Genomic DNA, 337627 nt, shown 5'->3' with positions numbered 1-337627 from the left:
CTCCCCCACCCGGCCTCCCATAGAATACCCTGATTGGGAGGYCGGGTGGGGGAGAGGGCCGGCACCGCTACCGTTTCAGCTTTGCTGAAACAAACTCTAGCGCAGTAACAGGAGCTTCTTTTTCCGGGGCTTGCCGCCCGGTGGACCCCGGCACAAGGCCGGGGTGACGATTCAGCTCGGTCGCATTCGATCCCGATTGTACGAGATCGGCAAACAAACGGGGCTAAAGATCAGACGGCGCGGCGGCCGAAGGCGGTGGGGCGGCGCTCGACCAATGGGTTGGCCTCGCGTTCGAGCATCGCCAGCGTCGCTTCGAACGTCGGGCGCAGCTTGACGACATGTTCGAGCGCCTGGTCGGGCGCGTCGCGCGTTTCCACGCACTGGCGCCCGATGACTTCGATCGCTTCGGCAATGGCGGCGAGCTGCTCCGCCCCGAACTGACGCGACTCGCCCTTCAGCGTGTGCGCCGGCAGCACGATCGCGGCGGCATTGCCCGCGCGCATCGCCTCCTCGATCGCGGCGACCGACTTGACGCCGTCCTCCTTGAAATAGCCGAGAATCCGGACGAATCCGGCGCCGAGTTCGCTCCGGGCCGCCTGAAACGCGCTCCAATCCACTATTTGCCCGCTGTCGATCGTCACCACGTCCTCCACCCGTATCGGCACGCCCCCGCTGCCAATCTGTCCGCTGTAGCTGGCGCAGGTAAACGACCGGTTGACAGAGTCGGTAGTAGTCAGGCTCTAAAGCCTTGGAGCCGTGCAGCTTTCACGAAATTAGGTTCATTCCCGATCAAATGGATTCTTCGGCGCGCGCAACGTCAAGCGCACGGGGACTGCGCCGAAGCCAAGATCGCGCCGCATCGAATTGACCAGATAGCGCTCGTAGCTTGCGGGAAGTTGATCGACGCGCGTGCCGAAAATGACGAAGCTGGGGGGCCGCGTCTTGATCTGGGTGACATAGCGCATCTTGATCCGCTTGCCGCCCGGTGCTGGCGGAGGGTTGGCGTCGATCGCCCGTTCGAACCAGCGATTGAGCTCGCCGGTAGAGACGCGCTTCGACCAGGCCTCGCGCGTTTCGAAAGCAGCGCCCAGCAATTGGTCGATGCCCTTGCCGGTCGCGCCTGACACGGTGATGACGATGACGCCCTTCACCTGGCTAAGCCCGTCCTCAAGCGCCTTCTTGACGCCATTGAACAGCGACGAGGCATTTTCGGCGATGTCCCATTTGTTGAGCGCGATGACCAAGGCGCGCCCTTCCTGCAGCACGCGGTCGGCGATCTTGAGGTCCTGAGCCTCCAGGCCGAGGGTCGCGTCGAGCAGCAGCACGACCACTTCGGCGAAATCGACCGCGCGCAACGCGTCGGCGACCGAGAGCTTTTCGAGCTTGTCCTGCACCTTGGCGCGCTTGCGCATGCCGGCGGTGTCGATCAGCCGTACCGCGCGCGGGCCGCTTTTCGGATCATGCCAGGTCCAGTCGATCGCGATCGAATCGCGCGTGATCCCGGCTTCGGGGCCAGTGATCAGGCGATCCTCGCCCAGCATGCGATTGATCAATGTCGATTTGCCGGCATTGGGGCGGCCGACGATCGCGAGCTTGAGCGGCGCGTCGGGGCTTTCGTCTTCCTCTTCCTCGAACTCTTCCGGTTCGGGAACGAACGGGACCAGCGCCTCAAACAGATCAGCCATGCCTTCGCCATGCTCGGCCGACACCTGGACCGGGTCGCCGAAGCCGAGGGCGAGCGATTCGATGATGCCGGCCTCCGCCGCGCGTCCTTCCGCCTTGTTGGCGACCAGGATGACCGGCGTGGTCGAGCCGCGCAGCCAGCGCGCGATTTCCTCGTCGAGCGGCACGATGCCGGCGCGAGCGTCGATCAGGAACAGGGCGACATCGGCCTGTGCCACCGCCGCCTCGGTCTGTTGCCGCATCCGGCCCGGCAAGGTCGCGGCCTCGAGATCCTCATAGCCGGCGGTGTCGATCACGCGGAACTCGAGGCCGAGCAGGTTTCCGTCGCCCTCGCGCCGATCGCGGGTAACGCCGGGCTGGTCATCGACCAGGGCAAGCTTCTTGCCGACGAGCCGGTTGAACAGCGTCGACTTGCCGACATTGGGACGGCCGATAATGGCGACGGTAGGTAAGGACATGCAGGGCGCTGTAGGGCGTGTGCACGCCAGCGGCAACGCCCTGAACGGGGCGACGCTTTACGCCGCCCCGATCCTATCACTCAGCGACTGTTTGAAAACTCGCGGTAGAGCGAGTTTTAGGACGGTGCCGGCCCGCTCCCCCACCCGACCTCCCAATCAGGGTATTCTATGGGAGGTCGGGTGGGGGAGCGGGCTGGTGCCGCGAAACGCGCCCTCAGCGCGTTTTCAAACAGACTCTCAGCGATAGGCGGAAATGCGCCCGCGCCCGTCCAGCACATAGAGCGTATTGTTGGCGACCACCGGCCCCAGGCTGAAGCCGTCCTTGCCCGGAATAGTCTGGCCGATCGCGCCGTCGCTCGGCGAGGCGAACACCATGTCGCCCAGCGAATTGACCAGCACCAGGCGATTGCCGGCAAGGACCGGACCGTACCAGGTCAGCGGGTTCTTCTTCTTTTTCTTCTTTTCGACCTGGAAGGCACGCAACTGGCTGATCCAGCGGATCTTTCCGGTCGAGCGCTGCAGGCAGTAGAGCTTGCTTTCGTCGGTCACCACGAACAGCCACTCGCCCGCCAGCCAGGGCGTCGAGATGCCAGCGAAGTTCTGCTCCCACAAACGCTGGCCGGTGGCGAGATTGGCGGCGATGAGACGACCGCCCTGCCCCAAGGCGTAGACATTGGTGTCGTCGATCACCGGATCGGCGTCGATATCGGCGAGGCTGGACACCGAGGTCGAAATGCTGGTGCGCGACAAGGCGTCGCCCCAGATCGCCCGGCCATTTTCGACGCGATACGCGTTGAGTTCGCCCGACGAGAAGCCGGCGACGACCGTCTGGTGCGCCACTGCCGGCGCCGCGACGCCGAACACGCCTTGCGTCTCGAGGCTGCCCGAGGCCGACCAGACTTGCTGCCCGTTGGCGGTCGACAGCGCATAGAGCTGGTTGTCCTGGCTCAACGTATAGAGCTGGTCACCGACGACGGTCGGCGATCCGCGCAGCGGCGGTCCTGGCTTGGAGCGCCACACTTCGGCGCCGGTCTTGGCATCGAACGCCACGATGTCGCCCAGGCCGGAGGTCGCATAGACGCGGCCATTGTCATAGGTCGCGCCGCCGCCGAACCGCGCCGATTTGCTCTTCTCCGCCTTGGCGATCGGCACGGTCCACAAGGACGCGCCCGAATTGGCATCGAAGGCGTGCAGCGCGCCGTCGACATCGACCGCGTAGAGCTTGCCGTCGCCGATCACCGGGGACGCCGCCAGCCGCTGCCGGTTCGACCCCGCGGGGATCGACACCGTCCAAACGCGGGAGACGGATCCACCCAGCGCCAGATGGCCCATCGATTTTTCGGGGTTGCCGCCGGGCTGGGCCCAATCGGTGTTGGCGACGGGCGCCGGCAACAGGACGTCGAGCCCCGAAATCGCCGGATCGACCTTGGCATCGCTTTCCGACACCAGGATCGGCACGCGGTCGCCGAGTACGGGAGTCTTCTTTCCGCCGCCCTTGAACGCACCGCACGCGCCGAGCGCGGTCAGCGCCACCAGCGCAATCGGCATCCTCCACTTGGTCGTCATGCTATTTACTTGCCCTTCTGAACGTTCGTGCCGGGATCCAGAGCCTGGGTCGCCTGAACCGCGCGTTGACGGATGCTGTCGGGAACCTTGTCGCTCTCCGCGATCATCTTGAACATCGCGCGCGCTTCCGCCAACCGGTTGAGCTTGAGATCGGCCATCGCGATCATCTCGCCGGCGCTGCCGAGCCAGGCCGAGTCCGAGGTCGCGAGCGGCTTCAGCCGGTCGATCACCACCTGCGGCGCGAGCGTGTCGAATTCGGTATGGGTCTGGCGGATCGTGGCGAGGTCGCGGATCGGCTGCCCGACGCTGCTATCGCCCGCGACTTCGCCATATTTCGCCGCGGCTTCCTTGGTCTTGCCGGCGGCGAGCAAGTCGTTGCCCTGCAGCATCTTGGCGAGCGCGCGGTAGCCCGGTGCGCTGTCGCCGGCGAGCTTGTCGATCGGGGCCTTGGCCGCCTGGCTATTGCCGCTGGCGATCGAGTCATAGGCTTGTTGAAGCTCGATCGCCTGCTTTTCGGCAGCGCCATGGCTCCATGCCCGCCAGCCGAGCACGCCGGCGAAAATCGCCAGCGCGGCCACGATCAGGCCAATGATCACGCGGCCATAATTCTTCCACACGCCCACGATCTGATCGCGGCGGAGTTCCTCATCGACCTCGCGCAGGAAAGCTTCATCGGTTTTCGGCGTCACAGCCAAGGGGTAGGCTCCAATTGGGGGCAAAAATAAGTCGGCGGACCTTAGGGACCGCGTTCGGCTCTCGCAATGGCCGTGATCGGCGACTGTTCCTAGGGGGGTCCCTTAGCGGCGCGCCGCCCAAAAGCAACGCGGCTTAGGCGTCCTTAGACCTTAGGCAAATAGGTCTGCTCAACTCCGGGGAAGGTCCGGTTGCGCACCTCTTCGGCATAGCGCGTAGCGGCGTCGGTGATGCGACCGGCCATATCGTCGTACTTCTTGACGAAGCGTGCGGTACGCTCGAACAGGCCGAGCATATCCTCGGCGACCAGCACCTGGCCGTCGCAGGCGGCGGATGCGCCGATGCCGATTACCGGAATGTCGGTGGTTTCGGCAATCGCGCGGCCGATTGGCTCGACGACGCCCTCCAGGACGACCGAGAAAGCGCCGGCCGCAGCGATAGCCTGCGCATCGCCCTTGATCTTGGCCTCTTCCTCCTGGCTTCGCCCGCGCGCGCCATAGCCGCCGAGCGTGTTGATCGCCTGGGGGGTCAGGCCGATATGCGCCATGACCGGTATGCCGCGTTCGGTCAGGAAACGGATGGTCGGCGCCATTACCGCACCGCCCTCCAGCTTGACCGCGGCACAGCCGGTTTCGGCCAATATACGGCTGGCGCTAGCAAAGGCCTGTTCGGGCGAGGCTTCGTAACTGCCGAACGGCATGTCGACGATGACGACGGCATGATAGCTGCCCCGCACCACCGCGGCGCCGTGCGCGCACATCATGTCGAGCGTGACCGGCACCGTCGACGGCAGGCCATAGACCACCTGCCCCAACGAATCGCCGACCAGCAGCATGTCGCAATGCGGATCCAGCAATTGCGCCATGCGGACCGTATAGGCGGTCAGCATCACCAGCGGTTCCTGCGTCTTTCCCTCGAACTTGCGGCGCTGGATCGCCGGGACGGAGAGGCGCTTCATCGGTGCCGGCGTCGGGTTGGCGCGGCTGGTCGATGTGTCGATCGTGAAGGTCGTGGACATGGCGCGCTCCCTAGCGGCTTGCCGCCCGCGCCGCCAGCACCGAACGCCGCGATTGTATCCCATGCTTGACTTCATGTTAGTTTTATATAACACTGAGTTTATAGATTCGAACATGAGGTCAACAATGCCATTCAGGGAAAAGATGGCCTGGCTATCGGTGACCACCACGGTCGTCGTGTGGGGCGCCTATTTCACCTTCCTGCTGACGACCGCGCGGCACTTGCCCGGGCCGGCGCAATTCGGCGGGTTGCTCGCCGCGGTGATCGTGCAGACTGGGCTGGTCACGGTCGGGGCGATCGTCTCCGCGGTGCTGTCACCCAAGGACGCCAGCGCGGCGAGCGACGAACGCGACAAGGCGGTCTCGCGCCGCGCCTATGCGCTCGCCTATCCGGTGCTGCTGAGCCTGATCGTGTGCGTTGCCGCCAGCATGCATTTCGGCGTCGATGCCAAGGGGATGACCTATGGGATCATGGCCGCAATCGTGATCGCCGAGATCGTCCACTACGGCGCGCAGATCGTCGGCTATCGGCGGGGAGCATGATCATGGCCTATCGCGAAAAGACCGCTTGGCTGACGCTCATCTGCATGATCGTCGCCTATGTCATCTACTTCTCGCTGGTGCTGTCGGGGCATGTCGGGCCCAGGTTGCTCGACATCGTCTGGACGTTCGGCATCGTCGCCTCGATCCAGGCGATCGTAGTGATCATCGGCCACATCGTGCTGGCGGTGCGCGACGGCGCCGAAGGACGCGCTAGGCCCGATGAACGCGACCGCGCGATCGCCCGGCGCGGCGGCAGCGCCGGCTATTACGTGCTTTTGGTCGGGACGATCATGGTCGGCGTGGTGATGCCGTTCAGCGATCCGGCGCCCAAGATCGTCAACGCGGCGCTGCTCGCGATCGTGTTGGCGGAAACCGTCCGCCATGTCCTGATCGTGACGAGCTACCGGAGGGGCTGGCATGGTTAGGGCGTGTACTCATGACCGGCAACGCCCTGGATTGCGCTGGGAGGCGTGCTGGCTAGGAGCGCAGCGCAGTCGCGTAGCCTTGAGCTACGCGCAAGCAAGCGACGACGCCGGCGCGCCTCCCAGCGCAACCGCGAAGCGGCGGGCGGATTTTGGCGCCGGGCGGCGTCGCTCGTCGGTCACGATGCAGAAACGCATCGCTCCCTCCTCGCTTCTTGCCCTGCGCCAAAATCCGCTCCGTCCAGGGCACTGCCGGTCATGAGTACACGCCCCAAGCCCCTCCCCGGCCGGGTGGTCAATCAGATCCGCCTGTTGCGCTTCATGGCCAACGAGATGACCCAGGCCGAATTGGGCGAGCGGATCGGCATGACTCGCCAGACCGTGGCGGCGATCGAGGCGGGCAAATATTCGCCCACGCTGGAAGCCGCGTTCCGCATAGCCCAGGTGTTCGGCAAACCGTTAGACGAGGTGTTCCAATGGGAGGGCTGAGCGCCCTCCCCCTGGATCAGCGCCCGATCCAGCCCTTCTTCGCCGCCATCCCGGAAAACCAGATCGCGAACAGGCCGACAAGCGCGATGAATACCGGGAACGGCACCACCTTCGCGGCGCCCTCGTGCGCGATCAGGTCGGTCATCGCGAACGTGTAGCCGAACTGCACGATGACGGCGATTAGCGAGATCCAGAACAGGATGATCGCGCGGCGTTCGCGCAACAGCAAGGCGAGCCCGCCGAGCAATCCGCCGAACGTGGCGACGGCGTAGACATAATTGTACCAACTGGGCAGCGAGCGGTAGAGCGCCTGGTGATAGGGCGTTTGTTCCCACATTGCAGACGCCGCACCCAGGCGGAACTGCTCGACACAGAAATAAACGCCGATCGCGTTCCACAGCACCAACAGGATCGCGACGATCCAGAACCAGACCGGCGGCTTGGCGGTTTGAGCCATGATTCCCCTCCCCATTATGTGTGGCGGAGACTGCGCCCGGATGCGCGCCGTGGCAAGCTCAGCCGATGCCGGCCGTCTGCCAGGCATCGGGCTTGAACCCGGCGACCAGCACGCCGTCGCCTTCGACGATCGGGCGCTTGATCATCGACGGCTGCGCCAGCATCAGCGCGATCGCCTTGTCCTGGTCGAGATCGGCCTTGTCGGCATCCGGGAGCGCGCGAAACGTCGTACCCGCGCGATTGAGCACGGTTTCCCAGCCCAAGGCACTCGTCCAGCGGCGCAGCGATGGCTCATCGGCTCCGGCTTTCTTGTAATCGTGAAAGGCATAGGCGACGCTATGGTCGCCGAGCCAGGTGCGCGCCTTCTTCACCGTGTCGCAATTGGGAATGCCGTATAGGGTAAGCATGGCCGTGTGCTTAGGCCGGGCTCCGCCATCAGGCAATCAAGCAAGCCCGGCCGGCGCGATATCGCCGAAAGCCGGGCTCGCCGATCGGTCGCGGGCCGATACCCGTCAGCGCACGCGCGTGAAGTCGGCGGTCCAGTTGGTTTCCCAGGTAGCGCCGCCGTCGCGCGAAAAGGCCTGTTCCCAGCGTTCGCGATCGGGCGGTTGCTTGGTGCGGATGAAGCGCACCTTGACCGGGATGCCGTCATCGCTGTCATCACCGTAGAACAAGCCATTGTTGCCGCGGAAACCGCCGATCACCGGCGTTCCGAGCACGCCATCGCGACTGTTGATCCAATAGATATACCATTGCCGCCGGGCGCGATTGAACGTGCGGACCGTGAGCCCCGACCAGCCCTTGGTCGGAAAGTTGACCTGGTCGACATTGACGAGGCCATCGAGATATTGGCCGTAAATGTCGTTGCTGGGGAATTCGTCCCATTCCGGATTGGTGGTCCAGCGTTTCTTCAGTCGTCGTTGCACCGCGGTCCAGTGGCCGAGATGATAATCGAAATCGTGGATGTCGCCGGTCGGCGCCTCCGCCGGGGGTAGGACGGCGGCCGCCCGACCCGCCAAGCCTAGCCCACTCGCCAGCAACGCGCCCGCCAGCAGGTCACGCCGAGCCGGTCGTATCGGGTTGGTCATCGCTCTCTCCTTCGGACGGGAAAAGGAGCTTCCCCGCTCCGTACGGCCTGCTAACCTCGCCGCGACAGTGACTTGCCAGCGGATATTCGCGACTGGGCGAACGGGTACGGGAGTGGGCATGGCGGACGGTGCGCGGCGCGGCGTCGAGCTTTGGGAAGCGGGAATCGGCACGCCCGGCGGTTGGCTGCGGTTGCTCGCCTTCGGCGCGGTTGCGGGCGGCGTGGTCGGCTTCCTCGGCTATCTCGGTGGCGACCTGCTGATCTGCCTGTTCAACTGGACCGGTATGATGGTGATCGGCGCGGGCCTTGCCGGGCTGACCGTGCCGCCGGTCGTGAGGATGCTGCGCGCACGCGGCGTGCCGGCATCTGTGGCGCTGGCGATCGCGATCCTGGTGGCGGCCTTGCCCGTCAGCCTGGCGGCTGCGGCGTTCGGCCGCTGGGCATGGCCTGGAGAAGCCGCTCGGATGTCGCTGCTCGATTGGTATGTGAAGACGGCATTGGTCGAGGCGATGGTGGTCGGCTTGTGGTTAGTGGCCGAGGCGCGTCGCAGGTCCGTGCCGGAGCTTGCCATGCCCTCCGCGCCGATGCCGCCCGCTTTCGCCAATGACCACGTCACCTGCCTGCAGATGGAGGATCATTATGTCCGCGTGCACCAGGGCTCGGGCAGCCGGCTCGAACTGATGCCGATGGCCGACGCGATCGCGCGTTATGGTGCGGTGGGGATCCGGACGCATCGAAGCTGGTGGGTGGCAGTGTCGGCGGTGCGCGCGATCGAGCGCGACGGGCGCAATATACGGCTGCGGCTGGACGGCGGCGTGATCGTTCCCGTCGCACGCAATCGCGTCGCGGCGGTCCGCGCCGTGCCGACGCTGGCGCGCCTGTTCCCTGCCCCTAGGTTGGACGCCGCGCGATCCGCCACAGCGTGAAGAGTCCGATCCCGGCCCAGATGACGTTGAGCACTGCCGAGGGGATCGCGCCGTTATAGCCGCTATTGACGACAAAGCAGGCGGCCCCGACCAGGTTCATCCACTGATAGAGCCGCGATTGCCCACCGACCCGACCCGCGGACAGCAGGAGGTAAGCAAGCAGGATCACCACGGCGCCAGTCCAGCCGATCGTTTCGATAAGGATGCGTTCCGCTGTCATGCGATCTGCCGATGACGCGGTTCGCCGCCGCCGTCCAGCCATCACCGTTAAGTCGGCATTCAGCCCCGATTGGCTGATATGCTGTCATAAGACGATATAACGGCTTGGGAGGAAGGGCATGGGGCGGCTGGGCTCGGCGACGCTGACATTGTTGCTGGCGGGGATCGCATTTCCCGCCGTCGCGCAGGATCGCGCCGACGACAATGCGGTGACGCAGGCGGAGGACGGGTTCGGCTTCAGCGTCGGGCGCGAGACGATCGGCATCTACACGTCGAGCAATGCGCGCGGCTTCTCGCCGACCGCGGCGGGGAACGTGCGGATCGACGGCATGTATTTCGACCCCGCGATCGCGCTGTCGAGCATCATCAACGATTCGACCAGCATCAAGGTCGGCCTGTCGGCGCAGGGCTATCCGTTCGCCGCGCCGAGCGGGATCGTCGACCAATTGCTGCGTCGTCCCGGCGACAAGGCCGCCGCCTCGATCGTGCTCAACGCCGATAGCTACAGTTCCTATGGGCTGGAGGTCGACGGATCGCTGCCGGTCAGCAAGCGGCTGTCGGTCGGCTATGGCGCGATCGTCGGGCGCACCGCATTCCCCGACGGCACCGACAATTTCAATCACAGCCAGGGGCTGATCGTCCGCTGGCGCCCCGCGCCCGGCGTGGAGATCATGCCGTTCTGGACGCTGACCAACGATTATAATGATGAGGCGGGGCCGTTCTACGTGCCGGCGGGCAAGTATCTGCCGCCCAAGCCCCCCGCGCACAGCTTCGATGGGCCGCAATGGGCCGATTTCCGCTATACCGGGACCAATCAGGGACTGCTCGCTTCCTATGCGCCGGGCAAGACCTGGCTGCTTCGCGTCGGCGCGTTCCGGTCGGTGTTCGATCAGAAGAAGAGTTACGCCAACCTGTTGGTCGACTTGCAGCCCGACGGGACGGCGGACCGCCTGCTCATCGCCGATCCGCGCGCGAAGAACGTGTCGCTGAGCGGCGAGGTTCGGCTGACGCACAGCATCGTCGACGGGCCGCGGCTGCACGTGATCCATCTCAGCCTGCGCGAACGCGACGCGCGTCATCAGTTCGGCGGATCGGACGACGTCGATCTGGGGCCGACCCGGATCGGTGTCGAGGAGGATTCGCCCAGGCCGAATTTCGTATTCGGCGCGTCATCGCGCGACCGCATTCGCCAGGCGACCCTGGGCGTGGCCTATGACGGGCGCTGGCGCGACATCGGCGAGATCAGCTTCGGCCTCTCGCGTGCCGATTACCGCAAGACCACCTGGCTTCCCGGCGTCGCGCCGATCGTGTCGCGATCGCGGCCATGGCTCTATAACGGCACGGCGGCGGCCTATCTGTCCAAATCGGTGTCGCTCTATGCCGGTTATGCCCGCGGCCTCGAGGAAAGCGGCGTGGCGCCGCCCAACGCGGCCAACCGCAATCAGCCGCTCAACGCGATCCTGACCGAACAGAAGGACGCCGGCATCCGCTGGACGGTGACGGGGAACGTCAAGCTGATCGCCGGCGTGTTCGACCTGCGGAAGCCCTATTTCGGATTCGATGCGGCCAGTCGCTACACCCAGGTCGGCACCACGCGCAGCCAGGGGGCGGAAGTGTCGGTGTCGGGCAATTTGACGCGGACGCTCAATGTCGTCGCGGGCGGGTATTTCCTGCGCGCCCGGGTCGAGCGCGACCCCAATGCGCTTGGCACGATCGGCGCCCGCCCCGTGGGATTGCCGGGGCGCCTCGTCAATTTGAACCTCAACTGGAAGACGCCGGTGCTCGACGGGCTGTCGCTCGACACCACCCTGCTCCAGCGCGGCAAGGTGCCGTCGACCACCGACAATCTGGTGTCGCTGCCCGCCCGCGCACAGCTCAATCTCGGCGGCCGCTATCGGTTCAAATTGGTCAACCGCGACGCAACCCTGCGCATGCAGGTGACCAATCTATTCGACAATCGCCCCTTCAACGTCGCCGGACCCGGCATCTACGGCGCAGGCGCGGGACGGTACCTCACCGGCTACCTGGCAGTCGACGTCTAGGGTCCATACTCAGCGTCGACGCGCCAGTCTCCGTAGCCAGGCCCCCGAATGAAAGATGCCCATCAGCGCGTACATCGGCACCATTCCGCCCCACAGCGACATCGCGGACGCGGAACAGTTCATGGTGCCGTCCGCGCCGGATGCATAGCTCAACAGCGCCATCCCGATGAAGGTCGGGGTTGCCACGATGCCAAGCCATCCGGCCGCGTCGGGCGCTGCATCGTTGCGGCGCCCATGCTGGACATCGGCGGTGATCATGCCGCGGTCTCCGCGTAACGGTCATGATGGCGCCACCAAATCCCGTGTTCGTCACGTCCCCGGGGCGCGCGGTCGAGCCACTGGAACATGCCCCACAGCCCGTCGAGCCCGCGGGCGTAGGTCGAATAGCTGTGGTAGACTACGCCGTCCTCGATGACGAATGCGCTGAGGCCGGGACGTTGGCGCAGATAGGCGATCGGGTCGGCGCCGGTCCGCGCCGCGCTCTGGTTGACGACCGGCGGTATCGTTGCCTCGGTCATCGCATGGCCGCCCCGACGGTAATTATATTCGGTGCCACCCGCACGCTGCTGCTCTTCGGAGATCGAAACATTGAAGTCGTAATTGAAGTCGCGGCCCTGGGTCGACGCCCAGGGAAAGGACCAGCCCATCCGCTCCCTGAAGGCAAGCAGCTTGTCGAGCGGAGCAAGCGACGCGGCCCACAGCATCACGTCATGGTTGGCGAGGTGCACCGCGATGCCGTTGAAGCCGTCGGCAATCGCCGAGCAGGAGATGCATCCCGCGGGATATTCCGGTCCGAACATGAAATGGTAGACCAGTAATTGCGACCGACCCTGGAAGAGCGCCGCCAGCGCCACCTCGCCTTGCTCGGTATCGAACCGATAGTCCTTGTCGACCCGTACCCAGGGCAGCGCCTGACGCCGTTCGGCAACCGCGTCGCTCTGTCTCGTCAACGCTTTTTCCGCGTCGAGCAGATCAAGCCGCGCCGCGAGCCATTGCTCGCGCGTTCCGATTTGGTGGGACGTCATCGCGGAATCTCCTTCCTATCGTCGCACGTCATACGTCGCCGGCGCCTTCTCGCGGATGCGGATGCCGCGATGGTCGTCGAGAAGGCGCCGGGCGCTACTCAGGCCGCTTCGCGATAATCGCCGAGCTGAGCATTCAGCGCGCGCTGGAAAGCGGGCCGCGCCATGCAGCGATTGATATAGGCAGCCAGCCGGGGATCACGCTGCGCGACCTCGGGGTGGAAGCGGAGCACCGTCGCCATCATCAGATCGCCGACGGTGAAGCGTTCGCCGTCGAGGAACGGCTTGTCGCCCAGCCGTTTGGCCACCGCGTCGAGTTTCTTGTTCATCAACTCGGCGGCGCTCGCCCGGCGCAGCTTTGCCCATTCTTCGTTCGTGAAGATGAAGTCGATCAGGAAGAGGTTGACGATCGACGGCTCGACCGAATTGAGCGCGGCGATCAGCCATTGCACCGCCCGGATGCGCGCCGCCGGCTCCTTGGGCAGCAGCGCCTCCGACCGCTCCGCGACATGAAGAGCGATCGCGCCCGATTCGAACAGGACGAGCCCGTCTTCCTCGAACATCGGGACCTGCCCGAACGGCTGCATCAGGCGATAGTCCGGATGATCCTGGTCACCCTGTTCGAGCAGCCGTGCGGTGTAGGGAAGGCCCGCCTCCTCGAGCACCCAGCGTACGCGCAAGTCGCGCACCAACCCCTTGGCGAAATCCGGAACGTCGCGGAAAGCCGAAATGGTAATCATTGCCAATGCTCCTTTTCATCCGACCAGGCGCAATTATGTCTGTTCTTGCGGGCACCGATCCGTCGGTAGCCATCGGTCACGAACGGCATCTAGGGCGCGTCGCCGGAAGGGTGAGAGTGACAATCGTGGCGGGATTTCGATGGACTCGCTGATCGCCGCCGCGGCGCAAGCGCTGGCGAAAGGCGATCCGCTAGGCGCGCTGAACCGCGTCGCGCTGCGCGACGACGCGCCGGCGCTGGCGCTCCGCGGAATCGCCATGGCGCAGCTCGGCGACTTCGATCGCGCCCGTTCATTGGTGCGTCGCGCGGCGCGCGCCTTTGGCCCGCGGGAGCCCGTGGCGCGTGCACGATGCGTCGTCGCCGAAGCCGAGATCGCGCTCGCGTCGCGCGACCTGACCTGGCCGACCAAGGCATTGGCCGCGGCGGCGGCGGCACTCGAATCCCATGGCGATCGCGCAAACGCGGCCCATGCGCATTATCTCGAGGCGCGGCGACTGCTGTTGCTCGGGCGGCTCGACGATGCCGAAGGCAAGCTGGCCCGACTGGACGTCTCGGCACTTCCCACCCCGCTGCGCGCGATCCACGAGTTGACGATGGCCGGCATCGCCATGCGGCGCGTTCGGGCCGGTGCCGCGCGCGCGGCGCTCGGCCGCGCCGAGGAGGCGGCACGCTGGGCACGCATTCCGGCGCTCGCCGCGGAAGTCGAGCAGGCCTTCGCGGTGCTCGACACGCCAGCAGCGCGGTCAATCGCGCGCGGCGACGAGCGCCCTCTCCGGCTCGAACAGGTCGAAGCTGTGCTGGCGTCGGACGCGATCGTCATCGACGCCTGTCGCAACCTCGTGCGTGCGCGAGACACGATCGTTCCGCTGGCAACGCGTCCGGTGCTCTTCGCGCTGGCCCGCGCGCTCGGCGAAGCCTGGCCCGGCGATGTGCCGCGCGACATGCTGCTCGCGCGGGCATTCGGCGCGCGATTCGTCGACGAATCGCACCGCGCCCGGCTGCGGGTCGAGATTGGGCGCCTCCGCAAGCTGCTGCTGCCGATCGCGCGGGTGAGTGCGACCACGCTGGGCTTCAGGCTCTCGCCGCTCGGCGCGCGCCAGATCGTCGTGCTGGCCCGCCCCGTCGAGGAGGACCATGCCACCGTGCTGGCATTGCTCGCCGACGGTGAATCCTGGTCGAGCTCGGCGCTGGCGCTGGCATTGGGCGCCAGCCAGCGCACGGTGCAACGTGCGCTCGACGCGCTTGCTGCGACTGGCAAGGCGCAAGCCCTGGGTCGCGGTCGGGCGCGGCGCTGGACGACGCCACCATTTCCTGGATTCGCGACGACCTTGTTACTCCCCGCACCGTTCCCGGGCAGCTAGGATACAGGCATGAAGACATCCAAAGCGCAGATCGTCCGCGAATACGGACCCTTCCCTGAGGTCGAGCAGGTCGGCGGGGTCTCCTTCGACGGCACGAACGTCTGGTTCGCATCGGGCGACCGGTTGAATGCTTTCGATCCGGAGAGCGGCGAGCAACGGCGCTCGCTCGACATTGCCGCGCATGCCGGCACGGCGTTCGACGGCGAACATCTGTTCCAGATCGCCGAGAGCAACATCGAGAAGATCGATCCGGCGACCGGACGGATTCTCGCCACCATCCCGGCGCCGGGCGGCGGCAAGGACTCGGGTCTCGCCTGGGCCGAAGGCACGCTCTGGGTTGGCGAGTATCGCGAGCGCAGGATCCACCAGATCGACCCCGAGACCGGCGCGATCCTGCGCACGATCGCTTCCAACCGCTTCGTGACGGGAGTCACCTGGGTCGATGGCGAGCTGTGGCACGGCACCTGGGAAGACGAAGCGAGCGACCTGCGACGCATCGACCCGCGCAGCGGAGAGGTGTTGGAGCAAATCGAGATGCCCGAGGGGGTCGTGGTATCGGGCCTCGAATCCGATGGGTGCGACCGGTTCTTTTGCGGCGGCGGCAACAGCGGCAAGGTGCGGGCCGTCCGCCGACCGACGTAACGGCGCGGCGTGATCGTGCGGCATGCGGCCGGGACTGTGTCCCGCGATCGCCTAACCCACCTCGCGTTGCGGGCGCGCCAAGAAGTAGAACGCGGTGACGTGGGTGATCATCAGCAGCGGCACATAGAGGATCGGGATCGCATAGGCGGCGCCCAGCTCCCCCGCATGCGCCGGGAGGTCGGCCTGGATCGCATGGCTATAGGCAAGCACGAGATCGACCAGGCCGACCAGGTTGAACGCGACCACGAACAGCCAGAAGACGGGGCGGATCCGAGCGGTCGCCAGCGCCAATAGCGCGAGCAGCCCGGTGGCGAGATCGCCATAAGCGGCAGGTATGGCAAAATGCGCCGGGAGGTCGGCGCCGACCACGCCCGGGACGACGAAGGCGAGCCCGAAGAAGCGGAAGCTGTGAAGCGTCGCAATCGCACGATGCGCCGCGGCGCGATCGATCGATTTTAGCCAGGGCAGGATATAGGCGAAAAAGCACAGCAGCCACGCCGCATATCCGAGGAAGAGATGCGTCTGAAAGATATGGGTCGTCGACATGGCGATCTTCGATCCTGAATCGATTGCGGCGGGGTCGGGCACCGCCGGCAGTTGAGGTCGCGATCGCATCTATGGTCGCTTTCCCCGCACGACTATCGGCGATAATCTCGACGATCCATGAAGCAGAACTTCACAGTCCGGCACGGTGCGCTCGACGGGGTCGAGACATTCCTGAGCGTCGCCCGCTATCGCAGTTTTCGCCGGGCCGCCGCGGCTCTGGGCGTCACGCCGTCGGCGGTCAGTCAGTCGGTACGGTCGCTCGAAGCGCGGATCGGCGCCGCGCTGCTGACCCGGACCACGCGCAGCGTCGGCCTGACCGAAGCCGGCCAGCGCTTCCTCGACCGGGCCGGCCCCGCCTTTGACGAACTCGTCGCCGCCAGCGAAGCGGCGCGCGATCTGGGCCAGCGTCCGGCTGGATTGTTGCGCCTTGCCGTACCCCGCTCCGTGGTCCCGCTGATCCTCGAGCCGGTGATCGCCTCATTCTGCGATGCCTATCCCGAGATAGAATTGGAGATCGCCGCGAGCGACGAGATGGTGGATATCGCGGCCGGCGGTTTCGATGCCGGTATCCGCCTCGGCGAACTGATCGCGGCCGACATGATTGTCGTACGACTCACGCCCCCATTCCCGTTCGTCGTCGTCGGCAGCCCGGATTATCTGCGCCGGCGCGAGCCGCCGGCGCGCGTCGAGGATCTCCGCGACCATGCATGTCTGCGCCTGCGCCGTTGGAACGGATCGATCGCGCCTTGGACCTTCGCGGTCGGCAACGATGTGATCGAAGCAGCCGTATCCGGGCCGCTCATCGCGCACGATTACCCGACCCTTCTCGGCGCCGCGATACAGGGCCTGGGGCTCTCGCAAGTCCCTGGCCCGATCGCCCAGGCAGCGATTGCGGATGGCCGGCTGCAAGCGCTGCTGACGCCGCTGGCGATCATGACACCCGGCGTCTTCCTCTATCATTCCGGCAAACGTCAGATGCTGCCTAAGCTCCGCGCCTTCATCGATCACATGAAAGCGCCCCGACATCCAACCGCGACCGCCAGAATCACGAAGGATTAGCCGCGGAAACGCATGGCGGCCGTTCGATCGACCGCCCGAACCTTCAGTTCGCGGCGCCCTGCCGACTGGCGAGATCGAGCGTCGCCTCGAGGCTTCCCACGGTGAACGGCTTCACCAGCACGGGAACCTCATCATCGACCGCCTGGAAGTTTGGTTCGGCATAACCGGTAATGATCACCGCCGGGAGTGTCGGCCGGATTTCGCGCAATTGACGAATCAGGTCGGACCCCGACAGCCGCGGCATCGCATAGTCGCTCAGCACCAGGTCGAAGGCTCCGGGTTGCTTGCGCACCATCTTGAGCGCGGTCTCTCCTTCACCGGCCTCGGAGACGCGATGACCGAGATCGTGCAACATCGCCGCCGTAGCGGCGCGCGCGCCCTCATGGTCATCGACCAGCAGGATGTTGAGTTGCCGTTTGCCGGTCCGCGATTCCGGTGCGGACACCACTTCCGGCGCGACGGGCATAGCCGCGTCGGCCGGCGCCGCGGGCAGCCAGATCTCCACGCGGGTCCCGACGCCGACTTCGCTGGTCAGGCGCAGCGCGCCGCCCGATTGTTTGGCGAAGCCATAGACCATGCTGAGCCCCAGGCCGGTGCCCTTGCCCACCGCCTTGGTCGTGAAAAACGGCTCCATGACCTGCTCGACTTGTTCGGCCGCGATCCCGCAGCCGATATCGGTCACGGCGAAGACGATATAGCGCCCGGGCTCGAGCAGCGTGCCGGCGATATCCTGGCTCGCCTGCGCATCGTGGCCGCTCGCCTCGATCGTCACGGTTCCGCCGTCCGGCATGGCGTCGCGCGCATTGATGACGAGGTTCATGATCGCCAGTTCGAGCTGCGCCGAATCGGCGAATACGGCGTCGAGCCCGTCTTCGCATTTCCAGACGAGCTCGATCCGACCGCCGAGCGTGTGCGCCAACAGCCCGTCGATCGCATCAGCCAGCGTCGCCACGTCCACCGCGGCCGGTTGCAGCATCTGTCGCCGCGAAAATGCCAGCAGGTGCCGCACGAGTTGCGTTCCCTGTTCGGCAGCGTGCCGGGTCATGTCGACGAGCCGTCGTTGCTGGGCGTCGAGCGGTATCTGCCGTTCGATCATGCCGATGCCGCCGAGCACCGCTGCGAGCAGATTGTTGAAGTCGTGCGCGATCCCGCCGGTCAGTTGGCCGATCGCCTCCATCTTGCGGATCTGGTTGAGCTCGCTCTCGAGCTCGCGGCGGTCCGAAATGTCGAGCAGCGTCCCGGCATATTCGACCGGCGATCCACCCGCGTCATGCAACAGCACCGCTTGATCGAGAAAATGGCGATACTCGCCGTCGGCGTGTCGCCAGCGATATTCGACCGAATGCGCCCCGCCCTGGCCGCGGGCCGCCAGCGCGGCGATCGCCCGCTCGCGGTCCTCGGGATGAAGCCGATCGCTCCAGATGCCGGGGGAATGCCGAATATGGTCGAAGCTGAACCCGGTCAGCGTCTCGAAATTGCCGCTGACGAACTTGGGCATGCGCGGCTCGCAGTCGACATCTTCGAGGTAGAGAGTGATCGGCAGCGAGGCGATGATTGCTGCCTGGCGCTGCTCGGCGAGCCGCAATTGCTGCTCGGCATGGAGCCGCTCGGCATTGGCGCGCAGATTGTCGTCGAGCAGCCGCTGCTGCGCTTCCGCGGTGCGCTGCACTTCCTTGCGCATCGCATAGAGGTCGACGAACACCGCGACTTTGGAGCGGAGCACGGTCGGCTCGACCGGCTTGAAGACATAATCGACCGCGCCCGTCGCATAGCCCCGCAGGAGATGCTCCATCTCCTTGTTGACCGCCGAGAGAAACAGGATCGGCACGCGGCGGGTCTGCTGGCGCTCGCGGATCAGCTGCGCGGTTTCGTAACCGTCGAGCCCGGGCATGTAGACGTCGAGCAGGATGGCCGCGAACTCTTCGCGGAGAAGGTGCCGCAAGGCTTCTTCGCCCGAGCGCGCGACGACGATCTCGGCGAGGTCCTCGAGCACATTGCTGATCGCGACGAGATTATGCTCGTCGTCATCGACGACAAGCACACGCGCCCGTTCGGAAGGGAGCACCACCGGCGCCGGTTCGTCGACGATCCCGCGATCGAGGATCACGGTTGGGGCACGGGGCATGGTCCGCCGCGGCATCTCAGGCATGCCCCGCGAGGACCGCACCGGCCGCCTGCTGCGCCTCTCTCGATCGCGAAATCCAGACGCGCAGCAACGCGAGCAGCAGATCGATATCGACCGGCTTGGCGATGTAATCGGACGCGCCGGCGTCGAGGCATTTCTGGCGGTCGCCCTTCATCGCCTTGGCGGTGACCGAGATCAGCGGCAGGTCGGCCAGCGCGGGGCGCCGGCGAATCTGCTTCATCGTCTCATAGCCGTCCATTTCGGGCATCATGATGTCGATCAGGGCGATATCGATGCCGGGCGTCTCCTCCAGGATCACGATCCCGTCGCGGCCGCGCTCGGCGTGCATCACCTCGACGCCATAACTCTCCAGCACGCTGGTCAGCGAGTAGATGTTGCGGATGTCGTCATCGACGATCAGGATCTTGGCGCCCGCCAGTTCGGGCGCCGAGCGCACGGTCGACGGCGGCTCCGTGTCGGGCACCAGTTCGAGCACCGCCCTACCGGAGCCGATCCGTTCCGCGAGATCGCCAAACACCGCGGCGAGCGCATCGCTTTGCGCCGGTTTCTCGGTGACCCCGGCCGCGCCGAGATCGATCGCCCGCGCCAGCTTGTCGGCGCCGGAGATCACATGGATCGGCAGGTGCCGCGTCTGGGGGTCGTGCTTGAGCAAGTCGAGCAGCACGAACCCGTCGATATCCGACAGGCCGAGATCGAGCGTGATCGCATTCGGCTGGAGCTTGCGCGCGAGCGCCACCGTGCCCGCGCCCGCGGTTGAAATGACGCCCTTGAGCCCCGCGCCGCGCGCCACGTCGAGCAGAATCGACGCGAAGGTGGGATCGTCCTCCACGATCAGCACAAACGGCGAACCGTCGAGGCTGTCGCGATCGTCGCTCACGTCGAACGTGTTGGGCAGCGCCGTCGGCACCATCGCGCCGCTATTGTCGTAGCGTGCCTGGCTGGGTTCTACCGGCAACGCCGCCGGCGCGATCGCCTGAAGCGGCACGAACAAGGTGAAGGTCGATCCCTTACCCGGCGTCGAGCGCACCTGGAGCTCGCCGCCGAGCAGCCGAGCGATTTCCCGGCTGATCGAAAGGCCGAGCCCGGTGCCGCCATATTTGCGGCTGGTCGTACCATCGGCCTGTTGGAACGCCTCGAAGATCAGCTTCTGCTTGTCCTTGGGAATGCCGATGCCGGTATCGGTCACCGCAATCTCGATCGCGCGCTCCGCTCCGCGCAGCACCGGGTGATTGGTACTCCAGCCGCTTTCCGCGGTGCGGACGGCCAGGGTGACCGAGCCTTGCGAAGTGAATTTGAAGGCGTTCGACAGCAGGTTGAGGACGATCTGCTGCAACCTCTTTTCGTCGGTGCGGATCGTCGCGGGCAATGCTTCGCCGAACTCGACGATGAAATCGAGATTCTTGTCCGCGGCGAGTTGGCGGAAGGTCCGCTCCATATGCTGTTTGAGGCCCTGCATCGGCATCTCGCCGATCTCGATCGAGACTGTGCCCGATTCGATCTTCGACAGATCGAGGATGTCGTTGATCAGGTTGAGCAGATCCGAGCCGGCCGAGTTGATCGTGCGCGCGAACTCGACCTGCTTCTCGTTCAAATTCCCCTGCGGGTTGTCGGACAGCAGGTTGGACAGGATCAACAGCGAGTTGAGCGGCGTGCGCAATTCGTGGCTCATATTGGCCAGGAATTCGGATTTGTACTTGGAGGTGAGCGCCAGCTGCTCGGCCTTTTCCTCGAGCGCCCGGCGCGCCATCTCGATCTCGAGATTCTTGGCTTCGACCTGGCGCTTCTCATTCTCGAGCAGCTGCGCTTTCTCTTCGAGCTCCTCGTTGGTGTTGTGAAGCTCCTCCTGCTTGGTGGTGAGCTCGGTCTGGCGCGCCTGGAGTTCCTGGGTCAGCAGCTGGGATTGTTTGAGCAGCCCCTCGGTGCGCATCGTTGCGGCGATCGTGTTGAGCACGATGCCGACCGACTCCATCAGCTGGTCTAGGAAGTTCTGGTGAGTCTCGTTGAACTCGCTGAACGAGGCGAGCTCGATCACCGCCTTGACCTCATCCTCGAACAAGGCGGGCAGGATGGTGACATTGGCGGGACGCGCCTCGCCAAGCGCCGAACCGATGCGGATGAAGTCGGGCGGCACGTCCTCGAGCAGGATCGGACGTTTGTCGGCGGCCGCCTGGCCGATCAGCCCCTCGCGTAGCTGAAAAGCGGGTTTCAGGGCTTCGCGGTTTTCCGCGCCATAGCTCGCGGCGAGTTCGAGCACCGTGTCCTCGGCGTCGCGATTGGTCACGTAGAAGACGCCATATTGCGCGCCGACCAGCGGGGCGAGTTCGGACATGATGAGGTTCGATACGGTCGAGAGGTCGCGTTCGCCCTGCAGCATGCGGCTGAACCGTGCGAGGTTGGTCTTGAGCCAGTCCTGTTCGGCGTTCTTGAGCGTCTGATCCTTCAGGTTGCGGATCATCTCGTTGATATTGTCCTTGAGCGCCGCCATCTCGCCCGACGCCTCGACCGCGATCGACCGGGTCAGGTCGCCCTTGGTCACTGCGGTCGCCACGTCGGCGATCGAGCGCACCTGATTGGTCAGATTGGCGGCGAGCTGATTGACGTTGTCGGTCAGATCGCGCCACAGGCCGGCCGCACCCGGAACGCGCGCCTGGCCGCCCAGCTTGCCCTCGATGCCGACCTCGCGCGCCATGTTGGTCACCTGATCTGCGAAGGTCGCCAGCGTCTCGATCATCAGGTTGATCGTCTCGGCGAGCGCGGCGATCTCCCCCTTCGCGTCGAGCGTCAATTTTCGCTTCAGATTGCCCTGCGCCACCGCGGTCACGACGTCGGCGATGCCGCGGACCTGGTTGGTGAGATTGGTCGCCATCAGGTTGACGTTGTCGGTCAGATCCTTCCACGTCCCGCCGACGCCCGGCACCTGCGCCTGGCCGCCGAGCTTGCCCTCGGTGCCGACCTCGCGGGCAACGCGAGTCACTTCCGAGGCGAAGCCGTTGAGCTGATCGACCATCACGTTGATCGTGTTCTTGAGCTCGAGGATCTCGCCCTTCACGTCGACGGTGATCTTCTTCGACAAGTCGCCGCGCGCCACCGCCGTCGTCACCTCGGCGATGTTGCGGACCTGGCCAGTCAGATTGTCGGCCATCAGATTGACGTTGTCGGTCAGATCCTTCCACGTCCCGGCGACGCCGCGCACGTTCGCCTGGCCGCCCAATTTCCCCTCGGTGCCGACCTCGCGCGCCACGCGCGTCACCTCGCTCGCGAACGAGTTGAGCTGGTCGACCATCGTGTTGATCGTGTTCTTGAGTTCGAGAATCTCGCCCTTCACGTCGACGGTGATCTTCTTCGATAGATCGCCCAGCGCCACCGCCGTCGTCACCTCGGCGATGTTGCGGACCTGACCCGTCAGGTTCGCCGCCATCAGATTGACGTTGTCGGTCAGGTCCTTCCACGTGCCGCCGACGCCCGGCACCTGCGCCTGGCCGCCGAGCTTGCCGTCCGACCCGACCTCGCGCGCCACGCGCGTCACTTCCGAGGCGAAGCCGTTGAGCTGCTCGACCATCGTATTGATGGTGTTCTTGAGCTCGAGGATCTCGCCCTTCACGTCGACGGTGATCTTCTTGGACAAATCGCCCGACGCCACCGCGGTAGTGACCTCAGCGATGTTGCGAACCTGGCCGGTCAGGTTGGTCGCCATCGCGTTGACGTTATCGGTCAAATCCTTCCAGGTGCCGGCGACGCCCTCGACCTGCGCCTGGCCACCCAGCTTGCCTTCCGAGCCGACCTCGCGCGCCACGCGAGTCACTTCGCTCGCAAAGCCGTTGAGCTGGTCGACCATGGTGTTGATCGTGTCCTTGAGCTCGAGAATCTCGCCCTTCACGTCGACGGTGATCTTCTTGGACAAGTCGCCCTTGGCGACCGCGGTCGTCACTTCGGCGATATTGCGGACCTGGCCGGTCAGGTTCGCGGCCATCAGGTTCACATTGTCGGTGAGGTCGGCCCAGGTGCCGGCGACTCCCGGCACCTGCGCCTGGCCGCCGAGCTTGCCCTCGGTGCCGACCTCGCGCGCCACGCGAGTCACTTCCGAGGCGAAGCCGTTGAGCTGATCGACCATCACGTTGATGGTGTTTTTCAGCTCGAGGATCTCGCCCTTCACGTCGACGGTGATCTTCTTGGAAAGATCCCCGCGCGCCACCGCCGTCGTCACGTCGGCGATGTTGCGGACCTGACCGGTCAGATTGTCGGCCATCAGATTGACGTTGTCGGTCAGATCCTTCCACGTCCCGGCGACGCCCGGCACCTGCGCCTGCCCGCCGAGCTTGCCCTCGGTGCCGACCTCGCGGGCAACGCGCGTCACTTCCGAGGCGAAGCCGTTGAGTTGGTCGACCATCACGTTGATCGTGTTCTTGAGCTCGAGGATTTCGCCCTTCACGTCGACGGTGATCTTCTTCGACAGATCGCCCTTGGCGACCGCGGTCGTCACTTCGGCGATGTTGCGCACCTGGCCTGTGAGGTTCGCCGCCATCAGATTGACGTTGTCGGTCAGGTCCTTCCACGTCCCGCCGATACCCGGCACCTGCGCCTGGCCACCAAGCTTGCCTTCGGTGCCGACCTCGCGCGCCACGCGCGTCACCTCGCTGGCGAACGAATTGAGCTGGTCGACCATCGTGTTGATCGTGTTCTTGAGCTCGAGGATCTCGCCCTTCACCTCGACGGTGATCTTCTTGGACAGATCGCCCGACGCCACGGCCGTGGTCACCTCGGCGATGTTACGCACCTGGCCGGTCAGGTTGGTCGCCATCGCGTTGACGTTGTCGGTCAGATCCTTCCAGGTGCCGGCGACGCCCTTCACCTTGGCCTGGCCGCCCAGCTTGCCCTCGGTGCCGACCTCGCGCGCCACGCGCGTCACTTCCGACGCGAAGGACGCCAATTGCTCGACCATGGTGTTCACCACCTTGCCGATGCGAAGGAATTCGCCGCGCAACGGGCGGCCGTCGATCTCGACCGTCATCGACTGCGACAGATCGCCCTTGGCGACGGCGCCGATGACGCGCGCGACCTCGGCGGTCGGCTGCACCATGTCCTCGATCAATTCGTTGAGCGCGCGCAGTTGCGCCTCATAGCCGCCAGTGGCGCCGCGGACATGCCCGCGCTGGTTGATCTTGCCTTCCTTGCCGACGACCCGCGACAGCCGTTCGAACTCGTTGGTCATCTGTTCTTCGAGGCCGACGACTTCATTGAACAGGATCGCGATCTCCCCGTCGGTGCCGGACAGATCCTCCGGCAGCCGGACCGAAAAGTCCCCGCGCCTGAGACTACGGAGCGCGGAAACGAGTTGGCGGCGATCCAGCGTTTCGGGGGATTGTTCTGCGTGCACCTAAGGCTCCAGGCATCTCCCACCCCGCTCGTTCACGCGACCCCCCGATCGCTTTCGCTAACATCGGAGAACTATCTCGTTCGGCGTTTAAAAAAGGTCAATATGCCGCGAAAGGTCGGCCCGGAACTGCCGGGCGTCGGTGGAGTAGCGACGCCGGACCTGCTCGCTTGTCGGGCCGCTTTTCGATCATGCCGGCGCCGTCGCGGAGAATGCTTCCTCGACCGGATCGACGTCGTCGGTCAGCTGTCGATCCGGTAATGGATCGGCTTGAACGTGCCCCCATTCGAATCCGGGTGCCGAGCAGGCCGTCAGCCCGATGATCAGGTTGATCTCACGGGATGTCGCTACCAGCCGGCATCGATCGCCGCATCGACCATCCGGGTTACCATTCGCGTAGCTTCGCCGGTGCCGTGCCGGTCGGCCAGCTGAGCGAAGAAACCTTGGCTGGTCAACGCGGTGACGATGTCGGTCAGCGCCGCTGCGTCACCCGGCACATCCAAGCGTGCGATCAGCGTTCCGACGGTGCCACGGCGGCGCTCGCCACGCGCGGCAAGTGCCGCCGCAAATTCTGGATCGGGGGCGATGACTTCGTGCAACCTGCGAACCGCGCCATCACCGCCCCAGAAATCGCAAAATATGGTGACGACGTGGCGCAGCGCCTCGCGCGGGTCTGTCATCGCCATCGCCTGCGGAATCCGGTGCAGCCCGCCCGCCGCCGCACGATCGTCGAACACAGCCTCGAGCAATCCGTGCCGCGAGCCGAACTGGTTGTACACGGTAAGCCGGGTCACGCCGGCCCGAAGCGCAACAGCGTCGAGCGATAACCTACCACCTTCGCGCAAAATATCCCCGGCGGCCGCGATCAGGCGCGCGCGCGTCGCCGCCGCTGCCGCCTCGCGCTGGGAGCCGGCAATTGGGCGATCATTGGTCACTTGGTACGCGCCGCGTAGTTCACTATACAGTATGTATATCGAGTCGCTCCGAGGCCGTCCATGCAGACCACCATCATCATCGCGCTTTCGCTCCACATTCTCGCCGCCACCTTCTGGGCAGGCAGCACTTTCGTGCTGGCGCGCACCGGAGGCAAGGGCGCCGAACAGTTGCTGCGTCCGCAGATCGGTGCAGCGACCGTTGCGATATTGTCGGGTGCTTATCTGGGGCATTTGCTCCACGCCGGCAGTTTCGAGACGCCGGAGAAATTGCTCGCCGCCGGCGCGGGCTGCGCGCTGGTCGCCTATCTGGTGCAGATTTGGCTGGCGATCGGCCTGCGCGGCCGGAGTCTCGATGAGGCCGCGGCCAGCCGAATGGCGGCGGGCGAGCGCCTCGCCGCCATTTTGCTGGCGATCACGACAGTCTGCATGGCGGCGGCGCGATATGCGTGAGGTTGGCTAAAGCGCCGGGCGTCAGGGTTCGATCGCGACGACGTCGCGGAAATAGACGACGCCAATCTTGTTGCGCCCCTCATCCTCCACCTCGATCTTGTGGTGGAGCACCAGGTGACCGTGCGCCTTGACCGATTCCGCGGCGAAATTGCGCGCCTCTTCGGCCGCGCGCCGTAGCGCCGCCGGCGTGTCGGCCAAGTCGGCGCCCTCCTCGTCCAGCGTGATCTCATCGTTATAGACGTTGAAATAATAGCGGGTCATCGCGATGACCAGAAAGCCGCTGCCGCGATTTGGTTTCGTATTTTGCCTAAAATCAATGCGATTCCGCTCCGGACGCGGATCCTGCGGCGATTTCGCGGGGCAGGCGGCCAGCGTTTCGTCCGTTCCGGCCAATTGGTCGCGGCTCATGATCAATGCCCGCTCGGCATCGTCGAGCCCGAGCGTGAGGGAGTGGTAGCAAGCTGAGTCATGCATTTCCGAACGCGGCCGGCTCGGCGAGGTTTCACCGTCGAGCAGGAGTGACGTGCTGGATTTTTTAGGACAAATGCACTAGATGACCATCTACATGGTCAGGAACACGGCAATGGAAGCAATCAATCTGGCAGAGGCGAAAACACATCTGAGCGAGCTGGTCGATCGGGTAGAAGCCGGGGATTCTATCGATATCACCCGCCGTGGAAAGCCGGTTGCGCGGCTCACCGCCGTAGCCGGGGCACGCAAGCCGATCGATGCCGCGCTACTTCAATCGCTAACGGCAGCGATGCCCCCGCAGCCCGAGAGTGCTGCCGACCTCGTGCGGTCGATGCGGGACGGTGATCGCTACTGATGCTCTATCTCGATACGTCGCTGATCGTCGCAGCGCTATCCAATGAAGCAACGACGCCGCGGATTCAGGCGTGGCTGACGGAGCAGGATCCCGCACAACTGCTGATCAGCGACTGGACCGTCACCGAGTTGTCTTCCGCCATGGCGATCAAGCTGCGGACCGGACAGATCAGCCTGGAGCAGCGCGCGGCGGCGCTCGCCATGTTCAACAAGCTGGTCGCGGAGAGCTTCACCGTCCTGGGCGTGACGGGCGGACAATTTCGGGCGGCGGCGAAATTTGCCAATCAGCATGCGCTCGGGCTTCGCGCCGGTGATGCGCTGCATCTTGCTATCGCATCGGAACATGGCGCCGCGGTTCATACGCTTGACCAACGGCTCGCGGAAGCCGGGCCGGCGCTCGGCGTCCCGACGCAATTGCTCGCTTGATCCGACCCTTCTCCGGCTTGGCAGACTTGCTCGGAAATCGTGATGGGAGACTGGATCAGACTTTCATCACCCGCAGGGCGATCCAGGGCTTGCCCGGCAGCGCGACTTTCGGCCGCGCCGGGTCGTGCACGTCATAATCGTTCTTGCGGGCCATCTTGAACACGCCGTCGACCGGCGTGATCGTCATGTTCCAGGTATCGATCACGTCGATCCGGTAGCTCTGTAATGCATCCTCGCCACGGCCAGGCAAGATGACGTCCCATTCGGTCGGGCGATCGGCGCCGAAATAGCGAAGATAATAATGATTGGCCTTGCCGCCGAGGTGATAATTCCACCACGCCTGGATCGGTTCGATGCCGGGGACCGGCCCCTCTTCCATGATCTTGCGCAGGAAGGCGAGCCGCGGCGGGCTGGTGCCGACCAGCTTGCCGCCCTGCCCCAGCCAGGAGAAATCGGCATTGCGGTTAGCGTCGAACGTCTCGCTGTGGCCGACATAGGTGCCGCCGATCAGTCCGTACCAGAAGCGCTCGACCATCTCCTCGCCGGTCAATTGGCCCCAGCGTTTGTCCGAATTCCCTTCATAGACCACTTCGTCGAAGATCACCGGCTTGAGCGCGAAGGCGCGGTGCAGTTCGGCACGGATGTCGTCGAGCACCGCCGCGCCGTTCTGAATGCTGGCATGGGTGATCCACGGCTTGCGCGCGTCGTAATAGGTATTGATCTGATGGATCGAGCGCAGCCGGTCGTGCGGATCGGCGGCGACCAGCACCTGGAATAGATGGTCCCAGTCGTCCATCGTCTTGGTCTTGATGGCATCATATTCGTTGCCCATCGACCACCAGACGTTGCGATAGGCGCCGAACCGCGCGGCGACGTAGCGCAGGTAACGCTCGTCATCGGCGCGCGTCATGTCGGAATAGCCGCGCTTGGCGTCGTACGGGTGGTAGAGGATGACATCGGCCTGGATGCCGAGCGCGCCCAGCCGGACGATCCGGTCCTCGTAGCGGCGGAAATAAGTAGGGTCGAAGCGCGCGGGATCCCAGTCCTTGGGACCGTCGCCGGTCCGCACGAACGGATTGGTCGCAACCGATTCCACATTGGGAAAGACCAGCATGCGCATCTTGTTGAACGGCGCGCCGGCGAGCGTCTTCAGCGTCTCGGCGCATCGGGCGTCGGATTGCAGCGCCCAGGAATAGCTGGTTGTGCCGATCTGGCGGAACGGCGTGCCGTCGGCATATTCGAAATGATAGCCGTCCTTGGTGACGCGGACCGGGCCATGGTTGCCGGGGCTCGGCGCGATCGCCTCGAACGCGCCGGTGCGGCTGTTGAGCGCGGGCGTGTTGCTCTCGCTGGTCCAGCGCCAATTGCCGATTTCGGGCGGGCTGAAGCGGATGCGGTAAACGCCATCGCCATCGTAGAAGCCGGGCACGCGGATCGTCCGCTCGCCGCCGATGAAGGTCGCCGACAGGGTGACGTCGTCGAACGGATTGCCGGCTTGGGGTCCATCGAGCGCGATCTCGTATACGCCCCAGCGTTCGACGCGCTTGTCGGGCGAGCGCTTCGTTGCCGCCGATAGCGGCCCCGAAGCGGCAGCCGCTCCCAGCGCCATGGCATTGGCCAGCACCGCGCGCCGCGAAAGTCCCATCGCTTCATCCTCTCCGTGGCGACCGAATTGCGACGTCGGCCGGGTTTCCGAAGAGGTATCGGGCGCCTCCAGCCGAGTCAATTTGGGATTATAATATGATCAATTGGCACGACGACGCTCTCGACAAACCGGGTGCCGGCGCGCGAAGACTTGCGTCGCACCGCGTCGATGCTACACTCGCTTAATAATATTATCATACGCTTTACGGAGAGCATGCCAATGACCACGGGGGGCTCCGCGACGGGAGGCTGGCGGGACACGATCCTGGCGGGTCTCGCGAATTATATCGACGCTGGATCGATCGTCGCCGGATCAGTGGCGCTGGCATTGTGGCAAGAGGCGTACGGGCTCAGCAACACGACGCTCGGCGTCCTTGGAGCATTCGGGCCCAACGCGATATCGGCGGGGATCGGCGCGCTGATCGGCGGCCGGCTATGCGATCTGCTGGGCCGCAAGAAGATCTACCAATATGATATGCTGTTCTACGCGTTCGGCATGTTGTGGCTGGTGTTCGCGATCAACGCCTGGATGGTCATTCTGGGGTTCTTCCTGGTCGGGCTGGCGGTGGGTGCCGATATCCCGGCGTCCTGGTCGCTGATCGCCGAACAAGCCCCCGACAAATCGCGGGGCAAGCATAGCGGCGTCGCGCAGGTGCTATGGTATCTCGGGCCGACCGTCGTGCTGCTGATGTTCCTCGTGCTCTCACCGCTTGGACTATTGGGCGCACGGATCGTGTTCGCGCATCTCGCGATCCTGGCGATCGCCCTGACCTTCCTGCGCGCGCGGATGCACGAATCGAAGCGGTGGCTCGAGGCGCAAACCCAGCCCGCCAAGGACCAGCGCCGCGCGAAGCTCAGCGATTTGCTGACCTGGCCAAACCTGCGCTCGATGGGGTTCCTGATCGGCATGTACGGCATCTGGAACCTGTGGGCGGGGACCAACGGCTTCTTCTTTCCGTTCATCCTGCGGACGGTCGGCAATCAGAGCCAGTTTACCGCCGTGGCGGTACAGACGCTGAGCTTCTTCATCGGCATGCTGTCGATCTACCTGATCTTCATGCAATTCTCCGACCGGGTGAACCAGCGGATGTTGTTCGGTATATCGGCGGTGATCCAGGTGGTCGGCATGTCGTTGCTTGCGATCTTCCCGCTGACGCTGCCGATCGCGATCATCCACGTTTTCCTGATGGCGTTCGGTCAGGGTTTCGGCGCGCAGAGCTTTTTCCAATTGTGGAGCGCGGAGATGTTCCCGACCCTGCTGCGCTCGACCGCGCAGGGTGTCATGTTCGCGGTGGTGCGCGTGTCGCTCGGCATTTTCAGCTTCTTCGTGCCGGCACTCACCGCGACCGGGTTCACCACGCTCGCCTGGATCCTGGTGAGTTTCCTGGTGGTGAGCGGGCTGATTGGATTCCTGGGCGCGCCGCGCAACGAAGGCAAGTCGCTCGAGGAAATCGAGGCGGGGATGAAGCCCGCACGCTGACATACGCGAAGGAGGGGAAAATGCGCTGGACCAAGGCGGCGATCGCGGCACTGGCACTGGCGATGGCGACCGTTTTTCCGGCAACGGCGCAGGAGCGAACGCCGCTGCTCAAGGTGTCGGGCAACGGCCGCTATCTCGAGGCGGGCGGCAAGCCGTTCTTCTGGCTGGGCGACACCGGCTGGCTCCTCCTCTCCAAGCTCAATCGCGAGCAGGTCGAGCAGTATTTCGCCGCTCGCGAGCGGCAGGGTTTCACCGTCATCCAGATCATGGTGCTCCATCGGCCGGAAATGGCGAACCCGCTGACCGGGCCGGCCCTGGTCGATGGCGACGTCGCTCGGCCGCGCGTGACGCCGGGTAACGATCCGTCAAAGCCCGGCGAGTACGATTATTGGGACCATCTCGACTGGGTGGTCGACCGCGCCGCCGCGCATCACCTGTACGTCGCGTTGGTGCCCGCCTGGGGCACGTTCGCGGAGATGCGCAAGCTGACCATCGACAATGCGCCGATCTATGGCCGCTTCCTCGCCGAGCGCTACAAGGACAAGCCCAATATCGTCTGGATCAATGGTGGCGACACTCATGCCGACATGGCGACGCTGACCTGGCGCGCGCTTGGCGAGACGATCAAGTCGATCGACCACAACCACCTGATGACTTTCCATCCGTTCGGGCGGACCGATTCCTCCTGGGTGTTTCACGACGCGGCCTGGCTCGACTTCGACATGTTCCAGTCGGGGCATCAGGATTACGCGCAGGACACCCAGCGCTGCGCCTATGGCGAGGACAATTGGCGCTATATCGAGGATGACTGGAAGCGCCGCCCGGCCAAGCCGACGATCGACGGCGAACCGAGTTACGAGAATATCCCGCACGGCCTCGATTTCGTGCAGTTTCCAATCTGGCAAGCGGCGGACGCGCGCCGCTACGCCTGGTGGTCGGTCCTCGCCGGCGCCTTCGGGCACACTTATGGCGAGAACAGCGTGATGCAATTCTACACGCCGGCCGAGAAAGCCGCTTACTGGCCCAAAATCTCGTGGCAGGACGGGTTGCAGGCGCCGGGCGGCGGGCAGATGCGGTTCCTCAAGGACCTGATCCTTTCGCGACCCTATTTCGAGCGCGTACCCGACCAGTCGCTGATCGTCGGCAACGGCACGCGCTATGACCGCGTCGCGGCGACGCGCGGCACCAGCTATGCCATCGCCTATAGCTATACGGGCAAGCCGTTCCGCGTGCAGATGGGCAGGATCAGCGGCAAGCGCGTGCGCGCGTCGTGGTACAATCCCCGAACCGGCCAGACACAGGCGATCGGCACTTTTGCCAATCGCGGCAAACGCCTGTTCACTCCGCCCGGCACGCCGGCAGCGGGCAACGACTGGGCATTGCTGCTCGACGATGCGGCGGCGACGAGCGGGAAATAGCGCTGCTATCCCGCGGCCCGTCCGGGCGCTATTGAAGCAGCGCATGGCTCAACAAGATGCATTTTCCGCTGCCGATCCGATCGTCCGGCGCAAATTGTCCGACGAGGTGTTCGACCGGCTAAAGGCGATGATCGTCAGCGGCGAATGCGGTCCGGGAGGATCACTGCCGTCCGAGCGCGAATTGATGGCGCGCTTCGGCGTCGGCCGCCCGGCGATCCGCGAGGCGATGCAGGCGCTCGCCAATCTCGGGCTGGTCACGATCAGCCATGGCGAACGCGCCAAGGTCCGCCAGCTCACCGCGGAATCGGCGATGCGGCAGCTCGATCCGATCGCGCAAATGCTGCTGTCGACGTCGCCAGAATCGCTCGAACATCTCAAGGAAGCGCGCAGCTTTTTCGAGCGCGGGATGGTGCGTCGCGCCGCCGAACAGGCGACGGCCGAGGATGTGGCAGACTTACGCGCGATCCACGCGCGGCAGACGGCAGCCGCCGGCGACGCGGTCGCTTTTATCCACGCCGACATGAACTTCCATACGCGCGTGGCACGGATTACCGGCAACCCGATCTTCGTCGCGGTGAGCGAGATGATGCTCGGCTGGCTGCAGGAATATCATGCGCACATGCTGATCTGGCAGGGTCATGGCGACCAGACTTTGGCCGAGCATGCCGAACTGATCGAGCGCATCGCCGCGCACGATCCGGACGGCGCTGAGCAGGCGCTGACCCGGCACCTCGCGCGGTCGAACCATCTCTATACGCATCGCGAGAGTCCGACGGCGGGCTGATCCGGTCCAATATCCTCTCGGCGCGATTTAACCGCCGCTCGTTTCGGCGATTTCGAACGGCCGCAGCGAGAGTTCGCGCTCGCCGATGCGAGCCACCTGCACATCGGCGGTCAAATTGGCGACCACCACCATTCCACCCGCGGCGATGGCGGCGATCTTGTCGGGTGCCGACGATCGGCACATGCGCCGCTTCAACCCGGCCATCCGCGCGAGCATCGCGACCGCCGCGAACACCGGCCGCGGGCCCTCCTCTCCGACCACCCCCAGCGGGCCGGTCAACGCCCCCAAGGTCAGCGTATCGAGCGCGGTGCCTTCGGTCGCGGCGGCATAGCCGATCGTCCAGGCCGCAGCGAAGTGGCCATCCTGGCGCGGATCGGCCATCGCCATCGCGATCCGCTCGCGCGCCGGATTGGGCATGGTGCGCGAGCCATAGGGATTCTGCCGCATCCCGATCGTCACCGGACCGAGCCGGTAAGGCTTGTCGCCAATAATCGCACGCGCCGAGCGCAGGATGTGGGGAACGGCTTCGAGCGACTGCATCACGCTGAGGTCATCGGCAGCGTGGACGATCGGGCAGGTCGCGTGGCTGACGAAATCGAGCCGGTCGAGCGGCGGGCGCTTGCGGTTGAGTTCGGTGAAATAGCCGTACATCCCGCCGCCCAGCTCCAGGTGAGGAAATGCCCGGCGCGCGGCGGCGTAGACATCGGACAGAGGCGGGCAAGCGGGCCATTCGCTGCCGGGTGGGGTCGATCGCAGATCGGGTGTCGGATAGAGTGCGATCGCGTCGAGCTTCAGTCCCGTTGCCGCGACGTGATCGGCGACCGCCTGCAACTCCATGTCGAGATCGCCGCCCGTCGCGATCACGCATTCGAGTGTCTTGCGATGCGACAACCCATCGACGGCGCGCGCCAGCGCCTGCATCTCGGCAAGCCCCTGCCCGGCCTGCGCCGCGAAGCTCAGCAGCAAGTCCTGGACGCCGCTGTCGAGCAACGCACCGCGCAACGCCAGCACGGCGTCGGCCTGGTCCGGCGTGACGACCAGCCCGATCCGCGGCATCGGCTCGATCGCCTCGCCGATCGCGACGGTGACGCTGTCCTCTTGTGACGTTTGCTCGACGGCGTCGCCCTCGATCTCGATGCGCACCGACTGATGCTCGATCGTACCCCCTGGCATGACGTAGGGCCACGGCTTGGCGAGCGGCCGGACATAGGTCTTGTACGAAGCATCGGACCAGTTGCGCTGGTCCTCCATCTCGAAAATGTCGCCATCCAGGCGGCACGACACGGTCAAGCCGCGCTGACGATGGATCAGCGCGGCGATGTCGGTGAAAGGCTGAAGCGGAGCGATCAGCTCGGGAAAGACGGATTCCTCCATCGACCCGTCGCCATGCTCGACGCGAAGCGGCGCCCCCGCCAGCGCAGCGGGATGAAGCACGCAGAAGCCGAGCCGGTTGAGCGTGACGTCGTCGACCGCTTGCGCCTCGACGCAGAAGATCAGGCGGTCGCCGAACGCGGCGATCGTCGCGCCGTAAACCAGATGCTCGCCATTGGGACCTGTGCAATCGGCGCCATAATAGATTTCGATCCGATCGTCCGACTGCTCGGCATGCAAGGAATGGATCGTCGGGGCCAGCGTACCCCAATCGCGGTCGCGAACCAGGTACTGGATGCCCCGCACCACCTCGACCCCGTCGACGCGGATCGAGCGCAGATTGCCGCCGACCAAGTCGAAGGAAAGGCGTCCGACGGCGAAATGGCGCACCGGCGCGGGCGGCGCGTCGGTGCCGTACAAAGCCAGCGCATCGGCCTCGGTCTTGGCCATTCCTCTCCCCGCGCCCTCTTGGATCCAGCGCTTGCACAACTCATCATACCATCATACCACGAAAGCAAGCAATTTGATCGGAAGGGTTGAAAACATGGTGGCGATTGCGCTGTTCGGTGCGGGCGGGAAGATGGGCGCGCGGCTGTCGCGCAACCTGCAGGGCAGCGACTATGAGGTGCGGCACGTCGAACCCGGCGAGGTCGGCCGCGCGCGGCTGCGCGACGAGCTTAATATTACGTGCGTCGATGTCGCCGCGGCGATCGATGGCGTCGACGTGGTTATCCTCGCGGTGCCCGACACGCATGTCGGCTCAGTCGCGCATGAGATCGCGCCGTCGCTCAGGTCCGGAACAATAGTGATGGCGCTCGATGCCGCCGCGCCGTTCGCCGGGCATTTGCCCGATCGGCCCGACCTCACCTATTTCGTCACCCATCCCTGCCACCCGCCGATCTTCAACGACGAGACCGATCCCGCCGCGCGCGACGACCGGTTCGGGGGGCTCCATGCACGCCAGGCGATCGTCAACGCGATGATGCAGGGACCCGAGGAGCATTATGCCTTGGGAGAGGCGGTCGCACGGACGATCTGGGCACCGATCCTGCGCTCGCACCGCGTCACGGTCGACCAGATGGCGCTGCTCGAACCCGGCCTGTCGGAAACCGTGTGCGCGTCGTTGCTCGATACGATGCGCGAGGCGATGGACGAAGTGGTGGCGCGCGGCGTGCCCGCCGAGGCCGCGCGCGACTTCCTGCTCGGCCATATGAACATCCTGGCAGCGGTGATCTTCAAGCACATTCCCGGGCAATTCTCGGACGCTTGCAACAAGGCGATCATGTTCGGAAAGCCGGCGATCGTGCGCGACGATTGGAAGCGCGTGTTCGACGCCGACGAGCTTGCTGCAAGCATCCAGCGCATCACCTGAAATTTGCGCCCGATTTTCGCCTGCTGACCAACGGTGTGCATTGACTCGCTCAGCAGACTTATGATCTCATCATACCAGTTCAAAACAACAGTTCGAGCGACACCGACCGCGTTGCGGGAAACGGCGCGGACCATTGGAGAGGATGATGGCACAAGCCTGTTCGACGGCGGCGGCGCGCATGGTGCGCCGGCGGCGGCTGTACATGTCCGTCAGGGGTACGATCGCCTTGCTGGCCAGCCTTGGCTGCGGCGCTGGAATGGTTGCACCAATGCTGCACGCGGCCACCGCCAAGCCGCGCGCGGCGTCAACCGTGAGGATCGTTGGCGAACGCAGGCAATGGCATGACGTCCAGCTGACCTTCGCCGGCCCGCAGACCAGCGAAACCGCCAAGCTCAACCCGTTTCTCAACTACCGGCTCAACGTGACTTTCCGTCATGGTGACAAGGTCTATGTCGTGCCCGGTTACTATGCCGCCGACGGCAATGCCGCGGAGACCAGCGCGACCGCAGGCAATCTGTGGCGGGTCGATTTCGTTCCCGACGAGGTCGGCACCTGGACCTACACGGCATCGTTCCGGACCGGCCCCGAGGTCGCAGTCAGTCTCGACCCCAAGGCCGGCACGGCGACCTCGTTCGATGGCGCACGCGGTTCGTTCACGGTCGCGCCAAGCGACAAGACCGGCCGCGATGCCCGCGCCAACGGCATGCTGCGCTATGTCGGCAAGCACTTCCTGCAATATGCCGGCAGCAAGCGATATTTAGTCATGGCGGGCACGCAGAGCCCGGAGAATTTCCTGGCCTATTACCAGTTCGACAACACCAGGGATTTTCGCGGGCAGAAGGGCCTGCCCAACCCCGACCAGCTCCACCATTACGACCCGCACGTCGGGGACTGGAAGCCCGGCGATCCCAGCTGGCAGGGCGGCAAGGGCAAGGGGATTATCGGCGCACTCAACTATCTGGCGTCGAAGGGGATGAACAGTTTCTACACGCTGACGATGAACAATTACGGCGACGCCATGGATATCAATCCGTGGATCTCCTACGACGAGCATACCCGCTACGACGTGTCCAAGCTGGGCCAGTGGGAGATCGTCTTCTCGCACATGGATCGCCTGGGCATGCAGGTGATGATGATCACCCAGGAGGAGGAAGGCGAACAGACGCTCGGCAAGATGAGCGTCGAGCGCAAACTCTATTATCGCGAGTTGATCGCGCGGTTCGCTCACCATTCGGGCATCGTCTGGGACCTGGACGAGGAGATGGACCGGTTCCGCTATTTCAAGACCCAGGACATCGAGGACATCGCCAATTACATCAAGGCGATCGACCCCTATAAGCACCCGATCCAGTACGTGCAGTGGAAGGCCGAGCTGATCGACGATCAGCGTACCTATGGCCGCTTGCTCGGTTTTCCCAATTTCGATTCCACCGCGCTCCAGCACGATGCCGAGAACACGCATGCGGAGACGATCAAGTGGCTCGACAAGTCGGATGCCGCCGGCCACCCATGGCTGGTCCACCTGATCGAGATGAACCCCGGCGTCCGCCCCGATACGGAAGACTATGCCCATGACCGGGTGCGCAAGCTGGCGATCTGGGGGCATTATATGGCGGGCGGCACGGGGACGATGTTCTTCTTCACCGACCCGATCGGCGACCTCAATATGGAGGATTACCGCTCGCGCGATCACCTGTTCGACCTGATCCATTACGCACAGGATTTCGTCGTCCGCTATCTGCCGGTCCAGGACATGCGCCATGCCGACGAGCTCACCCCGGCCAAGGACGATTACGTCCTGGCGAAACCCGGCCAGATCTATGCAGTCTATCTGCCCGAGGGCGGGTCGACGGCGCTGGATCTGTCGCAGACACCGGGCAGGTTCGAGGTCAAATGGTACAACCCGCGCGCCGGCGGCGAACTCCAGGACGGCAGCGTCCGCACCGTCGAGGGCGGCGGTAGCCGATCGCTCGGCAAGGCGCCGTCCGACACTTCGAGCGACTGGGCCGTGCTGGTCCGCAAGGTCAACTGACGCCGCCCATTCGGCGACACGATGAAATTGGATCACGCCATGAACAAGACCATGTTTGTACTCGCCGCGCTATTTTATGCGACGGGCGCTTCGGCCCAGGAAAGCGGGCGGGAGAAAGAGGGAGCGGCAATACTCTCGGACGCGAACAGCTCGATGTTGGTCAAGATGACGAGCTCGATGAGCGCGGCGACCAGCAAAGTCGGCGAGCCGGTCACCGGCGAGCTGATCGATCCGCGCGAGTTGCGCGGCGCCAAAGTCGAAGGGGTGGTTGATCGCGCCGACCACGACATATTGAGCTTCTCGTTCGACGCGATCCGGATCGGCGACAAGAGCTACCCGATCCAGTCGCGGCTGGTCTCCGTCACCAGTTCGCGCGGCAATGAGGGCCAGGACGATCTCGGTCAGCGCATCCGGATCGAGGGCGCCGGCATCATCGCTTATGGCGTCTCGACCGCGCTAGACGAAGGGGCGGAGGTGCGGATCACTGCCTGGAAGAAATAGCGGGCGGATTCCCCAGCCCAGCCGTTCGGTTGCGGCGGGGATTTGGTTTGATAGCCTTCCCCCGCGCCGCTCGATCGCAAGGTACGATGGGTCACGCGGCGGCTAGCATGATAATGCGGGCCGCCTTAGTCTTCCGGGTGACTGGCGACGTAATCCATCACGGTCGAAAACGGCGCCACCCAAATCGTGTCGGCATGGTCCTTGAGATAAGCGAGGAGCTGCGCGTGCGCCTCGGCGGACACCTTTAAATAGTCGCCGCCGACTCCGTGAAAGCCGATAACCAACAGATCGCCGGACCTTTTGGCAGTTTCGACCGCCGCGATCATATCGGCGCCCGTGGCCTTTTCGTCGAACCATCGGCACGGCACGTCCATCGGGTCCAGCACCTTGCCGCCCGGCCAGCCGGCGCTGCGGGTATAGCGCACCAGCCCACTGGTGCGCAGCGCAGGGAGATAGTCCACACCACCAGCCAGATGTTGACCGCACGGCGTGGCAAAGCTGTGCTGCACCTTCCCGTCGATCGCCGTCAGCATGGTGTTCATCGTCCGGATTTCGGCAAGCATCATTGGAGCATCGTAGGCCTCACTGGTGTCGAGCTTCCTCGCCGGCGGATAATTGGCCTGCGGACAGGCGTGGCGAACGGTATGGTTGCCGAGCTCGTGGCCTTCGGCCGCCGCTGCCCGCCAGCGCTCGATCTGCTCCGGCACCAAGGCATTACCGATCAGGAAAAATGTTCCTTTCAGGCCGGCTGCATCGAGCGCGGGAATCGCGATGTCGAGATCCGAGGGTAAGGCATCGTCATAGGTCAGCACCACCGCGGCCCGCCGGCCGCCAGGCCATTCCCTTGCCTGAGCTTGGGACGCCACCAGGGTTAGCCCGATCAGAACCGATCCGACACGCAACAGAGTTGCTACCGTTCGCATCACCACTCCACGATTTTTCCAGTTTTGATAGCGCTACCTAGCGGACGGGTGAGACTTCGACAACGTGCCTTGCACATTGGCCGCGGCCCGAAGGTAAGGCTGCTCCGGGATTTCGGCGTCGCTGGTCGAACCCCTAAATTGAGACGCAAGCCGCCAACGATCCAGGTCAAAGCAACCGCTGGTCTCCGCACACAAAAAAGACGGGAGAGCGGCCGAGGCCACTCTCCCGCCCAGGGGAGGAAACGGGTTGCGAGGTTACATCTTGATACGGAAACCGGCGTAGAAACGGCGGCCGATCGGATCAAACATGGTCGACGGGTTAAAGTTGCCGACACTGCCGTAAAGCGGCGGCATCTTCACATCGAAGGCATTCTTCGCGCCGAGGTAGAACTGCCAGTTCTTCTTGACGTCGAAGCGGACCTGAACATCGGTGTAGACCCTCGCGCCGAGCGTGAACAAGCTCTTGGGCGGCAGCGATCCATCGGCCAGCACATAGGTCGTCTGGAAGTTCTCATAATCCAGCATCTGCTTGCCGATATACTGGTTGGTGACCGTCACCCCGAACGTATCGCTCGACCAGTCGAGGGTCAGCACGGCCTTGTCCCGCGGGTTGCCGAACTCGCCCATCGTGTTGTCGTATTTGTCGCCCTGGAGCGGAACGACACCGTTCTTGAGCAGATGGGTCCAGCTGCCCTCGAACGTGGCGGTCCCGCCAAACACCGCCTGACGATAGTTCAGCGTGAAGTCGAGGCCGCGCGTGAACGCGCCGCCGCTGTTGACCAACGTCGTGAAGATCTGCTGGACCGACCCGATGCTGAACGCGCCCGATGGTTGATCGCGCCGGGTGATGAACTGGCAGAAGTCCGAAATACCCTGCACATAGCATTTGTTGAGGATGGTCGTGGTCGACAGGCGGCTGATCGCGCCCTGCAGCTGGATGTCGAAATAGTCAGCCGTGAAGGTCAGGTTGCGAAGCGCATCGATCGACCGCGGATTGATCACCACGCCCGCGGTGAAGGTCTTGCCGGTTTCCTGCTTGATGTTGGGGTTGGCGCCCGACACGCTGCCGACACCGCTCTGGTCCGACGGCGTCAGCGTGAACTTGCCGTTGGCGTTGATGTTCGCGACGACCGACGGCACGGCGAGGCAGTTGGCCGCCGTAGAACCGGTCGAGGTCAGGGTAATGCCCTGACAGGGATCGGTGATCGAGGTGATGCCCGACGACGCGGCCGAGAACAATTCGCCGATATTCGGCGCGCGGACGGCGTGCGCATAGACCGCGCGGAACCGGATATCCGAGGTCGGCGCCCATTCACCCCCGATGTTCCAGGCCGAGAAGCTGCCGACGGTCGAATAGTCCGACAGGCGATAGGCGCCGCGCAGGGTCAGTGCCTTGAAGAACGGGAGGTCCGCCAGGATCGGCGCGACCACTTCGCCATAGGCTTCCTTGACGTTGAACGAACCCTGCGTGTTCAACAACTGGACGTAACCGTTCTTCGCCTGGTTGCTCAGCGGGTCGAAGATGTCGCGGCTGGACTCGGTGCGATATTCGGCACCGACCGAGATCTGGAGTGGACCATAAGGCAGCTTGAACAGATTGCCGCCTAGGTTGAGCGATGCGACCTGCATTTCCTGCTTGGAGTCGCGGATGAGGTTGGTCTGCAGGTATTTCGCCGCGGCAGCCGAAATCTTCGACGAGCCATCCGGGTTCAGGCCGTAGATATTGACCGGCACGCAACCAGCCGCTCGCGCATTGGCGTCGACGCAGACCGCTTCGGTGAGGTCGCCGTTCTTATTGTAGTCGAAGATGTCCGGCATGACCTGGAGCGCGTTGGCGAGGTTGTAGAGGTTCGCCAGCCCGGTCATTTCCTGGTGCTGCTTGGTATAGCTGTACTGGTAATAGCCATCGAGGCTCCAGCTACCGCCAATGTCCCAGGATCCGCCGGCGGCGATCCGGAAATTGTCGCGCTCGGTCGGCGTCTTGCGTGATCCGAACGCGGTGGTGCGGATCAGCATGCTCAGGTCTTTCGACCCGATCGCATCGTTGGTCGAGCGGTCGGTCGCGGCATTGAAGACGGCGGTCGGCACCAGCGGGTTGTTGACGATCACCGTCGCGCCCGTGGTCGGATTGGTCACCGCATATTGAATCGGATAGAAACCGCCGGTGCCCGTGAACGCACCGAGCGCGCTGTCGGTGCGCATTGGCGACGCTTCGCGCTCGCCATTGGTGCGCACGTTCACATAGGTCGTCTCGAGGAAAACGTTGACCTTGTCGGTCACGTCGAAATTGGTGCGCTGAGCGAAGGTCAGTCGCTTCGACGGTGGCGCGATCTGGCCGTATTGCGCGGCGTTGAAGCCGTCGGTCGCCGGGACATAGGTGTGGAACGAGCCGTCGGGACTGATGATCTGGTTCGACTTACTGCCGATCACGAAGGCGCCGCCCGGGCCGACGCTCGACGGCACATAGGCACGTTTGAAGAGGTCCTGTGCCGCTTTGAGGTTGAGATCCGACTTGCCGGCGACGCGTTCGGTCGTGCCGAGGCTCAATGCCGAGAGGCGGCTGAAATCGCGATCGGCGGCAAAAACCGCGCTCGCCTGGTTCCAGCCGACATAGGCCATCACGTTGCCGCGATCGCCAGCGAAATTGGATCCGAACGTGACGTTGGCGTCGAGCTCGTGATTGTCGCCCTTTTGCGAGATGCCGTCCTGCACGTTGAGCTGGATGCCCTCGAACTTCTTCTTGTAAATGAAGTTCACCACGCCCGCGATCGCGTCCGAACCGTACACCGCCGATGCGCCGCCGGTCAGCACGTCGACGCGATCGACGAAGGACGGCGGGATCATCGACACGTCGACCTGCGCCGTGCCGGGCACGCCCGCGACGGTTCGCCGGCCGTCGATCAGCACCAGGGTGCGATCGGGGCCGAGATTGCGAAGATTGATGGTGGCAAGGCCGGGATCGGTATCGTTGCCGGTCGTATTACGGCTCTTGCCCGGAATGCCGACCGCGGGGTTGATCTGCAGGATATCCTGGACGTTGGTCGTGCCCTGCTTGCGCAGGTCTTCGCTGGTGATCACCTGAAGCGGCGACGGCGAGGTCAGCGTCGGGCTCTTGATGCGGCTGCCGGTGACGACGATCTCGCCCTGCGGCGCCGTACTATCCTGGGGAACGTCCGCGGTCGGCGCGGGTGCCGAAGTGTCCTGGGCGAATGCCGGGACCGCGATCATCGTCATCAGGCTCGCACCGGCAAGCAATGCGGCATGCGCGGCACGCCGTTCGAATCCTGGTTTCTTCAGATATACCTTCATCGTCCCACTCCCTATTTTCGACTTATTCTTCGCAATCACGTCAGCTTCCCGGATCTGCGCCCGGCGTTATGTCTCGCTCGATCCGGCCGCGCGCACCGCGCCGGCCACTGCCGCATGCCAGCGGGCAAGCAGGCTTTCGCGCTGCGCCGCCGGCATCGCCGGATCGAAAAATTCCTTCTGTTCCTCGCCGCTTGCCGGCAGCTTCATGCCGAGCCCGCCCGCCGCCAGCCGCGCCACGCCGAGGGCGCTCGCTTCGGGAATGGTGGATCGGATGATGCGCCGGCCGGTCAGATCGGCGAGCAATTGCATCAGCAGCGCGTTGCGCGCGGCGCCGCCGTCGATCGACAGTTCGGCGATCGCGGTACCGAGATCCGCGTCGAGCGCCGCCATGACGTCGCCGATCTGGAGCGCGATCGCCTCCAGCGTCGCGCGCGCGATATGCGCCGGCTGCGTCGCCAAGGAGAGACCCGAGATCGTACCACGCGCGTCGCTGCACCAATGCGGCGCGCCAAGGCCAGCCAGCGCGGGCACGAAGACCACACCGCCACTGTCCTCGACGCTCTGCGCCAGCGCGGTCAGCGCCGCCTCGTCGGGCAGGCCAAGCATCGTGGTGGCGAAAGCGGCCGCGTGGCCCGAGACCAGGATGTTGCCCTCGAGCGCATATTGGACGCGATCACCCCGGCTCCACGCGATCGTGCTCGACAGGCCATGCGTCGAGCGCACCCGCTCCCCGGTCGCTGCCATCAGCGAGCTGCCGGTGCCGATCGTCACCTTGACCCGCGGCGATCCGTCGGCGCTGTGCTCGAACAGGGCCGCATGGCTGTCGCCCATCACCGCCAGAATCGGCGTACCGTCGCGCAGCGCAGTCAGCCCCGCGGCTACGGTGCCGAACCGGCTGTCGGACGGCATCACCCTGGGCAACAGGCCGAGGGGTACGTCGAACAAACGGGCGAGGTCGGCATCCCAGTCGAGCGTGTCGATGTTGAAGAGTTGGGTGCGCGAGGCGTTGCTATGGTCGGTCGCGTGCACCGCGCCGCCAGTCAGGTTCCACAACAGCCAGCTGTCGACCGTGCCGCAACGCAGGTCGCCGCGCTCGGCCCACACGCGCGCATCGGGGATCGTGTCGAGCAGCCAGGCGATCTTGGCGGCGGGGAACAGGGGATCGATCCCCAGCCCGCTGCGCGCGACGATCTCCGCCTCATGCCCCGCCGCGCGCAACGCAGCGCAGCGATCGGCCGAGCGGCGGCATTGCCAGATCACCGCGGGACCGACGGGACGGCCAGTCTCGGCGTCCCACAGCACGGTCGTTTCGCGCTGGTTGGAGATCGCGACGGCAGCAATCGCGGCCGGATCGACCGCAGCCGCCAGCTCGGCGATCAACGCGGCAACACCTTCCCAGATGTCCGATGCCGATTGCTCGGCCCAGCCTGACTGCGGATAATCGACGCGCATCGCCCGCGACCGCGACAGGCGCACCGAACCGTCGGGCGCGACGAGCAGCGCCTTGGTGTTGGTCGTGCCCTGGTCGATCGCGAGGATGAGCCGATCGTCCATCAGCTTTTCCCGGCGACCAGCTCTTGCGCGGCGGCGACGATACCGGCGGCATTGAGACCGGCATGGTCCATCAGCCAGCTCGCCGATCCGGTCGGCGCGAAGCCCTGAAAGCCGAGCATCCGCATCGGCACCGGCCGATGCTGCGCACAATATTCGGCGACTGCACCGCCCAAACCACCGCGCGCGAGGCCCTCTTCCGCGGTGACGATCGCACCGGTTGCGGCCGCGGCGGCGATCGCGCCGGTGTCGAGCGGCGAGACGGTCGCCATGTTGATCACGCGCGCGGCGATCCCCTGCGCTGCGAGCGCGGTCGCGGCGTCGAGCGCTCGATAGACCAGGGTGCCGTTGACGATGATAGCGACGTCGCTACCCTCGCGCAGCGTCTCGGCCTTGCCGATCGTGAAGCTCGCGCCGGTCGGCCGCTCAATTGCCGGGACCGGCATGCGGCTGATGCGAATGAAGACGGGGCCGTCATGCGCCGCCGCGGCCTTGACCGCTTCCGCCGTTTCCCACGGATCGGACGGCACGATCACGGTCAGTTTGTCGATCGCGCGCAGCCAGGCAATATCCTCGATGCTGTGATGCGTCGCGCCGAGCTCGCCATAAGCGACGCCGCTCGAAATGCCGCAGAGCTTCACGTTCGCCTGGCTATAGGCGCAGTCGACCTTGATCTGCTCCATCGCGCGCGCGGTCAGGAAGCAGGCCGCGCCACTGACGAACGGCACCTTGCCGCCATTCGCCAGGCCGGCGCCGACCCCGACCATATTCTGCTCGGCGATGCCGACATTGACCAGCCGATCGGGGAAGCGGTCGCGGAACTTGCCGAGCTTGGACGAACCGACCGAATCGTTGCAGACCGCGACGATGCGATCGTCCCCGACGGCGAGCTCTTCGAGCGCGCCGGCAAAGGCATCGCGACAGTCAAACATGCCGGGAAGATTGGCCGGGGCGTTCACTCGCTCTTCTCCGCTTCGAGCTCGGCGATCGCCTGGGCAAGCTGGTCCGCATTGGGGACGCCATGGTGCCAGCCGGCCTCGTCGCGCATGTAGCTGACGCCGTTGCCCTTGAACGTGTTGGCGATCAGCACGCGCGGCTTGTCGCGCGGCTGCGCGGCGTCGTCGAACGCCTTGAGCAGGGCGATCACGTCATGCCCATCGACCTCTACCACGTCCCAACCGAACGCGCGCCACTTGTCGGCGAGCGGCTCGAGCGCGTTGGTCTCCTCGGTCCGCGCGCCTTGTTGCAGGCGATTGCGGTCGACGATCACGGTGAGGTTGCCGAGCTTACGATGGCCGGCGAACATCGCCGCTTCCCACATGCTGCCTTCCTGCAACTCGCCGTCGCCGGTCAGCACGAACACGCGATAGCCGGCGCGGTCGATCTGCCCCGCCACGGCAACGCCGACGCCGACCGGAAAACCGTGGCCGAGCGGCCCGGTATTGGTTTCGACGCCCGGCAGATAGACGCGATTGGGATGACCGTTCAGCCGCGATTCGGGCTTGAGATAGGTATCGAGCTCGGCTTCGGGAAAGAACCCTGCCCCCGCCAGCGCGGTATAGAGCGCACCGGTACAATGGCCCTTAGACAGGATGAAGCGGTCGCGGTCGGGCGCATTGGGATTGGCGCTGTCGATGCGCAGAATATCGAAATAGAGGCACGCGACGATATCGCTCGCCGAGAGGTCGCCGCCGGGATGGCCCTGGCCGGCATCGACGATCATCTTGAGCAGCCGCTGACGCATCCAATTGGCGCGCGCACGGACGTGCGCGGCGCGCTCTTCCAGCGTATGAGCGTTCGCATCGGAAGACCGAAGCGCCTGATGGTCCATTGATTACCCTCTCCTGCGAAGGGCTATAAGTGTGATTATATCCGAACACAAGCCATTTGCTTACGTTTTCTTTCGTTTTTACCGCCAGAAAGCGAAGAGATTGACAAAAAGCAAAAACTCAACCTATCGAACTCGAAACTGGAAGCGAGCGGCCAGAGGAATATGGAGAGCTATGCCGATAAGGCAGCGTCGGGTGTCGAGCCCGGCGACAGCAAGGGAGACCGGCCAGTGAACGGGGGCTCGCGGTCGCGGCTGCTCGGCGAGGCACGGCGCGCCCGAATCCTCGACTGGTTGCAGGAAGAAGGCAGCGCGCGCGTGCGCACGCTGGCTGAAGCCTTCGATGTATCCGAGGTGACGATGCGCCAGGATCTCGAAAAGCTCGAGGCCGACGGCCATATCGTGCGCGAACATGGCGGCGCCTTTCTCAAGTCGGTGACGCAGCAGGTGCGCTCGATGGCGCTCCAGCATCTCGAGAACATGGATGCCAAGCGCCGGATCGGCCGCGCAGCAGCCGCTCTCGCGAGCGACGGCGAGACGGTGATCCTCGATTCGGGATCGACCACGACCGAGGTGGCCGCGCAATTGATCGGCAAGCGCGACATGACCGTGATCACCAACGCGCTCAACATCGCGCTGATGCTGGGCGCCGAGCCGGGGTTCGAGGTCCATATGACCGGGGGGCATTTCAAGGCCCCTACCCTGTCGCTGTCGGGCGAACGGTCGGCCGACTATTTCCGCGGGCTGTTCGTCCAGAAGCTTTTCCTGGCCACCGCCGCGATCGATCTCGAGGCGGGGCTGACCTATCCGGCGATGTCCGACATCGCGGTGAAGCGCGCGATGATCGGCGCGGCGCAGACCGTCATCCTGGTCGCCGATTCGAGCAAGATCGGGCAGCGTTCGTTCACGTCTTTGGGTGGGCTGGAGCTGGTCCGCACGCTCGTGACCGACGACGCGATCCGCGACGAGGACCGCGCGGCAATCGAAGGCATTGGCGTAGAGGTGATCGTTGCCTGAACTTTCGGGTGCGCGGTTTTCGTAAGTTTTCGAAACAATTGGGTGAGGATCGAACGTGAGCAAGCAACGGTACGGCGCCGGCATCTGGCATTTCGCGACCTATGTCGACCGCTACGCGACCGACGGCTACGGTCCACCCCGCACGCTGATCGAGATGATCGATCTCGCCGGCCAGGTCGACGACCTGTCGGTGGTCGACATCAACTACCCCTTTCCCGGCGGTGAAACCTCGTTCGACAAGGTCGAGGAAGCGCTCAAGCGCAACAATCTCTCGGTGATCGGCATCACTCCGGAAATCTACACCCGCCAGTTCGCCAAGGGCGCCTTCACCAACCCCGATCCGGGCGTGCGCAAGCTGGCCAATGAGATGGTCAACGATGCCGCCAATGTCGTCCGCCGCTTCGGCGCCGATTACGTCAAGCTCTGGCCCGGCCAGGACGGCTGGGACTATCCGTTCCAGGTCGACCACAAGACGCTGTGGCGGCACAGTATCGACGGCATCGGCGAGCTCGCCGCGCAGAATCCCGACCTCAAGTTCGTAATCGAATACAAGCCGCGCGAGCCGCGCGTGCACATGAGCTATGACAGCGTCGCCCGCACTTTGCTGGGGATCGAGAAGATGGGCGTGCCCAACGTCGGCATCCTGCTCGATTTCGGCCACTCGCTCTATGGCGGGGAAAGCCCGGCCGATGCGGCGCAACTCGCGATCGATCATGGCCGGCTGTTCGGCATGGACGTGAACGACAATTTCCGCAGCTGGGACGACGATTTGATCGCCGGATCGGTCCACCCGATCGAGCTGTTCGAATTCTTCTACACGCTGCGCAAGAACAAGTGGGAAGGTGTGTGGCAGCTCGACCAATTCCCATTCCGCGAGGATTGCGTCGCCGTCGCCAATACCGCGATCGACTTCCTCAAGATCGTCGAGCGCGCGCTCGACAAACTCGATTTCGCGGCGATGCAGAAGGCGCAGGACGAGCATGACGCGGTGACCGCGCTCAAACTTGCGCGCGAGGCGTTGTTCACCTCTTATTGAGGGGTGACGAGGCCGCATATCGCCGTTAGGGAAATAATATGATTATTTCTTCGGCCAGCGATTTCCGGGAGGCGGCGCGGCGACGCTTGCCGCGCTTCCTGTTCGATTATGCCGATGGCGGCGCCTATGCCGAGGTGACGCTGCGCCGCAATGTCGAAGACCTCGCGGGGATCGCGCTGCGCCAGCGCGTGCTCAAGGACGTCGCGACGATCGACCTGAGTACCAGCCTGTTCGGCCGGCAGGTCGGCCTGCCGGTCGCCTTGGGGCCGGTCGGGATCAGTGGGATGTACGCGCGACGCGGCGAAATCCAGGCCGCGCGCGCCGCCCGGGCGGCGGGCATCCCAGCCTGCCTGTCGACCGTATCGATCTGCTCGATCGAGGAAGTCGCGCGGGTCGCCGATCCGTTCTGGTTCCAGCTCTATGTGATCCGCGACCGCGCCTTCATGAAAGACCTGATCGCGCGGGCAAAGGCTGCCGGCGCAAGCGCGATGGTCTTCACCGTCGACATGCCGGTGCCGGGCGCGCGCTATCGCGACGCGCATTCGGGAATGTCGGGACCCAACGCGCCGCTGCGCCGCATGCTGCAGGCGATCGGCAAGCCGGCCTGGTCCTGGGACGTCGGTTTGCGGGGACGGCCGCACACGCTCGGCAATCTCCTGCCCGTGCTCGGCAAGGATAGCGGGCTCAACGATTATATGGGCTGGCTCGGCGCCAATTTCGATCCGTCGATCCAATGGCGCGATCTCGACTGGATCCGCGCCGAATGGGACGGACCGCTGATCATCAAAGGCATCCTCGACCCCGAGGATGCGCGCGAGGCGGCGGCGATCGGCGCCAATGGCATCGTCGTCTCCAATCATGGCGGACGCCAGCTCGACGGAGTGCTGTCGAGCGCGCGCGCTTTGCCCGCGATCGCCGATGCGGTCGGCGACGCGCTGACCGTGCTGGCCGACGGCGGCGTGCGCAACGGGCTCGACGTGGTGCGGATGCTCGCGCTGGGCGCGAAGGGCGTGCTGCTCGGCCGCGCCTGGGTCTATGCGCTAGCGGCGCAAGGCGAGGCCGGCGTCGCCAAATTGCTCGAATTGATCGCCCGGGAAATGACGGTCGCGATGACCTTGACCGGGGTCAACCGGATCGACGCGATCGACCGCTCGGTCCTGGCCGAGCCCATCAAGTAACGAGGAAACAGATGAAGCTTCTCGAGGGAAAGACGGTGCTGGTCACTGGCGGATCGACCGGCATCGGCCGCGCCGCGGCGATCGGTGCTGCGCAGCATGGCGCGAACGTCGCGATCAACTATGTGTCGAGCGACGACAAGGCGCAGTCCTGCATCGCCGAGATCGAAGCGCTCGGGCAGCGCGGCATTGCGATCAAGGGCGACGTCGCGCTGCCCGAGACCGCGACCGATTTCGTCGCCCGCGCGGTCGCCGAGTTCGGCCGGGTCGATGTGATGGTGTCGAACGCCGGCATCTGCCCGTTCCACGCCTTTCTCGACATGCCGGTCGAGACGGTCGAGCGCACGTTCCGCGTCAATCTGCATGGCGCCTATTTCATGGTCCAGGCGGCCGCCAACCAGATGGTCAAGCAAGGTGATGGCGGCGCGATCGTCGCGGTATCGTCGATCTCGGCATTGGTCGGCGGCGAGTTCCAGACGCACTACACCCCGACCAAAGCCGGCGTGCATTCGTTGATGCAATCCGCCGCGATCGCGCTCGGCAAACACGGCATCCGCTGCAATTCGGTGCTGCCGGGCACGATCCTGACCGAGATCAACAAGGACGACCTCGCCGACGCGGAAAAGCGCAAATATATGGAAGCGCGCACCCCGCTCGGCCGGCTCGGCATGCCCGAGGATCTGGCCGGGCCGATCGTGTTCCTGGCGTCCGACATGGCCGCCTATGTTACCGGCGCCGCGCTGCTGGTCGATGGCGGCATGTACGTAAACCTGCAATAACGCTGCCGTGACCATCTGCATGCCCGCCCCCGACGAAGCGGTGCTCGCGCGCCGCGGGGAGATCGTCGCCGCGATGCGCGCGATCGTGGCGGGCGAAGGGGTGATCGACAAAGCTGACGAACTGCGCCCCTACGAATCCGACGCGCTGACGGCCTATCGCCAGCCGCCGATGGTCGTGGTGTTGCCCGAGACGACCGAGCAGGTCGCGGCGATCCTGCGCTGGTGCCACGCCAATCGCGTCAAGGTCGTGCCGCGCGGCGCGGGCACCTCGCTGTCGGGCGGCGCGCTGCCGCTGGCCGACGGCGTGCTGCTCGGCATGGCCCGGTTCAACCGTATCCTGGATGTGGATTATGCCGACCGATTGGTGGTGATACAGCCCGGGGTCACCAACCTGGCGATCACGCGCGCGGTCGAGGACGACGGTTTCTATTACGCGCCCGACCCTTCGAGCCAGATCGCCTGCACGATCGGCGGCAATGTCGCCGAGAATTCGGGCGGGGTACATTGCCTCAAATACGGCCTGACCACCAACAACGTGCTCGGCGTCGAATTCGTCACGATCGAAGGCGAGGTGCTGCGGATCGGCGGACGCGGGCTGGAGCCGGCGGGGCTCGACCTGCTCGGGGTGATCGTCGGGTCGGAGGGGCTGCTCGGCGTGGTGACGGAAGTGACGGTCCGCATCCTGCCCCGGCCCGAAACGGCGCGCGCCTTGCTGATCGGCTTTCCCGAGGTAGAGGGCGCCGGACGCTGCGTCGCCGACGTGATCGCCGCGGGGATCATCCCGGCCGGGATGGAAATGATGGACAAGCCCGCGGTCCATGCCGCCGAGGCGTTCGTCCAGGTCGGCTATCCGCTCGACGTCGAGGCGTTGCTGATCGTCGAGCTCGATGGGCCCGCAGCCGAATGCAGCCATTTGCTCGAGGAAGTCGAGGCGATCGCGCGCGCCAATGGCGCGGTATCAATCCGCATTTCGACCGACGATGACGAGCGCGTCGCCTTCTGGGCGGGACGCAAGGCCGCCTTCCCGGCTGCCGGCCGGTTGGCGCCAGATTATCTCTGCATGGACGGGACGATCCCGCGGCGCCGATTGCCCGATGTGCTGACGCGAATGGGCGTACTGTCGGAGCAATATGGGCTTGGCGTGATCAACGTCTTCCATGCCGGCGACGGCAATCTGCACCCGCTGATCCTCTACGATGCCAACAAGCCCGGCGAGCTCGAGCAAGCCGAGGCGTTCGGTGCCGACATCTTGAGATTGTGTGTCGAGGTCGGCGGCGTGCTGACGGGCGAGCATGGCGTCGGGGTCGAGAAGCGCGACCTGATGCCGGTGATGTTCACAAAAACCGACCTTGCGCATCAACAGCGGGTCAAATGCGCGTTCGACCCCGAATTGCTGCTCAATCCCGGCAAGATGTTCCCCGTGCTGCACCGCTGCGCCGAACTCGGCAGCATGCATGTCCATCGCGGTGCCCTGCCCTTCCCCGATTTGCCGCGCTTCTGACCATGGCCGACGCGATCCGTCCTGATAGCGCCGATGCGCTTGCGGCGATCGTCGCCGAGGCGGCGCGCGACGGGACGCGGCTGCGGCTGCGCGGTGGCGGCAGCAAGGACGCGGTCGGCGCGCCGACACCAGCCGCCCGGATCGTCGACATGCGCGGCTTTTTCGGGGTGGTCGATTATGACCCGCCGGAGCTGGTGTTGACGGTGAAAGCGGGAACGCCGCTTGCCGAGGTTCAAGCCTTGGTCGCCGACAAGGGGCAGATGCTGGCGTTCGATCCATTCGATCACGGCGCGATACTCGGCGGCGCGGTTGGCGAGGCGACGATCGGCGGTATCGTCGCGGCCGGCGTGGCGGGTCCGACCCGCGTCAGCCGCGGCGCGGCGCGCGATCATCTGCTCGGCTTCGTCGGCGTGTCGGGACGCGGCGAGCGCTTCGTGGCAGGCGCGAAGGTCGTCAAGAACGTCACCGGTTACGATCTGCCCAAGCTGATCACCGGAAGCTGGGGAAGGCTTGCCGCGATCACCGAACTGACTCTCAAGGTTCTGCCCGCGCCGCGCGTGCGGCTGACGCTCGGGATCGCCGGGCTGGATCCCGCCGCTGCGATCTCGGCGATGGCGCGGGCAATGGGATCGGCCGCCGAAGTGTCCGCGGCAGCGCATCTGCAGGACTGGGATGGCGCCCCGCTCACCGCGATCCGGCTCGACGGTTTCCCAAGTTCGGTCGAGGCGCGCGCGGCGATCCTCACACGGCTGGTCGACGGCATCGTGCCGCTCGCTGACGAAGAGGCCACACGCCTCTGGCCCGTGATCACCACGGCTGCACCATTGCCGGCGAGCGTGCCGCTGTGGCGGATCATCGCCCCCGCGGCGCAGATGCCGAAGGTGATGGCGGTGGTCCATGGCGCGTGGCTGCTCGACTGGGCCGGCGGCCTGCTCTGGATGGCGAGCGCAGACGATCCGCAGGCGATCCGCGCCGCTGCCATGCAAGCGGGTGGGCACGCGATGCTCGTGCGCGCGGACGCCGAAATGCGGGCTGTCGTGCCGGCGCTCCATCCGCAACCCAAGGCGCTCGCCGCGCTGGAGGAGCGCGTCCGTCGCGCCTTCGATCCGGCCGGCGTGTTCGAGACGGGACGCTTCTAGGTGCAGACGCAATTCTCTCCCGGACAGTTAGCCGATCCGGCAATGGCGTCGTCCGAAGGGGTGATCCGCAAATGCGTGCATTGCGGCTTCTGCACCGCGACTTGCCCGACCTATGTCCTGCTCGGCGACGAGCTCGATAGCCCGCGCGGGCGGATCTATATGATCAAGGACATGCTCGAGAACGAGCGCGCGCCGAGCGCCGAGGTCGTCAAGCATGTCGACCGTTGCCTGTCCTGCCTGTCGTGCATGACGACCTGCCCGTCGGGCGTGAATTATATGCACCTGGTCGACCATGCCCGGGCCTATATCAACGAGAGCTACACGCGCCCGTGGCACGAGCGAATGCTGCGCAGCATTTTAGCCTGGATACTCCCCTATCCTGCCCGATTCCGGACTGCCTTGCGGCTGGCGCAGGTCGGTCGACCACTGGCGCCGCTGTTCGCCAAGATAGGCGCACTCCGCCCCCTCGCGGCAATGCTCGCGCTAGCACCGCGGCGAATTCCGGCCGCGCCGCCGAAACGCGTTCCGGCTGTCACGACGCGCCCGCGCATCGCGCTGCTGCAGGGATGCGCCGAGCCGGTGCTGCGCCCCGAATTCCGCGCCGCGGCGATCCGCCTGCTCGATCGCGCCGGTTACGATGTCGTGCTGGCCCCCGGCGAGCAATGCTGCGGTGCGTTGGTGCACCATATGGGGCGCGAGAAGGCCAGCCTCGAAGCCGCCCGGCGCAATATCGACGCCTGGACGCGCGAGATCGAAACGGGCGGGCTTGCAGCGATCGTGGTCACCGCATCTGGCTGTGGCACGACGATCAAGGATTACGGGTTCATGCTGCGCAACGATCCCAATTACGCCGACAAGGCGGCCCGGGTTTCCGAACTCGCGCGCGACATCAGCGAAGTGCTGATCGACGCCGATTTGCCCCTGGGCGATGGCCGCGGCCTGACGGTCGCCTATCACGCCGCTTGTTCGCTGCAGCATGGGCAGAAAGTCACCGACGCGCCGAAGCGATTGCTGGCCGGCGCGGGCTATGTCGTCCGCACGCCGATCGAGGCGCATCTCTGCTGCGGGTCGGCGGGCACCTACAACATTCTCCAGCCCGAAATCGCCGGCAAGCTCGGCGACCGCAAGGCGGCCAATCTCGCCCGGCTCGACGCCGATGTGATCGCCACCGGTAATATCGGCTGCGCGATGCAGCTCGCCCCGCGCCTCGGCATTCCGGTCGTCCACACGATCGAACTGCTCGACTGGGCCACTGGCGGCCCCGTTCCGCCGCAACTTGCTGCCCGCGAGACCCCTAAGGGCGGTTGACTTTAATAGTCATATTATACAATCCAGACGAGCGATGCCGCCAAGGGCGTTATGGGGGAAGGATTCGGATGGGCCTGCCGAAGATCAAGCATGTTCGCGCGTTCACCGTCCGGGGCGGTGGCGCCGACTATCACGACCAGGGCGACGGTCATTGGATCGACGACCATATTTCGACGCCAATGGCGCGCTATCCCGAATATCGCCAATCGCGGCGGAGCTTCGGGATCAACGTCCTCGGTACGCTTGTCGTCGAACTCGAGGCCGATGACGGCACGATCGGTTTCGCGGTGACCACCGGCGGCGAGCCCGCCGCCTTCATCGTCGAGAAGCATTTGTCGCGCTTCCTGGTCGGCCGCAGCCCGGCCGAATATGAGAAGATCTGGGACCAGATGTACTTCTCGACCCAATATTACGGGCGCAAGGGTCTGGTGGTGAACGCCATTTCGGGCGTCGACCTCGCACTCTGGGATCTGCTTGGGAAGCTGCGCGGCGAGCCGGTCTATCACATGCTGGGCGGCGCGGTGCGCGACGAGCTGCAATTCTACGCTACCGGTTCGCGACCCGATATCGCCAAGGAGCTCGGCTTCATCGGCGGCAAGCTCCCGCTCCATCACGGCCCGGCCGAGGGGCTGGAGGGGATGGAGAAGAACATCGCGTTGCTCGCCGACATGCGCAGCAAGTGCGGCGACGATTTCTGGCTGATGTACGATTGCTGGATGAGCCTCGACATCGATTATGCGACGCGGCTTGCGCAGCGCGCCTGGCACGAATGCGGGCTCAAATGGATCGAGGAGGCGCTGAGCCCCGACGATTATTGGGGTTATGCCCAGCTGAAGAAGAACGCGCCCAAGGGCCTGCTCGTCACCACCGGCGAGCATGAGGCGACACGCTGGGGCTTTCGCATGCTGATGGACATGGAATGCTGCGACATCATCCAACCCGACGTGGGCTGGTGCGGCGGCGTCACCGAATTGATCAAGATCGCCAATTACGCCGACAGCCGCGGCGTGATGATGGTGCCGCACGGATCGTCGGTCTACAGCTATCACTTCGTGATCACGCGGCACAATTCGCCGTTCGCCGAGTTCCTGATGATGCACCCCGGGCCGACTGAAATCGTGCCGATGTTCGCGCCGCAATTGCTCGGCGAGCCCGTCCCGGTAAACGGCAAGATCCGCGCGAGCGAACTCGACAAGCCGGGCTTTGGCGTCGAGCTCAATCGCGATATCGCGCTCCACCGTCCCTATCCAAACTGAGGAATATTCATGAAACTCTGCCGTTATGGTGCCGCGGGCGCCGAGAAGCCCGGCCTGATCGATGCCGATGGCCGCATCCGCGACCTGTCGGGCCATGTCGCCGATATCGGTCCGGCCGAGCTGGGCAAGCAGGGCTTGGCCAAGCTCGCCGCGATCGATCCCGCCTCGCTGCCGCTGGTCGAGGGTGACGTCCGCTACGGCGCCTGCGTGTCGGGCACGCGCCAGTTCATCGCGATCGGCACGAACTTCGCCGATCATGCCGCGGAATCGAACCTGCCGGTGCCCGAGGAACCGGTCGTGTTCCAGAAGTGGGTGAGCTGCATCCAGGGGCCGAACGACCCCGTCACCATTCCCAGGGATTCGAAGAAGACCGACTGGGAAGTCGAGCTGGGCGTCGTGATCGGCACCGCCGCTTCCTATGTCGATGAAGCCAATGCCCTCGACCATGTCGCCGGCTATTGCGTGATCAACGACGTGTCCGAGCGTCACTGGCAGATCGAGCGCGGCCTGACCTGGGACAAGGGCAAGGGCTTCCCGACCTTCGGCCCGATCGGTCCCTGGATGGTCACCGCCGACGAAGTGGGCGATCCGCAGAACCTGGCGATGTGGCTGTCGGTCAATGGCCGGAAGATGCAGAACGGCAGCAGCAAGACGATGATCTTCACCGTTGCGCAGATCGTCGCTTATTGCTCGCAATTCATGACCTTGCTGCCGGGTGATGTGATCACCACCGGCACCCCGCCGGGCGTCGGCCTCGGCCAGAAGCCCGAGCCCTGGTATCTCAAGGCGGGCGACGTGGTCGAACTCGGTATCGAGAAGCTTGGTGAGCAGCGCCAGGAATTCGTCGCCTGGGACGCAGCCAAATGAGCATATATGCCGGCCGCTTCGCCGGGCGCGCGGCGATCGTCACCGGCGGCGCGTCCGGCCTCGGCAAGGCCGTCGCCAAGCGCATCGTCGCCGAGGGCGGCACGGTCGCACTCTGGGACCTCAACCCAGAGGCGCTGGCCGCCGCGAAGGACGAGGTCGGCGCCGCCGACATCCAGGCGCTCGACGTCTCCGATCCCGCCGCGGTCGAGGCCGCGGCCAAGGCCAGCGGCGCCGCGCTCGGCAAGGTCGACGTGCTGGTCTGCTCGGCCGGCATTACCGGCGCGACCGTCCCGGTTCACGAATTCCCGATCGACAGCTGGCAGCGAGTGATCGACATCAACCTGAACGGCCTGTTCTACTGCAACCGAGCGGTCGTGCCGTTGATGCTGGCGAACGGCTATGGCCGCATCGTCAACATCGCGTCGGTTGCCGGCAAGGAAGGCAATCCCAATGCCAGCGCCTATTCGGCGTCCAAGGCGGGCGTGATCGGCTTCACCAAATCGCTCGGCAAGGAACTCGCTGAGAAAGGCGTGATCGCCAATGCGCTGACGCCGGCGACGTTCGAAAGCCCGATCCTGGCGCAATTGCCCCCAAGCCAGGTCGATTACATGCGCTCGAAGATCCCGATGGGTCGGTTGGGCGAGGTCAGCGAGTCCGCCGCGATGGTCTGTTTCATGGCGAGCGAGGAATGCAGCTTCACCACCGCATCCACTTTCGACACGTCCGGCGGCCGCACGACCTTCTAACATGACCGAGCGGCTGCCCTTCGTCGACGCCCATGTCCATCTGTGGGACCTGTCCCACATCCGCTATCCGTGGCTGATGCCGCCATTTGCGGAGGACGGCCCGAACGGCAGCGTCGAGCCGATCGCCAAGGATTATGGCCTCGACGATTATCTCGCTGAAGCCCGCGGCTGGGATGTGCGAGGCCTCGTCCATATCGATGCCGGCGCCGACCCGGCGGATGCGCTGAAGGAGACCGACTGGCTGCAGGCGATGGCCGATGCGCGCGGCATGCCCAGTGCGATCGTCGCCTTCGCCGCGCTTAACGACCCCAAGGTCGAGGCCTTGCTCGCCGCGCATGCCGAGCGCCGCTCGGTGCGCGGCATCCGCCATATCGTCAATTGGCACCCCGATCCGGCGCGCACCTATACGCAGCGCGACGTGACCGGCGACGAAGCCTGGGCAGCGGGTTTCGCGTTGCTCGGCAAGTACGGATTGAGCTTCGACCTCCAGGCCTATCCCGGCCAGTTTGCGGGGCTCGCTCCGCTGCTCGAACGCCACCCCGAGGTGCCGGTCATGATCAACCATGCCGGCATGATGGTCGGCGAGAGCGGTCGCGAGGAATGGCGCGCGGCGATGCGCGCGCTCGCCGCTATCCCGCATGTCGCGGTCAAGATTTCGGGCATCGGCTTCGCCTTCCGCCCGTGGACGATCGAGCAGATGCGCAGCTATGTGCTCGAGACGATCGAGCTGTTCGGCACCGATCGCGCGATGTTTGCCAGCGACTTCCCGACCGACAAATTGTTCGGCGGGTTCGATCAGCATCTCGACGCTTACAATGCCATCGTCGCCGATTTCAGCGACGACGAGCGCCGCGCCTTATTCGCGGGCAACGCCAATCGGCTCTACCGTCTCGGCCTGACACTTTGACCATGCGCATCGCCGATCTGCGCGCCGAATATACTAGCGACCTTCTCGGCACCGATGTCGAGCGCCCGCGCCTGTCCTGGCGGATCGAAGGCGACCGGCCGGGCACCAGGCAGACGAGCTATCGATTGCGCGCCGCGGCCAGCGCCGACGCGCTTACGGACGGCGCATTGCTGTGGGACAGCGGCGAGATCGCGGGCGATGCGACCTTCGATATCGCTTATGGCGGCCCTGCCCTCGTACCCATGCAGCGCGTCTGGTGGTCGATCGAAGCGACGGACGAGGCCGGCACCACCGCACGCTCGACGCCGGCCTGGTTCGAGACCGGGTTGGTCGCCTCGGATTCCTGGCGAGCGGAGTGGATCGAAGCCGAGGACGACGATGCTGCCGCCGATCGCGCAGCCGGGCTCGCCTGGGTGTGGAGCGAGACAGCGCTCGACGACCGGCCCCATGCTTTCCGTCTCGATTTCCACGCTCCCAACGATCTGGTCCGTGCGGAGATATTGCTGGCCGGCAAGGATCATCTGCGCGGCGTCTGGATCAACGGCGCTCCTGCGCCGCTCGATCGGCATTTCGATTGGGACACCTACCTCCCCTTCTGGGGCACGCTCGCGCCTTATGCCGGCGACGTTCGGCCCGGCCGCAACAGCGTCTGCGCGCTGGTCGAGGCTGATACGACCGGCTTCTTTCCCGTCGACGGCGGCGCTTTCGCGGCGCTGATCCGGCTGCATCGCGCCGACGGCAGCGTCGAGCGCCGCGTCAGCGGCCCGGCCTGGAGCGTTCGCCCGAGTCCGCCCGCTGATTGGACTGGCACCGATGCTGACACCTCGGGTTGGGCCAATGCGCAGCCAAGCGGCGCGAATGTTCACAACGATCCGCGACCATCCGAGCCGGCCATGCTGCTGCGCACCGAGTTCGACGCGCACGGGCCAATCGCGGGCGCGCGGCTCTACGCGACGGCGCTCGGTGCCTATGACATGCGGATCAACGGCGAGCCCGTGTCGGACGCACTGCTCGCGCCGGAAATGACCGTCGCGCACGACCATCTTCTCTACCAAAGTTACGACGTGACCGGCTTGGTAACGCCGGGCGCCAACACGCTCGCCGCGATGGTCGGCGACGGCTGGTATGCGAGCCCGTTCGGTTGGCGGATCGAGCGCTATGGCTTCGGCCCCGCACCGCGCCGGCTGCGCGCGCAACTCCGGCTCGATTATTGCGACGGCAGCAGCGAATGGATCGCTACGGGACCCGATTGGCGGATCGCGCCCTCACCGATCCTCAAGTCGGAAATCTATGACGGCGAAACCTATGATGCGCGGCTGGAGCGTGCGGGGTGGGACCGGCCGGGGTTCGACGACAGCGGCTGGCCCCAGGCGAAAGTGGGTGACACGCCCGACGCTCGGCTCGTCGCCCAGACATCGCCTGCGCTGAAAGCCGCCGGCACGCGGCGCGCGGTCGCGATCAGCGAGCCACTCCCCGGGCGTTACGTCTTCGATTTCGGCCAGAACTTCTCGGGCTGGGTGCGCATTCGCGCGACCGGTCCCGCGGGAACGACCATCACCGCCAAGTTCGCCGAACTGCTCAATCCCGACGGCACCGCCGACCTGTCCAACCTCCGCCTCGCCAAGGCGAGCGACAGTTTCACGCTCGCCGGTTCGGGGGAGGAAGTGTTCGAGCCGCATTTCACCTATCACGGCTTTCGCTATGTCGAGGTCGTCGGTTATCCCGGCGTGCCGAACGCGGACGATATCGAGGGCGTCGTCGTCCACAGTGCGTGCCGCGAAACCGGCACGATGACCTTCGCCGACGCGCCACTGCTGCAGACGATCTGGCAGAACGCCTTGTGGAGTCAGCGCTCCAACTTCTTCTCGGTACCGACCGATTGCCCGCAGCGCGACGAGCGGATGGGATGGATGGGCGACATCCAGGTGTTCCTGGATGCCGCCGCGTTCAACATGGAGGTCGACCCCTTCATCCGCCGCTTCCTGCTCGAAGCACGCGCGGCGCAGCGGCCCGACGGTGCCTATCCGATCGTGGTGCCGCAACCTCTGTCCTTCCCCGATGTGGTGACCGCGGGCTGGAGCGAGGCCGGCATCATCCTGCCCTGGCAACTCTGGCAGCGTTATGGCGACACCGCGGTGATCGACGAGAATTGGGCGGCGATGCAAGGCTGGATGGACTTCGTCGCGCGCGGCAATCCCGATCATGTCTGGCGCAACGATCGCGGGCTCGACCTCGGCGATTGGCTGTCGGTCGATGCGATCAAGCCAGACGACGAGACGACACCGCGCGTGGTCTGCGCGACCGCCTATTGGGCATGGTCGGCAGCGCTGATGGCCGAGATGGCCGATGCGACTGGACGCGCCGATGACGCGGAACGCTACCGCGATCTTCGCGCGGCGATCGGCCAGGCATTCGCCGCCGAATTCGTCGCCGCCGACGGCACGGCCGGCAATGGCAGCCAGGCCAGCCAGGTGCTCGCCTTGTTCATGGGTTTAGTGCCTGCCGACCGGCGCGATGCGGCGGCGGGCGTGCTGGCCGCCGACATCCGTCGGCGCGGGATGAGGCTGTCGACTGGCTTCCTCGGCACACCTTACATTCTCGACGTGCTGGCCGATGCGGGCCGCCTCGGGGAAGTCGCCGGGCTGTTGCTCCAGACCGACTATCCAAGCTGGGGCTATATGCCGGAGAAGGGCGCAACCACGATGTGGGAGCGGTGGAACGGCGACACCGGCGACCTGTCGATGAACAGCTACAACCATTATGCTTTCGGGGCGATCGTCGGGTTCTTCTACCGCCGCCTCGCCGGCATCGCACCGGCTGCCCCGGGTTTCCGCCGCATCGCCGCGCGGCCTTTGTGGCTGCCGCAGATCGGCCGCGTGTCGGCGCGCTATGACTCGCTGGTCGGCCCGATCGAGACGAGCACGGATGGCAATGCCGAGCGCCTGACCCGGTTCGCCTTGTCGATTCCCGCCAACACAGTCGCCGAGGTCGAATTGCCGGTCGGCGATTGGCACGCCGGCAGCCAGGTCCTCGACGCGCATCCGGCGATCCGCGCACTCACCAATGACGGCAAGGCGATCCGCTTCGAGGTCGGCGCCGGACGCTACGATTTCACGACATAAGCCCTGAGAGGAACGACCCGTGGCCACGCTTGGACTCATCCACAATTCGCCGATGCTGGCACCCGTGTTCAACGAGATCGCCGCGCGGGTGATGCCCGATGTCCGCCTGCTCCACTTCGTCGATGAGAGCACGATCAAGAACACGATCGCCGCCGGCTATCTGCAGAAGGCGACGATGCGTCAGGTCATCCGCCTCGTCGGCTCCGCGTTCGATGCCGGATGCGATGTGGCCCTGGTGACCTGTTCCTCGATCGGCCGTGCGGTCGAGATGGCGGCCGAGCTTTATGACCAGCCGGTGCTGCGCGTCGATTGCGCTATGGCAGAAAAGGCGGTCGCGACGGGCCAGCGGATCGGTGTGGTCGCGACCCTGTCGACCACGCTCGAACCAACCGCCGAGCTGGTCCGCCGGGTCGCTGCCGAACAGCGCAAGAAGATCGAGATCGTCGAGCATCTCTGCCAGGGCGCGTTCGACGCGGTGATGGCGGGTGACGGCGCGACGCATGATCGCATCGTCAGCGAAGGGCTGACCGAGGGAATGAAGGGCGTCGATGCGATCGTCCTTGCCCAGGCATCGATGGCGCGCGTCGTCGCCGCTTTGCCCGAAGGCGCGGTCTCGGCACCGGTCTATTCGAGCCCGGAGCTCGGCATGGAGCGCGCGCGCGACGTTCTCGCGAGCCTGGGCAAGTGAAGAAGCGGCATGCGGTCGTCAGCTTGCTGGCGGTCCTGTCGATTATCACCTTCCTCGATCGCATGGCGATCTCGGTCACCGGACCCGGCATCCAGAAGGAGCTGGGGATCACGCCCGACCAATGGGGCTGGGTAATGGGCGCCTATGTCTTCGCTTATGCCGTGTTCGAGATCCCGTCGGGCGCGCTGGGCGACCGCCATGGCTATCGCCGTGAGTTGACCCGGATTACGGTCTGGTGGTCCTTCTTCACCGCGATCACGGCCGCATGTCACAACTTTTGGCAGATGGCCGCCTCGCGCTTCCTGTTCGGCCTGGGCGCTGCGGGCGCCTATCCCAACATGACTGGCGTGCTCTACCGCTGGATGCCGGCCCGCGAGCGCGCGCGCGGCCAGGGTGTGATCTGGGCCGCAAGCCGGTTCGGCGGCGGGATGGCACCGCTGCTGTTGGTGCCGCTCGAGGCGTATTTCGGCTGGCGGGCGGTGTTCGTCGCGCTCGGCCTGGTCGGTTTTGTCTGGGCGATCGTCTGGCGCGGCTGGTTCCATGACAAGCCTGCCGACCAGCCCGGCATATCGCGCGAGGAAGTCGTCGTGATCGGCGGCGACGAGAGCAGCGGGCACCTCGGCACGCCGTGGCGCAAGCTGCTCGCGCTGCCGCAATTGTGGCTGATCGCTTTGGCCTATTTCTTCTACGCGTTCGGCAGCTGGTTCTTCTTCAACTGGTTTCCGACCTGGATGGTCAAGGGAGTCGGGTTCAGCGTCGCCGAGATGGGGCTGTACGGTTCGATCCCCTTCTTCCTCGGCGTGGTCGGCAACCTGATCGGCGGCGTGCTGTGCGACCGGCTGGCGCAGCGCATCGGCATCCGCCGCGCTTATAGTCTGATCGCCTGCAGTTGCTTGTGCACTACCGCGGCCCTGCTGGTCGGAATGAGCATCGCGAGCGACCGGCTGGTCATCATCATCCTGTCGGGCCTGGCGTTCGGCGTGATGGATCTGATGCTGCCCGCGGCCTGGGCGATGTGCATGGCGATCGGTGGCCGTTATGGCGGTACCGCGAGCGGCGTGATGAACACGGCGGGCAACCTCGGCGGATTCATTTGCACCGTGGTGATCGGCTATATGATCGCCGGCACCGGCAGTTACGACCTTCCGTTGCGCGGCGTCGCGGCGATGGTGCTGATCGCCGGCCTGCTGTTCGCGGTGATCGATTGCACCAAGGGGTTCGATCACAAAAGGCCGCCCGAAGCGGACCCGGTGCTGGCGTGACCGCGACGATGCGCAAGACTGCCCTCGCCTTCGCCTGCGCGGCGATGCTGTCGTCGAGTCTGACCATGCCGGCGGTCGCCCGACCTCAGGCCGCGAGGACCTCCGCTATTCCGGTGGCGAACGAGCGGCTGTGGCTCGGATCGGCCTGGTATCCCGAGCAATGGCCGGAAAGCGCCTGGCCCGAAGACCTCCGCCTGATGAAGGCAAGCGGCGCCAATGTCGTCCGCATCGGCGAATATGCCTGGAGCCGTATGGAGCCGAGCGAGGGCCAATATGATTTCGGCTGGCTGGTCCGCGCCGTCCGGCTCGCGGCCAAATACGACATCAAGGTCGTGATCGGCACGCCGACCGACACCCCACCCGCCTGGCTGACCGAGACATATCCCAACACGCTTCAGGTCGACGGTAGCGGCAAGAGGCTGGGGCATGGCGGGCGGCGGCAATTCTCGATCTCGTCGCAACGCTATCGCACGCTCGCCCGCGACATCGTCACGCGCATGGCACAGGCGCTGAAGGACGAGCCCAACGTCATCGGCTGGCAGGTCGGCAACGAGCCGACCGACGAAAGCTACGATCCCGAGGCGCGCGCGGCCTGGGTCGCCTGGCTCAAGCAGCGTTATGGCACGCTCGACGCGCTCAACGAGGCATGGACCACCGCTTACTGGTCGCAGACCTATACGGCCTGGGACCAGGTGCCGTTCAACACCGACAAGGGCAATCCCGGCTGGATGCTCGAGCTCAAGCGCTTCATCACCGCGCAATGGGGCGAGTTCCATCGCAACCAGCGCGACGCCATTCGTGCGGTAGTTGGCCCCATGCCGTTCATCACCGTCAATCTGGGCGGGCTCGGCTGGGCCAATCGCTTCGACCGCTACGCGATCAACCGCGACCTCGATCTCGCTTCCTGGGACGATTATGTCGGCACCGGGCATCTCAAGCCCTATCGCAACGGCGCGACGCACGATTTGGTGCGGGGATGGAAGCGGCGGAATTTCTGGGTGATGGAGACGCAGCCGGGCTTCGTGAACTGGGCGCCGGTCAGCAACATCCTTTACCCCGGCGAGACGCGCGCGATGGCGTGGCAGGCAATCGGGCATGGCGCCGACGCGGTGCTCTATTGGCAGTGGCGCAACGCGCTGAACGGCCAGGAAACGATGCACGGATCGGTGGTCGGGCCCGACGGCAAGCCGCTGCCGATCTATCCCGAGCTCCAGGCGCTGGGCCGCGAATTCGCCAAGGCCTCGCCGGTGCTGGCCGGCACCAGCCCGGTGTCGCCGGTCGCCTTGCTGCAGGATTATCCGAGCCGCTGGGCGATCGATTTCCAGCTCCACCATCGCGACTATGACCAGATCGAGGTGCTGCTCGACTATTACCGTCCGCTCAAGGATGCGCTCGGCGCGGTCGACGTGGTCGAAGCTGCCCATGCGCCTCTGGACGGTTACAAATTGGTCGTCGCGCCCAGCCTCAACGTCATCACCGATGCGATGGCGAAACGGCTGGCCGATTACGTCCGGCGCGGCGGGCACCTGATCCTCGGTCCGCGATCGGGAATGAAGGACGAATTCAATCGTCTCGATCCGCAACGCCAGCCCGGCCCGCTCGCCGAGTTGCTGGGCGGGCGGGTCGAGCAATTCTATGCGCTGGATGAGAAGGTCACGGTCGGCGACGGCACCGCCTCGATCTGGGCCGAGCAGCTGACGCCGACTTCGCCCGACACGCGGGTTGTGCTGACCTATGGCAAGGCCAATGGCTGGCTCGACGGCAAGGCCGCGGCGATCACGCGCAAGGTCGGCAAGGGCAGCATCACGTATGTCGGCGCCTTGGTCGACGATCATGTGATGGACGGACTGATCAGTGCCGCCATGCGCGACGCCGGCGTGATGCGCGACTTCGCCGTACCGGCGGATGTCGAGCTGATGACGCGCCAGGGCCAGGGACGGTCGATCGTCATCCTGATCAATCATGGGACCGAGGATCGGACGGTAGAGTTGCCGGAGGCCATGGCCGACGTGCTGGCGGGTGGTCAGGTGAAGTCGGTGACGCTGCCGGCGCAGGGTGTGGCGGTGTTGTTGAAGAGCAAGCCCTGAAAAATCCTCCCCGTTTACGGGGAGGGGGACCAAGGCGCGCAGCGGCTTGGTGGAGGGGGTTTTCCTTTTCGGGATCGTTGAGTGGAGGTCCCCCTCCACCACCGCCTTCGGCGGCGGTCCCCCTCCCCGTAAACGGGGAGGATCTTTAGGAGCTCCTACCCGCCGCGGCGGACAGCTTCGAAGAACTCTTCCCCGCCCATCTGACCGCCCTTCAGCACCAGTTCGAGACCGTCGATCGCTGGATCCTGGGCATGCGCACGCACCAGCGGTGCCCCGCGTTCGATTGGCGCGGCCCAGGTCAAAGCATCGATGCCGAGCTGCGCGACTCCGTGGCTCGACGTGTCCCCGCCGGCGAAGAGCACGCGGCGCAACCCTCCCTGACGGATCGCCGCTCCGGCCACGCGGCCAAGCGCGGAGCCGAGGCGATCGCCTGCCGCTGGGGCGACCGCTCCAAGCGGGCCTTCCGCCGAATGGATCACCGCGCGGCCGCCCTCGCCCAGCGCGCCACCGGCCGCCTGCACCAGCCGCTCTTCTTCCGCGCTTTCGCCGCGCAGCAAGGCGTCGACATCGGCGCGGATCGTGGTGAAGCCGTCGGCCGTGCTGCGCGCGATCTGCGCAGCCGTCACTGGCGAGCAGCTTCCGCTTACCACGAGCAGCCGGTCGACTTCGGGTGCGCGGACATGATCCGGCTCGCCCTTGACGATCCCCGCTGCGCGCCATGCCAGCACCAGCGCGCGCGTGACGCCCGAACTGCCCACCGCGAATTTCACCTTGCGGCCGAGCAGGACCGCGCCGGTCGCGACGAGGTCGTCGACCGACAGTCCGTCGAACAGGACGCCCGCGGCGTCGCCTGCTTCGGCAAAGGCCGCATCGGTTTCGTCGGCGTGGATGCGATCGATCGGCACCAGGGCGATCCGCGCATCGGTCTGGTCGCCGAGATGCCGGATCAGGTCCGCCTCATGCATCGGCGTGACCGGGTGGCGCGACATGGTCGGGTGGCGGTCGATGCGGAATATCTCCGCTCCCGCCGCCGCGAAAAGATTGCCGAACGCGACATAGCGGCGAAGATGTGGTGCGCCGACGACGATCGCCGCCGGACCGCCGAACGCAGCAACACCGAGGTCCAGCGCGCGCCCGATCGAGCCGGTGTGCGGGCTGGAATCGAACGTCGAGCAGGTCTTGTAATGGACGATCGCGGCATCGCTGAGGCTGGCGAAGGCGCGGGGCAGATGGTCGTCCATCCATCCAGGCGAGCGACTGCGGCTGTCGCCGGCGAGGCCGATCGCCCTAGCGTCGGGAAAACGCGCGCGCAACGCGGCATCGGGCTCGCGCAGGAACAGGACCGCCGGCACCCCGCCATCGGCGCATTGCTCGAGAACGTCGGTCGATCCGGTGAAATCGTCGCCATAGAAAGCGTAGAGTGGCGTCACCCCCCGAAAGCCCCCAAAGCCGCGGCCAGTTCGGGTGCATCGCGCGCGGCGTCTTCCACCGGTACGCCGGCAACCGCCGCTTCCCATGCCTGACGCAGCGCGCGCACGCCCGCTGCCGGGCCGCCGGGATGCGCCATGATCCCGCCGCCGGCCGCGAACATGCAGTCGACCGAACCGAGCGCGGCGAAGGTCGGCGCGGCCTGTCTGGCCGACTGGCCCGAGGAGAAGACCGGCATGATCTCGCAACCGGGATGCGGCGGATCGAACATCGGCGTCAGGCATTCGCGCGCCGAGGCGATGACGCTCTCATTGCTCTCGCAGAATTTGTTGTCGATGCCATTGACGTGCGTGTGGTCGATCCCGGCGAGGCGCCACAATTTCTGGAAAGCGATATAGCTCATCCCGATCGCCGGCGAGCGGCCGAGCATGCCCCAGCCGTTGCGATGCCCGTGGATCGGCAGCTGGGAATGCGCTCGCAGCACCTTCATCGCCGGCAGGCCGATCGAATTCATGCTCGCCATCACGCAAGTGCCGCCCTCGGCGACGACATGGTCGTGGCGCGCCAGCATCTCGTCGATCTCGCCGGTCAGATTGGCGGCGTACATGACTTTCTTGCCGGTGCGCTCGGCATGGTCGTTGATCACGCGCATCACCGCCGAGACCCGCGCCTCGAACGGGCAATGCGGCCCGTCGGCCTGGAGCTCGTCATCCTTGATGAAATCGATTCCCGCCTCGACCAGGGTGCGGACCTGCTCGGCGGTCGCCTCTGGCGAGAGGCCGACGCTCGGCTTGATGATCGTGCCGATGATCGGACGGTCGAACACCCCCGCCAGCCTACGCGTGCCGGCGACGCCAAATTGCGGACCCTGATAGCGATCGAGGAATTCGGGCGGCAGCTTCACGTCGATCAGCCGCAGCCCGGAAAACGCCTTGAGCTCACTGAGATTGCCGTTGATCGTCGCCAGCAGATTGGGCAGCGACAGCCCCATGTTCGACACCGGCCAGGACAAGGTCACCCGCGCGGCGCGGCGCGTGGCGTCGCCCGATTTGGGCAGACCCGAGCCCGGTAGCGACGGCGCCGCGACCTCGCCCAGCTCGATCACATCCTCGATCCGCGCAGCGTGCGCCGCGCGCAGCTCGTCGGTCTCGCCGGGTACGCGCACGAAAGTGCCGGTCGATTGCTCGCCGGCCATCGTCTCCGCGGCCTGCTGCAGCGGAAAGGCGGTCTCGATCCAATAGGTCGCGCTGATCCGGGGTTCGGTCATCAGGCGGTCTTGAAATAGGTGTTGTAGCGTTCGGTATCGACGTTGAAATACGGTACGAACACGAGATCGCGACCGTCGACATGCGCGCGATACGACTGGGTCTGGCCCGGCATCGGCTCGAGCGCCGCCGGCAAGGCGATCGTCTGGTCACCGATCCCGGTCCAGGGGTTGAGTCCGACATACATCACCGCGCCGCGCATCACCGCCGCCAGATTCGGGTTCTGGTCATCGATCGGCAGAGTGCGCAGCGGCTGCGGCAGCGTCAGTTCGACCACGTCGCCTGCCTTCCAGGCGCGGCTGACCGTCGCCAGCGTGCCGGGCGCGACCGGTTGCGGCGCGCCGTTGACGCGGAGCGATGCGTTCCTGGTCCAGGCCGGAATGCGCAGCTTCAGCGCGAAACGGCCATTGCCCGGCTTGCGCACGATCAGGCGGATGTGATCGGTCGCGGGATAATCGGTTTCCTGCACGACTTCGACTGCGCCGCCGGGACGGTCCCAGCGGACTTCCGAGCCGGCATACATGTTGACCATCAGCGCATTGTCGTCGTGGAAATAGAGGCCCTGGACGTAATCGGCGACGCCCTGGACGAGCGTGCCCGAGCAGCACGGCCATTTCTTCTGGTAATAGAGCTTCTCGGCGTCGCCGCCGTAATTCGAATAATAAGGATAGTCGCCGTCGCTGTCGGGCAGCCGCGTCGCGAGCATCGTGTTGTAGAGCGTGCGTTCGAGCCCGTCGCCATAGACCGGTGCGCCGGTGAAGCGGGTGAGATAGCGCGCGAGCTTCATGTCGGCGAAACTGCCGCACGGCGTTTCGAAATGCGCCTTGGAGGTTTTGAGGCTGACGGCGAGCTTGCCCTGATGGAGCGGCACGAACTGCTCCTCCGGCCCCCAGCCGCCGCTCGCGAAACGCTGCGGCTCCATGAAGGTCCAGGCATTTTCGAGCGCCTTGCGATATTTGGGATCGCCGAGATGGAGATAGGCCTGGCCGCCCGAGCTCAGCGCGATCGTGTGGCTATAGGCATGTTTGGTCGGCAGCACGTCCTGGCCCGCCGCGAGCGGATCGAACCATTCCTTGTTGAGCAGGTAATGCACCGCCATGGCGCGATATTTGTCGTCGCCGGTGATGTCGGCGACGTGGAACAGATTCTCCGGCAGGACATAGGTCTCGTCATAAGGCGGATCGACCTTGCCGACGCGGTCGCGCGAGACGGGCGAGATATAGGGCATGCATTTGTCGATGATCATCGGCAGCAACGTCTTGGCCTGCTCGACTCCGCTCAAGCGATAGGCATCGACCAGGCCGACGACATATTTGTCCATGACATAGGCCGCCCACTGCTCCTGCGCCTTGGGTCCGGCATAGGGGTTCTTGGCAGCGACCATCGCCTTGCCGAAGCCGTCGACCAGAGTCGCGACCTTGGCGTGAGCCGCCTTGTCGCCGGTGGTGGCGCCGATCCGTGCGAGGCCGGAGACATATTGGCCGAAAGCGAGACCCGGCACGAAGCCGTCGGCGTCATACCAGCCGCCCATGTCGGGGCCGGGCGCCGGCAGACCGGCATTCTGACGGAAGACCTTGAGCAGGCGATCATTGTCGAGCGCGAGGTAATGCGCGGCAATATGGTCGTAATGCTGCTTGATCCGCCCGCCGGTGAGACGGACGGCGCCGTACGGGAATTCGTGCACCGCTTCCTTGCCACGCAATACTGCCTGCTGCGCGGCAAGCGCCATCGGCGACGTGGCCAGCGACCCCGCGGCCGCAGTCGCGCACGCCACGCAATGGACGAAGTCGCGGCGGGACAAGTCGGCCTTTTTCAAGCCTGTCATGGCAATCCTCTCAAAACTCGGCGACCTACGAACAGCGCGGCCAAGCCGATCCTGCTCTTGTGATATAATAGTATCATTTGCGCCGCAAGGCGGCGAAGCCGAGTGAAGGACTATTTCGTTGTCTTGCGTTTGCGCGATGCGCTCGCACGCTCGAGCCGGTCGAGGCCGTGGGTGATGATCGCGCGCATCGCCTGTGCCGCGCCGGGGCCGTCACCCGCTTCGATCAGATCGACGATGCGGGTATGGCCCTGCACGCTCTCTTCGTGCACCTCCGCCTCCCGCACCGGCGAGCTCAGCCGGAACGACGCGAGCAGAGCGGTTTCGATCACCGCCGCGAGCGACCGCATCAGCACATTCCCCGAGGCGTAACCGACCGCTTTGTGGAAATCGAGATCGGCATGGGCGAAATCGCTCGCGCTGCTCGTCGCTTCCGCCATGCGGGCAAGGCAGCCGCGCAGGATCTTTATGTCTTCGGGCCTCGCCTGGTTGGCTGCCGCTTCGGCCGCCGCCGGCTCGATCGCCATGCGGATCGCGGCGATGTCGCGGATGAAGTCCACATCCAGTCCCTGGGCGACTTTCCAGGCCAGGATGTCGGCGTCGAAGAAGTTCCAGTGGACGCTGTCGAGCACGGTAGTGCCGACGCGTGTGCGCGCAACGATCAGGCCTTTCGCGGTCAAGGTCTTGAACGCCTCGCGCAACACGGTGCGCGACACGCCGAACCGCGCCAGCATCTCGGCCTCGGACGGCAATTTCGACCCGGGCGCGAAGACACCCGACAGGATATCGCTGCCGATCGAGCGTGCGACCTGGTCCGCGTTCGACAAGGTCGCGTCGGCGACCCTTCCGAAATCAGGACGGGATTGCATCGTCATTGGTCTCCTCCGATCGCCCGGTGCCGGAAATCCGATCGGGGTCGTAAACCGTATGACAATAAGGGCCGGAACTCGATGCGCGCAAGCGGCAGCCGTACGAGGGTTCGGATGTCGAGGATGCGATGGCGGTCACCTCAGCTCGATCTCGTCGGCGAACACTACGCGGACCGGACCGAGCAGCCCCGAATCCACCAGCGGTTCGTCCCTGGAATAGAAGGTCCAGGGCGAGAAAGTGACGCGGCCGCCGGGTGGCTTCGGCTGCCCGGCTTTGTACCAATCGGGGAAAGCCGTGATCTTTCGCGCCATGATCGGGGTCTTCTTGCCGTCGGCACCGACGCGCTCGCCGATTGCCCAGTCGCCGTCGACGTAGTTGCCCTCCTCGGGCAGCGCGGCGTCGGCGATCATGCGGTTGACCCAGAGGTTGGTGACCGCGACCGACACCGTGTTGGCGCCGGGATGGACGACATTAGTGATGTCGACGCGATACGGCTCCTTCCACACCACGCCGATATCCTTGCCGTTGACCGTGACCCTCGCGAGCACTTCGACGCGGCCGAGGTCGAGAAAGACGCGCCGCCCCTTGCGCAGCGCCGAGGCGGGAATGGTGATCTCGCGTTCATAGGTGGCGGTGCCGGAAAAATGCCGGATGCCGTCATCGGCGTTGCGGCTGAGCGATTCCAGGCGGGGCAACGTGGCGGCGGCCGGCGCCCCCCTGCCCGGTTGGAACCGCACCGTCCACGGACTGTCGACCGTGATCGGGTCCGGCACCGCGGCAGTGAAACTGGCGCCGCTGTCGGTGGTGTACTTGCCGCCGCGCCAGGCGAGCGCATCGAGCTTTCCGCTGTCGCGCCGGGTCAGCGTCACAGGCGAGGCACCGATGGTCGGAAGCGGCGGTCCTTTTGCGGCGTCCGCGACAATCTCGGCCGGGGTCAGCGCGCGCGGCACGGTGGCGAGCGGAGTCGCATTGCCCTCGAAGAAATAGGTCACGCCGGTCGGCGATGGCGCATCGCTGCCTCCCGCGAACACATGGCGCCCGCTCTTCAAGCCGGTGCGCACCAGCTTACCGTTGAGATAGAGGCTCGGCACGCCCTTATCATAGACCAACGCGACGTGCGTCCAGCCGCTGATCGGGGTCCGGCTGACCAGCACGGCGGGCACGACATCGGGCGAGACGCGCTCGATCACCATCGCGCCATTGCGGCCGATCGCAAGGCCGGCCACCGCCGTTCCTTCACCGTGCAGATCGCGGCCCGAGCGGGCGTTGATCAGGTAATTCTTGCCTGTCTCGTTGATCCGTCCCTCGATCTTCTCGTCGGGCATCACGCGGAGATCGATGTCTGGCTTGGCCCAGAGCGAGAGGGTGAAGCTGTCCGAGGGCGCGGGCGCGGCCTTGGCCGGCGCGGCGTCGAGATCGGCGACGCGCCGACCGTCGCGCGCGATCCATTTGATACCGCGCGCTGTGCTATTCCGATCGAGCATGACGAAGGTGGATCCGGCCGGAGACAGGTCGAACGAGACGGTGGTGACCGTTGCACCACTCTCGAACAGAGCCGGTCGGGCGACCTTGCCCGTCTCCGCGTCCCATAACGCCGGCACGGCATTGCCGACGCGGAAGGTGCAGCGCACGGTTTCCGCACGGCGCTGGCGGTTGGCGACGAAATACATGTCGCTCGCGGCCAATCGACGATGCAGCCATACCAATTGGCCGTCCGAACTGTCGGTCCGGCATTGCGCGTCCGGCGCGACCTTCATGCCAGCCAAGGCATCGCCGATGCTGGCGCCCGAAAGCACCCTGCCCTTGCCCACCGAACGTGTCGTCGCCGCTTCGGGGCCGCTGCCCCAGAGCGCCGCCACCGCCGTATCGAAAGCGCGATCGCCCCCCGACTTGCCGACGAGCGTCAGCGAATGCTGCGGCCTGGGGCCCAGGATCGTCGCGCCTTGCTCGACCAGCGCGCGGAGGCGTTCGGCCAGCGCGGGGGTCATGCTCGACAAGGTCGCCGGCAGCACCAGCAAGCGGTAGCGCGCGCCGTTGGGCAGCACGATCGCGCCGTCCTCGATGCGCGCGCGGGTCAGCAGCACCTCGGCATTGACCAGGTCGTAATTGTAACCCGGCGGCATCTGCGGGTCGAAATATTGCCCGATCTTCGGGTTCGTATCGGGCGACACGTCGGGCCGGACATATTCGGCTTGGTTGGGGCTTTCCTCGCCGACGAAATAGAGCACGTCGGCGACATAAATGCCCTGGCGCAGCAGATATTGGCTGCGCTCGAGATACTCCATCCACGGTTTCGACTGCGCAAACCAGGTGTTCGAGCGCTCGAGATTGATCCCCCACGGCCCCATGCTCATCCCCGGAACGGCATTGGGATCGGGCTGGTGCGCGTAGCGATGGAAGAAGACCTGGTTGAACCCTTGCGCGAACATCTGGTCGCCCAGGAGCTTCATCGCATAGGGGTAATCCTGCCAGCGACTGGTCTCCGCCTCGCCGGTAAAGGCCTCGGCGGCGATGACCGGCTTGCCGTAGACGTGCGCCGCCGATGCCACCATCTTGACCGTGCGATTGTCGGTCCACGGCGTGCGCGTCCAGAATTCGGTCATCGGCACTTGCGCGCGGCCCGATACCTGGAGCTCGTCGAACGGCCCTGGCCCATAGCCTTCGACATGGAGCCGCAGGCCCGCCGCGGCTGCCTTGGACTGCATCCGGCCGTAATAATTGTCGGCCATCAAATCAGCGAGCGTGCGGCGGAAATCGAACAGGAAGCGGTTCGAACTGTCGAGATCGCCGACGATCCGCCCGGTCAGCGCCGGCAGATAAGGCAGCATCGAATAACCGTTGCGCTTCTCGAAATCGGCGGGCAGCGCGGCCGTCCAATTCTGCAGCCCGGCCTCGTAGCTGTCGATCTCGAGCATGTCGAAGGTCGAGCCGGCGAGCGGGCCCGACGCCTTAACCAATCGGTCGACGCTGCTCTTGAACTGAAAGTCGGTGGCGGCGGCGTCGAGCTTGTCGACTTCGAGTCCACGCCCCGAATCCGACGCGGACACGTTGAGGTGCGCGGTCGTGGTGTGGCCGAAGCGCAGGATCGTCCAGCGGCCCGGTGGTGGTGTCCAACGCAACGTGCCCGACGCATCGACGCGTGCGGTAACATCGACGATCTTGCTGGGGTCGATCGCGTAGCGCGCCATCAGGTCGGACGGACGGGCCTCGGCCGCGGGCAGCATGTGGAACAGATGCTCGCCCTTGTTGCCCCAATCGTCGATCCGCGGCGTCGCGTAGAACAGGGCCTCGGCGAGCTTGAACGCCCCCTTGGGCGTGACGCGGAAATAGTGCGCGGTGACAGGTGCAAAATTGATGCTGCCCGGCGCTTCGATCCCGCGCTCGTGCTGGACCGGCGCGGAGACCTCGCCGACCTTCTGCCACGTTTGGCCATCGTTCGATGCCTCGATCGTCGCCGAAAAGGCCTTGGCCTCGATATCGCCGTAGAGCGTGACCGCCTGCGCGGTGAACGGCGCCTTCATTTCGATCACCAGCGGCGCATCGGGCGCGATGTCGACCGAGCTGTGCAGGTCGCGGTCGGTCAGTACGCCCGCCGCGACGGGACCGGCGACGCGCATCGAGGCGATCGCGGCGCGATAGACGCTCTCGTCGCCGTCGCTCGCGGGGAAAGCGAGCACTGCCGCGTCCTGGTAGAAATCCTTCTTGGTATACGGTTGCGGCAGCTTGATCGCGACCGGCTTGCCGCCGGCGATCGTCGTCTCGTTCCAGACGATCTGCTGCATCGAGCGGTCGGGCGTAATCCATGGCCCGCCCGATGACGACCAGCCCGGCGCATTGTGCAGCCCGACCTTGAGCCCCAGTGCCTTGGCCCGCTCCATCATATGCGTCATCAGGTCGAGCCATTGCGGGCTGAGATAATCGACCGGGCCCTTGGGGACGTCGCTGCTGCCGTCGAACATCATCGCGCCGCCGAGCCCGGCGTCGCGCATCGCCGTGAGATCGGCATCGATCCCTTCCCTGGAGACGTTGCCGTTCATCCAGAAATAGAGCGTGTTGGGCCGGGCATCCGCCGGCGGATTGCGGAAGGTCGCCGGATCGGGATCGGCCGGTGTGGCTGCAGGTGCCGGCGCGGACACCGGCGCATCTTTTGCCCAGGCCGCGGCTGCCAGCGCCGCCATGGCGCACCCAGCCGCGAATCGCCCGATTCCAGTCATTCCCGGTCCTCTCCCGATGCCGCGATCCCCTGTCGCGGGATCGTTCAAACATCATATAAACATATTATTTGGCGCAAGGCCATGATTTCGCTAGGATGATCTCCGCCGCAACGGCCCGCCGGTGCAGCCGCAAGAATAGCCAGACAAAATCAAAGGGATGGGATGTCGATTCGCGGAATCATCGCCTTGCTGGCTGCGACGTTGGCGACGGGCGCACCGGCCTTGTCGACACCGCCGCAAGCATCGATCCCGTTCCCCCAACGCGCGACCGCCTTCGCGACTCGTCCGGCGATCGCGGTCGGCACCGCCTGGTATCCCGAGCAATGGCCCGAGGCGCGCTGGGACGCCGATCTCGCCATGATGAAGGCGACGGGATTCAACATTGTGCGCATCGGCGAGTTCGCCTGGAGCCGGATGGAGCCCGAGGAAGGCCGCTTCGATTTCGCCTGGCTCGATCGCGCTATCGTGGCGGCCGAACGCCACGGCATGATGGTCGTGCTCGGCACCCCAACCGCGGCGCCGCCCGCCTGGCTCACCCAGAAATATCCTGACGTGTTGCGCGTCGACGAGAACGGTGCGCGCGCCGGCCATGGCGCGCGCCGGCAATTCTCGTTCGCGAGCAAACGCTATCGCGACTTCAGCCGCCGGATCGCGACCGAGATGGCGAAACGTTACGGCCACAATCCCGCATTGGTCGGCTGGCAGATCGACAATGAGGTTGGCCCGCCCTCGTTCGACGACGAGGCGGTCACCGCCTGGCACGCTTTCCTCAAGGCACGCTACGGCTCGATCGAGGTGCTGAACAAGCGCTGGGCGACGCAATATTGGAGCCAATATTACAACGATTTCGAGCAGGTGCCGCTCCACGCCACCGGCCAGCAGAACCCGGCGCTGCTGCTCGATTTCAAGCATTTCACTACCGCGACTTGGATCGATTATGTCCAGAACCAGGTGCAGGCGATCCGCCCGCTGATCGATCCGCGCATGTTCGTCACCACCAACACGATGTTCTGGAATGCGGGCTTCGACCATTTCGCCATGCATCGCGGCCTCGATATCGCGGCGTGGGACAATTACATTCCCGACGGGCGCCCCGATTGGGTGGCGAACGGCGCCAATCACGACCTTGTCCGCGGCTACAAGCAGCGCAATTTCTGGCTGATGGAAACGCAGCCCGGGCGCGTCGATTGGGTCCCGGTCAACCGCGCGCTCGATCCCGGCCAGGTGCGCGAGATGGCGTGGCAAGCGGTCGCGCATGGCGCCGATGCCGTGCTTTACTGGCAATGGCGCCCGGCCGCCAACGGGCAGGAAACCTATCACGGCGCGATCCTGGGCCAGGACGGCGAGCCTAATCCGATCCAGCCGGAAATCGCCAGGACCGCGAGCGAGCTGACCAAGGCCGCTCCATTGCTCGCCGATACCGCGCCGGTCGCGCGCGTGGCGATGATCTTCTCGTACGACAGCCGCTGGGCGATCGACCTGCAGCGCCATCATCGCGACTTCGATCCGGTCAAGGCGTTCACTGATTTCTACCGCCCGTTGCGCGTCCAGGCGCAGGGCGTGGCGATCGTGCCGGCGGACGCTGATCTGTCGCGCTATCCGTTGGTCGTGGCCCCTAATATCAACGTGCTGACCGAAGATCAGGCCAAGGCGCTCGACCGTTATGTCCGCGCCGGTGGGCATCTCGTGCTCGGGCCGCGCTCCGGCATGAAGGACGATGCAAACGCTCTGTGGCCGCAGCGCCAGCCAGGGCCGCTGACCGATCTGCTCGGTGCGCGGGTCGAGCAATTCTATGCGCTCGACCAGGATGTCGGCATTGCCGGCAGCGTGGAAGGCAAAGCGTCAATCTGGGCTGAAGCGCTGACGCCGGTCGCGCGCGACGTCCGCACCCTGGCGACCTATCGCGATGCCGGCGGCTGGCTCGACGGCAAGCCGGCGATCGTCACGCGTGCGGTCGGCCGCGGCAGCATTACCTATGTCGGCGCCTGGCTCGACGCCGCGACGATGGCGAAGCTTGCCGCCAATCTGCTCGACGACGCCAAGATCGCGCCGATCGTCGCGGGCGCCGATCCCGACCTGGAGATCGCCGAGCGCGCTGGCGGCGGCAAGCGCCTGGTCATCGTCATCAATCATGGCAATGTGGCGCATCCGGTCGCGCTGCCCGCCGGCGCCTCCCCTGTCGGAGACGACTGGGCTGGCGGCCGGATCGCCGCGCATGGCGTGGCCTTGTTTGAAATCGCTCGCGGAGGAAAATGATGAAACCTGGCCTCACCCTCGCTCTCCCGCTGATCGGCCTGCTCGCCATCGCCGCTGCCGGAACGCCGGAGCGCTGGGTGCCCGGCTGGGCCGCGCCGCCGATCGGCTATGAGCCCAAGATCAAGGAAGCGCTCGGCCGTCCATTCAAGGACGAGAGCGTCCGCCAGGATCTCCGTGCCGGGATCGCTGGTCGGGCGATCCGCGTACGCTTCTCGAACGAGCTGTCGGACGTCCCGCTGCGCATCGGCGCGGTGTCGGTCGTGCGGCTCGACGCGCAGGACAGACCGGTCGCGGGCAGCCTGCGCTCGCTGACCTTCTCGGGCGCGCCCGACACGATTATCCCGATCCGCGCGCCGATGCTGTCCGACCCGATCGACTATCCGGTCACGGCCGGCGAGCGGCTCGCCATCACGGTCTATTATCCGGAGGAAGCGGCGCCCCCCGCCCATGCGCAGATGGTCGATGTGGCCCCAGGGAACGCAACTGCCGCGCTTACACTAACCAATCCGCAGCACGCGCGAGCCCCGGGCGTGGTCAGCGGATTGGAGGTCTCCAGCCCGGCCGCGACGCGCGTTCTGGTCACCTTCGGCGATTCGATCACCGAGGGCGCGGGCGCATCGAAGGCGATGAGCTGGCCCGACCAGCTCGGTCGCCTGCTCGCCGCCAGTCCGCGCGGGCGGTGCTGGGCGATCGCCAATGAAGGGATTAGCGGCAACCGTCTGCTCAGCATGGGCCGAGGACCCGATGCACTGTCGCGCTTCGACCGCGACGTGCTCGCGGTGCCCAACGCCACCCATGTCGTGATCCTCGAAGGCATCAACGACATCGGCAAGGTGCGCGACCCCAAGGACTGGCAGCCGCCCGCGGCTAATCTGATCGCTGCGTACGAGCAGATGCTGGCGCGCGCAAAGGCCCGTGGGCTCAAGGTGATCGTCGGAACGCTGCTGCCGTATGACGGCGCGGCTTATGCCGACGCCGCGGGTGAGCAAAGGCGCGCGACGGTCAATGCGTGGATCCGGGCCAACGCCAAAAGGTTCGATGGCGTGATCGACTTCGACGCCGCGATGGGCGAGCCGGGTAAACCGACCGTGATGCGGCTGGCGGAGCAGATCGGCGACCATCTGCATCCGAACGACGCCGGCTATGCACGGATGGCGAAGACAGCGCTGCCGGTGATTGTGGGTCAGGGCTGCCGGTAAGCGGTCGGCTACCGACGCCGACTTTCAATTACTTCGTCACCCCGGCCTTGTGCCGTGTTCAAGCTTTGGCCTGCCCCCGGCAGGCCAAAATCGTGTCCGGGGGACACGATTTCGCTTTGAACACCACTCTTCCACAACCGAGTTGAGGCGTTGTTGCACGGTGGATGCCGGGACAAGCCCGGCATGACGATTAGGTAGGGACGCGAATAAGCGAGCTTTTGAGGCCAAAGCGGTCCAGGCATCAGCGTTCAACCCGGATCAAATAGTTGGTCGTCGCCGGACTGCCGATCGGGATTTCCCAGCCCGGTTCGATCATCTTGCCCGATATCTCCTTGCCGATCGGGCGCGCCGAGCCATCGAGCGGCTGCGCGAACACGCCGATTGCGCCTTCGAGATCCTTGAGCGTGACCCAGCCGGTGATCGGTTCGATCAAGGTCGGCGCGGTGCCCCAGACGGTCAGATTCGATCCCCGATCATCCCATTTCTGGCCGCTATTCTCGACACGGCCGGTGGTGGTCAGCAGGATGCGATTGGACAGGTTGAGCGGCTTGCCGTCGAGCGACGACAAGGTGATCACCGCGAACCGGTTGCGGATCTGCGCCGACAGGTTGCGCGTCTCTATGTTGTTGGCGCTGACGAAGCCGACCAATGCCTGGCTGCGCGGGCTGTTGACACTGACCAGGCCGTTCTTGCCACCGTCGGTCAACCAGCTGAGCTCGCCGGTATCCGAGACGATCGGGTTCATCGGTCCGAGCGGCGCTGGCAGGCTGGGCTTGCAGTCGAGACACGACACACGCGAGCCGTGGACCAGCGGAATGCGGACATCGAAACCCGGCGTGTAATAGGGCATCGCCGCGCGCGGCAGCCGCGCCGCCTCGCTGATCTGGTCGGTCGAATAAGAGCGTGTCAGCATCGTCTTCGCCGCCGACACGTCGCCGCGCAGGAAGATCATCGCGCCGACCGGCATTTGCGCCATCGCCACCGGATCGAGCGTCATGTCGAAATGGTCGGTGATCATCGGCGTCCACTCGCCCGCGACCTTGGTCTCGAACGTGTAGAAGAATACCGCGTCCCAATCCTGTAGCGAGGCATAAGAGGCCAGGATCGGAATCATCTCGGCGGCGTAATCGGTCGGGTACGGCTGGTTGACCTCGCTGACCGTGAACGGCTTGCCCGCCACCGCGCTGCGCGCGAGCTTGAGGATGGTGGACAGTTCGGGCGAATTGACCATCGGTTCGTTGCGCTGGCCGTAGATTGCCGGGTGCTGCCAATAGACATGCGCGTCGACGATGTCGGACTTGATGAGCGTCCGCATCAGCGGCTGGTTGGCCATGAAATAGGTGTGGTCGGCCATCGGGATGATCGGCACCTTCACCCCGACCTCATCCTTGAGGAAGCGCTTCATCTCGGCGTGGAAATCGACCTCGACCGAGGTGAGGAAGGCGATCTCGGCATCGAGCCGCAGCCGTGGCGCGTCGGGATGGTCGCCGCGGCGCATGAACGGCACCGGCTGGCCATCGGCGACGCCCGCCATGCGGTGCAGTTCGGCGATCTCGGCGGGCTTGCGGTTCTTCGCCAGCCAGTCGTTGTACATCCTGACCAGCAAAGCCTGGTAGTGCGGCGTCATGTCGAGCTGATAGTTCGGCCCATCCTTGGTCCGTTCGCCGCGCAGCCAGTTGCGCGCCCAGAATTCGAGCAGCGAATTCTCGTTGACGACCTCGACCAACGCCACTGCCGGGTCGTCGGCATAGCGCAGCCCGGTATAGGCGTTGCGATGGCCGAGCAGTTGCTTGGCGTAATCCTTTTGCAGCGCGACGAGCTCGGGTCCGAAATAGGTGAAGGCCTTGGCGTTGTTGATCAGGTCGACGTCTGGGACGTTGTCGCCTGCTTTGAACACGCGGCCGACATTGAGGTTGAAGTCGGCATAAATGCCGTTCTTCTTGAGCTCGGCGATCCAGTAATCGAGCCGGTCGAGCTGGTCAGGATTGAAATGCTGACTGTCGGGCAGGTCGCCACGAATCAGGCCACGCGGCGGATGCGTGAAGGGTCCCGCGGTCGGCGAGATAGCGGCGCCTTCGTTGCGGATCGGCAGCGCGGTGTCGGGCCGGTCGAGAAAATGCAGCCGCACGCAATTGACGCCGATCCGCGCGAGCGCCGCGGCGTAGACCTCGGCCGCCTTGTGATCGGGAAGCTCGGCCGATCCCTTGGCCCAGCCAGTCATGTTGAAGCCCCAGCAGCGGAAACGCTTGCCGTCACCGCGATAGAGATGCCCGTCCTGGACGCGGATGAAACCGTGGCTGCCAGCGGGACCGTCATGGACGAAGCGCGCATCGGCGGAGGAATCGACCCGCACCTCGTGATCGACGGTAAAGGGCTGAAGCGCCGGCGTGTCGGACTGCGCACCGACCGCGCTCGCGCCCAGCAATGCCGCGGCGATCGCCGCCCAGCGGCTCCAACGTGCCAGTCGCGCTCGCTTGTCCATCACAGCCCCCGTTGCTCGTCGATATGGCGTACGGCGGCCGGCCCGGTGCCGGCCGCCGTTCAGTCGGTGATCAATGCGTTCGAATACGCAGCGCGTAGGGGAAGGACCCGTCGACTGCGAGGGGCAGGCTCACCTTCAGCCCCTGCGGCGTCTGCTGCCAGCTGATCTTGCCGCCATCGAGCAGTTCGATGCTCCTGATCGGCGCATCGAGATAAGGGGTTCCGGCATAGAGAGTCTTGATCAGCACCTTCCCGTCCGACGGCCGCGCCAGCCCAAGCGCGTAAACGGCGTTGCCCTTGGTGGTGAAACGGATGTCCTGCGCCGTGAAACCCTTGATCGCCGACTGTTCGACCTGGCCGCCGACCCGGACCTGGCCCGATTTGGTCGGCCCCTCGCCGAAATATTTGAACGGGCGCGTGCCGTAGATCGCCTCGCCATTGACCTTGAGCCAGCCGCCCATTCCCTTGAGCACCGAGACGATCTCGTCGGGAATGGTGCCGTCCGACCTGGGGCCGACATTGAGCAGCAGATTGCCGTTCTTGCTGACGATATCGATCAGGTCGGCGACCAGGGATTGCGGGGTGCGATAGCTGTCGTTCCTGGCATAGCCCCAGCTCTTCAGACTGACCGACGTGTCGGACTGCCACGGCGTCAGCCTGAGCTGGTCGGTCTTGCCGCGTTCCATGTCGAACAGGGCGCTGCCCTCGGCGAATTGACCGCCTTTATAGGCAATGATCCCCGGCGCGCCCCAACTCGCGCTGCGGTTGTAATAATAAGCGGCTGTGTCGCGCATCCGCGATTCGAACATCGGCGCGGCGGTCCACCAATCGAAATAGATCAACTCGGGATGATATTTGTCGATCAGCTCCGACGTGCGCCCCATCCAGTCGTCCATGAACGCCTTGCTCGGCGGCAGCCATTCCTGGAGCTGGTTGCCATCGGGCCAGTTGGTCGGGCCGTCGGCGGGCAGGCCCATCGGCGCGGCGGGGCCGTAAAGGCCGGCATATTTCGGATCGTTCACGTCGGAATCGAACGTGCGCCCCATATAATACCACCACCAATGCTCGGCGCGGTGCGAGGACAGGCCGAAATGCATGCCGCGGGCGCGCGCCGCCTTGGCGATCAGGCCGACCACGTCGCGATGCGGACCCATCTCGGCCGCGTCCCATTCGGTGAGGTCGGACTGGTACATCGCGAAGCCGTCGCAATGTTCGGCGACCGGCACGACGTAGCGCGCGCCGGCGTCGGAAAAGAGCTGGACCCAGGCGGCAGGATCGAACTTCTCCGCCTTGAACTGTGGAATGAAGTCCTTGTAACCGAACTTCGATTGCGGGCCGTAAGTCGCCACCTGGTGCTCGTAGGCGGCGTTGCCCGGCACGTACATGTTGCGCGAATACCATTCGTTGGCGAAGGCCGGGACCGAATAGACTCCCCAATGGATGAAGATGCCGAACTTGGCGTCGCGGAACCAATCCGGGGTGCGATAACCGGCGCGCAGCGAATCCCAGTCGGACTTGAACGGCCCCTTCGCGATTCCCGTTTTGACGTTGGTCAATTTGGTGGCGAGCCTGGCCTGATAGCCCGGGATTTCGGCCGACGCGGAAGAGGCCGCCAGTGCCAGTGCGGCGCACATTGCCGCTCCGCGCGCGATGCTCTTGATCAGCGTGGCCATCGCTCTCTCTCTCCCGGTCAAAGCGCGCGGCTGATGCCCGTCGCCAAGGCTCGTGATCTAAATCACCGCGCCCGGGCCGATCAAGCTTTATTATCGTATCATATTACATTATTCGACGTTCAAGCGCCAACGATGGGCGGGAGAGGATTATGGGACTCGGACGTCGCGAATTCCTGGCGGGCGCCGCCGCGGGCAGCTTCGCGGTCACGCTGAGCTGGCCCGAAATGAGCGAGGCCGCGAGCGACGACGCCTTGCTCGATCAATTCCGATCGCCTGGCCCTGATGCGCGCCCGCACACCTGGTGGCATTGGATGAACGGCAACGTCACCGCCGAGGGGATCACGCTAGATCTCGAGGCGCTGGCGCGGGTGGGAGTCGGCGGCGTCCACATGTTCGATGTCGGCTGCGGTATTCCGCAGGGGCCGGCCAAGACGCTGAGCGCCGAATGGGTGAAGATGATCCGTCACGCCGCCGACGAATGCGGTCGGCTGGGGCTGACACTCGTCCTGCACAATTGCCCCGGCTGGTCGTCGAGCGGCGGCCCGTGGATCACGCCCGAGCGCGGGATGCAGCAACTCGTGTGGAGCGAAATAATGGTTGATGACGGCGCTCCGATCGACCGCGTCCTGCCGCGCCCGTTCACCCGGCTCGATCATTATCGCGACGCGATGGTGATCGCTTATCCGGCGCTCTCGGGCGACCGCGCCGCCGCGCGCGGCCAGATCGTCCGCGCGACGCTCAACGGCACGTCTGCCGACGTCCGGCTGATCACCGATGGCGACGGGTCGACCGCGTTCGACGTCAAACCGGGAGACTCGCCATCACAAATCGTGGTCGAGTTCGCCGCGCCCTACCGCGCTCGCTCGATGCTACTGCAGGCTGCGCCGCCGGAGGACAACGCCAATTTCTCGCCTTCGGCCGCCTTCACGCTCGAGGCGTCGGATGACGGCAGGACTTGGCGTCGGCTCGCCCATGCGCCGGTACCGACATGGCGCGTCCACACCACGCCGCCGATCGTCGCCAATTTCGCGGAGACCGCGGCGCGCTTTTACCGGTTGGGTGTACCGGCCGCCTGCCGCCTCTCGGAACTCCGCCTGTCGACCGATCCGCGCGTCGCGGACATCGGCGCCAAAGGCGGCTGGGGGCGCTATGCCAATATCGGCGAGACGCCCGATGCGTCTGACCAGGGCGCCACGATCGATCCGGCACAGGTGATCGACCTCAGTCGCTTTATGGATGCCGACGGCCGGTTGCGCTGGACGCCACCCAAAGGCGCCTGGACCATCCTCCGCTTCGGCCATACCGCGACGGGAGCGCGCAACGTTTCCGCCGCGACCGCGGGCATCGGCCTGGAATGCGACAAATTCAGTGCCGACGCGCTCGACTTCCATTTCGACGCCTATTTTCGCGAATTGCTCCCCGCGCTCGAGCGGCTCGGCCGACGCCAGCTCGCGGGTGTGCTGATCGACAGTTACGAAGTCGGCATGCAGAATTGGACCGCGGCCATGCCGCGCGAGTTTGAGGCACGGCGCGGCTATGCGCTGACCAGATACATGCCCGCACTGACCGGCCGGCTGGTGGGCGACCCTGAGACGACCGAACGCTTTTTGTGGGACATGCGCCGCCTTCAGGCGATCCTGATGGAAGACCTTTATTACGGCCGCTTCCACGATCTGTGCCGCCAGCACGGATTGCTGTCCTTCACCGAGCCCTATGGCAACGGCCCGTTCGACGACCAGCGTCCCGGCGCCAAGGTCGACAGCCTGATGGGCGAATTCTGGGTGCGCGGCGGCGCCGCCGCTTATTCGGTCAAGGTCGCCGCGACCACCGCGCACGTTCAGGGCAAGACTTTCGTCGGCGCCGAATCCTTCACCGGCCGCCCGGCTCAGTCGCGCTGGCAGGAGCATCCCTATGCGATGAAGGGCCTGGGCGACGAGATGTACGCACTCGGCCTCAACCATTTCGTGTTCCACCGCTATGCCCAGCAGCCGCACCCGACCGCGCGGCCCGGCATGACGATGGGCCCCTGGGGATTCCATTTCGACCGGACCAACACCTGGTTCGACGAGGCCAAACCGTGGCTGAGCTATGCCACGCGCTGTCAGCACATGCTGTCCTCGGGCAATTTCGTCGCCGATATCCTGTTCTTCACGGGCGAGAATTCTCCGGTGCAATGCCCGGTCGATATCGAGGAGCCGATCGCGGCCACCTTGTCGGGCCCGCGGCCCAGGCTGCCGCATTCGGTCCCGGCGGGGCACGATTACGATGTGTGCGGCGCCGATGTGCTGCACGAACGCGCGCGGATCGAGGGCAATCACATCGTGCTGCCCGACGGCATGCGCTACAGGTTGCTGGTGATGCCCGACGACCCGCGCATCACGCGCGAAACATTGGCCAGGATCGACGACCTGGTCCGAGCGGGCATGTGGCTGGTCGGCGCGCGGGTCGAACGCTCGCACGGGCTGCACGACTATCCGAACAGCGATGCCGAGGTGAAACGGCTGGCAAGCGGCTTGTGGGGCGACCTCGACGGCAAGACGCGGACATCGCGCGCCTGCGGCAAGGGACGCGTTTTCTGGGGCGTGTCGCTTGAGCGGGTGTTGGCTGAGGCGGGGTTCGCGGCGGACGTCGCGATCTCGACCCGCGCCAACGACGCCAAGATCCACTGGATCCATCGCCGCACCGCCGATGCGGAAATCTATTTCATGTCCAACGCGCGGCGGCGTCCCGAGGATCTGGTCGCAACTTTCCGCATTGCCGGGCGCCAGCCCGAATGCTGGGACCCGATGACCGGGGAGACCCATTCCCTGCCGGTGTACGAACAGGCTGACGGCCATATCCGCGTTGCCCTTCGGCTCGACGAGGCAGGCTCGTGCTTCGTCGTTTTCCGCAAGCCGGGCGCCGCGTCGGGTGCGCCCACCTTGCGCGGACCGGCGACCGAAGTGCTGCGGACTGCCGCCTATCCCGCTGCCCCGCGCGAGGAGGCCGAGGGACGCTTCACGATTTCGGCCTGGATCAAGCCCGAGGTCGAACTGTGGCCGATCAGTCCCGACATGGCCGTGCCCAACCCCGAACCCAAACTGGCGGCCGGACGCGCCGTCGCGCTCGCCCGCGGTGGGAACGTGGAGACGCTGGGGATCGCCGGCGCCAGCTTCCTGATCGATCCGCCCGCCGGCAAGACGATCTACGGCGCGGGCAACGCCACCGTTGCGCTATCGGCGGGTCGCAACGGCGTCATCGCTTATGCCAATGAAGGCGACAGCTATCGCGCGGTGCTGTCGGCACCGACACCGATCGCGGGATGGACTCATCTCGCGCTGACCGCCGACAATGGCCGCACCGCATTGTTCCTCGACGGGAAGCCGGTCGCCACCGGCCTGCCGATAAAGGCGCGGCTCCACGCCCTGCTCAACGCCACGATCAACCAGCCGCGATTGTTCGAAGGCGACAGCGCCGGGCTGAGGCTGCATCGGGACGTACTCGATCGATCGGCGATCGGCCGCCTCGCCGCCGAACAGCCCCCGGCGCCCACCGCGCCGCCTGCCTGCGAAATCGTCCCGAGCGGGCTGCTCCTCTGGCAGGCGGGACGGTACGCCCTTGGCGACCGGCAAATCGATGCTGCCACGATCCCCTCGCCCGTCGGTCTTGCCGGTCCATGGCAGGTCTCCTTCCCGCCCGACCTCGGCACGCCGGCGGCGATCACCCTCGACCGCCTCGCGTCGCTGCATCGGCATGCCGACTTCGGAGTCCGGCACTTTTCCGGCACGGCGACCTGGCGGACGCGGTTCGCGGTTCCGGCTTCGACCCTGGGGAGCGACCGGCGGCTGTATATCGATCTCGGCCGTGTCGAGGTGATTGCGCGCGTCGTGGTCAACGGCAAACCCTTGGGCGCGCTGTGGAAGCCGCCCTTCCGCATCGATGTAACGGATGCCGTGCGCGCCGGCGACAATCTGCTCGAGGTGCACGTCACCAACCTCTGGCCCAACCGCCTAATCGGAGACGAACATTTTCCGTCCGAGAACGCCTATACGGTCAATGCGTTCGGCTGGGATGGCGGGATCGAGCGGCTACCCGATTGGTATCGCGACGGCCGTCCCAAACCATCCGGCCAACGGGTCGCCTTCACCACCTGGAAACATTATTCGGCGGACTCGCCGCTGCTCGAATCCGGCCTGCTCGGACCCGTCCTGCTACGCAGCGCGCGGTTCATCCGCTTGAGCTGAGCGCGACGTCTACCAGGGTTTGGATCGCGCCACGGCCAGGCCGCGTGTGTCGTTGGGCCATTTGCCGCTGACCGCGCAATAGAAGTGATAGAGAGCGCCGTCGTGATAGATCACGGCGGGTTTGTGGGCGAATTTCTCGTCGATCGAGCCCGGCGCGCCGATGTCGAGCAGCACCTCGTCGACTTTCTCGAACCTTGTCGGCGTGCGCCCGAGCGCAAGCAACTCGCGACACGGGCCGTCATTGGCGCGGCCGAAATAGAACATCCCCCACTCGCCACGATGCTTCACCACTACTGGGTCGCTCGCGAAGCGCGCGTCCGGAGCGCCATTGGGCCCGTTGCGGATCAGCGGATTGCCGGGGTGACGCGTCCAGGTCTTGAGATCCTTCGAGGTGGCGAGCCCGGTCTGCTCGACCCATGGCGTGCCCGTCGTCTTGGCGTTGTAATAGAGGTAGAAGGTGTCCCCCTCCTTGATCAGATACGGCTTGTAGAGCCCGCCGCGTTCCCACTCGGCGCCGTCCTCCGGTCGCAGGATCACCGGCCCGCGTTGCCAGCGGAGAAAATCGTCGCTCCAGGCGAGACCGATTACCGCCGCGCCCTGCTCATATCCCGCGCCGGGATAAGCGTGCCAGGCGGCGAGATACCGTCCGCCGATCTTGACCAGCCGCGCCGGCGACTGGAGCTCGTTTTCGCGCAGGATCGAGGCGGAGGCGATATTGTAGCGGGTGACCGGATCATTGGGATCGCGTGCGAGGATCATGCCCTTGCGCGTCCAAAGGAGCAGGTCGGTCGATTCACAGATGCCGGTCTGATAGCCGTCGCCGTCGAAGCCGACATAGGTCAGATAGAATTTGTCATTGGCCGAGAAGACGAACGGACAATCGACGGATTTGGCGTCGAATTCTCCGGCGACACCTGATCCGCCCAGGATCAGCTTCGGATATTTGTACGGCGTGCGATAATCGGCGGCCGGATCGGTGGCGGCGCGCGCGAAGCCGGGAAGCGCCAGCGCGCCGGCGGCGCCCGCCGCCATGCCGAGGATGCCCCGGCGGTCGAACTCGGCCCTCTCCATTGTCCTGCTCCTGCGTCGCCGGCTTACGCCCGGCCATTGCGAAATCACGCTATCGTCCTGCTCAATTGGGGCCAAGTCATTTGTCATATTAATTGTCGTTTTCTGGCGGCGCGCGCGGTTGCTTTATGCGTGACCGGCGTCATAGTTGGGCGGGGAAAAGAACATGGGGACGAACGCTATCCACTTCCGGACTTTGGCCGATGGCTGACCGCGAAATACGCGAGCCGGGCACCATCCGCTCTACCTCTCGGCGCAGGCCGGCTACCCCGATGGAAGCCGAGATCAGCTTCCACAAATTCAACCGCAAGGCGCGGTCGAACCACGACCAGGTCGCCCGCGCTTTGGGCATCGAGATCATGTCGGGCGTCTATCCGCCGGGCACGCGATTGCCGCACGAGGCCGATGTGCTCGAGCGGTTCGGCATCTCGCGCACCGTATTGCGCGAGGCGCTCAAGACGCTGACCGCCAAGGGCCTGATCGCCTCCAAGTCGCGGGTCGGTACCAAGGTGCTCGACGAGACCCATTGGAACCTGTTCGACGCCGATGTGCTGTCGTGGAAAGTGGCGCAGGGGTTCGATGAGAAATTGAGCAACGACCTCGCCGAGATCCGGCGAGCGATCGAGCCGCGCGCCGCCGCGCTCGCCGCCGGGCATGCCGACCGCGAGGTCATCGCGCAGCTCCGCCGTTGCATCGCCGATATGCGTGCCGCGACTGACAGCCGGCGACATTTCGCCGAGGCCGACCTCGAATTCCACCGCGCGATCGGGGCCGCATCGGGCAACATGCTGATGCGCGCGCTATCCGCGGTGATCGAGACCGCGCTGGTCGAATCCTTCACGCTGAGTTCGCCGGTCCGCGACCTTGCCCAGCACGAAACGGTAGTGCGCAAGCACGAACGCATCGTCGACGCGATCGAAGCGCGCGATCCCCAGGCCGCCGCAGCGGCGATGGACGCAGTGATCGTCCGCGGTGTCAGGGGCGTGGACGGCGCACTGGTGACCTGACCTGGGAGCTCCCCCTCCCTGCAAGGGAGGGGCTGGGGGTGGGTGCGCGCGTCTGCGCGCCCAAAAAAACCAGCTGATCGGCAAAACAGCATCGACGAGGCATCGAGCCTCGTCGATGCTCACCCACCCCTTAATCCCCTCCCTTGCAGGGAGGGGACAAGACTCGCCTCAGATCGTCCACCCACCGTCGATGATCTGCACCTGCCCAGTCGTGTAGGTCGCCCCTGCTAGATAGACGACCAGATCGGCGATTTCTTCGGGCGCGCCGATCCGGCCGATCGGCTGGCGCGCAATGAAGGCGGCGCGCGCGCCGTCATAATCGCCGCCGGCGGACAGACGATCGTGCAATGACGGTGTCTCGACCGTGCCCGGACAGATCGCAGTGACGCGGATGTTATTGCCGACGAAATCGGCCGCGATCGACTTGGTCAGCCCAACCACCGCCGCCTTGGTCACGGTATAGGCGAAGCGGTTGGGCACTCCCTTCACGCTCGACGCCACCGACGACATGTTGATGATCGCGCCGCCGCCGCGCTCGACCATGCCGGGCAGAACCGCCTGGCAGGTCCGCGTCATCGCGATGACGTTGAGCCGCCATGCGAAATCGAGATCGGCATCGCTCGTCTCGAGCACGGTTCCGCCGTGGACGACGCCCGCGCAATTGAACAGGATGTCGATCGTCTCGTCGCCAAGCGCCGCGACCGCTTCGGGGTCGAGCACGTCAAGCCGGCGCGTCTCGATCCGCTCGCCGGCCAAGCCGTCCAGCCCCGCTTCGTTGGCGTCGGTGGCAATGACACGCGCGCCCGCGGCGGCAAGTGCCAGCACCGAGGCGCGGCCAATGCCTTGTGCGGCAGCGGTGACAAGGGCGGTCTTTCCAGTCAGGTCGATCAACGTCTTGGTCCTCAAAGTTGGGGAATTGGAGTGCCGGGCACTTTGCCCGCCCTATAACAGGCTTCGACCAGCGCCATAGTCCGCCAGGCGTCATCGACGCGAGTAGCAAGCACCTCGTCCTCGCCCGCGGCGAAACGCTGGAGATTGGCCATCGGGCCGATGAACGCGTCGGGGAACCAGGCGCCCGCGAGCGCGACCTGCTCCCACGGTCCGCCACGCGGGGCGAGCCAGAGTTCGTCGGGCTCGCCCGCCGGATAATCGAGCAGCACGCCGAGCTTGGCCTGGGTCGCGCCGTCTGTGCCCTCGACCCGGAAGCTCGCGTCCTGGTGACGGCGGCCGAAATCGTGATGATGGTTGATCGACAGCAGCACCCGGAGCGTGTCGCCGTAATCGAGCAGGATCGACGTCCGCGTGTCGGCGAGTTCGCTCGACGGATGGCCGAAACTCCGCGCGAACACGCCTTGCGGGTCGCCGATCAGGGCGCGGATCGTGTCGAGATAATGGATCGAATGGCTGACGATCTCGACCCGTGGATTGGGCTTGAGATGCGGAAACAGATGCCAGGGCGTGACGAGGTTGATACGTATCTCGACCTCGACCAGCTCGCCGAGCCGACCCTGTCGAATCGCATCGGCGATTGCGAGCATCATCGCCGAATATCGTAGCTGGAAATTGACCGACGCGATGAGCCCGCCCGCCCGCGCCGTGTCGCGGATCGCGGTCGCTTCGGCGAGGTCAAGCCCCATCGGTTTCTGCAACAGCACCGCCGCCCCTACGGGCAGCGCCTCGAGGATCGCGCGGTGCGCGACCGGCGGCGCGGCGACGTCGAATACCGCATCGGCCCTCGCCGCTTCCGCGATCGAGGCGAAGACGTGCGGCACGTCCCATTGCGCCGCGAGCGTTCGGGCACGCTCCTGATCGAGATCGAACAGGCCGGCGACGTGGAAGCCGGCCTTGCGATAAGCAGGCAAATGCGCGTCGGCGACGATGCCGCCGGTCCCGATGATGACGATCGGCCGCGGCGCCGACGGCATCGGCCATTGCTGCTGGAGCGCGGTCATGACGCCACCCTTGCCTGTGCCTCGGCAAGCAGCTCGGCGGTCGCGCAATCGGTCGTCACCGCCGCGGTCATCAGATCGTCGACGATATGGCTGATCCGCGCCAGGTCCGCCGTCAGCGGCATCTCGCGGGCATGTTCGTGCAGCCATTCGAGCCGGTGATAATAAGGCATGAGCGCGTTGATCTCGGGATCGGTCCAGGTCGAGCGCCGCACGCCGATCGCGCCTTCTGTCGTGGTCAGCCGGTCCATTGGCGCGGTGGCGCAATGGCGGAGGAAATCCCAGGCGAGTTCTTTGTTCGCCGATCCCGATCCGATCGCGAGCACCCAGAAGACGTTGAGCGACACGCTGCGCCCGCCCGGCCCCGCCGGCAGCGGCGCGACGTCGACCAGTCCGCGCACCCGGCTGTCCGCGGCGGTATCGGCATAGGCAGCGAAGCCGAACCAATTGGCCATCAGCGCGACCTTGCCCTCGGCGAACAGGCTCCCCGATTGGACGCTGTCCAGCGAGCGGCAGTCGGGCGCGATCGCATCTTGGTCGGCCGCCAGCATTCGGAGGAAATCGAGCGCGGCGTGTGCGGCCGGGGAGGTGAAATCCGGCCGGCCGTCGGCGTCGAAAACTTCGCCGCCGCGCGACCAGATTTGGATGCAGAAATCGTAGAAGCTGTTGTGCCCGTCGGGGAACAACGCCAGCACAGTGCCGCAGCGGCCGCCGGCGGGGTCGTGATGCTGGCGCGCGAGGGCGTGGAACTCCTCCCAAGTTGCGGGAGGTTCGGCGATCAAGTCCTTACGATAGATGAGACATTCCGGTCCGTCGTGATAGGGCATGGCCCAAAAGCCACCATCGAACCGCTGCAGCCCGGTCAGCGACTGGCTCCAGGCGTCGGGAAAATCGGCGATCGGTGCGCGCGCCATGTGCGGCGTCAGATCCTCGAGCAGATTGTCGGCAACCGCCTCGGCCAGCCAGTCGGTGTTGAGGAAGGCGATGTCCCATGCGCCGGTCGCAAGGCCGCGCTGTCCGATCACGCTTTCGTGCAACGGGTTGAGGTCCATCGGCACCGTCTCGAGTTCGGCCTCGACGCCATAGCTGCGCGCAAAATCGGCGAATTGCGCGGCAATCGCGCTTTCGAACGGCCCAAAGCGGCGAACCGCGATGCGGAGCTTCGCCATTAGCCGGCCTCCGCCACGGCAGGAGCGGCGGGCGCGGTATCGACCGCGGCGCGGCGCGCGCGCCGGCGATCACCACCGACCGTGTAGATCGCCGCCGCGGCGATCACCACCGCGCCCTCGATCAGTCCCTGATAGCTGGCGCCGAGGTCGAGCACGTTGAATCCATTGGTCAGGGTGAACAGCAATAGCGCGCCGATCACGGTCTTGAGCACGCTGCCCGCGCCGCCCAGCAGCGACGTGCCGCCCAGGATCGCGGCGGCGATCACGGTGAGTTCGGTACCCTGGAGCGCGGTCGGGTTGATCGCGCCCAACCGACAACCGAACAGCACGCCGGCGAACCCGGCTGCCGCGCTCGACAGGACGAAGGCGCCGAGCTTGTAGGCATGGACGTTGATCCCCGACAGCCGCGCCGCCTCGGCATTGCCGCCGACCGCGTAGATGCGCCGCCCGATGACGGTGAAACGCAGCACCGCCCAGACCGCGACGGTGAACAACGCGAGATAGACGACGGGCGCCGCGACGGTGAAATCCCTCCCCGCGAGCAGCGCCAGCACCGCGACGACCACGCCCGCCAGCGCGTCAAGCGGCCGCCTCTTCCACGCCGCGAGCGCCAGCAGCGCTACCGCGAACAGCAAGGCAGCCCAGAAGATCGGCACGCGCGTGCTCTCGAACGCCAGCATCTGCTCGAGCACGTCGGGGCGCTCGACCATCAGCGAGCGTCCATCGGTCAGGACGAGCACCAGCCCCCTGACCGCGGTGAGCGTGCCGAGCGTGACGATGAAGGCATTGATCCCGATGAACTGCACTACTGCGCCGTTGAAGATGCCGACGGCGATCGCGGTGACGATCGCGGCACCAGCGGCCAGCGGGAAGCCGATGCTCGGTGCCAGACCGACCAACACCGCCGCGGCGAGCGCCGCGACCGACGCCACGGACAAGTCGAACGCGCCGGTGATCAGCATCACCGTCATCGCCACGCCCATGATCCCGACCAAAGATGCCTGGTAGACGATGTTGCCGAGATTCTGCGACGACAAATAATTGGGCAAGCCGCGCGATTGCGCGATTGCCGCGAGCAACGCGAGCAGGATCAGCAGCGCGTAATAGACGCCCGCTTCTCGCAGACCGAAGGTCCGGCGCCAGTCGATGGTTCGGGTCATGCGGCGATGTCCGTTCTGGATTGGGTTCCACTGGCGAGCTGGATCAGCCCGGCCTCGTCAGTCGTCGCCGGATCGACCTGGGCAACGATCGCGCCGTCGCGCATCACCAGGACGCGATCGGTGACGGCGAGCAATTCCTCGAATTCCGAGCTGACCAGCAAAACCGCCAATCCCTGATCGGCAAGGCGACGGATCAGCCGCAGGATGTCGGTGCGTGCGCCGATGTCGATCCCGGCGGTCGGCTCGTCGAGCAGCAATAGGCGCGTGCGCGGGGTCAGCCATTTGGCGATCACCACTTTCTGCGCATTGCCGCCCGAAAGTTCGCCCACCAAAGCCTCTGCATCGGGCGCCTTGATCGCGAGATCGTCGATCGCGGCGGTCGCCACAGCGCGCTCGCGACGCGGCGCGATCAGCCAGCCATTATGCGGCAAAGCGATGCTCTCGGCGATCGTCATGCCAGGAATGAATCCCTGCGCAGCGCGATCCTCCGGCACCAAAGCGATGCCCGCAGCGACCGCTTCGGCCGGATCGCGGCCCACTTCCTCCCCGCCGAGCAGGACGGTGCCCCGCGCCGCGGGATCGGCACCGAAGATCGCGTGGAGCAATTCGCTGCGACCCGAGCCGAGCATGCCGGCGATGCCGACGATCTCCCCGGCAGCGATGGAGAAAGTCGTCGGCGCGAGCTTTCCGGGCGAGGCGAGGTCGCGAACATCGAGCAACGCGTCACCTGCCGGAGGGGGCCGCTCGACTCGTTCGAGCGCCGTAACCGAGCGCCCGGCAATCGCCGCCGCGATCGCCGCTTCGTCGAGGTCCGCCGTCCGCGCGTCGAGCACCGCACGGCCATCACGCAGCACGGTGACCTCGTCGGTCAGCGCGACGATCTCATCGAGGAAGTGCGAGACGAACAATATTGCCCGCCCCTCGCCCGCCAGTCGGCGGATAGTGCGATAGACCTGCTCGCGCTCGTCGCCCGCGAGCGACGCGGTCGGCTCGTCCATGATCAGCAAGGCGGGGTCGCTCATCAGCCCCTGCGCGATCGCGACCATCTGGCGCGTGCCGATCGGCAAGTCGCCGATGATCGCATCGAGATCGAACGGGTCGCCCAGCGACTGCGCGACCGCCATCGCCCGGTCGCGCGCGGCACGGTCGATGCGCCATCCGCCGCGCTGCTCGAGCAGCATATTCTCGAGCACCGACAAGGTCGGGACGAGCGGAATATGCTGATAGATGGTGGCGACGCCTCCGGCCCGCGCGGCGCGCGGATTGGTCCAGCGCACCGGCTCGCCGCGCCACTCGATGCTGCCGCCGCTCGCCGGGATCGCGCCCGCCAGCACCTTGATCAGCGTCGACTTGCCGGCGCCATTCGCGCCGAGCAGCCCATGAACCTTGCCTGCGCGCACCGTCAGATCGACCCCGCGCAGCGCGATGGTGCCGTTGGGCCAGACCTTCTCCAGCCCGCGCAATTGGAGGAGCGGCGCGTCTACCATTGCCCGACGCATTCGCCGATCGTGGCGCGCGTGACCGCCGGGATCGGATAGGTGCGGAAGCGCGGCGTATTGCCATTCCTGTCATGGAGCGCCGCGAACGCCAGGGCACCGAGCGCCTCCGGCTTGAAGCAGACCGTACCGTCGACCGCGCCGGCTTTGATCGAGGCGATGCCGAGCTTCGATCCGCCCACCCCGATCAGCCGCGCCCACGAGCCGCCGGCGCGGACCGCGCGCGCGCAACCGATCATCATGTCATCGGCCTCATTGTAGAACAGGTCGATATCGGGGTGCGCGGCGAGGATGTTCTGGCACGCTGCCTCGCCGCCTTCGCTGGTCCAATTGCCGGGCTGCGATGCGACGACGACGTAGCGTGCGCCTGCTGTGTCGAGCGCCGCGCGGAATCCCCGGGCGCGCTGCTCGACCTCGGGGAATCCGGCCGCGCCCTCGATGATCGCGATCCGCGCCAGCCGGTCGCGCGGCAGCCAGCGAAGCGCCAGGCTCCCCGCCGCGCGCCCCGCCGCCACTTCGTCCTGGGAGGCGAGCGCCATGAGGCCGGGATAGACGTCCTCGACCGATCGCGCCTTGGGATCGCCGACCAATGCCGCGACCGCCGCGATCGGCACGTTCTGCGCATTGGCTCGGCGAACCCAGCCCTGCGCAACCACCGAATCGAGCGGCATCACCGCGATTCCGGCGACGCGCTGCGCGATCAGATCGTCGATGTCGTTGGCCTGTTTCTGGACGTCGCCCTTGGCGTCGAGCACCACCGCGCTCGCCCCGGCGCGCGCCGCCGCGTCGCTGAACCCCTTGGCGATCGCCGCGGCGAAGGGATAGCTCAGCCCGACCGTCGACAGGCCATAGCGCGGCCCGCCAGTCCTGCTGCTGCTAACCACGCCCGCCTCCGCCCGCGCCGCCTGTCGTACGCCGACCAACGACGCTGCCGCCACCGCGGCGACCATCACGCATAAGGCTATCGGGATCGGGCGCAGCCGCATCGTTCAGTCGGCCGGACGGCGCGCCACGAGATAGAGATGCTCGCACGCCAGCACGGTCTCGCCGCGCTGGTTGCGAACGTCGACCGCTTCGGTAACGACGCCGTGCAACGCTCTTTTGGGATGGTCGCGCTTGTCGGCGATGCGCGTGATCGTCGTGATCGTATCGCCGATATGCACCGGGCGGATGAAGCGCAGCCGATCATAGCCATAGGACATTGCGTGCGGGTTGATCGTTGTCGCGGTCAGGCCGATGCCGATCGAAAAGACCATCGTGCCGTGAGCGATACGCTGGCCGATGTCCTGGGTCGCGCACCATTCGGCATCCATATGATGCGGGAAGAAGTCGCCGGTATGGCCGGCATGGACGACAAAATCGGTCTCGGTGATGGTGCGGCCGAAGCTCGTGCGCTCCGACCCGATCTCATAGTCCTCGAAATATTGCTCGACGATCATTGGCCAAGTTCCCGGTCGATGGATAAGCGGTCGGCCCCGAGCCGGGGCGCCGCGCGCGGAGAGGTGAGGATCGCGCCGTCGACGCGGATCGGGCAGCGGGTCAGCGTCAGCGCCGCGCCATCGAGCGAGCGCACCTGTTGAGTCGCATGGAGCGCGGCGAAGGCGGGTTCCGCCATCAGCGCCGGCCAGTCGAGCACCGGCGCCGCCCAGATTCCGGCGGGCTCGAGCAACGCCAGCCAATTGGCGGTGGCGCGCGTTCTGAGATGGTCGCGGATCAGCGCCTTGATCGCGTCGCGGTCGGCGAACCAGCGGTCCACCGGAAACCCCGCCAGCACGGGCAGATCGATCACTTCCCCCAGCCGATCGACCGGCGTCATCGCCAGCGCGAGATAGCCGTCGGCGGTGGCATAGATGCCATAGGGCGCGGCGAGATAGACGTTGCCATTGGCCAATTCGCTGCGCGCCGGCATCGCGCCGCCGCGGTTGAGATGCACCGAGAGATGTTCGAACTGGAGATCGATCGCGGTCTCGATCAGGCTGACGTCGACGCGCCCGCCCTTGCCCGTCACCCCGCGCCGCACGAGCAGCGCCAAGATGCCCTGGCAGAGCTGCGCGCCCGCCATCATGTCGGTGATCGACAGCCCCGCCGGCACCGGCGCGCCACCGGCATCGCCCGACAGCCAGGCAATGCCCGACAGCGACTGGACGAGCAGGTCCTGTCCGGGGCGATCGCGCCAGGGCCCGTCCGGACCGTAACCGCTGACGCCGGCATAGATCAGCCGTGGGTTGAGCGCGGACACCTGGTCCCAGCCCAGCCCGAGCCGGTCCATGATCCCGGGCCGGAAATTGTGGATCAGCACGTCGGCGCGCGCGATCAGTGCCTTCACCGCGGCGAGATCGGCCGCCTGCTTGAGGTCCGCGGTGTAGCTCAGCTTGCCGCGGTTTATCGCGTGGAACAGTGCGCTGTCCTGATCGAACGCGGTGTCGGCGAGGAACAGCGACCGGCTGGCATCGCCGCCGTCGGGCCGCTCGACCTTGATCACCCGGGCGCCGAGATCCCCGAGGCGCAGCGCGCAGGATGGGCCGGCGAGGAACTGGCTGAAATCGAGCACGGTTATGCCGTTGAGCGGCAATGCGCCGGGCGATCCATTCCCGCCTCCATCCCGCATCGCCGCTTCCACTCGACCAGCTCCTAAAAAGTATGACTATATTATCTTTGTCGAACTGCTATTGGCGGCCGAATGGCGAGTCAACCGTTTCCCGAACGGGCGACGATCAAATCGATGGAGCAAGGCGCGACTATGCGCGGCATGACCTGGAACCATTCCCGCGGCTACGATCCGCTGGTTGCCGCATCGATCGAATGGAAGGCGCTGACCGGCGAGACGATCGAGTGGGACCAACGCTCGCTCCAGGATTTCGAAAGCTATCCGGTCGAGGAGCTCGCGCGGCGCTATGACCTCATCGTGATCGACCATCCGCATGTCGGACAGGTCGCCACCAGCGGCTGCCTGATGCCCATAGACGAGGCGATCGATCCCCCGACGCTCGAGGCGATCGCGTCCGGCTCGATCGGCGGATCGTATGAGAGTTACACCTGGGCGGGGCATCAATGGGCGCTGCCGATCGATGCCGCAGCGCAGGTCCAGGCCTGGGTGCCATCGCGCATCGCGGCGCCGGTGACCGACTGGCGCGAGCTTGCCGCGCTCGCGGCGGACGGCCGCGCCTCGCTGCCGCTCAAGCCGCCGCACAGCCTGATGAGTCTGTTCACCTTGTGCGGGATCGCCGGCGTGACGCTCGATGGCGCGGGCGACGACCTCTTTCCCGCCGAGGCCGCGCGCGCATATGATCTGCTCGCGACGCTCGCCGGACAGGTCGACGAGCAGGCCTATGCGATGGACCCGATCGACATGCTCGAGGCGATGGCCGATCCTGCCGGCAAGCTTGCGATCGCGCCGTTGATTTACGGTTATGTCAGCTATGCGATCGACGGCTTCCGGGCGGAGACGGTGCGCTTCGCCGACATTCCCGCGCTCGATCACGGCCCCACCGGATCGACGCTCGGCGGCACCGGCATGGCGGTATCGGCCTATGGCCGCAATCCGCCCGCCGCGGCGCGCTTCGCCGCCTGGGTCGCCAACGGCAAAGCGCAACGCGACCTGATCGCGCGGCACGGTGGCCAGCCCGGCCACGCCGATGCGTGGGACGCGGATGGCGTCAACGCCGCGACCAACGATTTCTACCGCGCCACGCGCGCGACGCTCGACCGCGCCTGGGTCCGCCCGCGGCATGACGGTTATATGCCGTTCCAGCACGCCGCCTCCGAACGGATCAACACGGCGCTGCGCGGCGGCGAGCCGGCGGCGGAGGCGATCGCGGCGCTCAACCAGCTCTATCGCGCGAGCCGATGATCGCCCCGCTCGACGGTCTTCTCGTCATCGACATGGCCCAATTCCTGTCGGGCCCGTCGGCGGCGTTGCGCCTCGCCGATCTCGGTGCGCGTGTGATCAAGGTCGAGCGGCCCGATGGCGGGGACATCTGCCGCACGCTCTATCTCAGCGACACCGATCTTGCCGGCGACTCCACGCTCTTTCATGCAATCAACCGCAACAAGCAGAGCCTCRCCGCCGACCTCAAGGACCCGACCGACGCGCGGCGCGTCCACCGCCTGATCGACCGGGCCGATGTCGTCATCCAGAATTTCCGCCCCGGCGTCGCCGACCGACTCGGCTTCGGGCCGGCAGCGCTGAGGGCGCGCAATCCGCGACTGATCGTCGGCAGCATCTCCGGCTATGGCGAGGATGGTCCCTGGGCCGCTTTGCCCGGCCAGGATCTGCTCGCCCAGGCCTTGTCGGGCGCGATGTGGCTAAGCGGCAGCACGTCGGACGGCCCGGTGCCGTTCGGGCTGTCGGTCGCCGACATGCTCGCCGGCCATGTCCTGGTCGAAGGGATATTGGCCGCTTTGGTCCGGCGCGGGATCAGCGGTAATGGCGCGACGGTCGAGACCAGCCTGCTCGAGGCGATGGTCGACCTCCAGTTCGAGGTGCTGACCACCCATCTCAACGATGGCGGCCGGCTCCCACAACGCGCGGCGGTCGACAACGCTCATGCCTATCTCGCGGCGCCATACGGCGTCTATCGCACCAGCGACGGCTGGCTCGCGCTGGCGATGACTCCGCTCGATCTGCTCGGGCGATCGCTCGACCTCCCACTCGCCGGCCGCGACGCCTTTCTCGAGCGGGACGCGATCAAGGCGGACATCGCGGTGCTTCTGGCGGGCTGCACGACCCAGGCATGGATCGAGCGGCTGCGCCCGGACGGCATCTGGTGTGCGCCGGTCAGCGACTGGCCGACTTTGCTGACGGAAGAAGCCTTCACGCGGCTCGACATGCTCCAACGCCTCAAGCGCGGAGCCACGCCGATCACTACTACGCGCGCGCCCATTCGCGTGAATGGCGCGCGTGCCGGCGCCTCGGCGGCAGCGCCGCGCATCGGCGAGCATAGCGAGGCTATCGTCCGCGAATTCTCGCTCGACGACTGAGCCACACGTCCGAAGAAAAAGGGCACGAACCAGAGGTTCGTGCCCAGTCGGAGGTTCAGGGGGAAGTACCGGCCGGATCTTCCGCTCCCCCTTGAGCAGAGCATCCGGCCGGATGGGGTATTCTCGTCGGATCAGTATTTCAGGCGGACGCCGATCATGAACTGTCGATCGTCGATCGTGAACTGCCCGGGCCGGGTCTGGACCTGATAATATTGCTGGATCTGCGTCCGCAGCAGGTTCTGCGCATCGAACGACAGCGTGAAGTGCTTGGTCACGTCGATGTTGAACGACGCGTCGAGCCAACCATAGCCCTTGGTGTAAACCGGCCAGGTGAAGGTGTGAAGCGCGCCGGCCGCGTCCGTATAGGCGCCGCCCAGGATGCTCGACAGGAATTTCGAGCGGTAGTTGTATGCGACGCGCAGCGATACGCCGTTCTTCTCGTAGATGCCGACGATGTTGTAGCTCGTCTTCGACAACTGAGTCAGAGGTGCCGAAAAGCCTACCAGCGACGTCGGCGCCTTGCTGTCGGCATAAGTGAAATTCGCCTGCATCCCCAGGCCCGACAGGAAGCCCGGCAGGAAATCGAAGAACTGCTGATAGCCGACCTCGAAGCCCTTGACCTTGCCGTCGCCGGAATTCTCCGGCGCCGACAGCGTATAGCCCGTCAACCCGCCGATCGTCACACCCGTCGTCTGGCGCGTGAAGATGAAGCCCTGGACGTCCTTGTAGAAGCCGGCGGCGTAGACCGATCCGGTCTTGTTGAAATACCATTCGAGCGAGATGTCGGCGTTGTTCGCCTTGATCGGGCTCAAATTGGGATTGCCCTGGCTGGCGGCGAGCTGGCCCGGCACCACGGTAAGCGCTGGCGAGAGCTGGCTGAAGTCGGGACGGGTGAGCGTTTTCGATGCGGCCAAACGGAGCTGGAGCTTGTCCGTCAGGTGGATGCGGAAGTTCGCGCTGGGCAGCCAATCGTCATAGCTGTTGTGGACCGAGACCGGCTCGACGACATTGGGCACGACCGGGGTCAGTCCGCCACCCGGAAGCGTGGTCGTTTTCAGCTGATTGCCGACGATCGTGTCCTTGGTCCGGACATATCGGACGCCGATATTGCCATCGACCGGACCGAATTTGAGGCTCGCCATCGCATAACCGGCCCAGACGGACTCGTCGGCATTGAACGCGGCAAGTTGCGAATTGACCGATGTGACCGATGGAGCAAGCGCGCCCGTCAGACCGAGCTGGCTCAGGACACCCTGGAAGTTGTTCGCAAGCTGGCCGACCACGGCGTAGGGATAGTTGCGCTGGAAATCGAGGCCGGCAGCGGTCTTGTCGTAGAAGTCGCCATAGCCATTGGCCTGGAACAGCCCCGGATACGCTGCCGGGTTCGTGTTCGGCGTCTTGCCGGTATAACGAAGCGGGTTGTTCTGCGCGATCGTGCGGTCCGAATACCGGACCCCGAACTTGATCGAACTCAGCCAGCTATCGACCTTGTATTCGCCATCCAGTTGCGCGGCCGCCTCATGCCCGGAATAGTGATTCTCGTTCCGCGTCAGGTTGCCGACCTTGTACTTGCTGAGGTCGGAGAGGTCGTACGCTCCCGTCGATGACGACGGTGGATTGGTCCCCAATTGCTGCGTGATGGTGGGCACCGTGGTGATCAAGTCGAGCTCGGTATACCAGAGATCGTTGGTCGACTTGGTATAGGTGCCGTCCGCGGTCAGCGTGAATTGCCCGCTGGTCCATTTGCCATTGAGCGAGATGGACCTGTTCTCGTCCGCGAAGTCGCGCTCGGTGCTGCCGGCAGTCAGCGACTGATTGGCATAGGTGACTTGGGAAATGTCCTGCGTGCCCGGAAAGGTCGTGGCGCTGCCCGGCACGACTGCGGTACCGGCGCTCTGGAATAGCGCGTTATATTGCTGCTGCGTCGCCTTGAAGCGTTGATATTGGCCCTCGATCAGGAATTCGAGATTGGGCGCCGGCCGCCACTGGAAAGCCGCATTGGCGCCGATACGTTCGCGTTCGCCGGTAATCAGCACCTGGTTGTTGCCGTTCGGCGCAAACACCTGCTGCCCGGCAATGACGTTCAGCCGCGATCCCGGTGCGCCGGTCGAATCGAGGTCCTGACGATACGGTCGCAATTGGTACGAGACGCTGATCATCGCCCCCATCTCGCCAATGCCCGTGTGCCAGCGGTCGCTAAGCAGGACCGAAGCGGACGGCTTCGATTTGCCGATCAGGTCGCCATAGAAATTCCGCAGGGTCGCGCTCGCCGAGAAACCGGGGAGGTCCAGCGGTCGCCGCGTCCGGATATCGACCAAGCCGCCCAGGCCGCCTTCGATCAGGTCGGGGCTCGGCGACTTGTAGACGTCGATCCGGCTGATCAGTTCGGCCGGGAGATCTTGCAGGTTGAAGGTGCGGCCGCCGCCGGCGGTGAAGGTCTCACGCCCGTTGAGCGTGGTTTCGACCTGCGGAAGACCGCGAATGGCGATCGAGCTGCCCTCGCCCACGTCACGCGACACCTGGACGCCGGTAATACGCTGCAGCGCCTCGGTGGCGTTGTTGTCGGGAAGCTTGCCGATATCCTCGGCGACAATCGAGTCGACGATCTGCGAGGCAGTGCGCTTGCGATCTGCCGCACTGGCGATCGACGCACGGACGCCGGTGACGACGATCTCCGCCGGGGCCGATCCATCGGCAGTCTGCGGTGCCGGATCGGCCGCTTGGGGCGCAGGCGTGCCCGCGTCCTGCGCATGCGCCGCGCCGGCGGTGAGGCCGATGATCATCGCGCCGAGCGCGACTCCGCAACGAATCTGACCGGAATAGTTCATTCCTCTCCTCCCAAGACGGTTTCGGCTTATCTGCCATGCTTGATTTATAGTACTAATTATCGTGATATTGTATGATTATATGCTTGTCAATCCTGGTCAAAGAGCGGCCATCTCGGGAAGAAATCATGATTTATCATGCTGATAAATTGCGAGATTCGGAGGAACGTCGATGGGGTTGAAGCGACGGACTAAGCGGGCTAATTATGTCTGAGTTATTGGAGACATTCCTTGATAGACGGTTCCATCCTGATCGGCGCAGAGGCGCGCCAGTCCGATACCCGCTTCACTTCGGTCGACCCCGCGACCGGTGAGGCTCTACGGCCCGATTTCTCCTCTGCCGGAGCCGACGCGGTGGACGCTGCCTGCGCGCTGGCCGAGACAGCCTTTCCCGCCTATGCGGCGATCACACCCGAAAGGCGCGGCGCGTTCCTCGATGCCGCGGCGCAGGCGATCCTCGACATCGGCGATGAATTGATCGTTCGCGCGATGCAGGAGAGCGGCCTGCCTCGCGCCCGGCTCGAAGGCGAGCGCGCGCGGACCGTCGGGCAACTTCGCTTGTTCGCGTCCGTCGTCCGCCAAGGCGACTGGCTTGACGCTACGATCGATCCGGCTCTTCCCGACCGTCAGCCGCTGCCGCGCCCCGATCTTCGGCGGATGAACCTGCCGCTGGGTCCGGTTGCCGTATTCGGCGCGTCGAACTTCCCGCTCGCCTTTTCGGTTGCCGGCGGCGACACCGCCTCGGCTTTGGCGGCGGGCTGCCCGGTCGTGGTCAAGGGCCATCCCGCCCATCCCGGCACCGGCGAACTGGTGGCGCGCGCGATCGCCGCGGCGGTGACGTCGAGCGGCCTGCCGGCGGGCGTCTTCTCCTACCTTCCCGGCGAGACCAACGCGCTCGGTGGAGCGCTGGTCGCGGATCCGAGGATCAAGGCGGTCGGCTTCACCGGATCGCGCGGCGGCGGGCTCGCGCTGGTGCGAATCGCGGCGACGCGCGCGGAGCCGATCCCGGTCTATGCGGAAATGTCGAGCATCAATCCCGTCATCCTGTTCCCCGCCGCGCTCGCCGCGCGCGGGCCGGCGCTGGCCGAGTCGTTCGTCGCCTCGCTGACGATGGGTGCTGGGCAGTTCTGCACCAATCCGGGCTTGGTCATCGGGCTCGACAGTCCCGATCTCGACGCATTCGTCGCGACCGCGGGCAAGGTGCTCGAAGGCAGCAAGTCCTCAACTATGCTCACCCCGGGCATCCACGCCGCATTCGAGAAGGGGGTCGGCGCACTCGCCGGACATGACGCCGTCCGCACCGTCGCGCGAGGTTGCGCCGGCGACGGCGCCAACCAGGCAGTGGGCGCGCTGTTCGAGACGAGCGCCGAGCAGTTCCTCGCCGATTCGGCGCTGGGCAACGAGGTGTTCGGCGCGTCCTCGATCGTCGTGCGATGCCGCGACACTGCCGAGCTGGCGAAAGTCGTTACCGGGCTCGAAGGACAATTGACCGCGACGATCCAGATCGATCCGGCCGACGAATCCGCTGCAGCGGAAATCCTGCCGCTGCTGGCCCGCCGGGTCGGCCGCATCCTGGCCAATGGCTGGCCGACCGGAGTCGAGGTCGCGCATGCCATGGTCCATGGCGGGCCCTTCCCCGCAACCAGCGACAGCCGCACCACGTCGGTCGGCAGCAAGGCGATCGAGCGCTTCCTGCGTCCGGTCTGCTTCCAGAATCTGCCGGCCGGCCTGATCCCCGCCGCGATTGGCGACGCGAATGAATGGGGGATCGCCCGCCGCATCGACGGCCAGCGTGAGGAGTCGCCGAAATGATCCGTTCCCTGATCCAATTCGACGATGGTGCGCGCGGCGTCGCGGCTTTGGATGACGACGGGGCGCGCCGCGTGACCGGTGCGACGACGACTCTAGCGCTGGCGAACGAAGCAATGGCGGCCGGCGTGTCGCTCGCCGAACTCGCGGGCGCGCGGCTGGGGGAGGCGGTCGATCTTGCGGGCGTCACCCTGCTCTGTCCGATCGACCATGCCGACCCTGCGCACCTGCTGGTCAGCGGCACTGGCCTCACTCATCTCGGCTCGGCCGAGGGGCGCGACAAGATGCACCGCGCGGCGATCGAGAATCCGGCACCGACCGATTCGATGAAGATGTTCCTGATGGGTGTCGAAGGCGGCAAGCCCGAGACCGGCGCGATCGGCGTTCAGCCCGAATGGTTCTACAAGGGCGACGGCGCGATCCTGGCCGCGCCCGATGCGCCGCTCGCCATGCCCGATTTCGCACTCGATGGCGGCGAGGAACCCGAGATCGCCGGGATCTATCTGATCGCATCGGACGGCGCACCGGTCAGGATCGGCTTCGCGCTGGGCAACGAATTCTCGGACCATGTCACCGAGCGCGGCAATTACCTCTGGCTCGCGCATTCGAAGTTGCGCGCTGCCGCGCTCGGCCCGGAATTGCTGCTCGGCGAACTGCCCCAAGATGTGCGCGGCACCAGCCGCATCCTGCGCGACGGCGCAGTGATCTGGGAGAAGCCGTTCGTCTCAGGCGAGGCGAACATGTCGCACAGCATCGCCAATCTCGAGCACCATCATTTCAAATATGCCGGTTTTCGCCGCCCTGGCGATCTGCACGTCCACTTCTTCGGCACCGCGACGCTGTCGTTCAGCGACGGGGTGAAGACCGAGCCGGGCGACGTGTTCGAGGTCGAAGCACCGCCCTTTACGCTGCCGGCGCGCAACCCGCTCGCGCAGGAGGACCCAATTCCGGTGGCGGTGCGCAGCTTGTGAGCATTGTCACCGGGATCGCGACCGCATAGGCTGGCACGGTCGATGGATGACGACCGCCCCCCTCCCGCGCCACGCATCCATGGTACGATCGCGCGCAAGCTCGGCATCGAAATCGTCGGCGGCATCCGCAAGCCCGGTGACATATTGGACGGCGAGATCGAGGCGAGCGAGGATCTCGGCATCTCGCGGACCGCTTATCGCGAGGCGATCCGTATCCTGGCCGCCAAGGGACTGGTCGAAAGCCGGCCCAAGGCAGGGACGCGAATCACGTCACGCAACCGCTGGAACCTGCTCGATCCGGATATCCTGGCCTGGACGTTCGAGGGCGAGCCCGACCCCCAGTTCATTGTCGACCTGTTCGAGCTGCGCGAGGTAATCGAGCCCGCCGCCGCCGCCTTCGCAGCGCAACGGCGCAGTGACCACGACTTGGCCGAAATGGCGGAAGCGCTCAACGGCATGCAGGCGTTCGGCCTGGCCGACGAACGCGGGCGCGCCGCCGACCAGCGTTTCCACCGCGCCATCCTGGCCGCCGCGCGCAACGAGCCGCTGACCGCGCTGGCCAGCACGGTCGGCGCGGCGGTGAGCTGGACCACCAAGTTCAAGCAACGCCGCCGCAGTCTGCCGCGTGACCCGCTCCCCGATCATCGCCGTGTCCATGCGGCGATCGAAGCGAAGGATAAAGATGGCGCGCGGCGCGCGATGACCGACCTGCTGCGACTAGCGCTGACAGATATGGAATTGCCTGGGGGGGAGTGACAAAGCTCCCCTCCCTGCAAGGGAGGGGTCGGGGGTGGGTGCGCGCGTCTGCGCGCCCAAAAGACTCAATAACCTATCGGCAAAACAGTATCGGACGAGGCATCGAGCCTCGCCCGATACTCACCCACCCCTTAATCCCCTCCCTTAGAGGGAGGGGAAATTGGAGCGTCAGTGATTGTCGCGCGGCAGGCCCTTGGTCTGGGCGATGCGCTGATAGGCCTCCGCCCCTTCGAGGATGGCGCCGCTGCCGAGCTGGCCCACCACCGCGCGCTGGATCTCCTGCCACGGGGTCTGCGACGCGGGATAGCGATAGCCCCCCGCCGCCTCCAATGCGCGCCGCCGCTCGGCGAGCTCGGCGTCGTCGATCAGCACGTCGGCAGTGCCGCGCCTGAGGTCGATGCGCACGCGATCGCCGGTCCGGAGCAGCGCCAGCGCACCGCCCGCCGCGGCCTCGGGCGAGGCATTGAGGATCGAAGGACTGCCGCTCGTGCCGGATTGGCGGCCATCGCCGATGCACGGCAAGGCATGGACTCCGTCGAGGATCAGGTGCGCAGGCGGCCGCATGTTCACCACCTCGGCCGCGCCCGGATAGCCGATCGGCCCGGCGCCACGCATCACCAGCAGGGTTCCGGAGGTGATGTTGGAGGCGGGATCGTCGATCCGCGCATGATAATCCTCCGGCCCGTCGAACACCACGACCGGCCCCTCGAATGCTTCGGGATCGTCGGGGTTCGAGAGATAGCGCTCGCGGAATTCGGGCGAGATCACGCTGGTCTTCATGATCGCGCTGTCGAACAGATTGCCCGACAGGACGACGAAGCCGGCGTCTTGCATCAGCGGATCGTCGAACCGGCGAATGACCTTCTCGTCTTCGATCGCGGCATCGCGGCAATTGTCGCCCATCGTGCGGCCGTTGGCGGTCATCGCCTCCTCCGCGATCAAGCCGTGCTGGATCAATTGCGCGACCACCGCGGGAACGCCGCCCGCACGGTAATAATCCTCGCCCAGATATTCGCCGGCAGGCTGGAGATTAACCAGCAACGGGATGGCGTGGCCATGGTCCTGCCAGGTTTTTAGCGGCACTTCGACGCCGATATGGCGCGCGATCGCGGTCAGGTGAATCGGCGCGTTGGTCGATCCGCCGATCGCCGAATTGACCGCGATGGCGTTGAGGAACGCCTCCTTGGTAAGGATATCCGACGGTTTGAGATCCTCCGCGACCATCTCGACGACGCGCTTGCCGGTGCGATAGGCGACTTCCTGGCGATCGCGATACGGGGCCGGGATCGCCGCCGATCCGGGCAGCGACATGCCGAGCGCCTCGGCCAGCGAGTTCATCGTCGTCGCGGTGCCCATCGTGTTGCAATAACCGGTCGAGGGGGCCGACGAAGCGACGAGGCGGATGAACTCGGCATCGTCGATCTCGCCTGCCGCGAGCAGCTGCCGCGCTTTCCAGACGATCGTGCCCGAGCCGGTCCGCTCGCCCTTGTGCCAGCCGTTGAGCATCGGCCCGACCGACAAGGCGATCGCCGGGATGTTCACCGTCGCCGCCGCCATCAGACAGGCGGGCGTCGTCTTGTCGCAGCCGATCGTCAGTACGACGCCGTCGATCGGATAGCCGTAGAGCGTCTCGACCAGACTGAGATAGGACAGGTTGCGGTCGAGCCCGGCGGTGGGGCGCTTGCCGGTTTCCTGGATCGGGTGGACCGGGAATTCGAGCGCGATGCCGCCCGCCTCGCGTATCCCTTCGCGCACGCGCGCGGCGAGCACGAGATGATGGCGGTTGCAGGGACTGAGGTCGGATCCGGTCTGGGCAATGCCGATGATCGGCTTGCCCGATTGCAACTCCTCGAGACTGAGGCCGAAATTCAGGTACCGCTCGAGATACAGCGCGGTCATGTCGACATTGTCGGGATTGTCGAACCAGGCGCGGCTGCGGAGCTTGGGCTTGTTGTCGGAGGGCATTCAGGGCTCCAGGGGAAATTGGACGAGGCGCGAGGCGGGCGCGAATTTCATGAATATCAATACATTATGCATGCCGCCCCTCCTTTCGATACCGACCGGATTGACCGCGGCACGAGCGATATATAATCAGACAATTAGCCAAGGCACAAGCTTTGCGGTCGTACAAAGGAAGAGGAAGATGGCAGGTCCCGCGGCAACTACCCCGCGTCAGCAGGTCGAAATGCCGAGCGGCGGCAGGTACGGGCCGGCGCTCGCCTTGCTCGCCAGCCTCTTCTTTATGTGGGGGTTCATCACGGTCATCAACAATACGTTGCTGCCGCACCTGAAGAGCGTGTTCGAGCTCAACTACCTGCAGACCACCCTGATCGAATCGACCTGGTTCGTAGGCTATCTCGTCGCTTCGATTCCGGCGGCCAAGCTGATCGAGCGGATCGGCTATCAAAAGGCGCTGACGATCGGGCTCGCGGTGATGACGGTGGGGTCGCTGGGGATGATCCTGGCGGCCAGTCTGCCTTCCTATGGTGTCACGCTCGCCTCCCTATTCATCGTGTCGTGCGGAATCGCATTGCTCCAGGTCGCCGCCAATCCTTATGTCGCGGTGATCGGCTCGCCCCAGACCGCGGAGTCGCGGCTCACCCTGGTCCAGGCGTTCAACACCACCGGCGACGTGCTGGCGATCGTGTTCGGCCGGTATCTGATCCTCGCCCGCACCACTGCCGGGACCTCGGCCGAGGGCGTCCAGCTGAGCCACGCGCAACGCATGGCCGACGCGCAGGCGACCGAATTGCCGTATCTGATCGTCGCGATCGTGCTCGCGGTGCTGACCGTCGTCATCGCCCGCGCCAAGCTGCCCGCGCTGGGCGCGGCGACGCAGCGTGCCAATGCCGAGGAGCGCAAGCATCTGTCGCTGTGGAAGCACCGCAACCTGATTCTCGGCTGCGGCGCGATCTTTCTCTACGTGCTGGCGGAGATCGGCGTCGGCAACCTGTTCATCAACTTCGCGTCGCAGCCCCATATCGCCAACATCACCCATGAGCAGGCCGCCTTCTACCTGACCTTCGTATGGGGCGGGATGATGGTCGGCCGCTTCGCCGGTGCGTGGATCATGCGCTATTTCGCGCCGGAGAAGGTGCTCGCATTGTTCGCCATCGGGGCGCTGGTGTCGGCGCTCATCGCTACCTTCGTGCCTGGCCCGACGGCGATGTATGCGCTGATCGCCGTCGGCCTGTTCCACTCGATCATGTTCCCGACGATCTTCGCGCTTGCGATCCGCGGCCTGGGACCGCTGACCGAGGAAGGATCGGGATTGCTGATCATGTCGATCGCCGGCGGTGCGTTGGTCTTCATCCAGGGCAGCGTCGCCGACAATTTCGGCATCCAGCTCGCCTTCATCGTCACGGCTTTGTGCGAGATGTATGTGCTGTATTACGCGCTGTGGGGCTGCAAGGTGACCAACCCGGCGTGACGGCCGGGCAGAATCAGCAGCCTACCCCTTCCGCGCGCGCGGCCCAGCGGATTGCGCCGCTGATCATCTTCTGGTGGAGCGGTTCCGAATAGGTCTCCGCCTTGTGGCCGAGTGCCGAGAAGAACACCCGCCCGCGACCGACGCAGCGCGTCCAGATCAGCGGATGGAGCTTGCCCATCCGCACGCGCTCGGGAAACGGATCGTAGCTGCTCTCGTCGAGCGTCGCGAGGATGTGGGTATCGTTGCCGGTCGGCACCCGATCGAACGAATACCATTCCTCGGTCCGCACCCATTTCGCCGGCAGGTCGCGCGTCGCCGGGTTGCTGCGGTCGATCACGTCGATCGTCCCCTGCTGGAACTGCTTGGGCCGGCCGGTATGACCGATGAACTGCGCACCGATCAACGTGGTCGGGTACCAGCTCCAGTCATATTGCGGGTCGCCGCCAGCGCCGTGGAGCAGCACCACACCGCCGCCCTTTTCGACCCATGTCTTGAACGCCGCACGCTGATTGTCGTCGAAGATCGTCCCGCTGGTGCTGCTGAGCACGACCACCGCGAAACGCGCGAGGTCGCGCGGGTTCATCACGGCAGCATTCTCGGTCTCGAACACGTCGCGATGCTGTTTGCGGACGAGCCCGACGAGCACCGTCTTCGCGGCGGCGATCTGATCGGGATCGCGGAAGCCGTTGGTCTTCGAAAGCACCAGCACCGCGCCCTTGCGCATTGCCGGGATCGGCGGTGGGACGGTGTCCATAACCGGCGTCGGCCAATTGCGCGGATCGCGCGGTGGCGCGACCGGCGCCGGACTTGTGGCCTGGAGGGCGATCGCGAACACCAGCGCAGCACGCAACATCATGGCCTCACTCCCCCGCTTTTCCCGGTTGTCCGCAGACGATCACCACTCGAACGCATCGCCGGTCGTACGTTCCGCGATCAGGAACGCGTCCGCCACGAGCTGAAGCGGCCGCAAGTCGACATCGCTTTTCCCGGTCGCGACCAGCTCCGCGAAGCGCCGATAGAGACCGGGATATTCGGTGTCCGCAGCTTCGCGCGGCGGCTCTCCGGGAAGGCGCAGGATCGAGCCGCCCATCGACAACACCATCGTGCCGGCATCGGTATCGACTTCGATGTCCCAGGTCTGTGGGCCGGTCTGCAGGAAATCGAATTCGGCCGACACCGGTACGGCGCCGGTCAACATCCCGAGCGTCGCCTTGAGTGGCCCCTGTCGGCCGGCAGGAACGCTGATCGTCGCGGTGTCCACGCGCCAGGGCTCGGGCAGGATCCTGGTCGCGATCGACAGGGCATTGATCCCGGGATCGAACACGCCGAACCCACCCGCCTCCAATATCCAATCCTGCCCCGGATGCCAGCGGCGGATATCCTCGCGCCACGCGATTCGGACCGCATCGATCCGTCGCCCGGCGAGCCAGGCGCGCGCCGGTTCGACCCCCGCCGCTTCACGCGAATGCCATGTGGCGAACAGCACCACGCCTTTTGCCTGCGCCAGTTCGGCCAGCGCGACCGCTTCGGATACCGTCGCCGCCGGCGGCTTCTCCATCATGACATGCAGCCCCGCCTCGATCGCCATGCGCGCCTGATCGAAGCGGCCACGAGGCGGCGTGCAAAGCGATACGGCATCCAGTGCGACATCGCCGCCGAGCATCGCGTCGATCGTCGGGAAGTTGGCAACGCCATCGAGTGTCGCGTTGCGGCTGGCCATCGCGACAAGATCGTAGTCCGCGTTCGCGGCGAGCGCCGGCAGATGCTGATCCCGCGCGATCTTGCCGAGGCCAACCAGTCCGATCCGCAACTTCTTCATGCCCACTCCATGCCCAAATAAATACTCATACATATTCCTATCGGCCGGCCGGCCTGCTAGCAACCACGTATCAGTTGGGCGCCGATCTTGAAGGCCAAGCGGGAGCACACGTGCCGCCGGAATCGATGCATAGCGACGTCCGCAGTCTAGGTAGAACCGCCATGCGCATCCGCACCCTCGCCTCGCTGATCGTCTTGCCTCTCGCGCCAGTCGCGGCTCATTCGCGCGACGAGCCGGATGTTTGCGCCGCGGATCCGGCGATGCCCCCGGAAGTGATGGCCTATCAGGCTGCCGCCGACGCCGCCCGCGCTGCGGGACGCAAACCGACTCCACCCGCTCCCGAGGTGGGTGCCGCTTATGCCGCCTGGCAGCAGAAGCTGTTGGCGGTCGATTTTCCTAATGTCTGCCGATACCGGGCCGCCAACGCCGCCCTGCCGCCCGCGACTAAGCGCCGCATCGTCTTTTTCGGCGATTCGATCACCGAGCGGTGGATTACGCTGCGCCCCGGCTTCTTTGCCGGTGATCGGGTGGACCGTGGCATCGGAGGACAAACCACGCGGCAGATGATCGGCCGGTTTCGCGCCGACGTGATCGAGCTCCATCCCGCCGTCGTGCATATCCTGGCCGGGATCAATGATCTCGCCGGCGCGACCGGTCCGACCAGCCTGTCCGAGATCGAAGGCAATCTCGCTTCGATGGCCGAGCTTGCGCGTGTGCACAAAATCAAGGTTGTGCTGGGCGCAGTCCTTCCCGCACACACGCTCGGCGGCCGGCCGGGGCACGATCCGGCAGCGGACATCGCGTCGCTCAACGCATGGCTTCGGGCCTATGCGGCACGCGAGGGCTTCAGCTTCGTCGATTATAATGCGGCGCTCGACGACGGCACATACGGACTATCGTCGGCCAATTCGGCCGATGGCATCCACCCGACCGCCGCCGGTTATGCGATCATGGAGCCGCTGGCGGAGAAGGCCTTCGCCCGCGCCGTTCGCTGACACAGTGCAAACTTCCCCCTGTAATTAATCATACTATACGATTCGACGAGGCGCTTCTATATCGCCGGCACCCTATCGGAGTCGGACATGCCTCAGCCCTTCATCACCCTGAATGACGGCAGCAAAATTCCCCAGATCGGCCTCGGCACCTATCAAGCAGCGGCCGACCGTACGGCAAAGATGGTCGAAACGGCGCTCGGCATCGGATACCGCCACATCGATACCGCGATGATCTATCGCAACGAGGCTGGCGTTGGCGAGGGCTTGCGGGCTAGCGGCGTGCCGCGCGAGGACGTCTATATCACGACCAAATTGTGGAACACCGACCAGGGCAGGGAATCCGCGCGAGCCGCGTTCAACACCAGCCTCGATCTGCTGAAGCTGGATTATGTCGACCTTTATCTGATCCACTGGCCGGTGCCCGTGCGCGATCGCTACGTCGAATCGTGGGAGACGCTGATTCAGCTTCGCGAGGAAGGCCGCGCGCGCGCCATCGGCGTCTCGAACTTCATGCCTGACCAGATCGATCGGCTGATCGAAACGACCGGCGTCGTGCCCGTCGTCAATCAGATCGAATGCCACCCAGCCTTTCAGCAGGTGTCGGCACGCGCGGAGAATGCGAAACGAAAGGTCGCCGTTCAATCCTGGAGCCCATTGGGACAGGGCGAACTACTCGGCAATGCCGTGCTCGCGGCGCTGGCGGAGAAGCACGACCGTACCGTCGCACAGATTATCCTGCGCTGGCATGTGCAGAACGACCTGATCGTCATACCCAAGACCGTCAACGAGGAGCGCATGCGCGAGAATCACGACATCCTGACCTTCACGCTTGACGCTGATGACATGGCGAAGATCGCGACGCTCGACGACCCTGAAGGACGGATGGGACCCGACCCGCTGACGTTCGAGTGACCCTGCCGGTCGGCTCCGCCGATCGAGAGAAGGCGAAGGCCGCGCTCATCGCCTCGGTCAGCAGATGTCTCTCGCGCCCGGTTATCCGCGTTGTCCGGCGGCTTCCAGGATGAGCCGGGCGATCTCGCCCGGATGAGAAATCAACGAGAGGTGACTTGCTTTCACTTCGATGGTCTTGGCGCCCATGCGCTTGGCCATGAAGCGTTCGAGATCGGGGTTGATCGTCCGGTCTTGCGTCGAAACGGCATAGAAGCTCGGTTTCGACCGCCAGGCCGCGTGCGCGGTCTTTCCCGTCAGCAGGGTCTTTTGGAACGGCTGCTGGACAGCATAGAGCACCCTCGCCTTTTCCTTCGGCAGATCGCCCGCGAAATCGCGCAGGAACGCCGTTTCGCTGAGACGCCCCTCATCGCCGTCATAGACGATCCCCGCGGACGCCGGCGGCGTCGGATAAGTCTTCGCCAACGCGGTATAGTCCTCACCGGCATCCGGCGCCCGCGCCGCCACATAGACAAGCGCCGAGACGTTGGGATGAACGCCGGCTTCCGTGACGATCATTCCGGAGAATGAATGCCCGACGAGCACGGTCGGGCCGTCCTGCCGGTCCAGCACGCGCTGTGCCGATGCGACGGCTTCTGGCAGCGTCGTCAGGGGATTCTGCACGGACGTGGCGTTGAGCCCAGCCGCCTGCAGGCGCGCGATCACCTCGGACCAGCATGAGCCGTCGGCGAACAGCCCATGGACGAGGACGACATTGCGCGCCTTCGTCGGGACCGGAATCGCGGCCATGCCGCGGGCGGCAACCAGCGAGACGGCGGCGCCGGCGGCTAAGCTGGCAGAGAAGGTTCGCCTGTTCATCATGTCGGTTACTCCTTCTCGGCCGGCGTCCGTGGTCCGGCAGGAGAGCGATGCGAGACGATCACCGCCGCCTGAATCGACTATACCTTCTCCGGAACCGCCAGCAAACCGCCGCTTTCGAATTGGCTGGATGAATTTCCACCCCAGGCAAAGGAACTACAGAGACGATCGATAGGGATCTGAGACCATGACGTTTAGCATTCCTAGCCGAAGTGGAGTTCGCTTTCGGGCTGGCGATCCAGCAAGCGCCATCGGCCTTTTGGCGATTGGCGCCGGCCGCGCCTCGGTCACATCGCCCGTTCCTTGTGCATTCGGGCACCGAGCGCGCGCTCGGCGGCGCGGGCATAGGCGCGGCAAGCTCCCGGCGCGGTTTGAAATCTTTCCTTGGCGCCATATTGGTCGGCATGCGCCGTGATCAGAATATCGCAACGCATCGCCGCCATCGCGGCATAACTGCGGTGAAAGCCGGCGACCAGGGGACGGCTGGAAGGCGAGGTGAAGCGGTAGCCGTCGGCCGAAACCGGATTGAGGCTCGAGGCGAAAACGACCGACTTGCACTGCCGCGCCTGGCACGACCGCCAGGTCCAGCTCATGCTGCCCATCGTATGGCCGGGCGTGGCGCGCGCGGTAACGACTGTGTTGCCGAGCCGCAGCGTTTCGCCATCGCGAATGATCCGTACCGAGGGTACCGCCGGAAAGCGGCCGTCATAGCCGCGCTGTGGATCGTCGTCGGCAAGGCGCCCGGATCGCAGACCTTCTGCTCCGCGCGGGCTCGCGACGACCGTTGCGCCGGTATCGCGAGCCAGCGCCGCGATACCGCCGGCGTGATCGAAGTGCGGCTCGGTGCTGAGGATGTATTTGATGTCGCCAGGACGGAAGCCGAGCGTCGCGACATTGGCGAGGATCGTCGGCTCGGCCTGTGGCAACGCGCCATCGATGAGGATCAGGCCATCGCCAGTATCGATCAATGCGACGCTGAGCCCGCCAAAGCCCACAAGATAGCTATTGCCGAACATGCGGATGGGGGGACGCGGAGCCAACCATTCCGCGGCCCGTTCCGGGGCGATCGGTCGAGTCAGCGGATCGTCGCGATCGGCCGCGGCGGCGGATCCCACGAGAGCAAGGGCAACGATGGCGGCGAGTTTGACGAGCATGTCCTGTTCTCCTTCGCCGCCGTGATGCCGCCGGGCGGGACGAACGACAAAGCATCTTCTCTGGACAGAGCCATGAGCTGAATTCATGATCAGGCATGGATCGCGCCCGACTTCCGCTCAATGCCCTGCGCGCGTTCGAGGCGGCAGCGCGCCATCTCAATTTTACGCGCGCCGCGATAGAATTGTGCGTCAGCCAAGGGGCGGTCAGCCATCAGGTCGCGCAGCTCGAACGTCGACTTGGGACGCGCCTGTTCGATCGGCTGCCGCGCGGATTGGCGTTGACCGACGACGGCCACGCTTTGGTGCCGGTGCTGGCAGAGACGTTCGATCGGATCGGAGCGACGCTCGATCGCTATGCCGATGGTGGGTTCCGGGACGCGCTGAGCATCGGCGTCGTCGGCACTTTCGCGACGGGTTGGCTGCTCGAAAGGCTGGACGGCTTTGCGGCGGCGCATCCGCACATCGAACTCCGCGTGTCGATCAACAACAATCGGGTCGATCTTGCCGGCGAAGCGCTCGATTTTGCGATCCGGTTCGGGGACGGCGCCTGGCATGGAACGCATGCCGAGCCGCTGCTGGAGGCGCCGCTGACCCCATTATGCTCGCCTGCCATGGCGCAGCGATTGCAGGTACCCGCCGACCTTACCCGCGAACGACTGTTGCGATCCTATCGCGCCAGCGAATGGACCCGATGGTTCGAGGCTGCAGGCGCGACGCCCCCGACGTTGCGCGGTCCTTTGTTCGATAGTTCCGCGCTCATGGTTGGCGCGGCAATGACCGGTCTGGGCATCGCCCTTGCGCCGAGGACCATGTTCGCCCGAGAGATAGCTGCAGGCCGTCTCGTCCAGCCTTTCGCTGTCGAGGTCGATGCCGGTCGTTATTGGCTCACGCGGTTATTGTCCCGCAAGAGCCGAGCGGCCACGCGGATCTTTCGTGACTGGCTGTTGGACGAAGCCGCGACGTAATCCGCGTAGTTTTGACAAGGCCAGAATGGGCAACTCACTCCCATTCGATCGTCCCAGGTGGCTTTGAGGTATAATCGTAGGTGACGCGGTTGATGCCTCTGACTTCGTTGATGATCCGGGTCGCGACGCGCGACAGGAATTCGCCGGTGAAGTGATAGGCGTCGGCCGTCATGCCGTCGACCGAGGTCACCGCACGCAACGCCAGCACGTTGTCATAGGTGCGGCCGTCGCCCATCACGCCGACCGAGCGCACCGGGAGCAGCACCGCGAACGCCTGCCAGATCGCATCGTAGAGGCCGGCGTTGCGGATTTCCTCGAGGTAGATCGCATCGGCCTTGCGCAGGATGTCGCAGCGTTCCTTGCTTACTTCACCGGGGATGCGGATGGCGAGGCCGGGTCCGGGGAACGGATGGCGGCCGACGAAAATCTCGGGCAAACCGAGTTCGCGGCCGAGCGCGCGCACCTCGTCCTTGAACAATTCGCGTAGCGGCTCGACCAGCTTCATGTTCATGCGCTCGGGCAGACCGCCGACATTGTGATGGCTCTTGATCGTCACCGAGGGGCCGCCGGTGAACGATACGCTTTCGATCACGTCGGGATAGAGCGTGCCTTGCGCGAGGAAATCCGCGCCGCCGACCTTTTTCGCTTCGTCCTCGAACACGTCGATGAACGTCTTGCCGATGAACTTGCGCTTCGCCTCGGGATCGGTGACGCCCGCCAGCCCGCTCAGGAACAACGTCTCGGCGTTCACATGGACGAGCGGGATATTGTAGTGGCCGCGGAACAGGCTGACGACCTGATCGGCCTCGCCCGAGCGCATCAGGCCGTGGTCGACGAACACGCAGGTCAGCTGGTGACCGATCGCTTCATGGATCAGCACCGCGGCGACCGCGCTGTCGACCCCGCCCGACAGGCCACAGATCACCCGCTTGTCGCCGACTTGGGCGCGGATCTCGGCGATCTTGGCGGCGCGGAATTCGGCCATCGTCCAGTCGCCGCTCAGCCCACAGACATGGCGCGCGAAATTGGCGATCAGCTTCGCGCCATCGGGCGTGTGGACGACCTCCGGGTGAAACTGCATCGCGTAATAACGACGTTTGTCGTCGGCGATCACGGCGAACGGCGCGCCGGCGCTGGCCGCAACCGGGCGGAAGCCGGGAGCGAGCGCAGTGACCTTGTCGCCATGGCTCATCCACACCTGGTGCGTCTCGCCTTCGGTCCAAAGGCCGTCGAACAGCTCGCAGCCGTCGTCGATCTCGATAAAGGCGCGGCCGAACTCGCCGCTGTCGCCCAGTTCCACGGTGCCGCCCAGCTGATGCATCATCACCTGCTGGCCGTAACAGATGCCCATGATCGGCAATCCGCTGTCGAGGATCGACTGCGGCACGCGCGGGCTATCGTCGTCCAGCACGCTGGCCGGGCTGCCCGATAGGATGATCCCGCGTGGCTTCATCCGCGTGAAGGCGTCCGCTGCCGACTGGAAGGGTGCGATTTCGGAGTAGACCCCCGCCTCTCGCACGCGGCGCGCGATGAGCTGCGTCACCTGACTGCCGAAATCTACGATGAGGATCGAGTCGCTGTGCTGGTTCATGGCGCCCGATAGCGGCTGATCCCCCGGAATGCCAGTTCACCGGCGCGAATTGGCCGCTTTCGGTCCGATGCGACGAGCCGCGAAATTTTTGTTTCACAAAAGCTACGTAAATGTGTCATGATTCTGTAACATCGCGATCAAGCGGTGGTTTTGGAAGGATGCAGATATGATCAAGACGGTACTCCTCTCGTTGCTTGTCGCGTCGCCGCTGGCGGCAGTTCCGGCAGCGGCGGCCTCGAATGACGGCCAGACCACGGCGCTCGTCACGGCGCGCGACTCCGATGTTCGTTCGGCCGAAGCGCTTACCCGCATCGCGCCCAAGGACGGCGGTGCCTATATCGAGCTCGCCCAGGCCTATTTGCGCGCGGACCGCACTGCGGATGCCGCTGCTGCTTATCGCCGTGCGCTGACGCTCGACAACGAGATGATGGAAACCAAGACCGGCGATTCGATCTGGTCGCGCAATGTCGCGCGCGCCGCGCTGGTACGTTTCCCCCAGATGTCCTCGCGCTGATTTAGAGGGGGCGCACCCGGCCTCCACTGGAGGCCGGGTAGCGACTTTTTTCGCGACATGGCCCGTCGCCGGTTCGACGATGCGGCGGGCCGCCGCTCAGTTGAAAGTCAGGCCCTCAAACTTGCCCGACCGCGTCCAGTCGTCGAGATATCGGAAATAAGCGAAAGCGCCGAGCGGATAACCGACCGCGAGCGCCGCTGCCGGCCCCGGATCCTTGCCTTCGTTATTGTAATAACCGGGCGTGCAGTCGGGCGCGTTGCGCAATGTCTGTCCCGGTCCGGTCAGCAACAGATCGACCCAGGCGTCCTGCGCCTCCTGCGTCACTTCGACCTCTTTGGCGCCGATCTCTTCCGCGTGACGAACGACGGCGGCGATCGCGCGCGCGGACTCGGTCAGATTGTGCGGAACGTTGGAGATCAGGTTCGCGCCCTGGGTCGGCGTCACCACGAACATATTGGGGTAATCATGAACATGGATGCCATGTTTCGAGCGCATGCCCTGCGCCCAGCTGTCGGTCAGTTTCACCCCATCGCGTCCGACCACGTCGAAGCCGAGCAAGCTCTGTAAATTGGTGCCGACGTGGAAGCCGGAGGCATAGATGATGCAATCGACCTCATAATGCTTGCCGGCGACGACGAAGCCGGTCCCATCGATCCGTTCGACTCCCTGCCCGTCCGTATCGATCAGGTGCGTGCCGGGCGTGTTGAACGCCTGAAGATAGGCGTCGTGGAAGCAGGGGCGCTTGCAGAGCTGGCGGTACCAGGCTTTCAGCTTCGCTGAGGTTTCCTTGTCCTCGACAATCGCGTCGACGCGACCGCGGATTTCCTCCATCTTTTCGAAGTCGGAATCCTCCCATACCGACATGATGTCGGCCAGGCTGCGCTTGTCGGGCGGCAGGGTCGCCACGCGCGCCTTGATCCGGCGCGACAAATCGGTCCAGCCGTCCTGGACCCAATCCTCCTCGATCATATTGCCCGGCGTCTGGTTGGCGGTGAAATTCTCCAGCCAGCGGCGTTGCCAGCCTGGCGTGGCGATGCTCGCGAACCAGTCGGGGTCGATCGGCACGTTGTCGCGGACGTCGACCGAGGACGGCGTGCGCTGGATGACGTAGAGCTCCTTGCATGCCCGCGCGAGATGCGGGACCGCCTGGACCGAGGTCGCGCCGGTGCCGATGATCGCGACGCGCTTGTCGGCGAGGCCGGTCATCGGTGCGCCCTTGGCGTCGCCGCCGGTATAGTCATAATCCCACCGGCTGGTGTGGAACGACTTGCCCTTGAAGCTGGTGAGGCTGGGAATGCCGGGCAGCTTGGCGACATGGAGCGGGCCGGTGCCGATGCCGACATATTTGGCGGTGAAGCGATCGTCGCGGTCCGTGGTGATAACCCAAAGCGACCGCTCGGCGTCCCAGGCGACCTCGCGGATCTGGGTGTGGAACAGCGCCTTGTCGTAGAGATGATATTGACGCCCGATCCGCTGGCATTGCTCGAGAATTTCCGGGCCGTGCGCGTATTTCTCGGTCGGCATGTGCCCGGTTTCTTCGAGCAGCGGGATGTAGATCATCGACGCCGTGTCGCATTGCGCACCCGGATAGCGGTTCCAATACCAGGTGCCGCCGAAGTCTCCGCCTTTTTCGATGATACGGAAGTCGCTGGTCCCCGCCTCCGCGAGCCGGGCGCCCGTGACCAGGCCGGCAAACCCGCCGCCGACAAAGGCGAAGGTTACGTGATCGGTGACCGGCTCGCGCTCGATGAACGGCGTGTGCGGATCGGCGGCATAATGCGCCAGATTGCCCTCGAGATTGAGATATTGGGCATTGCCGTCGTCGCGCAGGCGCTTGTCGCGCTCGGCGATATATTTCGCGAGCAGCGCCTTCTTGTCGATCGGCTTCTTGAGCGGGGTCTGGTCGTTCATGACCATAATCTATCTTTGAAAAACGGTCCGGCGCAAGAAGGAAACGCCGGACCGTGCATTCGTTTCAGTTGATCGGCTTCACCTCCAGGCCGGTCCATTTGGCGATGAACGCCCAGTCAATCGCGGCCTCGTCGATGATCTTGTCGGTTGGCTTGCCCGAGCCGTGCCCAGCGCGGGTTTCGATCCTGACCAGACGCGGCTTCGGCCCCAGATCCATCGACTGGAGCATCGCGGTGTATTTGAACGTATGCCCCGGCACGACGCGGTCATCAGTATCTGCCGTCGCTGCCAGGACCGCCGGATAGGGCTTGTCCGCGCGAATGTTGTGATACGGCGAATAGGCGTAGAGCGTTTTGAAATCCGTTTCCTTCGACGGATAGCCGTAATCGTCGACCCAATAGCGGCCGGCGGTGAAGCGGTCGAAGCGCAGCATGTCCATCACCCCGACCTGGGGCAGAGCGGCGGCGAACAGATCGGGCCGCTGGTTGACCACCGCGCCGATCAGCAGGCCGCCATTCGAGCCACCCTGGATCGCGAGCTGGTCCTTGCCGGTATAGCCCTTGGCCTTGAGATATTCGCCTGCGGCGATGAAATCGTCGAACACATTCTGCTTGTTGGCCAGCCGCCCGGCATCGTGCCACGCCTTACCGTATTCGCCGCCGCCGCGGATATTGGCGACCGCGAGCACCCCGCCCTGTTCGAGCCAGGCCACGCGCGCGGCCGAGAAAGCGGGCGTCATCGAGATATTGAACCCGCCATAAGCGTAAAGCAAAGTCGGCGCCGGGCCGGTCACGCCTTTCTTGCGGACGATGAACATCGGCACCGTGGTCTTGTCCTTGGACGGATAGAAGACCTGGCTGACCTCATAGCCAGTGGGATCGAACGCCACCTTCGGCTGCGCCCAGACGCTCGCCTTGCCGGTTGCGACGTCATAGCGGTAGATCGTCGTCGGTGTGGTGTAGCTGGTGAAGGTGAAGAAGGTCTCGGGATTGTCGGCTTCGCCGCCGAAGCCGCCGGCAGCGCCGATGCCGGGCAGCGCGACCTTTCCGTCGGGCTTGCCGTCGAGCGTGAAGCGGCGGACCTCGCTCTTCACGTCGACCATATATTCGCCGATCAGCCTGCCGCCGATCAGGCTGGCCGTGTCGAGCACGGCCTTGTCCTGCGGGATGACCTCGACCTCGGGGGGGGTGGCCGAACGCGCGTAAAGGTTGGTCATCACTACCTTGTTGCGCGGGGCATCCTTGTTGGTCAGCCAGTAGAAATTGCCGCCCTGATTGCCGATCAGGCCCCACATATTGGCCATGCCTGTGAACAATTTGCGCGGCGTCGGATTGGGCGCGGTCAGGTCGATGACCGTGACATCGTTGCGATTGTCAGTACCCTCGGTGGTGTAGATGACCAGCCATTTGCCGTCGTCGGTCACCCCGGCGCCATGGCCCCATTTCGGATGATCGGGAGTCGCATAGACCAGGACGTCCGCCGATTGCGGCGTGCCGAGTTTGTGGAAGTAGACCGCCTGATTCTCATTGGTCGACTGAAACTTCTTGCCCTCGGGCGGCGCCGGGAAACGCGAATAATAAAAGCCCGATCCGTCCTTTGCCCAGGACAGGCCGGAGAATTTGACCCATTCGATATCGTCGTCGAGCACCTTGCCGGTGTCGACGTCGAGCACCTTGACCGTGCGCCAGTCGGTGCCGCCGTCCTGGATCGCATAGACCAGCTTCTTGCCGTCCTCGCTCGGGGCCCATTCGCCGAGCGCGGTGGCGCCGTCCTTCGACCAGCCATTGGGGTCCATCAGCACCCTGCCCTGCCCATCGACGCCATCACGGACGAACAGCACCGCCTGGTTCTGCAGACCGCTATTGTGCAGGTAGAAATAGCGCCCGCCTTTGCGCTCGGGCTGGCCGAACCGCTCATAGTCGATCAGCTTCTTGAGCCGATCCTTGAACACATCGCGGCCGGGAAGCGTCGCCAGATAGGCGTCGGTGATCTTGTTCTCGGCCTCAACCCAGGCCGCGACCTTGGGATCGACGCGGACGTCGTTTTCGAGCCAGCGATAGGGGTCGGCGACCTTCACGCCGAATTGTTCGTCGACGGTGTCGCCGCGCTCGGTGGCGGGATAAGTGATGGCGGTCATATCGGTTTTTGGGGAACTCGTCCGGGCAAGAGCGGGCGCGGCAAGCGCAATCATGGTCAGCGGCAAGATATGGCGCATTCAGGGCTCCGCAAGCTAGCGTGGGGCATCCTGTGTATCAGGCGGCACACCGCGTTCAATGGCTGGAAATGGCGCCGTTTCGGACCCATAACGGCTTGAATGCGTTTTGCCGTCCATAACCAGGAGAAGAAAAAATGATCCGCTCCCTCCCGATCGCCGCGATCATGTTGTCGTCGATCGCGCTCCCCGCAATGGCGCAAAGTGTGCCCGAGCAGCGCCGCTGGGAAGCCGCCCAGCGCCGCTATGACAACGAAACCGCAATCTACGATCGCGCGCGTGCCGATTACGAAGCGGCACAGCGGCGCGACCGCCGCTACGGCTATAATAATGGCGGCTATAACGACCCTCGCTACAATGGTCCCAATGACGGGCAATATTCGACCGATTATGACGCCTCGCGTTATTATCGAGACGATCCGCGTTATCAGGAGCGCACGCTGAGCTCGAACGACCAGGTCTATCGCGGATCCGACGGCCGTTATTATTGCAAGCGCTCCGACGGCACGACCGGCCTGATCATCGGCGGCGCTGCCGGCGGCATCGTCGGCAACGTCATCGATGGTGGCCGCAACCGCGTTGCGGGTACGCTGATCGGCGGCGCGCTGGGCGCGCTTCTAGGCAAGAAAGTCGACCAGTCGAACAGCGAGTATAAGTGCCGCTGAGCCGCACGCGGGTTAGCGCAGGCTAACCTGCGAGACGGCGAAAGCGCGGCCGGCGGGCCGGTTAGCCCGGCCCGACCGATGGCGCGGAATTTACTTCCGCGCCCCGCCGGAATCAGAAAGGCCACGCTCTCCTCGGCGAGCGTGGCCTTTTTTTAATCCGGTAAGAATCCTGATCCCGCCATACCCGGCCTCCAACACTATTGACAAAACAGGTCGACCGGTCTGTTTTGTCGGCGCCAAACGAGGGGAGTCGGAAAATGCCAGACAATGACGATCGGCCCGACGAGCGACGCGACGGAGCCGGCGACTTCGACTTCCTGCACGGCGCCTGGCGTGTACATCACCGCCAGCGTCGCGAACGCCTCGCCGGGTGCGACGAATGGATCGAGTTCGGCGGAACGATGGAAGCCGATCCGATCCTGGGCGGCCTGGGGAATTTCGACCGCAACGTGATCGACTTGCCCGGCGAGCGCTATGAGGCCTCCACTTTACGGCTGTTCCATCCCGACACCGGGCAATGGTCGCTGCACTGGATCGACGGGCGCGATCCCAAGATCGATCCGCCGCTTTACGGCGCGTTCAAGGATGGCGTCGGCACCTTCTTCGGCGACGACAGTTTCCGCGGCCGTCCGGTCCGACTGCGCTTCCTCTGGGAGCGGCCGACGTCGACCACCGCGCACTGGAACCAGGCTTTTTCGGCCGATGACGGCGCGACCTGGGAAACCAATTGGATCATGGAGTTCAGCCGGACATGAAACGCGTTCCTTTTCTGTCGCTCGCCGCTGCCGGCATTGCGGCGCTCGCCTCCCCTGCCCCCGGCATCGCAGCCGACGATGCGGCGCCGCATCCGGTCATCGAACTGCGCCAGTACAAGATCGTGCCGGGCAAGCGCGACGCGATGATCGCACTGTTCGAGCGCGAGTTCGTCGAAAGTCAGGAAAAGCTGGGCATGCGGCTGGTCGGCCAGTTCCGCGACCGCGACGATCCCAGCCGGTTCACCTGGATCCGCGCTTTCCCCTCGATGGAGGCACGCGGCAAGGCACTCAACGATTTCTATTTCGGACCGGTCTGGCAGGCGCATCGCGGCGAGGCCAACCCGTTGCTCAACGACAATGACGACGTCCTGCTGCTACGGCCCGCCTGGCCGGGATCGGGGTTCGGGCCGCCAAATGGACTGCGGCCGCCGCCCGGTGCCAGTGGCAAACCGGCTGGGCTGGTCGTGGCGACGATCGAATATCTGTGGAAGCAGCCCACCGAGGGATACGCGGCCTATTTCCGCGACACGTTGGCGCCCGCCTATCGCGCGGCCGGCCTGCCGGTGCTTGCCGTCTATAGTCCCGAGACCGAGCCCAACAATTTCCCGCGGCTCTATGTGCGGCAAAGCGAGCGGCTGCTGGTGTGGTTCTCGCGGGTCGCCAACCCAGCCGCCTATCAGGCAGCACAGCGCAAGTTGCGCGCGACGGCGGTTTGGCGCGGGTCGCTTCGGCCGACATTGGCTAATTATCGCGAACGCACCCCGCAAGTGCTGATGCTGTCGCCGACGCCGCGCTCGCTGCTGCAATGATCCAATAAAAAAGGCCCCGCTTTCGCAGGGCCTTTTTTCGCAGTCGGCCAATGCCCGATCAGGCGGCGACGTCGAAATCCTCGTCGGTCATCACCGGGCCCGAATCCTGACCCTTGGCCGAGACGTCACGATCGACGAATTCGATGATCGCCATCGGCGAGGCGTCCGACGCGCGGATGCCGGCCTTGATGACGCGGGTATAGCCGCCGGCGCGCGAGGCGTAGCGCGGGCCGATTACGTCGAACAGCTTCACGAGCTGCGCGTCGTCGAGCAGGCGGGCGTGCGCCAGACGACGATTGGACAGGCCGCCCTTCTTCGCCAGCGTCACCAGCTTCTCGACATAGGGACGAAGTTCCTTCGCCTTGGCGACGGTGGTGGTGATCTGCTCGTGCTTGATGAGCGCGGCCGCCATGTTGCGGAACAGGGCGAGACGATGCGCGGAGGTACGCTGAAGCTTACGACCGCCAACCTTATGACGCATTGCTTATATTCCTTGTTCGTCCGGAAGCCGTGTCAGGCACTTCCGGCCAGGCGGTGAAAACGGGCCACCACCCAAAAACCCGATGCTTTCGCGAAGCGTGGGCAAAACCCGATCCGCACGCAAAAGTCAAGCCGCACCCGCATGAGCGCGGCTTGAACTTTTCGGGGATGCGGCGGGATTGGTTCCCGACCGCATCCGATTCCTTACTTCGCCTGCGGAACCGGAACTGCCGCCGCGAGCTGGTCGGGGCGCAGTGCGCCCTCGCCCGGGCCCATGTCGTCCGCATCGACCATCTTGAGCTTCTTGGTTTTCAGGAAGTCGTCGCGGGTCGAGGGACGGATGTCGGGACGGCCAACCATGATGCCCATCTTGATCTTGCAAGAAGCATATTGCGTCTCACCATCCTCGACGTTGAGTGCCAGCGTGTCCTTGGCTTCGCTCTTGACCGTGTACTCGTGACGACCCGGCGTCGCGGTCATGATAAAATAACGTCCAGCGCCCAGCGAACTGATCTTCTGACCGCTCTCATTCACCGAGCAACCGATTGCGAAGCCGGTGCCGCCTGGACGGAAGAATACGATTTGCCCCTTGCCCGACGGCGGGGTCGGAATCACGATCGACTCGGTCGGCACGGCCTCGGCCTTCGCCTTGTCCTTATCCTTCGCGACGGCCGGCGTGGCGAGCATCGCCAGCGCGAGCGCAGTCAGGGTAACGATACGCGACGTCATTGTTATTTCCCCTTCTCTTGTGAAGCTTGTTGCAAAGCGGATGGCGCGCCCGCCGACGCAGGGACAACCGCGGGCGCGGCGGCTGTGGCGGGCGTCGGAACGATCGCAGGGCCCGCCTGCGGCCCGGTCGTCGCTTCCAGAATGCTGACCGATCCCGGCGCGATGCTGAAGGCTTCGGCGGTCTTGGCGTCGGCGATCGTCCCTGCCGGAATCAGCGACTGCTTGCCCTTCATGAACATGGCTGCAATGCCGGATATCGCGATTCCGACCGTGTTCGCGCTGTCGATGCGCGATTTTCCGTTCCCGTTCACCACAAGGCTGCGCAGCCGCAGCCGCTTATCGCCGATATCGAGATAGCGCGCCGCGAGGACGAGCTCGCCGCCCGCGCCGCCACCGCCACTGCCCTTGGCAAAAATAACCTCTCCCATCCCCGTCACGCCCGCGGGCACGATGGTCTTGCCGTCGATCATGATCGGATAGGCGAGCTTGATCGGAAACATCTGGCCGGTCTTGCTCAGCTTGCTTCCCATTTCCGCCAGCAGTTCGATCCGGATGGGCGTGAGCGGGGGGATGGTAACACAATCGGCACAGACTGGCGCGACAGCAACGTTAGCCGGTGCGAGCGGTGCCGCCTCGATCGCGTGCGATTGGACTGGCGGTAACACTGCCGGCGCGGGTGCGGTCTGCGCCACGGCGCACAGCGGAACGAGACTGCACGCGAGCGCAGCGTTACGCACAATTCGCTGATGCACTGAAATAACCCCCCGGATTCCCCGCTCGCAACCTATGATGTTACTTTATGACGAGCAAATGAATTCCGTCGGTTACGGGCAAAACGGGTAAAAAGAGAGGGGCTCCGCGTCGCCGCGAAGCCCCCTCATTTTCGTTCCGAAATCGAAAGGATAGGCCGCTGCTGCGGCTTAGCCCATGATCTCTTGCTCGAGCTTCTTGGCCATCTCTTCGATGTTCTCGGGCGGCCAGCCCGGGATTTCCATCCCGAGGCGGAGACCCATGCTCGACAGCACTTCCTTGATCTCGTTGAGCGACTTGCGGCCGAAATTCGGCGTGCGCAGCATCTCGGCTTCGGTCTTGCCGACCAGATCGCCGATATAGATGATGTTGTCGTTCTTGAGGCAGTTGGCCGACCGCACCGACAGTTCGAGCTCGTCGACCTTCTTGAGGAGGTAACGGTTGATCTGCTGGGTATCGCCCGACACGCCGGTATCCGACGGTGCCGCGGCGACGCCGATCGGCGCCGAGCGGGTGATCGCCGAATCGTCGAAGTGGACGAACAGCGCCAGCTGGTCCTGCAGAATGCGCGCGGCGTAAGCGAGCGCGTCCTCCGGGGTCACCGTGCCGTCGGTTTCGACCGTCAGCGTCAGCTTGTCGTAGTCGAGTTCCTGCCCGACGCGGGTGTTCTCGACCTTGTACGACACCTGGCGAACCGGCGAGTAGAGCGCGTCGACCGGGATCAGACCGATCGGCGCATCGGCCGGACGGTTGGCAACCGCGGCGACATAGCCCTTACCGACATCGGCGGTCAGCTCCATGTTGAGTGTCGCGCCCTCGTCGAGGTGACAGATCACCAGGTCGGGGTTCATCACTTCGATGTCACCCGACACGGCGATGTCGCCGGCCTTGACCTCGGCCGGACCGGTGGCCGCGAGCTGGAGACGACGCGGGCCTTCACCCTGCATCTTCAGCGCGATCTGCTTCACGTTGAGCACGATGTCGGTCACGTCCTCACGGACGCCGGCAAGCGAGCTGAACTCGTGCAGCACATTCTCGATCTTGATCGAAGTGACCGCCGCGCCCTGAAGGCTCGACAGCAACACGCGACGCAGCGCGTTGCCAAGGGTCAGACCAAAACCGCGCTCGAGCGGCTCGGCAACGAAGGTCGCCTTGCTCTTCCCATCGCCGCCCTTCTTTTCGAGCGCGTTGGGCTTCTTCAATTCCTGCCAGTTCTTTGCATTGACAGACACGGGGGCTTCCCTCTGTTGGGCCGGGGGTGGGGGTAACCCCTGCGGCCGTGGGCGAATGCCGGCGCAGCGCGATCAACCGCGCGCCGGCCAGACGAATTCAGACGCGGCGACGCTTGGACGGGCGCACGCCATTGTGCGGGATCGAGGTAACGTCGCGGATCGAGGTGATCTGGAAGCCAACCGCTTGCAGCGCGCGAAGCGCCGATTCACGGCCCGAACCCGGACCCTTGACCTCTACTTCGAGCGTGCGGACGCCGTGTTCGGCGGCCTTGCGGCCGGCGTCCTCGGCGGCAACCTGCGCCGCGTACGGGGTCGACTTGCGCGATCCCTTGAACCCCATCATCCCGGCGGACGACCAGCTGATCGCATTGCCCTGGGCATCGGTGATGGTGATCATGGTATTGTTGAAGCTGGCGTTCACATGGGCGACGCCGGCGGTGATGTTCTTGCGTTCGCGCCGACGAAGGCGCTGCGGTTCACGTGCCATTTTTCTATCCTAACCTTCGAAGCTGGAAGTAGCGGTGCGGATGAGCGCCCCTGCTTACTTCTTCTTGCCGGCGATCGGCTTGGCCTTGCCCTTGCGAGTGCGCGCATTGGTGTGCGTGCGCTGGCCACGGACCGGCAGACCCTTGCGATGGCGCAAGCCGCGATAGCAGGCCAGATCCATCAGGCGCTTGATGTTCATCGCGGTCTCGCGACGAAGATCGCCTTCGACCATATAGCCGGCGTCGATCGCTTCGCGGATCTGCAGCACTTCCTGGTCGGTCAGGTCCTGAACGCGGCGCTCGGGCGCGATGTTCAGCTTCGTGGTGATTTCCTTGGCTTTGGCCGGGCCAATGCCGTGGATATACTGGAGCGCGATCACTACGCGCTTGTTGGTCGGGATGTTGACACCCGCAATACGTGCCATGAAATTTATTCTCCTAGCTCCACGGGATACGGCATGGCTGCCACGTACCCCATCTCATCGCGATCCCCGAAACGCACGACAGCGGCGGACGCAGGCAAGCGCCGCCGGTCAGCCGGTGTATCGGAAGGGCGTTCACTTAGGGTCGAGTCGCTACGCTGTCAAGCGCGGCTGCGGGCGGAATGCGCCAGTCGGCCGCGCTTCAGCGGACGTCGGTGGCGGCATAGCGATCGTCATCGCCTCGTCCCCGTCCATAACTGAGATCGCCGGTGTCGGGAAGTGTATCGGCGGGCTGGACGAAGGACGCGTCGACGATCTCGGCGTTGCGATCCGCCCCGTCCGCCGCCGCGGCAAGATTGGCGTAGAACGGGTTCATCTCGGCCACCGTCTGATTGCCCGCCAGGATGCCGGTCCCGACTGCTGCCAGCACGCCCAAGCCAAGCCCCAGCGCCCAACGATTGCCGCCATCGACACGCACGGCCATCCTCCTTTCCAATGCCCGCAAGCATCGAACGCGAGAAGGAAGATCGGCGTTCCCGGTTATTTCTTGTCGTCTGGGCCGACCGGCGCGGGTGGCGGCGCCTCCGCCGCGGCCTTGAGTCCGTCCAGCTGGGTGCCGAGCACGCCGTCGACGAGCGGCGCGAGCTTCTCGAACCCGGTCGGTGAATAGCCGCCGGCGACATAGGTCATCTTGACCTTGGTTGCCTTGTCGCCCTCCGGCGACAGTTCGAACGTCAGTGTCGCGACGATCGCCTCACCCTGGAGCGGGCCGAACGCGCCTTCCATCCGCAGCATCTTGCCCTTGTCGACGAAGATCAGCCGCGCATGCTGGACACTGCCCCTGCCCGGCAGTTTCTCGCAGAAGCAGCCGGTCGCCTGGCTGTCGATATAGAGATTGGCGGAATCGCCCGACCAGGTGTGCCCCTTCGACCACCAGCGTTGTGGCGCACGCAACGTCTCCCACACCGTGTCGGATGAGGCGTCGATCGTGACGGTCTTTTCGACGACAAACCCCGCAGCTTCGGCTTTGACGACATCGGCGATGGCGGGTGTTGTGACGATCGCAAACAGAATGGTGGCAATTGCGGTGCGGAACATGGCGGATCCCCCTCAGGATGGCGGGAGACTATCGTGCCACAAGCTATCCGTCACTCCGCCGACCCCCCCCCCCGTCACCCCAGCCACTTCCGTCATCCCAGCGCAAGCTGGGATCTCAAGCGACGGCGCGATCGCTTTGTAACCTTGTGACCCCAGCTTTCGCTGGGGTGACGGGAGGGTGTTTCGCTGGGATGACGACTATTTGCCGGGGGGATGAAGGTCGAGCCTCCGGCCCTATCGCCTTACTTCCCGTCGAGCGCCGCCGCTACCGCCCTGCTGACGTGATCGATATCCGCCATGCCGTCGACCCGCGCCAGGATGCCGCGAGCTTCGTAGATCGGGATGATCGGCGCGGTCTTGCCACGATATTCGGCCATCCGGGTGCGGACGGTTTCCTCATTATCGTCGGGGCGGCGCTTGAATTCGGTCGAGCCACAGACGTCGCAGACACCGGCGACCTTGGGCTGCTTGAATGTGTCGTGATAGCCCTCGCCGCACTTGGCGCAGGTGTAGCGGCCGGTGATCCGCTCGACGAGCGCGTCCTCGTCGACGGTCAGCTCGATCACGCGGTCGAGCTTGCGACCGCGATCGGCGAGCAATTGGTCGAGCGCTTCGGCCTGCGCGGCAGTGCGCGGATAGCCGTCGAAGATCGCCCCCTCGCCCGCCGTCATCTGGTCGAGTCGTTCGCCGATGATGCCGGACACGACGTCGTCGGGCACCAACTCGCCGGCATCCATGATCGCCTTGGCCTTGAGGCCGGTCGGCGTCCCCGCCTTCACCGCGGCACGCAACATGTCGCCAGTCGACAACTGGACCATGCCGCGGTCGGCAACGAGCTTCGCCGCCTGGGTGCCCTTGCCGGCGCCCGGTGGGCCGAGGAGGATGATGTTCACGCCGATCTACTCCCTGTTGGCGCCGCCCCTCTTAACGGAGGCGGCCGCCCTTCAACTTCGCCTTCTTGATGAGATCGCCATATTGGTGCGCCAGCAGATGCGACTGGATCTGGGTCACCGTGTCCATCGTCACGTTGACCACGATCAGCAAGCTGGTGCCACCGAGGTAGAAGGGGATCTTGAGCGCGGACACGAGATATTCGGGCACCAGGCAGATTACCGCCAGATAGGCCGCGCCGATCACCGTGATGCGCGTCAGCACATAATCGAAATAGGCTTCGGTGTTCTTGCCTGGGCGGATGCCGGGAATGAACCCGCCATAGCGCTTCAGATTGTCCGCGGTCTCTTCCGGATTGAACACCACGGCGGTGTAGAAGAACGAGAAGAAGATAATGCCCAGTCCGTACAGTGTCATGTACAGCATCGAGCCGTGCTGGAGGTACTGATTGAGGCCGATGACGACATCGCCCCACCAGGTATCGCCCTTGACCTTGTTGCCCGCGAGCTGAGTGATGGTCAGCGGCATCAGCAGCAGCGACGACGCGAAGATCGGCGGGATCACGCCGGCGGTGTTGAGCTTGAGCGGCAAGTGGCTGCGATCGGACTGGACGCCGCGCTGGGTTTGTCGCTTTGGATATTGGATCAGGATGCGCCGCTGCGCGCGCTCCATGAAGCAGATGAACAGAATGATCGCAACGACCGCCACGATGATCCCGATCACCTGGAAACTGTCCATGCTGCCGGTGCGGCTGCCATTGACCAGATTGTAGATGTTGGTCGGCATGTTGGCGACGATGCCGGCCATGATGATCAGCGAAACGCCATTGCCGATGCCGCGGCTGGTGATCTGCTCACCCAGCCACATCAGGAACATCGTGCCGCCGATCAGGCTGATCACCGCGCCGACGCGGAATAGCATGCCGGGTTCGACCACCGCCTGGATGCCCGAATTGGCGCCATAAGCTTCAAGCCCGACGGCGATAAACCAACCTTGCACCGCAGTCAGCGCGACGGTGCCGTAGCGGGTATATTGGTTGAGCCGCTTGCGCCCGCTCTCACCCTCTTTCTTGATCGCGGCGAGCGTCGGCGACAGCGAGGTCGCGAGCTGCACCACGATCGAGGCGGTGATGTAGGGCATCACGCCGAGTGCGGTCAGCGACATGCGCTTGAGCGAGCCGCCCGAGAAATTGTTGAAGAAGTCGAGCACGCCGCCATTCGTCTGGTTCGACAGCACGCCAAGCGCGGTCGGATCGACGCCCGGCAGCGGGACGTAGCTCAGCAGGCGGAAGACGATCAGCGCGCCGATCGTGAACCACAGCCGCTTCTTGAGGTCGGTCGCCTGGGCGAACTTGGAAAGATTGAGCCCTGAGGCCAGACTGTCGGCTGCGGATGCCATTTATTTGATCGTCCCGAAATAAAAACGGCGGAGATGCGTGTCCCGCGCCCCCGCCGCTCATATAGGCGCCCATTCGGCCTTGTCACCTATCGCCCGTCGCACAAGCGACGGACCGGTGTGGATTACTTCTTCGCGGCAGCCTGCTTGGCTTCCTTGTCGGCCTTGCGCTCGCGATACTTGACGCCCTTCTTGGCGGCAGCCTTGTCGGCGGCGGAGACGAGCTCGATGACCTCGACCTTGCCGCCGGCCTTCTCGACCGCCTCGATCGCACCCTTCGACGCGCCGGCGACCAGGAAGCTGAGCTTGGCAGTCACTTCGCCCTTGCCGAGCAAACGGACGCCGTCCTTGCCGCCACGCGCCAAGCCAGCAGCCTTCAGCGCGGCGTGGTCGATCGTGCCCTTGGCGTCGAGCTTGCCAGCATCGACCGCCTTCTGGATCGCGCCGAGATTCACCTCGGCATGGTCCTTGGCGAAGATGTTGTTGAAGCCGCGCTTCGGCAGACGCATGTGGAGCGGCATCTGGCCGCCCTCGAAGCCCGCGATCGAAACGCCTTCACGGCTCTTCTGGCCCTTCTGGCCACGACCGGCGGTCTTGCCCTTGCCCGAGCCGATACCACGGCCGACGCGGATCTTGCGATGGCGCGCGCCCTGGTTGTCGCGCAGTTCGTTCAGTTTCATATCGTGCACTCGCTTTCGCTTTTGTCGCGCAAGCTCCCGCGAGGGAGCTTTATCCCCTCTCCCGCTTGCGGGAGAGGTACGGAGACTTGGCAGCTTGCTACCTAGTCGAGGTGGTGAGGGTCTTCTTTCTTCTTCGTGACCGCAACGCCGCGGAGAAGAAGAAAGAAGACCCTCACCCAACCCTCTCCCGCAAGCGGGAGAGGGCTAGATGGGTTACTCGGCGACACTCACCATGTGAGCGACTTTCTTGATCATGCCGCGAACCTCGGGCGTGTCCTTCAGCTCGACCGTCCGGTGCATCTTGTTGAGGCCCAGACCGATTAGCGTGGAACGCTGGTCCTTGGTGCGGCGGATCGGCGAACCGGTCTGGGTGATTTTCACCGTACCGGTCGCTGCTTCCTTCTTGGCTGCCATGTCGATTACTCCGCGATCGCCAAGGCTTCAGCCTCGGCGACGCCCTTGTCGGCGCCGCTGCGGCCGAGCAAGTCGGCGATCTTCTTGCCGCGCCGCTGCGCAACCGACTTCGGCGAAGTCTGGTCACCCAACGCCTCGAAAGTGGCGCGGATCATGTTGTAGGGGTTCGACGTGCCGACCGACTTGGTCACCACGTCGGCGACGCCGAGCGATTCGAACACGGCGCGCATCGGACCGCCGGCGATGATGCCGGTACCCTGCGGCGCCGAACGCAGCGTGACCTTGCCCGCACCGAAATGGCCATTGCCATCATGGTGCAGCGTACGGCCTTCGCGCAGCGGAACGCGGATCATGTGCTTCTTGGCAGCGGCGGTCGCCTTGGAGATCGCCTCCGGCACTTCGCGCGCCTTGCCATGACCGAAGCCGACCCGACCCTTGCCGTCGCCCACGACGACCAAAGCCGCGAAGCCGAAGCGCTTACCGCCCTTCACCGTCTTCGAGACGCGGTTGATGTGGACGAGCTTTTCGATCAGCTCTTCGCCGCCATCGTCGTTGCCCTGGCCACGACGATCGTCGCGACGTCCGCCACGGCCGCCGTCACGGCCGCCACGATTGCCGCCACCGCCGCCCGGGCCGCCACGGCCACGACCGCCGCGATTGCCACCACCACGGCCACCCTGCGGCGCCTCATGGGTCGTCGCTTCGGCCGCAGGCGCATCGACGGGCGCGTCGACCGTCGGGTTGGTTTCGTCAGCCATTCTCAGAACTCCAGTCCGGCTTCACGAGCCGCATCGGCCAGCGCCTTGACGCGGCCATGAAACAGGAAGCCGCCGCGATCGAACACGACCTGCTTGACCCCGGCCTTCACCGCGGCTTCCGCCACGCRCTTGCCGACCTGGGCCGCGGCGTCGATGTTCGCGCCCGACTTGTCGCGCACGTCCTTTTCCAGGCTCGATGCGGCGGCAACGGTCTTGCCGTTCTCGTCGTCGATCACCTGGGCATAGATGTGCTTGCCCGAACGATGCACCGAGAGGCGCGGACGCCCGCCGCCACGCGAACGAAGCGCGGTGCGATTGCGCCGACGGCGCTTCTCGAAAAGCGAAAGACCCTTGGTCATTACTTCTTCTTCCCTTCCTTACGGAAGATGTACTCGCCGTCGTACTTGATGCCCTTGCCCTTGTACGGCTCGGGCTTACGCCAGCGGCGGATCTCGGCGGCCAGCTGGCCGACCTTCTGCTTGTCGGCGCCCGAAATCTCGACCGTCGTGTTGTCCGGGGTAGCGACCGTCAGGCCCTCCGGCACGTCGATATCGACATCGTGGCTATAGCCGAGCTGCAGCTTCAGCCTTTTGCCCTGGGCATTGGCGCGGTAGCCGACGCCGGTGATCAGCAGCTTCTTGGTGAAGCCGTCGGTCACGCCGGTCACCAGGTTCTGCACCAGGGTGCGCTGCATGCCCCAGAACGCGCGAGCGCGCTTGGTCTCGTTGGCCGGCTTGACGCCGATCGAGTCCGCCTGGACGTCGTAGATGACCTCATCGGCCATCGGCATGCTGAGGGTGCCCTTGGGGCCCTTCATGCTGAGCGTACCGTCGGCGACCGTGGCGGTGACACCGCTCGGAATCGCGACAGCCTTTTTGCCAATGCGGCTCATCAGAATACCTCCGCCAGCACTTCGCCGCCGACATTCTGCTCGCGTGCTTCGGCATCCGAGAGCACGCCGCGCGGCGTCGAGACGATGGTGATGCCCAGGCCGTTCATCACGCGCGGCAGTTCCTGCGAACCGCTATACACGCGACGGCCCGGCTTCGAGACGCGCGCGACATGCTTGATGGCCGGCTGGCCCTCGAAATATTTGAGCTCGATACGGATGCCCTTGGCGGGCCCCATCTCTTCCTCGGAATAACCGCGGATATAGCCCTCGCGCTGGAGAACATCGAGCACGCGGACGCGCAACTTCGACGCCGGCGAAAGGACCGAGTCCTTGCGCGCGCGCTGGCCGTTGCGGATGCGGGTGAGCATGTCACCCAGGGGATCGGTCACTGCCATCTTCGTGTCCTTACCAGCTCGACTTCGTGACGCCGGGGATCAGGCCCTTGTTGGCCAGTTCGCGCAGCTGCACACGGCAGAGTCGGAATTTGCGGTAGTAAGCGCGGGGACGGCCCGTCACTTCGCAACGATTGCGGATGCGGGTCGGATTCCCGTTGCGGGGAATCTCGGCCATCTTCAGCCGCGCGATCAGACGCTCGGTTTCGTCGAGCGACTTGTCGTTCGCCTGCGCCTTCAGCTTCGCATAGCGGTTGGCATATTTCACCACCAGCTTCTTGCGACGCTCATTCTTGTTCACGGAACTCAGTTTCGCCATGACTTAAGTTCTCTTTCCCTTATGCCGCCTGCTTCGCTTCGCCGTCCGCCTCGATGGGGAACGGGAAACCGAAGAGACGGAGGAGCTCGCGAGCCTCATCATCGGACTTCGCGGTGGTGGTTACGATGACGTCCATGCCGCGCACCTTGTCGATGCGGTCATAGTTGATCTCCGGGAACACTAGCTGTTCCCTGAGGCCCATCGCGTAATTGCCGCGACCGTCGAACGACTTCGGGTTGAGGCCGCGAAAGTCGCGAACGCGCGGGAGCGCGATCGTGATGAAGCGATCGAGGAATTCGTACATGCGCTCACGGCGAAGGGTGACCTTCACGCCGATCGGCATGCCTTCACGCAGCTTGAACTGCGCGATCGACTTCTTCGCCTTGGTGATCACCGGCTTCTGGCCCGCGATCAGCTCCATCTCGGAAGCGGCCTGCTCGACCTTCTTCTTGTCCTGGGTCGCCTCACCGACGCCCATGTTCAAGACGATCTTCTCGAGCCGCGGCACTTCGAGCGCATTTTTGTACCCGAACTTCTCGGTCATCGCCTTGACGATCACGTCGTCATAGCGCGCCTGCATGCGAGCCTTGTACTTGTCAGCCATCGATCTTCTTCCCGGTCTTTACCGCGACGCGGACCTTCTTGCCGTCCTTGCCCGTTTCGAAACGGACGCGGGTCGGCTTGCCGTCCACGACATGGGCAACCTTCGACACGTGCATCGGCGCTTCCGAGCGATCGAGACCACCCTGAGGGTTGGTCTGGCTCGGTTTGACGTGACGGACGTGCACATTGACACCCGAAACGACGACCTTGCCGTCCTTCGGCATCGCCTTGACGACCTCACCGGTGCGCCCCTTGTCCTTACCGGACAGGACGATCACCTGGTCGCCCTTCTTGATCTTCGCAGCAGCCATTACAGCACCTCCGGAGCCAGGCTGATCACCTTCATGTGACCACGGGCACGCAGTTCGCGCACGACCGGGCCGAAGATGCGGGTGCCGATCGGCTCCTCGTTCTTGTTGACCAGGACGGCCGCGTTCGAATCGAAGCGGATCACCGAACCGTCAGGACGGCGGATGTCCTTGGCGGTACGCACGATCACCGCGCGGTGAACGTCGCCCTTCTTCACTCGGCCGCGAGGCTGCGCTTCCTTGACGCTGACGACGATGATGTCGCCAACGCCGGCCGTGCGACGCTTCGAGCCGCCCAGCACCTTGATGCACTGCACCCGCTTCGCGCCGCTATTGTCAGCGACGTCGAGATTGGATTGCATCTGGATCATCGATCCGGTTCCTTCTCGTTTGGCCTACCGGGACTGGCCCGGCGGTTCCGTTTTCATCCCGACCGTCATGCCAGCGAAAGCTGGCATCTCAGGCCGTATCTCAACTCGCCAGAGACCCCAGCTTTCGCTGGGGTGACGGGCAATTAAGCGTCGACGTCGACCCGCTCCGGCGTCGCGTGGGTGTCAACCCGCTCGATCACCTTCCAGGTCTTCAGCTTGGAGATCGGCGCGGTCTCTTCGATCCGCACGGTTTCACCCTGCTTGTATTCGTTGCCCTCGTCATGGGCGTGATACTTCTTCGAGCGGCGGATGATCTTGCCGTAGAGCGCATGCTTGACCTTGCGCTCCACGTTCACGACCACCGTCTTGTCGCCCTTGTCCGAGACGATCTGCCCGGTCAGCACGCGCTTCGGCATGTCCGTTTCCTTACTTTGCCGCAGCGCGCGAACGCGCGGTCTGCAGGGTCTTGATGCGAGCGATGTCGCGGCGAACTTCACGCACGCGGCTCGGCTTCTCCAGCTGGCTGGTCGCAGCCTGGAAGCGGAGGTTGAATGCCTCGCGCTTCAGATTGCCCAGTTCCTGGTCGAGCGTCTGCTCGTCCATGCCGCTATAATCGATCTTGTTCGCCATCTTACTCGCCTCCGAGGTGCGAGGTGTCGCCGAGGCGCGCCACGACCTTCGTCTTGATCGGCAGCTTCATCGCCGCGCGCTCGAACGCTTCCGCCGCGAGCGGGCCGGGAACGCCGTCCAGCTCGAACAGAATGCGGCCGGGCTTGACCCGCGCTGCCCAGAATTCCGGCGAACCCTTACCCGAGCCCATGCGGACTTCGGCCGGCTTCGACGAGACGGGAACGTCCGGGAAGATGCGGATCCACAAGCGCCCCTGGCGCTTGATGTGACGCGTGATCGCGCGGCGAGCCGCCTCGATCTGGCGCGCGGTGATCCGCTCCGGCTCCATCGCCTTCAGCCCGTAGGAGCCGAAGTTCAGCGTCGCGCCGCCCTTGGCGTCGCCGTGAATCCGGCCCTTGAACGCCTTGCGGAACTTGGTGCGTTTTGGTTGCAGCATGTCCTGTTGTCCTTAGCGGCGGTCGTCGCGCGCCGGGCGCACGCCGGAGGTCTGAGCCTCCATCATCAACCGCTCTTGCGCCATCGGGTCATGGCCGAGAATCTCGCCCTTGAAGACCCACACCTTGACGCCGCAGACACCGTAAGCGGTGTGCGCCTGCGCTTCGGCATAATCGAGATGCGCGCGCAGCGTGTGCAGCGGCACCCGGCCCTCACGATAGCTTTCGGTCCGCGCGATCTCGGCGCCGCCGAGACGGCCGCCGCACTGCACGCGGATGCCGTCGGCACCCAGGCGCATCGCCGACTGCACCGCACGCTTCATGGCGCGACGGAAGGCGATACGACGCTCGAGCTGGTCGGCAATGCCTTGCGCGACGAGCTTGGCGTCGATCTCTGGCTTGCGGATCTCGACGATGTTCAGCGACACGTCCGAGCCCGTCATCGAGCCGAGCTTGCGCCGCAGCTTTTCGATGTCGGTGCCCTTCTTGCCGATGATCACGCCGGGGCGTGCCGCATAGATCGACACGCGGCACAATTTGGCCGGACGCTCGATCACGACCTTCGAGATCGCCGCCTGGGGCAGCGTGTCGACGATGTACTTGCGGATCTTGAGGTCCTCGAGGAGGAGCTTGCCGTATTCCTGACCTTCCGCGAACCAGCGGCTGTCCCAGGTACGGTTGATCTGCAGGCGCAGGCCGATCGGATTGCTCTTGTGACCCATTATGCTTCTTCCTGCTCGCGGACGACGATGCGAAGGCGCGAAAACGGCTTCAGGATGCGGGTGGACTTGCCACGGCCGCGGGTCGCGAAGCGCTTCATCGTGATCGACTTGCCGACCGACGCCTCGGCGACGACGAGCGCGTCGACATCGAGGTTATGGTTGTTTTCCGCGTTGGCGATCGCCGAGGCGAGCACCTTGCGCGCATCGATCGCCATTCCCTTCTTGGAGAAAGCGAGGATGTTGAGCGCGTCGCCGGCCTTGCGGCCGCGGATCAGACCCGCGACGAGGTTGAGCTTCTGCGCCGACCCACGAATCTGGGTAGCGACGGCCAGCGCTTCCTTGTCGCCGACCTTGCGGGGAGACTTAGGCTTCGACATTTTAACGCTTGCCCTTCTTGTCGGCGGCGTGACCCGGGAAGTACCGGGTCGGCGCGAACTCGCCGAGCTTCATGCCGACCATGTCCTCATTGACCGACACCGGCACGAACTTGCGGCCGTTGTAGACACTGAAGGTCAGGCCGACGAACTGCGGCAGGATGGTCGAGCGACGCGACCAGGTCTTGATCGGGCCACTACGGGCAGTCGATTCCTGAGCGACTTCGGCCTTCTTGAGAAGGCTGAGGTCGACGAACGGACCTTTCCAAACGGAACGAGCCATGAGCGGTTAGCCCTTCTTCTTCGCGTGACGCGACCGGATGATGAACTTGTCGGTCTGCTTGTTGTGACGGGTGCGGGCACCCTTGGTCGGCTTACCCCACGGGGTGACCGGATGACGGCCGCCCGAGGTCCGGCCTTCACCACCGCCATGCGGGTGGTCGACCGGGTTCTTGGCGACGCCGCGCGTCAGCGGGCGGATGCCCTTCCAACGATTGCGGCCGGCCTTGCCGAGGTTGGTGTTCTGGTTGTCCGGGTTGGACACCGCACCGACCGTCGCCATGCAATCCGCCGGAATGTAACGCTGCTCGCCCGAGTTGAGGCGAACGATCACCATCCCGCGGTCGCGACCGACGACCTGGACATACGTTCCTGCCGACCGCGCGATCTGACCACCCTTGCCCGGCTTCATCTCCACATTGTGGACGATGGTGCCGACCGGCATCTGGCCCAGCTCCATGGCGTTGCCCGGCTTCACGTCGGTCTTTTTGCCCGCGACGACCTTGTCGCCGACGGCCAGACGCTGCGGCGCGATGATGTAAGCGACGCGATCCTTGCCGTCCTCACCCGCGCCATAGTTCACCAGGGCGATGAACGCGGTACGGTTGGGATCGTATTCGATCCGCTCGACGGTGCCGTCGACGTCCCACAGGCGGCGCTTGAAATCGATGATACGATAACGCTGCTTGTGACCGCCGGCGATGCCGCGCGAGGTGACATGACCCTTGTTGTTGCGGCCGCCGGTCTTGCGCTTGCCTTCGGTCAACGCCTTGACGGGCTTGCCCTTGTACAGCGCCGAACGGTCGACGAGGATCAAGCCACGGCGGGCCGGGCTCGTCGGGTTGTAATGCTTGAGTGCCATTACGCCTTGACCCCTTCGGTCACGTCGATCGACTGACCTTCCTTGAGGGTGACAATCGCCTTCTTCATGTCAGAGCGCGTATAGGGAGCGCCCTTCCACTTTTTGGTCTTGCCCTTCTGGACGATCGTGTTGACCTTCGATACGCTGACATTGAACAGCGCCTCGACGGCAGCCTTGATCTCCGGCTTGGTCGCGTCACCCGCAACCTTGAACACCACCGCGTTCTGCTCGCTGACGAGCGTCGACTTCTCGGTGATGTGCGGGGCGACGATCACGTCATAGTGACGGATGTCGACCGCGCTTTTGGTTGGCTTCTTAGCCATTGAAACGCGCCTCCAGCTTCTCGACCGCAGCGCGCGTCAGCACCAGCGTGTCATGCTTCAGGATGTCGTAGACGTTGGCGCCGGCGGCCGGGAGAACGTTGATCTCCCGAAGGTTGCCGGCGGCGAGCGCGAAGGTGTTCTCGACGGCGTCGCCATCGATCACCAGAGCGGTCTTGCCGAAGCCGATCTTCTCGAGATTGCCCTTGAGCGCCTTGGTCTTGCCGCCGTCGATGGCGATCGAGTCCATGACAATCAGCGACCCGGCCTTGGCATGGGTCGACAGCGCCATCTTGAGGCCGAGCGCACGGATCTTCTTGTTCAGCGACGGATTGAAGTCGCGAACGCGGGCGCCGTGAGCCTTACCACCACCGATGAAGATCGGCGCGCGGCGATCGCCGTGACGAGCGGTACCGCCGCCCTTCTGGCGACCATACTTCTTGCCGGTGCGGGCGACGTCGGCGCGCTCACGCGTGCCGCGTGCGGTCGCACGGCGCTTTTCGAGCTGCCAGGTGACGACGCGGTGCAGGATGTCGGCGCGCGGATCGAGACCGAAGACCTCGTCGTTGAGCTCGATGTCCGCGGCCTTCGCCTTGGCGTCGAAGGATTGAACCTTGACCTTCACGTTCAGCCCTCCTGGCCTTCGGTCGCCTCAGGGGCGTCCACCGTCTCGGCGGGCGTCTCTGCGGGAGCGTTGTTGCTGTTGGCGGCCTGCTTCAGCCCGGCCGGGAACGGCGCGTCGGCGTGGCGGGCGACCTTGACGGAGTCCTTGACGAACAGCCAGCCGCCCTTCGAGCCGGGCACGGAGCCCTTCACGAAGATCAGGCCGCGCTCGACGTCGGTACCGACGATCTCGAGATTTTGCTGGGTGCGATACTTGTCACCCATGTGGCCGGCCATCTTCTTGTTCTTGAAGACCTTGCCCGGATCCTGGCGCTGACCGGTCGAACCGAGCGAACGGTGCGAGACCGAGACGCCGTGCGTCGCGCGCAGACCACCGAAGCCCCAGCGCTTCATGCCGCCCTGGAAGCCCTTACCCTGGGTCTTGCCCTGGATATCGACGATCTGGCCGGCGACATAATGGTCGGCCGAGATTTCGGCGCCGACATCGAGCAAGCCATCCGCGTCAACGCGGAATTCCGCGACGATCGCCTTGGGCTCGACTTCCGCCTTGCCGAAATGACCGCGCTGCGGCTTGGCGACGTTCTTCGCCTTCGCCGTGCCGGCCCCGAGCTGAACGGCGGTGTAGCCGTCCTTATCAATTTCGCGACGGGAGATAACCTGCAGCCCTTCGAGCGACAGAACAGTGACCGGCACGTGGCGGCCATCGTCCTGGAACAGGCGGGTCATCCCCAACTTCTTCGCGATCACGCCAGTGCGCATGATCTGTTCACTCCATAACAGAGGCACCCAAGGGACCATCCCAAGGGTGCTTGTGACCGGCGACGAGCACCGATCGGTCCAGCCCGGAAATGCGAAGCGAGCCCCCGTCCCGGGCTGGGTGTTCGATGGCCTGAGCCAGGGAACGTGACGGGAGACGCTGTCCTGATCAGAAGATCAGCGGTATCTCTATTTGTCAGCGTCCCGCAGGACCGATTGGTCAACCGCGGGAGCAGCGCCGATAGTCGAAGCAGAGCGCCTCGTCAACCGGCCACCCCCGCTTTCGCGAGGGTTAGGCCAAACTCGCTCAGGCGAGCTTGATTTCGACGTCGACGCCCGCGGCGAGGTCGAGCTTCATCAGCGCGTCGACGGTCTGCGGAGTCGGCTGAACGATGTCCAGCATACGCTTGTAGGTACGCACCTCGAACTGCTCGCGCGACTTCTTGTCGATGTGCGGGCCACGGTTGACCGTGAACTTCTCGATGCGCGTCGGCAACGGGATCGGACCACGGATAAGAGCGCCGGTACGTCGGGCGGTGTCGGCGATGTCGCCGGTCGCCTGATCGAGCACACGATGATCGAACGCCTTCAGGCGAATGCGAATATTGCTGTCCATGGTTCCTACCGATGCCAAAGAGCGGGGCGGCTCCCCAAAACGGGGGCAGCCTCTTGCTGTTCAAACTAAACTGGAGGCGCGCGGATACAGGCGCTTCCTACAAAAAGCAACCGCCCCGGCGCCCTTTTTTTGGGCGCCGGGGCGGTCGTTTGGGGATCAGCTTACTTGCTGATGCCGCTGACGATGCCCGAACCGACGGTACGGCCACCCTCACGGATGGTGAAGCGCTGGCCGACGTCCATGGCGATCGGCGCGATCAGCTTCACGCCCAGCGCGACGTTGTCGCCCGGCATGACCATCTCGGTGCCGGCCGGCAGCTCGACAGTGCCGGTGACGTCCGTGGTGCGGAAGTAGAACTGCGGACGATAGTTCGCGAAGAACGGCGTGTGACGGCCGCCTTCGTCCTTCGACAGGACGTACACTTCCGAGTTGAAGTCGGTGTGCGGCGTGATCGAGCCCGGCTTGGCCAGAACCTGGCCACGCTCGACTTCTTCACGACCCACGCCGCGGATCAGCGCGCCGATGTTGTCGCCGGCCTGGCCCTGATCGAGCAGCTTGCGGAACATTTCAACGCCGGTGACGGTGGTCTTGCGGACGTCCGGGTGGATGCCGACGATCTCGACTTCCTCGCCAACCTTGACGATGCCGGTCTCGACGCGGCCGGTCACGACGGTGCCGCGACCCGAGATCGAGAACACGTCTTCGATCGGCATCATGAACGGCTTGTCGAGCGGACGCTCGGGCTGCGGCAGATATTCGTCGACCGCCTTCATCAGCTCGAGAACGGCTTCCTGGCCGAGCTTGGCGTCCGAACCGCTGAGCGCGGCAGTCGCCGAACCCTTGATGATCGGAATATCGTCACCCGGGAAGTCGTAAGCCGACAGCAGCTCGCGAACCTCGAGCTCGACGAGCTCCAGGATCTCTTCGTCGTCGACCAGGTCGACCTTGTTCATGAACACGACCATCGCCGGCACGCCGACCTGGCGCGCGAGCAGGATGTGCTCGCGGGTCTGCGGCATCGGGCCGTCGGTCGCCGACACGACCAGGATCGCGCCGTCCATCTGCGCGGCGCCGGTGATCATGTTCTTCACATAGTCGGCGTGGCCCGGGCAATCGACGTGCGCATAGTGGCGGTTGGCGGTCTCATACTCGACGTGCGCCGTCGAGATGGTGATGCCGCGCTCACGCTCTTCCGGCGCCTTGTCGATGTTGGCGAAATCGACTGCGGTGCCGCCGGTGGTCTCGGCCAGAACCTTGGTGATCGCCGCGGTCAGCGACGTCTTGCCATGGTCGACGTGACCGATGGTGCCGATGTTCATGTGCGGCTTGTTCCGCTCAAACTTTGCCTTCGCCATTTTTCCCTACCTTCTGGAAAATCGTTTCGTGGGCCCGCTATCGGGACTCGCGCGAAGGCGGCCCAATAGCGGGTGTTTTTCAGTAATGCCAGCCCCGCGCGCTCAAGCGCCTCAGGCCAGCTTCGCCTTCACTTCATCAGCCACGTTCTGCGGCACTTCGTCATAGTGCGAGAACTGCATCGAGTAGCTCGCGCGACCCTGGGTGAACGAGCGGAGCTGGTTCACATAGCCGAACATGTTGGCGAGCGGGACCATCGCCTCGACGGTCTGCGCGTTGCCGCGTGCGTCGGTGCCCTGGATCTGGCCACGGCGGCTGTTCATGTCGCCGATGACGTCGCCCAGATAATCTTCCGGGGTGACGACTTCGACCTTCATGATCGGCTCGAGCAGCTTGATGCCGGCCTTCTGGGCCGCTTCACGCATCGCGCCACGCGCGCAGATTTCGAACGCCAGCGCCGACGAGTCGACGTCGTGATAGGCGCCGTCGGTCAGGTGGACTTCGAAGTCGATGATCGGGAAGCCGATCAGCGATCCGGTTTCCGCCGTCTCGCGCATGCCCTTCTCGACCGAGGGGATATATTCCTTGGGAATATTGCCGCCCTTGATCTCGTCGAAGAACTGGAAGCCCGAACCACGCTCACCAGGGACCACGGTCACCTTGACGCGGCCGAACTGGCCCGAGCCGCCCGACTGCTTCTTGTGCGTGTAGTCGATATCGACCTTCTTCCCCAGATATTCGCGATACGCGACCTGCGGGGCGCCGACATTGGCCTCGACCTTGAACTCGCGCTTCATGCGATCGACCAGGATCTCGAGATGGAGTTCGCCCATCCCCTTGATGATGGTCTGGCCCGATTCGTGATCGGTCGACACGCGGAACGACGGGTCCTCGCGAGCGAGACGATTGAGCGCGACGCCCATCTTCTCCTGGTCGGCCTTGGTCTTGGGCTCCACCGACAGCTCGATGACGGGGTCCGGGAACTCCATCCGCTCGAGAATGATCGGCTTGTCGCCCGCGCACAGGGTGTCGCCCGTCGTAGTGTCCTTGAGACCAGCCAGCGCGACGATGTCACCAGCAAACGCCTCGGTGATGTCCTCACGGCTGTTCGCATGCATCAACAGCATGCGGCCGACCTTTTCCTTCTTGTCCTTGACCGAGTTGACCACCTGCGACGCCGCTTCGAGCTTGCCCGAATAGATGCGTGCGAAGGTCAGCGTGCCGACGAACGGGTCGTTCATGATCTTGAACGCCAGCGCCGAGAACGGCGCCTCGTCCGACGACGGACGCTCGTCCGGGGTCTCGCCGTCGAGCTTGACGCCCTTGATCGCGGGAACGTCGAGCGGGCTCGGCAGATAGTCGACCACGGCGTCGAGCAAGGGCTGGACACCCTTGTTCTTGAACGCCGAGCCGCACAGCACGGGCACGAACGAGAAGTTCAGCGTGCCCTTGCGGATCAGCTTCTTGATCGTCGCGGGATCGGGCTCTTCGCCTTCGAAGAACTTCTCCATGACGGCGTCGTCCTGCTCGACGACAGCCTCGATCAGCTCGGCGCGCGCGGCAGCGGCGGCGTCCTTCAGGTCATCCGGGATGTCCCGATATTCGAACTTCGCGCCCAGCGATTCCTCGAGCCAGATGATCGCGCGGTTCTGGACCAGGTCGACCAGACCCTTGAACCCGCCTTCGATACCGATCGGGAGATAGAGGACAAGCGGACGCGCGCCGAGACGATCCTTGATCATCTCCACGCAGCGCTCGAAATTGGCGCCGGTGCGGTCGAGCTTGTTGACGAAGCACATCCGCGGAACCTTGTACTTCTCCGCCTGACGCCACACCGTCTCAGACTGCGGCTCGACCCCGGCAACGCCGTCGAAGCACGCAACCGCACCGTCGAGCACGCGTAGCGAACGCTCGACTTCGATGGTGAAGTCGACGTGGCCCGGCGTGTCGATGATGTTGATGCGATGCTCTTCGCCGTTACCCTCTTCGGCGCGCCAGAAGCACGTGGTCGCAGCCGACGTGATCGTGATCCCGCGCTCCTGCTCCTGCTCCATCCAGTCCATCGTCGCGGTGCCTTCGTGCACTTCGCCGATCTTGTAGGACTTGCCGGTGTAATAGAGGATGCGCTCGGTCGTCGTCGTCTTGCCGGCGTCGATGTGCGCCATGATGCCGATGTTGCGATAGCGGTCGAGCGGATGGCTGCGGGCCATGGTCGTAGCTTCCTTGGAATGTGGGGAGCCGGCCGATCCGGCTGCCCGCTATGTAGGTAATTAAATTACCAATGCCAGATCACCGGCCCCGCCGCAGCGGAACCGGCCGATCCAGTCTTATTACCAGCGATAATGGCTGAAAGCGCGGTTCGCTTCGGCCATGCGATGGGTGTCTTCGCGCTTCTTGACCGCGTTGCCGCGGTTGTTCGACGCGTCGAGCAGCTCGCCCGACAGGCGAGCCGACATGGTGTTTTCCGAGCGCGAACGCGCGGCCGTGATCAGCCAGCGGATCGCGAGCGCCTGAGCACGCTCCGGACGAACGTCGACCGGAACCTGGTAGGTCGCACCGCCGACGCGGCGGCTGCGGACCTCGATGCCCGGCTTGATGTTGTTGAGCGCTTCGTGGAACACCGCGAGCGGGTCCTTCTTGGCGCGGGCTTCGACGGTGTCGAGCGCGGTATAGACGATGCCTTCGGCGACCGACTTCTTACCGTCCAGCATGACGCTGTTCATGAATTTCGACAGAACCTCATCCCCGAACTTGGGATCAGGCAGGATTTCCCGCTTTTCGGGACGACGACGACGAGCCATCTTGAACTTTCCTTTACAAACTTCAGCCGATCCGGAACCCGTCCGGGGCTTACTCTGGCTGTGTGATTACTTCGGACGCTTCGCGCCGTACTTCGAACGGCTCTGCTTGCGATCCTTCACACCCTGCGTGTCGAGCACGCCGCGGAGCACGTGGTAGCGCACACCGGGAAGGTCGCGCACACGGCCGCCACGGATCAGAACCACCGAATGCTCCTGAAGGTTGTGGCCTTCACCGGGGATGTAGCTGATGACCTCGCGCTGGTTGGTCAGGCGAACCTTGGCCACCTTGCGCAAAGCCGAGTTCGGCTTCTTCGGAGTCGTCGTATAGACGCGGGTGCAGACGCCGCGCTTTTGCGGGTTCTGCTCCATCGCAGGGACCTTCGACTTGGCCTTCTGCGGATCACGGCCCTTGCGGACCAACTGGTTAATCGTCGGCATGAAGCCCTTCACCTTTATGTTACCAGAGACGTCTGGCGGTTACTTTGCCGGGAGCCATTGTTAGCGAATACGAAAAAGGACCGAGGGAGCGCCTTTCGGCTTCCCGGGTCCGTGTCTTCCGGCAACGTTCAGCTCTTACTCGCGCGGCAAAACTGCCGAGTGAGCGGGCGCGCCTATAGACGGGGAGTCGGAAACGGTCAACGGGGGTGACGACGGTCGGTCATCAACGGGGTAACAAAGGCGTACTCAAAACAAAGATACCAAAAGCGAACCAGCCAGCGCCGACGAGGCGCATGCCCAGCACATAGCCCGGCATCTGGAGGTGCCGGGTTATCTGCGGATTCGCATATAGTTTTACCAACCAGTTCCGGATCGCCTGGGCACGGCAGAGCAATCCGAGCCCCAATGCCGCAATCGCGACAACTATCAGTCGGACAGCCCATTCCATATCGAAGCGATAATTCGATTTGGCGAAGGGCACCAGCCGCCTCTTCCGGCCTCGCCTTTACCGAGCGCTAACCGACGCACCGTAAAACGCCCCCATGCAGCGCGACGGCATCCACATTCCCGTTATGGCGGGTGCAGGCAGGCCAGCGCCTTATGCGATGATGCTGGCGCTCGCCGGCCTCGCCATTGCCAGCAGCCCGATCAACGCGACCTTGCTGCCCCTCATAGTCGGTTTCCTTATCACAAGGCGGACGCTTCGGCTCTGGTTGATCGCTCCCCTCACCTTCCTGCTCGCTGTGACCGCGCTTCGATTCGCCGGTCTGCCTTGGACCGATCTGTCGACAGTCTATGTTGGCCTGGCCGGCGCATCGCCGCGGCTGTCGAACGATGCGCCGTCGGTATGGGCGATCCTTCAGGCGCTGCCCTGGATCAATCACCTGCCCTTTGCCGGCCTCGCTTTGGCGTCGGGCATCGGCGCTGCCGCCTGGCTGACCGCGCGTTTCGCGTGGCGCCGCCCAAGCGATCGCGACCTGGTGGCGAACGGAACGGCGACAAGCCTCATCCTGGTCGGGTTGCTGCCCGGCATGCACTGGAACAGCTTCCTCCCGGTTACCGCGCTCGCCGTGATGACCGCGCTTCTGCTCGAGGACCGGAGATCCTGGACGGTCGCTGCCCTGGTCGTCACTGGAACGATGCTCGGGCTGGCCAGCCATCTGACCGGAATGGAAGTGTGGGCGATGGCAGGCGCAGTGCCGATGATCGGTGCCACTATGCTGCTCGGCCGCCAGTTCCTCGTCTCGCCCGCGAATGACAACGGCCTGCCGCTCAACCCGTTTCGCGCCTATCCCGCCTGATGCGGAGTTCGCTAGGCTGGCGCGCGAGACTCGGGATTCGCAAAGGGGGTATGGGATGTTCAACAAGCGGGACAACGCGCCGGCGTCGACCTATCAGCCCGCGGCCGCCACGGCGCGCCGGACCAACGGCAGCTCGGGTGCCGGCTTCTCGGTGATCGGTCCCGATGTCGTCGTGACCGGTAATGTCCGCGCTTCGGCTGATCTGCACATCGAGGGACGGATCGAGGGCGATCTCGATTGTGGCAGCCTGGTCGTCGGAAGCGAGGCGCTGATCCAGGGCCAGGTCCGCGCTGAGAATGCGCGCATCGCCGGTCGGATTGAGGGCGCGGTGTCGATCCGCCAACTGACGGTCGAAGCGGGTGCGCGGATCACCGGCGATGTCGAATATGAGACGATCTCGCTTGAAACCGGCGCCCATGTCGACGGTCGCCTGAAGCATTTCTCCGCGCAGGCCGCTGCGGCGGCTGCTACGGTCACGCCGGTGCTGGGCGCGCCGCGCGAATTCAAGATGATCGACGCGCCGAGCGAAGAGGAAGCAGCCTGACTCCCTGCGATTAGATCGTCATGTTGTCGATCGCCGCGTCATAAGCGGTTTGGGCGCCGGCGATATCGATCGCGAAGCCGATCCACATTGCCATGAGCACGATCACCGACACCCAGAAAGCGGGTGCGCGGACCGATATTTTGCGGAGGACAACGTGGCCGATGCTGTGGATCACGCGGAGCACGACATAGATCCAAGCCAATGCGACCTGCGCATGGCCGGCCTGATGCGTGATCAGCAATAGCGGGATAAGGGCGAAGAACAGCACCGGCGCTTCGAACAAGTTGCGGAGGTTGTTCGCGGGCATCTCGACCGGCTGGAAATAGCGCATCGCCGCTTCGCCCGTGGCGAGATCGTCGGGGCGCGGCGGGTTTCTCTTCATGTGACCAGTGCGCGCGACCGCTACCCACACCATCACCACGAAGCTGAGCGCCGCGAGCGCGATCGCCGGCCACAAGATCGCGAAAGTCTGCATCCTCTTTGCTCCCCTTATTTGTTAGGATCAGGCTGCCCCAAGGCATGGAGGAATGGAATGGCGAAGTGGACATTGCCGATGGAGGGAGGATGCCGCTGCGGCGAGGTTCGCTTCCGGATCAGTGCGCCGCCGATGTTCACCGGAATCTGCCATTGCGCCGGATGCCAGAAAATGACCGGCGGCGCCTATTCGACCAGCGTGGCAGTGCCGCGCGGGGGATTCGCGCTGATCAAGGGCGAGACGGTGATCGGCGGGTTGCATGGCGAACGGCTGCACCATCAGCACTGCGATCGCTGCAAGAGCTGGGTCTATACCGATTTCGAGCCCGACATGGGGTTCGTCAACGTGCGCGCGACGATGCTGGACGATCCGAGCTGGGTTACGCCATTCGTCCAGAGCTACACCAGCGAGGCCTTGCCCTGGGCGCTGGTCGATGCGCCGCATTCGTACGCGCAATTCCCGTCGATGGAAGAGTATCAGCCCTTGCTCGCCGAATTCGCCAGGCTTTAGCTCGCCAACATCTCGGGATAGCCGTTCGGCGCGAGCGGCAGGATAGCTCGCGCGGTTATGCAGCTTGCGATCACCAGCGCCAGTGAAAGCGCGCTCGCGACCAGCATACGCCGCGGCGGCCGCGTTTCGACGAACAGCAGGATGACACCGAGCGCAGCTGCGATCATCGGCCACAAATGGTAACGCAAGTCAGCGGCGATGCTGATCGCGATGAAGCTCGCCTCGAGCGCGAGTGCAGATATCACCAGGGCCAATGCCAGATCGCGCAACGGCGAGGCGGCACGCCGTAGCGCCTCGACCAACGCGGCTACGGCGAGCGCCAGCCAGGCGATCGGCCAGCCGAGTGGCGTATCGGCCAGCGCCTCAGTCGTTTCGATCCACCATGATGCCAGCGGCCCGGGATCACCCAGCCCCTGCGTATTGGGCTGGGATCGCGACGGCGGCCAAGCGTCCATCAGCCCCCGGCCAACCAGCCAACGCTGCGTCATGTTGAAATGCGCCAGTCGATGCTGGGCATAGGCGACCGGATGGCGGATCGCGGCATAAGCAAGTTGCAGATACATCGCGCCGACCGGCTGGGACGCCAGATCCTCGATTGCGTCCGCGCATGGGCCATCGCCCAGCGTATCCCAGAAATAGGTCTTCACGCACCGACCGCGCCGCAGCGCCGCGATTCCCGCCGGATCGATCCCGGTCGCGTCAGTATCCCCGGTACGCACCGCGATGGCCGCGAGATCGAACAGCGGTTCGGTCGCGCGCACGCCACTCGGCGCTGCGCCAAACAGGTCGGCGTCGATCAACGGGGTCAGCGCGACAATCGCGGCTATCCCCGCGAACGCCAGCAACAGCCGCGCTGGCCAGCCTCCACGCGGCAGCAGCATCGCCGCCAGCGGCACGGTCGCGAACAACGCATTGGCACGGACCAATGTCGCATAGCCCAACAGGAGGATCGCGATCGCCACAGCAACCAGCGGCACGCGCCTACCGCGAAGGCGCCACCATCCGACGATGCCGACCGCCGCCAGCATCGCGGCAACCATCTGAACGTCCTTGAGCACGGCCCATTGCCACACCGCAAAGCCGGGGAGCGCACCGACTGCCAATACCAGCACCGCCGCGCGCGGACGGTCGGTTCGCGCCAATCCGCCGGCGATCAAGCCGAGCCCCAGCCAATAAAGCGCAATCTGCAGGGCCATCATCGGGCCGGCGCCACCGCCTAGGACATGGAGCAGCGACCAGAGTCGCGCCATGACCGGCGGATGCCAGTCGTCATACCGGCCGCTCAATACCTGCCGGAATTGCTCGACGCTGTCATATTGGGCGAGCCCCGGCCATCCCGCCGCGATCATCGTCGCGGCGAGTAGCAATGCCGCCCATAAGGGCCAGAATCGACCCAATTTCCCCATCTACACAGATCAGCACATCGCGCGCGGCGACGCGACTCCCAGCGGAGGGTTTGAGCGCGACCTCGCCCCGGTTGATCCGCGACCGGATAGATGCGGCCGGTGGTAAGTTCGTCCGCAGGCCGGATCGCGTCAGATGTGCAGCGCTCGACCGTAAGCGCCGAGCACGCTCTCGTGCATCATCTCGCTCAAGGTCGGGTGCGGGAACACCGTTTCCATGAACTCGGCTTCGGTCAGTTCGCCGGTCTTGCCGATCGTGTAGCCCTGGATCAGCTCGGTCACTTCGGCGCCGATCATGTGCGCGCCCAGCAATTCGCCGGTCTTGGCATCGAACACCGTCTTCACGAAACCCTCGGCCTCGCCCAGCGCGATCGCCTTGCCATTGCCGATGAAGGGGAAGTTGCCGACCTTCACCTCATAGCCGGCTTCCTTGGCCTTGGCTTCGGTCAGGCCGACGCTGGCAATCTGCGGATGGCAGTAGGTACAGCCGGGGATGTTCAGCGGGTCCATCGCGTGCGGATGCTTGCCGGCGATCGCCTCGACCGCGATCACGCCTTCATGGCTCGCCTTGTGCGCCAGCCAGGGCGGCTGCGTGACGTCGCCGATCGCGTAGAGGCCATCGACATTGGTCTTGCACATTCCGTCGGTGACGATGTGGCCGCGGTCAGTCTTCACGCCCAATTCTTCCAGGCCGATATTCTCGGTGTTGGGCAGGATGCCGATCGCGACGATGACGTGGCTGAACTCGGCGGTCGTAACCTTGCCGTCCTTGTCCTTGATCGACGCCTTCACGCCGCTGGCAGTAACGTCGAGCTTGTCGACCCCCGCCTTGGTCATGATCGTCATGCCCTGCTTCTTGAGCGCTTTTTCGAGGAAAGCGGAAACGTCGGCGTCCTCGACCGGGACCACCCGGTCGAGCATCTCGACCACGGTAACGTCCGCACCCATGTCCTTGTAGAAGCTGGCGAACTCGATCCCGATCGCGCCCGAGCCGATGACCAGCAGCTTCGACGGCATTTCGCTCGGCGTCATGGCATGACGATAGGTCCAGATGCGCTTGCCGTCTGCCTTGGCGAACGGCAAGTCGCGGGCACGTGCGCCGGTCGCGACGATGATGTTCTTCGCGGTCAGCTCGGTCGTCTTGCCGTCCGCCGCGGTGACGGTCAGTTTGCCCTTCCCCGTCAGCTTGCCGGTGCCCATGTGGACGGTGATCTTGTTCTTTTTCATCAGGTGCGTGACGCCCTGATTGAGCTGTTTGGCGACACCGCGCGAGCGTTTCACTACCGCGTCGAGATCGGCGCTGATCTTGTCGGCGACCAGCCCGTAATCCTTGGCGTGCTGCATATAATGATAGATTTCGGCCGAGCGCAGCAGCGCCTTGGTCGGAATGCACCCCCAGTTGAGGCAGATGCCGCCGAGCAATTCGCGCTCGACGATAGCGGTCTTGAGCCCGAGCTGTGCCGCACGGATCGCCGCGACATAGCCGCCGGGCCCGGAGCCGAGGACGATGAGGTCATAGGTTTCAGCCACTGGGGAGGTCCTTGCTTAGTATCGAAGATTATATGGGAAGCGCGGAGGCATCAGACCATGTCCTGGCGAACATCACCAACGCCGACAAATACGAACCGCCCTTCCGCGACCTTAGCCATCGCCTCGCCATGACGGTCGCGCTTCCAGGCTTGGGTGGCGATGGTCAGCGAGGTACGCCCCTCGCCCACCACTTCGGCCCAGACAGACAATTCGTCGCCGATATCGGCGGGAGCCAGGAATTTGAAGCCGTCTGCGGCGACGACTGGCGCGCGCTTGCCGGTACGGCGCGAGGCTAGGCTGCCGCCGGCGAGCGACATCTGGCCGAACAGCCAGCCGACAAACGCGGTGCCATAGGGATTGGCGTCGGCGGCCATCACCGTCACGCGGATATCGGGCATGCGTTCGGGCGGAGAGACCGGCGCGCCGTTCATTCGACGATTACCGGCCGCGGTTTGCGATCCTGATCGATCGCGACGAACGTGAAGCGCGCTTCGGTCACCTTGCGGTGATCGTCGCGGTGGCGATCGCGCGCCCAGCATTCGACATCGATCGTCATCGAGGTGCGCCCGACCTTGGCCAGTTGCGCATAGACCGACACTTCGTCGCCGATATGGACCGGAGCGTGGAACTGCATGCCGTCCATCGCGATGGTGACGGCACGGCCGTGCGAGTGGCGCGCGGCGACCAGTCCGGCGGCGGAGTCCATCAGGCTCATCAGCCAGCCGCCGAAAATGTCGCCATAGGCATTGGCGTCGGCGGGCATCGCCGTGACCCGGATCGCGGGGTCACGCGCCGGCGGAGTGAACGAGGCAGAGGCGCTCACGCGTCGCGCCGCCCGGCGCGGTCGGCTCGCCACGAAAGGAGGAACGGCTTGAATCCGAAACCGATCACGAACGCCATCGCGACCAGGCCGATCGGCCAGATCGTCGCCGCACCCTGCGGATAGCCCCACGCCGCCGTCGCGGTGATGAGGTACGTCACGATCGCGCTGGCGACCATGTAACACGCCTCGGCAAGAGTCCGCGCGGACATCGTCCGTGCCTCAGGCAAGCATGCCGAGCGGTGCTTCGATCAGCGCCTTGAACGCCTGCATCAGCTCAGCGCCGTCGGCCCCGTCGATCGCACGATGATCGAAGCTGCCGGTCGCCGACATCACGGTGGCGACGCCCAGCGCATCGTCAACGATGTACGGGCGCTTCTCTCCAGCGCCAATCGCCATGATCATGCCCTGGGGCGGATTGATTACCGCCTCGAACTGCTTGATCCCGAACATGCCCATGTTCGAGATCGACGCGGTGCCGCCCTGATATTCCTCGGGTTTTAGCTTGTTGTCGCGGGCGCGCGTTGCGAGATCCTTCATCTCGGTCGAGATCGTCGCGACGCCCTTGGTATCGGCGTGGGTGATGATCGGCGTGATCAGACCCGAGGGTGTCGAGACCGCTACCGAAATATCCGCCCGCTGGAAGCTGATCAACTGGTCGGGCGTGAACATCACGTTGCACTTGGGCACCTGGATCAACGAGGCGGCGAGCGCCTTGATCAGCAGGTCGTTGACCGAGAGCTTCACGCCGCGCGACTCAAGACTCTTGTTGAGGTCGGCGCGCAGCTTGAGCAGCGCGTCGAGACGGATGTCGACCGTCAAATAGATGTGCGGGACCTGCTGCTTCGATTCGGTCAGGCGGCGCGCGATCGTCTTACGCACGTTCGACAGCTTGGTCGCCTCGTGCGGGATATCGGGGATCGCGGCGGGCTTGGCCGGTGCCGGCGCAGCCGCTGCCTCTGCCGGCGCGGCGGCTGCCGGGGCGGTGCCGGCCTTCGCACCCTCGACATCGGCGCGAACGATGCGGCCGTTGGGACCGGAGCCAGTCACCGATGCGATGTCGACGCCCTTTTCGGCAGCGACGCGGCGCGCGAGCGGGCTCGCCTTGACGCGGTCGCCCGCCGCAGCGGGCGCGGATGCTGGAGCAGGTGTCGCGGCTGGAGCTGCGGATGCAGGCACCGGCGACGGAGCGGGAGCAGCGTCAGCCTTCGGGGCTTCCGCTTTCGGCGCATCGGCCTTGGGGGCAGCCTTAGCGGCGGAGGCATCCTCACCCTCGACCGCAAGGATCGCGATGACCTGACCGACCTTCACATTGTCGGTGCCCTCGGGAACGACGATCTCGGCGATGACGCCTTCGTCGACGGCTTCGAACTCCATTGTCGCCTTGTCGGTTTCGATCTCGGCCATCAGGTCGCCCGACTTGACGGTGTCGCCGGCCTTGACCAGCCATTTCGCCAGCGTGCCCTCCTCCATGGTCGGTGAAAGCGCGGGCATCTTGATCTCGATGGGCATTCTGCGTCCTCTCGGGCGTCCTGGGGAGGCGGACTGTGAAGCGGCTCCTTCGCGCCCGGCACGCTTCGGGTCAAGACCGAGGTGCTTGCGCAGGCGTGCGTTCCGCGTCACCTATCGCACGAACGAGAGGAGCCGGGCGCGCATGCGCATCTATCTGGTGGTGGTCGACGACAGTCCCGAAGCCGAAGTCGCGTTGCGCTTTGCAGCGCGGCGCGCGGTCAAGACCGGCGGCGGCGTCGAGATCCTGTCGATCATGGAGCCACAGGAATTCATCGCCTTTGGCGGCGTCCAGGCGACGATCGAGGCCGAGGCCCGCCAGCACGCCGAAGCGATCATCGCCGGTGCCGCGGGTACGTTGTTCGAGGAATCGGGGCTGAAGCCGGCGATCACGCTCAAGCAAGGCGATGCGCCCAAGGTCATTCGCGAGGCGATCGAAGGCAATCCGGAAATCGCGGCATTGGTGCTGGGCGCAGCGCCGAGCGGATCGCCCGGGCCGTTGGTCAGCCACTTCGCGGGAAGCGAGGCGGGAACGCTGCCGGTCCCGATCATGGTGATTCCGGGCAGCCTGGATCGCGAGGCGATCGACCGCCTGAGCTAGGCGGCGCGACGTTCCTAACGAGCCGGCGGACGGATAATGATACCGTGGTCAAGGCGTTCGATTTCGACGCGATCGAGTTGTTCGATCAGGTCGGCGAACAAATTGTCATTCTCTATTGGGAAGTGGCGACTGAAACCGCTGCCCAGCACTTTAAGGTCGCGATCGGTCAAGAATCCGAACGCAACGACGCGTTCGGTGACCATGACGCGTACCTCCTGTTACAATAGCGAACGTATTAGAATCGCATTGGTGCCATCCGTTACAGAGGCGACGAATATTATTTATGCGCGCCACCTGGTTTCGGTGGTCGCTTGCCTAACCCCTTGGCACGGCGCAGTTACCAACCAACGAAAAGGGAGATAACAATGCGTAAAGCGCTGGTCGCCGTTCCATTTGCGCTGATCGCCGCCGCGCCGGCGGCCGAACAGCCCTCTACCGCCCAGCTCAAGGCAACCGTCACCGCGCTCGTCGCATTCGGCACCCGTCATTCGCTGTCGGATCCCGCCGATCCCAGGCGCGGTATCGGCGCGGCGCGCGCCTGGGCGAAAGCCCGGTTCGACGCGATCGGGGCGGCCTGCGGCGGATGCCTGACGAGCGAGACGATCGCGCGCAATTTCACCGGACCACGCGCGCCCAACGGCGTGAACATCGTCGACGTGCTGGGCATTCAGAAGGGCAGCGATCCAAGTCGTGTGATCATTGTCGGCGGGCATATCGATTCGATCGTCGGCGACGTCATGGATGCCAAGGCGGATGCGCCGGGCGCCAATGACGACGCATCGGGCGTCGCCGTCGTTCTGGAGGCAGCGCGTATCCTGTCGAAGCGGAAATTCCGCGCGACGATCGTCTATGCCGTGTTCTCCGGCGAGGAACAGGGATTGTGGGGCGGCAAGTTGCTCGCCGACACCGCCAAGGAGCGCGGCTGGCAGGTCACCGCAATGCTCAACAACGACATCGTTGGCAATTCGATCGGCAAGGACGGCGTGGTCGCCAACAAGAGCGTGCGCGTGTTCTCCGAAGGCATTCGCGACAGCGAGGATTTGAAAGCCGATCTCGCGCGACGGATGAACGGCGGCGAAGATGACGGCCCCAGCCGCGCACTGGCCAAGACGATCGACCAGGTCGCGGCGAGCATTCCCGGCGGGCTCGACGCGTTCATCGTGCGGCGACCGGACCGGTTCGGGCGCGGCGGTGATCACTTGCCCTTTCTAGAACTCGGCTACCCGGCGGTGCGCTTCACTGTCGCCGCCGAGCGCTGGGACGGACAGCACCAATATGTCCGGACCGAGAACGGCGTCGCTTATGGCGACACGATCGACAAGATGGACTTCGCCTATCTGGCCAAGGTGGCGGCGATCAACATCGCGACGATCCGCCGGCTCGCCGCCGCGCCTGCCGCGCCGGAAGGCGTGACTGTCCAGGGCGCCTTGTCGCGCGACACGACGGTGCGCTGGCAGCCGGTCGACGGTGCGGTGAAATATCGCGTGCACTGGCGCCGCGCCGACACACAGAATTGGACGACGAGCCGGGATGTTGCCGGCGCCACCGAATTGGTGCTGAAGAACGTCCCGATCGACGATAATTTCGTCGGCGTGTCGGCAGTGGCCGCCGACGGGTCGGAAAGTCTGGTGACGTTCGCCGGGCCTGCGCCGCGGCGGTAAGCAGAGCGCGCGGCACCTCTCCCCGCGCCGGACGATTTAAGTCACCGCGACCGCCCTCGCCCCGAAACTGGCCAGATAGCATCGAGCGTCTGGCCACGCACGACATGGTAATTGTCGTACAGGTTGACTGTCGGGTCGCAGTGCGGCGTGCGGAGGGAGACGCGATCACCGAGCGCGAGCGAGCCTGGCAGGGTCAGGACCGCGCCATGTTCGTCGCCCATCAGGAAGAAGCGCGCGCCGTCGGGAGCCCCGGTTTCCACCGAGGGTAGCGGCGCATCGGTCGCCATCGACTTGATCCCGGCGTCGAGCGTGAAGAGACCCGGCGTATTGGCGCTGATCACGCTGGTGTCGATCATCAGCGACGTGTCGAACGGGATCGGCGCGCCCTCTTCCCCGGTCAGATCGCAGGCGAGATATTCGTCGTCCATGAAAATGTACGAACCGACCTGGAGTTCAGTGAAGATGCCGAGGCCGGCATCGATGCGGTGCGTCCCCGTCCCGCCCCCGGTGACGATCTCCGGCGCGCCGCCGGCTTCGGTCAGCGCGGCGATGACGGTGCGGAGATAGTCGGCGCGCTCGCGCATCGCCGTTTCGCGCTCGGCATAGGCATGGATATGCTGGTGCGAGCCGCAATAGAATTGCACGCCGCGATAGACCAGCGCGGGTAGCGCGCGGATCGTCTCGAACAGTTCGACCGCGGTCTCGGGCGAGGCAACGCCGGTGCGGTGGATGCCGGGATCGACGTCGATGATCACCGACAATTTGGCGTCCCCTGCCCGCTCGACCGCCTGCGCGACGGCGCGCGCATTGTCGGGGTTGTCGACCACGGTCATCAGCTCCGCCGACCGCAGGTTGAGCGCTGCGAGCCGATCGACCGCAGGCGCCGGCACGACCGGCGACGTGATATGCAGCCCGGTGATGCCACCATCGGCCAGCGCTTCGGCCTCGCCGATCTTGGCGCAGCACAGCCCGATTGCGCCTGCCGCTATCTGGCGCTTGGCGATGTCGACGCTCTTGTGCGTCTTGGCGTGCGGGCGGAGCTTGAGTCCGTGAGCGGCCGCGAACATCGCCATCCGGGAGATATTGCTGTCCAGCCGGTCAAGATCGAGCACCAGCACCGGTGTGTTGAGATCATGGCGCGAACCCTGGCGGCCGATCAGATGGGCATGCAGTTCCTGGTCGTTCACAGTGGGTCAGCTCCGGACGGGAGGGGTCAGGCCGAACAGGCGCGCAAGGTCGTCATTGACGAACTTCTGGCCCGGATCGACGGTTTCGCGGACGCGCAGGAAATCGCCGGTGCGCGGATAGAGCCGCGCGACATCGTCGGCGGTCATGGTGTGGCGCTTGGCCCAGTGCGGGCGGCCGCCCGAGCTGCGCAGCACGGCCTCCATTTCGGTGAACAGATCGCGCCACGGCATCTTCGCATATTGGTGGAACGAGATGGAAGCGGCCGGGCCGGCGTGGAATGGGCTCATCCAGATGTCGTCGCCCGCGGTCAGGCGGAATTCGAATGGGAAAGCGACCGGCAGCTTGCGGCGGCGGATATAGGCGATCGCTTCCATCAGCGTCGGCAGCCCAGCAGCGCGCGGCACTTCATATTCCATTTCCTCGAACCGGATCGTGCGGTCGGACGGAAAGACGCGCCAGGCGGGCCCGACACGCTGGGTCGGCTTGGCGCTCATCTTCATCATGAAGCGCTGCAGCATGGGGATCAGCCTGGGCACACGCCGCCCGATTTCGCAGATATTGCGAAAGATCGATTCGTCGATGTCGGTGGTATGCTTGAGATCGCCGCTACCCTCGACCGGATGCAGCGTCTTGAAGATCACGTAATCGGCATAAGGGAAGACGAAGAACTCGAAATGGCGCGTGGCGGCGCCGAGTTCCTCCCAGCGCTCGGCCATTTCGGCAAGCGGGCGGCGTTCGATCCGCTCCTCGAGATAATAAGCCGGCAGGACGTTGATGCGGATCCGCGTGGCGACTCCGAACAGGCCGAGCGACAGGCGCTGCGCCTGATAGAGATCGGGATTTTGGTCGGGGCCGCATTCGACCAGGCTGCCATCGGCCAGCATCAGTTCGAAACCGCAGGCCTGAGTTGATAGGCTGCCGAGTTCGGCCCCAGTGCCGTGGGTGCCGGTAGCAGTGGCGCCGGCCAGGGACTGCGGGTTGATGTCGCCCTGATTGATCAGCGAAAGCCCCTCGGCCCATAATGCTTCGGTCAAGCGGTCGAGTCCCCAGCCGGCGGGTACCCAGGCGGTGCGGCGGTCAGACGCGATGTCGATCCCACCTTCGTAATCGCCCATGCTGAGCAAGGTGCCGGACGTCTCGCACAGCGGCATGAACGAATGACCGGCGCCGGTCACACGCACTTTGTCGGCCGCCTGGATCAGGCCCGCCAGTTCGGCACGGGTCTTTGGGCGCTCTATGCGCTGCGGACGAGCGGCGACGCTGCCCGACCAATTGTGCCAATCCATGCCTGCTCTCTCCATGGGCAGCGGTCAGTCGAAATGCTCGAGATAGCGTGCGAACATCAGGCACACTTCGCGGTTGATGATATCGGCGTCGCGGTCAGGTTCCTCGACGACCATCTCGCTTGCCGAGTAACCGAGCTCGACGATCAGGCGGCAGGCGACCTGCACCCGCCGCTCATCGCTATTGGGATATTGTCGGCGCAGCGTTTCGGCGAACGCGCTCGCCACCATGTCGCGCGAGCGGATGCGCAGATCGTTGAGCAAAGGTACCGCGCGCAACGCGCGGCCGATCGCGATGCCGCCGGGGAATTCGCGGTGGACCGCAACCATCCGCTCCTGGATCGCGATGCTCTTGGCCAGCCGTTCCTCGAACGTCGCGCCGGTCAGGCCGCCCTCGGCGACCCAGACGAGCACCTCATCGTCCTGCGCGCGCATCAGGCGGTCGCCAAGCTCCTTCAGCACCGCATATTTGTTGGGGAAATAGCGATAGAGCGCGGGCGGGGTCAGCCCGGCCCGCTGGCAGATCAGATTGGTGGTGAGCTGTTCGAAGCCGATCTCGCGCAGCAATTGCCCGGCGACGTCGAGGATCAGTTCAAACGTGTCCTGGCCACGCGCCTGGATCGGGCGATGCTTGGTCGCGAGTGGGATCGCTCGGCGGCGGCGCTTGCCGCCGGCAGTCTTGGCGGCAGGATCGGAAGGCGAAGATGCTGTGGTCATGCGGCGAGGGAGTGGCTTTTGGCCCGGACAAAGTACAGCAGCATGACAATGACGAGCGATGTCGCGAGGAGGCCGATGCCGAGGATCAGGCTTTGCCGTACATCCGCCTCACCGACGAACAGCGACGCCAGGAACGGGCCGGCGCTGCAGCCGAGCAGCGCCGCACCCGATCCGAACATCGCCGCGCGCCGCGTCGGGTCCGCTTCAATCGCCAGCGGCGTGAAGAAGGGCGAAGCGAACATCCACAGGAAGCCGAACATCGCCGACACGGTCAGGAAAATCGTGACGCCGGGCAGATAGGCGAAGACGACCATCGCCGCGCCCATGCCGAGCAGCGAGACGGCCAAGGTCGGTGCTGTCGGCAGACGTCCGGCCGCGAAGGTGGCGACCAATCCGCCCGCGACCTGCGCGCCGAGCGACAGCGCCATCGCCAGACCCGCAGTACCCGCGGGATGCCCCGACTGCCGCGACAATGGCTCGACATAGATCCACACCGCCAGAATGCCGGCATTGAACGCGAAGGCGGCGGCGAGCGCGACCAGCCCGCGCGTGCTCAGCCGCCCGGTCGGCTCATCAGGATCGACCGGCAGCACCGCCAGGCTGTTGGGCACCACCAGTCCGGCGAGCCCGGTCGCAATCCCGATAGCGGCCAACACCGCGAACCCCACTCCCACGCCCGCAGCTCCTTCGACCAAAGCGCCTAGCACCGCGACGATCACGGCTTGCGCCAGCGTCTGGACGGTCAGGTAGATCGCCGCCCAACGATCGGGTCGCGCCGAGCGCACGATCATCGCGGTCATCAGCCAGATCAGCGCGCCGCTTGGGATGCCGTTGAGGCCGCGGACGAGGACTACGGTCCAGCCATCGACGACGATCGATAATGCGTTGAGCCCGGCCATCGCTAGCCCGCACAGGATCGTCAACAACCGTAGGTTCCTGATGCCGTAGAGCGGTCCGGTCAGTCCTGCCGCCACACCCATCGCCAGCAATTCGGCGGTCCCCGCCTGGCCGAGTTGCGCCGGGCTGATCCGGCCGGATGCTTCGAGCCCACCGAGCAGCAACGGGCCAACCCCGGCAAACAGGATGCCCGCGACGCCCGCGAACAAGATGGCGCCGATCTGTGCCGCGCCAGGGCGCGGGCCGATCCAGCCATAATCGCTCTCGCTGGCGATGACGGTCATCCCGGCACTCCCCTCAGTAATGCGCGCGGAGATAGAGGCCGTAAGTGCGCGGCGGCCCGACGCTGACGACATCGAAGCCCAGGCTCGCGATCGGCGTGATGTCTGAGATGTTGGTCTCCCCGAAGATGTTCTTACCCCACACGCCGATCTCGAGCTTGTCGCGAACGAGCTGCACGCCCAGTCGCCCATCGACATAGACCCTGGCTTGGTCGCTCAATCGCGGCGTGTTGGCGGTATCGAAGAACACCTTGCTGCGATAGCTCGCGCTGACATTCGCGACGATCGCACCGAACGATACCGGCTGGGTATAATCCACCGCAGTCTGGACACTGATCTTGGGTGCCGACGGCAATGTGTTGCCCGAATAATCGGCGCCAGCCGACACGAAGTTTCGGTAGGTCGCGTTGAGATAGGCCGCGTTCATCGAAATGGTCAGGCCACGCGCCGGCGTGGCCTCGAGTTCGAGTTCGCCGCCGTACATGCGCGCGGCGGACGCGTTGGTGAACAGCTGGCGCGTGATGAAGCCATCGATCACCGTCGTGTACACCTGAAGGTTCTGATAATCGTAATAGAAGGCAGCCAGGTTGGCGCGCAAAGTGTGGTGGAGCAATTCGGCCTTCAGGCCGGCTTCATAGGCATTGACGGTCTCGTCCTTATACGGCCCGATATCGGCGATATTGCCGGTCTGACCGCTGAAGAAGCCGCCGCTTTTCGTCCCGCGGCTATAGCTCGCATAGGCGTTCACATCGGGCGTGAAGCGATATTGCAGCCCGAATTTGCCCGACACGGAATCGAAGGTCTTCGAGCCATCGAAGGTGAAGAACGGTGTGCCGGTGTTCGTCTCTCCGCTAAAATAGTGGAAATCCTTGTGATCGGCCGAATAGCGCAGGCCCACGGTTGCGGTCAGCCGGCTGGTCAGATCGTAATCGAGCTGGCCGAACGCGGCATAGCTGTCGGTCTTCTGCGCCAGCGGCCAGACGAAACGCCCAATTCCCGATAGGGGGTCGGCGGGCAGGATCGCCAGCACGTCATAAGCCGAATTGTTGGTCAGGTCGTCATGGGCGTAATAAAGCCCGAACACGTAACGCAGCGCCGGCTTGCCGCTCGATTGCAGGCGCAATTCCTGGCTGAACGTGTTCTGCCGCGCGATATAGCTGGCGGTAATCACCGGCAGCGGGTTGGCGTCGGTCTCTTCCTGGTCGTTACGCTTGGCATGCTGATAGCCGGTCACCGCGACAATGTCGGCCGCGCCGAGATTGATGGTCAGCGTGTTGGCGACGGTGAAGAGGTTGACCCGATCCTTCCCCTCGAAGCTGTAATCGCCCTCATAGAGGTTCTTGCTGGCATTGGCGTAGCCGAGCACGTTGGTGCAGTTCGCAGTGCCATAATAAGCCGGCGCGCAAAGGCCGTCGGGGCCAGCAACGTCCGGGCTGACCGGGAACAGGGTGCGGTTATAGGCCCAGATCGACCCGCCGCGAGACTTGCCGATGGTAACGACCAGATCGTCGGTGATCGAACTCGACGGGGTGAAATGGACGCTGCCACGTACCGCCCAGCGATCGGCGTTGTTGCCGCGATTGCCGGTCAGCCGGTTGACCGAATAGCCATCGTCGCGCTGGTAGATGCCGGCGACGCGCACCGAGAGCAGGTCCTTGGCTAGCGGCAGGCTGACTCCGCCCTGGAGGTTGACCGAGTTGAACCGGCCATATTCGGCCAGGAAATCGGCTTCGACATCGTTGCCCGGCTTGCGGCTGGTGACGTTGACCGCGCCACCCGTGGTGTTGCGGCCGTAGAGCGTACCCTGGGGCCCGCGCAGAACCTCGGCCTGTTGCAGGTCGAAGAACGCGAAGCGCTGCGCCAGCGGCGAGCCGACATAAACGCCATCGGCATAGATGCCGACCGCGCTGGCGGTTGCCGGGTTGAAGTCGTTGACGCCGACGCCGCGGATGAAGATGCGCGGATTGGCGCCGTTATCGTCCGATTTGATCTGAAGACCCGGAGTTGCATTCGACAAATCGACGAGGTCGAGGATGCGCTTGTTCTCGAGCGTCTTGCCGGTCACCGCACTGACCGCGACCGGCACATCCTGGAGATTTTCGGCGCGCTTCTGTGCCGTGACGATGATGTCGTCGACCCGCGGCGCATTATCGTCGGGAGGCGTGGTTGCCGCCGCCGGAGGATTGCCGGGCGGCGTGTCCTGCGCCGATGCCGATCCGACCCATGCAAGGGCCGCAAGCGAAACTCCAACCCCGACTGCTCGACGCATAACCACTCCTTTTCGAGTGAGGATGCCTAACGGTAGCATGAACTATCGTAACTGCAAGACGGATGCCCCAACGGAGGATTTTCTTTGCAATACGTAATGTTACGGATGCTTATTGAGGGCCGGAGGCAGATCTCATGCGAACGAAATTGCCGCCAACGCACCAGAAAAGCTCATGAAATGACGGTTTTGCGACTCGCCTAAGCCGATCTCGCGGGCAAACGCGGTGGCCGGCCTCTGCGCCATGCGGCTGGGGACGTCGGATTGGACGCGGAGATGTTGGAAGCGGAGATGTTGGAAAATAGGCGACGGCAGCCTTCGACTCATCGCAAAACTCGGAAACTTTTGAGCTTTTGCGCGTTTTACGCGCGATCACGCAGGTCGGTTCCTTAGCGGCCGCGTCGACGTCCTGAACAGAATCGAGCCGACACCCCGAGGGGCAGCCGACCGCACCACTGAGCGGATGGCGAGCGACAGCGAACGACCTTCCTGAAGGTCGAGTTCCGCGCGCTCCGGCGGGAGGGACGCCGATCACGGCAGACGGCCCCGCATCACCCCTCCCCTTTTGCGCGCGATGGACGCCGCGCGTGGCGCATCGCGCGCAGGAGGAGGTTAGGTATATGGACCGGCACCGCACACGCGATATCGAGATCGAGCGCGATCCCGTCGATCGGGCATCGAGGAATGGGTTTCCAGCGGACGACGCGCCGACGCGGAAGGGATTGGGACGCCGCGCCTTCGCGCAGTTTTCCACGCTCGCGCCGGACGATTGGTTGCCGCCCGACGGGCAACTCGACGAACAACTGAACGACCGTGCGGCCAATCACTGGCCGATCGTCGCAATCAAGGCGCTGCTCGCGATCGCGATGGGCGCAGCGGGCCTGGCCATCCCCGTCCCTGCTTTGGGTTCGCTGATCGTGGCCTTCGCTCTCTATTGTTTCGCCGATGGCATCGGATCGGCGGTGCTCGCCAGCCATCACGCGGTGAGCGGCACGCGCTGGGCGTGGCAGGCAGTGGCTGCGGTGGTCGGGTTCCTCGCGGGCGCGGCGGCGGTGATCTATCCCGACATGCCGATTGCCACGTTCCTGCGCCTGCTGACCGCCTGGTCATTGCTGATCGGGCTGGCCAGCGTGCTCGCCGCGGCACGGCTGGAGAACGATCACGGACGCGGCTGGCTGATCGGCAGCGGTGTCGTGCTGTTGTTCGTCGGGATCGTCACTGGTGTGGCGCTGCCATTGGCACCCGATATGGCGTTGCGCTCGATCGCCGCGGGTATTCTGGTCGCGGGCGTGCTGATGAGCGCGTTGGCAGTACAACTCCGCGCGCATCGTCCGGAGCGGACGGCCGTCAACGGCTGAAACGGAACTGCCCGTCGTCGCTATAGCGACGACGGGCAGCGCCCCCCCAACGAACTGGTCGATCAGCGGCAGCCGCAACTGCAGGTGCACCGCACCCTGGGCCGCCACTTCTTCACCGGCGCGCGATAGACCTTGCGGGCGACAGGGCGATACGTCTCGGTGATATATTCAGTGGTGGTGGTCGTGGTCGTCGCGCCCGGGATCACGATCGTCGTCGTGGTGCCTGGCGGGGTGTAATAGGTGCCGGCATAGCCGCCGCGATAAGCAATGGTTGGCGCCGGTACGGGCTGCGGCACGACGCGATAATCCGCGCGTTCCTCGTAATAGCTGCTGTTGCCTCCATAGCCCGGCGCGGCATAGTCTGCGCCGAACGCCGGAGCCGGACCGCCAAAATTCGGCCCGGACGCATAACCATTGCTGTCGTCATAGGCATAGCCGTCGTCATAACGGTCCCAATCGATGTCGTAGGCGCCGTCATAGACCACGCCATAACGGTCGACGAGCAACGCGTCGTTGTAATAGCGGGTCCAATAATAGCCGCCGGGCGGCGTCATCAGCCCGTAGAGCTGCCAGTCACCGATCATGAAATTGGAAGACAGCCAGTAGTTCGGGATGCGCTTGCCGCGCTTGATGCGCGAATAGCCATTCCAGCCACCCGGCGCCTGGACGCCGGCCCACCAATAACCGCCGACGCGATTGCCCCAACGGCTGTGATTGCCGTTCCAGCCGCCGCGCCATTGGCCGCCATTGTTCCAATTCCCCGGATTGCCCGGACGCGGGCGATTGCCGTTCCAGCCACCGGGATTACCGGGGCGCGGGCCATTGCCATTCCAGCCGCCCGGATTGCCCGGACGGGGACCCTGCCATTGGCCGGGATTGGGGCGCGGCATCGGCTGGCCCTGCGGTGCCGGTTGGCCGCCCCTCCAGCCGCCGGCGGGCGCGCCGCCATTGCCGAGTCGCTGGGCGTCGGCGGCACCGCCGCCAAAGGCCAAAGTGGCCGCAACCGCAGCAATCACTAGGGTTCGCATGGTTAACACTCCCTGTTACTCGGCGCGGCCATTAACCAAGCCAGCGCGATCGATCTTGGGAATGAGTACCAAAAACCCCTGTTTTCCGCCAGTTTTTCACCAGCCTTATGTTTGTCCCGATCTGGATCAGGATTCAGTTGTTAACCCTGTCCGTTAACAGTCGGGCGATCTGTTCGATTCCGGCCGCATCTTCTTCGTCGAAGCGTGAGGCTTCGGGACTGTCGAGATCGATCACGGCGACGACGCGATCGCCCGACACGATCGGCACGACCAATTCGGCACGGCTGGCGGCGTCGCAGGCGATATGGCCGGGGAAAGCATGGACGTCGGCGACAAGCTGGGTATCTCGCGTCGCCGCCGCCGCGCCGCACACGCCCTTGCCGAACGGAATGCGGATGCACGCCGCTTTGCCCTGGAACGGTCCGAGCACGAGTTCGTCACCGACATTGCGGTAGAAGCCCGCCCAATTGAGGTCAGGTAGATATTGCCACAGCAAAGAGGCGACGTTGGCCATGTTGGCGACCGCATCGGGCTCGCCGGCGGTGACGGCGTCACAGGCGGCAAGCAGGTCGCGGTAGAGGTCGGACTTGGATCCGGCGGCGATGTCGAAGGCGTACATGAAGCACCATGTAGCGATCGTGTGTCGCCAACGGGAGGGGTGGAATGGTCGCCGTCCGCTTAGCCGGACTTCTTCCTGGTTTGCTTGGTCCCGCCAGCATGCCGCGCGGGATATTTCTCCAGCGCCCGCTGCCACGATACGCTATCGGTCAGGCGCGACTGGACGATGCGGAGTTTTTCCCAGCCGGGGAGCTGATGGAGCAGCCGCCGCGTGGTGTCGACCAGCGCCGGCGGGATCGTCGGGCTGAACGTGATGCGGCTGACCGCGGCGCGATCGAGCGGGATGTGGATCACCTCATCCTCGTCGCCGCCGACCGCGATCGCGCGGAATTCGGCTTCGTCGCGGAAACCGGCGCGCTTCATGAACGGCAGGCGGTGAATGTCGCTGGCGTCGATCGTCGCGATGTCGGCGATGCGCACATAGTCGACCGGGCCGATCAGGCAATTGGTGCGGCCGTCGAACATCGCGCAGAACCGCGCCTTGTCGAAATGGACACTCATTCCCGCCGATCCGCCGGCGAATACTTGCCAGTGATGGAAGGTTTCGGGCGCTTCGGTCAGGCAGACCGCGCCGACGAAGCTATGGCCGAGATGTTCCTGATAAACCGCCATCGCCTTGCGGTCATTGGCGTCGACCCAGGCCGAGGGGCTGACGAGCGTGATTCGCTCGTTCATCAGCATGTCGATCACCACCGGCAGGCTGGTGTAACGGCGCAGGCTTGGCGTGGGCTTGGCCACAGCTATCTCCTCAATCGATGCGGACCCTGCCGCGCCCGGCTTTTACTGTGCTGCGACCCTTTTTCTCGTCGACACGCCGCGCCTTGGCAGCGCGGGATGGCTTGGTCTTGACGCGTTTGGCCTGGCGAACGTGCGCGGCGCGGACCAGTTCGGCCAGCCGCTCGCGCGCATCCTGGCGGTTCGCCTCCTGCGTGCGGAAACGGCGTGCGGTGACCAGCAGCTCACCCCCGGCCGTCATTCGGCTGCCGGCCAGTTCCTTGAGCCGCTCATAGGCATAAGGCTGAAGGCCGAGCGCGAAGACATTGACGCGAAGCTGGACCGCGGTCGCCACCTTGTTGACGTTCTGCCCGCCAGGACCGGTCGCGGCGAGGAAACGCTCTTCGACGATGGCTGTATCGATACGGTCGACCCAGCCGTCGCCGTCACTCATGACCGAAGCCCGCCGCGACGAACCGTTCGGGGATCGGCGCGACCGCTTCGATCGCCGGCTTGCCGTCACGCGGGATAATCAGTTCGGCGGCATGGAGCAGCATGCCTAGCGTATCGGCGCGGCCATAGACCGGATCCCCCACCACAGGGAGGCCCACTCCCTCGAGCGCATGGACGCGAATTTGATGGGTCCGCCCGGTCGCCGGACGGAATTCGACCAGCGCCCGTCCGCCTTCGGTTCGCAGCACGCGCCAGGCGGTGCGCGCAGCCTTGCCCTTGGGCGAACCGGTCATCCGCCAGCCCTCTTCGCGCGTCGAGACTTTGATAAGCGGCAGGTCGATCACGCCCTCACTTTCCGCCGGTATGCCCTCAAGCACGGCGAGATAGCGTTTCTCGACGCGGTTCGCCTCGAACGCCTGTTGCAGCCGGGCATGGGCCTTGGGATTGCGCGAGAGCAGGAGGCAGCCCGACGTATCCTGATCGAGCCGGTGGACTGCCATCGGCCAACGCTGGAACCCGAAGGTCAGGCTGTCGAGATGGTTCTCCAAGCTGATCCCGCCGCGGCGCGGCGGATCGACCGGCAAGCCCGCGGGCTTGTCGATTACCATCGCCTCACCGTCGAGGAACAACACCTTATCCGCCAGCATGGCGCACCCCTTGCCACTCAAGCCGCCCGCGTGCCAGTGGTTGCGCGCTTTGTTTCCCCCCACGGAGCATATTGATGCCGTTGCGCTGGTTGCTGGTTGCCCTGTTCCTGTTCGCTCCCGCCGCCGCTCTCGCGCTGACCCCGGTCACCTTGTGCAATGGCCAGACTATCGAACCGCTGCCGGACGGGCGGATGTTGGGGCATATTCCCTATCCGGAAGGCAATCCGGCCGACATGGTGACGATGCCCGGCAATTTCGGGGCCGGACGACCGTGCCAACTCCATCACGACGCCGCATTGGCGATGACCGCGTTGCTCGCCGCTGCTGACCAAGTACCGGAAGTGAAAGGCAAATTGCGCGGCATATCCTGTTTCCGCACGATCGAACGCCAGCGCCAGATCTTCTGCGGACAAATCGGCCCCGGCAAAAGGTGCAGGGATGCCGCGGAGCGCGCCAAAAGCTCAGGCCCTCCGGGCTATAGCGAGCATGCCACCGGCTATGCGCTCGATTTCGCGATCCGCCCGCTGACGCGGGGCTGCGGCGATGTCAGCGACTGCATCGCCAACACGCCGCCGGGCAAATGGCTGTTGCTGCATGCGACCGAGTTCGGGTTCGAATTGTCGTTTCCGCCGGGCAATGCGCAAGGCGTGACGTGGGAGCCGTGGCACTGGCGTTGGGTGGGTATCAACGCGACCGTTCCGGGGGCGGCGACGGCGCGCACCTTGTTCGCAACGGCGCGGACGCGCTTTCCGGCATCGCCGGGCATCGCTGATCTGTCGCCCGAATGGCAGAGAGCGATCCAGCCATCGCCTGCCCCGACCGCCACATCGACACCGACGCCGACCTGGCCAAAATAGACCTGATCGAAGGGAGTTAGTCCCTCGTTCGGGACTGGTGGCATTGATTACGTGATGCTAGGCCGCGCGCCCGCAATCGAAAGGTGAGACGGTGGCAAGTCGCGTTCGCACAGCATTGATCCTGGCCGCTTTCGCCGCAGCAAGCCCTTCGGCCGCGCAGGACGTCAGCAGAGTCATCCCGCCATCGGGCGTGATCGGCGTGCAAGACGCGATGTTGTCGCCCGATTACTGGATCGCGCGGGCCGCTTCTCCTAATGCGCTGTTGATGACGCCTAGCGAGATCGAGGCGCGCAATCGGCAGGGCTTTGCGATCGACTCCAACCTGGTCGACCTTGCGCGGATCGGACCGACGATTTCGCGAGAGCGCGTGCTCGGCTGGCTCAAGTCGATCGCCAGTCCCCTCACCACGCCGCCGGTCGATGCCAATGGCAAGCCGATCGATCGCGAGACGCTGGCAGGCGCTGTCGCCAATGAGGATGCCGACACGATCCCCGCGAGCCAGCCGGCGCGCTACGGCATGGCAGTGCGTCGCGCCCAACTGCGGATCTATCCCACCGAGTTGCATGCTTTCCCCTCGATCGATTCGCTCGATTTCGAGAGCTTCCAGGCCGGCATCCTGTTCCCCGGCGATGCCGTCGTCGTTCTGCACCGCAGCCGCGATCGACGCTGGCTCCTCGTCCAGACCTGGCAGGGTCCGGCCTGGGTGCGCGACGAGGACATCGCCACGGGCCCGGCCGCCGAGGTGCTCGGCTATCGCGGCGCGGGACCGTTCCGCGTCGTCACCGCCAGCAAGGTGCGGACCGTGTTCACGCCCGAGGCGCCGGCAGTATCCGAATTGCAACTCGACATGGGCGCCAACGTGCCGCTCGCGCAGGTCCCACCCGACCAGCCGGTCAATGGCGAGGGACCTTCGCAGTCATGGCCGATCAATCTGCCGACGCGAGCGGAGGACGGGACGCTGCGTTTCGTCCCAGCGCTATTACCGAAGTCCGAAGAAAGCGCGGCCGCCTATCTGCCGCTGACCCGGGCAAACATCATCCGCCAGGCGTTCAAGTTCCTGGGTGAGCGGTACGGCTGGGGTCATATGTACAATGCGCGCGATTGCAGCGGCTTTACCAGCGACGTCTATCGCAGCATGGGTGTGATTCTGCCGCCCAATTCGGGCGCGCAGGGAACGAGCCCGGCCATTCGCCATCACCTCTTCACCGCCGCCGATAGCAAAGCGACGCGGTTGAAAGCGGTGATGGCGGCGGACGTAGGTGACCTGCTGGTGGTGCCGGGGCACGTCATGATGTTCCTGGGGAAGATCGGCGGTCAGCCCTATATGATCCAGGACGTGCCCTATGCGATTTTCCGCGACAACGCCGGGCAACTCCACAAGACGAAGCTCAACCAAGTGTCAGTCACGCCGCTGCTGCCGCTGCTTTACGACGACAACCGCACCTATGTCGACGCGATGACCAGCCTAGTCCATGTCAACGCCCGCTAGACGCCAAAACCGCCCCGAGGATGTCGGCGAGCACCTCCACGCCCTGGTCGATCGCGCTGTCGGTCGCGCGGCCATAGCCCAGAAACAGCCGACGCGGCCCGGCTGCTGTTCGACTGTATCGAGAGAGCCCTTCGGTCGCCACGCCGCGCCGGCCGAGCGCGGCGACAATCGCCATTTCACCGGCTTCGTCGATTGCCGCTGGAAGGCGCAAAGTCACATGCAGCCCCGCCGCCGCGCCTTCGATTTCCAACCCGGGCAAAACGCGGGCCAGGCGATCGATCAGACGGTCGCGGCGATCGCGATAGAGCCGCCGCATCCGTCGCAAGTGCCGATCGTAAAAACCCGACCCGATTAGGTCGGCGAGCGCGTCCTGGTCGATCCGGGGCGGCCCTTCGCTCCAGCGGCGCAGTTCATCGTTCATCGTTCCGACGAGGTCTGGCGGCACGACCAGCCAACCGAGACGGAGCGCGGGCGCGAGCGTCTTGCTGGCTGTACCGGCATAGATGACGCGATCGGGCGCGAGCCCCTGCAGCGCACCGACGGGTGCCTGATCATAGCGAAATTCGGCGTCGTAATCGTCCTCCAACGCAAAGCCGTCACGATCGCGCAACCAGCGGACAAGCCGGTGCCGACGATCCGCGCTGAGCACGCCGCCGATCGGGAATTGGTGCGAAGGTGTCACGAACGCAGCCTGGGCAGAGGACGCGGCCAGCGCATCGACATCCATGCCGCGCTCGTCGACCGGAATGGGGATGCGGGTAAGGCCCGCTTTGTCGACCGCGACCCAATCGCTGTAGCTGGGATTCTCGACTGCGAGGCGTCGTATGCCTTGCGCGTAAAACGCAGCGCTAGTCAGGGCGCGTCCTTCGGCAAAGCCGCTGGTGATAAAGATCCTCGCCGGATCGGCGATTACGCCGCGGACCCGGCCGAGATAGTCGGCGACCACGGTGCGCAACACGATGCTGCCGCGCAAATCGCCATAACCGAGCTCGCCGGCCGGCAATTCGCCCAAGACATTGCGGATCGCACGCAACCATGCCTTGCGAGGAAACTGCCCGACATCGGGCATGGCCGGGCGCAGATCGAACCGAATGTGATCGGCCGATGCTGCGACCGGCGCCTCGGCGGCCATTGTCGCACCGACCGCCGCCACTACGGGTCGGGCGCCGCGGCGCAGGATCAGATATCCTTCCGCCGCGAGCTGGGCGTAGACATCGAGCACGAGCGGGCGCGATATGCCGAATTGGGCCGCCAGGGCGCGCGTCGAGGGCAGCTGGACGCCCGCGCGCAGCGATCCCGAGCGGATTGCATCGAGCAATCGACGGCGAAGTTGCGATGTCAGACTTTCGCCCGCCGTTCGCTCCAGCGCAAAAGGTAGATCCGGCGCCGAACTGGTCAACAATTTCTACCCATAACTGGTCACTACGACGATACCAGTAACGCGTTACTCCTCCGACAGCAAAGCCGGAGGAAATCCCGATGAGCACGTTCGCACTTGAAACGGAGATCGCCGGCCATCGGCGTGACCCTATTCTCACCGCGCCGATGGCGGCGCTATGCGGCACGATCGCGATGGCGATGGGCAGCTTCTATCTGTTGCTGTCGGCCGTGCCGGCGCATGCCGCCGCTTTGGGCGGCGAACTTGCGGCAGGATCGACCACCGCCGCACTGATGGCGACGACGATCGTCGGAGAAGTGATCGCGCCGCGATTGATCGCGCGGCTGGGGCGCCGCTTGGCGACCGCCATCGCATTGCTGGTGCTCGCGCTGCCCGCCCTGGCTACCTTTTCGGGCGATCTGACAATCGTGTTGGCGAGCTGCGCGGCACGGGGATTTGGCCTTGGCGTCCTGCTGGTCGCGGCCTGCGGACTTGCCGCATCGCTGGCGCCGGCGAGCCGCCGCGCCGAGGCGATGGGCATCTATGGACTGGCATCGGCACTGCCTGCCATCCTGGGCGTACCGCTCGGACCCTGGGCATTGGCGTCGTTCGGGCCCATCGCAACGGCGAGCATTGCCGCTACGCTCGGGTTAGGGGCATTGGTCGGCCTCGCGCCGTTTCCCGGCCCAGCGGCGCCTGCGGAAGGACGGCGCCAGCCGCACACCCTCCCCGCGCTCCATGCCTCGGCATGGCCGGCCAGTGCCCTGGCGATCGGCGCAATCGCAGTGGGTGCCACAGTTACCTTCCTGCCGCTGGCGCATCGCGAAGTCGCCGCGACCACGATCATGCTCGCCTTGCTACTGCAAGGCATCGCTTCCGCTGCCGCGCGGTGGGCGATGGGCCGTTCGATCGACCGTCACGGCCCGAAGAATGCGGTGATCGCGGGCGTGGCAGGTACCACAGCGGCGATGCTCTGCCTGACCCTGCCAGGCGACGCGGCGGTGATCGCGGGCATGGTCGGCAGCGGCGCCGCCTTCGGCGTCCTGCAGAGCGCCACGCTGACGCAATTGCTGCAGCGTGCCGCTCCAACCCAGGCCGATGGCGTCAGCGCGGTGTGGAACGCGGCTTATGACGCAGGGCTGGGCCTGGGAGGACTGGGAATCGGCGCCTTGGCCGCCGCCGCCGGATATGCCGCCGCTTTCGCGATTACCGCTATCGGCTTCATGGCGCTGGCCTGTGTCATTTTCCTGCTTTGCGAAGCTCGGAGGGCGCCATGCTGAGGCGCGACCTTTTGCGCGCGGTGGCCGCGTTGACGGTCGCCGCAGCCGCCTCGACCATTTCGCCAGTCCAAGGGAAGAAGATCATGACGAACAAGGGACGATACGCCGCGGTCAACGGGATCGAACTCTATTATGAGAGCCACGGCGCCGGTGCCCCGCTGATCTTGCTCCATGGTGGCCTGGGGACGATCGAAGCCATTTTCGGACACCTGCTTCCGGCCCTCGCTGCCAAACGGCGTGTGATTGCAGTGGAGTTGCAGGGGCACGGCCATACTGCCGACAACGGCCGACCCATGACCTATGAAGCAATGGCTGACGACATTGCGGGGCTGATCGCGGTGCTCGGATTGGGTCAAGTCGACATCGCGGGTTATTCGGTGGGCGGCGGCGTCACCTTACAGCTCGGGCTGCGTCATGCCGACAAGGTGCGGAAGCTGATCGTCATTTCTGCACCGCATGCGACCGACGGTTGGTTTCCCGAGGTGTTGGCGGGCACCCAGGCGATGGATGCCGAGGCGATGAAGGGTTCCAAATGGCACCAGGCCTATGAAAAAGCGGCCCCGCGTCCGCAGGATTGGCCGCTACTCGTGCGCAACGTTTCGCGGTTGATGTCGTCGCGCTACGACTGGAGCGATGCGATCGCCAACAACATGAAGGCACCGATATTGATGATTGGCGGCGACGCAGACAGCGTTCGCCCCACGCATGCCCTGGCGCTGTTTGAATTGCTGGGCGGCGGGAAGGCGGATGGTTTCGCCAAGGGGCGTGGCGCCTCGCGGTTGCTGATCATGCCCAATGCCAATCATCTCGACATTCTCGATCACGACATCCTGCCCCCAGCCATTCTGGCCTATCTGGAGAGCGACACTGCCATGACGCCGCCGTTCAGTGTGGCGCCTGGAGTGGCTCGCGAGAGGCGATCAGATGGCGATTCCTAACCGTTTGCGGACGAGGCTTCCACCGGGCTCAGGACGACGCGTATCGTGGGTAACGCGCGGTGACGCGCGTGGCGATTGATCGAGGTCAAGCAGTCCTCAAGCGTGTCGTAGAGCGCGGCATGGCGGATTGTGCCCGACTGCGCGATCCGCTGCCAAGCCCTGGCTATACGGAAGCGTCCGCCGGCCAAGACCGCCTGGGCAGGGAACACCTCGTAACGGGAGCGGACGCGCTTCATGCACTCGATAACCTCGCGTATGCTGACGTGTTCCGTCGGTAACCGGTCGTTAGGCACGAACTTGGGCGGGATGTTGCCAAGGGAGGCGATACTATCGCCAAACTGGCAATCGCGAGCAGCGCTCGTTGGCGCGAGCAGCGCTCGTTGGCGCGAGCAGCGCTCGTTGGCGGCGATCGATTGCAGGCTCCACGTCGGACCCTTTCATCCATGTGCGGACAATCAGAAGGCGCCGCCGAGCCACGCAATGCTCGTATATTTCGATGAACGCGCGACCCGCTTCGACCAGCGACGCCGCGGCACCTTCTACGGCGATCGACGCGGCGCTATGATCCGCCATGCCCGAGGAATATGCTGCGGACTCGCCCGACGACCCCGCCCTTTCGCCACGCGTTGCCTTATTGTCGATGGTCGGCTTTTGGGCGTTCTATTGCGCCATCGTCACGCTCAGGTCCGCGGTCATCGGACAGGGCGTTCAGCCGGACGTTCTCGTCCGGCGCCTCGCCCTCATGCTGTTCAGCATCGGCCTCACCTATCTTGTCTACCTTGTCTTGCGCAGGATTCCGACGAGCTCGCTCAAGCGCGGCATGATTGCCGCCGGATTGCTCGCGGTGCCTGCGGCGTTGACCTATTCGGCTGCGAGTTGGTTCGTGTTCGATGTCGTGGGACAGACCGAAGCGGCGGCCACCAGCAGCGCCAACGCCCCTACTTCCGCCACACACCAGGCCAAGCCGCCAGGCGGAATGATGGTGCAGGTGGGCGGTACGCACGCTGACGACGCCAATATGGCGATCGTCAAGATGATCGGCGACAGCGCGGTCAACAGTTATTTCTTCTTCGCCGGATGGGCCGCGCTCTATCTGGCGCTTTGCTACGCCGCCGAGGTCGGCGCGCTGGAACGAAAGAACGCCGCGTTTCGCGCCGCCGCGCAGGCGGCCGAGCTTCGGGCGCTGCGCTATCAGGTCAATCCGCATTTTCTGTTCAACACACTCAACTCGCTGTCATCTTTGGTCATGGTCGGCCGGCAAGCCGCCGCCGAACGTATGATCATCAATCTGTCGAGCTTCTTCCGAGCCAGTCTGGTCGGCGATCCGAGCGAGGACGTGCGGCTAGCAGAAGAGATCCGGCTGCAACAACTCTATCTCGATATCGAGCAGATCCGGTTTCCCGATCGCCTGCGACTGGATATCGAATTGCCCGACGATCTGCGCGACGCGCTCGTGCCCGGATTGATCCTGCAACCGCTGATCGAGAATGCCGTGAAATATGGCGTGTCGCGATCGCGGCGCCCCGTCATGATCACTATCCGCGCCGCAAGCGACCGCGATCGCCTCCTGTTGACCGTTGAGGACGATGGCGAGCCTGGATCGACCAGCGCTCCGCCCGACCCGAGCACCGGCCTCGGTCTGCGCAACGTCGCCGATCGCATTGCCGCCCGGTTCGACGGCGACGGTTCTTGCCGCGTCCACCCGCTCGCTCCGGGCGGATTCCGCGTGGAATTGACGATGCCGCTGACCTTCGATGAGGACTGAGCCCGTGTTGCGGACGCTGATCGTCGATGACGAACCGCTCGCGATCGAACGCATGGTCGTGCTCTGCTCGACTATCCCGAGCCTGACGCTGGTCGGCACTGCCTCCGACGGTGAAATAGCATTGCGACTGGCGAAGGCGCTGTCGCCCGACCTCGTGCTCCTCGACATCGCCATGCCGGCAGTGGACGGCATGGACGTGGCCAAAGCCCTGTGCACCGGAGAGCATGTCCCCGCCATCGTCTTTTGCACGGCGTTCGACGGATTTGCCCTGGCGGCGTTTGATGTCGCCGCGGTCGACTATCTGCTCAAGCCGGTGACGCCCGAGGGGCTCGTCCGGGCGGTGGCACGCGCACGTGAGAAGATCGGCGCACCCGAAAACCGCGTTCCGGATCCATCACCGCAGTCGGAATGGATCGAAGAATTCTGGGTGCCGTACCGATCGGAGATGGTGCGCATCGCTGCGATCGATATCGATCGGATCGACGCTATGCGCGACTATATGTCCTTGCAGATCGGGTCGCGCAATTTCCTGCTCCACCAAACGCTCGGCACGCTCGAACGCCGGTTGGACCCGGCCAGGTTCATCCGCGTCCACCGGTCGACGATCGTCAGGCGAGACTTCATCGCCAAGCTTCGCCACGACGGGCTGGGGATTTGGTACGCGATTCTCGTCGATGGAACCGACGTCCGGATAGGCCGCTCCTACCTCACCGCCGTAAAGGCCTTGGCAGGCCGCTGAGCCATGCTTTGCCGGCGACCACAAAGGGCCCGCTGACGGGCGATCGGCAGTGCTGATCCTCGGCGGCCGGACGGCATCATGATTATCTGGCGGCGAGCCTGAACGGAGCAAGTCGGGCGTCGGCCTGGCGAGCCGCGACGGTGCGGCAGCGCTCGACCTCGACGGGTACCAGCGCACCTACCCGTGGATAATCGCCGCAAACCCGTTCCGCCGCCCGGCGAATGCGCGCGCGCGCCGTCCTGATGCCGGCATCGGTCGAGAGATCGAGATCATGGATAGAGACGACGGCCTTGGGCAGCTGATCCATGTCCCGAGCTACCGCGGCCGCATCGGCAGTGCCGAAAAAGACCGCAGCGACGATCGATCCCATTCCCACATATGAAATATGCATCACGCTTTTCCCATCAATTGAAGTCAATCGTCGCTCGCCGAAACAGGGCGACGATTTGGGGATATTTCAGGGGACTGGTCGAGCGGAGCGCTCTTCGATCAACGCGCCGATCGCTTCTATCAACCACCTGAGCAGGCGACGAACGACCGACGGCGTTCGACAAGCGGCGACCTGGCCAAAGCCTCTCCTTTTGCAGCTAAATCGAATTCCGCGCGGCTTGAGCGCGGCGTGACGATCCGACATAGAGCCAGGAAGATCGAGGCGGCACGGAAGGCATGACGGTGCAGGAAATCGGTGTCGGCGTGATCGGTTATGGTCTGGCGGGCCGGGCGTTTCATACACCCTATGTCCGCGCCACGCCCGGCATGGCGTTGCGCGCGATCGTCACGCGCAATCCGGCGAAGGTGCATGCCGACTTGCCCGATATGCGCGTCGTGCCCGATGTCGCGGCGCTGCTGGCCGAGCCGGGCATCGATCTCGTCGTTGTCGCCAGCCCCGACGCGCTTCATGCCGAGCACGCCGTCGCGGCGTTGGAAGCCGGCAAGCATGTGCTGATCGACAAGCCGTTCGCCACTAGCTTGGCCGACGCCCGCCGCGTGGCGGCGGCCGCCGACGCCGCGGACCGGCAAGTGACCGTGTTCCAGAACCGCCGCTGGGATGCGGATTTCCGCACGCTGCAGCGGCTGATCGCGGAAGGCGCGCTGGGTGAGATCGTGCAGTTCGAAAGCCATTTCGATCGCTGGCGCCCAACCCCGACCGGTCTGTGGAAGGAAGCCCGCGAGGGTGGGGCTTGGCTCGACCTTGGGCCGCATCTGGTCGACCAAGCGCTGGTGTTGTTCGGGCGCCCCGAAGGAGTCAGCCTCGACCTCGCGACCTTACGTGAAGGCGCTCCGTCGCCCGATTATTTCCATGCCGTGTTGCGCTACGAACGACACCGCGTGATCTTGCACGCGACCAAACTTGCCGCGCAACACGGCCTGAGGTTCGCCGTGCACGGCACGCGCGCGAGCTGGATCAAGCATGGGAGCGATCCGCAGGAAGCCGCGACGCTCGCTGGGCACGCACCGGAGGGAGAGGATTGGGGCATCGATCCGATCGACGGCACGCTGACGCTCGGCGAAAACGGCACGGTCTCCCCCGTACGCAACGAGCGCGGCGACTATCGGCTGTTTTGGCAGGCGCTGGCAGGCGCCCTTCGAGGCGAGGACGCGAACCCGGTCCCCGCTAGCGAGGCGATCACGGTGATGGAAGTGCTCGACGCCGGGCTGCGCAGCGCCGCCGAACGAGCGGAGGCTCAGCTTTAGCCCATCATCCGTTCGGCACCGCGTGCAGTTGCTGGGCGATCTGCTTGAGCGCGCCCTCGGTTCCTTCGCAAGCGTCATTGGCGAGGAGGACATAGCCTTCCTGCGTCTGCGGATAGAGCACGACCTGGCTCGTCATCCCGAACGTGCCGCCGCCGTGCCATAGCATGCGCTGACCGTTGTCCAGCGCCATGTTCCAGATCAGCCCTTCGCCATCGGCCTGCGTCCCGACCAGCGGTTGATGCGCCAGTTTGATCGCGGGGACGTTCTCGTCGAGTTGCCACCGGACATAGCGGGCCATGTCGGCCGGCGTCGAATAGAGGCCGTAAGCGGCACCGGCATTGCGCAGGTGAAAGGGCGTCGCCCGGCCGAGCCGGTCATACGGCGTGACCAGCCTTTTGCGCTGTGCCGGAGTGAGGACGAAATCGGTATCCTTCATCCCGAGCGGACGCAGGATCGAGGCACGCATCAGACGTTCGAACGGCTGCTTGCGGACGGTCTCAAGCCCGAAACCGATCACTTTCATACCCAGGTTGGAATAGGCTTCGGTCGTTCCCGGCGTGCTCCGCAACGCAATGCCGTGCAACGCGGTGAGGTAGCGTTCGCGGTCATAGCCGCGATCGAGCGCCAGCAGGGCGTCGGGGAGTGTCCGATAATCGCGATGATCATAGAGCGCATCGGTATCGGGGAAATCGCGCGGCAACCCAGATCGATGGGTTGCCAACGAGCGCAACGTGATCGGCTGCCCATCGCGTTCCAGATTCGGATAGGTCTGGGGAAGATAAGAGCGGAAATCGCGATCGACGCCCATCGCACCATCGCTCACGGCCTGCGCCGCCAGCGCCCCGGTGAAGGTCTTGGTGACCGAGGCGATTTCGTAGATGCTGTCCGGCGTCGCCTTCCGTCTGGTTTGTCTGGACGCCGTTCCGTAATCGTAGAACCGGACTTGCCCGTGCACGAAAGCCGCGATCGACAGGCCAACGCGGCAGCGGTTCGCCAGAAAGCCCGCGGCAAGCTTATCTGCAGCGGTGTCGATCGCCACGGTGAGCGGCTGCGACACTGGCTGGACACGCATGACCGGTGATGCCGCGGCCGGACCGAAGGCGGCAGCTGCGGTCAGAGTGATGGCGATATAACCTGCTTTCATTGCTGCAGATTTGCACAAATCGCGCAGGCTTGGCCAGGTATTTAGGCTGCCTTCGCATGCTCTTCGACATAGACCGACTTCGGCCGGATCAGGCGGCCGGTCAGCGCCTGTTCGCGCGCATGCGCGATCCAGCCGACGACGCGACCCATCGCGAAGACGCCAGTGAAACTCTCCTTCGGGAAACCGACCGCCTCGAGCAGCAAGGCGGTGTAGAATTCGACGTTGGTTTCGATGACGCGGCTTTGCTTGCGCTGACGCAAGGCGACGAGCGCGATGCGTTCGACCTGCTCGGCGAATTCCAGTCGACCGCCGACACGGTCGAGCGTGTGGAGGGCCGCCTTCAAGGCATCGGCGCGCGGGTCGCGGACACGGTAGATGCGGTGGCCGAAGCCCATAAGCCGCTCGCCGCGATTGAGCGCGCGGTCGATCCAGGCGTGTGCGTCTCCTTCCGCTGCGATACCGTCGAGCATTTCGATCACCGGGCCGGGCGCGCCACCATGAAGCGGCCCTTTGAGCGCCCCCAGCCCGGCCAGCACTGTCGACGTCAGTCCGGCCTGGGTCGACGCGACGACCCGCGCGGCGAAGGTCGACGCGTTGAGGCCGTGGTCGCTGACCGTCACCAGATAGGCGTCGAGCGCCGCACCGCCAGTATCGCGGCCAAGCATCCGCACGACATCGTCGGCGTGGCCGCGCGAGGGATCAGGTGCGATTGGGTTCTGTTCAGCAGATTGACGGAGCAAGGCGGGAATCAGCACTGCGGGCGCGGCGATCAGGCGCAGCGCGTCGTCGAGGGTCACGCCATCCGGCATCGGCGCGAGCGCGGCGCGCATTGCATCATAGACGGGCAGATCCGCCAGCAGCGGCAGCAACGGACCGGCGCGCTCGAACGCGTCGACACGCGCCTGCCCTAGCATTGCGGCCAAGCGGTCGGGATCGGGCAGGTCATCGAAGAAACCATCGAATAGCAAATGCACGACCTGTGCGAACGTCCAGCGGCCCGCCAGCGCTTCCAGCGGATGGCCGCGGATGATCAGCCGCCCTGCCTCACCATCGACATCGGACAGTACCGTCTCCGCGGCGACGACATCTTCCAAACCGCTGTTCATCAGCCGAACTCCCTTGACGTGACGCAGCGCAAATGGTCGTGTCGCGATCGCCAATCAATCTTGATCAAGTGAATCAATCATGCAGGAATGGCTGTCGCGCGACGAGGCGCTGGTCACGTTGGGAGTCCAGCCGCAGACGCTCTATGCCTATGTCAGTCGCGGGTTGATCGAGCGCCGCGCCGATGCAGCCGATCCCCGGCGAAGCGAATATCGTGGCGACGATATTCTGGCGCTAACCAAGCGGCGCGCGCGCGGACGGCGGACGGCATCGATAGCGGCATCCGCCATGGCTTGGGGCGAACCGGTGATCCCGACGCGGATTTCGACCGTGGCGCATGGGCAGCTGATCTTTCGCGGGCGTCGGGCGGCCGAACTGGCCGATCACGCGACGTTGGAGGAGGTTGCCGCATTATTATGGGAACAACCGGTGGCGGCATTCCCGATCGCGCATGACGGCGGCGATCCTTTCCAAGCCTTGGCGGCGCTGATCGCGGGCGCCAGGTCGATGATCGGACGAGCGCCCGCCAAACTCGCGCAGGAAGCGTCAGTCGCGGTCGCGGCGATCGCCGGTACGTTCGGTGCGGCCGGCGACGGGCCGATACATGAACGTCTGGCGCGTGGTTGGTCGCTCGATGCTGCGGGCACCGACCTCGTTCGACGCGCGCTGGTGTTGCTCGCGGACCATGAACTCAATCCCTCGACCTTTGCGGCGCGGATCGCCGCATCGACCGGTGCACCGATGACAGCGTGCGTAATGGCAGGGCTATCGACACTGTCGGGGCCGAAACATGGCGGTGCAGGTGCCGCACTCGCGGCCCTGGCTGCGGAAGCCAAGGCGAACGGCGTCGATATGGCGGTGGCACGGTGGCTGGCGGCCGGCCATGGTCTGCCGGGGTTTGGCCATCCGCTCTATCCGCATGGGGATCCGCGCGCCGCCGCGTTGCTGCCGCTAGTCACGCTCGATCCGGCGCTCATCGAGCTGCGCGACGCTGTCGTGGATGCAACCGAGGCGCTGCCCAATATCGATTTCGCCTTACTCGCGATATCGGTCGCCGCTGACCTGCCTGCCGACGCACCGTTCCGACTGTTCGCCACCGCGCGCGGGGTCGGATGGGCGGCGCACGCCATCGAGCAGTCGGCCAGCGGCGCGATGATCCGGCCGCGTGCGCGGTATCAGGGACCAGCGACCGGTACCCTGGGAAACGATCGCTAGACGGGTCATGAACAATGGGGCTCGGACGCCGTCGTCCGAGCCCCTGTAGCTTGCTCAATACGTGCCAGAGAAACTGCGATTGAGGATGCGGCCATCGCCGCCTTCCTCCTGATCGCGGCCGGCGCTGTCGCCACCGAAGAACGCGCTCCGCTCTTCATCTCCCCAATGCGCCTTGGCCTCCTCGGCCGTCTTGCGCACGATTACCTTGTCATCGACGCGGTCAATCCAGCGCGACGGAATCGAATGATGGCGGCCGCCGGCATCGGGATCGCTCTTGGTCAGGAGAATGCGATCGCCGCGCACTTTGTCGACGGTGCCGATGTGCTCACCATCGGAACCGACCACGTCCATATGCTCGGTAACACGCTGCAGACTCGATCGCTGAGTCTGCCGTTCGTTGCGCCAGCTGCCGAATTCGTTGGAGAACCGCTGCTGGTTCTCGCGGCGATATTCCTCATAATCGCGGTCGAGTGCGGCGATCTGGCCGGCGCGCCAGCTGTGATAATCGCCATCGCCACGATAGCTATTATCGCCGCCATACCGCTGATCATAGCGCTGGTCCGCATCGCGCCGACGCTCGGCCTCTTCGTCGCCGAACCACGACCGCACCTCGTCGCCCGCACGCGCAAAGAAGTTGCGGTCTTCATAGCTATAGTCGCGTGGATCGCGATCGTATCCGCGACCAAAACTGCGCCGGCCGCGATACATGTCAGGGCGACCGTAATCGCGATCGTCGTCGCGGCGCTCGATATCGGAGAAGCGGTTGCCATCGGACGCGTAGCTGCCGCGATAGCGTGGGCCGGAGCCGTAATCGTATCCGCGATTGGCGAAATTGGGGTTGCGGCCCTGACTGTAATAACCGCGATCGTAATCGTCGCGATCACGATCCGGGCGACGGCTCGGGCCGATCATGCCGGCGGCTTCATATTCGCGCGCGCTGGTATAGGTGCGGTCCTGACCGGAGCCATAATCGCGGCCGTAATTGTCGTCGCCGGGTGCGTAATAATCGCCTTGCAGCGAATTGCCGCGGGGGTAGCGTTCATATGCCATCTGGCGGGTCCTCTCATCGGGTGTCGACGGCGGACGCGGAAAGGGGGGAACCGCGCCCGCCTGCCCGCTTAAACGGAACGCAAAGGCTGCCAGTTCCGCAATTTGACGACTGCTTGACGCAGGTTAACGAAGTTGTCCGGCAGCTGGGCGCGACCTGTTTGGTCAACACGGCAAAGCGCGTGTTGCAAAGCCGGAAAATGGTCGCTAGAGGCTCGCGCTCCCAAGGGCGGAAGCGCCCTTGCGGCGTGGGCGGGGCTGTAGCTCAGATGGGAGAGCGCTGCAATCGCACTGCAGAGGTCAGGGGTTCGATTCCCCTCAGCTCCACCAGCCGCCCACGCCAGATCGGACTCGCCGTGCTAGCGTGGCTCGACGGATCGGCGCCTAACCTTTCGCCGCCGCCACGCGACCTAGGCTATCGCTCCACAGCACCGCCACCCTCGGCGCTTCCTCTTCGAGCGCTTGCAATCGGTCGTACCACGGCCCGATGTCCTGCGCGGCGGGCGAAAACCCTTCAAACTGCAAGCGCGCGGCGATCCAGCGAGCGCGCAAGCTTTCCAGCTCGGTCCAGATCGTACCGACGACTCCGCTGGCCCGCGGTTCTCGCTGACAGACGTTGATCCGTCCCGTTTCGATCGTTTCCCAAACGGGCGCTCCGATTTCGTCGGCGATCAGCCGGTCGATCGAGGGACGCCGGGTACACCAGTCACGCAACCTCTCGCCGATCGGGATCAGGGCGTGCGCGGCATCGATCAACGCGGCAACCGCCGGGTCACGGGTCCAGCAGTCGACCGCGAGCAGACGCGCGCTTTCGGGATGGAGGTCGGGCGAGGACTGAACAGCGGCAGGCGGCAATGATTGCTCCCACGCCAGAAGAGCGGCGAAAAGCAAATATGGGACATATTGTCCAACTATTCAACGTCGCCGATGGCAGCTAGCTCGGCCCGGAATATAGCCTTCAGTGGGACGATCTGGCCAAGTCAGCCGCCTTTTCGCAAGGGCTTGCCGTGATTGGCGAGCTGAGCAGCGCGCCATTTTTCGATCATGTGCGGACCGGGCACGTCAGGATAGGGTCCCTTCCCGGCTACACGTCGTCCGGTGAGAAGAAATTCGACCGACACGCCCGTGATCAAGGCAAATTGCTCCATCATCGCATGCGGCATCGGCGTGCGCGATTCGTATTTGCGATAACGTTCGGCCGGTACGCCGAGCAGGGTCGACATCTGTCCGGCCGTCATCCCCCTGAGCTGGCGAAGTGCCTTCACCCTGGCGATATAAAGAGCGTCGAATTCCTCTGGCGTGATCGGATCGGTCATGGACAAATTGTACCATGACCTCGGCTCATAACAAAGCGCCAACTGACGGTTGATATGTTGGACAATATGTCCAACTTATTGCCAATGACGACCGCCGCTAGCTCCGAACGTGCCAATGGATCGCTAAAGGACGGACCGCAAACGAGGTGCGCAGCATGTGGGCGCTCGGTCTGCGATCATCCCGATCCGATCTACGGCGGCATTGTGCCCGCATCTCTTCGGCCCGCGCCAGCGGCCGAAACGCGAGCCGGATAGGCCGTCGCGCCGGTCAAATCAGACACCGAATTTATCAGGAGAAAAGACGTTGGCGGATAGCAATCCGAAGATCCAGCGAGCGAGCGCACGCGCTGAGAGTGGCGCGGAAGACCGGCTCACGATGATCCGCGCCAGTGCCGCACGACGATTGGCCGCGCTCCCACAACGCGAGCAGCAGCCCGACGCCGTCGATCGTCTGGCCGCCGCGCTGCACCGGCGCGAGGAGTCGGAACGGCGGCACGAGGCAATGATCGCGCGGTGGCAGCACAAGAATGAAGGTACGCCGGAGACGCACGAAAAGGCGAACGCGCTGCCCGAGCGGCGTCGGCAATCGCCGCTCCACCGGATGGAACGCCTGGGCAAGATCAGCGCGGACGAGCGCGCCGCGGCCGAAGAGATTGCCGGCGTGGCGGAGAGAATCCGGCGCGCCGGGTCGATACGGTCGGTGTCACTGGAAACGCGCGTCGATTTCGCCAATTCGGGGCGGGACCAATTGGTCGAGTCACTGAAACGTGTGCGGCTGGAGGTCGCCTATCGCGCATGGTGCGAGGCCATCCCTCGGCCGAGAGCCATGGTGCTCGACATGGTGTTGAGCGACCGATCGTTCGTGCAACTGGCACACGCGCATGGGATGCAATGGCGAACGGCGCGCAAGCGGCTGATTACCGCGTTGCGGATGTGGCCCGAAATGGCGGCGGCAGCGCGACGAGATGTGGATCGCGAGGATGTCGAGGCGGTGTACGCGCGGCTGGGCGCGGGAGAACTGCTGGGATCGCAACCTTAGCCGGCCAACACGGACCGAAGCGACACGACGACCACCGAGATGTTTGGGAGTGCGCGGCGGACATATCTCCCCCGCACTTTCGAGATATAGTTCGCAAGGGTCTTGCTTCAAGACCCGCCCTTTGCCGTAAAGCCCCTGCCCCATCGATTCGCAGGGAGAGGCGATATGCGGGCAGTATCATCTACTTATGACGTGCGCGAAGGCGCCAATACGAAGGCGAGCGACCACGCGATTGTGATTTGCGGCGGCGGGCCGACCGGACTGATGCTGGCCGGCGAGTTGGCGCTGGCGGGGGCCGATGTCGCGATCGTCGAGCGGCGCCCGAACCAGGAACTGGCGGGGTCGCGCGCAGGCGGATTGCATGCTCGATCGATCGAATTGCTCGATCAACGCGGCATTGCCGACCGGTTCCTGGCCGCTGGAGAAGCGATGCAGGTCACGGGCTTCGCGCTCACCAGGCTCGACATCAGCGACTTTCCCACCCGGCACAATTACGGGCTGGCTTTGTGGCAGAACCATATAGAGCGCATCCTGGCCGAATGGGTCGCCGAGCTGGGAGTGCCGACCTATCGCGCGCGCAACGTGATCGGGTTCGTCGAGGATGAAACGGGCGTCGACATCGCACTATCCGACGGGAGTTCGCTGCGGACCGACTATCTGGTCGGATGCGATGGCGGGCGCAGCCCGATCCGCAAGGCGGCGGGGATCGACTTTCCCGGTTGGGATCCTACTATCAGCAATCTGATCGCCGAGGTCGAGCTGGAAGAAGAGCCCGACTGGGGCATCCGTCGCGACGCGATCGGGTTGCATGGGCTGAGCCGGATGGACGACGGCAAGACGGTGCGCGTCATGATCACCGAGCAGCGGGCGGGGCGTGCCGGCGATCCGGGGCTCAGCGACCTGAGCGAAGGGCTGATCGCGGTCTATGGGACCGATTTCGGGGTACATAATCCGAGCTGGATTTCGCGCTTCAGCGACATGACGCGGCAGGCCGCGACGTATCGCAAGGGCCGGATCTTGCTGGCCGGCGATGCCGCGCATGTCCATTCGCCTGATGGGGGCCAAGGCCTCAACATCGGCTTGCACGATGCGGTGAACCTGGGATGGAAATTGGCGCGCGTCGCCGCGGGGACGGCGCCCGACAGCCTGCTCGACAGCTATCATGCCGAGCGTCATCCCGTCACCGCGCGGGTACTGCGCAATACGATGGCGCAAGTCGCCCTGCGGCGCGCGGACGAGCGCTCCGGCGCGCTGCGCGAGATCGTCGCCGAACTGCTGGGCATGGACGAACCGCGCCGACGCATTGCGGGGATGATGTCGGGGCTGGACGTGCAGTACGATCTTGGCGAGGGGCACGCGCTGCTCGGGCGGCGGATGCCCGACCTCGATTTGGTTACCGCCGACGGCCCGGTGAGGGTGTTCGCATTGCTGCACGATGCGCGACCGGTGCTGATCAATCTCGGCGAGCCGGGCACGATAGAAATCTCGCCCTGGGCGGATCGAGTGAAGCTGCTGGATGCCAGTTATGAGGGGATCTGGGCGTTGCCGGTGATCGGCGCGGTTTCCGCCCCGACCGCGGTGCTGGTCCGGCCCGATGGCCATGTCGCCTGGGTAGGAAACGGCGATGATGGCGGGCTGGCCCAAGCGCTGGCGACCTGGTTCGGGCCGGCGGCAATAGCGTGACCCATCGGACGGAGGGGCGGCGTCAACGGCTCCTCCGTCCACCCGAGAAAATGAGAACAAACCGTGAAAACTTCTTGACTGCCACGAAAAAACGTGTATGTAGCAATCATCCAAATTTGCGTTCGACCGAAACGGCGTCGCGCAGTTTTCTCGCAGAAAATCCACCGGTTCCCGGACACCCGTCCGGCAACGTGCGTACGTTGCTGGAGCGGGTTGTTGCGGCGCGTCGGGCGGATGGCGATCGGGTGGAGTTCGGATGGCGGAGCGGAAGCGTGCGGGGTCGGGAACATCCGCCAAGAACGCTATTGTTCCAACTTGGTTAGTCTCCCCTCCGACGCACCTTCCCAACACTGCGCGCAAAAGCGGGCGGGCGACGATCGAAATTACCGACGCGATGCGCGCCGACGTACGGCGCTTCGCCGAGGTCGGGACACCCTATGCGATCATCGCACGGATTATGGGCATCAGCGCGACGACATTGAAACGGCGGTGCCGCGCCGAACTCGACGCGGGCGTCGAAGTGGCCAATGCGCGGATCGCGCTGACCTTGTTCGAGACCGCGATGAACGGGAACACCACGGCGATGCTGTGGTGGGAAAAGACGCGCGCGGGGCGGCGCGAGGGTTCGGCGCCCGATCCGCTTGGGATCGGCACGCGTGCCGTCGAGGCGATCACGCCCGACATGTCGGCGCGCGAGGCGGCGGAACGCTATCGCGAGGAACTTGGGTGACAGTGGGTTCAGCGCCGGCCCTCCCGACCTGGCCGCCGGACTATGTCGCCGAGCTAATGGCACGACAGCATCGATTGCGGCGGTTGAAGGCGGATGCCGGGCTGCGCGCTGGGCTTGCCGAGCGATATCGCGAGGATCCCGCCGGGTGGATCGCGCATTGGGCCGTGACGTACGATCCTAGAAAGGCGGCGAGCGACGCGCCGACGGTGATGCCGTTCGTACCCTTTCCCCGCCAGGTCGAGATGATCGCGTTCCTGCGCGCCAACGTCGATGCGCAGCAGAGCGGGTTGATCGAAAAGGCACGCGACATGGGCGCGACGTGGCTGGCCTGCGCCTTCTCCGTGTGGCTGTGGTTGTACCGGCCGGGCGCCGCGATCGGATGGGGCAGCCGCAAGGAGCAATTGGTCGACAAGATCGGCGATCCCGACAGCATTTTCGAGAAGATACGGATCATCATCCGCCACTTGCCCCGGCTGATGCTGCCCATCGGGTTCGATCCGCGCGACGACATGCCGAGCATGAAGATCGTCAACCGCGCGACCGGTGCGACGATCACCGGAGAGTCGGGCGACAATATCGGGCGCGGCGGGCGTAAGCTGATCTATTTCAAGGACGAGAGCGCACATTACGAGCGGCCCGAGAAGATCGAGGCCGCACTGGCCGACACGACCAATGTCCAGATCGACATGAGCTCGGTCAACGGGCCCGGCAATGTATTCCATCGCCGGCGCGAAAGCGGGATCGAATGGGCGCCGGGCGCGGCGCTCGCCACCGATCGGGTCAACGTGTTCGTGATGGACTGGCGCGACCATCCGGCCAAGGATGCCGCCTGGTATGCCGGGCGGCAGGCCAAGGCGGCGGCGGACGGGCTGCTCCATGTCTTCGCGCAGGAAGTCGACCGCAATTATACCGCCGCGGTCGAGGGGATCATCATCCCCGGCGACTGGGTGGCGAGCGCGATCGACGCGCATCTCGCGCTCGGATTCGACGATGAAGGCGGGTGGCGCGCCGCGCTGGACCCGGCCGACGAGGGTGGCGACCGACATGCGCTGGCCATCGCCAAGGGGTCGGTGGTGCATTCAGTCGACGATTGGGGCGACGGCGATGTCGGCAAGGCGACGCGGCTGGCGGTCGACCGGCTGCGCGGACGGACGGTGGCGTTACAATACGACAGTATCGGCGTCGGCGCGGGGGTGAAGGCGGAAGCCAACCGGTTGCGGGATGAGGTGGACGCCGACGGGCGGGCGCTGCTGCCCGTAGGTATCACATTCCGGCCATGGAATGCCGGGGCATCGCCGGTCCGGCCGCGAGAGCATGTCGTGCCGGGAGATAGTGAGACGCCGGTCAATGGCGATTTCTATGCGAACTTGAAAGCGCAGGCCTGGTGGCAATTGCGGTTGCGCTTCGAGCGCACGCACAAGGCGGTGACGGCGGGCGAGGTTTACGACCCCGCCGACCTAATCAGCTTGCCGCGCGATATGCGGGGGCTAGCATCGCTGCGGAAGGAATTGAGCCAGCCGACGCGCGCGGTGAACGGTGCGCTGAAGCTGGTGGTCGACAAGAAACCCGACGGCACCAGGTCGCCCAACAAGGCCGACGCGCTGGTCATGGCTTTCTGGCCGGCGGAGGATGCGGTGGCGTCGGTTGGGTTCCTGGACCTGGTGCGCGCGGCGAATGCGGTGACGGCTAGCGGAAGCGATCAGGGTTCGGGATAGGGTCCGACATCGGTATTGATCTCAACCGACCGGACACCTTCGATCGTCTCCATCTCGCCGAGTACGATTCGCAGCGCTGCCGTGGCATCGTCACGCGTTTGATAAATCCCGGACGGTGGATAGTCGTTGATCCAGTAAGGCAGGAACTCCTCGGTTGCTTCGGTCAGATATTCGGTGACGAACACCCACAGACCATCGGCGCGGGAGCAAACACGCCCACGACTTTTGCCTGACCGGGCAAGGAATGTTTCGATCGCGGTGACGAACACGGCGGCGGTCAGCGGCGATCGTCGCCGACGACCCGCAGGCAATCGCCGTCGATCTCGATCAAGGCATCGGTCCCCGATTCCCTGATATGGCGAAGGGCCATACGGCGGCACTGATCGTCGGTGTTGATCTGGTATTCGACCCAGCGACGCCATTTGGTGTCGGCCAGCGCGATGCGTTGGGCGTCCGACAGGCCCGTATCGTGTTCGGCTCGAAGGTGCTTGATGTGGTGAATCCAGCGATTGCGATCACTCTCTTTCACTGACCAACGCCGACCGTATCGACCTTGCCCGTAGCACGCTCGACCCAGGCAACACCTCCGCCGCCGAAAGCTTCGGATGCCGGATCCCAGAAATGCACGACCCAATACTTGCCCCGGGCTTCGATCCGATGACGAACGACGTGCCGCGGGTCGGCGAACGCGCTGCCAAAACGGTCGCGGAGAACCGCCTCGGCGCGCCGTGCCGCTTCGGCTTGATCGACCGGACCCGCCGTCGCGCACGCGACTGGTAGAAGCAATAGCCAGATAATGGTGAACTTCATCGCTCCAATGTGCCGCAAAAACAGCGATCCTTCCATTCATAGAACCAATTCGACCACATTTTGCGGTGCCGCCGAGGTGCCCGGCAAAGGAGAACCACATGCCCAAAGGCGGCGTGCAGACCAATGTCACCTATAGCTGGGGCAACAGCAGCAACGAGAATGCGTGGGGGCCGTTTTCGCCAGGCTTTCCGCTCACGCCTGTCGTGCAGCAGCCTGTACGCGGCTACGACTTCAAGCCCAATATCAACGCGACGTTGCAGCCCCGCGCCTACGAGCAGACCGGGTTTCCAGCGCTGCGCGCGTTCGCCAATGTCGAACTGGTGCGGCTGGCGATCGAGACGCGCAAGGACCAGGTCGAGCGGCTCGACTGGCAGATCAAGCCGGTCGATGGCGCCGCCAAGATTGCCGACGATCCGCGCATCGTCGAGCTTACGCGGTTCTGGCGCAAGCCTGATGGGGTCACGCCGTTCGCGACCTTCATGCGATCGAGCCTGGAGGATTTGCTGACGCTCGATGCGCCGGCGTTCGAGAAGCGGCGCAACCGCGGCGGCAAGCTGATCGCGCTAGAGATCGTGCCCGGCGATACGATCCATCCGATGGTCGACGATACCGGACGGCGGCCGCGCGGCCCCGCCGACGTCGCCTATCAGCAGGTGATCAAGGGCGTGGTGTGGGCCAACCTGACCAATGCCGACCTGCTCTATGTGCCGCGGAACGTCCGACCGCATCATCTCTATGGCTTCGGGCCGGTCGAGCAGATCATCGTGACGATCAACACGATCCTGCGGCGCCAGGCGGCGCAATTGAGCTACTTCACCGAAGGCAATGTCCCGGCGGGACTGCTCAACGCGCCCGATGGATGGGATGCGGCGAAGATCCAGGAATTGCAGCAATGGTTCGACGATCGGATCGCGGGCAACGCGGCCGAACAGAACAAGCTGATATGGGGGCCGCATGGATCGCAATTCACCGCGTTCAAGGCGGCGCCGATCAAGGACGAGTTCGACGAATGGCTGGCGCGGATCGTCGCCTTCGCCTTCTCGCTGCCCCCTACCCCGTTCGTGCGCCAGATGAACCGCTCGACCGCGATGGAGGATCAGGAGCGCTCGCTCGAGGAGGGGTTGGAGCCGCTGCAGCTTTGGATGAAGCGCTGGATCGACGATGTGATCCAGATCGAGTTCGGTTACGCCGATCTGGAATTCGCGTTCGTCAAGGCGACCAGCATCGATCCGCAGGTGCAGTCGGAGATTGACGATCGCGATCTGCGCAACGGGTCGAAGACGATCGACGAGGTGCGGCATGCGCGCGGGGACGATCCGTTGCCCGATGGGCTAGGAGCGCGGCCGATATTGTATACCAGCGCAGGGGCGGTGTTGCTGGCGGATGCGATCGCGGGGGTGATGGCCGAACCAACGGAAGGCTGAACGGTGCTCGAACTACCAGTCGTGGTGACGCCGGCTCCGCTAGCCGCGCCTGCCACGGAAGATCGTCCAGCCGGCGAAGACGAACGACGCCAGCGCACCGAGCATCAGGACAAGCGCCGCGATATGATATTTGGCACGTTCGGGTGAGACACCATTCGCCCCGAACGGCGCGGCATCGCCCTCTGCCTCCAGCGAGCGACCGACGAAATAGAGTCCCGTGGCAACCGCCAGGAAGATGAGCGGCTTGAATTTCATGTCTTGCCCCCCGTGCCGACGTTCCGACCGCCCCCGCGATCCGGCCAAAGCGAGACTAACGCGACTGTGCGCGGAAGCCAAACAATAGCCGTAACGAGACCCCCTCACATCCTGAAAGGACAGCCATCGCATGACGCGGTTTCGCCAGTTCGGCGCGATCACCAAGGTCGAGGATCAGGAAGACGGCACGATCAAGGTCTGGGGCATCGCCTCATCCGAGACGCGCGACCAGCAGGGCGAGACGATCACCGCTGCGGCGATGAAGGCGGCCTTGCCCGACTATGGGCGCTTTCCGGCTTTGCGCGAGATGCACGAGCCAAGTGCCGCCGGGCGCGTGGTCGAGGCCGAGGTCGACGATCACGGTATCACCCAGATCTGCGCGCACGTCGTCGATCCGCTGGCGATCACCAAGGTGCGTGCGGGCGTCTATGCCGGCTTCTCGATCGGCGGGAAGGTGCTGAAGCGCGACACCGCAGATCGCAGCGTGATCACCGCGCTGAAGCTGGTCGAGATCAGCCTGGTCGACAGCCCGTGCAACCCCGACGCCGTCATCAACATGTGGAAGGCCGATATGGATTATGTTCCGAGTGGCGACGAGGTGGTCGCTAAGGCCCGCGAGCTGGCCGAGGATGCGGGATCACGGCGGTACAAGGATTTCCTGTTCAAGGCGCGCGAACGGCTGATCGCCGCGGCACTGGCGAGCGACCTGGGCGACGATGATGACGACGACGACCAGGACGAGGATCGTGACCCGGATGCGGGGGCCGACGCCGATGGCGACGACGATGCTCCCGCCGCGGATCCGGACGGCGGCAAGCCGGACGACCAGGACAAGCCACCGGCGGCCAAGCCGCAACTGAAGCCCAAACCGAAGTCAGCCGACCCTCAAGCCGATAGCGATGCCGACACGGATAATTCCGACGCGCCGCGCGAGGGCACTGAACCGCCTGATGCTGACGACGACGCGCCGCCTAAACCCAAGGCCAAGCCGGCGCCGGACAGCAAGGATCGGGTGAAGCGTGTCGCGACCGGCGACAATGCCGGTAACGACACCGAAGACACCGGCAGCGACGATGCCGGGGCTGCCCAACCCGATGCCGATCGCATCCAGGCGGCACACGACCACCTCGTCGCGCTGGGCGCGCAATGCCGCGCGGAAAATTGCGGAGACGCTGACCAGCCACCGGCAGATGCTACCGCACGCCCTCGCCCACAGGTTGCACCGCCCGCTCCCGATCCTGACGAGGACACCGAGAAGTTGCGACGCGGCGACGCGCTGGGCGACGGTATGATGGCCGAGCTCGCCAAACGCTTCGGCGACACGATCACGATGCTGAACGCGACGATCGGCGATCTGACCAAGCGCCTGGAGCAAGTTGAGGCCGAGCCGGCGGCGCCCAGAACCGCCGTCGGCCCGCTGCGCGCGGTGAGCAAGGCCGAGGACGCCTCGCCCAATTCAGCCAATGGCACGTCGGCAATCAGCGCCGACGATCTCAAGAAAGTGATCGACACCCTCCCTGAGCAGGAGCGCGGCCAGTTCCTGCTGCGCATCGCTCTGTCCAACCCGACTCTGGTTCACGCGGCCCGCGCAACCGCCTGACCTGTCGCCCGCGCCGTCGCGCTCGGGCCTCGTTCCTGCGCCTATCCAAAGGACGGATAGCAATGACCAATCTCACTCCCGACGAGATCAAGAAGTCGCTCGTCTCCAGCCTGTCGAACCCCGACGAGAATATTTCGCGCGCCATCATGCTGATGGCGGGCGGACGCCCCGATATGGTCGAAAAGGCCATTTCGACCGGCACCGGCCTGGTCGCCTATGACCTGCAGGCGCCGGCCAAGAACCTGTATCCGGTCAATACGCCGATCATCAAATCGCTGCCGCGCGTCGGCGGCGGGGGCGGCACCGCAACCAACTGGAAGTCGGTCACCGCACTGACCGGCTCGGGCTTCGACAATACGCCCTGGGTGCCCGAGGGGCAGCGCGCCGGTCAGATGGCCTACACCACCGCCGACCGCGCGGCGCCGTACCGGACGCTGGGCGAGGAAGACCAGGCGACGTTCGAAGCGATCTCCGCCGGCCGCACGTTTGAGGACATCAAGGCGTCGATGACGCAGCGCCTGCTGCAGAAAACGATGCTGAAGGAAGAAGCCGGCGTGATCTTCGGCAATGCCTCGCTGGCGCTGGGTACGCCGACCGCGCCGACGCTGAGCGCGGGCGGGACCGGATCGACCTTGCCGGGATCGGTGACCTATTCGGTGATCGTCGTCGCGCTGACGATGGAAGGCATGCGCAACAGCACACTGTCGAACGGTGTCGCGACGTCGAAGTCGGTGACCGGCGCCGACGGCAAGAGCTTCTCGATCAACGGCGGGTCGTCGATGAAATCGTCGGCCGCGAGCCAGGCGACGACCGGCGGCCAGGCGCTGTCGTGCAGCGTGCCGGCGATCCAGGGCGCGGCAGGCTATGCCTGGTTCGTCGGCACCGCGGGAAGCGAGAAGCTCGAGGCGATCAGCTCGACCAACAGCGTCGTGTTTGCCAAACCGCTTGCTGGTACGGGGCAGGCGGCGAGCGCGGTCAGCGCGGATTGCTCGACCAACTCGACCGCGTTCGACGGCTTGCTGACCACCGCGCTGAAGCCGGGGTCGGGCGCATACGTCAATTATCTCGCCACCGGCACGCCGGGCGCGGGCACGACCCTCACCTCTTCGGGCCAAGGGTCGGTGACCGAGATCGACGTGATGATGCAGTCGATGTGGGACAATTATCAATGCTCGGTCGACGTGCTCTACGTGAACAGCCAGGAGCAGCGGAACATCACCAAGAAGGTGCTCGCGTCGGGCACCGCGTCGCTGCTCAATTACTTCCAGGATCCGAAGGCGGGCGAAGTCGCGCTGACCGCCGGCGGCGTGGTCGAATATTATTACAACCCGTACCTCAACAAGAAGATTCCGATCCGCCTGCACCCCAACGTGTCGGCGGGGACGATCCTGGGCTGGGCCGGCGATTTGCCGGTCCAGTATCAGTCGAGCGAAGTGCCCAATGTCGCGGAAATGAAAGTGCGCCGCGATTACTACCAGATCGACTGGCCGATCACGACGCGTGCCGAGATGTCGGGCGTCTATGTCGAGGAGACGCTGGCGGTCTATGCGCCGTTCGCGATGGGCGTGATCGCCAACATCGCCAACGGCTGATCCTTCTCCCTCCCGGGCGCCCACCCCTTTGCCCCGGGCTTTCCTGGCCCCGCCGCGATGACCGGCGGGGCCTTTTCATGTTCGAGAGGAGATGCCGCGTGCCCGATAATCCTTCCCCGCGCCGGGCGCCCAAAGCGGCGCCCGCTGATATGGTCACGATGCATCATGAGGACGGCGCCGGGTGCAGTTGGCGCGGGCAATCCTTCGCGGCCGATGCCAAGGGCGTCGTGACCGTGCCGGTCGCGGCGGCGGCCGAGCTGCTCACGCACGGCTTCAGCTTCGTGAGCCGATGACGTCATGGCGGCGGGCGACCTCACCAATCTGTCGGCGGTCAAACGCTGGCTCAACATTTCGAGCGACAATGACGACGCGCTGCTGACCGATCTGGTCACTCAGGTCTCGTCGTTCGTCGAAAACACCATCCAGCGTAAGGTCCTGACGACGACGCATGTCGAGACTTATCGCGGGACCGGCGGATCGCGGTTCCTGCTGAGAAACTGGCCGGTCCAATCGGTGACGTCGGTCGAATGGGGCGAGACGCGGATCGACACTGTGGTCGATGCGATCGGCAACGCTTCGGGGGTCGCCACCGATGGGCGCAGCGTGATCCTGGTCGGATCGCGAACGCCGTACGATCGGCCGGTGCGAGTGACGTATGTCGCGGGATATGATTCCGTCCCGGCCGATCTAATGCTGGCGGTGACTGAACTGGTCGGCGAAGCCTATTCGGCCCGCACGCATATCGGCGAGACCAGCCATGCGAGTTCGGGCACGACCACCGTCGCGTTCAGCCGCGAGGCGATGCACCAGGCGGTGCTGGCACGGCTCAACAATTACATGTTGGCGGCGCCGCTATGAGCGTGACGCTGGATGCGGAGGCGCTGAGCGCCGGCCTCGATCGCCTGTCGTCGCAAGTGTCGGCGGCGGTCGAGGCCAAGGTGACGGCGGCGACCGCCGAACTGCAACGGCATGTGATCGACGACAAGCTTCACGGCCAGATGCTGAACGCGCGTACCGGTCGGCTGGCGAGCGCGGTCGAGCGCACGGTCGAGGCCAAGGACGACAGTATAGTCGGCCAAGTATTCGTGAATAATAACGTGCCTTATGCTGCGATCCTAGCATACGGTGGCAGTACGTCGCCGCATGACATCGTGCCCGACAAGGCCAAGGCGCTCGCCTTCGCGGCAGGCGGCAAGCACGTATTCGCGCGGGTGATCCACCATCCCGGATCGCGCTTTCCGGCGCGGCCCTATCTGGCAAGCGCACTAAGCGATGAGGCCGACGAGATCGCCGCTGCGCTGAAATTGGCGGCGATCACCGCCGCGCAGGAGGCGATCGGATGACCATTCGCAATCAGGTGTTCGACGCATTGCTGGCGCTGGGCGACGTGCGTTGGGGCAATGACGAAGGTTTTGTCGAGCGGTCGCGCCGGCTCAAGATGTGGGACAAGGCGCCGGTGCCCGGGCTGTATCAGATCGAGGGCACCGAGACGATTGCCTCGCTCGACGGCCAGCTCGACAAGCACAGCCTGCGCGCGAGCTGGATCATCTATCATCGCGGCGGCAAGGACCAGGCGGCGACCCCCGCCGAAACCAGTAACGCAATCCTCGACGCGATCGAGGCGGCGTTTCGCCCCGCGCTTCCCGGCGCGCGGCAGACGCTCGGCGGGCTCGCCTATCGCGCGTTCATCGACGGCACGATCCACAAGGACAATGGCGACCTGGACGGTCAGGCCATGCTGATCGTGCCGATCACCATCATCCTTCCCTGATCACAATGGAGAAACCAATGGCACGATCACAATCCGCCGCGGCCGACACCGATCCCCCGACGCCGACGGCGGACGGCGATACGGCCACCGCCCCTGCCCCAACAACGTCGCCTTTGCCGCCGCGCTTCACTGCGCCCGACCATGTCAGCGCGATTATCCTGTCGACCGGGCGCGAGATCGGCGTGGAAAATGGCGTGCTCACTGCGCCCACCGATCTGAGCGACGACGAACAGCGCCAGATCGCACGCGCGGGCTGCTCTCCCATCTAAGCTGCCAATTACTTTCAACTACGAACGCCAATGCCCGCTTCCTGCGGGCTTTTTTATTGGAGAAATCGCATGGCCATGTACAATTTCGGTGCCGGGGTGCTGTGGGGCACGCCGACTTTCGACGCGACAGGCGCGACGATCGCCAACCCGACCCCGCTGATGTTGGCGGTGACGCAGGAAGTCTCGATCGACATTCAGGGCGACATCAAGGAGCTCTATGGCTCCAACCAGTTCCCGGTCGCGGTCGGCCGCGGCAAGATGAAGATCACCGGCAAGGCCAAATATGGCCAGTTCAACGGCGCGGTGATGAACAGCCTGTTCTTCGGCCAGACGGTGACGTCGAGCCTGTACAGCATCGTCAATGACGTGACGGGCGCGACGATCCCGGCAACGCCGTTCACGATCACCCCGACCGTACCGGCCAGTGGCACCTGGGCGGGCGACCTGGGCGTGCGCGATGCCAGCGGCAACCCGATGACGCGCGTCGCCTCCGCCCCCACCGCCGGGCAGTACAGCGTCACCGCCGGCGCGTATCTGTTCGCAGCCGCCGATACCGGCAAGCTGGTCTTCATTAACTACAGTTACACCGCGACTTCCACGGTCGCGAAGACCTCGGTCGTACAGAACATCCAGATGGGTCAGGCACCCACCTTTCGCGCCGATTTCTTCAACCAGCTTGGCGGCAACGGGCTGGCGTTGACCTTATTCGCCTGCGTCTCGAACAAGCTCGCCCTGCAGACCAAGGTCGATGACTTCATGATCCCGGAACTCGATTTTTCGGCATTCGCCGATCCGTCGGGCAACGTACTGAAATGGGGGTCGGCGCAGTAATATGGCCAAGATCCATATTCTTGGGCGCGATTTCGCGATCGCGCCCTATAAGCTCGGCGAACTGCGCCGGGCCGCGCCGTTCATCGACAACATCCAACGCAAGACCGACGGCAGCGGATCGCTGTCCGATTTGATGGATTCCGCTGTCGACCTGCTCAACGTGCTATCGATCGGGCTGGTCAAGATCGATCCGGTGCTAACCGCCGACTATCTCGAGGCGAACGTGTCGATGGACGAGTTTGTCGGGCTGCAAACCGCTTTCCTGGACCTGAGCGAGGAATCGGGACTCAAGCGCAAGGGGGAAGCGATGGCTCCCACGGAAGCGGCGCCGGCGGGAGCCTCGAGCACGGACTTGCCGAGCTCGTCCACGATCTGATCACCGCTGGAATCGAGGGCGGGTCGAAGGCCGCGATCGAACGCGATTGGGGGCTGGCCGATGTCGATGCCCAATATCAGAGCTGGCGACGTACCGGCCCGCCACTCAACATCGCTGCAGTCGCGATTGCGCGAGCGTTGGGAGTCGATCTGATTCCCAGCAAGGACCGTAGCTCGGCCGAGACGCGGGAACTCTCGCCGACGCGGCCGACGCTCGCACGGCTTTGCGCCGAGGTCGCGATGCCGGTCGCCGGCGGCGACACCGCGGCGGCATCATGCGCGATACTCCAGAGACTGAAGGACATGTCATGAGCGATACCGTCTCCATCCGGATCACGGCCGACACATCCGGGGTGGAGGCGGGCATCCAACGGGTCCGTGGCGATCTGGGCGAGTTGAAGAGCACAGTCCAGGCCGCCGCGGACAGCATGAGCGGAGGCTTTGCCGGGATGCGCGGCGCGGTAGAACGCAGTGCTCAGTCGATGGATGCGCTGACCGCCAGCATGCACGGATTGAGGCCGCAGGAAATCGTCAGCGGCCTGAACGAAGTGACCGCCGCGCTGAGGCATAACAGCGCGGCGCTGCAGGAAATGGCCACCAAGTCCGGCGAGGGCAAAAGCGGTTTCGGCAAGCTGGTCGAAGGGATCAAGGGCGCGGCGGGCGTTGCCGGCGAACTGTACGAAGCGGGCAAGCAAGCCGCCCAGGCCATCGTGGCGATGGGGGAATCGTCCGAGAAGGTCAGCGTGCTGTCGAAGCAACTCGGAATGTCGACGCACCAAGTTCAACAATTGCAGGCAATGGCGCAGGCGACCGGAACCGACTTCACCAAATTGTCGCAGAGCGCGGCCGCGCTGGACAAGAATTTCAGCAAGAGCCCCGACACGTTCAAGAAACTCGGCATCGATATCAAGGCGGGGTCGGATCAGATGACGATCCTGACCACCGTGGCCGACAAGTTCGCCAAGACCACCGATGGTCCGCAAAAAACCGCGATGGCGATCAAGCTGATGGGCCAGGCTGGCGCCGAAGCGATCCCGTTCCTGAACCAGGGCGGCGCGGCGATCAGCGCGCTTGCGCAGAAGACCGATGCCTATGGGGCCGCTAACGACGGCGCGGTCGCCAGCGGTACGAAATTGGGAGAGTCGGTCAACGAGGCGCAGATCGCCTGGACCGGCGTCACCCAAACCTTGACCGCGGCACTCGCGCCGGTGGCGACCGAGATCGTCGACCGCTTCAACGAGCTCGCTAAGGCTTTCACGCAGAGCTATGCCAGCGGCGGCCTGGTCAAAACGATTTTCGACCTGTTGAGCGGTGCGATCGAGGGCGTCGGCGAGATCATCAATACGCTCGGCACGGCCTTTGCGGACCTTTGGCAGATCAGCGGCGCCGGTGGGCTGAACTGGTCTGAAATCCAGCATAATGTGATGAACGTCGTGATCACCGCGATCAAGACAGTGGTCGCCGCGGTCGTCGCGCTCGCGATCGGTTTCAAGATCGAGTTCGACCTGATCGCCGGCTATGCGCTCGACTGGTGGGGCAAGTTGAAGGAGGCGTTCGACTTCGCCGGGTTGGGCATCGAGGCCATCAAGAAGACGTTCCAGCTGTTCGGCCAGGTGGCCTATGATGCGCTGACGCTCCACTGGGGCTCGATCGCCTCCGACTGGGACAAGGGGCTTGCGGACATCGACGCCACCGTCCGCCGCCGCGGCGCCCAGATCGTCGGCGATGCCAAGAAAACGAGCGAACAGGCGCAAGGCTATCTCCGTGCGGCCCATGATCTGCAGAATAACGCGCCCGGAATGCTCGCCGGCGTTCTAAACAAGACACCTCCACCGCCGCCGAGCGGCGTGACCAAGCCGACTCCTTCTCCAACGCCGTCACCGACGCCGGCGCCCAGTCCGGGTCACGGCAATGCCGGCGGCGGCGCAGCGAAGCCGCAAAGCCGGATGAACGAATGGCAAGCGGTGCTCGACGAAAAGAAGCTGGCCATCCAGGCCGAAGCCGATGCCGACCGCAAGTTCCGCCAGATGTCGCTTCAGGACGAGAATGCCTATTGGGTGAACATCCTCGCCACCGTGAAGATGTCGAAAGACGAGGAGGTCGCAGTCAAGCGCAAGGCGACTGAAACCAGCATCGCCATGCATGAGGAGGAATTTCAATCCGAGGTCGATAAGCTTCGAAAGAAGCTCGATCTCGCGCATGGCAACCTTGCCGAAGAGACGAAAATAGGCAAGTCGATCGTCGACGCGACCAAGGAACATTATGGCGAGGAATCGAAGCAGGCTAAGGATACCGAACGACAGATCACCGAATATCTGCGCCGCGAAGCCGATGAACGCCGGCGCATTCAGGATGACTATTTCAAGCACGTTGCCGACATGCGGCATAGCGATATCGACGACGCTCAGGCCCAAGCCGAATATCTCAACCAGATGGGCGCGCTGAGCGACGCTCAGCTCCTCCAGCAACAGAAGAAGTTCGAAAACGATCGGTTCCAGATCGACAGCGACGAACTGATCCGTAAGCTCAACCAGCTCAAAGCCGACCCGACAACGAACCCCGATGTAATCAAGGGCCAGGATGCCAAGATCGAGCAGCTTGCGAAGCAGCATCAATTGCGCCTTAACGACATCAGCCGAAAGGCCAGTCTCCAGCGCAGCCAGATCGAACGCCAAGCTATCAATCAGATCGCGTCCGGCTGGAGCCAGAACATCGCAAAGATGCTCACGCTGCAGCAGGGGTTCGCCGCAACGGTTAAGGGCCTTTGGCAGACAGTGCAGCAGGCGATTGGCGACGCCATCGCAAAGATCATTGAGCAATGGCTTGCCAAGGAGCTGACGGCACTCGCGATCAAGCTCGGGATCCTGAAAACCGACGGCCAAAGCACGATCACTACCGAGGCCGCCAAGGCCGGCGCAGGCGGCACGGCGTCGATGGCCGCCGCACCGTTCCCGATGAACCTCGGTGCGGTAGGGTTCGGTGCAGCTATGTCCGCCGCAGCGGCATCGTACGGGACGATGGCCGGGTTCGATGTTGGCGCCTACGACCTGAGTAGGGACGGCATCGGCATGCTGCACAAGGGGGAAACGATCATCCCCGCCGATCAGGCCGGCGGATGGCGGAATGTCATGGGGCTATTCGCGTCGATGCCGACTTTCGGTGTCCCGCCGGTCGGATTCGCGGCCGGCGCGAACAGCAACGCCCCTTTTGCCGCGAACGACCAAGCCGGTGCGTCAGGTGGCTATCATTACCACGACCACACCGCGAGCGGCCTGTCCGAAGCGCAGATCGTCGCCAACCGAAACGCCTTCGCCAAGGCCATGAAGATGGCTCACCGCGAAGGCAAGCTGGGTTTCTCGCTGCAGCGCTAGCGCGGCTTGTCGGGCATTCGGAACGTGATTGACGAGCCCCCGTACGAACCGATGCCTGCAGCCATGCCGGCGACCGATCCCGCCACCACACTGACGCCGCACATTTCAGTATCGCCGAACATACCGGATGAGATGCTCGGGCCCGAAGGCATTTCCATGTACTGGTCCCGGCTTGCCCATTGTTTCTGCATCGCATCATATCGGCGGTAAAAGGCCAGACGGTCAGTCCCAACGCACTCGGGTCCAAGAACCGCGGTGGCGAGCTCGAAAATGTGCGTGTTATCCCAATCCTCCTGGGTGCGAGCCAGCAACGGGGCATGTTTCAGGAAGAATTTCACGTCGGTGACGTGCTCGCCATCATACAAATCCATCTGCGCGTGCAAGACATTCTGTCCAAAGATGTCCTTGTCGCGCGATCCAAACGTGACCAGGAACTCCACCAATTGCGAGATGGGACGTCCGTCGATGTCGTGCTGGACCGGCTTCGGAAGCTTGTAACCGCCTCCCATCCAGAGCGGCTCGGTCATGAGCGTCACGCCGAAGCTCAAGGTCGCAAGGCAAGTCACGGCGTCCACGCCGAGGCACTTTCTTGCCGCCGGATCTTGGCGGAGTTGCTCGGCCCGAGCCTTGATCGCCGCCACGGCCGCCGCATTTTCTTTTTTGTCCTTGTTGTCGGCGGCAGCTGGCGTCGCGACCATGGCCAACGCGATCGGCCCGATCATCCATCTTAACATTCGGTTCTCCTCCCGTTGATCTGGCTGCGCGCAACGACGGGGCTAGCATCGATCCGAGCTTGAACTGCAGCAATCGCGTCCGCGACCCTGTTGTGAAGGGACGACGCTATCATTGGGCAGGCTCCTCGCAATAGGGACTGCGTGCCGATAGATCGAAAACGGAGCAAAAACCTTCGAGCGTCATGCGACGATTTCGGAGCTGACTCCCTTGCCATGATCGCCCCGCCCGCGATCTGTCCGAAGCGCCGAAATACCGAACCGGAACGGGTTTGCGCACATCGCGTCCGCATCGCAGCGGCGGCAACAGCGCCGTGCCCAAACGCCCTGCGGCGATCCGCGCAGCCCATTCGATTGGAGACGAGATTGCCCACGCTCTATCTGCCGACCCGCTGGCTCGTCACCGCCGATCCGTCGATCGACGATGCCGACGTGTTCCCGACGTTGATCGGGCAATCGTTCCTGATGGTGAAGAAACCTATGTGGGCGACGAAAATCGCAACGGCCTCTTCCGGACGCGAGCGGCGGCGCAAGACCTGGTCGTATCCGCGCTGGCAATTCAAGGTCGCTTATGAGGTGCTGCGCGACCTGCCGTCGGCGCCGGACCTCGATCGGCTGGCGACGTTCTTCCTGCTGCATGGCGGGCAATATCAGGAATTCTTCTTCTTCGACCCGGGCGACAACACCGTGGCCGCACAACGGTTCGGGATCGGTGACGGGGTAACCACCAAGTTCCAGCTTATTCGGAGTATGGCGTTCGGTAACGCGACCTTTTCCGAGCCGGTCGGCGGCGTGCTCGGAACGCCAACCGTGTTTGCCGACACGACGCCGGTCGCGAGCTTCATGATCGGTCCGCGCGGATCGATCACCTTCGCCAGCGCGCCTGCAGCCGGAAAAGTGCTGACCTGGACCGGGCGCTTCATGTTCGTTTGTCGCTTCGACGACGACGCGCTCGAGCTCAACCAGATGATGCAGAGCCTGTGGTCGCAGGACGGACTCTCCTTCACCACGACCAAGGGCTGACCATGAAAGCTGCATCGCCTGCGCTGATCACCTTGCTCAACAGCGGCGCGGACTTTCAGATGGTCGACCTGTGGACGATCACGCTGGTCGGCGGGGCCGTCATCAGATGGTCGGGCGGAGACGTGCCGATCGTGTCGGGCGGCCACCTCTACGCGCTTGGCCCGATGATCGAGCGGCAGGATATCAGCGAGAAGATCGGACTCGACGTTACGACCGTCGACATGGCGATCGCCGCGAACCCAGACGATCTGATCAACGGCGTGCCGATCATCCCGTTCATCCGGGGGCATGGGTTCGATGGCGCGAATGTCCGACTGGACCGTGCGTTCCTGACCGATTGGGGCTTGCCGGTGGTCGGCACGGTGCTGAGGTTTTCGGGGCGCGTCACCGCGATCAGCGCGATTACCGGCGACAGCGCCACGATCACGGTGTCGTCCTGGACCGTGCTGCTCAACGCCAACATGCCGGCCAACCTCTATCAAGCGGCCTGCTTGCACGCGGTCTATGACGCCGGCTGCGCGCTCAATCCGGCGGCCTTCGCGGTGACCGGCATTGTCGGCGCGTCGCCGGCCCCAACACTCACGGTGTTCGACACCAGCCTGACACCACCGGCCAATGATTTCGCGCAGGGGCGCATCGTGTTCACGTCGGGACCGAATACCGGCATCTCGGCGACTATCATGGCGAACGATGCGGCGGGCCTGTTCCAGCTCGTCTCTCCCCTTCCCGCGCTGCCGGTCGCGGGCAACACCTTCACTGCCTATCCGGGGTGCGATCTGACGCAGAGCCGGTGTTCGGTCCGCTTCAACAATCTGGGGCGGTTCAAGGCGACGCCGTACGTCCCGGTGCCGGAGACCGCGTTCGGATGACGCGCGAGGATGTGGTGCGCGAGGCACTGGGCTGGGAAGGAACGCCGTATCATCACCGGGCGCGGTTGCGCGGCGTCGGGGTCGACTGCGCGATGCTGCCGGCGGCGGTGTATGAAGCGGTCGGGCTGATTCCGCGGGTCGAGCCCGATTACTCGCCGCAATGGATGCTGCATCGCGACGAAGAGCAGTTCCTGGGCTGGGTCACGCGGTTCGCGCGCGAGATTCCGCGCGAAGCGGCCGGGCCCGGCGACCTCGCGATCTGGAAATACGGCCGTTGCTATTCGCATGCCGCGATCGTCATCGCTCTGCCCGAAGTGCTGCACGCCGTGATCCGCGGCGGCGGCGTGGTCCGCGGCAATGCCGACCGCGACGAGGAGCTGCGCTCCCGGCCGGTCAAGTTCTTCACCCTGTTCGAGGATCAATGATGGGCGGCAAGTCAACCTCGACCACGTCGCCGAAGCTCAACGGGCTGCAGGTCCAATCGTCTACCCTAGGCCTGCCCATCTCCCTAGGTTGGGGCCGCGGCCGGATGAAGTGCAATCTGATGTGGTACGGCGCCTTCACGGCGATTGCGCACACCACCAAAACCGGCGGCAAGGGTCTAGGCGGCGGGTCGAAGAACACGACCTACACCTATACCGCCTCGATCATGATGGGCATTTGCGAGGGCGGCGCCAGCGGTATTCGGGGCATTCGCACGATCTACAAGGACACCGCCGTGCTGACGTCGCTGTCGGCCGCCGGGTTGAGCCTGGCGACGGGCAGCCCGACGCAACCGGTGTGGAGTTACCTGACTTCCAAAGTGCCGGCGCAGGCGATCCCCTATAGCGGCATCGCTTACGTCTATGCCCAGGATTACGACCTGGCCGACAGTGCGACGCTGTCGAACCACAGTTTCGAAATCGACTTCGGCGTGCAGCTGAGCGGTGTCGCGAACGGCGACGCCGACCCGAAGGATATCATCACCGATTTCCTGACCAATCCCGCTTACGGCGTGCCGATGTGGGGATCGGGGCTGATCGGCGACCTGTCCGATTATTCGCTCTATTGCCGCGCCAACAATTTACTCTTGTCGCCGGTGCTCGAATCGCAGTCGGGCGCGGCGTCGATCCTGGAAGAATGGCTGACCGCGACGAACTCCGCCGCCTTCTGGTCCGAGGGTGTGCTCAAGATCCGGCCCTATGGCGACGCCCCAGCAACCGGCAACGGCGTCACCTGGAATCCGAACCTCACACCCGCTTATGACCTGACCGAGGACGACCTGATCGTCGACGACAGCGGCAATGCCGTGTCGATCGAGATCGTCGACCAGTCCGACGCCTATAACATCGTTCAGTTCGAGTTCCTCGACCGCAGCCAGCAATATAATGTCGGCATCGCGACCGCCCAGGACCTGGACAACATCGTCACGTTCGGGCGGCGCAAGCAGGATCCGACGACGGTCCATTGCATTTGCGACGCCGACATCGCACGCAAGGCGGTGCAGCTCTATGCCCAGCGCGTTCTCTACACGCGCGAGAAATATGCGTTCAAGCTGCCATGGAACTTCGCGCTGCTCGAACCAACCGATCTCGTCACGCTGACGACGGCGACCGATTCACTGCAGCTCGATCGCGTGCTGGTGCGGATCATCGAGATTGGCGAGGACGCCGACGGGTTGCTGGCGATCACGGCGGAAGGCGTCCCCATCGGCATTGCCTCGGCGGCGCTTTATGCCTCCCACTCCGGCTCGGACGGATACAAGGCGAACACCGATATCGCGCCCGGATCGGTATCGGCACCTTGGCTGTTCATTGCGCCGCCGAACCTCGCCGGGCTCGATGCCGAAATGTGGGTGGCCGCCGCGTCGACATCGCCGACCTGGGGCGGCTGTCAGGTCTGGATCAGCACCGACGGCGCCAATTATTCGATGGTCGGGACGATCAATGGGCCGGCGCGCTATGGCACGCTAACCTCTGCGCTGGCGACGGGTGCCGATCCGGATACGACGAACACGCTGGCGGTCGATCTGTCGAACAGCCTGGGACAGCTCGACAGCGTCAGCACGTCGGATCGCGACGCTGGGGTTACGTTGTGCATGGTCGGCGACGAGGTGGTGTCTTATCGGACGGCAACCCTGACGGCAGCCAACCGCTATAACCTGACCCAGCTCCGTCGCGGCCAGCGCGGTACGATTTCTGGCGCGCATGCCGGTGGGACCAACTTCGCGCGGATCGACGATGCGATCTTCAGGTTCGGCTATGACGCCAGCAATGTCGGCGACACGATCTACGTCAAGCTTCCCTCGTTCAACATCTACGGCCGTGGGCTCGAGGATCTTGCCACGGCCACCGCTTATTCCATCGCGATCAGCTCGGCGCCAGCGCGCGCCGGCTATCGCGACATCAAGTTCGTGCGTTCCTATGCGCAACCGCCGACCCCCAGCGGGGATAATCCGTCGGGTTGGTATGACGGCATACCGGCCGGCACGGCGACGATCTGGTCCAGCACGGCGCTCAAGACGGCGAACGGAACTTTGTTGGGCATCTGGACCGCGCCGCAATCGCTGTCCGGCCTGACTCCCCGCGGCGATTATAGCAGCGGAGCGACCTATTTCCTGAATAACAGCGTCGCCTATGGCGGCGGCAGCTACGTCGCGACCCAGGACAATTTCAGCGGCCATGCGCCGACCGGCACCGGCCAGGCCAATGCATATTGGGACGTGCTAGCCGCACCGGGGAGCGCCGGGGCGCCGGCCGTGCCGCCAGGGGCATTCACCGCAACGATCAGCGTGCCGTCGGGATCGGCGGTCAACCTGCGGTCTTTGGCCGACGCCGCCGGCTATACGGGCAATTCGGACGCGACGGTGACCTTCAACGTCCCCAATGGCGTCAACGTCACCGGGCTTGCGAGCGGCGGCATCGGCATCGACACCGGCAGCTGGCCGACCACGTCCCATGCGATCGCGCTGACATTGGTCATCCAGAACGGCGGCTCGATTAGCGGCGGCGGCGGTGACGGCGGGAGCGGCGGCAGTGCCGGCATGGCCGGCGGCGATGCCATCTATGTCCGAGTACCGATGTCGGGCGGGATCACGATCAACGCCGGCGGCGCGGTGCGCGGCGGCGGCGGTGGCGGCGGATCGAACGCGATGGCTTCCCCCTACAAGATCGGCACCGGCGGCGGCGGTGGCGGTGCGCCGAACGGTCAAGGCGGTGCCGGTAGCGAGGGTTACCTGACGATCGGCAATGACGGCCAGGGCTGGTCCGCAGGCGGAGCCGGCGGCTCGCCGGGCGGCGGCGCCGGCGGCAGCTATGCGACCGCAGGCAGCCCGTCGAGCGGAGGTACGCCCGGCGGCGGTGCCGGCTTCGCCGTCCGCAAAAACGGCAACGCCGTCACCGTCACCAACAACGGCACGATGACCGGATCCGCCGCGTAACCACACCACGTCTTCCCAAAGGACTGGCCTCAATATGCAATATTACGAGTTCATCGCCTCCCGTGGCGACACGGGGGCCGTGTTGCCGTTCGCCAAGGTCACCGTGTTTCTGGCGGGTACGACGACGCTGGCAACGATCTTCGACAGTGCCAATGCCGGCCTGGCGAATCCGACGACGGCGGCGACGTCCGGGCTGGTGGGGTTCGCGGCCGCCAACGGTGCCTATGACGTTCAGATCGCGTCGGCGGACGGATCGTATCTCGCGCCGATGGTCCATGACCTTCAGCTGTACGACCTGACGCAGTTGGATGCGCAGGTGGCATCGGTCGCGGCGGCCACGACCGCTCCGGGGTTTCTTGCGGTCGTTGCCGACCTGGCACTCGGCGCGGCGAGCAAGATCGGTACGGTGGCTGCGGACTTGTTGAGCGGGGCCAGCAATATAGCGGTGGTTGCGGCTGATCTGGCTTTGGGCGGTGCTTCGCTGATCAGGCAGGCGATTTCGAGTGCGTCAGCGGCGGCGTCTTCTGCCGCGGCGGCGGCAGCGAGTGCTGCCAGTGTGCCTGCGGGAGCCGCTACGTACATTGAAAGCCACGGACCGCCGGCTAACAACATCGGCATACCTGGCGCGTTCTATTTTGATCTAGACAGCGGTTATCTCTATGGGCCCAGGACCGCGATCGGTTGGCCAGCCGGTGTGTTGGCATCGCGTGGCGCGCTTCCGTCGACCACCCGTGTGCGCACCGATCTGCGCACCGTTGGGGCCACATTGCCGGCCAATCAGGCGACTGTAACCCGCAACAGCGTATCGACCGACATGCTGCCAAGCGACCCCTACACCTATGTTCCGACCAGCTATGCTATCAACACGCCCGTAATCCGGCCGGGCAAGGGCCTGTTCGCTTTCACGCGCGCGCTGCAGTTGCTCGCGACGCCCGGCGCGCCAGCCGGAGAGACGGTCGCGGTTCCCGCGGGCTGGATCGCCGTCACTGCGTGGGGTCCTCCCGGCAGCGCCTATGTGAGCGCAGCAGGAACCGCGACCGGCACCGGTTTCGGGTCGCTCTCTGGCACCGCAGGCGTCCCCCAATTTATCAACATCACGGCAGCCGGCACAATCACCCTGACCCCATCCGGCGGTCTTACGAAGGCGAATGTTGTCTATAACCCGTCTTCGCCTTCCGAGACGGAAGCGGTGCCCTACATCGCTTCGCAGGCGACCCGGGAAGCGGATCAAATCCCCGCGGGCTCCGCCTTCCTTGCAGCGATGCAGTCGCCGCAGGGTTACCTGCTAATGGGTATCTCTGACCAGAACACCCGGAACTATGGCGCGCCGCCGTTCTTCCTCGGGTTCAATAACGCCGGCAAGTGGTTCGTGAACACCAACACGAAGGTCACCATGTCTGACGGCGGCAGCAACACGAGCAGCGACCTGGGCAATGACACCTTCTCGAAGGGCGCGACCGTAGGGCGCACCTGGGATGCGACCGCAACGATGACTTTCGGCGGCGGCAGCAAATTCGAGACATCGCACCCCTTCGCAAAAAACGGCGGCGTCGCGATCACCTCGGCCTCGCTTGGAGGGCCGAAAGGGACTGGCGGTACTACCGGTCAGCAAGTGCTCAACGGCTGCATCGGTTGGTGGGAATACGACACCGTCGCCCGCCTGACCGACGAGCAATTGTGGAATGCCTACACGTCGCAACCCGCCCCGGCGCTAGATTCGCTGCTCAAGAACTATGTCGGCTCGACACAGTTCGCCAAATTCATCGCATCTATGCACCAGCTGAAGGCCGGCATCATAGACCACGTCAAAGTGGGGGTTATCGGCCCGTCACACGAAGGTGGCGTTGGGCTCGCGGGCGATACCGACATTCGGTCCAATAGCTGGATGTCGCAAATGGTAACCGCCCTCGAAGTCGACGGTTTCAGCGTCGCTGAAGCCTTTTGCAGCACCGGCTCGCAGATTTTCTCGGGTGGCACGATCAAGCACGACGCTAGGTTAAGCTACACCGGCACGGCGCCAACAACGACAGGTGTCGATTTCGGACGCTTCGTGATCATCATCCCGGCGGGCACAGTTCTGACGTTCAATTCCGGTCGTGCGAACAGTCGCTTCGTTCTCTATCCCTATACCGACGCCACCGGCCGTGGCGCCGTCGAGGTGTCCACGGACGGCGGGACGACACCGATCGCGGCTAACGAGACGGGTCTTACCAGCAACAGCACTACGTCAGCGACGTTCACCGGGGTGATAACGAATAGTGTCCTAACCACAACGGGCACGACCGGAACGATCCGGGTCGGGGACCGACTGGCGATGACGACCGGCGTCATCGGTGGCTCGGCAATCCTCGCCCAGTTGAGCGGTACGTCGGGCGGCGACGGGACGTACAGCGTGTCTAACACGCTCAACACGACAAGCCGCAGCATGTGGACGAAGGCGCTGCTCGTCCGCACCTATGACGCCGCGCTCGGAAACAACGTCTGGAGCATCAAGGCGGTCGGCAATCCCGTGCGAGTCTGTCTCGGGTACGCTTATAATCCGGCGGCGAAATCGTTCGTGTTCTTCAACGGTGGGGCGGATGGCTTCAACGTTCTCAACCTATCGCGGGATGACGACGTCGAGACAAGCTACTCCTACCCAGTTCGTGTGCTTGGATGCTCGCTCTGGTTCGGCTGCGGCGATGATACCAATGACATGGCCAGCGGCGGCACGGCGTGGTCTTCTTACAATCCACAAGCGAGCACCATCATCGCCAACGCACAGCTCAGCGGCAGCGTCGTTCTGTTCACCGATCCCGAGTCCAGCACGACCAGTTTCAGCCGCGCGCTTTCGGATAAAATCACTGAGCAGGGCCGTGCCGTCGGATCGGCAGCGAATGTCCCGATTTACGACTTCTACGCGTATTACAATTCCGATCCGGTCAGGTGTCAGTGGGATATTTTGAACCCCAACGCTGCCTATAACGACCTGACGCACCTGTCGCGCCGAGCGAACAAGCGATTCAAGTCAAACCAGATGCGGGTGCTGTTCAATCGGCTCATCGGACTCGCGTAAGTCAGCGGGAGGGCACATAGCCGATGCAGGCCGCAAGTGCGTTGACAGTTATAGCCGCTCGCCAATCCTCTTGGCGAGCCGGTGCGACGGCTTCTCGACCACTCGATAGAAGGCGTAAGCGCATAGACCAACAGCAATGGCCTGTACTGGATATAGAGCGCCCGGAAGGTGCGAGTGATAGATGTCACCGAATAGTGTCAGCGGAAATCGGTGGATGAGGTAAACTGAGTAAGCCGCACCGCCGAGCGCTTCCAATCGATCGTTCGTCCGGTGGCTGGTGAGACGCTGGAGTTCCTTCGCCAACCATAAATACCCGACGGGGACGAATGCGGCGACTGCCCAAGTGAGCGGAATCTTTGGTCCGTGATAGAACAGGACGGTCGCGAGAACACCGCAGACCGGCAGCGCCCCACGTAATAGCCATACTGACGGGAGGCGATAATTGAACAGCGCTCCCGATCGATAGCGTTCCGCAAGAATGGCCCCAAGCAGCCACATTGGCGCGCAGAAAACAAATGTTAGGGCGCCGAAATTGAGAGGACGGAGCGCCTCAGGGAAGCTCGCAAGTAATCCGACACTAGCGATGATGCTTATAGCGGTCGCCCGCTCCCAGCGGCCGCGTAGAATGGGGAAAAGTACCGGGTACAGCGCGTAATAGGCTAACTCGCAATAGACGCTCCACAGCACGCTATCGAGCGCGCCGACGTACTGCTCCCCTGCGGCGCGCGCGGCGATAACGATAACGATTAACGGAATGCCGATCCGAAGGCCCCGTTTTACCCAGAACGGCAGGATCGCGACCCGCTCCTTGGCGACGTTCGGGAAATGGATGCAGAAACCCGAGATAAAGAAGAAGACGCACACCGCGAGGGTGCCGTTGGGAAGACTATTCCATAGGCCGGCAATCAGCTTGAACTGCCCGCTGGTTTCACCGGCGAACCGGTCGAACGGGATCCACGCGCCATGGCCAGCCACTACGACTGATGCTGCCAAGAACCGGAAGGTATCGAGCCCGCGCACGAAATGCGGGCTGATCTTTGCGTCTTCGTCGTTTGATGCGAGATCGTGCATTCGAGCGGCGTAGCGGCGTCGGCTTCGAGCGCAAAGTGAATTGACGGCCCCACTCCTGAGTGACTCTGCGTGGCAAAACCCGTCCGCCAGAACAAGCAGTCACCGCCTCTTTGAGAGTACCCCCCAATGACCAGGCCCGCCAAAGCCCCGCCAACCTGGCTGGCGTGGCTTCCCGTCATCACGACGATTTTCCTGATCGCGGGCTTCCTATGGGCAGGCGGCGGCAAGATGAACGAACTGGCTGAGCACGAACGCCGCCTCACCGCGCTGGAAACCCGTCGCGAATTCGACGCCGACAAGCTCGACAAGATCAATGAGCGCACCGCGCGGATCGAGGCAAAGCTCGAGGTGCTCGTCCCCTCATCCGGCCAAACCAGGACAGGACAACCGTGATGTTCGATCCGGGCTCGATGCTCATCCTCTTCGCTCTGGCGCTGATGATGGTGTCGCCGATCCATATGACTATCACGCGGCCACGGATCAGCATCACTCAGGTCGCGCCGATGTTGCGTGAATCATTCCCGCCGCCGGCACTCGAGCCCGACCTCAACGAGCCGGAGCGGCTCGCCGACGAACACTCGCCAACGACCCGCTGATCCGCGCGACCGCCGCGATCGCGGAGACCTACGACCACGCCTGACCCGCGGCGCTGCCGCAAGTGGAGGAAACCATGAACCTGCTACGCAAATGGTGGGCGCTTGTCCGCGCCCGCCTGATCGATGACGCGCGCTTGTGGTGGCGTTTCTGGACTATGCGCCTGGCGGCGTTCGGGGCCATCGTCACCGCGTTGGCACAGTGGTTCCCCGACGCGCTCTCGGCGGCGTGGAACGCCATGCCGTACGACATGCGGGCATATCTTCCCGCACCGTTGCTCCACTCGATCCCCGTAATCCTGTTCGTCGCCATCATGGTGGCGCGGATCGTGGCGCAGAAGAAGGCGGCGCCCAATGGCTGAAGGCGTCGACAGTTTCGTTGAGAGCGACGCGGCGGCGCGTGCCGGCTGGGCCAGCAAGGGCGCCATCGCCGCGGCCGTCGCGGTCATCCTTGCCGGCGTCTATGCCGCCGAGGGCGGCTATGTGAACGACGCCCGCGATCCGGGCGGCGCAACCAGCTACGGCGTCACCGAACAAGTCGCTCGCGACTATGGGTATCGCGGTGACATGCGCCGGTTCCCGCAGCATTGCGATGGCCCCGCAACCATTTGCGCCGATGCCGTCTATGTGCGGAGCTACATCGCCGCGCCTGGCTATATGCCGCTGATCGAGATCGAACCCGCCGTTGCCGGCGAGTTGATCGACACCGCGATCAATATGGGGCCGCGGCGACCCAATCGCTGGTATCGGCTGACGATGAACGCGCTGGGTGACGCGCGCCTGCCGGACAGTGCGGCGTCGTTGGGGCCCGTCGACGTCGCGGCATATCGGATGCTCCAGACAAAGCTCGGCGTCATCCCCGCTTGCGCCGCGACACTCGACGCGCTCGATGCCCGGCAAGCTGCGGAATATCGTCGGCTTGCCGCCGCCAACCCCAAGCTCCGCGCCTTTCTCAAGGGGTGGCTGCGGAACCGGATCGGCAATGTCGATCGCCGATCCTGCGGCAAGGGAGACGGTTGATGGCCTTTCTCATTTCCCTCGCGCTCGGCTGGAAATGGCCTGACTGGGCCGCTCGCCTGTTCGGCTGGGTCGTGCCGGTCCTGGTCGCACTCGCAGCTATCGGCGCCATGATCGCGCTGATCTATCATAAGGGCGAAACCGCCGGCGGGGCCAAAGCTGAGGTGCGGGCCGAGAAGGCACACGCCAAGACCGTCGCCGTCGCGCGCGCCGACGAACGCCAGGCACAGGCGACCGTCGACGCTATCGGCAGGCGTGTCGCGGCCGAAGACGACCAGACCTCCATTCTCGTCCAAACCAAGATCAGGGAGATGCACGATGCGCTGGATGCGACGCCGGGCACGCTTAATGGCGACGCTCGTTCCACTAATGCTGTCGACGCTGACAGCGTGCGGGACCATCTCAACGCTCTCGTCGTCGATGCGAACCGATCGGCCGACGCTGCCGATGCCGAGCGCTGAGACGACCAGGACCGAGCGCCTGCCGACCCTGACCGGCAGGAAATCCGGCGAGCTGATCCTGATCGACAAGGGCGAATTTGGCGAGCAGCTGGACTTGCTGGCCGAAGCGATCGGCGCTGTTGCGCGGCTCAACAACCGGCAAGGCGCGCGCAACGCCTATGACCGGTGCGTAAAGGCCATATTCGAGACTGGAAAGATGCCGGGGAACTGTCCGAAAACCAAGACCGACTAAATCGGTTCTGGGTCGGGCAACGAACGCCTCGTCTTGAGGCCAAATCGGTCCATCATTCGCTTCCGGACGGGCCGATCAAACGAGCGGTCGAGAAACAAGACCCCGCCAACCTGCAGCAGGCAGCAGATGAGGAATAGGAAAGGCCCTAGGGACACACCGGCGCGACCGGCGTGACTGACGATCCAGCTGACGAAGATTAGCGCCGGCATATGCAATACATAGACGCCATAGGATGCGTCGCCCAGCTGCTTGAAAACCCGAGCGGTGAGACCACCCACGTCGACCCGCATGGCCAGCACCCCAGCCGCGGGAAAGATCAGGAGCACGCAGAGCAAATGATAGACCGCCGTCCATGAGCCCGGGCGAGCGGCGAACAGACCAATCAGCAGCGCCGCGCATGCTAGCCCGATCAACTGCGATCGGACCCTTGCACGTGGGACGGTTCGATAGATGAGAACGCCGAGGAAGAAGGAGAACAATACCCGTATTGGCCCCGCCCCGGCAGTCTCCCACAGACTACCCGCAGAAAGCTGGCCGTAGATCAGGGTGATCGCGATCACTCCGATTGCCCCGATGGCAATTATCGCGGCCATGACGCTGACCGACAATCGTCGCCAAAACAGCACGAATATGAAATTGGCCACCAATTCCCAGAGCAGCGACCAGAATGGCGGATTGAGCTCGAACAGCTTCGCTCCCCACCCCTGAGGGATAAACATCAACGTCAGCATGATCGCTGAGAGGAGTTCGCCGTAGGAGTGGTAATAGCCTGCCCGTCCTGTTGCCATTGCCACAAAAACCGCGACGCCACCGAGCAGGGTTCCCAGTGCGTAGAGCGGCCAAAAGCGGATAAGCCGCGTCAGCATGAATCGGGAGGTATTGAGCTCGCCGCTTGCAATTCGATCGTCATATGCGTGCGCGATCACGATGCCGCTCAGCAAGAAAAACAGATCTACGGCAAGGCCACCGCTCGCAGCAAAAAACCAAGGCGCGCTAATGGCTTGCCAATGCAGCGAGGCGACCGCGATCGCGGCTAAACCTCGCATGCCATCGATTAGCGTGAAGGCCTCCGTTCGTCGCGCCATCGGCCTCCATAGCGCTGCTTGATATGCGCGGCAGTCCTGTACCGAATAGGCCTTCACCGCGCAACGCCTGCCACCGCCGCCCGCGCGACGCCATGACCGCTGCGTCAAAGCGATCCTCGAACCGGACTCGTGCCCGGGATTGTCCGCATGACGTGGTGTCGCGACGTTGATCGAGATTGTGGCGGGACGGTCACATCTCGCAACCATTTGCGAGAAGCGGCGCTCCGGGCGCCTAATATGTCCGAATCGCTGTCTAATTCCGATTGACCGGATCACGACCCACGCTAGCGACCCTTTCTTCGCTCTGCGGGAAACAGGGCCAAAAAGAGGGGATAAACATGTCGCATCGTTCCGCGCGCCACAGCGCGCGTCTTCGCTTTGCCTTGAATACATCCGCCGCACTGGGCTCACTTGTCGCTGCCGCGACGGCCCATGCCCAGACCGTCGATGCCGTCGCCAATCCGCGCGCCAATGCGCCGACCGGCAATTACTATTCGCCGCAGGACGCCATTTCGGTCGCGCCGCCCGAAACTTCGATCCACGAGCCGCAGATCGTCATTTCGCAGCCGGGCAATCCGAATTCATCGGCGCCGCCCAACGGCGCACTCGACGCCAATGACGTGACCGGCATCGGCGAAATGATCATCGACCAGCAAAATGGCTTTATCGGCCTGTGCACCGGCACGCTGATCAACCCGCGTACGGTCATCTTCGCCGCGCATTGCGTGAACGAGGATCCCGACGAGACCGGTTTCCAGGACCCATGGGGCTATGGCGCGGACAATGGCGGCCGGCCGATCGCTTTTGGGTTCCGGGCCAACAACAACGCCGCGGGTAATTCGGCGTTCGGCAACTGGTTGTACGGCGGTTATCGGACCGACGTCGCCAACTACCTCTACAACGTCAATCAGGTCACTTATAATCCCGCGTCGACCTCGCTCGGGGTCGGCAACAACTTCCTGCAGGGCGATATCGCCATCGCCACACTCGACACGCCGGCGGCGAATGTCCCCACCTGGGCGATCCTGCTGTCGCAATTGCCGGCGCCGGGATCGATCGATCCCGCCAAGGGCAGCGGCTATCACGTCACGATCACTGGTTACGGCGATAGCGGCACGGGCAATACCGGCGATACTCGCGGGGTCGATTTCCGTCGTCGCGTGGCGGAAAACTATATCGGCCTGCTGGGGTCGCTCGACGACGTCGATGGGTTCCTGTTCGGCGTGAATGACGGCCTGCCACAGAACCTTTATCAGCTCGATTTCGACGACCCGCGCCGCGGCGGGCTCAACGCCAGCATCTACGACTTCAACCTGTTCCGCGACAATGCCTTGCCCAAGGAAGGCATTACCGCACCTGGCGATTCGGGCGGTCCGCTGATCCTCGACAATAGGTTTTCGAAGAAGCTGGTGATCGGCGTGCTGTCGGGTGGCAGCCGGTATTTCAATAACCAGCCATCGGCGAGCTACGGCACATCGTCCTTCTATCAGCCGCTCTATCTCTATTGGGACTGGATCGCCACGAACAATAATTACCATTATGTCGGGTCGAAGGCGGGCGATGCGAACTGGGCTGACCCGACGCATTGGGTCACCAATATCGACCCCAATTACATGACGATCGTCGACGGCAACCTCGTCAACGGAGTTCCCTCGACACTGGGTGACGGCGTCAACGGCACGTCAGGCAAGTTTGGTGAGATCTGCATCGAGCAGGGCAATAACAGCGACTGCTACAACACCACCACCGGCGTCGAGACGTATAACGGAACCCAATATCAGTTCACTCCCGCGGGCGGCCAACCGGGCACCGGCCCGATCCCTGATGCCACGCTGGATAATGGGCTCCCGGGCGCGAGCAACTTCGTGCCGAACGACCGCGACCCAGGCGCCGCTACGCATACCCGCGCGGCCTATTTCGATGTCACCCTGGGTGCGGCGGGCACCACCACGCTCGACACCAAGGTTACGGTCGATCGCCTGACCGTCGCCGGATCGGGCGCGCGGCTGAACATCGCCAATGGCGGGTCGCTGACCAGTCTGATCGACGTCACTCAAACCAATGGCCGGATCACGGTCGACGGAACGATGAATTCGGTCGGTGATTATCTGCTGTTCTCGGGCGCGCTGGACGGCCGTGGTCGGATCAACACGCCGTATCTGACCAGCGTCACCGGCATGATCGCGCCGGGTAGTGTGGGCTCGATCGGCACGTTGACGGTTGGTGGTAATCTGGTGCTGTCGTCGGGCAACGTCTTGCTGATCGACCTCGGCGCCAACGGCGCGGCGGACAAGTTGGCGGTCGTCGCCAATCAGTTCAGCGCGCCGGGTGTGGCGGTCGACGGGCTGGCATCGATCGGCGGCACCGTGCTGTTCGCACCGGTGTCGGGCTATATGATCCGCGATGGTGACATTTATCAGATCCTGACCGCGCAGAACCAATTGGCGGGGACGTTCAACACGACCGCGCTGAGCGCGATCCTGACGCCGAAATTCCTCTATTCGGCGAACGACGTGAAGGTGAAGATCGTCGCCGGCAAATATGCCGATGTGGTGTCAGCCAACTCGCCGGTGCAGGCCGCTTATGCCAGGTTGCTCGATGGCGATCGTGCCGGCAGCTACAACGCCCTGGCCGGGCTTTACGGGCCGCTAGACCTGCAGAATGTGGCAACGACCCGTTCGACGCTCGAGAACTGGGCGCCGCGGACCGAGACGCTGAAGACCGCGCTCGGTACCGTTGCCACCGACAATATGGCGCGTTTCTATCGCGACCGGCTCGGTGCGCTGGGTAGCGGCGATATGGGCGGCACGGTGGCAATCATCGGCCAACCGCTCAGCGTCATGGCAAACCTGAATAATGTCGGCCCGATGGGATCGTACGAGTCCGGTGGCGCCGGCACGCCCCAGGTTACCAACGTGTCCACCGGCAAAGTGCCCGACGACGTCAGCGTGTTCTTCGCGGGCGGCTATTTGAACGGCAACGGCGCGCCGATGGCGACCGCGGTCCCCGCGGGCGGCCGCGACACGTTCGACGGCTGGTATGGTGCCGCAGGTGTCGAAAAGCAGGTGAGTTCGACCTTCACGGTCGGTTTCGCTTTGTCTTACACCAGCACGCAGGGCACCACGACGACGGGCGCGACCGCCAAGGGCGAACTCTATCAGGGTACGCTGTACGGCAAGCTCGGTCTGAAGAATGGCTTCGGGCTGGATGGCGTGTTTTCCGCCGGCTTGTTCGATACGCATATGGTGCGATCGGCCAGCTTGGTCGGAACGCCCTATACGCTACGCTCCAACGATCAGGCGCTGGCCGTCAGCGGCGAGGCCGGCGTGTCGTGGATGGCGAACCTGGGTGGGCTCAAGCTCGGGCCGCGCGCGGCGCTCCGCTATGGCGACATCGGCTTTTCCGATACTGCAGAGGCCGGCGGTCCGATGGCGTTGCGGATCGATCGCGAAGGCGCGCACTCGACCCAAGGCCGCCTCGGTCTGACGCTGGGCGGGGGCAAGAGCAAGGTGGGGCCATATCTGACCGGCTATTACGTCCATGACTTCGACAACCAGCCGGCGTCGTTCGGCGCGAACTTCGTCGGGGGCGTCGGACCTGCCGCGCAGTTTGCGTTGACGGGCCGCGACAAGGATTGGTGGGAAGCCTCTGGCGGCCTTGCTGTCGACATGAAGAACGTCACGCTGTCGGTCGGTGTCGACACGACGATCGACCGCAGCGACGTGAAGAACCAGAGCTATCGCGGAAGCATCACTTTCCGCTTCTGATTTGATACCTGTGAAATGGTCGAGCCGCCTTCCCTTCGGGGAAGGCGGCTTTTTTTGTGTCCGCGGGAGCGGGGCTTAAGCAGCGATCGCGGTCGCCTCGATCTTCGCATCCTCGAGTGCCCTGGCCCGCGCATCAGACCCCATCGCGATCCCCTCCGCGCGAATGAAGGCGATGTCGGTCACGCCCAGGAACTCAAAGAAGCCGCGGAGATAGGCCTCCTGATGGTCGAGCCAGGCCCGTCCGGTGTCGGACCCGTAAAAGCCGCCGCGCGCCGAGGCGATGATCAGCTTGCGTCCACCGGCCAGTCCTTCCGCGCCTTTTTCGGAATAGCGGAATGTCGTGCCGGCGATCGCGAGGCGATCCATCCAGGCTTTCAGGTTGGAGGGAATGCTGAAGTTATACATTGGCGCGCCGATCACGACGATGTCGGCGGCGAGGAACTCCTCGGCAAGCGATGTGTCGCCGAGATCGCCCAAGGTCACATGTCCAAGCGGATCCAAAGCGAGGTCGCGCCGCCGGATTTCGGCTTCGGGATGAAGCGCACTCAACCTGGCGACCGCCGCCTCTCCGATCGAGCGGGTGACGCTGTTTTCCGCGGTGATGCTGCTGTCGACGTGAAGGATGATCATGGTGCCTCGCTGGTATTGATTAGTTACTGAGGCACGCTAGATAACTGCCATCATCCGCGTCGCAAGAAGGCACATTTTTGGCAATGAGGATAACCTATGTGCCCCGGTATCAACGATGTTACCGAAGGAGCCGGCAGTGAATCCTCATGGTCCGCAATGCCGCGGCGTGACCGGCGTGCTCCAGCGCGTCGGCGACAAATGGAGCATGCTGACGATCAACGCGCTGGCCGATGGGCCGAAGCGGTTCAGCGAGTTGCGGCGCTCGATCGAGGGCATCTCGCAACGCATGTTGACGCTCACCTTGCGCGGGCTGGAGCGTGACGGCCTGGTGACGCGAACGGTGACCCCCAGCATTCCGCCCCGGGTGGACTACGAGCTGACCCCACTCGGCCAGTCGCTGCAGCAGCCGGTCGGCGAACTCGCGCGCTGGGCGGTCGATCATCTGACGGTGATCCAGACCGCGCAACAGCGTTTCGATGTGGTGGCGGACGCGCGCGAGGACAGCAAACTCAATCGGGAATGAGGTCGCGCGGCATCACGATCGCCTCGCTCACCTTGCCGTCGCGGCGATAGCTGATTGGCAGGGACCGGTCACGAGCAGGAACACGGACGATCACCTTTCTGTCTGGCGACGGGCTGGTATAGGATCGGCGATCATGGGTCTTGAACCGAATTCGCCTTCCTGTTCGTGTTGCACGCCGCGCGCCGCACCGCCGGGCCGGATGCGCCACGGGGGTGGCGAAACGCTCCACCGCCATCTTCATGAACGGCCCTTTGCCGCGATCGTGCTGGCGGGCGGCTATGTCGAGGCGGGCGATACCGGACGGCATTGCGTCTCTGCCGGCGATGTCCTCATCCATGGCGCCTTCGAACGCCACCTCGACCGGTTCGACCCGCGCGGCGCCGAAGTGCTGGTACTGCCGTTGAAAGGCCGCTGGCGTGGTCCGGTGCGCAGCCGCGTCGCCGACCCTGACGCGATCGCCCGGCTCGCGGAAAGCGATCTATTCGCTGCGCAAGAGTTGCTCGATCGCGATATCATCGTGGGGGCGACCAGCGGCACCGACTGGCCCGATCTTCTCGCCGCGGATTTGCTCGCCGCGCCCGATCTGCCGCTCGCGAAATGGGCGGAGCAGCGCGGACTCCATCCTGCCAGCCTGTCGCGCGGATTCCGCCAGCAATTCGAGGTCACGCCTGCCCAGTTTCGCCTGATCGCGCGCACGCGTCGAGCGGTCGACCGCGTAATCGAGACGGGCACGGCTCTGGCGGCCATCGCAGTAGCGGAGGGGTTCGCTGACCAAGCGCATATGACGCGGTCGATCATGCGCCAGACGGGAAGATCCCCTCGCGCTCTGCGTAGCGAACTGGGGTTCTGCGGCTAAATCGCCAGCCGCATTTCCTCCTGGCGGCCGCTTTATTGCCGGCAGTCTCCCGCTGCCGTTAAAATGGAATCGAACCTCAACCACTTAACGACTCGCGCTGAATCCTTGGCTTTCGAATAGACGGATTCCTGGCAACATGGTAAATATCGCGTTGCGCATGGTGGACGAGCCGAGTGGGGGTGAATGGTCCAGGTCTTGTTCCTGTTGGCATTGGCCGCGAGTTTCGCGGGCTATGCAGCATACCTGACCGGCCTGAAGCGGGATCTGGTTGAGCCCAACCGCGCATCGTGGCTGATCTGGTCGGCGGCGACCGCGGTCGAGGCGTCGACCTATGCCGCGGTGAACCCTGAAGGCCTGCAGCGCTGGGTGTTCCTGTTCGCGACCGTCGCCTGCGTCGCGATCACGGTCGCTTTGTGGCGCAAATCGGCCTGGACTCTGCCGACGCGCACCGAAACATTCTGCATCGCGACCAGCCTTGGCGCTTTGGCAATCTGGGCGATGTTCCGCGACGCTTTCTGGGCGCATATGCTGGTGGTGGTCGCGGTGCCGGTCAGCTTCTGGCCGACCTGGGCAAGCGTGATCGCCGATCGCGGTCGCGAGCGCTCGCCTGCCTGGGGCCTGTGGACGCTGGGAGACCTCGCGACGTTGATGGTCGCCGCTCGTACGCCGGGGAGCCCGGTCGGCGAATATGCCTATATCCTGGTCGAACTGGTCTGCCACGCGAGCATCTGGTTCATGGTCGGGTTGGCGACGATCAATCCCTTGCGGTCGCTGGGCTTCCGCAACGGGCGCTTCTACGTGCTCGATGCCATCCGCACGCCCACCAATCTGTTCGCGGTGAGTGAGAACCATCTGGGCAAGGCGGTGTTCGCGGCCGCGCCGTTCGCCGAGGGTGAGCGGCTGATGTCGTTCACCGGACGCCGCTTCCGCGCCGACCGCATTCCCAGCCTGATGCGCGGACAATCGGACCGATACGTCCAGGTCACGCCCGATCATTATATGGGCCCGTCCGGGCGGATCGACGATCTGGTCAACCATAGCTGTGCGCCCAATGCCGGACTGCGCTTCACCGATCAGGGCGTATTCCTGGTCGCGATCCGGGATATCGCGCCGGGCGAGGAGATCTGCTGGGATTATTCGACCACGCTGGCGGAATCGAACTGGCACATGATCTGCCAATGCAAGACGTCCGACTGTCGTCGCGTGATCGGCAACTTCTCGACACTGAGCCCCGAGCGCCAGGAATGGTTCCGTTCGCGCAATCTGATCGCGCCCTATCTCCGACGGAAGGATGAGGTCGGCCGCGACCGCGCGGCCTGAGACGCCCTCTTGTAGCGCGTCAGCTTCTCCCCACATTCGCCGCCATTGGTCGCGGGCTCGAAGGAGGGCCGCAACGTCCATGAATAGCGTGTCGGTCCGCCCTGCCCTGATCGCCAAAGCACCGATCCGCGCCTGGCGCATCGTCGGCGGCGCTTTCCTGCACTTTGCCGTACCCGTCTATGTCGTGACGGTTGCCGTGGCGACATTGTTCACGGCGCCGGCGGGCGCGCCGCTTAGCGACCTCGCCCATCTGGCGCTCGGGTATAGCGGTTGGTTCCTGGCCGGCTACGCGGCGTTGGCACTGGCAGCGACAGTTGTCACGGCTGCTCTCGAGTCGTTGGTCGGCCTTCGCCGTCACCGCGACGCGATCGACCCCAGCCGCGCGGCAAATGACTCCCGGATGCGCGTCACGCATGCGCTGGCCGAGGCACGATCATTACCCGGTGCCGATCTTCGCCGACTCGTCGATGTGCTAGCCCGACCAAGGTGGGACCATGACGACGAGAGATATCAGGCGCTGTCACGCGACCTCGTACAAGTCGTCCACGCGATGGCGGTGGCGAATGACACCGCTTCGGACGAATCCCGAACTGACATTCTCGCACTCGCGACTCGCTCGCTACAACGGATCGACGATACGCTAAATGATCTGGCTGCCGAGCGAAGCAGGCTTAACCATGGCGACGCACGTGCGGTCGCACGCTACGTCGAAAATCGGTATGGTCCTTCCGATTTCTCTGGAAGCTAGACTTGGGGCACATTAAATAGAGGGAGAGCGCGATCGTGCGCTCTTCTTTAGGTCCCAAGGACACCCACCACAGATGACAAATATGTATGTGCTCGGCGCTTCGGCCGTCGTGGCCCTTGTTGTCGCTTGTCTGTTCATCCTCTCTCGCTGCGTTCGCTACGTGCGCAACAACCGCGTCGCGATCGTCGAGAAATTGTGGAGCCGCAACGGCTCCGTCACCTCCGGCTTGATCGCCCTCAACGGCGAGGCCGGCTACCAGCCGATTGTCCTGCGCGGCGGCTATCACTTCTTCATGCCGTTCCAGTATCGCGTCCATTCGCAGCCTTTGGTCACCATCCCCCAAGGCCAGATCGGCTATGTCTTCGCGCGCGACGGCGCCCCACTGGGCCCGACCCAGACGCTGGCGAGCAATTTGCGCACCGCCGACTTTCTCGACGTGCGCCGCTTTCTGGAGGATGGCGGGCAAAAAGGTCCGCAACGCGCGATCCTGCGCGAAGGCACATACGCCATCAACCTGGCGCAGTTCGTCATCATCACGCGCGAGCATCTCTACGGCCTGATGCTCGAGGCGAACGACTTCGATTTGTTCAGCAACATGCAGCGCGTAATCGAGGAGCGGTCGGGTTTCGAGTCGGTCGTGATCAAGGACGCGTCGGACATGATCGGCATCGTCACGGTGCATGACGGCCCGGCGCTGACCGCCGACCAGATCATCGCGCCCGAAGTCGGCACCGATCAGTCGGACGACGCGACCTTCCACAACAGCTTCCAGGATCCGGAGAAGTTCATCGCGGCGGGCGGTCGTCGCGGCCGCCAGCTCCAGGTGCTGGTCGAGGGCAGCTATTTCATCAACCGCCTGTTCGCGACGGTGGAGATGGTCGCCAAGACGGTGATCGAGGTCGGCCATGTGGGCGTCGTCATCAGTTACACCGGCGACAGCGGTGCCGACACGTCGGGCGACGATTATCGCCATGGCGAGCTGGTCGATCGCGGCACGCGCGGCGTGTGGAGCGATCCGCTGCTGCCGGGCAAATATGCGTTCAACACTTATGCCGGGAAGATCCTGATCGTACCAACGACCAACTTCATCCTCAAATGGGACCAGGAGATGACCGGACAGCACAAGTTCGACGAGAATTTGTCCGAAGTGTCGCTGATCACCAAGGACGCGTTTGAGCCCACGCTGCCGCTGTCGGTCGTCGTGCATATCGATTACCGCAAGGCGCCGTTGGTGGTGCAGCGGTTCGGCGATATCAAGAAACTGGTCGAGCAGACGCTCGATCCGATGGTTTCGGCCTATTTCAAGAACGTCGCGCAGAAGAAAACGCTGATCCAGTTGCTCCAGGAACGCTCCGACATTCAGGAGCAGGCGGGCGATCAGATGCGGGCAAAGTTCACCGCTTATAATCTCGAACTGCAGGAAGTGCTGATCGGCACGCCGCGCGCCGCCGCCGGCAACGACCAGATCGAAAAGGTCCTGCAGCAATTGCGCGAACGACAGGTCGCCGAGGAACAGGTCACGACCTATGCCAAGCAGCGCGTCGCGGCCGAGGGCGAGAAAGATCTGCGCGAGGCGCAGGCGCGCGCTCACCAGCAGACCGCGATCACCGAGTCCGAGCTGTCGATCACGGTGCAGGAGAACCAGGGCAAGGCGGCGGTGAAGCGCGCCGCGCAGGAAGCCGAACAGACCCGCACGCTTGCCAAGGCCGAATCCGACCGCATCCGCATCGTTGGTGAAGGTGAGGCGGCGAAGGTCGTGGCGTTGGCGGGCGCGGAGGCCGATCGCATCACCAAGACCGGTCTCGCCACTGCCGAGACGATCGAGAAGCAGGCGGCTGCCTCGGGCGGCGCGCAATATCAGCTGACGCGTCAGGTGATCGAGCGACTGGCCCAGGCGCTGGAAACGTCTGGCGTCGACGTTGTGCCGAGGGTGCAGATCAGTACCGGCGGCGATGCCGGCGCGGGCGCCGGTGGCGGCGCACTCCAGGCGCTGATCGGAATGCTGTTGTCGGAGAAAGGCATGTCGCTGCTGGCTACGCCCGCGGCCAATGATCGGGGTCCCGTCACGCTCCCCGACGAAGACGCCGAGGTCGCAGCTGAATAGTTATCAAGACAAGGTCGCGGCCGGGTTGCTCCCGGCCGCGACTGTTTGATTATTGCTTGAAATAGACGTGAAGGGCGTTGGATATCGGCACCCGCTGTGCAGCCGTCGCCGGAAAGAAAAGTGGGGTCGATGCCGGTGCGGATGGAACCCCGATCACCTCCCCGATGACCGACAACAGCATGATCCGGGCGGAGCTGAGCGCTATTCGCATCGTGCTCGCGAGGCTGGGGTCGAACCGCTCGATCGCGCTGGCGTCGGCTCCCTCCAGCAGGGCGAGCAAATGACGTTCGTCGCGCGATAATCCGATATCCAGCAGGCTGCCGGCACGGAAACGCCGCCGGAAGCCCGCCTCGAACAGAGTCATTACGCTATCGAAGACCGGCGCGAGCAGGCCAGCGCCGAAGCGTTCGAGCCGTCGGTACAGACTCGGCTGAACGGGATCGCCGGCATCGCGCGCGATCCGCCAATTTCTCGCGCTGTCGATAATGGTCCAGATGGCGGCGGGCGAAAACGCGAAACGCATAAGGGTTCCTTCCAGACACCCCTTCGATCGCGCCGCTTTTTCGGTTCGCTGGCGAAGCGATACGCTCGGCCTGTTGCAGCGGCAAGACGCCGGCACGCGGTTCATCCGATATCGCGACCTAAACGCGACCAGCCGTGAGATCGTCTCCCGCAAGCCCATCTCAGCATCGGTCCCCCGATGCATGGAGTGCAGTAGCCTGTCGGCGTTTTGCAGCTCAAAAGCCCTCGCGCTGCGGGCAAAGTTGCACTATGTATGGATCAATATCCATACAGTGCCGAGACACCCGAAAAATGCCACCCGTACAAAATAGCAACGACAAGTTCCGCTGGATCATCGAAACGGGTTGGAAGGGACTCTGCCCTCGGTGTGGCAAGGGGCATATGTTCAGATCGTGGTTGAAGGTCACCGATACTTGCGAGTGTTGCGGATTGGATTACCGGTTCGCGGCGCCTGACGATGGCCCCGCATTCTTTTCCTTATGCCTGATCGCCTTGCCCCTGATCTTCATTGTTGTATGGATTCAAGTGGCATACAACCCGCCGATATGGGTTCATTTGGTCACGTCGGTGCCGATCATGGTGGCGGGTTGCCTGGTGCCGTTACGGCCGATCAAAGGCTGGCTGGTCGCGTCGCAATATGTCAACCGGTCGCAGGAAGCGGGCACCGAACGCCTGTGGAACCAGCTGCATGGCCGCACCAAAGGCAGCAATTTCGATGACTGACGAGTGGTTGCCCGATTTGACCAAAGCGCGCGCGCCAAAATATCTGGCGATCGCCGATGCGCTCGGATCGGCGATCGAGCGCGGCACTTTGAGCAGCGGCGATCGCTTGCCACCACAGCGCGATCTCGCAGCGCGGCTCGGCGTCGACCTCACCACCGTTACCAGGGCCTATGAGACCGTCCGGCAACGCGGCTTGATCGAGGCGCATGGCCGTGCCGGCAGCTTCGTCCGGGGCGCTTCTCCCGCTCAGATCGAGGATGCCGCGCGGGTCGATACGGGCATGAACATGCCGCCCGAATTACCCGGCGATATGCTTGGCCGCGCGATGCGCGATACCATCGCGACGTTGCTCGCGGATGGATCGGGATTGCGGATGCAATACCAGCCCACCGGTGGAAGTGCGGCGGACCGTGCTGCTGGCGCGCGGCTGATCGCCCGCGCCGGCGTCGATGCATCGGACGATCAAATGATCGTTACCGCCGGCGCGCAAAACGCACTTCATGCGATCGTGAACACGGCGCTCCGCCCTGGCGACGCCGTCGCATGCGGACGGTTCGTCTATTCGGGGTTCAAGGTGCTCGCCGCGCGGCTGGGATTGCGGCTGGTCCCCCTGCCGACGATCGACGGCGACGTCTTGGCGGCGGCCTGTCGCTCGGAACGGATTCGCGCATTGTATGTGGTGCCGACCAACGACAATCCGACCGCGATGACGCTCGATGCAGCAACGCGTCAATCGATCGCCCAAGCCGCGCGGGCGAACGATCTGACGGTGATTGAGGATGATGTTTATGGCGCCCTGTGCGCCCCGTGCGCGGTGCCAATCGCTGCTCTTGCGCCCGAACGAACCTGGTACGTGGCGAGCGTTTCCAAGACCATCTCTCCAGCATTGCGCATCGCTTATGTTCGCGCGCCCGATATCGGCGGCGCGCTCCGTCTTGCTGCCGATGTTCACGAAACCGCGATCATGGCGCCGCCGCTCAACGCCGCCATGGTGCGAACCTGGCTCGATGACGACCGTTACGATCGATTGGTCGAGGCGATGCGGAACGAGGCGATGCGGCGTCAGGCTATCGCTGCCGATATCCTGAAAGGACTGCCCTATCAGGCGCATGCTCAGGGCTATCATCTCTGGCTTCCGCTGCCCGCCGGGCTCGATGGCGCCGAACTCGCCGATGCGATGCGCCCGAGTGGACTGTCGGTCGTGGCCGGTCACCGTTTTCGTGTCACGCCCGGCACGGATCAGGCAGTGCGGATATCGCTCGGTGGCATGATCGAAATGCCTCGGCTGGCCCGGGCTCTTCACCTGATACGCGGCCATTTCGATACGCGCCAGCAACGGCCGCTGATCTGACTCTAAGCGTGCTGCCGGTAGCGAGCGGTCAAGCCCTGTCAGCCGGCAACGGAACCGCCGGTGTTACGATCGCGTTCTATTGCGCAAGTAGGAGGTTCAGATGACAGATATTCGTACCGACGATCGCACAGTGGTCGAACGCAGCAGTTTCAACGTCGCCAATGTGATCGTAGCGATCGCTCTCCTGTTGCTCGTGCTCGGCTTGCTCAAATATTTCGGCGTGTCGCCGCTCTGAGGCCGATCGCCACGGCGAGCCGTCTAGACGGGTAGGCGATGCGGCTCGAGCCGAGACTTCATCTTCGCGACGCCGATTGTCGCACCAGTGCGGACGCCGTCGGCGGGCGTCGTCGATTTCAGTGCCCGCCCGGTTTATTGACCTCCGCTGATCCGCGGCCGGTCTGCGGGTAACCGTCGCCAGCCGCCGGATCGCTGGCGAAATCCTCTCCCGGATTGCCGCCGCCGGCGCCTACGCCGCTTCCGTGCACCTCTCCGGTTCGCTCATCGAACCACGCCCGGCGGCCGTTTTCGGGCGGAAAGCGATCATCGGCGGCTTCGGTGGAACGCTTTGGTCCTTCCGCGCTCTCCTTCAACACGCGATCGGCAGCGAAGTCGTCCGCGTCATATTCCTGACCCGAATAGCCCGGTCCATTCCCGATTGGCCCATGCTGCACGTCGATTGGCGCGCTCTCCATGGCCGTTCTGGCCGGCGGCCGCCGTCCTCGCTTGTAATGGTCCGTCATCACCTGCTCCTCTCCCGCCCCTAAACGCATGAGGACGGCAAGCGAGCCGCGCTTTCTAGATAGAACCCGACAGTAAGCACGCCGTCAGGCGGCGAGATCGGTCTTCGTTGTTTCACGTGCCGGGGCACGCAGCACCAAGCGCGCGGTCGCGCCACGGCCGACACCATCGCTTTCGAGGCTCAACGAGCCTTCCATCGCGGTTACCGAATTGGCGCACCAATGCAGGCCAAATCCGCCCGACTTGTGCTGGCGGGTCGAAAAGCCGCGCTGGAACAATTGTGGCGTCCCGCCCGGATCGAACCCCTCGCCCGTATCGTGGATCGCGATCTCCACACGACCGTCATTCGTGTCGGTTACCGTGACATTGATACTGCCCGACCCGCCCACCGCGGAGATCGCCTCGGCGGCGTTGGAGAACAGATTTCCGACGACCTGACTCAGCAGCACGCGGTTGGCCATCACCTTGTGCTTCTTCGCAGGGAAGTTGAACGCGATTGACGCGCCTTTCCCGGAATGTCGCGCGATCGTGGCATTCTGCGCGATGATCTGCGTCGCATCGCATTCTTCGAGCGGCGGCCGCTCATGCGCGAGCTGTTGTTGCGCGCCAATGATCTCCAACACCTGGCGCATCGCGTCGCGACCGACCTGCAACTGACCGATCCGGTCCTCACGCTGCCTGTCCTCGGCGTCGAAGGCCGTGGCGATAAACGATGCCAGTTTTTCGCGGCGTTCGAGCGCAGTCTCCGCGGAGACCAGTTCGGCCAAGGCACGGTCGATCAGCGCGCGCTCGACCGGCGCGCCTTGGCCAATGCCGGCCGACAAGATTGTCGATACCGGGTTCAACGCGTTCCGCACATTGTGCATCACCGCGACCGCGCTTTCCGATCGGCCGAGCTCGAAGCCCTGTGCCTCGACTTGCTCGCGCAGCTCCTTGAGCTGGACCAGCATCGCGTTGAAGCTGCGGCCGAGCGACGCGATCTCATCGCGGCGCGCGGCGTCCTGGGGCAACACGGTCAGTGAGCCGGAGTTGCGAACGCGCTGCATATGCCCCTCGACCCGGCCGAGCGGTTTGAGCACCAGAAGCGAGAACATCCGACTCAGCACCGCGAGCACGAGCGCGAGCAAAATGGTCGATCCCAGCACCGCGAGCCAGAGCATGTGGCGCCCGAGTTGCGACACGTCGCGCGGCACCACGAAGCTGGCGACCGCGACCGGCCTGCCTTCCGCTCCGGTCACCGGCACCGCGATCTGCATCGTGGTCGGACTGGTGGTGACGAGGTCGCCACGGACGCCATCGAGATCCAGGCGCGCGGGCACCTGGAGCAATTTCGCCAGCTGCGCCGACGTGATCCGGCGCGCCATGACGACATAGCCGCGCGGCGTGCCGGTGCCGTCGCTTTTCCTGACCTTGGCGACGCCGACCGCCGCCACGATCTTGCCGAGGCGAATATAGAAATGGCCCGAATTGCTTCCCTTCATCGCGCCGTCGAGTGGAGCATGGCGGATCGCCGCGACCATCGCGTCGCGTAGGGCGTCATTCTCCCGGCCGGTGCGCGGATCGATCCAGCGCGCGATCACCAGGCTGCGATCGGGACGCAGATAGGCCATGGCATCGACGTCGAGATTGGCCATCGCCAGCGGCGAAAAGCTTTCCTGTTCGAATGCGCGCGTCGGCTTGACGATATAATCGTAGCTGGAATTCCAGTCGCCATAATCGCGCACCGAGCTTTCGACCTTGCTCGCGAAGTCGGTGAGCGCGGCGCGCGTCCGCTGGACGTGTCCGTCGATCGCCTGGCGTTCGAGCGCGTTGAAGCTGGGGGTGATGACCACGGCGAGCAGCACCGTCAGCGCAATCGAGCCAACCAGCCCTACCGATGCGAGGATCAGGAGCAGCTTGCCGCCGAGCGACGCGAACGACAATCGGCGCCCGGTCGCGGCGCGCAGCCGGACCATCAGCCGTTGGTCCCGTCGCCCGCCCGGATCGCGAATTCGTCGCCGTCGAGATCGTCCTCGCCGCCGATATAGCGCTCCAGCGCGATCTCGCGTGCGATATCGGCCGGGACCGGCCGCGAGAAATAATAGCCCTGCAAATGGCTCGCGCCGGCGAGGCGAAGCGCCTGGACCTGCGCATCGGTCTCCACCCCTTCCGCCACCACGCCCAATCCGAGCGCGTGGCCGAGATGGACGATCGACTGGACAATCGCGGCGGACTCGCGCTCGCGACCCATGCCGTCGATGAAGCTCTTGTCGATCTTCAGGCAATCGAGCGCGAACTTGCGGATATTGTAGAGCGACGAATAACCGGTACCGAAATCGTCGAGCGCGATGCGGAAGCCCATCTGGCGCAATTTGTAGAGCGTCTCGGCCGCGCGTTCGGCGTTGTCGAAGATCGCGGTTTCGGTGATCTCGATCTGCACGCGGGCGGGTGCGATCCCCGCGCGCATCACGCGTTCGACGACATGGCCGACGAAGTTCAGACGGCGGAACTGACGCGGGCTGAAATTGACCGAGACATATTGCCCCGGCCATTGGTCGAGCACCTTCAGCGCCTCGTCGAGCACCCAGTCGCCGAGTTCGTGGATCAGGTTCGATTCTTCGGCGATGGGAATGAACAAAGCCGGGCTGATCGGTCCGAATTCGGCGGTGTTCCAGCGCAACAGCGCCTCGAACCCGACCACTTCCATATCGTGTCCCGCGACGATCGGCTGATAAGCGAGGCTCAGTTCGCCGCGCTCGATCGCCTGACCCAGCCCGCCTTCGATGCGGCGGCGGAAACGGACGCTTTCGTCCATGCCCTCATTATAGGCGCGAACGACGCCACGGCCCGATTTCTTGGCATCGTTGAGCGCGAGATCGGCTTTGCGCATCACGTCCGTCGGATCGCGGTTGCCGTCGACTTCGGCGATCGCAAGCCCGATCGACGCCGATGCCTGGACCGAATGGCCGATGATCCGGAAGCTGGACGTGCAGGCGGCGATGAGGTGATCGCACGCCATGACCGCGGCCGGCTCGCCGAGCGTGTCGAACAGGATGCCGAACTCGTCGCCGCCCAGCCGCGCGACGATCGCGCCTGGCGGGGCCGATTGCTGCAGGATGGCGTAAATCGCACGGATCAGTTCGTCGCCCGCGAGATGCCCCAGCGTGTCATTGACGATCTTGAATCGATCGAGATCGATCATTGCCGCCGCGAACATCCCGCCGCTGCGGGCCTTGTCGGTTAGCGCCTTCAGGAAGGCGAGCCGATTGGGCGCCTCGGTCAGCGAATCGTGCGTCGCCATGTGCAGCGCCTTCGATTCGTTGGCGGCGAGTTCGACCGCTTGTTCCTCAAGCTTCGCCATTGCCGCGGCGAGTTCGCGATCGGCCCGCCAACGGTGCGAAAGCGCGGTCGCGGTTTGCACGACCTCGGCGATTTCGAACGGTTTGGCGATATAGAAGATCTTGTCGACTGGCCCCGCTGCCTTTGAGATCTCGATCGGCGAGAAGTCGGAAAAGCCGGTGACGATGACGAGATTGATGTTGGGATCGAGCGCGCGAATGCGCATCGCGGTTTCCTTGCCGTCGATCCCCGGCGGCATGCGGACGTCGATAAAGGCAACCGCAAACGGATTGCCGTCGATGATCGCATCCTCGACCGCTGCAACCGCGTCCAGGCCCTGGTTGCAATGAACGGTGTCGAACGCCGCGCCGGCTGGCTCCGAAACCGGCACGGACGCGTCGCCAAACAGTTCTACGGCCATGTCGCTCAGCGCGTCATGATTGGTCGCCACCGGCTCGAAGCAGTGCCGGTAGGAGTCATGCATTGCCGGTTCGTCGTCGACGATCAGAATTCGCACCGCGCGCTGTCCCTCGCTTGGCGGGACGTACACGACGCCCCAAGGTCATTGCGGAGACGTAAGCGGACGGGGTTAAGGCGCCGTAAACGATCTTTAGCAGGTTGCCGGCGTTCTGGTTCAGACGCGCTGAATCGCCCCTAGCCGAGCGCGTGTTGTCCGAGCAGGATCGCGCCCAGCGGTCCCGCCTCGGCGCCGAGCGCAGCCGGGACGATATAGGCATCGAGATCGCCGAGCAGCGAGCGATCGCCATAACTGCCCAGGCTTTCATCCAGCATCCGACGCACCATCGGCAGCAGCCAGGGCACACCCAGCGCGACACCGCCGCCGAAGACGATCCGGCGCGGAATGCCGGTCAGCACCAGCGTATGGCAGAGTTGCGCGATCGGATGCGCAATCTGGGGCCAGATCGGCGAATGCTCGGCAATCTCATTGGCGGCGACGCCGGCGCGTGCCTTGATCGCGGGCCCCGACGCCAATCCCTCGACGCAATCGCCGTGAAACGAGCAGATGCCGGACCAATCGTCGCCGGCCATCCGCACCGGACGGACATGCCCCAATTCCTGGTGAGTCAGCCCGACCACCGGCTTATCCTGGCTGATCAGCCCGACGCCGACGCCGGTGCCTATGGTGATATAAGCATGGTCGCGCAGCCCCTTGGCCGCACCCCATTGGCCCTCGGCCAGGCCAGCGCCGACGACATCGGTATGGAAGACCGTTGGGACCCCGTAGCGGCGCTGCAATCGCCCCGCGACGTCGGTGTTGGCCCAGCCCGGCTTGGTCGTCGCGGTGATATGGCCATAGCTGGCCGCAGTGGTATCGATTCCGATCGGCCCGAAGCTCGCAATGCCGATCGCGTCGAAACCCCGCCATTGGTCGAGCGCTTGCTCTATCGCCGCCATCGTCGTGTCGGGATCGGTCGTGTCGACCCGCCGCGCCTCGACGATGGTCGCGCCATCCTGCGACAACACGCACACGCACTTGGTTCCGCCGAGCTCGACGCCTGCTATTCTCACGACACCATCCCCAAAATCCGCTCCGCCTGCACGAGGTGCAGCGCTTCCACCATCTTGCCGTCGACCTGGATCACCCCACCATCGCTGCCGGCGAACGCGTCGCGCACGCGGGTCGCCCATGCGATCGCCTCCGCATCGGGGCTAAATGCCGCGTGGCAGATGTCGATCTGACGAGGATGGATCAGCGACTTGCCGTCATATCCCATCGCCGCCGCTGCCGCGCATTCGGCCTCGAGTCGCGCATCATCCGAAAAATCGTTGCAGACCCCATCGAGCGCGACCAGCCCCCGCGACCGCGCCGCCGCCAGCACGCTTGCCTGGACCGGCGCTAGCCAGGCGCGGTCCGATCCCGGCCGCGCGCCGAACTCGAGCGCCAGATCGTTCACGCCGAGCACGAATCCCTGCACATCCGCCTCGGCGATATCCTGCAACCGGCCGAGCGCCTCGCATGTCTCGATCATCACCCAAAGTGGCGTATCGGCGCCGAGAGGGTCGCGGCATGTTTCGACGTCGCCCGCATTGCGTATCTTGGGTACCAACACGGTCGCCGTCGCCCCCCGCACTGCCGCAAGGTCCGCCGCTCCCCATTCGGTGTCGAGGCCGTTCACCCGGATCACCACTTCGCGCGTCCCGAACCCTTGGTCGGCCGCCGTTATCGCCGCCTCGCGCGCCGCGGCTTTCACGTCCGGCGCGACGGCATCCTCCAGGTCGAGGATGACCACATCGGCGGCGAGTCCTCTCGCCTTTTCGATCGCGCGCGGATTGCTCGCGGGCAGGAACAGCGCGCTGCGGCGGGGACGAAAGCTCATGTCACCCCCTTGCCTCAAGCCGCCGGGCGGGACAATGCGGTGGGAGACGAGGAGATTATCATGGCTGGCATGGCGCATTTCGATTGGGCGGATCCGTTCCTGCTCGACGACCAGTTGAGCGAGGACGAGCGGATGATCCGCGATACCGCGCGCGCTTATGCCCAGGACAAGCTCGCGCCGCGCATCATCGACGCCTTTGCCAACGAGACGACCGACCCGGAGATTTTCCGCGAGATGGGCGCGCTCGGCCTGCTCGGGCCGACGATCCCCGAGGAATATGGCGGCGTCGGCGCGAATTACGTGTCCTACGGGCTGGTCGCGCGCGAGGTCGAGCGGATCGATTCCGGCTATCGGTCGATGATGTCGGTCCAGTCGAGCCTCGTCATGTACCCGATCTACGCTTACGGCTCGGAGGAGCAGAAGCATAAGTATCTGCCCAGGCTGGCGAGCGGCGAATGGATCGGCTGTTTCGGCCTGACCGAGCCCGATGCGGGCTCCGACCCGGGTGGCATGACCACGCGCGCGACCAAGACCGCTGACGGTTATTCGTTGTCGGGCGCCAAGACCTGGATTTCCAATTCGCCGATCGCCGACGTGTTCGTGATCTGGGCCAAGTCCGACGCGCATGGCGGCGGCATTCGCGGCTTCGTGCTCGAAAAGGGCATGAAGGGTCTCAGCGCGCCCAAGATCGAAGGCAAATTGAGCCTCCGCGCGTCGATCACCGGCATGGTGATGATGGATGAGGTCGAGGTTGGCGAGGAGGCGCTACTGCCCGAGGTTCAAGGACTGAAAGGACCTTTCGGCTGCCTCAACCGCGCGCGCTACGGGATCAGCTGGGGGTCGCTGGGCGCGGCCGAATTCTGCATGCATGCGGCACGGCAATACGGGCTCGACCGCAAGCAGTTCGACAAGCCGCTCGCCGCCAACCAGCTGTTCCAGAAGAAACTCGCCGACATGGAAACCGAGATCGCGCTCGGCCTGCAGGCGTCGCTGCGCGTCGGGCGGCTGATGGATGAGGGCCGGTTCGCGCCCGAGATGATCTCGATCGTCAAGCGCAACAATGTCGGCAAGGCACTCGATATCGCGCGGATGAGCCGCGACATGCATGGCGGCAACGGCATTTCGGGCGAATATCAGGTGATGCGCCACCTCATGAACCTGGAGACGGTCAACACCTACGAGGGCGCACACGACGTCCATGCGTTGATCCTCGGTAGAGCGATCACCGGGATCGCGGCTTTCTAGGCCTGGTCCGTCCTCACGCCTCGCTTGGCGCCGCGTCGACAGGCAGCTTGCAGACCGTCGGCATCGCGCGCAGTCTCCAAATCCCACTCACGGGCAGGAGAAGTCGTTTATGCTACGGATCGCTTTCGTGCTTGCCGCCGTCGCGATGGTCGCGACGCCATCGATGGCCGCCAACCGTTGCCGTGACGCCAAGGGTCACTTCATCGCCTGTCCGAAGCCCAAGCCCGCGGCCACCGGCAAGTGCCGCAACGCCAAAGGCCATTTCGTGAAATGCGGAACACCGGGCGCCAAGCCGGCCTGAGCATCCACTGACGAGGAATCAGACGATCCGGACGATGTACGTCAGCGTCCGGACCGCCTTGCCTTCCCATGGGCGCATGTACCGGAACACGATCCGGTACATGCCCCGCCGGGTGCCGACGATGCGATAGGCCGCAACCGACGGCGCGCCGACCATTCCACGCCGCGTGGCGACCGTCGCGACCGCCGCCACCAGCGTGACGCTGATCCCGCGATCGGCGTCGACCTTCCACGTATAGCCCGTACTGGCATTGGTTTGCAGCTCGACCCGGGCAGCTTGCCCGCGACGCAGCGTCGTCGCCTTGCCACCGTTCGCACCAGTTAGCGGAATGTCAGCGGGTGCGGCGATGGCTACGGGCGCGACCATCGACATCGCGATCGCCATGAACAATCCTGTTCGCATCACCGGCCCTCTCCTGTTTGCCGTGCCCCGCTTCGGCGAGGCACGGCAAGGGTGATCAAGCGTCGGCATAATCCTGCGCGGGGTTGCGCGCATAGATGCCGAATGCCGTAATGATCGCATAGCAGACGCCCGGCAGGATCAGCGCCAGCGCAAGGCTGCCCGTCGCGTCGGCGAGAAAGCCGGTCGCGACCGGCAATACCGCACCGCCGAAAATCGCTACGTTAATGATTCCCGAGCCATCGGCCGCACGAGCCCCCAGCTTTTCGCAGGCGAGCGTGAAGATCGTCGGAAACATGATCGAGTTCATCAGGCCGATCAGCAACAAGCTGTAGCCGGCCGTCGTGCCAGTCGTGTGGGTAGAAACCAGGATGAGCACGATCGCGCCCACCGCAACGCTCGCCAGGACCTTGCCCGGATTGATGAACCGCAACACCACCGCGCCGATGAAACGCCCAATCATCGCGCACAGCCAATAGACGAAGATCAGCTTGCCTGCCGATTCGGTGGACAGGCCCATGACGCTGGATTGCTTGAGATAATTGACGATCAGCGAACCGATCGACACCTCGGCGCCGACATAGAGAAAGATGCACAACGCGCCGAAGGCGAAACGCGGGCGCCCCAGCAGATCGATCCCGGCAAGGCCGCTGCCCGCCTGATGCGCTTCGCCCTTCAACTTGTTCCGGAACATCCACACGACCGCCGCGACGATCGCCAACGCCACCGCCAGGCCAAGATAGCCATGGACGATCGCCTGGCTTTCGGCGGTACGATACGCATCGAGCGCCGGGCCCGAGAGATCCGCGGCGCTGACTTTGGTGAGGCTTCCGAGAATCAAGATCGCGCCCACGATCGGAAAGATCGTCGTTCCCAGCGAATTGAACGCCTGCGCGAAAGTGAGCCGGCTCGACGCCGTCTCCGGCTTGCCGAGCAACGTGATCAGCGGGTTCGCGACAATCTGGACGAGCACGACGCCCGTCGCGAGCACGAAGAGTGCGAACAGGAAGAGACCATAAGTGGCGGTGTTGGACGCCGGGATGAACAACAGGCAGCCCACCATCATCGTCAGCAACCCGGCTGCCGCACCGCGCATGTAGCCGATCCGTTTGACCAGCATCGCGCCCGGAATGCCGATCAAGGCATAGGCCGTGAAGAAGCAGAACTGCACCAGCATCGCCTGCGTGTAGTTGAGCGTGAACAGCTCTTTCAGCTTCGGAATAATGACATCGTTCAGGCTGGTGATGCCGCCGAAGATGAAGAACAGCGCGAAAACAAACACCTGCAGGCCGGGTGCGTTCACCCCTGTATGCGTATCTCCCGTCGCCGGCGCCGCTGCGCTCGTGTCCATGGCCATGAAAAAGCACTCTCCCTGGGGTCCGGCCCGAGACCGGTTTGGAGCGCCTTGATGGCCTAGCTGGGCGGCGACCGCAATCGCCTAGTGAAGGGAAATTGAGAACGCTCTCAACCGAATCTGTAGCCCGAAACGGCCCAGCCGAGCACGTTACTTTCATGGTCGCGGACCGCTTTCTCGTCGCCGCCCGCTCCCAATGCGACCATCAGCGGCAGCAAATGCTCCTCGCGTGGATGGGCGAACTGCGCATGCGGCAACGCCCGCCAACCGGCGACGCGTTCCGCTCGGCGCACCGGGTCGGGATCTGTCACCGCCGCGGTCAACGCCGCGTCCCATTCCGCCGAAGGCGCGACAACTGCCGAACCGCGCGCGCGCAGATTGTGAAAGCTCATCCCCGATCCGACGATCAGCACGCCTTCGTCGCGCAACGGGGCCAGCGCCCGCCCGATTGCGATATGGTCGGCGGGATCGAGATCGGCGCGCAGCGACATCTGCGCGAGCGGGATGTCGGCACCGGGCACCGCGACCTTCATCGGGATGAACACGCCATGATCCCAGCCGCGCGCATTTTCCTCACGGGTGGTAAAACCTGCCCCACGCAACAGTGCTGCCGCGCGTCGCGCAACGTCGGGCGCGCCCGGCGCGTTCCAGCGCAAATGATACGTATGCTCGGGAAAGCCATAATAGTCGAACAACAGCTCGGGTCGCGCGCCGGTATGGACGGTGATCTCGTCCTCTTCCCAATGCCCCGATACCAATAGGATCGCGCGCGGCCGTTCGGGCAGGCTATCGATCAGTCCGGCGAGATAATGCTCCATCGGCTGCCACATCGGATCCGACGGGCCGCCATCGGGGTCCATGAAGAAGCAGGGGCCGCCGCCATGCGGAATGAACAACGTGGGTAAGGTCATCGAGCGGATATCGCCTCGACCCGGCCGCGCAACAATGCCGCTAGCGGAAACGGCGCGTTTCCGCCTACATTTCGGGCGTGACCAAGTTCACCGTCAACAATCAACCGGTCGAATACCGCATGGACCCGGCGACGCCTCTGCTGTGGGCATTGCGCGACGCGTCCAACCTGACCGGCACCAAATATGGCTGCGGCACCGGGCATTGCGGCTCATGCATCGTCGACGTCGACGGCGCGGCGAAGAAATCGTGCCTGGTGCCGATCGGATCGATCGAAGGCAGTGTTGTCACCACGATCGAAGGCCTGTCGCACGATCGCAGCCATCCGATCCAGGTGGCGTTCCTGGCCGAGAATGTCAGCCAGTGCGGCTTCTGCATCCCCGGAATGATCATGGCCGCGTCGGTGTTGCTCAGGAACAATCCGCGCCCGTCGGAGGAGCAGATCCGCCAGAGCATCGCCAATATCTGCCGCTGCGGCGTCTATCCCCGCTTGGTCGAGGCGATCCAGCGCGCAGGCCGCATCCAGCGCGGCGACGACACCGTCGCGACCGGTCCGCGACCGGGAATCGACCCGAAGGACGCGGCTCGCGTCGTGCCCGCACTCACCCCGACGCCTTAGCCGATTCTTTCAATTGGCTGTCAGACCAATTCAGGAAAGGATCAGTGCGACTCGCCTAGAACCCGACTATCGTTGGGCCGGCATGTGCGCCGGCGAGTGGAGAAATTTAATGCGCAGGACTATTCTTATCGCGCTGATGGCCGCGGCGGCAATGACGCCCGCGATCGCCTCGGCGCAGGATCGCGGCTGGCGCGGTCGCGGCGGTGACGCCGGCGCGAACTCGAATCAATCGCGCGGCGACCATGGCGGCTGGCGGGGCAATCGTGGCGGCGATGGCGGCCGCAACAATGGCGGCAGCGCATCTCCGGCGCCAACGCCCGCCCCTGCCCCCGCTCCCCGCTGGAACGGCGGCGGCAATGGCGGCTGGCGCGGCGGCAATGGCGGGGCGGCTACGCCCGCCGTGCCCAATGCCAATCCGCAGGCACGCGGCGGCCGCTGGGGCGGGGACAATGGCGGTTGGCGTGGCTATCGCGGCAACCGTGCAGGCGACAACGGGGGCAATAACGGGGCCGTGACCCCGGCGCCGGCGCCGCGCCTGGACGGTCAGCGCGATAGCTATCGCGACTGGCGCAACCGCGGCGGCACCGACAGTCGCGATGGCCGCAACTGGAACGGCGGCGACAATCGCCAGGATCGTAACTGGCGGGGTAACCGCGACGACAATCGCGGCTGGAACGGCAATGCACGCGGTGACAATCGCTGGCGCGGCAACGACCGCGATCGTGGCGGCAACTGGAATCGCGGCTGGCGTAACGACAACCGTTACAACTGGCAGAATTATCGCTCGTACAATCGTAACGCCTATCGGCTGCCGCGTTACTATGCGCCTTATGGCTGGAGCTATGGCTATCGCCGTTTCTCGGCCGGCGTGATCCTCAATTCGATCCTGTTCAACCAGAGCTATTGGATCGACGACCCGTACGATTACCGCCTGCCGGATGTATACGGCCCCTATCGTTGGGTGCGCTATTACAATGACGCCCTGTTGGTGGATATCTACACCGGCGAGGTTGTCGACACAGTCTACGACATCTTCTGGTAAGACGGTCGTCACGCTGGGCAAGGGTTCGGAGATTCGTCTCCGGGCCCTTGCCTTTTTTGCGCGAGACGCGAAGAAACCGCGCCATGTTCGGCAGGAAGAAGAACCCCTCAGGCGGCACCTCGAAGGAGCGCGGCCGCGTCGGGAGTGAAGTGGCGGCGCGATTGGACGCCAATCCCAACGTCCAGGCGGCGATGGTCGGCGCGGCCCAAGCCTATTATTACATGAACTTCCTCACCCCCGCGCAGTGCGAGATGCTCATCAAGATCATCGACGGCAACCGCCGTCCGTCGACCTTGCTGGCCGATCGCGAGGATTACGGATTCCGGACCAGCGAAAGCTGCGACATGGATCGCTATTCGCCCGATGTTGCACCGATCGACACCTCGATCGCCAATCTGCTCGGCATTCCGCCGGCGAAAGGCGAGACGATGCAGGGGCAGCGCTATGCACCGGGCCAGCATTTCCGCGCGCACCACGATTTCTTCCACGAAAACCAGAAATATTGGGCCGAGATGAAGCGGACAGGCGGCCAGCGCACCTGGACCGCGATGATCTATCTGAACGATGTCGAGGAAGGCGGCGCAACCTGGTTCCCGCAAGCCGGCCTGCGCGTCGCGCCCCGCCGCGGTCTGCTGCTCGCCTGGAACAACATGAACCCAGACGGCAGCCCCAATACGCTGACGCTGCACGAAGGCATGCCGGTGGTGAAGGGCGTCAAATACATCATCACCAAGTGGTTCCGCGAGAACGATTGGGCGGTCTATTAAGACTACCGCGCGGGACCTCACGCTGGGCGCGACCCCTTATGGGGTACGATGGCGAGCGAAATGCCGCAGCGCCGGAACTCCGCATGCATCGGCTTCGTTTAGCGGAGCGTGCGGGACAAGGTGCATGCGTAATGTCGTGGCAATTACTAGGGTGCGCGGTCGGGATGCACCGCCGCGACCCGGCCAGTTCTCGTCCTGAGGACGGCCGATATATCGGCGAGTGCGCCGGTTGCGGCCGGCCGATGGTTTGGACGCTGTCGGGCTGGAAACTCGACCGCAGTCGGACCGACACGCACATCACTCAAGTTTGACGTCTGGCGACCGCTCGCCGTAAGCCGCCTAGCCTACCGGACCCGGCACGGCTAAGCCGCTGGCGATGGATCATGTCGCCGGCATCTCCCGATCGTTTCTTGGCCAGGCCTGGCGCTGGCGCGCTTTGGCCGCCGACGCGCGCGATCCGGGATTCCAGCCCGACGATCTGGTGACGCAATTGCTGCTCGCGCGCGGCGTGGGGCGAGAGGCGATCGAGGCCAATCGGTCGCCAAGCATTCGCGGGTTCATGCCCGACCCCTCGATCTTCAACGACATGGACAAAGCCGCGCGCCGCCTGGCCGACGCCGTCCAGACGAACGAACAGGTCACGATATTCGGCGATTACGACGTCGATGGCGCAACTTCTGCGGCACTAATGATCCGGTTGCTGCGCGACCTGGGCCTCGCGCCGGCTGCCTATATCCCGGACCGGTTGATGGAGGGGTACGGCCCATCGGGTGAAGCGCTGGTGCGGATCGCCGGCGGCGGCGCCACGCTGATCGTCACGGTCGATTGCGGCGCCCAGGCGTTCGAAGCGCTCGACATGGCGCGCGAGGCCGGGGTCGACGTGATCGTTGTCGATCATCACAAATGCGCAGCCGCTTTGCCCCATGCGCATGCTCTGGTGAATCCCAATCGGCTCGATGAGGGCGATGGCGCCGCGCACGGCCACCTCGCGGCAGTTGGGGTGGCGTTTCTGCTCGGCGCGGCGTTGCTGCGCGAGTTGCGCGGGCGCGGCTTCTTCACCGGCCGGGCCGAACCGAAATTGCTCGACCTGCTCGATCTGGTCGCGCTCGGCACGGTTGCCGACGTCGCGCAGTTGAAGGGCCTCAACCGCGCATTCGTGGCCCAGGGGCTGAAAGTGATGGCACAGCGCGGCAATGTCGGCCTTGCCGCCTTGGTCGAGGCGTCGCGGCTGACCCGCGCGCCGACTTGCAGCGACCTCGGCTTCGCGCTGGGCCCGCGGATCAATGCGGGCGGCCGCGTTGGGCGCGCCGATCTCGGCGTGCGGTTGCTCACCACCGAGGACGTCAACGAAGCGCGCACCATCGCTGCCGAACTCGACCGCCTCAACGAGGAGCGCCGCGCGACCGAGTCGATCGTTCAGGAACAGGCCGAGCTGCTGCCCCATGGCAGCGCCGTCGCCGTGGTCGCCGGCCGAGGCTGGCACCCCGGCGTGATCGGCATCGTGGCGGGACGGCTTAAGGAAAAGCTCGGTATTCCCGCCATCGTCATCGCGGTAGACGACGCCGGCACAGGCAAGGGATCCGGCCGATCGATTACCGGCGTCGACCTCGGCGCCATTGTGCTGGCGGCGAAGGAGATGGGCCTGCTCGTCGCCGGTGGCGGGCACGCAATGGCGGCCGGGCTGACGATCGAGGCCGATCGCATTCCCGAATTTGCCGCGTTCCTCGAAGAACGTCTCGCCGCCGCGGTGGCGCTGGCACGCGAGGACCGCGCCTTGCTGGTCGATGCCCTGCTCGCGCCGGGCGGCGTGACCCCCGGTCTGTGCGAGACGATGGAAGCGGGCGGCCCCTATGGCATGGGATGGCCGGCGCCGCGCGTCGCCGCCGGGCCGTTCCGGATCGTCCGCGTCGACGTGGTCGGCAATGGCCACGTCCGCGCCATCGTCGCCGGCGACGATGGCCGCAGCCTCAAGGCGATGGCGTTCCGCTCGGCCGACACGTTGCTCGGCCAGACACTCTTACAGGCGCCGCGAGACCGCAAATTATGGCTCGCCGGACGACCCAAAGTCGACGACTGGGGATCGCGTCCCGCCGCCGAACTGCATCTCGATGACGCCGCCTGGGCGGATTGAGCGCGACAAACGCGCACAACGCTTGACCGATCGCCTCGCTTTCCCTAACCGCTCCCCCGCGCCGACACGCTCGGCCCCTTCGTCTAGCGGTTAGGACGCGGCCCTTTCACGGCTGAAACACGGGTTCGATTCCCGTAGGGGTCACCAAACTTTCCACGAGAAATAGCGATATCGAGACCCGCATTGAGGCGGCGTACCGGTTATCGGCAGGCGGCGACGGGAAAGGCACAGCCGCCCGCCCGACAGCGCTCAGGTCATAGCGACGTCGTCACCCGCCACAGGATTCGCGCACGATCAGGTCGGTCGGCAGGTGAACTGGCAAATGATCCGGGGAGAAATCGAGTATGCGGGAAACCAGCAAGCGTCCCGCTTCAGCAGTGTCCTGGCGGATGGTGCTCAGCGTTGGCGTGCTCAGCCGGCTGAGCAACATGTCATCATACCCGACCACGGACACGTCGCCTGGCACGTCGCGCCCCGCGCGCTTGATCGCGCGGATCGCGCCCAACGCGATCAAGTCGCTCGTCGCGACGATGCCGTCGAACACCACACCACGATGGAGCAGCCGCGCCACGGCCGCCTCGGCAGCTTCGAGCTCGAATTCGACTGAGACGATTAAATTGGGGTCGGCCTCCAGCCCGCTTTCCTTCACGCCCTCCATATAGCCGCGGCGGCGTTGTAGCGCCTCGGGGTCGCTGCCGCCGAGGAACATGATGTTGCGCCGTCCCATGCGCGCCAAGTGCGACGTCGCGCGCCGGCCGCCGAGCATATTGTCCGACCCAACCGAGCAATATTTCTGCCCCGGCATATGCGCGCCCCACACCACGAAATGCCCATTGGTCGAGGTCGCGAGCTGGTTGAGCTGATCGTGGAGCATCCCTTGGCCCAGGAAGATCACCCCGCTGGCGCGGCTAGTGGTCACGGCATGGACAAGGTCGTCATAATTTTCCGGCGAGGTGTGGCTGACGATGAAGTCGCACGACCGCGCGCGCGCCGCCTCGCCGATCTGCGCGATCAGCTCGAGGAAGAATGGGTGAGTCAGCGGCACGGGCCGGCCGCGCATGTGCGGGGTGACGATCGCGATCGATCCCTCGGCACCGATTGGTGCTGCGGGCATGTAATGGCGGAATGGATAATCGTGCTCGCGCGCCAGCGCCCAGATGCGCTGCTTGGTCTTGGCGCTGATCACCGGCTCGTCGTTGAGCGCGCGCGACACCGTCGACACCGAGACGCCCGCCAGTTTGGCGAGGTCTTGCAGCGTTGTATTGTTGTTGCTGTTGGTGCCCATTACGCTCAAGCTGACCCGCTAACCGGCGCCGACTTAAGGAGCGAAGGGCAGGTTTTGCAAGCGAACGAGGGGGACGCGGGCATTTCACCACCGGCGCCGACGCGGCGGCCGCGGCTGACGATCGGGCAAATCTGGAACATGTGCTGCGGCCTGTTCGGGGTGCAGATCGTCTGGGGATTGCAGAACGGCAGCACCAGCCGGATCTTCCAGACGCTCGGTGCCCAGCTCGACCAATTGCCGATCCTGTGGATCGCGGCGCCGATCACCGGGCTGCTCGTCCAGCCGCTGATCGGGCATTGGAGCGACCGCACCTGGGGGCCGCTCGGGCGGCGGCGGCCGTTCCTGCTGGCGGGATCGATCCTGACCGCGATCGCGCTCGTCGCGATGCCCAATGCCGCCAGCATCTGGACCGCCAGCCTCGCTCTGTGGCTGCTCACCGCCTCGATCAACGTCGCCGCCGAGCCGTTCCGGGCGCTCGTCGCCGACGCCTTGCCGGAAGATCAGCGCACCGAAGGGTTCGCGGTCCAGGTGTTCTTCATCGGCGCGGGCGCGGTGTTCGCCTCGGCGCTGCCCTGGATCCTGACCCATTGGTTCGGCGTCGCCGCGACCGCTCCCCCCGGCGTGCTGCCGCCTTCGGTCCGGCTGACCTTCTATATCGGCGCGGTCGGGCTGCTCACGGCGGTCGCCTGGACGGTCGCCACCACGACCGAACGCCCGCCCGAAAGCCTTGCCGCCGACGCGCCCGATCTGGTCGACCATGCGGTGCCGAGCACGACTGGCGCTGCGACGCTGGCGCGTAGTGGAACATTGTGGATGCTCGGCGGCGGCGCGATCGCCGGCTTCGCGTTCGCAGAGCAGCTCGAGCGCGAAATCTACGTGCTTGCCGCGATCGCCTTCGTGTTCGGCCTTGCGCAACTCGCCGCGGTGGCGATGCGGCGCGGCGGACGGCATTCGCTCGGCGTGTTCGAGATCGTCGAGGACATATTGCACATGCCGCGCGTGCTGCGGCACCTCGCGCTGGTCCAATTCTTCACCTGGACCGCCTTGTTCGCGATGTGGATCTACACCGTCCCGGCGGTCGCAGCACACCATTACCACACTGCCGACGCGAGCTCGGCGGCGTACAATGCTGGTGCCGATTGGGTGGGCATATTGTTCGCCGGCTATAACGGCGTGGCGGCGATCGCGGCGCTGGCTTTGCCCTCGCTCGCCGCGCGGATCGGTCGCCGCAACGTCTATACGCTCAGCCTCGCGCTCGGTGCGCTGGGGCTAGCCGGGTTCGTGCTGGTCGACGATCCCTATTTGCTGTGGCTGCCGACAATCGGCATCGGCTGCGCCTGGGCGGCAATCCTGTCGCTGCCTTATGCGATGCTCGCCAGCGCGGTGCCGCCCCGGAAAATGGGCGTCTATATGGGCATCCACAATATGTTCCTGGTGCTGCCCCAGCTTTTCGCGGCGACCCTGCTCGGCGCGATCGTCCACCATTGGCTCGGCAATCAGGCGATCCTCGCTCTGGGACTGGCGGCGGCGGCGATGGCGGCCGCGGCGCTGGCCGCACTCTTCATCCCCGAATCTTGAAAACGGTTTATGCAAATTTTGCATGGATGAATTTGCGTAACACTCTCCGGAATTTAGCGACTCGCTAGTGACTACGCCGTAAAACAGCGCTTGCGCGTCGTGAAAATCTACGCAACAAAGCGCAAATCGTTGCATTAAATTGCAATCGATGGAGTCGCGCGCGCCGCACAAAGCCGGGCCGCGCAGGAGGGATGAAGGGGCAGATGGCACGCGACGACGCGCCGCAGGAATTCCACAGAAGGTGATTCGCGCCGCGCGCCGGGCATGCAGCTCGGCCGCGCGAGCAACGGGATAAAGCCTCCGCATGAGGGGCGTGCATTAGGGGAGTGATCGATGAAGCAACTGGGTTCGAGCCGTAGCCGCGGCCTTCTGTGGAGCGGCACCTCGCTGATGACGCTGGCGATGTTCGCCGCGACTGGCGCGCAAGCGCAGACTGCGCCGGAAGCCGCCACCAGCCCGACCGCGGCGCCGCAAGCGGATAGTGGCTCTTCGGCCGCGGACGATAACGACATCCTGATCGTCGGTGTGCGCCGCGCGCTCGGCGATGCGGCCGAGACCAAGCGCAATGCGGCGACGATCGTCGATTCGATCAGCGCGACCGATATCGGCGCCTTCCCCGACACGTCGGTGTCGGGCGCGCTCTCGCGCGTTCCCGGCATCACCGTTTCGCGGCTGCAGTCGACCGACGATTCGACCCACCCCTCGGGTGAAGCCGCCGGCGTGCTGGTCCGCGGCCTGACCCAGGTCCGCACCGAGTTCAACGGCCGTGACAGTTTCTCCGCCGACGCCGCGCGCGGGCTCAACTTCAACGACATCTCGCCCGAACTGATGTCGCGCGTCGATGTCTACAAGAATTTGACCGCCGACATGATCGAGGGCGGTATCGCCGGCACCGTCGACCTGCGCACACGTCTGCCGTTCGACCAGAACGGGCTGGTCGTCACCGGCAACGCCAAGGCCGATTATGGCGACCGCTCGAAAAAGTGGACCGGCGAATATTCGGCGCTGATCAGCGACACGTTCGACACCGAGATCGGCAAGTTCGGCTTCCTCGCCGACTTCGCACGCAGCCATGTGATCACGCGGACCGAAAGCGTGATCTTCGACAAGATCGACACCTATTGTTCGGCAGGTGCGTTCAAGCCCGACGGCACCGCCAATGTCGGGTCGGACGGCGCGATCGGCTGTACCGCCAATCCGTTCGGCGGCACCGGCTGGGCATATGCCCCCGACGGCATCCGCTATTCGCAGGTCGATTATGACCGCACGCGGCGCGGCATCGCGCTTGCCGGCCAGTTCCAGGACAAGTCCGAACGTTTCCTGCTGACCGTGCAATATACCGATTCAAAATATCACAACGCCTGGCTCGAACGCGCTTCACACGCGATTTTGGAGGGCAATGCCTACGGCACGCCGGCGTTCAACCCGCGCAGCTCGACGATCCTCGGCGCGGCCGACGGGAGCGGAGCGCTGGTCTTTGGCTCGAACGGCATGCTGCGATCGGGCGTGCTGACCCAGGGTCATGGCAGTTGGAACGGAAGCTGGAGCGGCAACGACCAAGACGCGATCAATACGGGCTCGGCGGTACCCGGCCAGCCGTTCGTCAACAATTGCGGCACGGGTCATTGCACCACGGTCCGCGACGGTCTCTATTTCCAGAACGAGGCGCGCAATTTCGACCATAGCGAAGGCACGCAGGACTTCTCGGCCAATATCGACTGGAAGATCACCGACAACCTCAAGCTGACGCTCGACGGCCAGCGCATCACCGCGTCGACCAACAATAACGACATCCTGGTCGCGGTCGGATCGATGGCCAATTATCAATACAGCCTGACCGACGGCAACGCGCCGGAGATCAAGCTGCTGCCCGGATCGAACGTCAATTACGCCGCCGGCGGCCTGGCCAATCCGCACAATTACTGGATCCCGTTCATCCAGGGGCATGTCGAGGACAATGACGCCGACGAATGGGCGTTCAAGGGCGACCTGCAGTACGATTTCGACAAGGGCGGCTGGCTCGACTCGCTCAAGGTCGGCGTGCGCTACGCCGATCGCAACCAGACGGTCCGCTATTCGACCTTCAATTGGACCCCGATCGCAGCCAGCTGGAATTGCAACGGTGCCGGCTTCAACGCCGACAACACGACTCCCAATCCGGCCGCGGCGTGCAATTCGAACTTCAAGGGTTATGGCGCGGGCATCTGGGAATCGACCAGCCTGGGCAGCAATTTCTACAATGGCAGCGCCTATAACAATGGCCCGCTGGTCTATCTGAACCGCGACACGCTGCAGAACTTCCCCAAGCTGCTCCAGTCATTGAGCGGCGCCACCACCAATTCGCCGATCGCGCCCGGCTATACCGCGATTTGCGACCGGCCCGAGGCGACGGTCGACAATTGCTTCACGCCGTCGGAAGTGACCAGGACGTCCGAACGGACCAAAGCGGCTTATGCCATGCTCAATTTCGGCGGCGACCAGCCGATCTTCGGCGGCGGCGTTCGCATCAAGGGCAATATCGGGGTCCGCGTAATCCGCACCGAAGTGACGAGTAACGGCGCGGTCGCCTATCCGACCAGCACCGCGCTCAACCTGTTGCCGTCCTGCGCGACACCGGTGTCCGGTACCGCGATCGTGCAGCCAAGTTGCTATTTGACGCCGCAAGTCCTGGCCTTCGCAGCTGGCGGCGGATCGGCCAACACGCTCAAGGCGTCCTACACCAACGTGCTGCCGAGCTTTAACGTCCGGTTCGGCCTCGACTCCAAGACCTATATCCGCTTCGGTTATTCGCGCGGCTTGTCACGGCCCGATTTCGGGCTGCTCAGGAACTTCGTGTCGATCAATTCGCCGATCATCAACACCGGGCCGGACTCGCCGTACATCGTTTATAACTCGCCAACGGCGGCACACGTTGCCGCCAACGTCACTGGCTACAATTTCGTGTTCAACGCTGAGTCTGGCTATGCCGGGTTGAAGCCGATGACCGCCGACCAGTTCGACCTCACCTTCGAACGCTATATGGGCAAGTCGTCCTCGTTCACGGTCGATCTGTTCTACAAGAAACTGCACAATGCGATCTCGTACGGCCAGTTCGAGCGCCAGTTCACGAATAACGGATCGACCCAGACGGTGCTGCTGCGCGGCCCTCGCAACGAAAAGAGCGGGGGCGAGCTCAAGGGGTTCGAGGTCGGTTACCAGACGTTCTTCGATTTCCTGCCCGGCCTATTGTCGGGTCTGGGCATCCAGGCCAATTATACTTTCGTCTCGCAATCGGGGATCAACAATTCGAACCTGATCGCGGTGGGTGCGCTCGATGCCGGCGGCACCGGCGGCCAGGGCGCGGGGCTCGACGTCAGCGGCGGGCGCGGCGCGGTGATCGACTCGCACATGCTGGCGGGGATTTCGAAACATTCGTTCAACCTGGTCGGCCTGTACGAAAAGGGCCCGGTCGCGCTCCGCGTCGCGTACAATTGGCGGTCGCGCTTCCTGACCAACAACCTCGACTGCTGCGTCGGCCTGCCGGTGTTCCAGAAAGCCGCCGGGTTCCTCGACGGATCGCTGCGCGTGTCGGTGGTCAAGAATTTCGAGTTCCTGGTCGAAGGCTCGAACCTGCTCAACACCCGGACGGTCTACCAGCAGCAGATCTTCGGCGACTCCAAGGCGACGCCGGGCGCCAAGCCGGTGTTCATGGATGCCAATTGGGGCGTGGTCGACCGCCGCTTCTCGGTTGGCGGCCGGTTCAAGTTCTGATTTCCTCCACTGGGCGCTACCGCCACCCTTCCAATGACGGTGGCGCCCAATTTTTGTGAGGGAAAACCATCATGGCGCCGGCACCAGAACCAGAATCGCTGAAGCCCGATCCATTGAAGGTGGTGATCGTCGGCGGCGGCACCGCCGGCTGGATGGCGGCATCGGCGCTGGTCAAGCTGCTGCCCAGGCAGGACTATGCCATCACGCTGATCGAATCGGATGAGATCGGCACGGTCGGCGTCGGCGAAGCCACGCTGCCGCATATCAAGGTGTTCAACGATACGCTGGGGATCGACGAGGCGCAGTTCATGCGCGAGACCCAGGCCGCGTTCAAAATCGGTATCGAGTTCGTCGGCTGGGACCAGCCCGGCGAGCGCTACGTCCATCCGTTCGGCACATTCGGCGAGCCCTGGGCGGGGGTCGATTTCCAGCACCATTGGGCTCGCGCGCACGCCGCCGGCCGTGCCTCCGAACTGCACGATTATTCGTTCGCGATCGCCGCGTGCCGCAACAACGCGTTCGAATTCCCCAACGAAGACCCGAAGTCGATCCGCGCGACCTACGCTTACGCCTATCATTTCGACGCCGCGCTCTACGCGCAATTCCTGCGCCGCTGGGCCATGCCGCTCGGGGTCACGCGGATCGAGGGCAAAGTAGTCGATGTCGCGCGCGATACTGCCACTGGCCATGTCGCGTCGCTGACGCTCGCCTCAGGCACGGCGATCGCCGGCGACCTGTTCGTCGATTGCTCGGGTTTCCGCTCGCTGCTGGTCGGCGGGACGATGGAGGTCGGCTGGCAGGATTGGAGCCATTGGCTGCCCTGCGACCGCGCGCTGGCCGTGCCCAACATGCGCACCGAGCCGCTGCTCCCCTTCACCCGGCTGACCGCGCAGGAGGCAGGATGGACGTGGCGGATCGGGCTGCAGCACCGCACCGGCAACGGCTATGTCTTTTCGAGCCACTTCACCGATGAGGAGCACGCGCGCGACGTGCTGCTCGGCGCGCTCGACGTGCCGCCGCTCGCCGAGCCGCGGCTGCTGCGCTTCCAGGCCGGGCGCCGCGCCGCCGCCTGGGCGGGCAATTGCGTCGCGGTCGGGCTCGCCAGTGGTTTTCTGGAGCCGCTAGAATCCACCTCGATCTTCCTGATCCAGGCCGCGGTGATGGATCTGATCGGGCTGATGCCGACGCACCGCAGCGGAATCGATCCGCGGCTCGCAGCCGAGTTCAACCGATTGTTCGAGGTGCATTACGACCGCACCCGCGATTTCCTGGTGCTCCATTACACCGCCAACCGCCGGCACGGGCAGCCATTGTGGGATCATGTCCGCAATATGGAGCTGCCCGAGAGCCTGGCACATAAGATCGCCTTGTTCCGCGCCTCGGCCGCCGCGCCCGATTACCGTTACGGCCTGTTCTCGCGCGACAGCTGGCTTGCGGTGCTGGTCGGCCAGGGCGTGCTACCCGCCGCCTGGAATCCGCTGGCCGAGGCAGTCCCGCTCGACGATCTCGCAGCCAAGCTCGCCGACCTCAAATACCGGATCGAGGTCAACGCCGCCGACATGACCGCGCATGGCGACTTCATCCGATCCTATTGCCCCGCCCCCGTGCTGGAGCCGGCAGCATGAGCGCGCGCATCCAGAACCTCGTCCTGCTCGGCCGCGATGCGCCACTATGGCTCGCCGCGAGCGTGCTCCAGGCGGCGCTCAAGCCCGCCGGCGTCGCGGTCACCGCGATCGAGCTGCCGAGTCTGCTCCACGTCAGCGACGTCTATGCGACATTGCCGGGGATCGAGGCGCTCCACACCAGGTTGCGGCTCGACGAAGCCGGGCTGCTCCGCGCGACCGGCGGCGCCTTCTCGCTCGGCCAGAATATCCGCGACATGCTCGGCGGCCACGGACCTTTCCTCAATGCCTATGGTGCCTATGGCATGCCGATCGAGGGCAACGACTTCTTCGCTTACTGGGTGAAGGCGCGCGGGCTCGGGCTCGACGTCCCCCTCGAGCAATTCTCGCTGACCGCCGCCGCCGCGCGCCAGGGCCGGGTGATGATTCCCGACGAAGCGAGCGAGGCCTATGGCCGCGCCGATTACGGCTATCATTTGCCCGCCATTGCTTATGCCGCCGGGTTGAAGAGCGTCGCGGCGCGGATCGGCGTGGCGATGCGGACCGCCAACCATATCGCGATCGAGCGCGGCAACGACGGCGACATCATCGCATTGGTCGCCGATGGCGAGCGCGTCGCGGGCGAGCTGTTCGTCGACGCGACCGGCAGCGACGCGGCATTGATCGGCAAGACGCTCGGGATCGAACAGCAAAGCTGGCGCGCGCACTTCCCGGCCGACCGCGTGTTCGCGGCCCGCGCGCAGCCCTTCGCGCCGATCCCGACCTATGCCGAACTACGCGCCTGGCATCCGGGCTGGGCCGCACTCTACCCGACCCAGGCAGCGACCCATGTCATCCACGCTTTCTCGAGCGCGCTTACCGAGCCCGAGGACGCGCTGGGCCGGCTCGGCGCCGCGGCCGGGCTGTCGCTCGCCGATCCGATCCTGCGCCCCTCCGATCCCGGGCGGCGCGGGCAGGCCTGGGCGCAGAATTGCGTCGCGATCGGCAGCGCGGCCTGCGCGCTCGACCCGATCCACAATCTCGACCTCCACGCGGTCCAGCTCGGGTTGATCACCTTGCTGACCTATTTCCCGGCCGGGCAGGACACCGCGCCGAGCCGTGACGAATACAACCGCCTGATGCGCTCGTCGTTCGAGCGGCTGCGCGACTATCAGGCCGCCTTCTATGCGCTCGCGCCCTATCCCGGGCTGTTCTGGGATACCGGCCGCGCCGCGCCGCCGCCGCCCGAACTCACGCATATCGTCGCGACTTTCCGCGCGCGGGGCGACGTGTCGCCGATGGAGGATGACAGCATCCCGACCGACAATTGGCGGGCGCTGCTGATCGGATTGGGGGTCACGCCCGAAAGCTATCCGCCGCGAATCGACGCGACGGCGCCCGACACGGTCAAGGCGCAGTTCCGGACCATGCTCGGGTTCGTCAAGGACGCGGTGTTGCGCCAGCCTACGCATGCTCAGGCATTGGGCATGGCCAATGGTTGAGCCCATCCGCCTGGCGCGCGATCCGGCCGCGCTCGACAGTCTGCCGCGTGTCGAGAAGCGCAGCGTCACCGGCGCGGAGGACTTCGCCGCGATCGTCGCCGCGGGCGAGCCGGTCATTGTCCAGCGCCTGTTCGACACCTGGCCCGCGCTCGCAGCGGGGATGCAGGGGACGACGACGCTCGACGCCTATTTCCGCCGCCTGGATCGCGGCGCGCCGGTGCCGGTGATGGAAGCGCCCGCGCGGCATAAGGGCCAGTTCGCTTATGGCCCCGATCTGCGCGAATTCACTTTCACCAAGCGCCAGGCATCGCTCGGCGCCACGCTCGACCGAATCGAGAGCCTGATCGGCCAGCCCGACGCGCCGACCCTGGCGATCCAGATGCTGCGGCTCGACCAGGCGATGCCGGATTTCATCGAGCACAATCCGATGCCGCTGCTGCCCGGGATCGGCCCGCGGCTATGGCTGGGCGGCGCGGTGCATACGCGGACGCATAACGACCGCGACCACAACCTCGCCTGCAATATCGCCGGGCGCCGCCGCTTCGTGCTGTTCCCGCCCGAGCAGGTGAGCAACCTCTATATCGGCCCGCCCGACAATCCGCCGCCTTTGTCACTAGTCGACCCCGAGGCGCCCGACCTCGTGCGCTTCCCGCGCTACGCCGACGCCATCGCCGCCGCGCGCGTCGCGTTTCTCGAGCCGGGCGAAGCGCTCTTCATGCCGCGCTATTGGCGGCACCATGTCACCTCGCTCGATCCGTACAATGCGATGGTCAATTACTGGTGGGGCGGTAGCGACGCGCCGAACCATGCCTTCCTGACCGCGCTGCTCGCGTTCCGCGATTTGCCGCCGGGCGAGCGCGATTATTGGCGCGAGATGATCGCGGCCTACGTCTTCGCCGAGCGCGGTGACGTCCTCTCGCATATCCCCGCTCCGTTGCAGGGGCCGCTCGCTCCGATGTCCCCGTCCGCCCGCGCGGCGCTGCGCCAGCAGCTTCGCGCCGCCAGCCTCAAATCTCCTGACTCTCCCCAAGGAAAGACCCGATGATCCTTCGTTCGCTTGCCCTGATCGCCGCGCTCGGCTGGACCGCTTCCGCCGCGGCCGCCACGCGCGAATGCGCGCAATCGCCGGGCAAGGTCATCGAGGTCTGTGTATGGGTCGACAACGGCCAGGCCCTGTACGAGGTCACGCGCAAGGGCGCGGTCGTACTCGCGCCGTCCGAGCTCGGCCTGACGTTCAAGGGCGAGCCCGCCGCGCGCTACACCGCGATCGGCAATCCGCGCCGTGCCGCGTCGGACACGAACTGGGAACAGCCGTGGGGCGAGCAGCGGGTGATCCGCGACAACCACACTCAATTGACCGTGACGCTCAATGGCGACACCGCGCTCAACAAGGCGGTCGACGTCACGTTCCGGTTGTTCGATGACGGTGTCGGCTTCCGCTACGATTATGCCGGCATCCCGGCCGGGCAGAAAGTCGCGGTCACGGCCGAGCGGACGCAATTCCACACGCTCGGCGCCTATCAGGCCTGGTGGTATCAAGGGCTGGGCCAGGAACGCGACGAATATCTCTACACCCAGACCGACGCGCGCCGCATCACTTTGGCCGAAACGCCGCTGACGATGAAGGGCGCCAACGGCCTCTATTTGTCGTTCCACGAAGCGGCGATGATCGATTTCCCGTCGATGCTGCTCCAGGGCAATGGCGAAGGCACGCTGACCGCCTGGCTGATGCCATGGCCCGACGGCACCTTGGCGAAGAAGAACGGCGCTTTCACCACGCCGTGGCGGACGGTGCTGATCGGCGAAACGCCGGGCGCGCTGGCCGATAGCCGGATCGAGCTCAACCTCAACGAGCCGAGCAAGATCCCCGACATCCAGAAGTGGTTCACCCCCGGCAAATATGTCGGCGTGTGGTGGGAAATGCATCTCGACAAGACCACCTGGGGCAGCGGGATGCGTCACGGCGCGACCACCGCGAACGTCGAACGCTATATCGATTTCGCCGCCAAATACGGCTTCAGCGGCGTGCTCGTCGAAGGCTGGAACCTCGGCTGGGACGGCGACTGGATCACCAATGGCGACAAGTTCAGCTTCACCAAACCCTATCCCGATTTCGACATCGCCGCGATCACTGCTTACGCCAAGTCGAAGGGCGTCGAGCTGATCGGGCATAATGAGACCGGCGGCGCGGTGATCAATTACGAGAACCAGCTCGACGACGCGATGAAGTTCTACAACAGCTATGGCGTGCATGCGGTGAAGACCGGCTATGTCCGCCATGCCGGCGACATCCTCGACCGCGACGGCAAGGGCGAGTGGTTCGCCGGCCAATTCATGGTGCGCCACAATCTGCTCGTCGCGCAAACCGCCGCCAAATATCGCATCGCGATCGATGCGCACGAGCCGGTCAAGGACACCGGCCTGCGCCGCACCTGGCCCAATATGGTCGCCCGCGAAGGCGCGCGCGGCCAGGAATACAATGCCTGGGGGGTGCCGACCAATCCGCCCGAGCATCTGACCATCCTTCCGTTTACGCGGATGCTTGGCGGACCGATGGATTTCACCCCCGGCATCTTCGACGTCGCGCACGGCAAGGACGATGTGACGCGGCGGGTACAATCGACCTTGGCGACGCAATTGGCCGAATATGTCGTGCTCTACAGCCCGATCCAGATGGCCGCGGATTTGCCCGAAAATTACGAGAAGAATCTGGGCGCGTTCCAGTTCATCCGCGACGTGCCGACCGATTGGGAGACGTCAAAAACCTTGCAATCAGAGATCGGCGATTACGTCGTCGTCGCGCGCCGGTCGCGCCATGGACAGGATTGGTTCCTGGGCGCGATCACCGACGAGAATGCGCGATCGCTCAAGCAGCCGCTCTCCTTCCTGGCGCCTGGGAGGAAGTACGAGGCCCAGATTTATCGTGACGGGCCAGACGCCGATTACCGCGTCAATCCGCTGCCTATCACGATCGAGAAGAAGATCGTGAGGTGGACGGACGTGCTGCCGCTCGACCTCGCACCCGGCGGTGGTACGGCGATAAGGTTTCGCCTAATCGAATAACGCCCGCGATCGTCGGACGCTGTGTCAGTTTTCACTCCCGGGAATCGGCTTACAGCGCATTGCTGACACCGGCTCGGTTTCTCGCGGGCTCGTGGCAGTCAGCGTTCTGATCGAAGGGCTGCAGACCGACGCACTGGCCGAAAGCTATCACCTGGCCAAAGAGCGTCCCACGATGTTCGGAACCGCCGTGCCAGCCGCTCCATTCTAATGCTTGGTCGGGTAAGCTGGGCATTATTGCCCAACCAAATCAGATTCGCGCCCTTCCCTAGCCGGGAAAATCGAAACGTGCGCCGCGCGCTACAGGAGAATGTTGGGATCGAGCGGCCACAGGTCACAGCGGCGATCAGAACGACGCGACGACCTTGAGAATGCTATCGGCATTGCGGACCAATTCGGGCAGGCGCTGCGGCAATTCGTCGGCCGCGATGCTGTGGGTGTGTAGGACATCGGTCGGAATAGCTCCGGACTTTATCGCCTCGATCACCCGCGAGAAGTCCTCAGCCAGTGCATTTCGGCTCGCGATCAGCGTCGCCTCGCGCTTGTGGAATTCCGGGTCTTCGAAACTGAGCTCGCCCTGCGCGACGCCGACCAGCACCAGTGCACCGCTATGCGCGACGAACGACAAGCTGTGACGCATCGCCGCCAGCGATCCGGTGGCGTCGACCACGACGTCGAACATGTCGCCGTTGGTCCGGTCGGCAAGCGTCTGATCAAGCTCGTCATCCGCGACGACCCCGTCCAGCCCAAGGCGGTCGCGAACGAAGGTGACCCGAGCGGGCAGCCGATCGACGAGTAGCGGTTTTCTTCCATCCAGCTTCGCGAACAGCGCAGTCGCGACACCGATCGGCCCTGCGCCTACGACGAGCATATGGTCGCCGCCTTTTGGCGCGCGGGCGGCTGCATGCGCTCCTACCGCCAGGAACTCGACCATCGCCGCCTGCACCGGCGAGAGGCCTTCCGCATCGATCACCGCTGTTTGCGGCACGGCCAGGAATTCGCACATGCCGCCATCGATATGGACGCCGAGCACGCGAATGTTGACGCAAGCGTTGGGCTTGTCGCGACGGCACGCCACGCAATGGCCGCACGCGAGATAGGGATTGATCGCGACCTGCTGCCCGATGCGCAGAGACGTCCCCTCGCCCAGGGCAACAATTTCGCCGCCTAATTCGTGGCCCATGATCCGCGGGTAATCCAGAAAGGGATGTTTCCCGGCGAAGATATGGAAGTCGGTGCCGCACAGGCCGATATGCCGAATGTGGATCAGCGCCTCGCCAGGTCCCGGCTGCGGTTTATCGCGCGCGATTACGTCGAGGTGAAATGGCTCACGGCAAATAATGGCGCGCATAACGATCGGTCCCTCCAGGACATCGCCCATCGCACGGTTATTTCCGTATATGCAAGTTCGTTATCGCTAGCGCTAACGGCTTTTACTTACGATCTGACGCCAAGTTCGCAAGACAGGAATTCGCATTCCCGAGGCCGAGTGTCTCGGACCGGATGCGCCGACCCGGCGCGATTGCGATCAGGCCATCGTAGATCGCGGAGAAGTCAGCCCGGTTGATAGCCTAGCCGATCCGACACGCGTATCGTGGCCAAGCGGAGGAGATCGCATGCCGCCTCGATATGGACTTTCTGCGAACCGTCGATCAGTTCGAGGAAGGGAATGGTCAACGCCGCAATGACCTCGCGATCAAAGCCGAAGACCGGAAAGCTGATGTCGGTCACGCCATAGGTGATCGGACTCTTGCGCAGATCGAAGCCGGCAGCACGGATCGCTTCCTTTCGCTCCGTCAGCCAGGCGCGGTCCACCTCGACGCCACGCTCGCTTTCCGCGGCGCGCACAATCTGCTCGCGGCGCTGGTCGTTTGAAAATGCCAGGATGACCTGGCCGGAGCAGCTCGCCACGATGTCGATATGAGCGCCTACCTTGAGCGCGAAGCCACGCGTACCTGGCTGTTCTTCGCGCGCTATCACGATGCCGCGACCGCCGTTCGGCACGACCAGATGGCAGGACTGGCCGGCTTCCATTGCCAATACCTGCATTTCCGGCAGCGCCGCCCGGACGAGATCCTGCGACGGTGTCGCCCGGTAGGCGAGGTCGAGGAGCTTATAGGTGACCGTGTAGCGATCGGTCGTCTGCGATTTCTGAAGATATCCCAGCTGCTCCATCACGACCACGATGCGAAACAACTCCCCGACGGTACGCCCTAGATCGGCTGCCATCTCACTGACCAAAGCTCCCTGCGGCCATTTCACCAGCAGTTCGATCACCTCGAAGGCTTTGTGGATCGCCGGCGCGGCGTAGGTCCCTTTCACCCCTGTTCGTCCCATCGCGGCCTCAATCTCTCCATGCTCTCTGTCAGAGGCGTGATCGCCCGGCCTGCGGCGCAGCACAAGTCGGAAGGCTGGTATCGGCATCGGCGGGCGAACCGCGCCCGTTTCCATATCTTCTCTGAGCCCGCTGGCGGCCAGGCTTCGATCCAGATCAAGCACCACTTGCCTGCGTTCATACTAGCCAGATTGCATCAAAGAGAATAATATTGCACCAGTGAAAATGATCAGTGAGCCATCTGCGACGGCTAGACCGGAAAGCGCGCACCGCCGGGGGAGAGAGATGACGAGGTTCAGCAAACGCGAGATTTTGGGCGGCCCGTTTCTTGCCCTTGGCGCTGGCGCGCTTGGCCGGATTCAGCCTGCGGCCGCCGCACCCTCAGCGACCGAACGCGACATCGCGCGCGGCCCGTTCAACGCGACGCCGGAATCGCTCAAAACCTACCGGACGCCGGATTGGTTCAGGGACGCGAAGTTCGGCATCTGGGCGCATTGGGGCCCGCAAGCGGTGCCGCGTCAGGGGGATTGGTACGCCCGCTTCATGTATGTGCCAGGCCATCCGCACTACGATCACCATCTCAAGACCTACGGACATCCGTCGGAAAAGGGCTACAAGGACCTCATCCCGCTATGGAAGGCCGAGCGCTGGAATCCGGACGCGCTGATGACGCGCTATGCGGCGGCGGGCGCGAAATATTTCGTCTCGATGGGCGTGCACCACGACAATTTCGACCTTTGGAACTCGAAACACCATCGTTGGAATGCCGCCGCCATGGGGCCGAAGCGCGACGTCGTCGGCGCCTGGCAGGCGGCGGCGAAGCGGCAAGGACTCCGCTTCGGCGTTTCCGAACATCTCGGCGCCAGCTATTGCTGGTCGTATCCGAACCATCTCTACGACCAGTTCTGGCCCAAGCTTGGCGTCCCCTATGACGGCGCCGATCCGGCCTATGCCGATCTCTATCACGACAATCGCGACGAACCGTTCCGCAACACCAGGGAAAGCTGGTACACCACCAATCCTGCTTACCATCAGCGCTGGTTGAAGCGGATCCGCGATCTCGTCGACAGTTACCAGCCGGACCTTCTCTATTCGGATGGCGGACTGCCGTTCGGCGAGGTCGGCCGCACGCTGGTCGCCCATCTCTACAACAGCAGCATCGCCCGCACCGGGCACCTCGAGGCGGTCTATAATTGCAAGGACAGCGGCACGGGCGAGTTCTTCAAGGAAGGAATGGTGCAGGACGTCGAGCGCGGCGTGCTCAAGGGCATCAACCCCCTACCCTGGCAGACCGACACCTCCAACGGCGACTGGTTCTACAGCGACAATTACAAGTACAAGACGCCCGGTGAAATCCTGACCATGCTTGCCGACATCGTCAGCAAGAACGGCAATATGCTGTTGAATGTGGTCCTCTACGCGGACGGATCGCTGCCGCCGGAATCGGATGAGCTCCTGACCGAGCTCTCGGCGTGGATGGCGGTCAACGCCGAGGCAATCCACGGCACACGTCCATGGGCCATTTATGGCGAGGGGCCAACCGAGGCCGAAGCCGGCATGTTCAAGGAGCAGGTCGATTATTCGGCGCGCGACATCCGCTTCACGGTCAAGGGCAAGGCGCTCTACGCGATTACGCTTGGCGAACCGTCGAAGGTGACGGAGATCGCTTCGTTGCGGGTCGACGCGCCTCATGCGCAGGGCCGCGTGGTCGGCGTCGAACTGCTCGGCGCTGGCTCGGTTGGATTTCGCCGGACCGCCAAAGCCCTTTCGATCGACGTTCCCGGCCGCCTGCCGACCCGCCACGCCAGCGTTTTCAAGATACATTTGGCCTGACACCCAAACAGCGCCGGGCTGGTGCGAGCAATTGCCCTGGCCGTTTCGACCATCGATCCATCGAAGGACTTACCATGCACCGCCGCTCGGCTAGCCTCGCCGCCATTGCCCTCGCGCTCGTTGCTTCTAATGGCTTGGCACCGGGCGGTCTCACCGCGCCGGCGCGCGCGCAGAGCGCCGTCGGGCACCCCGAATGGCCAGGCAAGGGCCAGTTGTTCGTCGGCACCTGCTACCAACCGGTCGATCGCAGCCCGGACCAGATTCGGCAGGATATCGCGATCATGAAGGCCGCGGGGTTCAACCTGGTGCGGATGGGCGATCTGTCCTGGGACTCGTTCGAGCCGGAAGAAGGCCGCTTCACGTTCGAATGGTTCGACAAGGTGATCGATCAGATGCACCAGGCCGGCATCCGCGTCATCGTCGATATCCCTGGTGAACCGGCGCCGATCTGGATGCACAAACACTATCCCGGCGTGGATATCATCAATCAGGATGGTGTCAGGGTCAACGCGGCGAGCCGCTATTGGGACAATATCAGCGATCCCGACTATCGCCGCCTGGCACGACGCCTCGCCCAGAAGATGATGGAACAATACGCCCATAATCCCGCAGTGATCGCGGTGGGTTACGACAATGAGATCGGAAACGGACACATGTCCTATTCCGCGGCCGATCGAGATCGTTTCGTCGTCTGGCTCAAGCGTCGCTACGGCTCCATCGACGCGCTGAACAAGGCATGGGCGACCCAGCGCTGGTCGCGCCGCATCAACAGCTGGGATCAGGTGGACCTACCTTATGAGCGGGGTCCCGGGCCGAATGAGCGCTATCTCGAGCTGCGCCGCTACTGGTCCGACGATACGATCGGCGCGCTCGAGGAGCTGGAAGCGGTGCGCAAGCAATATGCGCCGAACCTTCCCGTCGCTTCCAACTTCTGGCCGACGGCGGGGACCAAGGGCTTCGACTATCTGCGCTCGTGGGAAAAGATCTCGACCTATGGCGCGCAAGGCTTTTATCCCGGCGATCCGGGCGGCGCCGCATTCGAGGCGATGTCAAACCGGGCGGGGCATGACACGCCACTTTGGTTCAACGAGTTCACCGCCGGCGGGGGCGGCTATTATGGCACGCCCGGCCGCTCGCGAATGTGGGCCTATTTCGGTCTGATCTATTACACGCAGACCTTCCTCGCCTGGACGTTCAATTCGCATATCGGCGGCGAAGAGCAGGCATTATTCGGCTTGGTCGATCACGACGGTCGCCCGTCTTGGAAGGTCGACGAGTTCGCCCAGATCGCGCGCGAATTCCAGACCATGAAGACGCTGGGGTTCCCGCGCTATCACCAGCCCGAAGTCGCCGTGAACTTCTCGTTCCAAAACCTCTGGCTGACCAGCCCGCCCCCGGGGCCGAACACAACGCCGGAATATTTCAAGGGCAATTACACCGGCCAGGCCCAGACGGCCTTCCGTCCCTTCTTCGAGGACAATATCGACGCCGCGGTCATCGACTTCGGCCACGACACGCTCGATCGCTACAAGCTCGCGATTCTTCCCAGCACCTATGTGATGGACGAGCCAACCGCGGCGGCCGTGCGAAAGTACGTCGCCAATGGCGGCACGGTGATCATGACCGGCTATTCAGCGAAGGTCGATGAGACCGGCAAATGGTTCGAAACATCCCTGCCCGGCCGGTTGAGCGACGTTTTCGGCCTGCGGACCAATGCGTTCTACCGCGCGGAACAGCCCTTGAAGGTTACCTTCGGTGGCCAGACGCTGACCGGCAGCGACCCTTATTATGAAGTGCTCGAACTCGGTACCGCCAAGCCGCTCGCGACGTTCTCCAACACGTCGCAAAAGAGCGCCGCGATCACCGTCAATCAGTTCGGCAAGGGTCAGGCGATCTACGTCGCCACCGCACCGCAAGCCGAACTGCTCGGGCCGCTGGTGCGTTCGCTCTATCCCGCCCTTGGCATAAAACGCGGCCCTTCGACGCCGCCCGGCGTGATCGCGCGCGAGGTCGATGGGCGTACGCTTTACGTCAACACGACCCAGGGCCCGATCACCGTGTCATTCGATGGCGTGAAGACGGGCGTGCTGTCGCACAAGCGCTACGCCGGCACCGTCGCGCTGGCCCCGTATGGCGTAGAACTCGTCAAATAGGAGTCGCGAGAACGGAACTGATCCGCCGATCAGGCCCTGCCAGGGCTGACCTGCCAATAGGTCGCGTATCGCTCGTGCGCGATACGGTAATATGGGATCAGCCGCACCGGCTCCCCTTCCGCCGAGGCGATCGTGAATTCCAGCGGTTTATCCCCGGCGCGGATCCCTTTTGCTAGCGCCCGTCGATCGCCGGCAAGGGTCGGTGCCGTGAAGGGGGTATCGTTATAGCTGCCATATTTGCGCTCGTTCACGATGATGTCCGTGCCTGGCGCCAGCCCTTCCCGTCCTAATGCGCCGGCAAGTACTAGCGGACCGTAAGTGAACGCGACGATGTCGGGAGCCGCAGGCGCACTCTCAGCCGATGTTTCCATGGCAAGCCGCAGTTCGACCTGGTCGCCGCTCCTCCAGGTGCGTTTTACCTCGACATAGCTACCGGGCGTAGCGGAGCGTGCAGCCTCCACGCCGTTGATCAGGACGATCGCGGTTCGGCTCCAGCGTGGGTGGCGCAGCTTCAGTGCCAGCTGTGTCGGTCGTAGCAACTTCCAGCGCAGCGTGGTCGTCGGCGCCTCGGGGAAGGTCGTAACCTGAGACAGCACCGCTCCCTTCTCTTTCCAGGTCACCGAGGATGGCACGAAAAGATTCACATAGAGCGCGTCATCGTCGTGGAAGTAGATTGCGTCCCGATACTTGACGTGATTTTCCATGCCCGTTCCGGTGCAGCACCAGAAGGAATCCTCGGGGGTGTGGTAGAGCTTCATATAACCCGGGCGGGCGCCCTGAAAATAGGTGGCCATCCCGGAATCCGGGTCCTGAGAGGCGAGGATCCCGTTATAGAGCGTGCGCTCATAGTAATCGGCATATTCTGCCCGGGGGTCGTGCAGGAACAAGGCTCGGGTCAATTTGAGCATGTTATACTGGCAACATGTCTCCGATCCCTTGGCCGAGAAGACGTGCTTGCTGAAATCCGCCATCGCAAAGAAGTGCTCGTTGTCGCCATGTCCGCCGCTGGCGAATGAGCGCGTGCGTGTCACCGTCTCCCAGAAAAACGCGGCGGCGGCGCGATATTTGGTATCTCCGGTCGCCTCATAGACGCGCTGGAAACCGACGATCTTCGGTACCTGCGTGTTCGCGTGCAGCCCGTCCAGATAGTCGCGGCCCTCCGCCAGCGGCTCCATGATTGCCTTGTGCGAAAAACGCTGTGCGATGGTCAGATATTCGGGATTGCCGGTCATGAAATGGAGGTCGGCATAGATCTCGTTCATGCCGCCATGCTCGGTACCGAGCATGGCCTCGAACTCCGTATCGGTCAGCGGGCGGGTGGCGACCACACCCCAGTCCGCCAGCCGCACCAGCACCGCCCGGGACGCCTCGCTGTCTGCGAGCAGCGCCGCGTCGCGCAAGCCCGCATAGACCTTGTGCAGCGTGTACCAGGGAACTCCGGTGATCTTTTCCCCGCGCAGATGCGCCGAAACCAGCGCCGCACCCTTCGGAAATGCGCAGACCAAGCCGGAGCCCGCCGCCTTCTGGCACGCTGCCAGTTCGCCGGCGATATAGTCGATCCGCTGTTTGAACCGCCTGTCGCGGGTCGAGCGATAGGCCGACGCGCAGGCCGAGAGGTAATGGCCGAGAGTGTGCCCGTGGCAATTAATCTCCGCCCATTCGGGCTTGGACTCCCAGCCGCCATAAATCGGGGCCTTGGGCTGCAGGCCCGCGTTCAACCGGAAATTGTGCAGCAGCCGGTCGGGCTGCAACTTCAGGAGATACGCCTCGGTCATTCGCTGGGCATGGAGGAAAGGTCCGTCCCCCAGCGTCACGTCGGCCATGTCGAATGGCTGCAACTTGGCCACGGGCCGCCCGACGGGATTTTGCGGCGCATCCGCCAAGGCCACGGCGGATACACTGCCGGTCCAGGCTGCGACCAAAGCGCCAATGCCGGCACTGGCGAGAAACTGGCGGCGCGACCGGCCGGCGCGATCAGGCTGGAACCTCAAGGCGGCTAATCTCCTCTATATGCTGGAGCGCATTGGCCGACGCTCCCACGCCGCCGTAGGATACCCGTCCTGCCCGCTCGTGTATGGAATCATTTGGGCGTCACGAACGGATCGATCGTACGGATTGTCCCGTCAGCATTGTAGGTCAACTCGGTCACCTTGACGTTGCGCAGCCAGGTCTTGTCCGAGATCTGGGTGTCCGCATAAAATAGCCACCAACGCCCCTTATACTGAACGATCGAGTGGTGCGTGGTCCAGCCCTGCACGGGCAGCAGGACATTGCCCTTGTAGGTAAAGGGCCCGTAAGGCGACGTCCCCACCGCATAGGCGATGAGATGCGAGCCTCCGGTGGAATAGCTGAGATAATATTTCCCGCGATATTTGTGCATCCACGAGGCTTCGAAGAAGCGCCGAGTCCCATCGCCGCTCGTGAGCGGTTTGCCATGGTCGTCGACGATCAGCGCCTCTCGCGGTTTCTCCGCAAATTCGAGCATGTCCCCGCGAAGCTTCGCCACCTGTGGCATGAAGGCCTGCTCGTTCTGGCCTCGCGGATCGCCGGCAGGGCCGTTCGGATCGTAGACGCCGCCGACATTCTTCTGAAGCTGCCCGCCCGACAACCCGCCGAAATACATATAACTGCTGCCGTCATCGTCGACGAACACCGCAGGGTCGATCGAGAAGCTGTCCTTGATCGGCTGGGGCCGGGCCTTGAACGGTCCGGCCGGCTGCTTCGAGGTGGCGACGCCGATGCGGAAGGCGCCGGTGCGGTCCTTGGCCGGGAAATATAGATAATAGATCCCGTTGCGATAGGCAGCGTCGGGCGCCCACATCTGTCGCGCCGCCCAGGGTACGTTCGCAATGTCGAGCACATTGCGATGCACCTGAACCGGTCCGTTGGGACGCGTCATGCTCAACACGACATAGTCGCGCATCTTGAACGCCCCGCCCTCGCTGTTCTTGAAGGGCTCGACGTCAGGGAGCGGCGGCCCCTCTTCAGTGTCGTGGCTGGCATAAACATAGAGCTTGCCGTCGAACACGTGAGCCGCCGGATCCGCGGTATAGGGCGAGGTAACGAGCGGCTGGGAGAGATATTGCCGCGCCGAGGTCTGCGCCTCATCGTTCGCCGGCGCCTGTGCGACGCCGAATGCTGCCATGGCCGGGACAGCAAACAGGACGAGAAGTCGATGGGCGTTGCGTGTCATTCTATTCTCCACCTCGCCGTCAGCCGTTTCGGTCGTCGCCGGGGGACGATTACGGGCAAGCGCTAAATACGGGCCAAACACAGTGATGCGGGGGCAACCGGCATCTCACGCCGCCGGCATCCCCCTGCCTTCCCCCAAGGTTCTATTGGGCTTGCTTCGCGCCGACGCGTTCGAGCCGCATGAGCAGGATATCGTTGGTCCGCATGGGCGCCTCGATATTCAGGGATCCGCTTTTGGGGACCGTGACGATGACGTCGCGTTCGGCCACGTCCCGGGTCAGCCCTTGCAATTGCTCCAGCTGGGCCGCCGAAAGCTTCTGGGGCATCTTCATATCGATATAGGCCGAATAGGCATCGTTATGGCGGTAGCCGGTCCGGTAGGTACGCAGACGGTACCGCCCCGGCTGGACATGCACGAAGCGCGCGCTGACCGGCGTCGCGGGCGATGACTCCACCAATCGGCTGTAGAACGGACGATTGCTGAGCTTCTGGTCGGGCTGGTGCCAATCCCACACCAGCAAGGTTAATCCGGATCCATCGACCGCGGCCATGCTGTAGGGATCCTTCACGGATATCCTCTGGCCCCGGAGCGCATTGAGATACTTGTAGGCAAACCAGGCGGGCTTGCGAACGCCCTCGGGATTCATCAGCCCGAAGCCTCCCTGGAACGGCGCCGTGGGCGGACCGGGCTCTTCGAACAGGTCGCTATAGGTCCAGTAGCTCATGCCCTGGACCGAACCTTCGACCCCTTTGAGCTTGGTAAGAATATAGGGTGCGCTCACATAGCTGTCGTGCACTGCGTCGCGCGGCGTGTAGCTGGTGCTCCACTCGGTGAAATAAAGCGGCAGATTGGGAAAGCGCGACGCCTGGATTTGCGCGCGTACCCTGCGAACGTCGCCGACGATCGCGTCGGGTGAAGACGAGAGTTTGGTGTCGCCCTTGCCCTCTTCGTCGAGAAAGCCGCCGTCTACGCCATAAGTGTGCGTGGTGACGAAATCGACCGGCACCCGGTTCGCAGCGACATGATCGAGGAATTCGGGCACCCATGCCGCGCCGGCAGTCGATGGGCCGCCCACGCGCAGCGCAGGATCCACCGCCTTCAGCGTACGCGCCGTCACGTCATAAAGCGCGAAATACGCGTCGCGGTCGGCCTTTTCCCAGAAACCATCGAGATTGGGCTCGTTCCAGACTTCGAAATACCAGCTCCGCACCTCCTCGACGCCATAACGCTGCTGAATATGCCGAGCGAACGCGTCGATCAGGTGTGCCCAGCCATCCAGCTTCGGATGTGACGTATTGCCCTTCCAATAGAAGATCGAATTGTCCGAGGTCTTGAGCGCTTCCGGGGTGAAGCCGAGCTCGACGAAGGGCTTGATGTTGCGTGCGAGCAACTTGTCGTAAAGTTCGTCGATACGCGTCCAGTCGTAGACGATTTGTCCGTTTTTCACCTGCACCGTCTTGAGCACGTCATGGAAGATGGCGTGGAAGCGAATGTAGCGGAATCCCAGTTCGCCCGTCGCCGTCTTGAGCTGGGCCATGCTGTCGTCACGGATCAGCGTTCCGGGATAATCGGATCCCACGGAAAGATCGAAAAAGCGATCGACCGGAGTATCTGCCGTCGCCCGATCCACCTGCAGCACGCGCGGCGCAGACGCTGCGGACTGCGCGAACGCCGAAGATGTCAGGCTCGCAAGCGCCAGACCTCCGCAGGAAAGGACGGCGTATCGGCATCTCTTCACGAAATTCTCTCCCAGAGTTGTTTATCCGCTTTATCCGCTTCAGCGGATTCTGTCGTTCCTGCGCGCGCTCTCTTACACGCCGAATGGGGTCGACCTGTCTACCCAGCCACCGCCACTTCCGACCTCGTCAGAACCCGATAGGCAAAAAGCTGGGCCGGGATGTTATTCCCGGCCCAAGAGGAAGGCTCGTCCAAACTCATGTAATTGTGCGCGCCAGCCGGATCTATCTGATCAGCCTTCATCGCCAACTCAGATTTACCAAAGATAGCGCGAATACCATGCAAGTTATGCTCTGGGGATACTTAGATCAACTAGGTTACATCTAAATATTGTCCCGAGAAATTTGTTACTCATCGCAGCTACGACGATTTGTCGCAACGCCGCTCCCAAGGAGTTATAGCGAAACGCAGACAGCTTTGCAGAGATTGTTCTCGACCGGCAAATTGGTCGGGTAAAACGGCTCGGGTGACGGCAAGCCGGTAAGAATAGCCGCGGGCAAAACGCGAATCGGGGTTCAATCGCGCTGCTCTTTGACGGAGACATGGCGTACTTCAGGTTCTCGGCGATCGCGTACTTGATTGCGAATAGCCGGATCCGCCCTATTCGCAGCACGCTCTGCCACCGTCCTCGGCGGACACTCATCCGCGCATAGGAAAATTAGCTAGTTCAGAGCGATTGCCCCAGCATCGTTTCGACCTCATCCCGGTAACTCCGGCTGAGCATCAGGCGCGTGCCGTCCTTCAGCACCACCTCGAACTCGCCATGCGAACGGCGTTCGAGAAACGCGACCGACCTTAGATTCACGACACTGGATCGATGGATGCGGATGAACCGAAAGGGGTCGAGCCGATTCACGACTGTGGTCAGCCCGGCCCGGTAGAGGAATTCCTCTGCCCCTACGTGTAGTGTCACATACACGCCGGCCGCTTCGATCCAGTCGATGTCCTGCGTCATCACGAACTGGGTCGCGTCCCGCTTCTTGACGACCATCCATTCCCAAATCTCGCCCGGCTTCGCACGCTTTGCAGCCAGCTTGAGGAGTTCCGGGCCAAAGGAATTTGCGTCGTCCGCATTTTCCGCGCGCAATTCGCCCAACCGCTTTTTGACGCGCTCCATCATCTTCTCATAGCGAGAGTCGCCGAACGGCTTGAGCAGATAATCGACGGCCTCCGCATCGAACGCCTGAAGCGCGAACTGGTCATAGGCCGTGACGAATACCGTCAACGGCATGTTTTCGGCACCCAGGGCGTCGATCACGCCAAAGCCATCAACACCGGGCATCTGAACATCGAGGAATACGATGTCCGGGCGCATGTCCTGGATCAACGCAACCGCATCGACGCCATTCCTTGCTTCAAGAATCTTGCCGACGCTACGGTCCTTGGCCAGCAGATCCGTCAGCCGTTTGCGCGCCGGCGCCTCGTCATCGACGACAAGAGCGGTGATCGGTCCAAGTTGCGATTTCATCCCCTTATCGCCGCCCTTCGCTTAGTGGCAGGCAGATCGCCACCTCGGTTCCACCACCCGGACGAGGCTGGATTATGAGAGCTTGTTCACCCAGGTCTGGATAGAGCGCAGCAAGGCGTTCACACGTCACACGGATACCCAGGCCGGTCGAGGTCTCCTTCCGCCAGTTCGCGGGCAGTCCAACCCCGTCGTCAAGCACCCGGATTTGCAGCTGCCCCGCAGTCCGCCGGGCCAAAATATCGATTGCTCCTCCAGAAAGGCGACCTTCCAGACCGTGGCGAATGGCGTTTTCGACCAGGGGCTGGAGCAGCATCGAGGGGACCATCGCCGTTAGCGCCTCCGGCTCCATGTCCAGTTCGATTTGGATCCTGTCCCCGAAGCGAAATCGCTGGATCGAGATATAATGTTCCAGAAGCGCCAATTCCTGCGCCAGCGGTATTTCCAGCATGTCCTTGCAATCGAGCGAGCGCCGGAGCAGCGCGGCCAGATCACCGATCATGTTGCGCGCCAATTCAGGGTTCGTGCCGACTTCTGATGAAATGGCATTCAGCGTGTTGAAGAGAAAATGCGGCTCGAGGTGGAGGCGCAACGCATTCAAACGCCACTCAAGCAGGTTCGTCTCCACGCGCCCCAATTCGAGCTGTCCTGTCAAATAGCGGTTATAGTATCTGAATGATTGAAATATGCCTACGGCGGCGCAGTAAGTCTGCCAGCCGCCCAGGAAATAATACACTGCGAACTCGCTGTTTGTTAACGGATTCCACCAGACTTGAGGTACCGGAAGAAGAAGAAGTCCCGAGAGATACGTGTGAACTAGGCTGAAAGGGACGCTCAGGAGAAGAAAGAGCAGGCTGAGGCGGAAGATGTTCTGGTCCTTCGGCACGATCTTTCTGTCGATCAGCAGCAGTGCCGGCGTAAGCAGCGCCCAGGCCCAGGAATCGATTATCTTCCCGATGAAGTGGTCCCATTGAAAGCCCCTCAGCATATCCGGCAAGGACAGGAATAGGCCGACCGATGTCCAGATCGCGAAGATAAGGGCCGCCGGGCGAAGCCAGGCGCGCCAAGCGCGATACCAGGCGCCGTCCGCTCCGACGGACTGGGCCCGCTGTCGCACGTCATTGGCCAAGATCGAGGAGTTGGACTGCACGGAGCTCATAATTGAATATGGTCTATACCGCATTCGCGGCGAGAAAGCGCGTTTACGTCACGCCCGTCGCCGGACAGCATCTAGGGACTCCAGGCACCGGGGGTCGCGCATGCTGCCATCCCGGCGGGCAAGACATGCGGCTTCCTTCTCACTCCCCAGCGCTCTTCATTCTAGTCACACAATATCCAGCCAAGCCATCCTTGCGCGTCGCCGAACGAATGCAATGACTTCTGCCCAAGTATCGCCATGGCAATATTATAGTATTAACTGATGGCACGAGCGACCCTGGCGGGTGATTCGACGATTCGCCATGCCTGAGATCGCATGCTGGCTGCTTATGGGCGTACCGGCCCCCGACCAAGGCTGGCAGATCGGCATTTGCATGAAATGTTGCAAACCGGACTCATCAACAGCAAGCCGGCCTGAGGATTGGCAGGACGGATTCTGACCCCCTTCTTCACTGCCATTTTCCGCCAATTTTGGCGCACCCGCCGATCCAATACATGGACGCGGCGGAAAAATTGTGTCGTTTGATAAGGAATGGCGAAGACGCGCCGACCCTCGCGGGTCGGAAGAACGGACGAGCCGTGTTGGGGAGAGATGATGCCGATCAGAGCGACACCTCCCCCCTTACCATCTGAATGGAGGGGTCGAAAAGTGAGGATTGACCAGGCGATCTCCGGCACACGCTCCCAAGCGCTGGTGCGCCATTATCCCTGCGCCGCCCAGATCAGATTTAACTCGCAAGGATGGGCTTCAAAACCGGCGACGCCGATTTTCGCGCCCAAAAATGGTAGCGGTACCAAGGTCGGATGCCGCGATCGCGCATGGTTGAAGCGCGGAGCCGCGGTCGCCTCGGGCGGGTTGGCCTGAAGCCGTGACGGGCGAGAGATCATCGCAGCAAATGTCCCGTGATCGACGCGCGGGCGAACGGAATGAAGCGGCAAGAGGCCGCTCACCTGTCGGGCAGGTCCGCGAGGAATATTCAAACTTAATCAATAAGATGAATGGGAGGGGTAGATGAAATCACGTAACCTGCTGATCGAGGCCAGCATTTCGGCACTGATCCTGGGAGGCCTCGGCCTGGCTCAGCCCGCATGGGCCCAAAGCACCGAAGCGAAGACCTCCGACGATGCCGCCGCGGATAAGCCCGCCAAGGCGAAAGATAAGAAAGATAAGAGCGACGACGCCGTGACCGACATCATCGTCACCGCACGCCGGAAGGCGCTGAACGATGCGATCGAGATCAAACGAAATTCCGATACTATCGTCGACTCCGTCGTTGCCGATCAGGCTGGCAAGCTCCCCGACACGTCGATCACCGAAGTACTTCAGCGCGTGTCGGGCGTCACCCTGTCGCGCTTCTCGGCCGATCAGGGTAACCCGAGCTTCCAGATCGAAGGCACCGGCATTTCCGTGCGCGGTTTGCCCTTTAACTCCAGCATGCTCAACGGGCGCCAAGTCTTCAGCGCGAACGGCGCCAGCGCGATTAGCTGGGGCGACGTAACACCTGAGTTGATGAGCGCCGTCGATGTCTACAAGGGTTCGCTCGCCACTCTCATCGAGGGCGGCGCTTCGGCGGTCGATCTGCGGACGCGGCTTCCGTTTGATTACAGCAAGCCGGAAATCGACCTCACGGTCGGTGGCAGCTATGGCGATATGGCCAGGAAATTCTCTCCCAGCGCGTCCGTTCTGTTCACGAAGAAATGGGACACGAGCATCGGCGAGTTCGGCGTTCTGTACGACTTCGCCTTTTCGCGTTACGACTCGCAGAGCAGCGATCTGGCGATACGCCCCTTCTATGCTGAATATGCTCCCGGTTCGCCCTACGTCGCCACCGTCCCGGACGGTGCGGGGGGCACCGTCAAGGTGCCTAACGTGGGCCTGATCCCTTATGGGTATAATTGGAGCAACAGTAGCTTTAAGCGAGACCGTTATGGCGCCTATCAGGCGTTGCAATGGAGACCGAATCCTAATCTGACCTTTACCAACACGGTATTCTATTCCCAATACGTTCAGGATAGCCAAGTTGCTCAAGCCGGCTTCGGGACGTCACCCCAGCAAAACGCAGTCTATATTCCGGTCAATCCCACGTTTGACTCAAATGGTGCGATGATCGCCGGTTCGCTGCGCTATGGAGCGACTGGACAGATCGTTTACGGCACGCCCGGAAATACCTGGCTCCAACAATATTCGCCAGGATGGTCGCCGGCGCCGACGACCGATTGTGGCTCCCAGGCAGGATATGGCGGGCCGGTTTCTCAAACCACCGCCGACTGGGCTAACGGCATCTATGGCTGCACCGCACCGCTGGACAACATTCAAGGATTTACCGGCTCTCGCTCCGTCAGCCACAGCAAGAGTTCAACGCTTGATATTTCGCAAACGTTCTTGTGGACGCCCGGCGATAAGGTGCGGGTCCGCGGCGGACTGCAGTATGTTTCGTCACAGGCCAAAAGCAAAAGCCTGTACGCCTCGATCGTGCAGGAAGCCAACAATCTCGCGTCCGCCAGCTTCGATTTGAGGAAGTCCATTCCGGTGGTGGGCGGATTCGATGCTGCCGCTCTGGCGGATACGACAGCCGCCTATTGGAGTACGTTGGCGAATCACGGGATCGACAATAAAGGACACATGTTCGCCGCCAATGTGGACGTGGATTACGATTTCGGCAGCGATTCTTTCTTCAGAAGCGTTTCGGTCGGCGCCCGGGCGTCGGTGCGCAACGAAAGTGATGTCGACACTGGAACCTATTGGGCTCCGCTGGCTCAGCCTTGGGCGGGCATTAAATATTATCTCAGTGGCGACAACACTCCAACCCACACCGTGGCGCCGGATGGCTCGCCCAACGACTATCAACTCTATAACTTCCCTCAATACTTCGGAGGGAGAGTCCCGTCACCGGGCGCGGTGTTGATGCCATCCGAAAGTGTCATGAAAAATTATGATTGGTATCATCTGCTGAGTACTTATGGCCAAAGAATTCCTGGCGGAACGCCGCAGGATTATTATAATGCCCATCTTCTTAATACAAATGGGCCGGTCAATACCAGAATCAAGAACTACGCGGGTTATATCCAGCTGAAGTTCGGACACGATAACATGGGCATCATCCCTCGTTTCTCTGGCAGCATTGGTGTCAGATTCGTCGCGGCGGAAATCCACAGCTCGGGACAGCTCAGCCAAAACCAGATTACCAATTTTTTCCTGAGCCAGGCCGCCGCGGACGCCTATATCCAAGCGCAACTCGCTGGCGGAACGGGCGACCCTTCGACGATCTATTCTAGCCCGTCGTCCAGTACTCCCAGGTCGCTCGACTATTCGTTCTTCCGTGTTCTACCCGCGTTCAACATCAAATTCGATGTTACGCCGAACTTCGTGATGAGGGCTGCGGCTGCGGAAGCAGTCTCGCCGCCCAATCTCAACGACGTCCGGGCCGGTGGCTCCATTGGCGCGAATACTCTGAACTACTCCGTTACGCCTCCGGGCGGCGGCACCCCAATCAGCTTTCCGTACCTAACGAACTTCAGCATCACGGCTGCGGGGGCCCGGCTGAAGCCGACCATGATCCGGAGCGAAGATCTATCGCTCGAATGGTATCCCCGGAACGGCTCGATGGTCTATCTCAGCTTGTTTGCCAAGCAGATCAAGGACCAACCCATATTTACGTCGTTCGTGCAGAACCAGCCGACTCCGCTGGTTGATGGCAACAATCAGGTATCTGTGCACGATCTGCCATGGACGTATCTACAGAACGAGACTTCCACCAAAGGCGTGAACATCAAGGGCTTCGAAGTGGGCGCACGCACCTTCTTCGACAAACTGCCGGGCCTTCTCAGCGGCTTTGGCATCAACGGCAGCTTCACCTTCGTCGACAGCACGAATCCGGGACCCAAGGCCACGGACGTTCTCGGCAACGATATCAAAGGCCTGCCGTTCTTCAATTTATCAAAATATTCGTATAATGCCGAACTGCTATACAGCCGTGGCCGTGTAAACATGCGTCTGGCTTATAACTGGCGCTCCAAGCAACTACTGTCCACCAACGTCAATCCCCTGTCTTGGGCGACTTCAGGCGGGAACCCATATAACGTAATTTTAAGTCCGACTGACTTCTCGTCGACATATAATTTTCAGGTATACAACATGGTTCCATTGTGGGCAAAGGCGGCGGGCTATGTCGACTTTAGCTTCGACTTTAAGATCAACGACAGATTCGTATTGAACACCTCGGTCGGAAACCTTCTCAATACAAAGTCCAAGACGGTTCAGGAGCCCTTGGCCGGCGTCTTCCTGCCCTATGACACCAACATGAGCGATCGCCGCATAAACGCGACCCTCCGGGCAAAATTCTGATTGGACATCCGCCGGGCCATGGCAGACCGTTTCGGTGTGCCATGGTCCGGCCGATGTGAAAGGACGAGCATGTCTGAAAAGGATTTGAAAGCGCCCCATAACTCGAACGCGGTACGTAAGGTGCTGATCGCCGGCGGAGGTACGGCGGGTTGGATGACAGCGGCGGCCCTCAGTGCCGATTTGGCCGATGCTGGCCTCGAAATCGAGCTTATCGAGTCTCCCGAAATCGGCACAATCGGCGTTGGCGAGGCGACCGTCCCGTTCATCCATGTATTCAATCAGATGCTCGGTCTCGATCAGGCCGATTTCATGAGGCATTGCAACGCGACATTCAAACTCGGGATCGAGTTCGTCAATTGGCGCAATGTCGGAGATAGCTATTTCCACTCTTTTGCTCATTTCGGTCCCAATTACAAAGACGTTTCCTTTTATCACATGTACTTGCGGTACGCCGAGCTCATGGCGGCCCAGGGCACCGACACGCTGCTCGAGGACAGCAATGTTGGCGCGATAGCGGCACGGCATAATCGGTTTCGTCATCCACAAGCGGTCGAGCAGACCGGCCTGCCGTCGCACTTCTATGCCTTCCATTTCGACGCGGCACTTTATGCCGATTATCTTCGCACCTATGCCATCAAGCGCGGCGTGCGGCATGTGAGTGGCCGGATCGTGCATGTCGAGCAGAATGCCGAAAACGGATTTATCAAATCGGTTCGTTTACAGGATGGGCGCGAGTTCGAGGCCGATCTCTTCATCGATTGCACGGGCCTGCATGGCCTGCTTATCGAAAAGACCTTGAACAGCCCTTACGAGGAGTGGACGCACTGGCTCCCCTGTGATCGGGCGATTGCGGTTCCTTGCGCCAGGGTGCAGGCGCCGACCCCCTATACCAAAGCGATCGCCGAGGGATCGGGCTGGCGTTGGCGCATTCCGCTGCAACATCGCACCGGCAACGGGATGGTATATAGCAGCGCCTTCGCCGAAAGTGACGATGCGGTAGAAAAGAAGCTGCTCGGCGCGCTTGATGGAGAACCGTTGGCTCCCCCCAGGCGCATCAAGTTTACGCCTGGGCGTCGCCGCGAGGTCTGGGTCAAGAATTGCGTCTCAATCGGACTAGCCTCGGGATTTCTCGAGCCGCTGGAATCCACGAACATTCACCTCGTTCAAACATCCGTTTTCAAACTTCTAACCTATTTTCCCGACAAAAATTTCGACCAGTCCGAAATCGACTCCTACAACTCGGAAGTGGAGCTCGAAATCGAGCAGATCAGAGATTTCATAGTTCTCCACTACAAGGTAACTGAGCGAGAAGACACGTCATTCTGGAAATATTGCAAATATATGTCCGTTCCGGATTCACTTCAGAGGCGAATAGATATGTTCGCCCCACATGGCAGACTATTCATTCGGCCCGGAGAGTTCTTCACCTATAACAGTTGGCTGTCGGTAATGCATGGGCAGGGGCTCCGAGCGAACGGCCTCGTTCCTCAAATCGATCGTCTGACAGACGAAGAGATCATCGCATATTTCGACGCCTTCAACGGTAGGGTGCGTTCGGCCGTCAATGCAATGCCTCTCCATGGGGAGTATCTCCGGGCATTCGCCGGGGCGCCGGAAATTTCGGTGGCTCAACGTGGGGCTGGCGCTCGATGAGATTGCAGAACGAAATCATGAAGACAGTCGCGAACGGTAATCGAAAGAAAACGCCCACGCCTTTTGGCCGCGTATTGGCGGGATGCGCCATTCTCCTGAGCGTGCAGGCAGGTAACGCGAGCGCGAAGGAGGCGGCGCCAGAGTCCATCTGGGCCAAAGCGGGCGTCACCTACGAGCAATATCGCGGCGATGCTCTGGAATGCGGGAAGAAAGGTCTGGCGAGAAACGTCGCCAATTCCGAGGAGGTGAAGACCCTGGCTCGCGCATCCAAGCAGCTGGAAGCACTCGACGCCAGCGCTCAGGCTACCGTCCCCGCCGCCGGACCCATGGGCCAGCCGGACTTATCGGGTGCGATGAGCAGGTCCGCTGACGAGCAGAGGGTGATAGCCGCCGCCAGACCTGCCCAGCAATATGCAGGTATCAAGGAAATGATGTTCCAGGACATACGTCGTTGCATGATCGATCGCGGCTATGCCAAGATCGTCCTGACCGACGCTCAGCGCAAGGACTATGACGGGATCAAGGGCGGAGCCGACGCGCGGCGCGCCTATATCCACAAACTGGCCAGCGATCCGCATGTGCTGGAAACGCAGCGCGAGGCGACTGGGCGGTAGGTCGCGGGCGCAACGTTCATCCATTCCGTGATAACTGACGAACTTGCGCCTTTGCTCGCGGACAAGCACGGCGTCCGCGAAGTCGGTGCTTGGAAGACCGCTTCACCCCCTTCTGGTCCGGTTCGCAACATTTCGTTCTTATTTGGAACCCGGCAGCTTGTCCGGGCCAGATGGCCAAGTACGATAAAGCTATCAGAAGCGATGCGCGGTGCCTCTGCGGCAGAGCGGCGTCTCTATCCCGGTACTACGAATCCGCGGACACGGCTTGGTCCAGGCCGCGGCGCAGACCAGCACCGTTGGAGGAAACAAATGTCGCGACCGCTGGGGGTAGTATGGGGGCTTGCCGTCGCGTGGCTCGTCTGGGCGTTGGCAACTCCGGCGTTCGCGGAGACGCGCAGCCTGTCCCAGAACTGGCTGTTTGCCCGGGGCGAGGTGCAAGGTGCCGAAGCCCCTGCTTTCGATGATCGCGACTGGAAGCCGGTCGTGGTACCGCATGACTGGTCGATCATGGACGGGCGCGACGGCGCCGGGCCATTCGATCGACGCGCCACCGCCGGCCAGGATTCGGGCTATCTGCCGGGCGGCATCGGCTGGTATCGCCGCCATCTGAAACTCGACGCATCCGCGATGCGCAAGATCGTTCGGCTCAAATTCGAGGGCGTCTATATGGACGCCACGATCTGGGTGAACGGCCGCCGGATTGCCAAGCACCATTATGGCTACACCGCGTTCACGGTCGATCTTACCGGCAAGCTGCGGGCCGGCGACAATGTAATCGCTCTGCGCGTCAATCACGCGGACCCATCGTCGCGTTGGTATGCGGGATCGGGCATCATCCGGCCGGTCACGCTCCAGATCCTCGATTGCATTCATATCGACCCGGATTCGGTTTTCGTGACCACGCCCAAGGCGACGCCAAGCATGGGCATGGTCGCGATCAGGGCGTCGGCGAGCAACTGTGCGACCCGGGCGCAGTCGGTCGAACTCGTGTCCAAGATAATCGCGCCGAATGGCCGGGTGGTAGCGCAGGCCAGTCGGCGCCAAGATCTGGGGGCAAGGGCAAGCGGCGAATGGGACCAATCGCTCGCGGTCCCGCGCCCGGCCTTGTGGTCGCCCGCTTCTCCCAATCTCTACACGCTGGTGCAGGAGACGCGGATAGGCGGCGTCGTCACCGACAGGCGCCAAGCCCGGTTCGGCATCCGCACCATCACCGTCGATGCGAGGAAGGGCCTTCGGATCAACGGCCAGCGCGTGGTCCTACGCGGCGGGAACATTCACCACGACAATTATATGCTCGGCGCCGCGGGGTTCCCGGATGCCGACCGACGCAAGGTCGCGCTGATGAAGGCGGCCGGCTACAATGCCATCCGCAGCGCGCACAATCCGGCAAGCCAGGCCACGCTCGACGCCGCCGACGAACTCGGCATGCTGGTGATCGACGAGGCCTTCGACAGCTGGAACAAGGACAAGCGCGCGCAGGATTATTCCCGCTTCTTCGCCACGGATTGGCCGCAGGATATTGCCAGCATGGTGGTCAGCGGCCGCGATCACCCGAGCGTGATCTTCTGGAGCATCGGCAATGAAATCCCGGAACAGGGATCGCCGCAGGGAGTAGAGACGGCGCGGAAGCTGGCCGACCGCGTGCGCGCCCTCGATCCGACCCGGCCAGTGACCCAAGCGGTCAGCATCGATCCGCCCGACAGCGACAAGCAATTCGCGGCGCTCGATGTGGCCGGATACAATTATCGAGCGCATTTGTTCGCGGGCGACCACCTGAAATTCCCGCAACGCGTCATGTACACCTCGGAATCGACCTCGCGGGATGCCTTTGATTATTGGCGGCCGGTCGAAACCATGCCCTGGGTGATCGGTGATTTCGTCTGGACCGCTGTCGACTATCTCGGCGAATCCGGCATTGGCTGGATGGGCTATAGCCAGGACTGGCAGAAGCTCGGCCCCTACCCCTGGCATCTCGCTTATTGCGGCGAAATCGACGCGACGGGGCGCAAGAGACCCGCCGCTTATTATCGCGAAGTGCTGTGGAAGACGGGGATAGATCCGATCTCGGCGTTCGTTCGCCAGCCGGAAGGAAGCCAGGACCTTCCCGACCGGCATTTCTATCCGATTACGCCACCCCATCTCGATTGGGCGCTCGACGACGTCCATCCCAGCTGGACGTGGCCGGGACAGGAAGGCAAGCCACTCGAGGTCGAGGTCTATTCCGAACTTCCGGAAGTGGAGTTGTTGCTCAACGGAGTCAGCCTTGGGCGCAAGCAGGTGGGCGTCGAGAGCAAATTCAGGGCCGTGTTCAAGCCGCCCTATGCGCCAGGCAGGCTGACAGCCATCGGCTATGACGATGGGCGCGAGGTCGCGCGCTGGGAATTGCGCACCGCAGGCCCGCCGGCCAAGGTCCGCGTGACCGTCGATCACCGCCGCCTCACCGCCAATGGCGAAGATCTCGCTTATGTGACGGTGGAACTCGTCGATGCCGCCGGAACGCCCGTCTATGACCAGCACGCCGACCGTGTCGTGACCGTGCGGACCCTCGGCGCCGCGACGCTGGCGGGTATCGGCAACGGCAACCCGCAAGACGCATCGAGCTTCCAGTCGGGAGCGCGCAAGAGTTTTCACGGACGCGTCGTTGCGGCATTGCGCGCGGACACCAGAACTGGTCCCGTCAAGGTCGACGTCGACGTCGAGGGGTTGCCGACGCAGCACCTTCAGCTCGAAACCGTAGCAAAATAGCCCCGGCCCATCGCGGTTCGAGCAACGCATCGGGCAATTACTCTGTCTTGAACGCGAAAAAGTTACGAAGCGGACTGACACTATTCAGGACAGTCCAGCGACCCGACAAACGGGAATGGTATGGTAATTTTTCCTATATTTACAATGCCTTCTACTATGAGTTTGGCGCGCCGTCATTGGACTTAGGCGCGTGATTGTGTCTACCAGTCGAACCGGAATCTGACCGTTTTTGGCAAATGCAGCCGCGGCGGATCATTTGGGGGGAGCTGGGGGTGATCGGACAAGCAATGCCGTCGGGCCCAACCTCTGCTCGGCCGAGACATCGACCACTCAAGGGAGAGAGAATGAACCTGTTTCGCAGCCTCTGCGGCATGCTTCTCGCGCTGTGTCTTGCCCTACCCGCCTCTGCCGCCGAACTGCCGCGGATCGTCTCCAAGAACGGCCGGCACGCTTTGTACGTCGATGGCGCACCGTTCCTGATCCTCGGCGGGCAGGCGCACAATTCAAGCAATTATCCGGCCATGCTGCCCGAGGTCTGGCCGACGATTCGCGCCATTCATGCCAATACGCTCGAAATTCCGGTCGCCTGGGAGCAGATCGAGCCGGCCGAAGGCAAGTTCGACTTTTCGTGGGTCGACGCCCTGGTTCCGCAGGCCCGCGAGAACCATGTACGCCTGGTCCTGCTGTGGTTCGGGACCTGGAAGAATACCGGGCCGGGCTATGCGCCGGAATGGGTGAAGGCGGATTCGAAGCGGTTTCCGCACATGATGACCAAGGATGGCAAACAGCATTATGTTCATACGCCACTCGGCCGAAATACGCTCGAAGCCGATAAGCGCGCGTTCGTAGCGCTGATGCGCCACCTCCGCGAGATCGACCCGGATCACACCGTCATCATGGTGCAGCCGGAGAACGAAGTCGGGAGCTATGGCCTCGATCGCGACTATTCGCCCGAAGCCAACCGGCTGTTCGCGGCTCCTATCCCGGCAGAGCTCGCGCGGCGGACCGGGAAAAGCGGCACCTGGACAGAGGCGTTCGGCAAGACCGCTGCGCGAAACTTCACCGCTTGGTACCTCGCACGCTATATCGACGAGATCGCGGCTGCCGGGCAAGCCGAACTCAACCTGCCGATGTACGTCAATGCCGCGCTCAGCGACGCCTTTAACGACGCCGGAGGCAATAGCGGGCCCGATTGGGCAGTGATCGACATCTGGAAGGCCGCGGCTCCGCATATCGCGATCGAAGCGCCCGACATCTACGAGCGCAACTCGACGGCCGTTGCGGCATATATGGATCATTACGCGCGGACGGATAATCCGCTGTTCATTCCCGAAACGGGCAACGACTTGGGATTCGCGCGGTTTTTCTGGCTGGCGCTCGGCAAAGGGGCGATCGGCTGGTCGCCGTTCGGGATGGATCCGACCTTTTCCAATTTCCCGCTCGGCGGTCTGAACACACCCGAGAATCTCGAAGCCATCTCGTCCAAATTCGCGCTGATGGCGCCGATCGCACAGGACTGGGCTCGGCTCGCATACGACCATCCCACGGTCGGTTTCGCAAAGGGCGAGGACGTGTCGGATCAATCCGCGACCCTCGGCCGCTGGAAAATCACTGCGCAATACGGGCTGTGGGAGTTCGGGGGCCGCGATGCGCCGCCAAATCCCAACAAGGACCGTCCTGTTGGCGGCGCAGCCGTCATCGAGCTGGGGGCGGACGAGTTTCTGCTTGCCGGGTCCGACGTGCGCATCGCCTTCGGCGAAGCCGCTCCGGCACCCGATGGCGGTGGACGTTTCATGGTGGTCGAGGAAGGCATGTTCCAGAATGGCCGCTGGCTCATGAAGCGCCGTTGGAACGGTGACGAGGTAGATCACGGCCTCAACCTGACGAAGCCGACGCTGCTCAAAATACGGTTCGGCATCTCTCACTAATTTGTTTGCCAGAGCTGTTCGCCTTATCGCTCAAGTGCGACTGACCCTTCGGGACGATCTTCCCAATTTGTCGGCGAAAGGTTCCAACGTGATGAGTGATCAACCTATAATTCTGTCGGCTCCCATCAACCGCGACTGTTCGGCCTGACGTCGCCGACGTGCATCCCCGCGAGCGGCGAGAACCGCTCGCCGTTGAGCGCGACTTTCAGGTCGTCAACTATACGCTCGATGCGCGCTGCAACTCTCATTCGCGCGATGCGGATTCTTTCGCTTGGCCAGGATCAGCGCGCGTAAGCTCGCCCCGGGCATGACAGTCGAGCAACCGACCTCCGCCATAAACCCTGCACGGGCTACGCAGATAGAAATACCACACCGGGAATTGCCGTGCCATGGACGGCAGCACCGAGGCGCCCGTCCTTGCCCAGCGGGAGCCGAGCGACATTTCCCGACCGTTGGTTGGCGACCAGCATTTCTCCCCGCTCCTCGACCAACAGGAACAAGCGCGGACCTCGCCCACCCGAGCCGACATGCTGAATGAGGGTCAATCCTCCGGCCGCGTCGATCGCGAACACCGCGATGCTGTCGTGGCCGCGATTGGAGACGTACAGCCGCGTGCCACCGCTATTAAGCGCTATGTGGGCGGCGGTCGACGTTCCGACGAACGCTGCCGGCAAGGTGGAAACGGACCCCTTCGCGGCGAATGTGCCGTCGGGACGGGCCGTAAGGACCGTCACCATATTAGCCAGTTCGGAGACCAAATAGGCGATCCTTAGGCGCGGATGGCGCGCGAGATGGCGCGGACCCGACCCCGCTGGTGCGCGGTAAGCGAGCGAACTGGAGATGATCGCACCCGATCGCTGATCCAATCTGTGCGCGAAGATCGCATCTGCACCCAGGTCGACGGCATGCAGCAGCTTCCCGCCCATCGCAAAACCCACCCAATGCGCATGCGCGCCCGCCTGCCGGGTGCGATTGGGGCCGCTACCGGCATGTACGACCAGGTGCGCTTGCCCAATTGGACGACCGGTGTCGCGATCGATCCGCCAAACGGCGACGCTTCCGCTGGAGTAATTGGCCACGGCCAGCATGCCCCCGTCAGGACTAAGGGCGGCATGGCAAGGATCGGCACCGAGCGTGGAGAAGTCAGCCAGAGGCTGCAAGCCTCGGTCGTAAATGCCAACCCGGCCCTTTTCCTGTTCGTCGAGTAGGTATCGAACGCCGCTCGCGCCCGCGCGCACGCCGAACGAAGCGTTACGGATTGTGCCCAACGGATGGCCCGCTACCCAGCCGCTCGCACTTGCCGTCAGCGGTACAAGACCGGGGCCACCTTCGCGAGCATAGGTTCCGGCGATCAGCTCGACCGGACCTTGCGCCAGGAGCCTGGCAGGGAGCGCACCGAGCGCGATTGCGGCGCCGACGAGCGCGCGCCGGGAAAAGAGCAACGCAGGAGCCGCCGCCGCGACGCAGTCGCGCGATTCCTCGCCATGACTAGTTGCTGCCAGATTTTGCGCGATGCCCACGATACGTTTCCTCTCATTCGGGCCAAACCGGCTCCCTATTGAGAAGAGTCGGATTGGTTGGACAGGTTTTCACCTATTCACGACGATTTCAGAGCCAACAAGCCTTCCTCGTGGCGACCGAGCGATATCTGTCATACAGCAGTGCTCGGAAAAAGCTGACCTAACGACCAACAGGCTATCGGAGGGAAGGCGCATGCCGAACGACATTGCCTGCGTGAAGACTGCGAACCGCACAGCGACTCGATACGGGCACGCGCCACGATGACGCCCGAAGATCTCCGCTTGGTGCTGGCGGCAGTGTTCGAGATCGGCCTGTGGGTCGTCCTGATCGTCAAGGGCCGCCTTCACCCGTTCATCGCGCTGCTGTGCGGCGCGTTCGTCGCGGGCTTGTGCGTCGGCCTGTCGCCCCTCGCCACGGTGGCGGCGCTACAAAAGGGTGGTGGCGATATTCTCGGCGGAACGGGCTTGGTAGTCGCGCTCGGCCTGTCGCTGGGCGCGATGCTTCAGCTGTCGGATGGCGCAGCCTCATTGGCGCGGAGCGGCCTGAAGCTCGCGGGAAATGCCGGCGCGCCCTGGGCGAGTTGCTGGTCGCGCTGGTCAACCGACACGTTTCGCACCTAGTCGGTCTTGGAGACGGTCGTATCGGTCGTCGGTCTGGTCTGCGTGCTTGGCGGGAGCTACCTCCTGTGACCAGGCAGCTCCGATGACACCGCCCAAAAGCCGGAGCGGTAAAAGATGAGTGAGGGTCGCCTCGCCGACCGCGCCTATACGGGCATCGTCGCGATCATCAATCAGGAGCATCTGGAGACCGGCGACCGCTTGCCGTCGGAAGCGCGGTTGGCCGCACGTCATCGAGCAGGAAATGACACGCCTGGAAAATGCCTTGCTGTCCAGCGGACCGGCACATCTGGAAGATATGGCGCTTCACCGCGCGATCGTGCTCGGCACCTGCAATTCCGCCTTCGTCTCCGCGTTCGACCATATGTTCGCCAACATCGACCGGATCATGAAAGCGGGTGTCGACATATTCCGGTCGCGGCCGCCCGAGGCGATCAGCGCGATGCTGTCCGAACACCAGATGATCGTCGAAGCGATCCGGGTTCAGGACGCCGACGGTGCAGCGCTCGCGATGCGCTGGCATCTGTCGCAGGGGCGCAAGCGGTTGATGCCATAATACCCACGTCCCAGGCGTCATGCTTGCCCCATATCGTCATCCCATCTGAGGGTATCCCGCCATAGCGCTCTCACCTCCCCTCCCCTCAATCGAGAGGTCGGATTGGGTGGGCAATGCCGGCGCGTGATCTTCAGGGGCTAGTCGGCTACCTGCTGCACGTCCATTTGCAGGACGTCGATCGAACCCTCGGAACGGTGAACATGTTGTTCGACCGACCCTTCGGCGATCCCCAGCAGCGGAAAATCGCACCCTATCGATGGGCGCCTCAGCAGATCCGCGAACAACGCCGCGCGCCGCGGACTGAGCGCCGCCAAGTCGTCGCTCGTCATCAGCACACCGCCGCAGCCGGCACCGAAGTGCGCGAGCGTTTCGACCTGGTCGTCGGTCAGATAGTGAAAACGGTCGCGGAGCAGTACGCAATCGGGGTCGGCCTGCCACAGCAAGCCGTTCGCATGGTTGCGGGTCTGAAGATCGCGCAGCAGGCTTTCGGCGGAATAATCACCATTCCAGGTCACGCCGACGTCGCGACCGATCCGCACCGCGTCGACGAGTCCGACCGACGCCCAAAGCGGGCAGCCGCAGCCAGCGATGACCACATCCTCACCCGCCGCCTCGCGCAGGATCGTCATCATGTGCCGCCAGATCGCGATGCGCGACAGGCCCGGCCGATGCCAGCGCGCCCGCTCGGGACCATATTCGGCGCCGTGGAGCAGGAAATCCGCCTTGATGTAGCGCGCGCCCCATTCCCCGACCCAGGTGCGAATGACCCGAGCGAGATAGGCGGCGGCATCGGGATGGGTGACGTCGAGGATGTAATATTCTTCCGACCGTTTGTGCCAGCGGAATTCGCCATAGAATTCCATCGCGACGAGCGGCCCGCGCGTCGCGATGTCCTGCACCACCCAGTCGGGATGCGCGGCAAACAGCTTGCTGCGATTACCGACGAGCAGCGGCGCGATCCACAGGCCTGGGCGGAACCCGGCCGCGGCAACTTCATCGAGAAGCGGCTTCATGCCACGCGGGAATTGCGGCTTCACGTCGAGCCAGTCGCCCATTTCGGGCGTGAACCCGTCGTCGATCTGAAAGATCTCGAGCTCCACCTGGTGCATATCGCGATAAGCCCGCGCGCTCGCGAGATGCTCGCGGATCACGCTTTCGTCGATCGCCGCGTAGAGATTGTACCAGGAGCACCAACCGGTCAGCCGGCGGTCGGGCACGCGCGGCGGGAGCGGTGCGGCGGCGGCAACGCGCTGCGACCAGCGGCGCAGCGTCGGCTCGACTGCGTCGCCGTCGAATAGATATAGCGTTTCGGCGCGGGTCTCGCCGGTGCGGTCGAGCAGGGTCGCGACATCGATCGTCAGCATCTCGGCGGTACCGCCGAACCCGAAGCGCGTCTGGTAGCGGTCGTGCCGGTCGAAGCCGAGTAGCACCGCGCCTTCGCCTTCCGGCAACAAGGCGGTCATCGCGAAGCCCAATGTCGGCGCCTTGGCCGGCGGACCGTCGCCGGGCGGCGTTCCGGGCGCGACGAAATAGGCGCCGTCCCAACTCTGATAGCCATTGCGTAGATAGCGCCGCACGCCGCGGACCGCCTCGAAGCGCAGCCCGATGCTGTCAATCGCGCGGTGGATGGCCGTCGCCGACACGTCGAGGCTGAGCGCGTCGCCATCACGGGCGACCGCCAGCGCGATCGATCCGCCGGCGTCGAGCGGCCAGACGATCCGGCCGGGCTCTACGATCGGCGTGCCATGCGGCGGAACCACGCCGTCGAGCAGCGGCCGCGGCGTGGAGAAGGCGATGCCGCGACGATCGAGATCAGCGAGCAAGCCGGATCTCCCGACGCTCGTCGGCCGATTGGCGCGCGGCAAGCGCGAGCCGCAACGTCTCCGCGCCGTCGCGCAGCGTGATTGCTGGTGCGCGGTGTTCATGGATCGCGCCGACGACGTCGGCAAGTTGCGCGGCGAAGGGGTCGCTCGCGCCGGCGACAATCTCGGCCTCGGCGCCCTGTGCTGTCGGCGTCAGCACCGCCTCGTTCCAGCTGGTGAACCGGCCAGTCATGCGCTCGGCATAGATCGCCCATTCCTTGTGCCACAGGCCCGGGGTGGCGATGTTCGAGGCATTGATCGTGGCGATGCGGCCATCGTCCCAGCCGAACAGGATCGCCGACACGTCCTCGATATCATAACCCGGCACGTCGCGATGGAACAGGTTGGCGCGGCGCGCGGTCACCGTATCGGGTTCGCCGACCAGATGGCGGACGAGATCGATTTGATGGATCACCTGTTCGAGCATCTGGCCGCCAGACTTCGCCTGTTCGCGCCACCAGGGCGCGTGGAGCGCGTTGCAATGATAGGCGCCGGCATAGAGCCCGACCGGACCGGTATCGATCGATCGCCAGCGCCGCACCGCATCGCCGAACCGATACATGAAGCCGGTCGCCGCGACGACGCCCGCCGCTTCGGCCGCCGCGACCATCTGCTCGGCCGCCGCCATATCGAGCGCGATCGGCTTTTCGACCAGCAGGTGAACCCCGCGCGACGCGGCATGCTCGATCTCGCCGTTGCGCACGAACGGAGGCAAGGCCACGATCAGCAGGTTGGGCGCGACGGTGTCGATCATCCGATCGAGGTCGACGAATGCCTCTCCGCCATGCTCGGCGGCGAAGGCGTCGGTGCGAGCCTGGTCACGGCCGCAGCAGCCGACGAGGTCGAGCCCAAGCGCCTTGGTCGCGGCGACGTGACGCGACGCGATGCCGCCGCAGCCGAGCAACGCCACCCTCATTGCGGGAACTCGATCATCGCCTGGAGCAGACCGGGTTCGCCTACATCGAGCCGCGCGAACAGGTCGGGCGCCTCCTCGAACGGCGCGGTGTGGGTGATGAGCGGCAGCAGATCGAGCACCCCGCGATGCTGCAGTTCGATCGCGGTGCGCCACAGCCGCGGCTTCGACCAGCGATGCATCGCCTCGGGCGCGGTACCCGAGATCTGCGAGCAAATAAGTTCGACGCGATTGTGGTGAAATTCCTCACCCAGCCTCAGTCCGGGCACCTCGCCCTGGAAGAAGCCCATCGCAACGACGCGCGAGGAATAGGCGACCGCGCGGATCGCCTCGGCGAGCGCGGGCGGCGCGCCCGATACTTCGATGCACGCGTCGGCTCCGCGGCCGTTGGTCATCGCCTTGATCGTCTCCGCGACACTTCCCGCTTTCGGATCAAGCGCGTCGTGCATCCCCAGCGACAAAGCGGTGGCGCGACGGCCGGCATCGGGATCGATCCCGATGACCCGCGCGCCGCTCGCCCGCGCTGCCTGGGCGACGATCTGACCCGGCACGCCGAGCCCGAATATCGCAACCGTGTCGCCGATCCGCAGCCGCGCGTCATGGACGCCGTTCAACGCCACCGCGCCGATGTGCGAGAAGATTCCGATCCGGGGATCGGCGCCGTCGGGCATCAGCCGGTCGCGCGCGTAATCGGCTGTCGCGATGTGATGAGTGCGATGGTTCCATGTGCCATAGACCCGCATGCCCGACCGCAAGTCCGCGACCGCGGTCCCGGTCTCGACGATTTCGCCGACTTCCTCATAGCCGAGGTTGCGGACCGGATAGGGCCAGCTTGGCGCCGCGCCATCGACAAACAGCCGGCGCTCCTCGTCCCAGCGTCGTGCCATGAACGGGCTGGTGCCGCGATACTGGGTCAGTTCGGTGCCCGCGCTGATCCCCGAAAACAGCGTCGCGATACGCACCTCGTCGGCGCCGAGCGGCGCGTCGGGCGTTTCCTCGAAACCGAGTTCGCGCGGCGCATTGAGCACGAGCGCAATGGTCATTCGACTATTTCCTCAGCGGTAGCGGGCTCGCGATTCGCCTCGACCGCGGCCCGGGTCATGCCGCGCGTCGCGAGCAGGATGACGACGGCGAGCGCATACATTGCGGCAAGCGATCCGAGCGCTGCCGCCATGCCCAGCGAGTTGGAGGCACCCGCGATGAACAAGGGCGCGACACCCGCACCAACGAAGCCACAGGTCGTCATCATGCCGACCGCGGTCGAGCGCGCATGCGGCGGTACGACATCGTGCATCGCCGCATAGATGCAGCCGTCGAACAGGCCCTTGCCCAAGGTCGTGCCGATCAGCACCAGCGCGACTTCGAACCCCGAAGTCGCCCAGGCCATCGGCGCGAGCAGCAGCGCGGCGATCACCAGCCCGATTGCCAGCGTATAGAAGCGCCCGATCGGCGAGCGCCGCGCCAGTACGTCAGCCAGCAGGCCGCCGAGCGGCACCGCCAGGAAGCCCGCGATGTTGATGCTCGCGGAGCCATAGAAAGCCGATCCCGTCAGGCTTTCGCCAAGCTTGTCGTGGACAAAGGTCGGCGCCCACACGGTCACGCCATTGGCGACGCCATTGGCAAGGAAGAACACCGCCAGCAGCATCAGCGCAGGCTTGATCCGGAGCACCACGCCGTAAGGCTCTTCGTTGCGGTCGCGTTCGGCCTTGGTGTGGCGGATCGGCGCGTCGCGCAGCGTGCGGACCAGCACGATTGCCCAGACCAGTCCCAGTGCGGCGAACACCAGGAACGGCGCGCGCCAGCCGAAATGGTCGGCGATCACGCCGGCGAGGATCGCCCCGAGCCCCGACCCTGCGAACACCGCGGTCTGGTGGATCGACAGCGCACGGCTGCGCATCCCCGGGCCATGCCAGTCGCCGATCAAGGCAGTGGCGGTCGGGTAATAGGTCGACTCCCCGAACGCCACGACCGCGCGCAGCCCCAGCAACATCACGAAGCCGGTCGACAGCGGCACCATGCCCGTCGCGACACTCCAGAAGACGAGGCCGTAAATCACCACGCGGGTACGCCGCGCGCTGTCGCCGAGCCGGCCGGTGAACAAGGCCGCGGCGGCATAGCACCAGAAGAACACCGAGGAGATCAACGCGAGTTGGGTATCGCTCAGGCCGAACTCGGTGCGGATCGACGGCATCACCGCGACGATCACCGATCGGTCGGCGGCGTTGAGGAACGCGACCACCCAGAGCAAACCGATCAGCAGCCATGGGTAGCTGGACGGAGCCGCGCGCACGCGTGGTGGGCTGGTCGCCATGGGCAATCCTCTCAAGCCTTCGCGTCGATCAGGATCGCGCGAAAGTCGTTCACATTGGTCAGGGTCGGGCCCGATACGACCAGGTCCCCGATCCCATCAAAGAACAGATAAGCGTTGTTGGCTGCAAGATATGCCGCGGGGTCGAGCCCGGCTTCGCGCGCCCGCGCCAGCGTGTCCGGCGTGATGATCGCGCCCGCCGCATCCTCGGTCCCGTCGATCCCGTCGGTGTCGCAGGCCAGCGCCCAGATGCCAGGCGCGCCGTCGAGCGCGATGGCCAGGGCGAGCAGATATTCGAGGTTGCGCCCGCCGCGCCCGTCCTTGTTGATCACCGTCACCGTGGTCTCGCCACCCGACAGGATCACGCGTCGCGCGCCGTCCTGCGCCAGCCGCCGCGACAAGGCGGCATGCGCGGCGCCGAGATGCCGCGCTTCGGCCTGGATATTGTCGCCGATATCGGTGACCTGATAGCCCTTGTCGCGCGCCAGACGACCGGCGGCGGCAAGCGCGTCGCGGGCACGCGCGATCACCAATGTCTCGCTGCCGGCGATGCCCAGGCTGTCGGCCGAAGGCGTCTCGTTGGCGGGATCGTTCAGCGCCGCGGCGACCTGCGGCGATGGGTCGATGCCGTAGCGCTCGATGATCTCCCGGGCCATGTCGAGGTTGCTGGTATCGGCGACGGTCGGTCCCGACGACACGAACGACGGATCGTCGCCCGGCACGTCGGAAATGATCCAGGTGGTGACCGCGGCCGCGCCTGCCGCGACCGCGAGGCGGCCGCCCTTGACCAGCGACAGATGCTTGCGGACGCGGTTGATCTCCTCGATCGTTGCGCCCGATTGCAGCAAGGCGCGGGTGATCGTCTGTTTGTCGGCGAGGTCAAGCCCGGGCGCGGGCGCCGCCAGCAGCGCCGATCCGCCACCCGACAACAGCACCAGCAGGCGATCGCCCGCATCGAGCGTATGCGCGATCTCGAGTGCGCGAAGCGCTGCGCGCACGCTGTTCTCATCGGGATAGGGATGACCGGCCTCGATAATCTCGACCCCAGGCCACGACGTCCCGGCGGGCACATGGCCGTGACGGGTCACCACCAGCCCCTCGACCCCGCGGCCCTTCGACCTCGCCTGAGCGACGCGCATCATCGCCGCGGCGCCCTTGCCGACCGCGATCACCACGGTCCGCCCATGCGGCGACACCGGAATCGCCGGAGGCATTGCCGTATCGGCCGACACCGCTCGCACGGCTTCCGTGAACAAGGCGAGCAGATCGTTGCGCTGGGCCGCGCCGCCGGTGGCGGTCAGGGCAGATTGGTCGTTGATAATCCCCTCCTTGGCGCTGACGCTCGCTCGTTCGGCGTCGTCTTGCCAAGGGTTGGCCGTTCCGTTTGAACGCGCCAAGCCTGGATTGATGGAACGCTGTGTTCCGTCAGGCGCAACTGTCAGTGCAGATCCCAGGACAAAGTCGGGCGAAGATGCTCGACCAGATAATCGATCAGCGTACGAACGCGGACCGGCACGCCCTTGGGATCGGCGAACAAAGCGAAGAAGGTGAGATCGCTCGCCTGCCAGCCGGGCAGCACCTCGACCAGCCGTCCCTCGGCAAGGTCGCGCTTGCACAGGAATGCGGGCAGATTGGCGACGCCGAGTTCGGCCAGCGCCGCGTCGCGTAGCAGGATCATGTCGTTGCACAGCAATTTGGGGGTGAACTCGACGGTCACTTCCGTACTGCCGTTGCGCAAGGTCCAGCGATGGCGCCGGTCGGCTTCTCCCGCGGCGAGCAGGTCGAACCGCGGCAGATCGACATGGCTTTGCGGCCGGCCATATCGCTCGAAATAACCCGGCGAGGCGAATGCGCCGCAGCCAGTGGTGCCGAGCTTGACCGCGATCAGCCCGCTGTCGGCGAACGGCCCGATCGCGAGTGCGACGTCGAACCCCGATCGCAGCAATCCGACCGCATCGTCGCTCAGCACCGCGACCAGCCGCACATCGGGATAGTTCTGCAGGAATCCGGCGAGCAGCGGCCCTACCAGGCTTTGCCCGAGCACATAGGGGATCGCGATCCGGACGACGCCTTGCGGTACCCGCGCCTGGCTCTGCAATGCGCGCTCGCCGTCGCGCAACACGCCGATCGAGCGCAGGCAATATTCGAAAAAGGTCGCGCCGTCCTGCGTCACCGTCACCGCGCGGGTCGAACGGTGAAGCAGCTGCACGCCGAGATGTTCCTCGAGCCGCGACAGCCGCCGACTGACAGTGGATTTGGGCAAGCCGAGGAGCTTGCCGGCGCGTGTCAGGCTTTCGGTTTCGACCACTTTGGTGAACACCATGAGATCGCCGAGATCGAGCATCCGGCAACGGCTAGGTTATTGTTGCATCCTGCGCAACATATCGTTGCGACATAACGGGCTTCCGGCGACGGCCGGCAACCAGCAGGCTTTAGGGGTCAAATGGCGCGATAACAGCGCCCGCACCGCAAGGTGACCATAAATTGGAGGGGACAGGATGAACACCCAGCTTCGTACCACGCTTTTGGCGGCGACTGCCGCGATCGCGCTCTTGCCGGTTGCCGCAACAGCGCAAACCGCGCCCGCCGACCCGGCGCCTGCCGCTCCTCAGGACGCCAGTGGCGATGCCGCGACTGCGCCGCAGCCCGATATCATCGTCACCGCAACCAGCGTGGGCCGCAAGGCGCTCGACACGCCGCTCGCCGTCACGACGATGAACGCGAGCCAGCTGCAGCGCACCAGCATGACCAACCAGGCCGACATCCTCAACACCATCCCGACGATCAAGGCGGACGGCGGTGGCGGCGAGGTCGCGGCCAATGTGTTCGTGCGCGGCCTGCCCTCCGGCGGACAATATCAGTTCACCCCGCTCGAATATGACGGCGTCCCGGTTCTCTCGAGCTTCGGGCTCAACTCGACCGCTTATGACGTCTACTATCGCAACGACCTAGGTCTCGAGCGGCTCGAATTCGTCCGCGGCGGCGTGTCGAACCTGTTCGGCCCGGGCTCGGTTGCCGGCCTGATCAACTATATCAGCAAGACCGGCGGCGACCAGTTGGAGGGCACGGCGCAGTTCGAATGGGCCGAACGCGGCCGCTACAAGGGCGATCTCGCGGTCAGCGGTCCGCTCGGCCACAATCTGTTCTTCGCGGTGTCGGGCTGGTACCGCACCGACGACGGGCCGGTGAAGACCGGCTTGCCGACCAAAGGTTGGCAGGTCCGCGGCAACCTCAAATACGAATTCCCCGACAATAGCGGCTCGGTCACGCTGTACGGCCAGTATATCGACGACAAGGCGCAATATTACCTGCCCGTCCCTCTCGACGGAAAGACCCGCAATCGCATTCCGGGCAATGACGGCAACGACGTCTATCAAGTCCTGACGCCCGCGGCCCTCGGGCTGGGCTTCAACACGCCCAATGGCCGCTTCACCACGGGCATCGCCGATGGCGCGGCCGCAAAGGGCGGCCAGGTCGCCCTCGCGTTCGACAAGAAGTTCGGCGACAGCGGCTTCGCGATCAACGGCCGGGTCAAATATTCGCAATATGCCTCGAAATTCGGCCTGTGGTCGGACGGCGACGGCCTGATCAACGTTCCCGAGACGCTGCAGAGCTTTTTGACCAACCGCGGCCTCGGCTCGCTCGCCAATGCGCAGTTCACTTATGCCGGCGGCGGCGCGGTCGCACCCAATTCGCTGCTGTTCGCCAACCGCATCACCGACCGTAACCGGCCCAATCACGACACCACCGCCGAGCTCAACCTGACCTATTCGGCGGATACCGGATCGATCCGCCATGCCTTCACGCTGGGCGGATTCTACGGCAACGCCTGGGCGCGGGATTACAACGTCACCACCACCTATCTCGCCGAGTTCAACAACCAGCCGCGACTGGTCAATCTGGTGGTGACCAACCCGGTCACCAACGCGCAGACGATCGTGTCCTTGAACGGGCTGCTCAATGCCGGCGCCGGTTACGTCAACAACACGCACCAGGTCGAACGTTACGCCGCCTATTTCGCCGACCAGATGAAGATCGGCAGCCGCTTCAACTTCGACATCGGCGGCCGCTACGAATGGTTCAACGGCGACATCCGGCGCGAACAGACCTCGGTCGTCGTCACCGACTCGACGACACCCAACCTCGCGCCGGCGCTGCGCGACGTGATCTGGGGCAACGGCAAGAATTTCACCGCGCATCCGAAGACCGGCGCCTGGGCGTTGGCCGCTGGCGGACTCTACAAGCTCACTGACCGCGTCAGTCTTTATCTCAACGCATCGCGCGGCTATTTCTTCCCCGAAATCCGCGCGGTTACCTTCAACGCATTGGGCCAGCCAGCCTCGTACACGCCGGAGATCATCAAGCAGGTGGAAGGCGGCATCAAGATCGACCAGCGCTGGTTCAACCTGACCGCGGCCGCCTTCTACACCAAGCTCGACAACCGGCGTCAGATCAACTTCATCAACGACGGCCAGGGCGGGTTCACCGAGCAGGTCAATCTGGTCGCGACCCGGTCCTGGGGTGTCGAGGCGACGCTCGACCTCAAGCTCCACAAATACCTGCATTTCAACGGCAACCTGACGCTGCAGAACGCGAAATATACTCAGTTCATGCAGAACGGCACATCCAACCTGAACGTGATCGGCAAGGATCTCGAGCGCCAGCCCGATATCCTCTACAATGCCGGCCTCTATTACGATGACGGCACGGTCGATCTGTCATTCTTCACCAACTATACCGGCGACAATTTCACTGCCTCGACCAATGCTATCCGCCTCGACGGCTGGAACGTGTTCAACGTCGATGCCGGCATCAAGGTGAAGCCGTTCGGCGACCGCCGCTCGGTTCGGCTCGGGATCAACGTCTTCAACCTGTTCGACACCGACGCGGTGACCGAAGGATCGCCGCGCCAGGACGTCAACCAGACGGTCGGCGGCGCCTATTTCGTCGGCCGCCCGGTCCTGCCGCGCCGCATCTCGGCGCGCGCGACGCTCAAGTTCTAACGTTCTTCCCTCAGGGAGCGGGTTTCGGCCCGCTCCCGCTTTGTTATCGAAGCGGATATGATCGATCAGTTCCAGCAAGCGGCGCGCGCCATCCTGCGCGCCAACGATCGCGGTGGCTACACCGTCCCCAACGGCCGGGTCTATCCGTTCCAGTGGAATTGGGATTCAGCCTTCGTCGCGCTGGGTTTCGACACGTTCGACCGCGATCGCGCCTGGACGGAAGTCGAGACCCTGTTCCGCGTGCAATGGGCCGACGGGTTCGTGCCGCATATCGTATTCTGGCAGGACGACGAGGGCTATTTCCCCGGACCTTCGGTCTGGTCGACCGGAACCGAACCGCCGACCTCCGGAATCACCCAGCCGCCGGTCGCGGCGACCGTCGTGCGACGGTTGTGGGACAGCGCCACAGCCGCCGGCGCCGCGGAGGATTTCCGTCCGCGCGTCGAGGCATTGTTCGACAAGCTTATCGCCTGGCATCGCTGGTTCGCGGTCAATCGCGACCATGAAGCGCGCGGCGTGGTGGTCGCGATGCATCCGTGGGAAACCGGCCGCGACAATTCGCCCGAATGGGACGTGCCCGGCGAGCCGATCGATATCTCGGGCGTCGGCGCTTATGTCCGCCGCGACACCGGGCATCTCGACGCCAAGATGCGGCCCACCAAGCTCGAATACGACCGCTATCTCGCGCTGGTCCAATACGGCCGCGCGCAGGGTTGGGATCATGGGAAGATTGCAGCGGGCAACCCGTTCCGTGTCGCCGATATCGGCATGTCGATGATCCTGCTGCGTGCCAATCGCGACCTGCTCGCGCTAGCCGGCAAGCTCGGCCGCGACGGTAGTGAGATCGCCGGCTGGATCGCGCGCGCCGAGGCCGGAATCAACTGGCTGTGGGACGAGGCGACAAACACCTGGTGCTCGCGCGACGTGCTGACCGGTCGGTTCTCGGGCTTCGTCACCAGCGCGTCGTTCCTGAGCTTCTATGCCGGAATCGCGGACCCGGCGAAGAACGCCGCGATGCTCGATCATGTCGCACGGATCGCGGGCAAGGTGCGGTATCTGATGCCGAGTCTCGATCCCGAGGATCCCGGCTTCCAGATGATCCGCTATTGGCGCGGCCCGGTCTGGGCAGTGGTCAACTGGATGATCGGCACCGGGCTGACCGAGGCCGGCCATGACAATTGGGGCGGCAAGGTGCGCGCCGACACGCTCGACCTGATCCGTACCACCGGTTTCTACGAGGCGTTCAACCCGATCGACGGCAGCGGATCGGGCGGCGACGATTTCTCCTGGACCGCCGCGATCGGGTTGGCTTGGTCTGAGGACTGACCGCGCGGCACCAACGTTCCGTCACCCGGGCGAAGGCCGGGGTCCAACGGATACTTGTATTTCCACGGCCGGCGAGGCACCTCCGGGCGCGGATGCACACCGAGGCAGACCTGGAAACGATTTTACTCGGGCCTGTCCTCGCGGATCGTGCCTGTGGGGATTGCGTGGCGTGCTGCACCGTCCTCAAAATGGATGCACCGGACTTCAAGAAACCTGCCGGAATAGCTTGCGAGCATCTCGCTTCGCATGGGTGCGGAATCCATGCGGCGCGCCCCGATATCTGCCGGTCGTGGTTCTGCGCCTGGCGCAGGGTCGCGAACTTGCCCGATGAAGCGCGGCCGGACCGGTCGGGGCTTTTGGTATCGCTCAATTTCGAGCGCGAGCCGCGCAATTGCTTCGAGGGCGTGTCGATCAACGTTCGTGCGCTCCCCGGCAACGACGCGATAGAAAATGGCATGGCCGCAACCATCCTCGATAGCCTGTGCGATGGGCTAGTCCCGGTCTGGTTCAGCGACGGGTCGAAGAAGATGCTGATGCACCCTGAGCCCGATGTCGCCAGCCTCGTCATCTCGGGAGAACCTGCCCCTCCCCATCTGCGGGACGAGGTCGCCGCATGGCGCGAGCATTATGGGATGTTCTCGGCAATCGGCTAGATTCTCTGGACGCGCGACGATGACTGCGGCGTACAACCGAGCGCCGGCTACCGATCGGGGTCGATCGTCGCGGCGTGGCTCGCGGCACGGATCGCCGACGGGCTGGCGCCGAGCATCCGCCGCACGCTCTTGTTGAAATGCTGCGGATCGGGAATCCCGACGCGCTCGGCGATACGCCAGATCGGCAGATCGGTGGACTCGAGCAGATAGCGCGCATGCTCGACCCGCCGCGCGATCAGGCGGTGCGGGATGGTCGTGCCGTAGCGCGCGCGGAAAGCGCGGGCGAGATGCGCTTGTGACCGGCCAACCGCCGCGGCGATCGCCGGTACGTCAAGCGGCTCGGCGAAACGTGCGTCGATCAACGACGCCGCCCGCTCGGCCGCGCTGTCGACGCGTTCCTCCGGGGTTGCGAGGTCGAGCAGCAGTGCCTGTAGCGCAAGACCTGCCTGGATGCCGGCGGTCGGGCTGTCGCTCGCGCGGGCATGGCACGCAGCGATATGCGCCATGCGCTCGCGCACCGCGGCAACCATGCTCGCGGCACAGTGGAGCGGAAGGCGCGCGGTATCATCACCACGCGCTTCCACCGCAAAATGCACGCACCAATGTTGCCCCGGCGCGGCCAGATCGTAGGACGAAGCCTGACCCGCCGGGCTGATCGTCACATCGCCGGGAGCAAGCGCCTGCTCGCGCCCGGCGAGTAGCATGGTGCCATCGTAATCGTGAAGATGCAGCGCATGCGTCGCGCCGAGATAGCGCGTCTCGTAAGCGCGATCGGCGAGCGCGAAGCGTCCCGCCACTTCGATCTGCGGCACCGCGCGCATCGGCCAATCCAGTCCATCCATCTTCGAATTTTTACCACATCGAGCCAGTTCGGCCAATCGCCCTCAAGGCGTATCCGTGGCAAAACGACGGGATCTCAGCAGGAGTTTTCCACCATGACTGCGATCCCTGGTCTCACGCCGGAGCAGCTCAGCTTCTACCATGAGAATGGCTATGTCCGTATCGCCGGACTTCTGTCACCGGAGGAGGCGGCCGCCTATCGCGCCGAGGTCCATGCTATCGCCGAGCGCCAGGGATCGAACGACGCGACCTGGGAAAGCGTGCGCGGCCAAGACACGCAAATCACGCATTGCCACGACGTCCAGTTCCGATCGGCGGCGTTCACCCGCCTCCTTGTCGACGAGCGGCTGACCAGCGTCGCGCAGGCGATCATCGGACCCAATGTCCAGCTCCATCACAGCAAGATGTTCATCAAGCCGCCGGAAAAGGGGTCGCCCTTTCCGATGCACCAGGACTTCCCCTATTTTCCGCATCGCGACCATTCGATAATCGCGGTGATCCTGCATTTCGACGATGCGCCCGAGGAGAAAGGCTGCCTGCGCGTCTATCCCGGCAGCCACAAACTGGGACCGCTCCCGGCCGTCGGGGCTGACCATCACCTGCCAGAGGACCGGTTTCCGCTCGATGGGGCGACGCCGATCCCGGCCCAAGCTGGCGACGCGATCTTCTTCTCCTATCTCCTCGCCCATGGTTCCGGTCTCAATGTATCGGACGAGCCGCGCACCACGCTGCTGGTGCAATTGCGCGATCCGGCCGACCCGCCGCTGCGCGAAGGGCATGGCTCGCGGGGTCAGGGGATGATGCTGGCCGGAATCGACCCCTCGACCGAGGAGTTCCGCTTCGCCTGGGAAGACAAGGCTGCGTAATCGCCGCCTCGTGGCCGCACTGCCGGCGCTGATGCTGCTCGGTGCGGCGCGCGACGATTCGTGCGCGGCGCTGCGCCGAGCGTTCATTCCGAACCTGGACATCGTAGCGGCAGGCGTCGCCGACGGTGCTTGCCGGGTCGAAGCTATCGCGCACCCTCACCGCGATGCCGCGATCAGGATCGAACTCTGGTTGCCCGCGTCCGCCGCCTGGAGCGGGCGCTATTACCAGATGGGGAATGGCGGCTTTGCCGGCAGCATCGATCGCGCGACACTGGCCGCGGCTGCCGGCCGCGGCGATGTCGCAGCGGCAACCGATACCGGACACCAGGGGAGCGGGTTCGACGCGAGTTGGGCAGCAAACCGGCCCGATCTGATCGAGGACTATGCCGGGCGATCGATCAAGGTCACCGCCGATGCCGCGGCGGCGCTGACCAGGCTCTATTACGGACGGTCGGCGGCAAGGCGCTACTTCATGGGATGCTCCTTTGGCGGTCGCCAGGCTCTGGTCGCGGCGACGCGCTGGCCCGACGATTGGGACGGGGTTATTGCCGGCGCGCCCGCCACGGACTGGCCGCGCCGGCTCGAGGCATTCGCCACGATCCAGCATGCGCTGCGCGCGGTCCCCGGCGGATGGATCGTTCCCGAGCGAATTGCCGATCTGGCAACCATCGCCCATGCCGCTTGCCGCCTGGGGCAAATGGGATGCGCCCCAGAGGCCATTCGACGTGCTTGCGATCGCGGGCGCAAGGCCGTCTGCCTCGCGCCCGCACAGGACGCGGCGCTGCGCGTGATCGATGCGGCGGGCTATCCGCTCGGCGACGCCGACCCCGCGGAATGGCGGCGCTGGATCGTCAACCCGGACCCTGCGGTGCCGTCGCAGCTGACTTTTGCCACGCAGGCCGCACGCTTTCTGCTCCACCGCGGGCGTCGCTGGACTATCGCGGCTTATCGCTCGAGCCCGATCGATCCGGCAACCCGTCGCACGTTCGCTCTTGGCAGCCTCGAGCGCTTCGCCGCCAAGGGTGGCAAGGTTCTCTCCTATTTCGGCACCGCAGATGCCGTCCTGCCCCCTGCATTCGCGGTTGCCGATGCCCGCGCCCATGCGGCCGAGGTCGGTGGCGGCCAGGCACTGATGCGGACGTACCGCATGTTCCTGATTCCCGGCATGGCGCATTGCCAGGGTGGAGCCGCGCCCCACGCCATCGGACAATCCCTCCCCGCCCCTCCGCTCCAGGACGATCCGCAACACGACGTGCGACGCGCGCTCGAAGCCTGGGTTGAGCGCGGGGCCGCCCCCACCAGCCTGATCGCTGCGTCGCTGCCGAACGGCACACCGCGGCGCACAGCCGTTTTGCACGCGGTCAACTTCGGCGCAGCGAGAACGCCTGGGAGATGAGTTTTTGATCTGACCGAGCAACTGGATGGTGCGCGATCCGGAGTTCCCCTTCCACCGGTGCGGGGCCGATCGGGTAGGCCAGCACTCCGGGTCAGACCCCCAGTCCCCCGGGCGGTAGTGATCGCGGCCGCGTTCGTGTTGCAGCTCAGCGACGCCGAGAGCACATCCTGCTGGTGCTTTGAATGGGATTGATGCGCTGCGTGCAACGGTTCCTTGTCTGCTTTCGACATTCAGCAACCCGGCGCTTTCGAGCAGACTGTCTTCGACGGATTGACCAATGCCACCCTGAAGGAGAATTCCATGTCCCGTCCACCGCTACCCCCGTTCACCGAGGAAACCGCGATCGAGAAGGTCCGGCTCGCCGAGGATGGCTGGAATAGCCGAGATGCCGCGAAGGTCGCGCTAGCCTACACGCTCGATACGAAGTGGCGGAACCGTGTCGAGTTCGCGACAAATCGCGAAGAGGCGCAAGCCTTCCTTACCCGCAAATGGAACAAGGAACACGAATATCGCCTGATCAAGGAGCTCTGGGCATTCACCGATAACCGCATCGCGGTGCGATATGCCTATGAGTATCGCGACGACAGCGGCCATTGGTTCCGTGCTTATGGCAATGAAAACTGGGAATTCGCCGAAGACGGCCTGATGCGGACGCGCCATGCCAGCATCAACGAAATGCCGATCACCGAGGAAGAGCGAAAATTCCGTTGGCCGCTGGGTCGCCGTCCCGACGATCATCCCGGGCTCAGTCACTTCGGCTTCTGATCCGATGGACGCGGAAAGGCGGCATGGCGTGAGCAAGTTCAAGGTGGATGCGTGCGCCCGCTTGTCGACCGAGTTCGCGTTGACCGGGCGCGCGCTTCTCGCTGAATTCGGCTTGGCGGAAACTCATATTACCTATATTGTGTTTGGATAGTTAATATCAAAATCTGTAACTTGATGTTTTGTACATCACGAGGCACCATGATCACGTCCCAGCAAATGCGCGCCGCCCGCGCCCTTCTCGAGATTGACCAGCGCCGACTCGCCGACCTCGCGGGACTGTCGCTACCGACGATCCAGCGCATGGAGGCATCGGGCGGCCAAGTACGCGGCGTGGTGGATACGCTGGTGAAGGTGATATCCGCGCTCGAGCGCGCCGGCATCGAACTGATCGGAGAGAATGCACCGAGCGTTGGAGTGGGGCGCGGCGTGCGCTTGAAAGAGACGCTGAGCGGAGACTCGCTCAAGCACGTGCCGTCCATGATGTTCGATCAGGCGTCGGGAGCCAATGGCAGTGCTCAATGACCCGCGCTGGACGGCTTATACGCCCAAGCTGATCACCGTTCTGGGCGAAGGCTATACATTCGATCGTTTCAGGCGGGATGCCATAGCGGGTCTGACCGTCGCTATCGTTGCCCTGCCGTTGGCAATGGCGCTCGGCATCGCGAGCGGCGCGTCACCCGATAAAGGTCTGATCACGGCAGTCGTCGCCGGATTCCTGATCTCCGCGCTAGGCGGATCGCGAGCGCAGGTCGGCGGCCCCACCGGCGCCTTCGTCGTAGTCGTGTTCAACGTAATCGCGCAGCACGGCTATGACGGGCTGCTCCTCGCGACTTTGGTGGCCGGCTTTCTCCTGATCATCGCGGGTTATGCCAAGCTCGGTGCGCTGGTGAAGTTCATTCCACATCCCGTGGTGACGGGCTTCACCGCGGGCATCGCCGTCATCATAGCGTCGAGCGAGGTCAAGGATTTCCTCGGCCTGTCGATCGACAAAGTGCCGGCGGATTTCCTGCCCAAATGGCAGGCCTATTTCGGCGCGCTCGGCAGCATCCATGCCACGACGCTGGCGATCGGCCTCGGGTCGCTCCTCCTCATCCTTGGCTTGCGCAAGGTGGCGCCACGCGTGCCCGGTTTCCTGGTCGCGGTTGTGCTCGCATCGCTGGCAGTGGCGCTCCTGCACCTACCGGTGGAGACGATCGGTTCTCGGTTTCCGCACATCCCGGCCGGCCTGCCCGTACCGGCGCTGCCGTCGATCTCGCTGGCCAAGTTCCAGGCGATTCTGCCGTCCGCCTTCACCATCGCATTCCTTGCGGGAATCGAGGCATTGCTGTCGGCAGTGGTGGCCGACGGGATGATCGGATCGCGGCACCGTTCCAATCAGGAACTGGTCGGTCAGGGTGTCGCCAACATCGCCTCGGCGCTGTTCGGCGGATTGCCGGCGACCGGCGCGATCGCTCGGACGGCGACGAACATCCGGGCCGGCGCGCTGACCCCGGTGGCCGGCATGCTGCACGCGCTGTTCCTGCTCCTGTTCATCCTGTTCGCGACCAATTTGATGGCGTTCGTTCCAATGGCTGCGCTCGCCGCGATCCTGTTCCTGGTCGCCTGGGGAATGAGCGAGCATAAGCGCTTCATCGACCTGCTGCGCATGCCCAATGGCGATCGCGCGGTACTGCTGCTCACCTTCGGGCTCACGGTATTGGTCGATCTCACCATGGCGATCGCCGTCGGCGTCACGCTCGCCTCGCTCCTGTTCATGATGCGGATGAGCGAGACGGTCCAGATCGACGCGGGAGTCGGTGAAATGCCCGACGACGATGACAGCGAGGATATTCATCAGCGTGATGCTCTTCCCGCGGGTGTCGAGGTATTCCGCATCGACGGGCCGGTCTTTTTCGGCATCGCCAGCGAGTTGCTCGATACGCTGCGGCGCATCGGCAGCACGCCGAAAGTCATCATCCTGCGCATGCGGCGCGTGCCGTTGCTCGACGCGAGCGGCGCGACGACGATCGCCGACATCCTGCGCCAGTCAAACGCCGCCGGCACCCAGGTCATTCTGTCCGGCGTGCAGCCGCAACCTCTCGCCATGCTCGATCGCGTTCATCTCGGGCGAGGCAATGCCGGCATCATCCATGCCGAGAGCTTTCCCGAAGCGTTGCGAATTGCGGCAAGCATCGTGAAAACGACCAACCCCGCGCCCGCCACGCTCAATTGATAGCTGGAACGAAAGCCCGACCATGACCGACAGCAACGACGATTATGTATATGACGAAGCCACCGGCGAGTGGATCAGCGCTTCTGCAGCTGCGGCGAACGCGCAGGATTCCGATGCCATCGAAGTCCGCGATGCCGTCGGCAATCTGCTCGCCGACGGCGATAGCGTGACGCTCATCAAGGATCTGACGGTCAAGGGCGCCAATCAGACGCTGAAGCGGGGCACGGTGATCAAGTCGATCCGACTGACCGGCGATGCCCAGGAGATCGACTGCCGCTACGAGGGCATCAAGGGCCTGGTCCTGCGCGCGGAATTCGTCCGCAAGCGCTGACGAAGCCCTGGGCTGGCGCGGGATCTAGCCGAGTGGCGGTGCGTCGGACTGGCGCCGGACGAGATCGAAATCGAGCACCAGATGCTGCGGCGCGCCGCTCTTGCCGTTCTTGCGATCCTTGATCTCGCGCACCAGCAATTCAACCGCGGTCCGCGACATCTCGATGATCGGCTGGCGGATCGTGGTGAGCTCGGGCCAGATCGTCGTCGCGAGCGCGGTGTCGTCGAACCCGCACACGGTGAGGTCGCGCGGCACGTCGAGTCTGCGACGATGCGCGACGGCCACCGCCGCCGCCGCCATGTCATCGTTGCTCGCGAAGATCGCGGTTGGCCGGTCGGCCAATGTCAGCAATCGCTCGGCCCCGTCGAGGCCCGATCGATAGGTGAACAGCCCTTGCACGATCAGCCCCGCTTCCTCGTCCAATCCGCTCCCGGCCAAAGCGGCGCGATAGCCGGCCAGGCGTTCGGCGCTCGCGGTCTGGTTGGGATTGCCGATGATGAAGCCGATCCGGCGGTGGCCCAGCCCGATCAGGTGCCGCGTCATCTCGAATGCGGCGCGGCGATCGTCGATGCTGACCGCCGCCATCGTGTCGATCGGTCGGCCGGTCGCGACCGCAACTGCCGGGATATCGTGCTCCGCGACGGCCGCCAGGACCGCCGTCGCGTCGCAGAGCGGCGGCGGCAGGACGATCCCGTCGACCCTGCCCTGGACCAGATGATCGATGACTGATTGTTCGAGCGCATCCTCATCGCATTTCTCGACGATCAGCTGAACATTGCTGCGTGACGCCTGGTCGAGGCTGCCGACCAGGAATTCGCTGAGATAGGCGGAACTGGGATTGCTGTAGAGCAGCCCAATGCGCATCTCCTCGCCCCCGGCCAGCGACCGCGCGGCGGCGCTGGGCGAGTAATTCAGCTTGCGGATCACCTCATTGACCAGCTCGCGCGTGCGGTCGCGTACATTGGCCTCGCCGTTGATCACGCGCGACACCGTCATCGGAGAAACGCCCGCTGCCGCTGCGACATCGCTGATCGTCGGTGCGTTGCGCTGTCGTCTGGAGGGTCGGTTAGTCATTGCGGTCTCCGGCCGGGCCGCTCCCCTATGGGCATCGCCACGCGGCAATCAAGGACGCTGTCGCTTCGCTGCGGTCGCGGCCGCGATCAGGGAACGAGCAACGGGCGCATTTCGGGTATCGCGACCGAGAGCTCGCGAGTCACCATGGTTGCGAAGTAATTCGCACCTTCGATGCCGAGATGGGTGTGGTCGAACGACAATTTCGGCTGCGCCATGGGATTGACCATCACTTCGGTGGATCGTGCCGGCGTCGGTGGGGTGGGCTGTGCCGCGCCGACCGGAACCTCGGCAAAGCGATCGGCCGCCGCCGAACCCATCGCACCGACCGCGGCCGCGCTGTCGGCATTGAGATCGAGCAGGGGCACCTTCAGTTCCGCCGCCACCTTGCGTGTCGCCGCAGCCCAGGGCGCGAGGTCGTTGACCAGCTTGCCGTCGACGAAGCTGCGGCGCGTCAGCGGCGTGACGAGCACCGGATGTGCGCCGGCCGCGCGCGCTTCTTCGACATAGCGCTTCAAATTGGCCGGGAATTCCGTCGCGAGATCGGTCGACCGGCCCGGCTTGCCGGGCTGGTCGTTATGCCCGAACTGGATCAGGACCCAGATGTCGCGATAGCCCGGCGTCCGCATTTCCGACAGCGCGATGTCCCATGATCCCTCAGCGCGATAATTGCCGGTGCTGCGCCCACCGCGGGCGAGGTTCACGCACGCCATGAACGAGGTCACGTGATAGCCACAGAAACTGGGGCCCCAGCCGCCGAACACGGCGGTGGTCGAATCGCCGACCAGGATGATCTTGGACGGCTGGATATGCCTGACGGGTTCGGGCGCTGCCGGGGCGGGCGGCGCGGTTTGCGCCATGGCGGGGATCGCGAATAAGGAGAGCGCAACGGCGACGGCGCCGAATTTGGTCGTCATGATCAGAGAGCCTCGAACTTGAAGTTGCTGAACCGCGCTTCGCCGCGTCCGGCCGAATAAAGGCCGGGGCGGAGCATCAGGAAGCCGCCGCGCACATTGTGGTGATAACCCGACACTTCCATGCCGCGGTCGAACCGGCGCCAGGTTTTGCCGCCGTCGCCGCTGGTGTGGATCGCGACGATGTGCCGTTTGTTGGCGATCCGGATGCGCATCTTGCGGCCATGCGGATTGGCTGGCCGGCCGCGCTCCATGCCATATTGGTGCGTGACGAAATTCCGCTCGTCGAAGCCGAGCCCGCAATAGAGCTTTTCGTCATAGAACAGCACCAGCCCGGCGGTGCCGCCGGGGCCGATCTCGACATCGCATTCGAATTGATAGGCCGGGTCGCCTGCGATGATCAGCAGCGGCGGAGAATCGACCGGCGCCTTGCCACTGGCTTTCATCAACAGGCTGTTATGCTCGATCCGGAGGCGATCGCGTTCGCCCGGTCCCGGCTTGAAGAAATTCCACCGCGACCCGAGGTCGAGCGTCGCAAAATCGTCCGACAGACGCAGGCCGTGTGGCAACGCCTGCCCACCTTTAGGTTTGGCGATCGGTCGCGACAGATCGCCTCCTGTCATCCGGAACCATCCGTCCGGCGTCCATCGCACCGGATCGAGCAGCGCCTGGCGCCCGAGTGTCCAGAATCCGTTCTCGAAGCCGTGATAGAGCGACCACCAGCTGCCATCGGGTCCTTCGACCAGCGAGGCGTGGCCGCGCGACCACCATTTCTCGTCATTGCTGACGGTACGCACGACTGGGTTGGCCGGACAATTCTCCCACGGACCATGAATCGATTTCGACCGTGCGACGATCACCATATGGCCGGTGGGCGGCCCGGCGGTGCCGCCGACCGCGGTAATCATGTAGAACCAGTCACCGTGGCGATGGATCTTGGGTCCTTCGGGCGAGAAGCTCTCGACATCCCATTCGGGGGGATAATGCCAGGGATCATAGACATGCTCGACCTGGCCGACGGTCGACAAGCCATCATCGGCCAGCCGGATGCGATCACCGCCTGACAGGAACAGCCAGCGCGATCCGTCTTCGCCAACCGCGTGGCACGGATCGATATGATTGGGAATCTTGAGATCGACCGGCTCGCTCCACGGCCCGTCGATCGAGTCCGCCCAGATCACCCAGATCGAATTCGGGCTGCCTTTGGTCGGGATGTAGAGGAAATAGCGCCCGCCATGCTTGGCGAGCGAGACCGCCCAGACCGAGCCGATATTGCGAGTCAGCGCGGGTTTGCGCGGTTGCCAGTTCACCAGGTCGCGCGAATGCCAGATGGTCAGCCCCGGATAGGAATCGAAGCTGGAAAACGTCATATAGTAATCGGCGCCGTCCTTCAGCACCGCGGGATCGGGATGATCGCCGGCCAGCACCGGATTGAGGAACCTCCCGTCGCCAAGATCGGCGATGCGCTGATTGTCGATTCCCCGCTTCCACGCGTCCGGCTTGCCCGGCGCCACTGCCGCGTCCGCGACCCGCGGGGCCAATGCCGAGGCGCCGCCGGCCAGCGCCATGGCGAAAGCGTCTCTTCTATTGACGGTCATTCGAGATCCTTATGTCGACAGGGTATCCAGAGCCAAAAATACCCGCCGGTACGCAGAGCTGCATACCGGCGGAAAGGTCCGTCCCAGGGAGGACGGTAGGGCAGATCAGAACGTCACGCGCGCGCCGAGGCGGAAGACACGGCCCGAACTGGCATATTGGGTCACGGCCTCCTGCCCTTCATAGGCGTAGCGGTTGCTCGTCTGGTTGGTGAGGTTGAGCCCTTCCGCGGTGATCGCGAAGTTTTCGAAAATGTTGAAACTAACCGAGGCGTCGACGTTGGTCGTCGCCTGGCTGTAGACGAAGTCGTTGATCAGCGGACCGTCGCAGCCGACCGATTCCACCGCTCCGCTGCCGACCGTGGTGAGGCCGGGGCTGCACGAGCCCGCCGCGATCGGATAGGCCGTGCTGTAGCCCTTGCGATGCGCGACCGATACGCGCGCCCGGAAGCCCTTCACCTCGTAGAACAAGGTTGCATTGAGCGCCTGGGGCGAGACCCCGAGAAACGGTCCCTTGCCTACCGTCTGCGGCTTGGTCGCCGAGCCGGGGTCGAGGATATAAGTCAGTTGCGACTTGATATAAGTGTAGTTCACCAACACGCCGAAATTCTTGAGGAAGCCCGGCAGGAAGGTGAAATTCTGCTGATAGCTGACCTCGATGCCGCGCAGATATCCGCCCGGCGCATCGCGATATTGGCGCGCGGTGAAGGCGTAGTTGTTGTCCAGATAGGCCAGCTGGTTGACGTTAGTATATTGGGCCCGGATCGCAGCGACCACCGTGGGATCGCCGACCAGGTCGGACAAGGGCGCCGAGAACAGCACGGTCTGCGGGAAGCTCGAAATCTGCTTCGAGAACGCCGCCACCGACAACAGGGCGCCCTTGGCAAAATACCATTCGATGCTGGCGTCGAGGTTGGTCGACYGGAACGGGCTGAGCTTGGGATTGCCGATCGTCAGTGACGCGCCGGTCGTGCTGCCGTCGCTCGGGACGGAGATGCTGGTGATCGTCGGCGACAGATTGCCGAGCAGCGGCCGCGCCATCACTTTCGATGCGCTGAACCGCACCAGTAGGTTGCGGACGGGCTCGTAGATCAGGTTCATCGACGGCAGCCAGTCGGTGTAATTGTTCTTGCCGACGATCGGCCGCCCAGCTTGCGACGTCCCGGTCGAGGTCAGGTCGGTGATCGCCACCCGGGTGCCGGCATTGCCGCGAAAGGGACGTCCGAACAATTCGGTCTTGAAGTCGAACTCGAGATAGAATCCCTTGTCCTTCTCAACGACGCCGTAATTGTTCTGCCCGCCGTTGCGCAGCGTGGTCAGACGCCAGTCGCCCCATTTGTTGATGCAATTGCACTCGAACCCGATCAAATTGTTGAACTTGTCGAGGTCGGGGACGACGAAGCTGGTCGGGGTGCCGTCGGGCACCTGGATGCCGGTGCCGAACGACACGATCTTGCTGTTCGCTGCGGTGGTCGATCCGGCCTCGAGCAGCGTGGGGTTGAGCGTGTCGGTGTTGCGCTCGGCCTGTTGCGTATAGAAACCGAATTCGCGGATGTTGGCCCCGAAACCGATGTTGAACTGGTCGTTCACTTGCCAGTCGAAATCGGCCTTGCCGCCTTTATAGGTGTTCCGGACATAACGCTCATAGTGACGGACCGCCGAGAAACCCTTGACCGTCTGCCAGTTGTTCGGATCGGCCACGTTGAAGCCGAAATCCATCTTGGGCATGGTCCCGCCGCCGCGTTCGTCGAACACGAAATTCTGCGGCGAATCCATCCGGTTGAACTCGACCAGCAAGCCGGTCGAATAGTTCACCGACTTGGACTGGCCATAGAGCGCGGTCATCTTGAAATTGTCGGCGAATTCGTGGTCGAGCCGTGCCGAGCCCTGCCAGAAAGTCGTCGTGTACGCGCCATAGTCGACCGCCGACCGGAAATCGACGTTCCGGAGAACGAGATAATCGGCCAGACCGTTGGTCACATTGGCATCGAGCACATCGACCCCCGGCCGCCCGATCAACTGGCCGCGATAAGCCAGGCCGTTCGACGAGGGGATATACCCGACCGAATTCGGGTTGTTGTAATAATCATAGGGGTCGAGATTGTTGGGATTGGTGCTGAAGATATTGGCGTTGGCCGGGCTGGTACCGCCTGGCGTCACCGCCGCATTGCCAAGCACCGCCGGGACCAGGTTGCCCTTGGCGTCGAGCGCAGTCGAAAAAGCGGGGGTGGTGCCGTACATCGACGATCCGCAATCCTGCGCGGGCACGATCGAGCTGCCGGCATTGGGCGTGCACAGCCCCGGATAGGTGCCCCGCGCGGCGGTCGGGGTAAGTCGGCCGGTGGCGTTGTTGTACGCCGCATTGGTGTTGTTGCGATTGAGGCCGACCGGCGAGAGCTGATCGTTCTCGCTGACATTCTTGAACCGAGAGTAGAGGCCGTCGATCGTCAGCCGCGTCTTGGACGAGATGTCCCATTGATACGCGCCGGTCAGACCGAGGCGCTGATTCTTGACCACCTGATGAGTCAGCGACGGCAAAGCGGGAATGCGAACTTGCGAATCGTCGAAGCGTCCCGGCGTGTTGAACGGTGCGCCGGGATACAGCTTGGCATAGGCGGCCGGGTCAGATCCGGTCTGGAAGGCAAGCGCGTCGGGGTTCTTGTAGGGCAGCGCGGTCCCGGCCGGCGCCGAGAAGCCGGAGCGTTGGGGATTGCCTTCGCCGAGGAATTGGCTGCTGCGGTAGAGATAGTCCGACGCGCCCGGACCACGCTGGTACTGATCGATGATGTTGATTTCGCGGTTATATGCGCCGGAGAACAACAAGCCCATGCGCTTGTCCTTGCCGAACCTGACTGACGCGAGGCCGGCGATGCGCGGGTTTATCTTCTTGCTGTTCTGATTGTAGCTCGCCTGACCCGAGAGGGCGAACTTCGATCCCTTGTAATCGAACGGCTTGCCGGTCACGAGGTCGATCGTCGCGCCCAGCGACCCCTCATCGGTTTCCGCCGATGGCGTCTTCTGGATGCGCAGCGAACTGAACAGCTCGGACGCGAAGGTGTTGTAGTCGAACGCGCGGCTGCGGTTGGGCGAGGTGCCTGAATCGTTCGATCCTGCCGTCGACAGCGCTTCCATGCCGTTCAGCCGCGTGCGGTTGAAGTCGCCGCCCAACCCACGCACCGTGATCCCGCGCCCTTCACCATTGTCGCGATCGATCGACACGCCGGGCAGTCGCTGAAGCGATTCGGCCAGATTGGAATCGGGAAAGTCGGCGATGTCCTGTGCGTTGATCTCGTCGATCTGGACGTCCGAATTGCGCTTGTCGTTGAGTGCCGACGCGATCGAATTGCGAAAACCGGTGACGACGATTTCCTTGATGCCCTCGCTACTCGCGGTCTCAGTCGTGTTCGCGCCGGTCCCTTGCGGGCGCGTCGTGTCCTGCTGACCGGCCGTTTGGGCGTATGCGCCCTGTGTCACGAAGAGTCCCGCGAGCGCCAATGCCGACAGGGACACCGTATCGATCGCGCCCTTCCTGATCCTAGTCCTGAACATTCCTGATCCTCCCTCTTTTGATCTGGTCGATTGCCGGTCAGCCGTGCCAGTCGCCGAGCACGGCACGGGGTGTGAAAGCCGCCGCCTGGCTGGCGGTCAGCAACCGGCGGCCGATCGCGGCCGGGCCGGCTCCGGGCCCGCGGCTGGCAAATTCGAACAGCCGCGCATCGGCGGGCTGGAACAGGCGCTTCTGCCCGGCGGGATCGGTGAACCCCATCGCGGTCCAGCCCTCGGCGCGGATATGCGCGTCCATCCAACAGCGCAGGAACGTGGAGGCGCCCACCAGCCGCATATTGCCGCCGGCGCGCCATGGCCGTCCGAGATAGGTGGAAGCGTCGGGCACGCCCGCCTCGCGCGCGATCCGGCAATCGGCGAAGACCAATCCATAAGGCTGGTCGGCCGGCGTGCTCGGCGCACTGAGATAGCCCTGGATCTCCGCGCCGGGGACCAATCGGCTGACGATCTCGCAGCGATCGAACAACGCCGCCGCGCCGCCGAAAATGAAGTCGACGCATCCCGAAATCCGGCAGTCGCTGAAGCGCGCGCGACCCTGGACGTAGAGCGTATCCTGATAGCCCTCGATCGCGCAGTTTTCGACGCGGGAGCGGTCGGCGCCACGGCCGAGCGACAAGGCCACCGCCTGCGCGCCACCACTCGCCTGGGTGATGCGGTCCTGGAGAAAATCGAAGCTGTTGCGGATGGTAAGGTTGCGCAAGGTGGCGCCCGGCGCCTCAACGGTCAGCGTGGCCGAGCCGCCGGTGCCCCATTTCCCGCCGTCCGGACGGTGAAGGCCGGCCGCGGCACCGAAGCTGATGATCGTCCGCGGCCCGCTGCCCGCGATCGTCACATTAGGCGCGCGGACGACGCATTTCTCGGTGAAGACCCCCGGCCCGAGCTGGATCGTGAAAGGTTTCCCGCCGGCGCGATCCGCCAGCTCCAGCGCGGCGGCGAGGGTTGGAACGGTGCCTGGGCGGCCGTTTGGATCGACAGCGGCGCCCCGATTGCTTGCGGGCACGGCGAGCGCTCGGGACCCTATGCCCAGTGCAACGCCGCCGGCGAGGAACCGCCGCCGATCGAGGGCGTACAAAGCCATCAATGGGTTCCGCTCAACCCGGACGGGGTCGCGGCCGCATCCAGTCATGTCCTCTCCCCAGCGGTTTCTCCGCTTTTTTCAGCCGGCGCGAGGTTGTCATCTTCCGGCTATGATGGTAGCGATACCAGCCGAGTGATACCGGTGTCAATGCCGGATCAGGAGAGGTAGAATGCGCCTGAAAACGGGGCCAAACGGGCCGACGCGCCGCGCGATCATGGGGTCGCTGTCCGCCGCCGCGGCGTTGCCATTCCTTCCCCGCGCCTGGTCCGCGACTCGCGTCCGCAAGTCTCCTCTGACACTTTGGTACGAACGACCGGCTGCGGCATGGACCGAGGCGCTGCCCGTCGGCAACGGCCGCATCGGTGCGATGATCTTCGGCGGAATCGCCAAAGAACGCCTGCAATTAAATGAAGATACACTGTGGGGCGGCGGCCCCTACGACCCCGTCAATCCTCAGGCAAAAGCCAATCTGCCCGAACTGCGCCGCCTGATTTTTGCCGGCCGGTACGCCGAAGCGGAAGCCTTCGCCAACGCGCATGTCATGGCGACGCCATTGCGCCAGGCGTCGTATAAACCGATCGGAGATCTGGCGATCGAGATGGTCGGGATCCGCGATATCGATGCTACCGGTTACCATCGGGCGCTCGACATCGATTCCGCGGTCGCCGAAACCCGCTTCACGGCGGGTGGCATCACTTACGCCCGCAGCGTGCTAGCGTCTCCGGTGGACCAGGTCGTCGCGGTCCGGCTGTCGGCCAATCGGCCGGGTAAAATCTCCTGCCGCTTATCGTTCACCTCACCCGAAAAGGCATCGCGGTCGAGCATTGAGCGGAGCGACACTCTTGTCCTGAGCGGCCGCAACGATCCGGAAGGCGCGATAGCCGGAGCGCTGACGTTCGAAGCCCGCCTGCGCGCGCGGTCGCGCGGCGGCACGATCCGGCCCGATGGCGACGCGCTGGTGATCGATGGTGCCGATGAGATCGTCCTGCTGATCGCGATGGCGACGAGCTACCGGCGCTATGACGACGTATCCGGCGATCCGACCGCGATCACGCGCGCGCAGATCGACAAGGCCGCGGCGCGGTCGTTCGCCGCGATTGCCGCCGACACCACAGCCGAGCATCGCCGTCTGTTCCGCCGGGTGGCGATCGATCTGGGGCGGACCGATGCCGCCGACCAGCCGACCGACGTCCGCATCAAGCAGTCCGAGACCGTTGCCGACCCCGCGCTCGCCGCGCTGTATTTCCAATATGGCCGGTACCTGCTGATCTCTTGCTCGCGCCCCGGCGGACAGGCGGCGAACCTGCAGGGACTGTGGAATGAGAGCCCCCGCCCGCCCTGGGGCAGCAAGTATACGATCAACATCAATACCGAGATGAACTACTGGCCGGCCGAGCCGACCAACCTGCCCGAATGCGTCGAGCCGCTGATCCAGCTGATCCGCGACATCGCGCAAACTGGAGAGCGCACCGCACGCGACATGTACGGCGCGCGCGGCTGGGTCTGTCACCATAACACCGACCTGTGGCGAGCGACCGCGCCGATCGATGGTGCCAAATTCGGGCTGTGGCCGATGGGCGGCGCCTGGCTGTGCACGCATCTGTGGGCGCATTACGATTACGATCGCGACAAGGCCTTCCTGGCCTCGGTCTATCCGATCCTGCGCGGCGCCAGCCTGTTCTTCCTCGATACGCTGCAGACCGATCCGACCACCGGTCATCTCGTCACCAATCCGTCCATGTCACCCGAAAACGGGCACGGCCACGGATCGTCGCTGATCTACGCGCCGACGATGGACATGGAGATACTGCGCGACCTGTTTGACCAGACCGTCGCAGCCGCCGGAATCCTGGGACGGGATGCTGATCTCGCCAAACAGATCGCCGACGCCCGCGCGCGGCTGTTGCCGCTGCAGATCGGCGTGCAGGGCCAGCTCCAGGAATGGCCGATGGACTGGGACATGCAGGCGGACGACCTGCATCATCGCCACGTCTCGCATCTCTATGGCCTGTTCCCGAGCCACCAGATCGATATCGAGCGCACCCCCGACCTCGCCCGCGCGGCGAAGAAATCGCTCGAGATTCGCGGCGACAAAGCGACCGGCTGGGCGACCGCCTGGCGGATCAATTTGTGGGCGCGGCTGCGCGACGGCGATCACGCGCATTCGATCCTCGCCTTCCTGCTGGGGCCGGAGCGCACCTATCCCAACATGTTCGACGCGCACCCGCCGTTCCAGATCGACGGCAATTTCGGTGGCACATCGGGGATCACCGAAATGCTGATGCAGTGCCAGGACGACATTATCGACCTGCTGCCCGCCTTGCCGAGCGCGTGGCCGACGGGATCGATCTCTGGCCTCCGCGCGCGGGGCGGCTGCACCGTCGATCTCGCCTGGCGCGACGGGAAGCTCGCGCGCGCGGCGATCACCGGCAGCGAACCAGGCAGCCGCAGGGTGCGCTGTGCCGGGCGATCGATCGAGGTCGAGATAGTGCCGGGCAAGCCGGTACCGATCCGACCGGTGCGCTTCGCATGATGCCGTCCGCGCAACCGCATACCGGCTTGGGGGAAGATCGATGGAACTGAACCGGCGTGGTTTCCTGGGCGTGGCGAGCGCCGGCGTGGCGGCAGGCTTTGTCGGTACGACTCATGCGGCACCCGTTCTGCTCGAGATTCCCGATACCGGCTGGAAATTGTGGATCGACCGCGAAGCACGCTATCTCGACGACCGCATCTTCCTCCCCTCCGACGTCAACCTCGCAACATTGCCGGTCAATCCACCGACGGGAGGCTGGAACACGCTCGATACAGCCGGAGCGCTGACCGTCACGCTCCCGACCACGGTCGAGGAACATCTGTGGGGCAAGTTCGGCGAACGCCCCTATACCGCCGACGAATATCGCTACGCGGAAACCGACCCGGTCCCACAGAACGGCGCCTATCGCGGCGTGTCGTGGTGGTATCGTTCGATCGACATTCCGGTGGCCGCGCGCGGCAAGCGCGTCATGCTCCATATCCGCGGCGCGCGGATGCGAGCGGAAATCTATCTCAACGAAAAGCTGGTCGGCTATTCGATCATGTCCGAATTGCCGATCGACTGCGACCTGACCGGGGCGATGCAGCCAGGCCAGCCCAATCGGCTCGCGATCCGCATCACCAATCCCGGAGGGCGCTACGACTGGCGCGATTCAACAACGATGCAATGGGGGGCCGCCAAGCTCTTCCTGTCGCACGGCTTTGGCGGGCTCGATCGCGGCCTGACGCTTAGCGCGCATCCGATCGACGCGCATATACGCGACGCCTGGGTGCTCAACACACCCGATCCGCGCGTGATCAGCGCGCGAATGGAGATCGTGTTCGAGCGCGCGCCGCGCGATATCGCCGCGTTGCGCGCACAGGCGACGCTCGCTTTGCTCGACACCAGGGGCGCGACGCTACCCGCGACGGCCAGCATCGATTCGCTGACGCTCAACGGCAAGATTGCCACCGCGGTCTTCACCTTGCGCGCGACCGAAGCCGAATTGTGGAGCCTCGAGACTCCGACGCTCTACCTGGCGCGGTTCGGCTGGGGCGACGACATTCGCAAGGTCCGTTTCGGCTTCCGCTGGTTCGCACCGGACGGGGTCGGCAGCAACGCGATGTTGCGCCTCAACGGCCGCCGCGTGCGGCTCTATTCGGCGATCTCCTGGGGCTATTGGGGCTATAGCGGGCTGTGGCCGACACCCGAGCTTGCTCGCCGCGAAGTCACCTCGGCCAAGGCGTTGGGGCTCAACTGCCTCCATTTTCACCGTAATGTCGGCAAGGCGGAGGTGTTCGCCGCACAGGACGAAATGGGGCTGCTGCGCGTAATGGAGCCAGGCGGCGGCCGTTTCGCGATCGGACGCGACGTGAAGCCGGGCGAGCAATTGTCGCCCGCGGATCGCTTCAGCCGCACCTTCCTCGTCGAAAAATGCGTCGCGATGGCAAAGGCGTTCCGCTCGCATCCCTCGCTGGTTCAATACACATTGCAGAACGAACTTGGCGCCAACCTCGCCAATCCGGACGTCCAGGCGGTATTGACGGCGATCCACAACGTCGATCCCAGCCGAACGGTCGTGCTCAACGACGGCTTCGTCCAGCGCGGCGCGGCGCAGGCGATGTACCTGCCTTACGATAACCATTTCTATCGGTCGGACAGGGAGCAATGGGGCGGCTGGTGGAACAATCACCAGGGCGCGGGCGACCAATGGTACGACAAATTCTATCGCGGCAAGGACGATTATATCCACCGCCAGACCGGCAAGCCGTTCATCGTCGAATTCGGCGAGATGGAAGGCTGCGCGGTCGCCGATAACCACGCGAAGATGGTCGCGGACATCACCCAGCGAGGCAGTTCCTACGATCTTGCCGACCATCGCGCGACCCTGACCGCGACCGAGGCGTTTCTCGACAAATGGGGCTTTCGCAAAGCCTTCCCCACCGCGGAAAGCCTGTTCCTGTCGATCGGCCGCAAAGCCTATGACAGCTGGCAGAATTATCTCGAGAATATCCGCATCGGCGACGAAGTCGACATCGCGTGCATCAGCGGATGGGAAACGACCGCGATCGAGAACCATTCGGGAATCGTCGACAATCTCCGCTATTTCAAGGCCGATCCGGCGCTTGTCCGCGCGAGCCTGTTGCCGATACGGCCGGTCGCCAAGCAGCGCCGGCTGGCTTATGCGTTGGGCGAAAGCGCGGAGGTCGACCTCTATCTGTTCAACGACAGCGGCGAACAGGTGCCGGGAACGCTCCGCCTGTCGGTGATCGGACCCGATGGCAGCGAGCGCGACGTCGCGACCTATCCTGCTCCAACATTCGAGCCGGATGTGATGCGGCACTTGATCGCCGAGCAGGTCGCACTTCCCGCTTTTGGAGTGCCCGGCCCGCACCGCGTCCGTTTCGCGCATTCGGCGCATCCCGACGCGACATTCGAACGTACCTTGTGGATCGTCGCGCCCGCGGCAAAGCCGGCCCGCCCGATCAGAATCGCGGTCACCGGGGTAGCGCAGTCCCTCCGCGCGCAGCTGACGGCCCTCACCGGCGTGTCGGTCGAGGATTGGAAGCCGGGCGGCCGCTACGACGGCATCGTCGCGCAGGGCCTCAAGGTCGACGAGATCGCGCGGCGCCAGATCGGCGAGCAGACTGGCCTCGAGGCGCAGCCGAAGAAAGGCGAGAAGCCCAAACTGGTTCTGGGCGAGATCGACGGCGCCGTGCTCGATGCGGTGAAATCGGGAACGCCCCTGCTCGCGTTCGTGCCAGAGGATGGTCTGGCCGACGGGGTCGCCCGCCAGCTCTCCGCGCTCGGCCTGTTCAGTTATGAGGGCCAGGTCGGCGACCTCCGCGCGCCATGGATGGGGAATTGGAATTACCTCCGTGCGCATCCCCTGTTCGACGGCATCCCCGCGGACATGGCGACCGGCGTGCTGCATCAGGTCGAGGGTCAGGCGTCGAACGGCCTGATCGTCGATGGCGAGGGCGTCGAGGTGATCGCAGGCTACAGCCGTGACCATGACCGCCGCAACGGCGCAGCGACGCTGATCGCGCGCCATGCCGGCATGCGCGTCGCGGTCCATCGCATGCCCGACATGGTGGCGCCGTTGCAGCGCCGATTCATGGAAAATGCCGTCCGCTGGCTCGCCGTCGGCGCGCGCGCCTGACATCGAAATCGAGGGAGAGATAGATATGCGTAGTTGGACGATGGCACTGTTGCTGGGCGGTGCGCTTGGATCGGCGGCGACGGTTGAGGCGAGAGTGATCGGTTCGATGACCCCCGCGGCGCCGATCACCGAGGCCAGGATCGAGACGTTGCCGGCCGCAGAACGGGCGGTTTGGACGGCCTATCTCGCCAAATCGCGTGCGCTGATGGCGGCGGACAAGGCGGCGCTCGCGGCCGAGCGCGGTAATGCGGCCTATCCCGAGGCGCCGCATCCCGGCCGGTCCGGCGGCAGCGGCATGCCGATGGACCGGCCGCCGGCGTGGTATGCCTCTGACGAGGCGCGGCACATCGGCGACACCATCGTCAGCTTCCAGACTCCCGCCGGCGGCTGGGGCAAGAACATGGACCGCAGCGGTCCGGTGCGCGCGCGCGGCCAGCATTACGTGCCGATCGAGCATTTGCCGGCCAATGCCCGCGAGGACATCAAGACCGCCGATCCCAATTGGGCTTATGTCGGCACGATCGACAACAACGCGACGACGTCCGAGTTGCGCTTCCTCGCGCGCGTCCAGGCGCAGGCGCCGGGCGCGGCAGGAGAGCCCTATCGCCGCGCCTTCCTGAAAGGCGTGCGCTATCTGCTCGACGCGCAATTCCCAAATGGCGGCTGGCCGCAAGTCTATCCGCTGCAAGGCGGCTATCACGACGCGCTGACCTTCAACGATGACGCGTTGTCGCAAGTCGCCGAGCTGCTCGCCGACGTCGCGGTACGGCGGAGCGACTATGCCTTTGTCCCTACCCCGCTCGCTGCCCAGGCCGAAGCCGCCGAGGCGAAAGCGATCAAGGTCATCCTGACGACGCAAGTCGTGGTGGACGGCAAGCGGACCATCTGGGGTCAGCAGCACGACGCGCTGACGCTGGCGCCCGCCGGTGCCAGGAACTTCGAGCCGATCGCCTTGTCGTCCGACGAAAGCGCCGACTTGTTGCTGTTTCTGATGAAACGCCCCAACCCCTCGCCCGCGATCATCGCAGCGGTGCGCGACGGTATCGGCTGGCTTAAGGCGCATGCCCTGTACGGCGTCGAATGGACCCGCAACGAGCCCGGCAGCGGCGGCCGCAAGCTGATCGCGAAAGATGGCGCCGGGCCGCTCTGGTCGCGTTATTACGACATCGCCACCGGCAAGCCGATCTTCGGCGACCGCGACAAAACGATCCATGACGACGTCAACGAACTGAGCGAGGAACGGCGCAACGGGTACAGCTGGTTCAATGCCGGACCCGCCAAGGCGGTATCCGCATTCGACCGCTGGGCTCCTGCGTCCGCACACAAAACAGGTAGCTAGCCACGCCGAGCATTTCCAGCCGCTCGCTTGCGGCAACGACTTTGCCTATGCATCGCGCATGATCGGCCTCCGCTCCGCCATCGCACGCCAGGTACGCAGCTTGTTGTCCGATCCCGCCAATCGGCCGATCGAGCGCGCGTTCGACGGTAGCGGGTTGTTCGCGCCCGATTCGGTCAGTTGGCGCGTCCATATCGACGTCACCGGTATGATGGTAGGCGGCATCGCTGCCCTAATGCTGCAGATGCTGCACCCGCGCGTGCTGGCGGGCGTGTGGGATCATTCGAGCTTTCGCGACGACATGAATGCTCGGCTGAGAGGCACCGCGCGCTTCATCGCCCAGACCACGTTCGAGACGCGTGCGTCCGCGCAAGAGCAGATCGCACGCGTCCGCAACATTCACGACGCGGTGTCGGGAATACTGCCCGACGGCACCCCGTATCGGGCTAGCGATCCGCATTTGCTCGCCTGGGTCCACGTCGCGGAAGTGTCGAGCTTTCTCGCCGGCTGGATCCGCTACGGCGAACCCGCGATGAGCGTCACCGACCAGGATCGTTATTATGCCGAGGTTGCGCTGATCGCCGAGCTGCTCGGCGCGGATCCGATCCCGCGCAGCCGCGCCGAGGCGGACGCGATCATCCGCGACTTCCTGCCCGAATTGCAGGCTGATACGCGCAGCCATGAAGTGCTCCACATCCTGCTCGATCAGCCCCCACCGAGCCTGATGCTGCTGCCGTTCCAGGCGATGACGATGCGCGCCGCCATCGACCTGCTGCCCGACTGGGCACGCCGCATGCACGGCCTCCGTCGTCCGAGCCTGAGCCGCCCGGTCGTCCATGCCGGCACGCGCGGCATCGCCGAGGTCGTGCGCTGGGCGCTGAAGTCCTGACTCAGGCGATCGACGCGCGACGCCGGGCGTAGAGGAAATAGATCGCCAGCCCGATCCCGTTCCAGATGAAGAACGATATCTGCGTAATGCTCTGCAGGCTGGTGAAGAGGTAGAGGCAGCCCAGGATCGCGATCGGCGCGACCAGCCACACCAAAGGCGTGCGGAACGGCCGCGTCACCCCCGGATCGCGCCGGCGCGACACCAAAACGCACACCGCCACCGCGATGAACGCGCACAATGTCCCCGCATTGGCGAGGCTGGCGATGACGTCGAGCGGGACGAGTGCGGCGAGCACCGACACCAAAACCGCCGTTACCGCGGTGATCCGCGCGGGCGTGCCGCGGGTCGATACCTTGGCGAGGCTGGCGGGCAGGAAGCCGTCGCGCGCCATCACCAGGAAGATCCGGCTCTGGCCGTAGAGGAAGCCCAGGATGACGGTCGGCAACGCGATCGCCGCGGCCGCCGCGACCACCGTCGCGACGCTCCCCTGCCCGATCTCACGCAGGATCAGCGCGAGCGGCTCGGGACTGTTCGAGAATTTGGAGAAATGGAGCGCGCCCACCGCAGCCGCAGCGACGATCATGTAGATCACCGTGCACGCGAGCATCGATCCGACGATGCCGATCGCCAGATCGCGTTCGGGGCGCTTGGTCTCTTCGGCGGCGGTCGAGATTGCGTCGAAACCGTAGAAGGCGAAGAAGATGATTGCGGCCGCACCCATCATGCCGAACTTCACGCCACACTGGCCGGGCGTGCTGCCGTAACCGAGCGGCGCGAACGGATGCAGATTGGCCATGTCGAAATGCGGCAAGGCGACTGCCACGAACAACGCCAGCGTCACGATCTTGAGCAGCACCAACGCCGAATTGATCCGCGCACTTTCGCGCGTCCCGAGCATCAACAGTCCCGCTACCACGGCGATGATCAGGATTGCCGGCAAATTGATCCCGAAACTGGCGGTCGCGGTCGCGGCTGCGCCGCAGACCTGGCCGCCCAGCGTCGGACCGTGCGTCAGATAGTCGGGGAGAATGATCCCCAATCCCTTCAGAAACCCGACCGCATAGCCTGACCAGCCCACAGCGACGGTGGCGACCACCAACGAATATTCGAGGATCAACGACCAGCCGACCACCCAGGCGATAACCTCGCCCAATGTTGCATAACTATAGGTGTAAGCACTGCCCGACGCCGGGATCATCGTCGCCATTTCGGCATAACAGAGCGCCGCCGCCGCGCAGATCGCGCCCGCGACGACGAAGCTCAACAGCACTGCGGGTCCGGCACGATCGGCGCCCACCCCGATCAAGGTCAGGATACCGGTGCCGACGATCGCGCCGACGCCCAACGCGACCAGATGCGGCCAGCTCAGCGTCCGCGCGAGCTGATGCTCGGGCGGCGCTTCGGTGATGGTCTTGCGGCGGAGAAGACTTGGCATTGGCACCCCTAATTTGCTCGTCTAGGGCAGGTCGTAACAGACGAAACCGTCCCGTGGGAGATGACAATGGACGCCACGCTCGACTTCGCGCTCGGCGAGACCGCCGACATGATCCGCGACACCACCAGGCGGTTCGCGAGCGAGCGGATCGCGCCGTTGGCCGCGAAGATCGATGCCGAGGACTGGTTTCCGGTCGGGCTGTGGCCGCAGATGGGCGAACTCGGCCTGCACGGCATCACGGTCGAAGAGGAATATGGCGGGCTCGGGCTCGGTTATCTCGAGCATGTCATTGCCTGTGAGGAAGTCAGCCGCGCCTCGGCCTCGGTCGGCCTGTCCTATGGCGCGCATTCGAACCTGTGCATCAACCAGTTGCGCCGCTGGGCCAGCCCAGAGCAAAAGGCGAAATATCTCCCCAAGCTGATCTCCGGCGAACATATCGGCAGCCTGGCGATGTCGGAAGCGGGCGCCGGATCGGACGTCGTCGGGATGAAGCTGCGCGCCGAAGAGGTTCAGGGCGGCTATGTCCTCAACGGCACCAAATTCTGGATCACCAATGCGGCCTATGCCGACACGCTCGTCGTCTATGCCAAGACCGGCGAAGGCTCGCGCGGCATCACGACCTTCATCATCGAGAAGGGCATGCCCGGTTTCTCGATCGGCCAGAAGATCGACAAGATGGGGATGCGCGGCAGCCCGACTGCGGAACTGGTGTTCAATGATTGCGAAGTGCCCGAGGAGAACATCATGGGCCCGCTCAACGGCGGGGTCGGCGTGTTGATGTCGGGGCTCGATTACGAACGCACCGTGCTCGCGGGCATCCAGCTCGGCATCATGCAAGCCTGCCTCGATGTCGTCATTCCCTATGTCCGCGAGCGCAAGCAATTCGGCCAGTCGATCGGTACCTTCCAGCTGATGCAGGCCAAGATCGCGGACATGTATGTCGCGCTCAATTCGGCGCGGGCTTATGTCTATGCGGTCGCCAAATCGTGCGATACCGGCAAGACCACCCGGTTCGACGCGGCAGGCGCGATCCTGCTGGCGAGCGAGAATGCGGTGAAGGTCAGCCTCGAGGCGATCCAGGCGCTGGGCGGCGCCGGCTATACCAAGGACTGGCCGGTCGAACGCTTCGCCCGCGACGCCAAATTGCTCGACATCGGTGCAGGGACCAATGAAATCCGCCGCATGCTGATCGGCCGCGAACTGATCGGCGCGGGATCATAGGAGCTATCCGCCCATGAAACTGATCGGCCAGTACGATTCACCCTTCGTCCGCCGCGTCGGGATCACGCTGACGCTCTATGGCATCGCGTTCGAACACTTGCCCTGGTCGACCTTTGGCGATGCCGACAAGATCGCGCCCTACAATCCGCTGCGACGCGTACCCGTTCTGGTGTTCGACGACGGCGTGTCGGTGATGGACTCCGGCGTCATCGTCACGTTGCTCGACGAGATGGCGGCCAATGACGCCGTGTTGACGCGAACCGGTGCCGACCTGCGGACCATGTTGCGCTGGTGCGCGCTCGCCGCCGGCGCCGCCGACAAGGGTGTGAGTCTGGTCTATGAAAAGGCGTTCCGCGACGGCCTGCCAATGTGGGTCGAGCGCTGCCGCGCACAGGTGAGCGATACGCTCGATCTGCTCGATCGCGAGCGCGCCGCAGCAGGCAAATGGTTCGGCGATTCATCGATGAGCCATGCCGACTTGCTGACGGCAACCGTCTTTCGTTTCATCAGCGAAGCGCTCGCCGGACAGTTCGACCTTGCCCGCTGGCCGGCGCTGGTCGCGCATTCCGAAGCATGCGAAAAGACGCCTGCCTTCCGCGCGATCTACCAGCCATATGAACTCACACCGCCCAACGACTGAGCGATGTGGCGGACGGTCATCCTCTATGCGCTGGGGCTAGCCGTCGCCGTGGTCGCACTTGAGCAACTCAAGTTCCGCTACGCCGCCGATGAGATTTCGACCGATCTCTATGTCGGGCTACTCGCGCTCGGCTTCACCGCGCTGGGATTGTGGGTCGGCCACCGGCTGACGGCGAAGAAGCCCGCCGCGCCTTTCGAGCGCAACAATGCGGCGATCGCCTCGCTCGGGCTTACGCCGCGCGAATGTGAGATTCTCGATCTGCTGGCCTCGGGCCGAACGAACCAGGAGCTGGCGCGCGCGCTTGGCGTGTCGCCCAATACGGTGAAGACGCACCTCGCCAATTTGTTCACCAAGCTCGAGGTCGACCGCCGCGTCAAGGCGATCGAGAAGGCACGCTTCCTGGCGTTGATCGAATAGTCGATTCCCCGCTGAAATCGCATCAACCGTCAACCGTGTCACCCGCCAGCGGCGTGGCGAGCATCGAGGGTCGCTGGTTGAACGCGGCTAGCCAGCGTTCGAGGCCCGGGTGTTGATGGCCAGACGGCACGATAGCGCGAAATTCCAGCCAACTGAGCGTCGTGGCCAGCGCGATCGTACCGATGCCGATCTTACAGTCGTGTTCGATCTCGCTGGCGGCAAAGGCATATCCCGCCTCGAGCTTTGCCAGATGCCCGTCGCGCAATGGCGGGTAGCGTAAGGCCTCTGGTCGGCGTTCGGTCTCCCAGCGCACCGCGATTCCACTCTCGGCCATGCCATCGGCCAATGCCTGCAGCCGCAGCGCGCGCCATCGCGCCTCGCCGTCGCGTGGGATCAGCGGCTCGCCGTCATGCAGCGTGTCCAGAAACGCGCAGATCACGGTCGAATCGAACAGTGGCGATCGGCCCGGGCGAACCAGCACCGGCACCTTGCCGAGCGGATTGAGCGCGAACAGGTCGTCATTGCGCAAGGTTGGGCTGGTTTCCTGGTGCCGAACCTCGAGCCTGTCCGCCAATCCGGCTTCGTGCGCGAAGACGAGCACTTTGCGCGCGAATGGCGAATGCGTCTGATACTGCAAGACAAAACGGTCCATTGCGCTCACCCCTCTCCACCCGAGAAACTGGCCGCTTGGCACACGAATTCGACCAGGCGTCCGTCCGGGTCGCGCGCATAGCCAGCAAAATAATCCGGGTGGATGTGCGGCGCCAACGCCGGCGCCCTGTCCCGCCGCCCGCCATGGCCGTCGGCGCGATCGAACGCGGCGTGCACACTCTTCCAATCGGTCGCGGCAAAGGCATAGTGGACCTCGGCCGACGGCGTTCCGTCGACCAGCCAGAAATCGAGACGGCCGTCGTGACCGAAACCCTTTTGATTGCCATCGACGATGAGTTGGTAGCCGAGCGGTTCGAGCACCGCTCGATAAAAGCCGAGGCAATCCCCCATGCGGCGCGTGTGAATTTCCAGATGATCGAGCACGACACACTTCCTTTCAACAACACCGTTTCCGTAAAGGTGCCGATGCGCGGAAAGGCGGCGATCTTGCCGGTACAAACGCGGCATTTCCGCGTCGGCATGCGCAATAGGATCCGCTGATGAAGCTCGACCGGTTCGATCGACAATTGCTCAATCTGGTTCAGGCCGATGCGGCCCGCACGGCAGATCAGCTGAGCGAGTACGTCGCCTTGTCTCCCTCGGCAATCCAGCGGCGATTGCGGCGATTGAAAGATGATGGTGTCATCGTTCGCGAAACCGCGATCGTCGATCCTCGTTATGTCGGGCGGCCTACCTTCTTCGTCGTCTCGGTGCAGGTCGAACGCGAGCGGCCCGAACTACTCGCTCGGCTGCGCGCCTGGCTGGCCGACCGTGACGAGGTGCAGCAGGCATTCTACGTGACGGGCGAGGCGGACTTCGTTCTGGTGATCGCTGCTCAAGATACCGAGGCATTTGACGGGCTGATGGCCGCAATGGTGGCGGACAATCCCAATGTTCTGCGGTTCACGACGAACGTCGCGCTGAGCGTGGTGAAGCGTAGCCTGTTCGTTCCCGTCACCCTCGACGCGGAATAGCCGCGGCGATGCCGGGATGCGCGCGGATAATAGGCATTCGGCCCAGATCTTTGCGGGCCAGCCGCGTGGCATTGCAGCTAGCCTGCCGCCATGAACTCCCCCACCCCCTTGCTCAATCGCCCCGCGCTCGCCGAGCAGCTTGGCGTCGCCCGCGTCTGGATCAAGGACGAGGGTAAGCGCGCGCTCGGCAACTTCAAATCTCTAGGCGGCATGGCGGCGGCCGAGGCCGCGCTCGATCGGGTCGGTGCAAGCGGCGCTACCCTGATCTGCGCGAGCGACGGCAATCATGGCCTTGCGGTCGCCGCAACGGCGCATGCGCGCGGCGTGCCGGCGCGCATATATCTGCCTGGGGCGGTCGATCGGGTGCGGGTCGATCGCATCGCAGCATTCGGTGCCGAAATTGTCCGTATCGACGGTACTTACGACCACGCGGTCGACCGTGCCCGACGCGCGGCCGCAGCCGGAGAAGGCTTGCTGATTCCAGATACCAGCGATGATATCGACGACCCCGTCGTCGCCGATGTGCTGGCGGGATATGGCCAGATCCCCCGCGAGATTGCCGCCCAGCTCGACGGCGACCACCCGACGCGCGTGTTTGTCCAGGCCGGGGTCGGCGGCCTCGCCGCCGCGATGTCGGTCGGGTTTCAACGCCTTTACGGCGATCGCATGTCGATCGTTGTAGTCGAACCGGCAGCTGCCGCCTGCGTGGCGGCTGGCCTGGGCGCCGGCCGCCCCGTGCAGATCACGGGAACCCTGGAGACATGCGCCGACATGTTGTCATGCGGTCTGGCGTCGGCGAGCGCGCTCGCGATCCTTCGACGGGCGAACTGTCGGTCAATCGCCGTGAGCGAGCGAGCGTTGATCGATGCGGTCAAGACGATGAAGCAATGCGGCGACTTGCAAACTACCCCATCGGGGGCCGCTGGCCTGGCAGGGGCCATGGTGGCTGCTGGCGATCGTTATTGGGTCGAAGAGTTGGGACTGAACATGTCATCTCGCATTCTATTGATCATGACCGAGCGTTGAACTGCCGCCAGGTGGGTGGTCCCGCGGAAGATCTATTGCCGGATTCGCGAAAATCACCCGTTCGGGCGATAGTGTCCCGGGGAGCGGGCGGTGATGACCTCGCCGTTCGCAACAGGGGAAACATCATGACTCCGACGCTTCGATATTCGCTGATCTATGGCGGGCTCGCCAGTGCCGTGCTCGCCGCTTTCATCGCGGTGATCGGTTTCCTGCATCATCGCGTGGAATGGGTCGCGACACAGACCTTTGGCTATTCGGTCATGCTGGTTGCGATGAGTTTCGTTTTCATCGGCGTAAAGCGGTATCGCGACGTCGAGGGCGGCGGCGTGATCAGATTCTGGCACGCGCTGGGGCTCGGGCTGCTGATCGCGCTGATCGCGACCATTGCCTACATCCTGATCTGGGAGCTGTACCTGGCAGCGACCAACTATCGTTTCATGGACGACTTTATCGCAGGCGTGCTCGCCAAGGCGCGCGCCAGCGGGAAGAGCGCAGCCGAGATCGCAAAGCTGAGCGCGGACCTCGACGCCATGCGAACGATGTACGCCAACCCGCTGATCCGCCTGCCGATGACGGCGATGGAAATCGCACCGGTCGCCCTGCCGGTCGCGCTCGCCTCGACCATATTCTGCAATCCGCGACTGCTGCCCGCGCGCGCAAACGTCAGATCAGCATCACCTTCGCCGTCACGGACAGACCCGGCCTGAGCGTCGCCAGCCCGGCTTGGCCGGGGTCGAGCCGGATGCGCACGCCGACGCGCTGGACGATCTTGGTGAAATTACCCGACCCCGGCTCGAACGGCAGCAGAGTGAACTCGCTGCCCGATCCCGGCGCGAAACTTTCGACCGTGCCGTTCAGCGTTTCGCCAAGAGCGTCGACATAGATTTTCGCCTTTTGCCCTTCGCGCATGCCGCGCGTCTGCGTCTCCTTGAAATTGGCGACGATGTAGAGCGAGCGTGTCGGGACGACGGTGAACACGCGGCTGCCCGGCTGGACGAAGTCGCCGACCTGGACCTGGCGATTGCCGACCACGCCGTCGATCGGGGCGACGATCAGCGTATGCCCGCGATCCTGGCGCGCGAGGTCGAGCGCGGCGCGCGCTTTCAGTGCCGCGGCTTCGGCGGAGGCGACTTGCGCTTCGAGCACCGGACGTCGTGCGCGCGTTACATCGGCCTGTTCGCTCGTGACGCCGAGTTCGGCGCGCGACTTGTCTGCAGCCGAGGCCGCGCCGATCGCGGTCGCCTTGATCCGCTCGGCGTCGCGGCGCGTGGCGAACCCCAGCCCCAGCAGCGAATCGTAGCGAACCTTGTCCGCGTTCGCGCGGCTGAGCTCGGCATCGGCCGAAGCGATCACCGTGCTCGCGGCGCGTACCTGCGCCGAGGCAAGGCGCTCGTCGGCGCCGAGTGCCGCCAGCGACGCGCGCGCAGTAGCAACGCCGGCTTCGGCGTCGGTCAGCGCGGCTTGGGCCGCCTGAACCTTGGCGTCATAGTCCTGAGTATCGATCCGGACGAGCGGATCGCCCGCGCGTACGATTTGGTTGTCTTTAACCAGCACCGCGGCGACCAGCCCGCCGACCTTGGGCGCCACCGCGCTTGAATCGGCGTGGAGATAGGCATTGTCGGTCGACTCGCTCGATCGCGGCGCTGTCAGCCACAGAATGCCGGCGATCGCCACCGCGAGCGCGACCAGCCCCATGACCAACGCACTGCGCGGCACCGCGAAACGCTTCCTGGCGGGAAGTTCGGACGCCGTCGCGGCGTCGGTCGAATTGAAGGGAGCATTCATTTGGCAAGCACCAGCAAGGTGGACGTCGCGGTCGCCATCAGGCGCCCGTCGGCATCGCGGATATCGGCTTCGGCAAAGGCGACGCGACGGCCGATATTGACCACTCTGCCCTCGGCACGGACCGGCCCCGTCGTGTCATTCATGCCGCGCAGATAGGAAACCTTGAGCTCGAGCGTGGTGAACCCCTGGTCGGGCTTCAGCATCGAATGCACCGCGATCCCGCAGGCTGAATCGAGCAACGTCGCGGCATAGCCGCCATGGACGCCACCCATCGGATTATAGTGGCGCTCATCAGGCGTTCCTTCGAACACCGCGCGTCCGCGCTCGACCTCGACCAGCGAGAAATCCAGCGTTCGCCCGATCGGCGGCTGGGCGCCACGTGCGAGCAGGTCGCGAACTTGCTGCAGACCGTCAGGCGCGTCGACCACGTCGCTCACTGCCGCCCCTCCAATCCATAGCGCGCGACCAGCAAGGCGTGCGCATCGGTCAGGATCGCGTCCGACTGCGCCGGATCGGCGACCGCGCGCGACAGCGCCACCGCACCGACCAGCTGCGCCAGCATCGCCGATCCCTCGGCATGCGGATCGGCGACGCCAAGTTCGCCCAGTGCCTTGGCCAGCCGCACGGTCAGCGCTTCCACACCCTTGCCGAAGCGGCCGCGCTGTTGCTCGCCCGACCGTGCCAGGTCACCCGACAAGGTCGGGAGCGGACAACCGCGTTCACGGCGATCGCGGTGCGCAGGGCTCAGATAGAAATCGACGTAAGCCTTGAGCGCGGCGCGCGGATCGTCCGTCTGCTCGATCGCGTCGGACCGCCCGCGTGCGTCGTCGAACATCGTCCCGATCGCGTCGGCGATCATCGCGTCCTTCGACTCGAAATGCGCATAGAAGCCGCCATGCGTCAGCCCGGCGCGCGCCATCACACCCGCGACCGCGACGCCTTCGGGTCCTTTCGCGCGGATCTCCTGCGCGGCCTCTTTCAACACGCGCTGGCGCGTCTCGGCCTTATGTTCGTTCGAATAGCGCACTTGAACGCCTCCTTTATATGATGCATATAATATAAACGCAGCCGGAGGCAAGTACGTTGGCGTCGATACCACTCTCCCCCCAGGGGTCGGCGCGCGCTCCGGCTGCACCGTTCGATCCCTCTCGCCTGACCAACCGCCAGAAATATCTGATCTTCGGCGTGATGGCATTCGGCCAGTTCATGGCGTTGATCGATATCCAGATCGTCGCCGCCTCGCTCAACGAGGTTCAGGCCGGCCTGTCCGCCGGACCCGACGAGATCAGCTGGGTACAAACCGCCTATCTGATGGCCGAATTGGTGATGATCCCCTTCTCGGCCTTTCTCGCCCAGGCGCTGTCGACGCGCTGGTTGTTCGCGCTGTCGGCCGGGTTGTTCACCATCTCGAGCATGTTCTGCGGCTTTGCCTGGAATATCGAATCGATGATCGTGTCGCGCGCGATCCAGGGCTTTGTCGGCGGCGCGATGATCCCGACCGTGTTCGCGACCGGCTATGTCCTGTTCACCGGCAAGCAGCGTGCGATGATCCCGGCGATCCTCGGCATGGTCTCGGTGCTCGCGCCGACGCTCGGGCCCACCGTCGGCGGCTGGATCACCGACGCGATGGGCTGGCGCTGGGTGTTCTTCATCAACGTCGCGCCGGGCCTGATGGTGACCGCGCTGACGCTCGTGCTGATCCGCGTCGACACGCCCAATCTCGCCATGCTCAAGCGAATCGACTGGGTCCACCTCGCCTCGATGGCAGTGGCGCTGGCGGGTCTCGAATATGTGCTGGAGGAAGGGCCCAAGAACGAGTGGTTCACCGACATCCGCATCCAGATCGGCGCCTGGCTGACGATCGTCGCCTTCGTCCTGTTCCTAGAACGGTCATTCCGGTCGAAGGGGCCGATCGTCAAGCTGACGCCGTTTCGCAAACCCACCTTTGTCTTCGCCTGCGTGTTTAACCTTGTCATCGGTTTCGGCCTCTATGCCGGCACCTATCTGATCCCACTCTTTCTGGGCCGCGTGCGCGGATACAATGCGTCGGAGATCGGCAGCACCGTCGTCATTGCCGGCTGCGCGCAATTGCTTGGCGTGCCGATCGCCGCCAGCCTGTCGCAGCGCGTCGACCAGCGCATCGTCATCACGTTCGGCCTGGCGCTTTTCGCCTTCGGCTTATGGCTGTTCTCGGCAATGACCCCGGACTGGGGCTTCGCCGCGTTGTTCTGGCCGCAAGTGGTGCGCAGCTTCGCGGTGATGTTGTGCATCGTGCCCTCGGTCGGCCTTGCGCTCGGCAATTTCGAAGGGCCGGAATTGCGTTATGCCTCCAGCCTGTTCAACCTGATGCGCAATGCCGGCGGCGCGGTCGGGATTGCCTTGGCCAATACCTGGCTGGCCGACAATACGCGGCTCCACGCACTGCGGCTGAGCGAGGCGCTGGGTCAGTCGGCGAAAGCCGCCAACGACACGGCCGCGGCACTGGCGCACGAACTAAGCGCAGTGACGCCGGATCCCGCGCAGGCGCTGTTGATGGCACAAGGACTGATGAGCCGGATCGTCGGGCGCGAGGCACTGACCCTGGCGTTCGATGACGTCTTTCGCCTGATGGCGTATTTGTTCCTCGCAGCGCTGGTGATGGTACCGTTCTGCCGGCCCCCACGCGTCGGCGCGGCGCCACCGCCGGATGCGCATTAAAGAAGCGTCACGGCACCACGCCGTAACCGGCATAGGTCTGGTCGATCCGCTTGCTCATCACCATCGCGGCATCGATGTCGGCCTTCGCCCCAGCCGCGTCACCCAATCGCTTGCGCGCGACGCCTCGGACATAAAGGCTGCCGCTCTGTTTCGGCTCCAAGGCGAGCGCGTCATCCATATCCTTGATCGCCGCCGCCCATTCGCCGCGCTGGAAATGCACCAACCCGCGGCTGTCGAGGTTGGCGGACACGCGCTTTGCGGTCACCGATTTGTCGCATTGCGCCAGCGCCGTATCAAGGTCGAGCTTCAGCGTCGCCCGCGTCCAGCACGCGGAATTGAGTGCGATCCAGTCGGTGGGAGCTTTGGCTAATTGCTTGTCGACCAACGGCAGCAATGCCTTGCCGTCGCCGGTCACGGCGGCGACCATCGCACGTTGCTGGGCAATCGCATTGACGTTCGGATGAGCGGCGACTTGCGTATCATATGCCGCCAGGATCGCCGCTTTCGCAGCGGGGTCGGCGACCAGCTTACGAAGCACGATCAGTGGGATGTCACGCTCCGGTTCGGTCTTGATCTGGCCGAGCACGTCGTCGAGCTGATCCTTTGGCGCGGGGCGCAAGTTCCACTGCAACCGCAAGAAATAGGCATCGCCAGTTGGCTCGATTGCGATCGATTTGGTCGTCTCGCCAAGCGCCTCGTCGACCTGGCCCATCACCGCCAGAATATTGGCAAGCAGCGCGTGCGCCGTCGCGTCGTCGGGTTTGAGCTTCACGACCTCGCGCGCATCGGCCAGCGCCGCATCCCGTTTCGATTGCGAAGAATAGATGCGGACACGCATGGTGCGTGCCTCGACATTATCGGGTTGCTTCGCGATCGCCATGCCCAAGTCGGCGAGTGCTCCGTCATATTGTCCGGCGGCCACCCGCGCTCCTGCGCGCATGGTGTACGACTCGGCCTTGTCGGGAAACAGCAACACCATGCGATCGTAGAGGATCAGCGCGTCATCGAAACGGCCCTGCCGCTGCAGCACTTGTGCCTTTCCAAGGATTGCCATGGGAAAGCGGCTGTCGCTCGCGAGCGCCTGGTCGAACGCGCTCGACGCCTCATCCACCCGGTCGAGCAGCATCAGCGATTGGCCACGCCCGGCCAGCATCTGAACACTCTTGTCGCCGCGCGCGATCCGCCCATCGATCAGCTTGAGCGCTTCATCACTTTTACCGGTCGACCAGAATTGCGCGACCTGCCTTAGGTCGGCCTCAAGCTGGCCGGCCCCCGGCTCGTCCGACTTCGCTCCCGGCTTGGCCGCGATGGCGGCGCCGGCAGGTGCGCGAACGAAGACGCGCTTCTTCCACAATTCATCAACTTGATCGTCGGCCGCCTTGGCATCGGCATAGCTGATCTCCGCCGCGTTGTTGCGCGCCATCGTCGTCATCTCGAACCGCTCGCCTTTCAGCGCGACGGTGCGCACATAATGAACACCGCCGATGGTGGAATCGACCGCTTCGCCGTCGAGCGAGAATCCCTTGCCGCCATCGGGCAGCAGGATGGTCTCGCGATAGGCATTGTAATTGTCATCGACCTCGACCGGCGCGGCGTCGGGATTCTTGTCGCGCTTGGACTTCAGATAGTGTCCGACCCGGGCATTGTCGGCTTCATAGCTCTTGCGGCCGTAATCCTCACCCGACCAGTCCATTTCCGCGGTACCGGCAAAGCTCAGCGTGACGTCGCCAGTCACCTCGTCGATCTTGGACCCCACGTTCGAAACGGTCAGGAAGTCGAAACGCCCCGTCCACATCTTGCGCAATACCGTCTCGCGATCGGTCGCCGCCAGCATCGACAGCATTATCCGCGTCCGGCTGGCCAATTCGCCGCGATAGATCAGCGTTCCGCTCGCCTTTGCGGGCTTGTCGAGGCCGGAGCGCGCATCGAGATCGAAGGCCATCTCGCTTTGCGGTGCCGTCGGCGGGACGGGGGTCAGCGCGACCAGCTTCGACATCTGTGCTTCGAGCGGTAGCGCCCATTTGAATTCCGGTACCGCGATCCGATCAATATTACCGTCGCCGAACCGCGTGCCGTCGAGCCAATAGACTTTGCCGTCGATCACGGCGCGCACGATGACGTGATTGAACCGCCCAGGCATCGGCAGCGCGGCATCGACCCCATCGCCGTCGGTCGCCGAAACCAGCGCGGGATCGGCGGTAATGCCGAGTGCGTGCAGCATCGACAGCAGCAGAACGGTCTTGCCTTTGCAATCGCCGCTGCGCCCGCTCCAGACCGCGTCGGCGGCCTCGGGCTTGTAGGCGCCAAGCCCATCGACACGCGCCAGATAGCGCACTTGCGATTGCACGGTCCGCAACGCCTCGGTCGCGCGAATCTTGGGATCATTGGACATGGCCGCGATCCGCTTCACCTCGGCCATGACGGGCGAATCGGGCGTGATGGTCGCCGCCGTCTCGAACAATGGTCGCATCAACGCCGAGACCGCATCCCAACTGGCGAAGTCGGAGAATTGCACCATCGCCATCCTGCTGTAGCGATCGGGTGCGCTCGCCGGCGCTTCGGGCTTCTTCCAATCGTCGCGGGTCAACGTCGCGATCTGGAATCCGCCCGCCTTGGTCAGCACCGGCACCGGCGCCAGCGGCCCAGCCATCCAGCGCACCGCGCGACCGATCGGCCAGCTTACCTTGACCGTCAGACGATCGCTCGACGGCAGCACGTCGAGCGGTATCGCCGTTTCGGCATGGCCGGCCAGCACCGGATTGCTCATGTCGGTAGTATAAGCGAGTTCGATCTCGTCGCCGACGCGCAGGTCCGGCACTTGCAGCACCGCGGTAAGCATGCCGTTGATCATCGCCGATTCGAGCTGGCTTTCGCGTCGCAGGATCTGGAACCCCTTGCCGTCCTTCATCACGTCGATCGTCTCCGCGCCGCGGTGGATCAGCACTCGATTGACGGTCATCTTGCCGATCGTCGGCTGCCAGATGACGTAGATCGTACCCGCCATCTGCAGGCCCTCGGGCGTGTTGACCCGCATGATCTGGCGCGTGACCTGATGCGTGCCGCTATCATCATAGCGAAGCTGCATGGTCATCAGGCGCACGGCGATTGCGCCATCGAACGTGCCCGGCGCCGGTTCGGCAATGTCGGTCGCCCAGCTAGGCCGCTCGCCGAAATGCAACACATCGTCGGCACGCGCCTGTCCAATGCTCAGCATCGCGCATGCGGCGATCAGCAACGCCCGGATCATGATGTTACGCCCCCGAAAACAACCCCTTCGACCGGATAGCTTAGACCGGTCGCGGACAAAGACAATTGCCCGATTAGGTCGAGAATGGATCGATCGCCTCAGGCGATCACCCAGCATGGCACATCCCCCGCTGTGACCGTCCCGTTACGGCCAACGGGATAGCATTCGCGATCGGTGATCGCCGCAAGCGTCGCGCGGTCGTCGGGTGCCACGGCCGCCATCGTTCGCGCACCGTCCTCGGTTCGCAGGATGACAACGCCGCGGTCGACCGTCCCATCGCGGCGATAGAGGATCGTCGCGGTTTCGAGTGTCGCGGCGCCGTCGGTGGGGCTCACGATCGGCGGAACCGTTCCGCGCCGGTTCTCGGCATCGCTCGCAACCGAATAGTCCTGGTCGAACGAGCGGTTGGGCTGGGCGGAACTCAGCACCAAAGCGTGATGCTTAGTGACGAACTCGCCCTGCCCATAAAGCAGTCCGGCGCCGCCGCCCGACCGCAGCCGCCGCACCATCGCCGCGGTCGCATGGAGCATATAATCGTTGAGCGGCGCGCCGAAAAAGGTGAGCCCGCCGGTCACTGTCGGCACGACATCCTCGCTCAATTCCAGCGTCCGCCGCGCCATCTTGGGCACGCAGGGAAAGCAGCTGTACAGTTCGATCGCATCGAACGGCCGGCCATCGTTCAAGCCGCTCGCGCGATCCAGTACTGCGTTCTGGGCCGAACTTGCCGCATAACCGTCGCGGGCCAGGTAATCGCGCGGCTCGTCGGCTACAGCACCTCCGATGAGATAGATCATCGCCGCCGGATCGATCCCGGCCGCTCGCGCTAAGGCCAGGCTCGTCACGATCACCGCCGCGCCCTGATTGACCATGGGGTTGGCGACCATCAGCTTGGTGTAAGGCCAAGCGATTAGCCGGTTGTCGGTCGTCACACGGGCAATGTCGTCGGCAGCGTATCGGCGCCCGAGCCAACTCGACGGGTTGTCGGCCGCGACCGCCGCATATCTTGCCCATAGTTCAGCCGATTCCGCTTGCGCCACGGCGGGCGTCTGGCCCCAGGTGCACGCGCTCGCCATCTCATAGAAGGGGTAGACGTTGACTGGCAACGACGCGCCTAGCGCGATCGCCAGCGGGTGGAGATAGGTCGCCCGCTCGACCCGGGCCGGCGCGTCATGTGCGAACGGTGACCAGGGAAGGTCTGCACCTTCCTTCTGCGCTCGCGCCGCACTGTGCTGCGCTTCGCCGCCCGCGATAAGTGCGACTTGCGCCTCGCCTCGCGCGATCGCCAGTGCGGCTTCGTGGATCAATTTGGTCGGCGTCTCGCCGCCGATCGGCGCATAACTAAGCGAACGTGGCGCGATGCCAAGCCGCGTCGCTAACTCGCCGAGCGGGTCGGCATAGCGCCAGCTTACGAGGTTGACGACATCGAGCCGGTCAACCTGGCGAAGCAAACCGCCACCAGCATCCTCGTCCGCGCGCCGCGCGGCGAGCGCCATCAGCCCGATCGGATCGAGCGCGTGACTGAGCGCCGCCGGACGATCGACCGCCTCGCCACAGCCGACAATGACCGGCGTGCGATCGTCCGGCGTCACGCGCCTTACCAGACGTGGACGCGGTCGCCGGGCGCTAGATAGCGCTTGTCGCCCGGCTTGATGCCGAACGCGTCATACCAGGCATCGAGATTGCGCACCGTCTCGACCCGCAGCGGCGCCAGCGCGTGAACGTCGGTCGCGATCCGCGCCCGGATCGCGCGGTCGCGCATCTTGGTCCGCCAGCTCTGCGCGAACGCCAGGAAGAAGCGTTGATCACCCGTCAGCCCGTCGATCACCGTCGCCGGCCTGCCGCCCAGCGACGCGTGATACGCCTCATACGACGCGGTCAGGCCGGCGGTGTCGGCGATATTCTCGCCCAGTTCCTGCTGGCCATTGGCGTACAGGCCCGGCAGCACCTCATATTTGTTATACTGGTCGATCAGCGCCTTGCCCGATGACTCGAACCGCGCGAGGTCGGTCTTGGTCCACCAATTGTGCAGGCGCCCGGTCGAATCGAAATCCGATCCCAGATTGTCGAACGAGTGGCTGATCTCATGCCCGATCACCGCACCGATCGCGCCGTAATTGGCGGCCGGGTCGAAGGTCGGATCGAAATAGGGCGTGTTGAGGATCGCCGCCGGAAAATTGAGCGCGTTCTGCAACGGGAGGTTGACCGCGTTGACCGTCTGCGGCGTCATCCACCATTCGCCGCGATCGGGTGCCTTGGCGAGCTTGCCGATCTGGTAGCGGTAATTGGACTGCCTGGCGCGGAGCAGATTGCCCGCCGGATCGGTCGCGCTGACCGCATAATAAGGACGCATCGGCCAGGTGTCGGGATAGCCGACGCCGACCTTCAGCACCGACAGCTTCTTGCGCGCTTCGGCCTTGGTCGCGGGCGCCATCCAGTCGAGCGCGGCGATGCGCTTGTCGAACGCGGCGACGATGTTCTTAACCATTGTCTGGATCGCCGCCTTGGACGATGCGGGGAAATATTTGGCGGCGTAGATTTTGCCGACCTCATACCCCAAAGCACCGTTGACCGCGCCGATCGAACGTTTGTCGCGCGGCTGTTGCGCCGGCGTGCCGGTCATCTGCTTGCCGAAAAAGTCGAACTTCGCGTCGTCGAACGCCCTGGGCAACGTGGAAGCGACTTCGTTGATGCGGTGGAAGGCGAGCCAGTCCTGCCATGACTGCATCGGCTCGCTGGCGACGAGGCCGGCGAGCTTGGTCGTCGTCCCGGGATTCCAGACGATGAAATTCTGCTGCTTGGGCAGACCGGCCGCGGTCCAATAGGCATTCCAGTCGATCCCGGGCGCCTTCTTGGCGAAATCGGCGCGGGTCCAGGGATTGTCGCCCTTATGCGCATCCTGTGCGGTGACGATGTCGGTCTGCGCTTGGGCGATCTTCGTCTCGAGCGCGAAAACGCGGCCCGCCCGCGCCTTGGGATCGCTCATCCCGGCAAGCGTGAAGACCTTCCCCAGATAGTCCTTATAGCCGTCGCGGAGCTCGGCCATCTCCTTCTTGTCGGACAGGTAATAATCGCGGTCGGGCATGCCGACGCCACCCTGCATCAGATAGGGCGCGTTGATCGTCGGCTTGTTGAGGTCTTGCCCGACGAACAGCCCGAACAGATTGTCGGTCGAGGCGTAATTGTTGTTGTTGAACGGATCGGTATCGGCCCGCATGTTAGCGCCGAGCATCGCCGACAATTGCGACTTGGTCTTGAGCGCGTCGATCGGCGCCAGGATCGGCTTGAGCGGCGCCGTGCCGCGTGTCTCGATCGCCGCGGTATTGTTATAGGCGTCGTAATAATCGGCGATGCGGCGCAGGTCGCTACCGGCCTTCGCCTTCGACGCCGCAGCACTCTTGATGATGTCCGCGTTGCGCGCCTCGGCAACCTTGAACACGTCGAGCCCGACCCCGATCGACGAGCGGTCGGCGGGGATTTCGGCGGTCTTCAGCCAGGTGCCATTGGCATAAGCGTTGAAGTCGTCGCCGGGCTTGGCGCTTTGGTCGATCAGCGATTTGTCGACACCCGATTTGGTCCCCATCACGGCCTGGGCGAGAGCGGGAGCCTGCCACACGGCGACTCCGCCGGCGGTAGTGGCGAGCAGCATGGCGGCGAGAATTGAGCGCTTCATCGGGAACCCTCTTTTTTCTGGTGTATGACTCGCTGGCTACACCAACACAGTTTGCCGCGCTAGGGGACCGTGCGGCTTCCCAATGCCAATCCGCCCGGCTAGTCAGGGCGGCATGAGCGCACCGGTTCTCGATACTCGCCTTTCCCCCGACAGCGACCAGTTCCGTGCCAATGCTGCGCACAATCGCGCGCTGGTCGACCGTTTGCGTGCCGACGTCGCGACCGCCGCTCTCGGCGGCAACGAGAAGAGCCGGGAGCGCCACACGGCGCGCGGCAAACTGCTCCCCCGCGACCGGGTCGAGCGGCTGCTCGACCCGGGCTCGCCGTTCCTCGAGATCGGCCAACTCGCCGCCTGCGACCTGTACGACGGAGAAGTCCCCGGCGCCGGGATGATCGCCGGGATCGGCCGCGTTTCCGGCCGTCAGGTGATGATCGTCTGCAACGACGCGACGGTGAAGGGCGGCACTTATTACCCAATGACGGTCAAGAAGCATCTCCGTGCGCAGGAGATCGCCGAACAGAACCGCCTGCCGTGCATCTATCTGGTCGATTCCGGCGGCGCCAACCTGCCGCACCAAGCCGAGGTGTTCCCCGACCGTGACCATTTCGGCCGCATCTTCTTCAACCAGGCCAATATGTCGGCGAAGGGCATCCCGCAGATCGCCTGCGTGATGGGCAGCTGCACTGCCGGCGGCGCCTATGTCCCGGCGATGAGCGACGAGAGCGTGATCGTCCGCAACCAGGGCACGATCTTCCTCGCCGGCCCTCCCCTCGTTCAGGCCGCGACCGGCGAAGTGATCAGCGCGGAAGATCTCGGCGGGGGTGACTTGCATGCACGCAAGTCGGGCGTGGTTGATCACCTCGCCGAGAATGACGAGCATGCACTCACCATCGTCCGCGACATCGTCTCGACGCTGCAACGCGATCGCGGGCACGATATCGAGCTGCGCGAGCCGCGCCCGCCCAAATTCGCCGCCGAGGATCTGTACGGTATCATCCCGCAGGACGTGCGTGCGCCTTACGACGTGCACGAGGTGATCGCGCGGCTGGTTGACGGATCGGAATTCCAGGAATTCAAATCACTCTATGGCAGCTCGCTGGTCTGCGGCTTCGCGCATATCTGGGGCATGCCGGTTGCGATCCTGGCGAATAACGGCGTGCTGTTCAGCGAAAGCGCGGTCAAAGGCGCGCATTTCATCGAGCTCGCCTGCCAGCGGCGGATTCCGTTGCTGTTCCTCCAGAACATCTCGGGCTTCATGGTGGGCGGCAAGTACGAGGCTGAAGGCATCGCCAAGCACGGCGCCAAATTGGTCACCGCGGTCGCCACCGCCAGCGTGCCCAAAGTCACCGTACTGATCGGCGGCAGCTTCGGCGCGGGCAATTACGGCATGGCCGGCCGCGCCTATAGTCCGCGCTTCCTGTTCACCTGGCCCAACAGCCGGATCAGCGTGATGGGCGGCGAACAGGCGGCATCGGTACTCGCCACCGTCCATCGCGATGCCGCCAAGTGGACGCCGGAGGAAGCCGAAGCTTTCAAACAACCAATCCGCGACGATTACGAAGCGCAAGGCTCACCCTGGCACGCCACCGCGCGGCTGTGGGACGACGGGATCATCGACCCGGCGCAGACCCGCGACCTACTCGGCCTCGCCTTCGCCGCCTGCCTCAACGCCCCGATCCCCGAAGCCCCGCGCTTCGGCGTGTTCCGGATGTGATTGGGAACAGCGCCCCCATTAATCCTCCCCGCTGCGGGGAGGAGTTTAAGGAAGAACAATGATCCTTCTCCCCCTCCTTCTGCTCGCATCTGCCGCCGACCAAAAGTCGAGCGACAAGCTGCCGCCGGCCAACCCGCTACCCCCGCCCGTCAGCGAAGAAGGCCAGGTGATGGCGCCGATCAACGCCATGTTCGACGGCCTCGCCCGCCGCGATTCAGCGATCATCCTCGCGGCGATGCGGCCCGACGCCACCGCCATAGTCGCCGCGGAGAAGCCTGACGGCACGCGCAGCGTCCGCCGCCTGACCGGCACCGAGTTCGCCGCCGGCGTGAAGCCCGGCCCGGAACGGTTCGAGGAACGGCTGAGCGATCCCGCGATCGAGATCGATGGCGACATCGCGATGGTTTGGAGCCCCTATACCTTCCTGATCGACGGCAAGGTCCACCATTGTGGCGTCGACCATTTCGATCTCGTCCGCGAAAGCGGTTCGTGGAAGGTCGCCAATGTCACCTGGTCGAGCCGCACCACCGGCTGCGCCGCGCAATAGCCCGACCGCATCGTTTCCA

General features: G+C 64.4%; 300 protein-coding genes and 2 tRNA genes. 144 read left to right on the top strand and 158 right to left on the bottom strand.

Going from position 1 to position 337627, the window contains the following annotated elements:
- Positions 1–230: 230 nt before the first annotated feature.
- From AC1DQQ_RS05495 to panB, 5 genes are all read right to left on the bottom strand, one after another.
- The gene (locus AC1DQQ_RS05495; protein WP_478028842.1) at positions 231–665 is read right to left on the bottom strand and encodes an Hpt domain-containing protein; all 435 of its coding nucleotides are present in this window, start codon (positions 663–665) and stop codon (positions 231–233) included.
- A gap of 114 nt (positions 666–779) precedes the next feature.
- The gene (gene der / locus AC1DQQ_RS05490) at positions 780–2141 is read right to left on the bottom strand and encodes a ribosome biogenesis GTPase Der (RefSeq protein ID WP_478042110.1); all 1362 of its coding nucleotides are present in this window, start codon (positions 2139–2141) and stop codon (positions 780–782) included.
- A 237-nt stretch (positions 2142–2378) separates the two neighbouring features.
- Positions 2379–3707, bottom strand: a complete 1329-nt coding sequence (locus AC1DQQ_RS05485; RefSeq protein ID WP_478042109.1) for an outer membrane protein assembly factor BamB family protein — start codon at positions 3705–3707, stop codon at positions 2379–2381.
- Positions 3708–3712: 5 nt separating this feature from the next.
- Entirely contained in the window at positions 3713–4396 is a 684-nt protein-coding gene (locus tag AC1DQQ_RS05480) for a tetratricopeptide repeat protein (protein ID WP_478042225.1), read from the bottom strand.
- Positions 4397–4545: 149 nt separating this feature from the next.
- Complete coding sequence (gene panB, locus AC1DQQ_RS05475; RefSeq protein ID WP_478044498.1) at positions 4546–5418, bottom strand: 3-methyl-2-oxobutanoate hydroxymethyltransferase; 873 nt, start codon at positions 5416–5418, stop codon at positions 4546–4548.
- A gap of 124 nt (positions 5419–5542) precedes the next feature.
- Here panB and AC1DQQ_RS05470 point away from each other — a divergent pair, with 124 nt between their 5' ends.
- From AC1DQQ_RS05470 to AC1DQQ_RS05460, 3 genes are all read left to right on the top strand, one after another.
- A complete protein-coding gene (locus tag AC1DQQ_RS05470) occupies positions 5543–5959 on the top strand; it encodes a hypothetical protein (RefSeq protein WP_478028839.1) in 417 nt (138 codons plus the stop codon).
- A 2-nt stretch (positions 5960–5961) separates the two neighbouring features.
- The gene (locus AC1DQQ_RS05465) at positions 5962–6384 is read left to right on the top strand and encodes a hypothetical protein (protein WP_478042108.1); all 423 of its coding nucleotides are present in this window, start codon (positions 5962–5964) and stop codon (positions 6382–6384) included.
- A gap of 255 nt (positions 6385–6639) precedes the next feature.
- Positions 6640–6870, top strand: a complete 231-nt coding sequence (locus AC1DQQ_RS05460; RefSeq protein WP_478028837.1) for a helix-turn-helix transcriptional regulator — start codon at positions 6640–6642, stop codon at positions 6868–6870.
- 16 nt (positions 6871–6886) lie between these two features.
- Here the strand turns inward: AC1DQQ_RS05460 and AC1DQQ_RS05455 are convergent, their stop codons facing one another.
- The 3 genes from AC1DQQ_RS05455 to AC1DQQ_RS05445 all read right to left on the bottom strand — a co-directional run bounded on the left by AC1DQQ_RS05455 (position 6887) and on the right by AC1DQQ_RS05445 (position 8414).
- The gene (locus AC1DQQ_RS05455; RefSeq protein WP_478028836.1) at positions 6887–7327 is read right to left on the bottom strand and encodes a hypothetical protein; all 441 of its coding nucleotides are present in this window, start codon (positions 7325–7327) and stop codon (positions 6887–6889) included.
- Between the two features lie 58 nt (positions 7328–7385).
- A complete protein-coding gene (locus tag AC1DQQ_RS05450; RefSeq protein ID WP_478028835.1) occupies positions 7386–7733 on the bottom strand; it encodes an arsenate reductase in 348 nt (115 codons plus the stop codon).
- A 105-nt stretch (positions 7734–7838) separates the two neighbouring features.
- Complete coding sequence (locus AC1DQQ_RS05445; RefSeq protein ID WP_478028834.1) at positions 7839–8414, bottom strand: hypothetical protein; 576 nt, start codon at positions 8412–8414, stop codon at positions 7839–7841.
- Between the two features lie 118 nt (positions 8415–8532).
- Between AC1DQQ_RS05445 and AC1DQQ_RS05440 the strand changes: the two genes are divergently transcribed.
- The gene (locus AC1DQQ_RS05440) at positions 8533–9339 is read left to right on the top strand and encodes a LytTR family DNA-binding domain-containing protein (RefSeq protein ID WP_478028833.1); all 807 of its coding nucleotides are present in this window, start codon (positions 8533–8535) and stop codon (positions 9337–9339) included.
- Here the strand turns inward: AC1DQQ_RS05440 and AC1DQQ_RS05435 are convergent.
- The gene (locus AC1DQQ_RS05435; protein ID WP_478028832.1) at positions 9305–9559 is read right to left on the bottom strand and encodes a CBU_0592 family membrane protein; all 255 of its coding nucleotides are present in this window, start codon (positions 9557–9559) and stop codon (positions 9305–9307) included. The two genes, AC1DQQ_RS05440 and AC1DQQ_RS05435, sit on opposite strands and share 35 nt — an antisense overlap.
- 118 nt (positions 9560–9677) lie before the next feature.
- On the opposite strand from AC1DQQ_RS05435, the gene AC1DQQ_RS05430 reads away from it, so the two are divergent.
- Complete coding sequence (locus AC1DQQ_RS05430; RefSeq protein WP_478044497.1) at positions 9678–11600, top strand: TonB-dependent siderophore receptor; 1923 nt, start codon at positions 9678–9680, stop codon at positions 11598–11600.
- A gap of 9 nt (positions 11601–11609) precedes the next feature.
- Here AC1DQQ_RS05430 and AC1DQQ_RS05425 read toward each other — a convergent pair whose 3' ends face one another.
- The 3 genes from AC1DQQ_RS05425 to AC1DQQ_RS05415 form a co-directional block, all read right to left on the bottom strand.
- Positions 11610–11858 (bottom strand): hypothetical protein, encoded by a 249-nt coding sequence (locus AC1DQQ_RS05425; RefSeq protein ID WP_478028830.1) that lies wholly within the window; start codon positions 11856–11858, stop codon positions 11610–11612.
- On the bottom strand, positions 11855–12625 hold the full coding sequence (locus AC1DQQ_RS05420; protein WP_478028829.1) for a DUF899 domain-containing protein: 771 nt from the start codon (positions 12623–12625) through the stop codon (positions 11855–11857). Before AC1DQQ_RS05420 ends, AC1DQQ_RS05425 begins: the two co-directional genes overlap by 4 nt.
- 98 nt (positions 12626–12723) lie before the next feature.
- Positions 12724–13362, bottom strand: coding sequence for a glutathione S-transferase family protein (locus tag AC1DQQ_RS05415; protein ID WP_478028828.1), 639 nt, complete (start codon positions 13360–13362; stop codon positions 12724–12726).
- Between the two features lie 139 nt (positions 13363–13501).
- Between AC1DQQ_RS05415 and AC1DQQ_RS05410 the strand changes: the two genes are divergently transcribed.
- Both AC1DQQ_RS05410 and AC1DQQ_RS05405 read left to right on the top strand, forming a co-directional pair.
- Entirely contained in the window at positions 13502–14722 is a 1221-nt protein-coding gene (locus tag AC1DQQ_RS05410; RefSeq protein ID WP_478044496.1) for a helix-turn-helix domain-containing protein, read from the top strand.
- Positions 14723–14731: 9 nt separating this feature from the next.
- A complete protein-coding gene (locus tag AC1DQQ_RS05405) occupies positions 14732–15364 on the top strand; it encodes a Vgb family protein (protein WP_478028826.1) in 633 nt (210 codons plus the stop codon).
- Positions 15365–15415: 51 nt separating this feature from the next.
- On the opposite strand, the gene AC1DQQ_RS05400 is transcribed toward AC1DQQ_RS05405, so the two are convergent.
- The gene (locus AC1DQQ_RS05400) at positions 15416–15979 is read right to left on the bottom strand and encodes a hypothetical protein (RefSeq protein WP_478042102.1); all 564 of its coding nucleotides are present in this window, start codon (positions 15977–15979) and stop codon (positions 15416–15418) included.
- Between the two features lie 48 nt (positions 15980–16027).
- On the opposite strand from AC1DQQ_RS05400, the gene AC1DQQ_RS05395 reads away from it, so the two are divergent.
- Positions 16028–16969: a LysR family transcriptional regulator gene (locus tag AC1DQQ_RS05395; protein WP_478044495.1), complete on the top strand. Its 942-nt coding sequence runs from the start codon at positions 16028–16030 to the stop codon at positions 16967–16969.
- Positions 16970–17012: 43 nt separating this feature from the next.
- On the opposite strand, the gene AC1DQQ_RS05390 is transcribed toward AC1DQQ_RS05395, so the two are convergent.
- The 3 genes from AC1DQQ_RS05390 to AC1DQQ_RS05380 all read right to left on the bottom strand — a co-directional run bounded on the left by AC1DQQ_RS05390 (position 17013) and on the right by AC1DQQ_RS05380 (position 25421).
- A complete protein-coding gene (locus AC1DQQ_RS05390) occupies positions 17013–19094 on the bottom strand; it encodes a response regulator (protein ID WP_478044493.1) in 2082 nt (693 codons plus the stop codon).
- 16 nt (positions 19095–19110) lie between these two features.
- Positions 19111–24489: a HAMP domain-containing protein gene (locus tag AC1DQQ_RS05385; protein WP_478042099.1), complete on the bottom strand. Its 5379-nt coding sequence runs from the start codon at positions 24487–24489 to the stop codon at positions 19111–19113.
- 344 nt (positions 24490–24833) lie between these two features.
- Positions 24834–25421 (bottom strand): TetR/AcrR family transcriptional regulator, encoded by a 588-nt coding sequence (locus tag AC1DQQ_RS05380; RefSeq protein WP_478044491.1) that lies wholly within the window; start codon positions 25419–25421, stop codon positions 24834–24836.
- A 60-nt stretch (positions 25422–25481) separates the two neighbouring features.
- Here AC1DQQ_RS05380 and AC1DQQ_RS05375 point away from each other — a divergent pair, with 60 nt between their 5' ends.
- Positions 25482–25871, top strand: a complete 390-nt coding sequence (locus tag AC1DQQ_RS05375) for a hypothetical protein (RefSeq protein ID WP_478028818.1) — start codon at positions 25482–25484, stop codon at positions 25869–25871.
- Between the two features lie 21 nt (positions 25872–25892).
- On the opposite strand, the gene AC1DQQ_RS05370 is transcribed toward AC1DQQ_RS05375, so the two are convergent.
- Positions 25893–26264 carry a DUF6894 family protein gene (locus AC1DQQ_RS05370; RefSeq protein WP_478044490.1) on the bottom strand — a complete coding sequence of 124 codons (372 nt, stop codon included), beginning with the start codon at positions 26262–26264 and terminating at the stop codon, positions 25893–25895.
- A 160-nt stretch (positions 26265–26424) separates the two neighbouring features.
- Here AC1DQQ_RS05370 and AC1DQQ_RS05365 point away from each other — a divergent pair, with 160 nt between their 5' ends.
- Positions 26425–26697 (top strand): type II toxin-antitoxin system Phd/YefM family antitoxin, encoded by a 273-nt coding sequence (locus AC1DQQ_RS05365; RefSeq protein WP_478028816.1) that lies wholly within the window; start codon positions 26425–26427, stop codon positions 26695–26697.
- Positions 26697–27122 carry a type II toxin-antitoxin system VapC family toxin gene (locus tag AC1DQQ_RS05360; RefSeq protein ID WP_478028815.1) on the top strand — a complete coding sequence of 142 codons (426 nt, stop codon included), beginning with the start codon at positions 26697–26699 and terminating at the stop codon, positions 27120–27122. The genes AC1DQQ_RS05365 and AC1DQQ_RS05360 overlap by 1 nt, the downstream gene beginning before the upstream one ends.
- A 55-nt stretch (positions 27123–27177) precedes the next feature.
- Here the strand turns inward: AC1DQQ_RS05360 and AC1DQQ_RS05355 are convergent, their stop codons facing one another.
- A complete protein-coding gene (locus AC1DQQ_RS05355) occupies positions 27178–28767 on the bottom strand; it encodes a DUF5060 domain-containing protein (protein ID WP_478044488.1) in 1590 nt (529 codons plus the stop codon).
- A gap of 219 nt (positions 28768–28986) precedes the next feature.
- On the opposite strand from AC1DQQ_RS05355, the gene AC1DQQ_RS05350 reads away from it, so the two are divergent.
- The 3 genes from AC1DQQ_RS05350 to AC1DQQ_RS05340 are packed head-to-tail and all read left to right on the top strand — an operon-like array spanning position 28987 to position 32448.
- On the top strand, positions 28987–30246 hold the full coding sequence (locus AC1DQQ_RS05350; RefSeq protein ID WP_478044487.1) for an MFS transporter: 1260 nt from the start codon (positions 28987–28989) through the stop codon (positions 30244–30246).
- A 20-nt stretch (positions 30247–30266) separates the two neighbouring features.
- Entirely contained in the window at positions 30267–31664 is a 1398-nt protein-coding gene (locus AC1DQQ_RS05345) for a glycoside hydrolase family 140 protein (protein ID WP_478044486.1), read from the top strand.
- A gap of 43 nt (positions 31665–31707) precedes the next feature.
- Positions 31708–32448 (top strand): transcriptional regulator NanR, encoded by a 741-nt coding sequence (locus tag AC1DQQ_RS05340; RefSeq protein ID WP_478044484.1) that lies wholly within the window; start codon positions 31708–31710, stop codon positions 32446–32448.
- Positions 32449–32475: 27 nt separating this feature from the next.
- On the opposite strand, the gene AC1DQQ_RS05335 is transcribed toward AC1DQQ_RS05340, so the two are convergent.
- On the bottom strand, positions 32476–34269 hold the full coding sequence (locus AC1DQQ_RS05335; RefSeq protein ID WP_478044482.1) for a D-apionate lactonase family protein: 1794 nt from the start codon (positions 34267–34269) through the stop codon (positions 32476–32478).
- Positions 34270–34363: 94 nt separating this feature from the next.
- Here AC1DQQ_RS05335 and AC1DQQ_RS05330 point away from each other — a divergent pair, with 94 nt between their 5' ends.
- The 3 genes from AC1DQQ_RS05330 to AC1DQQ_RS05320 all read left to right on the top strand — a co-directional run bounded on the left by AC1DQQ_RS05330 (position 34364) and on the right by AC1DQQ_RS05320 (position 37724).
- Entirely contained in the window at positions 34364–35191 is an 828-nt protein-coding gene (locus AC1DQQ_RS05330; RefSeq protein ID WP_478044481.1) for a phosphogluconate dehydrogenase C-terminal domain-containing protein, read from the top strand.
- A 145-nt stretch (positions 35192–35336) separates the two neighbouring features.
- Complete coding sequence (locus tag AC1DQQ_RS05325; protein WP_478044479.1) at positions 35337–37223, top strand: DUF5060 domain-containing protein; 1887 nt, start codon at positions 35337–35339, stop codon at positions 37221–37223.
- A 39-nt stretch (positions 37224–37262) separates the two neighbouring features.
- Positions 37263–37724 carry a hypothetical protein gene (locus AC1DQQ_RS05320; RefSeq protein WP_478044478.1) on the top strand — a complete coding sequence of 154 codons (462 nt, stop codon included), beginning with the start codon at positions 37263–37265 and terminating at the stop codon, positions 37722–37724.
- Between the two features lie 125 nt (positions 37725–37849).
- Here AC1DQQ_RS05320 and AC1DQQ_RS05315 read toward each other — a convergent pair whose 3' ends face one another.
- The 5 genes from AC1DQQ_RS05315 to AC1DQQ_RS05295 all read right to left on the bottom strand — a co-directional run bounded on the left by AC1DQQ_RS05315 (position 37850) and on the right by AC1DQQ_RS05295 (position 45338).
- Positions 37850–38647 carry a polysaccharide deacetylase family protein gene (locus tag AC1DQQ_RS05315; RefSeq protein ID WP_478044477.1) on the bottom strand — a complete coding sequence of 266 codons (798 nt, stop codon included), beginning with the start codon at positions 38645–38647 and terminating at the stop codon, positions 37850–37852.
- Positions 38648–38902: 255 nt separating this feature from the next.
- Positions 38903–41956, bottom strand: a complete 3054-nt coding sequence (locus tag AC1DQQ_RS05310; RefSeq protein WP_478044476.1) for a TonB-dependent receptor plug domain-containing protein — start codon at positions 41954–41956, stop codon at positions 38903–38905.
- 66 nt (positions 41957–42022) lie between these two features.
- On the bottom strand, positions 42023–43510 hold the full coding sequence (locus AC1DQQ_RS05305; protein WP_478044475.1) for an FGGY family carbohydrate kinase: 1488 nt from the start codon (positions 43508–43510) through the stop codon (positions 42023–42025).
- Positions 43510–44466 (bottom strand): transketolase family protein, encoded by a 957-nt coding sequence (locus AC1DQQ_RS05300; RefSeq protein WP_478028803.1) that lies wholly within the window; start codon positions 44464–44466, stop codon positions 43510–43512. Before AC1DQQ_RS05300 ends, AC1DQQ_RS05305 begins: the two co-directional genes overlap by 1 nt.
- The gene (locus AC1DQQ_RS05295) at positions 44463–45338 is read right to left on the bottom strand and encodes a transketolase (protein WP_478044473.1); all 876 of its coding nucleotides are present in this window, start codon (positions 45336–45338) and stop codon (positions 44463–44465) included. Before AC1DQQ_RS05295 ends, AC1DQQ_RS05300 begins: the two co-directional genes overlap by 4 nt.
- Before the next feature lie 228 nt (positions 45339–45566).
- On the opposite strand from AC1DQQ_RS05295, the gene AC1DQQ_RS05290 reads away from it, so the two are divergent.
- From AC1DQQ_RS05290 to AC1DQQ_RS05220, 15 genes are all read left to right on the top strand, one after another.
- Positions 45567–46352 carry a DeoR/GlpR family DNA-binding transcription regulator gene (locus AC1DQQ_RS05290; RefSeq protein WP_478028801.1) on the top strand — a complete coding sequence of 262 codons (786 nt, stop codon included), beginning with the start codon at positions 45567–45569 and terminating at the stop codon, positions 46350–46352.
- Positions 46353–46407: 55 nt separating this feature from the next.
- A complete protein-coding gene (locus AC1DQQ_RS05285; protein WP_478028800.1) occupies positions 46408–47388 on the top strand; it encodes a sugar phosphate isomerase/epimerase family protein in 981 nt (326 codons plus the stop codon).
- A 38-nt stretch (positions 47389–47426) separates the two neighbouring features.
- A complete protein-coding gene (lldD, locus tag AC1DQQ_RS05280) occupies positions 47427–48566 on the top strand; it encodes an FMN-dependent L-lactate dehydrogenase LldD (RefSeq protein ID WP_478044472.1) in 1140 nt (379 codons plus the stop codon).
- 11 nt (positions 48567–48577) lie between these two features.
- The gene (locus tag AC1DQQ_RS05275; protein ID WP_478028798.1) at positions 48578–49342 is read left to right on the top strand and encodes an SDR family NAD(P)-dependent oxidoreductase; all 765 of its coding nucleotides are present in this window, start codon (positions 48578–48580) and stop codon (positions 49340–49342) included.
- A gap of 7 nt (positions 49343–49349) precedes the next feature.
- A complete protein-coding gene (locus tag AC1DQQ_RS05270; protein ID WP_478044471.1) occupies positions 49350–50843 on the top strand; it encodes an FAD-linked oxidase C-terminal domain-containing protein in 1494 nt (497 codons plus the stop codon).
- A 2-nt stretch (positions 50844–50845) separates the two neighbouring features.
- The gene (gene glcE, locus AC1DQQ_RS05265) at positions 50846–51982 is read left to right on the top strand and encodes a glycolate oxidase subunit GlcE (protein WP_478044470.1); all 1137 of its coding nucleotides are present in this window, start codon (positions 50846–50848) and stop codon (positions 51980–51982) included.
- Positions 51983–53290, top strand: coding sequence for a glycolate oxidase subunit GlcF (glcF, locus tag AC1DQQ_RS05260; protein ID WP_478044469.1), 1308 nt, complete (start codon positions 51983–51985; stop codon positions 53288–53290).
- Between the two features lie 68 nt (positions 53291–53358).
- Positions 53359–54546, top strand: coding sequence for an L-rhamnonate dehydratase (gene rhmD / locus AC1DQQ_RS05255; RefSeq protein ID WP_478042085.1), 1188 nt, complete (start codon positions 53359–53361; stop codon positions 54544–54546).
- A 9-nt stretch (positions 54547–54555) separates the two neighbouring features.
- Positions 54556–55413, top strand: coding sequence for a fumarylacetoacetate hydrolase family protein (locus tag AC1DQQ_RS05250; RefSeq protein WP_478044467.1), 858 nt, complete (start codon positions 54556–54558; stop codon positions 55411–55413).
- A complete protein-coding gene (locus AC1DQQ_RS05245; RefSeq protein ID WP_478044466.1) occupies positions 55410–56159 on the top strand; it encodes an SDR family NAD(P)-dependent oxidoreductase in 750 nt (249 codons plus the stop codon). Before AC1DQQ_RS05250 ends, AC1DQQ_RS05245 begins: the two co-directional genes overlap by 4 nt.
- A 1-nt stretch (position 56160) precedes the next feature.
- Complete coding sequence (locus AC1DQQ_RS05240) at positions 56161–57066, top strand: amidohydrolase family protein (RefSeq protein ID WP_478044464.1); 906 nt, start codon at positions 56161–56163, stop codon at positions 57064–57066.
- Positions 57067–57068: 2 nt separating this feature from the next.
- Entirely contained in the window at positions 57069–60188 is a 3120-nt protein-coding gene (locus AC1DQQ_RS05235; RefSeq protein ID WP_478044462.1) for a family 78 glycoside hydrolase catalytic domain, read from the top strand.
- A gap of 19 nt (positions 60189–60207) precedes the next feature.
- Entirely contained in the window at positions 60208–60876 is a 669-nt protein-coding gene (locus tag AC1DQQ_RS05230; RefSeq protein WP_478044461.1) for an aspartate/glutamate racemase family protein, read from the top strand.
- Entirely contained in the window at positions 60873–62138 is a 1266-nt protein-coding gene (locus tag AC1DQQ_RS05225) for an MFS transporter (protein ID WP_478044460.1), read from the top strand. Before AC1DQQ_RS05230 ends, AC1DQQ_RS05225 begins: the two co-directional genes overlap by 4 nt.
- An 8-nt stretch (positions 62139–62146) precedes the next feature.
- A complete protein-coding gene (locus AC1DQQ_RS05220) occupies positions 62147–64225 on the top strand; it encodes a beta-galactosidase (RefSeq protein WP_478044459.1) in 2079 nt (692 codons plus the stop codon).
- A 155-nt stretch (positions 64226–64380) separates the two neighbouring features.
- Here AC1DQQ_RS05220 and AC1DQQ_RS05215 read toward each other — a convergent pair whose 3' ends face one another.
- The 5 genes from AC1DQQ_RS05215 to AC1DQQ_RS05195 all read right to left on the bottom strand — a co-directional run bounded on the left by AC1DQQ_RS05215 (position 64381) and on the right by AC1DQQ_RS05195 (position 73788).
- Positions 64381–65655: a four-carbon acid sugar kinase family protein gene (locus AC1DQQ_RS05215; RefSeq protein WP_478028786.1), complete on the bottom strand. Its 1275-nt coding sequence runs from the start codon at positions 65653–65655 to the stop codon at positions 64381–64383.
- Complete coding sequence (locus tag AC1DQQ_RS05210) at positions 65652–66920, bottom strand: ribulose-bisphosphate carboxylase large subunit family protein (RefSeq protein ID WP_478028785.1); 1269 nt, start codon at positions 66918–66920, stop codon at positions 65652–65654. The genes AC1DQQ_RS05215 and AC1DQQ_RS05210 overlap by 4 nt, the downstream gene beginning before the upstream one ends.
- Complete coding sequence (locus AC1DQQ_RS05205) at positions 66920–68743, bottom strand: beta-L-arabinofuranosidase domain-containing protein (RefSeq protein WP_478028784.1); 1824 nt, start codon at positions 68741–68743, stop codon at positions 66920–66922. The genes AC1DQQ_RS05210 and AC1DQQ_RS05205 overlap by 1 nt, the downstream gene beginning before the upstream one ends.
- Before the next feature lie 110 nt (positions 68744–68853).
- Positions 68854–69615 carry a FadR/GntR family transcriptional regulator gene (locus tag AC1DQQ_RS05200; protein WP_478044457.1) on the bottom strand — a complete coding sequence of 254 codons (762 nt, stop codon included), beginning with the start codon at positions 69613–69615 and terminating at the stop codon, positions 68854–68856.
- A gap of 129 nt (positions 69616–69744) precedes the next feature.
- Entirely contained in the window at positions 69745–73788 is a 4044-nt protein-coding gene (locus AC1DQQ_RS05195) for a glycosyl hydrolase (RefSeq protein ID WP_478044455.1), read from the bottom strand.
- A gap of 198 nt (positions 73789–73986) precedes the next feature.
- Between AC1DQQ_RS05195 and AC1DQQ_RS05190 the strand changes: the two genes are divergently transcribed.
- Together AC1DQQ_RS05190 and AC1DQQ_RS05185 are read left to right on the top strand one after the other, a co-directional pair.
- Positions 73987–76080, top strand: a complete 2094-nt coding sequence (locus AC1DQQ_RS05190) for a beta-galactosidase (protein ID WP_478044454.1) — start codon at positions 73987–73989, stop codon at positions 76078–76080.
- The gene (locus AC1DQQ_RS05185; protein ID WP_478044453.1) at positions 76080–77279 is read left to right on the top strand and encodes a GDSL-type esterase/lipase family protein; all 1200 of its coding nucleotides are present in this window, start codon (positions 76080–76082) and stop codon (positions 77277–77279) included. The genes AC1DQQ_RS05190 and AC1DQQ_RS05185 overlap by 1 nt, the downstream gene beginning before the upstream one ends.
- Positions 77280–77520: 241 nt before the next feature.
- On the opposite strand, the gene AC1DQQ_RS05180 is transcribed toward AC1DQQ_RS05185, so the two are convergent.
- Together AC1DQQ_RS05180 and AC1DQQ_RS05175 are read right to left on the bottom strand one after the other, a co-directional pair.
- A complete protein-coding gene (locus tag AC1DQQ_RS05180; RefSeq protein ID WP_478044452.1) occupies positions 77521–79761 on the bottom strand; it encodes a hypothetical protein in 2241 nt (746 codons plus the stop codon).
- Positions 79762–79831: 70 nt separating this feature from the next.
- On the bottom strand, positions 79832–81433 hold the full coding sequence (locus AC1DQQ_RS05175) for an alpha-L-fucosidase (protein ID WP_478044450.1): 1602 nt from the start codon (positions 81431–81433) through the stop codon (positions 79832–79834).
- A gap of 149 nt (positions 81434–81582) precedes the next feature.
- Between AC1DQQ_RS05175 and AC1DQQ_RS05170 the strand changes: the two genes are divergently transcribed.
- Positions 81583–85656 (top strand): glycosyl hydrolase, encoded by a 4074-nt coding sequence (locus tag AC1DQQ_RS05170; RefSeq protein WP_478044449.1) that lies wholly within the window; start codon positions 81583–81585, stop codon positions 85654–85656.
- A 9-nt stretch (positions 85657–85665) separates the two neighbouring features.
- Here the strand turns inward: AC1DQQ_RS05170 and AC1DQQ_RS05165 are convergent, their stop codons facing one another.
- On the bottom strand, positions 85666–86727 hold the full coding sequence (locus AC1DQQ_RS05165; protein WP_478044448.1) for a glycoside hydrolase family protein: 1062 nt from the start codon (positions 86725–86727) through the stop codon (positions 85666–85668).
- Between the two features lie 269 nt (positions 86728–86996).
- Between AC1DQQ_RS05165 and AC1DQQ_RS05160 the strand changes: the two genes are divergently transcribed.
- Positions 86997–87731, top strand: a complete 735-nt coding sequence (locus tag AC1DQQ_RS05160; protein WP_478044447.1) for a FadR/GntR family transcriptional regulator — start codon at positions 86997–86999, stop codon at positions 87729–87731.
- Between the two features lie 168 nt (positions 87732–87899).
- Here the strand turns inward: AC1DQQ_RS05160 and AC1DQQ_RS05155 are convergent, their stop codons facing one another.
- The 8 genes from AC1DQQ_RS05155 to AC1DQQ_RS05120 are packed head-to-tail and all read right to left on the bottom strand — an operon-like array spanning position 87900 to position 96113.
- Entirely contained in the window at positions 87900–88622 is a 723-nt protein-coding gene (locus AC1DQQ_RS05155) for an SDR family oxidoreductase (protein ID WP_478042065.1), read from the bottom strand.
- An 11-nt stretch (positions 88623–88633) separates the two neighbouring features.
- Positions 88634–89683, bottom strand: coding sequence for a Gfo/Idh/MocA family protein (locus tag AC1DQQ_RS05150; protein ID WP_478044446.1), 1050 nt, complete (start codon positions 89681–89683; stop codon positions 88634–88636).
- Positions 89680–90849 carry an extracellular solute-binding protein gene (locus AC1DQQ_RS05145; RefSeq protein WP_478044444.1) on the bottom strand — a complete coding sequence of 390 codons (1170 nt, stop codon included), beginning with the start codon at positions 90847–90849 and terminating at the stop codon, positions 89680–89682. The genes AC1DQQ_RS05150 and AC1DQQ_RS05145 overlap by 4 nt, the downstream gene beginning before the upstream one ends.
- Positions 90849–92009: an ABC transporter permease gene (locus tag AC1DQQ_RS05140; RefSeq protein ID WP_478044443.1), complete on the bottom strand. Its 1161-nt coding sequence runs from the start codon at positions 92007–92009 to the stop codon at positions 90849–90851. The genes AC1DQQ_RS05145 and AC1DQQ_RS05140 overlap by 1 nt, the downstream gene beginning before the upstream one ends.
- Positions 92006–93496 (bottom strand): sugar ABC transporter ATP-binding protein, encoded by a 1491-nt coding sequence (locus AC1DQQ_RS05135; protein WP_478044442.1) that lies wholly within the window; start codon positions 93494–93496, stop codon positions 92006–92008. The genes AC1DQQ_RS05140 and AC1DQQ_RS05135 overlap by 4 nt, the downstream gene beginning before the upstream one ends.
- Positions 93490–94491, bottom strand: a complete 1002-nt coding sequence (locus AC1DQQ_RS05130) for a sugar ABC transporter substrate-binding protein (RefSeq protein WP_478044441.1) — start codon at positions 94489–94491, stop codon at positions 93490–93492. Before AC1DQQ_RS05130 ends, AC1DQQ_RS05135 begins: the two co-directional genes overlap by 7 nt.
- A 3-nt stretch (positions 94492–94494) precedes the next feature.
- On the bottom strand, positions 94495–94944 hold the full coding sequence (locus tag AC1DQQ_RS05125) for a MaoC family dehydratase (RefSeq protein WP_478042059.1): 450 nt from the start codon (positions 94942–94944) through the stop codon (positions 94495–94497).
- Positions 94941–96113 carry a CaiB/BaiF CoA transferase family protein gene (locus tag AC1DQQ_RS05120; protein WP_478044439.1) on the bottom strand — a complete coding sequence of 391 codons (1173 nt, stop codon included), beginning with the start codon at positions 96111–96113 and terminating at the stop codon, positions 94941–94943. The genes AC1DQQ_RS05125 and AC1DQQ_RS05120 overlap by 4 nt, the downstream gene beginning before the upstream one ends.
- 72 nt (positions 96114–96185) lie before the next feature.
- Here AC1DQQ_RS05120 and AC1DQQ_RS05115 point away from each other — a divergent pair, with 72 nt between their 5' ends.
- Both AC1DQQ_RS05115 and AC1DQQ_RS05110 read left to right on the top strand, forming a co-directional pair.
- The gene (locus AC1DQQ_RS05115) at positions 96186–97355 is read left to right on the top strand and encodes an extracellular solute-binding protein (protein ID WP_478044438.1); all 1170 of its coding nucleotides are present in this window, start codon (positions 96186–96188) and stop codon (positions 97353–97355) included.
- The gene (locus AC1DQQ_RS05110; RefSeq protein WP_478044436.1) at positions 97352–98485 is read left to right on the top strand and encodes a CaiB/BaiF CoA transferase family protein; all 1134 of its coding nucleotides are present in this window, start codon (positions 97352–97354) and stop codon (positions 98483–98485) included. The genes AC1DQQ_RS05115 and AC1DQQ_RS05110 overlap by 4 nt, the downstream gene beginning before the upstream one ends.
- 131 nt (positions 98486–98616) lie before the next feature.
- On the opposite strand, the gene AC1DQQ_RS05105 is transcribed toward AC1DQQ_RS05110, so the two are convergent.
- The gene (locus tag AC1DQQ_RS05105) at positions 98617–101313 is read right to left on the bottom strand and encodes a TonB-dependent receptor (protein ID WP_478044435.1); all 2697 of its coding nucleotides are present in this window, start codon (positions 101311–101313) and stop codon (positions 98617–98619) included.
- A gap of 228 nt (positions 101314–101541) precedes the next feature.
- On the opposite strand from AC1DQQ_RS05105, the gene AC1DQQ_RS05100 reads away from it, so the two are divergent.
- The 3 genes from AC1DQQ_RS05100 to AC1DQQ_RS05090 are packed head-to-tail and all read left to right on the top strand — an operon-like array spanning position 101542 to position 104846.
- Positions 101542–103122: an aldehyde dehydrogenase (NADP(+)) gene (locus AC1DQQ_RS05100; protein WP_478044434.1), complete on the top strand. Its 1581-nt coding sequence runs from the start codon at positions 101542–101544 to the stop codon at positions 103120–103122.
- Positions 103119–104090: an AraD1 family protein gene (gene araD1, locus AC1DQQ_RS05095; RefSeq protein WP_478028763.1), complete on the top strand. Its 972-nt coding sequence runs from the start codon at positions 103119–103121 to the stop codon at positions 104088–104090. Before AC1DQQ_RS05100 ends, araD1 begins: the two co-directional genes overlap by 4 nt.
- 42 nt (positions 104091–104132) lie before the next feature.
- Complete coding sequence (locus AC1DQQ_RS05090) at positions 104133–104846, top strand: FadR/GntR family transcriptional regulator (RefSeq protein WP_478028762.1); 714 nt, start codon at positions 104133–104135, stop codon at positions 104844–104846.
- 168 nt (positions 104847–105014) lie between these two features.
- On the opposite strand, the gene AC1DQQ_RS05085 is transcribed toward AC1DQQ_RS05090, so the two are convergent.
- On the bottom strand, positions 105015–106811 hold the full coding sequence (locus AC1DQQ_RS05085; protein ID WP_478044432.1) for an IlvD/Edd family dehydratase: 1797 nt from the start codon (positions 106809–106811) through the stop codon (positions 105015–105017).
- Between the two features lie 178 nt (positions 106812–106989).
- On the opposite strand from AC1DQQ_RS05085, the gene AC1DQQ_RS05080 reads away from it, so the two are divergent.
- Positions 106990–108276, top strand: a complete 1287-nt coding sequence (locus tag AC1DQQ_RS05080) for a sugar MFS transporter (protein ID WP_478028760.1) — start codon at positions 106990–106992, stop codon at positions 108274–108276.
- Between the two features lie 13 nt (positions 108277–108289).
- Here the strand turns inward: AC1DQQ_RS05080 and AC1DQQ_RS05075 are convergent, their stop codons facing one another.
- Both AC1DQQ_RS05075 and AC1DQQ_RS05070 read right to left on the bottom strand, forming a co-directional pair.
- Positions 108290–109132: a ThuA domain-containing protein gene (locus AC1DQQ_RS05075; protein WP_478044430.1), complete on the bottom strand. Its 843-nt coding sequence runs from the start codon at positions 109130–109132 to the stop codon at positions 108290–108292.
- 39 nt (positions 109133–109171) lie between these two features.
- A complete protein-coding gene (locus AC1DQQ_RS05070; RefSeq protein WP_478044428.1) occupies positions 109172–110095 on the bottom strand; it encodes a Gfo/Idh/MocA family protein in 924 nt (307 codons plus the stop codon).
- A 161-nt stretch (positions 110096–110256) separates the two neighbouring features.
- Here AC1DQQ_RS05070 and AC1DQQ_RS05065 point away from each other — a divergent pair, with 161 nt between their 5' ends.
- Positions 110257–111090 (top strand): GDSL-type esterase/lipase family protein, encoded by an 834-nt coding sequence (locus AC1DQQ_RS05065; RefSeq protein ID WP_478044426.1) that lies wholly within the window; start codon positions 110257–110259, stop codon positions 111088–111090.
- Positions 111091–111177: 87 nt separating this feature from the next.
- Positions 111178–112002 carry an aldo/keto reductase gene (locus AC1DQQ_RS05060; RefSeq protein ID WP_478042048.1) on the top strand — a complete coding sequence of 275 codons (825 nt, stop codon included), beginning with the start codon at positions 111178–111180 and terminating at the stop codon, positions 112000–112002.
- Between the two features lie 81 nt (positions 112003–112083).
- Here AC1DQQ_RS05060 and AC1DQQ_RS05055 read toward each other — a convergent pair whose 3' ends face one another.
- Together AC1DQQ_RS05055 and bla are read right to left on the bottom strand one after the other, a co-directional pair.
- A complete protein-coding gene (locus AC1DQQ_RS05055; protein ID WP_478044425.1) occupies positions 112084–112860 on the bottom strand; it encodes an alpha/beta fold hydrolase in 777 nt (258 codons plus the stop codon).
- 284 nt (positions 112861–113144) lie between these two features.
- Complete coding sequence (gene bla / locus AC1DQQ_RS05050; protein WP_478044424.1) at positions 113145–114011, bottom strand: subclass B3 metallo-beta-lactamase; 867 nt, start codon at positions 114009–114011, stop codon at positions 113145–113147.
- Between the two features lie 95 nt (positions 114012–114106).
- Between bla and AC1DQQ_RS05045 the strand changes: the two genes are divergently transcribed.
- Positions 114107–114976 (top strand): LysR substrate-binding domain-containing protein, encoded by an 870-nt coding sequence (locus AC1DQQ_RS05045; RefSeq protein ID WP_478044423.1) that lies wholly within the window; start codon positions 114107–114109, stop codon positions 114974–114976.
- A 34-nt stretch (positions 114977–115010) separates the two neighbouring features.
- Here the strand turns inward: AC1DQQ_RS05045 and guaA are convergent, their stop codons facing one another.
- Entirely contained in the window at positions 115011–116567 is a 1557-nt protein-coding gene (gene guaA / locus AC1DQQ_RS05040; RefSeq protein ID WP_478041966.1) for a glutamine-hydrolyzing GMP synthase, read from the bottom strand.
- Positions 116568–116733: 166 nt separating this feature from the next.
- On the opposite strand from guaA, the gene AC1DQQ_RS05035 reads away from it, so the two are divergent.
- Positions 116734–117081: a hypothetical protein gene (locus AC1DQQ_RS05035; RefSeq protein ID WP_478028751.1), complete on the top strand. Its 348-nt coding sequence runs from the start codon at positions 116734–116736 to the stop codon at positions 117079–117081.
- 96 nt (positions 117082–117177) lie between these two features.
- Here AC1DQQ_RS05035 and AC1DQQ_RS05030 read toward each other — a convergent pair whose 3' ends face one another.
- Both AC1DQQ_RS05030 and AC1DQQ_RS05025 read right to left on the bottom strand, forming a co-directional pair.
- Entirely contained in the window at positions 117178–118992 is a 1815-nt protein-coding gene (locus tag AC1DQQ_RS05030) for a flavin-containing monooxygenase (RefSeq protein WP_478044421.1), read from the bottom strand.
- A gap of 64 nt (positions 118993–119056) precedes the next feature.
- Complete coding sequence (locus tag AC1DQQ_RS05025; RefSeq protein ID WP_478044420.1) at positions 119057–121207, bottom strand: prolyl oligopeptidase family serine peptidase; 2151 nt, start codon at positions 121205–121207, stop codon at positions 119057–119059.
- A 134-nt stretch (positions 121208–121341) separates the two neighbouring features.
- Between AC1DQQ_RS05025 and AC1DQQ_RS05020 the strand changes: the two genes are divergently transcribed.
- The 3 genes from AC1DQQ_RS05020 (at position 121342) to AC1DQQ_RS05010 (ending at position 123433) form a co-directional block, all read left to right on the top strand.
- A complete protein-coding gene (locus tag AC1DQQ_RS05020) occupies positions 121342–121869 on the top strand; it encodes a glycine zipper 2TM domain-containing protein (protein WP_478028748.1) in 528 nt (175 codons plus the stop codon).
- A gap of 257 nt (positions 121870–122126) precedes the next feature.
- On the top strand, positions 122127–122624 hold the full coding sequence (locus AC1DQQ_RS05015; RefSeq protein ID WP_478044418.1) for a DUF1579 domain-containing protein: 498 nt from the start codon (positions 122127–122129) through the stop codon (positions 122622–122624).
- Positions 122621–123433 carry an NIPSNAP family protein gene (locus AC1DQQ_RS05010; protein ID WP_478044417.1) on the top strand — a complete coding sequence of 271 codons (813 nt, stop codon included), beginning with the start codon at positions 122621–122623 and terminating at the stop codon, positions 123431–123433. Before AC1DQQ_RS05015 ends, AC1DQQ_RS05010 begins: the two co-directional genes overlap by 4 nt.
- Before the next feature lie 58 nt (positions 123434–123491).
- On the opposite strand, the gene rplQ is transcribed toward AC1DQQ_RS05010, so the two are convergent.
- From rplQ to AC1DQQ_RS04830, 36 genes are all read right to left on the bottom strand, one after another.
- Positions 123492–123914 carry a 50S ribosomal protein L17 gene (gene rplQ / locus AC1DQQ_RS05005; RefSeq protein WP_478028745.1) on the bottom strand — a complete coding sequence of 141 codons (423 nt, stop codon included), beginning with the start codon at positions 123912–123914 and terminating at the stop codon, positions 123492–123494.
- A 203-nt stretch (positions 123915–124117) separates the two neighbouring features.
- The gene (locus tag AC1DQQ_RS05000; protein ID WP_478028744.1) at positions 124118–124642 is read right to left on the bottom strand and encodes a hypothetical protein; all 525 of its coding nucleotides are present in this window, start codon (positions 124640–124642) and stop codon (positions 124118–124120) included.
- Between the two features lie 2 nt (positions 124643–124644).
- Positions 124645–125379, bottom strand: coding sequence for a hypothetical protein (locus tag AC1DQQ_RS04995; RefSeq protein ID WP_478044415.1), 735 nt, complete (start codon positions 125377–125379; stop codon positions 124645–124647).
- Between the two features lie 183 nt (positions 125380–125562).
- Entirely contained in the window at positions 125563–126624 is a 1062-nt protein-coding gene (locus AC1DQQ_RS04990) for a DNA-directed RNA polymerase subunit alpha (protein WP_066583937.1), read from the bottom strand.
- Positions 126625–126721: 97 nt separating this feature from the next.
- The gene (gene rpsK, locus AC1DQQ_RS04985) at positions 126722–127111 is read right to left on the bottom strand and encodes a 30S ribosomal protein S11 (protein WP_066583941.1); all 390 of its coding nucleotides are present in this window, start codon (positions 127109–127111) and stop codon (positions 126722–126724) included.
- A 54-nt stretch (positions 127112–127165) separates the two neighbouring features.
- Positions 127166–127534 (bottom strand): 30S ribosomal protein S13, encoded by a 369-nt coding sequence (gene rpsM, locus AC1DQQ_RS04980; RefSeq protein WP_066803677.1) that lies wholly within the window; start codon positions 127532–127534, stop codon positions 127166–127168.
- 199 nt (positions 127535–127733) lie between these two features.
- Entirely contained in the window at positions 127734–128015 is a 282-nt protein-coding gene (locus tag AC1DQQ_RS04975) for a hypothetical protein (RefSeq protein ID WP_478044414.1), read from the bottom strand.
- Between the two features lie 56 nt (positions 128016–128071).
- Positions 128072–128629 carry an SRPBCC family protein gene (locus AC1DQQ_RS04970; protein WP_478044413.1) on the bottom strand — a complete coding sequence of 186 codons (558 nt, stop codon included), beginning with the start codon at positions 128627–128629 and terminating at the stop codon, positions 128072–128074.
- Between the two features lie 242 nt (positions 128630–128871).
- The gene (locus AC1DQQ_RS04965) at positions 128872–129522 is read right to left on the bottom strand and encodes an adenylate kinase (protein ID WP_478028740.1); all 651 of its coding nucleotides are present in this window, start codon (positions 129520–129522) and stop codon (positions 128872–128874) included.
- A 31-nt stretch (positions 129523–129553) separates the two neighbouring features.
- Entirely contained in the window at positions 129554–130918 is a 1365-nt protein-coding gene (secY, locus tag AC1DQQ_RS04960; protein ID WP_478028739.1) for a preprotein translocase subunit SecY, read from the bottom strand.
- A 122-nt stretch (positions 130919–131040) separates the two neighbouring features.
- A complete protein-coding gene (gene rplO / locus AC1DQQ_RS04955; protein WP_478028738.1) occupies positions 131041–131595 on the bottom strand; it encodes a 50S ribosomal protein L15 in 555 nt (184 codons plus the stop codon).
- 213 nt (positions 131596–131808) lie between these two features.
- Complete coding sequence (gene rpmD, locus AC1DQQ_RS04950) at positions 131809–132009, bottom strand: 50S ribosomal protein L30 (protein WP_066583962.1); 201 nt, start codon at positions 132007–132009, stop codon at positions 131809–131811.
- A 5-nt stretch (positions 132010–132014) separates the two neighbouring features.
- Positions 132015–132767: a 30S ribosomal protein S5 gene (gene rpsE / locus AC1DQQ_RS04945; protein ID WP_478044411.1), complete on the bottom strand. Its 753-nt coding sequence runs from the start codon at positions 132765–132767 to the stop codon at positions 132015–132017.
- Positions 132768–132769: 2 nt separating this feature from the next.
- Positions 132770–133126, bottom strand: coding sequence for a 50S ribosomal protein L18 (rplR, locus tag AC1DQQ_RS04940; protein ID WP_478044410.1), 357 nt, complete (start codon positions 133124–133126; stop codon positions 132770–132772).
- Positions 133126–133659: a 50S ribosomal protein L6 gene (rplF, locus tag AC1DQQ_RS04935; RefSeq protein WP_066803654.1), complete on the bottom strand. Its 534-nt coding sequence runs from the start codon at positions 133657–133659 to the stop codon at positions 133126–133128. The genes rplR and rplF overlap by 1 nt, the downstream gene beginning before the upstream one ends.
- Positions 133659–134054 (bottom strand): 30S ribosomal protein S8, encoded by a 396-nt coding sequence (rpsH, locus tag AC1DQQ_RS04930; protein ID WP_066583973.1) that lies wholly within the window; start codon positions 134052–134054, stop codon positions 133659–133661. Before rpsH ends, rplF begins: the two co-directional genes overlap by 1 nt.
- 10 nt (positions 134055–134064) lie before the next feature.
- On the bottom strand, positions 134065–134370 hold the full coding sequence (rpsN, locus tag AC1DQQ_RS04925) for a 30S ribosomal protein S14 (RefSeq protein WP_066803651.1): 306 nt from the start codon (positions 134368–134370) through the stop codon (positions 134065–134067).
- A 19-nt stretch (positions 134371–134389) separates the two neighbouring features.
- Complete coding sequence (gene rplE, locus AC1DQQ_RS04920) at positions 134390–134974, bottom strand: 50S ribosomal protein L5 (RefSeq protein WP_066803647.1); 585 nt, start codon at positions 134972–134974, stop codon at positions 134390–134392.
- A complete protein-coding gene (gene rplX, locus AC1DQQ_RS04915) occupies positions 134967–135284 on the bottom strand; it encodes a 50S ribosomal protein L24 (RefSeq protein ID WP_066803644.1) in 318 nt (105 codons plus the stop codon). The genes rplE and rplX overlap by 8 nt, the downstream gene beginning before the upstream one ends.
- Positions 135284–135652: a 50S ribosomal protein L14 gene (rplN, locus tag AC1DQQ_RS04910; RefSeq protein WP_066583980.1), complete on the bottom strand. Its 369-nt coding sequence runs from the start codon at positions 135650–135652 to the stop codon at positions 135284–135286. The genes rplX and rplN overlap by 1 nt, the downstream gene beginning before the upstream one ends.
- 143 nt (positions 135653–135795) lie before the next feature.
- Positions 135796–136068, bottom strand: coding sequence for a 30S ribosomal protein S17 (gene rpsQ / locus AC1DQQ_RS04905; protein ID WP_066583982.1), 273 nt, complete (start codon positions 136066–136068; stop codon positions 135796–135798).
- 10 nt (positions 136069–136078) lie between these two features.
- Positions 136079–136282 carry a 50S ribosomal protein L29 gene (gene rpmC / locus AC1DQQ_RS04900; protein WP_066583985.1) on the bottom strand — a complete coding sequence of 68 codons (204 nt, stop codon included), beginning with the start codon at positions 136280–136282 and terminating at the stop codon, positions 136079–136081.
- Between the two features lies 1 nt (position 136283).
- On the bottom strand, positions 136284–136718 hold the full coding sequence (gene rplP, locus AC1DQQ_RS04895) for a 50S ribosomal protein L16 (RefSeq protein WP_066816142.1): 435 nt from the start codon (positions 136716–136718) through the stop codon (positions 136284–136286).
- Positions 136719–136730: 12 nt separating this feature from the next.
- Positions 136731–137438 carry a 30S ribosomal protein S3 gene (gene rpsC, locus AC1DQQ_RS04890; protein WP_478044409.1) on the bottom strand — a complete coding sequence of 236 codons (708 nt, stop codon included), beginning with the start codon at positions 137436–137438 and terminating at the stop codon, positions 136731–136733.
- Positions 137438–137815 carry a 50S ribosomal protein L22 gene (gene rplV / locus AC1DQQ_RS04885; RefSeq protein WP_066803635.1) on the bottom strand — a complete coding sequence of 126 codons (378 nt, stop codon included), beginning with the start codon at positions 137813–137815 and terminating at the stop codon, positions 137438–137440. Before rplV ends, rpsC begins: the two co-directional genes overlap by 1 nt.
- Before the next feature lies 1 nt (position 137816).
- Positions 137817–138095: a 30S ribosomal protein S19 gene (rpsS, locus tag AC1DQQ_RS04880; protein ID WP_066803633.1), complete on the bottom strand. Its 279-nt coding sequence runs from the start codon at positions 138093–138095 to the stop codon at positions 137817–137819.
- Between the two features lie 6 nt (positions 138096–138101).
- Positions 138102–138953, bottom strand: a complete 852-nt coding sequence (gene rplB / locus AC1DQQ_RS04875) for a 50S ribosomal protein L2 (RefSeq protein ID WP_066583996.1) — start codon at positions 138951–138953, stop codon at positions 138102–138104.
- A complete protein-coding gene (locus tag AC1DQQ_RS04870; protein ID WP_066803631.1) occupies positions 138953–139276 on the bottom strand; it encodes a 50S ribosomal protein L23 in 324 nt (107 codons plus the stop codon). The genes rplB and AC1DQQ_RS04870 overlap by 1 nt, the downstream gene beginning before the upstream one ends.
- A complete protein-coding gene (gene rplD, locus AC1DQQ_RS04865; RefSeq protein WP_066803629.1) occupies positions 139269–139898 on the bottom strand; it encodes a 50S ribosomal protein L4 in 630 nt (209 codons plus the stop codon). The genes AC1DQQ_RS04870 and rplD overlap by 8 nt, the downstream gene beginning before the upstream one ends.
- 2 nt (positions 139899–139900) lie before the next feature.
- The gene (gene rplC, locus AC1DQQ_RS04860; RefSeq protein ID WP_066803626.1) at positions 139901–140656 is read right to left on the bottom strand and encodes a 50S ribosomal protein L3; all 756 of its coding nucleotides are present in this window, start codon (positions 140654–140656) and stop codon (positions 139901–139903) included.
- A gap of 304 nt (positions 140657–140960) precedes the next feature.
- Positions 140961–141269 (bottom strand): 30S ribosomal protein S10, encoded by a 309-nt coding sequence (rpsJ, locus tag AC1DQQ_RS04855; protein WP_007406109.1) that lies wholly within the window; start codon positions 141267–141269, stop codon positions 140961–140963.
- A 161-nt stretch (positions 141270–141430) separates the two neighbouring features.
- Entirely contained in the window at positions 141431–142624 is a 1194-nt protein-coding gene (gene tuf / locus AC1DQQ_RS04850; protein ID WP_066803623.1) for an elongation factor Tu, read from the bottom strand.
- 111 nt (positions 142625–142735) lie between these two features.
- Positions 142736–144832: an elongation factor G gene (gene fusA, locus AC1DQQ_RS04845; protein WP_478028734.1), complete on the bottom strand. Its 2097-nt coding sequence runs from the start codon at positions 144830–144832 to the stop codon at positions 142736–142738.
- 120 nt (positions 144833–144952) lie between these two features.
- Entirely contained in the window at positions 144953–145423 is a 471-nt protein-coding gene (gene rpsG, locus AC1DQQ_RS04840; RefSeq protein WP_478028733.1) for a 30S ribosomal protein S7, read from the bottom strand.
- A gap of 66 nt (positions 145424–145489) precedes the next feature.
- Entirely contained in the window at positions 145490–145861 is a 372-nt protein-coding gene (gene rpsL / locus AC1DQQ_RS04835) for a 30S ribosomal protein S12 (RefSeq protein ID WP_022691828.1), read from the bottom strand.
- A 223-nt stretch (positions 145862–146084) separates the two neighbouring features.
- Complete coding sequence (locus tag AC1DQQ_RS04830) at positions 146085–146342, bottom strand: hypothetical protein (RefSeq protein ID WP_478044407.1); 258 nt, start codon at positions 146340–146342, stop codon at positions 146085–146087.
- A 61-nt stretch (positions 146343–146403) separates the two neighbouring features.
- Here AC1DQQ_RS04830 and AC1DQQ_RS04825 point away from each other — a divergent pair, with 61 nt between their 5' ends.
- Both AC1DQQ_RS04825 and AC1DQQ_RS04820 read left to right on the top strand, forming a co-directional pair.
- Complete coding sequence (locus AC1DQQ_RS04825) at positions 146404–147162, top strand: hypothetical protein (RefSeq protein ID WP_478044406.1); 759 nt, start codon at positions 146404–146406, stop codon at positions 147160–147162.
- 55 nt (positions 147163–147217) lie between these two features.
- Entirely contained in the window at positions 147218–147706 is a 489-nt protein-coding gene (locus AC1DQQ_RS04820) for a bactofilin family protein (RefSeq protein WP_478028731.1), read from the top strand.
- 10 nt (positions 147707–147716) lie between these two features.
- Here AC1DQQ_RS04820 and AC1DQQ_RS04815 read toward each other — a convergent pair whose 3' ends face one another.
- Complete coding sequence (locus AC1DQQ_RS04815) at positions 147717–148181, bottom strand: MAPEG family protein (protein ID WP_478044404.1); 465 nt, start codon at positions 148179–148181, stop codon at positions 147717–147719.
- A gap of 57 nt (positions 148182–148238) precedes the next feature.
- On the opposite strand from AC1DQQ_RS04815, the gene AC1DQQ_RS04810 reads away from it, so the two are divergent.
- On the top strand, positions 148239–148691 hold the full coding sequence (locus AC1DQQ_RS04810; RefSeq protein ID WP_478041956.1) for a GFA family protein: 453 nt from the start codon (positions 148239–148241) through the stop codon (positions 148689–148691).
- Here the strand turns inward: AC1DQQ_RS04810 and AC1DQQ_RS04805 are convergent.
- The 6 genes from AC1DQQ_RS04805 to AC1DQQ_RS04780 form a co-directional block, all read right to left on the bottom strand.
- Positions 148688–150088, bottom strand: a complete 1401-nt coding sequence (locus AC1DQQ_RS04805) for a hypothetical protein (RefSeq protein WP_478044403.1) — start codon at positions 150086–150088, stop codon at positions 148688–148690. The two genes, AC1DQQ_RS04810 and AC1DQQ_RS04805, sit on opposite strands and share 4 nt — an antisense overlap.
- 138 nt (positions 150089–150226) lie before the next feature.
- Entirely contained in the window at positions 150227–151624 is a 1398-nt protein-coding gene (gene lpdA, locus AC1DQQ_RS04800; protein ID WP_478044401.1) for a dihydrolipoyl dehydrogenase, read from the bottom strand.
- 50 nt (positions 151625–151674) lie between these two features.
- A complete protein-coding gene (locus tag AC1DQQ_RS04795) occupies positions 151675–152055 on the bottom strand; it encodes an acyl-CoA thioesterase (RefSeq protein ID WP_478041953.1) in 381 nt (126 codons plus the stop codon).
- Entirely contained in the window at positions 152052–152387 is a 336-nt protein-coding gene (locus tag AC1DQQ_RS04790) for an acyl-CoA thioesterase (RefSeq protein ID WP_066816801.1), read from the bottom strand. Before AC1DQQ_RS04790 ends, AC1DQQ_RS04795 begins: the two co-directional genes overlap by 4 nt.
- A 56-nt stretch (positions 152388–152443) precedes the next feature.
- Complete coding sequence (locus tag AC1DQQ_RS04785; RefSeq protein WP_478041952.1) at positions 152444–152656, bottom strand: hypothetical protein; 213 nt, start codon at positions 152654–152656, stop codon at positions 152444–152446.
- 10 nt (positions 152657–152666) lie between these two features.
- Positions 152667–153956, bottom strand: a complete 1290-nt coding sequence (locus AC1DQQ_RS04780) for a pyruvate dehydrogenase complex dihydrolipoamide acetyltransferase (RefSeq protein ID WP_478041951.1) — start codon at positions 153954–153956, stop codon at positions 152667–152669.
- A 142-nt stretch (positions 153957–154098) separates the two neighbouring features.
- Here AC1DQQ_RS04780 and AC1DQQ_RS04775 point away from each other — a divergent pair, with 142 nt between their 5' ends.
- Complete coding sequence (locus AC1DQQ_RS04775; protein ID WP_478041950.1) at positions 154099–154554, top strand: universal stress protein; 456 nt, start codon at positions 154099–154101, stop codon at positions 154552–154554.
- Between the two features lie 14 nt (positions 154555–154568).
- Here the strand turns inward: AC1DQQ_RS04775 and AC1DQQ_RS04770 are convergent, their stop codons facing one another.
- Positions 154569–154757, bottom strand: a complete 189-nt coding sequence (locus AC1DQQ_RS04770; RefSeq protein WP_478041949.1) for a hypothetical protein — start codon at positions 154755–154757, stop codon at positions 154569–154571.
- A gap of 162 nt (positions 154758–154919) precedes the next feature.
- Here AC1DQQ_RS04770 and AC1DQQ_RS04765 point away from each other — a divergent pair, with 162 nt between their 5' ends.
- Complete coding sequence (locus AC1DQQ_RS04765; protein WP_478041948.1) at positions 154920–156215, top strand: M20/M25/M40 family metallo-hydrolase; 1296 nt, start codon at positions 154920–154922, stop codon at positions 156213–156215.
- 41 nt (positions 156216–156256) lie between these two features.
- Here AC1DQQ_RS04765 and AC1DQQ_RS04760 read toward each other — a convergent pair whose 3' ends face one another.
- From AC1DQQ_RS04760 to AC1DQQ_RS04740, 5 genes are read right to left on the bottom strand one after another with little or no spacing between them, the layout of a single operon-like run.
- The gene (locus AC1DQQ_RS04760) at positions 156257–157402 is read right to left on the bottom strand and encodes a DSD1 family PLP-dependent enzyme (protein WP_478041947.1); all 1146 of its coding nucleotides are present in this window, start codon (positions 157400–157402) and stop codon (positions 156257–156259) included.
- Between the two features lie 6 nt (positions 157403–157408).
- The gene (locus tag AC1DQQ_RS04755) at positions 157409–158689 is read right to left on the bottom strand and encodes a D-arabinono-1,4-lactone oxidase (protein ID WP_478041946.1); all 1281 of its coding nucleotides are present in this window, start codon (positions 158687–158689) and stop codon (positions 157409–157411) included.
- A gap of 24 nt (positions 158690–158713) precedes the next feature.
- On the bottom strand, positions 158714–159403 hold the full coding sequence (locus tag AC1DQQ_RS04750) for a TetR/AcrR family transcriptional regulator (protein WP_478041945.1): 690 nt from the start codon (positions 159401–159403) through the stop codon (positions 158714–158716).
- Positions 159400–160584, bottom strand: coding sequence for an MFS transporter (locus tag AC1DQQ_RS04745; RefSeq protein WP_478041944.1), 1185 nt, complete (start codon positions 160582–160584; stop codon positions 159400–159402). The genes AC1DQQ_RS04750 and AC1DQQ_RS04745 overlap by 4 nt, the downstream gene beginning before the upstream one ends.
- Positions 160585–160597: 13 nt before the next feature.
- Complete coding sequence (locus tag AC1DQQ_RS04740) at positions 160598–162850, bottom strand: TonB-dependent receptor (protein WP_478044400.1); 2253 nt, start codon at positions 162848–162850, stop codon at positions 160598–160600.
- A gap of 617 nt (positions 162851–163467) precedes the next feature.
- Here AC1DQQ_RS04740 and AC1DQQ_RS04735 point away from each other — a divergent pair.
- Complete coding sequence (locus AC1DQQ_RS04735) at positions 163468–164205, top strand: HdeD family acid-resistance protein (RefSeq protein ID WP_478044398.1); 738 nt, start codon at positions 163468–163470, stop codon at positions 164203–164205.
- Positions 164206–164267: 62 nt separating this feature from the next.
- Here the strand turns inward: AC1DQQ_RS04735 and AC1DQQ_RS04730 are convergent, their stop codons facing one another.
- The 5 genes from AC1DQQ_RS04730 to AC1DQQ_RS04710 all read right to left on the bottom strand — a co-directional run bounded on the left by AC1DQQ_RS04730 (position 164268) and on the right by AC1DQQ_RS04710 (position 167665).
- The gene (locus AC1DQQ_RS04730; protein ID WP_478028714.1) at positions 164268–165233 is read right to left on the bottom strand and encodes an RcnB family protein; all 966 of its coding nucleotides are present in this window, start codon (positions 165231–165233) and stop codon (positions 164268–164270) included.
- Positions 165234–165366: 133 nt separating this feature from the next.
- Positions 165367–165852 (bottom strand): GAF domain-containing protein, encoded by a 486-nt coding sequence (locus AC1DQQ_RS04725; RefSeq protein WP_478044397.1) that lies wholly within the window; start codon positions 165850–165852, stop codon positions 165367–165369.
- Between the two features lie 59 nt (positions 165853–165911).
- On the bottom strand, positions 165912–166589 hold the full coding sequence (locus AC1DQQ_RS04720) for a hypothetical protein (protein WP_478044396.1): 678 nt from the start codon (positions 166587–166589) through the stop codon (positions 165912–165914).
- Positions 166590–166599: 10 nt separating this feature from the next.
- Positions 166600–167019 (bottom strand): alternative ribosome rescue aminoacyl-tRNA hydrolase ArfB, encoded by a 420-nt coding sequence (gene arfB, locus AC1DQQ_RS04715; protein WP_066816232.1) that lies wholly within the window; start codon positions 167017–167019, stop codon positions 166600–166602.
- On the bottom strand, positions 167012–167665 hold the full coding sequence (locus tag AC1DQQ_RS04710; protein ID WP_478028711.1) for an RluA family pseudouridine synthase: 654 nt from the start codon (positions 167663–167665) through the stop codon (positions 167012–167014). The genes arfB and AC1DQQ_RS04710 overlap by 8 nt, the downstream gene beginning before the upstream one ends.
- Positions 167666–167739: 74 nt before the next feature.
- Between AC1DQQ_RS04710 and AC1DQQ_RS04705 the strand changes: the two genes are divergently transcribed.
- Together AC1DQQ_RS04705 and AC1DQQ_RS04700 are read left to right on the top strand one after the other, a co-directional pair.
- Positions 167740–168522, top strand: coding sequence for a M15 family metallopeptidase (locus AC1DQQ_RS04705; protein WP_478044394.1), 783 nt, complete (start codon positions 167740–167742; stop codon positions 168520–168522).
- A gap of 91 nt (positions 168523–168613) precedes the next feature.
- Positions 168614–170011, top strand: coding sequence for an SH3 domain-containing protein (locus tag AC1DQQ_RS04700; protein ID WP_478044392.1), 1398 nt, complete (start codon positions 168614–168616; stop codon positions 170009–170011).
- Here AC1DQQ_RS04700 and pdxR read toward each other — a convergent pair.
- Complete coding sequence (gene pdxR, locus AC1DQQ_RS04695) at positions 169998–171410, bottom strand: MocR-like pyridoxine biosynthesis transcription factor PdxR (RefSeq protein ID WP_478044391.1); 1413 nt, start codon at positions 171408–171410, stop codon at positions 169998–170000. The genes AC1DQQ_RS04700 and pdxR overlap by 14 nt on opposite strands.
- Before the next feature lie 80 nt (positions 171411–171490).
- On the opposite strand from pdxR, the gene AC1DQQ_RS04690 reads away from it, so the two are divergent.
- The 4 genes from AC1DQQ_RS04690 to AC1DQQ_RS04675 all read left to right on the top strand — a co-directional run bounded on the left by AC1DQQ_RS04690 (position 171491) and on the right by AC1DQQ_RS04675 (position 176111).
- Positions 171491–172669 (top strand): MFS transporter, encoded by a 1179-nt coding sequence (locus tag AC1DQQ_RS04690; protein ID WP_478044390.1) that lies wholly within the window; start codon positions 171491–171493, stop codon positions 172667–172669.
- Positions 172663–173607, top strand: coding sequence for an alpha/beta fold hydrolase (locus AC1DQQ_RS04685; RefSeq protein ID WP_478041936.1), 945 nt, complete (start codon positions 172663–172665; stop codon positions 173605–173607). The genes AC1DQQ_RS04690 and AC1DQQ_RS04685 overlap by 7 nt, the downstream gene beginning before the upstream one ends.
- A 571-nt stretch (positions 173608–174178) precedes the next feature.
- Positions 174179–175372 carry a sensor histidine kinase gene (locus AC1DQQ_RS04680; protein WP_478041935.1) on the top strand — a complete coding sequence of 398 codons (1194 nt, stop codon included), beginning with the start codon at positions 174179–174181 and terminating at the stop codon, positions 175370–175372.
- A complete protein-coding gene (locus AC1DQQ_RS04675; RefSeq protein WP_478041934.1) occupies positions 175362–176111 on the top strand; it encodes a LytR/AlgR family response regulator transcription factor in 750 nt (249 codons plus the stop codon). Before AC1DQQ_RS04680 ends, AC1DQQ_RS04675 begins: the two co-directional genes overlap by 11 nt.
- 82 nt (positions 176112–176193) lie before the next feature.
- Here AC1DQQ_RS04675 and AC1DQQ_RS04670 read toward each other — a convergent pair whose 3' ends face one another.
- Positions 176194–176502 (bottom strand): UrcA family protein, encoded by a 309-nt coding sequence (locus AC1DQQ_RS04670; protein ID WP_478028704.1) that lies wholly within the window; start codon positions 176500–176502, stop codon positions 176194–176196.
- A gap of 275 nt (positions 176503–176777) precedes the next feature.
- Between AC1DQQ_RS04670 and AC1DQQ_RS04665 the strand changes: the two genes are divergently transcribed.
- Positions 176778–177806 carry an oxidoreductase gene (locus AC1DQQ_RS04665; RefSeq protein WP_478044388.1) on the top strand — a complete coding sequence of 343 codons (1029 nt, stop codon included), beginning with the start codon at positions 176778–176780 and terminating at the stop codon, positions 177804–177806.
- Between the two features lie 4 nt (positions 177807–177810).
- Here the strand turns inward: AC1DQQ_RS04665 and AC1DQQ_RS04660 are convergent, their stop codons facing one another.
- Positions 177811–178950 carry a serine hydrolase domain-containing protein gene (locus AC1DQQ_RS04660; protein WP_478041932.1) on the bottom strand — a complete coding sequence of 380 codons (1140 nt, stop codon included), beginning with the start codon at positions 178948–178950 and terminating at the stop codon, positions 177811–177813.
- 41 nt (positions 178951–178991) lie between these two features.
- Positions 178992–180056: a citrate synthase/methylcitrate synthase gene (locus AC1DQQ_RS04655; protein WP_478041931.1), complete on the bottom strand. Its 1065-nt coding sequence runs from the start codon at positions 180054–180056 to the stop codon at positions 178992–178994.
- A gap of 79 nt (positions 180057–180135) precedes the next feature.
- Here AC1DQQ_RS04655 and AC1DQQ_RS04650 point away from each other — a divergent pair, with 79 nt between their 5' ends.
- The gene (locus AC1DQQ_RS04650; protein WP_478041930.1) at positions 180136–181269 is read left to right on the top strand and encodes a citrate synthase; all 1134 of its coding nucleotides are present in this window, start codon (positions 180136–180138) and stop codon (positions 181267–181269) included.
- A 54-nt stretch (positions 181270–181323) separates the two neighbouring features.
- On the opposite strand, the gene AC1DQQ_RS04645 is transcribed toward AC1DQQ_RS04650, so the two are convergent.
- On the bottom strand, positions 181324–182319 hold the full coding sequence (locus AC1DQQ_RS04645; protein WP_478041929.1) for a DUF2171 domain-containing protein: 996 nt from the start codon (positions 182317–182319) through the stop codon (positions 181324–181326).
- A 251-nt stretch (positions 182320–182570) separates the two neighbouring features.
- Between AC1DQQ_RS04645 and AC1DQQ_RS04640 the strand changes: the two genes are divergently transcribed.
- Positions 182571–182646, top strand: a tRNA-Ala gene (locus tag AC1DQQ_RS04640).
- Positions 182647–182700: 54 nt separating this feature from the next.
- Here AC1DQQ_RS04640 and AC1DQQ_RS04635 read toward each other — a convergent pair.
- The gene (locus tag AC1DQQ_RS04635) at positions 182701–183171 is read right to left on the bottom strand and encodes a hypothetical protein (RefSeq protein WP_478044386.1); all 471 of its coding nucleotides are present in this window, start codon (positions 183169–183171) and stop codon (positions 182701–182703) included.
- A gap of 125 nt (positions 183172–183296) precedes the next feature.
- Positions 183297–183632: a helix-turn-helix domain-containing protein gene (locus tag AC1DQQ_RS04630; protein ID WP_478028697.1), complete on the bottom strand. Its 336-nt coding sequence runs from the start codon at positions 183630–183632 to the stop codon at positions 183297–183299.
- Between the two features lie 157 nt (positions 183633–183789).
- On the opposite strand from AC1DQQ_RS04630, the gene AC1DQQ_RS04625 reads away from it, so the two are divergent.
- From AC1DQQ_RS04625 to AC1DQQ_RS04610, 4 genes are all read left to right on the top strand, one after another.
- On the top strand, positions 183790–184671 hold the full coding sequence (locus tag AC1DQQ_RS04625) for a hypothetical protein (RefSeq protein WP_478028696.1): 882 nt from the start codon (positions 183790–183792) through the stop codon (positions 184669–184671).
- 165 nt (positions 184672–184836) lie between these two features.
- Positions 184837–186354 carry an FAD-dependent monooxygenase gene (locus tag AC1DQQ_RS04620; protein ID WP_478041926.1) on the top strand — a complete coding sequence of 506 codons (1518 nt, stop codon included), beginning with the start codon at positions 184837–184839 and terminating at the stop codon, positions 186352–186354.
- Positions 186355–186748: 394 nt separating this feature from the next.
- Entirely contained in the window at positions 186749–187084 is a 336-nt protein-coding gene (locus AC1DQQ_RS04615; protein ID WP_478028694.1) for a hypothetical protein, read from the top strand.
- Positions 187081–188799, top strand: a complete 1719-nt coding sequence (locus AC1DQQ_RS04610; RefSeq protein ID WP_478044385.1) for a hypothetical protein — start codon at positions 187081–187083, stop codon at positions 188797–188799. Before AC1DQQ_RS04615 ends, AC1DQQ_RS04610 begins: the two co-directional genes overlap by 4 nt.
- On the opposite strand, the gene AC1DQQ_RS04605 is transcribed toward AC1DQQ_RS04610, so the two are convergent.
- From AC1DQQ_RS04605 to AC1DQQ_RS04595, 3 genes are read right to left on the bottom strand one after another with little or no spacing between them, the layout of a single operon-like run.
- On the bottom strand, positions 188784–189110 hold the full coding sequence (locus tag AC1DQQ_RS04605; protein ID WP_478028692.1) for a hypothetical protein: 327 nt from the start codon (positions 189108–189110) through the stop codon (positions 188784–188786). The genes AC1DQQ_RS04610 and AC1DQQ_RS04605 overlap by 16 nt on opposite strands.
- Positions 189077–189328 (bottom strand): hypothetical protein, encoded by a 252-nt coding sequence (locus tag AC1DQQ_RS04600; RefSeq protein WP_478028691.1) that lies wholly within the window; start codon positions 189326–189328, stop codon positions 189077–189079. The genes AC1DQQ_RS04605 and AC1DQQ_RS04600 overlap by 34 nt, the downstream gene beginning before the upstream one ends.
- Entirely contained in the window at positions 189325–189645 is a 321-nt protein-coding gene (locus AC1DQQ_RS04595) for a hypothetical protein (RefSeq protein WP_478028690.1), read from the bottom strand. The genes AC1DQQ_RS04600 and AC1DQQ_RS04595 overlap by 4 nt, the downstream gene beginning before the upstream one ends.
- A 62-nt stretch (positions 189646–189707) precedes the next feature.
- Between AC1DQQ_RS04595 and AC1DQQ_RS04590 the strand changes: the two genes are divergently transcribed.
- Positions 189708–191033 carry a phage portal protein gene (locus AC1DQQ_RS04590; protein ID WP_478044384.1) on the top strand — a complete coding sequence of 442 codons (1326 nt, stop codon included), beginning with the start codon at positions 189708–189710 and terminating at the stop codon, positions 191031–191033.
- Positions 191034–191072: 39 nt separating this feature from the next.
- Here the strand turns inward: AC1DQQ_RS04590 and AC1DQQ_RS04585 are convergent, their stop codons facing one another.
- Positions 191073–191288: a hypothetical protein gene (locus AC1DQQ_RS04585; RefSeq protein WP_478028688.1), complete on the bottom strand. Its 216-nt coding sequence runs from the start codon at positions 191286–191288 to the stop codon at positions 191073–191075.
- A 130-nt stretch (positions 191289–191418) separates the two neighbouring features.
- On the opposite strand from AC1DQQ_RS04585, the gene AC1DQQ_RS04580 reads away from it, so the two are divergent.
- The 9 genes from AC1DQQ_RS04580 to AC1DQQ_RS04540 all read left to right on the top strand — a co-directional run bounded on the left by AC1DQQ_RS04580 (position 191419) and on the right by AC1DQQ_RS04540 (position 197727).
- Positions 191419–192888: an HK97 family phage prohead protease gene (locus AC1DQQ_RS04580; RefSeq protein ID WP_478028687.1), complete on the top strand. Its 1470-nt coding sequence runs from the start codon at positions 191419–191421 to the stop codon at positions 192886–192888.
- A 62-nt stretch (positions 192889–192950) separates the two neighbouring features.
- Positions 192951–194480: a hypothetical protein gene (locus AC1DQQ_RS04575; RefSeq protein WP_478041923.1), complete on the top strand. Its 1530-nt coding sequence runs from the start codon at positions 192951–192953 to the stop codon at positions 194478–194480.
- 98 nt (positions 194481–194578) lie between these two features.
- Positions 194579–194773, top strand: a complete 195-nt coding sequence (locus tag AC1DQQ_RS04570; protein ID WP_478028685.1) for a hypothetical protein — start codon at positions 194579–194581, stop codon at positions 194771–194773.
- Between the two features lie 4 nt (positions 194774–194777).
- Entirely contained in the window at positions 194778–195338 is a 561-nt protein-coding gene (locus AC1DQQ_RS04565) for a head-tail connector protein (protein WP_478028684.1), read from the top strand.
- Positions 195335–195823 (top strand): hypothetical protein, encoded by a 489-nt coding sequence (locus tag AC1DQQ_RS04560; RefSeq protein WP_478041922.1) that lies wholly within the window; start codon positions 195335–195337, stop codon positions 195821–195823. The genes AC1DQQ_RS04565 and AC1DQQ_RS04560 overlap by 4 nt, the downstream gene beginning before the upstream one ends.
- Positions 195820–196251: a hypothetical protein gene (locus tag AC1DQQ_RS04555; RefSeq protein WP_478028682.1), complete on the top strand. Its 432-nt coding sequence runs from the start codon at positions 195820–195822 to the stop codon at positions 196249–196251. Before AC1DQQ_RS04560 ends, AC1DQQ_RS04555 begins: the two co-directional genes overlap by 4 nt.
- A 17-nt stretch (positions 196252–196268) precedes the next feature.
- Positions 196269–196520 (top strand): hypothetical protein, encoded by a 252-nt coding sequence (locus AC1DQQ_RS04550; RefSeq protein WP_478041921.1) that lies wholly within the window; start codon positions 196269–196271, stop codon positions 196518–196520.
- 69 nt (positions 196521–196589) lie between these two features.
- A complete protein-coding gene (locus tag AC1DQQ_RS04545; RefSeq protein WP_478028680.1) occupies positions 196590–197351 on the top strand; it encodes a hypothetical protein in 762 nt (253 codons plus the stop codon).
- A 1-nt stretch (position 197352) separates the two neighbouring features.
- Entirely contained in the window at positions 197353–197727 is a 375-nt protein-coding gene (locus AC1DQQ_RS04540) for a hypothetical protein (protein ID WP_478028679.1), read from the top strand.
- A 76-nt stretch (positions 197728–197803) separates the two neighbouring features.
- Here AC1DQQ_RS04540 and AC1DQQ_RS04535 read toward each other — a convergent pair whose 3' ends face one another.
- Positions 197804–198031, bottom strand: coding sequence for a hypothetical protein (locus AC1DQQ_RS04535; RefSeq protein ID WP_478028678.1), 228 nt, complete (start codon positions 198029–198031; stop codon positions 197804–197806).
- A 3-nt stretch (positions 198032–198034) separates the two neighbouring features.
- Between AC1DQQ_RS04535 and AC1DQQ_RS04530 the strand changes: the two genes are divergently transcribed.
- The gene (locus AC1DQQ_RS04530) at positions 198035–201097 is read left to right on the top strand and encodes a phage tail tape measure protein (RefSeq protein WP_478044382.1); all 3063 of its coding nucleotides are present in this window, start codon (positions 198035–198037) and stop codon (positions 201095–201097) included.
- Here the strand turns inward: AC1DQQ_RS04530 and AC1DQQ_RS04525 are convergent.
- The gene (locus tag AC1DQQ_RS04525; protein WP_478041919.1) at positions 201094–201831 is read right to left on the bottom strand and encodes a hypothetical protein; all 738 of its coding nucleotides are present in this window, start codon (positions 201829–201831) and stop codon (positions 201094–201096) included. The two genes, AC1DQQ_RS04530 and AC1DQQ_RS04525, sit on opposite strands and share 4 nt — an antisense overlap.
- A gap of 363 nt (positions 201832–202194) precedes the next feature.
- Between AC1DQQ_RS04525 and AC1DQQ_RS04520 the strand changes: the two genes are divergently transcribed.
- From AC1DQQ_RS04520 to AC1DQQ_RS04500, 5 genes are read left to right on the top strand one after another with little or no spacing between them, the layout of a single operon-like run.
- Complete coding sequence (locus tag AC1DQQ_RS04520) at positions 202195–202851, top strand: DUF2460 domain-containing protein (protein ID WP_478028675.1); 657 nt, start codon at positions 202195–202197, stop codon at positions 202849–202851.
- 2 nt (positions 202852–202853) lie between these two features.
- Positions 202854–203720 carry a DUF2163 domain-containing protein gene (locus AC1DQQ_RS04515; RefSeq protein WP_478041918.1) on the top strand — a complete coding sequence of 289 codons (867 nt, stop codon included), beginning with the start codon at positions 202854–202856 and terminating at the stop codon, positions 203718–203720.
- Entirely contained in the window at positions 203717–204145 is a 429-nt protein-coding gene (locus AC1DQQ_RS04510) for an NlpC/P60 family protein (protein ID WP_478028673.1), read from the top strand. Before AC1DQQ_RS04515 ends, AC1DQQ_RS04510 begins: the two co-directional genes overlap by 4 nt.
- A complete protein-coding gene (locus tag AC1DQQ_RS04505; protein ID WP_478044381.1) occupies positions 204145–207138 on the top strand; it encodes a phage tail protein in 2994 nt (997 codons plus the stop codon). Before AC1DQQ_RS04510 ends, AC1DQQ_RS04505 begins: the two co-directional genes overlap by 1 nt.
- A gap of 34 nt (positions 207139–207172) precedes the next feature.
- Positions 207173–210193, top strand: a complete 3021-nt coding sequence (locus AC1DQQ_RS04500) for a hypothetical protein (protein WP_478044379.1) — start codon at positions 207173–207175, stop codon at positions 210191–210193.
- Between the two features lie 48 nt (positions 210194–210241).
- On the opposite strand, the gene AC1DQQ_RS04495 is transcribed toward AC1DQQ_RS04500, so the two are convergent.
- Positions 210242–211264: an acyltransferase family protein gene (locus AC1DQQ_RS04495; RefSeq protein ID WP_478044378.1), complete on the bottom strand. Its 1023-nt coding sequence runs from the start codon at positions 211262–211264 to the stop codon at positions 210242–210244.
- A 126-nt stretch (positions 211265–211390) separates the two neighbouring features.
- Here AC1DQQ_RS04495 and AC1DQQ_RS04490 point away from each other — a divergent pair, with 126 nt between their 5' ends.
- The 6 genes from AC1DQQ_RS04490 (at position 211391) to AC1DQQ_RS04465 (ending at position 213567) form a co-directional block, all read left to right on the top strand.
- On the top strand, positions 211391–211657 hold the full coding sequence (locus AC1DQQ_RS04490; protein WP_478028667.1) for a hypothetical protein: 267 nt from the start codon (positions 211391–211393) through the stop codon (positions 211655–211657).
- Complete coding sequence (locus AC1DQQ_RS04485) at positions 211657–211860, top strand: hypothetical protein (protein WP_478044376.1); 204 nt, start codon at positions 211657–211659, stop codon at positions 211858–211860. Before AC1DQQ_RS04490 ends, AC1DQQ_RS04485 begins: the two co-directional genes overlap by 1 nt.
- 74 nt (positions 211861–211934) lie before the next feature.
- Complete coding sequence (locus AC1DQQ_RS04480) at positions 211935–212219, top strand: DUF7940 domain-containing protein (RefSeq protein ID WP_478028665.1); 285 nt, start codon at positions 211935–211937, stop codon at positions 212217–212219.
- Positions 212212–212877 carry a glycosyl hydrolase 108 family protein gene (locus AC1DQQ_RS04475; RefSeq protein ID WP_478044374.1) on the top strand — a complete coding sequence of 222 codons (666 nt, stop codon included), beginning with the start codon at positions 212212–212214 and terminating at the stop codon, positions 212875–212877. Before AC1DQQ_RS04480 ends, AC1DQQ_RS04475 begins: the two co-directional genes overlap by 8 nt.
- On the top strand, positions 212877–213335 hold the full coding sequence (locus tag AC1DQQ_RS04470; RefSeq protein ID WP_478044373.1) for a hypothetical protein: 459 nt from the start codon (positions 212877–212879) through the stop codon (positions 213333–213335). The genes AC1DQQ_RS04475 and AC1DQQ_RS04470 overlap by 1 nt, the downstream gene beginning before the upstream one ends.
- On the top strand, positions 213322–213567 hold the full coding sequence (locus AC1DQQ_RS04465) for a hypothetical protein (protein WP_478044371.1): 246 nt from the start codon (positions 213322–213324) through the stop codon (positions 213565–213567). The genes AC1DQQ_RS04470 and AC1DQQ_RS04465 overlap by 14 nt, the downstream gene beginning before the upstream one ends.
- Here the strand turns inward: AC1DQQ_RS04465 and AC1DQQ_RS04460 are convergent.
- Positions 213564–214709 carry an acyltransferase family protein gene (locus AC1DQQ_RS04460; protein WP_478044369.1) on the bottom strand — a complete coding sequence of 382 codons (1146 nt, stop codon included), beginning with the start codon at positions 214707–214709 and terminating at the stop codon, positions 213564–213566. The genes AC1DQQ_RS04465 and AC1DQQ_RS04460 overlap by 4 nt on opposite strands.
- A gap of 281 nt (positions 214710–214990) precedes the next feature.
- Between AC1DQQ_RS04460 and AC1DQQ_RS04455 the strand changes: the two genes are divergently transcribed.
- Positions 214991–218419 (top strand): autotransporter domain-containing protein, encoded by a 3429-nt coding sequence (locus tag AC1DQQ_RS04455; RefSeq protein ID WP_478044368.1) that lies wholly within the window; start codon positions 214991–214993, stop codon positions 218417–218419.
- Positions 218420–218494: 75 nt separating this feature from the next.
- On the opposite strand, the gene AC1DQQ_RS04450 is transcribed toward AC1DQQ_RS04455, so the two are convergent.
- Complete coding sequence (locus tag AC1DQQ_RS04450) at positions 218495–219049, bottom strand: FMN-dependent NADH-azoreductase (RefSeq protein WP_478041905.1); 555 nt, start codon at positions 219047–219049, stop codon at positions 218495–218497.
- 136 nt (positions 219050–219185) lie between these two features.
- Here AC1DQQ_RS04450 and AC1DQQ_RS04445 point away from each other — a divergent pair, with 136 nt between their 5' ends.
- The 5 genes from AC1DQQ_RS04445 (at position 219186) to AC1DQQ_RS04425 (ending at position 224600) form a co-directional block, all read left to right on the top strand.
- Complete coding sequence (locus AC1DQQ_RS04445; RefSeq protein ID WP_478041904.1) at positions 219186–219572, top strand: winged helix-turn-helix transcriptional regulator; 387 nt, start codon at positions 219186–219188, stop codon at positions 219570–219572.
- A gap of 133 nt (positions 219573–219705) precedes the next feature.
- The gene (locus tag AC1DQQ_RS04440; RefSeq protein ID WP_478044366.1) at positions 219706–220428 is read left to right on the top strand and encodes a helix-turn-helix domain-containing protein; all 723 of its coding nucleotides are present in this window, start codon (positions 219706–219708) and stop codon (positions 220426–220428) included.
- A gap of 183 nt (positions 220429–220611) precedes the next feature.
- Positions 220612–221748 carry an SET domain-containing protein gene (locus tag AC1DQQ_RS04435; RefSeq protein ID WP_478044364.1) on the top strand — a complete coding sequence of 379 codons (1137 nt, stop codon included), beginning with the start codon at positions 220612–220614 and terminating at the stop codon, positions 221746–221748.
- Positions 221749–221827: 79 nt separating this feature from the next.
- Positions 221828–222496, top strand: a complete 669-nt coding sequence (locus AC1DQQ_RS04430) for a hypothetical protein (RefSeq protein ID WP_478044362.1) — start codon at positions 221828–221830, stop codon at positions 222494–222496.
- A gap of 73 nt (positions 222497–222569) precedes the next feature.
- Positions 222570–224600 (top strand): SPFH domain-containing protein, encoded by a 2031-nt coding sequence (locus AC1DQQ_RS04425; RefSeq protein WP_478044361.1) that lies wholly within the window; start codon positions 222570–222572, stop codon positions 224598–224600.
- A gap of 49 nt (positions 224601–224649) precedes the next feature.
- Here the strand turns inward: AC1DQQ_RS04425 and AC1DQQ_RS04420 are convergent, their stop codons facing one another.
- Positions 224650–225123: a hypothetical protein gene (locus AC1DQQ_RS04420; protein ID WP_478040590.1), complete on the bottom strand. Its 474-nt coding sequence runs from the start codon at positions 225121–225123 to the stop codon at positions 224650–224652.
- A 290-nt stretch (positions 225124–225413) separates the two neighbouring features.
- Here AC1DQQ_RS04420 and AC1DQQ_RS04415 point away from each other — a divergent pair, with 290 nt between their 5' ends.
- From AC1DQQ_RS04415 to AC1DQQ_RS04405, 3 genes are all read left to right on the top strand, one after another.
- Positions 225414–225845 carry a DUF983 domain-containing protein gene (locus AC1DQQ_RS04415; RefSeq protein ID WP_478028652.1) on the top strand — a complete coding sequence of 144 codons (432 nt, stop codon included), beginning with the start codon at positions 225414–225416 and terminating at the stop codon, positions 225843–225845.
- The gene (locus AC1DQQ_RS04410) at positions 225838–227196 is read left to right on the top strand and encodes an aminotransferase-like domain-containing protein (protein WP_478044359.1); all 1359 of its coding nucleotides are present in this window, start codon (positions 225838–225840) and stop codon (positions 227194–227196) included. Before AC1DQQ_RS04415 ends, AC1DQQ_RS04410 begins: the two co-directional genes overlap by 8 nt.
- A gap of 100 nt (positions 227197–227296) precedes the next feature.
- Positions 227297–227431: a hypothetical protein gene (locus tag AC1DQQ_RS04405; protein WP_478028650.1), complete on the top strand. Its 135-nt coding sequence runs from the start codon at positions 227297–227299 to the stop codon at positions 227429–227431.
- 118 nt (positions 227432–227549) lie between these two features.
- Here the strand turns inward: AC1DQQ_RS04405 and AC1DQQ_RS04400 are convergent, their stop codons facing one another.
- The 5 genes from AC1DQQ_RS04400 to AC1DQQ_RS04380 all read right to left on the bottom strand — a co-directional run bounded on the left by AC1DQQ_RS04400 (position 227550) and on the right by AC1DQQ_RS04380 (position 233591).
- Entirely contained in the window at positions 227550–227936 is a 387-nt protein-coding gene (locus tag AC1DQQ_RS04400; protein ID WP_478044358.1) for a hypothetical protein, read from the bottom strand.
- Between the two features lie 84 nt (positions 227937–228020).
- Positions 228021–229889 (bottom strand): CHASE4 domain-containing protein, encoded by a 1869-nt coding sequence (locus AC1DQQ_RS04395; RefSeq protein ID WP_478040587.1) that lies wholly within the window; start codon positions 229887–229889, stop codon positions 228021–228023.
- Positions 229889–231769, bottom strand: coding sequence for a GGDEF/EAL domain-containing response regulator (locus AC1DQQ_RS04390; RefSeq protein WP_478040586.1), 1881 nt, complete (start codon positions 231767–231769; stop codon positions 229889–229891). Before AC1DQQ_RS04390 ends, AC1DQQ_RS04395 begins: the two co-directional genes overlap by 1 nt.
- A gap of 137 nt (positions 231770–231906) precedes the next feature.
- The gene (locus AC1DQQ_RS04385; RefSeq protein ID WP_478040585.1) at positions 231907–232782 is read right to left on the bottom strand and encodes an ROK family protein; all 876 of its coding nucleotides are present in this window, start codon (positions 232780–232782) and stop codon (positions 231907–231909) included.
- Complete coding sequence (locus AC1DQQ_RS04380) at positions 232779–233591, bottom strand: HpcH/HpaI aldolase/citrate lyase family protein (protein WP_478040584.1); 813 nt, start codon at positions 233589–233591, stop codon at positions 232779–232781. The genes AC1DQQ_RS04385 and AC1DQQ_RS04380 overlap by 4 nt, the downstream gene beginning before the upstream one ends.
- Before the next feature lie 60 nt (positions 233592–233651).
- Between AC1DQQ_RS04380 and AC1DQQ_RS04375 the strand changes: the two genes are divergently transcribed.
- Positions 233652–234836, top strand: a complete 1185-nt coding sequence (locus AC1DQQ_RS04375) for an acyl-CoA dehydrogenase (RefSeq protein ID WP_478040583.1) — start codon at positions 233652–233654, stop codon at positions 234834–234836.
- A gap of 109 nt (positions 234837–234945) precedes the next feature.
- A complete protein-coding gene (locus tag AC1DQQ_RS04370) occupies positions 234946–235137 on the top strand; it encodes a hypothetical protein (RefSeq protein WP_478028644.1) in 192 nt (63 codons plus the stop codon).
- Between the two features lie 18 nt (positions 235138–235155).
- Here the strand turns inward: AC1DQQ_RS04370 and AC1DQQ_RS04365 are convergent, their stop codons facing one another.
- The 3 genes from AC1DQQ_RS04365 to AC1DQQ_RS04355 all read right to left on the bottom strand — a co-directional run bounded on the left by AC1DQQ_RS04365 (position 235156) and on the right by AC1DQQ_RS04355 (position 237801).
- Positions 235156–235539, bottom strand: coding sequence for a protease inhibitor I42 family protein (locus AC1DQQ_RS04365; protein WP_478029019.1), 384 nt, complete (start codon positions 235537–235539; stop codon positions 235156–235158).
- 55 nt (positions 235540–235594) lie between these two features.
- Positions 235595–236893, bottom strand: coding sequence for a sugar MFS transporter (locus AC1DQQ_RS04360; RefSeq protein ID WP_478040582.1), 1299 nt, complete (start codon positions 236891–236893; stop codon positions 235595–235597).
- A 107-nt stretch (positions 236894–237000) separates the two neighbouring features.
- Positions 237001–237801 carry a DODA-type extradiol aromatic ring-opening family dioxygenase gene (locus AC1DQQ_RS04355; protein WP_478040581.1) on the bottom strand — a complete coding sequence of 267 codons (801 nt, stop codon included), beginning with the start codon at positions 237799–237801 and terminating at the stop codon, positions 237001–237003.
- Positions 237802–237878: 77 nt separating this feature from the next.
- Between AC1DQQ_RS04355 and AC1DQQ_RS04350 the strand changes: the two genes are divergently transcribed.
- The 5 genes from AC1DQQ_RS04350 to AC1DQQ_RS04330 all read left to right on the top strand — a co-directional run bounded on the left by AC1DQQ_RS04350 (position 237879) and on the right by AC1DQQ_RS04330 (position 242505).
- The gene (locus AC1DQQ_RS04350) at positions 237879–238418 is read left to right on the top strand and encodes a (2Fe-2S)-binding protein (protein WP_478040580.1); all 540 of its coding nucleotides are present in this window, start codon (positions 237879–237881) and stop codon (positions 238416–238418) included.
- A gap of 109 nt (positions 238419–238527) precedes the next feature.
- A complete protein-coding gene (locus AC1DQQ_RS04345; protein WP_478040579.1) occupies positions 238528–239460 on the top strand; it encodes an RcnB family protein in 933 nt (310 codons plus the stop codon).
- A gap of 83 nt (positions 239461–239543) precedes the next feature.
- Positions 239544–240227: a prolyl hydroxylase family protein gene (locus tag AC1DQQ_RS04340; protein WP_066816337.1), complete on the top strand. Its 684-nt coding sequence runs from the start codon at positions 239544–239546 to the stop codon at positions 240225–240227.
- A gap of 376 nt (positions 240228–240603) precedes the next feature.
- Positions 240604–242358, top strand: coding sequence for a single-stranded-DNA-specific exonuclease RecJ (gene recJ, locus AC1DQQ_RS04335; RefSeq protein ID WP_478044357.1), 1755 nt, complete (start codon positions 240604–240606; stop codon positions 242356–242358).
- A 72-nt stretch (positions 242359–242430) separates the two neighbouring features.
- A tRNA-Glu gene (locus AC1DQQ_RS04330) sits at positions 242431–242505 on the top strand.
- 121 nt (positions 242506–242626) lie between these two features.
- On the opposite strand, the gene AC1DQQ_RS04325 is transcribed toward AC1DQQ_RS04330, so the two are convergent.
- Positions 242627–243643 carry a LacI family DNA-binding transcriptional regulator gene (locus AC1DQQ_RS04325; RefSeq protein ID WP_478029017.1) on the bottom strand — a complete coding sequence of 339 codons (1017 nt, stop codon included), beginning with the start codon at positions 243641–243643 and terminating at the stop codon, positions 242627–242629.
- A 54-nt stretch (positions 243644–243697) separates the two neighbouring features.
- Between AC1DQQ_RS04325 and AC1DQQ_RS04320 the strand changes: the two genes are divergently transcribed.
- The 6 genes from AC1DQQ_RS04320 (at position 243698) to AC1DQQ_RS04295 (ending at position 255137) form a co-directional block, all read left to right on the top strand.
- Entirely contained in the window at positions 243698–245221 is a 1524-nt protein-coding gene (locus AC1DQQ_RS04320; protein ID WP_478040577.1) for an MFS transporter, read from the top strand.
- Positions 245222–245554: 333 nt separating this feature from the next.
- Positions 245555–248971 carry a TonB-dependent receptor gene (locus tag AC1DQQ_RS04315; RefSeq protein WP_478044355.1) on the top strand — a complete coding sequence of 1139 codons (3417 nt, stop codon included), beginning with the start codon at positions 245555–245557 and terminating at the stop codon, positions 248969–248971.
- A 71-nt stretch (positions 248972–249042) separates the two neighbouring features.
- Positions 249043–250596, top strand: a complete 1554-nt coding sequence (locus AC1DQQ_RS04310) for a tryptophan halogenase family protein (protein ID WP_478044354.1) — start codon at positions 249043–249045, stop codon at positions 250594–250596.
- Complete coding sequence (locus tag AC1DQQ_RS04305) at positions 250593–252074, top strand: tryptophan 7-halogenase (protein ID WP_478044353.1); 1482 nt, start codon at positions 250593–250595, stop codon at positions 252072–252074. Before AC1DQQ_RS04310 ends, AC1DQQ_RS04305 begins: the two co-directional genes overlap by 4 nt.
- Positions 252067–253119, top strand: coding sequence for a cupin-like domain-containing protein (locus AC1DQQ_RS04300; protein WP_478044352.1), 1053 nt, complete (start codon positions 252067–252069; stop codon positions 253117–253119). The genes AC1DQQ_RS04305 and AC1DQQ_RS04300 overlap by 8 nt, the downstream gene beginning before the upstream one ends.
- Positions 253116–255137, top strand: coding sequence for a glycoside hydrolase family 97 protein (locus tag AC1DQQ_RS04295; protein WP_478044350.1), 2022 nt, complete (start codon positions 253116–253118; stop codon positions 255135–255137). Before AC1DQQ_RS04300 ends, AC1DQQ_RS04295 begins: the two co-directional genes overlap by 4 nt.
- Positions 255138–255480: 343 nt before the next feature.
- Here the strand turns inward: AC1DQQ_RS04295 and AC1DQQ_RS04290 are convergent, their stop codons facing one another.
- On the bottom strand, positions 255481–256485 hold the full coding sequence (locus AC1DQQ_RS04290) for a zinc-binding alcohol dehydrogenase family protein (protein ID WP_478044349.1): 1005 nt from the start codon (positions 256483–256485) through the stop codon (positions 255481–255483).
- Positions 256486–256688: 203 nt separating this feature from the next.
- Positions 256689–257633 (bottom strand): IclR family transcriptional regulator, encoded by a 945-nt coding sequence (locus AC1DQQ_RS04285; RefSeq protein WP_478044347.1) that lies wholly within the window; start codon positions 257631–257633, stop codon positions 256689–256691.
- A gap of 121 nt (positions 257634–257754) precedes the next feature.
- Here AC1DQQ_RS04285 and AC1DQQ_RS04280 point away from each other — a divergent pair, with 121 nt between their 5' ends.
- Both AC1DQQ_RS04280 and AC1DQQ_RS04275 read left to right on the top strand, forming a co-directional pair.
- Positions 257755–259302, top strand: a complete 1548-nt coding sequence (locus tag AC1DQQ_RS04280; protein WP_478044346.1) for an alpha-L-fucosidase — start codon at positions 257755–257757, stop codon at positions 259300–259302.
- A 74-nt stretch (positions 259303–259376) separates the two neighbouring features.
- Entirely contained in the window at positions 259377–261455 is a 2079-nt protein-coding gene (locus tag AC1DQQ_RS04275) for a beta-galactosidase (protein ID WP_478044345.1), read from the top strand.
- Between the two features lie 29 nt (positions 261456–261484).
- On the opposite strand, the gene AC1DQQ_RS04270 is transcribed toward AC1DQQ_RS04275, so the two are convergent.
- From AC1DQQ_RS04270 to AC1DQQ_RS04250, 5 genes are all read right to left on the bottom strand, one after another.
- Positions 261485–263278: a glycoside hydrolase family 127 protein gene (locus tag AC1DQQ_RS04270; protein WP_478044343.1), complete on the bottom strand. Its 1794-nt coding sequence runs from the start codon at positions 263276–263278 to the stop codon at positions 261485–261487.
- Between the two features lie 257 nt (positions 263279–263535).
- Positions 263536–264600, bottom strand: a complete 1065-nt coding sequence (locus AC1DQQ_RS04265) for a glycoside hydrolase family 43 protein (RefSeq protein WP_478044516.1) — start codon at positions 264598–264600, stop codon at positions 263536–263538.
- Between the two features lie 190 nt (positions 264601–264790).
- Positions 264791–266386, bottom strand: coding sequence for a GH39 family glycosyl hydrolase (locus tag AC1DQQ_RS04260; RefSeq protein ID WP_478044342.1), 1596 nt, complete (start codon positions 266384–266386; stop codon positions 264791–264793).
- A gap of 666 nt (positions 266387–267052) precedes the next feature.
- The gene (locus tag AC1DQQ_RS04255; RefSeq protein ID WP_478044341.1) at positions 267053–267853 is read right to left on the bottom strand and encodes a LytR/AlgR family response regulator transcription factor; all 801 of its coding nucleotides are present in this window, start codon (positions 267851–267853) and stop codon (positions 267053–267055) included.
- A 4-nt stretch (positions 267854–267857) separates the two neighbouring features.
- Positions 267858–269009 (bottom strand): sensor histidine kinase, encoded by a 1152-nt coding sequence (locus tag AC1DQQ_RS04250; RefSeq protein WP_478040565.1) that lies wholly within the window; start codon positions 269007–269009, stop codon positions 267858–267860.
- Between the two features lie 1011 nt (positions 269010–270020).
- Here AC1DQQ_RS04250 and AC1DQQ_RS04245 point away from each other — a divergent pair.
- The 5 genes from AC1DQQ_RS04245 to AC1DQQ_RS04225 all read left to right on the top strand — a co-directional run bounded on the left by AC1DQQ_RS04245 (position 270021) and on the right by AC1DQQ_RS04225 (position 280293).
- Positions 270021–273353, top strand: a complete 3333-nt coding sequence (locus tag AC1DQQ_RS04245; RefSeq protein ID WP_478044340.1) for a TonB-dependent receptor — start codon at positions 270021–270023, stop codon at positions 273351–273353.
- Between the two features lie 69 nt (positions 273354–273422).
- Positions 273423–275006 (top strand): tryptophan halogenase family protein, encoded by a 1584-nt coding sequence (locus AC1DQQ_RS04240; RefSeq protein WP_478044338.1) that lies wholly within the window; start codon positions 273423–273425, stop codon positions 275004–275006.
- Between the two features lie 17 nt (positions 275007–275023).
- The gene (locus AC1DQQ_RS04235) at positions 275024–275620 is read left to right on the top strand and encodes a hypothetical protein (RefSeq protein ID WP_478028623.1); all 597 of its coding nucleotides are present in this window, start codon (positions 275024–275026) and stop codon (positions 275618–275620) included.
- Positions 275621–275929: 309 nt separating this feature from the next.
- Positions 275930–278365 (top strand): glycoside hydrolase family 2 TIM barrel-domain containing protein, encoded by a 2436-nt coding sequence (locus AC1DQQ_RS04230; protein WP_478044336.1) that lies wholly within the window; start codon positions 275930–275932, stop codon positions 278363–278365.
- Between the two features lie 344 nt (positions 278366–278709).
- Positions 278710–280293 carry a DUF5597 domain-containing protein gene (locus AC1DQQ_RS04225; RefSeq protein WP_478044335.1) on the top strand — a complete coding sequence of 528 codons (1584 nt, stop codon included), beginning with the start codon at positions 278710–278712 and terminating at the stop codon, positions 280291–280293.
- 350 nt (positions 280294–280643) lie between these two features.
- Here AC1DQQ_RS04225 and AC1DQQ_RS04220 read toward each other — a convergent pair whose 3' ends face one another.
- Positions 280644–281813, bottom strand: a complete 1170-nt coding sequence (locus tag AC1DQQ_RS04220) for a lactonase family protein (RefSeq protein ID WP_478040561.1) — start codon at positions 281811–281813, stop codon at positions 280644–280646.
- A 261-nt stretch (positions 281814–282074) separates the two neighbouring features.
- On the opposite strand from AC1DQQ_RS04220, the gene AC1DQQ_RS04215 reads away from it, so the two are divergent.
- Together AC1DQQ_RS04215 and AC1DQQ_RS04210 are read left to right on the top strand one after the other, a co-directional pair.
- On the top strand, positions 282075–282434 hold the full coding sequence (locus AC1DQQ_RS04215) for a GntT/GntP/DsdX family permease (RefSeq protein WP_478040560.1): 360 nt from the start codon (positions 282075–282077) through the stop codon (positions 282432–282434).
- Positions 282435–282675: 241 nt separating this feature from the next.
- The gene (locus AC1DQQ_RS04210) at positions 282676–282987 is read left to right on the top strand and encodes a FadR/GntR family transcriptional regulator (RefSeq protein WP_478044334.1); all 312 of its coding nucleotides are present in this window, start codon (positions 282676–282678) and stop codon (positions 282985–282987) included.
- Between the two features lie 137 nt (positions 282988–283124).
- On the opposite strand, the gene AC1DQQ_RS04205 is transcribed toward AC1DQQ_RS04210, so the two are convergent.
- From AC1DQQ_RS04205 to AC1DQQ_RS04180, 6 genes are read right to left on the bottom strand one after another with little or no spacing between them, the layout of a single operon-like run.
- On the bottom strand, positions 283125–284810 hold the full coding sequence (locus AC1DQQ_RS04205; protein ID WP_478040559.1) for a glycoside hydrolase family 36 protein: 1686 nt from the start codon (positions 284808–284810) through the stop codon (positions 283125–283127).
- Positions 284800–285765: a Gfo/Idh/MocA family protein gene (locus AC1DQQ_RS04200; protein WP_478044332.1), complete on the bottom strand. Its 966-nt coding sequence runs from the start codon at positions 285763–285765 to the stop codon at positions 284800–284802. Before AC1DQQ_RS04200 ends, AC1DQQ_RS04205 begins: the two co-directional genes overlap by 11 nt.
- Positions 285762–286805, bottom strand: coding sequence for a zinc-dependent alcohol dehydrogenase (locus AC1DQQ_RS04195; protein ID WP_478044331.1), 1044 nt, complete (start codon positions 286803–286805; stop codon positions 285762–285764). Before AC1DQQ_RS04195 ends, AC1DQQ_RS04200 begins: the two co-directional genes overlap by 4 nt.
- On the bottom strand, positions 286802–288073 hold the full coding sequence (locus tag AC1DQQ_RS04190; RefSeq protein ID WP_478044329.1) for an MFS transporter: 1272 nt from the start codon (positions 288071–288073) through the stop codon (positions 286802–286804). Before AC1DQQ_RS04190 ends, AC1DQQ_RS04195 begins: the two co-directional genes overlap by 4 nt.
- 11 nt (positions 288074–288084) lie before the next feature.
- Complete coding sequence (locus tag AC1DQQ_RS04185) at positions 288085–289467, bottom strand: glycerate kinase type-2 family protein (protein WP_478044327.1); 1383 nt, start codon at positions 289465–289467, stop codon at positions 288085–288087.
- A 41-nt stretch (positions 289468–289508) separates the two neighbouring features.
- Complete coding sequence (locus AC1DQQ_RS04180) at positions 289509–290414, bottom strand: LysR family transcriptional regulator (protein WP_478040554.1); 906 nt, start codon at positions 290412–290414, stop codon at positions 289509–289511.
- A 154-nt stretch (positions 290415–290568) separates the two neighbouring features.
- Between AC1DQQ_RS04180 and AC1DQQ_RS04175 the strand changes: the two genes are divergently transcribed.
- From AC1DQQ_RS04175 to AC1DQQ_RS04165, 3 genes are all read left to right on the top strand, one after another.
- Positions 290569–293073 (top strand): TonB-dependent receptor, encoded by a 2505-nt coding sequence (locus tag AC1DQQ_RS04175; protein ID WP_478028614.1) that lies wholly within the window; start codon positions 290569–290571, stop codon positions 293071–293073.
- A 57-nt stretch (positions 293074–293130) separates the two neighbouring features.
- Positions 293131–294399 carry an MGH1-like glycoside hydrolase domain-containing protein gene (locus AC1DQQ_RS04170; RefSeq protein ID WP_478044326.1) on the top strand — a complete coding sequence of 423 codons (1269 nt, stop codon included), beginning with the start codon at positions 293131–293133 and terminating at the stop codon, positions 294397–294399.
- Positions 294400–294491: 92 nt separating this feature from the next.
- Positions 294492–295052: a YkgJ family cysteine cluster protein gene (locus AC1DQQ_RS04165; RefSeq protein WP_478044325.1), complete on the top strand. Its 561-nt coding sequence runs from the start codon at positions 294492–294494 to the stop codon at positions 295050–295052.
- A gap of 47 nt (positions 295053–295099) precedes the next feature.
- Here AC1DQQ_RS04165 and AC1DQQ_RS04160 read toward each other — a convergent pair whose 3' ends face one another.
- Complete coding sequence (locus AC1DQQ_RS04160; RefSeq protein WP_478044324.1) at positions 295100–295894, bottom strand: helix-turn-helix transcriptional regulator; 795 nt, start codon at positions 295892–295894, stop codon at positions 295100–295102.
- A 93-nt stretch (positions 295895–295987) separates the two neighbouring features.
- Here AC1DQQ_RS04160 and AC1DQQ_RS04155 point away from each other — a divergent pair, with 93 nt between their 5' ends.
- The 7 genes from AC1DQQ_RS04155 to AC1DQQ_RS04125 all read left to right on the top strand — a co-directional run bounded on the left by AC1DQQ_RS04155 (position 295988) and on the right by AC1DQQ_RS04125 (position 301462).
- Positions 295988–296758 carry a phytanoyl-CoA dioxygenase family protein gene (locus tag AC1DQQ_RS04155; RefSeq protein ID WP_478044323.1) on the top strand — a complete coding sequence of 257 codons (771 nt, stop codon included), beginning with the start codon at positions 295988–295990 and terminating at the stop codon, positions 296756–296758.
- Between the two features lie 10 nt (positions 296759–296768).
- The gene (locus AC1DQQ_RS04150) at positions 296769–298154 is read left to right on the top strand and encodes a tannase/feruloyl esterase family alpha/beta hydrolase (RefSeq protein ID WP_478044321.1); all 1386 of its coding nucleotides are present in this window, start codon (positions 296769–296771) and stop codon (positions 298152–298154) included.
- A 300-nt stretch (positions 298155–298454) separates the two neighbouring features.
- Positions 298455–298919 (top strand): nuclear transport factor 2 family protein, encoded by a 465-nt coding sequence (locus AC1DQQ_RS04145; RefSeq protein ID WP_478044320.1) that lies wholly within the window; start codon positions 298455–298457, stop codon positions 298917–298919.
- Positions 298920–298947: 28 nt separating this feature from the next.
- Positions 298948–299070, top strand: coding sequence for a hypothetical protein (locus AC1DQQ_RS04140; RefSeq protein WP_478040548.1), 123 nt, complete (start codon positions 298948–298950; stop codon positions 299068–299070).
- 47 nt (positions 299071–299117) lie between these two features.
- Positions 299118–299441 (top strand): helix-turn-helix domain-containing protein, encoded by a 324-nt coding sequence (locus AC1DQQ_RS04135; protein WP_478040547.1) that lies wholly within the window; start codon positions 299118–299120, stop codon positions 299439–299441.
- Positions 299425–301131, top strand: a complete 1707-nt coding sequence (locus AC1DQQ_RS04130; RefSeq protein WP_478040546.1) for a SulP family inorganic anion transporter — start codon at positions 299425–299427, stop codon at positions 301129–301131. Before AC1DQQ_RS04135 ends, AC1DQQ_RS04130 begins: the two co-directional genes overlap by 17 nt.
- 22 nt (positions 301132–301153) lie before the next feature.
- Entirely contained in the window at positions 301154–301462 is a 309-nt protein-coding gene (locus AC1DQQ_RS04125; protein ID WP_478040545.1) for a zinc ribbon domain-containing protein YjdM, read from the top strand.
- A gap of 24 nt (positions 301463–301486) precedes the next feature.
- Here AC1DQQ_RS04125 and AC1DQQ_RS04120 read toward each other — a convergent pair whose 3' ends face one another.
- The 5 genes from AC1DQQ_RS04120 to AC1DQQ_RS04100 form a co-directional block, all read right to left on the bottom strand.
- A complete protein-coding gene (locus AC1DQQ_RS04120; RefSeq protein ID WP_478044319.1) occupies positions 301487–302536 on the bottom strand; it encodes a LacI family DNA-binding transcriptional regulator in 1050 nt (349 codons plus the stop codon).
- A gap of 86 nt (positions 302537–302622) precedes the next feature.
- Positions 302623–303450, bottom strand: a complete 828-nt coding sequence (locus AC1DQQ_RS04115) for a rhamnogalacturonan acetylesterase (RefSeq protein WP_478044317.1) — start codon at positions 303448–303450, stop codon at positions 302623–302625.
- Positions 303451–303452: 2 nt separating this feature from the next.
- A complete protein-coding gene (locus AC1DQQ_RS04110) occupies positions 303453–305045 on the bottom strand; it encodes a family 43 glycosylhydrolase (RefSeq protein WP_478040542.1) in 1593 nt (530 codons plus the stop codon).
- A gap of 105 nt (positions 305046–305150) precedes the next feature.
- Positions 305151–308591 carry a TonB-dependent receptor domain-containing protein gene (locus AC1DQQ_RS04105; protein ID WP_478044315.1) on the bottom strand — a complete coding sequence of 1147 codons (3441 nt, stop codon included), beginning with the start codon at positions 308589–308591 and terminating at the stop codon, positions 305151–305153.
- A gap of 37 nt (positions 308592–308628) precedes the next feature.
- On the bottom strand, positions 308629–309684 hold the full coding sequence (locus AC1DQQ_RS04100) for a pectinesterase family protein (protein WP_478044314.1): 1056 nt from the start codon (positions 309682–309684) through the stop codon (positions 308629–308631).
- 169 nt (positions 309685–309853) lie between these two features.
- On the opposite strand from AC1DQQ_RS04100, the gene AC1DQQ_RS04095 reads away from it, so the two are divergent.
- The 4 genes from AC1DQQ_RS04095 to AC1DQQ_RS04080 are packed head-to-tail and all read left to right on the top strand — an operon-like array spanning position 309854 to position 317584.
- A complete protein-coding gene (locus AC1DQQ_RS04095) occupies positions 309854–312217 on the top strand; it encodes a glycoside hydrolase family 95 protein (RefSeq protein ID WP_478044313.1) in 2364 nt (787 codons plus the stop codon).
- A gap of 40 nt (positions 312218–312257) precedes the next feature.
- Entirely contained in the window at positions 312258–315359 is a 3102-nt protein-coding gene (locus AC1DQQ_RS04090; RefSeq protein WP_478044311.1) for a glycoside hydrolase family 2 protein, read from the top strand.
- Between the two features lie 25 nt (positions 315360–315384).
- A complete protein-coding gene (pelA, locus tag AC1DQQ_RS04085; protein WP_478044310.1) occupies positions 315385–316698 on the top strand; it encodes a pectate lyase in 1314 nt (437 codons plus the stop codon).
- Positions 316699–316756: 58 nt separating this feature from the next.
- Positions 316757–317584: an oxygenase MpaB family protein gene (locus AC1DQQ_RS04080; RefSeq protein ID WP_478044308.1), complete on the top strand. Its 828-nt coding sequence runs from the start codon at positions 316757–316759 to the stop codon at positions 317582–317584.
- 1 nt (position 317585) lies between these two features.
- Here the strand turns inward: AC1DQQ_RS04080 and AC1DQQ_RS04075 are convergent, their stop codons facing one another.
- On the bottom strand, positions 317586–319019 hold the full coding sequence (locus AC1DQQ_RS04075) for an amino acid permease (protein WP_478044306.1): 1434 nt from the start codon (positions 319017–319019) through the stop codon (positions 317586–317588).
- Between the two features lie 66 nt (positions 319020–319085).
- On the opposite strand from AC1DQQ_RS04075, the gene AC1DQQ_RS04070 reads away from it, so the two are divergent.
- Genes AC1DQQ_RS04070 through AC1DQQ_RS04060 form a run of 3 tightly spaced genes read left to right on the top strand, consistent with a single transcriptional unit; the run spans position 319086 to position 321297 of the window.
- Positions 319086–320240, top strand: a complete 1155-nt coding sequence (locus AC1DQQ_RS04070; RefSeq protein ID WP_478044304.1) for an isovaleryl-CoA dehydrogenase — start codon at positions 319086–319088, stop codon at positions 320238–320240.
- 13 nt (positions 320241–320253) lie between these two features.
- A complete protein-coding gene (locus AC1DQQ_RS04065) occupies positions 320254–320880 on the top strand; it encodes a glutathione S-transferase family protein (protein ID WP_478044302.1) in 627 nt (208 codons plus the stop codon).
- 3 nt (positions 320881–320883) lie between these two features.
- Positions 320884–321297, top strand: a complete 414-nt coding sequence (locus AC1DQQ_RS04060; RefSeq protein WP_478044301.1) for a helix-turn-helix domain-containing protein — start codon at positions 320884–320886, stop codon at positions 321295–321297.
- 22 nt (positions 321298–321319) lie between these two features.
- Here AC1DQQ_RS04060 and AC1DQQ_RS04055 read toward each other — a convergent pair whose 3' ends face one another.
- Both AC1DQQ_RS04055 and AC1DQQ_RS04050 read right to left on the bottom strand, forming a co-directional pair.
- A complete protein-coding gene (locus AC1DQQ_RS04055) occupies positions 321320–321949 on the bottom strand; it encodes a glutathione S-transferase family protein (RefSeq protein ID WP_478044300.1) in 630 nt (209 codons plus the stop codon).
- Between the two features lie 5 nt (positions 321950–321954).
- Positions 321955–322416: a VOC family protein gene (locus AC1DQQ_RS04050; protein ID WP_478044298.1), complete on the bottom strand. Its 462-nt coding sequence runs from the start codon at positions 322414–322416 to the stop codon at positions 321955–321957.
- Between the two features lie 32 nt (positions 322417–322448).
- Between AC1DQQ_RS04050 and AC1DQQ_RS04045 the strand changes: the two genes are divergently transcribed.
- The 3 genes from AC1DQQ_RS04045 (at position 322449) to AC1DQQ_RS04035 (ending at position 324655) form a co-directional block, all read left to right on the top strand.
- Positions 322449–322922: an Lrp/AsnC family transcriptional regulator gene (locus AC1DQQ_RS04045; RefSeq protein WP_478044297.1), complete on the top strand. Its 474-nt coding sequence runs from the start codon at positions 322449–322451 to the stop codon at positions 322920–322922.
- A gap of 90 nt (positions 322923–323012) precedes the next feature.
- Positions 323013–323948: a pyridoxal-phosphate dependent enzyme gene (locus tag AC1DQQ_RS04040; RefSeq protein ID WP_478044296.1), complete on the top strand. Its 936-nt coding sequence runs from the start codon at positions 323013–323015 to the stop codon at positions 323946–323948.
- Positions 323949–324073: 125 nt separating this feature from the next.
- Entirely contained in the window at positions 324074–324655 is a 582-nt protein-coding gene (locus tag AC1DQQ_RS04035) for a DUF4199 domain-containing protein (RefSeq protein ID WP_478044295.1), read from the top strand.
- Here the strand turns inward: AC1DQQ_RS04035 and AC1DQQ_RS04030 are convergent.
- Genes AC1DQQ_RS04030 through AC1DQQ_RS04020 form a run of 3 tightly spaced genes read right to left on the bottom strand, consistent with a single transcriptional unit; the run spans position 324612 to position 326760 of the window.
- Positions 324612–325733 carry an HlyD family secretion protein gene (locus AC1DQQ_RS04030; RefSeq protein ID WP_478044293.1) on the bottom strand — a complete coding sequence of 374 codons (1122 nt, stop codon included), beginning with the start codon at positions 325731–325733 and terminating at the stop codon, positions 324612–324614. The genes AC1DQQ_RS04035 and AC1DQQ_RS04030 overlap by 44 nt on opposite strands.
- Complete coding sequence (locus tag AC1DQQ_RS04025; RefSeq protein WP_478044292.1) at positions 325730–326170, bottom strand: PaaI family thioesterase; 441 nt, start codon at positions 326168–326170, stop codon at positions 325730–325732. The genes AC1DQQ_RS04030 and AC1DQQ_RS04025 overlap by 4 nt, the downstream gene beginning before the upstream one ends.
- On the bottom strand, positions 326167–326760 hold the full coding sequence (locus AC1DQQ_RS04020; protein WP_478044290.1) for a TetR/AcrR family transcriptional regulator: 594 nt from the start codon (positions 326758–326760) through the stop codon (positions 326167–326169). The genes AC1DQQ_RS04025 and AC1DQQ_RS04020 overlap by 4 nt, the downstream gene beginning before the upstream one ends.
- Before the next feature lie 56 nt (positions 326761–326816).
- On the opposite strand from AC1DQQ_RS04020, the gene AC1DQQ_RS04015 reads away from it, so the two are divergent.
- A complete protein-coding gene (locus AC1DQQ_RS04015; RefSeq protein WP_478028583.1) occupies positions 326817–328430 on the top strand; it encodes a DHA2 family efflux MFS transporter permease subunit in 1614 nt (537 codons plus the stop codon).
- A 7-nt stretch (positions 328431–328437) separates the two neighbouring features.
- Here the strand turns inward: AC1DQQ_RS04015 and AC1DQQ_RS04010 are convergent, their stop codons facing one another.
- The 3 genes from AC1DQQ_RS04010 to AC1DQQ_RS04000 all read right to left on the bottom strand — a co-directional run bounded on the left by AC1DQQ_RS04010 (position 328438) and on the right by AC1DQQ_RS04000 (position 335347).
- Positions 328438–331677, bottom strand: a complete 3240-nt coding sequence (locus AC1DQQ_RS04010; protein ID WP_478044288.1) for a DUF3857 domain-containing protein — start codon at positions 331675–331677, stop codon at positions 328438–328440.
- Positions 331678–331775: 98 nt separating this feature from the next.
- Complete coding sequence (locus AC1DQQ_RS04005; protein ID WP_478044287.1) at positions 331776–333266, bottom strand: acetyl-CoA acetyltransferase; 1491 nt, start codon at positions 333264–333266, stop codon at positions 331776–331778.
- Between the two features lie 5 nt (positions 333267–333271).
- On the bottom strand, positions 333272–335347 hold the full coding sequence (locus AC1DQQ_RS04000) for a M13 family metallopeptidase (RefSeq protein ID WP_478044285.1): 2076 nt from the start codon (positions 335345–335347) through the stop codon (positions 333272–333274).
- Between the two features lie 112 nt (positions 335348–335459).
- Here AC1DQQ_RS04000 and AC1DQQ_RS03995 point away from each other — a divergent pair, with 112 nt between their 5' ends.
- Positions 335460–337061, top strand: a complete 1602-nt coding sequence (locus AC1DQQ_RS03995; protein WP_478044283.1) for a carboxyl transferase domain-containing protein — start codon at positions 335460–335462, stop codon at positions 337059–337061.
- A 58-nt stretch (positions 337062–337119) separates the two neighbouring features.
- Positions 337120–337608: a nuclear transport factor 2 family protein gene (locus AC1DQQ_RS03990; RefSeq protein ID WP_478044282.1), complete on the top strand. Its 489-nt coding sequence runs from the start codon at positions 337120–337122 to the stop codon at positions 337606–337608.
- Positions 337609–337627: the final 19 nt, after the last annotated feature.

Source organism: Sphingomonas sp. P4_G3, assembly GCF_056401105.1.
This window is presented reverse-complemented; position numbering and strand designations above follow the sequence as displayed.

Excerpts from the sequence above, each read along its gene's own strand:
- der (WP_478042110.1), bottom strand. The coding sequence starts at position 2,141 with ATGTCCTTACCTACCGTCGCCATTATCGGCCGTCCCAATGTCGGCAAG.
- AC1DQQ_RS05485 (WP_478042109.1), bottom strand. The coding sequence starts at position 3,707 with ATGACGACCAAGTGGAGGATGCCGATTGCGCTGGTGGCGCTGACCGCG.
- panB (WP_478044498.1), bottom strand. The coding sequence starts at position 5,418 with ATGTCCACGACCTTCACGATCGACACATCGACCAGCCGCGCCAACCCG.
- AC1DQQ_RS05470 (WP_478028839.1), top strand. The coding sequence starts at position 5,543 with ATGCCATTCAGGGAAAAGATGGCCTGGCTATCGGTGACCACCACGGTC.
- AC1DQQ_RS05465 (WP_478042108.1), top strand. The coding sequence starts at position 5,962 with ATGGCCTATCGCGAAAAGACCGCTTGGCTGACGCTCATCTGCATGATC.
- AC1DQQ_RS05460 (WP_478028837.1), top strand. The coding sequence starts at position 6,640 with ATGAGTACACGCCCCAAGCCCCTCCCCGGCCGGGTGGTCAATCAGATC.
- AC1DQQ_RS05455 (WP_478028836.1), bottom strand. The coding sequence starts at position 7,327 with ATGGCTCAAACCGCCAAGCCGCCGGTCTGGTTCTGGATCGTCGCGATC.
- AC1DQQ_RS05450 (WP_478028835.1), bottom strand. The coding sequence starts at position 7,733 with ATGCTTACCCTATACGGCATTCCCAATTGCGACACGGTGAAGAAGGCG.
- AC1DQQ_RS05445 (WP_478028834.1), bottom strand. The coding sequence starts at position 8,414 with ATGACCAACCCGATACGACCGGCTCGGCGTGACCTGCTGGCGGGCGCG.
- AC1DQQ_RS05440 (WP_478028833.1), top strand. The coding sequence starts at position 8,533 with ATGGCGGACGGTGCGCGGCGCGGCGTCGAGCTTTGGGAAGCGGGAATC.
- AC1DQQ_RS05435 (WP_478028832.1), bottom strand. The coding sequence starts at position 9,559 with ATGACAGCGGAACGCATCCTTATCGAAACGATCGGCTGGACTGGCGCC.
- AC1DQQ_RS05430 (WP_478044497.1), top strand. The coding sequence starts at position 9,678 with ATGGGGCGGCTGGGCTCGGCGACGCTGACATTGTTGCTGGCGGGGATC.
- AC1DQQ_RS05425 (WP_478028830.1), bottom strand. The coding sequence starts at position 11,858 with ATGATCACCGCCGATGTCCAGCATGGGCGCCGCAACGATGCAGCGCCC.
- AC1DQQ_RS05420 (WP_478028829.1), bottom strand. The coding sequence starts at position 12,625 with ATGACGTCCCACCAAATCGGAACGCGCGAGCAATGGCTCGCGGCGCGG.
- AC1DQQ_RS05415 (WP_478028828.1), bottom strand. The coding sequence starts at position 13,362 with ATGATTACCATTTCGGCTTTCCGCGACGTTCCGGATTTCGCCAAGGGG.
- AC1DQQ_RS05410 (WP_478044496.1), top strand. The coding sequence starts at position 13,502 with ATGGACTCGCTGATCGCCGCCGCGGCGCAAGCGCTGGCGAAAGGCGAT.
- AC1DQQ_RS05405 (WP_478028826.1), top strand. The coding sequence starts at position 14,732 with ATGAAGACATCCAAAGCGCAGATCGTCCGCGAATACGGACCCTTCCCT.
- AC1DQQ_RS05400 (WP_478042102.1), bottom strand. The coding sequence starts at position 15,979 with ATGCGATCGCGACCTCAACTGCCGGCGGTGCCCGACCCCGCCGCAATC.
- AC1DQQ_RS05395 (WP_478044495.1), top strand. The coding sequence starts at position 16,028 with ATGAAGCAGAACTTCACAGTCCGGCACGGTGCGCTCGACGGGGTCGAG.
- AC1DQQ_RS05390 (WP_478044493.1), bottom strand. The coding sequence starts at position 19,094 with ATGCCCCGTGCCCCAACCGTGATCCTCGATCGCGGGATCGTCGACGAA.
- AC1DQQ_RS05375 (WP_478028818.1), top strand. The coding sequence starts at position 25,482 with ATGCAGACCACCATCATCATCGCGCTTTCGCTCCACATTCTCGCCGCC.
- AC1DQQ_RS05365 (WP_478028816.1), top strand. The coding sequence starts at position 26,425 with ATGACCATCTACATGGTCAGGAACACGGCAATGGAAGCAATCAATCTG.
- AC1DQQ_RS05360 (WP_478028815.1), top strand. The coding sequence starts at position 26,697 with ATGCTCTATCTCGATACGTCGCTGATCGTCGCAGCGCTATCCAATGAA.
- AC1DQQ_RS05355 (WP_478044488.1), bottom strand. The coding sequence starts at position 28,767 with ATGGGACTTTCGCGGCGCGCGGTGCTGGCCAATGCCATGGCGCTGGGA.
- AC1DQQ_RS05350 (WP_478044487.1), top strand. The coding sequence starts at position 28,987 with ATGACCACGGGGGGCTCCGCGACGGGAGGCTGGCGGGACACGATCCTG.
- AC1DQQ_RS05345 (WP_478044486.1), top strand. The coding sequence starts at position 30,267 with ATGCGCTGGACCAAGGCGGCGATCGCGGCACTGGCACTGGCGATGGCG.
- AC1DQQ_RS05340 (WP_478044484.1), top strand. The coding sequence starts at position 31,708 with ATGGCTCAACAAGATGCATTTTCCGCTGCCGATCCGATCGTCCGGCGC.
- AC1DQQ_RS05335 (WP_478044482.1), bottom strand. The coding sequence starts at position 34,269 with ATGGCCAAGACCGAGGCCGATGCGCTGGCTTTGTACGGCACCGACGCG.
- AC1DQQ_RS05330 (WP_478044481.1), top strand. The coding sequence starts at position 34,364 with ATGGTGGCGATTGCGCTGTTCGGTGCGGGCGGGAAGATGGGCGCGCGG.
- AC1DQQ_RS05325 (WP_478044479.1), top strand. The coding sequence starts at position 35,337 with ATGGCACAAGCCTGTTCGACGGCGGCGGCGCGCATGGTGCGCCGGCGG.
- AC1DQQ_RS05320 (WP_478044478.1), top strand. The coding sequence starts at position 37,263 with ATGAACAAGACCATGTTTGTACTCGCCGCGCTATTTTATGCGACGGGC.
- AC1DQQ_RS05315 (WP_478044477.1), bottom strand. The coding sequence starts at position 38,647 with ATGCGAACGGTAGCAACTCTGTTGCGTGTCGGATCGGTTCTGATCGGG.
- AC1DQQ_RS05310 (WP_478044476.1), bottom strand. The coding sequence starts at position 41,956 with ATGAAGGTATATCTGAAGAAACCAGGATTCGAACGGCGTGCCGCGCAT.
- AC1DQQ_RS05305 (WP_478044475.1), bottom strand. The coding sequence starts at position 43,510 with ATGGACGATCGGCTCATCCTCGCGATCGACCAGGGCACGACCAACACC.
- AC1DQQ_RS05295 (WP_478044473.1), bottom strand. The coding sequence starts at position 45,338 with ATGGACCATCAGGCGCTTCGGTCTTCCGATGCGAACGCTCATACGCTG.
- lldD (WP_478044472.1), top strand. The coding sequence starts at position 47,427 with ATGATTATTTCTTCGGCCAGCGATTTCCGGGAGGCGGCGCGGCGACGC.
- AC1DQQ_RS05275 (WP_478028798.1), top strand. The coding sequence starts at position 48,578 with ATGAAGCTTCTCGAGGGAAAGACGGTGCTGGTCACTGGCGGATCGACC.
- glcE (WP_478044470.1), top strand. The coding sequence starts at position 50,846 with ATGGCCGACGCGATCCGTCCTGATAGCGCCGATGCGCTTGCGGCGATC.
- rhmD (WP_478042085.1), top strand. The coding sequence starts at position 53,359 with ATGGGCCTGCCGAAGATCAAGCATGTTCGCGCGTTCACCGTCCGGGGC.
- AC1DQQ_RS05250 (WP_478044467.1), top strand. The coding sequence starts at position 54,556 with ATGAAACTCTGCCGTTATGGTGCCGCGGGCGCCGAGAAGCCCGGCCTG.
- AC1DQQ_RS05245 (WP_478044466.1), top strand. The coding sequence starts at position 55,410 with ATGAGCATATATGCCGGCCGCTTCGCCGGGCGCGCGGCGATCGTCACC.
- AC1DQQ_RS05240 (WP_478044464.1), top strand. The coding sequence starts at position 56,161 with ATGACCGAGCGGCTGCCCTTCGTCGACGCCCATGTCCATCTGTGGGAC.
- AC1DQQ_RS05235 (WP_478044462.1), top strand. The coding sequence starts at position 57,069 with ATGCGCATCGCCGATCTGCGCGCCGAATATACTAGCGACCTTCTCGGC.
- AC1DQQ_RS05220 (WP_478044459.1), top strand. The coding sequence starts at position 62,147 with ATGCGCAAGACTGCCCTCGCCTTCGCCTGCGCGGCGATGCTGTCGTCG.
- AC1DQQ_RS05210 (WP_478028785.1), bottom strand. The coding sequence starts at position 66,920 with ATGACCGAACCCCGGATCAGCGCGACCTATTGGATCGAGACCGCCTTT.
- AC1DQQ_RS05205 (WP_478028784.1), bottom strand. The coding sequence starts at position 68,743 with ATGACAGGCTTGAAAAAGGCCGACTTGTCCCGCCGCGACTTCGTCCAT.
- AC1DQQ_RS05200 (WP_478044457.1), bottom strand. The coding sequence starts at position 69,615 with ATGACGATGCAATCCCGTCCTGATTTCGGAAGGGTCGCCGACGCGACC.
- AC1DQQ_RS05195 (WP_478044455.1), bottom strand. The coding sequence starts at position 73,788 with ATGGCGGCGCTGGCAGCCGCGGCCTGGGCAAAAGATGCGCCGGTGTCC.
- AC1DQQ_RS05190 (WP_478044454.1), top strand. The coding sequence starts at position 73,987 with ATGTCGATTCGCGGAATCATCGCCTTGCTGGCTGCGACGTTGGCGACG.
- AC1DQQ_RS05185 (WP_478044453.1), top strand. The coding sequence starts at position 76,080 with ATGAAACCTGGCCTCACCCTCGCTCTCCCGCTGATCGGCCTGCTCGCC.
- AC1DQQ_RS05180 (WP_478044452.1), bottom strand. The coding sequence starts at position 79,761 with ATGGACAAGCGAGCGCGACTGGCACGTTGGAGCCGCTGGGCGGCGATC.
- AC1DQQ_RS05175 (WP_478044450.1), bottom strand. The coding sequence starts at position 81,433 with ATGGCCACGCTGATCAAGAGCATCGCGCGCGGAGCGGCAATGTGCGCC.
- AC1DQQ_RS05170 (WP_478044449.1), top strand. The coding sequence starts at position 81,583 with ATGGGACTCGGACGTCGCGAATTCCTGGCGGGCGCCGCCGCGGGCAGC.
- AC1DQQ_RS05165 (WP_478044448.1), bottom strand. The coding sequence starts at position 86,727 with ATGGAGAGGGCCGAGTTCGACCGCCGGGGCATCCTCGGCATGGCGGCG.
- AC1DQQ_RS05160 (WP_478044447.1), top strand. The coding sequence starts at position 86,997 with ATGGAAGCCGAGATCAGCTTCCACAAATTCAACCGCAAGGCGCGGTCG.
- AC1DQQ_RS05150 (WP_478044446.1), bottom strand. The coding sequence starts at position 89,683 with ATGACCGCGCTCCAGCAGCAATGGCCGATGCCGTCGGCGCCGCGGCCG.
- AC1DQQ_RS05145 (WP_478044444.1), bottom strand. The coding sequence starts at position 90,849 with ATGGCGAAGCTCCGCATCGCGGTTCGCCGCTTTGGGCCGTTCGAAAGC.
- AC1DQQ_RS05140 (WP_478044443.1), bottom strand. The coding sequence starts at position 92,009 with ATGACCCGAACCATCGACTGGCGCCGGACCTTCGGTCTGCGAGAAGCG.
- AC1DQQ_RS05135 (WP_478044442.1), bottom strand. The coding sequence starts at position 93,496 with ATGGTAGACGCGCCGCTCCTCCAATTGCGCGGGCTGGAGAAGGTCTGG.
- AC1DQQ_RS05130 (WP_478044441.1), bottom strand. The coding sequence starts at position 94,491 with ATGCGGCTGCGCCCGATCCCGATAGCCTTATGCGTGATGGTCGCCGCG.
- AC1DQQ_RS05125 (WP_478042059.1), bottom strand. The coding sequence starts at position 94,944 with ATGATCGTCGAGCAATATTTCGAGGACTATGAGATCGGGTCGGAGCGC.
- AC1DQQ_RS05120 (WP_478044439.1), bottom strand. The coding sequence starts at position 96,113 with ATGCGGGATGGAGGCGGGAATGGATCGCCCGGCGCATTGCCGCTCAAC.
- AC1DQQ_RS05115 (WP_478044438.1), top strand. The coding sequence starts at position 96,186 with ATGGCGAGTCAACCGTTTCCCGAACGGGCGACGATCAAATCGATGGAG.
- AC1DQQ_RS05105 (WP_478044435.1), bottom strand. The coding sequence starts at position 101,313 with ATGAACTATTCCGGTCAGATTCGTTGCGGAGTCGCGCTCGGCGCGATG.
- araD1 (WP_478028763.1), top strand. The coding sequence starts at position 103,119 with ATGATCCGTTCCCTGATCCAATTCGACGATGGTGCGCGCGGCGTCGCG.
- AC1DQQ_RS05090 (WP_478028762.1), top strand. The coding sequence starts at position 104,133 with ATGGATGACGACCGCCCCCCTCCCGCGCCACGCATCCATGGTACGATC.
- AC1DQQ_RS05085 (WP_478044432.1), bottom strand. The coding sequence starts at position 106,811 with ATGCCCTCCGACAACAAGCCCAAGCTCCGCAGCCGCGCCTGGTTCGAC.
- AC1DQQ_RS05080 (WP_478028760.1), top strand. The coding sequence starts at position 106,990 with ATGGCAGGTCCCGCGGCAACTACCCCGCGTCAGCAGGTCGAAATGCCG.
- AC1DQQ_RS05075 (WP_478044430.1), bottom strand. The coding sequence starts at position 109,132 with ATGATGTTGCGTGCTGCGCTGGTGTTCGCGATCGCCCTCCAGGCCACA.
- AC1DQQ_RS05070 (WP_478044428.1), bottom strand. The coding sequence starts at position 110,095 with ATGAAGAAGTTGCGGATCGGACTGGTTGGCCTCGGCAAGATCGCGCGG.
- AC1DQQ_RS05065 (WP_478044426.1), top strand. The coding sequence starts at position 110,257 with ATGCGCATCCGCACCCTCGCCTCGCTGATCGTCTTGCCTCTCGCGCCA.
- AC1DQQ_RS05060 (WP_478042048.1), top strand. The coding sequence starts at position 111,178 with ATGCCTCAGCCCTTCATCACCCTGAATGACGGCAGCAAAATTCCCCAG.
- AC1DQQ_RS05055 (WP_478044425.1), bottom strand. The coding sequence starts at position 112,860 with ATGATGAACAGGCGAACCTTCTCTGCCAGCTTAGCCGCCGGCGCCGCC.
- bla (WP_478044424.1), bottom strand. The coding sequence starts at position 114,011 with ATGCTCGTCAAACTCGCCGCCATCGTTGCCCTTGCTCTCGTGGGATCC.
- AC1DQQ_RS05045 (WP_478044423.1), top strand. The coding sequence starts at position 114,107 with ATGGATCGCGCCCGACTTCCGCTCAATGCCCTGCGCGCGTTCGAGGCG.
- guaA (WP_478041966.1), bottom strand. The coding sequence starts at position 116,567 with ATGAACCAGCACAGCGACTCGATCCTCATCGTAGATTTCGGCAGTCAG.
- AC1DQQ_RS05035 (WP_478028751.1), top strand. The coding sequence starts at position 116,734 with ATGATCAAGACGGTACTCCTCTCGTTGCTTGTCGCGTCGCCGCTGGCG.
- AC1DQQ_RS05030 (WP_478044421.1), bottom strand. The coding sequence starts at position 118,992 with ATGAACGACCAGACCCCGCTCAAGAAGCCGATCGACAAGAAGGCGCTG.
- AC1DQQ_RS05025 (WP_478044420.1), bottom strand. The coding sequence starts at position 121,207 with ATGCGCCATATCTTGCCGCTGACCATGATTGCGCTTGCCGCGCCCGCT.
- AC1DQQ_RS05020 (WP_478028748.1), top strand. The coding sequence starts at position 121,342 with ATGATCCGCTCCCTCCCGATCGCCGCGATCATGTTGTCGTCGATCGCG.
- AC1DQQ_RS05015 (WP_478044418.1), top strand. The coding sequence starts at position 122,127 with ATGCCAGACAATGACGATCGGCCCGACGAGCGACGCGACGGAGCCGGC.
- AC1DQQ_RS05010 (WP_478044417.1), top strand. The coding sequence starts at position 122,621 with ATGAAACGCGTTCCTTTTCTGTCGCTCGCCGCTGCCGGCATTGCGGCG.
- rplQ (WP_478028745.1), bottom strand. The coding sequence starts at position 123,914 with ATGCGTCATAAGGTTGGCGGTCGTAAGCTTCAGCGTACCTCCGCGCAT.
- AC1DQQ_RS05000 (WP_478028744.1), bottom strand. The coding sequence starts at position 124,642 with ATGACGTCGCGTATCGTTACCCTGACTGCGCTCGCGCTGGCGATGCTC.
- rpsK (WP_066583941.1), bottom strand. The coding sequence starts at position 127,111 with ATGGCACGTGAACCGCAGCGCCTTCGTCGGCGCGAACGCAAGAACATC.
- rpsM (WP_066803677.1), bottom strand. The coding sequence starts at position 127,534 with ATGGCACGTATTGCGGGTGTCAACATCCCGACCAACAAGCGCGTAGTG.
- AC1DQQ_RS04975 (WP_478044414.1), bottom strand. The coding sequence starts at position 128,015 with ATGGCCGTGCGTGTCGATGGCGGCAATCGTTGGGCGCTGGGGCTTGGC.
- AC1DQQ_RS04970 (WP_478044413.1), bottom strand. The coding sequence starts at position 128,629 with ATGTTCCGCACCGCAATTGCCACCATTCTGTTTGCGATCGTCACAACA.
- secY (WP_478028739.1), bottom strand. The coding sequence starts at position 130,918 with ATGGCATCCGCAGCCGACAGTCTGGCCTCAGGGCTCAATCTTTCCAAG.
- rplO (WP_478028738.1), bottom strand. The coding sequence starts at position 131,595 with ATGAAACTGAACGAACTGCGCGACAACCAGGGCGCGCGCCATCGCAAG.
- rpmD (WP_066583962.1), bottom strand. The coding sequence starts at position 132,009 with ATGGCAGCCAAGAAGGAAGCAGCGACCGGTACGGTGAAAATCACCCAG.
- rpsE (WP_478044411.1), bottom strand. The coding sequence starts at position 132,767 with ATGGCTGACGAAACCAACCCGACGGTCGACGCGCCCGTCGATGCGCCT.
- rplF (WP_066803654.1), bottom strand. The coding sequence starts at position 133,659 with ATGAGCCGCATTGGCAAAAAGGCTGTCGCGATTCCGAGCGGTGTCACC.
- rpsH (WP_066583973.1), bottom strand. The coding sequence starts at position 134,054 with ATGGCAGTGACCGATCCCCTGGGTGACATGCTCACCCGCATCCGCAAC.
- rpsN (WP_066803651.1), bottom strand. The coding sequence starts at position 134,370 with ATGGCGAAACTGAGTTCCGTGAACAAGAATGAGCGTCGCAAGAAGCTG.
- rplE (WP_066803647.1), bottom strand. The coding sequence starts at position 134,974 with ATGGCTGACAAGTACAAGGCTCGCATGCAGGCGCGCTATGACGACGTG.
- rplX (WP_066803644.1), bottom strand. The coding sequence starts at position 135,284 with ATGGCTGCTGCGAAGATCAAGAAGGGCGACCAGGTGATCGTCCTGTCC.
- rplN (WP_066583980.1), bottom strand. The coding sequence starts at position 135,652 with ATGATCCAGATGCAATCCAATCTCGACGTCGCTGACAATAGCGGCGCG.
- rpsQ (WP_066583982.1), bottom strand. The coding sequence starts at position 136,068 with ATGCCGAAGCGCGTGCTGACCGGGCAGATCGTCTCGGACAAGGGCGAC.
- rpmC (WP_066583985.1), bottom strand. The coding sequence starts at position 136,282 with ATGGCGAACAAGATCGATTATAGCGGCATGGACGAGCAGACGCTCGAC.
- rplP (WP_066816142.1), bottom strand. The coding sequence starts at position 136,718 with ATGCTGCAACCAAAACGCACCAAGTTCCGCAAGGCGTTCAAGGGCCGG.
- rpsC (WP_478044409.1), bottom strand. The coding sequence starts at position 137,438 with ATGGGTCACAAGAGCAATCCGATCGGCCTGCGCCTGCAGATCAACCGT.
- rplV (WP_066803635.1), bottom strand. The coding sequence starts at position 137,815 with ATGTCGAAGCCTAAGTCTCCCCGCAAGGTCGGCGACAAGGAAGCGCTG.
- rpsS (WP_066803633.1), bottom strand. The coding sequence starts at position 138,095 with ATGGCTCGTTCCGTTTGGAAAGGTCCGTTCGTCGACCTCAGCCTTCTC.
- rplB (WP_066583996.1), bottom strand. The coding sequence starts at position 138,953 with ATGGCACTCAAGCATTACAACCCGACGAGCCCGGCCCGCCGTGGCTTG.
- AC1DQQ_RS04870 (WP_066803631.1), bottom strand. The coding sequence starts at position 139,276 with ATGGCTAAGAAGCCAACCAAAAGCGCGGTCGACATCCGTCACTATGAC.
- rplC (WP_066803626.1), bottom strand. The coding sequence starts at position 140,656 with ATGCGCACTGGCGTGATCGCGAAGAAGTTGGGGATGACCCGCCTGTTC.
- rpsJ (WP_007406109.1), bottom strand. The coding sequence starts at position 141,269 with ATGGACAGCAATATTCGCATTCGCCTGAAGGCGTTCGATCATCGTGTG.
- tuf (WP_066803623.1), bottom strand. The coding sequence starts at position 142,624 with ATGGCGAAGGCAAAGTTTGAGCGGAACAAGCCGCACATGAACATCGGC.
- fusA (WP_478028734.1), bottom strand. The coding sequence starts at position 144,832 with ATGGCCCGCAGCCATCCGCTCGACCGCTATCGCAACATCGGCATCATG.
- rpsG (WP_478028733.1), bottom strand. The coding sequence starts at position 145,423 with ATGGCTCGTCGTCGTCGTCCCGAAAAGCGGGAAATCCTGCCTGATCCC.
- rpsL (WP_022691828.1), bottom strand. The coding sequence starts at position 145,861 with ATGCCGACGATTAACCAGTTGGTCCGCAAGGGCCGTGATCCGCAGAAG.
- AC1DQQ_RS04825 (WP_478044406.1), top strand. The coding sequence starts at position 146,404 with ATGCAGCGCGACGGCATCCACATTCCCGTTATGGCGGGTGCAGGCAGG.
- AC1DQQ_RS04820 (WP_478028731.1), top strand. The coding sequence starts at position 147,218 with ATGTTCAACAAGCGGGACAACGCGCCGGCGTCGACCTATCAGCCCGCG.
- AC1DQQ_RS04815 (WP_478044404.1), bottom strand. The coding sequence starts at position 148,181 with ATGCAGACTTTCGCGATCTTGTGGCCGGCGATCGCGCTCGCGGCGCTC.
- AC1DQQ_RS04810 (WP_478041956.1), top strand. The coding sequence starts at position 148,239 with ATGGCGAAGTGGACATTGCCGATGGAGGGAGGATGCCGCTGCGGCGAG.
- AC1DQQ_RS04795 (WP_478041953.1), bottom strand. The coding sequence starts at position 152,055 with ATGAACGGCGCGCCGGTCTCTCCGCCCGAACGCATGCCCGATATCCGC.
- AC1DQQ_RS04790 (WP_066816801.1), bottom strand. The coding sequence starts at position 152,387 with ATGCCCGCCGACGCCAATGCCTATGGCGACATTTTCGGCGGCTGGCTG.
- AC1DQQ_RS04785 (WP_478041952.1), bottom strand. The coding sequence starts at position 152,656 with ATGTCCGCGCGGACTCTTGCCGAGGCGTGTTACATGGTCGCCAGCGCG.
- AC1DQQ_RS04780 (WP_478041951.1), bottom strand. The coding sequence starts at position 153,956 with ATGCCCATCGAGATCAAGATGCCCGCGCTTTCACCGACCATGGAGGAG.
- AC1DQQ_RS04775 (WP_478041950.1), top strand. The coding sequence starts at position 154,099 with ATGCGCATCTATCTGGTGGTGGTCGACGACAGTCCCGAAGCCGAAGTC.
- AC1DQQ_RS04770 (WP_478041949.1), bottom strand. The coding sequence starts at position 154,757 with ATGGTCACCGAACGCGTCGTTGCGTTCGGATTCTTGACCGATCGCGAC.
- AC1DQQ_RS04765 (WP_478041948.1), top strand. The coding sequence starts at position 154,920 with ATGCGTAAAGCGCTGGTCGCCGTTCCATTTGCGCTGATCGCCGCCGCG.
- AC1DQQ_RS04755 (WP_478041946.1), bottom strand. The coding sequence starts at position 158,689 with ATGGATTGGCACAATTGGTCGGGCAGCGTCGCCGCTCGTCCGCAGCGC.
- AC1DQQ_RS04750 (WP_478041945.1), bottom strand. The coding sequence starts at position 159,403 with ATGACCACAGCATCTTCGCCTTCCGATCCTGCCGCCAAGACTGCCGGC.
- AC1DQQ_RS04745 (WP_478041944.1), bottom strand. The coding sequence starts at position 160,584 with ATGACCGTCATCGCCAGCGAGAGCGATTATGGCTGGATCGGCCCGCGC.
- AC1DQQ_RS04740 (WP_478044400.1), bottom strand. The coding sequence starts at position 162,850 with ATGCGTCGAGCAGTCGGGGTTGGAGTTTCGCTTGCGGCCCTTGCATGG.
- AC1DQQ_RS04735 (WP_478044398.1), top strand. The coding sequence starts at position 163,468 with ATGGACCGGCACCGCACACGCGATATCGAGATCGAGCGCGATCCCGTC.
- AC1DQQ_RS04730 (WP_478028714.1), bottom strand. The coding sequence starts at position 165,233 with ATGCGAACCCTAGTGATTGCTGCGGTTGCGGCCACTTTGGCCTTTGGC.
- AC1DQQ_RS04725 (WP_478044397.1), bottom strand. The coding sequence starts at position 165,852 with ATGTACGCCTTCGACATCGCCGCCGGATCCAAGTCCGACCTCTACCGC.
- arfB (WP_066816232.1), bottom strand. The coding sequence starts at position 167,019 with ATGAGTGACGGCGACGGCTGGGTCGACCGTATCGATACAGCCATCGTC.
- AC1DQQ_RS04710 (WP_478028711.1), bottom strand. The coding sequence starts at position 167,665 with ATGCTGGCGGATAAGGTGTTGTTCCTCGACGGTGAGGCGATGGTAATC.
- AC1DQQ_RS04705 (WP_478044394.1), top strand. The coding sequence starts at position 167,740 with ATGCCGTTGCGCTGGTTGCTGGTTGCCCTGTTCCTGTTCGCTCCCGCC.
- AC1DQQ_RS04690 (WP_478044390.1), top strand. The coding sequence starts at position 171,491 with ATGAGCACGTTCGCACTTGAAACGGAGATCGCCGGCCATCGGCGTGAC.
- AC1DQQ_RS04685 (WP_478041936.1), top strand. The coding sequence starts at position 172,663 with ATGCTGAGGCGCGACCTTTTGCGCGCGGTGGCCGCGTTGACGGTCGCC.
- AC1DQQ_RS04680 (WP_478041935.1), top strand. The coding sequence starts at position 174,179 with ATGCCCGAGGAATATGCTGCGGACTCGCCCGACGACCCCGCCCTTTCG.
- AC1DQQ_RS04675 (WP_478041934.1), top strand. The coding sequence starts at position 175,362 with ATGAGGACTGAGCCCGTGTTGCGGACGCTGATCGTCGATGACGAACCG.
- AC1DQQ_RS04670 (WP_478028704.1), bottom strand. The coding sequence starts at position 176,502 with ATGCATATTTCATATGTGGGAATGGGATCGATCGTCGCTGCGGTCTTT.
- AC1DQQ_RS04665 (WP_478044388.1), top strand. The coding sequence starts at position 176,778 with ATGACGGTGCAGGAAATCGGTGTCGGCGTGATCGGTTATGGTCTGGCG.
- AC1DQQ_RS04660 (WP_478041932.1), bottom strand. The coding sequence starts at position 178,950 with ATGAAAGCAGGTTATATCGCCATCACTCTGACCGCAGCTGCCGCCTTC.
- AC1DQQ_RS04655 (WP_478041931.1), bottom strand. The coding sequence starts at position 180,056 with ATGAACAGCGGTTTGGAAGATGTCGTCGCCGCGGAGACGGTACTGTCC.
- AC1DQQ_RS04650 (WP_478041930.1), top strand. The coding sequence starts at position 180,136 with ATGCAGGAATGGCTGTCGCGCGACGAGGCGCTGGTCACGTTGGGAGTC.
- AC1DQQ_RS04645 (WP_478041929.1), bottom strand. The coding sequence starts at position 182,319 with ATGGCATATGAACGCTACCCCCGCGGCAATTCGCTGCAAGGCGATTAT.
- AC1DQQ_RS04630 (WP_478028697.1), bottom strand. The coding sequence starts at position 183,632 with ATGACCGATCCGATCACGCCAGAGGAATTCGACGCTCTTTATATCGCC.
- AC1DQQ_RS04620 (WP_478041926.1), top strand. The coding sequence starts at position 184,837 with ATGCGGGCAGTATCATCTACTTATGACGTGCGCGAAGGCGCCAATACG.
- AC1DQQ_RS04615 (WP_478028694.1), top strand. The coding sequence starts at position 186,749 with ATGCGCGCCGACGTACGGCGCTTCGCCGAGGTCGGGACACCCTATGCG.
- AC1DQQ_RS04595 (WP_478028690.1), bottom strand. The coding sequence starts at position 189,645 with ATGGAAGGATCGCTGTTTTTGCGGCACATTGGAGCGATGAAGTTCACC.
- AC1DQQ_RS04590 (WP_478044384.1), top strand. The coding sequence starts at position 189,708 with ATGCCCAAAGGCGGCGTGCAGACCAATGTCACCTATAGCTGGGGCAAC.
- AC1DQQ_RS04585 (WP_478028688.1), bottom strand. The coding sequence starts at position 191,288 with ATGAAATTCAAGCCGCTCATCTTCCTGGCGGTTGCCACGGGACTCTAT.
- AC1DQQ_RS04580 (WP_478028687.1), top strand. The coding sequence starts at position 191,419 with ATGACGCGGTTTCGCCAGTTCGGCGCGATCACCAAGGTCGAGGATCAG.
- AC1DQQ_RS04575 (WP_478041923.1), top strand. The coding sequence starts at position 192,951 with ATGACCAATCTCACTCCCGACGAGATCAAGAAGTCGCTCGTCTCCAGC.
- AC1DQQ_RS04565 (WP_478028684.1), top strand. The coding sequence starts at position 194,778 with ATGGCGGCGGGCGACCTCACCAATCTGTCGGCGGTCAAACGCTGGCTC.
- AC1DQQ_RS04560 (WP_478041922.1), top strand. The coding sequence starts at position 195,335 with ATGAGCGTGACGCTGGATGCGGAGGCGCTGAGCGCCGGCCTCGATCGC.
- AC1DQQ_RS04555 (WP_478028682.1), top strand. The coding sequence starts at position 195,820 with ATGACCATTCGCAATCAGGTGTTCGACGCATTGCTGGCGCTGGGCGAC.
- AC1DQQ_RS04550 (WP_478041921.1), top strand. The coding sequence starts at position 196,269 with ATGGCACGATCACAATCCGCCGCGGCCGACACCGATCCCCCGACGCCG.
- AC1DQQ_RS04545 (WP_478028680.1), top strand. The coding sequence starts at position 196,590 with ATGGCCATGTACAATTTCGGTGCCGGGGTGCTGTGGGGCACGCCGACT.
- AC1DQQ_RS04540 (WP_478028679.1), top strand. The coding sequence starts at position 197,353 with ATGGCCAAGATCCATATTCTTGGGCGCGATTTCGCGATCGCGCCCTAT.
- AC1DQQ_RS04535 (WP_478028678.1), bottom strand. The coding sequence starts at position 198,031 with ATGTCCTTCAGTCTCTGGAGTATCGCGCATGATGCCGCCGCGGTGTCG.
- AC1DQQ_RS04530 (WP_478044382.1), top strand. The coding sequence starts at position 198,035 with ATGAGCGATACCGTCTCCATCCGGATCACGGCCGACACATCCGGGGTG.
- AC1DQQ_RS04525 (WP_478041919.1), bottom strand. The coding sequence starts at position 201,831 with ATGTTAAGATGGATGATCGGGCCGATCGCGTTGGCCATGGTCGCGACG.
- AC1DQQ_RS04515 (WP_478041918.1), top strand. The coding sequence starts at position 202,854 with ATGAAAGCTGCATCGCCTGCGCTGATCACCTTGCTCAACAGCGGCGCG.
- AC1DQQ_RS04510 (WP_478028673.1), top strand. The coding sequence starts at position 203,717 with ATGACGCGCGAGGATGTGGTGCGCGAGGCACTGGGCTGGGAAGGAACG.
- AC1DQQ_RS04505 (WP_478044381.1), top strand. The coding sequence starts at position 204,145 with ATGGGCGGCAAGTCAACCTCGACCACGTCGCCGAAGCTCAACGGGCTG.
- AC1DQQ_RS04500 (WP_478044379.1), top strand. The coding sequence starts at position 207,173 with ATGCAATATTACGAGTTCATCGCCTCCCGTGGCGACACGGGGGCCGTG.
- AC1DQQ_RS04495 (WP_478044378.1), bottom strand. The coding sequence starts at position 211,264 with ATGCACGATCTCGCATCAAACGACGAAGACGCAAAGATCAGCCCGCAT.
- AC1DQQ_RS04490 (WP_478028667.1), top strand. The coding sequence starts at position 211,391 with ATGACCAGGCCCGCCAAAGCCCCGCCAACCTGGCTGGCGTGGCTTCCC.
- AC1DQQ_RS04485 (WP_478044376.1), top strand. The coding sequence starts at position 211,657 with ATGTTCGATCCGGGCTCGATGCTCATCCTCTTCGCTCTGGCGCTGATG.
- AC1DQQ_RS04480 (WP_478028665.1), top strand. The coding sequence starts at position 211,935 with ATGAACCTGCTACGCAAATGGTGGGCGCTTGTCCGCGCCCGCCTGATC.
- AC1DQQ_RS04475 (WP_478044374.1), top strand. The coding sequence starts at position 212,212 with ATGGCTGAAGGCGTCGACAGTTTCGTTGAGAGCGACGCGGCGGCGCGT.
- AC1DQQ_RS04470 (WP_478044373.1), top strand. The coding sequence starts at position 212,877 with ATGGCCTTTCTCATTTCCCTCGCGCTCGGCTGGAAATGGCCTGACTGG.
- AC1DQQ_RS04465 (WP_478044371.1), top strand. The coding sequence starts at position 213,322 with ATGCCGAGCGCTGAGACGACCAGGACCGAGCGCCTGCCGACCCTGACC.
- AC1DQQ_RS04455 (WP_478044368.1), top strand. The coding sequence starts at position 214,991 with ATGTCGCATCGTTCCGCGCGCCACAGCGCGCGTCTTCGCTTTGCCTTG.
- AC1DQQ_RS04450 (WP_478041905.1), bottom strand. The coding sequence starts at position 219,049 with ATGATCATCCTTCACGTCGACAGCAGCATCACCGCGGAAAACAGCGTC.
- AC1DQQ_RS04440 (WP_478044366.1), top strand. The coding sequence starts at position 219,706 with ATGGGTCTTGAACCGAATTCGCCTTCCTGTTCGTGTTGCACGCCGCGC.
- AC1DQQ_RS04435 (WP_478044364.1), top strand. The coding sequence starts at position 220,612 with ATGGTCCAGGTCTTGTTCCTGTTGGCATTGGCCGCGAGTTTCGCGGGC.
- AC1DQQ_RS04430 (WP_478044362.1), top strand. The coding sequence starts at position 221,828 with ATGAATAGCGTGTCGGTCCGCCCTGCCCTGATCGCCAAAGCACCGATC.
- AC1DQQ_RS04425 (WP_478044361.1), top strand. The coding sequence starts at position 222,570 with ATGACAAATATGTATGTGCTCGGCGCTTCGGCCGTCGTGGCCCTTGTT.
- AC1DQQ_RS04420 (WP_478040590.1), bottom strand. The coding sequence starts at position 225,123 with ATGCGTTTCGCGTTTTCGCCCGCCGCCATCTGGACCATTATCGACAGC.
- AC1DQQ_RS04415 (WP_478028652.1), top strand. The coding sequence starts at position 225,414 with ATGCCACCCGTACAAAATAGCAACGACAAGTTCCGCTGGATCATCGAA.
- AC1DQQ_RS04410 (WP_478044359.1), top strand. The coding sequence starts at position 225,838 with ATGACTGACGAGTGGTTGCCCGATTTGACCAAAGCGCGCGCGCCAAAA.
- AC1DQQ_RS04405 (WP_478028650.1), top strand. The coding sequence starts at position 227,297 with ATGACAGATATTCGTACCGACGATCGCACAGTGGTCGAACGCAGCAGT.
- AC1DQQ_RS04400 (WP_478044358.1), bottom strand. The coding sequence starts at position 227,936 with ATGACGGACCATTACAAGCGAGGACGGCGGCCGCCGGCCAGAACGGCC.
- AC1DQQ_RS04395 (WP_478040587.1), bottom strand. The coding sequence starts at position 229,889 with ATGGTCCGGCTGCGCGCCGCGACCGGGCGCCGATTGTCGTTCGCGTCG.
- AC1DQQ_RS04380 (WP_478040584.1), bottom strand. The coding sequence starts at position 233,591 with ATGAGCTTTCGTCCCCGCCGCAGCGCGCTGTTCCTGCCCGCGAGCAAT.
- AC1DQQ_RS04375 (WP_478040583.1), top strand. The coding sequence starts at position 233,652 with ATGGCTGGCATGGCGCATTTCGATTGGGCGGATCCGTTCCTGCTCGAC.
- AC1DQQ_RS04370 (WP_478028644.1), top strand. The coding sequence starts at position 234,946 with ATGCTACGGATCGCTTTCGTGCTTGCCGCCGTCGCGATGGTCGCGACG.
- AC1DQQ_RS04365 (WP_478029019.1), bottom strand. The coding sequence starts at position 235,539 with ATGCGAACAGGATTGTTCATGGCGATCGCGATGTCGATGGTCGCGCCC.
- AC1DQQ_RS04360 (WP_478040582.1), bottom strand. The coding sequence starts at position 236,893 with ATGGCCATGGACACGAGCGCAGCGGCGCCGGCGACGGGAGATACGCAT.
- AC1DQQ_RS04355 (WP_478040581.1), bottom strand. The coding sequence starts at position 237,801 with ATGACCTTACCCACGTTGTTCATTCCGCATGGCGGCGGCCCCTGCTTC.
- AC1DQQ_RS04345 (WP_478040579.1), top strand. The coding sequence starts at position 238,528 with ATGCGCAGGACTATTCTTATCGCGCTGATGGCCGCGGCGGCAATGACG.
- AC1DQQ_RS04340 (WP_066816337.1), top strand. The coding sequence starts at position 239,544 with ATGTTCGGCAGGAAGAAGAACCCCTCAGGCGGCACCTCGAAGGAGCGC.
- recJ (WP_478044357.1), top strand. The coding sequence starts at position 240,604 with ATGGATCATGTCGCCGGCATCTCCCGATCGTTTCTTGGCCAGGCCTGG.
- AC1DQQ_RS04325 (WP_478029017.1), bottom strand. The coding sequence starts at position 243,643 with ATGGGCACCAACAGCAACAACAATACAACGCTGCAAGACCTCGCCAAA.
- AC1DQQ_RS04315 (WP_478044355.1), top strand. The coding sequence starts at position 245,555 with ATGAAGCAACTGGGTTCGAGCCGTAGCCGCGGCCTTCTGTGGAGCGGC.
- AC1DQQ_RS04310 (WP_478044354.1), top strand. The coding sequence starts at position 249,043 with ATGGCGCCGGCACCAGAACCAGAATCGCTGAAGCCCGATCCATTGAAG.
- AC1DQQ_RS04305 (WP_478044353.1), top strand. The coding sequence starts at position 250,593 with ATGAGCGCGCGCATCCAGAACCTCGTCCTGCTCGGCCGCGATGCGCCA.
- AC1DQQ_RS04300 (WP_478044352.1), top strand. The coding sequence starts at position 252,067 with ATGGTTGAGCCCATCCGCCTGGCGCGCGATCCGGCCGCGCTCGACAGT.
- AC1DQQ_RS04295 (WP_478044350.1), top strand. The coding sequence starts at position 253,116 with ATGATCCTTCGTTCGCTTGCCCTGATCGCCGCGCTCGGCTGGACCGCT.
- AC1DQQ_RS04290 (WP_478044349.1), bottom strand. The coding sequence starts at position 256,485 with ATGCGCGCCATTATTTGCCGTGAGCCATTTCACCTCGACGTAATCGCG.
- AC1DQQ_RS04280 (WP_478044346.1), top strand. The coding sequence starts at position 257,755 with ATGACGAGGTTCAGCAAACGCGAGATTTTGGGCGGCCCGTTTCTTGCC.
- AC1DQQ_RS04275 (WP_478044345.1), top strand. The coding sequence starts at position 259,377 with ATGCACCGCCGCTCGGCTAGCCTCGCCGCCATTGCCCTCGCGCTCGTT.
- AC1DQQ_RS04270 (WP_478044343.1), bottom strand. The coding sequence starts at position 263,278 with ATGGCCGACGTGACGCTGGGGGACGGACCTTTCCTCCATGCCCAGCGA.
- AC1DQQ_RS04265 (WP_478044516.1), bottom strand. The coding sequence starts at position 264,600 with ATGGCAGCATTCGGCGTCGCACAGGCGCCGGCGAACGATGAGGCGCAG.
- AC1DQQ_RS04255 (WP_478044341.1), bottom strand. The coding sequence starts at position 267,853 with ATGAAATCGCAACTTGGACCGATCACCGCTCTTGTCGTCGATGACGAG.
- AC1DQQ_RS04250 (WP_478040565.1), bottom strand. The coding sequence starts at position 269,009 with ATGAGCTCCGTGCAGTCCAACTCCTCGATCTTGGCCAATGACGTGCGA.
- AC1DQQ_RS04245 (WP_478044340.1), top strand. The coding sequence starts at position 270,021 with ATGAAATCACGTAACCTGCTGATCGAGGCCAGCATTTCGGCACTGATC.
- AC1DQQ_RS04240 (WP_478044338.1), top strand. The coding sequence starts at position 273,423 with ATGTCTGAAAAGGATTTGAAAGCGCCCCATAACTCGAACGCGGTACGT.
- AC1DQQ_RS04235 (WP_478028623.1), top strand. The coding sequence starts at position 275,024 with ATGAAGACAGTCGCGAACGGTAATCGAAAGAAAACGCCCACGCCTTTT.
- AC1DQQ_RS04230 (WP_478044336.1), top strand. The coding sequence starts at position 275,930 with ATGTCGCGACCGCTGGGGGTAGTATGGGGGCTTGCCGTCGCGTGGCTC.
- AC1DQQ_RS04225 (WP_478044335.1), top strand. The coding sequence starts at position 278,710 with ATGAACCTGTTTCGCAGCCTCTGCGGCATGCTTCTCGCGCTGTGTCTT.
- AC1DQQ_RS04215 (WP_478040560.1), top strand. The coding sequence starts at position 282,075 with ATGACGCCCGAAGATCTCCGCTTGGTGCTGGCGGCAGTGTTCGAGATC.
- AC1DQQ_RS04210 (WP_478044334.1), top strand. The coding sequence starts at position 282,676 with ATGACACGCCTGGAAAATGCCTTGCTGTCCAGCGGACCGGCACATCTG.
- AC1DQQ_RS04200 (WP_478044332.1), bottom strand. The coding sequence starts at position 285,765 with ATGAGGGTGGCGTTGCTCGGCTGCGGCGGCATCGCGTCGCGTCACGTC.
- AC1DQQ_RS04195 (WP_478044331.1), bottom strand. The coding sequence starts at position 286,805 with ATGACCATTGCGCTCGTGCTCAATGCGCCGCGCGAACTCGGTTTCGAG.
- AC1DQQ_RS04190 (WP_478044329.1), bottom strand. The coding sequence starts at position 288,073 with ATGGCGACCAGCCCACCACGCGTGCGCGCGGCTCCGTCCAGCTACCCA.
- AC1DQQ_RS04180 (WP_478040554.1), bottom strand. The coding sequence starts at position 290,414 with ATGCTCGATCTCGGCGATCTCATGGTGTTCACCAAAGTGGTCGAAACC.
- AC1DQQ_RS04175 (WP_478028614.1), top strand. The coding sequence starts at position 290,569 with ATGAACACCCAGCTTCGTACCACGCTTTTGGCGGCGACTGCCGCGATC.
- AC1DQQ_RS04170 (WP_478044326.1), top strand. The coding sequence starts at position 293,131 with ATGATCGATCAGTTCCAGCAAGCGGCGCGCGCCATCCTGCGCGCCAAC.
- AC1DQQ_RS04165 (WP_478044325.1), top strand. The coding sequence starts at position 294,492 with ATGCACACCGAGGCAGACCTGGAAACGATTTTACTCGGGCCTGTCCTC.
- AC1DQQ_RS04160 (WP_478044324.1), bottom strand. The coding sequence starts at position 295,894 with ATGGATGGACTGGATTGGCCGATGCGCGCGGTGCCGCAGATCGAAGTG.
- AC1DQQ_RS04155 (WP_478044323.1), top strand. The coding sequence starts at position 295,988 with ATGACTGCGATCCCTGGTCTCACGCCGGAGCAGCTCAGCTTCTACCAT.
- AC1DQQ_RS04145 (WP_478044320.1), top strand. The coding sequence starts at position 298,455 with ATGTCCCGTCCACCGCTACCCCCGTTCACCGAGGAAACCGCGATCGAG.
- AC1DQQ_RS04135 (WP_478040547.1), top strand. The coding sequence starts at position 299,118 with ATGATCACGTCCCAGCAAATGCGCGCCGCCCGCGCCCTTCTCGAGATT.
- AC1DQQ_RS04130 (WP_478040546.1), top strand. The coding sequence starts at position 299,425 with ATGGCAGTGCTCAATGACCCGCGCTGGACGGCTTATACGCCCAAGCTG.
- AC1DQQ_RS04125 (WP_478040545.1), top strand. The coding sequence starts at position 301,154 with ATGACCGACAGCAACGACGATTATGTATATGACGAAGCCACCGGCGAG.
- AC1DQQ_RS04120 (WP_478044319.1), bottom strand. The coding sequence starts at position 302,536 with ATGACTAACCGACCCTCCAGACGACAGCGCAACGCACCGACGATCAGC.
- AC1DQQ_RS04115 (WP_478044317.1), bottom strand. The coding sequence starts at position 303,450 with ATGACGACCAAATTCGGCGCCGTCGCCGTTGCGCTCTCCTTATTCGCG.
- AC1DQQ_RS04110 (WP_478040542.1), bottom strand. The coding sequence starts at position 305,045 with ATGACCGTCAATAGAAGAGACGCTTTCGCCATGGCGCTGGCCGGCGGC.
- AC1DQQ_RS04100 (WP_478044314.1), bottom strand. The coding sequence starts at position 309,684 with ATGGCTTTGTACGCCCTCGATCGGCGGCGGTTCCTCGCCGGCGGCGTT.
- AC1DQQ_RS04095 (WP_478044313.1), top strand. The coding sequence starts at position 309,854 with ATGCGCCTGAAAACGGGGCCAAACGGGCCGACGCGCCGCGCGATCATG.
- AC1DQQ_RS04090 (WP_478044311.1), top strand. The coding sequence starts at position 312,258 with ATGGAACTGAACCGGCGTGGTTTCCTGGGCGTGGCGAGCGCCGGCGTG.
- pelA (WP_478044310.1), top strand. The coding sequence starts at position 315,385 with ATGCGTAGTTGGACGATGGCACTGTTGCTGGGCGGTGCGCTTGGATCG.
- AC1DQQ_RS04080 (WP_478044308.1), top strand. The coding sequence starts at position 316,757 with ATGATCGGCCTCCGCTCCGCCATCGCACGCCAGGTACGCAGCTTGTTG.
- AC1DQQ_RS04075 (WP_478044306.1), bottom strand. The coding sequence starts at position 319,019 with ATGCCAAGTCTTCTCCGCCGCAAGACCATCACCGAAGCGCCGCCCGAG.
- AC1DQQ_RS04070 (WP_478044304.1), top strand. The coding sequence starts at position 319,086 with ATGGACGCCACGCTCGACTTCGCGCTCGGCGAGACCGCCGACATGATC.
- AC1DQQ_RS04065 (WP_478044302.1), top strand. The coding sequence starts at position 320,254 with ATGAAACTGATCGGCCAGTACGATTCACCCTTCGTCCGCCGCGTCGGG.
- AC1DQQ_RS04060 (WP_478044301.1), top strand. The coding sequence starts at position 320,884 with ATGTGGCGGACGGTCATCCTCTATGCGCTGGGGCTAGCCGTCGCCGTG.
- AC1DQQ_RS04055 (WP_478044300.1), bottom strand. The coding sequence starts at position 321,949 with ATGGACCGTTTTGTCTTGCAGTATCAGACGCATTCGCCATTCGCGCGC.
- AC1DQQ_RS04050 (WP_478044298.1), bottom strand. The coding sequence starts at position 322,416 with ATGCCGCGTTTGTACCGGCAAGATCGCCGCCTTTCCGCGCATCGGCAC.
- AC1DQQ_RS04045 (WP_478044297.1), top strand. The coding sequence starts at position 322,449 with ATGAAGCTCGACCGGTTCGATCGACAATTGCTCAATCTGGTTCAGGCC.
- AC1DQQ_RS04040 (WP_478044296.1), top strand. The coding sequence starts at position 323,013 with ATGAACTCCCCCACCCCCTTGCTCAATCGCCCCGCGCTCGCCGAGCAG.
- AC1DQQ_RS04035 (WP_478044295.1), top strand. The coding sequence starts at position 324,074 with ATGACTCCGACGCTTCGATATTCGCTGATCTATGGCGGGCTCGCCAGT.
- AC1DQQ_RS04030 (WP_478044293.1), bottom strand. The coding sequence starts at position 325,733 with ATGAATGCTCCCTTCAATTCGACCGACGCCGCGACGGCGTCCGAACTT.
- AC1DQQ_RS04010 (WP_478044288.1), bottom strand. The coding sequence starts at position 331,677 with ATGATCCGGGCGTTGCTGATCGCCGCATGCGCGATGCTGAGCATTGGA.
- AC1DQQ_RS04000 (WP_478044285.1), bottom strand. The coding sequence starts at position 335,347 with ATGAAGCGCTCAATTCTCGCCGCCATGCTGCTCGCCACTACCGCCGGC.
- AC1DQQ_RS03995 (WP_478044283.1), top strand. The coding sequence starts at position 335,460 with ATGAGCGCACCGGTTCTCGATACTCGCCTTTCCCCCGACAGCGACCAG.
- AC1DQQ_RS03990 (WP_478044282.1), top strand. The coding sequence starts at position 337,120 with ATGATCCTTCTCCCCCTCCTTCTGCTCGCATCTGCCGCCGACCAAAAG.